310 protein-coding genes, 4 tRNA genes, 3 pseudogenes, 1 riboswitch and 1 other annotated feature are annotated in these 402861 nt (G+C 56.2%); of the genes and pseudogenes, 172 read left to right on the top strand and 145 right to left on the bottom strand.

Annotated elements, in window-relative coordinates:
• Positions 1-3: 3 nt before the first annotated feature.
• The 8 genes and pseudogenes from FKM52_RS09105 to hisP all read left to right on the top strand — a co-directional run bounded on the left by FKM52_RS09105 (position 4) and on the right by hisP (position 11330).
• A pseudogene (locus FKM52_RS09105) lies at positions 4-2156 on the top strand (type VI secretion system Vgr family protein).
• A gap of 57 nt (positions 2157-2213) precedes the next feature.
• Positions 2214-6413 (top strand): RHS repeat-associated core domain-containing protein, encoded by a 4200-nt coding sequence (locus FKM52_RS09100; RefSeq protein ID WP_141175883.1) that lies wholly within the window; start codon positions 2214-2216, stop codon positions 6411-6413.
• A gap of 3 nt (positions 6414-6416) precedes the next feature.
• Positions 6417-6887: a hypothetical protein gene (locus FKM52_RS09095; protein ID WP_141175882.1), complete on the top strand. Its 471-nt coding sequence runs from the start codon at positions 6417-6419 to the stop codon at positions 6885-6887.
• 567 nt (positions 6888-7454) lie between these two features.
• Positions 7455-8024 (top strand): UbiX family flavin prenyltransferase, encoded by a 570-nt coding sequence (locus FKM52_RS09090; RefSeq protein WP_141175881.1) that lies wholly within the window; start codon positions 7455-7457, stop codon positions 8022-8024.
• Positions 8025-8300: 276 nt separating this feature from the next.
• Positions 8301-9077 carry a lysine/arginine/ornithine ABC transporter substrate-binding protein gene (locus tag FKM52_RS09085; RefSeq protein WP_141175880.1) on the top strand — a complete coding sequence of 259 codons (777 nt, stop codon included), beginning with the start codon at positions 8301-8303 and terminating at the stop codon, positions 9075-9077.
• A 71-nt stretch (positions 9078-9148) separates the two neighbouring features.
• Positions 9149-9835, top strand: coding sequence for a histidine ABC transporter permease HisQ (gene hisQ, locus FKM52_RS09080; protein ID WP_141175879.1), 687 nt, complete (start codon positions 9149-9151; stop codon positions 9833-9835).
• Positions 9832-10548, top strand: coding sequence for an ABC transporter permease (locus FKM52_RS09075; protein WP_141175878.1), 717 nt, complete (start codon positions 9832-9834; stop codon positions 10546-10548). The genes hisQ and FKM52_RS09075 overlap by 4 nt, the downstream gene beginning before the upstream one ends.
• Before the next feature lie 8 nt (positions 10549-10556).
• A complete protein-coding gene (hisP, locus tag FKM52_RS09070) occupies positions 10557-11330 on the top strand; it encodes a histidine ABC transporter ATP-binding protein HisP (RefSeq protein WP_141175877.1) in 774 nt (257 codons plus the stop codon).
• Between the two features lie 25 nt (positions 11331-11355).
• Here the strand turns inward: hisP and FKM52_RS09065 are convergent, their stop codons facing one another.
• Positions 11356-12246 (bottom strand): TIGR01777 family oxidoreductase, encoded by an 891-nt coding sequence (locus FKM52_RS09065; RefSeq protein ID WP_141175876.1) that lies wholly within the window; start codon positions 12244-12246, stop codon positions 11356-11358.
• Positions 12247-12424: 178 nt separating this feature from the next.
• Here FKM52_RS09065 and yfcF point away from each other — a divergent pair, with 178 nt between their 5' ends.
• Together yfcF and yfcD are read left to right on the top strand one after the other, a co-directional pair.
• Entirely contained in the window at positions 12425-13066 is a 642-nt protein-coding gene (gene yfcF / locus FKM52_RS09060; protein WP_141175875.1) for a glutathione transferase, read from the top strand.
• A gap of 123 nt (positions 13067-13189) precedes the next feature.
• Positions 13190-13744, top strand: coding sequence for an NUDIX hydrolase YfcD (gene yfcD, locus FKM52_RS09055; protein ID WP_141175874.1), 555 nt, complete (start codon positions 13190-13192; stop codon positions 13742-13744).
• A gap of 4 nt (positions 13745-13748) precedes the next feature.
• Here the strand turns inward: yfcD and FKM52_RS09050 are convergent, their stop codons facing one another.
• Positions 13749-14768 (bottom strand): LacI family DNA-binding transcriptional regulator, encoded by a 1020-nt coding sequence (locus FKM52_RS09050; RefSeq protein ID WP_141175873.1) that lies wholly within the window; start codon positions 14766-14768, stop codon positions 13749-13751.
• A gap of 233 nt (positions 14769-15001) precedes the next feature.
• Here FKM52_RS09050 and FKM52_RS09045 point away from each other — a divergent pair, with 233 nt between their 5' ends.
• The 5 genes from FKM52_RS09045 to FKM52_RS09025 all read left to right on the top strand — a co-directional run bounded on the left by FKM52_RS09045 (position 15002) and on the right by FKM52_RS09025 (position 19096).
• The gene (locus FKM52_RS09045; protein WP_141175872.1) at positions 15002-15445 is read left to right on the top strand and encodes a PTS sugar transporter subunit IIA; all 444 of its coding nucleotides are present in this window, start codon (positions 15002-15004) and stop codon (positions 15443-15445) included.
• Between the two features lie 81 nt (positions 15446-15526).
• Positions 15527-15799, top strand: coding sequence for a PTS sugar transporter subunit IIB (locus FKM52_RS09040; protein ID WP_141175871.1), 273 nt, complete (start codon positions 15527-15529; stop codon positions 15797-15799).
• A 132-nt stretch (positions 15800-15931) separates the two neighbouring features.
• Positions 15932-17323: a PTS ascorbate transporter subunit IIC gene (locus FKM52_RS09035; protein ID WP_141175870.1), complete on the top strand. Its 1392-nt coding sequence runs from the start codon at positions 15932-15934 to the stop codon at positions 17321-17323.
• Positions 17320-18150 (top strand): transketolase, encoded by an 831-nt coding sequence (locus FKM52_RS09030; protein ID WP_141175869.1) that lies wholly within the window; start codon positions 17320-17322, stop codon positions 18148-18150. The genes FKM52_RS09035 and FKM52_RS09030 overlap by 4 nt, the downstream gene beginning before the upstream one ends.
• Positions 18143-19096, top strand: a complete 954-nt coding sequence (locus FKM52_RS09025) for a transketolase family protein (RefSeq protein WP_141175868.1) — start codon at positions 18143-18145, stop codon at positions 19094-19096. The genes FKM52_RS09030 and FKM52_RS09025 overlap by 8 nt, the downstream gene beginning before the upstream one ends.
• 116 nt (positions 19097-19212) lie before the next feature.
• Here the strand turns inward: FKM52_RS09025 and FKM52_RS09020 are convergent, their stop codons facing one another.
• The 3 genes from FKM52_RS09020 to ackA all read right to left on the bottom strand — a co-directional run bounded on the left by FKM52_RS09020 (position 19213) and on the right by ackA (position 24021).
• On the bottom strand, positions 19213-20259 hold the full coding sequence (locus tag FKM52_RS09020) for a TIGR04086 family membrane protein (protein WP_141175867.1): 1047 nt from the start codon (positions 20257-20259) through the stop codon (positions 19213-19215).
• Positions 20260-20600: 341 nt separating this feature from the next.
• Positions 20601-22751 carry a phosphate acetyltransferase gene (gene pta / locus FKM52_RS09015; RefSeq protein WP_141175866.1) on the bottom strand — a complete coding sequence of 717 codons (2151 nt, stop codon included), beginning with the start codon at positions 22749-22751 and terminating at the stop codon, positions 20601-20603.
• Between the two features lie 67 nt (positions 22752-22818).
• Positions 22819-24021 carry an acetate kinase gene (ackA, locus tag FKM52_RS09010; RefSeq protein ID WP_141175865.1) on the bottom strand — a complete coding sequence of 401 codons (1203 nt, stop codon included), beginning with the start codon at positions 24019-24021 and terminating at the stop codon, positions 22819-22821.
• 335 nt (positions 24022-24356) lie between these two features.
• Between ackA and yfbV the strand changes: the two genes are divergently transcribed.
• The 4 genes from yfbV (at position 24357) to FKM52_RS08990 (ending at position 28033) form a co-directional block, all read left to right on the top strand.
• Positions 24357-24806, top strand: a complete 450-nt coding sequence (yfbV, locus tag FKM52_RS09005; protein ID WP_141175864.1) for a terminus macrodomain insulation protein YfbV — start codon at positions 24357-24359, stop codon at positions 24804-24806.
• A gap of 144 nt (positions 24807-24950) precedes the next feature.
• Positions 24951-25445, top strand: coding sequence for a YfbU family protein (locus tag FKM52_RS09000; RefSeq protein ID WP_141175863.1), 495 nt, complete (start codon positions 24951-24953; stop codon positions 25443-25445).
• Between the two features lie 12 nt (positions 25446-25457).
• Entirely contained in the window at positions 25458-26117 is a 660-nt protein-coding gene (locus FKM52_RS08995) for a sugar phosphatase (protein WP_141175862.1), read from the top strand.
• 77 nt (positions 26118-26194) lie between these two features.
• On the top strand, positions 26195-28033 hold the full coding sequence (locus FKM52_RS08990; protein ID WP_141175861.1) for an SLC13 family permease: 1839 nt from the start codon (positions 26195-26197) through the stop codon (positions 28031-28033).
• Between the two features lies 1 nt (position 28034).
• Here the strand turns inward: FKM52_RS08990 and yfbR are convergent, their stop codons facing one another.
• Complete coding sequence (gene yfbR, locus FKM52_RS08985; RefSeq protein WP_141175860.1) at positions 28035-28634, bottom strand: 5'-deoxynucleotidase; 600 nt, start codon at positions 28632-28634, stop codon at positions 28035-28037.
• Positions 28635-28742: 108 nt separating this feature from the next.
• The gene (locus tag FKM52_RS08980) at positions 28743-29960 is read right to left on the bottom strand and encodes a pyridoxal phosphate-dependent aminotransferase (protein WP_141175859.1); all 1218 of its coding nucleotides are present in this window, start codon (positions 29958-29960) and stop codon (positions 28743-28745) included.
• A gap of 996 nt (positions 29961-30956) precedes the next feature.
• Here FKM52_RS08980 and lrhA point away from each other — a divergent pair.
• The 14 genes from lrhA (at position 30957) to nuoN (ending at position 47813) form a co-directional block, all read left to right on the top strand.
• The gene (gene lrhA, locus FKM52_RS08975) at positions 30957-31883 is read left to right on the top strand and encodes a transcriptional regulator LrhA (RefSeq protein WP_141175858.1); all 927 of its coding nucleotides are present in this window, start codon (positions 30957-30959) and stop codon (positions 31881-31883) included.
• 658 nt (positions 31884-32541) lie between these two features.
• A complete protein-coding gene (locus FKM52_RS08970) occupies positions 32542-32979 on the top strand; it encodes an NADH-quinone oxidoreductase subunit A (protein ID WP_141175857.1) in 438 nt (145 codons plus the stop codon).
• A gap of 15 nt (positions 32980-32994) precedes the next feature.
• Positions 32995-33669 carry an NADH-quinone oxidoreductase subunit NuoB gene (gene nuoB / locus FKM52_RS08965; protein ID WP_141175856.1) on the top strand — a complete coding sequence of 225 codons (675 nt, stop codon included), beginning with the start codon at positions 32995-32997 and terminating at the stop codon, positions 33667-33669.
• Positions 33670-33759: 90 nt separating this feature from the next.
• The gene (gene nuoC, locus FKM52_RS08960; protein ID WP_141175855.1) at positions 33760-35562 is read left to right on the top strand and encodes an NADH-quinone oxidoreductase subunit C/D; all 1803 of its coding nucleotides are present in this window, start codon (positions 33760-33762) and stop codon (positions 35560-35562) included.
• A 2-nt stretch (positions 35563-35564) separates the two neighbouring features.
• Entirely contained in the window at positions 35565-36080 is a 516-nt protein-coding gene (gene nuoE / locus FKM52_RS08955; protein ID WP_141175854.1) for an NADH-quinone oxidoreductase subunit NuoE, read from the top strand.
• Positions 36081-36082: 2 nt separating this feature from the next.
• Positions 36083-37423 carry an NADH-quinone oxidoreductase subunit NuoF gene (nuoF, locus tag FKM52_RS08950; RefSeq protein WP_181407914.1) on the top strand — a complete coding sequence of 447 codons (1341 nt, stop codon included), beginning with the start codon at positions 36083-36085 and terminating at the stop codon, positions 37421-37423.
• Between the two features lie 324 nt (positions 37424-37747).
• The gene (nuoG, locus tag FKM52_RS08945) at positions 37748-40471 is read left to right on the top strand and encodes an NADH-quinone oxidoreductase subunit NuoG (protein WP_141175852.1); all 2724 of its coding nucleotides are present in this window, start codon (positions 37748-37750) and stop codon (positions 40469-40471) included.
• A complete protein-coding gene (gene nuoH / locus FKM52_RS08940; RefSeq protein ID WP_141175851.1) occupies positions 40468-41445 on the top strand; it encodes an NADH-quinone oxidoreductase subunit NuoH in 978 nt (325 codons plus the stop codon). Before nuoG ends, nuoH begins: the two co-directional genes overlap by 4 nt.
• A gap of 13 nt (positions 41446-41458) precedes the next feature.
• Positions 41459-42001 (top strand): NADH-quinone oxidoreductase subunit NuoI, encoded by a 543-nt coding sequence (gene nuoI / locus FKM52_RS08935; RefSeq protein WP_141175850.1) that lies wholly within the window; start codon positions 41459-41461, stop codon positions 41999-42001.
• 10 nt (positions 42002-42011) lie between these two features.
• On the top strand, positions 42012-42569 hold the full coding sequence (gene nuoJ / locus FKM52_RS08930) for an NADH-quinone oxidoreductase subunit J (RefSeq protein ID WP_141175849.1): 558 nt from the start codon (positions 42012-42014) through the stop codon (positions 42567-42569).
• Positions 42566-42868, top strand: coding sequence for an NADH-quinone oxidoreductase subunit NuoK (gene nuoK / locus FKM52_RS08925; RefSeq protein WP_141175848.1), 303 nt, complete (start codon positions 42566-42568; stop codon positions 42866-42868). Before nuoJ ends, nuoK begins: the two co-directional genes overlap by 4 nt.
• The gene (gene nuoL, locus FKM52_RS08920) at positions 42865-44700 is read left to right on the top strand and encodes an NADH-quinone oxidoreductase subunit L (protein WP_141175847.1); all 1836 of its coding nucleotides are present in this window, start codon (positions 42865-42867) and stop codon (positions 44698-44700) included. The genes nuoK and nuoL overlap by 4 nt, the downstream gene beginning before the upstream one ends.
• A gap of 128 nt (positions 44701-44828) precedes the next feature.
• Positions 44829-46349, top strand: a complete 1521-nt coding sequence (nuoM, locus tag FKM52_RS08915; RefSeq protein WP_141175846.1) for an NADH-quinone oxidoreductase subunit M — start codon at positions 44829-44831, stop codon at positions 46347-46349.
• Positions 46350-46355: 6 nt separating this feature from the next.
• Positions 46356-47813, top strand: coding sequence for an NADH-quinone oxidoreductase subunit NuoN (gene nuoN, locus FKM52_RS08910; RefSeq protein WP_141175845.1), 1458 nt, complete (start codon positions 46356-46358; stop codon positions 47811-47813).
• Positions 47814-47932: 119 nt separating this feature from the next.
• Here nuoN and FKM52_RS08905 read toward each other — a convergent pair whose 3' ends face one another.
• Complete coding sequence (locus FKM52_RS08905; protein ID WP_141175844.1) at positions 47933-49015, bottom strand: pectinesterase family protein; 1083 nt, start codon at positions 49013-49015, stop codon at positions 47933-47935.
• 749 nt (positions 49016-49764) lie between these two features.
• Here FKM52_RS08905 and FKM52_RS08900 point away from each other — a divergent pair.
• Entirely contained in the window at positions 49765-50220 is a 456-nt protein-coding gene (locus tag FKM52_RS08900; protein WP_244316918.1) for a GNAT family N-acetyltransferase, read from the top strand.
• A 35-nt stretch (positions 50221-50255) separates the two neighbouring features.
• Here the strand turns inward: FKM52_RS08900 and FKM52_RS08895 are convergent, their stop codons facing one another.
• Both FKM52_RS08895 and FKM52_RS08890 read right to left on the bottom strand, forming a co-directional pair.
• On the bottom strand, positions 50256-50813 hold the full coding sequence (locus FKM52_RS08895) for an NADPH-dependent FMN reductase (RefSeq protein WP_141175843.1): 558 nt from the start codon (positions 50811-50813) through the stop codon (positions 50256-50258).
• A 125-nt stretch (positions 50814-50938) separates the two neighbouring features.
• Positions 50939-52597 carry a glucan biosynthesis protein D gene (locus FKM52_RS08890; protein ID WP_141175842.1) on the bottom strand — a complete coding sequence of 553 codons (1659 nt, stop codon included), beginning with the start codon at positions 52595-52597 and terminating at the stop codon, positions 50939-50941.
• A 256-nt stretch (positions 52598-52853) separates the two neighbouring features.
• Here FKM52_RS08890 and elaB point away from each other — a divergent pair, with 256 nt between their 5' ends.
• The 8 genes from elaB (at position 52854) to FKM52_RS08850 (ending at position 61977) form a co-directional block, all read left to right on the top strand.
• On the top strand, positions 52854-53219 hold the full coding sequence (gene elaB / locus FKM52_RS08885; RefSeq protein WP_141175841.1) for a stress response protein ElaB: 366 nt from the start codon (positions 52854-52856) through the stop codon (positions 53217-53219).
• Positions 53220-53410: 191 nt separating this feature from the next.
• Positions 53411-54760 (top strand): isochorismate synthase, encoded by a 1350-nt coding sequence (locus FKM52_RS08880; protein WP_246085513.1) that lies wholly within the window; start codon positions 53411-53413, stop codon positions 54758-54760.
• A gap of 66 nt (positions 54761-54826) precedes the next feature.
• Positions 54827-56494, top strand: a complete 1668-nt coding sequence (gene menD, locus FKM52_RS08875; RefSeq protein ID WP_141175840.1) for a 2-succinyl-5-enolpyruvyl-6-hydroxy-3-cyclohexene-1-carboxylic-acid synthase — start codon at positions 54827-54829, stop codon at positions 56492-56494.
• A complete protein-coding gene (gene menH, locus FKM52_RS08870; protein WP_141175839.1) occupies positions 56491-57261 on the top strand; it encodes a 2-succinyl-6-hydroxy-2,4-cyclohexadiene-1-carboxylate synthase in 771 nt (256 codons plus the stop codon). The genes menD and menH overlap by 4 nt, the downstream gene beginning before the upstream one ends.
• A gap of 17 nt (positions 57262-57278) precedes the next feature.
• Positions 57279-58136, top strand: coding sequence for a 1,4-dihydroxy-2-naphthoyl-CoA synthase (menB, locus tag FKM52_RS08865; protein ID WP_141175838.1), 858 nt, complete (start codon positions 57279-57281; stop codon positions 58134-58136).
• The gene (gene menC, locus FKM52_RS08860) at positions 58136-59098 is read left to right on the top strand and encodes an o-succinylbenzoate synthase (RefSeq protein WP_141175837.1); all 963 of its coding nucleotides are present in this window, start codon (positions 58136-58138) and stop codon (positions 59096-59098) included. The genes menB and menC overlap by 1 nt, the downstream gene beginning before the upstream one ends.
• On the top strand, positions 59098-60459 hold the full coding sequence (menE, locus tag FKM52_RS08855) for an o-succinylbenzoate--CoA ligase (protein ID WP_141175900.1): 1362 nt from the start codon (positions 59098-59100) through the stop codon (positions 60457-60459). Before menC ends, menE begins: the two co-directional genes overlap by 1 nt.
• 321 nt (positions 60460-60780) lie before the next feature.
• A complete protein-coding gene (locus FKM52_RS08850; RefSeq protein WP_141175836.1) occupies positions 60781-61977 on the top strand; it encodes a nicotinamide mononucleotide deamidase-related protein YfaY in 1197 nt (398 codons plus the stop codon).
• A gap of 81 nt (positions 61978-62058) precedes the next feature.
• Here the strand turns inward: FKM52_RS08850 and dhbA are convergent, their stop codons facing one another.
• The 5 genes from dhbA to FKM52_RS08825 form a co-directional block, all read right to left on the bottom strand.
• The gene (dhbA, locus tag FKM52_RS08845) at positions 62059-62808 is read right to left on the bottom strand and encodes a 2,3-dihydro-2,3-dihydroxybenzoate dehydrogenase (RefSeq protein ID WP_141175835.1); all 750 of its coding nucleotides are present in this window, start codon (positions 62806-62808) and stop codon (positions 62059-62061) included.
• A complete protein-coding gene (locus FKM52_RS08840; RefSeq protein WP_141175834.1) occupies positions 62795-63673 on the bottom strand; it encodes an isochorismatase family protein in 879 nt (292 codons plus the stop codon). The genes dhbA and FKM52_RS08840 overlap by 14 nt, the downstream gene beginning before the upstream one ends.
• Positions 63670-65292, bottom strand: coding sequence for a (2,3-dihydroxybenzoyl)adenylate synthase (locus FKM52_RS08835; RefSeq protein WP_141175833.1), 1623 nt, complete (start codon positions 65290-65292; stop codon positions 63670-63672). Before FKM52_RS08835 ends, FKM52_RS08840 begins: the two co-directional genes overlap by 4 nt.
• Positions 65289-66470 (bottom strand): isochorismate synthase, encoded by a 1182-nt coding sequence (locus FKM52_RS08830; protein WP_141175832.1) that lies wholly within the window; start codon positions 66468-66470, stop codon positions 65289-65291. The genes FKM52_RS08835 and FKM52_RS08830 overlap by 4 nt, the downstream gene beginning before the upstream one ends.
• A 114-nt stretch (positions 66471-66584) precedes the next feature.
• The gene (locus FKM52_RS08825; RefSeq protein WP_246085512.1) at positions 66585-68771 is read right to left on the bottom strand and encodes a TonB-dependent siderophore receptor; all 2187 of its coding nucleotides are present in this window, start codon (positions 68769-68771) and stop codon (positions 66585-66587) included.
• Positions 68772-69037: 266 nt separating this feature from the next.
• On the opposite strand from FKM52_RS08825, the gene fes reads away from it, so the two are divergent.
• The 4 genes from fes to entS are packed head-to-tail and all read left to right on the top strand — an operon-like array spanning position 69038 to position 80392.
• A complete protein-coding gene (fes, locus tag FKM52_RS08820) occupies positions 69038-70333 on the top strand; it encodes an enterochelin esterase (RefSeq protein ID WP_141175830.1) in 1296 nt (431 codons plus the stop codon).
• Between the two features lie 9 nt (positions 70334-70342).
• On the top strand, positions 70343-70561 hold the full coding sequence (locus FKM52_RS08815; protein WP_141175829.1) for an MbtH family protein: 219 nt from the start codon (positions 70343-70345) through the stop codon (positions 70559-70561).
• A 26-nt stretch (positions 70562-70587) separates the two neighbouring features.
• Positions 70588-79146 (top strand): non-ribosomal peptide synthetase, encoded by an 8559-nt coding sequence (locus tag FKM52_RS08810; protein WP_141175828.1) that lies wholly within the window; start codon positions 70588-70590, stop codon positions 79144-79146.
• Complete coding sequence (gene entS / locus FKM52_RS08805; protein WP_141175827.1) at positions 79139-80392, top strand: enterobactin transporter EntS; 1254 nt, start codon at positions 79139-79141, stop codon at positions 80390-80392. Before FKM52_RS08810 ends, entS begins: the two co-directional genes overlap by 8 nt.
• Here the strand turns inward: entS and FKM52_RS08800 are convergent.
• From FKM52_RS08800 to FKM52_RS08760, 9 genes are all read right to left on the bottom strand, one after another.
• A complete protein-coding gene (locus FKM52_RS08800) occupies positions 80358-81110 on the bottom strand; it encodes a 4'-phosphopantetheinyl transferase family protein (RefSeq protein WP_141175826.1) in 753 nt (250 codons plus the stop codon). The two genes, entS and FKM52_RS08800, sit on opposite strands and share 35 nt — an antisense overlap.
• Before the next feature lie 9 nt (positions 81111-81119).
• Entirely contained in the window at positions 81120-82088 is a 969-nt protein-coding gene (gene fepB / locus FKM52_RS08795; RefSeq protein WP_141175825.1) for a Fe2+-enterobactin ABC transporter substrate-binding protein, read from the bottom strand.
• A gap of 127 nt (positions 82089-82215) precedes the next feature.
• The gene (gene yfaE, locus FKM52_RS08790; protein WP_141175824.1) at positions 82216-82476 is read right to left on the bottom strand and encodes a class I ribonucleotide reductase maintenance protein YfaE; all 261 of its coding nucleotides are present in this window, start codon (positions 82474-82476) and stop codon (positions 82216-82218) included.
• Between the two features lie 2 nt (positions 82477-82478).
• Positions 82479-83609 carry a class Ia ribonucleoside-diphosphate reductase subunit beta gene (nrdB, locus tag FKM52_RS08785; RefSeq protein ID WP_141175823.1) on the bottom strand — a complete coding sequence of 377 codons (1131 nt, stop codon included), beginning with the start codon at positions 83607-83609 and terminating at the stop codon, positions 82479-82481.
• Between the two features lie 150 nt (positions 83610-83759).
• Positions 83760-86045 carry a class 1a ribonucleoside-diphosphate reductase subunit alpha gene (gene nrdA / locus FKM52_RS08780; protein ID WP_141175822.1) on the bottom strand — a complete coding sequence of 762 codons (2286 nt, stop codon included), beginning with the start codon at positions 86043-86045 and terminating at the stop codon, positions 83760-83762.
• A 464-nt stretch (positions 86046-86509) separates the two neighbouring features.
• Positions 86510-87508 carry a transketolase family protein gene (locus FKM52_RS08775; RefSeq protein WP_141175821.1) on the bottom strand — a complete coding sequence of 333 codons (999 nt, stop codon included), beginning with the start codon at positions 87506-87508 and terminating at the stop codon, positions 86510-86512.
• Positions 87508-88350 (bottom strand): transketolase, encoded by an 843-nt coding sequence (locus FKM52_RS08770; protein ID WP_141175820.1) that lies wholly within the window; start codon positions 88348-88350, stop codon positions 87508-87510. The genes FKM52_RS08775 and FKM52_RS08770 overlap by 1 nt, the downstream gene beginning before the upstream one ends.
• A gap of 19 nt (positions 88351-88369) precedes the next feature.
• Entirely contained in the window at positions 88370-89119 is a 750-nt protein-coding gene (locus tag FKM52_RS08765; RefSeq protein ID WP_141175819.1) for an SDR family NAD(P)-dependent oxidoreductase, read from the bottom strand.
• 45 nt (positions 89120-89164) lie between these two features.
• The gene (locus FKM52_RS08760) at positions 89165-90496 is read right to left on the bottom strand and encodes an MFS transporter (RefSeq protein ID WP_141175818.1); all 1332 of its coding nucleotides are present in this window, start codon (positions 90494-90496) and stop codon (positions 89165-89167) included.
• 371 nt (positions 90497-90867) lie between these two features.
• Between FKM52_RS08760 and FKM52_RS08755 the strand changes: the two genes are divergently transcribed.
• The 3 genes from FKM52_RS08755 (at position 90868) to FKM52_RS08745 (ending at position 95808) form a co-directional block, all read left to right on the top strand.
• Positions 90868-91788, top strand: coding sequence for a LysR substrate-binding domain-containing protein (locus tag FKM52_RS08755; RefSeq protein WP_244316920.1), 921 nt, complete (start codon positions 90868-90870; stop codon positions 91786-91788).
• 327 nt (positions 91789-92115) lie between these two features.
• Positions 92116-93690, top strand: coding sequence for an MFS transporter (locus FKM52_RS08750; RefSeq protein WP_377090449.1), 1575 nt, complete (start codon positions 92116-92118; stop codon positions 93688-93690).
• Between the two features lie 57 nt (positions 93691-93747).
• A complete protein-coding gene (locus FKM52_RS08745) occupies positions 93748-95808 on the top strand; it encodes a right-handed parallel beta-helix repeat-containing protein (protein WP_141175817.1) in 2061 nt (686 codons plus the stop codon).
• Positions 95809-95878: 70 nt separating this feature from the next.
• Here the strand turns inward: FKM52_RS08745 and ubiG are convergent, their stop codons facing one another.
• A complete protein-coding gene (ubiG, locus tag FKM52_RS08740) occupies positions 95879-96598 on the bottom strand; it encodes a bifunctional 2-polyprenyl-6-hydroxyphenol methylase/3-demethylubiquinol 3-O-methyltransferase UbiG (RefSeq protein WP_141175816.1) in 720 nt (239 codons plus the stop codon).
• Positions 96599-96772: 174 nt separating this feature from the next.
• On the opposite strand from ubiG, the gene gyrA reads away from it, so the two are divergent.
• Both gyrA and rcsC read left to right on the top strand, forming a co-directional pair.
• Complete coding sequence (gyrA, locus tag FKM52_RS08735; protein ID WP_141175815.1) at positions 96773-99409, top strand: DNA topoisomerase (ATP-hydrolyzing) subunit A; 2637 nt, start codon at positions 96773-96775, stop codon at positions 99407-99409.
• A 186-nt stretch (positions 99410-99595) separates the two neighbouring features.
• Positions 99596-102454, top strand: coding sequence for a two-component system sensor histidine kinase RcsC (gene rcsC / locus FKM52_RS08730; protein WP_141175814.1), 2859 nt, complete (start codon positions 99596-99598; stop codon positions 102452-102454).
• Positions 102455-102518: 64 nt separating this feature from the next.
• Here the strand turns inward: rcsC and rcsB are convergent, their stop codons facing one another.
• The 3 genes from rcsB to FKM52_RS08715 are packed head-to-tail and all read right to left on the bottom strand — an operon-like array spanning position 102519 to position 107015.
• Positions 102519-103172, bottom strand: coding sequence for a response regulator transcription factor RcsB (gene rcsB / locus FKM52_RS08725; protein ID WP_038625137.1), 654 nt, complete (start codon positions 103170-103172; stop codon positions 102519-102521).
• Between the two features lies 1 nt (position 103173).
• Positions 103174-105837, bottom strand: a complete 2664-nt coding sequence (rcsD, locus tag FKM52_RS08720; RefSeq protein ID WP_141175813.1) for a phosphotransferase RcsD — start codon at positions 105835-105837, stop codon at positions 103174-103176.
• A gap of 23 nt (positions 105838-105860) precedes the next feature.
• On the bottom strand, positions 105861-107015 hold the full coding sequence (locus FKM52_RS08715; RefSeq protein ID WP_141175812.1) for an MFS transporter: 1155 nt from the start codon (positions 107013-107015) through the stop codon (positions 105861-105863).
• Positions 107016-107893: 878 nt separating this feature from the next.
• Between FKM52_RS08715 and FKM52_RS08710 the strand changes: the two genes are divergently transcribed.
• The 9 genes from FKM52_RS08710 to FKM52_RS08670 all read left to right on the top strand — a co-directional run bounded on the left by FKM52_RS08710 (position 107894) and on the right by FKM52_RS08670 (position 135328).
• A complete protein-coding gene (locus FKM52_RS08710; protein WP_141175811.1) occupies positions 107894-122332 on the top strand; it encodes an Ig-like domain-containing protein in 14439 nt (4812 codons plus the stop codon).
• 549 nt (positions 122333-122881) lie between these two features.
• Positions 122882-124819 carry a hypothetical protein gene (locus tag FKM52_RS08705; protein WP_181407912.1) on the top strand — a complete coding sequence of 646 codons (1938 nt, stop codon included), beginning with the start codon at positions 122882-122884 and terminating at the stop codon, positions 124817-124819.
• Positions 124820-125110: 291 nt separating this feature from the next.
• Complete coding sequence (locus tag FKM52_RS08700; RefSeq protein ID WP_141175809.1) at positions 125111-126466, top strand: TolC family outer membrane protein; 1356 nt, start codon at positions 125111-125113, stop codon at positions 126464-126466.
• 35 nt (positions 126467-126501) lie between these two features.
• Positions 126502-128634, top strand: a complete 2133-nt coding sequence (locus FKM52_RS08695; protein ID WP_246085511.1) for a type I secretion system permease/ATPase — start codon at positions 126502-126504, stop codon at positions 128632-128634.
• Entirely contained in the window at positions 128631-129800 is a 1170-nt protein-coding gene (locus tag FKM52_RS08690) for a beta-barrel domain-containing protein (protein WP_141175807.1), read from the top strand. Before FKM52_RS08695 ends, FKM52_RS08690 begins: the two co-directional genes overlap by 4 nt.
• A 454-nt stretch (positions 129801-130254) precedes the next feature.
• Positions 130255-131361 (top strand): porin OmpC, encoded by a 1107-nt coding sequence (ompC, locus tag FKM52_RS08685; protein ID WP_141175806.1) that lies wholly within the window; start codon positions 130255-130257, stop codon positions 131359-131361.
• A 510-nt stretch (positions 131362-131871) separates the two neighbouring features.
• Positions 131872-132921, top strand: a complete 1050-nt coding sequence (gene apbE, locus FKM52_RS08680; protein ID WP_141175805.1) for an FAD:protein FMN transferase ApbE — start codon at positions 131872-131874, stop codon at positions 132919-132921.
• Between the two features lie 36 nt (positions 132922-132957).
• On the top strand, positions 132958-133599 hold the full coding sequence (gene alkB, locus FKM52_RS08675; RefSeq protein WP_141175804.1) for a DNA oxidative demethylase AlkB: 642 nt from the start codon (positions 132958-132960) through the stop codon (positions 133597-133599).
• A gap of 82 nt (positions 133600-133681) precedes the next feature.
• Positions 133682-135328, top strand: coding sequence for a multidrug ABC transporter permease/ATP-binding protein (locus tag FKM52_RS08670; protein WP_141175803.1), 1647 nt, complete (start codon positions 133682-133684; stop codon positions 135326-135328).
• A gap of 74 nt (positions 135329-135402) precedes the next feature.
• On the opposite strand, the gene FKM52_RS08665 is transcribed toward FKM52_RS08670, so the two are convergent.
• Positions 135403-135609, bottom strand: a complete 207-nt coding sequence (locus FKM52_RS08665) for a hypothetical protein (protein WP_141175802.1) — start codon at positions 135607-135609, stop codon at positions 135403-135405.
• A 294-nt stretch (positions 135610-135903) separates the two neighbouring features.
• On the opposite strand from FKM52_RS08665, the gene FKM52_RS08660 reads away from it, so the two are divergent.
• On the top strand, positions 135904-136839 hold the full coding sequence (locus FKM52_RS08660; protein ID WP_141175801.1) for a DMT family transporter: 936 nt from the start codon (positions 135904-135906) through the stop codon (positions 136837-136839).
• Between the two features lie 8 nt (positions 136840-136847).
• On the opposite strand, the gene cadR is transcribed toward FKM52_RS08660, so the two are convergent.
• Positions 136848-137279: a Cd(II)/Pb(II)-responsive transcriptional regulator gene (cadR, locus tag FKM52_RS08655; protein ID WP_141175800.1), complete on the bottom strand. Its 432-nt coding sequence runs from the start codon at positions 137277-137279 to the stop codon at positions 136848-136850.
• A 78-nt stretch (positions 137280-137357) separates the two neighbouring features.
• Between cadR and FKM52_RS08650 the strand changes: the two genes are divergently transcribed.
• Positions 137358-139598: a heavy metal translocating P-type ATPase gene (locus FKM52_RS08650; protein ID WP_141175799.1), complete on the top strand. Its 2241-nt coding sequence runs from the start codon at positions 137358-137360 to the stop codon at positions 139596-139598.
• A gap of 52 nt (positions 139599-139650) precedes the next feature.
• Here the strand turns inward: FKM52_RS08650 and FKM52_RS08645 are convergent.
• The 7 genes from FKM52_RS08645 to FKM52_RS08615 form a co-directional block, all read right to left on the bottom strand.
• A tRNA-Pro gene (locus FKM52_RS08645) sits at positions 139651-139727 on the bottom strand.
• 169 nt (positions 139728-139896) lie between these two features.
• Positions 139897-141126, bottom strand: coding sequence for an amino acid deaminase (locus FKM52_RS08640; protein WP_141175798.1), 1230 nt, complete (start codon positions 141124-141126; stop codon positions 139897-139899).
• The gene (locus FKM52_RS08635) at positions 141123-142607 is read right to left on the bottom strand and encodes a sodium:solute symporter family protein (RefSeq protein ID WP_141175797.1); all 1485 of its coding nucleotides are present in this window, start codon (positions 142605-142607) and stop codon (positions 141123-141125) included. Before FKM52_RS08635 ends, FKM52_RS08640 begins: the two co-directional genes overlap by 4 nt.
• A 35-nt stretch (positions 142608-142642) precedes the next feature.
• Positions 142643-143032 (bottom strand): RidA family protein, encoded by a 390-nt coding sequence (locus FKM52_RS08630; protein ID WP_141175796.1) that lies wholly within the window; start codon positions 143030-143032, stop codon positions 142643-142645.
• Positions 143033-143048: 16 nt separating this feature from the next.
• The gene (locus FKM52_RS08625; RefSeq protein ID WP_141175795.1) at positions 143049-144485 is read right to left on the bottom strand and encodes an N-acyl-D-amino-acid deacylase family protein; all 1437 of its coding nucleotides are present in this window, start codon (positions 144483-144485) and stop codon (positions 143049-143051) included.
• On the bottom strand, positions 144482-145126 hold the full coding sequence (locus FKM52_RS08620; RefSeq protein ID WP_141175794.1) for a 2-dehydro-3-deoxy-6-phosphogalactonate aldolase: 645 nt from the start codon (positions 145124-145126) through the stop codon (positions 144482-144484). Before FKM52_RS08620 ends, FKM52_RS08625 begins: the two co-directional genes overlap by 4 nt.
• Complete coding sequence (locus FKM52_RS08615) at positions 145123-146199, bottom strand: 2-dehydro-3-deoxygalactonokinase (RefSeq protein WP_141175793.1); 1077 nt, start codon at positions 146197-146199, stop codon at positions 145123-145125. Before FKM52_RS08615 ends, FKM52_RS08620 begins: the two co-directional genes overlap by 4 nt.
• Positions 146200-146417: 218 nt before the next feature.
• Here FKM52_RS08615 and FKM52_RS08610 point away from each other — a divergent pair, with 218 nt between their 5' ends.
• Positions 146418-147188, top strand: a complete 771-nt coding sequence (locus tag FKM52_RS08610) for an IclR family transcriptional regulator (RefSeq protein WP_141175792.1) — start codon at positions 146418-146420, stop codon at positions 147186-147188.
• A gap of 33 nt (positions 147189-147221) precedes the next feature.
• Here FKM52_RS08610 and yejM read toward each other — a convergent pair whose 3' ends face one another.
• The gene (gene yejM, locus FKM52_RS08605; protein WP_141175791.1) at positions 147222-148973 is read right to left on the bottom strand and encodes an LPS biosynthesis-modulating metalloenzyme YejM; all 1752 of its coding nucleotides are present in this window, start codon (positions 148971-148973) and stop codon (positions 147222-147224) included.
• 21 nt (positions 148974-148994) lie between these two features.
• Positions 148995-149222: a YejL family protein gene (locus FKM52_RS08600; protein ID WP_141175790.1), complete on the bottom strand. Its 228-nt coding sequence runs from the start codon at positions 149220-149222 to the stop codon at positions 148995-148997.
• A gap of 181 nt (positions 149223-149403) precedes the next feature.
• Here FKM52_RS08600 and yejK point away from each other — a divergent pair, with 181 nt between their 5' ends.
• Positions 149404-150408, top strand: coding sequence for a nucleoid-associated protein YejK (yejK, locus tag FKM52_RS08595; RefSeq protein ID WP_141175789.1), 1005 nt, complete (start codon positions 149404-149406; stop codon positions 150406-150408).
• An 80-nt stretch (positions 150409-150488) separates the two neighbouring features.
• Here the strand turns inward: yejK and rplY are convergent, their stop codons facing one another.
• Both rplY and radD read right to left on the bottom strand, forming a co-directional pair.
• Positions 150489-150773 carry a 50S ribosomal protein L25 gene (gene rplY / locus FKM52_RS08590; protein ID WP_141175788.1) on the bottom strand — a complete coding sequence of 95 codons (285 nt, stop codon included), beginning with the start codon at positions 150771-150773 and terminating at the stop codon, positions 150489-150491.
• A 138-nt stretch (positions 150774-150911) separates the two neighbouring features.
• Positions 150912-152666 (bottom strand): DNA repair helicase RadD, encoded by a 1755-nt coding sequence (radD, locus tag FKM52_RS08585; protein WP_141175787.1) that lies wholly within the window; start codon positions 152664-152666, stop codon positions 150912-150914.
• 157 nt (positions 152667-152823) lie between these two features.
• Here radD and rsuA point away from each other — a divergent pair, with 157 nt between their 5' ends.
• From rsuA to FKM52_RS08570, 3 genes are all read left to right on the top strand, one after another.
• Positions 152824-153528, top strand: a complete 705-nt coding sequence (gene rsuA / locus FKM52_RS08580) for a 16S rRNA pseudouridine(516) synthase RsuA (protein ID WP_141175786.1) — start codon at positions 152824-152826, stop codon at positions 153526-153528.
• Between the two features lie 41 nt (positions 153529-153569).
• Positions 153570-154775 carry a Bcr/CflA family multidrug efflux MFS transporter gene (locus tag FKM52_RS08575; RefSeq protein ID WP_141175785.1) on the top strand — a complete coding sequence of 402 codons (1206 nt, stop codon included), beginning with the start codon at positions 153570-153572 and terminating at the stop codon, positions 154773-154775.
• A 255-nt stretch (positions 154776-155030) separates the two neighbouring features.
• Positions 155031-155372, top strand: a complete 342-nt coding sequence (locus tag FKM52_RS08570; RefSeq protein WP_141175784.1) for a YejG family protein — start codon at positions 155031-155033, stop codon at positions 155370-155372.
• 17 nt (positions 155373-155389) lie between these two features.
• On the opposite strand, the gene yejF is transcribed toward FKM52_RS08570, so the two are convergent.
• The 8 genes from yejF to FKM52_RS08530 form a co-directional block, all read right to left on the bottom strand.
• Positions 155390-156985 (bottom strand): microcin C ABC transporter ATP-binding protein YejF, encoded by a 1596-nt coding sequence (gene yejF / locus FKM52_RS08565; RefSeq protein WP_141175783.1) that lies wholly within the window; start codon positions 156983-156985, stop codon positions 155390-155392.
• A 1-nt stretch (position 156986) separates the two neighbouring features.
• Positions 156987-158012 (bottom strand): ABC transporter permease, encoded by a 1026-nt coding sequence (locus FKM52_RS08560; RefSeq protein ID WP_141175782.1) that lies wholly within the window; start codon positions 158010-158012, stop codon positions 156987-156989.
• A complete protein-coding gene (locus FKM52_RS08555) occupies positions 158012-159100 on the bottom strand; it encodes a microcin C ABC transporter permease YejB (protein WP_141175781.1) in 1089 nt (362 codons plus the stop codon). The genes FKM52_RS08560 and FKM52_RS08555 overlap by 1 nt, the downstream gene beginning before the upstream one ends.
• 9 nt (positions 159101-159109) lie before the next feature.
• Positions 159110-160915, bottom strand: coding sequence for an extracellular solute-binding protein (locus FKM52_RS08550; RefSeq protein ID WP_141175780.1), 1806 nt, complete (start codon positions 160913-160915; stop codon positions 159110-159112).
• Positions 160916-160999: 84 nt separating this feature from the next.
• The gene (locus FKM52_RS08545; protein ID WP_141175779.1) at positions 161000-162571 is read right to left on the bottom strand and encodes a cyclic di-GMP phosphodiesterase; all 1572 of its coding nucleotides are present in this window, start codon (positions 162569-162571) and stop codon (positions 161000-161002) included.
• 226 nt (positions 162572-162797) lie between these two features.
• The gene (gene mepS / locus FKM52_RS08540) at positions 162798-163370 is read right to left on the bottom strand and encodes a bifunctional murein DD-endopeptidase/murein LD-carboxypeptidase (protein WP_141175778.1); all 573 of its coding nucleotides are present in this window, start codon (positions 163368-163370) and stop codon (positions 162798-162800) included.
• Positions 163371-163859: 489 nt separating this feature from the next.
• Positions 163860-164573 (bottom strand): phosphatase PAP2 family protein, encoded by a 714-nt coding sequence (locus FKM52_RS08535; protein ID WP_141175777.1) that lies wholly within the window; start codon positions 164571-164573, stop codon positions 163860-163862.
• A 43-nt stretch (positions 164574-164616) separates the two neighbouring features.
• Positions 164617-165594, bottom strand: coding sequence for a CobW family GTP-binding protein (locus tag FKM52_RS08530; RefSeq protein ID WP_141175776.1), 978 nt, complete (start codon positions 165592-165594; stop codon positions 164617-164619).
• A 109-nt stretch (positions 165595-165703) separates the two neighbouring features.
• On the opposite strand from FKM52_RS08530, the gene FKM52_RS08525 reads away from it, so the two are divergent.
• Complete coding sequence (locus FKM52_RS08525; RefSeq protein WP_141175775.1) at positions 165704-165994, top strand: hypothetical protein; 291 nt, start codon at positions 165704-165706, stop codon at positions 165992-165994.
• Between the two features lie 59 nt (positions 165995-166053).
• Here the strand turns inward: FKM52_RS08525 and yeiP are convergent, their stop codons facing one another.
• Entirely contained in the window at positions 166054-166626 is a 573-nt protein-coding gene (gene yeiP, locus FKM52_RS08520) for an elongation factor P-like protein YeiP (protein WP_141175774.1), read from the bottom strand.
• Between the two features lie 154 nt (positions 166627-166780).
• On the opposite strand from yeiP, the gene FKM52_RS08515 reads away from it, so the two are divergent.
• Positions 166781-167035, top strand: coding sequence for a YkgJ family cysteine cluster protein (locus FKM52_RS08515; RefSeq protein WP_141175773.1), 255 nt, complete (start codon positions 166781-166783; stop codon positions 167033-167035).
• A gap of 163 nt (positions 167036-167198) precedes the next feature.
• On the opposite strand, the gene FKM52_RS08510 is transcribed toward FKM52_RS08515, so the two are convergent.
• The 9 genes and pseudogenes from FKM52_RS08510 to FKM52_RS08475 form a co-directional block, all read right to left on the bottom strand.
• Positions 167199-167579 carry a pentapeptide repeat-containing protein gene (locus FKM52_RS08510; protein ID WP_425462649.1) on the bottom strand — a complete coding sequence of 127 codons (381 nt, stop codon included), beginning with the start codon at positions 167577-167579 and terminating at the stop codon, positions 167199-167201.
• Positions 167580-167624: 45 nt separating this feature from the next.
• A pseudogene (locus tag FKM52_RS22205) lies at positions 167625-167768 on the bottom strand (hypothetical protein); the annotation flags it as partial.
• On the bottom strand, positions 167749-168492 hold the full coding sequence (locus tag FKM52_RS08505; RefSeq protein WP_141175771.1) for an ATP-binding cassette domain-containing protein: 744 nt from the start codon (positions 168490-168492) through the stop codon (positions 167749-167751). The pseudogene FKM52_RS22205 and the gene FKM52_RS08505, both read right to left, overlap by 20 nt.
• On the bottom strand, positions 168489-169220 hold the full coding sequence (locus FKM52_RS08500; RefSeq protein ID WP_141175770.1) for an ABC transporter permease: 732 nt from the start codon (positions 169218-169220) through the stop codon (positions 168489-168491). Before FKM52_RS08500 ends, FKM52_RS08505 begins: the two co-directional genes overlap by 4 nt.
• A 10-nt stretch (positions 169221-169230) precedes the next feature.
• Entirely contained in the window at positions 169231-170418 is a 1188-nt protein-coding gene (locus tag FKM52_RS08495) for a YcaO-like family protein (RefSeq protein ID WP_246085510.1), read from the bottom strand.
• A complete protein-coding gene (locus FKM52_RS08490; RefSeq protein WP_141175769.1) occupies positions 170399-171202 on the bottom strand; it encodes a SagB/ThcOx family dehydrogenase in 804 nt (267 codons plus the stop codon). The genes FKM52_RS08495 and FKM52_RS08490 overlap by 20 nt, the downstream gene beginning before the upstream one ends.
• A 2-nt stretch (positions 171203-171204) precedes the next feature.
• Positions 171205-172065: an McbB family protein gene (locus FKM52_RS08485; RefSeq protein ID WP_141175768.1), complete on the bottom strand. Its 861-nt coding sequence runs from the start codon at positions 172063-172065 to the stop codon at positions 171205-171207.
• A gap of 49 nt (positions 172066-172114) precedes the next feature.
• Entirely contained in the window at positions 172115-172318 is a 204-nt protein-coding gene (locus FKM52_RS08480; RefSeq protein ID WP_377090469.1) for a hypothetical protein, read from the bottom strand.
• A gap of 513 nt (positions 172319-172831) precedes the next feature.
• Positions 172832-173101, bottom strand: coding sequence for a hypothetical protein (locus FKM52_RS08475; protein ID WP_141175767.1), 270 nt, complete (start codon positions 173099-173101; stop codon positions 172832-172834).
• Between the two features lie 445 nt (positions 173102-173546).
• Here FKM52_RS08475 and fruB point away from each other — a divergent pair, with 445 nt between their 5' ends.
• From fruB to FKM52_RS08455, 4 genes are all read left to right on the top strand, one after another.
• The gene (fruB, locus tag FKM52_RS08470; RefSeq protein WP_141175766.1) at positions 173547-174680 is read left to right on the top strand and encodes a fused PTS fructose transporter subunit IIA/HPr protein; all 1134 of its coding nucleotides are present in this window, start codon (positions 173547-173549) and stop codon (positions 174678-174680) included.
• A complete protein-coding gene (gene fruK / locus FKM52_RS08465; RefSeq protein WP_141175765.1) occupies positions 174677-175615 on the top strand; it encodes a 1-phosphofructokinase in 939 nt (312 codons plus the stop codon). The genes fruB and fruK overlap by 4 nt, the downstream gene beginning before the upstream one ends.
• A 16-nt stretch (positions 175616-175631) precedes the next feature.
• Entirely contained in the window at positions 175632-177335 is a 1704-nt protein-coding gene (gene fruA / locus FKM52_RS08460; RefSeq protein WP_141175764.1) for a PTS fructose transporter subunit IIBC, read from the top strand.
• Positions 177336-177758: 423 nt separating this feature from the next.
• A complete protein-coding gene (locus FKM52_RS08455; protein ID WP_141175763.1) occupies positions 177759-178577 on the top strand; it encodes a DUF4225 domain-containing protein in 819 nt (272 codons plus the stop codon).
• Here the strand turns inward: FKM52_RS08455 and FKM52_RS08450 are convergent.
• The 3 genes from FKM52_RS08450 to FKM52_RS08440 all read right to left on the bottom strand — a co-directional run bounded on the left by FKM52_RS08450 (position 178555) and on the right by FKM52_RS08440 (position 181376).
• A complete protein-coding gene (locus tag FKM52_RS08450) occupies positions 178555-178887 on the bottom strand; it encodes a hypothetical protein (RefSeq protein WP_244316922.1) in 333 nt (110 codons plus the stop codon). The two genes, FKM52_RS08455 and FKM52_RS08450, sit on opposite strands and share 23 nt — an antisense overlap.
• A gap of 513 nt (positions 178888-179400) precedes the next feature.
• Entirely contained in the window at positions 179401-180261 is an 861-nt protein-coding gene (gene nfo / locus FKM52_RS08445; protein WP_141175762.1) for a deoxyribonuclease IV, read from the bottom strand.
• Positions 180262-180317: 56 nt separating this feature from the next.
• On the bottom strand, positions 180318-181376 hold the full coding sequence (locus FKM52_RS08440; RefSeq protein ID WP_141175761.1) for a YeiH family putative sulfate export transporter: 1059 nt from the start codon (positions 181374-181376) through the stop codon (positions 180318-180320).
• Positions 181377-181485: 109 nt separating this feature from the next.
• Here FKM52_RS08440 and FKM52_RS08435 point away from each other — a divergent pair, with 109 nt between their 5' ends.
• From FKM52_RS08435 to cirA, 6 genes are all read left to right on the top strand, one after another.
• Entirely contained in the window at positions 181486-181863 is a 378-nt protein-coding gene (locus tag FKM52_RS08435) for a YkvA family protein (RefSeq protein ID WP_208852791.1), read from the top strand.
• Positions 181864-181873: 10 nt separating this feature from the next.
• Positions 181874-182740, top strand: a complete 867-nt coding sequence (gene yieE / locus FKM52_RS08430; RefSeq protein WP_141175760.1) for a DNA-binding transcriptional regulator YeiE — start codon at positions 181874-181876, stop codon at positions 182738-182740.
• A gap of 140 nt (positions 182741-182880) precedes the next feature.
• Entirely contained in the window at positions 182881-184347 is a 1467-nt protein-coding gene (locus tag FKM52_RS08425; protein ID WP_141175759.1) for an amino acid permease, read from the top strand.
• Between the two features lie 256 nt (positions 184348-184603).
• Positions 184604-185686 carry a FecCD family ABC transporter permease gene (locus FKM52_RS08420; RefSeq protein WP_141175758.1) on the top strand — a complete coding sequence of 361 codons (1083 nt, stop codon included), beginning with the start codon at positions 184604-184606 and terminating at the stop codon, positions 185684-185686.
• Complete coding sequence (locus FKM52_RS08415; protein ID WP_141175757.1) at positions 185686-186462, top strand: ABC transporter ATP-binding protein; 777 nt, start codon at positions 185686-185688, stop codon at positions 186460-186462. The genes FKM52_RS08420 and FKM52_RS08415 overlap by 1 nt, the downstream gene beginning before the upstream one ends.
• 198 nt (positions 186463-186660) lie before the next feature.
• Entirely contained in the window at positions 186661-188613 is a 1953-nt protein-coding gene (gene cirA / locus FKM52_RS08410; RefSeq protein ID WP_141175756.1) for a catecholate siderophore receptor CirA, read from the top strand.
• 37 nt (positions 188614-188650) lie between these two features.
• Here cirA and fghA read toward each other — a convergent pair whose 3' ends face one another.
• Genes fghA through ptrR form a run of 3 tightly spaced genes read right to left on the bottom strand, consistent with a single transcriptional unit; the run spans position 188651 to position 191536 of the window.
• Positions 188651-189493, bottom strand: coding sequence for an S-formylglutathione hydrolase (gene fghA / locus FKM52_RS08405; protein ID WP_141175755.1), 843 nt, complete (start codon positions 189491-189493; stop codon positions 188651-188653).
• An 11-nt stretch (positions 189494-189504) separates the two neighbouring features.
• The gene (locus FKM52_RS08400; protein WP_141175754.1) at positions 189505-190629 is read right to left on the bottom strand and encodes an S-(hydroxymethyl)glutathione dehydrogenase/class III alcohol dehydrogenase; all 1125 of its coding nucleotides are present in this window, start codon (positions 190627-190629) and stop codon (positions 189505-189507) included.
• Entirely contained in the window at positions 190616-191536 is a 921-nt protein-coding gene (ptrR, locus tag FKM52_RS08395; RefSeq protein ID WP_141175893.1) for a putrescine utilization regulator PtrR, read from the bottom strand. The genes FKM52_RS08400 and ptrR overlap by 14 nt, the downstream gene beginning before the upstream one ends.
• Positions 191537-191641: 105 nt before the next feature.
• Between ptrR and FKM52_RS08390 the strand changes: the two genes are divergently transcribed.
• The 7 genes from FKM52_RS08390 (at position 191642) to mglC (ending at position 199920) form a co-directional block, all read left to right on the top strand.
• A complete protein-coding gene (locus FKM52_RS08390) occupies positions 191642-192799 on the top strand; it encodes a YbfB/YjiJ family MFS transporter (RefSeq protein WP_141175753.1) in 1158 nt (385 codons plus the stop codon).
• 135 nt (positions 192800-192934) lie between these two features.
• On the top strand, positions 192935-193600 hold the full coding sequence (gene folE, locus FKM52_RS08385; protein ID WP_141175892.1) for a GTP cyclohydrolase I FolE: 666 nt from the start codon (positions 192935-192937) through the stop codon (positions 193598-193600).
• A 38-nt stretch (positions 193601-193638) separates the two neighbouring features.
• Positions 193639-194790: a DUF418 domain-containing protein YeiB gene (gene yeiB / locus FKM52_RS08380; protein ID WP_141175752.1), complete on the top strand. Its 1152-nt coding sequence runs from the start codon at positions 193639-193641 to the stop codon at positions 194788-194790.
• Positions 194791-194943: 153 nt separating this feature from the next.
• Positions 194944-195984 carry an HTH-type transcriptional regulator GalS gene (galS, locus tag FKM52_RS08375; RefSeq protein WP_141175751.1) on the top strand — a complete coding sequence of 347 codons (1041 nt, stop codon included), beginning with the start codon at positions 194944-194946 and terminating at the stop codon, positions 195982-195984.
• 320 nt (positions 195985-196304) lie between these two features.
• Positions 196305-197300 carry a galactose/glucose ABC transporter substrate-binding protein MglB gene (gene mglB, locus FKM52_RS08370; RefSeq protein WP_141175750.1) on the top strand — a complete coding sequence of 332 codons (996 nt, stop codon included), beginning with the start codon at positions 196305-196307 and terminating at the stop codon, positions 197298-197300.
• Positions 197301-197368: 68 nt separating this feature from the next.
• Positions 197369-198889, top strand: a complete 1521-nt coding sequence (gene mglA, locus FKM52_RS08365) for a galactose/methyl galactoside ABC transporter ATP-binding protein MglA (protein WP_141175749.1) — start codon at positions 197369-197371, stop codon at positions 198887-198889.
• A gap of 20 nt (positions 198890-198909) precedes the next feature.
• A complete protein-coding gene (gene mglC / locus FKM52_RS08360; RefSeq protein ID WP_141175748.1) occupies positions 198910-199920 on the top strand; it encodes a galactose/methyl galactoside ABC transporter permease MglC in 1011 nt (336 codons plus the stop codon).
• 72 nt (positions 199921-199992) lie between these two features.
• On the opposite strand, the gene sanA is transcribed toward mglC, so the two are convergent.
• From sanA to metG, 6 genes are all read right to left on the bottom strand, one after another.
• A complete protein-coding gene (gene sanA / locus FKM52_RS08355; protein ID WP_141175747.1) occupies positions 199993-200715 on the bottom strand; it encodes an outer membrane permeability protein SanA in 723 nt (240 codons plus the stop codon).
• Positions 200716-200850: 135 nt separating this feature from the next.
• Positions 200851-202548: an NAD-dependent malic enzyme gene (locus FKM52_RS08350; protein ID WP_141175746.1), complete on the bottom strand. Its 1698-nt coding sequence runs from the start codon at positions 202546-202548 to the stop codon at positions 200851-200853.
• A 176-nt stretch (positions 202549-202724) separates the two neighbouring features.
• Positions 202725-203615, bottom strand: a complete 891-nt coding sequence (gene cdd, locus FKM52_RS08345; RefSeq protein ID WP_141175745.1) for a cytidine deaminase — start codon at positions 203613-203615, stop codon at positions 202725-202727.
• Between the two features lie 147 nt (positions 203616-203762).
• Entirely contained in the window at positions 203763-204455 is a 693-nt protein-coding gene (locus FKM52_RS08340; protein ID WP_141175744.1) for a CidB/LrgB family autolysis modulator, read from the bottom strand.
• A complete protein-coding gene (locus FKM52_RS08335) occupies positions 204448-204840 on the bottom strand; it encodes a CidA/LrgA family protein (protein ID WP_141175743.1) in 393 nt (130 codons plus the stop codon). The genes FKM52_RS08340 and FKM52_RS08335 overlap by 8 nt, the downstream gene beginning before the upstream one ends.
• A gap of 293 nt (positions 204841-205133) precedes the next feature.
• Positions 205134-207164: a methionine--tRNA ligase gene (gene metG / locus FKM52_RS08330; protein ID WP_141175742.1), complete on the bottom strand. Its 2031-nt coding sequence runs from the start codon at positions 207162-207164 to the stop codon at positions 205134-205136.
• Positions 207165-207375: 211 nt separating this feature from the next.
• Here metG and apbC point away from each other — a divergent pair, with 211 nt between their 5' ends.
• Entirely contained in the window at positions 207376-208488 is a 1113-nt protein-coding gene (gene apbC / locus FKM52_RS08325) for an iron-sulfur cluster carrier protein ApbC (protein WP_141175741.1), read from the top strand.
• A gap of 6 nt (positions 208489-208494) precedes the next feature.
• On the opposite strand, the gene fucO is transcribed toward apbC, so the two are convergent.
• A complete protein-coding gene (fucO, locus tag FKM52_RS08320) occupies positions 208495-209643 on the bottom strand; it encodes a lactaldehyde reductase (protein WP_141175740.1) in 1149 nt (382 codons plus the stop codon).
• Between the two features lie 956 nt (positions 209644-210599).
• Between fucO and FKM52_RS08315 the strand changes: the two genes are divergently transcribed.
• Positions 210600-211151, top strand: a complete 552-nt coding sequence (locus tag FKM52_RS08315) for a hypothetical protein (RefSeq protein ID WP_141175739.1) — start codon at positions 210600-210602, stop codon at positions 211149-211151.
• On the opposite strand, the gene FKM52_RS08310 is transcribed toward FKM52_RS08315, so the two are convergent.
• From FKM52_RS08310 to FKM52_RS08300, 3 genes are all read right to left on the bottom strand, one after another.
• Positions 211142-211603: a GNAT family N-acetyltransferase gene (locus FKM52_RS08310; protein ID WP_141175738.1), complete on the bottom strand. Its 462-nt coding sequence runs from the start codon at positions 211601-211603 to the stop codon at positions 211142-211144. The two genes, FKM52_RS08315 and FKM52_RS08310, sit on opposite strands and share 10 nt — an antisense overlap.
• Positions 211604-211813: 210 nt before the next feature.
• Positions 211814-214291: a trimethylamine-N-oxide reductase TorA gene (torA, locus tag FKM52_RS08305; protein WP_141175737.1), complete on the bottom strand. Its 2478-nt coding sequence runs from the start codon at positions 214289-214291 to the stop codon at positions 211814-211816.
• Positions 214288-215454, bottom strand: coding sequence for a NapC/NirT family cytochrome c (locus FKM52_RS08300; RefSeq protein ID WP_141175736.1), 1167 nt, complete (start codon positions 215452-215454; stop codon positions 214288-214290). The genes torA and FKM52_RS08300 overlap by 4 nt, the downstream gene beginning before the upstream one ends.
• Before the next feature lie 776 nt (positions 215455-216230).
• On the opposite strand from FKM52_RS08300, the gene eco reads away from it, so the two are divergent.
• From eco to mltB, 3 genes are all read left to right on the top strand, one after another.
• A complete protein-coding gene (gene eco / locus FKM52_RS08295) occupies positions 216231-216734 on the top strand; it encodes a serine protease inhibitor ecotin (protein WP_141175735.1) in 504 nt (167 codons plus the stop codon).
• 57 nt (positions 216735-216791) lie between these two features.
• Entirely contained in the window at positions 216792-217046 is a 255-nt protein-coding gene (locus FKM52_RS08290) for a putative hemolysin (protein ID WP_141175734.1), read from the top strand.
• A gap of 148 nt (positions 217047-217194) precedes the next feature.
• Positions 217195-218283 (top strand): lytic murein transglycosylase B, encoded by a 1089-nt coding sequence (gene mltB, locus FKM52_RS08285; protein ID WP_141175733.1) that lies wholly within the window; start codon positions 217195-217197, stop codon positions 218281-218283.
• 123 nt (positions 218284-218406) lie between these two features.
• Here the strand turns inward: mltB and FKM52_RS08280 are convergent, their stop codons facing one another.
• The 8 genes from FKM52_RS08280 to FKM52_RS08245 form a co-directional block, all read right to left on the bottom strand.
• Positions 218407-219192 (bottom strand): SDR family oxidoreductase, encoded by a 786-nt coding sequence (locus FKM52_RS08280; protein WP_141175732.1) that lies wholly within the window; start codon positions 219190-219192, stop codon positions 218407-218409.
• A gap of 41 nt (positions 219193-219233) precedes the next feature.
• Positions 219234-220031 (bottom strand): SDR family oxidoreductase, encoded by a 798-nt coding sequence (locus tag FKM52_RS08275; RefSeq protein WP_141175731.1) that lies wholly within the window; start codon positions 220029-220031, stop codon positions 219234-219236.
• 64 nt (positions 220032-220095) lie between these two features.
• Positions 220096-221169, bottom strand: coding sequence for an ABC transporter permease (locus tag FKM52_RS08270; RefSeq protein ID WP_141175730.1), 1074 nt, complete (start codon positions 221167-221169; stop codon positions 220096-220098).
• Positions 221170-221186: 17 nt separating this feature from the next.
• Positions 221187-222731, bottom strand: coding sequence for a sugar ABC transporter ATP-binding protein (locus FKM52_RS08265; RefSeq protein WP_141175729.1), 1545 nt, complete (start codon positions 222729-222731; stop codon positions 221187-221189).
• A gap of 1 nt (position 222732) precedes the next feature.
• Positions 222733-223353 (bottom strand): DUF2291 family protein, encoded by a 621-nt coding sequence (locus FKM52_RS08260; RefSeq protein WP_141175728.1) that lies wholly within the window; start codon positions 223351-223353, stop codon positions 222733-222735.
• Positions 223354-223396: 43 nt separating this feature from the next.
• Complete coding sequence (locus FKM52_RS08255) at positions 223397-224332, bottom strand: D-ribose ABC transporter substrate-binding protein (RefSeq protein ID WP_141175727.1); 936 nt, start codon at positions 224330-224332, stop codon at positions 223397-223399.
• A 144-nt stretch (positions 224333-224476) separates the two neighbouring features.
• Positions 224477-225994, bottom strand: coding sequence for an FGGY family carbohydrate kinase (locus FKM52_RS08250; protein ID WP_141175726.1), 1518 nt, complete (start codon positions 225992-225994; stop codon positions 224477-224479).
• Between the two features lie 361 nt (positions 225995-226355).
• Positions 226356-227306: a sugar-binding transcriptional regulator gene (locus tag FKM52_RS08245; RefSeq protein ID WP_141175725.1), complete on the bottom strand. Its 951-nt coding sequence runs from the start codon at positions 227304-227306 to the stop codon at positions 226356-226358.
• A gap of 301 nt (positions 227307-227607) precedes the next feature.
• Here FKM52_RS08245 and FKM52_RS08240 point away from each other — a divergent pair, with 301 nt between their 5' ends.
• Complete coding sequence (locus tag FKM52_RS08240) at positions 227608-228438, top strand: transketolase (protein WP_141175891.1); 831 nt, start codon at positions 227608-227610, stop codon at positions 228436-228438.
• A 15-nt stretch (positions 228439-228453) separates the two neighbouring features.
• Complete coding sequence (locus FKM52_RS08235) at positions 228454-229398, top strand: transketolase family protein (protein WP_141175724.1); 945 nt, start codon at positions 228454-228456, stop codon at positions 229396-229398.
• 691 nt (positions 229399-230089) lie between these two features.
• Here the strand turns inward: FKM52_RS08235 and FKM52_RS21955 are convergent.
• Both FKM52_RS21955 and FKM52_RS08215 read right to left on the bottom strand, forming a co-directional pair.
• Positions 230090-230482: a hypothetical protein gene (locus FKM52_RS21955; RefSeq protein WP_246085509.1), complete on the bottom strand. Its 393-nt coding sequence runs from the start codon at positions 230480-230482 to the stop codon at positions 230090-230092.
• Complete coding sequence (locus FKM52_RS08215) at positions 230479-231915, bottom strand: PAAR domain-containing protein (protein WP_141175723.1); 1437 nt, start codon at positions 231913-231915, stop codon at positions 230479-230481. Before FKM52_RS08215 ends, FKM52_RS21955 begins: the two co-directional genes overlap by 4 nt.
• A 226-nt stretch (positions 231916-232141) precedes the next feature.
• Positions 232142-232238, top strand: a riboswitch (TPP riboswitch).
• A 33-nt stretch (positions 232239-232271) separates the two neighbouring features.
• On the opposite strand from FKM52_RS08215, the gene thiM reads away from it, so the two are divergent.
• Positions 232272-233063, top strand: a complete 792-nt coding sequence (gene thiM / locus FKM52_RS08210) for a hydroxyethylthiazole kinase (protein WP_141175722.1) — start codon at positions 232272-232274, stop codon at positions 233061-233063.
• Positions 233060-233860, top strand: a complete 801-nt coding sequence (thiD, locus tag FKM52_RS08205) for a bifunctional hydroxymethylpyrimidine kinase/phosphomethylpyrimidine kinase (protein ID WP_141175721.1) — start codon at positions 233060-233062, stop codon at positions 233858-233860. The genes thiM and thiD overlap by 4 nt, the downstream gene beginning before the upstream one ends.
• A 27-nt stretch (positions 233861-233887) precedes the next feature.
• Here the strand turns inward: thiD and FKM52_RS08200 are convergent, their stop codons facing one another.
• From FKM52_RS08200 to FKM52_RS08135, 14 genes are all read right to left on the bottom strand, one after another.
• Complete coding sequence (locus tag FKM52_RS08200; protein ID WP_141175720.1) at positions 233888-234574, bottom strand: GntR family transcriptional regulator; 687 nt, start codon at positions 234572-234574, stop codon at positions 233888-233890.
• An 87-nt stretch (positions 234575-234661) separates the two neighbouring features.
• Positions 234662-236134 carry a mannitol dehydrogenase family protein gene (locus FKM52_RS08195; protein ID WP_141175719.1) on the bottom strand — a complete coding sequence of 491 codons (1473 nt, stop codon included), beginning with the start codon at positions 236132-236134 and terminating at the stop codon, positions 234662-234664.
• A 53-nt stretch (positions 236135-236187) separates the two neighbouring features.
• Positions 236188-237471, bottom strand: coding sequence for an MFS transporter (locus FKM52_RS08190; RefSeq protein ID WP_141175718.1), 1284 nt, complete (start codon positions 237469-237471; stop codon positions 236188-236190).
• A gap of 68 nt (positions 237472-237539) precedes the next feature.
• Positions 237540-238550 carry a Zn-dependent oxidoreductase gene (locus FKM52_RS08185; RefSeq protein ID WP_141175717.1) on the bottom strand — a complete coding sequence of 337 codons (1011 nt, stop codon included), beginning with the start codon at positions 238548-238550 and terminating at the stop codon, positions 237540-237542.
• A gap of 10 nt (positions 238551-238560) precedes the next feature.
• On the bottom strand, positions 238561-239775 hold the full coding sequence (gene manD / locus FKM52_RS08180; protein WP_141175716.1) for a D-mannonate dehydratase ManD: 1215 nt from the start codon (positions 239773-239775) through the stop codon (positions 238561-238563).
• Positions 239776-239886: 111 nt separating this feature from the next.
• A complete protein-coding gene (locus FKM52_RS08175) occupies positions 239887-241224 on the bottom strand; it encodes an MFS transporter (protein WP_141175715.1) in 1338 nt (445 codons plus the stop codon).
• Positions 241225-241392: 168 nt separating this feature from the next.
• Positions 241393-242292 (bottom strand): lipid kinase YegS, encoded by a 900-nt coding sequence (yegS, locus tag FKM52_RS08170; protein ID WP_141175714.1) that lies wholly within the window; start codon positions 242290-242292, stop codon positions 241393-241395.
• Between the two features lie 252 nt (positions 242293-242544).
• The gene (gene trhP / locus FKM52_RS08165; protein ID WP_141175713.1) at positions 242545-243927 is read right to left on the bottom strand and encodes a prephenate-dependent tRNA uridine(34) hydroxylase TrhP; all 1383 of its coding nucleotides are present in this window, start codon (positions 243925-243927) and stop codon (positions 242545-242547) included.
• Between the two features lie 111 nt (positions 243928-244038).
• Positions 244039-244743, bottom strand: coding sequence for an envelope stress response regulator BaeR (gene baeR / locus FKM52_RS08160; protein ID WP_141175712.1), 705 nt, complete (start codon positions 244741-244743; stop codon positions 244039-244041).
• A gap of 11 nt (positions 244744-244754) precedes the next feature.
• Positions 244755-246137 carry an envelope stress sensor histidine kinase BaeS gene (gene baeS / locus FKM52_RS08155; RefSeq protein ID WP_141175711.1) on the bottom strand — a complete coding sequence of 461 codons (1383 nt, stop codon included), beginning with the start codon at positions 246135-246137 and terminating at the stop codon, positions 244755-244757.
• Positions 246137-247543 carry a multidrug transporter subunit MdtD gene (mdtD, locus tag FKM52_RS08150; protein WP_141175710.1) on the bottom strand — a complete coding sequence of 469 codons (1407 nt, stop codon included), beginning with the start codon at positions 247541-247543 and terminating at the stop codon, positions 246137-246139. Before mdtD ends, baeS begins: the two co-directional genes overlap by 1 nt.
• 39 nt (positions 247544-247582) lie before the next feature.
• On the bottom strand, positions 247583-250648 hold the full coding sequence (gene mdtC, locus FKM52_RS08145; protein ID WP_141175709.1) for a multidrug efflux RND transporter permease subunit MdtC: 3066 nt from the start codon (positions 250646-250648) through the stop codon (positions 247583-247585).
• Entirely contained in the window at positions 250645-253764 is a 3120-nt protein-coding gene (locus tag FKM52_RS08140; RefSeq protein ID WP_141175708.1) for an MdtB/MuxB family multidrug efflux RND transporter permease subunit, read from the bottom strand. Before FKM52_RS08140 ends, mdtC begins: the two co-directional genes overlap by 4 nt.
• On the bottom strand, positions 253764-255026 hold the full coding sequence (locus FKM52_RS08135; RefSeq protein WP_141175707.1) for an MdtA/MuxA family multidrug efflux RND transporter periplasmic adaptor subunit: 1263 nt from the start codon (positions 255024-255026) through the stop codon (positions 253764-253766). Before FKM52_RS08135 ends, FKM52_RS08140 begins: the two co-directional genes overlap by 1 nt.
• A gap of 297 nt (positions 255027-255323) precedes the next feature.
• Between FKM52_RS08135 and FKM52_RS08130 the strand changes: the two genes are divergently transcribed.
• Positions 255324-256286, top strand: a complete 963-nt coding sequence (locus FKM52_RS08130) for an aldo/keto reductase (RefSeq protein ID WP_141175706.1) — start codon at positions 255324-255326, stop codon at positions 256284-256286.
• 93 nt (positions 256287-256379) lie between these two features.
• Here the strand turns inward: FKM52_RS08130 and yegD are convergent, their stop codons facing one another.
• The 3 genes from yegD to FKM52_RS08115 all read right to left on the bottom strand — a co-directional run bounded on the left by yegD (position 256380) and on the right by FKM52_RS08115 (position 261556).
• Positions 256380-257732: a molecular chaperone gene (gene yegD / locus FKM52_RS08125; RefSeq protein ID WP_141175705.1), complete on the bottom strand. Its 1353-nt coding sequence runs from the start codon at positions 257730-257732 to the stop codon at positions 256380-256382.
• A 97-nt stretch (positions 257733-257829) separates the two neighbouring features.
• The gene (locus FKM52_RS08120; RefSeq protein WP_141175704.1) at positions 257830-260802 is read right to left on the bottom strand and encodes a diguanylate cyclase domain-containing protein; all 2973 of its coding nucleotides are present in this window, start codon (positions 260800-260802) and stop codon (positions 257830-257832) included.
• A gap of 112 nt (positions 260803-260914) precedes the next feature.
• Positions 260915-261556 (bottom strand): phosphatase PAP2 family protein, encoded by a 642-nt coding sequence (locus FKM52_RS08115; protein ID WP_141175703.1) that lies wholly within the window; start codon positions 261554-261556, stop codon positions 260915-260917.
• Positions 261557-261879: 323 nt separating this feature from the next.
• Between FKM52_RS08115 and udk the strand changes: the two genes are divergently transcribed.
• Genes udk through asmA form a run of 3 tightly spaced genes read left to right on the top strand, consistent with a single transcriptional unit; the run spans position 261880 to position 264980 of the window.
• Positions 261880-262521 carry a uridine kinase gene (gene udk / locus FKM52_RS08110; protein ID WP_141175702.1) on the top strand — a complete coding sequence of 214 codons (642 nt, stop codon included), beginning with the start codon at positions 261880-261882 and terminating at the stop codon, positions 262519-262521.
• A 45-nt stretch (positions 262522-262566) separates the two neighbouring features.
• Positions 262567-263148, top strand: coding sequence for a dCTP deaminase (dcd, locus tag FKM52_RS08105; RefSeq protein ID WP_141175701.1), 582 nt, complete (start codon positions 262567-262569; stop codon positions 263146-263148).
• Between the two features lie 20 nt (positions 263149-263168).
• Positions 263169-264980, top strand: a complete 1812-nt coding sequence (gene asmA, locus FKM52_RS08100; RefSeq protein WP_141175700.1) for an outer membrane assembly protein AsmA — start codon at positions 263169-263171, stop codon at positions 264978-264980.
• Between the two features lie 97 nt (positions 264981-265077).
• On the opposite strand, the gene FKM52_RS08095 is transcribed toward asmA, so the two are convergent.
• Entirely contained in the window at positions 265078-266655 is a 1578-nt protein-coding gene (locus FKM52_RS08095) for a TerC family protein (protein ID WP_141175699.1), read from the bottom strand.
• 988 nt (positions 266656-267643) lie between these two features.
• Here FKM52_RS08095 and FKM52_RS08090 point away from each other — a divergent pair.
• The 10 genes from FKM52_RS08090 (at position 267644) to FKM52_RS08045 (ending at position 279620) form a co-directional block, all read left to right on the top strand.
• Positions 267644-268774 (top strand): polysaccharide export protein, encoded by a 1131-nt coding sequence (locus FKM52_RS08090; RefSeq protein ID WP_141175698.1) that lies wholly within the window; start codon positions 267644-267646, stop codon positions 268772-268774.
• Between the two features lie 5 nt (positions 268775-268779).
• Positions 268780-269214: an arsenate reductase/protein-tyrosine-phosphatase family protein gene (locus tag FKM52_RS08085; RefSeq protein WP_141175697.1), complete on the top strand. Its 435-nt coding sequence runs from the start codon at positions 268780-268782 to the stop codon at positions 269212-269214.
• A 12-nt stretch (positions 269215-269226) separates the two neighbouring features.
• Entirely contained in the window at positions 269227-271404 is a 2178-nt protein-coding gene (gene wzc / locus FKM52_RS08080; protein ID WP_141175696.1) for a tyrosine-protein kinase Wzc, read from the top strand.
• 70 nt (positions 271405-271474) lie between these two features.
• The gene (locus FKM52_RS08075) at positions 271475-272380 is read left to right on the top strand and encodes a glycosyltransferase family 2 protein (RefSeq protein ID WP_141175695.1); all 906 of its coding nucleotides are present in this window, start codon (positions 271475-271477) and stop codon (positions 272378-272380) included.
• A 33-nt stretch (positions 272381-272413) separates the two neighbouring features.
• Entirely contained in the window at positions 272414-273508 is a 1095-nt protein-coding gene (locus FKM52_RS08070; protein ID WP_141175694.1) for a hypothetical protein, read from the top strand.
• Positions 273509-274591, top strand: coding sequence for a glycosyltransferase (locus FKM52_RS08065; RefSeq protein ID WP_141175693.1), 1083 nt, complete (start codon positions 273509-273511; stop codon positions 274589-274591).
• A gap of 73 nt (positions 274592-274664) precedes the next feature.
• The gene (gene wcaJ, locus FKM52_RS08060) at positions 274665-276068 is read left to right on the top strand and encodes an undecaprenyl-phosphate glucose phosphotransferase (RefSeq protein WP_141175692.1); all 1404 of its coding nucleotides are present in this window, start codon (positions 274665-274667) and stop codon (positions 276066-276068) included.
• Positions 276069-276175: 107 nt separating this feature from the next.
• The gene (locus FKM52_RS08055) at positions 276176-277657 is read left to right on the top strand and encodes an MOP flippase family protein (RefSeq protein WP_141175691.1); all 1482 of its coding nucleotides are present in this window, start codon (positions 276176-276178) and stop codon (positions 277655-277657) included.
• A gap of 11 nt (positions 277658-277668) precedes the next feature.
• On the top strand, positions 277669-278616 hold the full coding sequence (locus FKM52_RS08050) for a polysaccharide pyruvyl transferase family protein (RefSeq protein WP_141175690.1): 948 nt from the start codon (positions 277669-277671) through the stop codon (positions 278614-278616).
• Positions 278613-279620, top strand: a complete 1008-nt coding sequence (locus FKM52_RS08045; protein ID WP_244316923.1) for a glycosyltransferase — start codon at positions 278613-278615, stop codon at positions 279618-279620. The genes FKM52_RS08050 and FKM52_RS08045 overlap by 4 nt, the downstream gene beginning before the upstream one ends.
• A 71-nt stretch (positions 279621-279691) precedes the next feature.
• Here the strand turns inward: FKM52_RS08045 and FKM52_RS08040 are convergent, their stop codons facing one another.
• Complete coding sequence (locus FKM52_RS08040) at positions 279692-281515, bottom strand: hypothetical protein (protein WP_141175688.1); 1824 nt, start codon at positions 281513-281515, stop codon at positions 279692-279694.
• 372 nt (positions 281516-281887) lie between these two features.
• On the opposite strand from FKM52_RS08040, the gene galF reads away from it, so the two are divergent.
• The 20 genes from galF to wzzB all read left to right on the top strand — a co-directional run bounded on the left by galF (position 281888) and on the right by wzzB (position 303777).
• Positions 281888-282784 (top strand): UTP--glucose-1-phosphate uridylyltransferase GalF, encoded by an 897-nt coding sequence (galF, locus tag FKM52_RS08035; protein WP_141175687.1) that lies wholly within the window; start codon positions 281888-281890, stop codon positions 282782-282784.
• A gap of 47 nt (positions 282785-282831) precedes the next feature.
• The gene (gene galE / locus FKM52_RS08030; RefSeq protein WP_141175686.1) at positions 282832-283845 is read left to right on the top strand and encodes a UDP-glucose 4-epimerase GalE; all 1014 of its coding nucleotides are present in this window, start codon (positions 282832-282834) and stop codon (positions 283843-283845) included.
• Positions 283846-284394: 549 nt separating this feature from the next.
• Positions 284395-285429, top strand: a complete 1035-nt coding sequence (gene wecA, locus FKM52_RS08025; protein WP_141175685.1) for a UDP-N-acetylglucosamine--undecaprenyl-phosphate N-acetylglucosaminephosphotransferase — start codon at positions 284395-284397, stop codon at positions 285427-285429.
• 59 nt (positions 285430-285488) lie between these two features.
• The gene (locus FKM52_RS08020) at positions 285489-286679 is read left to right on the top strand and encodes a UDP-N-acetylglucosamine 4,6-dehydratase (RefSeq protein ID WP_141175684.1); all 1191 of its coding nucleotides are present in this window, start codon (positions 285489-285491) and stop codon (positions 286677-286679) included.
• 12 nt (positions 286680-286691) lie between these two features.
• Positions 286692-287834: a LegC family aminotransferase gene (locus FKM52_RS08015; RefSeq protein WP_141175683.1), complete on the top strand. Its 1143-nt coding sequence runs from the start codon at positions 286692-286694 to the stop codon at positions 287832-287834.
• A gap of 21 nt (positions 287835-287855) precedes the next feature.
• A complete protein-coding gene (gene neuC, locus FKM52_RS08010; RefSeq protein WP_141175682.1) occupies positions 287856-289010 on the top strand; it encodes a UDP-N-acetylglucosamine 2-epimerase in 1155 nt (384 codons plus the stop codon).
• A 5-nt stretch (positions 289011-289015) separates the two neighbouring features.
• Positions 289016-290086, top strand: a complete 1071-nt coding sequence (gene neuB / locus FKM52_RS08005) for an N-acetylneuraminate synthase (RefSeq protein WP_141175681.1) — start codon at positions 289016-289018, stop codon at positions 290084-290086.
• Positions 290079-290726 carry an acetyltransferase gene (locus FKM52_RS08000; protein WP_141175680.1) on the top strand — a complete coding sequence of 216 codons (648 nt, stop codon included), beginning with the start codon at positions 290079-290081 and terminating at the stop codon, positions 290724-290726. The genes neuB and FKM52_RS08000 overlap by 8 nt, the downstream gene beginning before the upstream one ends.
• Positions 290727-290743: 17 nt before the next feature.
• Positions 290744-291805, top strand: a complete 1062-nt coding sequence (locus FKM52_RS07995; RefSeq protein WP_141175679.1) for a nucleotidyltransferase family protein — start codon at positions 290744-290746, stop codon at positions 291803-291805.
• The gene (locus FKM52_RS07990) at positions 291802-292506 is read left to right on the top strand and encodes an acylneuraminate cytidylyltransferase family protein (RefSeq protein ID WP_141175678.1); all 705 of its coding nucleotides are present in this window, start codon (positions 291802-291804) and stop codon (positions 292504-292506) included. The genes FKM52_RS07995 and FKM52_RS07990 overlap by 4 nt, the downstream gene beginning before the upstream one ends.
• A 94-nt stretch (positions 292507-292600) precedes the next feature.
• A complete protein-coding gene (locus FKM52_RS07985) occupies positions 292601-293719 on the top strand; it encodes a hypothetical protein (protein ID WP_141175677.1) in 1119 nt (372 codons plus the stop codon).
• Between the two features lie 37 nt (positions 293720-293756).
• Positions 293757-294827: a hypothetical protein gene (locus FKM52_RS07980; RefSeq protein ID WP_141175676.1), complete on the top strand. Its 1071-nt coding sequence runs from the start codon at positions 293757-293759 to the stop codon at positions 294825-294827.
• Positions 294824-296080 (top strand): lipopolysaccharide biosynthesis protein, encoded by a 1257-nt coding sequence (locus FKM52_RS07975; protein WP_141175675.1) that lies wholly within the window; start codon positions 294824-294826, stop codon positions 296078-296080. Before FKM52_RS07980 ends, FKM52_RS07975 begins: the two co-directional genes overlap by 4 nt.
• Positions 296081-296123: 43 nt before the next feature.
• A complete protein-coding gene (locus tag FKM52_RS07970) occupies positions 296124-297167 on the top strand; it encodes a polysaccharide biosynthesis protein (protein WP_141175889.1) in 1044 nt (347 codons plus the stop codon).
• A gap of 3 nt (positions 297168-297170) precedes the next feature.
• The gene (gene wbjC, locus FKM52_RS07965) at positions 297171-298298 is read left to right on the top strand and encodes a UDP-2-acetamido-2,6-beta-L-arabino-hexul-4-ose reductase (protein ID WP_141175674.1); all 1128 of its coding nucleotides are present in this window, start codon (positions 297171-297173) and stop codon (positions 298296-298298) included.
• 9 nt (positions 298299-298307) lie between these two features.
• Complete coding sequence (wecB, locus tag FKM52_RS07960; RefSeq protein WP_141175673.1) at positions 298308-299438, top strand: non-hydrolyzing UDP-N-acetylglucosamine 2-epimerase; 1131 nt, start codon at positions 298308-298310, stop codon at positions 299436-299438.
• Positions 299438-300652: a glycosyltransferase family 4 protein gene (locus FKM52_RS07955; protein ID WP_141175672.1), complete on the top strand. Its 1215-nt coding sequence runs from the start codon at positions 299438-299440 to the stop codon at positions 300650-300652. The genes wecB and FKM52_RS07955 overlap by 1 nt, the downstream gene beginning before the upstream one ends.
• Positions 300639-301052, top strand: a complete 414-nt coding sequence (locus FKM52_RS07950) for a WbuC family cupin fold metalloprotein (protein ID WP_141175888.1) — start codon at positions 300639-300641, stop codon at positions 301050-301052. The genes FKM52_RS07955 and FKM52_RS07950 overlap by 14 nt, the downstream gene beginning before the upstream one ends.
• A 159-nt stretch (positions 301053-301211) precedes the next feature.
• Positions 301212-302618, top strand: a complete 1407-nt coding sequence (gndA, locus tag FKM52_RS07945; protein ID WP_141175671.1) for an NADP-dependent phosphogluconate dehydrogenase — start codon at positions 301212-301214, stop codon at positions 302616-302618.
• 139 nt (positions 302619-302757) lie between these two features.
• Positions 302758-303777, top strand: coding sequence for an LPS O-antigen chain length determinant protein WzzB (gene wzzB, locus FKM52_RS07940; protein ID WP_141175670.1), 1020 nt, complete (start codon positions 302758-302760; stop codon positions 303775-303777).
• 66 nt (positions 303778-303843) lie between these two features.
• On the opposite strand, the gene FKM52_RS07935 is transcribed toward wzzB, so the two are convergent.
• The 10 genes from FKM52_RS07935 to hisL form a co-directional block, all read right to left on the bottom strand.
• Positions 303844-304344 carry a YbaK/prolyl-tRNA synthetase associated domain-containing protein gene (locus tag FKM52_RS07935; RefSeq protein WP_141175669.1) on the bottom strand — a complete coding sequence of 167 codons (501 nt, stop codon included), beginning with the start codon at positions 304342-304344 and terminating at the stop codon, positions 303844-303846.
• Between the two features lie 118 nt (positions 304345-304462).
• A complete protein-coding gene (hisIE, locus tag FKM52_RS07930; RefSeq protein ID WP_141175668.1) occupies positions 304463-305077 on the bottom strand; it encodes a bifunctional phosphoribosyl-AMP cyclohydrolase/phosphoribosyl-ATP diphosphatase HisIE in 615 nt (204 codons plus the stop codon).
• Complete coding sequence (gene hisF, locus FKM52_RS07925) at positions 305071-305847, bottom strand: imidazole glycerol phosphate synthase subunit HisF (protein WP_141175667.1); 777 nt, start codon at positions 305845-305847, stop codon at positions 305071-305073. Before hisF ends, hisIE begins: the two co-directional genes overlap by 7 nt.
• Entirely contained in the window at positions 305829-306566 is a 738-nt protein-coding gene (hisA, locus tag FKM52_RS07920; protein WP_141175666.1) for a 1-(5-phosphoribosyl)-5-[(5-phosphoribosylamino)methylideneamino]imidazole-4-carboxamide isomerase, read from the bottom strand. Before hisA ends, hisF begins: the two co-directional genes overlap by 19 nt.
• Before the next feature lie 3 nt (positions 306567-306569).
• The gene (gene hisH, locus FKM52_RS07915) at positions 306570-307160 is read right to left on the bottom strand and encodes an imidazole glycerol phosphate synthase subunit HisH (protein ID WP_141175665.1); all 591 of its coding nucleotides are present in this window, start codon (positions 307158-307160) and stop codon (positions 306570-306572) included.
• Positions 307160-308227 carry a bifunctional histidinol-phosphatase/imidazoleglycerol-phosphate dehydratase HisB gene (hisB, locus tag FKM52_RS07910; protein WP_141175664.1) on the bottom strand — a complete coding sequence of 356 codons (1068 nt, stop codon included), beginning with the start codon at positions 308225-308227 and terminating at the stop codon, positions 307160-307162. The genes hisH and hisB overlap by 1 nt, the downstream gene beginning before the upstream one ends.
• Positions 308224-309315, bottom strand: coding sequence for a histidinol-phosphate transaminase (gene hisC, locus FKM52_RS07905; RefSeq protein ID WP_141175663.1), 1092 nt, complete (start codon positions 309313-309315; stop codon positions 308224-308226). Before hisC ends, hisB begins: the two co-directional genes overlap by 4 nt.
• Positions 309312-310619 (bottom strand): histidinol dehydrogenase, encoded by a 1308-nt coding sequence (gene hisD, locus FKM52_RS07900; RefSeq protein ID WP_141175662.1) that lies wholly within the window; start codon positions 310617-310619, stop codon positions 309312-309314. Before hisD ends, hisC begins: the two co-directional genes overlap by 4 nt.
• A 4-nt stretch (positions 310620-310623) precedes the next feature.
• A complete protein-coding gene (hisG, locus tag FKM52_RS07895; protein ID WP_141175661.1) occupies positions 310624-311523 on the bottom strand; it encodes an ATP phosphoribosyltransferase in 900 nt (299 codons plus the stop codon).
• A 44-nt stretch (positions 311524-311567) separates the two neighbouring features.
• Positions 311568-311689 (bottom strand) — a sequence feature (His leader region).
• A complete protein-coding gene (gene hisL, locus FKM52_RS07890) occupies positions 311665-311712 on the bottom strand; it encodes a his operon leader peptide (RefSeq protein ID WP_100396937.1) in 48 nt (15 codons plus the stop codon). It overlaps the preceding feature by 25 nt.
• Before the next feature lie 171 nt (positions 311713-311883).
• On the opposite strand from hisL, the gene FKM52_RS07885 reads away from it, so the two are divergent.
• Positions 311884-312708: an SDR family oxidoreductase gene (locus tag FKM52_RS07885; protein WP_141175660.1), complete on the top strand. Its 825-nt coding sequence runs from the start codon at positions 311884-311886 to the stop codon at positions 312706-312708.
• A gap of 13 nt (positions 312709-312721) precedes the next feature.
• Here the strand turns inward: FKM52_RS07885 and FKM52_RS07880 are convergent, their stop codons facing one another.
• The 3 genes from FKM52_RS07880 to FKM52_RS07870 are packed head-to-tail and all read right to left on the bottom strand — an operon-like array spanning position 312722 to position 315328.
• Positions 312722-313999: an NAD(P)/FAD-dependent oxidoreductase gene (locus FKM52_RS07880; protein WP_141175659.1), complete on the bottom strand. Its 1278-nt coding sequence runs from the start codon at positions 313997-313999 to the stop codon at positions 312722-312724.
• 16 nt (positions 314000-314015) lie between these two features.
• Positions 314016-314573: an HTH-type transcriptional regulator PuuR gene (gene puuR / locus FKM52_RS07875; RefSeq protein WP_141175658.1), complete on the bottom strand. Its 558-nt coding sequence runs from the start codon at positions 314571-314573 to the stop codon at positions 314016-314018.
• Positions 314570-315328 (bottom strand): gamma-glutamyl-gamma-aminobutyrate hydrolase family protein, encoded by a 759-nt coding sequence (locus tag FKM52_RS07870; RefSeq protein WP_141175657.1) that lies wholly within the window; start codon positions 315326-315328, stop codon positions 314570-314572. The genes puuR and FKM52_RS07870 overlap by 4 nt, the downstream gene beginning before the upstream one ends.
• A 213-nt stretch (positions 315329-315541) precedes the next feature.
• Here FKM52_RS07870 and FKM52_RS07865 point away from each other — a divergent pair, with 213 nt between their 5' ends.
• The 3 genes from FKM52_RS07865 to FKM52_RS07850 all read left to right on the top strand — a co-directional run bounded on the left by FKM52_RS07865 (position 315542) and on the right by FKM52_RS07850 (position 319646).
• Entirely contained in the window at positions 315542-316957 is a 1416-nt protein-coding gene (locus FKM52_RS07865; RefSeq protein WP_141175656.1) for a glutamine synthetase family protein, read from the top strand.
• A gap of 495 nt (positions 316958-317452) precedes the next feature.
• Positions 317453-318817, top strand: coding sequence for an APC family permease (locus FKM52_RS07855; protein ID WP_141175654.1), 1365 nt, complete (start codon positions 317453-317455; stop codon positions 318815-318817).
• A 283-nt stretch (positions 318818-319100) separates the two neighbouring features.
• Positions 319101-319646, top strand: a complete 546-nt coding sequence (locus FKM52_RS07850) for a YfaZ family outer membrane protein (protein ID WP_141175653.1) — start codon at positions 319101-319103, stop codon at positions 319644-319646.
• 63 nt (positions 319647-319709) lie between these two features.
• Here FKM52_RS07850 and sbcB read toward each other — a convergent pair whose 3' ends face one another.
• Together sbcB and FKM52_RS07840 are read right to left on the bottom strand one after the other, a co-directional pair.
• Positions 319710-321137: an exodeoxyribonuclease I gene (gene sbcB / locus FKM52_RS07845; RefSeq protein ID WP_141175652.1), complete on the bottom strand. Its 1428-nt coding sequence runs from the start codon at positions 321135-321137 to the stop codon at positions 319710-319712.
• Positions 321138-321511: 374 nt separating this feature from the next.
• Entirely contained in the window at positions 321512-323836 is a 2325-nt protein-coding gene (locus tag FKM52_RS07840; protein WP_141175651.1) for an FdhF/YdeP family oxidoreductase, read from the bottom strand.
• 198 nt (positions 323837-324034) lie between these two features.
• Between FKM52_RS07840 and FKM52_RS07835 the strand changes: the two genes are divergently transcribed.
• The 4 genes from FKM52_RS07835 to FKM52_RS07820 all read left to right on the top strand — a co-directional run bounded on the left by FKM52_RS07835 (position 324035) and on the right by FKM52_RS07820 (position 327688).
• The gene (locus tag FKM52_RS07835; RefSeq protein WP_141175887.1) at positions 324035-324262 is read left to right on the top strand and encodes a YgdI/YgdR family lipoprotein; all 228 of its coding nucleotides are present in this window, start codon (positions 324035-324037) and stop codon (positions 324260-324262) included.
• A gap of 278 nt (positions 324263-324540) precedes the next feature.
• Positions 324541-325710, top strand: coding sequence for a serine-type D-Ala-D-Ala carboxypeptidase DacD (gene dacD / locus FKM52_RS07830; protein ID WP_181407910.1), 1170 nt, complete (start codon positions 324541-324543; stop codon positions 325708-325710).
• Positions 325711-326136: 426 nt separating this feature from the next.
• Positions 326137-327195 (top strand): FUSC family protein, encoded by a 1059-nt coding sequence (locus FKM52_RS07825; RefSeq protein ID WP_141175649.1) that lies wholly within the window; start codon positions 326137-326139, stop codon positions 327193-327195.
• A 160-nt stretch (positions 327196-327355) separates the two neighbouring features.
• A complete protein-coding gene (locus tag FKM52_RS07820) occupies positions 327356-327688 on the top strand; it encodes a DUF496 family protein (RefSeq protein WP_141175648.1) in 333 nt (110 codons plus the stop codon).
• Between the two features lie 94 nt (positions 327689-327782).
• On the opposite strand, the gene FKM52_RS07815 is transcribed toward FKM52_RS07820, so the two are convergent.
• From FKM52_RS07815 to FKM52_RS07800, 4 genes are all read right to left on the bottom strand, one after another.
• Complete coding sequence (locus FKM52_RS07815) at positions 327783-330176, bottom strand: fimbria/pilus outer membrane usher protein (protein ID WP_181407909.1); 2394 nt, start codon at positions 330174-330176, stop codon at positions 327783-327785.
• Between the two features lie 69 nt (positions 330177-330245).
• Positions 330246-330776, bottom strand: a complete 531-nt coding sequence (locus FKM52_RS07810) for a fimbrial protein (RefSeq protein ID WP_141175646.1) — start codon at positions 330774-330776, stop codon at positions 330246-330248.
• 90 nt (positions 330777-330866) lie between these two features.
• Positions 330867-331589, bottom strand: a complete 723-nt coding sequence (locus FKM52_RS07805) for a fimbrial biogenesis chaperone (protein ID WP_141175645.1) — start codon at positions 331587-331589, stop codon at positions 330867-330869.
• A gap of 995 nt (positions 331590-332584) precedes the next feature.
• A tRNA-Asn gene (locus tag FKM52_RS07800) sits at positions 332585-332660 on the bottom strand.
• 179 nt (positions 332661-332839) lie between these two features.
• On the opposite strand from FKM52_RS07800, the gene FKM52_RS07795 reads away from it, so the two are divergent.
• Positions 332840-334672, top strand: coding sequence for a DNA/RNA non-specific endonuclease (locus tag FKM52_RS07795; protein WP_246085508.1), 1833 nt, complete (start codon positions 332840-332842; stop codon positions 334670-334672).
• Between the two features lie 51 nt (positions 334673-334723).
• On the opposite strand, the gene FKM52_RS07790 is transcribed toward FKM52_RS07795, so the two are convergent.
• Positions 334724-335371, bottom strand: coding sequence for a TetR/AcrR family transcriptional regulator (locus FKM52_RS07790; protein ID WP_141175644.1), 648 nt, complete (start codon positions 335369-335371; stop codon positions 334724-334726).
• A 393-nt stretch (positions 335372-335764) separates the two neighbouring features.
• Between FKM52_RS07790 and FKM52_RS07785 the strand changes: the two genes are divergently transcribed.
• The 11 genes from FKM52_RS07785 to selB all read left to right on the top strand — a co-directional run bounded on the left by FKM52_RS07785 (position 335765) and on the right by selB (position 345604).
• Positions 335765-336505: a hypothetical protein gene (locus FKM52_RS07785; RefSeq protein WP_141175643.1), complete on the top strand. Its 741-nt coding sequence runs from the start codon at positions 335765-335767 to the stop codon at positions 336503-336505.
• A gap of 60 nt (positions 336506-336565) precedes the next feature.
• Positions 336566-336922 carry a DUF488 domain-containing protein gene (locus FKM52_RS07780; RefSeq protein WP_141175642.1) on the top strand — a complete coding sequence of 119 codons (357 nt, stop codon included), beginning with the start codon at positions 336566-336568 and terminating at the stop codon, positions 336920-336922.
• 209 nt (positions 336923-337131) lie between these two features.
• Entirely contained in the window at positions 337132-337809 is a 678-nt protein-coding gene (locus tag FKM52_RS07775) for a hypothetical protein (protein WP_141175641.1), read from the top strand.
• A gap of 845 nt (positions 337810-338654) precedes the next feature.
• Positions 338655-339419 carry an NAD(P)/FAD-dependent oxidoreductase gene (locus FKM52_RS07770; RefSeq protein WP_281284974.1) on the top strand — a complete coding sequence of 255 codons (765 nt, stop codon included), beginning with the start codon at positions 338655-338657 and terminating at the stop codon, positions 339417-339419.
• Between the two features lie 38 nt (positions 339420-339457).
• Complete coding sequence (locus FKM52_RS22095) at positions 339458-339883, top strand: thioredoxin family protein (RefSeq protein WP_281284973.1); 426 nt, start codon at positions 339458-339460, stop codon at positions 339881-339883.
• A 6-nt stretch (positions 339884-339889) separates the two neighbouring features.
• On the top strand, positions 339890-340213 hold the full coding sequence (locus FKM52_RS07765; RefSeq protein ID WP_141175640.1) for a thioredoxin family protein: 324 nt from the start codon (positions 339890-339892) through the stop codon (positions 340211-340213).
• Between the two features lie 27 nt (positions 340214-340240).
• Entirely contained in the window at positions 340241-340717 is a 477-nt protein-coding gene (gene grdA / locus FKM52_RS07760; protein ID WP_141175639.1) for a glycine/sarcosine/betaine reductase complex selenoprotein A, read from the top strand.
• A 45-nt stretch (positions 340718-340762) separates the two neighbouring features.
• Complete coding sequence (gene grdC / locus FKM52_RS07755) at positions 340763-342295, top strand: glycine/sarcosine/betaine reductase complex component C subunit beta (RefSeq protein WP_141175638.1); 1533 nt, start codon at positions 340763-340765, stop codon at positions 342293-342295.
• Complete coding sequence (gene grdD / locus FKM52_RS07750; RefSeq protein ID WP_141175637.1) at positions 342288-343421, top strand: glycine/sarcosine/betaine reductase complex component C subunit alpha; 1134 nt, start codon at positions 342288-342290, stop codon at positions 343419-343421. Before grdC ends, grdD begins: the two co-directional genes overlap by 8 nt.
• Before the next feature lie 258 nt (positions 343422-343679).
• A tRNA-Sec gene (locus FKM52_RS21675) sits at positions 343680-343770 on the top strand.
• A 49-nt stretch (positions 343771-343819) separates the two neighbouring features.
• Positions 343820-345604, top strand: a complete 1785-nt coding sequence (gene selB / locus FKM52_RS07745; protein WP_141175636.1) for a selenocysteine-specific translation elongation factor — start codon at positions 343820-343822, stop codon at positions 345602-345604.
• 79 nt (positions 345605-345683) lie between these two features.
• Here the strand turns inward: selB and FKM52_RS07740 are convergent, their stop codons facing one another.
• On the bottom strand, positions 345684-346574 hold the full coding sequence (locus FKM52_RS07740; RefSeq protein ID WP_141175635.1) for a LysR family transcriptional regulator: 891 nt from the start codon (positions 346572-346574) through the stop codon (positions 345684-345686).
• Positions 346575-346679: 105 nt separating this feature from the next.
• Between FKM52_RS07740 and FKM52_RS07735 the strand changes: the two genes are divergently transcribed.
• Entirely contained in the window at positions 346680-347675 is a 996-nt protein-coding gene (locus FKM52_RS07735) for an aldo/keto reductase (RefSeq protein WP_141175634.1), read from the top strand.
• A 172-nt stretch (positions 347676-347847) separates the two neighbouring features.
• On the opposite strand, the gene FKM52_RS07730 is transcribed toward FKM52_RS07735, so the two are convergent.
• Both FKM52_RS07730 and FKM52_RS07725 read right to left on the bottom strand, forming a co-directional pair.
• Positions 347848-347923 (bottom strand) — tRNA-Asn (locus FKM52_RS07730).
• A 179-nt stretch (positions 347924-348102) separates the two neighbouring features.
• The gene (locus FKM52_RS07725; RefSeq protein ID WP_141175633.1) at positions 348103-349416 is read right to left on the bottom strand and encodes a CitMHS family transporter; all 1314 of its coding nucleotides are present in this window, start codon (positions 349414-349416) and stop codon (positions 348103-348105) included.
• A gap of 725 nt (positions 349417-350141) precedes the next feature.
• On the opposite strand from FKM52_RS07725, the gene nac reads away from it, so the two are divergent.
• The 5 genes from nac (at position 350142) to FKM52_RS07700 (ending at position 355894) form a co-directional block, all read left to right on the top strand.
• Positions 350142-351059, top strand: coding sequence for a nitrogen assimilation transcriptional regulator NAC (gene nac / locus FKM52_RS07720; protein ID WP_141175632.1), 918 nt, complete (start codon positions 350142-350144; stop codon positions 351057-351059).
• Positions 351060-351201: 142 nt separating this feature from the next.
• On the top strand, positions 351202-352161 hold the full coding sequence (gene cbl, locus FKM52_RS07715) for an HTH-type transcriptional regulator Cbl (RefSeq protein ID WP_141175631.1): 960 nt from the start codon (positions 351202-351204) through the stop codon (positions 352159-352161).
• 70 nt (positions 352162-352231) lie between these two features.
• Complete coding sequence (locus tag FKM52_RS07710) at positions 352232-353056, top strand: GNAT family N-acetyltransferase (protein WP_141175630.1); 825 nt, start codon at positions 352232-352234, stop codon at positions 353054-353056.
• Positions 353057-353127: 71 nt separating this feature from the next.
• Positions 353128-354924, top strand: coding sequence for a thiamine pyrophosphate-requiring protein (locus FKM52_RS07705; RefSeq protein ID WP_141175629.1), 1797 nt, complete (start codon positions 353128-353130; stop codon positions 354922-354924).
• Between the two features lie 121 nt (positions 354925-355045).
• Positions 355046-355894, top strand: a complete 849-nt coding sequence (locus FKM52_RS07700; protein ID WP_141175628.1) for an oxidoreductase — start codon at positions 355046-355048, stop codon at positions 355892-355894.
• Positions 355895-356117: 223 nt separating this feature from the next.
• On the opposite strand, the gene FKM52_RS07695 is transcribed toward FKM52_RS07700, so the two are convergent.
• Together FKM52_RS07695 and FKM52_RS07690 are read right to left on the bottom strand one after the other, a co-directional pair.
• The gene (locus FKM52_RS07695) at positions 356118-356726 is read right to left on the bottom strand and encodes an NYN domain-containing protein (RefSeq protein WP_141175627.1); all 609 of its coding nucleotides are present in this window, start codon (positions 356724-356726) and stop codon (positions 356118-356120) included.
• Positions 356727-357021: 295 nt separating this feature from the next.
• Positions 357022-359205: a putative bifunctional diguanylate cyclase/phosphodiesterase gene (locus FKM52_RS07690; RefSeq protein WP_141175626.1), complete on the bottom strand. Its 2184-nt coding sequence runs from the start codon at positions 359203-359205 to the stop codon at positions 357022-357024.
• A gap of 258 nt (positions 359206-359463) precedes the next feature.
• Here FKM52_RS07690 and FKM52_RS07685 point away from each other — a divergent pair, with 258 nt between their 5' ends.
• Together FKM52_RS07685 and phnH are read left to right on the top strand one after the other, a co-directional pair.
• Positions 359464-359979: a UTRA domain-containing protein gene (locus FKM52_RS07685; protein WP_141175625.1), complete on the top strand. Its 516-nt coding sequence runs from the start codon at positions 359464-359466 to the stop codon at positions 359977-359979.
• Positions 359976-360530 carry a phosphonate C-P lyase system protein PhnH gene (gene phnH, locus FKM52_RS07680; RefSeq protein WP_244316925.1) on the top strand — a complete coding sequence of 185 codons (555 nt, stop codon included), beginning with the start codon at positions 359976-359978 and terminating at the stop codon, positions 360528-360530. Before FKM52_RS07685 ends, phnH begins: the two co-directional genes overlap by 4 nt.
• Before the next feature lie 155 nt (positions 360531-360685).
• Here phnH and FKM52_RS07675 read toward each other — a convergent pair whose 3' ends face one another.
• Positions 360686-363280, bottom strand: a complete 2595-nt coding sequence (locus FKM52_RS07675; RefSeq protein WP_181407908.1) for an autotransporter outer membrane beta-barrel domain-containing protein — start codon at positions 363278-363280, stop codon at positions 360686-360688.
• 1245 nt (positions 363281-364525) lie between these two features.
• Here FKM52_RS07675 and mdtJ point away from each other — a divergent pair.
• Complete coding sequence (gene mdtJ / locus FKM52_RS07670; protein ID WP_141175623.1) at positions 364526-364894, top strand: multidrug/spermidine efflux SMR transporter subunit MdtJ; 369 nt, start codon at positions 364526-364528, stop codon at positions 364892-364894.
• Positions 364881-365210 carry a multidrug/spermidine efflux SMR transporter subunit MdtI gene (gene mdtI / locus FKM52_RS07665; RefSeq protein WP_141175622.1) on the top strand — a complete coding sequence of 110 codons (330 nt, stop codon included), beginning with the start codon at positions 364881-364883 and terminating at the stop codon, positions 365208-365210. Before mdtJ ends, mdtI begins: the two co-directional genes overlap by 14 nt.
• Positions 365211-365335: 125 nt before the next feature.
• Here the strand turns inward: mdtI and FKM52_RS07660 are convergent, their stop codons facing one another.
• Positions 365336-366793: an AMP nucleosidase gene (locus FKM52_RS07660; protein ID WP_141175884.1), complete on the bottom strand. Its 1458-nt coding sequence runs from the start codon at positions 366791-366793 to the stop codon at positions 365336-365338.
• Positions 366794-366933: 140 nt separating this feature from the next.
• Positions 366934-367194, bottom strand: a complete 261-nt coding sequence (locus FKM52_RS07655) for a hypothetical protein (RefSeq protein WP_141175621.1) — start codon at positions 367192-367194, stop codon at positions 366934-366936.
• A gap of 267 nt (positions 367195-367461) precedes the next feature.
• Between FKM52_RS07655 and FKM52_RS07650 the strand changes: the two genes are divergently transcribed.
• The 6 genes from FKM52_RS07650 to FKM52_RS07625 all read left to right on the top strand — a co-directional run bounded on the left by FKM52_RS07650 (position 367462) and on the right by FKM52_RS07625 (position 375050).
• Complete coding sequence (locus FKM52_RS07650; RefSeq protein ID WP_141175620.1) at positions 367462-367755, top strand: putative quinol monooxygenase; 294 nt, start codon at positions 367462-367464, stop codon at positions 367753-367755.
• A gap of 540 nt (positions 367756-368295) precedes the next feature.
• Positions 368296-370140, top strand: a complete 1845-nt coding sequence (locus FKM52_RS07645) for a polyurethane esterase (RefSeq protein WP_141175619.1) — start codon at positions 368296-368298, stop codon at positions 370138-370140.
• A 454-nt stretch (positions 370141-370594) separates the two neighbouring features.
• Entirely contained in the window at positions 370595-372148 is a 1554-nt protein-coding gene (locus tag FKM52_RS07640; protein WP_141175618.1) for an L-lactate permease, read from the top strand.
• Between the two features lie 55 nt (positions 372149-372203).
• Positions 372204-372923: a (Fe-S)-binding protein gene (locus FKM52_RS07635; RefSeq protein WP_141175617.1), complete on the top strand. Its 720-nt coding sequence runs from the start codon at positions 372204-372206 to the stop codon at positions 372921-372923.
• Between the two features lie 10 nt (positions 372924-372933).
• Complete coding sequence (locus FKM52_RS07630) at positions 372934-374355, top strand: LutB/LldF family L-lactate oxidation iron-sulfur protein (protein ID WP_141175616.1); 1422 nt, start codon at positions 372934-372936, stop codon at positions 374353-374355.
• The gene (locus tag FKM52_RS07625) at positions 374355-375050 is read left to right on the top strand and encodes a LutC/YkgG family protein (RefSeq protein ID WP_141175615.1); all 696 of its coding nucleotides are present in this window, start codon (positions 374355-374357) and stop codon (positions 375048-375050) included. Before FKM52_RS07630 ends, FKM52_RS07625 begins: the two co-directional genes overlap by 1 nt.
• Positions 375051-375186: 136 nt before the next feature.
• Here FKM52_RS07625 and FKM52_RS07620 read toward each other — a convergent pair whose 3' ends face one another.
• The 6 genes from FKM52_RS07620 to yihU form a co-directional block, all read right to left on the bottom strand.
• Positions 375187-376077, bottom strand: a complete 891-nt coding sequence (locus FKM52_RS07620; protein ID WP_141175614.1) for an aldose epimerase family protein — start codon at positions 376075-376077, stop codon at positions 375187-375189.
• Positions 376067-377434, bottom strand: a complete 1368-nt coding sequence (locus tag FKM52_RS07615) for an MFS transporter (protein ID WP_141175613.1) — start codon at positions 377432-377434, stop codon at positions 376067-376069. The genes FKM52_RS07620 and FKM52_RS07615 overlap by 11 nt, the downstream gene beginning before the upstream one ends.
• A 102-nt stretch (positions 377435-377536) precedes the next feature.
• Positions 377537-378970 (bottom strand): MFS transporter, encoded by a 1434-nt coding sequence (locus FKM52_RS07610; protein ID WP_141175612.1) that lies wholly within the window; start codon positions 378968-378970, stop codon positions 377537-377539.
• A gap of 69 nt (positions 378971-379039) precedes the next feature.
• Complete coding sequence (locus tag FKM52_RS07605; protein WP_141175611.1) at positions 379040-380050, bottom strand: zinc-dependent alcohol dehydrogenase; 1011 nt, start codon at positions 380048-380050, stop codon at positions 379040-379042.
• A gap of 32 nt (positions 380051-380082) precedes the next feature.
• A complete protein-coding gene (locus FKM52_RS07600) occupies positions 380083-380970 on the bottom strand; it encodes an aldolase (RefSeq protein WP_141175610.1) in 888 nt (295 codons plus the stop codon).
• Positions 380971-380995: 25 nt separating this feature from the next.
• Entirely contained in the window at positions 380996-381886 is an 891-nt protein-coding gene (gene yihU / locus FKM52_RS07595; protein WP_141175609.1) for a sulfolactaldehyde 3-reductase, read from the bottom strand.
• Between the two features lie 172 nt (positions 381887-382058).
• On the opposite strand from yihU, the gene FKM52_RS07590 reads away from it, so the two are divergent.
• Positions 382059-382955, top strand: coding sequence for a sugar kinase (locus tag FKM52_RS07590; protein ID WP_141175608.1), 897 nt, complete (start codon positions 382059-382061; stop codon positions 382953-382955).
• Positions 382956-382996: 41 nt separating this feature from the next.
• A complete protein-coding gene (locus tag FKM52_RS07585) occupies positions 382997-383782 on the top strand; it encodes a DeoR/GlpR family DNA-binding transcription regulator (RefSeq protein WP_141175607.1) in 786 nt (261 codons plus the stop codon).
• 573 nt (positions 383783-384355) lie between these two features.
• Here FKM52_RS07585 and FKM52_RS07580 read toward each other — a convergent pair.
• The 5 genes from FKM52_RS07580 to FKM52_RS07560 all read right to left on the bottom strand — a co-directional run bounded on the left by FKM52_RS07580 (position 384356) and on the right by FKM52_RS07560 (position 396638).
• Positions 384356-384769, bottom strand: coding sequence for a very short patch repair endonuclease (locus FKM52_RS07580; protein ID WP_141175606.1), 414 nt, complete (start codon positions 384767-384769; stop codon positions 384356-384358).
• A gap of 104 nt (positions 384770-384873) precedes the next feature.
• On the bottom strand, positions 384874-390708 hold the full coding sequence (locus tag FKM52_RS07575; protein WP_141175605.1) for a DEAD/DEAH box helicase: 5835 nt from the start codon (positions 390706-390708) through the stop codon (positions 384874-384876).
• A 19-nt stretch (positions 390709-390727) separates the two neighbouring features.
• A complete protein-coding gene (locus FKM52_RS07570) occupies positions 390728-392824 on the bottom strand; it encodes a coiled-coil domain-containing protein (RefSeq protein ID WP_141175604.1) in 2097 nt (698 codons plus the stop codon).
• A gap of 11 nt (positions 392825-392835) precedes the next feature.
• Complete coding sequence (locus FKM52_RS07565) at positions 392836-395400, bottom strand: hypothetical protein (RefSeq protein ID WP_141175603.1); 2565 nt, start codon at positions 395398-395400, stop codon at positions 392836-392838.
• 2 nt (positions 395401-395402) lie between these two features.
• On the bottom strand, positions 395403-396638 hold the full coding sequence (locus tag FKM52_RS07560; RefSeq protein ID WP_141175602.1) for a DNA cytosine methyltransferase: 1236 nt from the start codon (positions 396636-396638) through the stop codon (positions 395403-395405).
• Between the two features lie 285 nt (positions 396639-396923).
• Between FKM52_RS07560 and FKM52_RS07555 the strand changes: the two genes are divergently transcribed.
• The 5 genes and pseudogenes from FKM52_RS07555 to FKM52_RS07540 all read left to right on the top strand — a co-directional run bounded on the left by FKM52_RS07555 (position 396924) and on the right by FKM52_RS07540 (position 400800).
• Entirely contained in the window at positions 396924-397934 is a 1011-nt protein-coding gene (locus FKM52_RS07555) for a DUF4917 family protein (protein WP_141175601.1), read from the top strand.
• A gap of 532 nt (positions 397935-398466) precedes the next feature.
• Positions 398467-398928, top strand: coding sequence for a hypothetical protein (locus FKM52_RS07550; RefSeq protein ID WP_141175600.1), 462 nt, complete (start codon positions 398467-398469; stop codon positions 398926-398928).
• Entirely contained in the window at positions 398925-399131 is a 207-nt protein-coding gene (locus tag FKM52_RS07545) for a helix-turn-helix domain-containing protein (protein WP_141175599.1), read from the top strand. The genes FKM52_RS07550 and FKM52_RS07545 overlap by 4 nt, the downstream gene beginning before the upstream one ends.
• 124 nt (positions 399132-399255) lie before the next feature.
• Positions 399256-399651, top strand: coding sequence for a hypothetical protein (locus tag FKM52_RS21670; protein WP_181407906.1), 396 nt, complete (start codon positions 399256-399258; stop codon positions 399649-399651).
• Between the two features lie 259 nt (positions 399652-399910).
• Positions 399911-400800 (top strand): annotated as a pseudogene (locus tag FKM52_RS07540) (integrase domain-containing protein).
• Positions 400801-401124: 324 nt separating this feature from the next.
• Here the strand turns inward: FKM52_RS07540 and FKM52_RS07535 are convergent.
• Both FKM52_RS07535 and FKM52_RS07530 read right to left on the bottom strand, forming a co-directional pair.
• The gene (locus FKM52_RS07535; protein WP_141175598.1) at positions 401125-401355 is read right to left on the bottom strand and encodes a hypothetical protein; all 231 of its coding nucleotides are present in this window, start codon (positions 401353-401355) and stop codon (positions 401125-401127) included.
• Positions 401356-401419: 64 nt separating this feature from the next.
• The gene (locus tag FKM52_RS07530) at positions 401420-402682 is read right to left on the bottom strand and encodes a tyrosine-type recombinase/integrase (RefSeq protein WP_141175597.1); all 1263 of its coding nucleotides are present in this window, start codon (positions 402680-402682) and stop codon (positions 401420-401422) included.
• Positions 402683-402861 lie beyond the last annotated feature (179 nt).

Raw genomic sequence — 402861 nt, 5'->3', positions numbered from 1 at the left:
ATTATGCCCAGCCGGATTACCGTCAGTTCACCCGTTCAGGATCTGTTGTTCTGGAGATTATTCGGGCATGAAGCGCTTTCTGAACCCTTCAGCTTTACCGTGACGTTATTAAGTACCATGTCGCAGATTGACAGCGCCAGCCTGCTGGGAAAACCGCTGACGGTCTCCCTGCCGTTACAAAACTTTCTTTCTGTACGCCATCTGAACGGCAAAATTACCCACGTGGCAACCGGCGCGCAGGAGCTGGACGGTACGCGCTACGCCAGCTATACGCTGACGCTGGAATCCGATCTGTGGCCGATGCAGCGCGATCGCAACCTGCGTATTTTTCAGGAGCAGACCGTTCCGCAAATCGTTAAAACCCTGCTGAACGAATATCAGGTGCAGGTGGAAGACAAATTGTCCGGCAGCTACCGCAGCTGGGAATATTGCGTGCAGTATCAGGAGAGCAGCCTCGACNGGTGGAAGACAAATTGTCCGGCAGCTACCGCAGCTGGGAATATTGCGTGCAGTATCAGGAGAGCAGCCTCGACTTTATCAGCCGCCTGATGGAGCTGGAGGGCATCAGCTACTTCTTCCGCCATGAGGCAAACAGCCACACGCTGGTGCTGACCGACGGCCCGGAGCAGTTTCAGCCTTTCGGCGGTTATGAAATCATTCCTTACCATCAGACGCCCGGCGGCGGCGTCACCGGCGAGGAGGGGATCGCTGCCTGGGAGAAGGTGGCGCGGGTAACGCCGGGGCTTTACAGCGTTGACGACTACGATTTCCGCAAGCCGAACGCCTGGCTGCTGCAGGCGCGGCAGAATCCGGCCTCGCCGCAGCCGGGCGGCATTGACGTTTATGAATGGCCGGGGCGCTATGTGGAGCACGGTCACGGCGAGTTTTACGCGCGTATCCGTCAGCAGCGCTGGGCGGTAGAGCATCATCAGCTGCGTGGTACGGCCACGGCCAGCGGCCTCTGTCCGGGCTGCACCTTTACGCTGATCAAAGCGCCTTCCCCTGGCGATAACGGTGAATATCTGATTACCGGCGTTGACTATCAGTTCGAAGAGAACCGCTACGCCAGCGGAGGCGAATCAACCAGCCATCAGCTGAAATTCAGCGCGCTGCCCGCCGACATCCCGTTCCGCCCCGATCCACGCACCCGCTGGCCGCGCACCTACGGCCCGCAGACGGCAAAAGTGGTGGGGCCAGCCGGCGAATCGATCTGGACCGATCGCTTTGGCCGGGTAAAGGTGAAGTTCCACTGGGATCGGGAGGCGAAAGGGGACGATACCAGCTCCTGCTGGATCCGCGTCTCCAGCGCCTGGGCCGGCCAGGGCTACGGCGGCGTACAGATCCCGCGCGTGGGCGATGAGGTGATCGTTGATTTTATCAACGGCGATCCGGACCGGCCGATCATCACCGGACGCGTCTACAACGAGGCGAGCATGCCGCCGTGGGGATTGCCGGGAGCGGCGACGCAGATGGGATTTATGAGCCGTACCAAAGACGGCACGCCGGCTAACGCCAATATGTTGCGCTTTGAAGACAAGGCGGGCGCCGAGCAGGTGTTTATCCAGGCCGAGCGCAATATGGACACCAGCGTTAAAAATGATGAGTCGCACAGCGTAGGGGCTAACCGCACTAAAAACGTGGCGGGCAATGAAACCACCACCGTTAAACAAAACCGTACCGAAACGGTAGATGGTAACCAGAATCTGACCATCGGAAAAAATCAGGCTGAGACGGTATCCCTCAACAAAGCAGAAAGCATCGGTGTCGCCAAGGCTTTAAGCGTGGGTGCCGCTTACCAGACTACCGTAGGTATGGCGATGAATACCTCGGTGGGGTTGAGCCAGTCTTCACAGGTGGGGGTGGAAAAATCTTTATGGGTCGGGGAAAACTACAGCGTCGATGTTGGTCAGGCTCTGTCCTGCACGGTTGGTGTGCGTAAAACGGAAACGGTAGGGCAGGTCTCGGTTACAAATGCTGGCGACCATCTTGAGCTGGTCTGCGGCCAGGCCCGAATTGTATTGACCAGCGATGGCGGAATTTATCTACAGGGAAAACATATAGAGCTGCTGGCGGAGAACGCGCTCAATGGCGATGCGGCTATGACGCAGTGGAACTGCGGCGCAACGCAAGCGCCGCCCTCCGCGCCGGGCGAGTGACAGGATATCCCCCGGAGCGGGTATCAGGGAGCGTAATAAAAACATATGGAGTAGAAAATGAGTGGAAAACCGGCGGCCAGACAGGGTGATAACACAGCGGGCGGACCGATAGTTCAGGGCGCGGCCAGCGTAAAGATAAGCGGGAAACCGGCGGCCAGACAGGGCGACGAGACAGCTGCCGGACCGATAACGCAGGGCTCGGCCACCGTTCTGGTGGGAGGGAAACCAGCGTCCAGACAGGATGATGCAACGTCTGGCGGCCCAATTACTAACGGGGCCGCCACGGTATTGATAGGGGCGCCAAATGGAGTTGCCTGTTCGGCCTGCCCCGGCGGCATGGCGGTCGGCAGCCCGGTCAATCCGCTGCTGGGGGCCAAGGTGCTGCCTTCCGAAACCGATATCGTCCTGCCCGCGCCGCTGCCCTTTGTCTTATCGCGTGGCTACAGCAGTTATCAAACGGATAAACCTGCCCCGGTCGGGCTGTTCGGGCCGGGCTGGCAGTCGCCTGCGGAAGTTCGTCTGCAGTGCCGCGAGGATGCGCTCATCCTTAACGACAATGGCGGGCGCAGCATTCATTTTGAGCCGCTGCGGCCGGGAGAAATTACCTTCAGCCGCAGCGAGCGACTCTGGCTGGCGCGCGGCGGCGCGGCGCGCCTGCTGCCGGACCATGCGCTGGAAGAGACCTGGCATGCTTTGCCCGCTGAGCTGCGGCTCAACCGCCACCTTTATTTTGTCACTAATGAGGCGACCGGCCCGTGGTGGGTGTTGGGCTACACCGAACCTTACGTTCCCGATGAGACGGATATCCTGCCGCAGCCGCTGCCGCCGTACCGCACCCTGCAGGGGCTGGCTGACCGCTTCGGCAATATCCTGCGCTACCACCGCGAGCCTGACGGCCCGTATAAAAACGCCGTTACGTCGGTGACCGACAGCAGCGGACGCATGTTCCGCCTGGAGCTGGTTACGCTGCCGGGCGTGGCGACGGATAAAGGCGGCTGGGGCGTGGACGGCGGCGTGCGCCTGCAGGCGGTGTATCTGACGCATGATCCGCTGTACGGCCCGCGCGAGGCGGCGCTGGCGCGCTATGACTACAACGAGCGCGGGGAGCTCGCCGTGGTGTATGACCGCAGCGGTCGGCCGGTACGCCACTTTCGCTATCATCCGCGCCTGACCGGACGGATGGTGGCTCACCGCTTTGCGGGCAGGCCGGAGAGCAGCTATCAGTATGACGCGCAGGGGCGGGTGACCGTCCAGCACAACCCGGAAGGGCTGAGCTACCGCTTTGAGTATTACCGCGATCGTACCCTGGTCACCGACAGCCTGTCGCGCCGGGAGGTGTATTACTTTGCCGGCGAGGGCGGGCTGCGGCGGCTGGTGCAGCACGAGCGCGCCGACGGTACGCGGGTACGACACGAGTACGACGATAGCGGCCGGCTGACGGCAGATATCGACCCGCTGGGGCGCAAAACCGAATATCACCTGCATCCCGGCGACGGGCGGCTGCTTGGCATCACCACGCACGACGGGCGTAAAACCCGGCTGGACTATAACCGTCGGGGCCAGGTGACGCAGACTACCGCGCCGAACGGCACCCGGACGGCGCAGACTTACGATGCGCTGGGGCGGCTTACCGCCGTGCGCGATCCGGAGGGACGCACCGTCCGCTATCACTATCCCGACGACAGCGGCAACCTGCCGGACGTTATTACTGACCCGGCAGGCGGCGAGGTGCGCACCACCCGAACGCGCTTCGGTCAGCCGGAAACCGTGACCGACTGCTCCGGCAAACGGACCCGCTGGCATTATGACCGTTACGGACAGCCTGTTCAGGTGGAGCAGGAGGGCGGGCTGCGCACCCGCCTGCACTATGATAATTGCGGACGGCTGAGCGAACAGGAAAATGCCGAGGGTGAAATAACCCGCTGGCGCTATAACGAGGCTGGCGACCTGCTGACCACGCTTTATCCCGACGGCAGTGAAGAGCAGTTTCATTATGGTCCGCGCGGCGAATTGCTTTCACTTTCGCTGGGCGGGCTGACGCGGCACGCTGAGTATGATGCGGCGGGCAGGCTGACGCGGCTGGTCAACGAAAACGGCGCCGAAACCCTGTTCGGTTATGACCTGCTGGACCACCTGACGGAAGAGAGAGGTTTTGACGGACGTACCTGTTGCTATGACTACGATGCTGCCGGACGACTGATACGCAGCCGCGATGCCGGCAGAGTCATCAACTGGTACTATGACGATGCCGACCGCCTCAGTCGGCTGGCGCGGGAGATGACTGACGACGCGCAGCAGGAGGAGCTGTGGCGTCACGATATCATGGGTCGGCTGACTGAAGTCTCGCATGTCAGCCAGGGGCACCGGGTGAGCGTCTATTACGCCTATAACAAAGCCGGACAGGTGACGGAAGAGCAGCTGCGGGTAATTAACCCGAAGGACGAACTGGTCTGGCAGCACCAGGTCAGCCATGAGTATGACGCGCTGGGGCTGCCCTGCATCACGCAGGTGGAGGGGCTGCCGCCGCTGCGCAGGCAAACCTACGGCAGCGGCCACCTGCTGGGCGTGGCGCTGGGCGAACAGAGCCTGGTAGAGTTTACGCGTGACGACCTGCATCGGGAAACGGAGCGGCGCTTCGGCGCATACGTGCTGAACAGCCGCTACACGCCGGCGGGCCGCCTGCAGGGCGCGTACCTGCACGACGATCCGTGGCACGCGCTTAGCCGGCGTTATGGCTATGATGCACGCGGGCGGCTCACCGCGCTGCTGGCCGGCGGCGAACGATATGACTACACTTATGACGCTGCCGGACGTCTGGTGCAGGCCACGGCGCCGCGCTGGCAACAGCAGTATCGCTTCGATCCCGCAGGCAACCGGCTGTTCCGTGACGGCGTACTGCCCTCTAACCAGCTGAGCGACGACGGAGAATACCGTTATCGCTATGACCGTTTCGGCAGCCTGGTGGAAAAACGCCGCGCGGGTAACGATGATGAGATTCATCAGTACGCCTGGGACGCGGCGCAGCGGCTGAGCCGTTACCGGCGCACGCAGGGAGATCGGACGCTGACGGCGGTCTACCTGTATGACCCGCTGGGGCGGCGGGTGGGTAAACAGGTGCTGAGCCGGGCGGCGAATGAGAGCGGCGCGTCGCAGCTGCAGACCTTTTGGTACGGCTGGGAGGGCGACCGGCTGACGGTGACGGAGCATAACGGCAGGCGGACGCACACGATATATCATCCGGGCAGCTTTGTGCCGCTGCTGCGCGTGGAGGGGGAAAGGCCGCCGGTCACGCCGTCGCTGGCGGAGAAGCTGGCGCAGGAGGCTGGGGTGACCTTCCCGCCGGCGGTAGTGAGCGCGCTGAATGAGGTTGAGCAGGCGCTGCGGGCGGACGCCGCACTGCCGGCGGAAAGCGAGCGCTGGCTGGCGATGACCGGCTTTACGCGCGAGGGGCTGCAGGCGTTTGTGGAGCCGCTGGCATCGTCAGAGCAGCGAATACACCTGTACCACTGCAATCATGTGGGCACGCCGCTGGCGCTGGTTACGCCGGAAGGAAAGGTGGAGTGGCAGGCGGAATTTGACCCGTGGGGCAACCTGCTGCGGGAAGAAAACCCGCAGGGGCTGTATCAGCCGCTGAGGATGCAGGGCCAGCATAAGGATGAGGAGTCGGGTCTGTATTATAACCGGCACCGTTATTATGACCCGCAGCAGGGGCGCTATATCAGCCAGGATCCGATTGGGTTAGAGGGGGGATGGAATCTTTATCAATATCCACTGAATCCGATGCAATATACCGATCCGTTAGGATTAAAAATAGTTGTTAATGGTGATTCCACTGATTATGATACTGCTGTGAAATATTTAAAAAAAGACAGTGAAATGAAGAAAATAATAAAAAAACTGGAAAAATCATCGAAAACTTATACGATTAATTATTTTGATGAAATGAATGGTTACTTTGATCCGAACACTGATGAAATATCGTGGAATCCTAAAATGGCAATTGATTGTACAAACAATGGGGGGTCATTATCTCCAGCCATGGTTCTTGGTCATGAATTGGCTCATGCTAAAAGAAGTTGGTACCATAAGTTACTTAGTAAGATCAATGATGGTAAAGATTATGGCGATTATGATAATTATGAAGAGAAGCGAGTTATTACTGGCCCTGAACACCATGCTGCAAAAACATTAGGAGAAGGAGTGAGATACGATCATAGGGGATCTCCCCGTATAGTATCCTCACCGACATCAAGGTAATATATGATGAAAACAATTCTTTATTTCTTGATTATATTGTATAGCGTAATGGGGCATTCAATGACTTATGTGGATAATTCGCAAAACGAAAAAATTAGACTGCCGGATAGTATAAGGAGCGGTAATTTCGATAGCATAGAAATTGCCTGCGTACCTTCAACAATCAAAAGTGTTATTAGAATAAATCAAGATAATCTTCAAAATGGTTATTTCTATAAGGTTATACTGGAGAAGTTAAAGACTTCCCCTTACTGGAATGATTTAATTAATCATTTAAATGAAACGGAGATGAAAAAAGTTGACGATTTAAAAGATTTGAGATGTGCCATTAACTTTTTGAATGAAAGAGAAAAAATTTTTTCTATATATTATGATAAAAAAGGAAAGTATGGGGCCATAAATTCAACACCTGTGGTTTTTAAAGGAGGATTATACGACTGGGTAAATAAAAACTTCCCTAATTTAATAAATTAGCCTGTTTAATGGCACATATAACGCAGTTGTTCAATTGTAAGTTAAATAGGATTTATCGGATATTATTAGGAGGGGCTTAGGCGCCTTTTTATGATGGTACGATATCCTTCAACTGTCTGAGATGGCGTTCTACTTGTATGATGCTGGAGGGAAAAAGTGAGTGGCAGGCGGAGCCGGTCCGTAAGGCAACCTGCTGCGTGAGTGGAACCCGCAGGGCGCTATACCGGCGGTTAGTCGCCAGGGCCAACATGAAAATTCTATGATCAGCATTGCTATTACAACACGCCGCAGGAGTACTATATGATTTTGCAAACGATTGAGCGTCGAGCAGTGCATCTGACCAGTAATGCATACCGATCTTATCCATCCGCGGCGTATAAGGGCATAGCAGATCATTTAATTTAGCTATTCATAGTGCGGGCGGCAGAACTGAAGAGCGACTAACCACTCAGAGCAATCGCGCCGTATACGCCAGGATAAACTCGCTCCCCAACACACCGCCTCCCTGTTGTAATCTCCTGCGCTCACGTTCAGAATTACCGCTCCAGCAAAAAGAAAGGCTTCATCATGAAAAGAGTGATCGTCGGTATTTCCGGCGCCAGCGGGGTAATTTATGGCGTGCGTATGTTACAGCTGCTGCAGCCGCTGCCGGAGATTGAAACGCACCTGGTAATGAGTAACGCCGCGCGTCAGACGCTGGCGCTGGAAACGGATTATACGCTGCGCGAAGTGCAGGGGTTTGCCGATGTGGTGCATGACGTGCGCGATATCGCCGCCAGCATCTCTTCCGGCTCTTTCCAGACGGCGGGCATGGCGATTTTGCCCTGTTCGATGAAAACCCTTTCCGGCATTGTGCACAGCTACAGCGATGGGCTGTTAACGCGCGCTGCCGATGTGGTGCTGAAAGAGCGCCGTCGCCTGGTGCTCTGCGTGCGCGAAACGCCGCTGCATCTGGGCCATTTGCGACTGATGACCACCGCCGCCGAGCTGGGCGCGGTGGTGATGCCGCCGGTGCCTGCCTTTTACCATCGTCCGCAGACTATTATCGAGATTGTTGATCAAACCCTTAACCGTGTGCTGGATCAGTTTGATATCGCTCTGCCGAAAGATCTCTTTGCCCGCTGGCAGGGTGCCTGAGGTCACATTTAATATTCCGTTTTGGTGCATTAATCCAGCCTGGATCACTTTTCGTGCATCTCATGCACCGAAATGTAACATTATCGCTTCTTCCTGTTATCCATCCTGCTATATTTCCATCACAAACAGAGCCGTCAGGCCAGCCGGTCGCTGACGGCGGCGCCTGAACCGTACGCCCCATTGCCGGGCAAGCTGGCATGAAAAGTGCAATTTTCTGAACGCAACCTGTCACGCATCACATAACAAAACAATAAGCTCTTCACTTGAGGATAAACCATGAAAAAGCGAGTTCTGGCTCTCTCTTTGCTGCTGGCTTTCTCCGGCGTCGTCAGCGCTGCCATACCTAAAACGCTGCGTATCGGTAACGATCCCACCTATCCGCCGTTTGAGTCGAAAAATGCCCAGGGCCAGCTGGTTGGTTTTGATATCGATCTGGCTAATGAGATCTGTAAGCGCATCGGCGCCAGCTGCAACTACGTCGAGAGCGATTTTGATGCGCTGATCCCTTCGCTGAAGGCGAAGAAAATCGATTTTATTATCTCCTCGCTCTCCATTACGGAAAAACGCCAGCAGGAGATCGCGTTCTCAGAGAAGCTTTATGCCGCAAATGCCCGCCTGATCGCGCCAAAAGGCGCCAAACTGGAACCAACGCCGGAATCGCTGCGCGGTAAAAACATCGGCCTGCTACAGGGCACCACTCAGGAGACTTACGCCAACCAGTACTGGCGTCCAAAGGGAGTGACCGTTACGCCTTATGCTAATCAGGATCTGGTTTATCAGGATCTGACCGCGGGACGCATCGACGCCGCCTTCCAGGATGAGGTGCAGGCCAGCGAAGGTTTTCTGAAGCAGCCGGTAGGTAAAGATTACGCTTTTGCCGGCCCGGCGGTGAAAGATGACAAAATCTTCGGCGTCGGCACCGGCATTGGTCTGCGTAAGGATGATAGCGAGTTAAAAGCGGCGATCGACAAAGCCTTTAACGCAATGCGTCAGGATGGCACCTACGACCGCATCGCGAAGAAATATTTCGATTTTAACGTCTACGGCGATTAACCGCCGCTTGGTATGCAGGCCGTCGCGGTTGGGCGGCCGGTTGTCCGTTTTGTCACGCCAGGATTTCATCAATGCTGTATGGCTACTCTGAAGTGATCTTTCGCGGCGCGCTGGTGACGCTGGAGCTGGCGCTCAGCTCGGTGCTGCTGGCAGTGGTGCTCGGCCTGCTGGGGGCGGGCGGGCGCCTTTCCCGCTATCGTCTGCTGGCGCTGCTGGCGGAAACCTATACCACCTTAATTCGCGGCGTGCCGGATCTGGTTTTGATGCTGCTGATCTTTTATGGCCTACAGATCGTCCTGAATCAAATCACCGAGGCGCTGGGCATGGCGCAGTTTGATATTGATCCGATGGTGGCGGGCATTATTACGCTGGGCTTTATCTACGGCGCCTATTTTACCGAAACCTTTCGCGGCGCCTTTATGGCGGTGCCGAAAGGGCAGATCGAGGCGGCAACCGCTTTTGGTTTTACCGGCGCGCAGGTGTTCCGCCGCATTCTGTTTCCCGCCATGATGCGCTTCGCCCTGCCGGGCATCGGCAATAACTGGCAGGTGGTGCTGAAGGCGACGGCGCTGGTATCGCTGCTGGGGCTGGAGGATGTGGTGAAAGCGACGCAGCTGGCGGGGAAAAGCACCTGGCAGCCGTTCTGGTTCGCCATTGTCGCCGGCATCATCTATCTGCTGTTTACCACGCTCTCTAACGGCGTGCTGTGGTGGCTGGAACGTCGCTATTCGGCAGGCGTCAAAAGGGCGGAATTATGATCGCTATTTTACAGGAATACTGGCAGCCGCTGCTGTGGAGCGATGGCTACCGTTTTACCGGCGTGGCGATTACGCTGTGGCTGCTGATCCTGTCGGTAGTTATCGGCGGTTGCCTGGCGGTGCTGCTGGCGATCGCCCGCGTCTCGCCGATCCGCGCTATTAGCCTGCCGGTCTGGCTGTTTACCTGGGTATTTCGCGGCACGCCGCTCTATGTGCAGCTGTTGGTTATCTATTCCGGCATGTATACGCTGGAGGTGGTGAAAGGTTCGGAGCTGCTCAGCGCCTTTTTCCGCAGCGGCCTGAACTGTACGCTGCTGGCCTTTACGCTCAATACCTGCGCCTACACCACGGAGATTTTCGCCGGGGCGATCCGCGCGGTGCCGCACGGTGAAATTGAAGCGGCGCGCGCCTACGGCTTCTCTACCTTTAAGCTCTACCGCTGCATTATTCTGCCCGCGGCGCTGCGTATTGCGCTGCCCGCCTACAGTAACGAGGTGATTTTAATGCTGCACTCGACGGCGCTGGCGTTCACCGCTACGGTGCCGGATCTGCTGAAAATCGCACGTGATATTAACGCTGCCACCTATCAGCCTTTTACCGCCTTCGGTATCGCGGCGGCGCTCTATTTAGCCATCTCTTACCTGTTGATTAGCCTGTTCCGCCGGGCGGAGCATCGCCTGCTGGCGCATATCAAACCTTCATCGTCTCACTGAGTACCACTATGGCTGAAAATAAACTCAACGTAACTGAACTCCATAAGCGCTACGGCGAACATGAGGTGCTGAAGGGGGTATCGCTTCAGGCTAACGCGGGCGATGTAATTACCATTATCGGCTCGTCCGGCTCCGGGAAAAGCACCTTTCTGCGCTGCATCAACTTCCTTGAAAAGCCCAGTGAAGGCAGCATCACGGTAAATAACCAGCCGGTAAATCTGGTACGCGATAAGGATGGACAGCTAAAGGTAGCGAATAAGGAGCAGCTGCGCCTGCTGCGCACGCGGCTGACCATGGTATTTCAGCACTTCAACCTCTGGAGCCATATGACGGTGCTGGAGAATGTGATGGAGGCGCCGATTCGGGTGCTGGGGCTCAGCAAAGCCGCCGCGCGCGAGCGGGCGCTGCGCTATCTCAATAAGGTCGGCATTGATGAACGCGCCTGCGCCAAATATCCGGTGCATCTTTCCGGCGGTCAGCAGCAGCGCGTCTCTATTGCCCGTGCGCTGGCGATGGAGCCTGATGTGCTGCTGTTTGATGAGCCGACTTCGGCGCTCGATCCGGAGCTGGTGGGCGAGGTGCTGCGCATTATGCAAAAGCTGGCGGAAGAGGGGAAAACCATGGTAGTGGTGACGCATGAGATGGAGTTTGCGCGCCATGTCTCCAGCCATGTGATTTTCCTGCATCAGGGGAAAATTGAAGAGCAGGGGCCGCCGCAAACGCTGTTCCAGCAGCCGAAAAGCGCCCGGCTGCAGCAGTTTCTCTCCGGCGCGCTGAAATAGCGGATTGCTGAGTGACGGCGGGCGCCTACAGCACATCCGCCAGCGCGGCTGAAAGATCGTACCAGCGAAAGTGAAAGCCTGATTCTTCCAGGCGGCGGGGCAGCACATGTTGCCCGCCCAGCACCAGCACCGATGATTCGCCCATCAGCAGTCTGATGGCAGCGGCGGGCGTACGCAGCAGCGCCGGCCGCCGCATCGCTTTACCCAGCGTGGCGGCGAACTGCTCATTGCGCACCGCATAGGGCGAAACCAGATTAAACGGCCCGTGCAATGGGTGATCCAGCAGCCAGAGAATGCCGTTGAGCATATCGTCAATATGGATCCACGGCATATATTGCCGTCCGCTGCCGAGCGGGCCGCCAAGCCCCAGCGCGAACGGCTTTTTCATCTGCGCCAGCGCGCCGCCCTCTTTCGCCAGCACCACGCCGGTGCGCAGCAGGCAGACGCGGGTGCGATGGCTGGCGGCGCTCAGCGCCAGGCTTTCCCAGCGCTGACAGAGCCGGTGGGTGAACTCATCGTGGCCGCAATCCTCTTCGGTCAGCACCGCTTCGCCGCTGTTGCCGTAGTAGCCGGTCGCCGAACCGGAGATCAGCACCGCAGGCGGTTCGCTGCTGGCGTTAATCAGCGCGGCCAGCCGTTCGGTAATTTGCCAGCGGCTCTCACACAGCCGCTGCTTTTGCTGCGGCGTCCAGCGCCTGGCGGCGATCGGCTCGCCCGCCAGGTTAATTACCGCGTCAATGCCGTTTAAATCACGCTGCTGCGTCAGCCCCGCCCAGAGGGTGACCTGCGGGCCCAGCAGGTGGCGCGCCGCCTCGACATTGCGCGTCACCACGCTGACCCGATCGCCACGCGCCAGCAGCCGCGCAGTCAGCTGCCGGCCAATCAGGCCGGTGCCGCCGGTAATTAAGATTTGCATAAGCGCCCTGTGTGCCGGTTATTGCTCTCTGTTTAGCATAGAAGAGAACCTCCGGAACAGTGGTAATATCGGGCTGCGCTATTGCCTGGCTGGCCGCCGTCAGCTAAACAGAGAGCTGCGGCGATAAACTCCGGCCGCCGATATCTTCCTTTATTCCGCCCGCAGGAGAAACGACAGTATGAACCGGCCCCTGATTAAGCTATGGACAGACGCCAGCTTCTACAGCCCCTACGCCATGTCCGTCTACGTCGCCCTGCGTGAGAAAGGGTTGTCGTTTACGCTCCAGCCGGTCGATCTGGCGCAGCAGCAGCAGCGCGCGCCGGAGTATGCGGCGCTGTCGCTGACCCGCCGCGTGCCGATGCTGGCGCTGGATGAGATGCGGCTTAGCGAATCCTCGGCGATTGTCGAGTATCTGGAAGAGTGCTTCCCGGCGCCCGATTATAAGCGTCTTTATCCGCGCGATCGGGAAAAGCGCGCCCGCGCCCGTGAGCTACAGGCATGGCTGCGCAGCGATTTTATGCCGCTCAGGCAGCAGCGTCCTGGCGAAGTGCTGTTTGCCGGAAAAAAATATTCACCGCTAACAGAAGACGCGCGACAGAGCGCCGCTACACTGATTGAGGGCGCGCAGCGCCTGCTTGGCGCAGGCCAGCAAAATCTGTTTGGCGAATGGTCGATTGCCGATACCGATTTAGCGGTGATGCTTAACCGTCTGGCGCTGCACGGCGATGAGCTGCCGGACAACCTGGCGTACTACGCCTGGTTCCAGTGGCAACGCGCGTCCGTTCAGCTCTGGCTGGCTGAAGCGGGCAAAAACGGCTGACCGCACGAGTTGTGTATTGCGTCCGGCCCGCGAAGCCTTTAATTTAGGGCGGTTTGCGTCAACGTAACGTGAAACCTGTGGCATATCAGCGCGCAATGGGCGCCAGAACGAAAAGGGTTACTGATGGTGGAGCAAAATCAGGATGCCGGTACGGAATGGGTGGATATCGTTAATGAAGATAACGAAGTCATCGCTCAGGCCAGCCGGGCTCAAATGCGGGCACAACATTTGCGTCATCGCGCTACGTATATCGTAGTGCACGACGGCATGGGTAAGATTCTGGTGCAGCGCCGTACCGAGAGTAAAGATTTTATGCCGGGTATGCTGGATGCTACCGCCGGCGGCGTGGTGCAAAGCGGCGAGGCGATTCTTGATTCCGCCCGCCGCGAGGCGGAAGAGGAGCTGGGCATTGCCGCGGTGCCTTTTGCCGAGCATGGGCAGTTCTATTTTGAAGATGAACACTGCCGGGTGTGGGGCGGCTTATTCAGCTGCGTCTCACACGGTCCGTTCGCCATGCAGCCGGAAGAGGTGGATGAGGTTTTCTGGCTGACGCCGGAAGAGATTACCGCCCGCTGCGATGAGTTTACCCAGGATTCGCTGAAGGCGCTGTCGCTCTGGCTGAGCCGCAACGCCAATAACGAACCGCCCCGGCAGAAAAAAGCGGAAGAGGCGAAGTAACGCCTCAGCAGCTATCCCGCAGGCACAGGCTGGAGGCGATGGGTTTACCATCGCTCCAGCTCTCTCCGCCCAGCCGCGCCAGCAGCGCGCGCCCCGCTTCAACGCCTATCTTACGGTGCGGCACCGCCATGGTAGTTAACGGCGGCTGACAAACCCGACTGACGTCGCTGTCGCCAAACCCCACCACCGCCAGCTCATCCGGCACCTTAATGCGTCGACGCTGGCACTCATACAGCACGCCGCAGGCCAGCTCGTCGGATACGCAAACCAGCGCGTCCAGCTCCGGCCAGGCCAGCAAAAACTCCGGCAGCTGCGAGGCGCCGGTAGAAAAGCTGGGCGGCAGGGCGGCGTTAATCACTCTCGCTGGCGACAGATGATGTCGCAGCATCGCCTTGTACCAGCCCTGCAGATGCTGCTGAAAAATCCACTGCTCCTGGTTAGCGCACAGCAGGCCGATATGTTCATAGCCGCGCCGGATAAGCATCTCGGTAAGTTCATACATCGCGGCCACGTTATCGATACCGATGTTCATATCGATTGGATCGGCGCGCACCGCGCCGATTTCCATTACCGGAATAGAGGCGTTTTGCAGCCAGTGGCGCACGGTATCGCTGTGCTCGACGCTAAGCAGAATCGCCGCGGCGATATTAGAGGCCAGCAGCGTTTCCAGCAGCTTTTCCTCCTGCTCCAGACGATGCTGCGATTCCGCCAGCATGATTTGATAGCCGGCAGGCTGCAGCACCTGCTGCAGCCCGGCGAACATTTCGGAACAGCCCGCCTCGGCCAGGTTGGGCACCACCATCGCGATGGTCCAGGAGGAGGCGGACGCCAGCGCGCTGGCGGCGAGATTCGGCATATAGCCCAGTTGCTGCACCGCCGCTTCGATCTTTTCACGGAGTTTATCGGAAACCTGCTCAGGCGTGCGTAGCGCACGGGATACCGTCATCGTACCGACACCGGCAAGCTGAGCCACATCGGCGAGCGTCACCTTACCGGTGCTGCGCCGTTTACGGGTTAGAGACATACAAATTCCTGCTGACCAGACGCTAATTGTCTTCCTTCGCTTCACGTGTCTGGGAGTATACGCTCTCAGGCCCTGTTATTGCTGCAAATTCAGCCGAAGATTGTAATTTGATAGCGCTATCACAAATCTGCATGATAGTTATTGGTAGCGCTATCTTTGAGATTTCGATCACAGTTAAAGCGCTGCGCCTTGCATAGAGTTTGGTCAACTCAGGCAATCAGGCGGAGGGAGAAGTGCTCAAACAATGGCTGCATGACGCAACAATCGTGCTGGAGAAAAAAGTAGAGAATTGGCCGCAGGCGCTGGAAATCTGCGCCAGGCCGCTGCTGGAGGCGGGAATTATCGCGCCTGAGTATGTCACGGCGATTATGGAACAGCATCGCCGGCTGGGGCCTTATTACGTGCTGGCGCCGGGGCTGGCGATGCCGCATGCGCGCCCGGAAGAGGGCACCAAAGGCGTAGGGCTGTCGCTGCTGAAGCTGGAGCAGGGCGTATCCTTTACTGCCGGAGAATTCGATCCGGTAGATATTATCGTGATGCTCGCCGCGCCCGATAATCATAGCCATATTGCGACCCTCTCCGCGCTGGCGGAATTATTTTCCAGCGATGAAGATATGAAGCAATTACATCAGGCGCAGACGCTGGAGGAGATTAAAAAAATTATCGAACGCTTCTGAATTAATTACCTAAACCTGTTTTCCGACCCATTACGCGCCAGCGTGATGCGGACCCACTCTGTTTAAAAAAAGGTAACGGCAATGAAAATTATGGCAATTTGCGGTTCAGGCCTGGGCAGCAGCTTTATGGTGGAAATGAACATTAAAAAGGTGCTGAAAAAACTCGCTATTGAGGCGGAGGTGGAACATTCCGATCTCTCTTCCGCCACGCCCGGCGCGGCGGATCTGTTTGTAATGGCGAAGGATATCGCCGCCAGCGCCAGCGTGCCGCAGAGTCAGCTGGTGGTGATCAATAACATCATCGATATTAATGAGCTGGAAGCGCAGCTGCGCGCCTGGTTCGATAAACAATAATCAAATTACATCATCTCCTTCGGCCAGCGACGGCCCGGCATATTTCGTCAGCCTGGCAAAACAGGTAGCGCGATAGAAAAGCGGCCCGCCGCGACGCGGCCTGAAGGTGAAAATGTATAAGGCGAGGTGGATATGTTTATCCTTGAAACGCTGAATTTTGTTGTTGATATTCTTAAGGTGCCGTCGGTACTGGTGGGATTAATCGCCCTGATTGGTTTGGTGGCGCAGAAAAAAGCTTTTTCTGATGTGGTGAAAGGCACCATTAAAACCATTCTTGGCTTTATTGTGTTAGGCGGCGGCGCCACGGTGCTGGTTGGCTCGTTAAATCCGCTGGGCGGCATGTTTGAGCACGCCTTTACTATCCAGGGAATTATCCCTAATAACGAAGCGATTGTTTCTATTGCGCTGGAAAAATATGGCGCGGCTACCGCGTTAATTATGGCCTTCGGTATGGTGGCGAATATTATCGTGGCCCGTTTTACGCGCCTGAAATATATCTTCCTTACCGGGCATCACACCTTTTATATGGCCTGTATGATCGGCGTGATCCTGACGGTGGCGGGCTTCGAAGGCGTGGGGCTGGTATTTACCGGTTCGTTAATTCTCGGCCTGGTGATGGCCTTTTTCCCGGCGTTGGCGCAGCGCTATATGAAGCGCATTACCGGCACGGATGATATCGCCTTCGGCCACTTCGGCACCCTGGGCTATGTACTTGCCGGCTGGATCGGCAGCCTGTGCGGCAAAGGCTCGCGCTCCACTGAAGAGATGAACCTGCCGAAAAACCTGAGCTTCCTGCGCGACAGCTCCATCTCTATCTCGCTGACGATGATGATTATCTATCTGATCATGGCGGTCAGCGCCGGCGGCGACTATGTCGAAAGCACCTACAGCGGCGGCCAGAACTACCTGGTCTACGCCATTATCATGGCGATTACCTTCGCGGCAGGGGTGTTTATTATTCTGCAGGGCGTACGCCTGATTCTGGCGGAAATCGTCCCGGCCTTTACCGGCTTTTCCGAAAAACTGGTGCCGAACGCGCGCCCGGCGCTGGATTGCCCGGTGGTCTATCCCTACGCGCCGAACGCGGTGCTGATCGGCTTTCTGTTCAGCTTCCTTGGCGGGCTGGTGGGGCTGTTTCTGCTGGGACAGATGAAGCTGGTACTGATTCTGCCCGGCGTAGTGCCGCACTTCTTTACCGGCGCTACCGCCGGCGTATTCGGCAACGCGACCGGCGGGCGGCGCGGGGCGATGATCGGCGCCTTCGCCAACGGGCTGTTGATCACCTTCCTGCCGGTACTGCTGCTGCCGGTGCTGGGCGCTATCGGCTTTGCCAATACCACTTTCTCCGACGCCGACTTCGGCGCGATCGGCATCGTGCTGGGCAACCTGGCGCGCTACCTGTCGCCGCTGGCGATTACGGGACTGGTTGTTGCGTTGTTCGTGCTGCTGGTGGCGTACAACGTATTCGTGAAAAACAAACCTGCGGGCGGTAATGCGCAGGAAAACACCGGAGCCAAATCATGAAAGTAAAAGAAGTTACCCGGCTGGCGCGGGAAATTCGCCTCGCTACGCTTAAATCGCTGACGCAGCTCGGCTTCGGCCACTACGGCGGCAGTATGTCGGTGGTGGAAACCCTGGCGGTGCTGTATGGCGCGGTGATGAAGATCGATCCGGCGAATCCCGACTGGCCGGAGCGTGATTACTTCGTACTGTCGAAAGGGCACGCGGGGCCGGCGCTCTACAGCACGCTGGCGATTAAAGGCTATTTTCCGCAGGAGGAGCTGTTTACGCTGAACCAGAACGGAACGCGGCTGCCCAGCCATCCCGATCGGCTGAAAACCCGCGGCGTGGACGCCACTACCGGCTCGCTGGGCCAGGGCATTTCCATCGCCGGCGGCATGGCGCTGTCGCATAAGCTGGCGGGGCGTCCGAACCGCGTGTTCTGCATTGTCGGCGACGGCGAGCTGAACGAGGGGCAGTGTTGGGAGGCGTTTCAGTTTATCGCCCATCACCGCCTCAACAATCTGACCATCTTCGTGGACTGGAATAAGCAGCAGCTGGACGGCGAGCTGGATGAAATTATCTGCGCCTTCGATTTGCCGGAAAAATTCCGCGCCTTTGGGTTTGATGCCGTTACGGTAAAAGGCGATGACGTTGCCGGGCTGCTGGAGGCGGTACAGTCGCCGCCGCCGGCGGATGCCCGCCCGCGCGTGGTAATCCTCGACAGCATTAAAGGGCAGGGCGTGCCCTGTCTGGAACAGTTAAGCAACTCCCACCATCTGCGCCTGAACGATGAGATGAAACAGGCGCTTAACGATACCATTCGCCAGCTGGAGGCCGTTCATGATTAACGTTGCGCCCGCAGGACAGAAAGACGCGACAGAAATGCGTAAGGTTTACGCCAGCTTTGTTGCGCAGCAGATTGAAGCGAACAGCCCGATTATCGCGCTGGAGGCGGATCTGATGAGTTCGATGGCGATGGATAGCGTGGCGCGTAGCTACCCGCAGCACGTCATTAACTGCGGCATTATGGAAGCTAACGTGATTGGCACCGCCGCCGGGCTGGCGCTGACCGGACGCAAGCCGTTTGTGCACACCTTTACCGCCTTTGCCAGCCGCCGCTGCTTCGATCAGCTGTTTATGTCGCTGGATTACCAGCGCAATAACGTTAAGGTGATCGCCTCTGACGCCGGGGTGACCGCCTGCCATAACGGCGGCACCCATATGTCATTTGAGGATATGGGCATCGTGCGCGGGCTGGCGCACTCGGTAGTGCTGGAGGTAACCGATGCGGTAATGTTCGCCGACGTGCTGCGTCAGCTGATCGATCTTGAGGGTTTTTACTGGGTACGCACCATTCGCAAGCAGGCGCCGACTATCTATGCGCCCGGCTCCACCTTTACCATCGGCAAGGGCAACGTGCTGCGCGAGGGCAGCGATATTACACTTATCGCCAACGGTATTATGGTGGCGGAAGCGCTGGAGGCGGCGCGTCAGCTGGAGCAGCAGGGCGTCAGCGCGGCGGTGATCGATATGTTTACCCTGAAGCCGATAGATCGCATGTTAGTAAAAAACTATGCGGAAAAAACCGGGCGTATCGTCACCTGTGAAAATCACAGTATCCACAACGGGCTGGGCTCGGCGGTGGCGGAAGTGCTGGTGGAAAGCTGTCCGGTGGCGATGCGTCGCGTCGGCGTCAAAGAGCGTTACGGCCAGGTCGGCACCCAGGATTTTCTGCAAAAGGAATATGGCCTGACGGCGCATGATATCGTCGCGGCGGCGCGCGAGCTGCTGTAACCGGGAAGGCGTCAGCTGAGGTGACAGGATATCATCCTGCAACGAAAGAGGCGGCCAGATAGCCGCCTCTTTATTTAGCGTATGCCCTCCTGGGAAGGCTCTGTTTACCGCAGGCGTTAATCGCGCTTGACGGGACGCTGATGGCTCAGAACCTGACGCGGCTGAGTACGGCGGCCCACCATGCCCATCACGCCGGCGAGAACGGCTTCAACGATCATCATAAAGAAAGCGAACCAGCTGGCTTTAGAGGTAGCGGCGGCAGCTTTGTCGGCCGCTTCGCGCGCTTTCTGCTCCGCCTGCTGTTTCAGCTCGTTATATTTCTGACGCGCCTGCTGATAGCTTTTCTCCGTCTGTTGGACGATCTGCTCCGCTTCCGCATCGGTTTTGCCGGTGCGCGCTTTGATAATATTTTTCAGCGCGTCGCGGTCAGCGGCCTGCAGCGTATCCTGGTTGCGGGCGATTAAGCCTTTTACCCAGTTAGCGATATCGGTATCGGCGTTTTGCGGATTGTTAGCGGTGCTCTGCGCCTGATTCTGCGCGCTGTTTACCGCGTTTTGCGCGTCGTTTTGCAGATTTTCCGGCTGAAGTTCAGGCTTGCCGGTCTGGCGCAGCGTGGTTTCCAGCTCGTTTTGCAGATCGTCAAGATTTATGCCGCTTTCCTGCAGCTTATCCTGCGCCATACGCGCGGCGTGCGGCGCTACGGCGGAAACGGTATTGCCGATCGCGCTCAGCCCGGCGCCCATTACGTTCATGGCGCCGCTGACGGTGTAGTTTACCAGGGTTACCGCCAGCCAGACGCTGAACAGCGTATTGATGCCGAACATCAGCAGACCGTGTAGCGCCCCTTCGCGCTGAGCGAGACGACCGCTGACCCAGGCGCCGACGGCAATAGCGATCAGCATGCTGATGCCGGTCCAGATAGCGGCGCCGGTGCCGATGCCGTCCAGCGGATTCTGTTCATGTAAAGGATCGATGCTGGCGGTGCCGACGGCGGTGCCCAGCAGGGTTAATAACAGATGAATCACTACCGAAGTAATAACGCCCGCAAAGATAGCGCTCCATGAAATACGCTTCAGCGGCACACCGTTTAGCGGCGCTTCATGTACCGTCTCTACCCAGCCCGCATCGTGCCGGGTGCGCAGATGATCAGGATGTTCACTCATAATATTCACTCCCTATCGTTATCTTTAAGCCGTTGCCACAGAATTAATTTCTGACGCCATGAAAATAGTGAAACCTGTTATTCAGGTAATGTAAGGCTAGTTAGGGAATGAGGATTTGACCAAAATAATTTCGCAAAATGCGGCGAAAAATAAACGTTTTTTTTACCGCTGCGCTTATTTTTAACCATTTATTAAACTATTTGGCGCTGGCTTTTATTGAAGAGATAAAAACGGGGAACGCTTATTTTGCGGCGCGGCGGGCGATAAGCCGGGCAGGCGCGGTAACGAGCGAAGGCAATAAAAAAGGCGGCCCGCAGGCCGCCTCTGTTGCAGCGGAGTAATTACTTCTGTTGATCCGCCTGGGACGCCTGAATAGCGGTCAGGGCGATGGTATAGACGATATCGTCCACCAGCGCGCCGCGGGACAGGTCGTTAACCGGCTTACGCATACCCTGCAGCATCGGCCCGATAGAGATCAGGTCGGCAGAACGCTGTACCGCTTTATAGGTGGTGTTACCGGTGTTCAGGTCAGGGAAGATAAACACCGTGGCGCGTCCGGCAACCTGTGAGTTCGGCGCTTTGGATTTCGCCACGTCTTCCATAATCGCCGCGTCGTACTGCAGCGGGCCGTCGATCACCAGATCCGGGCGTTTTTCCTGCGCGATGCGCGTGGCTTCACGCACTTTCTCCACATCGCTGCCGGCGCCGGAGTTGCCGGTAGAGTAGGAGATCATCGCCACGCGCGGCTCGATGCCGAAGGCGGCGGCGGAATCGGCGGACTGGATAGCGATTTCAGCCAGCTGCTCAGCGGTAGGATCCGGGTTAATGGCGCAGTCGCCATATACCAGCACCTGCTCAGGCAGCAGCATAAAGAACACGGAAGAAACCAGCGAGCTGTTCGGCGCGGTTTTGATCAGCTGCAGCGGCGGACGAATGGTGTTGGCGGTGGTATGTACGGCGCCGGAAACCAGGCCGTCCACTTCGTCGCGCTCCAGCATCATGGTGCCGAGCACCACGTTATCTTCCAGCTGTTCCTGCGCAACCACTTCGGTCATGCCTTTGTTTTTGCGCAGTTCCACCAGGCGCGCCACGTAGTTATTACGCGCCGCTTCCGGATCGACAATTTCGATGCCTTTGCCCAGCTCAACGCCCTGCGCCGCCGCGACGCGCTGAATTTCATCCGGGTTGCCCAGCAGTACGCACTGCGCGATGCCGCGTTCAGCACAGATGGCCGCCGCTTTCACGGTACGCGGTTCGTCGCCTTCCGGCAGCACGATGCGCTTACGCGCGCTACGCGCCAGCTCGGTCAGCTGATAGCGGAAAGCAGGCGGAGAGAGACGACGGCTGCGCTCGGAGGCGGCGGTCAGCGATTCAATCCAGTCGCTGTTGATATGGCTGGCGATATATTCCTGCACTTTCTCGATGCGCTGCGTATCGTCGCTGGGCACTTCAAGGTTAAAGCTTTGCAGGTTGAGCGAGGTCTGCCAGGTGTTGGTGTTCACCATAAATACCGGCAGGCCGGTCTGGAAGGCGCGCTCGCACAGTTTGTAAATACGGTCATCAATTTCATAACCGCCGGTCAGCAGGATGGCGCCGATCTCGACGCCGTTCATTGCGGCGAGGCAGGCGGCGACCAGCACGTCAGGGCGATCCGCTGAGGTTACCAGCAGCGATCCGGGACGGAAATGCTCCAGCATGTGCGGCAGGCTGCGCGCGCAGAAGGTAACGGATTTCACCCGGCGAGTCTGGATTTCCCCTTCATTGATAATACGCGCGTTCAGGTGGCGGCTCATATCAATGGCGCGGGTAGCGATCAGCTCGAAGCTCCACGGAATGCAGCCCAGCACCGGCAGCGGGCTGTTGGCGAACAGCTGGCTCGGATCGATATTGGCGACGCTGGCCTTGGTGGAATCATCAAAAATTTCTGACAGATCGGGACGGGTACGCCCCTGCTCATCTACCGGCGCGTTCAGCTTGTTGATGATAACGCCGGTGATGTTTTTGTTCTTGCTGCCGCCGAAGCTGCTTTGCGTTAGTTCGATACGCTCTTTCAGCTGGGCCGGAGAGTCGTTGCCCAGCGCCATAACGAAGACGATTTCCGCGTTCAGCGTTTTCGCGATTTCGTAGTTGAGCGCGGTAGCGAACTGGTGTTTACGCGTCGGTACCAGGCCTTCTACCAGCACGACTTCCGCATCCTGAGCGTTGGCGTGATAGCGGGCGATGATCTCCTCCATCAGCACATCTTGCTGATTGGAGCCCAGCAGCGATTCAACGCGTGACATATGCAGCGGCTCAGCGGCGGGGATAGAGGAGCTTTTACGAATGATGGTGGTAGTCTGGTCAGGCGCATTGTCGCCGGCACGCGGTTGAGCGATGGGCTTGAAGACGCTGAGGCGAACCCCTTTGCGCTCCATCGCGCGGATAACGCCCAGGCTGACGCTGGTCAACCCGACGCTGGTGCCGGTAGGAATAAGCATAATGGTACGTGACACAGTAAACCTCTCAGGTATTTCAGGGTGTCAAAAACAACTCCGTCAGCCGGAGCTGACGGAGAAAAACTCAGGCGGTGAGACGCGCGGCGTCGCGGGCGATAACCAGCTCTTCGTTGGTTGGGATCACCAGCGCCGGACGGGTGCCTTCTTTGTTGATGAAGCCTTCCTGACCGAAACGCGCCGCCAGGTTGCGCTCGTGATCGACTTCAAAGCCCAGCAGCGACAGTTTCGCCAGCGACAGCTCACGCACCATCGCCGCGTTTTCGCCGATGCCGCCGGTAAAGACGATAGCGTCCAGACGGCCGTCCATCATCGCGGTATAAGAACCGATATATTTCGCCAGGCGATGGCAGAAGACGTTCATCGCGCGTTTCGCATCGTCTTTGGTGGTGTAGTTTTCTTCCACGTAGCGGCAGTCGCTGGTTACGCCAGTCAGGCCCAGCAGGCCGGACTCTTTCGTCAGCATTTTGTTGATGGCGTCAACGCTCATGCCCAGCGTATCGTGCAGGAAGAAGACGATCGCCGGATCGATATCGCCGCTGCGGGTGCCCATTACCAGGCCTTCCAGCGGGGTAAGACCCATAGAAGTATCCACGCATTCGCCGTTGCGGATCGCGGAGACGGATGCGCCGTTGCCGAGGTGACAGGTGATGACGTTCAGCTCTTCTACCGGCTTGTTCAGCATACGCGCCGCTTCGCGGGAAACGTAGTAGTGGCTGGTGCCGTGGAAGCCGTAGCGGCGGATGCCGTGCTCTTTATACAGATGGTAGGGCAGGGCGTAGAGATAAGATTCTTCAGGCATCGTCTGATGGAAAGCCGTATCGAAAACCGCTACGTTTTTATCAGCAAGGTGCGGGAAGTTTTTCAGCGCTTCGTCGATACCGATCAGATGCGCCGGGTTGTGCAGCGGAGCAAACGGCGACGCCGCTTTGATATCCTGCACCGTCTCGTCGGTGATCACTACGGAGTGCGTCAGCTTTTCGCCGCCGTGAACGATGCGATGACCGATTGCAGCGATTTGTGCCGACAGTTCTGGTTTTTGTGCCAGAATGTTTTTAACAATGAAGTTCAGGGCTTCGCTGTGGGCCGCGCCCGCGCCCAGCGCCGCTTCCTGTTTAGCGCCGTCCAGTTTCCATTTAATGCGCGCTTCAGGCAAATGGAAGCATTCGGCCAGACCTGACAGGTATTCTTCGCCATCGGCCGGGTTGATGATGGCAAATTTCAGGGAAGAGCTACCGCAGTTCAGAACCAGTACTAACTTACTCGACATGGAAGTACCTATTTGTCAAAAGTGGCTAAAAAAAACGCAGTCAGTCTATCATCCTAAGGCATGAAAGCTGGTACAGTAATGATTATCATCATGCTGCCGGCAAAAAAATTATCCGACAGCAAAAAAAAACGGTAATTTTACGTAAAAATTTGAAAGCGCAGTGGCTTTCAGCGGTTGCGCCTCAGGATAATGAGGAAAATCCGTTTTCGGGGCGTTGATAACGCGCTCAGAATAACGGCAGCGCCGCGTAAAAACAAAATTTTTTGAAGGATGTTATATAAAGTTGTGTCGTTGTCTATTTTTTTTAAATCTTCCAAAAGAAGTTGAGGTAAGCCATGGCAAATGAATCCAGCGTGGGCTGGTTTAAAACGTTCCAGCTTGGACAGCGCTACATGAAAACATGGCCGAACGACAAACGCCTCGCGCCGGTTTTCCCGGAAAACCGCATCACAACCGCCACCCGCTTTGCGATCCGCTTTATGCCGCCGCTGGCGGTGTTTACGCTCACCTGGCAGATTGCGCTGGGCGGCCAGCTGGGGCCGGCGGTCGCTACCGCGCTTTTCGCCTGCAGCCTGCCGATGCAGGGATTGTGGTGGCTGGGACGCCGTTCCGTTACGCCGCTGCCGCCTGCGCTGCTGCGCTGGTTTCATGAGGTGCGCGAAAAGCTGCAGCAGGCCGGTCAGGCGATCGCGCCGCTTGAAGGCAAGCCTACCTACCAGACGCTGGCGGATTTGTTAAAACGCGCTTTCCGTCAGCTGGATAAAACCTTCCTCGACGATCTTTAAGTGTTAACTGTCGGGCGCGCGAAAAATTATTTGGCGTCAACCCGGCTTAAATCAAAGAAAGTCAGGCTTGTGATACCTCCTTTTTATTCGCTGTGCGATTCTTGAACGTCCCCCTTTTATGATGTCGAGACACAGGAGTTTACGATGGAGATGACGCACGCTCAGCGCCTGATTCTTTCTAACCAGTACAAAATGATGACGCTGCTCGACCCGGATAACGCCGAGCGCTATCGTCGCCTGCAGACCATCATTGAACGCGGTTACAGCTTACAAATGCGTGAGCTGGATCGCGATTTCGGCGAACTGAGCGAAGAAGTGTGCCGCACCATTATTAACATAATGGAAATGCATCATGCGCTGGCGGTTTCATGGGAAAACCTGAAGGAAAAGGCCAGCATCGATCGGCGTCGGCTGCAGTTCCTCGGCTTCGATGCGGCGACCGAGGCGCGCTACCTGGGCTACGTGCGCTTTATGGTTAGCGTTGAAGGGCGCTACACCCATTTCGACGCCGGAACGCACGGCTTTAACGCCCAGACGCCGATGTGGGAAAAATATCAACGCATGCTGGCCGTCTGGCAAACCTGTCCGCGTCAGTACCACCTGTGCGCGACCGAGCTCGCGCAAATCATTAACGCCTGAGAGGGGACGCAAGTGAAGTGCAGAGGCTTTTTGTTTGATCTGGACGGCACGCTGGTTGATTCATTACCGGTAGTGGAGCGCGCATGGAGTCACTGGGGGAAACGTCACGGCATCGCCGCTGACGAGGTCCTGAGTTTTATCCACGGCAAACAGGCCATCACTGCGCTGCGTCACTTTATGCCCGACAGCAGCGATGAGGCGATCCAGCAGGAGTTTCGCCAGCTGGAAAAAATCGAGGCGGAGGATACCGACGGTATTACCGCGCTGCCCGGCGCGCTCGCGCTGCTGGAACGGCTGGACGCGTTAGATATTCCCTGGGCCATCGTCACCTCAGGCTCCATGCCGGTAGCCTCGGCGCGCCGCAAAGCGGCGGGGCTGCCGCTGCCGCGACATTTCGTCACCGCTGAACGGGTAACCAACGGCAAGCCGGAGCCGGACGCCTATCTTATCGGCGCTGAGCTGCTGGGCCTGCCGCCCGCCGAGTGCGTGGTAGTGGAGGACGCGCCGGCGGGCATTCTCTCCGGTCTCGCCGCCGGCTGCGCGGTGATCGCCGTCAACGCCTCTGGCGATACGCCGCGTCTTGACGAAACCGCCATGCAGCTCACTTCGCTCGCCTCGCTGCGCATCAGCAAAGAAGAAGATGGCACGGTCAGGATAATAAACCAGGCGTGATTGATTTAACCCCGCTATAAGCGGGGTTAATTTATGGCATGCTGCGCGTAAAGGAATTCTCTGACGCGGAAAGGGCTGTGAATAATCAACTTCTTTGGGTACTGGCGTTACTGGCGGTAACCGTTTGGCTGTTTGTCTCAGGACGGCTGCGCATGGATGTGGTGGCGCTGCTGGTCATTGTCGCTTTTGTACTTAGCGGTACGCTGACGTTGCAGGAAGCCACTATCGGCTTTAGCGATCCCAACGTAATTTTGATTGCCGCCCTGTTTGTTATCGGCGAGGGGCTGGTGCGCACCGGCGTGGCGATTCAAACCGGCGAATGGTTGATAAAAATCGCCGGCAACAGCGAAAGCAAAATGATTTTCTGGCTGATGCTGACCGTGGCCGGGCTGGGCGCCTTTATGAGCTCCACCGGCGTGGTGGCGATTTTTATTCCGGTCGTGCTGAGCGTGGCGGCGAAAATCGGCTCCTCGCCCGCGCGGCTAATGATGCCGCTCAGCGTGGCGGCGCTGATCAGCGGCATGATGACGCTGGTGGCAACGCCGCCTAACCTGGTGGTCAACAGCGAGCTGCAGCGCGAGGGGCTGGAAGGCTTTAGCTTTTTCGCCGTCACGCCCATCGGCCTGGTGGTGCTGGTGCTGGGCGTGGGCTATATGCTGGTGGCGCGCTACTGGCTGGCTTCGCCTTCCGCCGATCTCTCCGCCGGCAGCGCACCGCTGCGGCGGCGCAACTTCCGCGATCTGATTCGTGAATATCGCCTTAGCGGACGCGCGCGGCGCCTCTCTATCCGCGCGGGCTCGCCGCTAATCGGCCACCGGCTGGACGACCTGCAGCTGCGCGAAAAATATGGCGCCAACGTGGTGGGCCTGGAACGCTGGCGTCGCTTCCGGCGCGTGATGGTGGCGGTCACCGGCGAAACCACCTTTCGCGCCGGAGATGTGCTGCTGATCGATATGTCCGCCGCCGATATCGATCTGCGCCAGTTTTGCAGCGAGCAGCAGCTGGAGCCGCTGATTCTGCGCGGCGATTACTTCTCGGATCGCGCCCGCGACGTCGGCATGGCGGAAGTGCTGCTGATCCCTGATTCTGAACTGTCGGGCAAAAGCGTGCGCGAAATCGGCTTTCGCAGCCGCTACGGGATTAGCGTTATCGGCATCCGGCGGCGCAACAGCCTGGTTGAAGGGGCGCTGACCGATGAACCGCTGGAGCTGGGCGATACGCTGCTGGTTATCGGCGACTGGCGCTGCATTCGCCAGCTGCAGCAGCAAAAGCGCGATCTGCTGCTGCTGGCGCTGCCTGCCGAGATCGATGACGCGGTGCCTGCTCACAGCCAGGCGCCGCACGCGCTGTTCAGCCTGGCGCTGATGGTGGCGCTGATGATTACCGATGCCATTCCAGGCCCCGTCGCCGCGATTATCGCCTGTTTGCTGATGGGCAAATTCCGCTGTATCGATATGGAGAGCGCCTATAAGGCTATCCACTGGCCGGGGCTGATTCTGATCGCCGGTATGATGCCGTTTGCGCTGGCGCTGCAAAAAACCGGCGGCGTGGCGCTGGTGGTGCAGGGGCTGATGGATGTCGCCGGCGGTAAAGGGCCGCATGTGATGCTGCTCTGCCTGTTTGTGCTCTGCGCGACGATCGGGCTGTTTATCTCTAATACGGCGACGGCGGTGCTGATGGCGCCGATCGGCATAGCGGCGGCGCATCAGATGGGCGTATCGCCTTATCCTTTTACCATGATTATCGCCATTGCCGCCTCCGCCGCCTTTATGACGCCGGTCTCTTCACCGGTTAATACGCTGGTGCTCGGCCCCGGCGGCTATCGCTTCAGCGATTTTGTGAAAATCGGCGTGCCCTTTACGCTGGTGGTAATGGTGGTTAGCGTATTGCTGGTGCCGCTGCTGTTCCCGTTCTGATTTACAACGGCGTGTCCTGCGAGATCTCGTCCAGCGACAGGCTGAAGCTGGGGACGAAGACTGAGATAAAGTAGTCCATCTCTTCGCTACGGCGGCGCTGCAGCGTTTTTTCAAGACGCGCCAGCGCCCGGCGGAATTCGTTGTTGCCGGCGGAAAGCTCCTCAAGGCATTTCAGGTAGGCGCACAGCGCGTCGGCCTGCTTCAGAATGGCCGTTTCCTCCTCGTCCTGCAGCTGTTCGTCCAGCAACGGGCGCCATGCCTCCTGCAGTTCGGCAGGCAGCATCTCAACCAGCTTATGACGCGCAATCTCCTCGATTTTTTTATACTCATGGGCAATCTGCGCGTTGTAATACTTTACCGGCGTCGGTAAATCGCCGGTCAGTACTTCGCTGGCGTCATGATAGAGCGCAATCAGGGCGATGCGTTCCGCATTCAGCTTGCCGTTAAACAGCTTATTTTTAATCACGGCCAGCGCATGGGCCACCGTCGCCACCTGCTGGCTGTGCTCGGAAACGTTTTCCGTACGCACGTTGCGCATCAGCGGCCAGCGGTTAATTAGTTTCAGACGGGAAAGGTGGGCAAAAAAGTGACTCTGCTTCATCGACAAGGCTTCTCCTCCTGCGGGCGACGAAAACCGGCAAACCCGATCTCCGCCGCCAGAGTATAGCCTTTTCACGCTGTCGGCTACAGCCCGCCGGGCGCTGCGCCGCTACTGATGATAGCCTTCAAGGAAACGGCCGAATTTGCCGATAGCGAGTTCCAGATCGTCAACGCGCGGCAGGGTAACGATGCGTACATGGTCCGGCCACGGCCAGTTAAAGGCGGTGCCCTGTACCAGCAACACTTTTTCCTGCAGCAGAAAATCCAGCACCATTTTCTGATCGTCATGCAGATTGAATTTTTTCGCATCGATGCGTGGGAACATATAGAGCGCGCCCTGCGGTTTCACGCAGCTGACGCCGGGAATTTGATTAATCAGCTCCCAGGCGCGCTGGCGCTGTTCATAAAGGCGTCCGCCGGGCATGATAAATTCATTAATACTCTGATAGCCGCCAAGCGCGGTTTGAATCGCGTGCTGCGCCGGAACGTTGGCGCACAGGCGCATGGAGGCAAGCATTTCCAGCCCTTCGATATATCCTTTCGCGTGCTTTTTCGGGCCGTTAAGCACCATCCAGCCCTGACGGAAGCCGGCGACGCGGTAGGTTTTAGAGAGGCCGTTAAAGGTGACGGTAAGCAGATCGGGCGCCAGCGCGGCGATAGAGTGGTGCTGCGCGGCATCATAAAGAATCTTATCGTAAATCTCGTCGGCAAAAATAATCAGATTATGTTCCCGCGCAATCTCCACGATCTCCATCAGCAATGCTTTGCTGTAAACGGCGCCGGTGGGGTTGTTCGGGTTGATAATCACGATGCCGCGCGTACGCGGCGTAATTTTGCTGCGAATATCGGCCAGATCGGGGAACCATCCGGCGGACTCGTCACACAGATAGTGCACCGCCTTGCCGCTGGAAAGCGAAACGGCGGCGGTCCAGAGCGGATAGTCGGGCGCCGGCACCAGCATTTCGTCGCCGCTGTTCAGCAGCGCCTGCATCGACTGCACAATCAGCTCGGAAACGCCGTTGCCGATATAAATATCCTCAACGGTCACATCGCGCATATCGCGCGCCTGGTAGTGCTGCATAATGGCCTTACGCGCGGAGTAAAGCCCTTTGGAATCGCTGTAACCCTGCGCTCCCGGCAAGTTGCGGATTACGTCTACCAGAATTTCATCCGGCGCTTCAAAGCCAAACGGGGCCGGATTGCCGATGTTAAGCTTAAGAACCTTGTTGCCTTCTTCTTCCAGGCGTTTGGCCTCTTTCAACACCGGGCCGCGAATGTCATAGCAAACATTATCCAGCTTGGAAGATTTTTCGATAATTGTATTCATTACTTAGCGCCTTTACTGACAGAACTGCGTTCCTGCCGTGGAAATAAACCCATCCAATTTACTCCTCTGATGTTCACTTTTGAAGGGCAGGGCCGGCTTTGGGCGCAACCGCCAGACAAGGGGAATCTCACAGCCATGCAGCAGTGGTCAGTGAGATTTATCTGGTATAAAAAACTACCTTTCAGCTTAAAGTTAGCATTAATGACTGTTTACTGGCGGGCGGCTGTAAATCTGACATGACGCTTTGCGAGGTGGATCAGAAAAAGAATGAAATTAAGATAAAAAAAGTAGATTGATACAGAATGAAACAGTTAAATTTTACTACTTAAAGAAGGATTAAGAAGGCCAAAGAATAATGAAACTTTGTTCTGAGTTTTCCGGCGCTTCGTCAATAGCCTATCTCCTGTTACGCATTGGATTACTTTTCCGCCAGCCGGTAAGAAAAAGCAATCCCGAAAAAAAGGCGTATTAATGCTAAAATGATGCTTTATTGATAAGAAAAATGCGATTGGGGCTTAAAAAGTAGGCGTCAATGTGGCAGGATATCCATCAACGGGCTTTGTGCCAAAAAGCGGTACAATCGTTTGCTGCGCAGTTTAAAGCGACGCGGCCAGAGTTTAAGTCCGATAATTTATTACATTTTTGCGTTAAGCCACTTTGCTGACGCCTTATATCGAAGTTATGAACCAGCGGCCCCGACGTTAGCTTGCCTGAAGTTGGCTCGGTTTCCATCAATAAGCGGAGCGCAACTTGCGTTCGTAACGTTAGCGTCTGGGCGCTAAATGATAGTTAATCTTAAATACTGACGGCACTGGTGGTTTTGCCTGCATCTCCTCCAGCAGTATGAGTGAACAGCAGCTTTTCTTTAGCAGTTGAAAGCTGTCGTTTCCGCGGTTCGGAAACGTCATTTTTGCCATCTTAAACTCCGTCCGCCATTTGAACGACGGCAGTCACACCAGGGTAGTTGTTATTAAAAATTTATAAGTGAAGAAAAATATGACTAATGCAAATCGTCCGATACTTAATCTCGATCTCGATCTGCTGAGAACGTTTGTTGCAGTAGCAGATCTTAATACATTTGCTGCTGCCGCAGCGGCCGTATGCAGAACCCAGTCAGCGGTCAGCCAGCAGATGCAACGTCTTGAACAGCTGGTAGGTAAAGAGCTGTTTGCCCGTCACGGTCGTAATAAACTGCTCACCGAGCACGGTATTCAGCTGCTGGGCTATGCCCGCAAAATCCTGCGCTTTAATGACGAAGCCTGTACTTCCCTGATGTACAGCAACGTACAGGGCGTGCTGACGATCGGGGCTTCCGACGATACTTCAGATACCATTCTGCCGTTCCTGCTGAACCGCGTTACTTCCGTGTATCCGAAACTGGCGATCGACGTACGCGTGAAGCGCAATCCGTTTATGATGGAGATGCTGAATCAGGGCGAAGTGGATCTGGTGGTTACCACCTCCAGCCCCGGCTCCTTTACTCATCAGGTGCTGCGTACTTCTCCGACGCTGTGGTACTGCGCCGCGGACTATATTTTCCAGCGCGGAGAGGCGATTCCTCTGGTGCTGCTGGATGAGCCAAGCCCATACCGCGATATGGCGATCGATCACCTGAACGAAGCGGGTATTCCGTGGCGTATCTCCTATGTCGCCTCGACGCTGGCGGCGGTGCGCGCGGCGGTCAAAGCGGGCCTGGGCGTTACCGCGCGTCCGGTGGAAATGATGAGTCCGGAACTGCGCGTAATGGGCGCTGCCGAAGGTCTGCCGGTGCTGCCGGATACGCAATACCTGCTGTGCCGCAATCCGGACAGCGAAAACGAGCTGGCGCTGGCGATCTTCAACGCCATGGAATCGAGCAACGATCCCTATAACCTTGCGCTGGCCGCTCAGGGCGATGCAATGTTACTGGATGATGAAGAATAAGTTCTGTAAATGAGATGATTTTTCATTCGAAGCGGTGATTGTTAAAATAAACCGCGATAAAAAAGCCTCCCGGCGCAATCAGGCGCTAAGAGGCTTTTTTTACAGGCTTTTTTAGCGTTAGCCAGCGCTTCGCTGAAGTTTTTATTTTTGTCTGCGCGATAAAAATAAAACGTTTTGCGCTGTACAGAAAAAATGTTGTTCGCATAGTGTCCGGCGCACTTTTTGCGGAAAAAACAGCCAGCGCGCTGGCTGTTTTTTTAGCGAAAAGGGTCAAACTGTGTTCTGGATCAAAAAAATAACCCTGCTTTGGGGAAGGAAATCTGCGGTTTTCCTGTCAAAATATGTTTGTTAAATGTGCGATCCATACGTGCAATACCCACTACACTTAATTTACATCTTCAGACTGACTCGATTTAGCCGGATGCCTGCGCAGCTTATGTTAATAAGGTGATATAAGTGTAAATTAACGTGTGGATATCTTTGTCAAAGTTGACAAAAGGTTATGTAAAGGGGTAAAAACGCCATTAAATTGCTGCTTATATGTTAATGGCAGCATAATTTATAAGGTTTTTCATCCTTCCCTTGAATTAATGTGGTGTGTTCTCGCCATTGGCTCCGCAGGACGCTAAACGCCACTTTTAATGAGTAAGCAGAGAGTATGTCAACAACCACAGAAGTTATCGCTCATCACTGGGCATTCGCTGTTTTTATCGTTGTCGCTTTTGGTCTGTGCCTGTTTATGCTGGCGGGCGGCTGGCTGCTGGGCGGGCGCGCCCGCGCGCGTCATAAAAACACGCCTTTTGAATCCGGTATCGATCCGGTTGGTAGCACGCATCTTCGCCTTTCTGCCAAGTTTTACCTGGTGGCCATGTTCTTCGTTATCTTCGACGTCGAAGCCCTCTTTTTATATGCATGGTCGGCCTCCATTCGCGAAAGCGGCTGGGTCGGCTTTGTTGAAGCCGCGATTTTCATTTTGGTGCTGTTGGCGGGTCTGGTTTATCTGGTGCGGATTGGCGCGCTGGATTGGGCGCCTGCGCGTCGTCGCGTGGATGTTGATACCAGCAACGTCACTAACACCAACCCTCAAAAGCAGTAACAGCGAGGCATTAAGATGGACTATACGCTCACCCGCATAGACCCCAACGGTGAGAACGACCGTTACCCCCTGCAAAAACAGGAGATCGTAACCGACCCCCTGGAGCAAGAAGTTAATAAAAGCGTGTATATGGGCAAGCTGGAGCATGCGCTGCACGACATGGTGAACTGGGGGCGTAAGAACTCAATCTGGCCATATAACTTCGGGCTTTCATGCTGCTATGTTGAGATGGTGACGTCATTCACTGCGGTGCATGACGTTGCGCGTTTTGGCGCCGAGGTGCTGCGCGCCTCTCCGCGTCAGGCCGATCTGATGGTGATAGCCGGCACCTGCTTTACTAAAATGGCGCCGGTTATTCAGCGCCTGTACGATCAGATGCTGGAGCCGAAATGGGTCATTTCCATGGGTGCCTGCGCCAACTCCGGCGGCATGTACGATATCTATTCGGTCGTGCAGGGCGTGGACAAATTTTTGCCGGTTGACGTCTATATTCCCGGCTGTCCGCCGCGCCCGGAGGCTTATATGCAGGCGTTGATGCTGCTGCAGGAATCAATCGGCAAAGAGCGTCGTCCGCTCTCCTGGGTGGTTGGCGATCAGGGCGTGTATCGCGCCAATATGCAGTCGGAACGCGAGCGTAAGCGCGGCGAACGCATTGCTGTTACCAATCTGCGTACCCCAGACGAGATTTAATTTGCGCCTGTGGGCGATGGAAAAGATCTTCGCATATCAATAATCAAATAGCGCGAAGCCACGCCCGACAGTCACCACGGACCATTTGCAATGGTGAACAATATGACCGACTTAACCGCGCAAGACGCCGCATGGCAGACCAGGGACCATCTTGATGACCCGGTTATTGGCGAACTGCGCAACCGTTTTGGGCCGGATGCCTTTACCGTTCAGGCTACCCGTACCGGGATACCCGTTGTCTGGGTAAAGCGTGAACAATTACTGGAAGTGGGCGATTTTTTAAAGAGATTGCCGAAACCTTACGTCATGCTGTTTGATTTACACGGCATGGACGAACGCCTGCGTACTCATCGCCAGGGCTTGCCCGCCGCGGACTTTTCCGTTTTCTACCATCTGATCTCCATCGACCGCAATCGCGATATCATGCTCAAGGTGGCGCTGGCGGAAAACGATCTGCATCTGCCGACCTTTACCAAACTTTTCCCCAACGCCAACTGGTACGAGCGTGAAACCTGGGAGATGTTCGGCATAACCTTCGACGGCCACCCGCACCTGCGTCGTATTATGATGCCGCCCACCTGGGAAGGGCATCCGCTGCGCAAAGATTATCCGGCGCGCGCTACCGAGTTCGATCCCTTTGAGCTGACCAAACAGAAAGAAGATCTGGAAATGGAAGCGCTGCTCTTCAAGCCGGAAGAGTGGGGGATGAAGCGTGGAACTGAAAGCGAAGATTTCATGTTCCTCAACCTTGGGCCGAACCACCCGTCAGCGCACGGTGCGTTCCGCATCGTGCTGCAGCTGGATGGCGAAGAGATCGTCGACTGCGTGCCTGATATCGGCTATCACCACCGCGGCGCGGAGAAAATGGGCGAGCGCCAGTCCTGGCACAGCTATATTCCCTATACCGATCGCGTGGAGTACCTCGGCGGCTGCGTTAATGAAATGCCCTACGTGCTGGCGGTAGAAAAACTGGCGGGCATCGTGGTGCCGGATCGCGTTAACGTAATCCGCGTAATGCTCTCCGAACTGTTCCGCATCAACAGCCATCTGCTCTATATTTCCACCTTTATTCAGGACGTCGGCGCAATGACGCCGGTGTTCTTCGCCTTTACCGATCGCCAGAAAATCTACGATCTGGTGGAAGCGATTACCGGCTTCCGTATGCACCCGGCGTGGTTCCGCATCGGCGGCGTCGCGCACGATCTGCCGCGCGGCTGGGATCGCCTGCTGCGTGAGTTCCTCGACTGGATGCCGCAGCGCCTGGCCTCTTATGAGAAGGCCGCGTTGCGTAACTCGATTTTAAAAGGTCGCGCTCAGGGCGTAGCCGCCTACGGTGCGAAAGAAGCGCTGGCGTGGGGAACCACCGGCGCCGGCCTGCGCGCTACCGGCATCAGCTTCGACGTGCGTAAATGGCGGCCCTATTCTGGCTACGAAAACTTTGACTTTGAAGTTCCGGTAGGCGACGGCGTATCAGATTGCTACAGCCGCGTGATGCTGAAAGTAGAAGAGCTGCGCCAGAGCCTGCGTATTCTTGAGCAGTGTCTCAATAATATGCCGGCGGGGCCGTTCAAGGCGGATCACCCGCTGACCACGCCGCCGCCGAAAGAGCGCACGCTGCAGCATATCGAAACCCTGATTACCCACTTCCTGCAGGTTTCCTGGGGGCCGGTGATGCCCGCCAACGAATCTTTCCAGATGGTTGAGGCGACTAAGGGGATCAACAGCTACTACCTGACCAGCGACGGCAGCACCGTAAGTTATCGCACGCGTATTCGTACGCCAAGTTTCCCGCACCTGCAGCAGATCCCCTCGGTGATCCGCGGCAGCCTGGTATCCGACCTGATCGTATACCTGGGTAGTATCGATTTTGTTATGTCAGACGTGGACCGCTAATTATGCACGATCAAAAAATTGCCATCGAAACGATCGACCCGAAAGAGGTCTTTGAGCTGAGTGCGGCAGAACGCGACGCGATTGAGCATGAAAAACACCATTACGAAGATGCCCGCGCCGCCTCGATTGAAGCGCTGAAAATCGTGCAGAAGCAGCGCGGCTGGGTGCCGGATGGGGCGATCGGCGCCATTGCCGAGGTGCTGGGCATTCCCGCCAGCGACGTAGAGGGCGTGGCGACGTTCTACAGCCAGATTTTCCGTCAGCCGGTTGGCCGTCACGTGATTCGCTACTGCGACAGCGTGGTATGCCATATCACCGGCTATCAGGGCATTCAGGCGGCGCTGGAGCAGCAGCTGAATATTAAGCCGGGCCAGACCACGCCGGACGGCCGCTTTACGCTGCTGCCGACCTGCTGCCTTGGTAACTGTGATAAAGGCCCGACGATGATGGTGGATGAGGATACTCACGTTCACCTGACGCCGGAAAACATTTCATCGTTACTGGAGCAGTATCAATGACAGTGAAAGAGATCGTTCGTACTGCGGAAACCCACCCGCTGACCTGGCGGATGCGCGACGATAAACAGCCGGTCTGGTTTGAAGAATACCGCAGCAAAAACGGCTACGCCGGCGCGGAAAAAGCGCTGAAAGGCATGGCGCCAGACGAGATCGTGGCGCTGGTAAAAGATTCCGGCCTGAAAGGGCGCGGCGGCGCAGGCTTTTCCACCGGTTTGAAGTGGAGCCTGATGCCGAAAGATGAAGCGATGAACATCCGGTATCTGCTGTGCAACGCCGATGAGATGGAGCCGGGCACCTATAAAGACCGTCTGCTGATGGAGCAGATGCCGCACCAGCTGGTAGAGGGCATGCTGATCGGCGCCTTTGCGCTTAAAGCGTATCGCGGCTATATCTTCCTGCGCGGCGAATATGTGGAGGCGGCGGTAAATCTGCGACGCGCCATCGCTGAGGCTACCGAAGCGGGCTTCCTCGGCAAAAATATTCTCGGCACCGGCTTTGATTTCGAGCTGATCGTGCATACCGGCGCGGGCCGCTATATCTGCGGTGAAGAAACCGCGCTGATTAACTCGCTGGAAGGACGCCGCGCTAACCCGCGTTCCAAGCCGCCATTTCCGGCTTCGGCCGGCGCCTGGGGCAAGCCGACCTGCGTTAACAACGTGGAAACCCTTTCCAACGTGCCTGCTATCCTCGCCAACGGCGTGGAGTGGTACAAAAGCCTGGCGAAGAGCGAGGACGCGGGCACCAAGCTGATGGGCTTCTCCGGGCGGGTAAAAAATCCCGGCGTCTGGGAGCTGCCGTTCGGCATTACCGCGCGTGAAATCCTGGAGGATTACGCCGGCGGGATGCGCGACGGCCTGAAATTTAAAGCCTGGCAGCCGGGCGGCGCGGGCACCGATTTCCTCACCGAGCAGCATCTCGATCTGCCGATGGAGTTCGCCAGTATCGGCAAAGCGGGCAGCCGTCTTGGCACCGCGCTGGCGATGGCGGTGGATCACGAGATCAATATGGTGTCGCTGGTGCGTAACCTGGAAGAGTTTTTCGCCCGTGAATCCTGCGGCTGGTGTACGCCGTGCCGCGACGGCCTGCCGTGGAGCGTAAAAATTTTGCGCGCGCTGGAGCAGGGCAAAGGGCAGCCGGGCGATATTGAAACGCTGCTGCAGCTTTGCCGTCAGCTCGGCCCCGGCAAAACCTTCTGTGCGCATGCGCCCGGCGCGGTGGAACCTTTACAGAGCGCGATTAAATATTTCCGTGAAGAGTTTGAGGCTGGCATTGCGCCGCAGGTGTTTGGCAATACCCGTGCGATTGACGGGATTCAGCCCAACCTGCTGAAAGCGCGCTGGTAAACGTCACGGTTAGCGATACGCGCCGCTTACCCAAAGCATTTCGGGTTGCAGCAAGGCGGCAACTGAATGAATCCCGCGAGCTTACGTTGGTAAGTGTGCGCGGTGAATGAAGGCAGCCAACACCGCTGCGGCCTGAGGGCGAAGGGATTACCCAAAGCATTTCGGGTTGCAGCAAGGCGGCAACTGAATGAATCCCGCGAGCTTACGTTGGTAAGTGAGCGCGGTGAATGAAGGCAGCCAACACCGCTGCGGCCTGAAAGGCGAAGGGTAAAGAAGAATTATGTTTAACGCTCGTACTACGAGCCTTACGGAAGCATGTTCACTATGGCTACAATTCATGTAGACGGTAAAGAATATGAGGTGGATGGAGCGGACAACCTGCTGCAGGCGTGTCTCTCCCTCGGCCTGGATATTCCTTACTTTTGCTGGCACCCAGCGCTGGGGAGCGTCGGCGCCTGCCGCCAGTGCGCGGTAAAGCAATATCAAAACGCTGAGGATACGCGCGGACGCCTCGTCATGTCCTGCATGACGCCTGCCGCTGACGGCACCTTCATCTCAATTGATGATAGCGAAGCGAAAGAGTTTCGCGAAAGCGTGGTGGAGTGGCTGATGACCAACCACCCGCACGACTGTCCGGTTTGCGAAGAGGGGGGCAACTGCCACCTGCAGGATATGACGGTCATGACCGGCCACAGCTTCCGCCGCTACCGCTTCACCAAACGCACCCATCGCAACCAGGATCTGGGGCCGTTTATTTCTCATGAGATGAACCGCTGCATCGCCTGCTACCGCTGCGTGCGCTACTACAAAGATTATGCCGACGGCAAAGATCTCGGCGTTTACGGCGCGCACGACAACGTCTATTTTGGCCGCCCGGAAGAGGGCACGCTGGAGAGCGAATTCTCCGGCAACCTGGTGGAAATCTGCCCGACCGGCGTCTTCACCGACAAAACCCACTCCGAACGCTATAACCGCAAATGGGATATGCAGTTCGCGCCGAGCATCTGCCAGCAGTGCAGCGTCGGCTGCAACACCAGTCCGGGCGAGCGCTATGGCGAGCTGCGCCGCATCGAAAACCGCTACAACGGCAGCGTGAACCACTATTTCCTTTGCGATCGCGGACGCTTCGGCTACGGCTACGTAAACCGCAAAGATCGCCCGCGTCAGCCGCTGCAGCGCCGCGGCAACGACTGGGTGGCGCTCAACGCCGAACAGGCGATGCAGGGCGCGGCGGACGTGCTGCGTCAGGCGAAAAACGTTATCGGCATCGGTTCGCCGCGCGCCAGCGTGGAAAGCAACTTTGCGCTGCGTGAACTGGTAGGCGCGGCGAATTTCTCTACCGGCATGCCGGCAGGGGAGCAGGCGCGTCTGGCGCTGATGCTGAAAGTGCTGCGCGAAGGCGGCATCCATACGCCCGCGCTGCGTGAAATTGAAAGCTACGATGCGGTGCTGGTGCTGGGCGAAGATCTTACCCAGACCGGCGCGCGCGTGGCGCTGGCGGTACGTCAGGCGGTTAAGGGCAAGGCGCGTGACATGGCCGCGGCGCAGAAAGTCGCCGACTGGCAAATCGCCGCTATCCTCAATATCGGTCAGCACGCTAAACACCCGCTGTTTGTTACTAACGTCGATGAAACCCGCCTTGATGATATCGCCGCGTGGAGTTACCGCGCGCCGGTAGAAGATCAGGCGCGTCTTGGTTTTGCTATCGCCCATGCGCTGGATAACGGCGCGCCGGCGGTTAGCGATCTCGACAGCAGCCTGAACAGCAAAATCGAGGTGATTGTCCAGGCGCTGGCCGGGGCGAAAAAGCCGCTGATCGTTTCCGGTACGCATTCCGGCAGCGAAGCGATAATTGAAGCCGCCGCCAACGTGGCGAAAGCATTGAAAGGGCGCGGCGCCGACGTCGGCATTACGCTAATCGCCTCCGCCGCCAACAGCGTCGGCCTGGGGCTGATGGGCGGCATGACGCTGGACGAGGCGCTGGATCGGCTGGAAAGCGGCAGCGCCGATGCGGTGGTGGTGCTGGAAAACGATCTCTACCGCCACGCGCCGCAGGCGAAAGTGGATGCGGCGCTGCGTCATGCGGATAACGTCATCGTCGTCGATCACCAGCGGACCGCGACGATGGAGAAAGCGGGGCTGATTCTTTCCGGCGCCAGCTTCGCCGAAAGCGACGGTACGCTGATCAACCACGAAGGCCGCGCGCAGCGCTTCTTCCAGGTTTACGATCCCGCCTGGTACGATAATACGGTGGTGATGCTGGAAAGCTGGCGCTGGCTGCATTCGCTGCACAGCACCATTGAAAGTCGCCACGTCGACTGGACGCAGCTCGATCATGTCATCGACGCCGTGGCGCGCGCGCTGCCGCAGCTTAGCGGCATCAAGGATGCCGCGCCGGACGCTTCGTTCCGCGTACACGGTCAGAAACTGGCGCGTTCGCCGCACCGCTTCAGCGGACGCACCGCCGCGCGCGCCAATATCAGCGTGCACGAGCCGCGCCAGCCGCGCGATGTGGACACCATGTTCAACTTCTCTATGGAAGGCAACAACCAGCCGGGCGCGCCGCGTTCTGATATCCCGTTCGCCTGGGCGCCGGGCTGGAACTCGCCGCAGGCGTGGAACAAATTCCAGGACGAGGTGGGCGGCAAGCTGCGTCATGGCGATCCCGGCGTGCGTCTGTTTGAGGCGGCGGCGGGCCAGCTGGCGTGGTTCAGCCAGGTGCCGGGCGCCTTTACCCGCAGCGGCGGCTGGCGCGTCGCGCCTTACTACAATCTGTTCGGCAGCGAAGAGATGTCGCAGCGCGCGCCGGTGATGCAGCAGCGTATGCCGCAGCCGGCGCTGGTTATCAACCCGGCCGATGCCGCCGCGCTTGGCGTTAACCCCGGCGCCGCGCTGGAGCTGAGCTGCGCCGGCGAGACGCTACGCCTGCCGGTACGCTTCTCCGAGGCGTTGCAGCCGGGGCAGGTGGGCTTGCCGCTGGGAATGCCGGGTATCCCGCCGTTCCTGGCCGGCGCCGATATTGACACTCTGCGGGAGGCGGCACAATGAGCTGGTTAACACCGGACGTTATCGATATTTTGCTGGGCATACTCAAGGCTATCGTCATTCTGCTGGTGGTGGTGGTTTGCGGCGCCTTTATGAGCTTTGGCGAACGCCGTCTGCTCGGTCTGTTCCAGAACCGCTACGGGCCTAACCGCGTCGGCTGGGGCGGCTCGCTGCAGCTGGCGGCGGATATGATCAAAATGTTCTTTAAAGAGGACTGGATCCCGCCGTTTACCGATCGCTTTATCTTTACCCTGGCGCCGGTTATCGCCTTTGTATCGCTGCTGCTGGCCTTCGTCATCGTGCCGGTCAGCCCCACCTGGATGGTCACCGACCTGAATATCGGGCTGCTGTTTTTCCTGATGATGGCGGGTCTGGCGGTCTATGCGGTGCTGTTTGCCGGCTGGTCAAGCAACAACAAATACTCGCTGCTGGGGGCGATGCGCGCTTCCGCCCAGACGCTGAGCTACGAGGTGTTTCTTGGCCTGTCGCTGATGGGCGTGGTGGCGCAGGCGGGATCGTTCAATATGAGCGATATCGTTAACAGCCAGGCGCATCTGTGGAACATCATCCCGCAGTTCTTCGGCTTCCTCACCTTCTGTATCGCCGGCGTCGCGGTCTGTCACCGCCATCCGTTCGACCAGCCGGAAGCGGAGCAGGAGCTGGCCGACGGCTACCATATTGAATATTCCGGTATGAAGTTCGGCCTGTTCTTTGTCGGCGAATACGTGGCGATTACCACGGTTTCCGCGCTGATCGTGACGCTGTTCTTCGGCGGCTGGCACGGACCATGGCTGCCGCCCTTTATCTGGTTCGCGCTTAAAACGGCATTCTTCATGATGATGTTTATTCTGATTCGTGCCTCGCTGCCGCGTCCGCGCTATGACCAGGTAATGTCCTTCGGCTGGAAAGTTTGTCTGCCGTTGACGCTGTTGAACCTGCTGGCGACTGCCGCAGTGATTCTGTACAACGCGCAGTAAAGGGGTTGTAACCATGAGATTAAAAGACATTCTTGTCGGTTTCGGCACCCAGGTACGCAGTATCTGGATGATAGGCCTGCACGCCTTTGCTAAGCGCGAAACCCGCATGTATCCGGAAGAGCCGGTTTACCTGCCGCCGCGCTATCGCGGCCGTATCGTGCTGACGCGCGATCCGGACGGCGCGGAGCGCTGCGTGGCCTGTAACCTCTGCGCGGTAGCCTGCCCGGTCAGCTGTATTTCGCTGCAAAAGGCGGAAACCAAAGATGGCCGCTGGTATCCGGAGTTTTTCCGCATCAACTTCTCCCGCTGCATCTTCTGCGGCATGTGCGAAGAAGCCTGCCCGACCACGGCGATTCAGCTAACGCCCGATTTCGAGCTGGGCGAATTTAAGCGTCAGGATCTGGTATACGAGAAAGAAGACCTGCTGATTTCAGGGCCGGGCAAATACCCGGAATATAACTTCTACCGTATGGCAGGCATGGCGATCGAAGGGAAAGACAAGGGCGAAGCGGAAAACGAAGCCAAACCCATCGACGTCAAAGGCCTGTTGCCTTAAGGAGCCCGGCATGGAACTTGCGTTTTATCTTTGTGGTCTGGTGGCGGTGTTAACCACGCTGCGCGTGATTACCCACACCAACCCGGTACATGCGTTGCTGTACCTGATTATCTCGCTGTTGGCGATCGCTGGCGTCTTCTTTTCGCTTGGCGCCTATTTCGCCGGCGCGCTGGAGATTATCGTTTATGCGGGCGCCATTATGGTGCTGTTCGTCTTCGTGGTGATGATGCTTAACCTCGGTAAATCGGTGCAGGATCAGGAAAGCCGCTGGCTGCAGCCTTCGCTGTGGATCGGGCCGGGCCTGATATCGCTGCTGCTGCTGCTGGTAATGGTGTACGCCATAATGTCCGTCAACGATCAGGGCATTGACGGCACGATGATCGATGCGAAAGCGGTGGGCATCAGCCTGTTCGGCCCCTATGTGCTGGCGGTGGAGCTGGCTTCAATGCTGCTGCTGGCGGGCCTGGTGGTCGCCTTCCATATCGGACGTGAAGATCGTCACGGCGAAATCTTAAGTAACCGCGTCAGCGACGCGGCGACGGCGAAAAGTAAGGAGGAGCGCGCATGATCCCTCTGCAACATGGATTGATTCTGGCAGCCGTGCTGTTTGTTCTCGGCTTCACCTCGCTGGTGCTGCGCCGTAACCTGCTGTTTATGCTGATCAGCCTGGAAATCATGATTAATGCCGCAGCCCTGGCGTTAGTGGTGGCGGGAAGCTACTGGGGGCAGGCGGATGGCCAGGTGATGTATATCCTGGCGATCAGCCTCGCCGCGGCGGAAGCCAGTATCGGCCTGGCGCTGCTGCTGCAGCTTTACCGCCGCCGTCAGACCCTGAATATTGACACAGTAAGCGAGATGCGCGGATGAATCTTCTCTACTTAACCATACTGCTGCCGCTAATCGGCTTTATGCTGCTGGCGTTTTCTCGCGGCCGCTGGTCGGAGAACCTGGCGGCGACCGTGGGCGTCGGTTCGGTAGGACTGGCGGCGCTGGTCACGCTCTACGTCGGCATCGATTTCTTTGCTAACGGTCAGGCGCTGTTTACCCAGGCGCTCTGGACCTGGATGCAGGTTGGCAACTTCAATATCGGCGTTACGCTGTCGCTGGACGGCCTTTCGCTTACCATGCTGTCGGTGGTGACCGGCGTCGGCTTCCTGATTCATATGTTCGCCTCCTGGTATATGCGCGGGGAAGAGGGCTATTCGCGCTTCTTCGCCTATACCAACCTGTTTATCGCCAGCATGGTGGTGCTGGTGCTGGCGGACAACCTGATGCTGATGTATCTCGGCTGGGAAGGGGTGGGCCTCTGCTCTTATCTGCTGATTGGCTTCTATTACACCAATCCGAATAACGGCAAGGCGGCGATGAAGGCCTTTATCATCACCCGCGTCGGCGACGTGTTTCTCGCGTTCGCGCTGTTCATTCTTTACAACGAGCTGGGCACGCTGAACTTCCGTGAAATGGTTGAGCTGGCGCCGGCGCACTTTGCGGCGGATAACTCTATGCTGCAATGGGCGACGCTGATGCTGCTGGGCGGCGCAGTAGGTAAGTCCGCGCAGCTGCCGCTGCAGACCTGGCTGGCCGATGCGATGGCCGGTCCGACGCCGGTTTCGGCGTTGATCCACGCCGCCACCATGGTGACCGCTGGCGTCTACCTGATCGCCCGTACTCACGGCCTGTTCCTGATGACGCCGGATGTACTGCATCTGGTTGGAATTATCGGGGCGGCGACGCTGGTGCTGGCTGGCTTTGCCGCGCTGGTGCAGACCGATATCAAGCGCGTGCTGGCCTACTCAACTATGAGCCAGATCGGCTATATGTTTCTGGCGCTGGGCGTACAGGCGTGGGATGCGGCGATCTTCCATCTGATGACCCATGCGTTCTTCAAGGCGCTGCTGTTCCTCTCCTCTGGTTCGGTGATCCTCGCCTGCCATCACGAGCAGAACATTTTCAAAATGGGCGGCCTGCGTAAGAGCATCCCGCTGGTCTATGTCTGCTTCCTGGTGGGCGGCGCGGCGCTGGCGGCGCTGCCGCTGGTAACCGCGGGCTTCTACAGTAAGGATGAAATTCTGTTCGGCGCGCTGGTTAACGGCCACGTTAACCTGATGATGGCCGGTCTGGTCGGCGCCTTCCTGACCTCGCTCTACACCTTCCGCATGATCTTTATCGTCTTCCACGGCGAGGAGAAAATTCATGCGCACGCGGGCAAAGGCATTACGCATCATCTGCCGCTGATCGTGCTGCTGCTGTTCTCTACCTTCGTTGGCGCGCTGATTACGCCGCCGCTGGCGGGCGTGCTGCCGCAAAGCGAGCATGGCGAAGCGGGCAAAACGGCGCTGGAGATCGCCTCAGGCGCGGTGGCTGTCGTCGGTATCCTGATCGCGGCATGGCTGTGGCTGGGCAAACGCGCCCTGGTTACCAGCGTGGCGCGCAGCGCGCCGGGCCGCTTCTTCGCAACCTGGTGGTTTGCCGCCTGGGGCTTCGACTGGCTGTATGACAAGATCTTCGTTCAGCCCTATCTCGGCGTCGCCTGGCTGCTGAAACGCGATCCGCTGAATGCGCTGCTGAATATCCCGGCGCTGGTCTCAAAGCTGGCGAATAAAGGCCTGGTGGTCAGCGAAAACGGCTATCTGCGCTGGTATGTCGCCTCAATGGGCGTCGGCGCGGTAGTAGTGCTGGCGCTGATGCTGACGCTGTAAGGTTAGTGAGCGGGAGGCGGCGTGCTGCCGTCTCCCACCCGATAAGCTTGTGAAAAAACCTGAGGTTGGGCGCGATCGGTAGCTACTACCGCGGCTCATGCAGGACTAGAAAAGGGACCGTAACCGCCATGTTATTACCTTGGCTAATTGTTATCCCGTTTGTCGGTGGCTTCCTCTGCTGGCTGGCTGAGCGCTTCGGTGCCAGAACGCCGCGCTGGATCGCGCTGATTACAATGGGTCTGACGCTGGCGCTTTCATTGCAGCTCTGGCTGCAGGGAGGCTATACACTGACCCAGGCCGCAGGCATTCCGCAGTGGCAGTCTGAGTTTTCCGTTCCCTGGATCCCGCGCTTCGGCATCGATTTTCACCTGGCGCTGGACGGCCTGTCGCTGCTGATGGTGGTGCTGACCGGCCTGCTGGGGCTGATGGCGGTACTCTGCTCGTGGAATGAGATCGAGAAATATCAGGGCTTCTTTCACCTTAACCTGATGTGGATTCTGGGCGGCGTGATCGGCGTGTTCCTGGCGATCGACCTGTTCCTGTTCTTCTTCTTCTGGGAGATGATGCTGGTGCCGATGTATTTCCTCATCGCGCTCTGGGGTCACAAGGCATCGGACGGTAAAACGCGTATCACCGCCGCTACCAAATTCTTCATCTACACCCAGGCGAGCGGCCTGGTGATGCTGATTGCCATTCTGGGGCTGGTATTCGTGCACTATCACGCAACCGGCGTCTGGAGCTTCAACTATGAAGTGCTGCTGCACACGCCGATGTCGCATACGGTGGAATATCTGCTGATGCTGGGCTTCTTTATCGCCTTCGCGGTAAAAATGCCGGTGGTGCCGCTGCACGGCTGGCTGCCGGACGCGCACAGTCAGGCGCCGACCGCCGGTTCCGTCGACCTTGCGGGCATACTGTTGAAAACCGCCGCCTACGGTCTGCTGCGCTTCAGCCTGCCGCTGTTCCCCAACGCCTCGGCGGAGTTTGCTCCCATCGCCATGTGGCTGGGGATTATCGGCATCTTCTACGGCGCCTGGATGGCTTTCTCGCAGACCGATATCAAACGTCTGATCGCCTACACCTCGATTTCCCATATGGGCTTTGTGCTGATCGCCATCTATACCGGCAGCCAGCTGGCCTTCCAGGGGGCGGTAGTGCAGATGATCGCGCACGGTCTCTCCGCGGCGGCGCTGTTTATTCTCTGCGGCCAGCTTTACGAGCGTCTGCACACGCGTGATATGCGACAAATGGGCGGCCTGTGGGCGCGCATTAAATGGATTCCGGGCCTGTCGCTGTTCTTTGCGGTGGCGAACCTTGGTATGCCGGGCACCGGTAACTTCGTCGGGGAGTTTATGATCCTGACCGGCAGCTTCAAAGAGGTGCCGACCATTATCGTTATCGCTACCTTCGGTCTGGTATTCGCCTCTGTTTATTCGCTGATCATGATGCAGCGCGCCTACTACGGCGCGCCGAAGTCGGAGACGCCGCTGCGCGGCATGTCGCCGCGTGAGTTCATTATGATTATGGTGCTGGTGGTTCTGCTGGTGCTGCTGGGGATCTATCCGCAGCCGATTCTGGACACCTCACATGCTGCGATGAGCAACATCCAGCAGTGGTTTACCGCTTCAATTTCAACTACAAGGCCGTAATTCGCCATGACAATAACTCCTCAACAACTGATCGCGCTGCTGCCGCTGTTGATCGTCGGATTGACGGTGGTGGTTGTGATGCTGTCCATTGCGTGGCGACGCAACCATTTTGTCAATGCGACGCTGACCGTAATTGGCCTTAACCTCGCGCTGCTCTCGCTCTGGTTTGTTGGTCAGGCCGGGCCGATGGACGTCACGCCGCTGCTGCGCGTCGATGGTTTCTCAATGTTCTATACCGGCCTGGTGATGCTGGCGAGCCTGGCGACCTGCACCTTCGCTTATCCCTGGCTGCAGGGCTTCAGCGACAACTGCGATGAGTTCTATCTGCTGGTGCTGATCGCCGCGCTGGGCGGCATAGTGCTGGCGAGCGCCAACCATATGGCCTCGCTGTTTATCGGCGTTGAGCTGCTGTCGCTGCCGCTGTTTGGTCTGATCGGCTACGCTTTCCGGCAGAAACGCTCGCTGGAAGCGGCGCTGAAATATACCATTCTGTCGGCGGCGGCTTCGTCGTTCCTGCTGTTTGGCATTGCGCTGGTCTACGCCGATTCCGGCAGTCTGAGCTTTGTCGGCTTCGGGAAAAGCCTGACCGACAATATGCTGCATCAGCCGATGCTGCTGGTAGGGCTGGGAATGATGATTATCGGCCTCGGCTTCAAACTGTCGCTGGTGCCGTTCCATCTCTGGACGCCGGATGTTTATCAGGGCGCGCCCGCGCCGGTTTCCACCTTCCTCGCCACCGCCAGTAAAATCGCTATCTTCGGTGCGCTGATGCGTCTGTTTATGTATGCGCCGGCTACCGACAGCGAAGCGGTGCGCAGCGTATTGTCGATTATCGCCGTGGTTTCCATTCTGTTTGGCAACCTGCTGGCGATTAGCCAGAGCAATATCAAGCGTCTGTTGGGCTACTCCTCTATCTCCCACCTCGGCTATCTGCTGGTGGCGCTGATTGCGGTGCAGTCACATCAGATGTCGCTGGAAACCGCAGGCGTCTATCTGGCGGGCTACCTGTTCAGCAGCATCGGCGCATTCGGCGTGGTCAGCCTGATGTCCAGCCCGTACCGCGGCCCGGATGCCGATTCGCTCTATTCCTATCGCGGCCTGTTCTGGCATCGTCCGGTGCTGTCGGCGGTGATGACGGTGATGATGCTGTCGCTGGCGGGTATTCCGCTGACGCTGGGCTTTATCGGTAAGTTCTACGTTATCGCGCTGGGCGTTAACGCCTCGCTGTGGTGGCTGACCGGCGCGGTAGTATTAGGCAGCGCCATCGGCCTCTACTACTATCTGCGCGTTACCGTCAGCCTCTACCTCAGCCCGCCTGAGCTGCACAACCGCGATACGCCCGCTAACTGGGGCTTTACCGCCGGCGGCGTGGTGGTGCTGATTTCGGCGATTCTGGTACTGCTGTTGGGTATCTATCCGCAGCCGCTGATTAGCCTGGTTCAGCTGGCGCAGCCGCTGATGTAACGCAGAAACAGCATGCAGGCCCCGTAGCGATACGGGGCTTTTTTTTGTCCGCGGTGTTTTCATTTGGCCGTCAGCAGGCGCCCGCAGCGTGCCGCGAGCGCTAAAAGCAAAAGCGCGCCTTATTTTAACCGCTGCGGTTCCCAGCCGGCGAAAATGGCCTGTAGGTTGTACTGCTGCGCTGCCGCTTCAGTAAGCTGATAGCGTTCGCCGCCTTGTCCGGCGCCCGGCCCGCGGTTGGCGAACTCCCAAAAACGGCTCTCTTCAGGATAAAACCACTGCTTTTCTCCAGCCCGGTTCTTGCCGGACATCTTGTCCCAGCCGTAGATATGGTCGTCGATTTCGCAGTTGATAAAGGCCGCCAGACCAATAGCGTTCGGATCGGCGTAGCGTCCGTCGTCAAACTGGGTTGTAGGATGCCAGGGACGCCCCAGCGCAAAACTCTTCGCCGGCACGCCAGCCTCTTTGCTCAGCCTGCTGTTAAAGAAGATCAGCCCGTACCGTTGCGTCGAGGGGGTGGAGGGCGCGGTGATATAGCCAAGCGGCGGCGTGATATCGCTGCGTCCGCGCGCTACGATGTCGCAGCGATCGAATACGGCGATGCCGGCGCCGAAGATAAAGTCGACGTGGCCGCTTATCCGGCAGTCGGTAAAGTAGCTGCGGCTGCCGCTTTTGCTGTAAAAAGTATCCTGAAAGCCTTCCAGCGTCACCTGACGAAAGCGGGCCCTGTCGGTGTTTTCCGCCACCATCAGCGCCACCGCCTGGGTATCCTTCAGCTTATGCGGATGGTCTGCGGGCAGGGCCGCATTGGCCGGAAAATCGAAGCTGTTGCGGATGGTCAGGTTTTCCAGCGTCACGCCGCTGGCGCGTATCTCAACGGTGCTGGTGCGCGAAGTGCCCAGCTTCGCGCCGCTGCTGTCCAGCGCTCCGGCGGGCGTACTGGCTTCAATCTGCGTCTCCTCACGCGACTGTCCGACCAGCGTTACCGGCCTGTCAACCACCAGCCGTTCCTGCCAGCGCCCGGATTTTATCAGGATGCGCCACGGCGTACCGCTTGTCGGCGCCGCCGCCAGCGCCTGAGCGATAGTGGCATACTCCCCTGGCTGCGGCGTCGGGGAAACCACCGCGTTCCATATCGTCGCCTGAGCGTGGGCGCTGAGAGTAACGCCCGCCAGCAGCGCTGCGGCGCAAAATAATGGTTTCATTAGTTTCTCCTTATGGTAGTCATCAGGCGGCCTGCGTCGTGGTCTGGGCGAGCAGCCCGACGATGACGGCGCAGGCCGTAAATAGCGCCCCCACGCGTTTGAGCGTTAAAAAGTGAGAAAATATTGCCGGCCCGCTTTTCGCTATGCTACCGCTTTAAAAGAGGCGTGCGTTTCGCCGTGGTGCTGATATTCCCGGAATTATGTCGGCGCGCTAAACGAAAGCGCATTAATATCGGGCGGGTGACGCCGTTTATTGCTTAATTAAATTTATAAACCTGATTTTTATTTATTTTGAAAAGATGTTCTGGGATATTGATCTGATATTGATAACGGCAGCTAAATTAGCCTGGCGGCCTGCCGATAAAGATAATCTTAATCAGTCATACTTTATAAATCTGCGTAATAACAGCAGCTTAAGTTTGACTGGCCGGTTTGGGTGTCAGGGGGAGAAAGGCGGCGGATAAAACAACAGTTTCTGACGGATAAATATTTTCCTGGCCTGACGCCGCGCTCTGCCGGCCATCGCGCAAATAAACGCACTAAACGCAGGACGCCTTTGCGCGTCCGTGCTTACGCCGCGCCGTGAGTCGTGATTTAATAATACAGCTGCGGCGAGCGTAGTCCGTTTCCGCTCTGGCGCAGCTGAGTTCTGGCGCGCCGTTTAGCTTGCGCTGATATAAGCTGACGCTGCCCGACCTAATCAACAGAAACGGCGGCGCGCCTGAGGCGGAGACATAGTTTGCGGAGGGATGAGAGTGGAATTAACCTGGTATGATCTGCATCACAGCGAGCTGAGCGTGCATCAGCTGTATGACATTCTGGCGCTGCGCAACCGCGTTTTTATCGTTGAACAGCAGTGCGCCTATGAGGATATCGACGGCCAGGATTTAGCGCGTGATAACCGGCATATCTTTGCGCTTGGCGAAGGGCGGCTGCTGACCTGCGCGCGGCTGCTGGCGCCGGTAGATGATAACGGCCCGGTGACTATCGGTCGGGTGATCGTTACCAGCGAGGCGCGCGGCCTGCGCCTCGGCTACCGGCTGATGGAGCAGGTGATGGTAAGCTGCCAGCAAAACTGGCCCGATCGTCAGCAGGCGCTCTCCGCGCAGGCACATTTGCAGGCTTTTTATATGCGCCTCGGTTTTAAGCCGGTCGGCGATATCTATCTTGAGGACAATATTCCGCATATCGCGATGGTGAAATAGCCGGCGATAACGGCGGCGCGGGCGGAGCCTGCTGCTCAGCCTTTGGCCTGGCGGCTAAAATCGGCAAACGCCTGCAGCTGTTTGCTGAGAAAAGTGCGGGTGGCTTCATCTACCAGGCTATTTTCCTGCACTTTGTCGCTGACCTGTCCAATCATCGCTTCCGGTTTATTCATCACGCGCGCGTCGAAAAACACCAGAATCTGACGCAGATGATACTGGGCGCGAGCGCCGCCGATATTGCCCGGCGAGGCGCTCTGAATCAGCACCGGCTTAGCGGCAAGCGGGTTCGGAGAGACGCGCGACAGCCAGTCGAGCGCGTTTTTCAGCACTCCCGGCACCGAATAGTTATATTCCGGCGTAACGATAATGACGCCGTCCGCCTGCGCAATCGCTTCAGCCATCGCCAGCACCGGAGCCGGAAAGCCCTGTTCCTGCACGTCAGCGTTGTAATGCGGAAAATCGCCGGGCGAGCCAAGGTGAGTAATGGTGACGTTTGCCGGCGCCAGCTCCGGCAGCGTATGCGCCACCGCTGCGTTAAACGATCCCTTACGCAGGCTGCCGACCAGCGTGACGAACTGCTTGTTATCGCTCATTTATCCTTTCCTTTTGCTATGTTATGAAACGTATCCGGAGTTCAGTATAAAAGTCATTACGCGCCTGCGCCCGATAACGCCGTCGGGCGCGCAATAAAAACGGCGAGATTATCTCGCCGCTGTGATTAGCCTGCCGTCATCTGGCGATCATCCACATATTTGCGCTGATCCGGCGGCGGCGGGAAATACTGATAAAGCCAGGTTTCGCTCAGCGTCTCCTCACTGGTGCGCAGGAACATGCGCATCTCCACCGGATCGACGGCGTCGCTAGTGGGATACCAGTCAAACAGAATGCGATAGCCGTTCAGCGGCTCCACATACAGAATCTCCACCTGCTTAATGGTGCCGGCAGAGACGGTAATAACCGGCTCGATGCCCTTTGACGCGGCGGCTTTCAGATCGCCGCCGACAAAGTCCACGGCGAAGCGGCGGCACCAGACTTCCGGGAAATGTTCGCCCGGCGCCCAGCCCTCCGGAAAACCGCCGATGCCGGAGCGGGTAGCCTCAACGCGCGCCAGCTCGCTGCGTACCGGCGGCAGGCCGCTCCAGTAGAGTTTGTACTGAAAAGCGCGCGCATCGCCCGCGCGCATCGGCTGCTGCGGCTGCCAGAAGCAGACCACGTTATCCAGCGTTTCGCCGGTGGTAGGGATCTCCATCAGGTTGATGGCGCCTTTGCCCCAGTCGCCCACCGGCTCGACCCACAGGCTGGGCCTTTTGTCATACCAGCCGATAACATCCTGATAGTCTTCAAAATTATGATTGAGCTGCAGCAGACCAAAGCCGCGCGGGTTCTCATCCTCATAGGCGTTAAACTGCAGCTTGCGCGGGTTATTCAGCGGGCGCGCAATCCATTCGCCCTTGCCGGTCCACATCGCCAGCCGGTCAGAGTCATGAATCTGCGGATGATAGGTATTGCACATCCGCCGCTCGCTGTTGCCGCAGCTGAACATGCTGGTCATGGGCGCGATGCCGAGCTGGCGAATAGCTTTACGCGCATAAAGATGGTTTTCCACCTCCATCACTACCCGCTTCGGCTCACAGTGAATCACAAATTTATAGGCGCCCGACAGGCTGCTGCCGTCAAGCAGGGCATAAACGGTGAAGGTGGTGTCATCCGCCCTGGGCGTCTCAAACCAGAAGGCGACAAAATCAGGAAACTCCTCCTGGCCGCTGCTGAAGGTGTTTACCGCCACGCCGCGCGCCGACAGGCCATACTGATAAGTTTCATCCACCGCGCGGAAATAGCTGGCGCCAAGGAAAGAGACAATATCGCGTCGCGCCAGCTCCGGCTGTTTAAACGCGCGGAAGCCGGCGAAGCCGAGATCGGTTTTGCCTGCCAGCTGTTGGGTATCGACGCTGGCGTTATGGTAGTTAAACAGCTCCGGGCGGAAGTGAATTTCGCGCGCTTCGCGGCTGGCGGCATCGACGCTGAACATGCGGATGCGGCGTTTAAAACCCATGCCGACGTGGAAAAACTGCACGTCCAGCTGGCGGTTATCGATATCGTTCCACAGCGAATGGCCGGCGTCGTACTGGATAGCGTTATAGGCCTGCGGCGTCATGGTCGCCAGCGTATCAGGCAGCGGACCGGGCGCGCCGCCCCAGGGTTTCTGCGCCATGTCGGCGGCTTTTTTCTTCAGCACCTCAAAGTCGAAGCGCGTCGCAGCGCCGTCGGCGATGCCATCTTCTGCCCAGGCGGATGGCGCAAATAGCGTGGATACGCCGGACATGCCGCTGACCGCAGCGAATGCCATTGACGTTTTCATAAACATTCTTCGGTTCATGCCAGAAACGATTCCCTTGTGCTGAACGAGTTTGTAGTGGTCGCGCCCGCTTACCACGGCGGGGCCGGGGTTACCGTCAGCTACGACAGGCGGGAGCGGTAAAAATTCAGTACCTGCAAAACTTATCAGATTAATCAAATAAAACTATGGATTTTACTCCGTTACCTTCAGGTAATTGCTGGCGATGCGAACGCGCGCGCGGCGGAAAACTGTCTATAGTTAGTGAACATGCATATGTTTTACACGGAGGAAGAAAATGGCTGAAACCACTGACCCGCAAAACAAACGCGATCCGTTGCTGACGGAAGATCCGCTGCTTAGCGGCGAACCGCAGGAAACGCGGCTGGATGACGATCTGACGCTGCTAACCGAAACGCTGGAAGAGGTGCTGAAATCCTCCGGCGATCCGGCCGATAAAAAATATATCGAGCTGAAGGCCAGAGCGGAGCAGGCGCTGCATGACGTTAAACAGCGCGTCAGCATGGCGTCCGACTCCTACTATTATCGGGCGAAGCAGGCGGCCTGCCGTGCGGATGACTACGTGCATGAAAAGCCGTGGCAGGGTATCGGCATCGGCGCTACCGCCGGTCTGATCCTCGGCCTGCTGCTGGCGCGACGTTAATCCCTGCGGCGCGCAGCCGGGCGGCACGTCTCCCGTCGCCGGCCGGCTGCGTGATAAGCGCGCATCTTTAGCGCAGGCTGGATAAACATCCAGCTGAATGCGCGGCAAAACATTAGTCAAACTGTTCTGCATCAACATTCCACCCTGACGACCCTCTTACACTAATTACCTCTTTTTACTTAGGAGGTTCTGTGTATTCGCTCTCTGCCGCTTACGCTGCATTGCTGGCCCAGCTGGCTGACGTTAACAGCGACGAAGCGGGCTGCCGCGCGCTTACCGTTCCCCTTGATGCCGCCGGCGATTCTCTTGCCTGGCTCAGCGCCCAGCCACAGCGCCCGCAGTTCTGGTGGCAGCATCGTTCAGGTCATGAGCAGGTGGCGCTCTGCGGCGCTATCGCACGTTATCAAACGCTGTATCAGGCTGAGCAGGCCTGTCGCCGTCTGCCGGCCAACTGGCGTATCTGGGGCGGCAACCGCTTTGAGGCGGCCAACAGCTTTTTCTTTCTGCCGCGCCTGATGTGGCGTCGCGATCGCCGCGGCGACCGGCTGACGCTGTTTCTCTACAGCGAGCGCAGCCTGCGTGAAGACGCCCAGCTTGCCGCGCGCTTTCTGCGTCAGCTGCAGCCGCCGCAGCCGCTGCCGCCGCTTGCCGCAAACTTACAGCGGCGCGTTTGCCAGCCGGAACAGGCGGAGTGGCATCAGCGGGTGGAAACCGCGCTGGCGACCATCGCCAGCGGCGTGCTGGAAAAAGTGGTGCTGGCGCGCAGCGCCGATCTGTTCTGGGATCGTCCGCTGCCGCCGGAGGCGCTGCTGGCGGCCAGCCGCCGCGTTAACCCGCGCTGTTACCAGGTTATGCTGCGCCCTGATAACGAAAGCGCGCTGGTTTGCGCCAGCCCGGAGCGGCTCTGGCTGCGTCAGCAGAACGAGCTGCTGACCGAAGCGCTGGCGGGCACCGTCGGCTGCGATAGTCAGCCCGCCGTGGCGCAGCAGCAGGCGCAGTGGCTGCTGCAGGATCGGAAAAATCTGCGGGAAAACGGCCTGGTGGTGGAGGATATCTGCCAGCGGCTGCGGCGCATGGTCAGCGGGCTGGAGGTGATGCCGGTCGAGCTGGTGCGCCTGCGCAATTTGCAGCATCTGCGGCGGCGCATTCACGGCGAGCTGCGCAGCCGCAGCGACGCGCTCTGCCTGCAGCGTTTACAACCCACCGCGGCGGTAGCGGGATTGCCGCGCGCGGCGGCGCGCGCCTTTCTGCAGCGTCATGAACGGCTAAGCCGCGACTGGTATGCCGGTTCGCTGGGCTTTATTTCCCGCCAGAAAAGCGAATTTTGCGTCACGCTGCGCTGCGCCTGGCTAAGCGGCGAACGGGTGCGGCTGTATGGCGGCGCCGGCATCGTCGCCGGCTCCGATCCGCTGCTGGAGTGGCAGGAAACGGAAAACAAAATGGCGGCGCTGGCGGCGCTGCTGCCGGTTGCCGCCCCGGCGCCGGCGGACCAGAGAAAAGCCCAGACGCCGCTGCCTGCCGCCGCCGCCCCGGCCGATTGACTACCCCGACGCTTTGCGCCTGAGACAATCCGATGCGAGACGCCGTTAACCTATTGGGAGAGGACTATGTCCGTCAGTAGCTTCAACCGCCGCTGGGCGGAGCTGATTATCACCGTGCTGACGCGCCACCAGGTGCGCCATATTTGCATCGCGCCAGGCTCTCGCTCCGCGCCGTTAACGCTGGCCGCCGCCGGGCAGCCCGCTCTGACCTGTCACACCCATTTTGACGAACGCGGCCTGGGGTTTTTTGCGCTCGGCATGGCGAAAGGGTTAAACGCGCCGGTGGCGCTGATTGTCACCTCCGGCACCGCGGTCGCCAACCTGCTGCCGGCGGTGATTGAAGCGCAGCTTACCGGCGAGCGGCTGATTGTGCTGAGCGCCGATCGTCCGCCGGAGCTGATTAACTGCGGCGCCAACCAGGCGATTATCCAGCCGGGAATATTTTCCCATTTCGCCCGCCGCTGCGATTTGCCGCGTCCGACGCCGGAAATCGACGCGCGCTGGCTGGCCGCCACGCTGGACGAAGCGATCGCCGCCGCCCAGACGGGCGCGCTGCATATTAACTGTCCTTTTGCCGAGCCGCTCTATGGCCCGGAAGATGACGCCTGGCGCGACTGGCTGGCGCCGCTGGATGAATGGCAACAGCAGCAGCGTCCATGGCTCAGCCATCATGCTTCGAGCGCGGCGACGCCGCAGCCTGACTGGGCCGAATGGCGCAAAAAGCGCGGCGTGGCGGTCGCCGGGCGTTTGCCGGCCGGACAGGGCCTATTAGTGGCGCGCTGGGCGGCAGAGCAGGGATGGCCGCTGCTGGCGGATGTGCAGGCGCAAACCGGACAGCCGCTGCCCTGCGCCGATCTCTGGCTGAACAGCCCGCAGGCGCAGCAGCTGCTGGGCCAGGCGGAGCTGGTCGTGCAGTTTGGCGCTAACCCGATCGGCAAACGCCTGCTGCAGTGGCAGCAGCGGGCGCGTCCGCAGCAGTGGTGGCTCATCGATCCGCTGCCGGGACGGCGCGATCCGGCGAACCAGCCCGGACGACGATTTATCTGCGACGTCAGCGCCTGGCTGCGGGCGCATCCGGCGCTGAAGCAGCAGCCCTGGGCGCCGCAGCTGGAGACGCTGGCCGTTCGTATGCAGCGTCAGGCGGGCGCGGCGGTGGTTGAAGTTGACGAGGCGCAGATGGCGCACCGGCTGGCGGAACTGCTGCCGCCGCATGGGCAGCTGTTTCTCGGCAACAGCCTGCTGGTGCGGCTGGTGGATGCGCTGGCGCAGCTGCCGGCGGGCTATCCGGTCTACAGCAACCGCGGCGCCAGCGGCATCGATGGGTTGATTGCGACGCTGGCCGGCATCCAGCGCGCCTGTCCGCAGCCGCTGCTGGCGCTGCTGGGCGATATCTCGACGCTTTACGATCTCAACAGTCTGGCGCTGCTGCGACAGACTACCGCGCCGCTGGTGCTGGTGGTGGTCAATAATAACGGCGGACGCATCTTCTCGCTGCTGCCGACGCCGCCCGACAGGCGCGAAGCGTTTTTTACCATGCCGCAGGCGGTTAACTTTGCTCCGGCGGCGCAGATGTTCGGTCTTGATTATCGGCTGGCCTCCAGCTGGGCCGCGCTGCAGGAGGCGGTTCAGCACGGCTTTAGCCGGACGGGGACGACGCTGGTGGAGTTTAGCGTGCCGCCGGAGAGCGGCGCCGAGGTCTTTGCGCGGCTGGTAACTATGGGGGCGCAGCTATGATTCTGCACGCCCGCTGGCAGGGACATCGCCGCAGCTGCAAGCCGACGCTGGTCTGGCTGCACGGCTTTCTCGGCTCGGCTGAGGAGTGGCTGCCGGTGCAGCAGGCTTTTCCCGACTGGCCGATGCTGAGCATCGATCTGCCCGGTCACGGCGGCTCGCGCAGCCAGCGCGTCAGCGGCTTCGACGCGCTTAACGCGCAGCTGAGCGCCACGCTGCGCCATCATCAGATTGATCATTACTGGCTTATCGGCTATTCGCTCGGCGGGCGCGTGGCGATGCACTACGCCTGTCGCGCGGCGCTACCGGGCCTGTGCGGACTGGTAGTCGAAGCGGGACACCCCGGCCTGTGCGACCATCGCCAGCGTCAGCTGCGGCTGGCGCGCGATCGGCAGTGGGTTCAGCGCTTTCGCGATCTGCCGCTGACAACCACGCTGGAAGCCTGGTACCGGCAGCCGCTGTTTATGGATTTGACCGAACAGCAGCGCAGCGAGCTGGTAAGGCAGCGCAGCGCCGGCCACGGCCCCTCGCTGGCGGCGATGCTGAGCGCCACCTCGCTTAGTCATCAGCCCAATCTGCTGCCGGAGCTGCGCCGGCTGCGCGTGCCGTTCAGCTACCTGTGCGGCGAATGGGACAGCAAATTTTTACAGCTGGCGGTAGAGGCGCAGCTGCCGCTGCATACGCTTCCCGGCGCCGGACATAACGTTCATCGCGCCGCGCCCGCCGCCTTTAGCGATCGTCTGGCGCAGCTGCTGCGCCAGCCTACCTGACTTTATGGAGACCCTGAATGCTTTATCCTGACGACCAACAGCTTACCGCACCCGTTGAATGGCGCGACTGCAGCGGCGACTTTACCGATATCCGCTACCACAAATCGCCGGAGGGCATCGCCAAAATCACCATCAACCGTCCGCAGGTGCGCAATGCGTTTCGCCCGCTGACCGTGCAGGAGATGATGATGGCGTTGCAGGACGCGCGCTATGACGAAGGCATCGGCGTAATTATTCTCACCGGCGAAGGCGATAAAGCGTTCTGCGCCGGCGGCGATCAGAAAGTGCGCGGCGACTACGGCGGCTACCAGGATGAAGGCGGCGTACATCATCTTAACGTGCTCGATTTTCAGCGCCAGATCCGCAACTGCCCGAAACCGGTGGTGGCGATGGTGGCGGGCTACGCGGTGGGCGGCGGCCACGTGCTGCATATGCTGTGCGACTTAACCATCGCGGCGGATAACGCGCGCTTTGGTCAGACCGGGCCGAAAGTCGGCTCCTTTGACGGCGGCTGGGGCGCTTCCTATATGGCGCGCATCGTCGGCCAGAAAAAGGCGCGCGAAATCTGGTTCCTGTGCCGCATGTATGATGCGCAGCAGGCGCTGGAGATGGGGCTGGTAAATACCGTGGTGCCGCTGGCGCAGCTGGAAACCGAAACGGTGCGCTGGTGCCGCGAAATGCTGTGCAACAGCCCGATGGCGCTGCGCTGTCTGAAGGCGGCGCTGAACGCTGACTGCGACGGTCAGGCGGGTTTACAGGAGCTGGCCGGCAACGCCACCATGCTGTTCTATATGACGGAAGAGGGGCAGGAGGGGCGCAACGCCTTTAATCAGAAGCGCCAGCCCGATTTCCGCCCGTTCCGGCGTAATCCCTGATGCGTCAGGCGAAGCTGTGGCGCTATGCCGTCCCGATGGAAAGCGGCGTGGTGCTGCGCGACAGGCGCCTGACGCAGCGAGAAGGCCTGCTGGTGCAGCTGCAGGAAGGCGAACGACAGGGCTGGGGCGAAATCGCGCCGCTGCCGGGCTTTAGTCACGAAACCCTGACGCAGGCGCAGCAGGCCGGAGTCGCCTGGCTGGCCGACTGGCGCGCTGCCAGACCGGTTGCGGAGAGCCATCTGCCGTCGGTGGCTTTTGGCCTGAGCTGCGCCTGCGCCGAACTGCGCGGCGAATTGCCGGAGGCGGCGAGCTGGCAGAGCGCGCAGCTCTGTCAGGGCGATCCGGACGAACTGCTGCTGCAGCTGGCGGCGCAGAGGCCGCCGTGCGCCAAAATGAAGGTTGGGCTGTATGAAACGGCGCGCGACGCCATTCAGGTAGCGCTGTTGCTGGAGGCGTTGCCGACGCTGCCGCTGCGGCTGGACGCCAACCGCAGCTGGACGTTAGAAAAAGCGCGGCGTTTTGCCGATCGCCTGACGCCGGCGCAGCGCGCGCGCATCGCTTTCATTGAAGAACCCTGCCGCACGCCGGAAGAGAGCCTGCGTTTCGCCGCCGAAAGCGGCATCGCCATCGCCTGGGATGAAAGCCTGCGTCAGCCCGATTTTCAGCTTAGCGCCCAGCCGGGCGTCGTGGCGGTGGTGATTAAGCCGACGCTGAGCGGCGGCATTGCGCGGCTGCGGCACATCGTTGCCGGCGCGCAGCGGCTGGGATTGCAGGTGGTGATCAGCTCGGCGCTGGAATCGAGCCTCGGCCTGACGCAGCTGGCGCGCCTTGCCCGCTGGCTGACGCCGCACGCTACGCCGGGGCTGGATACGCTGTCGCTGATGCGTCAGCAGCTGGTGCGGCGCTGGCCCGGCTGTGAACTACCGTTACAGGAGCAGGGGCAGTGGACGCGGATTTGCTGATGCACGATTTTCCGTGGCGCCGGCTGGCGCAGATGAGGCCCGACGCCGTGGCGATCCTTACCCCGGCGGAGACGCTGAGCTGGCGCGCGCTGGCGCAGCGGCTGGACGCCCTCTGCGCCGGCTTTCAGCAGCAGGGCGTGCAGGCCGATATGCTGGTGGCGCTGCGCGGTAAAAACAGCCTCTCTCTGCTGCTTGCCTGGCTGGCGTTGATGCAGGCGGGCGCCGCGGTATTGCCGCTCAATCCGCAGCTGCCGCCCGCCACGCTGCAGCCGCTGCTGTCAACGCTGCGCCCCGATTTTATGCTTAACCTGGCCGATGCGCTGGCGGAAAGCCCCGCTCAGCTGGCGCTGCGAAGCGCTGCTTTGCCGCCGCGCCGCCGCTGGCGGCCTGATGCTATCGCTACGCTGACGCTGACCTCCGGCTCCAGCGGGTTGCCGAAGGCGGCGGCGCACGATTACCGGGCGCTGTTCGCCAGCGCGGCGGGCGTCAATCAGCTAATGAATTTTAGCGCCGACGAGCGCTGGCTGCTGTCGCTGCCGCTCTGTCACGTTTCCGGCCAGGGCATTGTCTGGCGCTGGCTGCTGGCCGGCGGCGGCCTGGCGATCCCGGATGCAAAGACGCCGCTGGCGCAGGCGCTGGCGGGCTGTGGCTTTGCTTCGCTGGTGCCGACCCAGCTGTGGCGGCTGTTGCAGCTGCCGCAGCCGCCCGTCGGGCTCAAGGCGGTGCTGCTGGGCGGGGCGGCGATTCCGCCGGAGCTGGTGGCGCGCGCCGAGGCGGCGGGCATTCGCTGCTGGTGCGGCTACGGCCTGACGGAGAGCGCGGCGACGGTGTGCGCCAAACGCGCCGATGGTCAGCCCGGCGTCGGTTTACCGCTGGCCGGGCGCGAGGTACGCATCGTCGATGAGGAGATCTGGATTCGCGGCGCGACGCTCGCCTGCGGCTACTGGCGGGAAGGGCGGCCTCAGCCGCTGACCGACGCGCAGGGCTGGTTTCATACCCGCGATCGTGGCCGCTGGCATCGGGGCGAACTTCAGGTGCTGGGCAGAGTGGATAATCTGTTTTTCAGCGGCGGCGAAGCGGTACAGCCGGAGAGCATCGAAAGTCTGCTGCTACAGCATCCTGCCGTCAATCAGGCCTTTGTGCTGCCGCAGCAGGATGAAGAGTGGGGCGCCAGGCCGGTAGCGCTGCTGGCGCTGGAGGCCGGCTGGCAGCTGACAAACGTAGCCGACTGGGCGCAGTCGCGGCTGGCGAGTTTTCAGCGGCCGGCACGCTGGCTGCCGCTGCCGGAGCATCTCAACGAAGGCGGCATTAAGCTGTCGCGTCAGCGGCTGGCGCAGTGGCTGCGGGCGCAGTCCGGTTAATTAATCTTACTGGGGCGCTGCGCCCCCGCCCGCAGCAGCGCCGCCTCATCATTCATCAGGTTAGCGGCGCCCCGCTGTCAACGCCGCTGGCATTTTCCCCGGAAACGCTCCTGTCGGTGGCAGATAAAACTGTAGCTATGGCTGCCGAAGCCGCAAATATTGCGTTCGGCATCGGCGCCGCCGCGCTCAGCGGCGACGGGAGAGAAGCGCAGCGCCGGGAGAGGGCCGCTATCTCTGAAACTGTGCGCCGCCGGGAGATTTACGTTGTATTCGCCTGCGCGCCTTTCTACAGTAAAAGCATCAACCACAGGAGGATGTGAAGTGATTAGAGTGGAAATGCTCTCGACGGGCGATGAAGTGCTGCACGGTCAGATTATCGATACCAATGCGGCCTGGCTGGCGGATATGCTGTTTCAGCACGGGCTGCCGATGAGCAGCCGCGCCACCGTCGGCGACAGCCTGAGTTCGCTGGTGGAGACGTTAACCGAGCGTAGCCAGATTGCCGACGTGCTGATTGTTAACGGCGGGCTGGGACCGACCAGCGACGATCTCAGCGCGCTGGCGGCGGCTACCGCCTGTGGCGTGGAACTGGAACTACAGCCGGCGTGGCTGGAAAAGATCGAAGCGTTTTTCGCCAGCCGCGGGCGCCCCATGGCGCCCAGCAACCGTAAGCAGGCGGAAATCCCGGCGGGCAGCGAGCTGATTGATAATCCGGTTGGCACCGCCTGCGGCTTCGCCGTCACCCTTAACGACTGCTGGATTTTCTTCACTCCCGGCGTGCCGTCGGAATTTAAGGTAATGGTGGAACAGCAGATTCTGCCGCGCCTTAAGGCGCGCTATGCGCTGACGGAGCCGCCGATCTGCCTGCGCTTAACCACCTTCGGGCGCGGCGAGAGCGATCTGGCGGCGGAGCTGGAGCCGCTGCCGCTGCCGGAAGGCGCGGTGATGGGCTACCGCTCCTCGATGCCGATTATTGAGATCAAGCTGACCGGTCCGGCCGCGCAGCGGACGGCAATGGAACAGGCCTGGCAGCAGGTGCGCTTACAGCTGGCGGAATGTACGCTGTTTGAAGGCACGGAAGGGCTGCCCGCGCAGCTGGCGCGTCAGCTTAACCAGCGTCAGCTAAGCCTGACCGTCAGCGAACGTTTCAGCGCCGGGCTATTGCAGTGGCAGCTGGCCTCGGCGCAGGTGCCGATGCGGGCAGGCGAAGTGCTGCCCGCCGGCAAAGAGACGCTGCAGGCGCTGGCGCAGCAGGCGCAGCAGCGGGCCGCCGCGCAGCAGGCGCCGCTGGCGCTCTGCGTCGGTTCGCTACAGGATGAGCAGCTCGGCTTTGCGCTCTCTACGCCGGATGGTCTGTTTGCGCAGCGCGTGAAGTTCAACAATCAGCGCCACACGCTGGAAACGCGCCAGCAGCTGGTAGCGATGATGGCGATGAATATGCTGCGCCGCTGGCTGCACGGTATGGAAGTCAGCACCGGTCACGGCTGGGTTGATATTGTGGAAACGCTGAAAGCGTAAGCGGCGTCTGCCTGGCGCAACCGTCGCAGTGAAAAAGAGCGGGCGGACCAGGCCCGGTCTTTTTTCGTCCGCGCTGCGCCGTCAGGCGCCCAGCGTGGCGCCGCCGTCAATCACTATATCCTGCAGCGTAATATGGCTGGCCGCGTCGGAGGCGAGAAAAAGCACGCAGCTGGCGATCTCATCCGGCAGAGCGATTTTGCCCAGCGGAATGCCCAGCTTAAACTGCGCCGGCAGCCCTTCAATCAGGCGCTGGCGCGCCGCGGGATCGTCGCCCAGCATCTTCTCCAGCATCGGCGTCAGCGTGGAGCCGGGGGAAACCAGATTGCAGCGAATGCCCCAGGGCGCTAACTCCAGTCCGGCGCTCAGGCAGAGACTGCGCATCGCCGCTTTTGAGGCGCAGTAAACCGCCATATTGACGCGCGGCGCGTGGGCGGCGTTCGAAACAATCGAGACGATATTTCCCCGGCGCCGCCGCTGAAAATGGGGAATGGTCAGCTGAAACAGATTAAAGGCCGCCCCGGCGTTAACGTTCAGCGACTGCTGCCACCTGTCCCAGCTAATGGTTTCCAGCGCCCCCAGCCGCAGAATGCCTGCGCCGTTCACCAGCACATCCAGATCGCCCGCCGCCAGCAGAGGCGCGCACACCTCCCTGACGGCGGCGGGATCGCTGAGATCCAGCGTTACGGCAGTAAAAGGCGGATTACGGCGCGGAAAGGCGAGATCGAAACCGATCACCTTCGCGCCCGCCTCAACAAAGCGCATCGCGACCTGCTCGCCGATGCCGCTGCCGGCGCCGGTTACCCAGACGGTTTGCCCGCTAAACGGCATCATGTTGCCTCCCGCCGTTCAGCAGCGCCAGCCAGGCCGCCAGCGTCGGCTGTTTTACCAGCGCCACAAAGTCCAGCTCATGTCCCTCTTTACGCCAGCGCGAAGCCAGCGACATGATACGTACCGAATCCAGACCATAGTCGAGCAGGTTGTCGTCGTCGGCCAGCTGTTGCGTATCCTCATCCAGCATCGGCGCCAGCAGCGCCAGCAAAGCTTCCCGATGCCAGCCCGGCTGCGGGGCGGGCAGCTCATCGAGCGCGCAGGCGGTAGTCAGCACCCGACCTGAACGTCCGGCGGTATAGCGCAGCGCCATCTCATGCTCCTGTCGGCTAAAATCCGCCAGCGCGTCCGCCACCATAAACGGCTGGATATCACGCATAAAGGCGTCGGTAGCGGTGGTCAGGCAGCCGATATGGGCGTAGATGCCGCCGATCAGCAGCTGGTCGCGTTGCAGGGCGTGAAGCCGCGCTTCCAGGTCGCTACGCTGAAAGGCGCTGTAGCGCCACTTCACCAGCACGCAATCCTGCGGAGCGGGGGAGAGAGCCGAAACGATCCGCTGCTGTTCCGGCGAACGGTTAAGGCCAGGCCCCCAGATATCATTCAGCAGCGCCCGCTCTTTGTCGCTCTGTTTACCGGGCTGGGCGGTATAAAACACCGGAATATTCAGCTGATGGCAGCGCTGGCGCAGCGCGGCCAGATTTGCGATAACCTGACCGATCATCGCGCTTTCGCGATGCCAGAAATTCAGGAAATAGTCCTGCATATCGTGGATAAGCAGCGCGCAGCGCTGCGGCTCAAGCTGCCAGCGCACTCTGTTTTCCGGCAGCGCGGCAGGCAGCGGATAATCTTTTAGCTGGGGAATCGTCATGATAAACCTCCTTCACCGGCAGCGGCGGCCAGCGCCCGCAGCCGTTGTTTATTGATTTTGCCCACCGGCGTCAGCGGCAGCGTAGAGAGAAAAATGAAACGATCCGGCAGCTTATAGTCGGCGATGCCCAGATCGCGCAGGTAGCGTCGCAGCGTCACCGCTTTCACCGCCTCACGGCTGACGATAAAGGCGCAGCTTTTCTCGCCCATCATTGCGTCAGGGGCCGCCACCAGCGCGGCGTGCAGCACAGCCGGATGGCGCAGCAGCAGATGCTCAATTTCCTCCGCCGCCACTTTTTCTCCGCCGCGATTGATCTGATCCTTCTCCCGGCCCACCACCTGCAAATAGCCGTCGGCGAGCTGGATCACCACGTCGCCGGAGCAGTAAAAGCCGTCATTGTTAAACACGGCGCGGTTATGCTGCGGGCTGCGGTAGTAGCCGCGAAAGGTGTAGGGGCCGCGCGTCATCAGCAGTCCCGGCTTGCCGGCGGGCAGCGGGTTGCCGTCGGCGTCGGCGACCCACACCTCGTCATCCTCGCTGATCGGTTTGCCCTGGGTAGTAAAGCGGTGCAGATCGTCATCGTCCAGGCGGGTGTAGTTCACCAGCCCTTCCGCCATGCCGAAAACCTGCTGCAGCTGGCAGCCCAGCTCGGCGGGAATGCGGCGCGCCAGCGACGGTTCAATGCGCGCGCCGCCGACCTGCAGCAGCGTCAGACTGCTCAGCGCTTCGGCATTGCCCGCCAGCCGCACCGCCTCCAGCCAGACGCTGACGGCGGGCGGCACCAGTGCGACATGGTTAAGCCGATGGCGCGAGATCAGCGGGAAGCAGCTGTCCGGGCTGGGATCGGGCGCCAGCGCCACCATGCCGCCGGCGTAAAAAACGCCCAGCGCGCCGGGAGAGCTCAGCGGATAGTTGTGCGCCGCGGGCAGCGCGCAGAGAGAGCGGGTGTGGGCGCTGACGCCGCACAGCGGATTACTGGCGCGAACGCTGTAGTAATAGTCGTTGTGGGTGCGCGGGATCAGCTTGGGGGTGCCGGTGCTGCCGCCGGAGAGCTGGAAAAACGCGACCTCATCGGCGGGCGTCGGCGTCGGCGTGAAATCGCCCGCCTCTTCCTGCAACAGCTGACTGAGATCCAGCCGATCCGCCGGGGCGGCCTGATGCAGCAGCACGGTTTGCAGCGTGGGGCAGCGCGCCCTGAGCGCCTCGATAAAGCCGTCGTCGGCGAAAAGGCGATGACGTCGATCGGCAATCAGCAGCGCAGGGGCGATCTGATCGGCGTAGGCGACCAGCTCGCTGCGCTGATGGCTGAACAGCGCATTGACCGGCGCCACGCCGAGATGCAGCAGGGCGAAAAAGACGATGTAAAATTCCGCCTCGTTGCCCAGCTGCACCAGCGCGGTTTGGCCGCGCCGCACGCCGCGCCGCGCCAGCGCCGCCGCCAGCCGCAGCGCGGCGTCGTTCAGCTGTCGGTAGCTTAAGGCTTGTTCGTTACAGAGGATGGCTGTTTCGCTCCGTCCGGCATGGCGGGTGAGAATATCGGTCAGCGGCAGGTCGATCCAGTAGCCTTTTTCGCGATAGCGGCGGGCCAGCGCCGGCGGCCAGCGATTAAAGACGATCATGAGGCCTCCTGGAGCTGCGCGCAGCCAAGCGCCTGCAGCATGGTGCCGAGCTTAACGCCGGTTTCGTACCATTCGTTTTCCGGCTGCGAATCGGGCACGATGCCGGCGCCGGCGAACAGCGTAATGCGCTGCGGCTGAATATGACCGCAGCGTATGGTCACCACCCATTCGCCGTCGCCCTGCGCATTGCACCAGCCGACAATGCCGCCAAACCAGCCGCGCCGGAACGGCTCCAGCCGCTGAATCAGCGCGTGGGCGTGCCGGCAGGGCGCGCCGCACAGCGCCGGGGTAGGATGCAGCAGGCAGGCCAGCGACAGGGCGTTTTCCTGCGGATGCCGCACGCAACCCTGTACCCGCGTCGCCAGGTGCCAGAGCGTCGGCGTGCTGATAAGTTCCGGTTCCGGCAGCGTCAGGGAGCGACAGCGTTCCGCCAGCTGTCGCCGGATAGCGTCGGCCACAATCTGATGCTCATGCCGATCTTTACGCGAAGCGAGCAGCGCCGCGCGCAGCCGCATATCCTGCGCCGCATCGGCGGAGCGGCGTGCCGAGCCGGCCAGCGGCATGGAGTCAATCCGCTCGCCCCGTTTGCGCAGCAGCAGCTCCGGGCTGGCGCCGATTAACACGCCATCCGCCAGCGGCAGATGAAAGTTGTAGCTGGCCGGATTCTGGCGATTCAGCCGCTGCCACAGGCGCAGGGCGCTCTGCGGCTGCGGCAGTTCGATATGCAGCAGGCGCGACAGCACCACTTTTTGCAGTTCGTCGCGCTTAAGCTGACGCAGCGCGGCGCTGACCATCCGGCAAAACTCATCGTGGTCGGGCTGGAGGCGGCGGGCGCCCTGCGCCAGCGTTTGCGCCGCCGCCGGCGCGGCGGCTATCGCCGTGCGATCGAGCCAGTGATATTCCGCCGGGGCGTACAGCGCGCTGGGCTGGCTTTTATCGAAGGGAATCGCGCCGACAACGATGGGATTCTCTACTCCGGCGTGGCGGGCCTGCTCAAAGAGCTGCTGCAGGCGCAGCTGAAACGTGCTGCTGGCGAGGTGACCATCCCCGGCGGGTTCGGTCAGGGAGGCGATCCGCCCGCGGGCCAGCAGGCTTTTATGGGGCGAAAGGAACAGCGTATCTTCAGGATGAAGGGGTTGGCGCAGCGTTATACGTGGCGCATTGGCGATACCAGACAAAATAAAATCCCTCTTGTTGGTTTGATTGGCGCGCCGCTGCCCGCCTCCCTCTTCAGGAGAGCGAATCCGCCTTGCCGTTAACGGCCCGGAAAGGCGGTGCCAGACGGCCCGGTATTACCAGCTGTAGCTGAGCGTAGCGAACATGCTGCGGCCAGAGCCGTAGAAGCAGGCTGCGCTGCCGCTACAGGAGGCGACATAATGTTTATCCGTCAGGTTGCTGACGTTGAACTGCAAAGCGGCCCCTTTCAGCGGCGCGCTGATTTCCGCAAGGTCGTAGCGCGCCATCAGGTCATACAGCGTTCGGGCCGGAACGCGGAAACTGTCGCTGTTATCGCCGTAGCTGGCGCCGGTATAACGAACGCCGGCGCCCAGCGTCAGGCTGGACAGCGGACCCTGCAGAAAGCGATAGCTTCCCCAGAGCGCGGCCATATGTTGGGGAAGCGCCGCCGGGGTTTTGCCCTGTTCCGCCGCGTTGTTGCTCTGTTTGATGGACGAATCGGTAAAGGTGTAGCTGGCGATCAGGCTGATGGCGGGCGTGGGCTGGGCGTGCAGCTCGGTTTCAAACCCTTTTGAGCGCACCCTGCCGATCTGCTCGTTGTAGCCGATAACGCTGTTGTAGGAGGTGATATTTTTCTGCGTGATATCAAACAGCGCTAGGCTCAGCATGAGATCGCTGCCCGGCGGCTGGAATTTCAGCCCTGCTTCGGTTTGCCTGCCGGTGGTAGGGCTGAACGGCGCGGTTCCCGGCGCGCCGCGCTCAAGGTTCGGCTCGAATGAGGTGCTGTAGCTAACATAGGGCGACAGGCCGATATCAAAGGCGTAGAGCAGCGCGGCGCGCCCGGTAAACTGGCTGTCGTTTTGCTGCGCGGTAGCAGCGTCGGCGCGATCGTTGGTGCGCACTTCGCTCCAGTCCTGGCGCCCGGAAAGCAGCAGATTCCAGCTGCGCCACGCCAGCTGATCCTGCAAATAAACCCCTGCCTGATCGAGCTTTTTATGCGTATCGATCGATTTCCGCATCTGGCTTTCATCAACCGGCACGCCGTAAACCGGGCTGGCCCAGTCGAGGTTGTATCTATCTCCCCCCACGCGCCACAGCTCAGAGGCGTGCTTGCTCCATTTATAGTCAAACCCGCCGATCAGCGTGTGGGAAATCGCGGCGGTTGCGAAAGCGGCGTTGAGGCGGGTATCGATCGCCAGTTCATCGGTTTGGCTTTTTTCACGCTGGGCGCGCCGCGAGATGCTGGTCTGTGAAATTTCCGGGTTGCTCCAGGTGTAAACCAGATATTTGTCTTTGCTCTCAATAGTGGAGTAGCGCAGGTTTTGTACCAGCGTCAGGCTGTCGTTGATGCTGTGATCGAACAGATAGCCTACCGAAACCTGCTCGCGCTTCGCCTGGTTATAGCCCGGATCGCTGACGTTGAGATCGTAAGGAATGTATTGCCCTTTATCGGTTGGCGTGACGGTGCCGATCTGGGGCAGGAAGTTGCGATAGCCCGCTTTAGGATCGTTTTGATAGCTGGTCAGCAGGGTAAAGCTGGTCGCGCCGTTCGGCAGCCAGGTCAACGCCGGGGCGATCGCCACGCGCTGCTGTTTGTAATCCTTCACGAACTGATGCTGCGTGCTGGCGATGCCGTTCAGGCGATAAAGCAGGCTGCTGTCATCGTTCAGCACGCCGCCGAAATCGAAGGCCGCCTCGCCCAGATGCTGATTGCCGCCGCGTATCTGTAGCTTATGGATGGGCAGCGCGGTGGGGCGCTTGCTGGTCATGGCGATCAGCCCGCCCGGATTAACCTGGCCATAGAGCACCGAGGCCGGACCCTGCACCAGTTCGACGCGCTCCAGCAGCCAGGGATCGATTTGTCCCGTTGCGTTGCCCTGGCCGCTGAGGCCGTAGCTCAGACCGTCGAGAAATTTAGGCGCGTAGCGGAAACCGCGCGTCACCACCTCATCATTGCGGTTAGAGGAGCCGCGATAGTTGGTGAAGGCGCCGCTGGTGTAATTAAGCGCATCGGCAACGGAGGTAATGCCCTGGGCATCCATCTGATCGCGGGTAACCACCGAGATAGTTTGCGGCGTTTTCACCAGCGGCACGGCGGTTTTGGTTCCGGCGGCGCTGCTTTTCGCCACTATGCCCTGCAGCGGCGCGGCGGGAGGTTCAACGGCGCCCGCGGTTACCACCAATGTCTCTTGCGGCGCATCGGCGGCGAAGGCGGGCAGCGTTAGGCTCAGCGAGGCGGCGAGCAGCGCGTTGCCGGGGCGCGGCGGAGCAGGAGGAAAGGCGCTTTCGTGGTTGTTTCTCATCATGACTCCCTGGCTAATTGTCCGTTAATGAAAAAATAAAATGAATAAGAGGTTATTAACTATTGCCGGGGCGATGGTGACCCGTCACAGCATGGTGTAACGGCAGGTTTTACCAGACGCCAGAAGGCATAGCTGAACAAAACGTCCACAAGCGTATTGCAAACGAAAATTGTTATCAATATCATTTTTATTTAAGTTTTAGTAAGTTTGTGTCACGTCACGCAGCGGGCATGGCGGGCGGGGGAAACGGAAAAAGGGAGGAAAGGATGGAGATACAACCGGCCGGAACAACCGGCGGCTGGCTGGCGGCCGCGGATGCCGACAGCGACGCATGGTGGCTAAAAATCGCCGCGGCAGGCACGCCGCTGGTGGAGCGGCAGCCGGATAGTGAGCGGCTGACATTGATCTTTTTCTGGCGCGACCCCGCAGGCAATGAAGCCGCCTCCGCCTTTCAGCGGGTTTATCTGGATATTAACGGCGTGACGGATCATCACAGCTTTACGCCGCAGAGCCTGCAGCGCCTGCCCGGCACCGCTATCTGGAGCGGTAGGGTAGAGGTGGAGCCGGACTGGCGCGGCAGCTACAGTCTGATCCCGGTCACCGCCGCGCAGCTGCCGCCGCCGCCGCAGGGCGATGCGGAGCAACAGCGTCAGCAGCAGCGTGAGTGGTGGTGTTCGCTGTTTCCCTGCGCTATTGCCGATCCGCTTAATCCCCATATGCCGCTTGACGGAGTGCTTTCCGCCGTTCATCTGCCACAGGCGCCCGATCAGCAGGCCTGGCGTGAGGTGGATGCGGGTATCGCCTCTCCGCCCGCCGCGGTTAGCGCCTTCGAATGGCGCAGCCTGCGCCTGAATAACCGGCGGCGCGTCTGGCTCTGGCAGCCGGACGGGGGCGAGGATATGCCGCTGATCGTCCTGCTCGACGGGCAAAAATGGGTGGAAACGCTCTCGCTGCTGCCGGTGCTGGAGGCGCAAACCCGGCTGGGCGCGCTGCCTGCGGCGGCGTGGCTGATGATTGACGCCGTGGATAACGAAGTCCGCTCGCGTGAACTGACCTGCAACGCCGATTTCTGGCTGGCGCTGCAGGAGGAGCTGCTGCCGCTGGCGCGACAGCGCGCCGCCTTCACCGAAGACCCGGCCCGTACGCTGGTGGCCGGCCAGAGCTACGGCGGCCTTGCCGCGCTCTACGCCGCGCTTTTCTGGCCGCAGCGCTTCGGCTGCGTGCTGACCCAGTCCGGCTCGTTCTGGTGGCCGAATATGCGTTTTATGACCCACTTCGCCGAACGGGAGAGCCATGAACCGGGCTTTCTGACGCAGCAGGTCGCCCTGCGCTCCGGCGCCGGGCCGCTGCGGATTTTTCAGCAGGCCGGGCTGCGCGAACCGGATATCCACTTCGTTAACCAGCAAATGTATCAGGCGCTGACCGCCGCCGGCCATCAGGTGAACCATCGCGTCTATCAGGGCGGTCACGATGCGATCTGCTGGCGCGGCGGCTTAATCGACGGCGTGCGCTGGCTGCTCGGCGCCGACGCGGCTGAACCCTCCCTTTCACCACTGCCATAAGGAAAAGCGATGAGCCAGCAACATACCAATCCCTTCGATGACGAAACCAGCGCGTTTTATGTCCTGATTAACGCCCGGCGGCAATACAGCCTCTGGCCTGAATTTGCCGCTATTCCGGCCGGCTGGCAGGTTGAATTCGGCCCGGAAAAACGCGCCAGCTGCCTTGCCTACGTGGAGCGCGAATGGCAGGAGATGCGTCCGGCGAGTCTGCAACGCAGCACACATTAACGGCAACACCCGCGAAGGAACGACTGATGACCGAAAACCAGCAACATTCATATTCTTCTTCTCTGCTGACGCTGCCGCTGGTGGCGGCGCAGCCGGGTATCTGGATGGCGGAGCAGCTGGCCGCGAGCGCCGGCGCCTTTAACGTCGCCCACTATGTGGAATTTTACGGCGAGCCGGACTGCGCGCTGTTTGCCGAGGCGATCAGCCACGGGCTGGCCGCTGCCGATATGGTTCACGCGCGCTTTGGCGAAAACGCCGCAGGCGAGCCGCAGCAGTATCTGCGCCGTCACGTTACTGTCGATGACGTGCCCGCCCCGCAGCTGCTTGATTTTACCGATGACGCGGATGGCGAAGCGCGCGCGCTGGCGTGGATGCGCGCCGATATCGTTCGTCCGCCGTCGCTTAGCGGCGGCGCGCCGCTGTGGCGTCAGGCGCTGATGCGCGTAGCGGCGGGGAAGACTGCGCGCTGGTTCTGGTATCAGCGTTTTCATCATTTGCAGCTGGATGGCTTTAGCTTTACCGCGCTAACCCGCTGGATCGTTACCGTTTATCAGGCGCTGCGCCGTGGCGAACCGCCGCCGCCGTCGCCCTTTACCTCCTTTGCGGCCGTCGCGGCAGAATATGCGACGCTGCAAACCAGCCCCGCGTGGCAGCAAAGCCGCGAGTTTTGGCGCGCGCATGCCGCGCAGCTGCCTGCACCGCTAAGCCTGGCGCTGGCTGAAGAGATGAACGCGGCGGATAGCGCGCTGCCGCTGCAGCAAAGCTGTTCGCTGTCAGGCATCGATATGGCGGGGGCCGCGCGTACCGTCGGACGCGAGGCGGTTGAGCTGCTGATGGCCGGCATCTGCCTCTACTTTAGCCGCATGAGCGGCGAACCGCGCCTGAGCATCGGCTTTCCGTTTATGCGTCGCATGGGATCGCAGGCGCTGACCGCGCTGGGCCCGGTAGTGAACGTGCTGCCGCTACAGCTGGAGGTCAGCGCCCACACTTCGCTAAACGAAGCCGCCGCGGCGCTGGCGCAGGAGCTGAAAACGGTGCGCCGCCATCAGCGCTATGAGGCGGAGCAGCTACGACGCGATTTGCAGCTGGTCAGCGGCGAGGGCGCGCTTTATGGCCCGGTGCTCAATTATAAGCTCTATCATGAGGAACTCTGCATCGATGGGCAGCCGGCGATTACGCACCCGCTGGCGATGGGGCCGGTGGACGATCTGGAAATTGAAATTGCGCAACATCAGGATGCGCTACAGCTACGATTGATCGCCAGTCCGCGGCGCTACAGCGCGGAAACGCTGCGCCAGCATGCCGGGCGGATAACGCATCTGTTACAACAGCTGTTTGCCGCGCCGCAAAAAGCGGTGGGCGACTGCACGTTGATGATGGCCGGGGAAGCGCAACGGATCGCCGTATGGTCGACAGGCGCGCGTATTGCGCCGCAGGCGCAACAGACCTCGCTACTTGACTGGCTGGCGCGCCGCGTGACGCAAGATGCGCATCAGGTTGCGGTTATCAGCGGTCAGCAGCGCCTGAGCTGGCGGCAGCTGCACGATAACAGCATGCGGCTGGCGCGCGAACTGATAGCGCGCGGTATCGGCGCGGAGGATGCGGTGGCTATCGCGCTGCCGCGCAGCGAGCTTAGCGTGGTGGCGATCTTTGGCGTGCTTGCCAGCGGCGCCGCCTGTCTGCCGCTGGATCTCGATTATCCGCCGGAGCGGCTGGCGCTGATGTGCGATGATGCCCGTCCGGCGCTGATCCTCACGGTAAGCGACGCCGTGGCGCGCCTGCCGACGCATTTGCCGCTCTGCGAGCTGGATGCGCCCGATATGCAATCGCTGCTGGCGCGTCACGCCTGCGGCTGGATTACCGATGCTGAGCGACGCGAGCCGTTGCAGGGCGAACACCTCGCCTACATTATTTACACCTCCGGCTCTACCGGCAAACCCAAAGGGGTGATGAATAGCCATCAAGGGCTGCTGAATTTGCTGACTTCCCACGCCGCGCAGCTGTTCGGGCCGGCCATCGTCGCCTTTAACGCCATGCAGCCGCGTCGTATCTGCGCCGGTCATACCGCCTCCTTCTCTTTCGACTCCTCCTGGGAGCCGCTGTTCTGCATGCTGATGGGCGCCGAGCTGCTGATTTTCGATGAGGAGACGCGGCGCGACGCCTGGGCGGTGGTGCAGCAGATGCGCCACACGCCGGTGGATATTATGGACGTGACGCCCTCTTTCCTGTTGCAGATGATCGATGCCGGGCTGCTGGAGCCGGGACAGCCGGCGCCGCAGCTGCTGATGATTGGCGGCGAGGCGGCCACGCCGCGCCTGTGGGAAATAATGCGCGCCCATCCGCAGATCGCTTTCCATAACTATTACGGCCCTTCTGAATACGCTATCGATACGCTGGGGGCGGCGGTAAGCGAGGTCAGCCAGCCGGCGATCGGGCGTCCGGTCGCCAATACCGATGTCTGGCTGCTGGATGAGCGGCTACAGCCGGTGCCGATCGGCGTGGCGGGAGAGCTTTATATCTCCGGCCCCGGTATCGCGCGCGGCTATCTGCGCCGGCCCGAACTGACCGCCGCCCGCTTTGTCGCCAATCCCTTTCGTACCGGCGAGGTAATGTATCGTACCGGCGATCTGCTGCGCTGGCGGGCAGATGGACAGCTGGCCTTTATTGGCCGGCTGGACGATCAGATCAAGATACGCGGCTTCCGGGTCGAGCTGGGCGAAGTGGAGAGCGCGCTGGCGTCGCTGACGCAGGTCAGCGGCGCGGCGGTGGTTGCACAGCCGCAGGGCGCCAGCTGGCGGCTGGTGGGCTACTGCGCGGTGGCCGATGAGCAGTTACGCCGGCGCGCAAATCTGGCGAGCGAGCTGCAAAGCGCGCTGGCGCAGCGGCTGCCGGACTATATGGTGCCCACGGTGCTGATGGTGCTGGAGGCGCTGCCGCTTACCGTCAACGGTAAGGTTGACCGCCGGGCGCTGCCCGATCCGGGCGAAATAGCGCGTCCGCCAGGCCGTCAGGCGAGCACGCCGCAGGAGCGCCTGATTTGTCAGGCGATGGCGCAGGTGCTGGGGCTGGCGGCGGTGGGCGCGGATGATGATTTCTTTGTGCTCGGCGGCGACAGTATCTCCGCGATGTCGCTGGGCAATCGCCTGCGGCATGCGGGCTGGCAGCTGCGGCCAAAAGAGATTTTCGCCGGCAGAACGCCGGCGGCGATGGCGCGACTGATGGCGTCGCTTGATGCGGTGCCGACACCGGTCGCGCAGCGCAGCGGCGTGGTGGACAGCCTGCCGATTCTGCGCTGGTATCATGCGCAGGGGCAGCATCTCTTTGCGCATGGCGTCTGGCTTAATACGCCAGCAACGCTCACCCTGAGGCGGCTGAACTCGATAATGGCGGCCTTAACCCAGGCGCACCCGGCGCTGAGGGCGCGGCTGAGCGGCGCCGATCTGCTAATTGACGGCGAGGGCCATTTTCAGGCGCAGTGCCATGTGCAGCGCGTTGAGGAACCGATGACTAACGCGGCGGAGCGGGCATTTCACTTTGCCGTGGCGCAGCTTGATGCGCAGGCGGGACGGCTGTGGAACGCGGTGCTGCTGGAGCGGAACGGACAGGCGGTTGGGCTGGTGCTGGTGATTCATCATCTGGTGACGGATGGCGTCTCCTGGCGCGTGCTGCTGGAGACGCTGCCGGCGGCGGCTGAGAAGGCCGCGCTGGAAACCGGCGGCCACAGCCTGGTGGACTGGAGCCGGTGGCTGGCGCAGCATGGCGAGCGTTACCGCGCCGAGCTGCCGTTCTGGCGCGAGATGCTGGCGACGCCCTGCAGCTGGCCCGGCGTCGGGCCGCTGGATGCGCGGCTGGATACCCAGGCGACGCGTGGTGAAATCCGCACGCTGCTTTCTCCGGCGCACAGCGCCGCGCTTTCAGGGGCGCTGCCGTCCGCCTGGCGTACCCGTACGGATGTACTGTTGCTGGCGGCGCTGCTGATCGCCTGGCGCGCCTGTACCGGCCAGCGCGGTCTGCGGGTTAACCTGGAGTCGCACGGGCGTGCGGATGAAATCGATCTCTCGCGCTGCGTCGGCTGGCTGACGGCGGAATATCCGCTCTGGCTCAGCCTGCGCGATGAAGGCGAGGAGGCGTTGAACGCCGTGCGGGCGGTAAAAGCGGTAACGGAGGCGGTAAACGACTATGGCGTAGGCTATGGCGTGCTGCGCTGGCTGCTGCCTGATGCGCCGCTGCGCGAGCTGGCGCAGCGTCATCCGGCGCCGGTGCTGTTTAACTATCTTGGCCGTCTGGCGCAGGCGGGCAGCGAGAGCTGGACGCCCCATGCCGCGACGGGGCTGTTCCGTGACGGACTGGCGGTTTACAGCAGCCCGCAGATGCCGCTCTCTCATCCGCTGGAAATCAATATCTTCGCCGGTCAGGGCGAGACGCCGCAGCTGGCGATCCATTGGGGATTCGCCCGCCGCTGGCTGCAGGAAGAGGCTGTTGTCGCCCTGGCGCGCGCCTTCAGCGATGCGCTGGAGCAGCTGGTTACCTTTGCCCGTCAGGCCCCACGGCGGGCGCAGGATACGCTGGTCGCGGCGCAAACCGGCATCGCCGGACTCACCGAGGCGGACGTCGAGGCGCTGCGCCGTCAGCATGGCGCGCCCGGCGAGATCCTGCCGCTGCTGCCGCTGCAGCAGGGGCTGCTGTTTCACGTGCGCAGCCAACAGACGGCCGGCTGCTATAACTCCCTGACCCGCCTGACGCTGCGCGGCGCGCTGACGGAGGCGCGGCTGTCTCGCGCCCTGAATCAGCTGGTGGCGCGCTATCCGCAGCTGGCGGCGCGCTTTGACAGTGAGCTGGCGCCGCAGCCGGTGCAGATTTTGCCGCTGGCGGGCGATGCGCGGCTCTGCTGGCCGCTGACCTCGTGTCAGCTGTCGCCCGACGAAGCGGAAGAAGCGGCGCTGTCCTGGCACGAGCGTGAAGAACTGAAGCGTCCGCTGCTGGCGGGCCGCGGGCCGCTGCTGCATGCGCGCTGGCTGCGTCATGCCGATGCGCAGCGCCATACCCTGTTCCTCACCGCCCATCATTTAGTGGTGGATGGCTGGTCAACGCCGGTGGTGGTGGGCGATCTGCTGGCGCTGCTGAATGATGAAACCGTTCGCCTGCCCACGCCGCCGGTCGCCTACGGCGCGCTGGTGCGCCAGCTGGCTGCCCGCGACGCTGGGGCCTGCGCGGCGGCCTGGGCTGAGAGGATGGCCGGCGTCAGCCCGACGCTGCTGTTTGGCGAACAGCCTGATAGCGGGCCGGTAACCACGCTGAGCCATACCCTTAGTCCGGCGCAGGAGCAGGCGGTGCGGCAGTTCTGCCATCGTCACGGACTCACGCTGAATACGGTGATGCAGGGCATCTGGGGAATGCTGCTCAGCATAATGAGCGGCAGCGACGAGGTGGTCTTCGGTTCGCCGGTATCGGGGCGCACCGGCGCCGATGCGCTGGATCGCCAGGTCGGGCTGTTCAGTAATACGCTGCCGGTACGGGTTACGCTGGATATGACGCGCCCGGCGGCGCCGCAGCTACAGGCGCTGCAGCAGAGCCAGATCGCGTTGCTGGAGCATGACAATATCAGCCTGGCCGACATTCAGCGCCAGGCGGGCGTCGGCACGCTGTTTGACACCCTGCTGGTAGTGGAAAACTACCCTGCGCCGCACCAGCCGGCGCCTGAACCCGGCGCGCTGCGCTGCGAGGCGATAACCAACCGCGGCTATACCCACTATCCGCTGACGCTGCTGGTGTTGCCGGGCGCGGGCATCTCGCTGCATCTGGAATCTCGCCCTGCGCTGCGCGATCCGCGGGCGTGGCTGGATCGCTTTGCGCGGCTGCTGATGCAGCTTACCGCGCAGCCGGATGTTCCGCTCTGGCGCTGGAGCCTGCTCAGCAAACAGGAGCGGGATTTTCTGCAACAGATCAATCGCACCGCGCATCCGCTGGCCCCGGAAACGCTTTATCAGGCGATTCAGCGGCAGTGCGCGGCGACGCCCGACGCGCTGGCCTTGCTGGACAGCGAGCAGCAGTTAACCTGGCGGCAGATGCACGATCAGGTGTGCGCGCTGGCGCAGCGGCTGCAGGAAGCGGGCGTGACGATGGGAGATGTGGTCGCCGTGGCGCTGCCGCGTTCGGTACGCCTGAGCCTGGCGTTACAGGCGATTGTCGCGCTCGGCGCGGCCTGGCTGCCGCTTGACGTCGGCTATCCCGATGAGCGCCTGCGGCTGATGCTGGAGGATGCCGCGCCGCGTCTGGTGATTGCCGGCAGCGAACAGGCGACAAGGTTTGCCGCCGTCGCCCGCTGCCTGCGTTTTGATGCCCTGGCGCACGGTGCGGCTCGTGTGCCGCGGCTGCCCGACGTCGATGCGCAGCAGGCGGCCTATCTTCTCTATACCTCCGGTTCAACCGGGCGGCCGAAAGGCGTGCTGGTCAGCCACGAGGTGATTATTAACCGGCTGCGCTGGATGCAGGCCGCTTTCCCGCTCGGTGAGCAGGATGTGGTGCTGCAAAAAACCGCCTGCAGCTTCGACGTCTCGGTATGGGAATTTTTCTGGCCGCTGATGGCGGGAGCCAGGCTGGTGATGGCGCCGCCGGAGGCGCATCGCGATCCGCAGGCGCTGCTGCAGCTGATTGAGGATTATCACGTCACCACCCTGCATTTTGTACCCTCGATGCTGGCCAGCTGGCTGGATGCGCTGATGCTCCAGCCGGAGGCCGCCGCGCGCTGCGCCACGCTGCGTCAGGTCTTTTGCAGCGGCGAGGCGCTGTCGGGCGAGCTGGCGCGCCGCTTCCGGCGGCTGCTGGCGGCGCCGCTGCATAATCTCTATGGCCCTACGGAAGCGGCGGTGGACGTCAGCTGGCAGCCCGCCGACGCGGCGACGCTGGCGACGCTGAATGCCTGCGGCGTACCGATTGGCCGTCCGGTCTGGAATAGCCGGCTCTATATTCTCGATCGCTGGCTGCGTCCGCTGCCGCCCGGCGCGCCGGGCGAGCTCTGGCTTAGCGGCGTGCAGCTTGCCCACGGCTATCTGAAGCGCCCGGATCTTACCGCCAGCCGCTTCGTCGCCGATCCCTTTGCGCCCGGCGAACGCATGTACCGCACCGGCGATATCGCCCGCTGGCGCGCCGACGGCGTGGTGGAGTATCTGGGACGCAGCGACGATCAGCTTAAAATTCGCGGACAGCGTATCGAGCTGGGCGAAATTGAACAGGCGCTGCTCAGCCTGCCGGGTATCGCCCAGGCGGCGGTGGCGCCGCGTCAGTTAAGCCGGGGCGCGGCGGAGCGGGATAATCGCCAGCTGGTCGCCTGGCTGATCGCCAGCGACGAACGCGCGCCTGACGAGCAGAGGCTACGGCTGGCGCTTGCCGCCTGCCTGCCCGCGCATATGGTTCCGGCGCGCTATCTGTTCGTTAAGCAGTTTCCGCTGGGACCAAGCGGCAAGCTCGATCGTAAGGCGCTGCCGCTGCCGGAGCGGTTAGCGAGCCAGGGCGAAGCGCCCGCCAGCGCCAGCGAACGGCAGGTAGCGGCGCTGTTTTCTCAGCTGCTGGGGGTGAAGAAAGTCTGCGCCGAAGATGATTTCTTCACGCTCGGCGGTCATTCCTTGCTGGCGATGCAGCTGGCGTTGAACCTGCGACGCCGCTTCGATCGCCCTGTCGCTATCGGCCAGGTGATGGCGGCGCGCACGGTGCGCCAGCTGGCGGCGCTGATGGATGGCGAACAGGCGGCGGCTCAGAGTGGAACCGATGAGCTGCTGACGCTGCGCGACGGAACGGGGCCGACGCTGTTCTGTTTCCATCCGGCGTCCGGCTTTGCCTGGCAATACAGCGGCCTGCTGCGCTATTTGCAGGGCGCGTATCCGGTTGTCGGACTACAGTCGCCGCGTCCGACCGGCGCGATCGCAACGGCGGCGGATATCGATGCCGCCTGTGAACGCCAGCTGGCTAATTTGCGCCAGCGGCAGCCGCACGGCCCTTATTATTTGCTGGGCTACTCGCTTGGCGGCACCCTGGCGCACGGCGTGGCGGCGCGGCTGGCGCAGCAGGGAGAGCAGGTGGCCTTCCTGGGGCTGCTGGATACCTGGCCGCCGGAAGGGCAGGAGTGGAGCGGGCCGGATGAGGAGCAGGCGCGGGAAGAGGTAGCGCGCGAGCAGGCGGAGTTTATGGCCGATGCGCAGCAGGAGAACGATGCGCATATGCTGGCGGAAAAACAGGCGCTTTTCAGCGCCGTGGTCGCCAACTATCAGGATGCGGTACGGTTGCTCTCCCGCGCCAGCACCGGCTACTACCCAGGTAAAGCCACGTTGCTGGTCGCCACGCGCACGCTGCCGCCGGGCATGGACGCGCGTAAAACCTGGGCGCCTTATGTGGCCGGGCTGGATATCTATCTGCAGGATTGCGAGCATGCGGATATTCTCTCGCCGCAGACGCTGGTCAAACTGGGGCCGCTGCTGAATCAGCTGATTCAGCCGTCTGACGCCCAGGCAAACCGCGGCGGCGTTGGTGATATGACGCCGCTTCGTCAGGAGGACGCTGCGGCTGCGGCGCAGAGGGAAGGCGATGAATAAAAAATCCTTTTTTCTCGATTTCAGCCTGCTGAAATCAAACCGCTGGTTTCGGGCGATTTTTATCGCCCGTATGCTGTCGGTGTTCGCACTCGGCATGCTGGCGGTGGGGGTGCCGGTGCAGGTGCAGCAGATGACCGGCTCTACGTTACAGGTCGGGGTGGCGGTGACTATCGAGGGAGTCGGCGCCTTTATCGGCCTGCTGTGGGGCGGCGTGCTGGCGGATCGGCTGGATCGGCGCAGGCTGATCCTGTTCGCCCGCGGCACCTGCGGCACAGGCTTTATTCTGCTCAGCCTGAACGCCTGGGCGCCGGCGCCCTCGCTGCAGGCGCTCTGGCTGCTGGCGGCCTGGGACGGCTTCTTCGGCGCGCTCGGCATGACGGCGCTGATGGCGGCGATCCCTAATCTGGGCGGGCGCGAGAATCTCGCCGCCGCCGGGGCGCTCAGCATGTTGACGGTGCGCCTGGGCGCGATTATTTCGCCGGCGCTCGGCGGGCTGATCATTATGGCGGGCGGCGTCGGGACGAGCTTTGCCGTGGCGGCGGCCGCCACCCTCGGTACGCTAATCCCGCTGACGCGTTTACCCGCTATGAAGCCAGAGGCGGGAGAACCGGAGCATCCGCTGCGCGCCATGCTCGGCGGCGTCAAGTTTGTCGTCAGCCATCCGGTAGTAGGCTGTGTCGTGCTATTGGGAATGCTGATCAGCATGGCCGGCGCGATACGTATTCTTTTCCCGGCGCTGGCGCAGGAGAGCTGGCAGGTGGGGCTGTCGCAGGTGGGGTTGATGTATTCCGCCGTGCCGCTGGGAGCGATGGTGGGCGCGGTGACCAGCGGCTGGATAGCGCGCCATCCGCGTCCCGGCGTGATGCTGTTAATCAGCGCCTGCGCCGCCTTCGGCGCGCTGGCCTGTCTTGGGCTGGCCGCACACTTTACGCTGGGGCTGCTGGCGCTGGTCTGCTACGGCTATTTTAACGCCATGGCGTCGCTGCTGCAGTTCACACTGATTCAGAGCCATACGCCGGATCGCCTGCTGGGCCGGGTAAACAGCCTGGGCGCCGCGCAGGATGTCAGCGGCGATTCGCTGGGGGCGCTGGGGCTGGGGGCGCTGGGACGGCTGCTGCCGCCTTCGCTTACCGCGCTGGCCTTCGGCGCCTGCGCGCTGGGCGCAGGTGTGTTAATCAGCCTGCTGGCGCCGCCGCTGCGCCGCTGTCGCTTTATTGCCGCGTCGGAGGAGGCGACGCAGCCGTAAGCGCTGCGCAAAGCGCGACAATAACGCCGCGCGCGTCCAGCTGATAGCGGGCGGTAAAGATCGCACCACGCGGCAGCGTCGGGGCAAGGCTGCGCGTTAGCTGCAGGCTAAGGGTAGCGCGCCGGGTATCGATAGCGATCAGCGCGGCGGCGTCAAAGCCGAAAAACTGCTGAACCTGCGGCCAGAGCGCCTTATACAGGCTCTCTTTGGCGGAGAACAGCGCCAGCAGCCCTTGCTCGTCCGCCAGCGCTGAAGCGCCGATAACCGCCCGTTCAGCGGGAGCGGCAAACAGCGGCGCCAGTTCCGGCATCGCCTCAGGACGGGCGTTTTCAATATCGATGCCTGGCGCCAGGCCGCTGCTGACGGGCGCCAGCACGGCGATGGCGCGATCGTCGGTATGAGAGATCGAGCCGCGCCAGCCGGCGGGCCAGAGCGGAGCCGAACGGCTGAACGGCAGCGCGCTGGCGGCAACGCCCGCCTGCTGCAACAGCATGGCGGCGCAGTAGCGTCCGGCGAGATATTCCGCCTGACGCTTTGCGGCGGCGGCGCGCAGCGGCGGCGGAAAGGGGATCTCCGCCAGCAGAAAATCCGCCGGGCGAAAAGCCTGGCGATCGAACTCAGCCAGGCAAAAACGCAGCGCCGGAAAAGCGCGAAGAAAACCGCCCTGCGCCCGTTGAATAAAGGGCGGGGCGGTAAAGGTATGGGTAACGCTCAGCATCGGCGACGGTCAGCGCGCGGCGCCGAACAGCTCGTTCAGCTGCTGCACCAGTCCCATGGCGCTGTAGTAGTCGAGACGGAAGGTTTCCGCTCCCAATGGGTAAACCTGTTTAGCCGCTACCGCCGGCTGATGGCTGAGCAGCGGGCTGGCCATTAACGACTGCGCGCTGCTGTCGGTGGCGGCGAACAGCAGCAGGGTTTTGCCGCTCAGGCCGTTAACCAGGTTTTCGCCCATCAGCGGCACGATATCCTGGCGCCTGCCCTGGGTAGCGCGCGGGCGCACGTTTTCCGGCAGCGGCGCCAGCGTCATGCCCGCCTGAAGCAGAAACTGCCCCTGCGCCGATTCCGGCGTCCACAGATTCGCCGACTGAGAGTGAATATCCCACACCAGCGCATTAACCGGCTGCGCAGGCAGCTTGATACGCTGTTTCATCTGCTCCATCGCCCGGTCGAACCGGGCGATGCGCTGCGCCGCCTGCTTTTCGTGCCCGGTAATATCACCAAGCAGCGTCAGCAGCTGCTGCCAGCTTTTATCGTCATAGTTCACCACCACCACCGGCGCCAGCGCCGCCAGCCGATCGTAAAGCGCCAGCGTGGAGTCGCCGCCGGTAGCGCTGACCAGGATCAGATCGGGCTTCTGCATCGCCACCGTTTCGACATTAGGCTCTCCTGGCGGAATACGCGCCACGCCGCGCGCGCGCGCCACCTCGCCCCACTGACGAAAGAAGCCCTGCTCGTCGGCAATGCGGTTACTGGCGATAGTGGAGCCGCTGGCGACCACCGGCGCATCAATCGCCAGCAGCGAGCCGGTAAGGGTGACGCTGGTAGAGACGATGCGCTGCGGCGGCTGGGTAAGCGTATGCGTGCCGCGCAGATCGTGAAACTGGCGCGGCCAGCCTGCCTGCTGCGCCAGCGCGGCGTGCGTGAAGAAAAAAGTCGTCAGAAACAGAAGCCCGCAGCGGGCGGCGGTAGCGATCACGAGTTCATCCCTGCTTATCGGTAATAAGACTCATTTTCAGCGTGCTGCGAAACGGATGCAAGCGTTATTGGCGCGGAGAGGGGCAAAACGCGGCGGCGGCAAAATGAAGAACGGGCCGCGGCCCGTTTCACAATTCTATTTCAATATCGCCGTTGGCCTGACAGCAGCAGGGCAGAATTTCGCCCTGCTGAATAAAGGCCAGCGGCTGGTCGGCATAGCTGACTTCGCCCTTTACCAGCCGCGTGCGGCAGGAGCCGCAGTAGCCCTCGCGGCACTGGTACTCCACGCAAATATTATGCGCCTCCAGCAGCGCCAGCAGCGTCGGGTGCTCGTCGCTGCATTCAAGCTGCGCGCCGGAAAGGCAGAGTTTGATGGTCGTGCCGGCCATGGTTACAGCTGGAAATCGTCGAAGTCGTTTTCGCCCACTTCGGAATCGATCTGGCCCACCAGGTAGGAGCTAACCTCAACTTCCTGCGGCGCCACCTGCACGTTATCGGATACCAGCCAGGCGTTGATCCACGGAATCGGGTTGGATCGCGTCTGGAACGGCAGATCCAGCCCCACCGCCTGCATACGAATATTGGTAATGTACTCAATATACTGGCAGAGGATATCTTTGTTCAGGCCGATCATCGAACCGTCGCGGAACAGATATTCCGCCCACTCTTTCTCCTGCATCGCGGCCAGCTTAAACAGCTCAAAGCACTCCTGGCGGCACTCCTGAGCAATCTCCGCCATTTCCGGATCGTCTTCGCCGCTGCGCAGCAGGTTCAGCATATGCTGGGTGCCGGTCAGGTGCAGCGCCTCATCGCGCGCAATCAGGCGGATAATTTTCGCGTTGCCTTCCATCAGCTCGCGCTCGGCGAAGGCGAAGGAGCAGGCGAAGCTGACGTAAAAGCGAATCGCTTCCAGCGCGTTAACGCTCATCAGGCAGAGGTAAAGCTGCTTTTTCAGCGCGCGCAGGTTGACGGTAACGGTTTTGCCGTTGACCTGATGGCTGCCTTCGCCCAGCAGATGCCAGTAGCTGGTCATTTCAATCAGATCGTCATAGTAGGCGGAAATATCGCTGGCGCGCTTCAGGATCTGCTCATTGGTCACGATATCATCGAACACCAGCGCCGGATCGTTGACGATGTTGCGGATGATATGGGTATAGGAGCGCGAGTGGATGGTTTCCGAAAAGGCCCAGGTTTCCACCCAGGTTTCCAGCTCCGGGATAGAGATCAGCGGCAGCAGCGCCACGTTCGGGCTGCGTCCCTGGATCGAATCCAGCAGCGTCTGATATTTCAGGTTGCTGAGGAAGATATGTTTTTCATGCTCCGGCAGCGCCTGGAAATCGATGCGATCGCGCGAGACGTCCACCTCTTCCGGACGCCAGAAGAAGGAGAGCTGCTTTTCAATCAGTTTTTCGAAGATGTCATATTTTTGCTGATCGTAACGCGCGACGTTAACCGGCTGGCCGAAGAACATCGGCTCCAGCAGCTGATCGTTTTTGTTCTGAGAAAAGGTGGTGTAAGCCATATTTCATTCCACATGCTAACGGGACAGGCTGGCCCCGCGAGCGGGGCGCTGAAGCCGTTCTGACCGCAGATACGCGGCCTGCCATGTTGCGGCCGCGCCGGGCGCGGCCAGAAGAAGCGTCATGACCGGCTGCCTGCCGGTCAGACCCGATTAAATTTTACAGGCGCCGCTTTCGCAGCCGTCATCCTGGACTGAAGGCGCGATATCATCCTGCGCATCTTCCGCGCCGTCGCGGGTGTTCTGGTAATAGAGCGTTTTTACGCCGAACTTATAGGCGGTGAGCAGATCTTTCAGCAGCTGCTTCATCGGCACCTTGCCGTTGGCGAAGCGGGACGGATCGTAGTTGGTGTTGGCGGAAATCGCCTGGTCGATAAATTTCTGCATCAGCCCCACCAGCTGCAGATAGCCATCGTTGCCCGGCATCTCCCACAGCAGCTCATAGCTCTCTTTCAGACGCTCATACTCCGGCACCACCTGGCGCAGGATGCCGTCCTTCGAGGCCTTGATGCTGATATGGCCGCGCGGCGGCTCGATGCCGTTGGTGGCGTTGGAGATCTGCGAAGAGGTCTCGGACGGCATCAGCGCGGAGAGCGTGGAGTTGCGCAGGCCGTGCGCTTTGATCTCTGCCCGCAGCGTATCCCAGTCGAAGTGCAGCGGCTCGTTGCAGATCGCATCCAGATCTTTTTTGTAGGTGTCGATCGGCATAATGCCCTGGGCGTAAGTGGTTTCGTTGAACCACGGGCAGGCGCCCTGTTCCTTCGCCAGCTCGTTGGAGGCCTTCAGCAGATAGTACTGAATCGCCTCAAAGGTTTTGTGCGTCAGGTTGTTGGCGCTGCCGTCGGAGTAGCGTACGCCGTGCTTCGCCAGGTAGTAGGCGAAGTTGATGACGCCGATGCCGAGCGTGCGGCGGCCCATGGCGCCGCGCTGCGCGGCCGGAATCGGGTAATCCTGATAGTCGAGCAGGGCGTCGAGCGCGCGTACCGCCAGCGTCGCCAGCTCTTCCAAATCGTCCAGACTGTCGATAGCGCCGAGGTTAAAGGCGGAGAGGGTGCAGAGCGCGATTTCGCCGTTCTCATCGTTCACGTCCATCAGCGGCCTGGTGGGCAGCGCGATTTCCAGACAGAGGTTGGACTGGCGCACCGGCGCGATGGTGGGATCGAACGGGCTGTGGGTGTTGCAGTGATCGACATTCTGGATATAGATACGGCCGGTAGAGGCGCGCTCCTGCATCATCAGCGAGAAGAGATCGACCGCCTTCACGCGCTGTTTGCGGATGCTCTCATCCTGCTCATATTTCGTATACAGGCGCTCAAACTCATCCTGATCGGCGAAGAACGCGTCATACAGACCCGGCACGTCGGAAGGGCTGAACAGGGTAATATCCTGGCCCTTCAGCAGACGCTGATACATCAGCTTGTTAATCTGTACGCCGTAATCCATATGGCGCACGCGGTTGCCTTCCACGCCGCGGTTGTTCTTCAGCACCAGCAGGCTTTCCACTTCCAGATGCCACATCGGGTAGAACAGCGTCGCCGCGCCGCCGCGCACGCCGCCCTGCGAGCAGGATTTCACCGCGGTCTGGAAATGTTTATAGAACGGAATGCAGCCGGTATGGAACGCTTCGCCGCCGCGAATCGGGCTGCCGAGCGCGCGAATGCGTCCGGCGTTGATGCCGATGCCGGCGCGCTGGGAAACATATTTCACAATGGCGCTGGAGGTGGCGTTAATCGAATCCAGGCTGTCGCCGCACTCGATCAGCACGCAGGAGCTGAACTGGCGGGTCGGGGTGCGCACGCCGGACATGATCGGCGTCGGCAGCGAAATCTTAAAGGTGGAAACCGCGTCATAAAAACGCTTCACGTAATCCAGACGCGTCTCGCGCGGATAGTTGGAGAACAGACAGGCGGCGACCAGCATATAGAGGAACTGGGCGCTCTCATAGATTTCGCCGCTGACGCGGTTCTGCACCAGATACTTGCCTTCCAGCTGCTTCACCGCCGCGTAGGAGAAGTTCATATCGCGCCAGTGGTCGATAAAACCGTCCATCTGACTGAACTCTTCACGGCTGTAGTCTTCCAGCAGATGGCGGTCATATTTCCCCATTTCGACCATGCGCGTGACCTGATCGTAGAGCGCGGGCGGCTCGAACTGGCCGTAAGCTTTTTTACGCAGGTGGAAGATCGCCAGGCGGGCGGCCATATATTGATAATCGGGCGCGTCGCGTGAAATCAGATCGGCTGCGGCCTTGATAATGGTTTCGTGAATATCGGAGGTTTTAATGCCGTCGTAGAACTGGATGTGCGAGCGCAGCTCAACCTGAGATACGGAAACGTTATTCAGACCTTCCGCGGCCCAGTCGAGAACCCGGTGGATTTTATCCAGATTGATGCGCTCTTTGCGGCCATCGCGTTTAGTGACGAGCAGACTCTGATTCATGTCGCGTTTTACCTGTCCGTGAAAAATGCCCCGGTTTATCCCCAGATCGCTCTTTGTGCGTAACTCTGTGGATAAACACTATATGTAGGGGTTGTAGAATGATTGAACAACTAGATGGTGAGTATTCTAGTAAGTTATCGCCCCAGCACAATACTGATTTTGTCTTGCTTAAGGCTTGCTTTTTTCAGCTTTTTTCTTAAGTCCGCGTTTCGCAAGGCTCACCGGCTTGTCAATGCCGAAGCAAAAAAATATGAAATTTTGATCGAACGCTGGATTTATGAACATTGCGCTAACATCTAACTTGCGCCAGTCGGGTTTTCTGCTAAAGGTCTGCGCAGTTAACAGACAAAAGGCGTGCGAAAAGCCGCCAAAACAGGGGGGTAAATCACCGGCAGGTAAACAAAAAGGGAAAAGATTGTTCCCGCGGGGGAATGGGGCGCCGGCTAAAACCGGCGCCACGCGGGTTATTGCAGGCGCGCTTTGATTTTCTCTTTCATCATGGCGATGGAGATGCCGTAACGATCGTGCAGCGTCGGCAGCGCGCCGGCGTCAAGGAACGCGTCGGGCAGGGCGATAGTGTCGAAATCGACATGCACGCCTTTGCGCATCAGCAGCGACGCCACCGCTTCGCTCAGGCCGCCTACCGCGCTATGGTTTTCGGCGGTGATCACCAGGCGTCCCGGCTTCGCCGCCTGCTCCAGGATCGTCTTCTCATCCAGCGGCTTAATGGTAGGCGAGTGCAGTACCGCCACGCTAATGTTCTCCCTGCGCAGCTGTTCCGCCACCGCCAGCGCGCGCATGGTCATCAGGCCGGAAGCGATAATCAGCACATCCCCGCCATCTTCCAGCAGGCTGGCCTTACCGATCTCAAAGCGATAGTGATATTTATCCAGCACCACCGGCACCTTGCCGCGCAGCAGACGCAGATAGACCGGGCCGTCATGCGCCGCCATTGCCGGCACCGCCTGCTCAATATCAAGCGCGTCGCAGGGATCGATAATCGTCATGCCGGGAATGCCGCGCATGATAGCCATATCTTCCGTCGCCTGGTGGCTGGGGCCGTAGCCGGTAGTCAGACCGGGCAGGGCGGCGGCAATCTTCACGTTCAGATGCTCTTCCGCGATTACCTGGTGGATAAAATCGTAGGCGCGGCGCGTGGCGAACACGGCGTAGGTAGTGACAAAGGGAATGAAGCCCTCTTTCGCCATGCCGCCCGCCGCGCCCATCAGCAGCTGCTCCGCCATGCCCATCTGGAAGAAGCGTTGCGGATAAGCCTGCGCAAAAATATGCAGGTCGGTATATTTCGCCAGGTCGGCGGTCATGCCGACAATATCCTGACGCTGGCGCGCCAGCTCTACCAGCGCATGTCCGAACGGCGCGGAGCGGGTTTCCTGACCTTCTTCCGCAATGGAGGCGATCATCGCTGAGGTGGTCAAACGGGGTTTAGAAGGTGACTGCGACATTATGCGACTCCTTGTGGTTGAGCATCTAATATGGCCAGCGCTTTCTGCCACTCGTCGGCATCGACGCGGATAAAGTGGTTTTTGTCACGTTGCTCAAGGAAAGGCACGCCTTTGCCCATCAGCGTGTCGCAGATAATTACGCGCGGCACCGGTGCGCTATGGTTTTTAGCGTTATCGAAGGCGGCAATTACCTGGCGCAGATCGTTGCCGTCCACGCGCTGCACATACCAGCCGAAGGCCGCCCATTTATCCTGCAGCGGCTCATAGCCGAGGATTTTTTGCGAATTGCCGTCCGCCTGCTGACGGTTGACGTCAACCAGGTTAATCAGGTTATCCAGCCCGTGGTGCGCCGCTGACATCGCCGCTTCCCAGGTGGAGCCTTCGTCCAGCTCGCCATCCGACATCGAATTGATAATCAGCGCCGGATTTTTCTTCTGTTTCAGGCCCAGCGCCATACCGATAGCGATGCTCAGCCCCTGGCCCAGCGAGCCGCCGGAGATCTCCATCGCCGGCGTATAGGAGGCCATGCCGGACATCGGCAGGCGGCTGTCGTCGGAGCCGTAGGTTTCCAGCTCGCTTTCCGGGATGATGCCCGCCTCAATCAGCGCGGCGTAACAGGCGATAGCGTAATGGCCGTGCGACAGCAGGAAACGATCGCGGCCTTCCCACTCCGGCTCGTCCGGACGGAAATTCATGGTGTGGCAAAAAGCGGTCGCCAGCACGTCAGCGATGCCCAGCGCCTGCCCGATATAGCCCTGGCCCTGTACTTCGCCCATACGCAGCGCGTAGCGGCGAATACGCCAGGCCGCGGCGGCCACCTTTTGTAATTCACTCTGTGACATAGTCTGTTCCTCAGCAGGTTTAGTGGATTAACATTCCGCCGTTGACGTCGAGCGTGATGCCGGTGGAGTAAGCGGAAAGCGGGCTGGCCAGGAACAGCGCCGCGCCGGCGATATCGCTGGCGTCGCCGAGGCGGTTAAGCGGGATACCGGCGAGAATCGACTGACGCATCTCGTCGGAAAGTTTACCGGCGGTGATATCGGTCTGAATCAGGCCGGGAGTGATGGCGTTAACGCGCACGTTATCGGGGCCAAGCTCGCGCGCCATCGCCTTCATCAGGCCCAGTACGCCTGCCTTGGCGGCGCTATAGTGCGGCCCGCCGAAGATGCCGCCGCCGCGCTGGGCGGAAACGGAAGAGATGCAGATAATGCTGCCGGAGCGCTGACGGCGCATGGTGGGGATCACCGCCTGTGACATCAGCAGCGTGCCGCGCAGGCTGACGTCCAGCACCGCGTCATAGTTGTCGCGTTTGATATCCATCAGCTTAACCGGCTGGGTAATACCGGCGTTATTCACCAGTACGTCGATACGGCCATATTTCGCCAGCACCTGTTCAATCGCAGCATTGACCTGCTGTTCGTTGGCGACGTTAGCGGCAAGGCCGAGGTGATCGCCGCCAAGCTGGCTGGCTGCCGCCTGGCTGGCGTCGGCGTCGAGATCGATAATCACCACTTTTGCGCCCTGGTCGGCAAACATTTTGGCGGTAGCGAAGCCGAGACCGCGAGCGGAGGCGGCGCCGGTAATCACGGCAACTTGATCTTGTAACAGCATAATTAACTCCATTCGTAACAGTAAAAATAAACGGGAGGAAGCGGGTTATTGCGGTTCGTCCAGCAGGCAAATCAACACCAGGCCGATGGCCGCGCAGATGCCGAACCAGGTGAAGACCGCGTCGAAGCTGCCGGTTTTATCCAGCAGGTAACCGGCCACCATCGGAGAAACAAAGCCGCCCATATTGCCGCCGCTGTTAATAATGGAAGCGGCAATGGGATAGGTTTTACTGTCGGCGACCGCCATGCCGTAGGCGGTAAAAGCGGGCCAGCCGATATTAAGACAGAGGCCGACCATAAACAGGCCGGCGCAGATCGCCAGGGTGCTGCCGGAAATATTCAGCATCACCAGCATCATAATTACCGTGGACACGGCGGTGAACATCATGGTGGGTTTACGACGGCGGCCCAGCAGCTTGTCGGAAATAAAGCCGCCGCTAATGGCGCCAATTAATCCGCCAATGCAGGGCATGGTGGCGACAAAGCTCATATTAACGAAGTTAAAACCTTTCTCCTGCACCAGATAGAGCGGTATCCAGGTTAATAAGCCGTAGAGCACGCTGACCATCATAAAATAGGCCAGAAAATCGCCGATAATATTTTTCGATTTAAATAACCCTTTCGCGGTAGCGATCGGCGCCAGTTTTTTAACCCGAATCAGGCGATCGAGCAGGGCGAATTTAGGATGCATAATTAAATTCTGGCGCGGTTTCGCCCTGTCGCTGCCGCTATCGGCGTGAATAATATCCAGCTCGCTCTGCGAAACAAAACGGCTCTCTGCCGGCTTGGTTTTTACCAGCAGATACCAGGCGACGGCAATCGCCATGCCGGGAATGGCGAAGGAGAAAAAGACCCAGCGCCAGCCCCAGCTAACGGCAATCCAGACCGCCAGCGGCGGTACGATAATCGGCGCGAACATGGTGGCGGCGATAAAAACGCCGGTGGCGGTCGCCTTCTCTTTTGCCGGGAACCAGTTGTTAATGGTGGAAGCCAGGCCAACCGGGCAGGGGCCTTCGCTCAGGCCCAGCGCCAGCCTGATCCATTTCAGCCCCAGCACCGAAGTAGCGGTGCCCATCAGCCAGGTAAAAAAGGAAAAGCCGAAGACGGAGAGCGCCACGGCGCCGCGTATGCCTTTTTTCGCGATAAAAAAACCGGCGGGGATTTGGCTCAGGGCGTAGCCGAGAAAAAACATACTGGCAATGGCGCCCGCTTCGAAATTATTGATATGAAACTCATCAATAATAAAGGGCAGAACGGCGCCGATATTTGTTCGGTCGGCGTAATTTACCGCATAGACAATAAATATCAGAGTAAGAACAACGAAACGATAATTGGATCGCCTGACCTGAGGAAAGGCGGTGGCTTCTATTTTCGACATGTTATCAGCCTCTTTTAAAGATATGGCATGCGTCAGATTGAAATTTGCAGGGTTTTCATTTTTTCAACGGTTTTGTTTCACCAGGTGGGATGAATATATGCACTGGGGAAATAATGGGAAGTTAAAAAACTTCAATTGTGACTGAGGAAAATTTGATTCGTGACTGGCATCATAAAGATAAGCGAAAAATGGCTGGCGACGATAAATAAAACGAAGTCAATAAACCGCAATGAAAAGTGTAATTGCGATCACGGATTAATGGCGCATTTGTGATGAGGAGGGGAGAGAGATGTTTTGCCGGCGCAATAAATTGTTGCCGCGTCGCCGGTAAGATATACTTCCCGCGTTTATTGCTGACGGCGGAGGATAAGGTGATCGATGTAAAGAAAAACGTGCTTCCTTTGCCCTCGTTAAAAAACCTGCTGGCATTTATCGAGGTAGCCAGCTCCGGCAGTATTAATAACGCGGCGGAGGTATTAAATATTACCTCTTCCGCGGTAAGCCATCAGATCGCCGCGCTGGAAAGCTTTATTGGTAAAAAGCTGTTTATTCGCAGCGGCAAGGGCGTCACGTTAACCCTGATCGGGGAAAGCTACCTGAAAGAAATTTCCGGCCCGCTGAATATCATCGGCCGGGCGACGCAAAAGGTGATGAGCGATATTCATCATGAACATCTGCGCGTCCACTCTTCGCCCAGCTTTGGCCTGCTCTGGCTGATGAAAAGGCTGGATAAATTCAGGCAGGCCTGGCCCGATATTCAGCTTAATCTGACCTGCTCCTATGAAAACGTGCAGTTCGCCAGGGATAACGTTGATATTGATATCCGCCACGGTTTTTCCGCCTGGCCGACGCTGAATGTCAGAACCATCAAGAACGAAAAAATGATCGTGCTGGCGGCGCCCGACTACCTGGCGCGCCACCCGATCTCCTCGCCTGCGGCGCTGGTGACGTGCGATCTGATCAACTCCGAGGTGACATTGATTGGCTGGAACGCCTGGTTCTCCTGGCACGGCGTGGAATATAAAAATAAAAGCTTTGTGTTCAGCTTCGATCGCTCCTATATGAGCTTTGAGGCCGCCTGCATGAATACCGGATTTATTCTGGAAAGCAATCTCCTCGCGCAGGATTATATTAATAGCGGCAAGCTGGTGCCGGTATTTGACGAACAGTATGCGATGCCGGTTAATTCCCACCACCTGGTGATCCCCCACGCCAACGAAAAGAAAGAGAAAATAGCCTGTTTTCTGCAGTGGCTGGAGCAGGAGCTGCATAAGGATGGTTTCCACCTTTAACCGCCAGTCGCGCCGGCGGTTATTTTACCCACCGGCGCGGTTAAAATATTAAGCCGCAGTGATTTATTAAGCCTGATGATAACGGCGGCGGCGTAAGATATTTCTCTGCTCAGCTTCCCTTCTTTTTAGCTTGCGCTAAGCCTGAAATGACAAATAATTTAAAAATCAACCAGTTAAATTTTAATAGTTAGCAAGGTTAACCTTATTTGCGTGCCGCAGCTATTTACCGTGATTGCGACATTGGTCACGTTATTCAGTCTCTAAAGGTTTATAAAATTAACATTCAATAAAAATGAAACGTTTTTTCATTTAAATAAGGTTACTATTTTGTCAATCAAACCAACCTCTGTGGCAGGCGGCAGACGAGTCGGCCTTACGCACCAGCTCGCCTATGGCGGCGGTAATCTGCTGGGCAGCGGCGCGCTGGCGATCGCCGGCGCCTGGCTACTCTATTTTTACACCACCTTCTGCGGCCTTTCGCTGCTGGAAGCCTCATTTATCTTCTCGGCCGCCAGTATTATTGATGCGATAAGCAACCCGCTGATGGGCTATCTCACCGATAACTTCGGCAAAACCTGGGCAGGCCGACGCTTTGGACGTCGCCGCTTTTTTCTGCTGATTGGCGCGCCGCTGATGGTGTTCTACCCGCTGCTGTGGGTAGAAGGGTTCGGTTTCTGGTATTACCTCACCACCTATGTGTTGTTTGAGCTGATCTATACCTCGGTCATGGTGCCTTACGAAACGCTGGCTACCGAAATGACCGATGATTTCGTGGTGCGTTCGAAGCTGACCGGCTATAAAGCGATCTTTGGCAAGGTGGCCAACTTCCTCGCGGCGTTAATACCGGGACAGTTTATTCTGCTGTACGGCAAACAGTCGGCGCTTCCTTTCTTTTATACCGGCCTGACCTACGGCGCGATTCTGTTTATCGCTATCGGTCTGCTGTGGTATTTCAGCTGGGAGCGTCAGGATAAAGGCGAAGAAGCTGCCCGGCCGAAACAGTCGCTGGGAAAAACGCTCTGCTCGCTGGCGCGCGATATGCAGTCCACTTTCTATCTGCGCGTCTTTCGTAAGCATCTGGGCATGTACCTGTTTGGCTTCGGCGCGGAATGGCTGTTCGCTTCGGTGTTTACCTACTATGTGGTGTTTGTGCTGATGTACGATCCGGCGATTCTTGCCGGGCTGAACAGCCTTAATGCCGTACTGCAGCTGATCTCCACCGCCATCTTTATCGCCCTGTGCGTGAAAAACGGCTTCAGCAAACCCTATACCTGGGCGCTCAGCGTGGTTATTTTTGCCGTATGCTGCTACACGCTGCTGCATTTCCTGCAGCTGAGCGGCCCGATCGCCTATTTCGCCATTGTGGCGATTACCGTGGTTTTCGGCCTCGGCACCGGCGGCGTTTACTATATTCCGTGGACCGTCTACACCTTTCTGGCGGATATTGATGAGGTGTTTACCGGGCGTCGTCGCGAAGGCATCTACGCGGGCGCGATGACCTTCTCCGGCAAAATCGTGCGTTCGATTATCGTTTTCGTTATGGGTGCCATCCTGAGCTACTTCGGCTTCCAGTCTAAATCCCATACGCAGCCGGAAAGCGCGATGACCGCCATCTCCTGGGTCTTCTTTGCCGGCGTGATCTCCCTTGCGGTTATCGCCATCTTTTTCAGCCGTCAGATGCTGCTCAACCGTAAAACGCACCGGGTGGTGCTGGAAGAGGTGGCGCGTATTAAAGCGGGCGGCGCAATCAGCGATATCAAGCCTGAAACGCGTGCCGTCATTGAAGCGCTGGTGGGCTACCCCTACGAGCAGTGCTGGGGACGTAGCGAGGTATGCCGTAAAATGAATCTGGCGCCGCTGGTGGAACAGGACGCTAAGCCGATACAGGCGCCGCTGGCGTAAGCGTGCGCCGGTGACAATAAAAAAATAAGTTACGCTGGAAACAGCAAGGAAATTGCAATGAGAACGTTACCCTTTATTTTACTTCTTACCGGGGCCAGCGGCGCTTGCGCCACTGAAGCGCTGCCGCAAGCGGATAGCCTGACGTGGCAGACGATTACCTTTGGGCAGTCGACCGATAAAAATTTCGCCACTAACGTGCTGCCGGAAAAAGTTGGCGTTAACCAGGTTACCTTCGGCAATGCGAAAAAAGCGGCCGCGCAGCCGGGAAAACTGCATTTCCCGGCCACAATCGAAAGCCGCGGCGGCAAAATCGGCAACAGCCATGACGGCCTGACTTTCTGGTATACCCGGCTGCCCGCCAGCGCCAATATGGTGCTGGAAGCGGAGGTAAATATTGAGCAGTTCGGCCCGGAAAACGGCGCTAAGCCCGCCGGTCAGGAGGGCGCGGGCCTGCTGGCGCGCGATATTCTCGGCAAGCCGCGCCAGGAAGAGATTAAAGTCGGCTATGAGGAATTTCCCGCCGCCGCCAATATGGTGATGAACGCCATTACAACCCAGGATAAAGCATCGCATCATCGGGTGCAGGCGACGCTTATCGCGCGTAACGGCGTGACGCAGAGCTGGGGCAATACCGGCGTGGAAATTAAGCGGCTTCCCTACCAGCGCGATATCGATCTGCGAAAAACTTCTCACTTCCGCCTGCGTCTGGCGCGCACCGACAGCGGCTTCACCGCCGCGTGGGCGCCCGCCGGCAGCGACCGCTGGGTAACGCAGCAGGTTGACGATGCGGATCGGATTAGGGTGCTGGATAGCGAAAGCTATTACGTGGGCTTCTTCGCCGCGCGTAACGCGCGGATGACCATCCATCAGGCGCGCCTGACGCTTTCGCCGCACAGCGCCGCTCCGGCTGAAAAATTCGTCAACAAACCGCTACCCGCCAGGGTGGAGATCGCCTCGGCGGCGGTTGCCGCCACGCCGGACTATCTGTTCCAGCTGCGCAGCGATCGCGACGGCAGGCTGATGGTGAGCAGCGACGGTATTGAACGCGCCGGCGGCCTGGCGCTGAAAGCGGGCGAGATGGCCAGCGTGCCGGTACCATTAACGGCGGATACGACGCCGGTGAGCTATACGCTGACGCTGACCAGCGGCGAGAAAATTACCGGGCTGCTGAACGTGACGCGCAGAACTGTCGCCGACGCCCACAACCTGTACGCTTCGCCGCAGGGCAGCGCGCAGAACGACGGCAGCCGGCAGCATCCGCTTGACGTCGCCAGCGCGGCGGAGCTGCTGGCGCCGGGCGGCGTGCTCTGGCTGGAGGAGGGCGTTTACCCCTATACCACGCTGACGGCAGCCGGCAGCGGCATGAGCGATCAGCGCAAGACAATGCGCCCGCTTGGCAAAGTGGTGTTTCACGGTCTGAAGCTGGCCGCCAGCTATTGGGATATTGAAGGGATCGAGGTAACCAAAAAGAGCTTCTCCGTCTCCGGCAGCCATAATCTGATCCAGCGCGTGACGGCCTATCAGGCGGACGATACCGGCATCTGGGGCGCTTCGCCGGCGGGTATCGGGCGCGCGCTGTGGGCAAGCCATAACGTGATCGCCCATTCCGAATCCTGGGGCAATAAAGATCCCGGCCTGATTAACGCCGACGGCTTCGCGGTGAAAATGCGCGTAGGCGAAGGCAACAAACTGATTAGCTGCTTCTCCCACGACAACGTAGATGACGGCTACGATCTGTTTAATAAAATCGAGGATGGCCCGAACGGCGTGGTAACCATTGAAAATAGCGTGGCGTTACGCAACGTGAATAACGGCTTCAAGCTGGGCGGCGAGGGGCTACCGGTAGCGCACCGCGTTATCAACAGCGTGGCGATTGAAAACGGCATGGACGGTTTTACCGACAACTTTAACCCCGGCGCGCTGTGGCTCAGCAATAATATTGCCGTCGATAACCACCGCTTTAACTTTATCTTCCGTCCCGGCCCCTACACTCAGCCTGATAATCAGGGCACCTTCAGCGGCAATATTTCGCTGCGCAGTAAACCGGCGAAGTATGCCGATGCGGTAGTGGGCAATATCGACGCCAGCAACGCGTTTCAGCTTAGCGAAAAACGCTGATGGCATGATCCGATCGCCACAAAAGCGCCAGCCCCGGCGCTTTTGTTTTATCTGGCGATGGCGCGCGCGGCTAGGCGCCGTGGCGGGTATGCAGCATATAGTTAACGTCCACGCCGCGTCCCAGGCGGAATGCGTCGGTCAGCGGGTTGTAGTGCAGGCCGATGATATGCTGCTCGCGCAGCGGCGTTTCGTCGATCCAGTGCAGCAGCTCGGCCGGACGAATAAATTTTTTCGCGTCGTGGGTGCCGCGCGGCACCATGCGCAGCACGTATTCGGCGCCGATCACCGCCATCAGCCAGGATTTGGTATTGCGGTTAATAGTGGAGAAAAAGACCTCGCCGCCCGGCTTTACCAGCCTGGCGCAGGCGTGTACCACCGAGCGCGGATCGGGCACGTGCTCCAGCATCTCCATGCAGGTCACCACGTCATAAAGACCGCGATGCTCATCGGCATGCTCTTCCACCGTCTGCTGGATGTAATTAACGCTGACGCCGCTCTCCAGCGCGTGCAGGCGCGCCACCTCCAGCGGCTCGGCGCCCATATCCAGCCCGGTGACCTCGGCGCCTTCGCGCGCCATGCTCTCGGCGAGAATGCCGCCGCCGCAGCCGACGTCAAGTATCTTCTTGCCAAACAGCCCGCCGGCATGTTCGGCGATATAGCCCAGGCGCAGCGGGTTAATGCGGTGCAGCGGCTTAAATTCGCCTTCCCTGTCCCACCAGCGTGACGCAACCGCTTCGAATTTGGCGATTTCATCATGATCCACATTGCTTGCACGCGCGCTCACACTCATCTTTTTTCACTCCTGACACAGTTTTCCGGAGTATACATCTTCTCGCGGCGATCGGCACGGCGCGACAAACGGCAAAGCGCGCTTAAAACGCTGCTTTCCGTTCACCGCAGGGCTGCGATGTGATATACTTTCGCACCTTTAAATCCGGGATAAATGTAGAGGGATAGCGGCTCCATGAGCGACCTTGCCAGAGAAATCACACCGGTTAATATTGAGGAAGAACTGAAGAGTTCCTATCTCGATTACGCCATGTCGGTCATCGTTGGCCGTGCATTACCAGATGTTCGCGATGGCCTGAAGCCGGTTCATCGCCGCGTGCTCTATGCAATGAGCGTGCTGGGGAACGACTGGAACAAACCTTACAAAAAATCCGCCCGTGTCGTTGGCGACGTCATCGGTAAATATCACCCGCACGGCGACTCCGCCGTTTATGACACCATCGTGCGTATGGCGCAGCCGTTTTCGTTGCGCTACATGCTGGTGGATGGCCAGGGCAACTTCGGTTCCATCGACGGCGACTCTGCCGCGGCGATGCGTTATACCGAAGTGCGCATGGCGAAAATTGCCCACGAGCTGCTGGCGGATCTGGAAAAAGAGACCGTCGATTTCGTGCCGAACTATGACGGCACCGAGCAGATCCCCGAAGTGCTGCCGACCAAAGTTCCTAACCTGCTGGTAAACGGCTCGTCAGGTATCGCCGTCGGTATGGCCACCAACATTCCGCCGCACAACCTCACCGAGGTGATTAACGGCTGTCTCGCCTATATTGACGATGAAAATATCAGCGTCGAAGGGCTGATGGAGCATATCCCTGGGCCTGATTTCCCGACCGCCGCCATCATCAACGGGCGGCGCGGTATTGAAGAGGCCTACCGTACCGGACGCGGCAAGCTCTATATCCGCGCCCGCGGCGAGGTGGAAACCGACGCCAAAACCGGCCGCGAAACCATCGTCATTCATGAAATTCCCTATCAGGTCAACAAAGCGCGCCTGATTGAGAAAATGGCCGAGCTGGTAAAAGATAAGCGTATCGAAGGCATCAGCGCGCTGCGCGACGAGTCCGATAAAGACGGGATGCGCATCGTGATCGAAGTGAAACGCGATGCGGTAGCGGAAGTGGTGCTGAACAACCTCTATTCACTGACGCAGCTGCAGGTTTCCTTCGGTATCAATATGGTGGCGCTGCATCAGGGCCAGCCGAAGATTATGACGCTGAAGGAGATCCTGGAAGCCTTCGTTCGTCATCGTCGTGAAGTGGTTACGCGCCGCACCATTTTCGAACTGCGCAAAGCGCGCGAACGCGCCCATATCCTCGAAGGTCTGGCGATCGCGCTGGCGAATATCGATCCGATTATCGAACTGATCCGTCATGCGCCAAGCCCGGCGGAGGCGAAAGCGGGCCTGGTGGCGCGCGCGTGGGAGCTGGGCAACGTAGCCGCGATGCTGGAGCGCGCCGGCGACAACGCCGCGCGCCCTGAGTGGCTGGAAGAGCAGTTCGGCATCCGCGACGGTCGCTACTATCTGACCGAACAGCAGGCGCAGGCGATCCTCGATCTGCGTCTGCAGAAGCTGACCGGCATGGAGCACGAGAAGCTGCTGGATGAGTACAAGGCGCTGCTGGAGCAGATCGCCGAGCTGATCTACATTCTCGAAAGCGCCGATCGCCTGATGGAAGTGATTCGTGAAGAGCTGGTTGCGATCCGCGATCAGTTCGGCGACGAGCGCCGCACGGAAATCACCGCCAACAGCGCCGATATCAATATCGAAGACCTGATCAACCAGGAAGATGTGGTGGTGACCCTGTCGCATCAGGGCTACGTGAAATATCAGCCGCTCTCTGATTACGAAGCGCAGCGTCGCGGCGGTAAAGGGAAATCGGCGGCGCGGATTAAGGAAGAGGATTTTATCGATCGTCTGCTGGTGGCCAACACCCATGACACCATCCTCTGCTTCTCCAGCCGCGGACGTCTCTACTGGATGAAGGTTTACCAGCTGCCGGAAGCAAGCCGCGGCGCGCGCGGACGCCCGATCGTCAACCTGCTGCCGCTGGAAGCCAACGAACGTATTACCGCCATTCTGCCGGTGCGTGAATACACCGAAGGCACCAACATCTTTATGGCGACCGCCAGCGGCACCGTGAAGAAAACCTCGCTGACCGAGTTCAGCCGTCCGCGCAGCGCCGGTATTATCGCCGTCAACCTGCGTGAGGATGATGAGCTGATCGGCGTGGCGCTGACCGAGGGCAGCGATGAGGTAATGCTGTTCTCCGCCGCCGGTAAAGTGGTGCGTTTCGCCGAGCAGGCGGTGCGCGCTATGGGCCGTACCGCATCGGGCGTGCGCGGCATTAAGCTGGCGGAAGGCGATCGCGTGGTATCGCTGATTGTGCCGCGTGAAGAGGGCGCGATTCTGACCGTAACGCAGAACGGCTATGGTAAACGTACCGCCAACAGCGAATACCCGACCAAATCGCGCGCTACCCAGGGCGTGATCTCTATCAAGGTCACCGAACGCAACGGGCCGGTAATCGGCGCGGTGCAGGTGGACGATAGCGATCAGATCATGATGATCACTGACGCCGGTACGCTGGTGCGTACGCGCGTTTCAGAAGTCAGCGTGGTTGGGCGTAACACCCAGGGCGTGATTCTGATTCGTACCGCGACGGATGAGAACGTGGTCGGCCTGCAGCGCGTGGCGGAGCCGGTGGAAGAAGAGGAGCTGGACGCTATCGACGGCAGCGTGGCGGAAGGGGAGGAGGATATCGCCCCGGAAGTGGACGCTGACGACGACATCGCGGACGGCGAAGAAGAGTAACGCGCTGCTTTAGCATCCCCGATAAAAGGCCGGTTTTTCCGGCCTTTTTTCTGCCTGCCGACGGCGCGCGCGCGTTGGCATCGGCGCGATATGCCAGAGCGAACGTCTGGCTTTTTTTGTCATCTGCGGCTACTGTAGCGGGATCGAAATTTTTACTATTGGCTGGCGGCTGCGCCCAGGTTTCCCTTGAAATATCTCGTTTCGTTTCGCACTACGCTCAGAATTTCCCGCTATCTGTTCCGCGCTCTGGCGCTGATGCTGTGGTCGCTGGGGGCGTTGTTGACCGCCTTTTACATTATCAGCGTGCTGCATGAGCAGGAAGCGCAGGCGCGACAGGAATTTACGCTTAACTACGATCAGGCGCAGTGGTACGTTCGCCACTCCGCCGATATTACCCGCGAGCTGAAATATATTGCCGAGAATCGCCTGAGCAACAGCGCCAACGGCATGGATCTGCTGAACGGCGTATTTCCCGGCAAGGCGACGCTGCCGCAGTTCTATCCGCTGGTCGCCAACTCCAACTGCGCGGCGATGAGCAACACCTGGCGTAACTCGCTGGAGTCGCTGAGCTATTTCCTTAACTACTGGAAAACCAATTTCGCCTCCTCCTACGAGCTTAACCGCGTCTTCTTTATCGGCGGCGAGGGGCTGTGCATGGCCGATTTCGGCATCGGCAACGGCTCGGTAGATCGCGAACGCACCGTTAAGACGCTGCACGAACGCATTCTGCGCTACCGCAACAGCAGCGCCGACGAGCGCAAAAGCAGCCTCTACTGGGTCAGTAATAACGGTCAGCCGGGCGCCGGCTATTTCTACATGATTACCCCGATCTACATCGCCAACAAGCTGGAGGCGCTGCTCGGCATTGAGCAAAACATCCGTCTGGATGATTTCGTTACGCCGGGCAACCTGCCGGTTACCGCCACGCTGATCGATGAAAATAATAAGCCTCTGCTTTCTTCCAATCGCGGGCGCGTCGCCTTTGCGCTGGATGAAATTCCCGGCGACAAAGCGTGGTTCGGCTATGTGGACAGTTACAAGCAGCTGGTGCTGAAGAAAAACCTGCACCCTTCCAACCTCAGCATCATCTATTCGGTGCCGACGGATGTGCTGGTGGAGCATCTGAAGCTGCTGATTATTAACGCGCTGCTGCTTAACCTGGTCAGCGCCATTATCCTGTTTACCCTGGCCTGGCTGTTTGAGCGCCGTATGTTTCTGCCGGCGGAGGAGAACGCGCACCGGCTGGAGGAGCATGAGCAGTTCAACCGTAAAATTGTCGCCTCCGCGCCGGTCGGCATCTGTATTCTGCGCACGCGCGACGGCACCAATATCCTCAGTAACGAGCTGGCGCATAACTATCTCACCATGCTGACGCAGGAGGATCGCCAGAAGCTGACGGAAATTATCAGCGGTCAGCAGGTTAACTTTGTCGATCTGCTGACCGGCAGCAATACCAACCTGCAAATCAGCTTTGTGCATTCGCGCTACCGCAATGAGAACGTGGCGATCTGCGTGCTGGTGGACGTCAGCGCGCGCGTCAAAATGGAAGAGTCGCTGCAGGAGATGGCGCAGGCGGCGGAGCAGGCCAGCCAGTCGAAATCGATGTTCCTCGCCACCGTCAGCCATGAGCTGCGCACGCCGCTGTACGGCATTATCGGCAACCTCGATCTGCTGCAAACCAGGCAGCTGCCGAAAGGGGTGGATTCGCTGGTGACGGCGATGAACAACTCTTCCAGCCTGCTGCTGAAGATCATCAGCGATATTCTCGACTTTTCCAAAATTGAATCCGAACAGCTGAAAATTGAGCCGCGCCCCTTCGCGCCGCGCGAGGTGATTACCCATATCACCGCCAACTACCTGTCGCTGGTAGTGAAAAAGCGCCTGACGCTCTACTGCTTTATCGAATATGACGTGCCGCTGGCGCTGGATGGCGATCCGATGCGCCTGCAGCAGGTGGTATCGAATTTGCTGAACAACGCGATCAAATTTACCCATACCGGCTGCATTATTCTGCACGCCTATACTCAACAGGGCTATCTGGCGGTGCGCGTGCGTGATACCGGCGTCGGCATCGCCGCAAAAGAGATCAACCGGCTGTTCGATCCCTTTTTCCAGGTGGGTACCGGCGTGCAGCGCAACTTCCAGGGCACCGGGCTGGGGCTGGCGATCTGTGAAAAACTGATCAATATGATGGACGGCGATATCGACGTGGAGTCGGAGCCGGGCATGGGCAGCCAGTTTACCGTGCGTATTCCGCTCTACAACAGCCAGGTGATGACGCCGCTGCTGCATGAAGGGCTACAGGATAAGCAGATCTGGCTGGCGCTGCGTAACGATTTTCTGGCGCAGTTTCTGACGCGCCTGCTGACGGCGCACGGTATCCAGGTGGCGCGGCTGGAGGAACAGGCGTGGCTGCCGGAGCCGGATGATGTGATTATCGCCGATGATGATTTCCAGCCGGAAGCGCCGGTGCGGGCGGTGATTGTTTTCGACGGCGCTCATATCGATATGCCTTATGAAACCGCGCCGGGGCGCTGGATCCACAGCACCGCGATGCCGCACGAGCTGCCCGCGCTGCTGGGGCGCATCTATAGCGTGCTGGTGGAGGTGCCGGACGGGCTGGCGGCGCTGCCGGCGGTGACGCAGCCGGGCGTCGATAATCACGATATTCTGATACTGGTGGTGGACGATCATCCGATTAACCGCATGCTGCTTTCCGATCAGCTGGGATCGCTCGGCTATCGGGTGAAGACCGCTCAGGACGGCGTGGATGCGCTGAACGTCATCAGCCGCAGCGAGATCGATATTGTTCTGACCGATGTGAATATGCCCAATATGGACGGCTATCGTCTGACGCAGCGCCTGCGCCAGCTGGGGCAGACCTTCCCGGTAGTCGGCGTTACCGCGAACGCGCTGGCGGAGGAGAAGCAGCGCTGTATGGAAGCGGGCATGGATAACTGTTTGTCAAAGCCGGTGACGCTGGATACGCTGAAAAGTTCGCTGGCGGTTTATGCGGAGCGCGTGCGCAAGGCGCGTGACGCATAGCGGGGAAGGGACGTAACGCGTCATCCCTGACGCGTCGGAACGCCGCCCTGGCGGGCCGGCGGGTTTACTCTTTATCCGCCTGTGGCGTGGTGCTGACGGAAGAAAGATAGTTGAGCAGGGCGATATCGTTATCCACGCCCAGTTTCATCATCGCCGATTTCTTCTGGCTGCTGATGGTCTTAATACTGCGGTTCAGCTTTTTAGCGATTTCGGTAACCAGGAAACCTTCGGCGAACAGGCGCAGCACTTCACTCTCTTTCGGCGACAGGCGCTTATCGCCGTAGCCGCCGGCGCTGATTTTCTCCAGCAGTTTAGCGACGCTTTCCGGGGTATATTTCTTCCCTTTCTGCAATGCCGCCAGCGCTTTCGGCAGGTCGGTTGGCGCGCCCTGTTTCAGCACGATGCCTTCAATATCCAGATCCAGCACCGCGCTAAGGATTGCCGGGTTATTGTTCATGGTCAGCACAATAATCGACAGGTCGGGATAGTGACGTTTGATATATTTGATCAGCGTAATGCCGTCGCCATATTTTTCGCCAGGCATGGAGAGATCGGTAATCAGGACGTTGGCGTCCAGTTTGGAAAGGCTGTTAATCAGTGCTGTCGAGTCTTCAAACTCACCAACTACGTTGACCCATTCAATCTGTTCAAGAGACTTACGAATACCAAACAGAACGATTGGATGGTCATCGGCAATAATTACGTTCAAATTATTCATCTTATTGGTTACCTTGCTGCAGCAGTTCGTTGACATAGGCGTCAATGTCACTGGTGGTATTTTTGATGTTTAAATCGTCACTCGCTTTAATTTGCTGTTCCAGCTTTTCGCAAAGCTCCTTGCCGGGTGCCAGATTAAGCATGGCAAATACCCCTTTCAGGCGATGTGCCGTCTGAGCAAGCGTCGCATAATCCTTCAGCGACGCCTCAGTATACAGTCTCTCAACATCTTCCGGTACTGTCTCGACAAACAGCTGGTAGTAACCGCCGCTTAACAAATGCGTGGCCGCTTCCTCCTGCTCATCTTCTTCCGCCGTAAGCGACATATCCTGAGAAAGCTGCTTCTCAATCAGCTGCAACAGCGCATCCTGCAGAGCGCTACTAAGGTTAAAGTTAACCCGGTACTGTCGTTCATTCAGAACGGTAAAGCCCAGTTCATTATCCGTCAGCAACAGCGACCAGCCGGAAAGGCGCGCCGGATCGTCAGTAATCAGAATATCGTGTGGCTGTTCGGTAAAACGTTCATCCGGCGTAATACACTTCGCGCCCCAGTTTTCCAGCTGGTGGGTCACGATCTTGCGTATGTCATCAACGGCGATATCAATCAGCATGGTGACATCTTCCAGCAGCTTCTCCTCCTGCTGCTGCTGATGCTCCGGCGGCACGTGCAGCGTGATGCTGTAGCGCGTGCCGATTTCCGGGTGCGCCATAATATCCAGCTGGCCGCCCATCTGCTTGCAGAGCTGACGACAGAGGAAAAAGGCCAGCCCGGAAGCCTGCCCGAAGCGATCCGCGGAGGTTTCGCCGAGGAAAGGGAAATCATGGTTGCCCAGCTCGTCGGGCGTAAGGCCCTTGCCGGTATCGACAATCTGAATCTGCAGCCGATCGGGACGATCCGCCGGCGCGTCGACCTCCAGCGAAATCTTGCCCCAGCTGGTGGTGGTCAGCGAATAGTGCAGCAGGGTAAACAGCACCTTATAGATAGCGCGGCTGTCGCCAAAGCGCATCTCATCGCTGTTCAGATGGTTGCGCACCAGCAGCGTCAGCCCTTTGCGGCGCGACAGCGGCAACAGCGCCAGCGTCAGCTGATCCAGCAGCGACTGCAGCTGGAAAGAGCTGGCGTCCGGCGCCCAGTCGTGCGTTTCCAGCCGGTTGAGCAGCATAATATCATCCACCAGCCGCGCCAGCGCCTGGCTGTTTTCCAGCGCGTCGAGGGTGCGTTCATCTTCGCTGCTTTCGCTAAGCGCCTGCAGCTGTTCCACCACCTGCTGCAGCGGACGGTGCAGCGCGTGGCCCAGGTTCTGCATTAGCTGCTGCCGTAGCTGATGATTGCGATCCAGCACCTGCTGCGCCTTCTGCAGCTTCTTATTCACCAGCAGTTCGCGATCCTGATCGCGCATCATAAACAGCTGCGTATGCGGTGAATGGTGGCTACGGGCGTGGCGAATCTCATACACCTCGTTGTTGACCGTCGCCTGCAGTACGCCCTGATGCTGATCGGACATATTGACGATTTTTTGCAGGTTGAGATGCGGCAGCAAATGCTCGGCGATTTTGTTGCTGATGATGGTGCGGTTGCTGGCGAAATCATACACCAGCAGCCCAACCGGCAGGCTGGAGACGATCTCTTCGTTGAGCATGCGCAGCGCGTCCAGCTCGGCGCTCTGGTTTTCGCCGGGCCGCAGCGCCTGCTGACGCAGCAAAAACAGGCCCGCCAGCGACAGCAGAATCAGCAGCAGATCGATTATCAGCGGCCACATCAGATTGTGCAGCGTATCCCAGGCGAGGGTGCTGAGCGGGATACGGTAGGTCATCTGCAGCGCCGTGCCCGGCAGCGAGGCGGCGATTTCCACGTTGGGATTGCTGAGACTGATGCGGGTATTCAGCAGCTCATCTTCATGCTCCGGGCTGCCGTTCAGCGCCGTATCCTGCTTCAGCTGGAAATTTTCCAGCGGCATATTATGCGGGATCAGATCGTTGATCGGCATATCGAAAGCCACCACCGTCGCCAGGTGGCCTGGCTGATTAAAGGTGGTGCGCACGGTAAAGTAGTGATCGTTTTGCCAGGCGAAACGGCGCAGCGGCGAGAAGCTTTCGCGCTCGTCCAGCGCGTTAGCCTGCTGCAGCATTTCGGTACGGCGCGCCTCAACGATATTGCTGATGGCGCTCTCTTTATAGCGCGTCGCCATATCCTTCAGCGGCAGGGTAGAGATCAAAATCAGGCTGTTATCCTGGCCGTTAAGAAAATACATCGACCAGGTGCTGTTCTCGGCGCCCCACAGCGTATCCAGATAGTTGGACATGCGCAGCGTCATATCCAGCGTGCTGCTGTCATGCGAGCCGAATATCAACGCCTCGGTTTTGCGCCGCGTTTTCTCCAGATAGTAAACGTCAGGGCGCAGGCGCGTCTCCTGCAGGCTGGCCGACGGCGCGCTGCCTGCCGCGCTGGCCGCCAGGTTTTCATAAATCTGCCAGGTGGCGAAGCGGTAGGTATCGATGCGCTTCTGTACCGCATGGGTAATATCCGCCATCGCATAGCGCTTTTCCATCAGCCAGGCGTTGACCGAGTTGTGGATCATAAAGCTCAGCGCCAGCAACAGCAGCAGAATAAACAGCATAAAAAACCGCGTTACGTTGCTGGAGGAGAGAGGAAGCTTGTACATCATAATGAAAGGAAGTACCTGACCATTTAACGTGTCACCAGCCGTGCGCTGGCAGCAACCGCCACCAGAAGTACCACGATGGCGGCGAAGGCGGTCACCAGGCTAAACCCGTGAGCCACAAAACCAATTAACGCCGGACCTGCCAGAATACCGGCATAACCGATGGTTGTCATGGTGGAGATGGCGAGATTGACCGGCATGGCGGTCTGGCGGCCCGCCGCGCTGAATAAAATAGGCACCGTATTCGCCGCGCCGAAACCGATCAGCAAAAAGGAGAGCAGCGCGACGATCGGGCTGTTGACGCTGATAAGCAGCAGCACGCCGAGCGCCGCGCAGAGGCAGCCGCCGGTTAATACCGCGCGATTGCTGAAGCGGCTGACAACCCGATCGCCGGTCAGGCGGCCAATGCTCATGGCGACGGAGAAGACCGCATAGCCAAGCCCGGCCTGCGCGGCAGGCATGGCGCGCTCCTGAGTTAGCAGCAGCGCGCTCCAGTCCAGCACCGCGCCTTCGGTAAGAAACAGAATAAAGCAGAGCACGCCGAGAAACAGCACCCAGCCGCGCGGTATCACGATCAGCGGGGTATCATCCTGGTGCATGCGTTCGGTCAGTATCCAGCGCTGGCTGCCCAGCAGCAGCAGCGCCAGCACCAGCAGCACCAGCAGCACGGAGTGCAGCGGCGTCAGATTCAGCCACAGCATCACGCTAACCAGACCGGCCCCGGCGATGCCGCCGACGCTGTAAAAACCGTGAAAGCCGGACATCATGGTGCGGCCGGAGGCTTTTTCCACTTCCACCGCCTGAATATTCATCGCTACGTCCAGCGTGCCGATCGCTGCGCCAAACAGCATCAGCACCGCCGCCAGCGCTACCGACGATGACAGCGTCGCCATTAGCGGCAGCATCAGCATTACGATCAGCGATGCGCTGAGGATCACGCGCTTGCAGCCCTGTTTGCCCACCAGCGCGCCGGTCAGGGGCATGGCAATCAGCGAACCGAGGCCAAGAAACAGCAGCAGGCCGCCCAGCGCCGCATCGCTAACCATCAGGCGGGATTTTGCATAGGGCACCAGCGGCGCCCAGGCGGATACGGCGGTGCCGGCCAGCAAAAAAATCATCCGGGTCGCGGTCTGGGTTGCGGTTTGGCTTTTTAACGCCTGTCCTGCTTCTGCCGAGGTCATTGGTTGTTTTCCATCTATGCAAAGGGATCCTTTTTAACACAGAACCGGCCGTTAAAGCAGCGTTTCATCGGCCAACGCGAAAAGGGACGCCATTCTGCGCCAGCAAGCTTATTAAACGATAAAACGGCGGTTGTTAATTAATTTTCGACGCAAAGCGGTTTTTTCAGGAAATATCCTGGCGCAACGACCGCGAGCCGGGAGCCGGGAGCGCTACGCGCCGGGCCAGCTTAAAAGCGCCTTTCGTGTTGGCTGGCGCGCCGTATTGACTACCGGGACGCGCTTACTACGGAGCCTTGCTACCGCGCCGTGCCGCCTTCGTGCGCACCATCACCGGCGGAAACGTACGCTCAGGGGGCGCCGGCGTCTTTTTTTTGCTGGTCCTGATTTGCACCGCCTGGCGAATGTTTTGTGCAAAACCTCACCAATTGACAAAAATAATAGCGGCTCATCCGCGCTTGTAAAACCTCTCTTACCTCCGGTGAAGAATAAGGCCAGCGCAAGCTGTTGTATGGCTAACCTCTACTTAAAACAAATAATTAGCGCATTTATTATTAGTGGATCTTGATATTTATTTGTTGCGCGCATAAGTGATGCTTATGCTTTAAATCATAATTGTTAATGATTACGATAAAAATTATTCACCGCCAGCGCAGCGGTTTTTGATTATATCTGAAATGTTAAAAAGAAAAAACAATGCGTTACATTTGATTAATCCAGGGTTGCAGAACGTGTGTTTCCGTTACCTCCCCTGCTTTGCACCAGGAAAGTTTCAATCTAAAGACGTGACACGGCTTTCCGTAAGGCTCGCCAAGTATAAGCATTTCTTTACTTTGATCGTTTAAAACATTACCTCAACTTGTGCAAAAAAGGGGTTTCAGATGGCACAGCTCTCCTCCGGGCGCGTGGATATTATTTCGCGCGAAAACGGTACTTTACTCTCGCAAAACAGCAGCACGGCCTCCCGCACAGTTTTACTCAGCGAGCCCAGCGTAGTGCGAATTAACGGCACGCGATCCGCAGTAGCGTCGTTTGAACGGCAGGGCGACGATCTGATCCTGCATATGCAGGACGGCAGCATCGTGCGCTATCAGCGCTTCTTCCTCGATCAGGACGGCGAGCACAGCGAGCTGGTATTTGACGACGGCGTTAACCCGCCTGAACATGCGCTTTTTCCGGTGACCAGCGATGCGGCGGATGCGACCACGGCAATGGCTGTCACGCCTGCCTATGAATCCCTTGGCGATATCGAACCGCTGTTGTTGGCTGACAATGCGCTGATTGGTGAAAACCTGACTACGGCAGTTGGTGTGGCAGGCGTACTTGGCCTGGCAGGAATTGGTATCGCCTCCGCCGGCGGCGGTGGCGGCGGCGGCGGCGACGACAATAATAACGGCGGCGGCAACAACGGCGGCGGTGATAACGGCGGCGGCAACAACGGCGGCGGCGATAACGGCGGTGGCGACAACGGCGGCGGTGACAATGGCGGCGGCGATAACGGCGGCGGTGATAACGGCGGCGGCAACAACGGCGGCGGTGATAACGGCGGCGGCACTCCGGAACCGGCGCTCGGCTCCATTACCATTACGGAGCCGGTTAGCGGCGATGGCTATCTGAGCGCCAGCGAAGCGCAGTCGCCGCTGATTATCAGCGGCACCACTACCGGCGTGAGCGCCGGCAGCACCGTAACGCTGACGTTTAACGGCGTAAACTATACCGGAATCGTCGGCAGCAACGGCAGCTGGACTATTACCATTCCGGCATCGGCGCTGGGCGGCCTGGGTAACGGTACGCAGAATATTTCCGTTACGGTCGTCGATGGTACCGGCGACACGGTCAGCGACAGCGGCCAGCTCAACGTGCTGGTCACGCCGCCGCAGCCCACGCTGAATCCGCCGTTCGGCGACGGCACGCTGGATGGCAACGAGGCGGGCAGCGATCAAACGCTGACCGGTAATACCGGCGCAACCGGACCAGGGCAGAGCGTTACGGTCACCATCGGCGGCAATGACTATACCGGCAGCGTGGGCAATGACGGCAGCTGGAGCGTTACTATCCCTGGCGACGATCTGCAAAATTTGCCGCAGGGTGAAAATCCCATCACCGTTACGGTCACCGACCCCGCCGGCAATAGCGGCAGCAGCAGCAGCAACGTTATCGTCGATACCGTTCCCGCGCCAGCTACCGGCACGGTAGATATGCCTGTTTCCGGCGATAATATGCTCAGCGGCGCCGAGCTGCAGCAGGATCTGTTGATCAGCGGCACCGGTACCGCCGGCGATCGCGTTACGGTCAATTTCGACGGCGTGGACTATAGCGGCGTGGTACAGGCCAACGGGCGCTGGGTCGTCACTATTCCGGCAAGCGCGCTGGGTGATCTTGCCAGCGGGGACTATCCGCTGCAGGTGTCGATCACTAACGCGGCGGGCACCACCACGGTGATTGGCGAAACGCCGCTGGCGGTCGATCCGTCGCTGCCTGCCACCACCCTGACGCTGGACCCGATCGCCGGCGATAATATTTTGAATGCCGCGGAGCAGGATCGACCGTTGACGCTGAGCGGCAGCGGCAGCGCCGGCGATACCGTTAGCGTGACGCTTAACAATATTAACTATCAGACGACGGTAGGTGAGGATGGCAGATGGTCGCTGTCGGTGCCGGCCAGCGATCTGGCGACGCTGACCGATGGCGACTATGCGCTTAGCGCAACGGCAACCAGCCCGGCGGGCGGCGTTTACACGCAGCAGACGGTGCTGACGGTAGATACCGCGCCGCCTGCGCTGACGCTGGATACGCCGCTGGCGGGCGATGGCTACCTGAATAACGCCGAGGCTGGCGCGCCGCTGGCGGTTAGCGGCACCGGCGAGGCGGGAGCAACCGTGACGGTGTCGCTGAACGGCACGGATTACACCACTAGCGTGGCGGAAAACGGCCAGTGGGCGGTTTCCATTCCCGCCGCCGATCTCTCCGCGCTGCCCAACGGCAACTACACGCTGACGGTCAGCGCCAGCGACGCCAACGGCAACACGGCGACCAGCAACAGTCCGCTGGCGGTAGTGGCCGATCCCGCCGCGCTGCCCGCCATCACGCTCGATCCCTTTACCGGCGATAACCAGCTCGATAATGCGGAACAGGCGATCGATCAGCTGATCACCGGCACCACCAGCAACGTCAGCGCAGGGCAGACGGTTATCGTCACCCTGAATGGCGTTGATTATACCGGCACCGTGCAGGCGGGCGGCAGCTGGAGCGTTACCGTTCCCGCCGCCGATCTGGCGGCGCTGGCCGACGGTAACCAGACGCTGAACGTGACGGTGAGCGATGTGGCCGGCAACAGCGCCAGCGGCAGCGGCAGCTTTACCGTTGCGCCGCCCAACAGCGGCGGAGCGATTGCTATCGCGCCCATTGCGGTGGATGGCTATCTTAACGCGCAGGAGGCGCAGCAGCCGCTTACCGTCAGCGGCAGCGCCACCCAGGTCGCGGCGGGCAGCACGGTAACAGTGAGCGTTAACGGCAACAGCTACACCGGCACGGTAGCGGCGGACGGCAGCTGGAGCGTCACCATACCGGTCGCCGATCTGGCAGCGCTAAACGACGGGCCGCTGACGGTCACCGCCAGCGTGCCGGACGGCAACGGCAATACCCTGAGCGATGACGCCACGCTGAACGTGGCGATAACGCCGCTGCCGGCTCCGGTACTGGATACGCCATTTGGCGACGGCGTGCTCTCCGGCAGCGAACTGACCGGGGAGCAGACCCTGACCGGCAGCACCGGCGTCAGCGGCGGCGGTCAGGAGGTGGTGGTTTCGCTGAACGGCAATGATTATCCGGCAACGGTAGATAACGACGGCAACTGGACGGTAACCGTACCGGTCGGCGATATTCAGGATCTGCCGCCGGGCGACAACCCGATTACGGTCACCGTAACCGACGTAGCGGGCAACACTAACAGCGCCACGACGCCGGTAACGGTTGACGTCAGCGCGCCGACGCTGACGGTGAATCCCCCCTCCGGCGACGGCGTAATCAACGCCGCAGAGCAGGCGAATCCGCTGGTGGTCAGCGGTACTGTCGATGCGGGCAGCAGCGTGACGGTTAATTTTGACGGCGTGGATTATCCGGCGACGGTAGCGGCGGACGGCAGCTGGAGCGTTAGCCTGCCTGCCGGCGCGCTCCAGGCGCTGGAAGATGGCCGTTACGATCTGACCGTTACCGCCACCCGTCCCGACGGCGCCAGCGCCACGACGCTGACGCCGGTTGCTATCGATACCAGCGCGCCGCTCTTTACCATTAATCCTCCGGCTGGCGATGGCATTCTCAACGCCGCCGAACAGGGCGAGCCGCTCACCATCAGCGGCAGCGGCAGCGCGGGCGATAGCGTGATCGTCACGCTGAACGGCGTCAACTACGCCACCAGCGTCGGCAGCGATGGCCAGTGGGCGATCAGCGTGCCCGCCGGCGATCTGGGCGCATTGAGCGATGGCAACAGCTATCCGGTTAATGTGTTGGTCACCGATGCCAGCGGCAACCGCAGCAGCGATCGGGTATCGCTGCAGGTTGATACCACGCCGCCGGCGCTGACCATCGATGCGCCTTCGGAAGATGGCCTGCTCAACGCCGCCGAACAGCAGCAAACCCTGACGCTGACCGGCAGCGGCGAGGCGGGCGGCGTCATTACTATCACCCTGAACGGCGAAACCTTTACGGGTACCGTCGGCGTCAACGGTCAGTGGCGGGTGGAGGTGCCGCCGGCCACCCTGGCGACGCTGAATGAAGGACCAAATACCATTACCGTTAGCGAACGCGATGCGGTCGGCAACGTGACGACCGGAGAAACCACCCTGACGGTTGACGCCGCAGCGGCTAACCAGCCGACAATTAGCGTGGCGGTAGATATCTTCGCCGGCAACGGCGTGCTGGACAGCGCCGAGCAGCAGGTGGCGCAGCTGCTGACCGGCAGCACCAGCAACGTTGAGGCGGGACAGAGGGTCACGGTTACCCTGAACGGCGCCAGCTATACCGGACTGGTGGACGCCGACGGCAACTGGAGCGTGACGCTGCCGGCGGAGGCGCTGAATGCGCTTAACGACGGCAGCCAGACGCTTACCGTTACCGTTAACGATGCGGCGGGCAACAGCGCCAGCGCCAGCGCTGATTTCACCGTGAATACCGCGCTGAGCGGAATTGCGCTGGCGCCGGTAGCGGGCGATGGTTATCTGAATGCGGCGGAGGCGGCGCAGGATCTGGTGATCAACGGCACCAGCGTCAACGTGCCGGAAGGCCGCACCGTGGTGGTCACCTTTGACGGACAAAACTACACCGCCACGGTAACGGCAAACGGCAGCTGGAGCGTCACTATTCCGGCGGCTAACCTGACCGGCCTGCAGGATGGCCCGCTAATTATCGTCGCCAGCACTAACGACGCAACGGGATCTTCAGTAAGCAGCGACGCCACGCTAAACGTGGCGGTTAACGCGCAGCCGACGGTCACCATCGATCCGCCATTTGACGACGGCTATCTCAACGCCGCCGAGCAGGGGCAGGATGGGGTTCTGACCGGCAATACCGGCATCAGCGGAGCGGGACAGACGGTAACGGTCACTCTGGAGGGCAACACCTATACCGGCACGGTAGCGGCGGACGGCAGCTGGAGCGTGACGCTGCCCGCTACCGCGCTCGGCGCGCTGAACGACGGCGATACTCCGCTGGCGGTGACGGTTAGCGATGTTGCCGGCAATAGCGCCAGCGGCAGCGTCACCCTGACGGTGGATACCAGCGCGCCGCCGGTAACGCTGGCAACGCCGGTCAGCGGCGGCGTACTGAACGCGGCAGAAGCCGCGCAGCCGCTGGAACTGAACGGCAGCGGCGAGGCGGGCAACACCATCACCGTTACCCTGAACGGCAACGACTACGCCACCACCGTCGGCAACGATGGGCTCTGGACGCTGGTCGTTCCGGCCGCCGATGTTGGCGCGCTGGCTGACGGCAGCTACACCCTGAGCGTGACCGCCAGCGACGCGGCAGGCAATACCACCACGGTTGATACGCCGCTGGCGGTTAAGGCGGATGCCGCCAGCCTGCCGCAACTCACCATTAACGATTTTGCCGGCAATAACGTGCTGGACGGCGCCGAGCAGCAGACTGCACAGCTGCTGACCGGCAGCGCGACCAACGTTGAGGCGGGGCAGATTGTCACCATTACGCTGGGCGGGCAAACCTATGAAGCGGTGGTGCAGTCAGGCGGCGCCTGGAGCGTCAGCGTGCCCGCCAGCGCGCTTGGCGCGCTGGCTAACGGCGGCGCGACCATCAGCGCGACGGTCAGCGATGCGGCGGGCAACAGCGTCACGCAGACGCTGGACGTCACCGTGAATAACGCGCTGTCGGGGCTTTCTGTCGATCCGCTAAGCGATGACGGCTATCTCAACGCCAGCGAAGCTGCGGAAGATCTGCTGGTAACCGGCAGCAGCGCCAACCTGACGGCGGGCACGCAGGTTACCGTGACCCTTAACGATCGTACTTACAGCGCAACCGTAGGCGAAGACGGCAGCTGGAGCGTGACCGTTCCAGCCTCCGCGCTGGCCGGGCTGGCCGACGGCACCGCCACCCTGACGGTCAGCGCTACCGATGCTGCGGGTAATCCGGTCAGCAGCAGCAGCGATCTGAACGTCATCGTCAATAACCTGCCGGATGCGACGCTGCAAACGCCGTTCAGCGACGGCATCCTGAACGCGGCGGAAAGCGGCGCCGCGCAGCAGCTGCTGGGCAACACCGGCGTAACCGGCGCGGGTCAGAGCGTGACCGTCAGCCTGAATGGCGTCGATTACAGCGGTACGGTAGACGCCAACGGCAACTGGCGCGTAACGCTGCCGACGGAAGCGCTGCAGGCGCTGCCCGCCGGAGAGAACGCGCTGCTGGTAACCGCCAGCGACGCCGCCGGCAACACCAGCACGGTAGAGAGCAGCGTGACGGTAGATACCACGCCGCCGACCCTGAGCGTCGATGCGATAGCGGGCGACAACCGCGTTAACGCCGCCGAAGCCGCCGCGCCGATCGCCATCAGCGGCAGCACCGACGCCGGCGAAGGGCAGACGGTCACCGTCAGCCTGAACGGTCAGAGCTGGACCACCCAGGTGGACGCCAGCGGCAACTGGACGCTGGAACTGCCCGCCGGAGCGCTGGCCGGCATTAACAGCGGCGACTATCCGTTTAGCGTTACCGTCAGCGATGCGGCTGGCAACCCGGCCAGCAGCAGCGGCACGCTGAGCGTGCAAAATGCGCTGCTGGCGCCGACCATCAATACGCCGTTCGGCGACGGCTACCTTAACCTTAGCGAGGCGGAAAGCGCGCAAACCCTGAGCGGCGTCAGCGGCGTCACCGGCGCCGGCCAGACGGTGATCGTCTCCGTGGATGGCGTGGACTATCCCGCCGAGGTGGATAATAACGGCAACTGGACGCTGACGCTGGATGCGGAGACGCTGCAGGATCTCGCTGCGGGCGTACTGCCGATAGTGGTAACGGTAACCGATGCCGCCGGCAACGTCGGCACGGTAGAGAACGCCGTCACCGTTGACTACAGCGCGCCGTCGCTGACGCTGGATCCGATCGCGGGCGACGACATCCTTAACCAGGCGGAAACGCGTCAGGATCTGGTGATTAGCGGCAGCGCCGACGGCGCTGACGTCGGACAAAGGGTAACGGTCAGCCTTGGCGGCCAGACCTTGCAAACCGTGGTGCTGAACGACGGCAGCTGGCGTGTGACCGTACCCGCCAGCGTCCTGCAGGGGCTGAACGATGGCGAAACCACCGTCAGCGTTACGCTGACGGATGCCGCTGGCAACCCGACCACCATCGATCGCCCGCTGACGGTGGCGGCGAACCCTACGGATCTGCCACAGCTGACGCTGGATACTATTTCTGGCGACGGCTATATCAACCAGGCGGAAGCGGGACAGCCGTTAATTCTCACCGGCAGCAGCAGCAACCTGGCCGCCGGCGATACGGTTACCGTCACTCTGAACGGCGCCAGCTATAGCGGGCAGGTGGATGAGACCGGCAACTGGAGCGTAACGGTGCCGCAGAGCGCGGTTGGAGAGCTGGGCGACGGGGTGCAGAGTATTGTCGTTAGCGCCGCCGACGCGGCGGGCAATCCGGCCTCGGCCGCAGGCAGCGTAACGGTGGTCGCCGGCGCGGCCAGCCAGCCGACCATTACCCTGAATCCGGTCACCGGCGACGATATCGTCAACGCTCAGGAGGCGGGCGATGGGCTGACTATTACCGGCGGCAGCCAGCGCCTGCCGGAAGGCAGCAGCGTCACCGTCACCCTTAACGGGCAGGAGTACGCCACCACCGTTGACGCTAACGGCAACTGGAGCGTGACCGTGCCGCCAGCCGCAGCGCAGGCGCTGCCGCAGGGCGATAACCTCGTGACCGTCAGCGGCAGCGACCTGGCGGGCAACCCGGCGCAGGATAGCGAAACCGTTACCGTTGATACCGCGCCGCCGGCGCTGGCCGCTATTGAGCTGGGCGCGGGCGCGGACAACATCCTGAACCTGGCGGAGGCGCTGGCAGGGATTACCGTGCGCGGCGAGAGCGAGCCGGGCCAGCTGGTTACCGTCACGCTGAACGGACGCGCCTACACCGGAACGGCGGACGGCGCCGGGAACTTTGCTGTTGCTATTCCGGGCGGTGATTTGCAGCAGCTTGCTGACGGTACTCTGCCGGTTACCGTATCGGTCACCGACGCTAACGGCAACGTTAACAGCGATACCCTCGATCTGACGGTAGCGATCAACACGCTGCCGGCGCTAACGCTTGATACGCCCTTTAGCGATGGCGTGATCGGCGCGGCGGACGCGGCGGTAGAACAGACGCTGAGCGGCAGCGCCACCAATCTGGCGGCGGGAACGGAGGTCAGGGTGACCATCGGCTCGCTGAACTTTACCACGACGGTAGACGCCGACGGCAACTGGCGGCTGGCTGTTCCGGCAGAGACGCTGAACGCGCTGGCGGACGGCACGGCGACGATTGTCGTCAGCGCCGCCGATGCGGCAGGCAACCCGGCCAGCGCGCAGGGCAGCGTCGATCTGCTGATCGCCACGCAGCCGGAAGCCGCGCTGGATACGCCGTTTATCGACGGCGTGCTGAACGCCGCCGAAGCGGGCGCGGGTCAGGTGATTAGCGGCACGACCGGTATTAGCGGCGTGGGGCAGACGGTCAGCGTGGTGATTGATGGGGTGAATAACGGAGAGCCGTTAACGGCCAACGTCAGCGCCAACGGCAGCTGGTCGCTGGCGCTGACGCCGCAGCAGCTGGCGGCGCTGGCGGATGGCACGCACAGCATTACGGTGACGGTCGTCGATCGCGCCGGCAACAGCGACAGCGCGTCGCTTGACTTCACTTCCATTACCACCTTGCCGACTGTGACGCTGGAAACGCCGTTTGACGATGGCCGTCTGAATGCCGTCGAGGCGGCCAGCGGCGCCACGCTGAACGGCACCACCGGCGTTAGCGGCGATCAGACGGTGGTGGTGTCCATCAACGGCGGCAGCTATCCGGCAACGGTAGATGCGCAGGGCAACTGGACGCTGACCCTGACGCCGGAACAGCTACAGACGCTGCCGGACGGCACGCTGCCGGTTACGGTTACCGTTACCGATGCGGCAGGCAACAGCGACAGCGAAAGCGTGCCGGTACAGGTTATCGTGAACAATCTGCCGGAGGCGACCATCAATCTGCCGTTCGGCAACGGCGCGCTGAGCGCGGCGGAAGCGGACGTGACGCAAACGCTGAGCGGACAAACCGGCGTCAGCGGCGCGGGACAAAGGGTCAGCGTGGTCATCAGCGGCTTTAATAACGATGAGCCGCTGAACGCCACGGTGGATGCGCAGGGCAACTGGACGCTGAACCTGACGCCTGCCCAGCTGGAGACGCTTGGCAACGGCACCCACACCATTACCGTAACCGCCAGCGATGCGGTGGGCAATACCAGCGTTACCGCGCCGCTGGAGGTGATCACGGCGGTAACTCTGCCGCAGCCGGCCATCGATACGCCGTTTGGCGACGGCGTACTGAATATCAGCGAAGCTGCCGGCACGCTGACGCTAAGCGGCAATACCGGCGCCAGCGGCGATAATCAGGGCGTACAGCTGCGCATTGACGTGAACGGCACGCTCTATTCCGGTACGGTCGACGCCAACGGCGACTGGACGGTTAATCTGCCTGCGGGCGCGCTAAGCGGCCTGAGCGACGGCACGCACAATATTGTGATTACCGTCGTTGACAGCGCGGGCAACGTGGTGCAAAGCAGCGAAACCTTTACCTCGGCGCAGACGCCGCCGGCGCCGACGGTGAATCTGCCGTTTGGCGATGGTCTGCTGAATGCCGCCGATGCCGCCGCCGGCGCGACGCTAAGCGGTAATGCGGGCGGCGCCAGCAGCATCACCGTCACGCTGGGCGGTCAGAACTATCCGGCCACCGTCAACGCTGACGGCAGCTGGACGCTGGATCTGCCGGCGGCGACGCTGAACGGGCTGGCGCAGGGCAACGGCAGCTTTACGGTGACCGCTACCGACGCCAACGGCAACAGCAGTAGCGTGAGCAGCGAATTTACCGTGAATACCAGCGTGCCGGTTATCACTATCGGCGATTTCGCCGGCGACAACGCGCTCAGCTATGCGGAAAGCATCGTAGCGCAAACGCTGAGCGGCAGCGCCGCCGGCGCCGAGCCTGGCTCGCTGGTGTCGGTTACCCTCGGCGGCGCGACCTTTAACGGCATTGTCGACGCCAGCGGCGGCTGGAGCGTCAACGTGCCGCCGGAAACGCTGGCCGGGCTGTCGGCGCCCAGCGCTGATATCTCGGTAACCATCACCGATCCGGCAGGCAACAGCGCCAGCGCCAGCGCCACCATCGGCGTTAACCTGACGCCGCCGGCCGGCCCGCTGCTGACGCTGGCAACCGTTGCCGGCGATAATATCCTTAACGCCAGCGAGGGGCTGCCGACCTTTAGCGGCACCTTCGCCAACTTTGACGCCAGCGGCGGCACGATCACCCTGCTGGTAAACGGTACGCCGGTCGCCGCCCTGCCGGTAACCGGAGAGAGCGGCAGCTGGACATTTACCCCTGAGGCCGGAACTTTCCCCGCCGACGGCAGCTACACCATCACCGCCAGCGCCAGCGCCAGCGGCGCGGCAGGCGCTACCTCGGTTGGCTCGACGCTGGTGGTGGATCGCACCGCGCCGACGCTGACTATCAACGCCTTTAGCGGCGACGGCTATCTGAACGGCTCGGAGGCGTCCAGTTCTCAGACCATCAGCGGCACCGCTTCAGCGTCTGAAGCGGGACGCACCGTTACGATCACGCTGGGCGATAACAGCTATCGCGCTATCGTGCAGGCGGACGGCAGCTGGCGCGCCACCGTACCCGCCGCCGATCTGCAGGCGCTGGAGGATGGCAATGTGCCGATCACCGCCACGCTGAGCGATGCGGCGGGCAACGTGGGCAGCGCCGACAGCAACGTTATTGTGGATACCAGCGCGCCGCTGCTGCAGGTAGATGCGCTGCTGGGCAATAACATCCTGAACGCCGCCGATATTCTGCTTAACCAGGTGCTGACCGGACGCGCCAGCGGCGCCGAAGGGCAGACCATCGGCATCTACCTCGGCGACGGCAGCCCGATCGCCACGGCGGTGGTGGCGCAGGATGGCACCTTCAGCATCGATCTGACGCCGGAAGTGCTTGGCAGCCTGACCGAAGGGCCGCTGGTGCTGGGCGTGCGCGTTAGCGACGAGGCGGGCAACGTCACGGACGCCACGCTGACCGTGAATAAAGTGGTTAACGGCGCGCTGAACCTGATTGTGGATTCGGTGTTCGGCGACGGCTTCCTCAACGCCGCCGATACCGCAATCGGACAGACCATCAGCGGTATCGCCGAGTCGGCGGGCATCGGCGCCACGGTGTCGCTGACGCTGGGCGGCACCACGCTGACGGCGGCGGTAGGACAGGACGGCAAATGGGCGATTGTGGTACCGCCCAGCGTGCTGGGACTGCTGCAGGATGGCGATATCGACCTTAACCTGACGCTGACCGATGCCGCAGGCAACCAGCGTTCGGTAACGGAAACCGTCACCGCGATCGTTGATAACCTGCCGGTAATCGGCAACCTGACCGGGCTGTTCGGCGGGGATAACCTGCTGAATATTGCCGAGCTGGGCCAGGCGCAAACCATCGGCGGGGCGATCGATGCCGCTACCGGCTCGATTGTCACCGTTACCTTAGGCAACCAGAGCTATCAGACGCAGGTCACCGCGGGCGGCAGATGGGGCGTGACTATCCCGGCGACGGATCTCGGCAACCTGCTGGACGGCACGCTGGCGCTGGGCGTGCAGGTTACCGACCCGGCGGGCAATACCGCCTCGCAGTCGGTAAATATCGGCGTCTTCGGCACCGCGCCGGCGATCAGCCTGAACCCGATCTTCGGCAACGGCTTCCTGAATGCGGCGGAGCTGCTGGTTAACCAGACCATCAGCGGCGTGGCGCAGAATGTCGCCGCCGGATCGACGGTTAATATCAGTATCGGCAACAGCAACGTAACCGCTACCGTTGGCGCTAACGGCGTCTTTACCGCCACCGTCACGCCAGACATCCTTGGCACCCTGACCCAGGGCAACCTCACCGTAGGCGCCAGCGTTACCGATGCGGCGGGTAATACCGCATCGGCCAGCGGCGGGCTGGTGGTCGACGTCACGCTGCCGACCATTAACCTTAATCCGCTGTTTGGCGATGGCCTGCTGAATGCGGCGGATGCGCTGGTGACCCAGGTTATCAGCGGCACCATCGGCAACGTAGAGCCGGGGGCGCGCGTCAGCGTCGCCATCGGCGGTCAAACGCTGGTCACCACCGCCGACGCCAACGGCGCCTTCAGCGTCGCGCTGCCGCCGACTCTGCTGCAGGGGCTGGCTGACGGCAACCTGACGGCCAGCGTGACGGTAACCGATGCGGCGGGCAACAGCAGCACCGTGGCGTCGCTGCCCGCGCTGGTGGGCATTCATAACCTGCCGGTGATTACGCTCGATCCGCTGTTTGGCGACGGCGTGCTGAACCTGGTGGAATCGCTGGTAACCCAGACGATAACCGGCACCGTAGCCAACGCGGCGGCGGGCAGCCAGGTGCGGGTGAATATCGGCAATGTGGTGGTAAATGCTACGGTGGGCGGCGACGGACGCTTCAGCGCTGCGATAACGCCGGACATTCTCGGCACGCTGCTGAACGGCAACCTGACCGTGGGCGTATCAGTGACCGATCCGGTCGGCAACGTCTCCAGCGTCAGCACCGGCCTGCAGATCGGCATCGCTAATCCGCCGGCGCTGACGGTTAACACCATCTTCGGCGACGGCGTGCTGAGCGCGGCGGATCTCAATAGCGCCCAGATTATCAGCGGCGGCAGCAGCAACCTCGGCAGCGGCAGCAGCGTGACGGTAACCCTTAACGGACGCAGCTATACCACTACCGTGGGCAGCAGCGGCAGCTGGAGCCTGAGCGTACCGCGCGCCGATCTGGCCGCCATCAGCGACGGCACGCAGACGGTAAGCGTGCGCGCCACCGACGCCTACGGCAACGTGGCGACCGCCAACGGCAACGTCAGCGTGATCGCCCATACGCCGCCGACGCTGACCATCAGCTCGGTATTCGGCGACGGACTGCTGAACGCGACGGATGCGCTGACGACGCAGACCATCAACGGCACCTCGACCAACGCCGAAGGTTCGACGGTGGTGGTCAGACTGGGCGGAAATAACTATACCGGCACCGTAGGCGCTAACGGCGCCTGGAGCGTGGCGGTGCCGCCGGCCGGCCTCGCGGCGATCGCCGACGGTTCGCAAACGGTCAGCGTCAGCGTAACCAACAGCGCGGGCGTCGCCGGCTCCACCAGCGGTACGGTGCAGGTAGGCACCCATACGCTGCCGACGGTAACGCTGAACAGCTTCTTCGGCGGCGATGGTTATCTGAACCTGTCCGAAGCAAACGTCACGGAAACCATCAGCGGCACCGCCACCAATGCCGCAGGACGAACGGTGACGGTTAACGTGGCCGGCACGCAGTACACCACCACGGTAGGCAGCAACGGCAGCTGGAGCGTAAACGTGCCGTCGGCGACGCTGCGCAATATCTCTGACGGCAGCCATTCGATTAACGTGTCGGTCAGCGATGCGGTGGGCAACAGCGCTTCCGCCAGCGGCAGCTTCAACGCCATTACCCATAACCTGCCGGTTATCGGCGTGGATCCGGTACTCAGTCTGGTCAGCGTATTGTTGACCGGCCTGACCATCAGCGGCGGCACGCTGAACCTGCGTCAGGGTACGGTGGTTAACGTTACCCTGAACGGCGTCACGCAGCAGGCGACGGTGGATGCGCTGGGGCGCTATAGCGTGAAATTTAGCGGCGGGCTGCTGACGGCGTTAAACCTTAACTCCATCGTTACCGTCACCGCGGCGGATGCGGCGGGCAACCGCGCCACCACCTCCACCACGCTGCTGCTGGGATCGCTGCTGCCGGTGGCTACCTCCAGCGAGGCCGCAGCGCTGGCGCTGATGGCGGTTTCGGTGGATGAGGCGCTGGCCAGCGATCGGCCGCAGGATCACAGCGCTGTCGCCAGCGGCGCGGCTGAGCAAACGGCGGCGCAGCAGCCTGCCGGCGGCACAGCGGCGCCAGACTCGACGCTGACTACCGGGGCTGATATTCAGGCGTCGGCAGCCACCGCCGCTGACGCTGCCGGCAGCAGTGAGACGACGGCCAGCGGCGCGGCGGCGGAAACCGCCGCGGACGATATCGGCGCCTTTACCATCGGCGGCCTGACTATCGTGCTGGCCGACGGCACGCAGCAGCAGGGCGAGGCGGTGACCGGCAGCGCCGGTAACGATACGGTAATCGTCAACGATCTGGGCTTCACGCATATTGACGGCGGCGCCGGCACCGATACGCTGCTGCTGAACGGCGAGCATATGCAGCTGGATCTCACCGCGCTGGGGCTGAAGGTGGAGCACATTGAAGTGCTTAATCTGGGTCAGTCGGGCACCAACAGCGTGAAGCTGGATCTGGATGAGGCGCTGAAGATCACCGATGCGCCGCAGGACGATCTGCTGATCAAGGGGGCTGACGGCAGCCTGGTGACGCTGGCGAACAGTGCCGGCGGCGTCTGGAGCAGCGTTGGGCAGCGCGAGGTAGATGGACAGCTGTACGATATCTATCACAACTCGGCGCTGGCGGCGAACGATACGCTGGGCGATGTACTGGTGCAGCATAACCTGCAGGTACAGGTGGTGTAACGGGCTGAACATAGCGGGGCGACAGCGCCCCGCGCATCAAAGCGAACGGGGCCATGCGCCCCGTTTTTTCGTTTGCGGCGCGCTGTAATGGTGACGCGGCACCTGTCAGCGCCCAGGCTAATTCTTAATTTGCTGCTTTTCGCATCATATAGAGACGGCACGAACTTAAACGGCAAGCCCGCTTAAGCCGCTCAGCGCGCTTTTTTTGCAGCCGGAACCCTGTCAGCGGTTTAAGCCGTAAAAGTTGCGCAACGAAACCGGCAGCGGATGCGCTTTTATGGTGCCACTGATTAATTATGTTAATCGTTATGATAAATGGATAAAGATGTTCACCTGCGGAGATTTCTTTATACCTGTTGGCGCATTAAGCTAACATGCGGTTTTTAATTGATGTTTTACTTCCTGTTATCGGGCTGAATTAGCTCAGGTGCGCGCCGATCCACCCTTTCCTTCAGTGAAAGGATAAATAAAGCTACGCAATAGATCCCGGCTCAGGCCGCAGGATGCGCTGGCTTACGACAATTTTATCTGGCGCCACAGGAGATGATGATGGCCAACACCCCCGATCGGCAGCGGCTCGCCGCCGCGCTTCCCTTTTCCGAAAATAGCCTGCTGGCAGGTACGGCGCTCGCCGCTCCCGCCGCTTCCCCTGGCGCGCGGACGTTGCGAATCGACGTACCGGCGAGCGACACCGTCGCACTTGCGCCGGACGCCGCTATCAGCAATGGCGAGCGCGTTAACAGCAGCCAGGCGAAAAGCTTTAGCATGCTGGATAACGATATTCTTATTAACCCCCTCTCCGGCGATAACAAAATCAGCGTCAGCGAGCATGGCGAGCAGACAATTATCTCCGGTTATGCGCAAAGCGGCGCGCCGGGTGAAAAGGTGCTGGTCACGCTGAACGGCAAAACCTACGCCGGCACGCTGGATAACAACGCGATGTGGTTTGTCAGCGTATCTAAAGGCGATATGGCTGCCATCGCCGACGGCAAAGTCATATTTAACGTAGCGCATACTGATACCGCAGGGGGTGAACATCAACAGCAGGGCGCCTTTACGCTGGCTTCTGATGCCAATGCCCGCTATTCGCCCAGCCTGTTTATTAATAAAGTGACCGGAGACGATGTGCTGAGCGCCGTTGAGCGCGGCGGCGATCTGCTGATATCGGGCTGGGGGCGCTATATTGACGCAGGCTATGAGATTAAAGTCACGCTGAACGGCCACACCTACACCACCAAAACCACCAAAGACAGCCGCTGGATTATCGCCATACCGCAGCAGGATTTGCAGGATCTGCCGGAAGGACAGCTGACGCTGCTGGCTTCGCTGGGCGGCGCGGGGCGTACCGCCGAGGCGGCGCGGCTGCTGACGCTGACCCATAGCGGAGCTGATAAACAGACACCAGTACTGACGATAGATCCTATTTCCGGCGACAATAAGGTTGACGGCGGCGAAATCGCCGGGCCTTTCTATGTCACCGGCCATGCGGAAAACATCGCGGCGGGCAGCAAGGTGAAGCTGACCACCGGTGATAAGATCTTTACCGGCACCGTTACCGGCGACGGCGTCTGGAGCGTCTATGTTGACGATCTCTATAGCGTCAACAATGCCGCGACTACTCATGCCACCATTAGCTATCAGGATCGGGAAGGCAACCAGTTTGCTGCCACGCGCGTTATTGAAACCGCGGCGGGCGGCTATCCTTTCCACTATCCGATGATCTTTGCAATTAACCCGATCGGCGGCGACGATCGCCTCAGCGGCGCAGAGCGACATCAGGATCTTACCATCCGCGGCGAATTCACCTCCGGCGAAGGGCTGGGTAGCCAGCAAACCCTTTATGTAACCTTAAACGGCAAGACTTATACCACCGTGGTGCAGAACGGCGCGGACAGCCCCTACGATAATTACTGGCAGCTGGATATTCCGGCCAGCGATATTGAGTCGCTCACGCCCGGCAGCTATACCGTTGTGGCTTCCGTCAGCGACTGGCTGCAATGGAGCGGCTCACAGGTTACGCAGACGCAGGCGAAAATTATCCATGTTGATAATGATGGCCTCGCCACCCTGAGCAGCCTGCCAGCGGAACGCCATGACGGCGCGCAAGTCGGCGCGTTGTCGGACGGCGCTGCACAGCATGATGCCGCCGCTATGCACGGGCAGGGCGCCGCCTTGCCTGTAGCGGCAGAAGCGACCCACGCCGCGCTGCCCGGCCTGCACGCCGGCGAACCTTCCTCACTGCATGCGCTGATCGAGCGCCTGACCGCCGACGATGCGCAGCCGCATCAGGACGCCGCGACGGCCGGTCGGGCGCCGCTGACGGCGGCTGAAGCCGATGCCGTCCTGCCCGCTGCGCCCGCTGATATCTGGCAGACGCTGACGGCAGACGCATATGCGGCAGCGGATGACGGTGCGGCATATTACGCGCCCGACGCCCGGACGCTGGCCGATCTGCTTCAGCAGCCGCATCCGCAACAGCTGGCTTAAATCTTTAGTCTGATTTAAGTTTTCATCTTCATGACTAAGTTGTTTTTTTAATGCTTATGGCGGCTTTTTGCCGCCTTTTTGGCTTAATTTGGCGACGGGTAGCGCGGTAACTATCAGTTGTGCTGGTAAATAAAAAACGAGCCAGGCGGCAAAATTACATCATATGATTAATAAAATGAATGGAAGTTTGTAATAATTCATGATGTTATTTTACCGGGCAGCGGTTGCGGTAATGGATGGCGCGGAAGGCCCGCCCGCGCGTAGGGATAATAAAAAGGTTAACTAAACCAGATGCGTAAACTTCTTGTCTCTTTTTGCCTGAGCGCCCTATGGAGCGCCGTCGGGCATCCCGTCTGGGCCGCCTCAGAGCCGAAAGCCGAATTTAACTGGCGCGCCGCGCCGACTGAAGAGCAGATTGCCACCCTGAGCCTGCGCGAGGCGATCCTGCGCGCCTTTGCCCGTAACCCGCAGATTGCCCAGGCCGCCGCCCAGATTAACGTCGGCGCGGCGGAGCTGGATGCGGCGAAAAGCGCCTGGTATCCGCAGATCTCACTGCAGGGCAGCGGCGGCCGTTCCCATCAAACTGACTCCTCCGGCAGCCTGAATAATACCGCCTCCGGCGGCATCACCCTCAGCCAGCTGCTGTATGATTTTGGCCGCACCGGCGGCGCGATCGATGAACAGCACGCGCTCTCCGACGCTTATCGCTTCGCCCTGTACGCTACCATGACCACCGTCGCCGCCGATACGCTGCAGGCCTATCTGGAAGTAAAACGCTACCAGGCGCTGGTGGCGTCGGCACGCAGGAATATCGCGTCGCTGGAGCATGTGCGCGATATCGCCACGCTGCGCGCCGATGCCGGGCTGAATTCCCAGTCCGATGTATTGCAGGCGGGCACCCGGCTGGCGGGAATGCGCGCCACGCTGGAGCAGTACCGCGCGCAGCAGCGATCCGCTCAGGCGCAGCTTACGGTACTGACCGGCGTAGTCTCCGACAATCTGCCTGAACTGCCGGAATCGCTGCTGAGGCAGCAGGTGACGCTGGACCGCATCGCCTATGAAAAGAGCGCGGCGGTACGCAGCGCGCAGGCGAAGCAGGAGGCGGCGCGCGAGCGTATCAGACAGGCGGCTTCCAATCACTGGCCGACGATTAGGGTCGAAGCGGGGCGCACCCGCTACGAAAATGACAGCCGCTCCTACTGGGATGATGAGCTACAGCTGCGGGTTGAGGCGCCGCTCTATCAGGGCGGGCTGGTTAACGCCAAAACCCGCTCGGCGGAGGCGGAACGCCAGGCGGCGCAGGCGGAAATCCAGCGCGCCAAGCTCGATATCAACCAGCACGCCTCCACCGCTTACGCCGATATGATCGGCGCGCAGCAGCGTCAGCAGGCGGGCGAGGCGCAGCTGGCCAGCGCGGAGCACACCCGTGCGGTTTACGCCGATGAATACCGGCTCAGCAAGCGCAGCCTGAACGATCTGCTCAGCGTCGAGCAGGATGTCTTTCAGGCCGACAGTATGCGTATTTCAGCGCTGTATGACGGCTGGAGCGCCACGGTGCGCTACGCGGCGGCGGTAGACAACCTGCTCGATATGATGGGCGTCGATCGCGAGAAAAACAGCGGCGAACTGCTGCCTTCACTGCAGTAGAAATCGGCTTATGACAAATGAATAAGGCAGCCACTATGACCACCTCGACCGAAAACTGGATTGCGGCGATGCTGCGGGTCGCCGCCCGCTTCGGCAAGCCCGCCGATGGCAAAACGCTACGCCAGCAGATGCGCTGGTTCGAAAACCTGACGCCGGAGCAGCAGCTGGAGCGGCTGGCGGGCCTGCTGGGTCTGCACCTGACTATGACGCCGCGCGACAAGCTGCGCTGGCGTCAGGAAGTGACGCCGGTGATCCTGCTGCTGGAGAACGGCAGCGTGGCGGTGGTGGAGGCCATCGACGCCGACGGACGCGCGCGCTACTGGCTGAGCGAAGGCGGCGACGTGGTGCGCGAAAGCGATCTGACGGAGCTGCTGGCGCAGAGTCAGCCGCAGGTGGCGGTGCCCGGCGTGACGGCGCGCGGACGCGATGCGCGCATCGATGAATTCGTACAGCCCTGGGAGCAGCACTGGTTCTGGAAAAACTTCCGCGGCATGGGGCGGCGTATCGCGGAGATTTCGCTCGCCTCGATAGTCAGCAACGTGCTGGCGCTGGCGGGCATTCTGTTTTCGATGCAGATTTACGATCGCGTGATCCCGGCACAGTCGGAGTCAACGCTGTGGGTGCTGTTCGTCGGCGTGCTGATCGCCGCCGCGATTGAATACCTGATCCGCCTGATGCGTACTCAGGTTTCCGATCTGATGGGCAAACGCATCGATTTAAAAGTCTCCTCGATGCTGTTTGCGCGCGCGATGAATATTCGCAACGAGGCGCGCCCCAAATCCACCGGCTCCTTTATCTCTCAGCTGCGTGAAATCGATCAGGTGCGCGAACTGCTGACCTCCACCACCGTCGGCGCGGCGGCGGATCTGCCGTTTATCATTCTGTTTCTGTTTATTATGGGCTTTATCGGCGGACCGCTGGTGATTATTCCGCTGCTGGCGATTCCGCTGATCGTTATCCCCGGTTTGCTGGTGCAGATCCCGATGGCGCGGCTGGCGAAAGAGGGGCTGCGCGAAGGGGCGCTGCGCAATGCGGTGCTGGTGGAAACCATTGAAGGGGTGGAGGATATCAAGGCGCTGCAGGCGGAGCCCTATTTTCAGCGCCAGTGGGAGCAGACTCATGAAGTGAGCGCGGCGATCGGCATGAAGCAGCGGCTGTGGGGCGCGCGGCTCACCGGCTGGGCCTCGTCGGTGCAGCAGCTGACCTACGCCGGCATGCTGGTGTTCGGCACCTATCTGGTGCTGGCGGGAGATATCACTACCGGTACGCTGGTCGCCAGCAGCCTGCTCTCTTCGCGCACCATCGCGCCGCTGATGCAGCTGACGATGATTTTCTCGCGCTGGCAGCACGCCAAAAGCGCCATGAACGGCCTCGACGAGCTGCTGAAGAAGCCGCTCGATCAGCCGGAAGCGGACGAGATGGCGCACTGCCCGACGCTGACCGGCCATTACGATCTGCGCAACGTGCAGTACACCTACGATGAAGAGAATGTGAAAAACGTCCTGAGCATCGGTCAGCTGCAGATCAAGCCGGGCGAGCGCGTGGCGCTGCTTGGCAAGGTAGGCGCCGGAAAATCGACGCTGCTGAAGCTGCTGGCCGGCCAGGCGAAGGCGACGCAGGGCAAGGTTATCGTCGACGGCGTGGATATCAACCGCATCGATCCGGTCGATTTACGGCGCCAGCTCGGCTGGCTCTCGCAGGACTCGCGCCTCTTTTTCGGCACGCTGCGGCAGAATCTGATGCTCGGCAATCCCCACGCCAGCGAGCAGGAGATGCTGCAGGCGCTGCGCGTTAGCGGGGCGCTGGGCCTGGTGCAGCAGGATGCCGCCAGCCTCGATCGCATTGTCAATGAAGGCGGGCGCGGGCTGTCGGGCGGCCAGCGTCAGATGGTGCTGCTGAGCCGTATGATCCTGCGCCAGCCGCAGGTGGTGCTGCTGGACGAGCCTACCGCCTCGATGGATGAACAGTTGGAGGAGCATGTGATTCGCCAGATGTCCGGCTGGCTGAGCGGACGCACGCTGGTGCTGGTTACCCATCGTCCGGCGCTGCTGAAGCTGGTGGACAGGATCGTGGTGATGGATAACGGACGCATCGTGGCGGACGGGCCGCGCGATGAGATTCTGCGCGCCGCCGGGGCGGTGAAACCCGCGAAAGGAGATGCCGCATGAGCCAGGTTACGGTAGAAAACGAGCTGAAAAAACGCGAGCGCAACACCTCAATGATTATCTGGCTGTGCAGCGCGGCGCTGCTGATTTTCCTGGTGTGGGCGCACTTCGCCATTCTTGATGAGGTGACGGTCGGCACCGGCAAAGTGACCCCTTCCACGCGCGCGCAGGTGATTGAGAGCCTTGACGGCGGCATCGTCAACCAGCTCAACGTGCATGAAGGCGATATTGTTAACAAGGGGCAGATTCTGGCGCGTCTCGATCCGACGCGTTTTCAGTCGAACTTTGGCGAAGCGCAGGCCAAAGCGCGCACTCTGCGCGCCTCGGCGGAGCGGCTGCGCGCTGAACTGACCGGCGCGCCGCTGCAGTTCAGCGCGGAAACGCTGCGGGAGCCGGAGCTGGTAGCGCGTGAAACGCAGCTGTTTGAATCGCGGCGGCGCAACCTGCAGGAGACGGTCAGCAACCTGCAGCAGTCGCTCCGGCTGGTGCAGGATGAGCTGCGCATGACCGAGCCGCTGGTGGCGAAAGGCGCGGCGGGGCAGGTTGAGGTGATCCGCCTGCGTCGCCAGGTTAGCGAGCTGCGCGGGAAAATCGATGAGGCGCGCAACGAATATGCGGTGCGCGCGCGTGAAGAGCAGGTAAAAAATAACGCCGAGCTGGATGCGCAGCTGCAGGTGCTGACCGGCAAACAAGATCAGCTGACGCGCGCCACGCTCTATTCGCCGGTGCGCGGCATCGTTAAGGATATTCAGGTCACCACGGTCGGCGGCGTGCTGCAGCCGGGCGGCAAGCTGATGGAGATCGTGCCGCTGGAAGATCAGCTGTTAATCGAGACCCGCATTAACCCGCGCGATATCGCTTATATTCGTCCCGGCCTGCCAGCGGTAGTGAAGGTGACCGCCTATGACTCGTCAATTTATGGCGATCTGCCGGGTGAGGTAGAGACGGTATCGCCGGATACCTTGCAGGATGAGGTGAAGCGCGATCAATATTATTATCGCGTCTATGTGCGCACGCAAAAAGCGGAGCTGGTGAATCGCGCCGGACGTAAATTTCCTATCGTGCCCGGTATGGTTGCTAATGTGGAAATTAAGACCGGTCAAAAATCAGTAATGGACTATCTGGTTAAGCCATTAAATAAAGTTAAAGAGGCCATGCGCGAACGTTAATTTTGTCGGGTTAATTCTGTAATGGCAGGAAATGAATAAAAAAAAGCCGGACAATCAATGTCCGGCTGAAAATAAGGGTAAAACAGCTCATTCGGGGTGAATGAAGGTAATAATCAAATGAAATGATGATAGCAGGATCTATTTTATAACTGGAATGCAGAATTTTTTTATCATTCAGTGCTTAACACCGCGTTAGCTTTGCTTTTCTTTAGCTGTAATTCTGGTATTTTCTTATCAATAAGTGCTAAATAATTTAGCTCAACGTGCTGTATGAAAGTTCCCCGCTATTTACATCTGCTGCCAGGAAATAATATAAAGAAACAGTTTTGGAAATTTAGTAGCATTTTCGTGATGGATTATTACGTCTGTCAATCTAACAATGAGGTGCCGGCTGAAAATTAAACGTTCGGCTTGCAGTGGCAAAATAAAGGCACATAACCAGAGGGTAATAATAATGAAACGTCATATTCTCTCCCTGATGATCCCTGCGCTGTTAGTCGCAGGCTCTGCGGGTGCGGCAGAAATCTATAATAAAAACGGCAACAAACTTGACCTCTACGGCAAGGTAGACGGCCTGCACTATTTCTCTGACAACGATGGCAGCGACGGCGATAACTCCTATATGCGTTTCGGCTTTAAAGGCGAAACCCAGATTTCCGATCAGCTGACCGGCTACGGCCAGTGGGAGTACCAGGTCGCCCTGAACCATTCTGAAGCGGAAGGTACCGAAGACAACTTTACCCGCGTAGGTTTCGCCGGCCTGAAGTTCGGCGAAGCCGGATCTTTTGACTATGGTCGTAACTACGGCGTGGCTTATGATATTGGCGCATGGACCGACGTGCTGCCGGAGTTCGGCGGTGATACCTACGGCGCGGATAACTTCCTGTTCCAGCGCGCAAACGGCGTGGCGACCTACCGTAACAGCAACTTCTTCGGCCTGGTGGATGGCCTGAACTTCGCCCTGCAGTATCAGGGTAAAAACGACAGCAATCCGGAGCTGGCGGGCAGCCGCAAAGCGGTAGCGCAGAACGGCGACGGCTGGGGCCTGAGCACCACCTACGATCTGGGCAACGGCCTGGGCCTGGGCGCGGCGATGTTCCAGTCCGATCGCACCAATTATCAGAACAGCGGCGCGATTCTGGGCAACGGCGACAAAGCGGAAGCCTACACCGGCGGCCTGAAATATGACGCCAACAATATCTACCTGGCGGCGATGTACACTCGCTCCTATAACGCAACCCGCTTCGGCAGCAGCGATAATCCGGCGGCCTACGGCTTTGCGGATAAGGCGGATAACTGGGAGCTGGTGGCGCAGTATCAGTTTGATTTCGGCCTGCGTCCCTCTCTGGCCTATGTCAGCTCGCGCGGTACTGATATCCAGGGCTGGGGCAAACAGAACCTGAAAAAATATGTCGACGTAGGCGCGACTTACTACTTCAACAAAAACATGTCTACCTACGTTGATTATCAGATCAACCTGCTGGATGACAACGCCTTTACCAACGCCGCCGGCATCAACACCGACGACGTTGTGGCGCTGGGTCTGGTTTACCAGTTCTGATACTGGCTTAGCGGTAGAAAGGCGACGCCCGGCGTCGCCTTTTTTTATGCCGCTACAGCGCGGCCCTGAGCGCCATAGCGCAGTTTTTGCGCCATCGAACGCAACCGGCAGGAATCGGCCGCTTGTTTAGAGGAACGGTTAAGTGAAGGTTAAGGCGCGTTTGTTAATATAGGCAGGGCAAAGAAGAGAAAAAACAGGCCGCCTGATGCGCAGCGGCCCGTAAGGTGCTGCCTAGCGGCGGCGGGGACGATGAATCGCGCGTACGCGCGTACTTTTATAATGTTTTACACCAGCAAAGAGGCTCACTGCAGTAAAGAACAGCAGCAGAATAATAGCTTGCATAACAGGGCTCCTGGTTTATTAAATCGCGTAAAACGCCATAAGCAGGCAACGGTTTCAGCGCGCCGCTCAGGCGGGAGTCGAAAAGCGACTCAAGCGAAATAGGTCCACCTTACACTTGTTAAGGTTTGTAGTGCCAGTTAACAAAAAGACATATAAAGGGTGTAAAAAATGCAAAAAGTAGCGCTGGCGGCGGTGGGGCTGCTGGCATCGCTGATCGCGGGCTGCGATCGGCAGCAGGACAAGCTGGATGCGGGAGCGGTGCTGCAGGGTAAAACCATGGGCACCCAGTGGCGCGTCAGTCTGGCGGGCGTTCCTGCCGATCGCCTGGCGACGCTGCGGGAAAAAATTCAGCAGCGGCTGGATGCCGACGATCAGGAGCTCTCTACCTGGAAAAAAGATTCGATGCTGTCGCGTTTCAATCAGTATCGCGGCACGGCGCCGCAGCCTGTCAGCAGCAATATGGCGGATATTATTACCGTTGCGCTGCGCATCGGCAGGCTGACCGACGGCGCAATGGATATCACCGTCGGCCCGCTGGTGAATCTCTGGGGCTTTGGCCCGGACAAACAGCCGCCGCACACCCCTTCCGAAGCGGATATCGCCGCGGCGAAGGCGCTGACCGGATTGCAGCATTTACGGGTGACGGAGCGGGCCGAAGGCGCTTTTCTGCAAAAAGATCTGCCGGGGCTGTATGTCGATCTCTCTACCGTCGGCGAGGGCTTCGCCACCGACCACCTCGCGCGGCTGATGGAAGAAGAGGGGATCGCCAATTATCTGGTTTCGGTGGGCGGCGCGGTGCTTAGCCGCGGCCATAACGCCGCCGGCAAAGCCTGGCGGGTAGCGATTCAGAAGCCCACCGATCGCGAGAATAAGGCCCAGGCGCTGGTGGATTTACAGGGGCATGGCATCAGTACCTCCGGCAGCTACCGCAACTATTATGAGCTGGACGGCAGGCGTATATCGCACGTTATCGATCCGCTGAGCGGCCGGCCGATTGAGCACCGGCTGGTTTCCGCCACGGTAATCGCTACCACCGCGCTGGAGGCGGACGGCTGGGATACCGGCCTGATGGTGCTGGGCACCGATAAAGCGAAGGCGCTGGCGCTGCGGGAGAAGCTGGCGGTCTACCTGATCAGCAAAGACGATAAAGGCTTCAGCAGCTGGATGTCGCCGCAGTTCCGCGCTTTTCTGTTGCAGCAGCAGGTAAACGATGGTTAGCATGGCTTAACCATAGTGCGGTAAAGGAGAGCGACCATGTTAGATCTCTTTGGCGATGAGGCGCCCTGGGTGGAGCCGCTGGCGGAAGGCGCGGTGATTTTACGCCGCCGCGCCCGGCAGCAGGGCGCGGCGCTGCTGGCGTCAATCGCGCAGATTGCCGCGCAGCATCCTTTCCAGCATCTGATTACGCCCGGCGGATATCGCATGTCGGTAGCCATGACTAACTGCGGCGATCTCGGCTGGTCAAGCGGCCGTCGCGGCTATCACTATAGCGATGTCGATAGCTTTAACGGCCGCCGCTGGCCGGCGATGCCGCAGGGGTTTCTTCTGCTGGCGCAGCAGGCGGCGCAGGAGGCGGGCTTTACCGATTTTCAGCCCGATGCCTGCCTGATCAACCGCTATGAACCGGGCGCCAGGCTTTCGCTGCATCAGGATAAAGATGAGAAGGATCTGCGTCAGCCGATCGTCTCGGTGTCGCTCGGCCTGCCTGCGCAGTTTCAGTTCGGCGGCTTTGCGCGCGGCGACGGCGTGCAGCGCCTTCTGCTGGAGCATGGCGATGTGGTGGTATGGGGCGGGCCGTCGCGGCTGCGCTTCCACGGTATTCTGCCGCTAAAGCCGGGCGAGCATCCGCTGGCGGGGCCGTATCGCTATAATCTCACCTTCCGACGCGCGCGCTAACGGCGCAGTTGAGAATTATTATTGCTATCGATTGTCTTCTCATTAAACTGCATGCTGCTTTTGTTCTGATCAGGATGCTTTTATGGAGTTGCTGTCCGTTGTTTTTAAACAGTACCGCTGGCCGTTTATCGCCGTTATCGTACTTAACCTGCTGAGCGCGGCGCTTGGCATCGGCCTTATCGCCTGGATTAATCAGGAGCTGATCGCCAGCGTAACTACCTCCATGTCGGTGCTGCCGGAATTCCTTGGCCTGCTGCTGCTGCTGATGGCGCTGACGCTGGCTTCGCAAATGGCGCTGACGCTGTTGGGACACCGTTTTGTCTGGCGCCTGCGCGGCGAATTTATCAAACGTATCCTGGATACCCAGGTGCAGCGCATCGAGCAGATCGGCAGCGCGCAGCTGCTGGCAAGCCTGACCAGCGACGTGCGCAATATCACCATGGCTTTTGTGCGCCTGCCGGAGCTGATTCAGGGGGTAATTTTGACCCTCGGATCGGCCATCTACCTTGCCTGGCTGTCGCCGCGTATGCTGGCGGTCAGCGCGGTGTGGATCGCGGTGACCCTTGTCGGCGGCTGGCTGCTGGTGTCGCGCGTTTATCGTCATATGGCGGCGCTGCGTGAGACGGAAGATCGCCTGTACGCCGATTATCAGACGGTTATCGACGGCCGCAAAGAGCTGGCGCTGAACCGCGAGCGGGCGCAGTTAATCTACGATACCGTTTATCAGGAGAACGCCAACGCCTATCGTCATCATATCGTGCGCGCCGATACCTACCATCTCAGCGCGGTAAACTGGTCAAATATTATGATGCTGGGCGCCATCGGCATGGTGTTCTTTATGGCGAACGGCCTCGGCTGGGCGAACACGGCGGTAGCCGCTACCTATTCATTGACCCTGCTGTTTCTGCGCACTCCGCTGCTACAGGCGATGGGCGCGCTGCCGATGCTGCTGAGCGCGCAGGTGGCCTTTAATAAACTGCGTACTTTCCAGCTGGCGGAGTGGCGCGAACATTTCGCCCCTCTGCCGGCGGCAGCCGACTGGCAGACGCTGGAGCTGCGCGATCTGCTGTTTCACTACGGCGAGAAGGGCTTTAGCGTAGGGCCGGTTAACCTGACGCTCAGGCGCGGCGAGCTGGTGTTTCTTATCGGCGGCAACGGCAGCGGTAAATCAACGCTGGCGATGCTGCTGACCGGACTTTATCAGCCGGTTTCCGGCACTATTTTGCTGGATGGCGAGGTGATTGCCGATAGCGAACGCTATCGTCAGCTGTTTTCGGCGGTCTTTACCGATCCGCACCTGTTCGATCGGCTTATCGGCCCCGGCGCGCAGCCGGCCAGCCCGACGCTGGTGCAGCAGTGGCTGGAGAAGCTGAAAATGCAGGATAAGCTGAAGCTGGAAGGTAATCGGGTGCTGAATCTGCAGCTGTCGAAAGGGCAGAGCAAGCGGCTGGCGTTACTGCTGGCGGCGGCGGAGCAGCGCGATATGCTGCTGCTGGATGAATGGGCCGCCGATCAGGACCCGCATTTCCGTCGCGTTTTCTATCGGGAGCTGCTGCCGTGGCTACAGCAGAGCGGTAAAACCATTTTCGCCATCAGCCATGACGATCACTACTTTACTCAGGCGGATCGCCTGCTGGAGATGCGCGACGGCCAGCTATATGAGCTGACCGGCAGCGAAAGAGAGAAAGCAACGCTGGATGCGGTGCAGCGCACCGATACCGGACGCTGAACCTTAGCGCGATGCGGGCGTCGGCGCGGCGAGCCGGCGCAGTCCGCCGTGGCCTCGCTCTTTCTGTCGCGCCGCTAATCGTTTGGCGGAATAGCGAAGCCTTTTACCGACACGACAAAATAATGCCGGCTGCGGGTGATTTTCGCGCCGCGCTCGCACCAGTGGCTGGCGAGACGGAAAAAGTCGTCGCTGCCGATCTCCCAGTCCAGCGCCACCTTGTTAATGCCCGCGTGCAGCAGGGCTTCGGTATCCTGCAGATTTTTTGCTTTTGCCACCGTCATGCTCTGATTCCCGTTCCGTTCGTCTGGCACAGGTTAGTGGAAAAATGTTACGTTATTATTGCATTGATGTGACAGCAAATCAGCTTTACGCTGAGGCGCGCCTACTTACGCTTACGCCAGGCTGCTGGCGTCAATCCGGAGAGTGACGATGACTGGCTTAGCCGCAGAGCGAATAACCGTCCGCCAAACGCGGCGTGGCGTGAGAAACCAAAGCGGGCGCGCCGCGCTGAAGCATCGCCTTCGGCGCCGGACGCCGGCGGGCCGGCTGATACAATTTACGGCGCAGGCGCGCTAATGCCGGCGACAGAATCACGTCTGGCGGGCATCGGCGGCGTTTTTATCGCTGCGATGGTATGGGGCACCACCGGCACGGCGGCCACCTTTGCGCCCGCGCTTAGCCCGCTGGCGGTGGGCGCGGTAGCGATGGGCGTGGGCGGGCTGCTGCAGGGAGCGATTGCGCTTGCCGCCATCAGGCGGCAGCGGCGGCTGATGGCGCGACAGTGGCGCTATTTGCTGACCGGCGCTCTGGCGGTAGCGCTCTATCCGCTAGCTTTTTATACCTCGATGCGCTTTGCCGGCGTTACCGTCGGCACCGTTATCTCCATCGGCTCGGCGCCGCTGTTCTCCGCGCTGATTGAATACCGGCTTGACGGCTTACGTCTGACGAAGCAGTGGCTGCTGGGCGCGACGGTGGGTTTACTCGGTATGATACTGCTCTGCTTTGCCGAACGCGGCGAGCAGGGGGCGGGCGGTGAGGCGGGGCTGGCGCCGATCGGCATCCTGCTGGGGCTGCTGGCCGGCTTTACCTATGCTCTCTACTCCTGGTCCGCCCGCCGACTGATGCAGCGGAAGTTAGCGCCGCGCGCCGCCATGGGCGCAACCTTTGGCGCCGGCGGTCTGCTGCTGATGCCGGTGCTGTGGCTGACCGGCGCGCCGCTGTTTACCGCATGGCATAACGCCGCCGTCGGTCTCTATATGGCGCTGGTGCCGATGTTTATCGGCTATATTTGCTATGGCTATGGGCTGGCGCGTATTTCCGCCAGTACGGCCACCACCATCACCCTGCTGGAGCCGGTAGTCGCCGCCCTGCTGGCGGTGCTGCTGGTTGGCGAACGGCTGCCGCTCTCCGGCTGGGGCGGCGTCGCCCTGATTATCCTCTGTCTGGCGATTATCACCCTGCCGGCGGAAAAGCTCGCGCTACGCGCCCGGCGTCAGCCTGACGGCGGCTGAGGCTGCCGTCAGATACCGCGCGGCAGAACGGGCGTCGCGCTTAAATCTTCCGTTTGCTCCAGCTCACGCAAAATACCGCAGTGGCGTGCGCTGCGGTTGCTGTGGCAGCACCCGCGCAGCTCCGTCAGCTGCCGTTCCAGCGCCTTCAGCTCCTGAATCTTCGCCTGAACATGATGCAGATGACGATCGATTAGCGCGTTGACCGCGCCGCAGTCGGCGTCGGGCTGGCTGCGCGCCTGCAGCAGCGCGCGGATCTCCTCGTGGGTCATATCCAGCGCCCGGCAGCGGCGGATAAACTTCAGGTTTTCCAGATGATGACTGTCGTAATGACGATAGTTATTGAGATTACGCAGCGCCGCCTGCAGCAGCCCTTCACGCTCATAGTAGCGTACCGTCTCTACCGAACAGCCTGCCAGACGGGCCAGCTCGCCAATTTTCATTTTGTCTTTCTCCCGCTTGACCCTGAAGTAGCTACAGGGTTTTAAATGCCAGTATAGGTCACTGAGGAGGGAAAGAATATGAGTGATTGTTGCGGCAACCGCCATTGCAGCAGCGGGCAGGGAAAAGAGGAGGCGGCAGGCCGCTTTACCGCTTTTACGCCGCTGCCTGCAGAACCTGCGCGTCATGATGCTGAAGATAACGCAACTTCGTCGCCAAAAATAAGCGCTGCCTCTGACGGCGCTAAGCAGACGCGCATTCTGATTAAGCAGATGGATTGCCCGGTTGAGGAGAGGCTGATTCGTAAAAAGCTGGAAGCGATGCCGGGCGTTAACGCGCTGGAGTTTAACCTGATCCAGCGCGTGCTGACGGTTACCCATGCGCCGCAGGCGCTGGAACCGCTGCTGGCCGCCATCCGCTCGCTGGATTTTGCGCCGGAGCTGGTAGCAGATGAAAATCCGCCGCCGGCGCCGGCAGAAAAGATGCGTATCTGGCCGCTGGCGCTGGCGGGCATCGCCGCCGCAGCGGCGGAAATCGCCCACTGGAGCGGCCTGGCCGCATGGGTGCAGGCGGCGCTGGCGCTGCTGGCGATCGCCGTCTGCGGTCTGGATACCTATAAAAAAGGATGGACGGCGCTAAGAAACGCCGATCTGAATATCAACGCTCTGATGAGTATTGCGGTAACCGGCGCGCTGGCGCTCGGCCAGTGGCCGGAGGCGGCGATGGTGATGGTGCTGTTTACGCTGGCGGAAATGCTGGAGGCGAAATCGCTGGATCGCGCGCGCAACGCGATCGGCTCGCTGATGAAGCTGGCGCCGGAAACGGTTAACGTGCAGCAGCCAGACGGTTCCTGGCAGGAGAGGGAGGTAGGGCGCGTGGCGCCCGGCAGCCTGGTCCGGGTAAAGCCCGGCGAGCGTATCGGCCTTGACGGCACTATCGTACGCGGACAGTCGGCGATCAATCAGGCGCCGGTTACCGGTGAAAGCCTGCCGGTCGAGAAGCAGCAGGGCGATACGCTGTTTGCCGGGACGCTGAACGGCGCGGGCGTGCTGGAGTATCGCGTTACCTCGGCGGCGGCGGATTCCACGCTGGCGCGCATTATTCGCGTCGTTGAGCAGGCGCAGGGAGCGAAAGCGCCGGTGCAGCGCTTCGTCGATCGTTTCTCACGCGTCTATACGCCGCTGGTCTGCGCGCTTGCGGTAGCGGTAGCGCTGCTGCCGCCGCTGCTTGCCGGCGGCGACTGGCGTGAATGGATCTATAAGGCGCTGGTGATGCTGGTTATCGCCTGTCCCTGCGCGCTGGTGATCTCAACGCCGGTAACCATTGTCAGCGGGCTGACCGCCGCCGCCCGTCGCGGTATTTTGATTAAGGGCGGCGTCTATCTGGAGCAGGGCCGGCGGCTGAAATGGCTGGCGCTGGATAAAACCGGCACGCTGACGTACGGCAGACCGGTTCAGACCGATATTACCGCCGTCGGTTCGCTGGATGCGGCGCGCTGCCAGACGCTGGCGGCCAGCCTGGCGGACTATTCCGATCATCCGGTTTCCCAGGCGGTGCTGGCGGCGGCCCCGCCGGAGCGGCTGGCGGTAACGCAGTTTAGCGCGCTGCCGGGGCGCGGGGTGCGCGGCGTGATTCAGGGCGTCAGCTACAGCCTGGGCAATCTGCGGCTGATGGAGGAGCAGGTCAGCTGTTCTGAGGCGGTGAAGGCGGCGCTGGCTGAGCTGGAGAATCAGGGGAAAACGGTAGTGCTGCTCTGTAGCGACAGTGAACTGCTGAGCCTGTTCGCCGTTGCGGATACGGTAAAAGAGAGCAGCCGCGAGGCCGTAGCGCAGCTGCATCAGCTGGGCGTCAGAACCTTAATGCTTACCGGCGATAACCGCGGCGCGGCGCAGGCGATTGCCGCGCAGGTTGCGGTTGATGAAGTCCGCAGCAATCAGCTGCCGGAAGATAAGCTGGCTGCGGTGGAAAGCCTGGCGCGCCGCGGCGCCGTCGGCATGGTGGGCGATGGCATTAATGACGCGCCGGCGCTGGCGCGCGCCGATATCGGTTTTGCCATGGGCGCGATGGGCACGGATACCGCTATTGAAACTGCCGATATCGCCCTGATGGATGACGATCTGCGCAAAATCCCCGCTTTTGTACGGCTCTCCAGGCGTACCAGCAGCGTGCTCTGGCAAAATATCGCGCTGGCGATGGGGATTAAGGTGGTATTCCTGGCGTTGACGCTGGCGGGGATGGGCTCGCTGTGGATGGCGGTATTCGCCGACGTCGGCGCCAGCCTGCTGGTGGTCGCCAACGGCCTGCGGCTGCTGCGTCAGTAGGTTAGCGGCATAAAAAAACCAACCCGTTTGGGTTGGTTTTTTCGGAGTAATTTGGTCGGCACGAGAGGATTTGAACCTCCGACCCCTGACACCCCATGACAGTGCGCTACCAGGCTGCGCTACGTGCCGATATGTGGACGCTATAGTACCTGGAATCTCGCTAAAAGCAAGATGCTTACGCGCTAACTGCTTTATTAATAATCCGTTAGCGCGAAATTGCGCCGCCGCACCCGCGGCGGCAAGGGAACGTCGCCCCCGACGAGGGCGGCGGCTTCCCTGTTATTTCTGCCGCTGCGCCTTAAAATGCGGTTTCCAGCGCTTTCAGCACCTGGTACTGCTCATCAACCAGCAGCAGCGTTTTCCATTTATCAAAGGTCAGGCAGGGGTGCGAGATGCCGAACAGCAGAATATCTCCCGGCTGCAGATCGACTTCCGGCGTCAGCTGCAGCATACAGTGCTGATCCATTATCCCGACGCTGGTTATGGCGCCCGGCGTCAGCGGCAGCGCTTTGCCCGCGCGATAGTGCGCGATCGGCTGCGGCAGACCAGCGTCGAAAGCCGCATCGCGCTTGCCGAAATTAACCACCGCGAGGGCTGGTTCCGGCACCGACTGCACCATGGCGACGATCTCCAGCGCGCAGGCGAGATCGCCGCCGATAGCGCAGGCCGTGGCGTCGCGCGCCATCAGCGCGTTCTGCGCCTGCTGATAGATGCCGTTATCGTGCGTGATATAGCAACCGGGACGGATCACGATGCGGCAGTCGACGGGCTTCTCCGCCGCCAGCCAGACGTTGCAGACTACGTCATACCAGACGGTGCCGGCGCCCGTAAGGATAAACTCGCCGCTTACCCAAACCGCCATGCGACAGGCCAGCGCGGCGGCATCCCGCAGCAGTTTTTCAATCTGCGGCCGTGGATTGGCGTCGTGCAGCACGCCCTCATAGAGTTCCAGCCCGCGCAGGCGCAGCCCCGGCAGCTGAGCGACCGTTTCCGCCAGCGCCAACGCCTCGGCGGCGGAGCGGCACCCGCAGCGTCCGCCCGCGACGCCAAGCTCCACCAGCACATCCAGCCTCTGCTGCTGCGCGCTGAAAAAGGCGGAGAGCGTTTTCGCCTGCTGCGGATTATCAACGCAGCAGATAAACTCCGCCGTCGGATAGCGCCGCTTCAGCTGCGCCGCCAGCTGCATATTGGCGCTGCCCGTAAGCTGATTGGCCATCAGCACGCGCCGGATGCCGCTGAGCATCGCCGCCTGCGCCTGCCAGGCGCTGCCGACGCCGATAGCCCAGGCGCCAGCCTGCTGCTGTTGCTGAAAGATCCACGGCGTCATGGTGGTTTTGCCGTGGGGCGCCAGGGATACGCCGCGACGATCGGCATAGCGCTGCATCCAGCGGATATTATTCTCCAGCGCCTGCGCCTTAATCACCGCAGCGGGCAGGCAAACTTCCTCATGCAGAACCCTGGCGCCCTCCGCTGACGGGCTGAACATGGCGTCGCACTTATGCGCCGCCAGACCGCTATCGCCCCTCATTCCGCGCTCCTTACCGGAGTGGCGTCAGCGCGCGGCGTCTGGCCGTTGTTTTCCCGCTCTGCGGTAATCATCTGCAAGACCGCTTCGCGTGAAAGCGCGTTTTGCGGCGTCAGCAGCGTAACCACTACCGCCGCAACGAAGCTGACGGCGAGGGCGGGCAGCACCGGGTTGCCCAGCGCGGCGGACCACTGCGGCGAGAAGATCACCGCAAGCGACGTCAGGCTGCCGCCCAGCAGCGCGGCAATGCAGCCCTGCCAGTTAAAGCGCGGCCAGAATTTACCCAGCAGCACGGTTACGCACATCCCGGACATGATCATCGAGATCATCTTGGTGATATAGCCGATGATATCGTTGGAGGTTAGCGCGAAAATCAGCGCCAGCAGGATCACTCCCAGCAGGAAGAGGCGCGACAGGGCAATCGCCTTTTCCGGCGGCGGCATCTGGCCGACGATCATGGTGTAGATATCGCGCAGGATAATCGAGACGCCGGCAATAGCGTCCGAGCTGCCGGAGGAGAGGTTAGCGGACATTCCGGCGATCAGCACCACCATCGCCACGACATGGGGCAGCGCGTTGGTGGCATACAGGAAGGCGAAGCCTGAGTTGTCCAGTTCAGGGTTCATTACGTGGGTCGCCATGCCGATAATGGCGGGCAGGAATGAAAAACCCATATAGAGCAGGCCGGTGATAATAAAAGACTGGCGGATAGTGCGCGTCGAGGCCGCCGAATAGATACGCTGGCGATAGGAGGGGGTGGCCAGTACGCCGATGCCGATCACGGTCGCCAGCGAAATTGCCGGCAGCAGGCCGAGTTTGCCGATGCCGAACAGCGTAAAGGCCTGCGGATCGGTTTTCGCGACAATAACCTCCCAGCCGCCGACATAGCTGACCGACATCGCCGCCAGCACGATAAAGCCCACGAACAGCACGACGGACTGCAGAGTATCGATCCAGGAGACGGCTTTATAACCGCCGATGCCGACGTAGAAAATAAAGCCCACGGCGATAATGATTTTGGCGAGGGTAATATCGATGCCCGCCGCCCAGGCGAGATAGAGGCCGCCGCCCAGGATATGCGCTCCCAGCCAGCCGATCGAGGCGAGGAAAATCAGCAGCGCCACCAGATTTTTAACGATGCGGCTGCCGCCGGTGTAGTAGCAGATCTCTTCGCTCATGGTCATAAAGCGCAGATTTCTCAGCGGGCCGAACAGCCATGCGGTAAGCAGAATGCCGGTCGCGCCGCCGAGGCCGTACAGCATCCCCGCCCAGCCGTTGCTGTAGCCGAAGCTGACCGCGCCGATGCTGGAGCCGGTGCCGACCATGGTGCCGACGGTAGAACCGAGCGTCAGCAGCATCGGGAGTTTTCTGCCGCCGAGAATAAAATCTTCCCCGGTTTTCTGATGGCGCGTAACATACCAGCCTACCGCCATCATGGCGAAGGCGTAAAGCAAAAACCATGTCAGGAAATTATTATGCTGCATAATATATCCTTGTTATATCAGAGGCTTACTCTGTGTTAGTTTTTGAATTTAGCGTTGAAGCAGGTGATATCCACTTCCACCATGCAGTCGACCACCAGATCGGCGACGCAGCAGATCCTGGCAGGCGGATGCGCGCCGAAGAATTTTTTGAACACCCGGTTAAAGGATTGAAAGTAGCGGGCATCGGTAAGGAACACCTTCATATGTACGATATCCTCTATGCCGAAGCCCGCTTCATGCATAATGTCGAGGCAGTTCTCAATGGCCTGCGTTGACTGGGCGACGATGCCGCCGTCGATAATCTCGCCATCCACCATCGGCGTCTGACCGGAGACGTAGAGCCAGCCGTCGGCGGCTACCGCTTTAGCAAAGGGCAGCGCCTGGCCGCCAGTACCTGCAGAACCTTCCACACCATAACGTTTCATGATTTTTCCCCTGTGATTACTGATTGGCTGCTAAAAATTTACCTGCGCGCTGGCCGGTCATCGCTTTGTCGCTCCAGCTGAGCACGCCGTTAACCCATACCCGTTCAATGCCGACGGCCGCCTGCTTCGGATGCTGAAAGGTGCCTGCTTCATTCACGGTTTGCGCGTCGAAGAGGGTCAGATCGGCGAACCAGCCCTCGCGGATCAGGCCGCGTTGCGGCAGCCCGAAACGTTGGGCGGACATGCCGGTCATCTTGTGGACGGCGGTAACCAGCGGAAACAGCTTTTCGTCCCGGCTGTAGTGGCCGAGCACGCGTGGAAAGGTGCTCCACAGGCGGGGATGCGGGTTAGGATCGCAGGGCAGGCCGTCGGATCCGATTATTGCGCTTGGGTGTTGCAGCACGCGGCGCACGTCAGCCTCATCCATCTGGAAATAGATGGCGCCTGCCGGCAGCAGGCGGCTGGCCGCCTCATGCACGTCGGTCTGCCACAGCCCGGCGATCTCCTGTAGGGTTTTCCCCGCCATCTGCGGAAAAGGGGTGGACCAGGTGATCAGAATGTCGTAATCGGTGGTGACCTGCCGCAGATCGAGGTTGGACGATCCGGCGCGGTAGGGATAAACGTCACAGCCGATCTCCTGCTGCTGCTGATATTGCTCAATCAGCGCCAGCGTTTCGGTAGTGCGTCCCCAGTTTTTCGCCCCGGCGCATTTATGGTGCGAGATCTGCACCGGCACGCCGCCGTGGCGCCCGACGTGGAAAGCTTCCTGCATCGCCTCGATAATGCCGTCATATTCGGTGCGCAGATGGGTGGTATAGATGCCGCGGTATTCGGCCAGCAGCTCCGCCAGCGCGCAAACCTCCTCCGTCGAGGCGTTAACCGCGTTGCCGTAAGAAAGCCCGGTGCTCAGCCCCAGCGCGCCCTGCTGCAGCGCCAGGCGCAGCGTTTCACGCATCGCCGCGATCTGCTGGCTATTGGCGGGCTCAAGCAGGGAATCCACGCAGTTATTGCGCAGCGTGGTATGGCCGATCAGCGTGGCTACGTTAACCGAAGGGGTAACGGCATTGATGCGATCCCGGTAGCTGGCTAAGTCCGGGTAGTGAAATTCATCCAGCTCGCCCAGCAGGTTGATGGGATCGGGCACCTCATCCTGCATCACCGCGCAGGCGGCGCTGATGCCGCAGTTGCCGACGATAATGCTGGTCACGCCCTGGGAGGTTTTTTCGATATAGTCCGGACGCTTAATCACCGCCAGATCGTCATGGGTATGAACATCAATAAAGCCGGGAGCCAGCGTCAGCCCGCGGCAGTCAAGGGTGGCGTGCGCCTCTTCATTGATGGCGGGAGCGATGCGCGCGATGCGATCGTCCACTACCGCCACGTCGGCGCGATACGCCGGGCTACCGGAGCCGTCAATAACGGTGGCGTTTTTAAACAGCCAGCTGATTTTCATATGGACTCCCCGTTCTGCTGTGATGACGTGATAAAGCGCTGGTGGGCGGCGATAAACGCCAGCGCCTGTTTTTGCGTCTGCTCAGCCGGCTGACCTGCCCGATAGAGCTCGCCGCCGATACCGGCGCCGGCGCAGCCTGCGGCCAGGTAGCGCGGCAGCGTCTCTGGCGTGACGCCGCCGACGGCGAACAGCTCGACGGAGGCCGGCAGCACCGTTTTCAGCGCCCGGACATAACCGGGGCCGAAAAAGCTGGCGGGAAAAAGTTTGAGCTGCCGCGCGCCCGCTTCGATGGCGATAAACGCTTCCCCAGGCGTGGCGCAGCCGGGCATCGCCTGCATGTCATGGTGCAGCGCCCGGCGTATCACCGCCGGGTTGCTGTTGGGAGCGATAATCAGCCGGCAGCCCAGCGCCGCCAGGCGATCGACATTTTCCACGCTGAGCACCGTGCCCGCGCCGATGGTGACGCGATCGCCGTAGGCGCTGACCGCGTGCCCGATACTGGTTTCCCAGTCCGGCGAGTTAAGTGGAATTTCAATGGCGGTAAAGCCTGCCTCAATCAGCAGCGGAAGATGGCTGTCGATCTCTTCCGGCCTGATGCCGCGCAGAATGGCGACCAGCGGCGCGGTAGTCATAGTTTTCATCGGGAGGTTCCTAAAGGTGAGATGCCTGAACAAAGCGGGGCAGAGCTGGCTGAACGCATCAGTATCTGCTCCATAACGGCGACGGCGCCGCTGCCGGAGAAGGGGCGCTCAGGCCGATCCTCCGCCAGCAGCATGCTGCCGCTAAAAAAGGGATCGTCGGCGATCAGCGTCGCCAGCGCCTGTTGCAGCACCGATTTGCCGCCGATGGCGATAGCGATATCGCCGGCGAGATCGAGCGCGGCGCTGTGTTTAAGCGCCTGCAGATCGGAATAAAACGCGGCGCCAAGCAGATAGCTGGCCTTCTGACAGTGGCTGGCGGGCGTAAAGCGATCCAGCAGGCGTACCGCAAAGCAGCTGCGGCTAATGCCGAGGCGACGACAGGAGGCGGCGCCTTTTAACAGGTATTCGCGATCCAGCTCATGCGTGAATTCGCCGTCGAGCGAGTTTTTTAAAATGGTTTGGTGGGTGAGGACATCGAGCAGCTCGCCGGCCATCGTGGTGACGCAGCTCAGAATGCGCTGCTCTTTATCTACCAGCACGAATTTTGAATGGGTGCCCGGCAGCGCGACCAGCACCGGACCGCGGATATGATGCTGCGCCAGCAGGCCAAAGGTTTCCACCTCTTCGCCGCGCATCATATCCATGGCGTCGATATTGTTGACGTCGATGCTGGCGACGGCGTTTTTCACGCCGGGGATAAACCAGATGGGCTGCGGCGCGATCTCCGGCAGGATATGGGCCACCGCGCCAGCCGCCAGATCGGCAAAAGAGACCGGCGCGGTGAGATGTGGAACGGCGTGCAGCCCCAGCTCGGCGGTGATCATGCCCGACGCCACGATCGCATAGCGCTCGCGGTTAACGCCGCCGATCTGCCGGAACAGACTTTCCAGCATGCTTTTTATCGCGCTCATCAGCGTGCCGCGATCGCCGGTAACGGCGATGTCGCGCACGCCCACCGCTTTGCTGCTGGCGGCAACGATCTTTTTATCGCGCCAGAGGCGTACCCTGGTATTAGTTGTTCCGGCATCAATGGTGACAATAAGCATGGGTTTTCCCTGACTTGCTGTTAACATGGAATGATGTTCCTTTTTTAGAGAGTAAATTTATAAAAAAGGAATGTCATTCCGTTTTTTCAGGTTTGGTGATGCGCTTCACAGCAAAAGGAAGGACGGCGACGGCGTATCAGCGCCGAATAAAAGCGGAAAAATAAGCTAACTGGTTAAAATGAAAGCGTTTTGCCAGGCAGGGCAATGCGGGTACAATAGGCTTTTTTCTGGCGGGAATGATTTGTATGGCAAACAGTGATAACGCCGCCTCTTCCGGCGTGGACAAGGTACTGACGATTCTTGAAGTGATCAGCGACCATCCTGAGGGCATATCGTTGGTGGAGCTGGTTAAGCGTACCGGTATCGCCAAAACCACGCTGTTTCGTACCCTCGAAACCCTGCGCGAGCGCCAGTATGTGATGCAGGACAGCCTGACTGAGCGCTATCATCTGGATCTGAAAAGCCTTGAGCTGGGCATCAAAGGGCTGATGAACGTTAACCTGGTAGAGGCCTCGATCCCCTGTCTGAAAGTTCTCTCGGCTACCACTTCTGAAACCTGCTTCCTGGGCGTCTATCACAGCGGCTACGTGGTTTATCTCTACAAAAGCGAAGGCACGCTTTCTATTCAGACCCATGCGCGGCTGGGCGCGCGGCTGCCCGCCTACTGTACCGGCATCGGCAAGGCGCTGCTGGCTTACCAGCCGCTGACCGAGATCGATCGGGTATTAAGCGAGCCGCTGGTTCCCTTTACCGAAAAAACCATTGTCGACCGGGTGACGCTGTATGAGACGCTGGCGGATATTCGTCTGAAAGGCTATGCGCTGGATAACGAAGAGAACGAGGAGGGGCTGACCTGCGTGGCGCGGCCGGTGTTTAACTACACCAGGGAGATTGTTGGCGCGCTGAGCGTGGCGGGGCCGACGCATCGTATGCAGCACAAAATTGCCGAGGTTAACGAAGAGCTTGCTCAGGCTTGCGGTTTGATCTCGCGGCGGCTGGGATTTGTTCAGCGTTAAGCGCCGTTGCCGCGCCCGGACGCAGGGCGCGTATCAGTTAGCGATAAAACGTTTCTCTTCGGTCAACACCTGCAGCAGCAGCGCCAGCTCAAGCTTATGATCTTGCAGCTGTCGGCCTTCGCGATCCCACGCCTGCGAGCTGCCGTTGGCGTTTAAAATCAGCGTCATCTGCGGCGTGGTGATAATCAGCCGGTCGCGATCGGCGCTGGTAACCCAGTTATGGCGGCGCCGGGCGGCGAACAGATCTTCGCCCTGGGAATATTCCGCGGCGGGCGTGCTGACGTGCAGCAGGCGCTGCATCAGCGTAGTCATAACATCCTGATGATCGGTCAACCGGGTAATCGTCTGCGCCGGCGTATTGGGCCAGTGAATCAGCAGCGGCACCTGCAGCAGAGAGCGGTTGCCATCGCTTACTTTACCATTCAGCGGCACCGCCTGTTGCGCGGTAATAACCACCACGGTTTTCTCCATCAGACCCTTTTCCCGCAGGGTGCTCAACACCTGAGCGATTTCATCATCCACCTCTTTAGCGCCGCGCCTGTAGCGCTGCATACGCTCTTGGCCATGTTCTGGCAGGTCGCGCAGGCCGCTATAAGAGATCCATGAAAACCACGGCGCGCGCCCTGTCGGCAGCGTACCGAGCCAGCGTTGCCACTGGGCGGTGGTCTGGTCGTTGGGCTGATCGCCAGGGGCGGGCAGAGAGAAATCGGCCAGCAGCGCCTGGCGATAAAGCGGCGAGCGGAAGCTGTCCGAGGCGAACAGGCCGAACTGGTAGCCCTGCTGGTTCAGCGCGTTAATAAAGGCCGAGGGAATGCGTGAGGCGAGCACGCCATCCATATAGCTGGGCGAAATGCCGTAAAACAGGCCGAACAGCCCGCGGTCCGGGCTATTGCCGGCGGTAAAGTGCTGACTGAAACGCACGTTTTCCGCGCCGAAGCGGGCAAGGTTGGGCAGCGCCTTCGCCAGCGTCGCCTCGTTGAGGCCGTCAACGGTGATGACCAGCAGGTTATGACCTGCGCCGCCGTCGCGGAATTTAATCTCGCTTAAGGGATAGGCGACGGAAACCGCCTCCGGATCGCCCTGCTGCACCAGGCGTCGCTGATACTCCTGCGCATCCAGCAGGCCGTGCTTCTCAAGGAAGCGTCGTGCGGTCATCGGATATGAGAGCGGCAGGTTAGAGCGCTGCATGGTAATCGGGCGATAAAAATTAGCGTCCGCCCAGATATAGAGCAGATGGCTGGTAAAGAAGGCGCAGATAAACAGCGCGGCCAGCGGCTTGCCGAAGCTGCGCCGGTTCAGGCTGCGCAGTTTTTGCCAGCTCCAGGTGGCAAACAGCATCTGCACGAGGAAAATCGCCGGCACGCTGATAAACATCAGCTGCCAGTCGCGTGCCATTTCGCTCTGATCCGGGTTGACCACCAGCTCCCACACCACCGGATTAAGGTGAAGATGAAAGCGGTAGAACACCGCGCTGTCAACCAGCAGCAGCGTCAGCCCGGCGGTGGCGACAATGGCGGAGAGGAAGCGCAGCAGCCGCTGCGACATCACCACAAAAGTCAGGGGAAAGATCAGTAACAGATAAGCCGCAAAAACGATAAAGCTGAAATGGCCGATCCAGCTGGTAAAGGCATAAATACGCCCCGCCAGCGAACCGGGCCAGTCGGCGACCAACAGGTAACGGCTGCCCAGCAAGAGGGCGAAAATAATGTTAAACAACGCGAACCAGTGCCCCCAGCCGATCATCTGGGAGACTTTTTCACGGTAGCGCTGCCGATTGGTAACCATAGTTGCGGTCAGATCATCACATTAATGGGCTTTATCTTCGCGTACCGAGGCCTGAAGCGCATCAGCGAAGGAACGGGCCAGCGCCCGACGCTGTGCCGGCGCCACGCTGGTATTGATTAAATTGGTGACCATATTTCCCAGCACCATCAGGGAAAGATCGGTCGGCGCATGGTTTTCTTCCAGCACCTGCACCAGCTGCGCGAGGATCTGCTCCACGCGTTCGTCACTGTAACGGGATGATTGTGGCATAACCTTTAACTAATACGTATTGAAAAGGCGGTATCTTACCGTAAGCATGCCATTTTTTCTGCAATTTTATCGTTAGCGCGACGTTAAACTTCGGCAGAGCCCGGCAATCGCGCATCCGCTGGTTGATTGCAACGGCGCACGGTGTTTGAATACGCGCCTGAAGCTAAAAGGAGAGTCTAACATGAGTCTGGATATCGACCAGATTGCCCTGCATCAGTTGATCAAACGCGACGAGCAGACGCTGGAGCTGGTTCTGCGTGATAGCCTGTTGCCGACCACCCAGGCCGTGTCGGAACTGGTTGCGGAGCTGCATCGGGTCTACAGCGCCAAAAGCAAGGCGTTCGGTCTGTTCAACGACGACAGCGAGCTGGCGCAAACGCTGCGTGAGTGTCGCGACGGCCAGCAGGATTTTCTGGCCTTCAGCCGCGCCGCCACCGGACGCCTGCGCGATGAGCTGGCGAAATATCCCTTTGCCGAAGGCGGCGTGGTGCTGTTTTGCCACTATCGTTACCTGGCGGTGGAGTATCTGCTGGTGGCGGTGCTGAACAGCCAGAGCAGTATGCGCGTCAATGAGCAGCTGGATATCAGCAGCGTGCACTATCTGGATATTAACCACGCCGATATTGTCGCGCGTATCGATTTAACCGAATGGGAAACCAGTCCGGAATCGACGCGCTATCTGACCTTTTTACGCGGACGAGTAGGGCGTAAGGTCGCCGACTTCTTTATGGATTTCCTCGGCGCCAGCGTTGGGCTGGATACCAAAGCGCAAAACCGCGGTCTGCTGCAGGCGGTGGATGATTATTGCGCCGAATCCAGCCTGGATAAGGCCGAGCGTCAGAACTATCGTCAGCAGGTCTACAGCTACTGTAACGAGCAGCTGCAGGCGGGTGAAGAGATCGCTATTGACGATTTGGCGAAAGAGCTGCCGCCGCTGGGCGAGAAAAATTTCCGCGAATTTACCCAGGAACAGGGCTACGAGCTGGAGGAGAGCTTTCCGGCGGATCGCAGCACGCTGCGCCAGTTAACTAAATTTGCCGGTAGCGGCGGCGGGCTGACGATTAACTTTGACGCCATGCTGCTCGGCGAGCGTATTTTCTGGGATCCCACTACGGATACCCTGACGATTAAGGGAACGCCGCCTAATCTGCGCGATCAGCTGCAGCGCCGCACCAGCGGCGGCTAAGCGCAGGCGCGCGGGAAAACCGCCCGCGCGCAGACATAAAAAAACGCCGCGATAGCGGCGTTTTTTCATCGTCGTTGCGATTAAGCGCGAACGAAGTCGATGTGATGCAGTTTCGGCTTGAACGGGTGACGCTGTACAGCCTGTACTTTCACTTTGGTTTCTTTGCCATCGATGTTCAGAATCAGTTCTTCAGTGTAGAAGCCAGGCTTAGCCTGCATGTTCATCACAGAGTCGTGATCCAGTTCGATAGAAACAGCTGCTTCCTTGCCACCGTAAACGATAGCCGGGAATTTGTTAGCTGCGCGCAGGCGGCGGCTCGCACCCTTACCCTGCTCTTTACGTTCAGTTGCATTGATAGTTAACATGGTAACTCTCTTTAAATAAATGACGCTGCTACAGGCGACCCAGCAGCAGCCTGGATTGTTCAGCTTTTGTCAGACAAAAGCGCGCGGCATTATAGCCATCTTTACCGGCGGGCGCAAACGGAACGCGCCGCCGGCGCGCTAGCGCAGTTCATTGGCGCGGCGATAGCGCCCCTGATAATCGAATACTTTTTCGCGCACCTGCCAGAATTGTCCGCGCGCGCGCGCCACGACGAAGTCGGGATGGCGCAACAGCGGCTGAAGCGCCACGATATCGCTGGCGCTTTGCCAGCCGAGCGGCACGCCGGGCGCGCGCTGGTGCGGGCGCATAAACAGCTGTTCAAAAGCGGTGCGCTGCGCCGGCGTTTGCAGGCGAAAGCGTTCGCTGACGCTGGTGCCATCCTCATCGTAATAGGTGGCCTTCAGCCACTCGCCTTTTTCATCGCGCCCCGCCTGTAACGTCATGCCGCCGCAGCGCAGCACCAGCGCATCCTTAAGTTTAAGCGCCGCTTTCAGCATGTCGTCCGGATCGACCAGCACCGCGTCGCACTCATGGCAGCGGCGGGCGGCGATATCATTTTCCGCATTGCAGTGCGGGCAGCTTTTGAAACGAAAGCGATAGTCACACTGCTCGCGCTGGCCGTCATCATCCTCCAGCACGCCCTGACAGCGGCGGCCGAAGTGCTCGATAAGGGCGCCGTCGGCGGTAGTTTTACCCCAAAAGGTGTTGGCGAAGCCGCAGGCCGGACAGAAAACCTGTACCGGCACGTTGTCGCTTTTGCCCTTCGGCGCGCCGATTTCCGGCGTAAAGAGATCGTGCGGGTTACCGGCGTAGTCGAGGATCAAACAGTCGGTTTTCCCTGGGCACAGGCGCAGGCCGCGTCCGACGATCTGCTGATAAAGGCTGACCGATTCGGTAGGGCGCAGGATAGCGATCAGATCGACATGCGGCGCATCAAAGCCGGTGGTTAATACCGCCACGTTAACCAGATATTTAATCTGCTGCTGCTTAAAAGCGGAAATCAGCGCGTCGCGTTCCGGGCCGGGCGTTTCAGCGCTGACCAGCGCTTTGCCTTGCGGCAGCAGCGACAGCACCTCTTTGGCGTGCTCGACGGTGGCGGCGAAGATCATCACGCCTTTGCGATCGGCGGCGAACTCGACGATCTGGCTGATAATATGCGGGGTAATACGCCGCTGCTGTTTCAGCTCGCGGTTCAGATCGGCTTCGGAAAACAGGCCGTTGGGCTGCGCGCTCAGGCGACTGAAATCATACTGCACCACCGGCATATCGAGGCGTTCCGGCGGAACCAGAAAGCCGTGCTTAATCATATAGCGCAGCGGCAGCTCGTAGATACAGTCGTGAAACAGCGCGCCTTCGTCGCCGCGCACCATGCCATGATAGTGAAAACGGTAGATCCAGCCTTTACCCAGGCGAAAGGGCGTGGCGGTCAGGCCAAGCAGGCGCAGCTGAGGATTATGCTGACGCAGATGCGTCAGAACTTGTCGATACTGGCTGTTTTCATCATCGCCGATGCGGTGACATTCATCGACGATCAGCAGCGAAAAGGCGCTGTTGAACAGCGCCAGATTACGCGCTACCGACTGTACGCTGCCGAACACTACCTTGCTGCGGCTCTCTTTGCGCGCCAGTCCGGCGGCGAAAATATCCGCTTCCAGCCCCAGCGCGCAATATTTGCCGTGGTTCTGCTCCACCAGCTCTTTGACATGCGCCAGCACCAGCACGCGCCCGCGCGCTAGGCGCGCCAGCTCGGCGATCACCAGGCTTTTACCGGCGCCGGTAGGCAGCACGATAACCGCAGGCTGTTGCGAACGACGAAAGTGGTTGAGCGTGGCGGCAACCGCTTCCTGTTGATAGGGACGCAGAGTAAAAGACATGGCGATAACGTATTGTGAAAACCGGCTTCCATTATGCCATGAAAGCGGGTGCGACGGCATTTCACTCTGTCAGCTGCCGGCAACTCCCGGTATACTGAGCGCTTCACATGCGCCAGAGCGCATCTCTCCAGGTCAGACAACAGGCATCAAATCAGTAATGCGACTCGATAAATTTCTTTCCCAACAACTGGAAGTCAGCCGGGCTATTGCCGCGCGCGAATTGCGGGCGAAACGCGTCACGGTGGATGGCGAAATCGTGCGCGACGGCGCGTTTAAAGTGCAGCCGGAGCACCAGGTGGAATATGACGGCAATCTGCTGCAGCTCCAGGTCGGCCCGCGCTACTTTATGCTGAATAAACCGCAGGGCTATGTCTGTTCCACCGAAGATCCCGATCATCCCACCATCCTCTGGTTTATTGAGGAGCCGACCGCCTGGAAGCTGCACGCCGCCGGACGGCTCGATATTGATACCACGGGCCTGGTGCTGCTGACCGACGACGGACAGTGGTCGCACCGGATTACCTCGCCGCGCCACCATTGCGAAAAAACCTATCTGGTGACGCTGGAATCGCCGCTGCGCGAGGATACCGCGCAGATCTTCGCAGCGGGCGTACAGCTGCACGGCGAAAAAGCGCCGACCAAACCAGCGGTGCTGGAAGCGCTAAGCGACACCGAGGCGCGCCTGACCATCAGCGAAGGGCGCTACCATCAGGTGAAGCGCATGTTTGCCGCGGTGGGCAATCACGTTGTCGCGCTGCATCGCGAGCGTATCGGCGCTATCGCGCTGGATGCGGCGCTGGAGCCGGGTGAATACCGTCCGCTGACCGCAGAAGAGATCGCCAGCGTCGGCGTGCCGCGTTAATGCGGCAAGGTTCAGCTTGTTGCGCAGCAGAGGGAAAATAAGTGGTCACAAAAGTTAAAAATTCAGCGGCGGGACTGGTAGTGATTCTGGGCCTGCTGGCGATGCTGATGCCCTTATCCATTGATATGTATCTGCCGGCGATGCCGGAGATCGCCAGGGAGTACGGCGTCAGCGCCGGCAGCGTGCAGATGACGCTCAGCGCCTATATTCTTGGTTTTGCGCTGGGCCAGCTGTTTTACGGTCCGCTGGCGGACAGCTTTGGCCGTAAGCCGGTGATTACCATCGGCACGCTGATTTTCGCCCTGGCGGCGGCGGCCTGCGCCATGTCGCAGAGCGTTGAGCAGCTCATTAATATGCGTTTTCTGCACGGCCTGTCGGCGGCGGCGGCCAGTGTGGTGATCAATGCGCTAATGCGTGATTCCTTCTCGAATGAGGAGTTTTCGCGCATGATGTCCTTCGTGATGCTGGTGACGACCGTAGCGCCGCTGCTGGCGCCGATCATCGGCGGCTGGCTGCTGGTGTTATGGAGCTGGCACGCAATCTTCTGGAGCCTGTCGCTGGCGGCGCTGGCGGTAACGCTGATGGTGGCGACGCAGATCAGGGAGACCCTGCCGAAAGAGCGGCGTCAGCGCTTTCACCTGCGCACTACGCTACGCAACTTTCTCTCGCTGTTTCGTCATAAGCGCGCCTTCAGCTATATGCTGGCCAGCGGCTTCTCTTTTGCCGGCCTGTTTTCCTTTCTGAACGCCGGTCCCTTCGTCTATATCGAGATCAACCACGTTTCGCCGCAGCATTTTGGCTACTACTTTGCGCTTAACGTGGTGTTTCTGTTTATTATGACGCTATTGAACAGCCGCTTCGTGCGTCGCTTCGGGCCGCTGGCGATGTTTCGCTTTGGCCTGGTGATTCAGTTTTTGATGGGCGCCTGGCTGCTGATCGTCAGCGCGCTGGATCTGGGCTTTCTGCCGCTGGTGTTTGGCGTGGCGCTGTTTATCGGCTGCGTGGCAATGGTTTCCTCTAACGCGATGGCGGTGATCCTCGATGAGTTTCCGCATATTGCCGGCACCGCCTCCTCGCTGGCGGGCACGCTGCGCTTCGGCGTAGGGGCGATTGTCGGCGCGCTGCTGTCGATGGCTGATTCCGTCAGCGCCTGGCCGATGGTCTGGTCAATTGCGCTCTGCGCGACCTTTTCGCTGCTGCTTTATTACTATGCCAGCCGCGCGCGTAAACCCGCCGCCGCAGGTTAACCTCTAAATATCCCTGGCGAAATCGTGACTTGTTGCTTATATGTTAAAGTATTCTCGCGTGAAAGTTGCGCAAATGAAGCAAAAATGGTTGTACCTGTTGGCTGAACGCGGTACATATAGCAGCAAAATGAGAGATAACTCTCAAAATTTATCACGATAACGCGCGCAGCGCGCTTTGCGCGGCCCGGTCGGCTGTTACCCGACGTTAAACGGGCCGGACAGGCCGCTGTGCATCAGATGCCCTGGGGATTGCATTTGAACACTTTACCGATGTCGGTTGTGCACCGCTTACCACAAAGCTATCGCTGGGCCGCTGGCCTGGCTGGCGGCGTGGTTGAGGCGCACACGCTAAATACGCTGGCGGCGGAGGACGATCTGATCGGCCTGCGCTTGCTGAGTCATGACGGCGCAAATGCCTGGGAAATCATGCAGAAGCTGCGCGCGCTGCTGGCGGAAATTCAGGTGGAGTGTACGTTAATGGAGTGGCAGGGCGAACCCTGCCTGTTTGTACAGCGTAGCGATGAGAGCGCCGCCACGGTGCGGCTGAAGAATCAGGGCGTCGCCATCGCTGAAACCTTTATTGCTCAGCCGGTCTGATCGCCCCGACGCGCGCATCAACCCAGGCTTTGCGCCATCAGCTGTCGGGTATACGCCTGCTGCGGGGTGGCGAAAAGCTGCGCGCATTCGCCCTGTTCAATGACCTCGCCCTGACGCAGCACTATCACCTGATGACAAAGCGCACGCACTACCTGCAGATCGTGACTGATAAAGATCCAGGCGATGCGATGCTCCCGCTGCAGTTTTTTCAGTAGCTCAAGGATCTGTTTTTGTACGGAGCGATCGAGCGACGAGGTCGGCTCGTCCAGAATAACCAGCTGCGGCTGCAGGATCAGCGCGCGCGCAATGGCGATACGCTGGCGCTGACCGCCGGAAAACTCGGCGGGATAGCGATGGCGCGTGGCGGGATCGAGCCCCACCTCCTGCATCGCTTCTATCACCTGTTCTTCCCGCTGCTGCGCCGTCAGCGCGGGGCGATGCACGCGCAGCCCTTCCTCTATGATTTGCAACACGCTCAGGCGCGGATTCAGCGAGGAGTTGGGATCCTGAAACACGACCTGCAGGCGCGGGCGCCAGGGCAGCATCTGACGGCGGCTCAGGTTTTGCAGCGGCTGCCCGGCAAAGCGAATCTCGCCCTGCGAGGCGATCAGCCGCAGCAGCGCCAGCCCGGTAGTGCTTTTGCCGGAGCCGGATTCGCCCACCAGACCCAGGCTTTCGCCGGGGCGCAGGCTGAAACTTAACCCTTTCACCGCGTGATGCTGATGGGTCACGCGCCGGAGCAGCCCACGCTTCACCGCGAAGGAAACCTGCAGATTCTTAACTTCCAGCAGGGGAGGCAGGCTGGCGTCGATCGGTTCCGGGCGGCCCGCCGGCTCCGCGTCTATCAGCTGACGCGTATAGGGATGCTGCGGCGCGGCAAACAGCCGATCGCAGCGGTTATGTTCCACGATTTTACCGTTTTGCATAACGCTGACGCTGTCCGCCAGCTGGCGCACGATATTGAAGTTGTGAGTGATAAACAGCAGCCCCATGTTCAGCTCCTGCTTCAGCTCTTTCAGCAGCGTCAGGATCTGCGCCTGTACGGTAACATCCAGCGCCGTGGTTGGCTCATCGGCAATCAGCAGCTCCGGCTGGGTCAGCAGCGCCATGGCGATCATCACGCGCTGGCGCTCGCCGCCGGAGAGCTGGTGCGGGTAATCGGCCAGACGGGCGCGGGCGTTGCGAATGCCTACCCGATCGAGACAGCTCAGCATCTCCGCGCGCGCCGCCTCGCGCCGCATGCCGCGATGCAGCGACAGCACTTCATACAGCTGTTTCTCCAGCGTATGCAGCGGGTTCAGCGAGACCATCGGCTCCTGGAAGATCATCGCCATGCGGTTGCCGCGCAGCTGCTGTAGCGTGCGCTCATCGGCGCGCAAAATATCTTTGCCGGCGAACAGAATTTCGCCCTGCGGCCAGAGCGCCGGCGGCGAGGGCAGCAGGCGCATTACCGACAGCGCGGTGATACTTTTGCCGGAGCCGGATTCGCCCACCAGCGCCAGGGTTTCGCCCGCCTCCACGGCGAGGGAGATATCATCCACTACCAGACGCTCGGCGCTGCCGCGGCGAAAAGCGATGCTGAGATGATTAATACTAAGCAGGGGAGAGGTCATATCATGATACCTTCGCGGGATCGAACGCGTCGCGCACCGCCTCGCCGATAAAAATCAGCAGCGACAGCAGTATCGCCAGGGTGAAAAAGCCCGCCAGGCCGAGCCACGGCGCCTGCAGGTTATTTTTCCCCTGCAGCAGCAGCTCGCCCAGCGAAGGCGAACCCAGCGGCAGGCCAAAGCCGAGGAAGTCGAGCGAGGTCAGCGTAGTGATCGAACCGCAGAGGATAAAGGGCAGCCAGGTCAGCGTCGCCACCATCGCGTTAGGCAGCATATGCCGCAGCATAATGCGGCTGTCGCTGACGCCAAGCGCCATCGCCGCGCGAATATAGTCAAAGTTGCGCGTGCGCAGGAATTCGGCGCGCACCACGCCTACCAGGCTCATCCAGCCGAAGGCGACGGTAATCGCCAGCAGCCACCAGAAACCGGGCTGAATAACGCTGGAGAGCATAATAATTAAAAACAGCGTCGGCATTCCCGACCAGATTTCAATAAGCCGCTGACCCAGCAGATCGACCCTGCCGCCAAAATAACCCTGCACGGCGCCGACCGTCACGCCAATCACGCTGGCGATCAGCGTCAGCATAAAGCCGAACAGCAGGGAAATGCGCGTGCCGTACAGGATGCGCGCCAGCACGTCGCCGCCGTTGGCATCGGTGCCGAGCCAGTTTTGCGCCGAGGGCGGAGAAGGGAACGGCACCGCAGTGGCGAAATTGATCGTGCTGTCGCTAAAGCGAATCGGCGCCCACAGCGCCCAGCCATTCTGCGCCAGACGCTGCTTTAGCCACGGGTCCTGATAGTCCGCGAGGGTGGCGAAAGGGCCGCCGAAATCGCTTTCGGTGTAGTCAAACAGCAGCGGGGCGTACCAGCGATCCTGATAGTGCACCAGCAGCGGCTTTTCGTTCGCCAGCAGTTCTGCGCCCAGGCAGAGAAGCGCAATCAGCATAAACAGCCACAGCGACCAGTAGCCGCGACGGTTCTCTCTGAAGCGTTGCCAGCGCGCCTGGTTAACCGGATTTAAACGGCTCATCAGCGTCCCTCGAAATCGATGCGGGGATCGACCAGCGTATAGGTCATATCGCTCAGGATATTGAGCAGCAGGCCGATCAGCGTAAAGATATACAGCGTGCCGAACATCACCGGATAATCACGCTGAATGGTGGCCTCATAGCCAAGCAGGCCGAGGCCGTTAAGGGAAAACATTACCTCAATTAGCAACGAACCGGTAAAAAACATGCTGATAAAGGCGGCAGGAAAGCCGGCAATCACCAGCAGCATGGCGTTGCGGAATACGTGACGGTAGAGAACTTTGTTCTCATCCAGCCCCTTGGCGCGCGCGGTAACCACATACTGTTTGCGAATTTCATCAAGAAAGGCGTTTTTCGTCAGCATCGTCAGGGTGGCGAAGCCGCTAATCACCGTCGCCAGCACCGGCAGGGCGATATGCCAGAAGTAGTCGCCGATTTGCGCATACCACGGCAGCGCGTCGAACTGCGGCGAGGTAAGGCCGCGCAGCGGAAACCAGTCGAAATAGCTGCCGCCGGCAAAAAGGACGATCAGCATAATGGCGAACAGAAACGCGGGTATGGCGTAGCCAATAATGATCAGGGCGCTGCTCCAGATATCAAAAGCGCTGCCGTTGCGCACCGCCTTTTTGATACCCAGCGGTATCGATACCAGATAGATAATCAGCGTGCTCCACAGGCCGAGCGAGGCGGAAACCGGCAGGCTCTCTTTAATCAACTGCACCACCGAGGCGCTGCGAAACAGGCTGTCGCCGAAATCGAAGCGGATATAGTTCCACAGCAGGTTAAAGTAACGCTCGTGCAGCGGCTTATCAAAGCCGTAGCGTTTGGTGATTTCCGCCACCACTTCCGGATCGAGCCCGCGCGAGCCGCGATACTGATTATCGCCGGGCGAGCTGTTCAGCGCGACGCGGTTGCCGACGGCGGCGTCGCTGCCGCCGGGCAATGCGCTGCTCTGTCCGAACTGTATGTTAGCGAGCGCCTGCTCTACCGGGCCGCCCGGCGCGATCTGCACAATAAAAAAATTCAGCGTAATAATTGCCCACAGCGTGGGAATAATCAGCAGCAAACGACGAATAAGATAAGCGCCCAAACCCACTCCTTAACGCCGCTGGGCCGGCAATTTCGCAGCTTTGTTAACATCGTACCACCAGTTTTCCAGCCCGACGGCATAGGCGGGCGCGATCGCCGGATGGGAAAATTTGTTCCACCAGGCGTAGCGATCGTTGGCGCTGTACCACATGGGAATGCGGTAGTAATTCCACAGCAGCACCCGATCCAGCGCGCGTCCCAGCGGCAGCAGCGCCGCCTTATCGCCCTGATGCGCCATAATACGATCGATCAGCGCGTCCAGCACCGGGTTTTTTACCCGCGCCTGGTTCCAGCTTGAATCGATAAACGGCGATTGCCATATCTGCCTCAGCGAACCGTTGGGCCAGGGCATGGCGTAATAATTGGACGGCACCATATCATAATCGCCCTGGCGCAGGCGCCGCAAATATTGCGAGCTGTCTACCTGGCGAATTTCCATGGTGATGCCGAGCCGCTTCAGGCTGTGCTGGAACGGCAGCACCCAGTTAAGCGCGCTGCCGCTGCGCACCAGCAGCTCAAAACGGAACGGCTTGCCGGCGGCATCGACCAGCTGGCGGTTTTTCAGCTGCCAGCCCGCCTGCTGCAACAGCGACAGCGCCCTGAGCAGGTTGCCGCGATCGTAGCCGCTGCCGTCGCTGACCGGCGGCTGAAAGCGTTCGCTAAACGCCTCGTCCGGGATTTTCCCTTTATAGGGCGCCAGAATTTCCAGCTCGGCGGCGTCGGGGTAATCGCGCGCGGCGTATTCGGTGTTCTGGAAGTAGCTGCTGCTGCGCTTATAGGAGCCATAAAACAGCGCCTTGTTCATCCATTCAAAATCAAACGCCAGCGTTAGCGCCTGGCGCACGCGGCGGTCGCTGAACAGCGGTTTCTCGTTGTTAAAGGCCAGCCAGACGGCATCGGTGGTGACCTGATTAGGGCGCGCTTCTTTAACAATCTGCTGTCGCTCAAAACTGTCGCCGCGATACTGCGTCGCCCAGTTTTTCGCCGAGCCTTCGGCGCGAAAATCGAAGGCGCCCGCCTTAAAGGCTTCGAAAGCGACATTATCATCCAGATAATAGTCGTAGCGAATGGTGTCGAAATTAAAGCGCCCTTTATTTACCGGCAGGTTAGCCGCCCAGTAATCCTGCACGCGCGAATAGGTGATGTACTGGCCGATCTTATAGGCGCTGATGCGGTAAGGCCCGCTGGAGAGCGGGGGATAGCCCAGCGGTTCGTTAAACTTACGGTTATGCCAGAACTTTTCCGCCAGTACCGGCAGGCTAAACAGGCCCAGCATCTGGCTTTTATCCGCCTTCGGCAGCTCAATGCGCACCGTCAGCCGGGAGATCGCCTTTACCTTTACGCCCTTATAAACCACGCGAAAAGCGGGGACGCCTTCGGTCATAAATTTTTCAAAGGTAAAAGCGACGTCCTGAGCGGTAATCGGCGTGCCGTCGTGGAAGCGCGCCTGGGGATTAAGCGTGATCTCCGCCCATTTAAAATCGGCGGGGTAGCGGGCGTATTCCGCAATCAACGGATAGTAACTGCCGATTTCATCATCGGAGGTGGTAAACAGGGTATCGTACAGCTTGTCGGTGCCGCTGCCGGGATTGCCGCGTGAGGCGTAAAGGTTAAAGTTATCGTAGTTGCCAACCACCGCCAGGGTGATTTTGCCGCCTTTCGGCGCGGCCGGGTTAGCATAATCGTAGTGATTAAAACCGGCCTCATATTTTGGCTTGCCCAGTTCGGAAAAGGCGTAGCTCTCGCGGATAATATCCGCCTGCGCGCTCAGCGACGCGCCGACGAAAAAGGTCAGTATCAACAGACGAAGTAACATCAGGTCAGTAAACTCCCGCATCAATAAGCGGCGCTCCGGTGCGCTCTGGTTGCCGACGCTGCATCGCTTTGGACGACGGCGGCATCAGGATAAAGCGGCCTGGCGCGTTTGCAAATAGCAAATCAGTTCATTAGGCGGTAACGGGCGGCTGAAAAGATAGCCCTGAAAGTGCGTTACGCCGCGTTTCAGCAGCCAGGCCGCTTGCTCCCCGGTTTCAACGCCTTCGGCGACGGTTTTAAGCTGCAGCTTGCGCGCCAGGTTCAGTACCGCATCCAGTACCGGCGAGGTGATGGTTTCCCTGCCGATGCTTTGCACGAAGCCGCGATCGATTTTCAGGTAATCGAAGCAGAACTTCTCCAGGTAGATCAGGTTGCTGTGGCCGGTACCGAAATCATCGATGGCGATGGTTATCTGACGCGCGTGCAGCCAGTCGAAGATCTCGGCCGCATTCTGTTCGGAAACCATGGTCCTTTCGGTGATTTCAAACACGCAGGCGAAATGATCCTGCGGCATGGCGGCGAGCCACTCCGTCACGTCCTGACGGAAACCGTTATCGGTGAGGTGTGCCGGCGCGATATTGATTCCCATTGTGGCGCCAGGCGGCAGATAGCGGCGCAGCAGCCAGGCATCGCGCGCCACCAGCGCAAACAGGTGGCGCGTCAGGGGGACAATCATATTCTGGCTTTCGGCGTAGCTGATAAAGGCATCGGGCGGGATCGGGCCGGTAACCGGATGCGTCCAGCGCAGCAGCGCTTCCACTCCGCAAACGCGTCCCGTGCGCGCCTCAATCAGCGGCTGATAAACCACATAAAACTCGTTGCGCTTAATCGCCTGCGAAATTTCTTTACCGGGACGATAGCGCAGCAGGAAAAACAGCCAGCAGCCTGACGCCGCCAGCATCGCCAGCAGCAGCCCTGCCAGCAGCGTTAAGACGATGTCGCGCGTCGGCAGCTCTTCGCCGTAGAGATAAAAAGTCAGACCATAAGCGGGCAGGCTGAACTGACGCAGCGATTCGGCGGGCAGCTGCGAGCGCGCCAGCAGCTGATTATTCCACAGCCGCAGCGCGGTATCGCCCACCGCCAGCGCCTGGCCGGTGATGCCTTCCTGGCGGGCCGCCAGCAGCAGCAAGGGCGCAATATTCAGATCCAGCGTGGTAACGATGCCTTCGTCCGGCACGTCGGGCCGCGACAGCCACAGCAGAAAGGTTGGGCGGTCAGGCACCATTGGCGTACCGGCGACCAGACGGATATCGCGGCTGCGCGAATAGGCCAGCGATGGGGAGATATTGCTAACCGGTATTCGAAGCGCGCCGGTGGCGGATGAGCACCAGATATCGCCGCGGCGCACCAGCAGGATAGTGCGAATGCCGTTGGTGAAGGCGGCGCGGGCGCCAAGATCGTTACTGATGCCCTCGCAGCTGTCATTGTTATAGGGCAGCAGCGGCAGCAGCTTTTTTTCAAGCGTGCCGAAGGTTTTCTGCAGATAGCGTTTACTGGCGTCAGCCAGCCGATCGTGCTGCTCTGCGCGTTTCTGCTGGATAATAAACAGCGTAACGGCGCTAAAAAGCAGAAAAAAAACAAGGCCGGCTGCGGCGCTAAATCCGGCTATCCGGCGTGGATAAGCGGCATGGCGCTTGATAACTTTGGTTAACGGCATGGAACATCGTCTCTCGCTTCAGGCCAGCTTTTATTGTAAAAGGCTGCGTAACCGCCGCCGTTAATAACGCCGGAGGATATAACGAGTCGGGATATAAAGTCTCGTTATTCCGCTTAACGGCTGTGGCAGCATATTTATCCGGATATAAAGCTTCATGCGAAAAAAAACGCTGCCGGGGCAGCGTTTCTCTGTGCTCATTAAATAAAATAAGGGCTTCAGGGAGTGATTAACTTTGCGTTCTGCTCAGTACGCGTCGTGCTTCCCGATAGCGGTTTTTCCAGTAGGCGTCATTAAGACTGGAAATCATTACGCCGCTGCTGGTTGAGGCATGCACGAAATTATCATTGCCCAGATAAATACCTACGTGTCGCCCGGTAGAGCCGGAGCGAAACAGCACCAGATCGCCGGGGCGCAGCTTACCGCGCGCCACCTGATGGCCGGTATCCTGCTGTTCCCAGGTAGAGCGGGGCAGATCCAGACCAAACTGCTCACGGAAGGTTAGCTGAACAAAAGCGGAACAGTCGACGCCGCGCTTGGTGGTGCCGCCAAAACGATAGCGCACGCCTTTCCAGTCGGCGTATTGTTCCAGAATGCGCGATTTAATATCGACATTCTGCACCATTTGTTCAAATTCATCCTGAGACGCTTGCAGTAAAAAACCGTTGTGGTTATTAACTGCATGGGTCTCAGTTTGTTCGTTCTGTCCGTGATGACCACTACATGCCGAGAGTAATGTCGCCAGCGCGACAGCGGGGATTGCCCGCAAGACATATCTCAGAAAAGGTTGAGACTTGACCATTATGTTTATTATCCCTTGAAGTCCTTACGACCTGAGGCCGCTGATTAATGAGCAAAACGGCATGAGAATAATTACAGCGACGACATAAGACAATTTCTGAATCTTTAAAATGTGTAAACCCGCACATTTTTTTCCTCAGAAGTTGCATTTTTACCTTCGCTTATCTCAGGCTTTGGCTGAAGTTACACGATTGCAAGCCGCATGGCGAGCGGTTTTACGCACTTTTTTTCAGGTTTTTTTGTTGCGAAATCAATATGTAATCATTTGGTTAATTTATCGACAATTATGAAGAGATAATGGCGGGATTAGCGTGGCTTTTCGGGCTTAATTTGGCGGATAGCGAGGGATTGAGACAAAAGCCACTGGACAAAAAGCTGCCAGATATAATATGCGCTTAAGATTGTTGATTAATTCTGTTAATTGTTCATTAGCACACTAATGGTAAAGCGCTAAAAAAAGCCCGCCGGTAATTATTCCGACGGGCCGGTTTTAGCGGGTTTTGCCCGGCTTATATTTACCGGGCAGCGTGCGGTAAAGCCAGTTAACCAGCAGGTCGCTGGCCGGCGTTATCAGCCACCAGCTCATCCCGACCAGCACCACCGACAGCGAACCTACCGCCACGTCGGTAAACCAGTGGGCGCCGGCCATAATGCGCGGCAGGGAAAACAGCACCGCAATCAGCAGCGCTACCAGAAACGCCCTGATGCCAAAATAGCGCAGCATAAAGCAGGCAAAAATAATCAGCATCATGCCGTGATCGCCAGGGAAGCTGTCTTTCGATGCGTCCTTTGCCGGAATGCCGGTCAGCTCGCTTACGCGCCAGACGTTGTCGAAAAACAGCGTCGGGCTGGAGTGCTGTACCGGCAGCAGGTGGCCCAGCTGATTCAGGATCACCGCCGTCAGCAGCATACAGATGCCGATAGCCAGCATCCGACGCCGGCCTTCAGGCGATTCCCGGCGCCAGAAAGACCAGTAAAGCAGCCCCATCGCCAGCAGAGAAACCGCATCAAAACCGCGAAAGTTAGCAATCGCCAGAGCGAAAGCGAAAGCGTGGCTGGTGGCCATATGCTGGTTGAACCAGAAAAAGATCGATTTATCGATGCCGAACCAGGGGCCGTGATTTCCCGGCAAATACCAGGATAAAAATAGCGCTGCCCCGACCAGATTCAGCAGCAGAATAACCGCTAACCGTTTTGCGTTCATAGGGTCTCAAGTCAATAGTCGAAAATAACGTTGTAAAGTAACGTTAACTGTTTAAACGGAGTTTCAACAGTTCGCTTTGCAGCTGGTTCCAGTCAGCGTCGCTGTGGTGAATAATTTCAATACGACTGTCCGGCGGCGGCGTCTGACGCGTTTCAATATGGAAATCAGCGCCCTGGCGGTTAATGCTGACGGCGCCTTCAGCAATACGCATCACCCCTTTAACACGTTCAACCGGCGCCAGCCGCGCCCACTCCAGGATGCCGACGGTATCAAACAGGGTATCGCTGTTGAATGCCCAGCCGCAGGCATAATAACCCTGTCCCTGATTAAAGGCGCGCCGCCAGGGCGCGTGGCGATCGAGGCGTAACGCAGCGAGGCCGGAACCGCGCTGATGCTGATGATGAGCCTCTCCCTGCGGCAGCGTACGCAGGTTGCGTCGGGGCTGATCCAGCAGCGCAGGATCGATGCGGCCATATTCGGTACAAATTAGCTGACGGGCGCCCTGATGTTCGGTTTGCCACTGCGCCAGCGCCTGACGATCTTCTTCCTGCCAGCGATCCTGCTTGTTAGCGATAATAATATCCGCCGCCGCCAGCTGATCGCGAAAGTTTTCATTTTCACGGATGCGCGCGTCGCTTAGCTGACGCGGATCGAGCAGCGCCAGCGACGCCTGCAGCGTCAGCCAGGGCTGATAGGCTTCGGCGCTCAGCATCGCCAGAATCTGTTTGGGGTGGCCTAAGCCGGTAGGTTCAATCAGCAGGCGATCAAACTGATGCTGACGTAGCAGCATGTTCAGGCCAACCTGCATCGGCAGACCGTTAACGCAGCACATGCAGCCGCCGGGAATCTCTTTCAGCAGCGCGCCGCTTTCGGCCAGCAGCGCGCCATCAATGCCGATTTCGCCAAATTCGTTGACCAGTATCGCCCAGTTTTCGTGCGCCGGCTTATGCGCCAGCAGATGCAGCAGCGTGGTGGTCTTACCGCTGCCGAGAAAGCCGGTAATAAGGTTGACCAGAATCATCTTTTTCTCCGTATTTTTACGACTTGTCATTTTTTTATTTATGAAATTAAAATATATGCCGTTATTTAAGAGTATGGAAAAACCATTAACAGGCGTCACGGAGCGACACATGAAATATATTGTTTTACCTTTTCTACTACTTTTTTCTTCTTTGGCCAGCGCATCTTCCAGCGGTACGGTGTTTATTTCCGGCGTGATCGGCGGGGGCGGCATATGCGACCTGTCGCTGGAATTGCAAACGCTGCGCAGCATCTGTTTTCGTGGCGGGCGGCTGGAAACGCTGTCTATGCCGGTAGTTGATTTCGCACAGCAACAGCAGCTGGAGCCGCTTGATAAGGCCGATCTGAACTGGCTCGATAAGCAGCAAAGCAAAGCCGTATTGGTCATCAGCTACCGCTAATTTCCGATTGCTGTTCTGGATGCCCCGACAGTTAACTCACTGCCGGGTCGATTTGTTGCTTACTCAGCACGGCCCATATAGCGGCGTTCGGCGATATGAATGCGGATTTTGTCGCCGTTGCTGAGGTATTCCGGCACCTGTATCGACAGGCCGGTGCTCATTGCCGCTGGTTTGGTACGGGCGCTGGCGGACGCGCCTTTGATGCCGGGCGCGGTATCGACAATTTCCATATCCACGGTTTGCGGCAGCTCCAGCGCCAGCACCTGACCATCCATCGTCAGCACCTGCATGCCCGGCATGCCGCCTTCAGGAATAAACAGCAGTTCTTCTTCTATTTGATCTTTCTTAAAGCTGTAGGGCGTATAGTCTTCATCATCCATAAAAACATATTCATCGCCGTCCACGTAGGAGAAGGTGACCGAACGACGGCTGAGTGAAATCGCATCCAGCATATCGTCGCCTTTAAAACGTTCTTCTACTTTCATGCCGGTGCGGATATCGGTGAAACGCATCTTATACAGCGTGGCGGCGCCGCGCGCGCTGGGGCTTTGAATATCAATATCTTTTACCAGCAGCAGCTTACCGTTCCAGGTGACGGCCATTCCGCGTTTAATTTCGTTAGCTTTTGGCATGTTGGCTCTCTCTGTTTCTCGTAATAATAAAGAATCGCGACAAAGTACGCCTGGGAGAGGGATCAGGCAAGATCCTGCGCTAATTTTTAGCGATGCGCATAGCATTTAAGGATACGGGCTGCTATTGTCGCGCAGTTTTCATAAGGGGAAAGGTATGGAATGTCGCACCGCCTGCGGCGCCTGTTGTACGGCGCCGTCTGTTTCATCGCCGATTCCCGGTATGCCGCACGGCAAGCCGGCCAATACGTCCTGCGTGCAGCTGGATGAGCATCTGCGCTGTAAGCTTTTCGGCTCGCCGTTGCGCCCTAAGGTATGCGCCAGCCTGCAGCCTTCCGCCGAAATGTGCGCCTCAACGCGCGAGCAGGCGATGACATGGCTGCTGAGGCTGGAAGCGGCTACCGCTCCCTGAACGGCTGGCGTTGCAGGAAAGCGCGCGCTGAGCGGCGGCTGGCTCTGAATGCAAAAGATGGCCGTAATGCCCGCAGGATTCGCCGCCCGGCTTTTGCGGCGGCGTAACGCCGTAGCCCCGGCAGCGTAAACCGCAACGGGGCAGGCGCATTGCAGGCTACCCGTCAGGAGTTGGAAATAAAAATTTTCATTCTCTTAAGGATGCGGTTGCCCGCGGTCTGGGGCAGTTTGATATCGGTTAAGGTATTGATCAGCGGATTGAGATCGAGCCCCTCGGTATCGCTGAAGTCGCAGCGGGTAAGGTTGGTCTGCCGAAATTCGCAGTCAGAAAAGGTGGAATCCTGGAAGAGGCTATTTTTGAGGTTGCACTCTTCGAAAGCGCACTCTTTGAAGGCGTTGTTGATAAACTCGGCCTTCTGTAAATCAAGCCTGATGAAATCAACGTATCTGAGCCGGCAATCGTAAAATGATACGGAATGGGGGAAGGTCAGCGCGTTAAAGGAAATTCCCTGCAGCAGGCAATTACGGAAAGTGACATCGTTCATTCTTGTCAGCGACTGAAACACCTGGCTGATGACGCAGCCTGTAAACCTGCAGTCCTCAAATTCATACTGCCGCAAGCGGATATTTTCAAAGACGCAGCCGGTGAAATCACAGTCAGCAAAAATTCGCTCTGCGCTGGATGCATCCCTTAAGCGCGCGCCGGCATATACCTTACCGTTGTGATAAGCCATGGTCTCTCCCGGTCATAACTTCGTTAAGAAATGCCTCATCAGGGGTACGGGCGTTGCCATGCGCCATAAACGCATTGATATCCGCGTGCCGTGTTATCCCGTTTCGCGACAGCATCAGGAACGGAATCTCCCTGCGGGTGAGTTCGTCAAAGATGTGGGTGGAAAAGAACACGGTACGGCCCTCGGCGACCACTCTGTCTATAAGCTGCCAGATCAGCATCCTGTACTGTATATCTATGCCGACCGTTGGTTCATCAAGTATGATCAACCGGGCGCGATCGCAAAGGCCAAGCATTAATGAGATAAGCAACCATCTTTTTTCACCGTAGCTTATGGCATAGGTTCGCCTCGATCTGATTTTTTCGTAGCGACTAAAAAACTCATCGCTCCAGCGCGCTCTGAGGCTTTTATTTGCCTGGCGCGCGCTAATATTATTAAAGCAGCAAATCAGTTCGAAAACTTCATAATTTTTAAGCGTGCCTGATAAGTTAATTACCTGTGGAAGCGAGATAAGTTCAGCAGGAGAAAATCCTCGGCGTAGATTACCAAGGTAATCATTACGCACGCCCTTGATAATATTAAACAGCGTGGTTTTACCTGCGCCGTTTTCCCCCAGCAGCCCCAGCAGCTGTCCGCTCTCTATATTAAAATTTAAATGGTTTAGAACAGGCCGGTTATTGCTGTAGGCAAAGGATAGATTTTCAGCAACTATCAGGCTACTCATTGGGTGCTCCATACCGGCTCCGTCCTGAATCGGTAAACGGTCAGCAGGCTGCTCAGCAGCATCAAACAGTAAAATAACAGGGCGCCGGTTGAAAATAATGGTGATTTACCTTCTGAAAGCCAGGCGGAGTAAATTAACAGCGGATTGACGCTATTAGTCAATGAGATTACCGCCATCTCTTTCTTCAGCGCTATCATGCCGAAAAGCATAAACATCATAAGCAATACCGAAAAGATAATGTTGGCCGTTGGAAAGGTGACGGGAAGACCCGCAAGCCAGGTAAAAGCCGGCATAATCAGGATGGATAACACCATGCCTGACAGAAGCAGGCGCAGAAACTCTTCGCCAGGCGTGACCTGAAAGCCGATAAATACAATAGCCATAAAAAAGGTCAGGTAGATAAACAGCATAACCAGCGATGCCAGCATCTGAGAGAGGATAAAAATAAATTTGCTGGCCCGGTTGTAAATAAAGGTGGCGACAAAGCCGCTTTCCCGACGCCCGATAAGATAAAGACAATAGCTGAAAAGAATGACAGACAACGAAATGTAACCTATAAACCATCCGACCTGTTGCAGCAGCCACTGCTTATCACCCGATTTTCTGTCGATATCGTCGAAGTGCATAAAGAAAAAAAGCACCGCAGGTGAAATCACGCTCCAGATAACGCCGAGGGGCGTTCTGAGCTGTTCTTTTAAAAATATGCCTGTCATTTTGGCGATTTTCATTTCGCTTTCCTTATGGAAAAGGCACCATCACGCGTTCTCTGCCAGCTAAGCCTGTTCCCTGCGTATACAGGCTGTTGTTGAGATTGACGGGAGAGGAGTTATCCATATGCATGAACAGATCCGGGCTAAGCGCTTTGGTATACCATAGCATACCTGTCGGCGTCTTTTCCCGTGCGCAATAAAGGAAAAGATGGGGCGTCAAATGCCTGAAATAGTCCACAACCGTTTTGTAGCGGGGCGTTGTCGATACCTTGTGCTGGTGGAAAGTGGTGCTATCTAAAAGAGCGCGGTAGGTTTCATACTTATTACACTTCATAAAATGGATTTGATAACGATCGATTAACTCTTCCTCCTCATAGTCGCCAATGATAAAGTTATGCATGCAAATATAGGACTGCCATAGCTCGATCAGCGATTTTTCCACGGCTTTTTCCTTATTCATTGAATATGACAGGCCGGCGCCGTACTGAATGCTGTTCCCCTTTTTATGCGTTCCATAGAGGCTGAGAATAACGTAGCCCGGCGCGCCGGGAAGCGTTATATCTAATACCGTCAGGCTGCCTTCCGTGCGCAGATTACGGATTAACTCGCCGATATACTCATTAGCCGTCGACGTAGTCAGCCGGACCTCTTCTTTGGCCACGCCGGTCAGCCAGTAAATCAGCAACGCCTGACGTTCCAACAGTTCGCCAAGCGATCCGTTAACCGCCTGATGAAAATCCACATGGCAGCTGCATCCACAGGTATCGCGGAATGGGTAAAACCGGCAATCTTCCCTGACCGAGACATTTTCAAGCGTTATAAATATGGTTGGTATCTCCGCTTTCTCCAGCGTGAACATATTGACAACATGGCTGGCGTTAAAGTTATGCCGCTTTATTGCATCTTCGTCTTCTGCGGATGTCTGTTTCAGCACCTTAATAAAAGCCTGCGCCCAGCTTTCCGGCATCATATCCACAATTTTTTTCTGTGAAGCGGGAACAATTTCATTGAAAAAATGTTTCCGCTCCAGATATTCGCCTATGGCGCCCTGCAACGATTTTAATGAGCTGCCGACGGCGCTGGCAGGCGATATTCTTTCATAATCCCATATCTGGGCGATAGATGGGGTCAGACGGGAAAGTTTTGGCGACATCACAATAGATGCCGGCCACGATGACATTATATTGCTATATAAATTAATCATGGGCTTTTCCAAAAAATTGAATAATCAGGGGCGTGGCGGTACGTATGTCCACATTCAGCATTTTACTTACGTAACTATCGGTAAAAGCGGACCAGACACGATTTTCCAGACCAAGTCGATCAGAAACCATACATGCGCTCTGGTACATGGCGCCAGCTTCCATTAACGCCATCCGATATCCACGGTAACGGTATTTAAACAGCGCTTTTTCAAACACCATAAAATAGACCAGCGCAAAGTGCGGGTTTCCCAGCCTGGCGGGATCGCCGCCGCTTAACGCTTTATATAAGGAGCCGATATCGGCCTCTCCCGCCGACTCCAGCGCGCGGCTGACAGGCAGATAATGATAAACGTTTGCGCCTGCTGGCCAGCCGGTAAAACTATCGGAAAGGCGGCACAGAAAAATTTCCAGCGGATATTGCGCTCCGGCTGAAGGATAGGGGCGACGTACAGCAGCGCTTTCCGCCGGGCTGAATGCGTTATGCAGCAGCGTGGCGACCTGCTGGAATGCGACAATGTCGCCGTCAGAAAAATAGAGGCCGGAAGGTTTCCTTGCCGGAAATACGCTTACCTCGCTTTCGATGTGGTGGTCAGGAGAAAAGCCTGGCCTGAAATGGATCTCCTTATTTTCAAATTGCAGCAGCTTTTCCGCCGGCACGGCCGAAACATAGGTTCTTCCGGCCGTTTCCACCAGTGAGGTAAAGTGGCTTAGCGTATGAAAACGCTTTACCCGATCCAGAACATCCTGGTCGCTATAGTGGGTAATTTCCATTAGTGCCGTTTCGTACTCTTGCATAATTAACCCCCGATGCAGTCGCAGGCGTACCAGTGGATTACCGGTTCACGATTAAGCCTGCAGGTTACCAGGTCGGCGCTGACTGAAGACATAAAGGTATCGACATGCAGGTTCACAAGGCTATTTCCTGCCAGCTCCTGCAATCTTCTTTTAATCAGGTGACGTGAAAACTCTCTTTCGGTTTTCCTGACGGCGACAGCGGGAAGCGCTATTTTTCTCTCATCCAGCAGGTTAAGCAGCTTTCCCCACGATTGTTCATTTTGACCAAAGCTTTTTATTTCCCGGTTCAGCCATCTTTCAAGATGACAGTTATGGCAGGGCGTACCCAGTTCAGGAGAATAGACGCCGTCTATCCTGAATATCTCTTTCTGATAGTAGCTTTGTATAAATGCAATATTGCGTTGTTGCTTCAGCGCGGCGTACACATTATTAATTAACGGCCGGCGATAATTTTCAAGATGTATCCACACCAGCGTGTTATCCGGCAGCGCCGGTGGGATATCGCTGACGGGCGAGACGCCGCAGATATCGATGCCCTCACAGCGCCAGCTGTCAGCCTCTTCGCTGAACAGGCTTAAGTTATCTGAAATAATCTGAACCTGCGTCCATAACTCCTGCTGGCTGGACGGTTTTTTCTTTATCAACCCGTTATCAAGCAGAAACGACAGGCCGGTATCGGCACGAATATGATACTTTTCAAACAGATCGTTAAGTTCTTCCTCCTGAAACCAACCCGGTTTTAAGCTTAATTTTTCAAGGAGTTGTTTCATACCCTCATGTTCGATATCAACAGAAGATAGGTATGAAATAACCAGCGTCTTTTCATCCTGTTTTGCCAGTTCATATGGCATGACGATAAGCATATTCACTCCTTTATTTATCAGGGGGCGGCCGCCGCCCCCATTATCTTATTTATATTTTTACCGGTCCGCTGCCGCCGCTACCGCCGTTGCCGCCGCTACAACCATTACCGCAGCCGCCGCATGCGCCTCCTGAGCCTCCGCAATGGCCGCCGCCGTTCGCGAAAGATAAGGGCGCCTGCTGTGACATTCTGAGAATATCGACGGCAAGGACCGTTCCGAACTCATTTTTTTTCGTGCAGTTCATTTTCATCATAATTGTCCTTATCTGTTTTTTAACCAGGGAGCGTACATAATTACCAGGTACGCCAGTAAAACATGAGTTATTTATCAAATTTAATCAACAGACAGCAAAAAAAGGATTTTTTATCTTAATAAGCTATTTTTTAATCTTTTAGAAATTAACTGGAGATGCGTTCAATTTCGCCGCGTGGCGTGTTACATAAGTTTAGTTTCCTGGTGAAAACATAAGGGTTCTATTACTTCCAAAAATAAAAAGGCGTAAGCCAGTACTTTATTTTGTTTTTCTGAAAAAATCGATGTTTTAACTGTTGGATAGATCACGTTTAACTCCTGAGCAAATGTGAAATTGTGCCGGCGTTACAAATAGCGCCGTCGATAGCGGAATGGGTTTATATTTGTTTGATAACTTTTACTATTCTTCCTGGGAATACCATTTTATGCTTATTTATATGGGGGAGTTATTCTGATTAACTGCAATAAGGTGATGAAGCGAAGCGTAACGATATTATTGCAGACCAGGATTAATCTACTCTATGGAAATTAACAGGATATGTAGCGCCATCATTACATATAACCGGCCCTGCCGTAACGCAAAGCAGTGAGAATATAGCTCAGACGGCTTTACAGGTGCAGCGGCCGGCAAAAGTAACGGCGATTTGCTTTTCTTCGCTGTGAGCGTTTCCCCAGCGCCGTCTGAATCCGTAAAGCGGCAGGGCAGATGTTTTCTTGCCTGCGCGTCAGCGGTTGCCAGCGTATCGGGCGCTGAATATCCATCCTGCGCGCCGGTGGCAGTCATTCTTATCATCCTTCAACAGGCCGCCCTGAAAAGCAGGGCTGCGCAATGGGCCAAAGGGGCGCCCGTAGCGTAGCAATTCGTTGCAACAGCGAATGGATAACCTGCCGCGCCTTCGGCGCGTAGCCAGGGAAAAATCGCCGGACGCTGGCTAAGCAGGGAGAAATCATCGACGCCGGCTGAAGTTGGCTGAAAAATAGTTTTTATAAGCACTATACTTCAGCACTGACTTCAGCTTCGGCGGTGAGTTTATTCCGAAAAAGTAAATGAAATGTGCGTTAGTTCAAAATTATGCTACGTCGCCTGAGGGAGAACTTGCGCGCTAAATGCCTCTGTACCAAACTACTTGAAACGTTTCAGCGTTATCCCGGTAGTAACGTTGGCAGGGGATAACGCTTTTTTTCTCAATGAAGCTGAAACGATTCAATTTCGGCAGGAGAGGAGAACTATGTTCCAGCTTGATATTAGCGCCATCCATCCTGGCCAGACGGCCAGCAGTAAGGAAGAGGCGATTCGCCAGGTCGCCGCCGCGTTGACGGCTGCCGGCAATGTCGGTGAAGGCTATGTGGCGGGCATGCTCGCGCGTGAACAGCAAACCTCAACCTATCTTGGCAACGGCATCGCCATTCCTCACGGCACCACCGATACCCGCGACCTGGTACAGCAGACCGGCGTGCAGGTCTTCCAGTTTCCGCAGGGCATCGCCTGGGGCGAGGATCAGACCGCTTACGTCGTAATTGGTATCGCCGCACGTTCCGATGAGCATCTGGCGCTGCTGCGTCAGCTTACGCATGTCCTGAGCGATGACGAGGTGGCCGCGCAGCTGAGAACGACCGATTCCGCAGAAACGCTGCGCAGCCTGCTGATGGGCGAAAAGCAGGGCAGCGAATTTAAATTTGATGCTTCGCTGATCGCCGTTGACGTCAGCGCCAGCGATCTGATGACGCTACAGGCGCTTAACGCCGGACGCCTGCAGCAGGCCGGCGCGGTGGACGCGCGTTTTGTGGCGCAGGTGGTCGGCGCGAAGCCGCTGAATCTGGGGCAGGGCATCTGGTTGAACGACAGCACCGAAGGCAACCTTGGCAGCGCCGTGGCGGTGAGCCGGGCGGCGCAGCCCTTCGAGGTAGACGGTGAGCCGGCGGCGATGCTGGTAACCGTTGCCGTAACGGATGATAAGCCGCTCCAGGTGCTGAACTACCTGAGCGATCTGCTGCTGAAGCAAAAAGCGGAACGCCTGCTGAAGGCGGATGCGGCAGGAGTGCTGGCGCTGCTGACCAGTGAAGTCAGCGAACAGGCGGACCTGCTGACGGCGGAATTTGTTATCCGCAATGAACACGGCCTGCACGCCCGTCCGGGCACGGCGCTGGTCAGCGTGATTAAGAAATTTAACTGCGACGTGACGGTTACCAATCTCGACGGCAGCGGCAAAGCGGCAAACGGACGCAGCCTGATGAAAGTCGTCGCGCTCGGCGTGAAAAAAGGCCATCGCCTGCGCTTTACCGCCAGCGGTGAAGATGCGCAACAGGCGCTGGACGCAATTGAAGAGGCGATTAACAGCGGCCTTGGCGAGGGGGCAGCATGAGCAGACGCGTAGCAACTATTACCTTAAATCCGGCCTACGACCTGGTCGGCTTCTGCCCGGAAATTGAGCGCGGCGAAGTAAACCTGGTGAAAACCACCGGCCTGCATGCCGCAGGTAAAGGCATCAACGTGGCGAAGGTGCTGAAAGATTTAGGGATCGACGTAACCGTCGGCGGTTTCCTGGGCAAAGAGAACCAGGACGGCTTCCAGCATCTGTTCAGCGAACTGGGTATCGCCAACCGTTTTCAGGTCGTGCCGGGACGCACGCGCATTAACGTTAAGCTGACCGAAAAGGATGGCGAAGTCACCGATCTTAACTTCTCCGGTTTTGAAGTCAGCCATCAGGAGTGGGAGCGCTTTGCGGCGGATTCGCTGAGCTGGCTCGGTCAGTTCGATATGGTTTGCGTCAGCGGCAGCCTGCCGTCGGGCGTGACGCCGGAAGCCTTTACCCGCTGGATGAGCGAACTGCGCACCCACTGCCCGTGCATTATTTTCGACAGCAGCCGCGAAGCGCTGGTCGCCGGGCTGAAAGCCGCGCCCTGGCTGGTAAAACCCAACCTGCGCGAGCTGGAGATCTGGGCCGGACGCAAGCTGCCGACGCTGAAAGAAGTGATTGAGGCGGCGCATGCGCTGCGTGAACAGGGCATCGCCCACGTAGTGATCTCGCTGGGCGCCGAAGGCGCGCTGTGGGTTAACGCTTCCGGCGAATGGATCGCCAGGCCGCCGGCCTGTGAAGTGGTCAGCACCGTCGGTGCCGGAGACTCTATGGTCGGCGGGCTGATTTACGGTCTGCTGATGCGTGAATCCAGCGAGCATACGCTGCGCCTGGCGACAGCCGTCGCCGCGCTGGCGGTAAGCCAGAGCAATGTCGGCATCACCGATCGTACCCAGTTGGCCGCCATGATGGCGCGCGTCGATCTGAAACCTTTTAACTGACAGCGGGAGAGCGATAATGAAAACGCTGCTGATGACGGATCCTGCGCTGGGGCTTGCCTCCGGCTATATGGCAAAACAACTTCTCGCCGCGGCGGCGGGCGACGCGGGCCTGACGCTGGTAGAAAATCCTGCCGACGCCGAGCTGGTGATTGTGCTGGGCGACCGGCTGCCCGTTGACGATGCGCTGAACGGCAAAGCGGTGTGGCTGGGCGATGCCGCGCGGGCGGTGCGCGATCCGCAGGCGCTGCTGGCGCAGGCGAAAGCGGAAGCTCAACCCTGGCAGGCGCCGGCGGCTGCGCCAGGCGCGGCGATCGGGGCCGACGCTCCGCAAGCGATGAAACGCATCGTGGCGATCACCGCCTGCCCAACCGGCGTGGCGCATACCTTTATGGCGGCGGAGGCGATTGAAACCGAAGCGAAAAAACGCGGCTGGTGGGTGAAGGTGGAAACCCGCGGCTCCGTCGGCGCCGGTAACCCCATTACGCCGCAGGAAGTGGCCGAGGCCGACCTGGTGATAGTAGCGGCGGATATCGAGGTAGACCTGGCGAAGTTCGCCGGTAAGCCGATGTATCGCACTTCTACCAGCCTGGCGCTGAAGAAAACCGCGCAGGAGTTTGACAAAGCGTTGGCGGAGGCGCGCCCTTATCAGCCGAAAGGCGGGCAGTCAGGCGCGGCGGAGGCGGGCGAACAGCAGAAAACGCGGGCGGGCGCCTATCGCCATCTGCTGACCGGCGTCTCCTATATGCTGCCGATGGTGGTGGCGGGCGGCCTGTCGATTGCGCTCTCCTTCGCTTTTGGGATTAACGCTTTTAAAGAGCAGGGCACTCTGGCGGCGGCGCTGATGCAGATCGGCGGCGACACCGCCTTTGCGCTGATGGTGCCGGTGCTGGCGGGCTTTATCGCCTTCTCCATTGCCGACCGTCCCGGCCTGACGCCGGGCCTGATCGGCGGGATGCTGGCCAGCAGCATTAATGCGGGCTTCCTTGGCGGCATTATCGCCGGTTTTATTGCCGGCTATGCGGCGAAGTTCCTCAGCAGCAAGGTGAAGCTGCCGCAGAGTATGGAGGCGCTGAAGCCGATCCTGATTATTCCGCTGCTGGCGAGCCTGATCACCGGTCTGCTGATGATTTACGTGGTCGGCACGCCGGTAGCGAAAATCATGGAGGGCCTGACCCACTGGCTGGGTAATATGGGTACCGGCAATGCGGTAATGCTGGGCACCATCCTGGGCGGCATGATGTGTGCCGATATGGGCGGGCCGATTAATAAAGTGGCCTATGCCTTTGGCGTCGGTCTGCTGAGTTCGCAAACCTATGCGCCGATGGCGGCGATTATGGCCGCCGGCATGGTGCCGCCGCTGGCGATGGGGCTGGCGACGCTGCTGGCGCGCAGGAAATTCAATAAAGGCCAGCAGGAAGGGGGCAAAGCGGCGCTGGTGCTGGGCCTCTGCTTTATCTCTGAAGGGGCGATTCCATTTGCGGCGCGCGACCCGATGCGCGTACTGCCGTGCTGCATTATCGGCGGCGCGGTAACCGGCGCCATCTCCATGATAGTGGGCGCGAAGCTGATGGCGCCGCACGGCGGTCTGTTTGTGCTGCTGATCCCCGGCGCCATTACGCCGGTTGTGGGCTACCTGCTGGCGATTGTGGCAGGTACGCTGCTGGCGGGGATCGCCTACGCCGTTCTGAAGCGTCCTGAATCGGAGCTGGCGCAGGTCTGATTTATGCCGCGTAAGGAAAACGCCAGTCCCTGCGGCTGGCGTTTTTTATCTGTAGAAAACTCTCCAGCCCGGTAGGGGGCAGTAAAGTTTTTAGCTTTGGCCCGCTTAGCAAAACCTTTTTTTATTTGTTAAAGCAGCTTGCGGTTCAGCAACAGTTAAACAATGAATTTGCCGCTGTAATCCAGCCGTAGTTTTCTTTTACGGCTGCGATAGCTTGCTGCGTAGATACCTGTAAACAGGTATGAAATTATGTTGGTAACGCTACACGATTTCTGCAATGGTTTTATGCGCTCTTTTCCCCGCCTGAAATTGATATAAAAACCCGACTCGTTGATTATCAGTTATGTACTTCGATAACAGATAGCAGGTGGATATTGCTATAAAATTGTTATTCTTGTTTAAGGAATCAACAGGGGAATCTGCATGGATGCTGCGTTACTTGATATGATGCGCTCAGGGGGAAGAAATAAAAACTGGGCGGAGGCAATGGTTAATCTGGAGGCGAGGAAACTGGTTAATACAGCGAATATGCTGTCCTTTCCCCACCTCAGCGATGGTCTGATCCGTTTAAAATTTCATGAGGAGATAAAAGGGGTTATTGAGCAGCAGTTCGCCATCGCCCGGCGCGCAAAAACAGATGAAGAGTGTATGGCATGTATTCAGGCTCTGAGGGAAGAAACCGCAAACCTTCATGAACAGGACAGGATGCTGCGAATGAAGACTGCGCAGCTTTACGCTAAAGTAGAGTTTGTACGGGAAAATAACAAAATAGTGGGTTATGTTATTTCTGCCGTAAATGTGGTGTTGTCTGGCGTTGAAATAGCCGTTGGTCTGACCCTTATCGGCTCTATGACGCCTTTGGGCGTTCTGGCTGGTGCAGTTCTGGTTACTGATGGTGCGAATGGGGTAAGCAAAGAAATTGCGCACTATGCAATGAATAATAAAAACTCGGAAGGTTTGGTTGCGGATGCCGCTATATCCACAGCTGAATTTATGGGGTTCAGCCGTAATAGCGGACTGGGAACCTATAAATCAATCTCGCTTGTTGCAAACGCATATAGCATATTCGGCCTGTTCAGACGCCCTGGAAGCTGGCGTTTATTTCGCTATCTGCCTGTCGATTATTACAGGAAAGTCAGCACGATGAGCCGTCCAAAGCTCACAATGAAAATTGTCGGTTATGGTGTTAAAGCTAAGGTCATATTTGACCTTATGTCTGTTACTGACGCGGTTCAGAATTAATCGATAATCTGCGATAGCGCCATGACCTGTACGCAAGTTTTGCTGGCGTTAAATACCATATAAAAGGCAATACAATCGCAAGTGTGGCTGCAAGCGTGATGCTGGTATCTACGGGTGCCAGCATTAGCGTGAGAGCCAGTATGATAAAGGCAGCGATAGTAATCCACTTTGAAGCGTTAAAGCGGTTAGCAAGATCGTGGACTACGGAATCCAGCGAACCGCCATAGTTAGCAATGTTGTTATTCAGTTTTTGTAGATCTGCATGGCTAAAGCCTGATTCCAGTAATGCTGCCTCACTCACTTTCATCATATTTCCACCATTCATCCTGAAAATTTCACAAAAGCTATGTAGCGAGTATACATGAAACCTGCAGGCAAACTGTATCGTAACAGCTGGAACTCTATACTTAAAAAACAGCTAACCTTAAGGCGGAATGTAGCAAAAGCTACAAACAACCAGGGGCGGCAATGCGGCTCTGCAGAGACTACCGCTATCAGCCCAGACAACGGAAAATATCGCCCCGCCAATTTTGGCGCTGCCGTACCCTCTGCTGATATTAAAGGTTTTATGGCCGCTTTTTCTTCGTGTTGCCGCCGCTTCAGCAGATCACCTTCAGACGGCCAGGCTTTCGCAAAGAAAATAAAACGGGAGCCGTTATCGCAGCCTTATCCGGACAGCCCGTTTATGGGGCCGTCAGTAATCCGAAGAGACAAATGTCAAATTACGATATATCGGTTAGGGCGCTGCTGGTAACCAGAGCTTACAGGCGCCTGTGAAAAATCTCCGGCTATGCCGGAGAATATTATGCCGCAAATGAACAGTTTATTGCGTGAGCGCCGGATTGCGCTGCTGCGACTTCAGCCAGGCGATCTCATCCTTCCAGATAGCAGGATTAATGGTTTCCAGAATCAGCGGGATATTATCGAAGCGGCTGTCCTGCATCAGCCAGCTAAACGCGGTGGTGCCGATATTGCCTTCGCCCAGGCTGTGATGGCGGTCAACGCGGCTGCCGTAAGCGCTTTTAGCGTCGTTCAGATGCATTCCGCGCAGGTACTGAAAACCGACAATGCGCTCAAACTCGGCGAAAGTCGCCACGCAGTCCGCCTCGCTGCGCAGATCGTAGCCGCCGGCAAAGGCGTGACAGGTGTCAATGCAGACGCCGACGCGTGATTTATCCTCCACGCCGTCAATGATTGCCGCCAGGTGCTCAAAGCGAAAGCCGAGATTACTGCCCTGACCGGCGGTATTTTCGATCACTGCGGTAACGCCGGCGGTTTTATCAAGCGCGATATTGATCGATTCCGCGATGCGCCGCAGGCAGGCTTCTTCATCCATCTGGTTGAGGTGGCTGCCGGGATGGAAGTTAAGCAGCGACAGTCCGAGCTGTTCGCAGCGCTGCAGCTCATCAATAAAGGCTGCCCGCGATTTTTCCAGCGGCTCCTGTTGCGGATGTCCAAGGTTAATCAGAAAGCTGTCGTGCGGCAGAATCTGGGCGCTGCCGTAGCCATATTTCTCGCAGGCGTCGCGAAACGCGCGAATAGTTTCCGGCGTCAGCGCCGCAGCGCGCCACTGCCGCTGGTTTTTGGTAAACAGCGCGAACGCCGTGGCTTCCAGTTCATGCGCGCGCGCTACCGCCTGATCCACGCCGCCCGCCGCGCTTACATGAGCGCCGATAAATTTCATGCCGTTCTCCTGTTAATGGCCGTGCCTGAGCAAGCAGGTGATGATAACTGATGCGCTCAGGGCATGAAATGGTGCACCAGCAGGTTAAGCGCGCCGCCGCCCAGCATCAGCCAGATAAACAGCAGCAGCCCCAGCAGCAGCGGGCGTACGCCAGCCTGCTTCAGCGCGCTGATATGGGTGGTCAGGCCCAGCGCCGCCATCGCCATCGCCAGCAGCAGGGTATCGATTTGCTCAATGGCCGCAATCCAGCTGGCGGGCAGCAGATGGCAGGAATTAAACAGCGTTACGACAATAAACAGCAGGGCGAACCACGGAAAGGCGAGCGGGCGTTTTCCCGTAGCCTGCTGCGGCGCCAGCTGGCGCAGCCGGGCGGAAAGCAGCAGCAGAAACGGCGCCAGCAGCATCACCCGCAGCATTTTAGCGATCACCGCTGCGTTTTCCGTTTGGGGAGCGATGGCGTGGCCTGCCGCAACCACCTGCGCTACCTCATGAACGGTCGAGCCGATATAGATGCCGAACTGCGTCGCGCTTAGCGACGGCCAGAGCGAATGCGCCAGCGTCCAGAGCAGCGGCCAGATAAAAATCGCCAGGGTGCCGAACAGCACCACCGTGGCGATCGCCACCGCTACCTTCGACGCCTGCGCCTTAATTACCGGCTCGGTAGCCAGTACCGCGGCGGCGCCGCAGATGCTGCTGCCGGCGCCAATCAGCCAGCAGGTTTCCCGATCGAGCTTCAGCCAGCGCTGTCCCAGCCAGCAGGCGAGCAAAAAGGTGGAGCTGAGCGTCAGCAGATCGATCGCTATGCCGCTGGCGCCCACGTCGGCGATTTGCTGAAAGGTGAGGCGGAAACCGTAGAGCACGATCCCCAGCCGCAGCAGCCGCTGCTTCGCCAGCAGCACGCCGCCGTCGCAGAGCGCGCCCAGGCGCGGGTAAAGCGTGTTGCCCAGCACCATCCCCATCACAATAGCCAGCGTCAGGGCGCTGAGGCCCAGCGCGGTAAAGCTGCGCTGATTTCCCAGCAGCAGCGCGGCGACGGCAATGATGCCGGTCAGCAGCAGGCCGGGCAGATAGCCTGCCGGCGTACGTAGCGATCTGTTTAAGGTTAGGTCAGCCATGCTTCTTCTCCTGTTACTGGCGGAGAGTTTGCGTCATTTCTGGCTTAAAAGAGAAATTGATTATATATTTATAATTAATCGAAATAAGTGATATAGCTGCGGGGTGAAAATGCTGTTCGCGGGTTTGCGGCGCCGGGCGCGGCTGCTTAAAAAAGATGGGCTGGTGCTGTGGTTCGCCTGGCGCGATGCGCGCACGCCGACGTGGCTGAAGCTGCTGATGGCTCTGCTGGCGGCCTACGCCTTCAGCCCCATCGATCTTATTCCTGATTTTATCCCGCTTCTGGGGCTGCTGGACGACGCTATTATCGTGCCGCTCGGCATCAGCCTGCTGGTGCGCCTGCTGCCGCGTGACATCCGTCTGAGCGGAGAAGCGCAGATGGAACGGCGGCAGCGGCAGGGCAGACGGTGGCCTGCACCTATTCTGCTGCTGCTGCTGGCGTTCTGGCTGGCGGCGCTCTTCTGGGGCTTCCCTCATTTTATGGCATAAGGAAAACGCCTTGCATATTACTTTGCGGCAGATCGCCGTATTTACCGAGGTGCTGAAAAGCGGCTCCACGACGCAGGCTTCCCAGCTGCTCTCACTCTCTCAGTCGGCGGTTAGCGCCGCGCTGGCCGATCTGGAAGGGCAGCTTGGCGTACAGCTGTTTGACCGGGTCGGTAAGCGATTGGTGCTGAACGAACATGGGCGATTGCTTTATCCGCGCGCGGTGGCGTTGCTGGAGCAGGCCGCCGATATCGAGCAGCTGTTTCGCGAGGATCGGGGCGCGATTCGGCTTTATGCCAGCAGCACCATCGGCAACTATCTGCTGCCGGGGATGATCGCCGCCTGGCGTCGTGACTATCCACAGCTGCCGCTGGAGCTGAGCGTCGGCAACAGCAAGGATGTGATCGATGCGGTAGCGGATTTTCGCGTTGATTTGGGGCTGATTGAAGGCCCCTGTCACGTTAGCGACATTATCAGCTATCCCTGGCTGGAAGATGAGCTGGTGGTTTTTACCGCGCCGGATGCGCCGCTGCTGCGCCAGCCGGTGACGCTGGAAAGCCTCGCCGCCGCGCCCTGGATCCTGCGCGAGCAGGGCTCCGGCACGCGGGAAATCGTTGATTATCTGCTGCTGTCGCATCTGCCGCAGTTTCAGCTGGCGCTGGAGCTGGGCAATTCCGAAGCGATCAAGCATGCGGTGCGCCACGGCATGGGCGTCAGCTGCCTGTCGCGGCGCGTGGTGGCCGAGCAGCTGGAGAGCGGCTCGCTGGCGGAGGTGGCGATTCCGCTGCCGAAGCTGTCGCGCACGCTGTATCGCATTCATCACCGGCAAAAGCATCTCTCTAATGCGCTTATGCGCTTTCTGAGCTACTGTCGCGAATAGGTCCCAATGCGACGGACGCCTTTGCTAATAATCCGCGCCGCATCATGAAGGTAACTTATAACCGTCGGTTATCGCTATACTTGACCGGGTGAGTTGTTACAATCGCGGCCTCATTTTTTACCCATTTACAGCGTTTAAATATGGTTCAGGATAAAAAAACAACACAGCAGCCAGGGTTGAAACGTGCGCTTAAGGCGCGCCATTTAACCATGATCGCCATCGGCGGTTCGATCGGCACCGGGCTGTTTGTCGCTTCAGGCGCCACCATTTCTCAGGCGGGTCCCGGCGGCGCGCTGCTCTCATACGCTCTTATTGGTCTGATGGTCTATTTTCTGATGACCAGCCTGGGCGAACTGGCGGCCTTTATGCCGGTTTCCGGCTCTTTCTCCACCTATGGTGCCAAATACGTCGAAGAGGGATTTGGCTTCGCGCTTGGCTGGAACTACTGGTACAACTGGGCGGTAACCATCGCCGTTGACCTGGTGGCATCACAGCTGGTGATGAGTTACTGGTTCCCGGATACGCCGGGCTGGATCTGGAGCGCGCTGTTCCTCGGCCTGATGTTCCTGCTGAACTATATTTCGGTGAAGGGCTTCGGCGAAGCGGAATACTGGTTCTCGCTGATTAAAGTGACCACCGTGGTGATTTTTATCATTATCGGCGTGCTGATGATGATTGGTATTCTGCGCGGCGGCGAAAACGCGGGCTGGCAGAACTGGCAGATCGGCGAGGCGCCGTTCGCCGGCGGCTTCTCGGCGATGATTGGCGTGGCGATGATCGTCGGCTTCTCCTTCCAGGGCACCGAGCTTATCGGCATTGCCGCGGGCGAATCGGAAGATCCGGCGAAAAACATTCCGCGCGCGGTGCGTCAGGTCTTCTGGCGTATTCTGCTGTTCTATATTTTCGCCATTCTGATTATCAGCCTGATTATTCCTTATACCGATCCCAGCCTGCTGCGTAACGATATAAAAGATATCAGCGTCAGCCCCTTTACGCTGGTGTTCCAGCATGCGGGCCTGCTCTCGGCGGCGGCGGTGATGAACGCGGTGATCCTGACGGCGGTGCTGTCGGCGGGCAACTCCGGCATGTACGCCTCCACGCGTATGCTGTTTACCCTGGCCAGCGAAGGCAAAGCGCCGCGCATTTTTGCGAAGCTGTCGAAGAACGGCGTGCCGCGCAACGCGCTGTACGCTACTACCGTAGTGGCGGCGCTCTGCTTCCTGACCTCGAAATTCGGCGATCAGCAGGTTTATCTGTGGCTGCTGAACACCTCCGGCATGACCGGCTTTATCGCCTGGCTCGGCATTGCCATCAGCCATTACCGCTTCCGTCGCGGCTACGAAGCGCAGGGTCATAGCCTGGCGGATCTGCCTTACCGCTCCGGCTTTTTCCCGCTGGGACCGATCTTCGCTTTTATTCTCTGTCTGATTATCACTCTGGGGCAGAACTATGAGGCGTTCCTGAGCGATACCATCGACTGGTACGGCGTGGCGGCTACCTATATCGGCATTCCGCTGTTCCTGCTTATCTGGTTCGGCTACAAGCTGACGCGCCGCACCCGTTTTGTGCGTTACCGCGACATGGAGTTTCCCCGTTTCGGCGATTAACAGCCAGGACTAAAGCCGTGAACGTAAAGGCGCGACCCAGGTCGCGCCTTTTTGTTTTAATCAGCGTAACAGCACAGATGTTACAAATTGCATTGATAACCATTATCATTTGATCTATTGTTCCTGCCCTGACCACAATGCTTTCGTTAGCGGCAAAAAATCATAGTAAGCGGGCGGTTATTCGCCAGGCCGTCGCGGTTAAAGGCGGCAGGCAGGCCCGCCGCGTCCGGGATGACGGATATTGACAGGATTTAACATGAGTGCAACGCATAACTCCGCCCCCTTTGAGCGCCCCGTATCGCCTTTGCCGGTTATGGGACGCTATCACCAGCTGTTGCGGCGTCGCCTGCTGCTGATCGGCGTGTTGCTGCTGGCTATCCTCGCCTCGCTGATGCTTGATTTTACGCTTGGCCCCTCCGGCCTGACGCTAAACACGCTGTGGCACACCCTGCTGCAGCCGGAGAGCGTGGATGCCGGTACGCGCGTGATCGTCTGGGAAATTCGGCTGCCCTACGCGCTGATGGCGGTGGTAGTGGGGCTGGCGCTCGGTCTGGCGGGCGCAGAGATGCAAACCATCCTCAATAACCCGCTGGCCAGTCCCTTTACGCTCGGCGTCTCCTCGGCGGCGGCCTTCGGCGCGGCGCTGGCGATTATCCTCGGCATCGGCATTCCCGGCATTGCCGATCAATGGCTTATTTCCGGCAACGCCTTTGCTTTCGCGCTGTTCGCCGCGCTGATGCTTGATGGCGTCACCCGCTGGACGCGCGTTGCCTCTTCCGGCGTGGTGCTGTTTGGTATCGCGCTGGTGTTTACCTTTAACGCCCTGGTTTCCATGCTGCAGTTTATCGCCAGCGAAGATACTTTGCAGGGGCTGGTGTTCTGGACGATGGGCAGCCTGGCGCGCGCCTCATGGGAGAAGCTGGCGGTGCTTGGCGTGGCGCTGCTGATCATGCTGCCGTTTTCGCTGATGAGCGCATGGAAGCTGACTGCGCTGCGCCTTGGCGCAGATCGGGCGGTCAGCTTCGGCATCGACGTGCGCCGCCTGCGTCTCGGTACGCTGCTGCGTATCAGTATCCTTTCCGCGCTGGCGGTCGCTTTTGTCGGACCGATTGGCTTTGTGGGCCTGGTGGCGCCCCATATTTCGCGTTTGGTTTTCGGCGAGGATCACCGCTACTACCTGCCGGCCAGCGCGCTGATCGGCGCGCTGGTGCTGTCGATGGCTTCGGTCGCCTCGAAAAATTTGATTCCTGGCGTGATTATTCCGGTCGGCATCGTTACCTCGCTGGTGGGCGTACCCTTCTTCCTGACGATTATTCTGCGCCATCGGGGGAATGTCTGATGTCGGGCCTACGGATTCGCGGTTTTTACAGCGGCTATCCACAGCGCAAAGTGATTGAAAACCTTAGCGTGCCCCGGCTGCCGCGCGGCAAGATCACCGTGCTGCTGGGGCCTAACGGCTGCGGCAAATCCACTCTGCTGCGCGCGCTGGCCGGGCTGAATCCGGCGCAGGGCGAGCTGTGGCTCAACGGCGAAGAGCTGCTGGCGCTGCCGTTTTCCCGCCGTGCCGAGCGGGTAGTTTACCTGCCGCAGTCGCTGCCGGCCGGCGTGCATCTGCATGTGCTGGAATCGATCATTGTCGCCCAGCGCGCTTCCGGCGGCTCCGGCAGCGAAGCGGATGTGATGGCGCTGCTGGAGCAGCTGGGTATTGCGCATCTGGCATTAAACTATCTCGATCAGCTTTCCGGCGGGCAGAAGCAGCTGGTGGGATTAGCGCAGTCGTTAATTCGTCGCCCGCAATTATTGTTACTCGACGAACCATTAAGCGCGCTGGATTTAAATTATCAGTTCCACGTAATGGATTTAGTGCGGAGGGAAACGCGGCGGCGCAATATCATTACGGTGGTGGTAGTGCATGATATTAATATCGCGCTGCGGCACGCCGAACATGTATTAATGCTGAAGCAGGGCAGACTCATCGCCGATGGCGAGCCGGAGCAGGTGATTACCGCGCAGAGCCTGGCGCAGGTTTACGGCGTGCGCGGGCGCATCGAGCTTTGCTCGCAGGGTACGCCGCAGGTATTGATTGACGGGCTGGTGGCCGAGCCGGGCCTGTAGGCAGGCGCGACGGCGGCCAGCGCCGATAAAAAATGGCGCGAGCCAGCGAATTAACGCAATAGCGCAACAAAATTATTATCAGCAGCGGCAAAAAAGCGCTGCAACAAGCAACAGGTAGCTTTGACGATGATTATCGTCTTTTCAATGTGGGCATGAGCGTAATTTTATCCTTACTATTGTTACCTCATGGAGAGAAGTATGTTCCGCTTAAATGCCGTGATGCGCGCAGGTATCTGCACATCTGCCGTTATTCTGTCGCTGCCGGTTTCCGCCGCAGGGGAAGATCATAATGAGACGATGGTGGTTACCGCCTCGGCAAATGAAGTTAATTTACAGGACGCGCCCGCCAGCATTAGCGTGATTACCAGCGAAGAGCTTAAGCGCAAGCCGGTGCAGAATCTGCGTGACGTGCTGCGCGACGTGCCGGGCGTGCAGTTAACCAACGAAGGCGATAACCGTAAGGGCGTCAGCCTGCGCGGGCTGGACAGCAGCTACACGCTGATTTTGATTGACGGCAAGCGCGTCAACTCGCGCAATGCGGTATTCCGCCATAACGATTTCGATCTTAACTGGATTCCGGTGGATGCTATCGAGCGTATCGAAGTGGTGCGCGGTCCGATGTCTTCGCTGTACGGCTCCGACGCGCTGGGCGGCGTGGTGAATATCATTACCCGCAAGGTAGGTAAAGCCTGGCACGGCACCCTGAGCGCCGATACCACGCTGCAGGAGCATCGCGATCGCGGCGACAGCTATAACGGCAACTTTTTCGCCAGCGGTCCGCTGGTTGACGATCTGCTGGGGGTGAAGGTTTACGGCAACCTCGGCAAGCGGGAAAAAGATGATGCGCCCTCCGCCAGCAGCGGCGATTCACCGCGTATTGAAGGCTATACCTCGCGCAACGGCAACGCGGAATTTACCCTGACGCCCAGCGATAACCAGGAGATCGGCGTCGGCTACGGTTTCGATCGTCAGGATCGCGATTCCGATTCGCTGGATAAAAACCGCCTGGAACGCCAGAACTACAGCCTGAGCCACAATGGACGCTGGGACTTCGGCAATACCGAGCTGCGCTTCTACGGCGACAAAATCGATAACTACTCCAGTAAGACGATTACCTCGCGCAACAACAGCCTCGACGGCAAGCTGGTGCTGCCGCTGGCCGATATCAATCAGCTGCTGACCTTCGGCGGCGAATGGCGTCACGATAAGCTGAGCGATGCGGTCAATCTGAAAGGCAGCGGCAGTACTTCCGCCAGCCAGTATGCGCTGTTTGTGGAAGATGAGTGGCGGCTGCTGGAGTCGCTGGCGCTGACCGGCGGCGTGCGCATGGACGATCATGAAACCTACGGCGATCACTGGAGCCCGCGTCTCTATCTGGTGTGGAACGCCAGCGATACCGTCACGGTGAAGGGCGGCTGGGCCAACGCCTTTAAGGCGCCTTCGCTGCTGCAGCTTAGCCCGGACTGGCAGAGCAACTCCTGCCGCGGCAGCTGTGCGGTAGTGGGTAGCCCGCAGCTGAAGCCGGAAACCAGCGAAAGCTTCGAGCTGGGGCTCTACTATCACGGCGACGAAGGCTGGCTGGATGGCGTAACCGGCAGCGTGACCGCCTTCCAGAACAATATTGACGATATGATTAATATCGCCCGCACCTCTGATAAAACGCTGGCGCCCGGCTACAGCAACTTTGTCGGCTTTGATAAAGACGGTAAGCCGGTATTCCGTTACTACAACGTCAACAAGGCGCGTATTACCGGACTGGAAACCGAGCTGAAGGTGCCGTTCAACGAGCGCTGGAAACTGACGCTGAACTACACCTATAGCGACGGACGCGATCTCAGCGACGGCGGCAACAAACCGCTGAAAGAGCTGCCGCTGCACACCGCCAACGGGACGCTGGACTGGACGCCGCTTGACGACTGGAATTTCTATTTACAGGCTAACTACTCCGGCGAACGCCGTACGCTGAAAAACGACGGCAACACGCCGGGCGGCTATGTGCTGTGGAATACCGGCGCCAGCTGGCAGGCGACGAAAGCGGTTAAGCTGCGGGCAGGCGTGCAGAATCTGCTGGATAAGGATTTCAGCCGCGATGATTATGGCTATACCGAGGATGGACGTCGCTACTTCCTGGCGATGGATTATAATTTCTGAGGCCGGTAACAAGGGGCGGCCCGCGCCGCCCCTGAAGTTATGCCAACAGATGCTGCGCATGGAAGCGCAGATGATCCTCAACGAACGAGGCGATAAAGAAGTAGCTGTGATCGTAACCGGGCTGAATGCGCAGCGTCAGCGGCCAGCCGCTCTGCTGCGCCACCGCCTCCAGCCGTTCCGGCTGGAGCTGATCGGCAAGGAACTGATCGCTGTCGCCCTGATCGATTAAGATCGGCAGCTGCGCCGCCGCCTGCTGCATCAGCAGGCAGCTGTCATACTGCCGCCACTGTTCGCGATCCTCGCCCAGATAGGCGCCGAGCGCCTTCACGCCCCAGGGGACTTCGCTGGGATTGACGATGGGCGCAAACGCGGAAGCGGAAGCAAAGCGGTGCGGATTACGCAGCGCCAGCACCAGCGCGCCGTGGCCCCCCATAGAATGGCCCATTATCGCCTGTCGATCGCTGATGTTAAAGCTGGCGGCGATCAGTGCCGGCAGCTCTTCATTCAGATAGTCGTACATGCGGAAATGCTGGCGCCACGGCTCCTGGGTGGCATTCAGATAGAACCCGGCGCCCTGACCGAGATCGTAAGCCTCGTCATTCGGCACCTCGTCGCCGCGCGGGCTGGTATCCGGCATCACCAGCACCAGACCCAGCTCCGCCGCTACCCGCTGCGCGCCCGACTTCACCGCAAAGTTTTCATCGGTGCAGGTCAGGCCAGCCAGGCACCACACTACCGGCGGCGGCGTATCGCCTTTCGGCCCAGGCAGAAAGATGCCGAAGGTCATATTGCAGCCGAGCTGCGAAGAGTGGTGGCGCCAGCGCTGCTGCCAGCCGCCAAACAGACGATGTTCTTCCAGTAATTCCAGCGTGGTTGGCATTGCGGCTCCTGTTATTTACGGAAATGCACCACGGAGCGAATCGATTTGCCCTCGTGCATTAGATCGAACGCCTCGTTGATCGCTTCCAGCGGCATGGTATGGGTAATAAAGTCATTCAGCTGGAATTTCCCGTCGAGGTAATCCTGCACGATGCCCGGCAGCTGCGAGCGGCCTTTAACGCCGCCGAAGGCGGAGCCGCGCCAGACGCGCCCGGTCACCAGCTGGAAGGGGCGGGTGGCGATCTCTTCGCCCGCGCCCGCCACGCCGATAATCACCGACTCGCCCCAGCCTTTGTGGCAGCACTCCAGCGCGGAACGCATCACGTTAACGTTGCCGATGCATTCAAAAGAGAAATCCACGCCGCCGTCGGTCATTTCAACAATCACTTCCTGAATCGGCTTGTCATAATCTTTCGGGTTGATCAGATCGGTTGCGCCCAGCTTGCGGGCCAGATCGAATTTGCTGGTATTGATATCGATACCGATAATGCGGCCCGCTTTCGCCATCTTCGCGCCGATAATCGCCGACAGGCCGATGCCGCCGAGGCCGAAAATCGCCACGGTATCGCCTGCTTTCACTTTAGCGGTGTTCATCACCGCGCCCATGCCGGTGGTTACGCCGCAGCCGAGCAGGCAAACTTCTTCCAGCGGCGCCTCTTTGCTGATTTTCGCCAGCGAAATTTCCGGCACTACGGTGTACTCGGAGAAGGTGGAGGTGCCCATATAGTGGAAAATCGGCTTGCCGTCTTTAAAGAAACGGGTGGTGCCGTCCGGCATCAGCCCTTTGCCCTGGGTGGCGCGAATCGCCTGGCAGAGGTTGGTTTTGCCGGAGAGACAGAATTTGCACTGGCCGCATTCCGGGGTGTAGAGCGGGATCACGTGATCGCCCGGCGCCACGCTGGTCACCCCTTCGCCTACCGCTTCGACGATGCCGCCGCCTTCATGTCCGAGGATCGCCGGAAAAACGCCTTCGGGATCTTTGCCCGACAGGGTGTAGGCATCGGTGTGGCAGACGCCGGTCGCCACGATGCGCACCAGCACTTCGCCTTTTTGCGGCGGCATCAGGTCCACTTCTTCAATCTTCAGCGGTTCGCCTGCGGCCCAGGCAACGGCGGCGCGGGTCTTAATCATTTCCATTTATACACTCCTGAGGATGCATCAACTCATCGTTAACGGGGTTGTCGTCGAACTGCTCAATAATTAAATACTTCAGCGCTTCCACATTCGGGGTAAAGGCATCGCGCCGCCACAGCAGCCAGGTGGCGGTATCGCGGAACCTGGCCGGCAGCCGGTGCGCCTGCACCCGCTCGCGGCCTGGCATCTGCGCCAGCACCGATTCGGGCAGCAGCGCCACGCCAGCGCCGCTGGCTACGCAGGCCATCATGGCGTGATAGGACTGAATCTCCATCACGTTATGCGGCTGTATGCCGCCGTCGCGAAACCACTCTTCCAGCAGCAGGCGGTAGGAGCAGCTGGTGCGAAAGGCAAACACCGTATCGTCGCTGGCGTCCGCCGCGCTGCGGATCGGCTTATGGTCAACGCTGGAAATCAGCGTCATCCGCTCGCGAAAGGCGATGCAGCCGTTCAGCTCGTCATAGTGCGCCGGTCCGTCAACCAGCGCCGCCGCCAGCGTGCCCGCGCGTACGCGATCGACGATCTCGCCGGAGGTGCCGGTGATCAGCGACAGCGCCACCGCCGGGTAGCGCTGATGGTAGGCGGCCAGCAGATTCGGCAGACGGGTGGCAGCGGTACTTTCCATTGAGCCGAGGGCGAAGTTACCGCCCGGTTCGCCGGTACGTGCCATACTTAACGCCTCTTCGCTAAGCGCCAGAATACGCTGCGCGTAGCCAAGAAAATTATGGCCCATCGGCGATAAACGCAGGCGCTGTTTTTCCCGAATAAACAGATCGACGCCGATCTCCTGCTCCAGCTGGCGCAGGCGCGTGGTCAGATTTGAAGGGACCCGATGCAACTGCTCTGCGGCGCGCGCTACCGAACCGGTTTCCGCCACTGAACAGAACATACGTAACTGGACTAAATCCATCTGTTCTCTTACCGTAAGCAACTTCATCTTAAACATTCACTTTTCGTGAGTTTAAACGGCGGGCATGCTGGATGCAATGGCTAAACAATAAAAGATGGGGCCGCAATGCAGCAAAGAGAGAGTCAAACGCCGTCGGGAGCAGGGCGCATCGCGTTAAGCGCCCTGCTGGCGCTGGTGGTGGCAATGGGGATTGGACGCTTCGCCTTTACGCCGCAGGTGCCGTTGATGATCGCCGATGGTCAGCTCACCTTAACCAGCGCCAGCCTGGTGGCGGCGCTCAACTATCTGGGCTACCTGTGCGGATCTTTTGATGCGATGCGCGCGCGCCGTCACGTCGAGCGGCGGCTGCACGCCGGCGTCTGGGGGGCGGTGCTGCTGACGCTGCTCTCCGCGCTGCTGGCTAACCCCTGGCTGCACGGCATCGCGCGCCTGCTGATCGGCTGGGCCAGCGGCTGGGCGATGGTGCTGGCGGCGGCCTGGAGCAACGAGCAGCTGCTGCGTCGCAACCGGCCAGGGCTGTCGGCGCTGGTATTCGCCGGACCGGGCGTCGGCATCGTGCTGAGCGGGCTGCTGGCGCTGCTGCTTAACGGCTGGCGCGTAACGGCGGCGGGCGCCTGGCTCGCCTACGGCGGTCTTGCGCTGCTGCTGACGCTGATTATCGCGCCGCATCTGCCGCGCCGCGGCGATCTGCATCGTCCGGAAACCGCTCCGGCGCCGCTGCTGTTGAACGGCAATCTGAAGCGGTTGGTGCTCAGCTACAGCCTCGCCGGTTTTGGCTATATCCTGCCCGCTACTTTTCTCTCGCAGCTGGCGGCGACGCGCTTTCCGCACAGCCTGCTGGCCCAGCTTGTCTGGCCGGTTTTCGGCGGCGCGGCGGTGGTCGGCATCCTGCTGGGCATTCTCACCCGGCGTTGGGCAAGCGCCCATATCCGACTGGCGCTGGCGCTGTGGCTGCAGGCGCTGGGCGTATTTATCGGCGGTCTGGCCCCCGGACTCGCCGGGCTGGCGGCGGGCGCGCTGCTGACCGGCGGCGGTTTTCTCTGCGTGGTGCAGCTGACGCTGCAGTATGGCCGCGAGCTGGCGCCGCAGCATACGCGCTATCTGGCGGGGTTGCTGACCACCGGCTACGCCATCGGCCAGCTGGCGGGGCCGATGCTCTCTTCGCTTTCCAGCCTGCTGTGGCAGCGGATCGATCCGGCGCTGTATGTGGCGGGCGCGGCGCTGCTGCTGGCCGGCGCGCTGGTATGGCGTCGCGCTGCATGAAGCGATTTCAGCGACGATTAAAGGGATTCACTGGATAAACGCCCCGGAGTGCTTCAGAATACGCGCTCTGATTACTATCCCGATAACGACGCGTGCGCGATTGTCGGTAAGTCGCACCTGCAGGAGAAACATCACATGGTGACGTTAAGTCATGAAGCCGCTCTGGTCCATGAAGCGCTGCTGGCGCGTGGCCTGGAAACCCCGCTGCGTGCGCCTGCGCGTAAAATGGATGATGAAACGCGCAAGCGTCTGATCGCCGGACATATGACGGAAATCATGCAGCTGCTCAATCTCGATCTGGACGATGACAGCCTGATGGAGACGCCTCACCGCATCGCCAAAATGTACGTGGATGAGATTTTCTCCGGCCTCGACTACGCTAACTTCCCTAAAATCACCCTGATCGATAATAAGATGAAGGTGGATGAGATGGTGACGGTGCGCGATATTACGCTGACCAGCACCTGCGAGCATCACTTTGTTATCATTGACGGCAAGGCCACCGTCGCCTATATCCCGAAAGATAAGGTGATCGGTCTGTCGAAAATCAACCGTATCGTGCAGTTCTTCGCCCAGCGTCCGCAGGTGCAGGAGCGCCTGACCCAGCAGGTATTGATCGCGCTGCAAACGCTGCTCGGCACCAATAACGTGGCGGTCTCTATCGATGCGGTACATTATTGCGTGAAGGCGCGCGGCATTCGCGACGCCAACAGCGCCACTACCACTACGTCGCTGGGCGGGCTGTTTAAATCAAGCCAGAATACCCGCCAGGAGTTTCTGCGCGCGGTGCGCCATAACTGATTGCTTTTTCGCCGCAGATGAGGCGGCAGGAAACGTGCATGCAACGACAAATCACGCTCGATTTTATTCGTGGTCTGGCCATTCTCGGTATCCTGCTGCTGAATATTAACGGCTTCGGCTTACCCTCCGCCGCCTACCTTAATCCCGCCTGGCAGGGCCTGCCTGCCTTCAGCGACGCGCTGAGCTGGGCGCTGCTCGATCTGCTGGCGCAAAGTAAATTTATTACGCTGTTCGCCCTGCTGTTTGGCGCGGGCCTGCAGATGCTGCTGCCGCGCGGCAAGCGCTGGCTCCAGGCGCGGCTGAGCTGGCTGGTGATTATCGGCTTTCTTCATGCCGTTCTGCTGTGGGAAGGCGATATCCTGCTGGCCTACGGCATCGTCGGGCTGATCGCCTGGCGCATGATCCGCGAGCTGCCTGCGACGCGCTCGCTGTTCAATACCGGCGTAATGCTCTATTTGGTCGGCGTCGGCGTGCTGCTGCTGTTTGGCCTGATCTCATCCGCTACGCCGCCCCACAGCTGGCTGCCCGGCGCGGCGGAGCTACAGTATGAGGCCGCCTGGAAAGTGGGCGGCGGCATGGAGGCGGTGCGCAACCGGCTCGATCATCTCTCTTCGATGCTGCTGGCGCTGGGAGCGCAGTACGGCTGGCAGCTGGCGGGACTGATGCTGATCGGCGCGGCGCTGATGCGCAACGGCTGGCTGCAGGGCGCCTGGAGCCGCGCTCATTATCGGCGCGCCGCGGCGTTGCTGCTGCCGCTGGGCTGGCTGATTCAGCTGCCGGCCACTCTGCTGCAATGGCATCTGGCGTGGAACTACCACTGGACGGCGTTTTACCTGCAAATGCCGCGCGATCTGGCCGCGCCCTTTATCAGCCTCGGCTATGCCGCGCTCTGCTTCGGCTTCTGGCCGCAGCTGGCGAAGCTGAAAATAACCCAGGCCATCTGCTGCGTCGGGCGGATGGCGCTGAGCAACTATCTGCTGCAAACGCTACTCTGCACCACGCTGTTTTATCACCTCGGCCTGTTTCAGCACTTCAGCCGCAGCCAGCTGCTGCTGCTGGTTGCGCCGCTCTGGCTGGCTAATCTGCTGTTCTCTGTCCTCTGGCTGCGCTATTTCCGCCAGGGGCCGCTGGAGTGGCTGTGGCGCCGCCTTACCCTGCTGGCGGCAGACGGCGCCGCGCCGCGCGGATAATGACCGGTATCACAAAGGTTAAAAAATTGTATGTAACCGTTTTCATTCGTGTGACGTAATTCACGCAGCCCGCCTGCGCAGCCTGCCAGAATAACCGCCAGCAATTCTATGCGGCAGGTGAGCTATGCAAAGCTATCTTTCAGGTAATCCATCATGATTACCATTCGTGATGTGGCGCGTCAGGCAGGCGTCTCGGTCGCCACCGTTTCCCGCGTGCTGAATAACAGCAGCGCGGTAACGGCAGAAACCCGCGATGCGGTGTTACAGGCGGTGGAAGGGCTGGGCTATCGTCCTAACGCCAACGCTCAGGCGCTGGCGACGCAGGTTAGCGATACCATCGGCGTGGTAGTGATGGATGTCTCCGATCCCTTTTTCGGCGCGCTGGTTAAAGCGGTGGATGCCGTAGCGCAGCGCGTGCAAAAGCATGTGCTGATCAGCAACTCGTGGCACCAGGAAGAGAAAGAGCGCCACGCCATTGAAGTATTGATGCGCCAGCGCTGCAATGCGCTGGTGGTACATGCCAAATCCCTTTCCGATGCTGAGCTGGGCGGCTTTATGGACCAGGTGCCGGGAATGGTGCTGGTGAACCGCATCTTGCCCGGCTACGCGCATCGCTGCGTCGGGCTGGATAACGTCACCGGCGCGCTGATGGCGACGCGCATGCTGTTGCAGCAGGGGCATACGCGTATCGGCTATCTTGGCTCCAGCCATGCCATTGAAGATGATGAGCGACGCCGCGCCGGCTGGCTGATGGCGTTACAGGAGCAGGGTATCGCGCCGCCGGAAGTCTGGGTCGGCTGCGGCGAGCCGGATATGCAGGGCGGCGAGGCGGCAATGGTGGAGCTGCTGGGACGCAATCTGCAGCTTAGCGCCATTTTCGCCTATAACGACGGCATGGCGGCCGGCGCGCTGACGGCGCTAAAAGATAACGGCATTGCGGTGCCGCACCATTTCTCGGTAATCGGCTTCGATGATATTCCCATGTCGCGCTACACCGATCCGCAGCTGACCACAGTACGTTATCCCATTGTTTCTATGGCGAAATTAGCCACCGAGCTGGCGCTGAAGGGCGCAGCGGGCGAGCTGGATAGCAATGCGCGGCACTGTTTTATGCCTACCCTGGTGCGCCGCCATTCGGTAGCGGCGCGGCAAAATGTGGCACCGATCACTTTTTCCAGCGATTCATCCATGTAACCGTTTTCAATTTGTGAGTAAATTCACAGTTAATTAACATTACGCTCACTATGATAGCAGCATCTAAACGGCGCTGAAACATAATGTAACGGATGCTTTAATCCATAATGCAGCCGGTTAGCCGCGCCTTGTAACATTTTGTCACCACCCTCAGGAAGCGTTACCGCACAGGGAAGTCAGGTTTTGTGTCAGCAAGCCATCGGCTTTGGGTAACGTTTTCTTAACCGCCCGCCTGAGCCGATTTTTTCACTGCCTGTCCGCTGCTTCGCCCCCGGTGAAGGAAACGGACCCAGAACGACCCTGTAAAAACCGGAGATACCATGAATAAGAAGGTTTTCACCCTCACTGCCCTGGTTGCCAGCATGATGTTTGGCGCAACGGCGCACGCAGCAGATACTCGCATTGGCGTCACTATCTATAAATATGACGATAACTTTATGTCGATGGTGCGTAAGGATATTGAGAAAGACGCGCAGGCCGCTGGCGGCGTGCAGCTGCTGATGAACGACTCGCAGAACGACCAGTCCAAACAGAACGATCAGATCGACGTACTGCTGGCGAAAGGCGTCAAAGCGCTGGCAATCAACCTGGTAGACCCGGCGGCGGCGGCCGTGGTGCTGGATAAGGCGCGCGGCAATGACGTGCCGGTGGTGTTCTTCAACAAAGAGCCGAACGCTAAAGTGCTGGCCAGCTATGACAAAGCCTACTATGTCGGCACCGATTCCAAAGAGTCGGGCGTGATCCAGGGCCAGTTGATTGAGAAACACTGGAAGGCGACGCCCGCCTGGGATCTGAACAAAGACGGGCAGATTCAGTTTGTGCTGCTGAAAGGGGAGCCGGGCCACCCGGACGCCGAAGCGCGTACCAAATATGTGATCGATACCCTGAATAAAGATGGCATTAAAACGCAGCAGCTGGCGATGGATACCGCGATGTGGGATACCGCGCAGGCGAAGGATAAAGTGGATGCCTGGCTTTCCGGCCCGAACGCCAACAAGATTGAAGTGGTGATCGCCAACAACGATGCGATGGCGATGGGCGCGGTAGAAGCGCTGAAGGCGCATAACAAATCCTCAATTCCGGTATTCGGCGTCGATGCGCTGCCGGAAGCGCTGGCAATGGTGAAATCAGGCGCGATGGCCGGTACGGTGCTGAACGACGGCGCCAACCAGGCGAAAGCCACTTTTGAACTGGCGAAAAACCTGGCCGCCGGCAAGCCGGCTGCCGAAGGCACCAATTTCAAACTGGAAAATAAAATCGTTCGTATTCCTTACGTGGCGGTAGATAAAGAGAACCTTTCTCAGTTCAGTAAATAAAGGTATGCGGGCGCGTGTCGAACGCGCCCTTATTCGCCAGACGCAGACACTTTTCAGCCAGGTAAATTATGGCCAGCGAAAACCGTACACAGCAGCAAGAGTTCCTGCTGGAGATGACGCATGTCAGTAAGTCATTTCCCGGCGTGAAGGCTTTGGACAATGTTAACCTGAAAGTCCGGCCGCATTCCGTGCACGCGCTAATGGGGGAGAACGGCGCGGGGAAATCCACCTTATTAAAATGCCTGTTTGGCATTTACAGTAAAGACAGCGGATCGATTCTTTTTCAGGGGAGAGAAGTTAATTTTAAAAGCGCGAAAGAGGCGCTGGAAAATGGCGTTTCCATGGTGCACCAGGAATTAAACCTGGTACTGCAGCGCTCGGTAATGGATAACATGTGGCTGGGACGTTATCCGAAAAAAGGGCTGTTTGTCGATCACGATAAAATGTATCGCGCTACCAAAGCTATTTTTGACGAGCTGGATATCGATATCGATCCGCGCGATAAAGTGGCGCAGCTGTCGGTTTCGCAAATGCAGATGGTGGAGATCGCCAAGGCGTTTTCTTATGACGCTAAAATCGTCATTATGGATGAGCCGACCTCGTCGCTGACGGAAAAAGAGGTAAACCATCTGTTTACCATTATCCGTAAGCTAAAAGATCGCGGCTGCGGCATCGTTTATATCTCGCATAAGATGGAAGAAATTTTCCAGCTGTGCGATGAAATTACCATTCTGCGCGACGGCCAGTGGATTGCTACCCAGCCGCTGGAAGGGCTGGATATGGATAAGATCATCGCTATGATGGTGGGCCGCTCCCTGAATCAGCGCTTCCCGGACAAAACCAACGTGCCGGGCGAGGTGATTCTGGAGGTACGCGGCCTTACCTCGCTGCGTCAGCCCTCAATTCGCGATATCTCCTTCGATCTGCATAAAGGGGAAATTCTCGGCATCGCCGGGCTGGTGGGCGCCAAACGTACCGATATTGTCGAAACCCTGTTCGGCATTCGTGAAAAGGCGAGCGGCACCATTAAACTGCACGGCAAGGCGATTAATAACCACAGCGCCAATGAAGCGATTAATCACGGCTTTGCTTTAGTCACGGAGGAGCGCCGCTCGACGGGTATTTACGCTTATCTGGATATCGGTTTTAACTCGCTGATTTCAAATATTCGCCAGTATAAAAATAAGCTCGGCCTGCTGGATAACCGGCGGATGAAAAGCGATACCCAATGGGTGATTGACGCCATGCGGGTAAAAACGCCGGGGCACCATACCTCTATTGGATCGCTTTCCGGCGGCAACCAGCAAAAAGTTATTATCGGGCGCTGGCTGCTTACCCAGCCGGAAATATTAATGCTGGATGAACCCACGCGCGGCATTGACGTAGGCGCCAAGTTTGAAATTTATCAGCTGATTGCTGAACTGGCGAAGCGCGAAAAGGGGATCATTATTATCTCGTCTGAAATGCCGGAGCTGCTGGGAATTACCGACAGAATTCTGGTGATGAGCAATGGTCTTGTCGCCGGTATTGTCGAAACGAAAAACACCACGCAAAACGAAATATTACGTTTAGCGTCGTTACACCTTTAATGATGTAAGGGCTGTTTACCATGAAAGCTACAACGAAAAAGAATGCGCTGACCTGGTTGAAAGAGGGCGGCATCTATGTTGTTTTGCTGGTGCTGTTAGCGATTATTATTTTCCAGGACCCCACCTTCCTCAGCTTAATGAACCTGAGTAATATTCTGACCCAGTCCTCGGTGCGTATTATTATCGCGCTGGGCGTCGCCGGGCTGATTGTTACCCAGGGCACTGACCTCTCTGCCGGACGGCAGGTGGGGCTGGCGGCGGTAGTAGCGGCAACCATGCTGCAGGCGATGGACAACGCTAATAAGGTGTTTCCGCAGCTGGATACCGTGCCTATCCCGCTGGTGATCCTGACGGTGTGCATTATTGGCGGCCTGATCGGCCTGCTGAACGGCGTTATTATCGCTTATCTGAAGGTGACGCCCTTTATTACCACCCTGGGCACCATGATCATCGTCTACGGCATCAACTCGCTCTACTATGATTATGTCGGCGCGTCGCCGATTGCCGGTTTTGATACGGGCTTTTCAACCTTCGCTCAGGGCTTCCTGCGCTTTGGCGATTTCAAGCTCTCCTACATCACCTTTTATGCGTTGATTGCCATCGTGTTTGTCTGGATCCTGTGGAATAAAACGCGCTTCGGGAAAAATATTTTCGCTATCGGCGGCAACCCGGAGGCGGCGAAGGTCTCCGGCGTTAACGTTCCGCTGAACCTGATCCTGATCTATGCGCTCTCCGGCGTGTTCTACGCTTTTGGCGGCATGCTGGAAGCGGGGCGCATCGGCAGCGCCACCAACAACCTGGGCTTTATGTATGAGCTGGACGCCATCGCCGCCTGCGTGGTGGGCGGCGTCTCCTTCGCCGGCGGCGTCGGTACGGTGGCGGGCGTGGTGACCGGGGTGCTGATCTTTACCGTAATCAACTACGGCCTCACCTATATCGGCGTCAACCCTTACTGGCAGTACATTATCAAGGGCGGCATTATCATTTTCGCCGTGGCGCTGGATTCGCTGAAATACTCGCGTAAAAAGTAACAGGGCGCGGGCGGCCCAGCCTGCACCCCGTTCGCTAAATAACAAGCCGACCCTGCGTCGGCTTTTTTACGGCTATTTTTTCTGTCGCCGCTGCTCCAGCTCCAGCAGCTGCTCCGGCGTTACCGCCGGATAGCTTTGCGCTCCCTGCGGCACCTCATGCACCGCCGGAATCGGCACCAGCGGGCCGAGAAAACGCGGCTCACGCTTCATAATATAGAGATCCGCCAGCGCGCCGAGGCGCGCCGCCACTTCACGCGCGCGCACCGTTAACATATTTTTCGGCGACGGCACGGCGTAGCACTGCGCCTGAATGCCCATATGCAGCGCGATATAAAGCGCGCGCTCGCAGTGGAAACGCTGGGTGATAATAATGAAATCGTTAGTATCAAATACCTTGCGCGTGCGCACGATAGAATCGAGCGTGCGGAAGCCGGCGTAATCCAGCACGATATCGGCAGGATTAACGCCCGCGGCGATAAGATCGCGGCGCATGGTCATCGGTTCGTTATAGCTGTGCTGCGCGTTATCGCCGCTCAGCAGCAGATAGTTTACCTTGCCGCTGTTATAGGCGTTCAGCGCGCCCTGAATGCGATAGTAGTAATACTGGTTCGGCACCCCGGTGCGGTAATACTTGGCGGTGCCCAGCACCACGCCCACCTGACGATGCGGCAGCGAAGTCAGATCGTCATAGATCCAGGGAGCGGTTTTCCAGGCGATCCAGCGATCGAGGCCGAGCGCAGCCAGTATCATCAGCAGCAGGATGACGGCCAGGCCATATATCATGCGTTTCAACATGTTCGGCGTGCTCAGGACGGGGCGGAAGAATAGTTCAAGGCTACTTGAGCCGTCAGCGCGAAGCAAGCGCGCGCCGGTCAGGCGCGGCTTTTTTAAGCAATCCCTGCCGCCGTTAACGGCAGAGCGCTTTTTTCGCTAAATAGAGGTGCGGCGATAGTTACGATACTGCGGCAGCCAGAAGTTGTTGGCGATCGCTCGCGACAGCACATCTTCTGAGGTGACCACCGCCACGCCCGCCAGCTGCGCCGCTTTGCCAACCGCCATGGCGATCACTTTGGAGACGCCCTGAATATCCTTAATTTCCGGCAGCACCGGGCCTGCGCCATCGTTTACCAGCGGCGAGCATTCCGCCAGCGCCCGGCTGGCCGCCATCAGCATACTGTCGGTAACGCGGGTCGCGCCGGAGGCGATCACCCCCAGGCCGATGCCGGGGAAAATATAGGCGTTGTTACACTGGGCGATGGGATAGGTTTTACCCTGCCAGCTTACCGGGGCGAAGGGGCTGCCGGTCGCGACCAGCGCGGCGCCGTCGGTCCAGGCGAGGATATCCGCCGGAGTGGCTTCCACGCGTGAGGTGGGGTTAGAAAGCGGCATAACGATGGGACGCGCGCAGTGACGATGCATTTCGCGGATAATCTCTTCGCTGAACAGCCCCGGCTGGCCGGAAACGCCGATTAAAATATCGGGTTTGGCGTTGCGTACCACGTCCATCAGCGAAATCGCATCGCTGGATAAATGCCAGCCGGCGAGGTTTTCGCTCTTCTGCACCAGCTTGCTCTGGAAGCCGAGCAGGTTCGGCAGCTTGTCGGTCAGCAGGCCGAAGCGGTCAACCATAAAGACTTTGGCGCGCGCTTCTTCATCGCTCAGCCCTTCCGATTTCATCTGGGCGATAATCTGTTCGGCGATGCCGCAGCCGGCGGAACCTGCGCCCAGGAATACTACTTTCCGATCGCGCAGACGGCTGCCCGCCGCGCGGCTGGCGGCTATCAGCGTGCCGAGCGTGACGGCGGCGGTGCCCTGAATATCATCGTTGAAGCAGCACAGCTCGTTGCGGTAGCGCTCCAGCAGCGGCATGGCGTTTTTCTGCGCAAAATCTTCAAACTGCAGCAGCACGTTCGGCCAGCGGCTGCGCACCGCCTGGATAAACTCATCGACAAAGCGTTCATACTCTTCGCCGGTAATGCGCGGATGACGCCAGCCCATGTAGAGCGGATCGTTCAGCAGCTGCTGGTTATTGGTGCCGACATCCAGCACTACCGGCAGGGTATAGGCCGGGCTGATGCCGCCGCAGGCGGTGTAGAGCGACAGCTTGCCGATTGGAATCCCCATACCGCCGATGCCCTGATCGCCAAGGCCGAGAATACGTTCGCCATCGGTGACGACAATCACCTTCACGTTCTGCTTGGTGGCGTTTTGCAGCATATCTTCGATGTTGGCGCGATTCGACCAGGAGATAAACAGGCCGCGGGCGCGTCGGTAGATTTCAGAGAAGTGTTCACAGGCGGCGCCGACCGTCGGCGTATAGATAATCGGCATCATCTCTTCAAGATGATTGTCGAGCAGACGATAAAACAGCGTTTCGTTGGTATCCTGGATATTGCGCAGGTAGACATGCTTATCGTTATTGTTTTTAAAATCCTGAAACTGGCGCCAGGCGCGTTCAGCCTGCTCTTCAATGGTTTCCACCGTTTCCGGCAGCAGGCCGTTAAGGTTGAATTCGTTGCGTTCTTCAACGGTGAAGGCGCTGCCTTTATTCAGCAGGGGAAATTCCAGCAGGATAGGGCCGGCGTAAGGGATATAAAGCGGACGTTTACTTTCGTAATCGAGTTCCATGCGGCGTTTGCTCCGGTTACAGGCACCTTCTCTTCGGGGAAGTGACCTGTGTTTTTATGACAACAGGGTGTGCCACGATCCTAAGAATATTCTCGCAGAAGTACAGCTTTTGTTAACGTCTGATAACAAAAGCCGTAAATTTTTTTAGCGGGCGGCATGGGTAACCGGCTGTCAGGCTACGCTTTTTGCAGTGCAACCTGCTCCAGCTGGCGGCAGCCGAGCGCTCGTAGCGTAGCGGCGGCGGCGGGCAGCTGGCTCAGGCGCGCCTCGTCGCTTTCCGCCAGTACGGCGCGGGTAATTTGCTGGCAGCTTTCGCCATGCATATTGAGCAGAATCAGCGCCGCCTGTAGCGGAGGCAGACTGGGATTAAAAGCGGCGTTTTCGATATAGCCGCCCTGATAGCAGGCGCCGCTGGCGGTTTGCAGCGCGACGCCGCTGTGGGCCTGACTGTAGGGGGCGTGGCTGCGATTAGCGGCGGCGATCGCCATCTGCGTCAACGCATCGCCGCTCAGGCGATAGCCGTGATCGACCTTATCCATCACCAGCGCGGTGATATTTAAGTCGCGCGGGCCGAAGGCGTCGGGCAGATAGTCCGCCAGCGTCGCAACCGGGCGATTCGGCAGGCTGATGCGCAGCGCCGTGCCGCTGTTCAGCTCATTCATAAACTGGCGGCAGTGGCCGCAGGGCGTGTAGTTTACGGTGATGACCTCCAGACCGCTTTCGCCGCGTAGCCAGGCATGGGCGACCGCGCTCTGCTCGGCATGCACGGTTTGCTGCATATCCGTACCGGTAAATTCCATGTTGGCGCCGAAATACCAGTGGCCGCTGCGGCCGCGGGCGATGGCGCCGACGTTGAACTGCGACATCGGCGTAACGGCGCAGGCGGCGGCCAACGGCAGCAGCGCCAGCGCCAGCGCATTTTCATCTAATCCGCTCTGTTGGCAGAGAGCGTTAACCTGGGCGGGGGTAAAAAAGGCGGCGAAATCCTCAGCCTCAAGCACTGGAAGAAGCGCAGCCTGTAGATCGGCCGCTAAACCGGCAAAAGCCGGGCGAAAACGTGAATGCATTGCATGCCTCTTATTACGGGGTCCGGCCCCAAATTGTAAAGCGCCATTGCCGGGTTATATGTGATCTCTATCGCTACAGCAATGCAAGGCATGAAATGAAATTACAAATTGCGCGATCTATCGCAAAATTTAGCCTCACCGTGCGCGTTAAGCGAACAGCTTCAGCAGCAGCGGAAAGAGAAATGGCGCCAGCAGCGAGGTGATAATGCCGCACAGCACCAGCGCCAGCGAACTGAAGGCGCCCTCCTGAAAATCGAGCTCGGCGCAGCGCGCGGTACCAAGCGCATGTGACGCGTTGCCGATCGCCAGCCCGCGCGAGGCTTTGGTCTTTATCCGCAGCAGGTTCAGCAGCATATGGCCGAATACCGCGCCCAGCACGCCCGCCATCAGCACGCAGATGGCGCTAATCGCCGGGATGCCGTGCAGCGAAGCGGAAACGGCCATCGCGATCGGCGTGGTGACCGATTTCGGCATAATAGTAGCGGCGATTTCCGGCGTGGCGCCCAGCCACAGCGCAATGGCGGTGCCGGAAATCATCGCGGTCACGCTGCCGATAAAACAGATGCTGATAATCGATTTCCAGCGCGCGCGAATCTGGTGCAGCTGTTCATACAGCGGCAGCGCCAGCGCCACTACCGAAGGCTGCAGCAGATGGTTAAGCACTTCACTGCCCTGAAAATAGCGGGCGTAGGGCATATTGATCAGCAGCAGCAGCGGAATAATCACCGCCATCGAAATCAGCAGCGGATTGAGCAGCGAAATTTTTACCCGCGCCGCCAGCCGACGGGCGGCAAAAAAGACCGCCAGCGTCAGCGGCAGCGACCACCAGATATCACTCATGTTTATTTTCTCCGACAATCGGCCTGCCGTGCAGGCGGTGAGAGCTGTAGCCCACCACCACCAGTACCAGCAGGGTGCTGATGACGCAGGAAACCACGATAGGTCCAAACTGGGCGGTGAGGATATCGGTGTAGTTCATCACGCCGACGCTGATCGGTACGAACAGTAGCGCCATATAGCGGATCAGCAGATGGCAGCCGGGCTGCACCCATTTTATCGGCACAATGCGCGTACAGAGCAGCATAAAAAGAATCAGCATACCGATAATGCTGCCGGGAATAACGATCGGCAGCAGCGAGGAGAGCGCAATGCCGGCGTACAGGCAGAGGTAAATAACGATAAAGGCGCGCAGGTAGCGCCAGCAGGCTGAGAGCAGGTTGGACATCGCAGACTCCTGTTTTAACTGCAGATCATCATACGCTGAAACGCTTAAGCGTGCTACCGATCACACTTATTCGCCGGCGCGGCGCGGCCGGGACGAAGCGGCTGGGCCTGCTGATAAGGATAGTTTGCTAAATAATAATATCGAACTATTAACGTGCGGCAGGAAGGTAAAACGCTGAGTGTGGCGCCAGATAAGAAGAGGAGAAGGATATCGCCTCGCCCGGTTGGACGAGGCTCGCTGCAATAAAGGCTTTCCCGTAGCTGAAGGTGGAGAAAGCCTTATTACCGCTACGTTTATTTCACCGGCATACCGGGCTGTGCGCCGCTGTCCGCGCCGAGGATAAAGAGATCTTTACCGCCCGGTCCGGCAGAGAGCACCATCCCTTCCGATACGCCGAAGCGCATCTTACGCGGTGCGAGGTTGGCGACAATAATGGTATGGCGGCCAACCAGCACTGAGGGATCGGGATAGGCAGCGCGAATGCCGGAGAAGATCTGGCGCGTTTCGCCGCCCACGTCCAGCTCCAGGCGCAGCAGCTTATCGGATCCTGCAACCAGCTCGGCGGTTTTAATTAGCGCCACGCGCATATCCACTTTAGCAAAATCGTCAATGGTAATGGTGTCGCCGATCGGATCCTCAGCCAGCGGGCCGGTCGCGGCCGGTTGCGCGGCGGCGGCGTCCTCTTTTGAGGCTTCGATAAGCGCATTTACCTTCGGCATTTCGATACGGCTGTAGAGCGCTTTAAACGGCGCAACCTCGTGGTTCAACAGCGGCGTATGAATCGCATCCCATTCCAGTTCGGTTTTAAGGAAGCCTTCAACGCGTTCGCTCAGCGACGGCAGCACCGGCTTCAGCCAGGTCATCAGCACGCGGAACAGGTTGATGCCCATGGTGCAGATCGCCTGCAGATCGGCATCGCGGCCCTCCTGCTTCGCTACTACCCACGGCGCCTGCTCGTCCACATAGCGGTTTGCTACGTCCGCCAGCGCCATAATTTCACGAATGGCGCGGCTATATTCGCGGCTGGCCCAGGCTTCGCCAATACTTTCCGCAGCATCGGTAAAGGTTTTATACAGCGCCGGGTCCGCCAGCTTATCCGCCAGTTTGCCGCCGAAGCGTTTGGCGATAAAGCCCGCGTTGCGTGACGCAAGGTTAACCACCTTGTTGACGATATCGGCGTTAACGCGCTGCACGAAATCTTCCAGGTTCAGATCGATATCATCGATGCGTGAGGAAAGCTTCGCCGCATAGTAGTAGCGCAGGCTGTCGGCGTCGAGGTGTTCAAGCCAGGTGCTGGCCTTGATAAAGGTGCCGCGCGACTTGGACATTTTGGCGCCGTTAACCGTTACGTAGCCGTGTACGAACAGGTTGGTCGGCTTGCGGAAGTTGCTGCCCTCCAGCATCGCCGGCCAGAACAGACTGTGAAAATAGACGATATCCTTACCGATAAAATGATACAGCTCGGTGGTGGAATCTTTTTTCCAGTATTCGTCGAAATCGATATCGCCGCGCTGGTCGCACAGGTTCTTAAAAGAGCCCATGTAGCCAATCGGCGCATCCAGCCAGACGTAGAAATATTTGCCCGGCGCATCCGGAATTTCAAAACCGAAGTAGGGCGCGTCGCGGGAGATATCCCACTGCTGCAGGCCCGATTCAAACCACTCCTGCATCTTATTCGCTACCTGCTCCTGCAGCGCGCCGGAACGGGTCCAGGCCTGCAACATTGCGCTGAACGACGGCAGATCGAAGAAGAAATGCTCGGAATCACGCATAACCGGCGTCGCGCCGGACACCACCGATTTCGGATCGATAAGCTCGGTTGGGCTGTAGGTTGAGCCGCACACTTCGCAGTTATCGCCATACTGATCGGCGGCTTTACATTTCGGACAGGTGCCTTTCACAAAGCGATCCGGCAGGAACATGCCTTTTTCCGGGTCGAACAGCTGTGAAATGGTGCGGTTTTTAATGAAACCGTTCTCTTTCAGACGGCCATAGATCAGCGCCGACAGCTCACGGTTCTCATCGCTGTGCGTGGAGTGGTAGTTGTCATAGCTGATGTTAAAGCCAGCGAAATCTTGCTGGTGCGCCTGACTCATCTCGGCAATCATCTGTTCCGGAGTAATGCCCATCTGCTGCGCTTTCAGCATAATCGGCGTGCCGTGCGCGTCGTCAGCACAGATGAACCAGAGCTGATTGCCGCGCATTCGCTGGTAACGGACCCAGATATCGGCCTGGATATGCTCCAGCATATGGCCAAGATGAATAGGACCATTTGCGTACGGCAGAGCGCACGTTACCATTATTTTTTTCGCGACTTGAGTCATAGCGGGACACGTTTCTTCTGGTTAACAAGGGCCTTAGATGGTAACCGAAAGCCTGACCCGGCGTAAACAAAGGGATTATCGCATTGCCGGGCAAACACGCTTTGCCTGGGCTTCTGGTATGCTTAAGCCGAATCACATTATATGCGGCGGGCAGCGCAGCGGAGGCTGGCGGCGCGCGGCAAATAAATAACCCGAACGATAAGGAGAAGGGATGAGTTCACAATCCCACGGGGCGCTTTCGCCCGATACGCTGCGCGCTATGGTCGCCGGCATTTTGACCACTTTTGAACATCCGACGCTGAAGCATAATCTGACCGCGCTTAAGGCGCTGCACCATGTGGCGCTGATGGATGGCACGCTGCATATTGAAATTAAAATGCCCTTCGCCTGGGGCGGCGGCTTTGAAAATTTAAAGGAAACAACCAGCGCCGATCTGCTGCGTATTACCGGCGCGCGGGCCGTTGACTGGCGGCTGAGCCACGATATCGCCACCCTGAAGCGGGTGAAAAACCAGCCGGGCGTCAGCGGCGTAAAAAATATCATCGCCGTCAGCTCCGGCAAGGGCGGCGTTGGCAAATCGAGCACCGCGGTTAATATGGCGCTGGCGCTGGCTGCCGAAGGGGCGAAAGTCGGCATTCTCGACGCCGATATCTACGGGCCGTCCATTCCCACCATGCTGGGCACCGAAGATCAGCGTCCCGCCTCGCCGGACGGTAAGCATATGGCGCCGATTATGTCGCACGGCATGGCTACCAACTCCATCGGTTATCTGGTAACGGAAGATAACGCCATGGTGTGGCGCGGCCCGATGGCCAGCAAGGCGCTGATGCAGCTGCTGAATGAAACGCTGTGGCCGCAGCTGGATTATCTGGTGCTGGATATGCCGCCGGGCACCGGCGATATTCAGCTGACGCTGGCGCAAAATATCCCGGTTACCGGCGCGCTGGTAGTAACGACGCCGCAGGATGTCGCGCTGATTGACGCGCGCAAGGGCATCGTCATGTTTGAGAAAGTTGCGGTGCCGGTGCTGGGCGTGGTGGAAAATATGAGCATGCACATTTGCAGCAACTGCGGCCATCAGGAGGCGATTTTCGGCAGCGGCGGCGCGCAGCTGCTGGCGGAGAAATACCATACCCGTCTGCTTGGTCAGCTGCCGCTGCATATTCATCTGCGTGAGGATCTCGACGTTGGCGAGCCGACGGTGATCCGTCGCCCCGACAGCGAGTTTACCGCGCTTTATCGTAAGCTGGCGGGCGCCGTGGCGGCCCAGCTCTACTGGCAGGGCGAGGTGATTCCCGGCGAGATTGCCTTCCGCGCCCTGTAAGCCTTCTTACAGCGCCTGCTGATAGAGCTCCCGCACCTGCTCACGCGTAGCGGTGCGGGGATTGGCTGGCGCGCAGGGATCGGCCAGCGCCTTATCCAGCCAGCTTTCGATATCTTTCTCTTCAATGCCTAGCTCGCGGAACCCGGCAGGGATACCAACCTGACGGGCAAGCTGACGCAGCGCTTCAATCGCGGCGTGGCTGGCGGCTTCCTCATCCATTGCCGAAGTATCAACGCCCAGCGCGGCGGCGATGCGGGCGAAACGCGCGACGCTGGCCGGACGGTTAAACGCCGCCACCACCGGCAGCAGTATGGCGTTGCAGACGCCGTGCGGCAGATTATGGGTGGCGCCCGGCTGATGCGCCAGCGCATGTACCAGCCCCAGACCCGCGCTGTTAAACGCCATACCCGCCAGATACTGCGCGCAGGCCATCATCTCCCGCGCTTCGCGATTGCTGCCTTCCGCCACCGCCACCGGCAGCCAGTGATGAATCAGCCTGATAGCTTCCAGCGCGTTGGCATCGGTCAGCGCGTGGGCGCCTTTGGAAACGTAGGCTTCCAGCGCGTGCGTCAGGGCATCCATACCGGTAGCGGCGGTAACGCCTGGCGGAATGCCCAGCATAACGGCGGGATCGTCGACGGCGATATCGGGGATCAGGCGACTGTCGATAATCACCTGTTTAACCTGACGCGCGCTGTCGGTAATCACCGCGTTGCTGGTTACTTCAGCGGCGGTGCCGGCGGTGGTATTGATCGCTACCAGCGGTACGCCCTGCTGTTTCACCTTGCCGACGCCCGCGTAGTCAATCGCCCTGCCGGGATTAGCAGTGAGAATTTTAATCCCTTTCGCGCTGTCAATCGGGCTGCCGCCGCCGAAGGCGATTAGGAAATCGCACTGCTGCTGGCGGAAGGCGGTCAGGCCGGCCTGCACCTGCTCTTCGGTGGGATTCGGCGCCACGCCGGTAAACAGAGCATAGGGGATATTCTGCCGTTGCAGGCTGGCGGTCAGGCTGTCGGTCAGCCCCAGCCCGGCCAGCTGCTCGTCGGTGACAATCAGCGCCTTGCCCCATTTCTTCTGCGCCAGCAGCAGCGCCAAATCCTCAATGGCACCGTAGCCGTGCAGGCTAATCCCCGGTAACGCCAGTAAAAAGCTCATTTTTATCTCCCACGATTAGTAACGCGGATGCCAACGGCATCCGGCAGATAAAAATAAAACTAGCGCCGCGCGGGATGGGAAACCTTTCCGCTACGGTCAGCCGGGCGGGAAAACTGGCACTGGCGGTAAGAATGGGCGGGCACGGCTCACGCTTTTGCCGTGTTAATTAAATAATGCTAATTTTATCAAAAGGTTAAATTGATAGGGCGGGCGCTGATTGAGTCGAGTGGATCTTGTCAGCAGAAGAAGAAATAATGGCAATGACATGGATAAAAATATAATCATTGTTGAGGTTTGAGCGAAGGCGGCTAACTTACTTTTATTTGAAATTTTGTGAATACCATAACGGTAATTGCATGAAAAAGCGTTTATTTAGAAAGTTAATTTAAATTAATAAATTTGGAAATGTGGATAGTGAGTTAACTTTTCAGACATTTTTAATGTCTTTTGTGTGATGTTTTAGTTTTGTCCGCAAGTTATCATTATCATGCTTAATAAAAAGCAATCTATTAATATTGTTTTGTATTACTGCTGCGACATCTTTAACCGAAGGCTCTTTAAGTGGCTTTTGGGCAGGAAGTAATTTCCAAAATTTCCTTTTTAATGTTGGGCTGTTAAATAAAAAGCTATAGATTAGCCTAATCGACTTTTGAACATGATGTTGATAATGGAAATAAAACTGAAAAGGTTTACGATACGTTCGGTTACTCATCTTTTGACTGGACTACAGTCAGGTATAAACCGAAACTACAGTGACTCACTTTTTTAGTTCAATAACAGCGTTAAATAATTTTTATACTGTAACAAGCGTGGGTGGTTCAGGATAAAGCGTTGTAAGGGTAAATAAGAAAAACGGCAATATCCTTAATATAAGGAAGAATTAAACTCAGGCTTACCAATAATTTTCCAGGTGGTTAAATATTATGATGAAATTTTTGATGCGGAGGAGGTAACTGATGATGCTCGTAAACCCCATTATCCATAATATATTATTCGTAATATCGGTTTTTTTATTGAATCAAAAATGTACGCCTGATCTGGAAAGGTTTGTATTATTGTTTTTTCTGATTTTAGCACTGTTATCTTTACTTTGCGATCTCGTTTATTTTTTAGATGTTAAAAAAATTCTTTATTTGATCTTCCTGGTTGTGAAATCTTTGCTTGTTGTGCTGATATTATTTAATGGCAAAGGGTTGGCAGGTTCAGAACGCTATATTGCGCATGAAGGAAATATTTATTTTTACTATCAGGAAAATATTGCGGATCCAGGTGCATACCTTATTATTTATGAGAAAAGTAATGAAATTAACCCCTTCCTTTCTTTCAGGGTTAAAAAAAGATCTTTTTTTATTAATAGTTCAATTCATTTAATAATAATAAAAATGTCAGAAGGCATCTATTGCCTGATGAGCGATGAACAACGCCAATATAAACTTGATACAAGAAGCTGGACATTGAAACCCATTAATAACGAAAGCAAAAGGGATAAGAAGGATAGTCACTGGTAATTTTTGTTACTGGCATACTGGATATGCGCGGCTTTCTTATAGTGCATCAGCACATATTTTCCCTGCTCGCTTTCGCCCTGAGAAACAATCTGCCAGCCGTGACGCAGGTAAAAATCCTGCGCGTGGCGGTTCGCCAGCAGACATTTTAGCGCGCCGGTGGCGGTAAAGCATTCCTGTACCGCCTGTAGCAGGGCGCTGCCTGCGCCCTGGCCCTGAAACTGCGGGTCAACGAACAGACTATGCAAAAAATTGTCGTTTTCCAGAAAAGCGGCGAAGCCAAGCCGACGACCATCCTCTTCGGCCACCAGCACCGTTTCGCCGAGCACTACCCGATCGAAATCCTCCAGCTGCCAGGCGCTGTCATCAAGCCAGCTCCAGTTTGTTTTGCGCGCGGCCAGCAGCAGGGTGCGCAGAAAAGGGCGGTCGGCTTCAGTAAAGGGGCGGATATGCACGGTTTTCTCCCAGGTGCGGGCGCTGTCTCAGCGGATGCTAATAAAGTTAGCACCGTTGACGAAAAAAGGCAGGTAAGGCGGCGCGCAGGATGGCGCAATATGTCAGGCGGGCAATAAAACGCCCCGCGCGGTGAAAGGCGCGGGGCGCAGAACAGAGCGCGCTACGGCGGCAGCTTTACGGCTGCCGCTCCGTCAGCGCTAATGCGGCGGTTATGCCGCGCTCGGCGGAGCGACGTGCGCGGTGTTTGGCGGCGCCTCTCCCTGATACTTCTCGATCTCCAGCTGCGCCATATGGCCGCAGTTGCCCTGCGCCAGCATCGAGCTGCCGATATCCAGCGTCAGGCAGTTGACGTTGCCGTTGCGGCACAGCGCGCCCGGTTCGGCAGGCTGAGCCGGATCGTACCAGGCGCCTTCGCTGATGCGCACCACGCCCGGACGGATATCACTGGTGACGACTGCGCCCACCAGAATCTGCCCGCGGTCGTTGAAGGCGCGCACCAGATCGCCGCTGCGAATACCGCGGCGGGCGGCATCCTGCTCGTTGATCAGGATCTCTTCACGATTGGCGACGGCATGCTTCTCGCGCACCGGGGTATTATCCAGCTGCGAGTGCAGGCGATATTCAGGATGCGCGGTGTTCAGCGACAGCGGCCAGCGCTTCGCCGCCTCGCTGCCGTGCCACTCCTGCGGCGGCAGCCAGCCGGGCAGGCCGGGGCAGTCGGGATAGTTCATGCTCGCCACGCGCTGCGAGTAGATCTCAATCTTACCGGAAGGCGTGCCCAGCGGATTGAGCAGCGGATCGGCGCGGAAATCGGCGAAGCGCACCCATTGCTTATTCGCTTCCGGAATCGGGAAGCGGATATAGTTGTTTGACTGCCAGAACATATCGAACGGCGGCAGCGCGACGCCTGCGGTGCGAGCCTGGCTCTTCATGTTGTCATACATCGCTTTCAGCCACTGCATCTCGTCGCGACCTTCGGTAAAGGCCGGCTCGACGCCGAGGCGCGCCGCCATAGCGCGGAAGATATCGAAATCGTTGCGCGCGTCATGCTGCGGCGCCACGCACTGATGCATCGGGAAGACGTAGAGCTGCGAATAGTCGCCGCCCATCTCCACATCGTTGCGCTCGTAGCTGGTGGTGCAGGGCAGCACGATATCGGCATGTTTAGCGGTGGCGGTCCAGTAAGGCTCCTGCACCACGATGGTTTCCGGCTGCCGCCACGCCTGCAACAGGTTATTGGTATCCTGATGATGATGGAACGGATTGCCGCCTACCACGTAGACCATCTTAACGTGCGGATAGGTAATCTTGCGGCCGTTAAAGTTGATGGTTTTGCCGGGGTTCGCCAGACAGTCGGCGATACGCGCCACCGGAATCGGCGCGGGCGCGTTGGCCGGCGTTTCACCGGCGCTGATGCCGGAGATAATCCCGCCGCGCGCCGTCGGGCTGCCGCCGGAGGAGTAGTGATAGCTAAAGCCGAAGCCGCCGCCCGGCAGGCCGATCTGACCCAGCATCGCCGCCAGCGTTACCAGCAGCCAGTGCGGCTGTTCGCCGTGGTGCTGACGCTGAATGCCCCAGCCCGCCATAATCATGGTGCGTTTCTGCGCCATTTCGCGCGCCAGCTGACGGATGACCTCCGGCTCGATGCCGCAAATGCCGCTTGCCCATTCAGCATCTTTCACCACGCCGTCGCTTTCGCCCAGCAGAACGGCGCGGAAGCGATCGAAGCCGACGGTATAACGATGCAGGAAGGCTTCGTCATGTAGCTTTTCGCTCAGCAGCGTATGGGCGATACCCATAATCATCGCGGAGTCGGTGTAGGCGTGCGGCGCGATCCACTGCGCGTTCATCTGCTTCGCGCCCGGCTGGTAGATGGGATCGATGGTGATAACGCGCACGCCTTTCTTCGCCAGCTGTGCGAAACCGTCAAGGCCGACGTGATCCGGCACGTTCCAGCTGTTTTTCAGCGTAGTGTGCGGATTGCAGCCCCACAGCACCACCAGTTCGCTATGTTCAAGAACGTTGGGCCAGCAGGTTTGCTGCTCGTAGACCTCCATCGAACCGACGACGTGCGACATAATTACCTGCGCCGCGCCGGTAGAGTAGTCGCCGCTGTAGTTCAGGAAGCCGCCGGTAAGGTTCATCAGGCGATGCAGCAAGGCGCGGCAGTTATGCAGCATCCCGGTGCTTTTCCAGCCGTAGGTGCCGGCATAGATTGAACCCGGTCCGTCGTTCTGCTGCAGGCGGCGAATTTCATTGCACACCAGCTCGATCGCTTTGTCCCAGCTGACCGGCACCCATTCATCGCTGCCGCGCAGTTCGGTGCGGCTGCCCGGCCCGTTTTCCAGCCAGCTTTTACGCACCATCGGCGTTTTGATGCGGTTCGGCGCATGGACCTGCCACGGCGCCATCTCAATCAGTTCGTTCGGCGCCGGATCGTCCTGCACCGGCTGAACGCCAACCATGCGTCCATTTTCAACTATTGCTTCAAACGCGCCCCAGTGGGCGGCGGTGAGGATGCCTTTTTGCGCCGGACGCAGCGCGGTAAACTGCGGCAGCGCCTGGCCGATAGCTTTCGCCAGCGCCGATTTGCTGTAGCCGAACTGCAGCGCGCTGGCTGCTATCAGGCCGCCGCCCGCCTGTAAAAAGCGGCGGCGTGACCAGTTTGAAAGTTGATGCTTCGTCATTTTTCGCTTTCCTCTGAATTCACGCTATCGCTGGCATGTTTTTGCGCATACTGCGTCAGTAAGCGCAGCTGTTCTTCGCTCAGCGAGGTGCGCGGCGCCATGCCTTTCATTACGCCGATCCACTGATTAGCGTTAAAGTGATTCAGCGCGGTCAGGCCGTGGCAGCCGGTGCAGTTAGCCGTCATCAGGCCGGAGGCGTATTGCCAAATCTGCTGCTGATCCTCGATCAGGATGTTTTTCGGCAGCCAGAAAGTCAGTTCAACCTGGTTCCAGCGCTGGCCGGTTTCGCCGTCGGTTTGCGAGCCGATAACCTTAACCTGCGACGCGGCGGCTTCATCCAGCACCGCGCTCAGGATGCGTTTGCCCGGCGCGGCATAGATAGCGCCCGTAACATCCTGCTGCTGCCAGCCATCCAGGCGAGCCTGTACCCGATCGCCGTTATGCTGCAGCACCGTCACCTGCGTGGAGGGGAAGAGGGTGCCGTCTGACTGCTCGTTGTCGAGCGTTAAGCGGAAAGGCTGCGTGGCGACGGCATACAGGGTGGTAGCTTTGTCCGAGGTATGGGCGGCGGCGGCTAACAGCTGCGATGCGCCGCTGGCATTGCTGGCGCTCATATCCGGCAGAATATGGGCGACGCCGCGGTGGCAGTCGATACAGGTTTGACCTTCGCTGATGGCTACCGGATGCGCTTTGCGCGCTTCCGGGCGCTGCGCCAGGATATCCATTGCTTCAAAACTGTGGCAGCTGCGGCAGGTGGCGGAATCATTCGCCTTCATGGTCTTCCATACTGACTCCGCCATGCTGAGTTTATGAGCGTTATATTTTTCTTCGGTGTTAATCTTCCCGGTGATTTCCCCGTAGACATCTTTCAGCGCCCCTATTTTAGTCAGCAGATAATCAACCGGCTGGTGGGGAACGTGACAATCAGCGCACTCTGCGCGGATGCCTTTCGGGTTTTGAAAGTGGATGCTGCCCTGATACTCCGCCAGCGGGCGTTCCATGCTGTGACATGAAACGCAAAACTCGCTGTCGCTGGTTTTATGCATAATGGTCGCGCCGCCAGCCAACAGCGCCGCGCCGATAATCGCCCCCAGTAATATCAGCCCCAACATTGGCCAACTTTTAAGCCAATGAAAGCTCAAAAGGCGCCTTTTCCTCGCCATGTAACCTCCTGGTTTTTCATTATTTATTGCTACAGGATCAGCCCTGTTTAAAAAGCAGTTCTGTATACCTCTAATTAAGTAGTGGGGGGTTGTGCATTATCAAAGAATGCTGGTTTTCAACGGGCAGAAAGAGAGAAGAGTGATATGAACGGGGCTTTCTGGCGATAAAAACCGCCTGAGCGACAGCGCGCTGTACAACTTCTCGCCAGCGGTTACTGCGGCGGGATCGGCTAAAGGTCAGGCGGCGATCGGCCATTAATGGCAAATCGTAACGGTAACGGCGCCGCGCTGCGTCGAAGCAGGCGTTAGCTTTAGTAGTTACAACATACTTTAAACTAAAGTACCAACCGTGCAGGCCACGGCGTCGCTGTTAAAAGCACGGCTTTGGCAGGAGATAGCTCTTTGTGTGGCAAAGTGAAGGTTGCTGAAGCGCCTGTCTTTGCTGCCGTTGCCTAATCGCTTCTTTATATGGTTCGCTACAGCACTATACTCGTTACAGTCAACGCCAGGGCCGGTTCTCAAGGCATTCAGCAGAAAAGGCGGTGAGACGGCTTCAGCAAAAGAGGTCCGCTGTTGCATATTTTGTAATGCACATCACATCTTATGGAGAGCGACAGCGAAGCGGCGAGTAGCCGTAGAGAGGGTGTCAGTAGCGGTCAGCGGCGTATTAAACAATATGCTCTGGATTTTTGGCGCTTTTTTGATTAGCTTCAGCATTTATTGTGGCTGACCTGTGTTAGCCTGGGCAAATGTATTATCAAAAGGCAGAAATAAAGATGAAAATGAAGGCAATTTTGCTTAGCGCGCTTTGCGTTACCGCTTCAGCCTGTGCTGAAAAAACGCCCGCCCCAGCCGCCGCTCATCCGGCGCTGGAAACCGTAGCCCCTTATCCGGCGGCGGAAAAAGGGCAGGTGCGCCAGGTCATTTATCTGCCGCCGCAGCAAAATGAAGATCTGTATAAAGTTGAGCTGCTGATCGGTAAAACCATGGAGGTAGACTGCAACCATGTGATGATGGGCGCGCAGGTAGAGCAGCAAACCCTGGCCGGCTGGGGCTATGATTACTACGTGGTAAAAAGCCTGTCGGCGCCGGCCATGACGCGTAAAATGTGTATCGATGGCGACAAGCGGCAGGAGTTTGTTCCGGCTAACCTGGGAGCCTACAGCCTGCAACGCTACAACAGCAAGCTGCCGATTGTGATCTATACGCCCGCCGACGTTCAGGTGAAATATCGCCTGTGGCGCGCAGAGACTGAGGTTAACGACGCGGTTGCGCAGTAATTCCGTGCGGCGGCGCCGATGTTTAGCGCCGCCCGCTTCCCATAAAGAGAGTAAACCATGAAAAAAATGATGATGCTGACCGTGCTGGCGCTGGCGGGCTGTAGCCGTGCGCCTGAACCGCAGAAGAATAACCCGGCGATTGGCATGCCGAATCCGGCATCGGTCTACTGTATTCAGCAGTCAGGCACGCTGGAGAGGGTGCAAACCGCAGAGGGCGAGGTAAGCTACTGCCGCCTGCCCAGCGGCGAACGCATCGAAGAGTGGACGCTGTTCCGTCGCGACCATCCGCAACGGGCCAATTCGTTACGTTAACGGCAAGGATTGTATGCCGCTGAAGCTGTCCTGATTGATGCGAAAGGGAAGCGAAAAAATTATTTTCATCAATCAGGCATTTTCTTTTACGTGACGCAAATCCATGCTTACCATTAATGTTTTTCATCGCTGAATATATGGACTTTCAATGCGTCATTCTGCTTTTCTCCTTCCGTTGATTGCGCTGCTGGCCGCCTGCAGCAGCAAGCCAACAGCTCCACCGCCTGAACAAACCGGCAACCCGTTTCTCGGCGACGGTGGCTTTTTACTTAAGCCGGCACATGAGATTCGGCCGCTGAGCGGCGATTTTTCCGCTAACCCCGCGGCAGAACGTTTTATCGATAAGATGGTGCGGGAGCACGGTTTTAACCGGCAGCAGCTGCACAGCGTACTGGCGCAAACTAAACGGCTGGACTGGGTGCTGCGTCTGATGGATCGTCAGGCGCCGACGCCAGGCTATCAGCCGCCTTCCGGGCCCAACGGCGCGTGGATTCGCTATCGCAAAAAATTTATTACTCCAGATAACGTGCAGAAGGGCGTCGCGTTCTGGAATCAGTATCAGGACGCGCTGCGGCGCGCCCAGCAGGAATATGGCGTGCCGCCGGAGATTATCGTCGGCATTATTGGCGTGGAAACCCGCTGGGGCAGGGTGATGGGCAAAACCCGCATCATTGATGCGCTGGCGACGCTGGCCTTCGACTATCCGCGCCGGGCTGACTACTTCAGCGGCGAGCTGGAAACCTTTCTGCTGATGGCGCGCCAGGAAGGCGACGATCCGTTGGAGCTGCGCGGTTCCTATGCCGGCGCCATGGGCTATGGTCAGTTTATGCCCTCTTCGGAAAAGCGCTATGCGGTTGATTTCAACGGCGACGGCCATATCAATTTGTGGGATCCGGTCGATGCTATCGGCAGCGTCGCCAACTATTTCAAACAGCACGGCTGGCAGGCGGGCGAAACGGTGGCTGTGCCCGCCAGCGGACAGGCGCCGGGGCTGGAAAACGGCTTTAAAACCCGCTACAGCCTGGCGAGCCTGGCGGCGGCCGGCCTGCGTCCGCAGGTGCCGATTAACGGCAATCCGCAGGTGAGCCTGCTGCGTTTTGATATGGGCAAGAGTTATCAATACTGGTACGGGCTGCCTAATTTTTACGTTATTACCCGCTATAACCACAGCAACCACTACGCTATGGCGGTCTGGCAGCTGGGTGAGGCGGTGGGCCTGGCGCGCCAGGGGCGTTAACGTTGCCAATAATGAAGCCGCTGGCTTTGCAGGCAGCGGCTTTTTGCATTGTGGCGGGCGGAACGGATTATCCGTGACGCCCGGCAGTTATACGCAGACGCGGCCGGCGGCCGCTCTGGCACGTTACCAGCAGACGAAGCCGCCATCCACCAGCAGATCCACGCCGGTGCAGAAAGAGGCCGCATCGCTGGCGAGGAACAAGGCAGGTCCAGCCATCTCTTCGACGCGCGCCATGCGCTGCATCGGCGTCTGGCTTTCAAACGCCTGCGTCTGATGCACCATCTCCGGACGGGTATTCATCGGCGTCGCCGTATAGCCCGGACTGATGCTGTTAACGCGGATATTTTTATCTACCCACTCCATCGCCAGGCTTTTCGACAGATGAATCACGCCCGCTTTCGAGCTGTTATAATGCGCCTGTTCCAGACCGCGGTTAACAATCACGCCTGACATTGAGGCGATGTTGATAATGGAGCCGCCGCCGCACTGCGTCATTAATTCCGCTTCCGCTTTGCAGGAGTTCCAGACGCCGGTGAGGTTGATATCGATCACCTGCTGCCACTGTTCGCTCTCCATCTCCAGCGCCGGGTTAGCGTTAGCGATGCCGGCGGCATTCACCGCCACGTCCAGCTGGTGATAGCGATTTTTCACCGTGGCGATCGCCTCGCGCAGATCGGCCAGCTTGCGCACGTCGCCGGTGAAGGCGCAGGCCTCGCCGCCCATCTGCTGAATCTGTTTTACCGTTTCATCAAGGCCGCCATCCTGTCGCAGATCGAAGCAGGCCACTTTAGCGCCGGCGCTCGCCAGCGCCAGCGCGATAATCTGGCCGATGCCGCTACCGGCCCCGGTAACGAAGGCGACGCGATCGTTTAATGAAAACAGCGTTTGCGCAAAATCTTTGCTCATCATAATAGTCAGGTTTCCGTAAGTCATTTATCTGGCGTCGCGTATTACGACATGATTAAGCCGCCATCGACGTTAATGGTTTGACCGGTGATATAACGCGCATCGTCCGATGCCAGAAATGCGACCAGGCCTGCAACATCTTCCGGCTGACCGGCACGTTTGAGCGGAATGCCTTCCACCCATTCGGCCATCAGCTCGCCTTTGCCGTAACGCTTGCGATCGGAACTAAGGATCTCGCCCCATACGCGATCGTTGTAGTCCCACATTTCGCTTTCAATAATCCCCGGACAGAAGGCGTTAACGGTAATGTTCCATGGCGCCAGCTCATGCGCCAGGCTTTGCGTGATGCCGATAACCCCCATTTTGCTGGCGGCGTAGTGCGGGGTGTAGATAAAGCCCTGGCGCCCCTGCCCGGACGAGGTATTGATCAGGCAGCCATGATTTTGTTTTACCATGTATTTAGCGGCTTCGCGGCAGCATAGCCAGACGCCGGTGGTGTTAACGGCCAGCACTTTCTCGAAGTCTGCTTTCGGCATACGGTCGAAGTAGTCGATAGTGATAACGCCTGCGTTCTGAATCGATACGTCGATGGTGCCGAAGCGCGCGGCTGCCTGTTCATAAAGCCCCTGGACCTGTTTTTCATCGGTGACGTCCACCTGTAACGACAGGATATCGGCCTGGTAGCGCTGGCGCAGCTGCTCGGCCGTTTCGTGTACGCGCTCTGCGTTAGACACCATTACCAGCTTTGCGCCGTCACGCGCGAAGCGCTCGGCAATACCCGCCCCGATACCGCGACACGCGCCGGTAATAACAACGGTTTTATTGTGGAAATCTCTTTGCATGGATTTATCTCCTGTATGGGCCGGGGAGGCCTCGCCCGGCAACTAATCGATAATCGGAACGGATTTAGCTGGATGCCGTATTCATGGTCTGTGGCTGCTCCGCCGCCATTTTTTCTTCGTGACGACGCATCAGAATGACTTTGTTTTGCAGGCGCTGCTGGAACTGATCGACCACGACGGCGGTAACAATCACTACCCCTTTAATAACCATTTGCCAAAAGTCGCTGACGCCCATCATCACCATGCCGTCCGCGAGGAAAACAATGACGAATGCGCCGATAATGGAGCCAGATACCCGTCCGCGACCGCCCGCCAGCGCGGTGCCGCCCAGTACGGTGGCGCCGATGGCGTCCATTTCAAACATGTTGCCGGTCATGGGATGCGCGGTTTGCAGCTGCGAGGCGACGATCAGACCAACCAGCGCGGCACAGAGGCCGGAGAAGGCGTAAACGAACATTTTTACCTTAACAATCGGCACGCCGGCCAGCCGCGCAGCAGATTCATTGCCGCCGATAGCGTAGATATAGCGTCCAAGCGGGGTTTTGGTGGTCAGCCAGTAGCCCAGCAGCAGAAAGGCCAGCATCAGCCAGATAGGAATATAGATACCCAACAGCGTACCGGATCCCAGCGTGGCGAAGCCGGTATTGCCCAGCGCTTCCATTCCGTTAAGGTTGGCGTAGGTGCTGCCGTCATTAAACAGCAGCGCCGCGCCGCGGGCGACGTACATCATACCCAGCGTACAGATAAAGGGAGCGACGCCGAAACGCGTTATCACCGCGCCGTTAATAAAGCCGACGGCGATGCCGAAAAGGGTGGTTGCCAGCAGCACTTCAGGCACGTTAAGAAAGATAATCTGTCCACCCCAGACAGGAAGGCCGTTAGTTAACAGCGCGCCTGCCACCATACCGCAGATCCCGGCAACCGCGCCAACCGACAGATCGATGCCGCCAGTCAGGATTACCAGCGTCATGCCAATTGCCAGCAGCGCGGTAATAGCAACGTGTTGCGTCATGATCAGCAGGTTAGAAACGGTGAAAAAATTCGGCACCATTACGCTAAAGACGGCGATAACCAGCAGCAAAGCGATAAAGGTTCGGGCTTTTAGCAGGTACATGTAGATCATATATTTCTGATTCATGATGGATTCCAGCCTGTTTAATCTTGAGGAGTCGCCGCCGCGATCAATTTTTCGCGCGTGGCTGCGTGACGGGGAAGATCGGCGGTAATACGCCCATCGGCCATTACCAAAATGCGATCCGCCAGCGCCATCACTTCATCCAGTTCCGACGAGGAAAACATAACGGCCAGCCCCTGCTGCGCCATCTTGCCAATAAGGTGGTAAACGTCCGTTTTAGCGCCGACGTCGATGCCGCGCGTAGGTTCATCAAGAAATACCACCTGCGGCTGCGTCATCAGCGCCTTGCCCAGCACGACTTTTTGTTGGTTGCCGCCGCTTAACGAGGTCACCGGTAGTTCAGGATCGCTGACCTTAATCGCCAGCTCTTTAATCATCTTTTTAACGCTGGCGCTTTCTTTTTGTGGGTTAAGCCATTGCCACGAGCGCCGGAATCCCTGCAGGCTGAAATCGGACAGCGTCATATTGGACTGAATAGACATCATCTGAATAACGCCTTCACCCTGACGATCTTCCGGCACCAGCGCCAGTCCCTGCTTCAGCCGTTTCTGAAAGCCGGCTTTGTCCAGGCACTCTCCGTTAAGATGGACGCTGCCGCTCTGACAGGGCATTAATCCAACCAGGCCTTTAAATAGCTCCGTGCGCCCGGCGCCCAGCAGACCGTAGATGCCAATCACTTCGCCTTTTTTCAGGTTAAAAGTGACATCGTTCAGCTTGTAGCCGCCGTTTTGATGCAGCGCGGTTAGCCCTTTAACCTCCAGCACGATTTCACCCTGCGGCGCGGGCTGGTAATCGAAGTGTTTTTTCTTATCGCCGACCATTTGCTCAATAATCCATGGAATACTGGCATCGCTGACGCTGCGCTCGCTGATAAAGCGTCCGTCGCGAAAAATGGTGATGTAGTCGCCGATTTCCATCAGCTCTTCGAGGCGGTGGGAGATATAAATGATGGTCACGCCGCGACGCTTAAGCTGTTCGATGATATTGAACAGCACCTTTACTTCCGACTGGCTGAGTGCGGAGGTCGGTTCATCCATAATCAACACGCGCGTATCTTTTGATAGCGCGCGCGCAATCTCAACCAGCTGCTGATGCCCGATACCGAGCTCTTCCAGCGAGGTACGGGGATCGACATCCAGCTCCAGGCGTTTCAATAACGTTTTCGCCAATTCATATTGATACTTTTCATTAATTTTTCCTTTCTGGAAAAATTCGTTGGCGATAAAAATGTTATCCATCACGCTCATATTCGGGAACAGATTCAGCTCCTGAAAAATAATGCTGATGCCATGCTTTTCAGCCTGGTGCGTTGAATTTAAAGTGATGGGCTCGCCATTCAATAAAATTTGCCCGGAGGACGGCGTCTCCACTCCGGCCAGCATTTTCATCATGGTGGATTTACCGGCGCCGTTTTCACCGATCAGAACATTAACTTTATTGCGCCAGACGCGGTAATTAACATTGTCCAGCGCAACGACGCCCGGATAAACGCGCGACAGGTTGCGGGTTTCAATAATGACCTCAGGTTCCGCAGGCCGGGAGGCGGCGAATTCTGGCTGCGACATATTAGGGTTTCTCCGCACGAGTGATTTTCGCTGGCGTAATTTGCGGCAGGCTGGTTGGGATATCCCAGGCAGAGAAAATGCCGATAACTTCCGTGGTTTCCCCCGTCTGCAGCTGCGCTGCCTGAATCATTTTTACCGCTCGTTCATTTATGGCGCGGCCATATTCGCCAAACAGCACCTGATCGTTAAAGTCGGCATAGCTGGCGCCTTTATAACTGTCGCGTAGCAGAGTGCCACGCAAAATCGGTCCCGTCTGCACAATGATGCTATCGCCATTTTGCATCCGTAATGTCATCTTTCCGCTGCGTGAAGCCGTATTGATGTTTTCAATTTTACCGACGACGCTGACATAAAAGATGCATGGATTTTCACTTTGCGAACGGTAGCCCAATGACTGGCAGGCGCTGTCGAAATCTTTCGCGGCGCGCAGCGCCTTCATTAACTCATCAGCGGGGCGGGCATGATCTACAATTTGCGGTACGATTTTATCCTGCCAGGTACGATCGATATCGCTCATATGCGGATTCGGCGGCGTTTGCAGATCAGCCAGTTCCTGTTGCGAAACGATGCGGCAGCCGCCTAAGGCAAGGATAAACAAGGCCAGCCAGGCTTTCTTGTACATAACACTCTCCTCTGCGCCCCGAATGGGGCGCGACAACCCGAACTCAGGACTTAATATTGAAATCCTGTACCTTGTCTGCGTTATCTTTAGTAATCAAAATGCCGCGGAACATGACGCGCTGCTTCGGTGGCTTTTCACCTTTTTGCAGGTAGTTATCGAGATCGATCACGCCCTGAGCGGCAATGGCCTGCGCCTGTAGCATCGCCGTCGCCTGTAAAGCGCCTGACTTGATGGCGTCGCGCTCATCGTTGCTGCCATCAATACCGACGACGATAACATCGCTGCGGTTCGCCGCTTTCAACGCCGCAATAGCGCCGAGCGCTACCGGCCCGTTGCCGCAGATAACGCCTTTAACATCCGGATGCGCCTGGAGAATGCTGTCCATAATACGTTTACCGTCAAGCAGGGTGCCTTTTGCATCCTGCTTAGCGATACTGACCATATCCGGGTACTGATCGATAACCTGATGGAAGGATTTAGAGCGGGTTACGCAGTTATTATCGGCGAGGTTGCAGGTCAGTTCGGCATATTTTCCCGTCTCTTCCATCTTCTCGACGAACTCATTGGCAACTTCCGAGCCGGCCTGAAAGTTATTGTGGGTAATCTGCACCAGCGCGACATCGTCAACGGGAATTTCACGGTTAATCAATACCACCGGTATTCCGGCATCCTTCGCTTTTTTAATCGCCGCGACGCTGGCGGTAGAATCCGCATTATCCAGAATGATTCCCTGCACTTTTTTGCCGATAGCGGTATCGATCAGCTCATTCTGTTTTTTTACATCTTCACTGTGAGAAAGCAGGGTAGTTTTATATCCCAGCTGTTGGGCTTTTTCACTGGCGCCTTTTGCTTCAGATGCGTAATAGGGATTATCCAGCGAGTTAACCATAATCATAATTGTGCCTTTCTCTGCCGCCTGGGCGGTAAAAGAAAGGGCGCTCAGGGTTACAACAGTCAGAAGCGTTAAACGTGATTTCATGACAATGTTCTCTCTGTGTTGTTATTGTCGGGTACGGTAAAACAACGTAAGCCTGGGATTGCTTCGGAAATCAGTGACAGAGTTGATTTTCTCCTTTTGTTTGCGAAACATCATTTTGCCGCAGTGTGGTTGTCTGTTTTTAAATCAAACAGAGAGTGCCGGTTGCCACAGAGTTTTTTCTACCGCGAGCCGCCATTCCTGCCATCGCTGCTGTAGCTGCTGATGACGGTTCGGATCGGGGCGGAATTCAACGTGGACGGGCAACAACGCCCGCATCTCGTCCTGAGTTAGCGGACTGATTGCGTTACGGGCCAGCAGGGCGGCGCCAATAGCAGAGAGTTCAGGAATATCGCTGCGCATTACCGGACATCCCAGCAGGTCCGCCTGGTACTGCATCAGCCAGTCATTTTTGGTCGGGCCGCCGTCAACCATCAGGGCGGTTAAGGTAAAATCAGGATGCTGACGCATCGCAGCGACCACATCGGCGATTTGATAAGTGATTGCTTCCAGCGCCGCACGGATCAGATGCGCGCGCTTCACGCCGCGGTTCAGGCCACAGATTAGCCCTCTGGCGTTATCTGCCCACCAGGGCGCGCCCAGGCCGGTCAGGGCCGGCACGAAATAAACGCCGAGCGTATTTTCCACCGAGGCGGGAAGGGTGTTGAGCTCGTGGTTCAGCTCATCCTGCGGCAGCTCGCTCAGGCCGGTGCTGTCCGCCATCCAGGCTACCGCATCGCCGGTGTGGGGAATATTGCCTTCCAGCCCGTACACCAGGCTTGCGCCATTATGCCAGGCGATGGTGGTCGCCAGCGCCTGAATATTGCACTGTGCCGAATTGACCGGCGCCATAACCGAGGAGCCGGTGCCGTAGGTCGCCTTAACGCAGCCCGCTTCGCCCAGCGCATGGCCGAACAGCGCCGCATGGGAGTCGCCCACCATCGCCATAATCGGAATGCCGTCCGGAATGCCGTTCACGCCTTTGGTGTAGCCAAACAGGCCGCTGGAAGGTTTGATGTCCGGCAGCGCCTTACGCGGGATCTGGAATATATTCAGCATCTCTTCATCCCAGCCGCCGGTAACCAGGTTCAGCAGCTGCGTGCGCGAGGCGTTAGAGTAATCGCAGTAAAAAGATTCGCCTGCGGTCAGGTTCCACAGCAGCCAGCTGTCGATAGTGCCGAGACAGATTTCGCCTTTCTCCGCCAGCGCAAAGCCGTCTGGCACGGAATCCAGCAGCCAGCGCAGCTTTGAGCCGGAGAACAGCGGCGCGACGGGCAGGCCGGTTACGGATTTTATTTTGTTTGCGAGATTATCGCGGCGTAGCCCTTCGCAAAAATCTGCGGTGCGTGAGCACTGCCAGCTCAGCGCGGCGTGTAGCGGAGCGGAGCTGTTGCGATACCAGCCGATGGCGGTTTCACGCTGATTGCTGATCGCCAGCGCGCTAACCTTTTCTGCCCCGACTGCCTTAATCGCTTTCGCCAGAACCTCAACAGATGCTTCGACTAACAGCGTGCCCGACTGTTCAACCCAGCCTTCGCGCGGTGTCTGGATAGATAATGGTTGAGAAAACTTAACCAGCACTTCTCCGGCTTCATTCAGCGCAACGGCCTTTGCATTGGTCGTGCCTTCATCAAGCGCAATGATAATGTTTTTTGTTGCCGACATTAGAGTTTCTCCAAATCACAAATAATTCGGGCGCACGCTGGTATCGCGAAAGGCAAAGGCGCTAAATGACAGGAACATATGGCCTGTTTACAGGGATAAAGGTGCCGCTATGCTTTCGCTGTTTCTCTTTGAATATATATTCAGTATTGATTATATATTTTGAGTACGATAGCCACATTCACCGCGTTGGGCTACAGGCAAAGCTTGCGAATGTGCTTACTATCACATTTCTTGATCCGCTAAACGAACAGATGAGGGGAGAACGGGAAGGGGGAGCGCTTCATTTAGCAAGCGTTTTTGGCGTTACCTGTGATTGAGCGAGAGGCAGGTAAACGCCAAAACGCAAGCAGAAGAGCGCAGGCTATTCTTTAACCAGCGCTCTGGCCGCGTGATAGTCGGTAATCAAAATATCGATATAGCCGCCCTGCAGCGCGCCTTTGATCGCCGCGACCTTATCGCGCCCGCCGGCCAGCGCGACCACGTTCGGGCATTTTTTCACTTTATCCAACGCCATGCCGATAACCGGATCTTCATGCTCTGCCAGTACCGGCGCGCCATTTTTATCGTAGTAGTGCAGGCAGATATCCCCGACGGCGCCGCGTTCGGCCAGCAGCTCCAGCATCTCCTCCCGGTAGTAGTTGCCGGAAGTTTTTAACAGCTGGGACGGTTCCAGAATGCCGATGCCGACGATGGCGATATTCACCTCGTCAAAATGAGCCACAACGTCGGCGACATCCGGACTGGCGATCAGGCGGGCTTTATCATCGGTGGAGCCTTCAATGCTCTGTGCCGGCAGCAGCCAGGCGCGACAGTTAAGCTGTTGCGCCAGCGTCTGCGTCAGGATGGTGGCCTGAACGTTGCCGTTCGGCCCAACGCCGCCCAGCAGCTGAATAACGCCGCTGGCTTTCAGATTCGGCGTGTGAACTTCGTCCACCATGGCGCGGATAGTTGAACTCCACGAAGAGATACCCACCAGATCGTTAGGACGCAGGCGGGTTTCAATATAGTGCGCGGCGGCAGAGCCGATGGCGCGTTTAATGGCGCTGTCGGTGGCATCTTCCGCCACATCCACAACGATCGCCTGTTTAATGCCGTAGCGCTCTTCGATCCCTTTCTCAATATTCAGAAAAATATTGGAGGGCTGGATCACGCTAATCTTTACCAGGCCTTCTTTCTGGCAGCGCGTAATAGCGCGTGAGACAAACGACTGTGAGAGCGAGAGGGTCTGTGCGATCTCAGACTGCTTAAGTCCTTCCAGATAGTAAAGTGTGGCAATTTTAACTAACAGACGCTGTTCATCCTGCTTAGCCATGCTGTTCCTCAATGGTTTTCTTAAGTGCAGCCAGTATGTTTTAGCCGGTCATGATACGCGAAAAGACGCGCAGTTTAAGTGTGATGGAGCTCAAACTTCTGTCAAACATGCGGTAAGGGGCTGGACAATGTGTGAGCGGAGATTATACACTTTGAATATAAAATCAGTAATGAATATTTATTCATAACGATAAAGACCGCAACCTTTGTTAGTGAAGTGCCTGCAACAAAGTCTGTGCAGGCACCTTTTTTTACACTACGGAATAAATATTCATTAAGGAATAACTATTCGGAGGCGTATGATGAATCCCTTTTTACTGTCGGTCCCTGAACTTGAGAAAAAGGCACGTGCGGTACGGCGTCACATTATTAACCTGAACGCTAACAGCCCGGCTGGCGGCCATACCGGCGCCGATTTGTCGCAGGTGGAACTGCTGACGGCGCTCTATTTTCGTATTTTGAACTGTGCGCCGGAGCGGCTGAACGATCCCGATCGCGATATCTATATCCAGTCAAAAGGCCATGCGGTGGGCTGTTATTACTGCGTACTCGCTGAGGCGGGCTACTTCCCGCAGGACTGGCTGGCAACCTATCAGCACGCCAACTCCCATCTGCCAGGGCATCCGGTGAAACAGAAAACGCCCGGCATTGAGTTGAACACCGGCGCGCTGGGGCATGGGCTGCCGGTTGCGGTGGGGCTGGCGATTGCCGCCAAACGCGACAACAGCAAACGCCGTATTTTCCTTATCACCGGTGACGGCGAGCTGGCGGAAGGCAGCAACTGGGAGGCGGCGATGGCGGCGGCGCACTATAAGCTGGATAACCTGGTAGTGATTAATGACAAGAACGGGTTACAGCTGGCGGGCGCTACGCGCGACATTATGAACAGCGATCCGCTGGATGAAAAATGGCGCGCCTTTGGTATGGATGTCACTGAATGCCAGGGCAACGACATGGCTTCGGTGGTGAACGCGCTGGAGAATTTACCGCCGCGCGGCAAGCCGCACGTGATTATCGCCCACACCACGAAAGGCGCTGGCGTTTCATTTATTGCGGGCAAACCGGAATGGCACCATCGCGTACCTAAGGGTGATGAGATTGCTCAGGCGATGAATGAGCTTAAAGATCTTTGATGGAGGAGATGAAAAGTGAATAACGCAGAACATCTGGCGAATGTAATGGTGACGGCGTTTATTGATGCCGTCGAGCGGGGCGTCGATGTTGTTCCCGTTGTGGCTGATTCGACCTCCACAGCTAAAATCGCGCCTTTTGTAAAACAGTTTCCCGATCGCCTTGTCAATGTCGGTATCGCAGAGCAGACGCTGGTCGGCGTCGCTGCCGGTCTGGCGATGGCGGGAAAAGTGGCGGTAACCTGTAACGCCGCGCCGTTCCTGATTGCGCGCGCCAATGAGCAGGTAAAAGTAGATATTTGCTACAACAATACTAACGTCAAGCTGTTCGGCCTGAACGCCGGCGCCAGCTATGGGCCGCTGGCCAGCACCCACCACGCGATTGATGATATTTCCGTAGTGCGCGGCTTTGGTAATATTCAGATTTTCGCACCTTCCTCGCCGCGCGAGTGCCGTCAGATTATTGACTATGCGCTGGAACACGTCGGCCCGGTCTATATCCGTATGGACGGCAAGGCGCTGCCGGAGCTGCATGATGAGGCCTGGCGCTTTCAACCCGGCGCCGTAGATGTACTGCACGAAGGCAACGATATTGCCCTGGTGGCGATGGGATCGACGGTGCATGAAGCGGTTGAAGCTGCCGGGCTGCTGGCGCGCAAAGGCATCGCTGCCTGCGTTATCAATCTGGCTTCCATCCGCCCGCTGGATCGCGATGCGCTAAGCCAGAGCCTGAGCGGCATTAAGCACGTGATTACCGTTGAGGAGCATAATATTAACGGCGGCGTGGGCAGCATCGTGGCGGAAGTGCTGGCCGAATACGGTCACGGCGCACGCCTGAAACGCCTCGGCATCCCGGACGGCGAATATGCGCTTGCCGCCGATCGTAAGGATATGCGTGCCTGGCACGGCATCGACGCGGCTGGCGTCGTGAGCCAGGCGCTGAACCTGTTAAATCATCAGTAAGCTGTGGCCCCTGGCCTCAATGCCTGACAGCCTGCGTAAGCGGGCTGTTATATAACAAAGGACCAGTTCCATCTAAAGTTAATTAGGTTTCATTTTAAGCACGATCACAGACAGATGAAACTTAACAACCCTATAATCAATGCAGTGTATTTGATATAGAATTAAGATATTTCACTAACCTTTAAATTTTTAAAGAATAAAATTTCCTCTGCTGTCAGTGTCTTTTTTGTCGCGGGAAGCTTAGGGAATATAAGAGCATGCATAAGGTAAGATTCCTTATATCCAAAAAGAAAAATCCCATCTTTACCAACAGTCATAGAAGCAGGTGCATAACCAATTTCTTTTAAATATGGGGTTAGTGGAAAAGTCTATACTGAGATCTGAGTACACGATATTTTGTCGGCAGGGTTGAACCTGATTAGGCGAACGAGATTTTAAATCAGGCGGAAAAAAAACTGACTGTACTTTTACCTCAGTAAACGATCCCTTTAGCTTTTTCGTCAGAAAATGAATGGCCTGGGATTTGATTATTTTGTGAGCTAAAGGCGAGCGCCTAAGCGGATTGCGTATTCATGTACAAGTAAAGCCGCTCAAGCGGCTTTTCTCAGAAAGCTAAAAACTGTATTTTTATATAATATATCAGCCTGTTATCAGTTATACCATAAAGGGCCAGGTTCTATGTGACAGTACATTAATCAGGCTTTACTTTAAGTACAATCAACAAACAGATGAAACTTAATAATCCGATAACCAATGCAATGTATTTGATATAAAACCATGATATTTCACAGGTTTTTAGACTTTTAAAGAATAAAACTTCTTCTTCTGTCAGTGTCTTTTTTGTCGCTGAAAAACCAGGAAATATAAGGGCGCTAATAAGATAAGATTCTTTATATCCCCAAAAGAAAAAACCACCATCTTTACCAACAGTCATGGAGAACGGTGTATATCCAAATTGCTGTTTAAACTTAGCCGCAATAAGATCGAATTTGCACTCTGTAAACTTCCCATAGATAAGATAAAATGCCAGTGAAGCTACAAATATTGCAGCCAAACATATTATGATCAGATCCAATGAATTCATTTTGAACCTTCTGTAACGTTATAAAGGGTTTTTCCTACTTTTTCTCCCCCCCAGCCGCCAGCTTCCCCGCCAGCATAACCTAAAGTCCCTCCAGCGATAACAGCACAAACTAACCCACCTGTACCAGCAGTACCAACGCCAATGGCTATACAAAGTGGAACAGCCATACCGCCTGCAAGAATACCGCCGCCAGTGCTACCTGCAAAACTCCCTATTTCAGTATATTTCTTTTTAGTACATTCGTCTTCACGACCAACAGAACAAGCCTCATTTATCTCATTGATTGAATGCAGGGCACTAAAGCCGATCCCTACATAGCCAACATAGCGCATAGCTGCTACATATTTTGCCGCCCGTTCTATATGCGTAGCATAACCTTCGATATCACTTATTCCTGTCTCATTCCATTTATGAGTAATTGAACTTGTTGACAAGCCAAGAGCATTTTTTATTTTAGTGTACTCGCCAAATTTCATAGCCTTGTTTAGAAAGCCTACTTTTAGTTCTCTTTCAAGCTCTTTAAACAATTGTGCACGTCTTACATAGAACTGCTCACCAATCAATGCGCCTCGCGTCATATAGGCATTTTTATAAGCTTCTTGGATCTCTTTCAGAATTTTTTCAATATTCTCAAAATAATTTCCAACAGGATTAGCAGCAAGGCCAATACCTTTATCTGCAATGCTGGTAAAATTGGCAATAGTTGCGTAATGCTTATGCAGGAAATTAGCTTCTTCGTGGGTTAACGGTTCCAGCGCGGCATCAATTCGCGCTTTTGCTGCCTGCATATGCCCGATCTGCTCGCTATCCTGTTTTTCAGGATCAACCAGAAGCATAATCGAACCGGCTTTATAACTTTTGTCTGCGCCGTTCAGCGTAGCGAATAGTGCTTTGGCTCCTGCTGGCGGGGTGCCCGTGAATAACAGACGTTGCCAGGCTTCTGTAGTACCGCCATATGGGAGAACGGCAAAACCAGCGTCTGTGCCTGTTTTCTTCTTCGCTGACTGTGCATATTGTTCTGGCTCTGCCTGCTGCTGTTGATAGGCAACAAGAGTGGTGGCTGCGGTTGACGTTTCAGCCTGATATTTTGCTGGCGCATAAAAAGGGAATGTACCTGGGCCTATCGGCCCCAGAGGGGCTATGATTCGGTTAGATCCAGAAGGACAGCCGCATAAAACAACGCATCTGTCGACGGCAACAGGGATTTGATGAATTCTGCGGTGTGGTTCGGCTTCAATAATCTTCCCTTCTTTACCACATTTTGGGCAAGGCGTGGTTTTGTCCCCCAGAACAATTGGACGGCGACCAAGAATATGGCCTACTGACAGAGAAGGAATAAGCTTTGCTCCAGTAGTAGTTTGATCACCGCTTAATGCCTGTCCTTTTCCCAGTACGTTAGGGCGCATCCCTCCCGTTGAGCCAACGTGATTCATAAATCCTTTTACCTGCTACAGAAATTATCATCGTGCCTATTTTACAAACAATAACCCTATGCACAATAAAATGAGGTTGGGGTAATCTGTTTTTTGTGACGAAAGAAAACACCTTGTCACTTAACCATATTACTCATGCCCCAAAAAGGCCTTCTTCACCGTTTACAAGCTTCTCTGCTGGCATTACTATCCTGACAAGGATTAATGTTCAATCCCAACAACTTGTAGTAATGACTCGGGGTGCCCTTCCTTGTGAAGGCTGAGAAATACCCGTACCACCTGATCTGGATAATGCCAGCGTAGGGAAGTCAGCTGCCTGTCCGGCATTGCCTTCTTAAGCGCCGGCCGGGAGTATTATGAAACAACCTGACCTGCCTGATACCGCGCTTGTTGCGCAATCTCTTTCTCTCTTCCGCCAGCGCGCGCCGCTAATCCACTGCATGACCAATGATGTGGTCCAGTCCTTTACCGCTAATGTGCTGCTGGCGCTGCACGCTTCGCCGGCAATGGTTATCGATGCCGGAGAAGCGGCACAGTTCAGCGCTATTGCCGATGCGTTGTTGGTTAACGTTGGCACGCTAACTCATGCACGTGCGGAAGCAATGCAGGCTGCGGTGCAGTCGGCCTGCGCCAGCGCTACGCCCTGGACGCTCGATCCGGTCGCGGTGGGGACGCTGGATATGCGCAGCGCCTTTTGCCAGCAGCTGCTGGCGTTAAAGCCCGCCGCCATTCGCGGCAACGCCTCTGAAATTCTTGCGCTGTCGCTGCAGCAGGGCGGCGGGCGCGGGGTGGATACCCGGCATCAGGCGGAGGAGGCGCTGGCTGCCGCACAGCATCTGGCGCAGCGCTGCCAGAGCATTGTGGTAATAACCGGCGAGGTGGACTACGTGACCGACGGCGAACGTACGTTTGCCGTACCGGGCGGATCGCCGCTGATGACGCGCGTGGTCGGCACCGGCTGCGCGCTGTCGGCGGTGGTTGCAGGCTTTACCGCGCTGCCGGGCGACAGATTGCAGCACGTCGCCAGCGCCTGCCGCGTTATGGCCTGCGCGGGCGCCCAGGCCGCCTCCGAAGCGAGCGGGCCGGGCAGCTTTCTGCCGGCATTTCTCGATGCGCTGTGGAATCTGAACGAGGAGAAACTGAAATGATGCGCATTAATGCGTTAACTATCGCCGGCACCGATCCCAGCGGCGGGGCAGGCATTCAGGCCGATTTAAAAACTTTTTCCGCACTGGGCGCTTACGGCACCAGCGTGATTACCGCGCTGGTAGCGCAGAATACCTGCGGCGTGCGGTCGGTTTATCGCGTTGAGCCGCAGTTTGTCGCCGCGCAGCTGGATGCGGTACTGGAAGATGTGCGTATCGATAGCGTTAAAATCGGTATGCTGGCGGAGAGCGATATCGTTGAGGCGGTGGCGGAAAGGCTGGCGCGCGCGGTTATCCCCTGGGTAGTGCTTGATACCGTCATGCTGGCAAAAAGCGGCGATGCGCTGCTGTCGCCGCAGGCGGTAAAAACGCTGCGCCAGCGTTTGCTGCCGCAGGTATCGCTGATCACGCCTAACCTGCCGGAGGCGGCGGCGCTGCTGGAAACCCGCCACGCTCGCGATGAAAATGAGATGAAGCAACAGGGCAGAGCGCTGCTGGAGCTGGGCTGCGAGGCGGTGTTGATCAAAGGCGGCCATCTCAGCGATATTGAAAGCCCGGACTGGTTGTTTACTCAGCAAGGCGAACAGCGCTTTACCGCGCCGCGCATCGCCACCCGTAACACGCACGGCACCGGCTGTACGCTTTCTGCGGCGCTTACTGCGCTGCGGCCACGTCATAGCGACTGGGCCAGCACCGTAGCGGCAGCGAAAGCGTGGCTCCAGGGCGCGCTGGCGCAGGCCGATACGTTACAGGTGGGTAAAGGCCAGGGGCCAGTGCATCATTTCTATCGCTGGTGGTAGCGGTTCACGGTGGGATAGCGCCCTGCGTCAGCAGGGTTCAAACCATTCGCTATTCTGTTCCGCAATCGGGGTAATGGAGAAAATCATCTCCTGAAGATGACGACGCATCGCCTGTTCGGCGCCGTCGGCGTCTTTATTACGCAGGGTGCTGAAGATCTCCTCGTGCTGCTCAATCACGCTTTCCGGCGGAGAGACGTTGCTGAGCGTCAGGAAGCGCACGCGATCCATGGTGGCCTTGATATTTTCTACCGTTTCCCACGCCAGCTCGCAGTTGATGCTTTGCGCGATAAGCCGGTGAAACTCATCATCCAGCTGCAGGAACGCCTGAGCATCCTGACGCTGCGCCGTGATTTTTTGCAGTTGAAGATTATGCTCCAGCGCCATCAGCGCTTCGGGCGCGGCCTCGGTTGCTGCACGGCGCACCACGGCAATTTCAACGGCCTCGCGAATAAAGCGGCCATCGGCCACGCGCTGCGCGGAAATCTTACGCACAAAGGTGCCGCGCTGCGGCAGAATCTGCACCAGCCCGGCTTCCGCCAGCTTAATAAAGGCTTCGCGCACCGGCTGGCGTGAGATATTGAAGCGGGAGGAGACCTCTTTCTCTGACAGCAGCGAACCCGGAGGAATAACACAGGTCACGATATCCCGACGCAGAAAGCGGTAGATCTGCTGGTTAACGGGTTCGCTGGTAGTAATGGTGTAGGGTATCGACATGCGATAACTTCCTGAGCTGGCTGGACGCGAAAGCGTTCAGTCTAAACAGACCGCCCACTCCGCGCCAGCGCTTTTTTACAGGCGTAATCAATAGCTTGTTATAACCTGCTTAACGGTTTCTTTTGCTCCGTATTGCTGTAGCTGCTGATAGAAATGCAGAACGCGCGCCGTAAACTGAGTATTGGCCGGTAAATCTTCGCCAAATACCTTTTGCAGCGAGAGCAGCGCGGTAATGCGCGCTTCACCGTCATTGCTTTCGCTTACCAGCTGGGCCAGCGTCTCTTTCAGCGGATCGTTGATCTCAATCGCCGCACCCTGTTCATCGACGCCGCTGACATAGCGTATCCAGCCCGCTACGCCCAGCGCCAGCAGATCGAAGCGGCTCTGATGCGCCAGATGCCAGCGAATGCTGTCGAGCCAGCGCTGCGGCAGCTTTTGCGTGCCGTCGGAGGCGATTTGCCAGGTGCGGTGCTTAATGGCGCGGTTTTTATAGCGGGCGATCAGCGAATCGGCATAGGCGTTAAGATCGACATTTTGCGTGCGCAGCGTCGGCGCCTGCTCGGCCAGCATCAGCGTATGGGCGGCGCGCAGGAAGTGCTCGTCGGCCATGCAGTCGCTGATGTGCTGATAGCCGGCCAGGTAGCCGAGGTAGGCGAGGAAAGAGTGGCTGCCGTTCAGCATGCGCAGCTTCATCTCTTCAAAAGGCAGCACATCCTGCACCAGCTCCGCGCCTGCTTTTTCCCAGGCCGGACGTCCGTTAACGAAATTATCCTCGATTACCCACTGGAAAAAGGGTTCGCACTGTACGGCTACCGGATCGTAGCAGCCCAGCTTTTCGCCCAGCGCATCCAGCGCTTCCTGCGTCATTGCCGGTACGATGCGGTCTACCATGGTGGAAGGGAAGGTCAGGTGCTGACGGATATAGTCAGCGAGCGCCGCATCCTGCGCCTGCGCCAGCTGTACCACGACGTTACGCGTGACGTGGCCGTTTTCCGGCATGTTATCGCAGGACATTACGCTGAAGGGCGGCAGGCCGCGATCGCGGCGGCGGCGAATAGCGGCCAGGATCACGCCCGGCAGCGACTGCGGCGCATCGGGATGAGCAAGATCGTGCTGAATAAACGGATGTTCCAGGTTCAGCTCGCCGGTGGCCGGATGGTGGCAGTAGCCTTTCTCCGTCACCGTCATGGAGACGATGGCGATCTCCGGCTGGCTCATCGCTTCAATGACGGCATCAATGCCGTCGGTGCGCGCGTCGATAGCCGCGCACAGGGCGCCGATAACGCGCGAGGTTTTGCCGCTGTCCGCCATTTCGGTGACGCTGTAAAGATGATCCTGCTTACGCAGCGCGCCGATCAGATCGCTGGTGCTCTGCAAATTAATTTCGCACTCGATATAACCCCAGTCGCTCTGCTGCTCGCGCGCCAGGCGATCGGCGCAGACGGCCTGGTGGGCGCGATGAAAGGCGCCGAAGCCGATATGCAGAATGCGCGGACGCAGGCGGGCGCGGTCATAGTCGGGAAGTTTAACGTCGTTGGCCAATGTCTCAACGGATAGCATGGAAGAGTCCTTCTGACTTAACGTAAAAGGCGCGCCGGAGCGCGCCGGAAAAATTAGGCTGAAACGGGGGTGCTGCTGGCTTTAGGGCTTTTAATCACAAACAGTACCAGGAAGGCGCCGAGCGCGGCGATAACGCCCGCCAGCACAAAGGCGCTGTCGAACTTGCCGGTATGCTGCACGATAAAGCCGGTAACGATCGGGCCGATAATGCCGGAAATGCTGCCCACCAGGTGGATAAAGCCGCTGATGCCGCCCACGCGGCTTTTATGCACCACGTCCTGAATGATCGCCCAGTAAATAGCCCCGGTAATATAGAGGAAGAAGATGGATATCGACATCAGCAGCACCGCAGACGTCACTCCTTCTACCGTACCCGCCAGCGCGACACAAAGCGCAGCAGCCAGTAACGCGACCACCAGCACAATTTTTCGTGACAGCAGCAGTCGCCCGGTGATGTTGAAGATTTTATCAGAAATCCAGCCGCCCAGCGCCAGGCCGACGAAGCCGACGATCCACGGAATCACGGTGGTCATACTCATCGATTTAATATCCAGCCCGTGCGCCTGCACCAGATAGGCCGGGAACCAGCTGAGGAAAAAGAACAGGATGTAGTTGTAGCAGAAAAAGGCGAAGGCGGTGACCAGGATAATCGGCTGGCGCAGATAGTAGCCGAGGCCGTGTGACGCCTGCGACAGCTCCGGCTCATCGCCCGGCTGCGCCTCTTTCAGTTTCTCAATCAGCGCGCGCTCTTCGGCGGAGACGCGTTTGCTGCGCGCCGGATTATCGGCGGCGACAAAGAACCAGATAACCATCCAGACGATGCCGATTGAGCAGATGATAACGAACGCCGGACGCCAGCCGAACGCCAGCGCCAGGTAGCCGATAATCGGCCCGGCGACGGCGCCGCCCAGCGGTGAGCCGGCGCTCAGGAAGCCCATAGCGGTCGCCGCCTGTTTTTTCGGGAACCAGCCGTTAATCGCCTTGTTGGCCGAGGCGCAAATCGGGCCTTCCGCCATGCCGAACAGCACGCGCAGAATCAGCATCGACCAGAAGCCGGTGGCGATAGCGGTCAGGCCGCAGAACAGCGACCACATGCCGACGGCGAGGCCCATAACCAGCGTCGGGCCATATTTATCGGTGGCGAGGCCGCCAATAAAGTTAAACAGCGCATAGCCGAAAAAGAAGCTGCCGAAAATCATGCCGAACTGTTCAGCATTGAGCATCAGATCTTTTTCGATCATCGGTACGGTGAGCGAGAGGGCAACGCGATCGAGGTAGTTGATCATGTAGACCAAAAACAGCAGAAGTACGATGGTCCAGCGTAGATTCTTGAACATGGTATCTCCGTAATATTTTGATAATTATAATATTTTACGGGAGGGCGGCGTGGCCGCCCGACCCTGGCTTATTCAACAGATAAAATAACTTTGCAACAGGTGCGCGGATCTTTTTCAAACAGCGTCATCGCCTGCTCAACCTGTTCCAGCGGGAAGTAATGCGTCACCAGCTTCTCCGGCTGGATAGCGCCGCGCTCCATCCACTCGATTACCTGTGGGAAGCGATGGCTGTTAAGCCGTGAGGTAAACAGCGACAGCTCTTTACTGGTCAGGCTCTGCTGCGTGATGGTGCAGGGCTCGGCGGAAAAGCCGAGCAGCCCGATACGCGCCGCCGGCGAAGCCAGCGCCGCCGCTTCGGCCAGGATAGAGGGATGGCAGGCGGCATCGATAATCAGCGTTGGCTGCACGCCTTCCAGCTGGGCGGCCAGCGGCGTCTCGCTGTTGTTGAATACCGCGTCGGCGCCGTTCTCTTTCGCCATCGCCAGACGTTCCGGCAGACGATCGGCCACCAGCACCTGCTGCACGCCGTAAACGCCCTTCAGCGCCTGGATTGCCGTCAGGCCCATCGGCCCGGCGCCGTAAACCAGCGCAATATCCTGCGCGGTCGGTTTCAGGAAGGCGGCGATATTGGCCGCGATGGTAAAGGGTTCAATCAGGCTGGCCAGCTTATCGGGGATGCTGTCCGGCACTCGCCAGGCATTGCTGGCGGGCGCAACGGCATACTGGCTAAAGCCGCCGTCGCGGTGGACGCCGATTACCTGCAGCTCCCGGCAAACATTGGGACGCCCTACCGAACAGGGGTAGCAGTGGCCGCAGCTGACCACCGGATCGACCGCCACGCGTTCGCCGATGCGTCCGCTGTCCACGCCGGGACCGACGGCGTCGATTACGCCGAAAAACTCATGGCCGATAACGCGCGGATAGCGGGCAAAAGGGTTGTGACCGTGCCAGATATGTACGTCAGAGCCGCAGATGCTGGCGTAGCGTACTTTAACGCGCACTTCGCCTGCGGCGGGTTCAGGCAGCGGACGATCCTGAATGCGCAGTTCGTTCGGCTGTTCAATAACGACGCTTTTCATAGTGTTCTCCTTACCAGTTCCACAGCGTGCCGTCTTCCAGACGCGCCACCGGCAGATAGGCCGGATCGTAGGGGTATTTCGCCGCCAGCTTCTCATCGAATTCGATGCCGAGGCCCGGCTTGTCGCCCGGATGCATATAGCCGTTATCGAAGGTCCAGTTATGGGGGAACAGCTCCAGCATCTGCTCGGAGTAACCCATATATTCCTGCACGCCGAAGTTCGGCACCCAGAGATCGAAGTGCAGCGCCGCCGCCATGCAGATAGGTGAAAGATCGGACGGGCCGTGCGAGCCGGTGCGAACCTGGTAGAGCGAGGCGAAATCGGCGATGCGGCGCATGCCGGTGATGCCGCCTGCGTGGGTGATGGTGGTGCGGATATAGTCGATCAGCTGTTCTTCAATCAGCTGCTTGCAGTCCCAGATACTGTTAAAGACTTCGCCCACGGCGATCGGCGTAACGGTATGCTGGCGGATCAGACGGAAGCACTCCTGGTTTTCCGCCGGCGTCGGATCTTCCATCCAGAACAGGCGGTAATCCTCGATGCGTTTGCCGAAGCGGGCCGCTTCGATCGGCGTCAGACGGTGGTGCATATCGTGCAGCAGGTGCTCGTCAAAGCCGAAGCGATCGCGCACCGCTTCAAACAGCTTCGGCGTGAAATCGAGATATTTTTCAGTAGACCAGAGCTGCTCTTCCGGCCAGTTGCCTTTGGTTGCCGGCTCATAGGCCAGCCCTTTGCCTTTCGCCATGCCGTAGGTGGTTTTCATCCCCGGCACGCCGCACTGGACGCGAATCGCCTTAAAGCCCATCTCTTTATGACGCGCGTAATCTTCCAGCACTTCATCGATGGTGTGGCCGGTGGTGTGGCAGTAAACCATAACGCCGGTGCGTGAAGCGCCGCCCAGCAGCTGGTAGAGCGGCATATTGGCTGCTTTTGCTTTGATATCCCACAGCGCCATATCGACGGCGGAGATAGCGGACATAGTGACCGGCCCGCGACGCCAGTAGGCGCCTTTATAAAAGAACTGCCAGATATCTTCGATCTGGTGCGCATCGCGGCCAATCAGCTGCGGGCAGATATGATCTTTCAGATAAGAGGCGACCGGCAGCTCGCGCCCGTTGAGCGTGGCGTCGCCGATGCCGGTCAGGCCTTCGTCCGTGGTGATTTTAAGGGTGACAAAATTCCTGCCGGGGCAGGTAACAAACACTTCAGCTTTAACAATTTTCATTTTTTGACCTTTCTAACGACGGTGAATGTCTGAAATTTAAGCTCTGTCGTACTACCATACAAGTAGTCTTGCGCCAATGAGCGATCGCCGTCACACTGTTTTTTAAAACGGTTAATGCTGCTGCCAGTCCTGATATTCTTTCTGCCTTCTGGCGGGCGCCGTTTCCGGCAGGCGCAGAATGCCGATCAGCGACAGCAGACCGAGGAGGATCATATAGGCCGCCAGCCCGCGATAATGGCCGCCGCTCATCTGCAATATTTTCACCGCGGTTAAGCCAAGAATACCGCCGCCGATCAGCGAGCCTACCTGCCAGATAAGAGCGATGCCGCTACAGCGGATATGGGTGGGAAACAGTTCCGGGAACCAGGCGGCCTGCGGGGCGTAACACATGCTGTGCCCCAGCGTCAGCGCCACAATCATCGCCAGCTGCGTCAGCCAGCCGTTGCCGGTTTGCAGCAGCATAAACCACGGGATAATGGTTAACGTCAGCAGCAGGGCGCCGAGAAAATAGATGCGGCGGCGCCCGAAGCGATCGGAAAGATGCCCCATTAGCGGAATGGCGATAATCTCCAGTACCACCGCGACGATCATCGTTTCCATTAGCAGGCTGGCGTCAAGCTGGTTCGCCTTGCCCCATGCCAGTACGATAACGGTAAACATACCGAAGGCGCAGGCTTCAATCAGCTTCGCCAGCACGCCGTAGCAGACCAGGCCGGGATAATCCCGCACCACTTCTTTGAGCGGCCGTGATTCCGCCGCTTTGGTGGCGCGAATTTTGGCGAATACCGGCGATTCATCAATGCGCAGGCGGATAAACATCCCTACCACCACCAGCACCGCGCTCAGCAGGAAGGGAATACGCCAGCCCCACGCCTGCATATCCGCCGGCGTCAGCGTGGCGTTAAGTAACGCAAACAGCGCCAGCGGCAGCAGAAAACCTGCGGGCGCGCCAATTTGCACCCAGCTGGCGAAAAAACCGCGGCGGCGCGGCTCGGCGTATTCAGCGGTCATCAATACCGCGCCCGCCTGCTCGCCGCCGACGCCAAATCCCTGAATAATGCGGATGGCGATCAGCAGCAGCGGCGCCCAGATGCCAATCTGCGCGTAGGTCGGCAGCAGCCCGATGCAGAACGTTCCCAGCCCCACCAGCAGAATGGTGATCACCAGCGCTTTTTTGCGGCCTACCTTATCGCCGATATGACCGAAAACCATGCCGCCAAGCGGACGCGCGAGAAAGCCGACCGCATAGGTGGCAAAGGCGGCAAGCGTGCTGATCAGCGGATCGCTGGAAGGAAAAAAGAGCGGGCCGAAAAACAGTACGGCGGCGGTGCCGTAGGCGAAGAAATCATAATATTCCGCGGCGGTGCCGATAGCTGAGGCGCTGGCGACGCGGCGTATCAGGGAAGTGCGTTGTAGCGGTGCGGCGGTGTGAGTTTGAATATCCGTCATGCGTTTTCCTTATGGGGTGCAGCAACACGAGTTGACTACCATACCAGAGCGAAAAAGCGCTGCCGCGAAGAGGATCACGCTGATGAAAATTCGATCGAAAGCGGAGAATGACCTGCCTGCCGGCGTAAGTCAGCAGCAGACAGGCGTAGAGAAGGGGGTGAGAAGACGTCAGGCAAGTAGCGGACAGAGCGGCGGCAGGCGGCAGGCCAGCGCGCCGGGCGCCACTTCGATATAAAATTCGGTGCCGCTGAGCGGCTCGCCGTCCAGGTTAAAGGTCATCTCATTCGGCGAGGTAATTTTCAGCCAGGGCAGGGTGGCGGCAATAATATTGGGATTCTGCTCGTCGCTGGTTAGCGAATGCAGCAGCGTTGAGAGCAGCTCCTGCGACGTGACGATGCTGAGATCCAGCAGTCCGTCATTAATCAGCGCCCGTGGGCAAAGGCGTTGCCCGCCGCCCGCCTGGCGTCCGTTGCCGACGCCGATGGCTAACGCATCGCCGCGCCAGTCAAAGTCGGGGCCGGCGATAGCGCAGCTGTCCGCCTTTAGCGTATCCATGCGCATCAGGCCATGAATAAAATAGGAGACGCCGCCCAGCGCGGACTTCAGCTTTTCCGGGGTTTCGGTGGTGATGCGGGTGCCAAAGCCGCCGGTCGCCATATTGATAAAATAGCGCTCGCCGTTTACGCGCGCCAGATCGATATTGACCGCCTTGCCGAAGATCGCCAGCCGCAGCGCGGCCTCAGGTTCTTCCGGGATGCCGGCGCTGCTGGCGAAGTCATTGGCGGTGCCCAGCGGCAAGATGCCGAGCACCGGACGCGAAGCGGCGGGCAGATGCGCCAGCGCGTTCGCCAGTTCGTTAATGGTGCCATCGCCGCCGCCCGCCACCACCGTGGCGGCGTTTAGCCTGACGGCCTCCTGCAAATAGCGTTCGCCGTCGCCCGCCTCCCAGGTAACGCGCACCGCTATTGGATAGCCTTCAGCGCGCAGCGCGTAGATCGCTTCGCGCAGCGCGTCGTTGTCAACGCCTTTTCCGTTAAGAATGACCAGCGTCAGAGCCTGTTGTTCCATGCTATTTCCCTTGCAGCCAGTTATGCAATTTTGTCCATTGAGTTTATAGCACAGACGGGAGAAACGCAGCGCGGCGGCGGGGCTTTCGGAGCATGCCGAAAGAAAAAACCCGCGCGGGGGAGCCGGGCGGGCGAAGGAGGTGGTTCCTGGTACAGACTGCTGTTTATTTTTGCTCGTTTTAGCAAGCGCGATGTTAACGAGAAACCGCGCCGGCTAATGTGATCAATTTCTAAAAACGGTTACCGGGCGAAATTATTTTACCGCGGCGGTCCGATTTTCGCCGTGTGGATCACGCGTCGTGGTGCCGTTCAGGTTACGCATCAGCAGCGCAAAGGCGATATCCATATCCGCCGGAACCGGCAGCCAGACGATATGTCCGTTGCCCGGCGCCACCTCCAGCGGCTGACCCTTATCGTTCTCCAGCGCAGCCAGAGTAAAGTGGAGATTGCCGGCGGGCGTCATCAGTTCCAGGCTGTCGCCGAGCGAAAATTTGTTTTTTACCGCTACCTGCGCCAGGTCGCCGCGCCGTTCGCCGGTAAATTCGCCGACAAACTGCTGACGATCGGAAACGGAATAGCCGTAATCATAGTTCTGGTAGCTGTCATGGGTATGGCGGCGCAGGAAGCCTTCGGTATAGCCGCGATGCGCCAGCCCTTCCAGCGTCGCCAGCAGGGTGGGATCGAAGGGCTTGCCGGCGGCGGCATCGTCGATAGCGCGGCGATAAACCTGCGCGGTACGGGCGCAGTAGTAAAATGATTTGGTGCGGCCTTCGATTTTCAACGAGTGGACGCCCATGCGCGTCAGGCGCTCAACGTGCGCCACCGCGCGCAGATCCTTCGAGTTCATGATATAGGTGCCATGCTCATCTTCGAAGGCGGTCATATACTCGCCGGGACGCATCGCCTCTTCAATCATAAATACTTTGTCGGTCGGCTGACCGGCGCCGAGAGTCGGCGTAATGTTCTGTACCGGGATCGGCTCATGCTGATGGACGATATTGCCCACCTCATCCTCTTTGCCTTCCTGCACCTTATATTCCCAGCGGCAGGCGTTGGTGCAGGTGCCCTGGTTAGGATCGCGCTTGTTGATATAGCCGGAAAGCAGGCAGCGGCCGGAGTAGGCCATGCAGAGCGCGCCGTGAACGAAAATCTCCAGCTCCATTTCCGGCACCTGGCGGCGGATTTCTTCGATCTCTTCCAGCGACAGCTCGCGCGACAGAATCACGCGCGTCAGCCCCATCTGCTGCCAGAATTTTACCGTCGCCCAGTTTACTGCGTTCGCCTGTACCGACAGGTGAATCGGCATCGCCGGAAACGCCTCGCGCACCATCATAATCAGGCCGGGATCGGACATAATCAGCGCGTCCGGCTGCATATCGATTACCGGCTGCAGGTCGCGGATAAAGGTTTTCAGTTTGGCGTTATGCGGCGCGATATTCACCACCACGTAAAACTTTTTGCCCAGCGCGTGGGCTTCTTTAATGCCCTGCGCCAGATTCTGATGGTTGAATTCATTATTGCGCACGCGCAGGCTGTAGCGCGGCTGGCCGGCATATACGGCGTCGGCGCCATAGGCGAAGGCGTAGCGCATATTTTTCAGCGAGCCGGCGGGAGAGAGCAGTTCCGGTTTAAACATAGCGTTCTCAGTCTGATGTCAGGTCAGATATTGCGGACGGGCACACCGACATTGATGGCCCGTTAAAAGGGAGAAGAATTCTAAGCGCCGTACAGAGTGATGTAAATTGCGCTAGATCAAACGACACACATCCGCCTCCCAGCGGTAGCCCATGCCATAGACGGCGCGGATAAAGGGCTGATCGGCGTCCAGCGCCTCCAGCTTGCGGCGCAGGTTCTTAATATGGCTGTCGATGGTGCGGTCGGTCACCACGCGATAGTCGTCATACAGGTGATTCAGCAGCTGTTCGCGCGAAAAGACTTTGCCCGGCTCCTGCGCCAGCGTTTTCAGCAGGCGAAACTCAGCGGGCGTCAGGTCGAGCGTTTTACCGTCCCAGCTGGCCTGGAAGCGGCCTTCGTCAATCACCAGCGGCGAGGGCGGCACGCTCTCTTCCGCCGGGCGACGACAGCGACGCAGAATGGTTTTTACGCGCGCCACCACTTCACGTGGGCTGAAAGGCTTGCAGATATAGTCATCCGCGCCGATCTCCAGCCCCAGCAGCCGATCGATCTCTTCGATTTTGGCGGTCACCATAATAATCGGCAGTTCGGAAAAGCGCCGCAGCTCGCGGCAGACCGACAGGCCGTCCAGGCCGGGCAGCATCAGATCCAGCAGCAGCAGATCCGGCGGCGTCTGCCGCACAAAGCTTACTACCTCATCGCCGCGCGCCAGGTGATGGGTACGGTAGTTGGCCGCCTGCAGATAATCAATCATCAGCTGAGCGATCTTCGGCTCATCTTCCACAATCAGGATCAGTGGCGGGGTAAATTCATTCATGGGCTGACTGTTCAGAGTTTATCGTACGGTAAGTCTACCCTGATTTGCAGCCCACCTAAATCGGAGTGATCCGCAGACATCACGCCGCCATGCGCTTCGACAATATTTCGACAGATAGCCAGCCCCAGCCCGGAGCCGCCGCTGGCGCGATTGCGCGAGCCTTCGGTGCGGTAGAAGCGTTCGAAAATCTGTTCGCGCTGGGCGTCATCCACGCCGGGCGCGGAATCGTCGATCAGCAGCCGCCAGCCGGTGGCGCTGGCGTAAAGCGCCAGGCTGACGCTGCCGTTGCGATCGGTATAGCGCAGGCTGTTTTCCAGCAGGTTAGTAAACAGCTGGATCAGCCGGTCGGGATCGCCGAAAAACGGCGCGTGCTCCGGCAGCGTCAGCTTCAGCGTCAGGTTATGGCTGGCGTAACGGGCGTGAAAGTTGCCGGCTACCAGCTCCAGCAGCGCCGCCAGATCGGTATCGCTTTTACGGTAGGCGAGGGCGCCCTCGTCGGAAAGCGAAAGCTGGTGCAGATCGTCCACCAGCTTGGTCAGCGTGGCGACCTCCATCAGCAGCGAGCTGACCGCCTCCGGCGTCAGCTTGCGCACGCCATCCTGCATCGCCTCCAGCTCGCCGCGCAGGATCGCCAGCGGCGTGCGCAGCTCATGCGAAATATCCGCCATAAAGGCGCGGCGCATGCTTTCATTTTTTTCCAGCGAGCTGGCGAGGCGGTTAAAATCCTGCGCCAGCCGCCCCAGCTCATCATTACTGCTGACTGCCACCCGGCTGGTGAAGTGTCCCGCCGCCAGCTGATGGGTGCCCGCCACCAGTCGCCTGACCGGCGCCAGCAGGCCGCGCGACATCAGCCAGGTCACCGCCGCCGCCAGCAGCGTCGACAGCCCGACGATTAGCCAGCTGGTGCGGCGCTGCTGTTGATCGAAGTTGATATCGGCGCTGCGCGTCAGCCGCTCCGGCGGCGAGCCGACCACCCAGCCGACTACGTGGCCGTTAGCGGTGGTAATGCTGTGCCGGATGCCTTCCTGCGGCACCCGCGCGTGCGGGCCAAACAGCACGCGGTAGCGCTGATCGACCACCCAAAACTGCGTGCGCCAGCCGTGCGGCGGCAGATAGCTATTGGTATCGGGATTTTGTTCCAGCGAGCGCAGGATCGAGAACATCGACCGGTTATTATTGCGCAGGAAGTTCCAGTTGCCGTGCTGCTGATACTGCTCCGCCAGCGCCTCGCTCATTAGCGACAGCCGCTGCTCATTGCCGCGCTTGATATAGTCAATAAAACCGTGCTCAAAGCTGAGCCGCACCCCCCAGTGCATAGTGATCAGCACCAGCATGCAGGTAAAGAAAATCGCGCAAAACAGCTTCGCGCTGATGCCAAAACGCAGTTTATCCATTAACGTGACGATCTCCTGCGGCTCAGCGCCGCGTTTTTACTGAACTGCTGGGGTACGCGCCAGAATACCAGCGCGGGCAGCGCAATAATCAGCGCCACGCAGAGCCAGGTGTAAATAAAGGTTTCATGCGCCATGGCGCTGTCGGCGGCGGCATGGTGACCGAAGGCGCCCAGCAGCAGCCCGGCGACGGTCACGCCGATACTCATTGAAAGCTGCATCACCATCGACAGCAGGCTGTTGCCGCTGGAGGCGAGATTATCCGGCAGCTCTTTCAGCGTCAGCGTATTCATTGACGAGAAGCGAATCGCGTTAACCATTCCCTGCAAGAACAGCACCACCGGCAGCGCCCAGATCCACCCCAGCAGCGCCGCCAGCGGAAACAGCAGCACCACGACGGCGAGCGCCAGCGTCGAACCGACCAGTACGTTACGGTAGCCGAAGCGGTTGACGATCTGCACCACGATGCGCTTCATGCCCATATTGCCGAGCACCATCGGAATCATCATCAGCCCGGCGTGGAACGGGCTGTAGCCAAGGCCGAGCTGTAAAAACAGCGGCGTCATAAACGGCAGCATGCCGCTGCCGATGCGCCCGGTCAGGCTGCCGAGCAGGCCGATGGAGTAGGTGCGGTTAGCGAACAGCTTCAGGCTGAACAGCGCGTTCTCATTGCCGCGCGCGTGCATCAGATAGAACAGCAGCGCAAACAGGCCGGAAAGCAGCAGCAGCCCCAGCCTCAGCGGCGCGGCGTCGCGCTGACCGTCCAGCGCCAGCGTCAGCGTCGCCATACCGATCGCCAGCAGCAGAAAGCCGGAAAAGTCGAAGCGGCGCGTTTGCATAGCGTAGTTCGGCATCAGCGTCAGGGTGGCGATGGCGCCGAGAATGCCGACCGGCAGATTAATCAGGAAGATCCAGTGCCAGCTGGCGTACTCCACCAGCACGCCGCCCAGCGCCGGGCCGACCAGCGGGCCTACCTGTCCCGGCAGCGTTACAAAGGTCATTGCCGCCATATACTGCGCGCGCGGTACGATTTTCATTACCGTCAGGCGGCCTACCGGCACCAGCATCGCGCCGCCGAAGCCCTGCAGCACGCGCGCCAGCACCAGCTGATCCAGCGAACCGGCCAGCGCGCAAAACAGCGAGCCGAGGCTGAACAGCACGATGGCGCTGAAAAAAATATTGCGCACGCCGAAGCGATCCGCCAGCCAGCCGCTGAGCGGCAGCGTGACGGCGACGGTCAGCACGTAGGAAACCACCACCGAATGCATCTGGAGCGGATCGACGCCCAGATCACGCGCCATTGAGGGCAGGGCGGTGTTAACAATAGTGGTATCCAGCGTCTGCATAAAAAAGCCGATGGCGACAATCCATAGCTGCCAGCGCACCGATGCAGATTGAGCACTCTTCATAGTTTGCCTCTGTTATGCGCCGGCCCGCCAGGCGGCGGGTTAGCCAGCCACCGGCACCGGCGTTTTGCGTCGACGCAGCTTATCCATATAGAGATAAACCACCGGCGTGGTATAGAGCGTTAACAGCTGGCTCATTACCAGACCGCCGACAATGGTAATCCCCAGCGGTTGTCGTAGCTCCGCTCCATCGCCGCTGGTCAGCACCAGCGGCAGCGCGCCCAGCAACGCCGCCAGCGTGGTCATCAGGATCGGGCGAAAGCGCAGCAGCGAGGCCTGATAAATCGCCTCGCGCGGCGCCATGCCGCCGTTGCGCTGCGCATCCAGCGCGAAATCGACCATCATAATGGCGTTTTTCTTCACGATGCCGATCAGCAGCATAATACCGATCAGCGCAATCAGGCTGAACGGCGCGCCGAATCCCTCCAGCGCCAGCAGCGCGCCGACGCCCGCCGACGGCAGGGTCGAGAGGATGGTCAGCGGATGGACATAGCTTTCATATAATATGCCCAGCACAATATACACCGTGGCGATGGCGGCAATTATCAGCCAGAGCTGGCTGTTCTGCGTCTCTTTAAACACCTGCGCGGTGCCGGCGAAGCTGCCGCGCACGCTGGAAGGGACGCCGAGCGCGGTCATAGTACGCTCGATGGATTCCGACGCCTGCGACAGCGAGATGCCGTCGGGCAGGTTAAAGGCGATGGTCGAGGCGGCGGAAAGTCCCTGATGGTTGACCGACAGCGGCGCGTTAGCCGGCTGCCAGCGGGCAAACCAGGAGAGCGGAATCGCCTTGCCGTCGCCGTTAACCACGAACATCTGATCGAGCGCGCTGATATCCTGGGTGTAGCGCGCATCGACTTCCATCACCACCTTATACTGGTTCAGCGGCTGATAAATGGTGGAAACCTGGCGCTGGCCAAAGGCGTTATTAAGCAGGGCGTTGGCGTCCGCCACGCTGATACCGAGCCGCGCCATGCTTTCGCGATCGTAAGTCAACGCCATCTCCGCGCCCTTATCCTGCTGATCGGAGCTGACGTCGGCGAGCTCCGGCAGCCTGCTGAAGGCCTGACGAATTTTCGGCTCCCATTCACGCAGATCGCTCAGGCTGTCCGACAGCAGCGTGTACTGGTAGCTGGCGTTGGCCTGGCGTCCACCGACGCGAATATCCTGTACCGGCATCAAAAACAGGCTGGCGCCCGGCTCTTTCGCCAGCTTGACGCGCAGGCGGGCGATAATCTGTTGAGCGCTCTCTTTACGCTCGGAGAGCGGCTTCAGCGAAATAAACATCGAACCGCTGTTGGTGCGCGAGCCGCCGGTAAAGCCGGTCACGTTATCTACCGCCGGATCTTCACGAATAATTTTCATAAAGTCCGCCAGCTTGCCGCGCATCGCCTGGAAGGAGATGCTCTGATCGGCGGAGATAAAGCCCATCAGCCGCCCGGTGTCCTGTTCCGGGAAAAAGGTTTTCGGAATGGTGATATAGAGATAAACCGTCAGGCCGACGGTCGCCAGCAGCACCAGCAGCGTCCAGCGGGCGCGATCGAGCACCCAGTGCAGCGAGCGGCCATAGCCGTGCTGTAATCCCTGCATCAGGCGGTTAAAGCCGCTACTGCGCGGCGCGGCGCCCGGTTTTGCCTTCAGCAGCCAGGCGCACATCATCGGCGTTAAAGTCAGCGAGATTACCAGCGAAATCAGAATCGCCACCGACAGCGTGACGGCGAATTCGCGGAACAGACGGCCGACCAGCCCGCCCATCAGCAGCAGCGGGATAAACACCGCTACCAGCGACACGCTCATCGACAGTACGGTAAAACCGACTTCCCGTACCCCCTGCAGCGCCGCCTGTAGCGGCTTCATGCCCGCTTCAATATGGCGGGAAATATTCTCCAGCACTACGATGGCGTCATCCACCACAAAGCCGGTGGCGATGGTCAGCGCCATCAGCGACAGGTTATTCAGGCTGAAGCCGCACAGATACATGGCGGCGAAGGTGCCGATCAGCGAGACCGGCACCGCCACCGCCGGGATCAGCGTGGCGCGCCCGGAGCGCAGGAACAGAAACACCACCAGAATCACCAGCGCTACGGCGATCGCCAGCGACTGCTCCACTTCTTGCAAAGAGGCGCGGATGGTTGGCGAACGATCCTGAGCGATGGCCAGCGAGACGGCGGCGGGAATGGTTTCACGCAGCTCCGGTATTTCGGCGCGAATGCGATCCACCGTTTGAATGATGTTGGCCTCGGCGGTTTTGCGGATCACCAGCAGCACCGCCGGTTTGGCGTTGGTCATCCCGGCGTTGCGTACGTCCTGCACCGAGTCGCTGACCGTGGCGACATCCTGTAAGCGCACCGCCGCGCCGTTGTTGTAGTGCACCACCAGCGGGCGATACTCCGCGGCGGTTTTCAGCTCGTCGTTGGTTTTCAGCTGCCAGCGTTGCGTGCCGTTTTCCAGCGCCCCCTGCGGACGACGCACGTTGGCGGCGGAAATGGCTGAGCGCACCGCGTCCAGCGAAACGCCCTGGTTAAACAGCGCCTGCGGGTTGAGCGCCACGCGCACGGCGGGCAGCGAACTGCCGCCGACGGTGACGTCGCCGACGCCTTCGATCTGCGACAGCTTCTGCGCCAGCTGCGTGGAGGCGTAATCGTAAAGCTGGCCGGGCGTCCAGTCATCCGAGGTCAGCGTCATAATCATAATCGGCGCGTCGGAAGGATTGGCTTTACGCCAGTTGGGACGGCTCGGCATGCCGCTCGGCAGCAGACTCTGCGCCGCATTGATCGCCGCCTGCACGTCGCGCGCCGCGCCGTTGATATCGCGATCGTAGTCAAATACCAGAATGATGCGCGTACTGCCCAGCGAGCTGCTGGAGGTCATTTCACTGACGCCGGCGATGCGCCCCAGCGAGCGCTCCAGCGGCGTGGCCACCGAGGATGCCATGGTTTCCGGCGAGGCGCCGGGCAGCGAGGCGCTGACCATAATTACCGGAAAATCGACCTGCGGCAGCGGCGCGACCGGCAGCAGGCGATAGCCGAGAATCCCTACCAGCGCGATCGCCAGCGTCAACAGACAGGTAGCGACCGGGCGGTAGATAAACAGCGCAAAGAATTTCACGAGGCCTCCCCGGAGTGCAGGCGACGGCGGGTATAGTGCGCCAGGCGATCGAACAGCAGGTAAATCACCGGGGTGGTAAACAGCGTCAGTACCTGACTGAGGATTAGCCCGCCAACCATAGCGATACCGAGCGGGCGGCGTAATTCTGCGCCGACGCCGGTGCTCAGCATCAGCGGCAGCGCGCCCAGCAGCGCCGCCAGCGTGGTCATCAGAATCGGCCGGAAGCGCAGCAGGCAGGCCTGGTAGATCGCCTCGTAGGGGGTTTTACCCTGTTCGCGTTCGGCGGCCAGGGCGAAGTCGATCATCATGATAGCGTTTTTCTTCACAATGCCGATCAGCAGGATGATGCCGATAATGGCGATCACATCCAGTTCGTGCCCGCTGAGCATCAGCGCCAGCAGCGCGCCGACGCCCGCGGTAGGCAGCGTCGACAGGATGGTAATCGGGTGAATAAAACTTTCATACAGCACGCCCAGCACGATATACATCGCCACGATAGCGGCGACAATCAGCCAGACCGTGCTGCCCAGCGCCGCCTGGAAGGCCAGCGTGCTGCCCTGAAAGCGGGTCATAATATCTGACGGCATGGCGAGATCTTTCTCCGCCGCGACCATCGCCTCAACCGCCTCGCCCAGCGAATAGCCTTCGCTCAGATTGAACGAGAAGGTCGTTGAGGGGAACTGATCGAGATGGTTCACCGTCAGCGCCCCGTGACGCTGCTCAATCTTTGCCAGGGTGCTGAGCGGCACCGCGCCGCCGTCGCTGGTGGCGATACGGATATCATTCAGCGCCGCAAGGCCTGGCGTCTGGCGGGTATCCTGTTCCAGCACCACGCGATACTGGTTGGCCTGGGTATAGATAGTGGAGATCAAACGCTGGCCGAAAGCGTTATACAGCGCGTTATCGATATCGCTCATGCTGATGCCGAGACGGCTGGCGCTGTCGCGATCGACGTTCACGTAAGCTTCCAGCCCTTTATCCTGCCAGTCGCTGCTGACATCCTTCAGCTGGGGCAGGGTACGCAGACGGGCCACCAGCTGCGGCACCCATTCGCTCAGCGCCTCCAGCGAGCTGGTTTGCAGGGTAAACTGATACTGGGTGCGGCTCAGCTGGGTATCGATGGTCAGATCCTGCACCGGCTGCAGCCAGAGCGTGACGCCGGGCAGCTGAGCAACCGCACTTTGCAGGCGCTCCACCACTGCCGGAATACGATCGGCGCGTTCATCCAGCGGCTTGAGGTTGATCTGTACGCGCGCGCTGTTCAGCGCCGGGTTGGTGCCGTCCACGCCGACAAAAGAGGTTACGCTCTGCACCGCCGGATCGCGTTCGATAATCGTCGCCACATCGCGCGTGCGCTGCGCCATGCTGGCATAGGAAACGCTTTGCGGCGCCTGCAGGGTGCCCTGAATAATGCCGTTGTCCTGCAGCGGGAAGAAACCTTTGGGGATCAATACCCACAGCAACAGCGTCAGCAGCAGCGTTGCCAGCGCCACGCCCAGCGTTATCCACGGATGTTGCAGCACGCGCGTCAGGCCGCGCCCGTAAACGGCGATAATGCGTTCAAACATCGCTTCGCTGGCACGGGAAAAGCGATTCTGCCTGCGCAGCGATTCCGCATTCAGCATGCGCGCGCACATCATCGGCGTCAGCGTCAGCGAAACAATGGCGGAGATCAATATCGCTACCGCCAGCGTCACGGCGAACTCGCGGAACAAGCGCCCGACGATATCGCCCATAAACAGCAGCGGGATCAGCACCGCAATCAGAGAAAAGGTCAGCGAGATAATGGTAAAGCCGATTTCGCCCGCGCCTTTCAGCGTCGCCGCCAGCGGCTTCTCGCCCTGTTCGATATAGCGCGAGATATTTTCAATCACCACGATAGCGTCATCCACCACGAAGCCGGTAGCGATGGTCAGCGCCATCAGCGTCAGGTTATTAATGGAGAAGCCAAGCAGGTAGAGTACGGCAAAGGTGCCGATCAGCGAGAGCGGCACCGCCACCGCCGGAATGATGGTGGCGGGCACGTTGCGTAAAAACAGGTAGATAATCATCACCACCAGCGCCAGCGCCAGCAGCAGCTCCATCTGGACATCGTGCACCGAGGCGCGAATATTGGTGGTGCGATCGGAGAGCAGGGTAACCTCAACCGATTTCGGCAGCGAGGCGGTCAGCTCCGGCAGCAGGCTGCGAATATTGTCGGCGGTGGCGATAATATTGGCGCCCGGCTGACGCTGTACGTTAAGCACAATCGCCTGCTGGCGGTTGGCCCAGGCGCCCAGCCAGCTGTTTTCCGCGCCCTGTTCCACGCTGGCGACATCGCCCAGCCGGACCGGCGCGTTGTTACGATAAGCAATAATCAGCTGGCGATAATCTTCCGCCGACTGCATCTGATCGTTTGCCGATAGCGTAATCGAGCGTTCCGGGCCGTCCATGCTGCCCTTCGCCGAATTAACGTTGGCGCTGGCGATGGCGGTACGTACCGTTTCGCTGTCGAGACCGAGCGAGGCGAGCGCCTGCGCATTCATTTTTACCCGCACCGCCGGGCGCTGCCCGCCGGACAGCGTTACCAGGCCGACGCCGCTGACCTGCGAAATTTTCTGGGCGATACGGGTTTCCACCATATCCTGCACCTGGGTCATCGGCATACTGCTGGTGGTTACCGCCAGCGTCATAATCGGCGGATCGGCGGGGTTGACCTTGCTGTAGACCGGCGGATTGGGCAGATCGTTCGGCAGCAGGTTAGTGGCTGAGTTAATTGCCGCCTGCACCTCCTGCTCGGCGACGTCAAGCGGCAGCGTCAGCTGAAACTGTAAGGTTACCACCGAAGCGCCGCCGGAACTCTGCGACGACATCTGCTGCAGGCCGGACATCTGGCCGAACTGACGCTCCAGCGGCGCGGTAATTGCCGAGGTAACTACGTCGGGGCTGGCGCCGGGATAGAGCGTAACTACCTGAATCGTGGGATAGTCCACTTCCGGCAGGGCGGAAACCGGTAAAAAGCGATAGCCGAGAATACCTGCCAGCAGAATAGCCACCATCAGCAGAGTAGTGGCGACCGGACGCAGGATGAAGTGGCGGGATGGCCCGCCGGTAGCGTTAGGAGGCAAAACCTGCATCAGGCGCGATCTCCTTTCGCGCGATCGCCACGCGTGCGTGCATCCTGCGCCGGCGCGGGCGTTTTTTCCTCTGCGGCGGTGGACTGCGGGGCTACCACTTCAACCGTTGCGCCTTCCGTCAGGCGATCCAGCCCGTCGGTAACCACACGCTCGCCCGCGCTCAGACCGGCGCTGATGACGACTTTCTGGCTGTCCTGCAGGCCGGGCGTGACGCTTTTCTTGCTGACTTTATTATCGCTGTTCACTACCCAGACAAAATTGCCTTCGCTGCCCATCTGTAGCGCGGCGGCGGGGATTACCACTGCATCGTGCAGAGTATTGACCTTCAGGCGCGCATTAACGAACTGATTAGGGAACAGGCGATCGTCTTCATTGCTGAAGCGCGCTTTAAGCTTAATGGTGCCGGTGGTGGTATCAATCTGGTTATCCAGGCTCAGCAGCGTGCCGCTGGTCAGCAGCTCGCTGTTGCTGCGATCCCAGGCCTCGACCAGCAGCGGCTGGCCCGCTTTCTGCGCCTGTAAAATCGCCTGAATGGTATTTTCCGGCAGGGTGAACAAGACGTCGATAGGGTGAGTTTGCGTCAGTACCACCAGACCGCTGGCATCGCCGCTGGAGATATAGTTGCCGACGTCTACCTGTTTCAGGCCGGCGCGCCCGTCAATAGGGGCGGTAATGCGGCTGTAGCTGAGGTTCAGCTCGGCGCTGGCGACGCTGGCTTCGTCAGCCTTGATCGTGCCCAGCGTTTCGCTAACCGCTGAGCGCTGGGTATCCAGCTCCTGCTGTGAAACCAGGTGGGTTTTCGCCAGTTTTTCATAGCGCGCCAGGTCACGTCGCGCGTTGGCCAGGGTGGCGCGATCGCGCGCTAACTGGCCCTGCGCCTGGCTTAGCGCTACCTGATAGGGACGCGGATCGATCTCAGCCAGCAGCTGGCCCGCTTTGACCTGTTCGCCTTCTTTAAAGTGTAGCGCCATCAGCTCGCCGTCGACGCGGCTGCGTACCGTGACCGTATTAGCGGCGGTTACGGTGCCGAGGCCGGAAAAGTATTGCGGCACGCTTTGCGTCTGCGCGCTGGCCGCCTGTACCGGCGCCAGCGGCATATTGCGCCGTCCGCCTTTGCCGCGCTGCTGCTGCGCCGGCTTGCCGCCCGCGCCTTCCGTACCGCTGCCTGCGCCGTGCGGCCACAGGAAATAAGCGGCGACGGCGCCCAGCGCAACAAGGATAAGTAACAGCATTTTTTTCGGGATACGGCGTGAGGCATTCATTGCGGTTTTTTGCTCTCCGGCAGTGTAATCAAAGGTTCCAGGCGGGTTAGCGCAACCGCTTCCCGCAAAGGTAGCCAGTGTAATTATCAAATAAGCTAAAAAAATGGAGGAATTAAGAATAACTGTAAGGGTGCGGTAAGGCTGACGTAAGTATCTGCGATCTCGCCGTATGAGACAAATCTACCGGCGGCTTTTTCATTTTTCGCATTAGCGATGCCATAAATAGCCAGGGCAGAGGCGTGGTTGTTTGCTACGCTCATCAACAGGTTGGCAACAGATTAATTCAGGAGAACAATGATGAGTCAGATTGAAACCCGTCAGCTGGGGCGCAGCGGCATTGAAGTACCTGCGCTAACCTTCGGCGGCAACGTGTTTGGCTGGACTGTCGATCGGGATACCTCTTTTTCGCTGCTGGATGCGCTGGTGGAAAAAGGGCTCTGGTTCATCGATACCGCTGATGTTTATTCCCGCTGGGCGCCGGGCAACGAGGGCGGTGAATCGGAAACCATTATCGGCAGCTGGCTGAAAAAAACCGGCAGGCGCGACAGCATCATCCTGGCGACCAAGGTAGGTATGGAGCTGTCGCCGGAGAAAACCGGCCTGGCAGGCAAATATATCCGTCAGGCGGTAGAGGATTCGCTGCGTCGCCTGCAGACCGACTATATCGATCTTTATCAGGCGCACCGCGATGATGATAAAACGCCGCTGGAAGAGACGCTGAAAGCCTTTGACGATTTAATCAAAGAGGGCAAGGTGCGCGCTATCGGCGCATCCAACTATTCAGCGGCCCGCCTGAGCGAAGCGCTGCAGGTGAGCGAACAAAACGGTCTGGCGCGTTACGAAACCCTGCAGCCGGAATATAACCTCTACGATCGTAAAGAGTATGAGAGTGGGCTGGAGCAGGTAGCAAAAGAAAACGGCCTCGGCGTGATCAACTACTACTCGCTGGCCAGCGGCTTTCTCAGCGGCAAATACCGTCGCCCGGAAGACGCCAGCAAAAGCCAGCGCGGGCAGGGCGTGGTAGAGAAATACCTCAACGATCGCGGGCTGCGAATTTTGCAGGCGCTGGACGAGGTGGCGCAGGCGCGTAACGTTTCGCCGGCGCAGGTGGCGCTGGCGTGGCAGATCGCCCGTCCTGGCATCACCGCGCCGATTGTCAGCGCTACTTCGCTGCAGCAGGTGGATGAGCTGGTCAAAGCCGCCACGCTGCGTCTGAACCTGGATGAAATTGAGAAACTGACGCAGGCCAGCAGCTATTAAGTCGCAGCCGTGTCACGCCGGGTGCGGACATCCTGCGGCGCCCGTAACGTTATTGGCCCTGGCGCTTTTGTTAACGCCTGAACGCTTGCAGAATCAGGCGAAAACCAGCTGCGCCCAGCGCGCCAGCCCGGCGGTAACCGAACCGAAATCATCGCCGGAGGCCAGCGCAATATTCGGCAGCTGGCGCTGCAGCGCCTGACGCAGCAGCGGCGATCGCGCGCTGCCGCCGGTCAGATAGATCACATCCGGCGTGGTGCCGCTGGTTGCCAGCGCCAGCGCAACCTGTTCCTGAATGCGATCCAGCGGCGCGGCAATCGCCGACTCCAGCCCGGCGCGGTCGACTTCTTTTGCCAGCCCCGCCTCGATAAACGCCAGCGCCGCTTCCGCTTCCATACGGTCGGAGAGGGCGATTTTGCTCTCTTCCGCCGCACGCACCAGACGGTAGCTGAGGCGCTGTTGCCATACTTTCAGCAGGCGCTGCACTTTTTCCGGCTGGCGCGCGTCGCGTAACAGATCCTGCAGCAGTTTGCGGCAGGCGCTGGAGTAAAATTCGCTTTGCGCCGGTACGTCGTTAATCGCCACCGCGTTCCACCACGGCAGCGCGGGCAGGGCGATGCCCTTTTGCGTCTCGCCGCCGAGGCCGAGCAGCGGCATCAGCTCTTTATAGGCCAGCGCGATATCAAGATCGTTGCCGCCGACGCGGCAGCCGCTGTGGCCCAGCAGGCTGCTGGCGCGATCGGCGCTGTGGTGCCAGCGCGGCCCCATCAGCAGCATACTGCAGTCGGTAGTCCCGCCGCCGATATCGACCACCAGCACCCGCTTTTCCTCGCTCAGCGTCGCTTCGAAATCGAGGCCCGCGGCGACCGGTTCGAACTGAAACACTACCTCGCGGAAACCGGCGCGGCTGGCGGCACGGGCGAGAATGCCCTGCGCCTGACGGTTGGCCTCTTCGCCGCCCAGCCCCTGAAAGTTAACCGGACGTCCGATCACTGCCTGGTCGATGGAGTGCTCCAGCTGCCGTTCGGCCGTCTGGCGGATATGCAGCATCATGGCGCACACCAGGTCTTCAAACAGGGCGAGCTGCTGCGGCTTGAGGCCGCTGGCGCCGAGGAAAGATTTCGGCGACTTAACAAACCACACCTCTTCAGGATCGGTCATATACTGCGCCAGCGCGTCGAGGCCGAAACGCACGCTGCCGGGCGTGACCTCAATATCTTCTTCGCGATTGAAGGTGATGGCGCGCCGCAGCAGCGCCTGGTTTTCCGCCTCTGGCGTCGGCACCTGGTGATGACGAAACAGCCACTCGCTGATCGCTTCACGCGTCGGGCCGCACAGCATCGAGGGCAGATAAGGGGAATCCTTTTCCAGTTTAAGCAGCCGCGGCGCGCCCTGTTCCACCACGGCTACGGAACAGTTAGCCGTTCCGTAATCGAAACCGATAAACACAGAATTTCTCCCCCTGAAAAAAGGGGGTGACTTTACCGGAGCCGCCCGTGAGTGGCAAATGTTTCGCGTCCTTCAGCGGAGCGGATAGCGTGCGCGGCTATTTGATGGCGAAGAAGCTGTTCTCCAGCAGAGCGTTCAGCGGCTCGCCGCCGTTAACTGCCGCTCCCCACACCGCATCCACGCCGATGCTGCCCAGCGTGGATAACGCCGCCGGCAAATCTACCGGTCCGGCGACGGTAGCGATGCGTAGCCGCTGCGCCTGACCGTGGATAATAGAAAGCAGCATCTCATCCATCAGATTGCAGTGGACGTTGGCGATCAGATCGGGCGCCATTTGCAGGAAATCGATCGCCTCCTGCGGCAAACGATCGAAAGCGTCCAGATTGCGGCCAAAATGACGCAGCAGAATACGGCAGCCCTGCTGGCGCAGACGCTGCAGCGCCGGCAGCAGCTCCTCTGCGTGACTCAGCAACATGGAGGTTTCCAGGCTGATAATCAGCAGATCGCCGTGCAGCGGGCCGCCATGTAATCGTTCGAGCAGCCGATCCAGCCGCGGCGCCAGCAGGCTCTCTGCGGCCAGCGGCAGCACCACGTTCAGCGCTTTACGGGCCACGCCCGCCGCGTAGTGGTTAAAAAAGCTGTCCAGCAGCGCCTCGTCCAGCTGCTGACGCTGCGCCGCCTGCGTCAGGCCGGCGCGAAACGCCTCGACATCCACCTCATGATCCTGCGCATCCAGAATGCGCGCCTGCAGCAGATGGAAGTTTGCCGACTGCGGCTTATGCGGCGCGGATACCGCCCAGGCCTGCCAGCGTACTGGCTGGGCGATCAGCCTGACGATATCCGCATGCGTCAGCGCCAGCTGCTGTTCGCGCTGCAGACGCGTTTCATATACCGAGAGCTGGCCGCGGCCGTTGTGTTTGGCGTTGTAACAGGCGAGATCGGCCTGCGCCAGCACCTCGCTGCTCTGGCAGTTGTACGCGTTAATCGCGGTCAGGCCGGCGCTGGCGCCGATGCGATGCAGCTTGCCTTCCCAGAGAAAGCGGTAGTCGTTGACGGCGTTAACGATGCGCTGTACCGCCTGTTGCGCATCCGGCAAACTGCTGTCGGGCAACAGCAGGCCAAACTCATCGCCGCCGAGGCGCGCCAGAAAATCACTGCCGCGCAGCTGACGGCCCATCAGCTCCGCCAGCTCGCGCAGCAGGGCGTCGCCCGCCGCGTGGCCGGCGCTGTCGTTAACCGCCTTAAAGCGATCGAGATCGATAAACGCCAGTACGTGCTGCTGCTTTTCCGCCGCCGAAAGCAGCAGCCGCTTGAGCTGATGTTCAAAGCTGGCCCGGTTCGGCAGCCGGGTCAGCGTATCGTGAGAGGCGCTGTAGTGCAGCCGCCTCAGGATTTCCCGCGACTCGCTGACGTCCTGAATGACCAGCACGCTGCCGATATTTTTTCCTTCCAGCGTTTTTAGCGGCGTCATGCTGTAGTGAATAGCGAACTGCTCGCCTGAGACGTTATGCAGGATCAGATCGCGGTCAGGGTCGGTCACGGGCGCGGCGTTGGGCAGGCTGCAGCGTAGAATATTCTCCATCTCTGCGCCGTAAGCGCCGTGGGTGATGCGCAGAATCGCGCTAATCGGCTTGCCTTCCGCCTGCTCCTGCGTCCAGCCGCTCATCTGCTCGGCGACCGGATTCATAAAGTTTACGCGCAGCTCTTCATCTACGCTGATCACCGCCTCGCCGATAGCGTCCAGCGTAATCAGCATCCGCTCTTTTTCCTGGTAAAGCGCCTCGTTAAGCTGGCGCAGCTCCGTTACATCCTGATTAATGCCCAGCATGCGCGCCGCGCTGCCGTCTGGGCTGAACACGATATTCGCCTGCGAACGGATATAGCGGATGCCGAGACGGGTGACGATACGGCATTCCAGAATAAAGGGCTGATGTTCTTCCAGAGCGCGGCGTACCGCCTCTTTCGCCAGTTCGCGATCCTCAGGATAGAGGCGGCTCAGCCAGAATTCATAAGTGGGACGGTCGCTGGCGTCCAGCTCATAGATGGCGAACATGCGCTTATCCCAGTTCATCTGGTTACGCGTGACGTCCCACTCCCAGACGCCGATGCCGCCCGCCTCGTTAGCCAGCGTAATACGTTCCATTAAGCGCTGCTTTTCCACTTCGCTGGCACGGATATGCTTTTTTTCTTCGCGGAAAGCGTACATCACCATCGTCATAATATGGCTGGGGATCAGTACCAGCAGAAACGGCAGCCAGGGGGCGGCAACCATAAAGCGGGGATTGGTGGTGTGCAGCTCGATCAGATGAAACGCCAACATTAACGACATCAGCGAAACGTTGGCGAAAAAGACGAAAAAGGCCTCCAGCCGCGGCAGGCGTACCGCGACCCAGAACAGAATCACAATAACGAAGGTGAAAGGCCAGGGCAAAAAACGCAGCGCCAGGCAGCAGAGCAGCAGCGAAGCCGTCAGCGTTGCCAGCGCCTCCAGCAGCGCCTGCTGCGTCAGCTGCTGAAAGTAACGCGGCTGCCACAGCAGGCAAATCGGCCCCAGCGTCAGCATCCCGATCACCTCTGAAAGCACCCAGGTAGCGAAAAAGTGCAGGCCCGGCGCGCCGCCGCTGAAGTGTTGCCACCAGAGCGCCATCAGCCCGCCGAGCAGCGGCATCAGGATGCCCGCCGCCAGCGCCATTTTGCACCAGCTGAACAGCGAATCGAGCGGCGCCTCGCGGCGCAGCAGCCGACGCAACAGCAGCCCGCCCAGAATGCTTTGCAGCAGGTTGATAAGCGACCAGGCGAGCGTTGGCCAGTGCAGGCCGAAGAATAGCGCGTTGGCGCCCAGCGTGCCGCACAGACAGGCGGCGAGCAGCAGCGCGGCTCTGGCGGCGCGCTGGCGAAAGACCACCGCCGTCATCATGGCGGTGGCGTACCAGAGCGGTGAAATTCTGTTATCGAGCGCCATCAGCTCCAGACAAAATAGCGAGGCGAGAAAACAGAGCAGGCCCAGCAATAAAGCGGGCCTGAAAATATCGGCGGCGTTATCTGCGGGCGAAAAGGTGTCGGTAGTCATCCACGAGTCCGGCTGGCTGGCCTGCCACGGCTGAAACAGGCGTCATATCACTACCGTGATGCTAGCACAGCCTGGCTAACCTGACCCGTTGGCAAGCGCAGAAATCGCGGCGCTATTCAAAGGATTGATAGCCTGTCTGCCGCTGTTTTAACAGATCGGCGCGCGTCCAGGGCTTCTCCAGCCCAGCGATATTAGCGGAAAGATACTCAAGAAAATTTTGCGTCGGCGCGATGCGGCCGTGGCCTGTCAGAATCAGCGGCAGTATCAGCGCCGCGCTAAGCTGCGGCAGTGAAAAGCCTTTCAGCTGCGTATGCCGCTGTGACAGCAAAAACAGCGTGCTGAGGGTAAAGCCCAGCAGCAGGCCCGCAGCGACTTCGCTTTTAGAATGGGCGTGCAGCACCAGGCGCGATGCGCCGACCAGCAGCGGCACCATATAGCCGATGGTTACCGCCGCGCCGCGCCAGAAGGCGGGCAGGCGTCCTGACAGCAGCCACAGCATGACGGGCCAGAGCGTCGCCGACATGGCGCTGTGGCCGCTAAAGCCGGTGAAGTTGAAGCGCGCGCTGCCGATGCCGAATCCCATAAATAAGATTTTCGAGATGCTGACAATCAGGCCAGCCAGGCCGAAGGCCGCTATCCAGCACCATAGCGTACGGCGGTCATCGCTTTTCCACGGCAGGATTAAGGCGATAAGAATTGCTGTAGGGATCAGCAACATGCTGTCGCCAAACCAGGTGATCGTTCTCCAGGACATAGCTAACCTTTATTTATCTGAATACCCTGCGCCAACGGACGCAAGGGCGCGCGCCGCGCCGTGAATAAAAAGAAAGACGTGACGCACGAGCGGCAGTTTATCGGTGAAAGCCCGACAGCGCCAAAGGAGAAAGTCTGAAAAGCGTGCGTTCCGCTACGCATCATGCCGGCCAGCCCGCGCCGGGCCGCTTTTTTCTGGCATCGCATCAGCGATATCCCTATAATTGCCGCCAGTTAACCCTCTCAATATCTGACTGAACGCTAAAGAAGATGTACCTGCATCGCTTTGGCGCCATGTCACACAGTTATCAGGTCTTTAATTTTATGACTGACAAGTCTCATCAATGCGTCATTGTAGGTATCGCAGGCGCATCTGCATCAGGAAAAAGTTTAATCGCCAGCACGCTGTATCGTGAAATTCGCGACCAGGTCGGTGATGAACATATCGGCGTTATTCCTGAAGACAGTTACTACAAAGACCAAAGCCACCTCACTATGGAAGAGCGGGTTAAAACTAATTATGACCACCCCAGCGCGATGGATCACGATTTGCTGTTACAGCATCTGCGGGCGTTAAAAATGGGTCAGCATATCGAACTGCCGGTTTACAGCTATGTGGAGCATACCCGTACCCGGCAGACGGTACAGCTGGCGCCGAAAAAGGTCATTATTCTGGAAGGCATCCTGTTATTAACCGATGCCCGCCTGCGTGAAGAGATGAACTTCTCTATTTTTGTCGATACGCCGCTGGATATCTGCCTGATGCGTCGTATGAAGCGCGACGTTAACGAACGTGGGCGGTCGATGGATTCGGTGATGGCGCAGTATCAAAAAACCGTGCGTCCGATGTTTTTGCAGTTTATCGAACCGTCGAAACAGTATGCTGACATCATCGTGCCGCGCGGCGGCAAAAACCGTATCGCCATCGATATTCTGAAAGCCAAGATTAATCAGTTTTTTGAATAAGAGAGAAAGGCGGCGGCCACGCTGAAGCAAAGGAGACAGAACATCATGAGATTATGCGATCGCGATATTGAAGCCTGGCTCGATAACGGCAAGCTGGAAATTTCACCGCGTCCGCCGGTGGAGCGGATCAACGGCGCCACCGTTGACGTACGGCTCGGTAACCAGTTCCGAACTTTTCGCGGCCATACCGCCGCCTATATCGATCTGAGCGGCCCGAAACATGAAGTCAGCGCGGCGCTCGATCGCGTGATGAGCGATGAGATTGTGCTGCCGGAAGGCGAGGCGTTTTTCCTTCATCCCGGCGAGCTGGCGCTGGCGGTGACGCTGGAGTCGGTGACGCTGCCTGACGATCTGGTCGGCTGGCTGGACGGCCGCTCTTCGCTGGCGCGCCTCGGCCTGATGGTGCACGTGACCGCGCACCGCATCGATCCGGGCTGGCAGGGCCGTATCGTGCTGGAGTTCTATAATTCAGGGAAACTGCCGCTGGCGCTGCGTCCGGGCATGCTTATCGGCGCGCTGAGCTTCGAGCCGCTTTCGGCGCCCGCCGCGCGTCCATATAACCGGCGTGAAGATGCGAAGTACAAAGGGCAGCAGGGCGCAGTCGCCAGCCGTATCGATAAAGATTAACTGCCTGAACAGGGGATGGGATGAGACGATTAATTACCACGCTGGCCATTTTATTCGTCGTTGTTGTGGCTGGGATGACCACGCTGGTATTGTTGGTGAACCCCAACGATTTCCGTAACTACATGGTGCAGCAGGTCGAGCAGCGCAGCGGCTATCAGCTGCGTATTGAAGACGATCTGCGCTGGCATGTCTGGCCGCAGCTCAGCATTCTCGCCGGCCGAATGTCGGTTACCGCGCCGGGCGCGCAGCAGCCGGTGGTCACGGCGGAAAATATGCGTCTCGATGTTCATCTCCTGCCTTTGCTTTCCCATCAGCTCAGCGTTAAACAGGTGATGCTGAAAAACGCCGTGGTGCGTCTTACCCCCGACAGCGATGCGCGGCGCCCGGATAATGCGCCGGTCGGCCCCTCCGATTCCGCGCCGGCCGAGCCCGTCAGAGGCTGGACGTTTGATATCAATGGCCTTGAGGTGACGGACAGCCTGCTGATTTGGCAGCCGCCGCAGGGCGAAGAGATAAATTTCCGCGATCTGAACCTTACCCTGAGTCAGGATAACCGCCAACAGGCAATGCTGTCGCTGGTGACGCGCGTCAGTCGCGATCAGCGCGAGCTGCAGCTGGCGCTAAACGGGACGATGAACGTGGCGGAGTATCCGCATCGCCTTAGCGGCGCTGTCGAGGAGCTCAGCTGGCAGCTGAGCGGGGCGGGGTTACCCGCCGCTGGCGTGCAGGGTAAGGGCAGCCTGCAGGCGGAATGGCTTAACGACAGCCAGCGTTTCGCGTTGCGCAACGTGGCGCTGACGCTGGGAGAGAGCCAGCTGAACGGCACCGTCAGCGGCAGCCTGAGCGATGCGCCGGCTTTCACCATCGATATGCAGGCGCCGCGCCTCGATCTCGATACGCTGATGGGGCTGAATAGCCAGGCTGCGACGTCGAATGCCGCCCAGGCGGCGGCAAGAGTGCGCCCGCCGGTGATCGCCGAACCGGCGCATAGCGAAGCCTCCCCGCTGAATGGGCTTACCGCCGCGCTGAAGCTGCAGGTTGACGCGCTGCGCTGGCGCGGTATGGATCTGCAACAGGTGGCGCTGGAGGCGAATAATCAGCATGGCGAGGTAACGTTAAGCCGCTTTTCCGGTCACGCGGGCGCAGGCGAGTTTTCTTTACCCGGCACGCTTGATATGCGCGGCACGCCGGCGCAGGCGGTGCTGCATCCCACGCTGCGTAATATAGCGCTGGCGCCGCTGCTGGCGGCTTTCTCCCTGCCGCCGACGCTGGATGGTCAGCTGTCGCTAACGGGCCAGCTCAGCGGCAGCGGGCTGAGTATTGAAGATTTTCACCATCGCTGGCGCGGTGAGGCGGACGTTGAGCTCAACGCGGCGCGCATTACCGGCATGAATTTTCAGCAGCTGGTGCAGCGCGCGGTGGCGCGCAACAGCGATCGCGTCAGCAGCGAAGAAGAGGCGGGCGACAGTAATCAAACCCGCCTCGATAAGCTGCAGGCGCAGGCGAGTCTGCAAGATGGACTGCTTCGTCTGCAGGGGCTACAGGGCGGGACCTCGCGCTTTCAGCTGAGCGGGGGAGGGCAGCTCGATCTGGCGCGGCGCCAGTGCGATATCACCTTCGGTATTCAGGTTACGCACGGCTGGAAAGGGGATAGCGCCCTGATCGCTGCGCTGCAGCAGTCGGCCATACCGCTGCGGCTGTATGGCGACTGGGATAATTTGCAATATAACCTGCAGGTCGATCAGCTGCTGCGCCAGCGTCTGGAAAGCGAAGCTAAAACGCGCATTGACCAGTGGAAGGCGCGTCATCCCGATAACGCCACGTCACGCTGATGCCGCTAATGTAAAACGGCGCCCTTTACGGCGCCGGAGATAAAGGTAAAAGCGCTATATATCGGAAGAACGGCCTGCTTCCGCCCCGGCTGCGCGGCTATACCTCATAGTCGGGTTCTGGCTGCTGCAGCGGCACGATCTCTACTTTTTGCACCCGATGGCTTTCAACTTCCAGCACGCGGAACAGATAATCTCCTACCTGCAGCTCCTCGCCCGGCTGCGGGATATGCTGTAGCCGATCCATCAGCAGGCCGGCGATGGTGTGATAATCTCGTTTTTCATTCAGCGGCAGCTCGATATACATGACTAAATCATCGAGCGGCATATGACCGTTGGCCAGCCAGCCGCCATCGTCGTTCTGACGAATATCGTAGCGCGCATCGACCTCTTCGCTCTCATTCGGCAGGTTGCCGGCGATGGTTTCCATGACGTCGCTAAGCGTTACCACGCCCTCTACGGAACCAAACTCATCGACCACAAAAGCGAAGTGGGTGCGGGCGCTGCGGAACTGTTCCAGCGCCAGCAGCAGCGTCAGCTGTTCAGGAAATACCAGCGGCTGGCGAATCAGCGCGCGCAGATCGAGAGAGTGGCTGTGCAGCGATTGCTGTAGCAGATCGATCACGTGAACCACCCCAAGCGGCTCGTTGCCGTTTTCCGTAATCAGCAAACGCGTATGCTGATTACGATCCAGCTGCGCCATAATCTTCTCCGGGCTGTCGCTGAGATCGATATGCTCGATATCATGACGGGAAGTCATAATACTGCTGACGCTGCGCTGCGCCATTCCCATTACGCGCACGATCATCTGGCGTTCCTGCTTGTTAAATACCGCTCCCTGTTCATCGGCGTCGGCCACCAGCGATGCGGTTTCGCGATCCAGCTCCACATCGGCGCTTTCACCGCGCAGCAGATGCAACACCGCCTCTGCCGTGCGTTTGCGCAGCGGCATTTTCGCCGAAAGAAAACGGCGACGGTTGAACTGCGACAGCTGGTTAAAGGATTCGATCAGAATAGAGAAGCCAATCGCCGCGTACAGATAGCCTTTCGGAATATGAAAGCCGAATCCTTCCGCAATCAGGCTGAAGCCGATCATCAGCAGAAAGCTCAGGCAGAGGATGACAATAGTAGGATGGCCGTTGACAAAGCGGGTAAGCGGCTTGCTGGCAAGAATCATCAGGAAGATGGCGATTACGACTGCCGCCATCATCACCGGCAGATGATCCACCATTCCGACGGCGGTAATCACCGCATCCAGCGAGAAGACGGCATCCAGCACCACGATCTGCGCCACCACCGGCCAGAAGCGGGCGCCGTGCTTCTGCGGCTTCTCATCAAGATCGCTGCCTTCCAGCCGTTCGTTAAGTTCCATGGTGGCTTTAAACAGCAGAAAGACGCCGCCGATCAGCATAATCAGATCGCGGGCGCTGAACCCGTGCGCAAAAAGGGTAAAAAGCGGGCGCGTCAGTCCGGTAAGCCATGAGATAGAGGTTAACAGCAGCAGACGCATTATCAGCGCCAGCAGCAGGCCGGTCACCCTTGCGCGATCGCGCTGCGCGGCAGGCAGCTTCTCCGCCAGAATGGCGATAAAAACCAGGTTATCAATTCCCAGTACCAGTTCCAGCACAATCAGCGTAACCAGCCCGGCCCAGATTGACGGATCGGCGATCCATTCCATACTTTTTTACACCTTGTGAAGAGATTTATTGCCGTTGCCGATGATCGGATCTCAATAATCAAAACGCAATGTTTTCTGAGATTAATCTTAAATAAAAAACCGACAAGCCTTATTGGCTGCTCATTATGTCTCAGGCCAGAATGGCAATTATAGATTTTTACTGAAGAGTAGCAGAGGTGAACTATTAACATTTGCTGGTGAAATAAACGGAATTTATTTTTATTTAAGGATAAATGTTATTATCAAGCCGGAATTATCTGGAAAAAAAAGAAAGGTGTGGTTGCTTTAAGTTGCTGAATTAAAAACTTTAATTTTTATAATCCTTAGTCTTATTCTGAAAGTGCTATGGATCTGCTGTCTCAAGCTTGTCACAACCAGTCAATAGTATAAAAATCTAGCCATAACTTATGTGATCGAACCGGGATAATTGCTGCGGTTTACTGCAGCGCGCTCTGATAAAAGCGCCGTTTCTCGCGATTTTAAGAAACTTATAAAAGCCGCCCGGTTTACGCATCACTATATAGCAAGGTTTCTGATTAAGCAGTACTGGTAGCTGAAAGCCAGGGGCGGTAGCGTGCTTAAGAGCTGATGAACCGGGCGTAATATACTCGTCAATAGTAATTTATAGTTTTCTGTTGTTTTAAGACTAACGCCAACTAAATGCGACAGAATATAGGGTTCTAACTGTAGCCTGACATCGACGTCCTTATTCGCCACGTTGTTCTGATAACTACGTGACGGCCAACGAGAATCGGCAGGCTGCATTTCAGGGATTGAACAGGAGGGCGGGCTGCCACCATTAACGCCTGGTGTTGGACTTAGCAGCTTTAGCGGCAGGAACATTTATGCATAAAACGAGGGGCAAACATCTCATGACGGAACAGCAATAGTTAAAGCAGATTGGTCGTGAATTAACGTTTATTCATGAACATTTTTTGCGGCGATACACCGCTTTAGACAATAAATCAGCAATAGCGATGATAATTCAATGATGAAATCGAAACTTAAATTGGCTCCGTTACTGGTGTCAATCTCACTTATCAGTGGCTGTACTGTAGTCCCAGGGCAAAATGTTTCCACCAGCGGTAAAAATGTCATTAAGCAGCAGGACGCTGATTATGACATTGATAAAATGGTCAATGTGTACCCGCTAACGCCGATGCTGGTGGAGCAGCTGCGCCATCGTCCCGTCGTAGCGCAGCCGAACCCTCTGCTCGATCAGGAAGTCGCTAACTATGAATACCGTATCGGCGTAGGCGACGTATTAAGCGTAACGGTCTGGGATCACCCGGAGCTGACGACGCCGGCCGGTCAATACCGCAGCGCCAGCGATACCGGCAACTGGGTACATTCGGACGGCACCATCTACTATCCCTATATCGGCAAAGTAAAAGTCGTAGGGAAAACTATTCAGCAGGTGCGCAGCGAAATTCAGCGCCGCCTGGCGAGTTATATCGAAAGCCCGCAGGTTGATGTTAACGTCGCCGCTTTCCGCTCGCAAAAAGCTTACGTTACTGGCGAAGTCGGCACCTCCGGCCAGCAGCCCATCACTAACATCCCGCTGACCGTGCTTGATGCCGTCAACGCCGCGGGCGGGTTGTCGGCGGATGCCGACTGGCGCAACGTTATCCTGACGCATAATGGCCGTGAACAGCGTATCTCGCTGCAGGCGCTGATGCAAAACGGCGATCTGACGCAGAACCGTCTGCTCTATTCCGGCGATATCCTCTTTGTGCCGCGCAACGACGAGCTGAAAGTATTTGTTATGGGCGAGGTGACGCGCCAGCAGACGCTGAAGATGGATCGCAGCGGCATGACCCTGACGGAAGCGTTAGGCAATGCGGAAGGGCTGAACCAGGAAGTATCCAACGCCACCGGCGTGTTTGTTATCCGTCCTAACCGTCAGCAGGGCGGCAAAATCGCCAATATTTATCAGCTGAATACCGCCGATGCGACGGCGATGGTATTGGGCACCGAGTTCCAGCTGGAGCCGTATGACATCGTCTATGTCACCGCAACGCCGCTGACGCGTTGGAACCGCGTTATCAACCAGCTTCTGCCAACCGTTAACAGCGTCCGTTACAGCGTTGAAGCGGCGCACGATATCAAAAACTGGTGATGAGTATGTTTAAAACAATACTCGTTGTTTGCATGGGCAATATTTGCCGCTCGCCAATCGGCGAGCGGTTACTGCAACGCTATTGCCCGCAGATAACCGTGAAATCAGCCGGACTGGCAGCGCTGGTAGATTACCCCGCCGATAAAAACGCCGTAAAAGTCGCAGAGCAACATAGTCTCTCGCTGGAAGGACATCGCGCACGGAAATTAACGGCCACGATGTGCAGAGAAAACGATCTGATCCTGGTGATGGAAAAACAACATATCAATGATATCAGCCAAATCGCGCCGGAAGTTCGCGGCAAGACGATGCTTTTCGGTCATTGGTGTAACGGTCGTGAAATCCCGGATCCATATCGAAAAAGTATAGAGGCTTTCGAATCTGTATACCTTTTATTGGATGACGCCGCTCAGAAATGGGCCCACGCATTAAATCGATAATCAGGCATAATAATGGTCAATAAAAAATCAGATAGCTCGCAAAATATTGCAGATGCCAAAGATGAAATCGATGTAGCCCGTTTATACGGTTCGTTAATCGATCATCGCTGGCTCATTACTGGCGTAACCGCGCTATTCGCCGCTATCGGCGTAATTTACTCAATTTTGGCTACACCCATCTATCGGGCCGATGCGCTGGTTCAGGTAGAGCAGAATCAGGGCAGCCTGGTGCTGAGCCAAATCTCCAGCCTGATGCCGGATACCAAGCCGGCGTCCGACGCCGAAATCGGACTAATGATGTCCAGGATGGTGCTGGGGAAAACCATTGACGATCTTAACCTGCAAACTACGGTTACGCCGGACTATCTGCCGGTGATAGGCGCCGGCTGGGCGCGTATGATGGGGCACGCCGAGAAGAAAGTCGCCGTTTCTCGTCTGGAAGTACCGCCTGAACTGATCGGCGCCAAACTGGAACTGACTATCGGTGAAAACCGCACCTTCACGCTCTCCGGCGACGATGGCGAGCTGGTAAAAGGCAAAATCGGCGAATATGCCGGTCAGGGCAAGGTGAAAATCCTCGTCTCCGATACCGATGCCGAGCCGGGCGATAGCTTTACCGTACAGAAAAATGGCTATCTGCCGACCTATAACGATCTGGTAAGCCGCTTCAGCGTCGTCGATCAGGGTAAAGATACCGGCGTACTGGCGCTGACCCTGAACGGCACCGATCCGCAGCTGACGCAGGAAACTTTGCGCACCATTACCGAAAACTATCTGCTGCAGAACATTGAGCGTAAATCGGCGGAAGCGCAGAAAAGCCTCGATTTTATCAGCCATCAGCTGCCGGAAGTGCGCCAGAAGCTGGATGAAGCTGAGAACAAGCTGAACGCGTTCCGCCAGGAAAACGACTCGGTGGATCTGTCGCTGGAAGCGAAATCGATGCTGGATACCATGGTAAACGTGGATAACCAGCTGAATGAGCTGACCTTCCGTGAGGCGGAGATCTCCAAGCTCTATACTAAAGAGCACCCGGCCTATCGTACGCTGCTGGAAAAACGTCAGACGCTGCGTAACGAGAAGAAAGCGCTGGAGGGCAGGGTATCGGCGCTGCCGAGGACGCAGCAGGAAATTATCCGCCTGACGCGTGATGTTGATGCCGGACAGGCGGTGTTTATGCAGCTGCTGAATAAACAGCAGGAGCTGAGCATCAATAAGGCCAGCACCGTGGGCAACGTACGTATTGTCGACCCGGCGCTGGTACTGAACAAGCCGATCGCGCCGCGCTCCGCGATTATTATCGCCGTATCGCTGGTGCTTGGCCTGCTGGTTTCCACCATCTACGTGCTGATGAAAACTATCCTGATTCGCGGCATCGAAAGCCCGGAGCAGCTGGAGAACAGCGGTATCAACGTTTATGCCAGCATTCCGATCTCTGAATGGCAGCAGCAGCGTGACCGTCAGATTTCCGCTTTAAGTAAAGAGAAAGGTAAAAAAGTACCGCGCAGCGGCGAGCTGCTGGCGCTGGCTAACCCGACCGATCTGGCTATCGAGGCGGTGCGCAGTCTGCGAACTACCATGCACTTCGCCATGATGGACGCGCGCAATAATATCATCATGATTTCCGGCACCAGCCCGGATATCGGCAAGACTTTTATCAGTACTAACCTGGCGGCGGTGGTCGCGCAGTCCGGGCAGCGCGTGCTGTTCATCGATGGCGATATGCGTAAAGGCTATTCCCATGAGTTGTTTAGCGGCGATAACCGTCACGGGCTTTCCGAACTGCTGTCGAATCAGGCCACGCTGGAACAGGCGATTCGCCCGACTAACGTCAGCGGTCTGGATTTCATTCCGCGCGGTCAGCTGCCGCCTAATCCGTCAGAACTGTTGATGAGCCAGAAGTTTATCGACCTGATGCAAAGCGTGCAGAAGCGTTATGACATCGTGATTATCGATACGCCGCCGATTCTGGCGGTCACCGATGCCGCAATTATCGGCATGCAGGCTGGCACCAGCATGGTAGTGGCGGGCTTTGAGAAATCGACGGTAAAAGAAGTGGAAGTCAGCGTACGTCGTTTCGAGCAGAACGGCGTGGAAATCAAAGGCGCCATTATGAACCTGGTAGTGAAGAAAGCCGCCAGCTATTACGGCTACGGTTATTACCACTACAGCTACGAATCCACCAAGCCATAAAACGACAGCGCCAGCCGTTCGCGGCTGGCCTTTTTGAGGTTTTTAAAACGAATTCATTGAGACTGATGTTATGACTGAGTCTACGCCTTTAATCAGCGTTGTTATTCCTACCTTTAATCGTGCCGACATCATTTTAAAAACCCTGAACAGCGTTTTGCAGCAGACTTACCGTCATATTGAAGTTTTTGTGGTCGATGACGCTTCTACCGACGCCACTGCCGCAGTAATGGCCGGCGTACAGGATGAGCGGGTGCGCTTTATCCAGCTGGAGAAAAACAGCGGCGGGACGCGCCCACGTAATGAAGGTATTGAGCGCAGCAATGGCGAATTTATCGCGCTGCTGGATTCAGATGACGAGTGGGTGCCGGAAAAGCTGGAGAAACAGCTGCATTTCCTGCAGCAGCAGCCGGGACGCAACCGCGTCTGCATGACGGCCAAATATAATAAGCGTCCGGAGGGGCTGCATCTGCGCCGTAATAAGGCGTTAAGTAATTACGCCTCCATTATGGAATTTTTACTGTTAGGTAATGATTTCCAGACCAGTACGCTGCTGCTGGACGCCGCTATCGCAAAGCAGGCCAGGTTTGATCCCACGCTGCGCAAGCATCAGGACTGGGATTTCGCGCTCCGGCTGCAGGAGCAGGGCGCCAGCTTTTACTATCTCGACCTGCCGTTAACCATCTATGACGATTCGGATTCGACGGCGCGCATCTCTTCCGACGGTAAACGCGATAAGTCGCTGATCTGGCTGGAAAGCATTAAAAAGCGCGTGCCCAGCTATATCTGGTTTGGTTTTTACGCCAAAATTATTGCCGACAGCTATTTATTATCGAATCAAAAAGGTAAAGGCATTGCGATTTACTTAAAACTGCTGCTCTCAGGGAAAATCAAGTTCAGCCACTTTATGGCGATGATGAATGAACGGATAAAAAAGTTAGCCACTATTACCGCGAAACGTTTTGTTCCGGGGAAGTGATTTTAAAACAGCAATCAGAACGGCGAACCTATAATGAAATTTGTATCCCTGAAGATAGGCATAAGAAAAAATCGCTATCTCTATTTCGATCCGCATATGACCTTTATGCTGTTTCTGTTCATGATGCTGGTAATGATAGCCGTAGCGCTGGTGAAAGAGTCGGTAATGAAACCCTACTTTTTCTCCGATCAAATTACCATTTTCAGCTTCATGAAGCTTACCTACAGCTTTGGTCCGGGAAACTCCTACGGCAGTACCGCCTATTTTTATAAGCTGTTAGGTTTTGAGCAAAGCTCTGTCGTTTTTGCGCTCATTTCGGCCATGATCATCGTCAGCACCTTTGTTTTCATTTTTATTAAGGTGCGCGGCGGATCGATGAACATCTTCGATATCGGCGTATTTCTGTTTTTTTGCTTTTCATCAATGATCAATTTGACGTGGCAAAGTAAGGACTTTATCGTCTTTTTGATAATGATGCCGTTGCTGATTACCTTCTTTAACCGTACCGCCGGACTATTGATATGGACCTGCTTCGCCATCTTTTACGCCTATTACTTCAGGACGTACTGGTTTTTATTCCTGATTGAATTCTACGGCATGTTGCTGCTTTCACGCTATGTCCATAAAGGAAAATGGATATTTATCATGTGTTTGCTTTCGCTGCTTGTGCTGGCGTTTGGCTTCCAGTACGGCCTTGGCATCGACGTAGATAGTTTCCGTACCGAGGTGAATGACCACCGTCTGGATGATAGCGGCGACGGCAGCAATACGCTGATACGCCCATGGTTTCCGGCGGGTAACCCTGTGTTCGGCTGGCTCAACGTAAGCCTGACGTGGTTAACATTCTTTGTACCGTTCCCGCTTATTTTGATGCTGTCGCCTTATTACGTGGTGATTTCCTTTTTTATTATTCTGATGTTCAGAAGAATATGGCAGACGCTTAACGCCGCGTTAAAGGATCGCTCCTGGCCGCTGATAGTGGTGTTCTCTCTGATCATTATTTCATACACGGTAATCCAAAGCCTGTTTGAACCGGATTATGGCAGTTACCTGCGCCACCTGTCGCCATTTTATCCGTTGATGTTTTACGTTTATTTAAGTTTTGGGAAATTCAAAAAGGAAGAGTAAATGAAAATCCTCCATGCTGCTGAGACCATAAAAGGTGGCGTTGCCACGGTTTTAAAACAACTCGTTGCGGCACAACAGGATGATAAAGGGGCATATCGTATTCAGTGCCTGATCCCGGCGGATCAGGCCGGTGAGCTGGATACGGCGCTGGAAGAAAACGTAGTGAAATGGCAAAGAAAGGGGCGATCGGTCGGCGCCCTGATCTCTTTCGCTACGGCGTTTTGTCGTACGGTAATCCGCTTTAAACCTGATGTGGTGCATCTACACAGTTCCTTTGCCGGGGTCATCGGGCGTCTCTGTCTGATCCTGCTCTGGCCGCTGGTCAGACCGAAGGTGGTTTATTGCCCCCATGCGTTTAGCTTTTTAATGCAGACCAGCGGGGCAAAGAAAAGAATTTACGCGCTGATAGAAAAAGCGCTGCTGCCGATGACCGATGCGATTATTTGCGTCAGCCAGTATGAAGCTGACCAGGCCGAGGCGCATGGTATTAAGAGCGATAAGCTGTTTGTGATTCATAATGGCGTACCGCAGCGCCACTTTATCAGGCCGGATAAAAGCCATGATACATCTGTTAATCTGCTGTTTGTTGGGCGTTTTGATTATCAGAAAGGCTACGATATTTTACTGGATGCGATGAAACGCCTGCAAAATCCGCATATCCATTTGACGCTAATTGGCGACAGCGTTCACAGCGCGCAGCAGATTGAGAAATTACCGCAGGCGCAATATACCGGCTGGTTGAAAGCCAGCCAGATGGAGCCCTATTTTATCAATGCCGATGTGTTGGTCATTCCCAGTCGCTGGGAGGGTTTTGCGATGGTGCCGCTGGAGGCGATGAGCTATTCATTACCCATTATCGCCAGCGACGCTACCTCTTTACCGGAGGTGGTAATAGATAAGCAAACGGGTTATCTGTTTAAAAATGGCGATGCTAATTCCTTACTCTCTGTGCTTAATCGCTTAGATAAATCTGATTTAAGTGAAATGGGGCGAAAAGGAAATCAATTATATACAGAGAATTTTACTTCTCAGGCTATGATAGCCAAAACGCATAGTTTATATGCCGACATAATGAAACGTTGAATATCAAATTGACTATAGCGAGGTCTAAGACATGTCTTCGATTATGCATGAATTAGGCAGGGAAGATAATAAAATGACAATGGCCAGTGGATTTCGCTCGCGCACTAATGCGTCGATTATTTCCATCATACAGCGATTTTTTGACATTTTCGTTATGTTTACAGGGCTCTATATTTTAGCCTGTATTGAATCTCAGCCTTTTTCATCATCCTGGTGGTTGCTTTCGCTTACCGCGCTGGCGCTGTTCCAGATGATCGGCGGGATCACCGATTTCTACCGTTCCTGGCGCGGCGTCAGCTTTGCGACTGAGCTGCAGATTATCCTGCAAAACTGGGCGCTGAGTATTCTGATTACCGCTGGCATTATGTCGTTGATCAGCGAATTAGAGCTTAACTTTAAAGCGTATCTGCTGTGGTTTGCGATTGTCTCTGTGGGTTTTATTATCTGCCGTTCGGCTATTCGTTATTTCGCGCGTATTATCCGCAAGCTGGGTTATAACACGCGTAACGTTGCCATCGTTGGCAATATGCCTATTGGTGTTTCACTTGCTAATAGTTTCATTAACGCTCCCTGGATGGGATTAAACGTTGTTGGGCTCTATTCTGACGTTGCTAATGAATCTCGTAGTGACGCGGCAAATATTAACTACTGCGGTAATCTGGAGCAGCTGCTGGTTGATGCCCGCGAAGGGAAGCTGGATAAAATTTATATTGCTATGGCGATGTCTGAAGAGACGGCGATCCGCGAGCTGGTCGCCAGGCTTTCTGATACCACCTGTTCCGTTATGCTGATCCCTGACATTTTTACTTTCAATATTCTACAGTCGCGAACTGAAGAAATTAACGGCGTTCCGGTTGTTCCTCTGTTTGAAACGCCAATGAACGGCATCAATATGGTGCTGAAACGCCTGGAGGATATTGTCGTTTCCTCCTGTATCCTGCTGTTTATTTCTCCGGCGCTGCTTACCATCGCTGCGCTGGTCAAATTTACCTCGCCGGGCCCGGTAATTTTCCGCCAGGTGCGCTACGGGATGGACGGCAAACCGATTAAGGTGTGGAAATTCCGCTCAATGTCGGTAATGGAGAACGGCGATAGCGTAAAACAGGCGACCAAAGGCGATGCGCGTATTACGCCGGTTGGACGGATATTGCGATCGACTTCGCTTGATGAACTGCCGCAGTTTATCAACGTGTTAAAGGGCGATATGTCTATCGTGGGACCGCGCCCGCACGCGGTTGCGCATAATGAGCAGTACCGCTCCATTATTCAGGGCTATATGCTGCGTCATAAGGTTAAACCCGGTATTACCGGCTGGGCGCAGATTAACGGCTGGCGTGGTGAAACCGATACGCTGGAGAAAATGGAAAAGCGTGTTGAGTTCGATCTGCAGTATATCCGTGACTGGAGTCTGTGGCTTGATATGCGCATCATTTTCCTGACTCTCTTTAAAGGTTTTATCAGCAAAACCGCTTATTAAGCGCGGCGGACAAGAGAGCAGCCTGATAAAAACCGTATCCCGAACGGGGTACGGTTTGCAGTCTTATCACAGTGAAAGCGGATTTCACTCCTGCTTAGATGTGGATTATGAGCTTAAAAGAAAAAACGGTAAAAGGGGCCAAGTGGTCTGCCATGTCGACGCTATCGACTATTGGCATTGGCTTCCTGCAAATGACGCTGCTGGCGAGGTTAATCGACACGCATCAGTTCGGCTTATTGACTATCGCCATGGTAATTATTTTACTGGCGGATACGCTTTCCGATTTCGGTCTGTCGAATTCGATTATCCAGCGTAAGGAGATTTCTACCGCTGAACTGTCAACGCTTTACTGGATAAATATCCTTATTGGTTTAATCGTCTTTGCCGTAGTGTTTAGCTGTAGCGGCCCGATCAGTACATGGTTAAAACAGCCGGATCTTAAGCTGCTTATCCAGGTATTATCTATTGCCTTCCTGATCATTCCTCATGGTCAACAGTTCCGCGCGCTACTGCAAAAAGAACTGGAATTCCCGAAAATCGGCCTGACTGAAACGTTAGCCGTTACGCTTGGTTTTATCGTTACTATGGTAGCCGCATGGATTAAGCCGCAGGCGATAACCGCCATCTGGGGCTATCTGGCGATGGTTACCGTACGTACCCTGATGTTTTCCTGGTATGGACGTAAAACATACCGGCCGCGCTTCCGCTTCTCATTTCGCACTATCACTTCTAACCTGAAGTTTGGCGCTTACCTTACCGCGGATAGCCTGGTTAACCAGCTAAATTCCAATGTGGCGACGGCGGTATTGTCGCGTACTCTGGGTGCGGCTATTACCGGCGGTTATAATCTCTCCTACAACGTTGCGGTGATGCCGCCGACGAAACTAAACCCGATTATTACCCGCGTACTGTTTCCGGCTTTTGCTAAAATTCAGGACGATCGGCAAAAGCTTCGCGATAACTTTTATAAATTACTGTCGCTGGTTGGGCTGCTTAACTTTCCTGCGCTGTTAGGTCTGTTAGTGGTAGCGGATAATTTCGTGCTGTTTATGTTTGGCGAAAAATGGCGTTTTATTATCCCTATTCTGCAGGTTTTGTGTGTTGTCGGCCTGCTGCGCTCTATTGGTAATCCGATTGGTTCGCTGTTGATGGCGAAGGCGCGCGTTGATATTAGTTTTAAATTTAACGTAGTGAAATTTTTCCTGTTTGTTCCGGCTATCTGGATTGGGGCAAAAACGGGCGGGGGCTTTGGCGCCGCATTGGGTTTTTTAGCAATACAGGTGCTTAACACCTGGCTGAGTTACTTTATTCTTATCCGTCCGGTATTAGGCCCAAGTTATAAACAGTATTTGTATAGCATCTGGATGCCATTTCGTATGGCGCTGCCGACATTAGCGGTGCCGTGGATTATAGGATTGTTCCTCTCGACTTCGGTTGCGCTTCCTGTAATCTTAGCCGTCCAGATTATTTCAGGGGGGATGGTTTTTCTGATAGCGATATTATTAAGTCGCGATCCACTCATTGTAGAAATGAAAAATCACCTGTTTAAAAATCCTAAACTTCGTCGAATCTTAAGAGCGGAAAACTAATCATGCACCATATGGATAAACTCAAAAACTACCTGTCAGTTATCGATGATGTGGTTCCCCCCGGCAGCAAGGTGGCTTATCTGGATATACCGCTTCATCTTAACGTCGGCGATCTGTTGATCTATAAGGGCACTGAACAGTTCTTTAAAGAACGTCAATATCAGGTAATGGCGCGCCGCACGGACAAAACCAGTATCAAGTGGTTAGCAGAAAATCGCGATCTGCCGAAGGACGTCATTATTTTATTACAGGGCGGCGGTAACTTTGGCGACTTATATGGCCATCATCAGCGCCTGCGGGAAGCCGTAGTACAAACGTTTCCCGATCATAAAGTGGTTATTCTGCCGCAAACGGTCCATTTTAAAGATAAAGCAAAGATGCTGCAGTCGGCGCAGATTTTACGCCAGCATAAAAACCTGACGATTTTTTGCCGTGATGAACGCAGTAAGCAAATTCTTGAAGAGCATTTCTGCCGGGATGTGCGCCTCTGTCCGGATATGGCGCATGCTTTATGGAACGTCTTTCCAAAACAGAGCGCTAACGATATCAAACGTGAAACGATGTGGATGATCCGTAAAGATATCGAAGAGACTAATATCGAGGGATTACCAGGCAAGCCTGGCCCTGAAGCTTATGAAGACTGGGAAGATATTTGCACCAACCAGGATCGCTCCCGGACGCAGGTTTATCTTAATTTTGAACGTATAAATCGTACGTTGAGTACGCGCTTGCTCGATACGCCGCAGAAGTGGGGCGACTATACCGATACGCTGGTAAACCGGATTAACCAACACTTTATGTCGCATGGCACGGTAGTAACCTCACGGATGCATGGTCATATTCTGTGCTGTCTGCTCGGCGTAAAAACTAAACTGCTGGATAATTCCTACGGTAAAAATTCAGGTTATTACGCCTCCTGGACAAAAGATGTCCCTGAATGCGAGTTGATTACTTTATGACAGAAGAGCCAACGATTCCTAAACTTTCCGTCATTATTCCTGTTTATAACGTGCTGGAGTATGTTCAGGAAGCTGTTGATTCAATTCTTACGCAGTCTGTCAAACCGTGGGAAGTCATTATCGTTGATGATGGTTCGACGGATGGTTCCGGCGATCTGGTAGAAACGCTCTATGGTTCGCATCCGCTGGTAAAAATTATCCATACCGCCAACGGTGGGCTGGGTGAAGCGCGTAATACCGGTACGCGAGCTGCTACCGGTGATTACATTTACTACTTTGACTCGGATGATATCTCCGTTGACGGGCTGATCGGGCAATTTTATCAAACGCTGGCACAGCACCCTGATATGGACCTGTTTGCTTTCTCGGCGGAGTCCTTTGAAGATCCGGTAGGGAAAAGCAAAGGGGAGGCGCAGTCGCAGCAGGTGCGGCTGATCTCCTATCGCCGCCGCATGGAGCGCGTTTTCCCCAGCGGCGAGCAGGCATTTAACACCCTGTCAGAAACCAATGCTTTTATTCCTAACGCGTGGCTCTATATTTATGCCCGTAAATTGCAGACGCAGCACCAGCTCTTTTTTCTGCCTATTATTCATGAAGATGAAGAGTTTACGCCGCGCCTGTTTTTTGTTGCGGGTAAAACCTGCGTGACGGATAACGTCTACTTTCAACGGCGTATTCGCATCGGTTCTATCATGCAAAGCTCACGCTCGGAGAAAAACGCTATTGGCTATCTGCGCGCCTGCGACGCCCTGGAAGGTTTGATGCAGCGCACCTCCGTCAGGGAGAGCAGAAAGCACCTGCGTGCGCGTATTGTTAAAAATATACTCAACGTAATCGGCGTAGCGAAAAGCGCTGGCGTAAAATTTAGCGCTAAATCGCAGGGAGAGCTGGATATGTTAGTGTCTCGCTATCGTAATCTTGATATTACGCTGGCGGAAAATAACTATTTTGCCTGGCGCGTGGTTAACTTTGCCCTGAAGCAGTTAAAAATTCGCGATGCCTGAAAAGGCGCGGGCGCGTACTTAGCGCATCGTTGAGTTAAAATCGGCCTCAGCCATTCGGCTGAGGCTTTTTTTCAGGCGGGTTTTATCACTTTTTGCGTTGCCAGATTTAACCAGGGAGATTCAGGTGCCGCGCCAAGCGCAACGTACACCGCATTGTTGTTAACGCTAACGTTTTTACCGGCGTGCTTGCTACGCTGATTCAGGCTTGAGTTGATGGCTGAAAGCTGCGCGCTGGTGTAGCTAAAGTTACTGCGTATACCGATATTCCCTTCCACTGACCAGCTGATATCCGGTGCGGCGCCATCGCTGTAGATCAACGCCAGCGAGTTCTCCGCATTAACCATATTATTGGTTATCAACAATGATTTTTTAATCCCGCTTAGTTCGGCAAAACGCTCCGAGTCGTTAACCTGCGTGTTCTGAATACTGAGGTTGGCTACGTTAGGCAATTTAAAGACCGTGGTAGCGCCGTTATAGGTATCGCCATTTATTGCAATATTACCGCCGGTGCCTTTGACTACCTCCATGCCTTTCCCGCTGCCGTTAAGCTGGTGATAGCAGTTATTACTGGTAATAGTGACGTTTTCATTAGTCGTGATCTGTGCGGCGCGTGAGAATCCCTGCGTATCAAGATTATTAATACGCAAGCTTTTCGGCTGATTAAGGTAGAGCGCGGTATTGGTGCGCGCACCTTCATTTATCATGCTGCCGGAGAGGGTAATATCATGCTCCCCGGTCTGGGTAGCGATGGCAAAACCGTAAGCCGTCGTGCCTTTGGCAATAAGAACGGTGCTGTCAATATTGATGCCCTGATTAAAGTTGACTACGGCTATCGCCGCTTTAATGGGGCGCCAGGCGTTGCCGTTCAGGATATCGGGATTGCTGCTGTAGCGGATGGTATTCTTGACGTTAATATTCTTACACTGAATATAGGCTTCACCCCACCAGGTGGCGCCGCCCATGGATATGTTGCCTATCGATACGCCGCCGGTGATATTTTCCATGGCGAAATGGCGACGAAAGCTTCCTTTAGCCATGTTGTTCGCCATAATGATGTCTTTGTGATCAAAGTCGCGCAGATGTTTGCGCGCTCCCGGCAACCCTTCGGCGTGAAACGCCAGCCTGGCGTCCTCGCCGGGCTTACAGTAAGCATGGTTGCCGGTCATGATAGTCCCTGACCCCCAAATTGTTACGGCATCGCCCCGATCTTCACCCAGCTTCGAACGTAAGTCACGCATGCCGGTGCCCGCGCCTAAACATTCCAGGAACCAGTTATCGATAATTTTAGTGCCCCAGGCGCCAAAACCCGCAGGGGCGACAATGGACTGCAGCATCCGATAAAAATAGCAGTTGGCGATTTCACAATAATTGGCGGAAATCATTATACCGCCCTGGCGTCCGCCAGTTTCACTTTTTAGCAGCATCGGGTTATCGAACACCATGCCATGTATTTGCGTGGCATCCGCTTTGAGCTCCAGTAGAAACTCATTACCCATATTGCGTAACGGCGTGATTATGCCATTTCCGCGGCCCTCGATTATCTGATTTTTAACGGTTAACTTGACTGATTTATTTATACTAACCGGCGTATCAATAGTAAGGTATTTCTTATCTTCCACCAGCTGTTGGAAGGCAGCGTAATTATCTACCGGGCCATTATTGTTGTGCCGATCGCTACGAATCTTAGCCCAGGAGGTAGATGCATGGTCAAGAATGATGCCGGGCGCGCCGTCAATTTTACCTCCGGCGCCATCCGGCGTTGCTGTCGCAGGCGCCGCATTGGCCCGTGTCAGACTGCCGATAGTGCCGACCGCTGCTGCGGAGACCAGAATTTTTGTAAGCGCCTGACGCCTGGAGCTGATACGTTCATTACTGGCTTTTTCATTAATGCTCATTTCTGACCCTTGTTAGATGATTACGCCAGCCTTTATTATTCATTTCATTCTGCGAATTGGAAGCCGTAGTATTTAAATTCAGATAAAAGAAAACGCTTTTTTACATATTAGAACTGGATGAGGGGTTATTATCGGATTAATCGCAGTAAATAAAACTTGCTGTTGAAAAAATCTCTCCGTTCAGGATCAAATTGAATTAGTCAGGCTTAGGCTATAAAGCAGGCTGGATTATTATCGTTGATGTGTTCACTGAAATTACAAACAGCGCCTTCATGTTAACAGCAGGAAAATTTTCAGAATAAGATTATACTTAACGATCATGCCTTTATTGCATAATCAAAAAATGCCGTCACATCATTACATGGAAAAATTATGACTAAGCTTAAAGCAGTAATCCCCGTTGCGGGCCTCGGAATGCATATGCTCCCTGCTACCAAAGCCATTCCTAAAGAGATGCTGCCGATCGTTGACAAGCCGATGATTCAGTACATCATCGATGAAATTGTGAAGTCCGGCATCAAGGAAATCGTACTGGTAACCCATGCTTCTAAAAACGCCGTGGAAAACCATTTCGATACCACCTACGAGCTGGAAGCGTTGCTGGAACAGCGCGTGAAGCGTCAGCTATTAAGTGAAGTGCAGTCAATCTGTCCGCCAGGCGTGACTATCATGAACGTACGCCAGGCGCAGCCGCTGGGTCTCGGCCACTCCGTATTATGCGCGCGTCCGATGATTGGCGATAATCCCTTCGTCGTGGTCCTGCCAGATATCATCATGGATGATTCCACCGCAGACCACCTGCGTTATAATCTTGCCGCCATGATCGCGCGCTTTGAAGAAACGGGTCACAGTCAGGTGCTGGCAAAACATATGCCGGAAGCCGATCTTTCTGAATATTCCGCAATTTCTACCCAGGAGCCGCTGGAGAATGAGGGCAGCGTAAGCACCATTACCAGCTTCGTGGAGAAACCGGAGAATACGGAACAGCTGGATTCCGATCTGGCTGCGGTAGGGCGCTACGTTCTTTCCGCAGATATCTGGCCTGAGCTGGAGAAGACGGAGCCGGGCGCCTGGGGGCGTATCCAGCTAACGGATGCGATCGCCAGCCTGAGTAAGAAACAGCCAGTGGATGCCTGCCTGATGACGGGCGACAGCTTTGACTGCGGGCGTAAGCTGGGCTACATGCAGGCGTTTGTTACCTATGGACTGCGCCATAACCAGCAGGGCGCCGCGTTTCGCGACGCGATCAGGCAATTGTTGGCAAAATAATTCCTCATCATTTTACGCCGCACCCTGTGCGGCAAAAAGGAGTTCACATGGCTATCCTGGTAACGGGCGGAGCGGGCTACATCGGCTCTCATACGGTGCTGGCGCTGTTACAGCGTGGCGACGACGTGGTGGTAATCGATAACCTTAGTAATGCTTCACGTGAGTCGATCCGGCGCGTTGAGAAGCTGGCGGGAAAACAAGCTGTTTTTGTCGAGGGCGATATTCTCGATCGCGCCTGCCTGCGCGACATTTTCGCCAGTAATTCAATTACCGCCGTTATCCATTTTGCCGGTTTGAAAGCGGTAGGCGAATCAACCCGTAAGCCGCTGGAATATTACGAAAATAATCTCTCCGGCACGGTGGTGCTGTTGGAAGAGATGCGTAACGCAGGCATTTATAATTTCATTTTTAGTTCATCGGCTACTGTCTATGGCGCAAACGCGCCGGTCCCTTATGTGGAAACCACTCCTATTGGCGGCACTACCAGCCCATACGGCACCTCAAAGCTGATGGTTGAGCAGGTGATGCAGGACTACGCAAAAGCGGACAGTCAATTCAGGGGCATCGCGCTGCGCTATTTTAATCCGGTCGGCGCTCATGAATCGGGTGAAATTGGTGAGGATCCCAACGGTATTCCAAACAACCTGCTGCCCTATATTGCACAGGTAGCTATTGGGCGACTGGATAAGCTGGGGATCTTTGGTGCTGATTACGATACTAAAGATGGCACTGGCGTGCGCGACTATATCCATGTTGTTGATCTGGCGGAAGGGCACCTTAAGGCGCTCGATCATTTAGAAAATATGCAGGGTTATAAAGCTTACAACCTCGGCGCCGGTAAAGGTTACTCGGTAATGGAGATGGTAAAAGCGTTTGAGAAGGCGTCTGGCAAGCCTGTGCCTTATGAAATCAAGCCGCGTCGGGATGGCGATCTGGCTGCGTTCTGGGCGGATGCTTCGCTGGCGGATAAAGAGCTGGACTGGCGCATTACCCGAGGGATTGACGAGATGATGCGCGATACCTGGCGCTGGCAGTCAAAGAACCCTAACGGCTATCGCTAAGCTTAAGAATTTTAAACTATTTATCTGTATCAGTAGCAATGTGAATATATTTCAGAATATTCACCTGTGCAAATTAATACCAAATAGTAACTATGGCTTCTGGCAACAGAGGCCATATTTATTTTAGGCGCCAGGTAAATAACAGATAAACGAAAGAGGAATTGCCTTCGAAAGCCGGCGGTAAGAACATGAAAGTCTTCTGGAGCGAAACAGTAGCGTGACGTCACCAGTAGAAAGTGTAGAAAGCTTAACTTCAGATGCTATGTCTACGAAGTAAGCAGTTAGCAAATCGGCAAGCGTTTGTTTGATAAGTAAATAGACAGGCGGATGATTTAAGTTTATCTGCACGTGAAGATAACATGAGAATTGTGAAATTTTCGTGTACTTTTATGGTGGTTGCGCTTAACGTCGCAGGAAAAACTACCGGGTTGCTCTGACAGGCTATGCTTGTTTGAGTCCTGAGCCTTGAAGCGTCTGGTTGCTTAAAGCCAGGGGCGGTAGCGTGGGCATTTTCAGGTATCTGTAGACAATCTCAATACTGGTGTAAACATGCAAGAAATCGTGCTTGTTTTTTTGGGCGCGCTGGCGCTGCTTTTTATCTCTCGTAAGGTTGCCAAGAAGGTCGGGTTGGTTGATAAACCCAATGCACGAAAGCAGCATAGTGGGCACATCCCTTTAGTGGGCGGCGTATCTGTATACCTTTCTCTGTGGATCATTTACCTGCTGCAGCCAGAGTGGTTGCCTGATTCAACCGTCTACATGATCTGTGCCACCATGCTCATTATCGTAGGGGTACTGGACGATAAGTTTGACCTGCCGGTTATGCCGCGTATGGCTTTGCAGGCGCTGGTGGCGGGAATTATGATGTATAACGGCCTTTATATCTATTCATTAGGGAATATCCTGTTTGGCTATGAGCTGGTATTGGGCGTATTAGGTTATGGCGTTACGCTGTTAGCCGTGGTTGGCGCTATTAACGCATTTAACATGGTTGATGGCATTGATGGCCTGTTGGGTGCTCTGTCTTCCGTTACCTTTGCGGGGCTGGCGGTTGTATTTTGGATGGGTGACAGAAATAGCATGGCGCTGTGGTGTTTGTGCTTAATGGTTGCCTGCTTACCTTATATTTTACTTAACCTGGGCATTCCATGGGGCCGTAAGTTTAAGGTATTCATGGGAGATGCTGGCAGCACGTTAATAGGGTTTACCGTTATCTGGCTGTTGATCGTAGCGACACAAGGCGAAGACGCCGTAATGCAGCCGGTCACCGCGCTGTGGCTGATTGCTGTTCCGTTAATGGATATGATGCGGGTGATGATTGTTCGCATACGAAGAGGGAACAGCCCGTTTAAACCGGATCGGGAGCATTTGCATCACCTCCTTATAACTCTGGGACTTACAAGTAAGCAAACGTTATTAGTTATAATTGGCTTGTCATGTATATCAAGTATAGTTGGAATTATCTCTCAGTATTTTCAAGTTTCTGAACTATGGACCCTGTTAATTTATTCGTTAAGTTATTTGGGTCTATCTATCTTTATCCATGAGTTGAAAAAAACGAAATACTCATCAGTTAGCTACTAAAATTAAAAGCTAAATAATAAAAATCATTTACTTGAACTGTATCAAATTAAGGTTTTTACATGAAAAATATTTTATCATTAATCGGGCGCAATGAAAAATTGTTCGAAACTGATATCAATCAAAAAAAAATCGAGCTTGAAAAAGAAATATCCTGTTCTCGTTTTTTAGTATTAGGGGGGGCTGGTTCAATTGGGCAGGCTGTAACTAAAGAAATATTTAAACGTAACCCTATAAAGTTACACGTAGTAGATATTAGTGAAAATAACTTGGTTGAATTAGTAAGAGATATCCGTAGCACTTATGGATATATAACCGGAGATTTCCAAACTTTTGCATTAGATATTGGTTCAATTGAGTATGATGCATTTATTAATGCTGACGGCCAATATGATTATGTACTCAATTTATCAGCGCTAAAGCATGTAAGAAGTGAGAAAGATCCTTTTACTTTAATGCGCATGATAAATGTCAATATCTTTAACACAAAAAAAACCATACAACAATCAATTAAATCCGGTGTAAAAAAATATTTTTGTGTGTCAACAGATAAAGCTGCAAACCCAGTAAATATGATGGGAGCATCGAAGCGTATTATGGAAATGTTCTTAATGCGTGAAAGTGAAAAGATTAAGATATCTATGGCTCGTTTTGCAAATGTTGCTTTTTCTGATGGTTCATTATTACATGGCTTTAATCAGCGCATACAAAAAAGTCAGCCATTAGTTGCTCCGCATGATATAAAACGCTATTTTGTAACTCCTCAGGAATCTGGCGAATTATGTTTGATGTCTTGTATATTTGGAGATAATCGAGATATATTTTTCCCTAAGCTTAACGAGGCGCTACACCTAATTTCTTTTGCTGATATAGCTCGACTCTATTTGAAGCAGGTTGGTTATGAACCTTATGTTTGTGACAATGAGGATGAAGCCAGGAGTAGCGTTAATACTTTATCTGCGAAAGGAATGTGGCCTTGTCTCTTCACCGATAGTGATACAACAGGTGAAAAGGATTTTGAAGAATTTTTTACTGAAAATGAAACTTTGGATTTAAGCTGTTTTGATAATTTAGGCATAATTAAGAATAAAGCATTATATGACTCTTCAAAATTGGAGTTTTTTGAAAAGGAAATTATAGCTTTAAGAGCGAATGGCGCATGGCAAAAAAATAATATCATTGAATTGTTTAAAATGTTATTGCCAGAGTTTTCACACAAAGATACGGGTAAATATCTTGATGGAAAAATGTAAGGGGTTGATTAAATGAATGCAGAACATATAATTAATTTTATACGTGAGACCTTTAATAGCAACGCCTTTATTCCATTACATGCTCCAACTTTTTCTGGTAGTGAAAAAAAATATGTTATGGATACACTTGATAGTACATTCGTATCCAGTGTTGGAAAATATGTCGATAGTTTTGAAGAAAAAGTGCAGAGTTACACGGGGTCAGCTCGTGCAGTTGCGACAGTTAATGGGACCGCTGCTTTAAATGCAGCGCTTTATTTAGCCGATGTGCAGCGCGGTGATTTAGTTATAACCCAGGCCTTAACTTTTATAGCTACTTGTAATGCCCTGCATCATTTAGGCGCTGAGCCGGTTTTTATCGATGTCTCTCCGACTAGCTTAGGATTGTGCCCTCTTGCTTTAGATAAATGGCTTAACGAAAACGCAAAGCTCAATGAAAATGGTTGTTTTCATAAATCAACGAAGCAAAGAATTCGAGCTGTAGTGCCTATGCATACTTTTGGACATCCGGTTCAATTAGATGAAATAGTAACCTTATGTGAAAAATGGAAAATTATCTTAATAGAGGATGCCGCTGAAAGCCTCGGTTCACGTTATAAAGGACAACATACAGGTACTTTTGGAAGCTATGGTGTATTGAGTTTTAATGGCAATAAAATTATTACTACTGGCGGCGGTGGGGTTATTTTATGTCAGGACAAAGAACTTGGGAAAAGAGCAAAGCATATAACTACTACAGCTAAAATTCCACATCCATATGAATTCTATCATGATGAACCAGGGTTCAATTACAGGATGCCAAATATAAATGCGGCCTTAGGCTGTGCCCAGCTTGAAAGAATAGATGATTTTCTTTCAAAAAAAAGGAATTTGGCTAAACACTATGAGCTTTTTTTTGAGAATTCATGTTTTAAATTTTTTAAAGAAGCTGAATATGCGGAATCTAATTATTGGTTAAACGCGATTATCTGCGAAGAACCAAAAATGCGTGACGAGTTATTAATAAAGTTAAATAAAGCAGAAATAATGGCTCGCCCTGTATGGAAATTAATGCATCGGTTGCCGATGTACTCAAAAGCATTACGTGATGATTTAAAATATTCAGAATATATTGAATCTCGCTTGGTTAATTTACCCAGTTCCCCAATATTCTAACTTAAAATAGTTAATAATTATATGCTGAAAAAAGTCGCTGTGTTTACTGGAACTCGAGCTGAATATGGTTTGTTATATTGGCTGATGAGGGATATACAGGCTGATAAAGAGTTAGTTTTACAATTGCTAGTCAGTGGAACACATCTTTCACCTGAGTTTGGTTTAACTTGGGAAAATATAGAAAAAGATGGTTTTTCTATAGATGAAAAAATTGAGATTTTGCTTTCATCTGATTCAGCTGTTGGTACGGCGAAAAGTGTAGGTCTGGGCATAATTGGCTTCAGTGATGCATTGACACGTTTAAAACCGGATGTGTTGATAATACTTGGCGATCGTTTTGAGGCATTAGCTGCGGCTCAAGTTGCCATGATTCTACATATTCCCATTTTGCATTTACATGGCGGCGAGATCACTGAAGGTGCTTATGATGATGCAATAAGACATGCAATAACTAAATTGAGTTATTTGCATGGCACCTCGACAGAGGAACATCGAAAACGGGTCATCCAATTAGGTGAAGATCCTGCAAGGGTTGTTAATGTTGGTGCTCCTGGATTAGAACATATTCGCCGTGGCGAATTTTTGAAAATTGATGAGTTATCTAAAACATTAAATTTTGATTTGCGCCAGCCTTATATGCTTGTAACTTACCACCCGGTAACTTTAGCTAAAGAAGAACCGGTTTTAAGTTTCAATACATTAGTGGATGCGTTAAATGAATTTCCTGAATGTCAGGTTATTTTTACTTATCCAAATGCGGATGAAGGAGGGCGGCAGATTATTCCGTTATTACAAGCATATGCCAGTTCGCAACCTTCGCGTGTATTAGCTGTACCGTCTTTGGGGCAGGTACGTTATCTTAGCGCTTTAAAATATGCGGCAGTAGTAGTTGGAAATTCATCAAGCGGTATTATCGAAGCTCCGGCTTTTGGTGTTCCTACCGTTAATATAGGCGCAAGACAAAAAGGTAGGCTGGCTGCAAAGAGTGTGATAAATGCATCTATTAATAAGGTAAATATTAGCGAAGCTATAAAGTATGCATTATCGGGGAATTATAAAATTGATGGCGAAGAGATATCTAACCCATATGGGCAAGGTGATAGCAGTTCTCGCGTCATAAAAATGATTAAAAATTTTAAATTTATACCTGAAAAAAAATTCTACGACATTGAGTGAATAATATGACCCTCATTATTGCTGAAGCTGGTGTTAATCATAACGGCGATGAAAAATTAGCTTTCGAACTGATCAACGCGGCTCATAAAGCTGGTGCCGATATAGTAAAATTCCAAACTTTTAAAGCTAAAAATATAGTTACTGAACAGGCACGTCAAGCAGTTTACCAGTCCATTAATACAAACAAATCAGAATCACAGCTTGCTATGTTGAGCCGTTTAGAACTTTCTTACGCAACGCATCATGCATTGGTACGTCATTGTGATGCGTTAGGCATAGAATTTTTATCGACGGCTTTTGATTCTGAAAGTTTGGCTTTTCTGGTAAATGATCTTGGATTAAAAAGGTTAAAAATACCATCAGGAGAGTTGACGAATGCTCCTTTAATCCTCGAACATGCCAGAACAGGATGCGATATTATATTGTCTACAGGAATGTCTACTCTTGCTGAAATTGAGAAAGCACTGAGTATTATTGCTTTTGGTTACACAGCGGAGCCAGGATTACAACCCAGCCAGGAAGCGTTTTCTCAAGCTTATGCTTCAGATATAGGTCAGCAAGTCTTAAAGGATCGCGTTACGATCCTTCATTGTACTACTGAGTATCCTGCCCCACTTGCTGAAGTTAACTTGCGTGTTATGAAAACGCTAGAGACTGCGTTCGGCCTGCCAGTTGGCTACTCTGATCATAGTTCTGGAATTGCAATTCCTATCGCAGCAGTTGCACGTGAAGCTGTAGTTATAGAAAAGCATTTTACACTCGATAGAAATATGGATGGGCCTGACCATAAAGCTTCTTTGGAACCCGAGGAGCTTGCTGAAATGGTAAGGTCTATTCGTCAAGTTGAACTCGCTCTCGGTTCATATTTAAAAGCGCCAACACCGTCTGAACTACAAAATAAACAAGTTGCACGTAAAAGTTTAGTGGCTTTAAAGCAGATAAAAAAGGGTGAGATTTTTACTTCGGAAAACTTGACGGCTAAACGACCTGGGAATGGGCTTTCACCTTGCTTTTATTGGGATATGATCGGCAAGAAAGCCATGAGAGATTTTAATGCTGGAGACTTAATTGACTAATAATAAAATAAATCTCCCACTAGTTATTATTGGTGGTGGAGGTCATGCTAGTGTACTTGTTGATATATTACAACAACAAAAAAAGAATATAGTAGCTGTTTTTAGTCAAGGTGATGCGCATAAAAGAAAAATTTTTCATGATATAAGACAGTGTCATCATGATGAAGATATTGTCCAATTTGATCCTGATGAAATATACTTGATTAATGGTATCGGAAAATTACCACATTCGGAGTTGAGAAACCGTATAAACGAGAACTTTTTATCACGCGGATATACATTTTCAAAAGTTATTTCAACCTCGGCATGTATTTCTGATGGTGCTGTTTATGCTGAAGATGTTCAAATTTTCCCTAATTGTGTTATTCAAACAGGTGTCTGTATAGGTAGAAATTGTGTGATCAACAGTGGTGCCATAATAGAGCATGATTGTAAAATTGGAGATCATAATTTTATTTCACCGCGAGCTGTATTATGTGGAAATGTTCAAACAGGTGCAAATGTTTTTATTGGTGCCGGAGCCGTCATAATTCAAAATATATCCATTGGTGATAATGTCGTCATAGCTGCAGGTGCGGTAATAACAAGCAATGTTGAGAGCGGGAGAATTTGCTATTCTCCAAGAGCTATAGTGAAATAAAAAACAGGAAAAAGACGATGAATAAAACATGGGAAAAAGTTTTAATCGCTCCTCATAATACTATCCTTGAAGCATTAAATATAATAAATAAAGAAGCACTACGTATTGCTTTAGTTGTTGATGCTAATAGGAAGTTATTAGGCGTAGTAACTGATGGAGATATCAGAAGGGGGTTACTTAAAAATCTACCCTTAACAGAGAATATTACTTCTGTTATGAATACAACACCAATTACTGCCCCGGTTGGTACTAATTCCCAGCTGCTCAATCGGCTAATGGAGGAGCATAGTATATTATCAATTCCACTTATTGAAGATAATAAGGTCGTTGGTCTTGAAACAATCCAGACTAGCAATGTGAAAAAAAAGTATGATAATCCAGTATTTATAATGGCAGGTGGATTTGGGACGCGGTTACGGCCTTTGACTAATACATGTCCTAAACCTATGTTAAAAATAGGAGATAAGCCGATCCTTGAAATAACGTTAAATAGTTTTATAAATAATGGCTTTTCTAATTTTTACATTTCTACTCACTTCATGCCTGAGGTGATCGAAAATCATTTTGGCGATGGATCTTTGCTGGGGGTTAATATTAAATATATCCATGAGCATCAACCTTTAGGTACTGGTGGCGCTCTTGGTTTATTACCAGAGGATTTAGCTGATGATTTACCTCTGATAATGATAAATGGGGACATTTTAACCAATATAGATTATGAGAGCCTGATTAATTTTCATACTGATAATATTGCTGATGTGACAGTATGTGTTAGGGAATTTAACTATCAAGTACCTTATGGCGTCATTGCAGGTGAAAATAATCGAGTCAAATCAATAGTAGAGAAGCCTATACAAAGTTTCTTTGTTAATGCTGGTATATATGCTATCTCTCCGCATGTTTTTAAGTCAGTACCAAAAAATTATCGAATCGATATGCCTTCTTTGATGCAAAATATAATGGAGAAAGAAGGTAAAGTATTAATGTTCCCTGTTCATGAATACTGGCTTGATATTGGACGTATGGATGACTTTTATAAAGCTCAGCAGGATATTTTTAGTATAAGGTTTAAAAAATGATTGGCGAAAAAAAAGTATTAGCTATCATACCTGCAAGAGCTGGTAGCAAGAGGCTAAAAAACAAGAATATCAAAATGTTGGCTGGCAAACCTTTAATTAAATGGACAATTGATGCCGCTCTGGGGTCGATTTATATTGATGAAATCTATGTCAGCTCTGACTCTTTAGAAGTAGCTAAAATTGTAGAAGCTTGTGGCATTCCCTTTCCTGAATTAAGACCAACCTGTCTTGCAACAGACGATGCAACGACTAATGATGTGATTAGTTATGTAGTTGAAAGTTTAAAAAAGCAAAGAAAGATATTTGATTATATAATCTTATTACAGCCTACCTCCCCGCTACGCACCACAGAAGATATTGATAAAGCAATTAATAAACTTTATATAAGTGGTAAAAGGAATTTGGTATCGCTTTCCCGTTGTGAACATTCTCCTCTATTTACTAACACATTACCTGATAATGAATCCCTTGAAGGTTTTATAAAAAAGAAAAACATAATGAGGGCTCAGGATTTACCTACTTATTACAGGGTAAATGGTGCTATCTATATATTTAGTATGGAGTATATTGGAAGAATTAATGAAGTGTACTGTGAAGATAGTATTGCTTTTATTTCAAAAAGAGGTAGTGACGTTGATATTGATACGATTGAGGATTTTAAGTATGCGGAATATGTTATAAACAGTAAGGTAAATGTTTAATAAAATATAGAATACTATAGCAAAGCTATTTATAAAATAGTCAAGATGCTATTTATTTTTGACATTAAAATGCGATCTTTTTATGAAATCTATAATGTTGGAACGGTGGGGTGTTTTATTATTTATACTTTTTTTTTGCCACGGCTGTTTATATTTTTTTGTGGGTGATATATATGACTTAAATAACCCAGTTAAGATTGTTAAGTATGTAATAAATGTGCTCTTACTTATTACATGTTTCAAATACATAAAGCTTCAGTCAGAAATTATTTTGTTTTTTTTCGTTTTTTGTACTTACCTTCTTTTTGTTTTATGTATTTATACGGTGAATGGAATACAAACCTTTGCCGTTTTGACATTTTTAATCCCTATAACTTTTTCTTTATTGCCAGGTGCCTTAAAATACATTAACTTTTTAAAAATAATGAAGTATGTTATTTACATTGCAACTTTTTTTTCAATTTTAGAATTTGTTTTTTTTAGTCATATCAGTCAACGTTTTAATAATACCGGTTTCAGAAGCATATCAATTTTCGTCAATCCTAATAATTTCGCAATTACTACATGTCTTGCGCTTTCTTTATTATTGGGTTCTAAAAGTACAATATACGTTGGCGCAAAAAAATTAATTTGGGGGTGTTGTGGAATATCAGTTATTTTAAGCGGTTCGATGACTGGTGTTGCATTGATTGTTTTATTGTTTTTACTTAGTATATTTAAGTTAGATAAAAATAAGACCAAAGCTTTAACCTTTTATAAAAAAATAGTTTTCTATTTTATTTCAGTTGTGTCTTTCTTTGTTGTGTTTTTTTTGTTTGATTTGGATCTTGGTAAATATGTAAGGAATGCAGATTCAGTTGGGTTGAATAATGTATCAGCCAGAATTAGTTATTTAAATGATTTCTTGGACAAAGTTTCCGGAAATATATTTTTCCCATCATTTGTTAATCAAAATATATATGCTGATAATGCTTTTGTTTATGCATGGATTAATATAGGGTTTGTTGGTTTTGTACTTTATTTGTTTTTTTCTATATTAGTATTATATGTTTCTTTGTTTAATAAAAACCAAAGAAAATACTCCTTTTTCTTTCTGTGTATGCTTTTAACTTCTGCCACAACCAATGTTTTTAATATTTGGCCCGTAGCTTATCTTTTTTGGTTAGTAGCGGGTTATGTTTTTTATAAAGCCAACGATAAAGAAGCTTTTTAGTACTGACATTGATAAATTGGATAGGGAAGATGGGGTCATGAAGTATTTTGATATCATAAGGCAGTCTATTGATAATGAAATTGCTATTGATGATTTTTTAATAAAAAAATTTGGGCTTAATAGCAAAAAAAAAGCTGTTTTCAAGGTTGCTCGCTTTAGAGATAAAATACCTGCTTTTGTTTGTTATTTATATTTGCCTTTGTTGCCTGTCTATTTTATATTTATAATTATATTCATGTTGAAAGGTATCTTTAAGAAGGACAGTATAGCTGGTGAAAAAGTTTTTTTTTCGTTTAGCTCCTCTCCTAAAGTAAAAAAATTATATAAAGAAAACGTAAGTGATGTTTTTTATTTTCAGTGCGTTGATGGGCGGAAGATTAACTTTATATATCAAATGTCTTTGTATGATATTTTGATAGGGTTCATGAAGTCGATATATTTCTCTTATTTACTGTTGTTCCGTTTGAAGGGGGGGTACTATCTGCATTTGACCTCTGTATTGGAATTGACATTATTTTGTTATTTTTTAAAACGCCTTCATTCTCAAGGGATTCGTGAAATATTTTTGACTAACCATTATGATCGATGGGTTACGGCTACGTCTCTTACAGAGTTGTTTGATATTAATATAATACAGCATGGCATCTTAGACAGGGATTTTAGAGTGCCAAATAAGCTGAAAAGAATAAAAAAAATAATATGTTTTAATAGTGAACAACTGCATATATTCAACACTAATATCTTTGAGTTCAAAGTTCGAGAGTTCGATTATAGCGTATTTAATCTTGATATAGCTGAAGATGATACATGTGATGTATTAATCATTAGTAATCCCTTCTATCTTGAAAAGGAACTGGAATTTTATAAAAATTTAAGCAATGAGGGAATGGTTGTTTTTTTTAGGCCTCATCCGCTTTTTATTGACGATAGTATATATTCATTAGTAGATGAACGTAATATTTGCTTAAATAAACGTTTTCCTAATCCTAAGTTATGTTTATGTCGTGATTCCACGCTTGGGCATGAATATGAAAGCCTTGGTTTTCGGGTTTTTTGGTGGGACGAAAAACTGGATATTAGGGCTATCATAAGAACGGTTTCGAAATGAAAAATTTTTTACTATATGGTCTTGCTACAGGGTTTAACCGTTTAGGTACTTTCGTTGTTGTCCCTTTGTTATCACTTGTATTAAGCGTGGATGATTTTGGTAAGTTCACTCTTTACGCTATTATTATACAAATTTTAACGCCCGTGGTTAGCTTTAATATATCATCTATTATTGCTCGTGAAAGTGCAGAGAATTGGCGTGCTACTTTAACTTTTGTCAATGTCTTCAATAAAATATCGCTGGCAATTATTTTGCTTTCTTTGATAACTATCTTCATAGAAAGATATGTTTTTTTTGAAATTCTGATATATTCTCTATTCGAAGCTCTGTTTTTAGTTAATACTACACTTGTTCGCTTTAAAAATACTACAGAAAACTTTTTTTATATTTCTTTTGCGAAAGTGATATTATTGTTAATCTTGTTGGGAGGCGTTTGGTTTTTTAATAAAAGCTTATTGGGGAATATTCATAACTTAATTCTCATATTTTCTTTTTCAAATATAGTTGTAGCCATACCTTATGTGAAAGCAACGTTTTTAAAAAATGCACATTTATTTAATTCCTTAAAGTATATATGCAAAAAAAAATATATCCTTTATTTTGCTTTGGGTTTGATGCCTCATATTATAGCTCAGTGGATAACCTCTGGTTCGGATAGGTTTATCGTTAAATTTTTTTGCGGCAACATAAGCTTAGGTATTTATTCATTTATCTATTCTATCGCGGCAGCTTTTATGTTAATTAACAGCGCGTTAGCCTTAGGGATGCCTCAGCTTTGTGTTAGTAACTACAAAAACTACACAAGCTATAGTTTCTATAAAAAATATCTAATGGTGATTTCTATTTTTTGGGCATTTTTTGTTATGGCTGTTGTAATTTGCTCTCCAATTTTCCCTGCAAGATATAACTTCAATAGTTCATTACCGGAATTTATATTTATCTCAGTTGGTATGTACTATCTATCTTTCTATTATTACTATTCATCCTTTATATTTTATGAGAGGAGATCTAAGGAACTTTCTTTTATTACGGTTAAGGTTGCAGTAATCAATATAGTTATAACTATTATTCTCACCGCAACAGTAGGTATTTTGGGTACAGCTATAAGTACAGCAATATCTTACTTTGTCTATAGCTTTTATACATATAGAGCAGTATTAAAAGATCAATATGTTAAAGGATTATTTTTCCCTTTGATTATTTCGCTCTTTATTGCTCTTCTTGCATTTTTAATTAATAAATTTTTCCTTTAGTGATTAATCAACCAACGCTCTCGTTATAACTGGATTATATATGATGTTTAAAAATAAAATATTACTTATCACTGGTGGTACTGGTTCTTTCGGAAATGCTGTGCTAAAACGCTTTTTAACTTCTGATATTAAAGAAATACGCATATTTTCTCGTGATGAAAAAAAACAAGATGACATGCGTAAAAAGTATAATGATAAAAAGTTGAAATTTTACTTGGGTGACGTAAGGGATGAAAACAGCATTGCAGCGGCGATGCGAGGTGTTGATTATGTATTTCATGCTGCAGCATTGAAGCAGGTTCCTTCTTGCGAATTTCATCCGATGCAGGCCGTACGTACCAACGTATTAGGTACCGAAAATGTCCTTAATGGTGCTATTGCTGCAGGAGTGAAACGTGTTGTTTGCCTTAGTACTGATAAAGCAGTGTACCCCATCAATGCTATGGGTATTAGCAAAGCAATGATGGAAAAAGTTATGGTTGCTGCAAGTCGCAATCTGGAGGGAACAGAGACAGTAATCTGCGGCACTCGTTATGGTAACGTTATGGCATCCAGAGGATCAGTGATACCACTTTTTATTCAACAAATTCAACAAGGTAAACCTATCACAATTACTGAGCCTACTATGACGCGTTTTATGATGACGCTTGCTGATGCTGTTGATTTGGTCCTATATGCTTTTAAGCATGGTAATAATGGTGACATATTTGTACAGAAAGCCCCTGCCGCGACAGTTGAAACTTTGGCGAAGGCATTATTTGAACTGATGAACAAACCTCAGCACAAGATTGATATTATTGGTTCCCGCCATGGTGAAAAACTTTATGAATCCTTACTGGGTAAAGAAGAACGTGCCTGTGCAGAAGATATGGGCGATTATTTCCGAATCCCTGCCGATGCGCGGGATCTTAATTATGCAAAATTTGTTGAGCAGGGTGAGCAACGGCTGACCCAGGCCTTATGCGGTGAAGAATATAATTCACACAATACTCATCGCCTTGATGTTGATGGTATGAAAAAATTATTGCTGAAGCTCGATTTCATGCAAAAAATCTCTCTTGGTGAACACGCCGATCCGGAGGAGTAAGTAGTGAAAATCCTGATCACCGGTGCCGATGGTTTTATAGGAAAAAATCTTTGCTTACGAATGGCGGAGGATAAAGACTCAGAGTTAGTTTTCTTTACGCGTCATAATAAAATTGATGAGCTATCCTTTCTGTTAAAAGAAGTTGACTTTATTTTCCATCTTGCGGGCGTCAATCGCCCACAAGATGCAGAAGAGTTTGTGGAGCATAATTCAGAGTTGACGCGTATTTTATGTCAGGAAATAGTAAAAATAGCTAAGGATACGGGAAGAAAAATACCTGTTTTGTTTACTTCTTCCATCCATGCTTCTGCCGATACTCTTTATGGTAAAAGTAAGCGAATTGCTGAAGGGTATATAATTGATCTTTTAAAAGATAGTAATATACCAGCTTATATATATCGTTTACCCGGTGTGTTTGGAAAGTGGGCTCGTCCAAATTATAATTCGGTTGTCGCAACGTTTTGCAATAATATCGCCCGGGATTTGCCTGTCAGTATTAATAATCCTCAGCAAGAAATAAGCCTGGTATATATTGATGATGTAGTAAATATTTTTATTAGCATCCTTAAGCAGCAGCCATTATGTGAAATTAACGATGGTTTCCTGGAGGTTACGCCTACTTATAATACTACCGTTGGCGAACTGGCAGAGATTATACAAGGTTTTAAACATAATCGCGAGACTCTTATTATTGACAGAGTTGGTAGCGGTTTTATCAGAGCTTTGTATTCAACTTTTATTAGTTACCTACCTGTAGAGAAATTTACTTATAATATTCCTGAATACAGGGATCCGCGGGGCGCCTTCGTTGAGGTGATTAAAACCAGGGATTCGGGGCAGTTTTCGTATTTTACTGCTTATCCTGGCGTTACGAGAGGTGGGCATTATCACCACACAAAAACTGAAAAATTTTTAGTTATTAAAGGTATCGCGCGCTTTCGTTTTCGTCACATGATTACCGGCGAATGTTTTGAAGTAATAACAAATGAAAATAAAGCTGAGCTGGTCGAAACTATTCCCGGCTGGGCCCATGATGTTACCAACATTGGTGAAGATGAGCTAATTGCCATAGTGTGGGCTAATGAAATTTTCGACCGTAGTAAACCAGATACTATAGCCAGTAGTTTATAAGAGAATGGTATGAAAAAACTAAAAATTGTTTCTGTTGTTGGTACACGACCTGAAATTATTCGTCTGTCTCGTGTTTTAGCTAAGTTAGATATTTATTGCGATCACACTATAATACACACCGGACAAAATTATGATTACGAATTAAACGAAGTTTTTTTTAAGGATTTAGGCGTTCGTAAGCCAGATTTTTTTCTGAACGCCGCCGGTAAAAGTGCAGCAGAAACTATTGGCCAGGTTATTATTAAAGTTGATGAAGTACTGGAAATAGTACAGCCTGAAGCTATGTTAGTTCTTGGTGATACTAACTCATGTATATCGGCATTACCCGCGAAGCGCCGTAAAATCCCTATTTTTCATATGGAAGCAGGGAATCGCTGTTTCGACCAACGTGTTCCTGAAGAAACAAACAGGCGTATAGTCGATCATACTGCGGATGTTAATCTTACCTATAGCGATATTGCACGGGATTACCTCCTTGCTGAAGGCTTACCGGCCGACAGGATTATCAAAACTGGCAGTCCAATGTTTGAAGTTTTGACACACTATATGCCGAAAATTGACGCTTCAGATGTACTTACAAGATTGAATCTTACTGCAGAACAATTTTTTGTCGTTAGCGCTCACCGAGAAGAAAACGTTGATTCACCGAAACAATTAACAAAGCTTGCTAATATCCTTAATACCGTAGCTGAACGTTACGATTTACCGGTAATAGTATCAACACATCCACGTACACGTAATCGTATTGAACAAAATGGTATTCGATTCCATAAAAATATTCAGTTACTTAAACCATTAGGTTTTCATGATTATAATTGCTTGCAGAAAAATGCCCGCGCTGTGCTTTCCGATAGTGGCACGATCACGGAAGAGTCTTCAATTATGAATTTCCCGGCATTAAATATTCGTGAAGCGCATGAAAGGCCGGAAGGGTTCGAGGAAGCTTCGGTAATGATGGTTGGGCTTGAAACCGATCGCGTACTACAGGCTCTGGACATTCTGCGTCTACAGCCGAGGGGCGAAGAACGCCTGTTACGTCAGGTATACGATTATAGTATGCCAAATGTTTCTGATAAGGTAGTCAGAATCGTTCACTCGTATACTGATTATGTTAAGCGAGTTGTCTGGAAGCAGTATTAATGAAATTGCTTTTAATCATTGATGATTACTTGCCTCACAGTACGCGTGTTGGGGCTAAAATGTTTCATGAGCTGGCTATAGAGCTTCATTTACAGGGACATCAGGTTACTGTCATTACACCTGATTTTCAACAAAAGGACATTTTAAACATCGATCATATTGATGGTATTACTATCTGGCGCTTTAAAAGCGCCCCGATAAAAGATATTAATAAAATCAGCCGTGCTATAAATGAAACATTACTTTCAATTCGTGCATGGAAAGCAGTACGTCATTTGATTAAACCTGATACATTCGATGGAATAATCTATTATTCCCCTTCAATTTTCTGGGGCGGATTAGTCCATCGTCTCAAGAAGGTTTGTCATTGTCCTGCATATTTAGTTCTACGAGATTTATTCCCTCAATGGACTATTGATGCTGGAATGATGAAACCAGGATCGCTAATTGAGAAATACTTTCGCTATTTCGAACATTATTCTTATCGACAAGCTACACGTATTGGTTTAATGTCAGATAAAAATTTGCAGCTTTTCCGTGAACTTCACCCCGATTATCATTGTGAGGTTTTACGTAATTGGGCTGATCTGCAGCCCGTTAAAAAAGATGACCTGAATTATATATCAATAAGAGAAAAACTAAATTTAACCAATAAAATTATTTACTTTTATGGTGGAAACATTGGTCATGCTCAGGATATGGCCAATCTGATGCGTTTAGCAAAAAAAATGCAGCTATTTGAGCATGCTCATTTCTTATTTATAGGTCAGGGCGATGAAGTTGAGCTGATTAACAAGCTTGCTGAAGAGTGGAATTTAACTAATTTTAGCTACTTAAATTCCGTCAGCCAAAAGGTATTTAAAAATATTTTGAGTGAAGTTGATGTTGGTTTATTCTCGCTTTCAGCTCAACATACAGCGCATAACTTTCCGGGAAAACTGTTAGGCTATATGGTAGAGTCGTTACCTATTCTTGGCAGCGTTAATAAAGGGAACGATCTGCAAGATATTATTAACCAACATAATGCAGGCTTCATATACGTTAATGGTGAAGATGATTTACTTTATGAGGCTGCAGTAAAACTTTATTCCGATAGTGAATTGCGTAATGTTACCGGACGTTATGCCTATCAACTATTATGCGAGCAGTTTTCTGTTACTTCGGCCGCTCAGCTTATTGTAAAATTATTCGAGGATAATGATGATATTGATTGAAGATGACATTATTGAAGGTTTATTTCTTGATGCTGCTGATTCCGACCGTAAGCGGGCACATTATCTTCTCCACAAAACTCATAAAGATAAAGTTCAACGTTTAATAATCGCCTTGATAAAAGGCAGCTATGTTGAACCACATTATCATGAGCTTGCCAGCCAGTGGGAGATGTTTGTTGTTTTGCAGGGGCGGCTGAAGGTTAAACTATATGATAATGTAGGCAATGTTATTAAAGATTTTGAGTGTGGGCCGGGTTCATCAGCTTCCGTAGTTGAATTTTCTCCGGGTGATATTCATAGCGTTGAGTGTATTTCGGAACGAGCTTTAATGATGGAAATAAAAGAAGGTCCATTCGATGTTAAATATGCCAAGGCTTTTCCTGAGTGGGCTACTGTCTAATCGCCTTTAGTTTATTGTTTGTTTGAAATGCCTGAGTTTTAATCAATCCTGGCAAGGACCGCACCAAAGGCTATTCTCTGATACCATTACTGAGTTAATATCAGCAATACTATCAGCCGCGTGCTGAGTCGCAGTGAACACACCTGACAGGAGTAGATAATGTCCAAGCAACAGATCGGCGTTGTAGGTATGGCGGTAATGGGGCGCAACCTGGCGCTTAACATAGAGAGCCGTGGCTATACCGTATCCGTTTTTAACCGCTCGCGTGAAAAAACTGATGAAGTTATCGCTGAAAATCCGGGCAAAAAACTCGTACCTTATTACAGCATTGAAGAGTTTGTCGCCTCTCTGGAAAAACCGCGTCGTATCCTGCTGATGGTGCAGGCCGGAGAAGCGACTGATAAAACTATCGCTTCACTGACTCCTCATCTGGACAAAGGCGATATCCTGATTGATGGCGGCAACACCTTCTATAAAGATACTATTCGCCGCAACAAAGAGCTTTCTGAGCAAGGTTTCAACTTTATCGGCACTGGCGTATCAGGTGGCGAAGAGGGCGCGCTGAAAGGGCCATCAATTATGCCCGGCGGTCAGAAAGAAGCCTATGAGCTGGTTGCGCCGATTCTGGATAAAATCGCCGCGCGCGCCGAAGGCGAACCTTGCGTGACTTATATCGGCCCGGACGGCGCAGGCCATTACGTGAAGATGGTGCATAACGGCATTGAGTATGGAGATATGCAGCTGATCGCTGAAGCTTATTCTCTGCTGAAAAATGCGCTGGGTTTGAGCAACGAAGAGTTAGCGAAGACCTTCAGCGAGTGGAACCAGGGTGAGTTAAGCAGCTATCTGATCGACATCACTAAAGATATTTTTACGAAGAAAGATGAGCAGGGCAACTATCTGGTTGACGTGATTCTGGATGAAGCGGCCAACAAAGGCACCGGCAAATGGACCAGCCAAAGTTCGCTGGATCTGGGCGAGCCGCTATCGCTGATTACCGAGTCCGTGTTTGCCCGCTATCTTTCTTCCCTGAAATCTCAGCGGGTGGCCGCTTCTAAGGTACTAAGCGGTCCGACAGCTCAATCCTTCAGCGGCGATAAAGCTGAATTCATCGAGAAAGTGCGCCGCGCGCTTTATCTGGGGAAAATTGTTTCTTATGCGCAGGGTTTCTCCCAGCTGAAAGCGGCTTCCGAGGAGTACAGCTGGAACCTGAACTACGGTGAAATTGCGAAGATTTTCCGCGCAGGCTGCATTATCCGTGCTCAGTTCCTGCAGAAAATTACTGATGCTTATAAGGATACCCCGGATATCGCTAACCTGCTGCTGGCGCCTTACTTTAAAAATATTGCCGATGAGTATCAGCAGGCGCTGCGTGACGTGGTTTCCTGGGCGGTGCAGAACGGCATCCCGACGCCGACCTTCTCTGCGGCCATCGCCTATTATGACAGCTACCGCTCCGCTGTGCTGCCGGCTAACCTGATCCAGGCGCAGCGCGACTACTTTGGCGCTCATACCTACAAGCGCATTGACAGAGATGGCGTCTTCCATACCGAATGGCTTGACTGACACCAGGTTGTTAAAAAAAACCTCCCGTCGGGAGGTTTTTTTATTACTTTCAGATAACTCTCTTCGCAACCTCTGCTACTATTTTCTACTGGAATTTATAAATTTGCGTTTCATTTACCTGGTTGGGTCTGTTGGAAACATGAATGTAAAAGATAAGGTAGCATCGGATCAGTCGTTAATTCATCAGACGTTTTTTAACAACGATGACGATTTAGATCTTATGGATATTTTGATGCAATTATGGAATAGTAAAAGAACGATTATTGCGACGATCATTCTGTTTCTGCTGTTGGCTACAGCTTATCTTTTTTTTGCTAAAGAGAAATGGACTTCCGAGGCGATTGTCGCCCAGCCCAGCGCGGGGCAGGTATCTAACTATAATGCCGCGCTTAACGTGCTCTATTCGCAAACGCCGCAGGATAAACCCAGCGTGGCTGAGCTACAACGACAGCTTTTTAGCCGTTTTAGCGCTTCGCTATATGCCTTGTCGGGCTCCTTACAAAATCTGGAAACCCCATTAACTTTAAAAGTTGCGCCAGTAAATGCCGGACAAGCTGAGCCATTAAGTATTACCTTCACTGCGGAAACGGCTAAAGAGGCGCAGGCGCAGGTAGCACATTTTATCAAGCTGGTTAATGATGATGTGGTAAATGACTATGGCGCTGATATTAAACACAATATGCAGGTAAAGCTGCGTGAACTTAATGATTCACTGGCGTCACAGCTTGAGGTAGCGCAGAACAAAAAAAAGCAGCGTATTGATGAGTTAAAGCAGGCATTAAAAATCGCCGAAAATTCAAATATTGTCACCTCACAGCTGACGCAGGCAGAATTTTTATCCGATGATACGCTCTACCTCCTCGGCTCCAGAGCGCTAAGCGCGGCGATCGCCAACGAGGCGACTCGTCCGCTGCCGTTGGATGATAGTTATTATGCTACCCAGCGCGCTCTGCGTTTGATTAAGGATTTGACAATTCAGGTGGATAACCTGCAATCCTTTCGCTATATCATGCAGCCTGATTTGCCAATCTATCGGGATAGCCCTAAGCGGAGCCTGACGCTGTTGCTGGCGGTATTGCTGGGCGGCGTTGTGGGTTCAGTCGTTGTCCTGGGGCGTAATATGATTGCGGTCTGGAAGCAACGTAAACAGTCAGTCTGATTGAACTCTTTATTATTAAAACCCGGCCCGGAGCCGGGTTTTTTTACTTTGAGACGCGGCGAATTTTTAGTCAGTCAGCTCAGGCCCGGCGTATCTGATCGTGACGACTGTCGCATCCGCCAGCGCGCGGTAATCTTCTGCATGCATAATGACTGAGCAGTCTAATCTGCCAGCGTTAAACGCTATTTCTTTGAAGCGTTCGAACAGTAGCGGATCGACAAATAGCCTGAGAGCGGGGTGAAAGCTAAAAGGCGGAATAGCGCCAAAAACGCAGCCGGTCAGCTTTGTTACTTCTGCCGGGCTGGCCAGCGAAGCGCGCGTCCCGCCTGCGGCTGAAGCAATTTTTGCCAGATCGGCCTGACAGTCAGCAGGCAGTACCGCTAACACATACTGTTTAACGCCGTTGCCTTTAACATGACAAACCAGCGCTTTCGCTCCCTGCCCCGGCAGGGTAGCGCGCAGCTGAGCGACCGCGGCGCATTTTCCTTCCGGCGCATGTTCTACCAGACGATAGCGTGCCTGATGCTTATCGAGTAAAGCGATCAATTGATGAAAAGTACTGGCCATGACGTTTTTCTTCCTGCTTGTGGCGGCTGATCTGGCGTAACAAAAAAACAGGCTGTCGCCGGGGTAAACCGGGGATGCCAGGAAAAGAGACGCTACCTGTGCGGTAGCGTCTGTAGGGCTAAGGAGTGTGGCGCGCGCGCAGGTTGCTGATAATCGCGCTCAGGTCGAGATTCTGATCCTGCAGCAGTACCATCAGGTGATAGAGCAGATCGGAGGCTTCGTTAGTCAGCTCATGGCGATCGTTTACCGTGGCCGCCAGCGCGGTTTCAACGCCTTCCTCGCCGACTTTCTGCGCGATGCGCTTGGTGCCGCTGGCGTAAAGTTTGGCGGTATAGGAGCTGCTGGGATCGGCCTGCTTACGCGCCGCCAGCAGCTGTTCCAGCTGCCAGAGGAATACCCAGTCCGGCGCGGCGGGTGAGAAGCAGCTGGAGGCGCCGAGATGGCAGGTTGGCCCCACGGGCTGCGCCAGCACCAGCAGCGTATCGTTATCGCAGTCGGGCGCGATGCTGATTACATTAAGGAAATGGCCGGAAGTTTCGCCTTTGGTCCAGAGACGGTTTTTTGTTCGCGACCAGAAGGTGACCTTACCCTCATCCAGCGTTTTCGCCAGCGCCTGCTGGTTCATATAGCCATGCATCAGCACTTCGCCCGATACACTATGTTGTACGATAGTCGGCATCATGCCGCCGGTTTTTTCCCAGTCAAGCCGGGAAAGCTGCTGTTCTGTTAGCACGGACGAATCTCCACATCGTGTTCAATCAGGAACCGTTTCAGTTCGCCGATATTGATAATCTGCTTATGAAATACCGAGGCGGCCAGCGCGCCATCGACGCTGGCATCGCGGAACGCTTCGAGGAAATGAGCCATGGTGCCGGCGCCGCCGGAGGCGATAAGCGGCACTTTGCATACCTCGCGTACTTTTTGTAGCTGAGTGAGATCGTAGCCGTTGCGCACCCCGTCCTGGTTCATCATATTCAGCACGATTTCACCGGCGCCGCGCCTTTGCACTTCCTGTACCCACGCCAGCGTTTCCCACTGGGTTATCCTGGTACGCTTCTCGTCGCCGGTATACTGGTTAACCTGGTATTTACCGCTCTGCTCGTCATACCAGGTATCAATCCCCACCACAATGCACTGCACGCCAAAGCGATCCGCGAGGCGGGTAATCAGTTCGGGCTCGGCCAGCGCCGGCGAATTAACCGAGATCTTATCCGCGCCAAAAGAGAGAATGCGCGCGGCGTCCTCGACGCTTTTAATACCGCCAGCGACGCAGAAGGGGATATCGATGACGTCGGCGACCCGTGCTATCCAGCTTTTATCCACCACGCGGCCGTCGCTGGAGGCGGTGATATCATAAAATACCAGCTCGTCGGCGCCCTCATCGGCATAGCGCTGCGCCAGCGGTACGATATCTCCGATGATTTCGTGATTGCGGAACTGCACCCCTTTTACTACCTGTCCGTCGCGCACGTCGAGACAGGGAATTATCCGTTTTGCCAGCATGAAATCGCCTCCGAAACCGTAAATTTATTTTCCAGCAGGGCGCGGCCGACGATTACGCCGCGGGCGCCGCAGTGGCGCAGGGCGGCTATATCCGCCAGCGATCCGATGCCGCCGGAGGATTGAAAGGCAATCTGCGGAAAGCGAGCGGAAACTTCCTGATAAAGGGTAACGTTCGATCCGCTCAGCGTGCCGTCGCGTGAAATATCGGTGCAGAGAACATGTTGCAGACCATAAGGCAGGTAGAGTTCGATAATCTGCTCCAGCGTGACGCCCGCCGCCTCCTGCCAGCCGCTGATCGCCACCTCTTTGCGATTATCCGCATCAATACGCACGTCCAGCGCCAGTACCATCGCCTGCGGGCCGAACTCGCTGAACCAGCGCTGTACCTCTTCCGGCTGTTTTACCGCCGTCGAGCCTACCACCACGCGCGCGGCGCCCGCCTCCAGCAGCGCGGCGACATCATCGCGGCTGCGGATGCCGCCGCCCAGCTGGACCGGCGCCTCAACGCCCGCCAGCAGCTTCTTCAGCAGCGGCAGCTGGCGCGCCGCGGGATCCTTCGCGCCGGTTAAGTCAACCAGGTGCAGCAGTTCAGCGCCCTGACGCTGATATTCCTGCAGGCGCGGCAGCGGATCGTTGCCATAATCGCGCCGCTGCCCGTAGTCTCCCTGATGCAGACGCACCACTTTTCCATCAATCAAATCTAACGCCGGGATAATCATCCGTTACATCTCCAGGAAGTTTTTCAGCAGCTGCGCGCCCGCTTTGCCGGAGCGCTCAGGGTGGAACTGGACGCCATAGAAATTATCTTTCTGGATGGCGGCGCTGAAAGGTTCGCCATACTGACACTGCGCAATAGTAAAGGCGCCGAGCGGCATGGCGTAGCTGTGTACGAAGTAGAACCAGCTCTCCTCTTCAATACCACGGAACAGATGGTGGCCCGCCTGCGGCGTAACGCGGTTCCAGCCCATATGGGGCAGCGGCAGGCCGCGATCCGGCATCCGAATCACCGGCTGATCGATAATCCCCAGGGTTTTGATGCCGCCGCTTTCTTCACTGACGCCGGCCAACAGCTGCATGCCCAGACAGATGCCGAGCGTCGGCTGGGTGCAGGCCTTTATCAGTTCAATCAGATCGCGCTGCTCCAGCTGATTCATCGCCGCCTGCGCGGTGCCGACGCCGGGCAGCAGGAGTTTGTCCGCCGTCAGCACGATATCGGCGTCGCGGCTAACCTGCGGCGTATAGCCCAGGCGCTGAATGGCGGACTTTACCGACGACAGGTTGGCGCAGCCGGTATCCAGAATCACCACGTTCATTACAGCACTCCTTTCGAACTGGGCAGCGTATTGCCTTCAACGCGTATCGCCTGGCGCAGCGTGCGGCCAAAAGCTTTAAACAGGCTTTCCACGCGATGATGATCGTTTTTGCCTTTGGTCTTCAGGTGTAGCGTGCTGGCCATGGCATACGAGAGCGAGCGAAAGAAGTGTTCCACCATCTCGGTGCTGAGATCGCCGACGCGCTGGTAGTTAAATTCCGCTTTAAATTCCAGATGCGGACGCCCGGAGATATCCAGCGCGCAGCGCGCCAGGCACTCATCCATCGGCAGCACAAAGCCAAAGCGTCCAATGCCGCGCTTATCGCCCAGCGCCTTCAGCAGCGCCTCGCCGAGCGCCAGGCCGGTATCTTCTACGGTATGATGATCGTCGATATAGAGATCGCCTTTTACTTCAATATTCATGCGCAGGCCGCCGTGGGTGGCGATCTGGTCGAGCATATGATCGAAAAAGCCCACGCCGGTATTAATTTTGCTGCCGCCTTCACGATCCAGCCAGACTTCAACCTCAATCTGCGTCTCTTTAGTGTTGCGGTTCACCTTCGCATAGCGGTCGCGCTGCGTCAGTTTCTGACGGATCGCCTCCCAGTCCAGCCCATCCTGACTGTAGCGCAGTCCCTGAATGCCCATGTTTTGCGCCAGCTCGATATCGGTAGCGCGATCGCCGATGACATAGCTGTTGGCTTTATCCAGCGCGCCCTCGGCCAGCCACGTTGCCAGCAGTTTTGTTTTCGGCTTGCGGCAGTCGCAGTTATCGGCAGGCAGGTGAGGGCAGATCAACACCTCAGCAAACCGCACCCCCTGTGAACTGAAGATCTGCATCATCAGGTTATGCGGGCCGTCAAAATCGGCCCGCGGAAAGCTGGCGGTGCCGAGGCCGTCCTGGTTAGTGATCATCACCAGCTGATAGCCCGCGTGTTGCAGCGCCAGCAGCGCCGGGATGACGTTCGGCTCAAACGCCAGCTTTTCCATGCGATCCACCTGAAAATCCTCAGGAGGCTCGCTAATCAAGGTGCCGTCGCGATCGATAAAAAGGGTTTTCTGACTCATAGTGACTCCACTGTGTCGGCGGCTTCGGCCAGCGCCTGTAGTGCGGCGATCAGGCGCTCGCACTCGCTGCGGGTGCCGATGGAAATGCGCAGGCATCCGGCAAGGCCTGGGTTTTTATTCTGGTCGCGCAGAATAATGCCCTGATCCCACAGGGTTTTAAATACTCGCGGTGCATCAATGAAGCGAGCCAGCAGATAGTTGGTTTCGCTGGCGAATACCTGTTCGACGCAGGGCAGCGCGGCCAGCGCCTCAGAGAGCCAGCTGCGGTTGGCGTTCAGCTCCGTTACGTGACTGCGCATCAGGGCGATGCCCCCGGCGCTCAGCGCCTGCGCGGCGATATCCGCTACCGGTGTCGCCAGCGGATAAGGGGCGATGACTTTCAACAGCAGTTCGATCACCGCCGGATTCGCCAGAGTAAAACCGCAGCGCAGGCCCGCCAGCGCGAAAGCTTTCGACAGGGTGCGCAGCACTACCAGATGCGGATAGTCGGCAATCCAGCCCGCCAGCGTTGCCTGCGGGCAGAACTCAATGTAGGCCTCGTCGGCGATCACCAATGCTTTACCGCGCGTCATTTCCAGCAGCTGACGCATATCGTCCGGGTTGATCAGATTGCCGGTGGGATTGTTGGGGCTACAGATATAGACCAGCTTCACCCCCGCCAGCGCGGCGGCGATTGCGGGCAGGTTCAGCTGCCAGTCGGCCAGCGCGGGCACGGTGCGATATTCGATACCGATGGTTTCAGCGCTGACGCTGTACATGCCGTAGGTGGGCGGGCAGAACAGGATGGCGTCTTTTCCCGGCTCGCAGAAGGCGCGCATCAGCAGCTCAATGCCTTCATCGGCGCCGCGGCTGACCAGCACCTGCTGCGGCGTTAACCCGGCATAGTCGGCGTAGCGTTCAATCACCAGTTTCGGCTGGCATTCGGGGTAGCGGTTCAGCGTCTGCTGCGACAGTTCAAAGGGGACCGGCAGCGGATATTCGTTGGCGTTGAGCCAGACGTCGCCGTTGCCGCCGAGACGGCGCGCGGACTGATAGGGCGTCAGCGCCTGGATATTGGCGCGCGCCAGACGGGTAATAGCGTCACTCATGCTTGCTCCTTTAGCGCGGCGACGCGCAGCGTCACGGCATTTTTGTGGGCGATCAGCTGTTCTGCGGCGGCCAGCGTCTCAATAGTGGCGGAAAGATTGAGGAAGCCCTGCGGCGTCAGCTCCTGAACCGTCATTCGCTTCTGGAAATCGGCCAGGCCGAGGCTGGAACAGGTAGCGGTATAGCCGTAGGTAGGCAGAACGTGGTTGGTGCCGGACGCGTAATCGCCCGCTGATTCCGGCGACCAGTCGCCGAGGAAAACCGATCCGGCGCTGGTGATCTTATCCACCAGCTCGCGCGGCTGCCGCGTCTGAATAATCAGGTGTTCCGGTCCGTAGCGGTTAGATATTTCCACGCACTGTTGCAGGTCGCGAGCGACGATCAGACGGCTGCTCTCCAGCGCCTGCCGCGCGGTAGCGGCGCGCGGCAGCTGCGCCAGCTGTTCCTCAACCGCCTCAGCCACCGCCTGCGCCAGCCTGCGCGACGGGGTGAGCAAAATCACCTGAGAGTCGGGGCCATGCTCCGCCTGCGATAACAGATCGGATGCCACAAACGCGGGCGTCGCCTGCTCATCGGCAATTACCAGCACTTCTGAAGGACCGGCGGGCATATCAATCGCCGCGCCGTCCAGCCGCTGGCTGACCTGGCGCTTGGCTTCGGTTACCCAGGCATTGCCGGGGCCAAAAATTTTGTCTACCTTCGGCACCGACTCGGTGCCGAAAGCCAGCGCCGCAATCGCCTGCGCGCCGCCAACCTGAAACACCTCCTGCACGCCGCACAGCTGGGCGGCATAAAGAATTTCATCCGCGATCGGCGGCGGCGAGCAGAGCACCACGCGCTCGCAGCCGGCGATGCGGGCGGGGGTAGCCAGCATCAGTACGGTAGAGAAGAGCGGCGCCGAGCCGCCGGGAATATAGAGGCCCACCGAGCGAATCGGGCGCGTTACCTGCTGGCAGCGCACGCCCGGCTGGGTTTCAATATCCACTTCGGGCAGCTGCTGGGCGCGGTGAAACGCTTCGATATTGGCGACGGCGGCAGCCATCGCCTGTTTAATCTCATCGCCGAGCCGGTCAACGGCGGCGGCGATCTGCGCCGGGCTGACGCGCAGTTCGTCAACCTGCGCTTTATCAAAGGCGGCGCTGTAGTCGCGCAGGGCGGTATCGCCCGCCTCGCTGACGCGCGTCAGTATGGCGCGTACCGTCTGGCTGATATTATCGGAGGCGGAAATCGCCGGGCGGGTCAGCAGCGCCTGCTGCTGCGCCTCATCGCACTGCTGCCATTCTGTCAGCGTATCAAAGCGGCTCATCGGCTTACTCCATCATCTTCTCAATCGGCAGGACCAGGATTGAACTGGCGCCCAGCGCCTTCAGTTTTTCCATCGTTTCCCAGAACAGGGTTTCGCTGCTGACCATATGCATCGCCAGGCGGCTTTGATCGCCCGCCAGCGGCAGTACGGTAGGGCGTTCGGCGCCCGGCAGCAGCGCGATAACCTCTTCCAGCCGCTCGCTTGGGGCGTGCAGCATAATATATTTCGATTCACGCGCTTTGATCACGCCCTGGATGCGCGTCATCAGCTTATCCACCAGCTCCTGCTTCGCCGCCGGCAATTCGCCGTCGCGCTGAATCAACACCGCCTTCGAGCGGTATATCACTTCCACTTCGCGCAGGCCGTTAGCCTCCAGCGTCGCGCCGGTAGAGACCAGATCGCAAATGGCGTCGGCCAGGCCCGCACGCGGCGCCACTTCTACCGAGCCGTTAAGCAGACAGGATTTAAAAGAGACGCCCTGCTTATCAAGATACTGTTTCAGCAGGTGAGGATAGGAGGTGGCGATGCGCGAACCCTGCAGGCACTGAACGCCGCTATAGTTGTCATCTACCGGCATCGCCAGCGACAGACGGCAGCCGCCGAAGTCGAGGCGGCGCAGGGTGAAGTAGCGCGGGTCTTCGCCCTGGGCGCGGCGGTTGAGCAGCTCTTCTTCCAGCACGTTTTCGCCCACGATGCCGAGATCCACCACGCCATCCATTACCAGGCCGGGGATATCATCGTCACGCACGCGCAAAATATCGATCGGCATGTTTTCAGCGAAGGCGATTAGGCGCTGCTGTTGCAGGTTGATTTTGATGCCGCAGCGTGCCAGCAGTTCGCGTGATTCGTCACTTAAACGGCCAGATTTCTGCATAGCTATGCGTAAACGGGTGTTATCTAACATCTCTCCAGTCCTCTTGTTATCTATCCTGTCGGTTGCAGTCAGCCAAAAAAAAGCCCCCGGAAGAAGATCTTCCGGGGGCCATTTCGCGCTCTGCACCACTGGAAGATCCTGAATGTCTTCCAGCACACATCGCCTGAAAGACTAGTCAGGGTGATGGTGGTGATGATGGTTGAACTGAACGCGTGTCATAAAATTCTCTGCATGTATATTCATTTGCCTGTCAGTTAACCTAGCGGAGTTAAACTTTCTTGGCAACCGTTTTTTTCACGCTTGCCGGCAATCTCTTTGCGGGCGACGTTGTCACGTTTAAAACGGTGGCGTAGCCTTAAAGATTATCAGGCAGAAGCGTCAGGAGTGAGGATGAAAAAGGTCGCGATTGTAGGGCTTGGATGGCTGGGCATGCCGCTGGCGATGGCGCTGACGGCGCGCGGCTGGCAGGTGACGGGCAGTAAAACCACTCCGGACGGCGTTGAGGCAGCGCGTATGTGCGGTATCGCAGGCTGCCAGCTGGCCCTGACGCCGGAACTGGAGTGTGATGCAGATGAACTGGCGGCGCTGCTGGCGGTGGATGCGCTGGTGGTAACCTTGCCCGCCAGCCGCACTGTCGAAGGGGGCGAAAATTATCTGCGCGCGGTGCAGAACCTGGTCGATAGCGCGCTGGCGTTCAGCGTGCCGCGCATCGTTTTTACCAGCTCCACCTCGGTATATGGCGACGGCGACGGCGTGATGCGGGAAGATAGTCCGCTGCAACCGCTTTCCGTCGCCGGTAAAACGCTGGTAGAGCTGGAGAACTGGCTGCACGATCTGCCGGGCACCTCGGTGGATATTCTGCGCCTGGCGGGGCTGGTCGGGCCGCAGCGTCATCCGGGGCGTTTTCTCGCCGGAAAAACGGCCGTTCCCGACGGCGAACATGGCGTCAATCTGGTACATCTGGATGATGTGGTGGCGGCGATTACCCTGCTGTTGCAAACGCCGCAGGGCGGGCGTACCTATAACCTGTGCGCGCCTTCTCATCCTTCCCGCCAGCAGTTTTACCCGGCGGTGGCGCGCCAGCTGGGGCTGACGCCGCCCACTTTTGCGCCTGCCGCTAAGGAGGAGGGCAAGCTGGTGGATGGCAGTAAGATTTGCCGCGAGCTTGGCTTTAGCTATCGCTACCCCGATCCGGCGAGTATGCCGCTCGGCTAACGGCAACGGGCCGCTACACGCCGAGCCGATCGCGCAGCGCATACCAGACGGCGCCGACGGCGGTTAGCGGTACCTTAAAGCGGCGGCCGCCGGGAAAGGGCAGGTGCGGCAGCCGGGCGAAGGCGTCAAAGCGCTCGGCATCGCCGCGCAGGGTTTCCGCCACCAGCTTGCCCGCAAGATGAGTAAAGGTGACGCCATGTCCGCTGTCCCCCTGAATATAGTAAACCTGCTTATCCAGGCGGCCCAGCTGCGGCATACGCGATAGCGTCAGCAGGAAGTTGCCGCTCCAGCAATGGCTCAACCTGACGTTGCGCAGCTGCGGAAAGGTTTTTAACAGCTTGGGACGGATCAGCGCCGCGATATCCTGCGGCTCGCGCGCGCCGTAAATCACCCCGCCGCCGTACAGCAGACGGTTATCGGCGGTTAGCCGAAAATAGTCCAGCAGATAGTTGCAGTCTTCCACGCAGTAATTATCCGGCAGCAGCGCCAGCGCCTGGTCAGCGCTTAGCGGTTCGGTGGTGACGATCTGCGATCCGCACGGCATGCTTTTTCGGCTGAGGCGCGGCTCCAGCTCCGGCGCCAGGTAGGCGTTGCCGGCAAAGATAAGATATTTTGCGCTGACGTCGCCGCGCGCGGTTTTTATCAGGTTCGGCGCACCGTAAATTACCTGGTCCACCGCCGACTGTTCATAAATACGCCCGCCGTGCCGCCGGATTGCCTCCGCTTCTCCCAGCGCCAGGTTTAACGGATGGAGATGGCCGCCGCGACGATCAAGCAGCCCGCCCACATAGCGTTCGGTAGCGATAGCGCGCCGGATGCCGCGCTCGTCCAACAGCTCCAGCTGCTGATTGCCGTAGCGCTGCCACTGGCGCTGCTGCTGGCGCAGATGCTGCATCTGGCGCGCATTCAGCGCGGCGAAAATGCCGCCGGGACGGTAGTCGCAGGCGATAGCGTAACGATCGATGCGATCGCGAATGATATCGGCGCCTTCAAACATCATGCTGCCGAGCATGCGCGCCGCGTCCGCGCCGTAGCGCTGTTCAATAATGTCGATATCGCGGCTGTAGGAGTTTACTACCTGTCCGCCGTTGCGCCCGCTGGCGCCGTAGCCGACGCACGCCGCCTCCAGCACGACTACGTCGTAGCCCGCTTCGCTAAGAAACAGCGCCGAGGAGAGACCGGTAAAACCCGCGCCGATAATACAGACGTCGCACGTTACCGAGCCATCCAGCTGCGGCCAGGGCTGATGCGGGTTTACCGTTGCAGCATAATAACTGTCGACATAGTCCACGGCGGTTCTCCCTGATTTAAAAGTTAGCGGGCGTATGGGCGCTGACGATGCGGCAGGGGCGCGTAGAGGTATTGCTGAAGCTGTGCGGCTGCCCGGTATCAATCACGTAACTTTGCCCGGCATGCAGCTGATAGCTATGCCCGTTTACCGTCAGGGTAATTTCGCCCTCCAGCAGCGTACCGGTCTCTTCGCCGGGATGACGGAGCTTTTCGCCGGTAGTGGCGCCGGGCTGATAGGTTTCCAGCAGCATCGCCAGATTACGGCTGGCGCTGCCGTTATGAATAAGTTTCAGCGAGACGCCCTGGCCGCCGATATCAATCAGCTCCTGCGCTTCGATAACCACTTTCGGCGGACTCTGCCTGGCAGGATCGGAGAAAAATTCCGACAGCGACAGCCCATACACCTTCAGCAGCTTTTGCAGCGTGCTGACGGCGGGGCTGACCTTATCCTGTTCGATAGTGCTGATGGCGCTGTGGGTTAGCCCGGCAAGCTCAGCAACGCGCCGCTGTGACAAACCTAACTCCTGCCGGATTTGCGATAAGCGCCGTCCGGGCGCCAGCGTAGCTTCATTCATAGCCGCTTTTCCTTACGGTACTGGTGACAGGCATGCAGAAAAGCCTCAAACAGCTGCGATGAGGCTTCATCATGTTGATAACGCCATTCGGGGTGCCACTGCACGCCGAAAGCGAAGGGATGATGCGGGACGGAAACCGCTTCAATCACGCCATCCGGGGCGGTCGCCTCGATCTGCAGCAGCGGGCCGGGATGATGGATGCCCTGCTGATGCAGCGAATTAACCTGCAGCGAGGTCATACCACGCAGCAGCTGCGACAGCCGTCCATCGGATGCCAGCTGGATAGCATGCGTTGGCGCATACTGCGCAGCCAGCGGCGCATCGCTATTGACATAGTGTGCGATCTCGCCGACCGGAAGCTGGCGGTAGAGCGTGCCGCCGGTCGCCACCGCCAGCTCCTGCATGCCGCGACAAATAGCCAGCAGCGGCATATGCAGCGGCAGCGCCTGAGCTATCAACGCCAGCGCCAGCTCATCGCGTCCGGGATCGGTCAGCTCTTCTTTTCCCGTTGCCTCATAGCGCCAGGGTTCGATATTGCTGGGGCTGCCGGACAGCAGCAGGCCATCCAGCAGCGGTAAAACGCGCCGGGAAATGGCTTCGCCCTGACCGGGACGATGGGGCAGAATAATGGCGACGCCCTGCGCATCCATAATGGCGTCCAGATATTTCTGGTGTAGCGTAAAAGCAGGGTGCCCCTCTGTTATCGAGCGGCAGGCCACCACGCCAATCAACGGCTTGTCCATTATTCTTGCCATGTTATCCCCGCCTGAACTGGTCAATATTTCTGACAAAACCGCATCGGACGCGCCGATTTGTACAATATATTTTCAATCTAGACAGGCTTTGCGCAATATTCAAACCGTCGTGTAACATTTGCACACTTTTTGCCTTATGACTATGTTCTAACTATGGCCGTTATTTTGAGCATGACGTGCAACCTTTCTGAACGGTAAATGGCGGGTGGGATCATGACAAACCTGGTGGAAGTAGAAGACTTCACGCGACATAGTGAAGAGATGCGAACCAGCGCGTTCCAGAATGAGGTAAAAACCTATCTGGAACGCCATCCTGAAACGCAGTATGTCGATATCCTGCTTAACGATCTGAACGGGGTTTTTCGCGGTAAACGTATTCCGGTTGGCAGCCTGGCAAGGCTGGAAAAAGGTTGTTACTTCCCGGCCTCGGTATTTGCGATGGATATCCTGGGCAATACCGTCGAGCAGGCGGGCCTCGGCCAGGCGCTGGGCGAGCCGGACAATATCTGTACGCCCGTCGAGGGCACGCTGGTTCCCGCCGCTTCCGATCCCGTTCATATTGCCCAGCTGCTGTTGACCATGTGCAACCAAGATGGCACTCCCTTTGACGTTGAGCCCCGTAATGTTTTGAACTCTCTCTGGCAGCGCTTGCGCAACCGGGGGCTGTTCCCGGTGGTAGCGGTAGAGCTGGAGTTCTATCTGGTCGATAAGCAGCGCGATCGCGAAGGTTTTATTCAGCCGCCCTGTACGCCAGGCAGCGATGAGCGCAACGTGCAGAGCCAGGTCTATTCGGTAGATAATCTCGATCGCTTTTCGCAGGTGCTGGGCGATATCGATCGTCTGGCGCGGCTGCAGGGCATTCCCGCCGACGGCGCGCTGGCGGAAGCCTCGCCGGGACAGTTTGAAATCAACCTGCACCATACGCGCAACGTACTCAGCGCCTGCGACCACGCGCTCCAGCTGAAAAGGCTGGTCAGGCAGGTAGCGGAAAACCACGGCATGACCGCCACCTTTATGGCCAAACCTTATGAAGAGTATGCCGGCAGCGGCATGCATGTGCATGTCAGTATGCTGGACGCCGCCGATCGCAACGCGTTCGCCTGTGATGATGGCAGCGATTCACCGCTGCTGAAGCGGGCGCTGGCGGGGATGCTCGATCTGATGCCCGCCTCCATGGCGCTGCTGGCGCCGAACGTCAACGCTTTCCGCCGCTTCCGTCCCGAATCCTATGTGCCGCTGCGCGCCTCCTGGGGCCATAACAACCGTACCGTGGCGCTGCGCATCCCCTGCGGCGATATCGATAACCGGCGCGTGGAGTATCGCGTGGCGGGCGCCGATGCCAACCCCTGGCTGGCGCTGGCCGCTATTTTTGCCGGAATTCTGCACGGGCTGGATAATCCGCTGACGCTGCCGGCGCCGGTAACCGGCAACGGCCACGCAGCGGAAGGGGCGCTGCTGCCGGTCAGGCAGAGCGAGGCGCTGGACGAATTTTCCCGCTGCCGGGCGTTGCAGGAGCTGCTGGGCGAACGTTTTAGCTTTGTCTGGCACAGCTGTAAGCACCATGAGCTGATGCAGTTTGAACGGTTGATTACCGCTACGGAAATTGACTGGATGCTGAAAAACGCCTGAGGCGGGAAGCCCGGCGCGGCCAGCGCGCGCAGGGCGTTAACGCGGCGCCCTCTGCCTGCAGCACGCGCGATAATCGGCTGCGTTTTTTGCCGCAGCCGGCTGACGAAAAAGAAATTGTTACTGAAAGTCTCAAGATCTTGTCATCCTGCCTCTGTGTGGTGCAAAATACGCCCCCTGCAAAATAGAATATAACCGGCGCTTGAGGCGTCGGTTATTTTTTTGCATTTAACCAGGATCATTTGTCAAAGAGGCCGGCCGGCGTGCCGGATAGATACTTACACAAAACACGTATATCGTGTGGTTTTGAGGATACAAAGATGGGGCAACTCGTTAACTTCTCACCAGCATGCGCTGGTATTCGTCTCCGTGATGATTATGGTGCAGGCGGCATTGATTCAGCCTTCTCCCTCACGCCTCTGAAGAACCTCTCTCGCATAACGCGAAGTTTCCCTGTGGTCCGCCCTAATCAGGCCGCCGCTATGGGGGGACTTAACCATGTCGCATGATCTCCACCACACCTCGCAGCCGCGTACACATCTGAAAAAAACGCTGACGCTGATGCCGGTTGTCATGATTGGCCTGGCCTATATCCAGCCCATGACGCTGTTCGATACTTTTGGCATTGTTTCCGGGTTAACCGGCGGCCACGTCGCCACGGCTTATGCCTTCGCGCTGATTGCTATTCTGTTTACTGCGCTGAGCTACGGTAAACTGGTAAACCGCTTCCCATCTGCGGGTTCCGCTTATACCTACGCGCAAAAAACCATCAGTCCGCACGTCGGCTTTATGGTTGGCTGGTCGTCACTGCTTGATTATCTGTTTATGCCGATGATCAACATTCTGCTGGCGAAAATCTATTTTGAAGCGCTGCTGCCGGGCATTCCGTCCTGGATCTTTGTGGTGCTGTTGGTTGGCTTTATGACGCTGACCAACCTGCGCGGCATTAAGTCCGTAGCAAACTTTAACAGCGTTATTGTCGTTATGCAGGTGGCAGTGATTATTGCCCTGGTCTGCATGGTGATTTATGGCGTGGCGCACGGCGAAGGCGCCGGTACGCTGGTTAGCAGCCGTCCGTTCTGGTCGGAGGATGCGCATGTGGTGCCGATGATTACCGGCGCGACCATTCTCTGCTTCTCGTTTCTCGGCTTCGACGGCATCAGCTCGCTCTCAGAAGAGACGAAAGACGCCGAGCGGGTGATCCCGAAAGCGATTTTCCTGACGGCGCTGGTTGGCGGCATTATCTTTATCACGGTGTCCTACTTCCTGCAGCTCTATTTCCCGGATATCTCGCGTTTTAAAGATCCGGACGCTTCGCAGCCGGAAATCATGCTCTACGTGGCGGGTAAAACCTTCCAGTTCGGCATCCTGATTTTCTCCTGCGTAACGGTGCTGGCTTCAGGTATGGCGGCGCATGCGGGCGTAAGCCGTCTGATGTATGTGATGGGCCGCGACGGCGTTTTCCCGGAGCGTTTCTTCGGCTACGTGCATCCTAAATGGCGTACTCCGGCGCTTAACGTGGTACTGGTTGGCGCCATTGCGCTGCTGGCAATCCGTTTCGATCTGGTAACGGCGACGGCGCTGGTCAACTTTGGCGCGCTGGTGGCTTTCACCTTCGTTAACCTGTCGGTGATTGCGCAGTTCTGGATCCGCGAGAAGCGTTGCAGGACGATAATGGACAACGTTAACTATCTGCTGCTGCCGCTGTGCGGCGCGCTGACGGTGGGCGCGCTCTGGATTAATCTCGAAGAGAGTTCAATGGTGCTCGGCCTGATCTGGGCGGCGGTGGGGATTATCTACCTGGCCGTCGTTACGCGCAGCTTCCGTAACCCGGTGCCGCAGTATAGCGAAGAGTCGCTCTGAGCCGCGTTTAAAGCCAGGCCCAGCGCGCCTGGCCCTGTCGCCGGCGGGCGTCGCCCGCTGCGATATTGATAACTTATCAGGCCGGACAAGCGTCCGGCCTTTTTTACGGCGCTTAAACGGCGGCGTGGCGCGCTATCCGTTCGACGCAGCGCCGGGACATTTTCTGTTTGCTATGGCATTGTTCACTACAGGTTTTAACCTTATCAGCCTGGTCCTCTTGTATCCGCTCGCCAGCTCCGCTACCCTTCGCCAGCAATTCGTGCCTGAAATAATGGAGTTGGCAATGTTTAAAAAAGTAGTGGTAGGTAGCGGTCTGGCTCTGATGCTGGCTGCGGGTTCAGCGCAGGCGATTGAAGGCAGCGTTGACGTGGGTGAGCATTACACCAACCTGAACGTTGGGCTGGGCACGACTACGCCGGGCCTGAGCCTGTCCGGTAACTGGATGCGCAGCGATCATGACGGCGACGTTAGCGGTCTGCGTCTGGGCTATAACGTGGCAATCGGCTCTGTTTTCCTCAGCCCCGGCATCAAAGCGATGTGGATTGACCCGAAAGATGGTAAAGATGGTTTTGCCGCTGCGGTTGGCGCGGGCGTCAGCATTCCGGTAACCAATATGCTGGGCCTGTATGGCGAATATTACTATTCGCCGGAAGCTTTTACCGATCACCTCGATAGCTACCAGGAAGCCTCTGGCGGCATCAGCTTTACGCCGATTTCGTTGCTGAACGTGCGCGTTGGCTATAAATATGCCGAGCTGAATAATAAAGGCAGCCGTAAAGATAACGTGCTGGCGGATGGTCCTTACATCGGCGCTTCGCTGCGCTTCTGATGGTTTGTTCGCAGTAAAAAAGCCGTCCTCAGGGACGGCTTTTTTATGGCGGCGAGGGCGCGCTTATGAGACTAATTCGCGAGCGTAATCATACAGCGCCTTTAGCTGCGCCATTTTATCTTTGTCGCCCTCATGCAGATTAGCCAGCGATTCCAGCTCCAGCAGAAACGCTTCGATACGCTCGCCGTTCAGCGTCTCGCGACGATGCTGCAGCCAGCGCTGCTGCTCGCTGTCATCCAGCGTGCCGGGGAAGTTACGCGCACGGTAGCGAAACAGCAGCTTCTCGATGCGTTGATCGTTAAAGGTTAAATCAAGCGCGGGCAGGTTTGCCGGCGTTGCCTGCTGGATAATTCCCATCGCGGTTTTATCAGCATCGCTGAAAAAGCCGTTGTAAAGCTGGGCGTCCACGTCTTCGGAGGGAATAAAGGGTTCGGCCTCAGCGTAAAGCGCCACCACCTTTTCGCGAACTTCCGGATGCTGACGCAGCAGCTTAAGGTTATCCAGACAGCGCTGCCGATCGATTCCCAAACGCTCTGCATCTTCCGGGCGCAGCGTACTGGCGGGCGCCAGTACCGGGCACTTATTGCTGTGCACCAGTTTGATCGGCACCGCTGACGCCTCGCCCAGCTGCTGGCGCGGCGTATAGAGCCTTGCGCGCAGCGCGTCGGCATCCAGCTCCAGCAGCGGCGCCATATCTCCGGCCAGGTCGCAGACAATCAGCGCGTTGCGGTTTTCCGGATGCCAGGCGAGCGGGGCGATCCAGCTGGTATTGCCGCGCAGCGCGCCAAACATGCCGGAGATATGCACCAGCGGCTTCATTTGTGGAATATCGATCAGCGTATTGATCTTCTGCTTGCTGCGGTGGCGGAACAGGAATTCAAACAGCTTCGGCTGTTTAGTTTTCACCAGCTTCGCCATGGCGATAGTGGCGTAGACGTCTGACATCGCATCGTGCGCGTGACTGTGCTCAACGCCGTTCGCTTTTGTCAGATGCTCCAGCTTGAAGCTGGGCAGCCCGTCCTCGTTTTCCGGCCAGTGGATGCCGTCAGGGCGTAAGGCATAGCAGGCGCGCATCACATCCAGCAGATCCCAGCGTGAGTTGCCGTTTTGCCAGCTCCAGGCGTAAGGATCGAAGAAGTTGCGGTAAAAGATATTGCGCGTTACCTCATCATCGAAACGCACGTTGTTATATCCCACCACGCAGGTGTTCTCGACGGTAAACAGGGCATGAATGCGGCGAGCGAATTCCGCTTCGTTAACGCCGCGCGCCCGCGCCTGCTGCGGCGTAATGCCGGTAATCATTACCGCTTCCGGTTGAGGCAGGTAATCATCCGCAGGCTGGCAGTAAAACACCTCCGGTTCGCCGATGATATTAAAATCCATATCGGTACGAATACCGGCAAACTGCGCCGGGCGATCGAGCGCCGGACTCTTGCCGAAGGTTTCATAATCATGGAACAGGAAGGTTGGTTGCTTTTGCTTGTCGGCCACGGTTTAGCTGCCTTTTAGTGTCTGCATAACGCTTTATTTTCACAGATGTTATTAAGTTTGTGCTTTTGCTGATGCTGTTTGTCTACCTGCACCTCAGCCTTTGCCCGTCGTAGCGGCAGATTTGAACGCTCCTCTGCCTGCTGAAACTGGCAACATCGCGGCAGGACGAGCGGTCACGCAAGAACGCGGTCTATGGTAAACCATATTTGAGTAGAGCAAAAATAACAGAATCCCTGCGACGGAGATTTTCCGTCGGGGCGGCTGCGCGTATGGCGTGTCGGTTCGGGCGGCGCTAAGGCTACCGGCGCGTTGTCGCCCTGTTTTTATCCAGTGGGCGCGGCCTGCTTTCGCTTATCGGGAGAGCCTTTGTTGCGCTAGCGCAGCGCGCCGGAGGTTGGCGCCGGCTGCAGGCAGAGCTCCATCTCAACAGGAATGCTTTTATACGCCGGGATGCCGCTTTGCGTATCGTGGCTGTCCAGCGGCACCATCACGTTGGCCTCAGGATAGTAGGCGGCTACCGAGCCGGGCGCCATATCCAGCACCACAATCGTCAGGTTATCCATACGGCGCGCGGTACGCTGGCCTCCGGCATCGAGCGCAATGATATTAACCTTATCGCCCACGCGCAGCTGACGACGTTCCGCTTCATCGGCGTTGATAAACAGTACGTCGCGTCGCCCGGTCACGCCGCGGTAGCGATCGTTGAGGCCATACAGCGTGGTATTGTACTGATCGTGACTGCGTAGCGTGGTCAAAACCAGATCGTGACACTTCAGCGAGCGTGGATCTTCGTTTACGCCTTCCATTACCATAAACTGCGCCCGCCCCGACGGGGTAAGCCACTCCCGCTCGGAAGCGGCATTGCGCAGGCGGAAACCGCCCGGCTGCTGCACGCGGCGGTTATAGTCCTGAAACGCCGGGAAAACAGCCTCGATCGCCTCACGAATAAAACTGTAGTCGCCGATCATCCGATCCCAGTTCACTTTGCTGTTGGGCAGCGTTGCCTTCGCCAGCCCCGCCACGATGGCCGGCTCCGATTTCAGATGCGGTGATGCGGGGGTTAACATGCCGCGTGAAGCATGAACCATCGACATTGAATCCTCTACGGTAATACTTTGTTCGCCGGAAGCCTGAATATCCTGTTCGGTACGGCCCAGTACCGGCAGAAGATAGTTATGTTTGCCCAACAGCAGATGTGAGCGGTTTAGTTTGGTCGCCATATGCACTACCAGATCAAGCTTGCGCATCGCCGCAAAGGTGACCTGCGGATCGGACATCGCTTCAGCCAGATTGCCGCCGAGGCAGAGCAGCGCTTTGGCTTTGCCGTCGCGCATCGCCTGAATTGCGGCCACTGCGCCATGTCCATCTCTTTGCGGCGGCCTGAAGCCAAACACCTTTTCAATACCGTCGAGCAGCTCCTGCGACGGTATTTCCGTAATGCCTACGGTACGATCGCCCTGTACGTTTGAGTGGCCGCGCAACGGGCAGATGCCGGCGCCGGGCTTGCCGATATTGCCGCGCAGCAGCAGCAGGTTAGCAATTTGCTGAACGTTTTGCGTACCGTACTGATGCTGGGTAATACCCATGCCGTAACAGATAATGGTTTTTTTTGCCGTGGCATACAGACGGGCGATATTAAGGATCTCTTTATAGTCCATACCGGACACTTTCAACAAATGCTGCCAGTCAGCGTTATCAAGGTCCTGCTTCAGCGCTGCAAATCCTTGCGTATGTTCGCTGATAAACTGCTCATCGATTACGCCCGGCTCTCCCGCCTTCAACGCCCGTTCGTGCATCGCCAGCAGCGCCTTCATTACGCCTTTAAGCATCGCGGCATCGCCGCCGACGCGGACTTTGTAGTAGGTGGAAGCCAGCGACGTGGAGCTGAGCGACAGCATCTCAATCGGGCTTTGCGGCGAGGTAAAACGTTCCAGGCCACGCTCGCGCAGCGGATTGATCGCCACAATAGTGGCGCCGCGCTTAGCGACCTCGCGCAGCGTGCCCAGCATACGCGGATGGTTGGTGCCGGGATTATGGCCGATACACATTACCAGATCGCACTGGTCGAAATCGTCCAGCGTAACCGTCCCTTTGCCGACCCCAATCGACTGCGGCAGGCCGACGCTGGTCGGCTCATGACACATATTCGAACAGTCAGGAAAGTTGTTGGTGCCATATTCACGGGCAAACAGCTGGTAGAGAAATGCCGCTTCGTTAGAGGCGCGCCCGGAGGTATAAAATTCCACGCTGTCGGGATCGTCATAGCTTTGCAGCTTTTCGCCGATTTCGCGCAGGGCGGTTTCCCAGGCGATGGGTTGCCATGTATCGCTGGCGGCGTCGTATTTCATCGGATGCGTCAGGCGGCCTTCGCCTTCCAGTTCAAAAGCGTTGCGCTGCCACAGTTCACTGACGGGATGAGCGGCGAAAAACTCCGGCGTGGTGCGCTTGCTGGTCGCCTCCCAGGAAACCGCCTTGGCGCCGTTTTCGCAAAATTCAAATGAAGAGGCATGGCGCGGATCGGGCCAGGCGCAGCCGGGGCAGTCGAACCCCTGCGGCTGGTTGACTTTAAACAAGGCGATAACATCCTGCTTTACCGCCATTTGACCGCGTAACGCATCAGCAACCGCTTTCAGCGCGCCCCAGCCGCCGGCCGATCCACCATAAGGAGCAATACCGATTGTACGATTCTGATGTTTCATATTTTTCTGGGTTCTGTTGGAAATTCGTTATTAAAGGGTAGGTCAGGCTGGCGTTATCGGGAACTTTGTCAGAAGAAAAATGGATCTAATTGCTTTCGAAATATTACAGAGAGAATAAGCGTATCGGCAGGGAGATAAATTGCGTAATGATTAAACTGTGCTAAACATTAAAGGGAAATATCTGAACAGGAGGTTATGATGAAAAAGAGCGCATTATTAGCATTTGTATTTGCCGCCGCCCTGCCGCTGGCGGGATGCTCCAGCAGTAACTATTACATCCATACTAACGATGGTCGTACTATCGTTAGCGATGGTAAACCGAAAGAGGATAATGCTACCGGCCTGATCAAATATAAAGATGCCAACGGGAATGAGCAGCAGATCAACCGCGCTGACGTAAAATCAATGACGGAAATCCCCCATTAATTTTTCGCCACCGCATTATCGGTAAAGCCACCATCGGGTGGCTTTTTTATTGCCTGGCTTAATAATTAACCGCAGCGGAGCGTGGTTGGCATTCGCAGCCTTCGGCAAGAATATCGCTGGCGTTTTTCTGCCGCTGGCGCCGTGGTAAAACCACGCTAAAAGTCGTTGCCGGAAGAATTTAAATACATAATTTTTTGCAATTTATTAAGCAAAAACGTTGCGCGATGCCGTAAAACAACGCCCTCATTTAATTCAAGTTTATGATTGAGGATGTTCCGTTGAAAAGGCGTCAGCTTGCAGGTATTACCGGTTTACTGTTTTTAGCCATTCAGGCCCATGCCGGGGAGGCCGCGGTTTCTTTCCCGCTGACGCCGCCGCCGGTTGATGCCGCCTCCTGGATATTAATGGACGCCACTACTGGCCAGGTGCTGACCGAAGGCAATGCTGACCAGCAGCGCAATCCAGCCAGCCTGACCAAGCTGATGACCGGCTATGTGGTCGATCGCGCTATTGACCAGCACCGCATCAGCCGTGACGACATGGTTACCATCGGTCAGGACGCCTGGGGGGCGGGAAATCCGGTATTTAAAGGCTCCTCGCTGATGTTTCTTAAGCCGGGCGAGAAGGTATCGGTACGCGATCTCAGCCGTGGCGTGATTATTGATTCCGGCAACGATGCCTGCGTGGCGCTGGCCGACTACGTGGCGGGCAGCCAGGCAGCCTTCGTTAAAATGATGAATGAGTATGCGGCGAAGCTGGGGCTGAACAACACCCATTTTGAAACCGTGCACGGGCTGGATGCGCCGGGGCAGCACACCACCGCGCGCGATCTGGCAGTGCTCTCTCAGGCGATTATCAGCGGCGAGCCGGACTTTTACCAGATGTACAGCGAGAAATCGCTTACCTGGAACGGCATTACCCAGCAGAATCGCAACGGACTGCTGTGGGATAAAACTCTGCATGTCGACGGCCTGAAAACCGGCCATACCGAAAGCGCTGGCTTTAACCTGATCGCCTCCAGCCTGCAGGGACGCCAGCGTCTGATCGCCGTAATTATGGGCGGCAAAAGCCCGAAAGGGCGTGAAGAACAGGCGCGTAAGCTGTTGATCTGGGGCAATAATAATTTTGATACCGTGCAGCTGTTCCACGCGGGCAAAGCGTTGGGTAAAGAAACGGTCTGGTACGGCAACCCGCATCAGGTAGCGGTGGGAACCACGGGAGATATCTCGCTTTCCCTGCCGCGTAGCGCTATCGAAACTATCAAAGCGAAATACATTATCGATCGGAAAGATCTTGAAGCGCCGCTAAAGCAGGGCGAGCAGGTGGGCACGATTCAGGTGATCGATAAAGATAAGGTGCTGGCCAGCTACCCGCTTGTTACGCTGAATAAGGTAGAAGAGGGCAGCCTGATAACGAAAATTGGCGACTACCTGAAACAAAAATTGTAACTGAACGGCAGAGGCCCGAACGTGCCTCTGCCTTATTCTGTCCCTGTCCCTGTCCCTGTCCCTGTCCCTGTCCCTGTCCCTGCAACTGCAACGGTTTTCCTCTGTTAGCGTCAGCCTTACTTATTCCATTGCCCACCCGGTTTTTACTGGCGCGTGACTTTTTGGCGTATACGGCCAGGCTTTAACGCTGCATCAGCTGTTATCTGTGGCTATCGCCCCTGCCAGCGTGGTGATATTCGCCATCTGCATCAAATTCAGGCACGGCAACGCCGTGCCGCGCCGCTTAATGTTCCTGCCAGGTTAAATCAGACTTACATATTTGTTAAATCAGGAAAAACCGTCCTAAATGCCAGATGAAAGTCTCATCTCTGCCGGCGCTTCAGGTTATGATGCTAATCTGAAACTTCAGGAAACCGGAGAGTTCTTTTGCGCCCCGACAAGCCGCTTTCAGCCATTGAGTTCCGCGTTTATCGCCACTACCGTATCGTTCATGGCGTACGCATTGCGCTGGGTTTTATTCTGACTTTTTTGCTGGTGCGCCTGAGCGAGATCCCGGAAGGCAGCTGGCCGCTGATTACCCTGGTGGTGGTTATGGGCCCGGTTTCTTCCTGGGGCAACGTATTTCCGCGCGCGCTCCAGCGTATCGGCGGCACGGTGTTTGGTTCAATTTCCGGGCTTATCGCTCTCAAGCTGGAACTGTATTCCCTGACCGCGATGATGGCCTGGTGCACGCTGGTGATGTTTATCTGCGGCTATCTGACGCTGGGCAAGCGCCCCTATATGGCATTGCTGATCGGCATTACGCTGGCGGTGGTGTGCGGCGCGCCGGCAGGCGATATGACTACCGCGCTGTGGCGCAGCGGCGACGTAATACTCGGCTCGCTGCTGGCGCTGCTGTTTACCAGCATCTGGCCGCAAAAGGCCTATATCCACTGGCGCATCAAACTTTCTGACGCGCTTACTACCATTGCGAAAATTTACCATACGGGATTTTCGCCCAATCTGGTGGATAAACCGCGCCTGGATAAGCCGCTGCGGCGCATACTCACCGACGTGGTGAAGATGCGCGCGCTGCTGGAGCCTGCCAGCAAAGAAACGCGCATTCCTAAATCGGTGCTGGAAGCCATCCAGACTATCAACCGCAATATCCTCTGCACGCTGGAGCTGCAAATCAACGCCTGGTGGTCTTCGCGCGCCAGTCACCTGATTCTGCTCAACGCTTCTACCTTACGGCGTACCCAGCAGATGACGGAAAATACCTTTAACGCGTTGGCGCAGATGTTGATCAGCGGCGATACCGATAAGATGGCGGCCAACCATCATGAGCTGGCGGAGATTAGCCGCGAGCTGCACCAGCTGATTGCCGAAAATGACAGCGATCGACTGGTGGAGACGCCAATACATGGCTATGTCTGGCTCAGCCTGGAGCTGGCGAAGCAGCTGGAGCGCCTGTCAGATCTGATTAGGCTGACAATGCGCAAATAGCGGCTTCGACAACAAGCGGCTGTGGCTGCGCGCGTTTTCGCGCTAAAATGTGTCACAGTCCGAATTTGAATGTGAAGATTGCCCTCGGCGGCGGCGAGCCGCTAAGCTGAAGGCTACGACAATACCGCCTGTTCAGGCAGGCCCAATGAAAGGTGTCAAGATGGAAAATGCAAAGCAATCATTTCAGGACGTGCTGGAGTTTGTGCGTATGTATCGTCGCAAAAATAAACTGCAGCGCGAAATTCACGATGTAGAGAAGAAAATTCGTGACAACCAGAAACGCGTGCTGCTGCTGGATAACCTGAGCGAGTATATCAAGCCGGGCATGAGCGTTGAGGCGATTCAGGAAATTATTGCCAGCATGCGTAGCGACTATGAAGATCGCGTGGACGAATATATCATCAAAAATGCCGATCTCTCGAAAGAGCGTCGTGAACTGTCGAAACGACTGAAGGCGATGGGCGAGCACAAAGTGCCTTCTCAAAACCAGTAATCCATCGCCGGCACTCGCCAGCGATCTCTCCGGGCCGCGTTGCGGCCCGGTTTTATTTGCATCTCAGACTGTTTTGCCTGCCGCCCTCCGCCCATTAGCGACAAATAAGCGTCCAAATCTGTTGCTGCAGCGCCTGTTCGTCAGGACGCGCAATATGACAGGTCTCGCCCGAAGAGAGCTTGCTGTGCAGCGGCCAGATGAGGCGATAGATATCGATTGAGGCGATGCCGCCAGCGGAAACAATGCCCCGGTTACGGTTTTCCGCATCATAAAGTATGCTGCCGAAGGCGAGCGGGGCGCCGTCGGCCTGTCTGGCGCGCACGTAGTGCTGTTGCTGGCGTGAAGCGGAGAATTCAACTTCAACGATTGCGCCCTGACGCGGTACGCGCCGCTGTACAGTTCCGTCGATTTTCACCGTATGATGATTTTTGCGGTTCAGTATCGGCGTCAGCTCATTGTAATAGTAGGGCACCAGCCCCGGCACCACGGCATTGCCCCAGCGATCGGTTTTCACATACTGTGCGTTTTCCACCCCGATGCTGCGAATATGAGAAGTATGAATAATCGCCGCGCTTTCGTTCAAATACTGGCCCAGCGTCACGCCGTGGTGATGTACCACTACCGAGCCGCGCTGGCCCAGCTGCCACTGCTGCGCCGCACTGCTGTGCGACCAGGTGGCGCGCGTTACGCCGAAGCTGGAGTTGTACCTGGCGGAAGCATCATACTGATACTGTCTGGCGCTGCGTGAGACGCCCAGCGAATAGTTCAGAGCATCGTCCGCTCCGGCATTGCCGCTGAAGGCGATCTGGCTGCTGTGGCTGACGCCGCCCGTCTGACTGATATCGAGGTAATATTTCCTTTCCCGTCCCAGCGGGATACTGAGACTCATGGAAACGTAGTTCTCTCCGGCGCTGTTGGCGCGATAGCGGCGTGAGAATGAAGTCAGCAGCGTCGCGCGTCCGGGATGAAAATTGAGACTGGCCTGCCAGCTGCGATTGCTCTGCCCGTTCCAGCGCATCTCCTGGCTGTAGTTCAACGCCATGTTTACGCCTTTAATACTTTGATTAAGCTGCACGCTATATTTATCGCGATAGTTGCCGTAGGTTGGTCTGTCGTCCTGTGTCGTCGTATTAAAATCACGGTAGTCCGGCGTAAAGCGGTGCGTCACGGAGGCATAGATATAGCTGTCGGTAAGCGGTAAAAAGCGGCTCAGGCCGAGCTGCAGCTGGCTTCCCGCCAGACGACGCGCGTTACGTTTAGCCTGGCTGTGATTAAACAGCAGATTGAGTCCGCCCAGCCACCTGAGGTTGGCGCCCAGGCCGGAAGCGAAATTTTGATAATCCGGCGCATACTGCGCTCCTTCCAGCAGCGTAAAGGTATTATTCAGGCCATACATGAATGTCGCTTCCATTAGCTGCTGTTTATCATACTGACGGCTGCGGCCTGCGTTAAACGTATAGCGCAGGCTTTTCGCCGGCAGCTGGAAGCTGCTGTTGTTAAACGGCTGGATAAAGTGCTGCCGTCTGCCGTTGGCCTCGATAATGGTGACATCAATATCGCCGGCCGAGGAGGAGACCGGAATATCATTAAGATTAAAGGCGCCCGGCGGAATCTGGCGCGTGGCGATCGCATAACCGTTTTGTTTGATGATTACCGTGGCGTTGGCGCTGACCGAACCGATAATAGCAGGAACGTAGCTGCGTTCGGTGCTGGGAAACATCGCCATATTGGTCGCTATGCCCACGCCGCGCAGCGACGTGCCGGCGAACAGGCTGCCGTTGGTATAGAAGTCGCCGACGGTTAACGTACTGCGCAGGCTGTCGATATCATACGCCAGCCAGCTGGTGCTGCTCTGATAGCGCGGGCTGCTCATTTCCGGCGCGGTGATAAAGCCGCTGTTGCGAAAACGCAGGCCGGCAATATTGATGCCGTTAGTGAGATTGCCGTACAGATTGCTGGAGCGGCTGGATTGATATTCGTTACGCTGGGCATAGAGATCGTAATTAATAAAAGCCGCGTTAATGCCGTTATCCCATTTCCAGTTGGGAGCAATATCATAAGGATTAGGCAAACGCCATGCCTGCTGAGGTACGGTAATAAGCAGCTGGTTTTCGCTCATATCGACATCAAACCGGGCGCCTGCTACCCAGTCCGCCAGAAAATCACGCTCGCGCGGGCAAGTTTCGATCTGCATTCCCCACTCCTGCAGTTCGCGACAGCCAAACAGCGGTTCGCTGCGACCGTGATTAAGCTGGAAGGTAACCTCTTTATGCGCCATTTCATGCTGATTAATAATAATCGTCATCAAATAGCTGCCGGGCAAAATATCGCTGTCGCGGTTGAATACATCCGCTTCGCTTTTGCTTATTTTGCCGCTTTTTTCCAGTAGCGAGAGATCAAACTCTTCTGCCGCCATTAACGGCGAACAGAGCGTCAGCTGGAGAAACGATAATAACAGGGCGGCGGCGAGATAATTTACCTTAGACATTACTTTTCTGCCGGCGAAAAAAGCCATGGAGAAACTCCACGGCTGTTTTTAACGAGGGGGAAGAGAGGTTTAACGATATTCGCTAACGAAGGTGACGTCGGAATCAACCTCACCGCCTTTGACTTCGTCTGCAAGACGCGCATAGCGAACCGTCATCGTTAAGTTGTCGGTTCCCTTGTTCATAAGATTAGTAAACCGGTTGCCGGACATGCTGTCGTTCGGTTTTACAACCTGATTGTCATAAAACACTTCCAGCCCGACGCCGTTGTTACTGTCGGAGCGGTTGGATAACGCCTTCGGCTGCTGTGCGGCAGCATCTCCCTGCATGGTCACCAGGATATTATTCTGTAAGTTGCTGGCTTCACAATTTACGTCGATATTAAATTCTTTTTGGCCTTTTTGCGTGGTTTCCCCGATCGGCACATTGCTCAGTTCGGCTGCGCTGATAGTCTCCAGATTAATGGTTTGCTCGGCGCTAACCACGGAACAGGTAGGTTCATTCACGTGGCCGTGAAAGTGAACAACACCTTCGTTGCCGGCGAAAGCCGCGGAAGATGCTGCCAATAACAGACCTAAAGAAATTACGTTCAATTTCCTCATATTTCCATCCTTTCTTAAATGTAAATAATAATTAACGTGCAGTTTTGCTGTTAAAGTTGGCAACCTGTACGCCTGTGATTAAGCGGATATTTATAGCGTGATATCCACCGTATCACTGTTGTCACCGTAGTCATCGATAATATTGTAATGAATCACCGATGATCCCCGATAGTTTTTTATAGTTAGCGTTGCGCCTGGGGCCACCATATCGGCAACCAGCGGTTTGGCTTTATTATTACCTTCCCAAACTTCATTGAAAGTAATGTAATAGGGCGTTGGGTTCGTTACGGTCAAATTATTGCCGGCACGCTTCCATTTTAATTTCATATACTCTTTGCCCATTTCTGCCGGCACGCCGTCAGGTCGATAAAATACTTTTACTCGCGTCAGCATAGCTAACACCAGCTGTGATCCGTTCTGGCTCTTGTCTACCTTAGGAATTTCTTTAACGTTCAGCCAGTAGAGCTGCTCCTGTGCTTTTTTCGCCAGCGCGGGGTCAATGGCTTCCACATTGATCGCTACCTTATGGCGCGCCTTAATTTTTAATAGCGGCGGCTGAACAAAAATTTCTTCCTGGGTACCATTCTTGCTGTTGGTTATCCAGTTCTGGATAAGATAGTCGCGGGCGGTAGGATTGTTAATTTTAACCGTCCCCATGCCATCCTGAGCGCTGATAACAATCCTGCTTTGGTCAAGAACCAGAGAAGCCTGCGCCTGAAAAGCACTGAAGAGAAATATCAGTGAAACTAGCAGGCTACTTTTACTGGTTTTAATTAACAAACAGCGAATTTTAGACAGGTGACTCAGCTTCATAATGTTTTTACCAAAGAGATGTGGGTAATTACGCTTTTGGGAAAATTCCTAATAAATGTATTTGGCGAGGTAAGATTAATTATATTGATGACCCTCTGTCAATGCGATCATTATTGCGGGGTTTTGGTTACAATGAGGGTGGTTTTTATTTACATGCAAGAAGTGTTTATTTTACATTTTGCTATTTCATAAGCTTAAAAAGAATAATAGTAATAACTAATATGATAAAAACGACGTAATACCGTGCACAGATCACAAAATGATTAATTAAATTAATTGATCATTGCGCCAGTTTAAAAGAAAAATGCTTCCTTTTGTTTTGCAGGGTGCCAGCTGAGAAAAATTAGCGCCGAAAAACCCTGTTAATACTATGGGTAAAGGCTGCGGTTTGCCCTTTTGTTTTATTTTTTTATGCTAATATTGTTCGTTTGTCTGTTGTTTTTATCTTTTAAGTTGGTGTTTATTGAAATTTAATTCTAATTTGTGCTTTAGTGCTCTGCCTGTGCAAGATGTTTATCGTGCATTAACCCAAACTCAACAACTATAGTAATGCTTATGAGTTTTTTCATGGTGTGAAAAAACTTTTTCGCCGTATTGGTTAATAATTGAGCGCTGGCAAAGAACATTTACGATGCGTAAGGCTGGGAAAACATTAGCTAAATTATCCGTAAGCCGGCGGGCAATGGAGTACCAGCCTGGCAAAGATGGCAGCAAAGCCAGGGGCTGGGTAATAAAAAAGCTGAAAGCTTCGCTGCGCGGATGCAGAAAGCGCGGCAGAGATAAAGTTAGCTTACCGGGATGAGAAAAGCTAAAGAGATGGAAATTTTACGGGGCAGGAAGGCGCTGAAAAGATGTAAATAGCTTAGCGGCATGAGAGCGCTGAAGAGAGATAGCGCGCCAGAGCAAGAAAAGCGCCAGACCGTAAGGCAAGGTAGCCCAGGCATCGCTGGCAGAAAGCAAAAAAGCAGACGCCAGGCATCTGCTTTTTCTGAATTTGGCTCCTCTGACTGGACTCGAACCAGTGACATACGGATTAACAGTCCGCCGTTCTACCGACTGAACTACAGAGGAATCGTGTGAACGGGGCGCATAATATCGAGGGCGTCAGACGTTGTCAAAGCCTGTTTCGCGAAAAGTCATCTGACTGCTGAAGAATTCAGCAGCGTTTCCCCGATAGCGATACGATCGGCATGCCAGCCGGCGTAAATCTGACTATGGTTACTGAGTGATATCTCTGCAAGGCGAAAGGAATGATGAAGTCACAGGTGGAAAATCTGGTAAGGGAGCGGCTGGCGCTAACCTCAGCCCGGCGTAAACAGAGCGTACAGGCGATAGCCAGAGGCCGGGCGGAGCAGGCCGAGCCGGACCACCGGCGCGCGCAGCGCTACGCGTTTCAATATCTGACTGAGCAGACGGCGATTACTGGCCCTGACGCCGATTTTTTACCTGTCGCTTTTTTACAGCAGGGCATGCGTCAGTCGCGGGCGGTAGCGCTGGTACGTGAAGACGGCGTTCCCAAAGGCACCGCTTTTTTAATCGGCGCCGGGCTGCTGCTTACCTGTTGTCATGTGTTGCCGGATCGTCAACGCGCCGCCAGCTATAGCGTGGAATTCGGCTACTGGTTGAATGAGCGGGGCGAGGCGCCGGCTACCGCTTGCTATAGGCTGGATGCGGACAGCTTCTGGCTTGCCAGCCCGACGGAGGCGCTGGACTGCACGCTGGTGGCGCTGGGGGAAAGGCTGACTGGCGAGGCGGATTTAACGCAGCTGGGCGCTATCGTTCTCAGCGATCGTGCCGATAAGCACCGGTTAGGCATGGCGGTAAATATTATTCAGCATCCCGGCGGCATGGCTCAGCAGGTGGCGCTGCGCGATAACTTTTTGCTGGCGCGCGGCGCGGCGGGCAGCGCAGCGGCTAACGTACTGCACTATACGGCGGATACCGATGAAGGCTCTTCCGGCGCGCCGGTTTTTAATGACAGCTGGCAGCTGGTGGCGTTACATCACGGCGCAGCGCAGGATGAGAGCGGCGCGTTGGTAAATGAAGGTATCCGCGCCAGCGCGCTGGTTGACTGGCTGAAAGGCGAAGCTATCGGGCTTGCGCCGTCAGCACGGCAGCGTTTGATTGCCGCGTTGCGCGGTGAAAATAACCTGATGCTGACGGCGCAGGCGGCGCCGGACGTCAACTACGCTAATCGTAACGGCTACCAGCCAGACTTTATTAACAGCGACGAGATTACGCTGGCGCGTATTATCGCCCCCAGAACGGCAGAGGTCGCGCCCTTGCGATCCGGCGCCACCGGCACGGCGGCAATCCTCGACTATCAAAACTTTTCGCTGGCGATCTGTGCGACGCGGCGCATCGCCTTTCTTACCGCCACCAATATTGACGGCGCGCGCTACATTGATATTAAGCGTGATAGCGGGCAACCCGCGCTGCTGCCGGAAGCCGACAGCTGGTATGAAGATAGCCGGATAGACAGCCGCTATTATCTGGTGCAGTCGTTCTATCGCGAATTCAGCCGCTGGTTCGATCGCGGTCATCTGACCCGTCGCAGCGATCCTTGCTGGGGGACGCCGCAGGAAGCGGTACGCGCTAATAAAGATACCTTTCATTTTACCAACTGTTCGCCGCAGCATTTTCGTTTTAATCAGAGCCTGCAATACTGGCAGGGCGTGGAGCGTTATATTCTGGAATATGGCGTCCTGCAAAGTAAAAAGCGAATCACGGTGCTTACCGGCCCGGTGCTCAATGAGCAATGGCGGCAGTATGGCGGGGTAAAAGTACCGCTGATGTACTGGAAAGTGGTTTTGCGGCTGGGGCCGGAAGGGAAGCCGCAGGCAACCGCGCTGCTGGTCAGCCAGGCGAACCTGCTGGACGAGCCGCGTCGGATCATCGCCCAGGGGCAGCAGGAGAACGTGCCGCAGGTGGATGAGTTTCGGGTGACGGTAAGCGGGCTACAAAGCCTGACCGGGCTGGATTTTTCTGCCTTCGCCGCATGGGACGGCTGGCAACCGGCGCCGGCGCTGCGCGCCGATCCGCTTCCGGCGGCATTGATTATGTCATGGCGCGATCTGCTGTAGCCGGTATAAGCAAACGCCGCCGGCAAGGGCTTTAACTCGACTGGAATGGTTTTAACGCGAGGCGTCCGGACGACGCAGATAGCGCAGCGTGGCCGTTACCGCCAGCTGGCGGTTGCGTTTGATGCTCTCTGCCTCCGCGTTATCGGGGCTGAACAGCGCGTTAAAGGTGTAGCGGTTTGAAACGTGATGGACGCAGATACTGCTGATTAAACGATGTACGTCCAGCGTATCCACATGCTCATAAAACAGTCCCGCCTGCTGCCCGCGCGTCAGAATATCGTCCAGTACATCAAGCGCGCTGCGATTCAGCGCCTTAATGCGCGGCGACCGGGTGATATAGCGCCCGCGCAGCAGGTTTTCGCTACAGACCAGACGCATAAAATCAGCGTGCGAGGCGTGGTAGTCGAAACTCTCTTCCACCAACCGCGTTATCGCCTCTTCCGGCGGCATCGCGGTTAAATTAAGCCCGGTCTCATGTTGGCGAATTTGCTGATACACCAGTTCCAGTACCGCAATGTAGAGGTTTTCTTTATTGCCGAAGTGATAGATCACCATCCGCTTAGTGGTCTGCGCATAGCCTGCAATCTGTTCCAGCCGCGCCCCCTGCATACCGAACTCGGCAAAGGCCTTTAGCGCGCCATCAAGGATGCGCTTTTTCAAACCAGCGGGATCGTTTTTACGTTTTACCTGTTCAGCCATAGCGGCCAGTATTCCTGTTAACTCAACCGTTGGCAGGGTAGCCTGTTGCTGAGCTAATAACAACCTGACTACATTTGCCTGGCGCCTGTTACAGATATTGTCAGGACAGAGGCTGCTGGGCTACGCGTTACGCGTTGATGGCCGACACGAAACGCCAGCGGCTAACGCAATATGGCGCCGGCGCGCTGGAGCGAAACGGGAGCAGCCGGACGGTTCGCTAACCTTTTACTGCCAGGGTAAATTTGGCGCAAAAGGTTAATAATTCTTATTTTTTACCAGGGCGTTTCTTTCCTGATACGAACTCCTATGATGAAAAGGATTGTAAAGGGTGGTGTAACGTTTCGTAAGGCGCTCAGACGTCGCTAACATTAAAAAATTAACGGGCAGGATACTATGTCTCTTATTACCGGCATCGATCCGCATTCTGTTCCACGGTTAATACAGGATATTGAAACCCAGGGTTATGCGGTAGTAGAAAAGGCGGTTACCGAGGAAGGTCTGGCGCGCTTTCGCCAGTGGATTGAGGAGGTTAGCTTCGGCGCCGGACAGCGCTATCAAGCCATTTTTGGCGACGTGGAAAAAATCGATCGCACGCCGTTAGCGGATCTGAGCGAAAACGCTGACTTTCGCCAGCTGATGCGGATGATGGCGGAAAAAACGCTGCAGCGTTCTCTTGCCGATCAGTCGGTTCTGGCGGTACTGCGCTGCGTACAGGGCGAGAGCGGTAAAAGGAAATCGAACGCGTTCCACTATGATGCCAGCGCCATTACCATGCTGCTGCCGATTGAAATCCCGCAGCAGGGAGCAGCACGCGGCGATCTGCTGCTGTTTCCTAACCTGCGGCGTTTCCGTACCAGCGTACTGCTTAACGTGCTGGAAAAAACGCTGATGCAAAACGGGCTGTCACGTCGTCTGCTAAGCTGGGCGATTAAACAGCGGCTGGTTAAGCCGTTGACGCTGCATCTCCAGCCGGGCAATCTTTACTTTTTTTATGGCTATCGCTCGTTCCACGCTAACGACGCCTGCGATCCCGCGTTCCGTCGCGCAACGGCGCTGTTTCACTTTGGCGATCCGCATTACGGCAGCCTGTTAACCCGCTCGATTGTGAAAATGAATCGCCTGCTGGCAAAGTGAGCCGGTAGCGCGCTTTGCCTGCGGCGCTGGAAAGGAATAACCTGAACGGCGGAGGGAAAAATGATTCAGTGCAAACGTGTTTATCAGCCGGCGGCGGCCGATGACGGCTATCGGGTTCTGGTGGATTATCTCTGGCCGCGCGGTATTAAAAAAAGCGCGCTGCCGTTGGATGAATGGGCCAGGGGCGTCGCGCCCGCTCCTGCGCTGCGTAAGGCTTTTCATCAGCAGGCGATCGATTACTCCGGCTTTAGTGAACGCTATCGTTCACAGCTGCTTGCAACGCCTGCCAGCTGGCAGCCGCTGCTGGACAAGGCGCGCGCCGGAAACCTGACGCTGCTGTTTTCCGCGCGTGATGAACAGCATAATCAGGCGTGCGTGCTGGCTGAATTTTTACATCAGCAACTGGATGCTGGCTGATTAAGTTATTGCCGTTTTTCTTCAGTTTAAAAGCCATTAGCCTGTATACTGAGTTTCAGCACAACAGGTAAAAGAATTTAATGGGTGATGGCCGCCCGCAAGAATTCAGTCCTGCCAACGTCAGCGTCGGGTCACTTCTCGTAGCGAATAAGATCTGCGCTTATCATCTGTTCAGCCGGCACTTTCCGGCCCTGCTGTATGGGAGTAACATGCACCCTCTTGATCATCCCCGCTTTGCTATCTTTTTTATCGTTTTGACCTCCTTGTTTACCTTGCTGCTGTGGCTGTGGTTGCCCGCAGACGTGCTGATCTATCACACTGAAGAGGGGAGGATCGTCGAGCAGCTAACGCTATACGCCTATGGTCTGACGATTCTGCTGCTGCTGCTGTTGCCTGTACCGGCGCTGAAGCCAACCATTCGTTATGCCGTAATAATTGTGCTGCTCACTATGATGGCCAGAGAAGCCGACCTGCATAAGGCGATAGCGGATATGAGCATGTTAAAGCTGCGTTTCTGGACGGGTAATCTGCCGTTGCGGGATAAGCTGATGGCGTTCGGCCTGCTGGCGCCGGCGGCGCTGGCTTGCCTCTGGCTGCTGGTCAGTCAGGGAGGCGCGACGCTGCGCGCGGCGAAACAGCGCATATCCTGGGCGGTTAGCGTCGTTGCGTTTGTCGCGCTTATCGCCCTGACTAACCTGCTCGATCGCTCTCTGGGAATCGTTAAGGATGGGCTGGGCTGGCATGCTCCGCACTGGCTGGTAGCGCTGCAAACCTCGCAGGAAGAGTTGCTTGAACTGGCGTTGCCGGTACTGGCTATTATTGCTCTGCTGCAATATCGCCGTCATAGTCTGTTGGCTGGTAAAACCTGCCTGTCGTCGCAGCTGTAACCTTACCCTGCGGCGTGTCGCTGGCCCTGGGTTGTCAGCCCGCGCGGCAGAAAATGTTGCCCGCTCCTTACCTGCGCAGCCTGATTATATCTCCGCCCGTTTTAGCGCTATGATGCCTGTCGAAAAACGGTGCGATGCCCGACGGCCGGCTAACGCTTATAATGTCGGAAAAATATCGTTCAGTGGCAATTTAATTTACTTACCGAGTGAAACAGGATGCGGATATTATTTGCCGTACAATAACGCCAGCCGATAACGGCGGAAAAAGCGAAACGTATTAGCAAAATGGAAACAACATGCTGCGCTGCTGGAAAATAAGCTTATCAACCTGCTGTATTGCCTTCAGCGCGCCAGAGATAAGCAATAAAAAACACCGGCAGGAAATAGTCTGCTTTTCTACAATTTTTTTTCATGGTGTTTGATATTTTTACACCATTGGCTTTAATTTAACTTTGCAATAACACTTTTGTCTTTGATTACAAGTATCTGTGATCTTTCTCGCGAAAATGTGCTCGCTATTTTTTTTAATGCAATAGTTTTGCAGCGATCACAAAATAAAGCGGCGCGTTAGCCTATTTTATCTGCATGCCAGAGGTTACCGATCTTAATCGCGCCTTTTATCCTGGAGAGTGTTATGTTATTTAACGTCGCTTCAAAATTTATCCGTTTTCACTATTGACCTCTCACTTTATGCTGCGGCGCAGCATGCCAATCAGCTTTATCCCAGCGGGATAGTCATTCCTGTAATTTATTGACTGCATCATTCCTCTCTCTTTTTCTGAATTGGATTGGCTGGCGCCATACCAGGGCTTACTTTTATCCTTATTCCGGAAGGGAGAATTATTATGAATAATACTGAATATGATGTCGTTATCATTGGCGGCGGCCCTGGCGGGTTAAGTGCTGCACTTTATTCTGCGCGCGCCAGATTAAAAACGCTGGTTGTAGAAGAAAAACGTAAAACCGGAGGGCAGTGCTTAACTACCTCTGAACTGGAAAACTATCCTGGAATAATAAAAGACAGCGGCCCGGCGTTAATGGATAAATTTACTGAACACGCCAAACATTTCGGCGCTGAATTTATTCAGGGGCATGCGCAGTCGCTGACATTGAGCGAAAACGGTTTGCAAAAAACGGTGCAATTAAAAGAAGGCCGCGAGCTGAAGGCTAAAAGCGTTATTATTGCCACAGGTACGCGTCCGCGGGTATTAGGAATTCCGGGGGAAAAAGAGTTTGCCGGGCGCGGCGTTTCTTATTGCGCAACCTGCGACGCCGATTTTTATACCGATCTGGATGTGGTGGTGGTTGGTTCCGGCAATACGGCGGTAGAAGAGTCGGTTTTTCTTACCCGCTACGTTAATTCACTGACGATGGTAGTGATTCATGATGAGGGGCATCTTGATGCCGATCGCATCGCTCGCGAACAGGCATATGCCAACGAAAAAATTACTTTTCTCTGGAACAGCACGGTAACGGCGATTATCGGCGATGAACTGGTGGAAGCCGTCGAGGTTAAAAACGTCAAAACCGGCGCCTGCTCGCGCCTGGCTACCAACGGCGTGTTTATGTTCGTCGGCACCGTACCCAAACCGACTGGCTGCTGCCGCTAAAAGAGGCGCTGCCGTTAACCAAATCAGGCTATATCGAAGTGAGTCCACAGCAGGAAACGCGTTTGCCCGGCGTGTTCGCCGTTGGCGATGTCTGCAATAAATTCCTGCGTCAGGTGGTTACCGCTGCGGGCGATGGCGCATCCGCCGCCGTCGCTGCGAGCCAGTATCTCGAACAGGAAGCTTTCTGGCAGCAGCATGTACTGGCCAGCGCGTTTAAAACGCTGGTGCTGTTCTGGTCGCCGACGGTGCCGCAGAGCGTGCAGCTCATGACCCAGCTTGAACAGGAGATTGTTAATCATCCCGGCTGGCGCTTTGTTCCGGTCGATTCTTATAAAAACCAGAGACTGGCGATGCGCTATGGCGTGACCGAGCTGCCAACGTTGCTGTGTCTGCAGCATGGCGAAGAGATCCGGCGCTGCCGGCAGCATGATGAACTGTTAACGGAAGCTATTTTTGCGGAGTGAAATCTCATGATTGAACTTAATAAAGATAATTTTGACGCCACGATTGCTCATGGCGTAGTGCTGGTTGATTTCTGGAGCGAAAGCTGCGAGCGCTGCAAAGAGCTGATGCCGGAAATCCATCAGCTTGCCGAGGCATATCGCGGGCAGGTCACGTTTTGCAGCCTGAATATTCAGGGCAACCGTCGGCTGGCGATGGCGCAAAAGGTGATGGGGTTGCCTTCTGTTGTTATCTGGCGAAACGGCGAGCGCGTGCATCACCTGAGCGGCGAGTCGCTGGATAGCGAACAGATTCGTCAGGCGCTGGAAACGCTGCTGCACGGCACGGCATAAAGTTTTTTTCACCAACAGGAGGGCATTATGAATCTCAGCAGTAAAAAAATTATCATCCTTGGCGATCGGGATGGTGTACCTGGCCCCGCGATAGAAGCATGCGTGCAATCCGCAGGGGCTGAGGTGGTGTTCAGCACAACCGAGTGTTTTGTCTGAACAAGCGCCGGAGCGATGGATCTGGAAAATCAGCGCCGCGTTCTCACATTAACAGAAAAATATCCGCCGCAGGATTTGATTGTAATCCTCGGAGGAGCGGAAGCCGAAGCTTCTGGTCTGGCATGTGAAACCGTAACTAACGGCGATCCGACTTTTGCAGGCCCTCTGGCCGGAGTTCAGTTAGGACTCCAGTGTTATCACATTGTTGAAGATGAAGTGAAGCAGGCCGTTGATGCGGAAATATATCAACAGCAGGTTGGCATGATGGAGATGGTGCTTGACGTTGAGGCTATTTCCGGAGAAGTGCGCCACTATCGGGAAACATACTGTCACTACCTGAATCAATGAGTCACCCTCCGGTCAGCAATGGCCGGAGGTACTCCGGGAGGAAATATGGGAAAAGCAGTAATACGGCAGGCAGGTTATATTCTGGCGCATGCTCCGAATTTGCTGATGTGGCACGGCGCCGCAGCACAACAGGCACGCAGCCAAAATCCGGATGAGCCCTGGCTGGCGGCAATTCCTGACCATCTCAGAACCTTTGAGCAGGCGGTAAATTACCCGCCGAATCAGTGTTATATCAATAATATCACTCCCGCTCAGCTTGAGGCGCTCCCCAGGCCATGGCTGAACTCAGATTATCAGGGAAGCGCCTGCGGCGAGGGGGGAGAAATCTATAGCGAAACGCTGCTGTATGCGCTGCTTTGCTACGTGGATGCTTTTGACTTAACCGCGTGGCAGGCCTCGTTTGTTAGCGAAATGCAAAGTCAGCTTAGTGAACATCCGCAGCTGTCACAGCGGGCTTTGCTGGATAACGCGGTATCGGTAAACGATGACGAACTGGCGCTGCTGGTTAAGCAGCATGCGGCGCCTCTCTGGCTTGGCGATCGGCTGGTAGGGTGCGTAAAAGCGGCCCACGATCTGGACATTAACCTTTGCGCGCACGTGATGCTGGAAAATTTAGTGACCAAAGCCAGCGCGGTACTGGCGGGCTGGCAGATCTCTGCGGATGCGCTGGAGCAGGTTGAGTACGTTATCGAGTGTTCAGAGGAAGCCATCGGCGATGTCAATCAGCGCGGCGGCGGTAATCTGGCCAAGGCGGTCGCGGAAAGCATTCATTGCCGTCAGGCTACCGGGATCGATATGCGCGGTTTTTGCGCTGCGCCGGTCCATGCGCTGGTTAATGCTGCGGCGCTGGTGCAAAGCGGCGTCTATAAAAGCGTCCTGGTGCTGGCTGGCGGCTCGGTTGCCAAACTCGGCATGAACGGGCGCGATCATATCAAGCACGATATGCCGTTGCTGGAAGATATGCTTGGTGGCTTTGCTCTGCTGATTACCGCCGATGACGGCGTAAGCCCGGTAGTGAATACCCATGTTTCAGGACGTCATACGGTAGGAACCGGCTCTTCGCCGCAGGCCGTAATGGCATCGCTTATTTCGCAGCCGCTGAAAGCGGCGGGCATGACGACGGAAGATGTCGACAAGTTCAGCGTGGAGCTGCAGAACCCTGAAATCACTCAGCCTGCTGGCGCCGGTAACGTACCGGAATCCAACTACAAAATGATTGCGGCGCTGAGCGTGATGGAAGGCTGGCTGGAGCGCAGCAAGCTGGGCGACTTCGTCGTCCGCCACGGTATGCCTGGGTTTGCCCCCACGCAGGGCCATATTCCATCCGGTATTCCCTATATTGGGCACGGTTTGCGCGCGATAGCCGCAAGGGAAATAGAAAACTTTATGGTCGTCGGTAAGGGGAGCCTGTTCCTCGGCAGAATGACCAATCAGTTTGATGGCATTAGCGTATTGGTGGAGCGTAATCAGGGTCAGGAACAGGGTGATAAAACAGAGGCGGGCGAGCTTTCCGCGCTGCTGGCTGAAGCAATGCGTAAGGTTGCCGACGAGCTGGAAATGGGAGGCGACCGTGGCTGAACTCTTAATGGCGCAAGCGTTACGCGATATAGCGGACAGGCTCGACGGTGAGCCTGCTCGCCCCAGAATTGCCTTTACCGCCCTGGGAAGCGAGCTGCCCGTTGAACAGCTGCTACAGGCAGCAAATCAAGCCGCCGGGCAGTTGATTCCGGTGATCATCGGTCCCGTCGGCTTGACCGGCTATCCGCATCTGCCTGCCGAAGATCTTGCCGCCGCGCACCGCATCATGGAACAGTTGCTGGCATCGGGCGAGGTAGCCGGAGCCGTTACGCTGCACTACAACTTTCCGCTTGGCGTGGCGACCGTGGCGCAGGTTCATTCCGTAGCCACCGGGCGTCAGATGGTACTGGCCAGTACCACGGGCAGCAGTGATATCCGTCGTCCGGCTGCGATGGTAAGGAATGCGGTTGCGGGGCTGGCGATGGCGGATGCGCTGGGTTTGGCTACTCCTGGCGTCGGGATTCTTAATGTTGATGATGCCGCGGCGGTAAAACGTTTACTGACCAGGCTAAGCGAGGCGGGATTTCCGTTACGCTTCGCCTCTTCGGACAGGGCTGATGGCGGCGCTCTGATGCGCGGCAACGATCTGATCCGCGCCACGCCGGAGGTTATGGTCTGCGATACCCTGACCGGCAACCTGTTGATCAAGCTATTCAGCGCTGGACAGAGCGGCGGCGAAGTGGAAACCGTCGGTAGCGGCTACGGTATTGGGCTGGGGCCGCAGCAGAAAACGGTGATCGGCATTATTTCGCGGGCAAGCGGCCCTGCGACGATTGCCGAAGCACTCAGGTTCTGCGCCATGATGACGCAGAAGCAGTTGATGAGCTGTTGGCAACGCCGCTGGCAACAGGCCTGCGCGGCCGGTATAGAGTCAATTCTTCAACAGGCCGCATCTCCCGTAGCGGCGGCGGATGCGCCAACGGATGTTGTTCCTCCGCCGAAGGAAGTGCTGAATGATGAAATTCACGGTATTGATATTTTGCAGCTTGAAGAGGCCAGGCTGAGCTTATGGCGCGCCGGTATTTATGCTGAAACCGGCATGGGCTGCACCGGCCCGGTGTTGATGATTAATCAACGGCAGCGCGCTGAGGCTATCGCGCAGCTGCAATCATATCTGGGCCAGTAAGCCAGTGAGAAATACGGCGCCAGCCATATTCAACAGTTCAGCTTTGTTGGCGCAACGTTGCCACAGGGCAGCCAGCTGCGGAGCAGTGTGCAACTGATAATGAACAGCCGTACTACCGTGAGCAGGGTAAAGCGTTATCCGTGCTATGTCGCAATGAGGGGGCGGCTTTCATTGCGGCCAGCATTGATAGCTGTTTAGTTCGCCAGGCAGTGGAAGCCTGCAACACACCTTATGAACAGGGAGTCGTTCCGTTTTTCAGGAAGTTGATGGGATCCGGTGGTCCCCGCGGTCTTCAAAACCGTTGTTAGCCTATCGGCTGAGGCAGGTTCGACTCCTGCCGCTTCCGCCATATTCATTCACTATCCCTTCTGTCAGGTATAAAAAGGGGAGAGAATCTCATGTATGCGGTGATTGGTACGGCCGGACACGTCGATCATGGTAAGTCAGCACTGATTCAGGCGCTTACGGGTATTCATCCTTCCCACCTTCCCCAGGAGCTTATGCGAGGCATGACCATCGATTTAGGCTTTGCCTGCCTGTGCAGCCCTGATAACGATGAAATTGGCATAATCGATGTTCCTGGCCATGAGCGCTTTTTGCGTAACATGCTCAGCGCCTTATGGGGGCTGGATCTGGTGTTGTTTGTCGTTGCGGCAGATGAGGGTTGGTCACCGTTAAGTCAGGAACATTTGCGGGTAATTAATGCGCTGGATCTGCGGGAAATTATCGTTGCTGTCAATAAATGCGATCTGGTTGATGATGCGCAGATCGGGCAGGTTGAGGAAGATATTCTGGAAAACTTCCTCGCCGAGAGCGATCTCTTGCCGGATATCTGGCGCGTAAGCGCAAAGACCGGTGAAGGGATTGATGCGCTACGCCAGGGGTTGCTGACGCGGGTACGCAATCTGAAGCTGTCGCAGGCGTTGACGCAAGGCCCGCATCTCTATATCGATCGCGTTTTTTCCGTTAACGGTATTGGTACAACGGTTACCGGGACGCTGCGTGGTGATGGGGTTGATGTTGGTGATGTACTGTGTCTTTACCCAGGGAACCAGCGGGTTAAGGTGAAATCGATACAGAGTTATCATCGGGCGCGTGAACGGGCGCAGCCCTGTAGTCGGGTAGCCATGAGCTTTCGCCAGCTAAAAAAGGAAGCGGTAGCGCGCGGCGATTGCCTGGCGAAACCGGATGCCGATATTGCCGTTAGTCGGGAGTGGATTGTTCGGCTGCGTCCGGGAACTAACCTGTTGAAAAAGCAGAGCGAGCTGGAGGTTGCGCTGGGTACATCACATACGCAAGCGCGCTGCTATTTACTGGGCGAAGGCCGCCTGGCGCGCCTGCAGTTGTCTACCCCGCTGCCGGTTTTTTGGGGGCAGGCGGTACTGCTGATGACGCCGGGAGGCTCACGTATGGCGGGCGCGGGGCGGGTAGTCTGGACCGGGCCGTTAAGCCGGGAACAGCGGCCACGTCTTATTGAGGCGCTTGCAGCACAGGAAACGGATTTATCGCAGCTACGATGTCGCGTACAGCTGGCGGTGAAGGGTTATGTTCGCGCCGGCGATGAAACAGAACCGCAGCCGGATTGCCATCTGCTGGCTGGCTGGTGGCTCGCTGACTACTATCGGCAGCGCTGCCTGACGCAGCTGAATAAAATTCTGAGTCAGGCAACCTCCGCGTTAACGGTAGAGGAACTGGCCGCGCGAGTGCAGGTTCCCGTAGAGATAACCACGGAGCTGGTTTGCGAACAGTGTGCCAGCCGGCAGTGGCAGAAAACGGCGGAAGGAGTCAGCCTTTTCGGGGCCAGCTTCGGTCAGCTTAATCATGAGCAGCAGATGCTGCTGGATGAAATCAATACGGCAGGGAAACTCTGCTTTTCCGCTGTTCAACATGAACGCCCACGTCTGGTGCAGCAGCTGAAGGCGCTGACGGAAAAAAAATATATCGTGCCAATGGATGACAAGCTTTTTATCGCGCGCGAACACTATCAGGCGCTCCTGGAGGCGGTTTTCCATGGCTGTAATCCCGGAGAGTTACTCTCTATTGCTGACGTCAGGCAACGCACTGGCCTGGCGAGAAAGCAGGTAATACCGCTGCTTAACCGAATGGAGAGAGATGGCTGGGTCCGGCGCGAAGGAGATCTTCGGCGCGTGAGGAAGCGCTGGCTGGCTGAAGCTACCATGTAGAGAAGGCTCCTGCGCTTAAGCTAATCAGGGGCAGGCTGTCGATGTTTTTTTATTAATCGTACCAGAAGCGCAAATGGCGTCATTTGGATGCGCGGAAAAAATCAATGAATGCCCGCAACGCAGGCCGCATTTGTCGCCGGGAAGGATAATAAATATAAAATCCATCAAACCAGGGGCACCATTCTTCCATTACTGTCATCAGACGTCCTTCCTGCAAATCCTTCCTGACCATATCCTCAAAAAGAAAAGCCAGGCCAATTCCGGCGAGCGCCGCCTGCCTGATATGCTCCTGTTGCGGAAGGATAAGGTTACCCCTCACATCAACAGTAATGGCGTGCCCGTTGCGAGCGAGTTCCCATCGATAGACCCGGCCACTTTCAAAGCGGCGGCGGATGCAGTTATGCTCCACCAGATCGCGGGGATGTGCAGGCTTTGGGTTAGCAGTAAAATACGACGAAGCCCCTACAATGACGCTGCGCCGGGGGCCATCAGCGCGTACGGCTATCATATCGGCTTCCAGGTTTTCGCCCAGCCGAAGCCCCGCGTCACAACCACTTTCGACAATATCCTCGAAAATGTCCGATGTTCTGATATCCAGTTCGATTGCCGGGTAGAGCGCTGAAAACTCAGCCAGACGGGGCAAAATGATCTCTTTCGCCGCAAGAAAAGGCATGGTGACGCGTAATGGGCCTGCAGGTACCTGTGATCCCTCTACAATATCGGAAACTCCGGCCTTTATCTCAGCGAATGGTCCGGTAATACGGGAAAGAAGATTCGCGCCTTCTTCCGTGGGGCGCGTTGATCGAGTAGTTCGCGCCAGAAGGCGTAACCCCATGCTGCTTTCCAGTGCAGAAACAGCATAGCTGACCGCCGAAGGAGCAATGCCCAGCCGATCGGCGGCTGCGCGAAAACTTCCCGCTTCGGCGACGGTCATAAAAACGATGAGCTGGGAAAGCTGTGTCCGATCCATTGTTCTAAATATTAGATTAAGCCAGTCTGCTTTGCACTAATTATCATTATAGTTATCTTCGCTTATTCTGAGCTTCTCCTGAACACCCTGGAAGAGGAACAAATAATGAAACAACGCCAGATTGGCACAATGACGGTATCTGCGCCAGGGCTGGGCTGCATGGGACTGAGCCAGGCTTACGGCGCACAGGATGAAGCCGCATCGATTGATACATTACATCGGGCTATTGAGCTGGGGGTGACTTTTTTCGATACGGCAGAAGTTTATGGTCCATGGCGTAATGAAATTCTGTTGGGCAAAGCGCTCAAGGCACATCGGGATAAGATAGTTCTGGCAACAAAATTCGGGTTTACCTATAACCGCGAACAAACTCAATTCGGGCAAATTACGGGTACGGATGGCCGCCCTGAAAATGCCCGTCGGGTTGCTGAAGCCTCGCTGAAACGTCTGCAAACGGAAGCGATCGATCTTTATTATCTGCACCGGGCAGATGCGAATATCCCCATTGAGGATACGGTGGGCGCGATGGCGGAACTGGTGGCGGAAGGTAAAATCAGGGCTATTGGCCTTTCGGAAGTGACCTCTGAAACCATACGTCGGGCACATGCGGTTCATCCTGTTGCCGCCGTCCAGAGTGAATATTCTCTCTGGACCCGTGACGTAGAGACAAACGGCGTGCTGGAAACCTGCCGCGAGCTGGGGATTGCATTTGTCCCTTTTAGTCCGCTGGGGCGAGGTTTTCTGACGGGGCAGGTTCCCGCTCCGGACATGCTGGACACGGCAGATTTTCGCCGTAATATGCCGCGCTTTCAGTCGGAGCATATTGAGGCAAACCGGCTGCTGGTGAAGGTGATTGAAGATATGGCGGTCAGAAAAGGGGTAACTGCGGCACAGATTGCGCTCGCCTGGGTGCTCGCGCAGGGAAATGATATTATCCCTATTCCGGGAGCAAAGCGTATTGAACATCTGGAACAAAATGTCCGGGCGGTTGATGTTGTCCTGCTTCCTGCGGATTGCAACCTGTTGGAAGCAACATTCAGCCCCGAACGTATTTCAGGTGACCGGTATCCCCCCGCTTTTGAAGCGATGTCGCACAGGTAGAGGGAGAGTTAACAGCTGTTACCACCGCAGAATAGGGCGGATGCCGCCGATTAAGCGCCTAAAAATTACAGGTATCAAAAAGCCCGGCAATCCTTATCAGGACGACCGGGCTAATGTAACTGCTTATTTTAAAGCGACTCAAGACTTACTGAGATGTCTTAAGACTAAAATCTGGCTCCTCTGACTGGACTCGAACCAGTGACATACGGATTAACAGTCCGCCGTTCTACCGACTGAACTACAGAGGAATCGGTTGATAGCGCGCATATTACCTGGCCCCATGGATGATGTCAAAGCCTGTACGGCGTTTTACGGCGCGTTTGCTGGCAAAAACAACAATTCGCGCCGGTTTGCTGCACCTGTGCCGCTTATTCCAGGGATTAAGTAGCTATCTCCCCGGCGAAAGAGCTGAAAAAGCTCCTCTCGTTTAGCGATGATAAAGCGGAAACGCGCCAAACAGTACGCCGCCAGCCAGCAGCGCCATACTTACCAGTATTCCCCACTTAATGGCGAAGCGCTGGTGGTCGCCAATATCCACTTTTGCCAGCCCGACCAGCAGGTAGACCGAAGGCACCAGCGGGCTAAGCAGGTGGAAAGGTTGGCCGACAATGGAGGCGCGAGCAATTTCTTGCGCGCTGATGCCGTAGCCTGCCGCCGTCTGAGCAATGACCGGCAGGATGCCAAAATAGAAGGCGTCATTGGACATAAAAAAGGTAAACGGCAGGCTGACAACGGCAGTAAAGATCGCCAGATAAGGGCCAAAGCTGTGCGGAATAACAGCCAGCAGGCTTTTCGCCATCGCGTCCACCATTCCGGTGCCGGAAAGAATGCCGGTAAATATTCCGGCGGCAAAAATCAGCGATGTGACCGCCAGCACGTTAGCGGCATGAGCGCCGATACGCGCCTTCTGCTGCTCCAGCGAGGGATAATTCAGCATTACCGCGATGGCGAACGCCAGCATAAACAGAATATGAATCGGCATCAGCCCGACAACCAGCAGTACCAACAGCGCGGTGGTCAGAATAAAGTTGGGCCAGAACATTTTAGGGCGGCGGTTCGCTGCGCATTCGTCGGCATCACCCTGTCCCAGGCTGATATCATCCATCTGATGGCTTTCCATGGTCATAATCCCCAGGCGACGGCGTTCGCGCAGCCCGAAAAAGACCGCCATTCCTGTCAGCGTGCCGCAGGCAAGCAGCATGGCGGGGATCATCGGCAGGAAAATATCCAGCGCATCAATACGCAGCGCCGCTGCCGCCCGTGCGGTAGGTCCGCCCCACGGTGAGAGGTTCATAATGCCGCTGGCGAGATTAACCAGACAGGTCATCGCCAGCACGTTCATGCCCAGCCGGCGATAGAGCGGCAGAAAGGCTGCGATGGCGATCATATAGGTTGTGGAACTGTCGCCGTCGAGCGAAACCAGCAGCGTCAGTATTGCGGTGCCAACCAACACCTTTAGCGGATCGCCGCGTACAATTTTTAATATCAGACGTACCAGCGGATCAAACAGGCCAGCGTCAATCATCAGCCCGAAATAGAGGATGGAGAAGGTTAACATCACGCCGGTGGGAGCCAGCGTCTTAACGCCGCTAAGCATCATATCGCCCAGACCATGCCAGTAGCCGCCAGCCAGGGCAAACAGCGTAGGGACAATAATCAGCGCAATCAGCGCCGACATTCGTCTGGTCATGATCAGATACATAAAACAGATCACCATCGAAAAACCCAGTACGGTCAGCAAAATAATTTCCTCTTTGGTTGCAGGGCACGGGAGCGCAACGGATATTTACGCATGGTGACATAGCCTTGTTTGCTATGACGCTGGGTTATCAATCCGCAGTCCGCCATGGCAAAAAGTAAGGTAACTAATACTTTTGCTGAAATAACAGCCTGTTTTAGCAATGTTTTGCGAAATAAATTAATAACATGCTTTTCACAATCGCAACATAAGAAAATTTAAACAGTGATAAATATCATGTTTTGTACGCTACGCAGTGATGGTTTTGTGAGAGTGGTCGGGCAGAGCAAAAGGAGGTACCGACATACAAAGAAAGGTACGAGCATAGAAAAAAGAGGCGGATATAAAAAAGTACCGGCATAAAAGAAAGGTGCGGACATAAGAGACATGCACCGGCATAAGAGGAGAGAGCAAATATAAAAGAAAGGGACGAACCTGGAAAAGGTATGGGCATTTGAGGAGAGCGGGAAATTACCGGGCGCCCGTTACTAACGCAGCGTCCGCACGTTTATGGTGCAGTTGCCGTACCGAATCCGCACCATACGCGTCTGGAGATAACGGCGTGCCACGCTAAGGTCCTTGCTTTCTGTTATTTATCAGCAGACAGGCAGCCGCAGCCCTAAGCTATGCCCACGATAAAAGCTGGCCTGCATATTGCAATTTCCCGTTACAGCCGCAGCAGACGCTTTATGCGCCTGACAGCATCCAGCACCCGTAACGGAGGCAATATGAACTTAAGACGACTCAAATATTTTGTAAAAATCGTCGATATCGGCAGCCTGACCCAGGCAGCAGAAGTGCTGCACATTGCGCAACCGGCGCTCAGCCAGCAGGTTGTCACGCTGGAAGGCGAGCTGAATCAGCAACTGCTGATCCGTACCAGGCGGGGCGTTACTCCTACCGAAGCAGGTAAAATCCTCTATGCGCATGCTCGTACTATCCTGCGCCAGTGTGAACAGGCGCAGGAAGCGGTGATTAATGTCGGACAGACATTAAGCGGGCAGGTTGCTATCGGTCTTGCTCCCGGTGCCGTTGCCTCCTCATTAACCACGCTGTTGCTGCAAAGGGTGCGCGATCGCTACCCGGATATTTTGGTTTATCTGCATGAAAACAGCGGCAGCCAGTTAAATGAAAAAGTGATTAGCGGGCAGCTCGATATGGCGGTGCTGTACGATCGGACGCCAACGGCGGGCGTTAACAGTACGCCGCTGATTAAAGAAGATCTCTGGCTGGTCGGTACCGGCGAGGCGCCGGGCGCTGCGGTAGAGCTGGTTGAGATGGCGCAGATGAACCTTTTTCTGCCGCGTGATTACAGCGCGGTACGCAGGCGGGTTGATGAAGCCTTTACTCTGCGCCGCCTGAGCGCGCGCATTATTGGAGAAATTGAATCGCTGTCAACGTTGATCGCCGCCGTTTCCAGCGGCATGGGCGTAACGGTGCTGCCGGAATCGGCGGCGCGCAAGCTGGCCAGCGCGTGCGGCGGCTGGATGGCGCGCATTATTGCACCGACGCTGAATTTGCCGCTGTCGCTGAACGTCTCCGCGACGCTGCCGCTCTCGCCCTGCACGCTGGCGGTGAAAACCATTCTGCTGTCGCTGCTTCATAAAAGCGTACAGGAAGATCGCGCGCTAATGCTGGTGAGCTGAGCCGATTAATTCTGGCAGACGCAGCGGATGCGTCTTCGTCTTATCACTTAAACGCATAACCAACCGTTTTTTATTATTTGTTGCTATCAATGCGTCTGCATAACATGAAGACAACATTGACGAACGGATAAGGAGAAACGGTGTGAACTTTCAACAGCTTAAAATTATTCGCGAAGCCGCGCGCTGTGAATTCAATCTGACGGAAGTCGCGAACACGCTTTTTACCTCTCAGTCCGGCGTCAGCCGTCATATACGCGATCTGGAAGATGAGTTAGGTGTTGATATTTTCGTGCGCCGCGGCAAGCGGCTGCTGGGAATGACGGAACCGGGCAAGGCGCTGTTGACCATTGCCGAGCGTATCCTGGATGAGGCAAGCCGCGTACGACGGCTGGCGGACGTATTCACCAATGAAACCAGCGGCGTGCTGACCATCGCCACCACCCATACCCAGGCGCGCTACAGCCTGCCAGGCGTTATCAAAGCTTTCCGCGCCCTGTGGCCGCAGGTCAGGCTGGAGCTGAAGCAGGGATCGCCGCAGGAGATTGTGACGATGGTAGTAGCCGGCGAGGCGGATATCGGCATCGCCAGCGAGCAGCTGGTTAATCAACCAACGCTGGCCGCTTTTCCGTGGTTCAGCTGGCATCATGCGCTGCTGGTGCCGAAAGGGCACGCGCTGGAGCAGGAGCCGCAGCTTTCGCTCGCCGCGCTCAGCCGCTATCCATTGATTACTTACCGACAGGGCATTACCGGACGATCGCGTGTGGATCGCGCGTTTCAGGCGGCTGGGCTGCAGCCCGATATTGTGCTCAGCGCCCAGGATTCAGACGTAGTAAAAACCTACGTTGAACTGGGGCTGGGCATCGGCATTCTGGCGGATCAGGCGTGCCAGCTGGAGGCGGAGGCGAAGTTGACGCGCCTCGACGCGCATCATCTGTTCGATGCCAGCACCGTCTGGCTCGCGCTAAAACGCGGGCAGCTACAGCGTAACTATGTCTGGCAGTTTCTGGAACTGTGCAACGCTAACCTGTCGCTGGAGGAGATTAAACGCCAGGCGCTCAGCGTTCAGGAAGAAGAAGAGCCGGTTATTGATTTTCAAATTTGAAGGCGAACGGGAATTGCACTTCGGCGTCGCAGCCAGTAATGTCGATTTTTTCATTTCAGGATGTTTTGCCATGCTCGTTCGCACCATGACGCCGGCGGATCTTGCCGCCTGCGCTGCGCTGACGCAGGAAGTTAAATGGCCGCATCGTCTTGCCGACTGGCAAATGATGCTGAAGCTGGGTGAAGGGCTGGTGGCGGAACGGCAGGGTAATATTGTCGGCAGCACCCTCTACTGGCGCTGGGGAGCGCAGCGCGCCACCCTCGGCCTGATTATTGTGGCAGGCGCCATGCGCGGCCGCGGTATCGGCAGCGCGCTGCTGGAACAGGCGCTACAGCGGCTGTCGGGTATGACGCTACATCTGCACGCTACCGCCGCAGGCGCGCCGCTTTATCGTCGCTTTGGTTTTGTTGGAATGGATGAAGTTATCCAGTATCAAACGCCCCGGCTAATTGCGCCGTCGTCGGCCACGGCGGCGATGCCGGCGGCCACTTGTGAAGATCTGCCCGCGCTGGCGCAGCTGGATTATCGCGCTAACGGATTTTATCGTCTTTCATTGCTGAAACAGCTGCTGGCGGAAGGCGCCAGCATCATTGTCGCCCGGCAAAAGGACCTCGCCTCCGGCTTCGCCGTTACGCGGCGGTTTGGTTATGGTTTCACTATTGGGCCAGTGATTGCGCCAGATGCGGCAACGGCGCAGCGGCTGATTACCCAGGCGATGCGGCCGCTGGCGGGCGAGTTTGTGCGCATCGACAGCCGTAGTCAATGCGGGTTAGGGCCGTGGCTGGCGCGCTGCGGCCTGCAGGCGGTGGATCGACCGCTGCGTATGGTGCGCGGCGATGAGTGGCAACCGCAGGGCATCACCGCCTGGAGCCTGATGAGCCAGGCGATGGGCTAATGGCTCCGGTCCTCTTCCGAAGGGGTCAGCTATGCTTAAAGTCTGTGTAATCGGAGAGGGAGAAACAGACGATGGCAATGAAGACCAGCGATTTTTTCGTGGAGCGGCTGAAAACCTGGGGCGTAACCCGTATTTATGGCTATCCCGGCGACGGCATTAACGGCGTGCTGGGCGCCATTCAACGCGCCAATAAGGCGGGCGCCGGTATTGAATTTATTCAGGTGCGCCACGAAGAGATGGCGGCGTTTATGGCGGTGGGCCATGCAAAATTTACCGGCGAACTGGGCGTTTGCCTCTCTACCGGCGGTCCCGGCGCTACGCATTTGCTGACCGGCCTGTATGACGCCAAACTCGATCATGCTCCGGTGCTGGCGATTTCCGGCCAGGCGGAAACTACGTCCCGCGCATCCAACTATCAGCAGGAGCTGAACCTCGATCGCGTCTTCGCCGACGTAGCGAATTTTGTGCAGGAGGCGGCAGCCCCGGCGCAGGTACGCCATCTGGTCGATCGCGGCGTGCGCATCGCGAAAGCGCAAAACGGCGTCGCGGTACTGATCCTGCCAAAAGATCTACAGGATGAGCCCTGGCAGGCGCCGCCGCACCTGCACGGTTTTACCCATTCCGGCCCCGGCTATCAGCGCCCGAAAGTGGTGCCTTACCCGGAAGATTTACAGCGCGCCGCCGAGGTGCTGAACGCCGGTAAAAAGGTTGCGATTCTGATTGGCTCCGGCGCGCGCGGCGCGGCGGTAGAGGTGGTGCAGGCGGCTAATCTGCTGGGCGCCGGCGTAGCGAAAGCGCTGCTGGGCAAAGATGTGCTGCCGGATGATGCGCCCTTTGTTACCGGCGCTATCGGTCTGCTGGGTACTAAACCTTCATCGGAAATGATGAAACATTGCGACACGCTGTTGATGATCGGCAGCGGTTTTCCCTGGACGGAATTTTTACCGGAGGAAGGGCAGGCGCGGGCGGTGCAGATCGATATCGATCCGGCGATGCTGGGGCTGCGCTATCCCTGCGAGGTGAACCTGCACGGCGATGCGGCGGAAACGCTGCGCGCGCTGCTGCCGCTGCTGAAGCACAAGGCGGATCGCCACTGGCAGGAGGATATCGCCCGCCAGGTGCAGCAGTGGTGGCAGGTAATGGAAGAGCGCGCGATGGCGCCTGCGAATCCGGTCAATCCGCAGCGGGTAGTATGGGAGATGTCGCCGCTGCTGCCGGAAAATACCATCGTCACCTCTGACTCCGGCTCCTGCGCCAACTGGTTTGCCCGCGATTATCGCGTTAAGCAGGGGCAGCGCGCCACGCTTTCCGGCGGCCTCGCCTGTATGGGCGCGGCGGTGCCTTATGCCATTGCGGCGAAATTCGCCTTCCCGCATCAGCCGGTGGTGGCGCTGGTCGGCGATGGCGCAATGCAGATGAATAACCTCGCCGAATTGATTACCATACAAAAATACTGGCAGGGCTGGAGCGACGGGCGCCTGATCGTCTGTGTTTTCAATAATCAGGATTTAAACCAGGTCACCTGGGAACAGCGCGTAATGGAAGGCAACCCGCGCTTTGCGGCCAGTCAGGATATTCCCAATGTTCACTATGCCGCCTTTGCCGAGATGCTGGGTCTGAAGGGGATCTACGTGGATGATCCGGAAAAGCTTAGCGCGGCATGGCAGGAAGCGCTGAACAGCGATCGCCCGGTGGTGCTGGAGGTAAAAACCGATCCGGAAGTAGCGCCGCTGCCGCCGCATATCACCTTTAAACAGGCAAAAGCCTTTATGGCTTCAATGATAAAAGGCGATCGCGGCGCGGCGCAGGTCATTGGCGACACCGCCAGCCAGCTGCTGAATGAAGTGCTGCCAGGGAAAAAGAAGTAAGCCTGATGTCGTAATACTATCCGTCCTGTGGGTTAGTTATTTATGTCGATGACGTCCAGCCGCCGGGAGCGGGCGGCTGTGACGCGGCAGAGGTTAAAACGTGCTTAAAGAGGATAATACAATGAAGGCAACAAATAGCCCCGTCTGGTTGATTACTGGCTGTTCGACCGGTTTCGGGCGCGAGCTGGCGCAGCAGACAATAAAACGCGGATTTAACGTGGTGGTAACGGCGCGTGATGTGCAGAAAGTTGCCGATCTGGTGCAGGGCAATGAGCAGCGGGCGCTGGCGTTAGCGCTGGATGTTACCGACAGCGCCAGTATTAATAACGCGATTAGCGCGGCGCTGGAGAAATTCGGCACCGTCGACGTGCTGGTGAATAATGCGGGTTATGGCTACCAGTCTTCCATTGAAGAGGGCGTAGAAGAGGAAATTCGCGCCCAGTTTGATGCTAACGTATTCGGCCTGTTTGCGATGACGCGCGCGGTGCTGCCGACGATGCGTAAAGCGCGTCGCGGCCACATTATTAATATTACCTCAGTAGCGGGCCTGATGGGCTTTCCCGGCTCTGGTTACTATGCGGCCAGCAAACATGCGGTAGAGGGGGGGTCTGACGCGCTGGCGACGGAAGGCGCGCCGCTGGGCATTAAGGTTACCTGCGTCGAGCCGGGACCATTCCGTACCGACTGGGCGGGACGTTCGCTGCGTCAGACGGAAAACCGTCTTGCAGACTATGCGGAAACCGCCGGGGCGCGCATGAAAAATACCGCGAACTACAGCGGCAAGCAGCCGGGCGATCCGGCACGTGCCGCTGCGGCGATGATCGCGCTGGCGGAAACTGAAAACCCGCCGCGTCATTTGGTGATGGGCGCCTTTGGTTTTGAAGCGGTAACCAGCAAGCTGCGTGAACGCCTGGCGCAGATAGAGGCGTGGAAAGAGACAACGCTGGGCACCGATTTCCCGGCGGAATAATGGTAAAAACCGGCTGGTCTGTTTTAACGGCCAGCCGGCCTTTGACAATGCCGCTAAATGCTCAGCTATAGTTAAGGTGTAGCTGTCACAATGCTGAATATTTTTAATTTACTGTCCTTACCAAAAGTTGTTTATGGCTAACTCCAGGCCCTTTTCCAGCGGTAATGCTTAAATGTTCAGGGTGTTTTTTGAGCAGGATGGATAAATTTTTAGCGCCGTAATTTTATGTTTTAAATTCAGGTATCGTCTGTTTTAACATGGAACCTATTTCACTCATCGCTGCCCATTTTTTATCTTTCTGATTGTTGATGAAACTTACAATCATTTTAATAAGCTGTTCTTCCCGCAAGAGAGTTGGTTTAGGTTTTGTCTTCTCTTTCTCCTTTGCCGTTTTCTCTTTAAAAATATTAGTAATAATGAATTGGTTGCAGGCTTTTTGGAAAGGCGCAGGCGTTTGAACGCTACCGAAACCGATAACCGTCAGGGCTGACTCTCGAAGCCTGATTGCCAGCCCGGTAAAATCACTGTCGCTTGAAACCAGGCAATACCCGTCTAATTTGTTATTATATAATAAGTCCATCGCATCAATAATCAGGGCGCTATCGGTAGCGTTTTTGCCTTTAGTATAGGCAAACTGCTGTATCGGTTTAATGGCGTTATCCTGCAAAAATTTTTTCCAACTGGCGTTTTGCGGCGAGGTAAAATCACCATAAATTCGCTTAATCACTGCATTACCCAACGATGCAATTTCATTTAAAATATTTTCAATTATTGTCGGCTGTGCATTATCTCCATCAATGAGTACGGCAAACTTTTTTATTTTATAGTCCATGTGAAAATCCTTTTAAATTAATCATGAAAATAAAATTTACTGTTAATAGCTTATTTGTCGTTAATTCAAACTGTATACCTTAGCGGTGTCTGGTTAAATAACCTGAATTTTCTCCCTGTCAGTATGGGCATTTTATACCCGCCAGCTATACCATAGCTGATGCACTTTGTTAATTGGTGAAAATGCGGAAAGTAGCGATGAAGCAGCAGTGCTGACATTTGTCAGCGGCAACGGACCAAAGCGGGTGCTGTAAGCCAGAATAAGTTGACCATAGCGAAGCGCGGAGGGGAGCATATTATCCCGCCTTTCGCTTATCCAGCATCAGCGCGATTTTATCCGGCGGCACCGCCTGGCTGAACAGATATCCCTGAAGCTGATTGCAGCCCGCTTCTTTAAGCGCCGTCATCTGCCCGCTGGTCTCTACGCCTTCAGCGGTTACCGTCAGGCCCATGGCATGACCCAGGCGTACCACCGATTCAATAATGGCCGCCGAGTTTTCCGCAACGCCCAGCGACTGGGTAAAGGAGCGATCGATTTTAATCTTATCTACCGGAAAATGGCTGAGATAGTTCAGACTGGAATAGCCGGTGCCGAAATCGTCCAGCGCGATGCGGAAACCCGCTTCGCGCAGGGCGATAATGATCGCGCGCGCTTCGCGTTCATCCTCAATCAGCACGCCTTCGGTGATCTCCAGCTCAATATTGCGCGCATCCGCCCCTTCGGACTGTACAATCTCCTGAAAATGCTGGACAAAACCGGCGGCGCGGAACTGCAACGGCGAAACGTTAACCGCGATAGTCAGCGCCGGCCAGCGCAGCGAAACGTGACACGCTTCGCGCAGTACCCACTCGCCAATCTGTAGAATCAGCCCGGTTTCTTCAGCGATCGGGATAAATTCAGAGGGCGGTATCGCGCCGCGCTGGGCATGATGCCAGCGTAAGAGCGCTTCAAAGCCGACAATCTGATTGCCGGAGATATCCATCAGCGGCTGATACCAGACCTCCAGCCCCTGCTGCTGTTGCAGCGCGCTGCGCAGATCGGCGGCAATCTGCTGACGCGTCTGCACCGATTCATCCATCGCGCGGACAAACAGACGGTACTGACCACGGCCGTCGTTTTTGGCCTCATACAGTGCGATATCCGCCTTGCGCATCAGCTCCTGCCGCTCGGTTCCATCCTGCGGCGCCAGCGCCGCTCCGATGCTGACGCCAACCCAGGCCTCGCTGCCAAGCAGCGTATAGGGCATACTGAGCGTGGCGATAATACGTTGGCAAAGCGTCTCTATATCTGCCAGCTGCTGGATATCCTCCATCACAATAACGAACTCATCGCCGCCGATACGTCCTACGGTATCGGATTCGCGCAGTAGCGCAGAGAGACGGTGCGCCACCTCGATAATCAGATCGTCGCCGGCGTGATGTCCATAGGTATCGTTGATGTTTTTAAAGCGATCGAGATCGAGCAGTAGCAGCGCCGTCTGGCTGTGGCTACGCGTTGCGCGCGCCAGCGCCTGCGTCAGGCGCTCATCAATAAGCGCGCGGTTGGCAAGGCCGGTCAACACGTCATGAAACGCCAGGTGCTGCGCCTGAGCCTCGCTGGCTCCCAGCCGCAGCATCGACTGCGCCAGCCGTAGCCGTAGCCGCCACAGGCGCAGCATCATGCCTGCGCATACCAGCGTGGTCACCAGCAGCACCGCCGTCATCAACGGAATCAGCAGTTTAAGCATTCGGGCGCCGGGACGCTCTGGAAGCCAGGCGAAGTCGCCTGCGGACGGCCCAAGACGTGACCGGAGCTGTAAACGCGCCTGATCCGGCGGTATGGCGTTTTCGCCGATATAGTGCAGGTGATTAATCAGGCTGCGCTGCGCCAGCGCGTTAAGAAAGCCATCGTCGAGATATTTTATGCCGATCAGGCGATAGCCGCTTTCCGCATTCTCGCTGCCGATAGCGCTGGCGGCCATCAGCGCGGCGCGCTGGTCAATGCGGACAAAATCTACGTTATCTTTCGTGCCGCTGCCGTGCGGCTGCGACTGACGCAGCAGCCAGGGCGCCAGCGCATCCTCAAACAGGCTCCAGCGCTGGTTAGTTATGCGCTGACCGTTTTGCCAGCCAGCCACTACTCTGTCCTGCGGGTTGAGAATAAAGATATCCTGATGACCGAACATCTGATAGAGCCAGTGGCCTACGTTATCGTCCAGCCAGCGCATGTCCAGCTGCGGCTGCTGTAAAATCCGGCTGAAAGGCGGCCAGTTGGTCAGGCTGTGTAGCTGACGCTGATGCTCGGTCATGCTCTGGCTAAATGCGGTTTTGATGATGTTTTCCTGCTGCAGCACCGCCTCGTGGTTACTGTGTTTCGCGGCCCAGAAAACGCTGATGCTGGCGCTAGCCCAGACAATAACCAGTACCAGCGCCAGAGGAAAGAAAACTTCCCGAATAAATTCACGGCGAAAACTTTCCGGAAGTTGATCTTTATTGAACATTCATTCACCCGATTTAGCGATGCTGATGCCCTAATTGTGACAGATAAATAATAATTTGCGCCTGCAGGTAAAGGCGTGGCGGCAAATAACCGCGTAAGGAGCGACAAAATAATTATCGCCTCGATTGATGAGTTTTTCTGATTTGTCTGCCGCTTTTGCTGTCGCGTCATCCAGCTGCCACCGGGGCGTCACCGCGCTGTCATCCTGTAACGGCAGAGTGACATTCAGAGCGGTCTCTGCGTGGCGTTACTGGTACAAATGAATTCTGTCAGCTATTCTCACTATACCTCAACCTGCTTTAGCCAAAGTTTGCTGAAGCAGGGTAGCGATGCCGCCTGCGAACCTCTGCTGGCGGCGCTGCGTCCGGCCAGCCAGGAAGCGGTGGCCGCACTGGCCTGCCGGGAAGGCGAACAGGTCATCCATCCGCGCACGCTGCTTCGGCAGGAAGATGTTCCGGTCTGTATAACCCCTCATTTTCTGCCTCAGCTTGCCGGGTGGTCACAGCTTCAGCACTACCGCAGCGGATCGCTGCACGATTTTTTACAACAGCGCCAACAGCCGCTTAGTCTGGCGCAAACCCGCATCAGTACGCATTGCGTACAGGCGCAAGCGTCTCGGCTGTCGGCCGTACCGCTTCAGGCGCCGCTGCCCTGCATCCGTACGCTGCGCCGAGGCGCAGACGGGCAGCTGGCTGAATATGCCGCCAGGCTGACGCGTGGCGAGATGACAGAATTAATGCTTGAGCATCAAGCGAAGAATAATGGAGAAGAATGATGAGTTTACTGGTGAGTCTTAACCGTCCCGTAGTGGCAACGCAGCCGGTGCTGCGTCGAATTTTAAAAGCGATGAGTGAGCCGGGCGTTGCGGTGACGCTGCCGGGCGCTGAAGCCTGGGAAGGGCTGTCACCGGCGGCCAGCGCGCTGCTTTCTACCCTGAACGAAGCAGAGGCCTCATTGTGGCTGGATGAATCGCTGAATACGCCCGCGCTGCGCGCCAGCCTGTTGCAGGCTAACGCTGCGCCGCTAACCGATAAGCTGCCTGCCGCGCTGGCGCTGCTGCATAGCGACAGCGATCCCGATCTGGCGACTATTTGCGCGCCCGGCGCGACGGTTATTCTCGAAGTACCGGCGCTGAACGGCGGCCTGACCCTGCGTCTGCGCGGCCCCGGTATTCAGGAGCGTCGTGCTATTGCGCCGCAGCTGCCGCCGCGAACGCTCGATTTTTTACGTGAATGGCCGATGAACGGGCAGGGGATTAATTTAATGCTTACCTGTGGCGAAATGCTGATGGTGCTGCCGCGTACCGCCCAGATTGCCGTTTGTTGATTGCCGTAGGGTTGCCGGCGCCGAACTGACGCTGAGCGGGGCAACCACGCCAGCCGGGCTGGATATATTAGCTTGCGTTCAGATAAGGAGAGGGGAGACTAAAAAGAAAAGGTTGGCCCCGCTACAGAGGACCAACCGGGCTTTTGCCGCAGGCGCTAAAACAGATAGCTAAGATTAAACATACCTGAAGTCTGCCTGTAGCCGTGCGTACCGAGGATACGGGCGATATCCAGCTTGCCGGCAAGTTTCCGACTCAGCCGGATTTCTCCGCCCACCTTCATTTCCGCCAGGTCTCTTCCTCCCTGCAGCCAGTTTTTGTTGCCGTCCATCTGCACGGCAAAATCTTCCGTATTATGGATCCAGTCGGCCTGCATATAGGGTGACAAATATTGACCGGCAACGGCGAGGCGCGCGCCCAGATGCGAGGTCAGGATGGCGTTCCCCTGCTGTTGAATAACGCTCCCTTGGGCATTGGTAAAGGCGTCGGCGCGGAGGCCCTGATAGATCAGCTGGGCGTTAGGGGTCAGCGTTACCGCGCCGGCGTTGAAGTGATAACCGCCTTCCAGCGAGGCGAGAAAGCCTTTAGCCTTATATTTTTCATTGTCTAAATCGTCGCCTTTTACCGAGTCAGTAAACCAGCCGTGCTGTAGCCACGTATCAACATATGCCCCGTTTCTGGCATCCGCATCGCTTGTCCAGCCGGCATACAGGCCGAGACTGTAACCGTTAATTTGTCCGCGGGCGCCGTAGCCGCTCAGCGCTGAACGGCTGCTATTTTTATGGTTGCCATAGCCGGCGAAAGCGCCGAGCGTCAGCGCATGCTGGCCTGCGCCGCGCAGAGTCAGCAGATCGCTGCCAAGCTGGGCCGTATAGGTATTGCCGCGCGTGGAGAGCTGTCCGCTGCCGTCCCGTCCTTTGCTGTGGCTTCTGGTCTGACGCAGCCACAGCGCCGAATAGCTATCCTCGCCCGTGGCTGGGTTGATGTGCCTCTGCTGAGCGGCGCGGTCGGCATAGCGTAGCGAAAACATGCTATTCATCGCCGCCCGGTTGGCAATATAGCTGCCGCTCTCAGGATGATACACCCTCGTTGGTGCCGGAGTCGGCTGCGGCGTTACGCCCGGCTCTGGCGCCGCTTCCTGCGTGAAAGGCTGATGCTGGCTGGTTAAATACCAGCTATTTTCCTTCTGACGTAAAAAGTATTCATAAAGGCCGGCGGTTACGCGCCCCTGCTGTTTAAATTCGGCGGAGGAGACGCCTTCGACGCGGATCAGCTCAATGCCGTTTTGCGTCAGCGCGCCGGCGCCGTTAACGTTATTGATACGGACATAGGTTTTACCGGCGGCATCGCCTTTTATCAGCAGCTTATCTGCAGGCGAGCCGTCATCGCCCAGCCGGGTATTCATCTCGATCAGTGCATCATCGCCGCGATAGTTCCCTTCAACCGTTAGCGTTTGAAAACGTTGCTGCTGACCGCCGCCGAGCGAAAGGGTAGCGCCGTTCAGACTAAGGTTGCTGATATGACTGTCGCCGCTCATATTCCACCTGCTGGCCGCGCCTGATAAACGCAGGTTTATCACGCCGCCATTTAGCGTATCGGTGATGCCGGTCAGGGACGCGCTATATGCCGGATGGTTGGCGATATCTATTGTGCCGCCGTCGGCAACCATTTTACCGGTTATAGCCAGACTGGATGCGTTAATGATCGTTTCGCCACTGGAATAAATGGCATAGACGCGGTCAAAATTGTCAGCATCGTTACCTGCAGCCTGATTGTTGTTTTCCAGCACTACCGCGCCATTGATATTTACCTTGCCGGTGTTATAGATATGGTACACAGAGCCTCTGGTATCGTTACTGTTTCTCCAGTACGAAGCGGCAGAGTGCATACCCGCCAGCTCTATTGTTCCCGTATTGCACAGGCCGCAATAATTATCATTGCCGCGCTGATTAGTGCTCGAAACAGAATAGTTTCCATGAATTTTAATTATCCCGTCCTTATTACTGATACCAACAAAGTTATCAGCGTGAGCGTTATCTATATTCGCTGCCAGCGATGAGCTAATATTCAGCGCCCCGGCAATATCAATATTACCACTGCCCCCACCGGCTTTACCCCGATTATCAATACCCGAAAAGCTCGTTGTGCCAGCCACACCCGGCGTAACATGGCGTTGAATAGCGATATCTCGCCCTGCCGCCATAAAACCATACTGGTTGCTGATGCCATTGCTTTCAAAGGTGTTGTGCAACGTCAGCTGTCCATTTAACGTCAGATTGTTATATTCAAAAATAGCAATGCCGCTGTTGTTGTAGTCGGGATTTTTGCGCGAGCTAATTATGGTCAGGTCGTTTAAAATTTCCAGCGTTCCAGGCGCATCCCAGCGGGTAACGGCCAGAGTGGCAGGCGCGTTGAGCGCTTTTCCGTTATCATTAATGGTTAGCGTATTTTCTGAATTAAGCCTGACGGTATTGCCGTTAACCGCAACGCTCAGGTTATTAATAGTATCGACCAGCGTTACATTATAATCCTTATTGCCCAGTAAAGGATTGCTAACATCTTCTTCCTCTTTCAGGCTAACGATATCCTTCCATTTGCTTAAATCCGGGCTGGATAAGTCGTAATTCAGTTCATCAATTTGAACTATAGTAATTGACAACGCCGCCTGGGGAATAAACAAGGCGGTACCTAAGGCTAACGCGGTGAGCCTGGCTAACGAGTTAAGTCTGAACGCAATGGGGGCGGTAGTCATAATCAAACAATCCCTTTTTATCATTAACTTCCTGTTATTTAGCAATAAGTTATTTCTTCTCAGGAAATAACCAGGAAAAAGTAACCGGAAATTAACTTTTAGTCAAAAAGGGTAATGTGACAAAAATGTAGAAACGTATTGTTATTGGCTATTGATATTTATCTATCGATCGTCAACAACGATCTTTAAGAGGATTTTATTGATCTGCATCACATAATTTAAACTGAAATTAATTGTTTGACAATTATTTAGTAACTAATTTTTAATTTTTAAAATTAATCAATCGTTTCGATAGGATAAACTTTTAATAACGGCAGAAGGTTAAATAAATTCATAATAAGCGCCGACCGTCGGTTAAAAATTGCTCGAAAATAATTTTTAATTTTTAAAATTAATCAATCGTTTCGATAGGATAAACTTTTAATAACGGCAGAAGGTTAAATAAATTCATAATAAGCGCCGACCGTCGGTTAAAAATTGCTCGAAAATAATTTTTAATTTTTAAAATTAATCAATCGTTTCGATAGGATAAACTTTTAATAACGGCAGAAGGTTAAATAAATTCATAATAAGCGCCGACCGTCGGTTAAAAATTGCTCGAAAATAATTTTTAATTTTTAAAATTAATCAATCGTTTCGATAGGATAAACTTTTAATAACGGCAGAAGGTTAAATAAATTCATAATAAGCGCCGACCGTCGGTTAAAAATTGCTCGAAAAAATCACGCGGCGCCAGGCCAGGGGCGTGCGGTTGGGCACGCCTGGTATCCCCTGGCAAGCCTGGCGTCAGAAGGCCTCAGCGCAGCTGGTAAATTGACTCAAATCAGAAAATTCAACGATGCTGGCAGGAGATTTCCCTTAAATAACCTTTTCGTGCTATATTTGTGCCATACAGCGCTATTTTTCCATTTAATGAGGCACTCAGACAGGTCATTTTTCTTACTGACACAGTGACAAATTATGCTGACAGGTAGTAAGCCATTCTCCCCTAACTTCTCCGGTATCGTTCTGGTTGCACCGATCGCTATCTACGAAACTCACTGGTGCAGCGAGCTGTAGCTTCCTTTAGCTTTCGTTAGCCGCTGCGCGCCCGGTTTTGCCACGACATAACCTGTTGCATACCGCGCCGCTCAGCACAGGCTGACCTTGCCATTCTTCTTTTTTCGCTTTCCACAATGCTGAATCCCAATAACGCAGCATGTGGCGGGCTATTGTTTGCAATTATGACGTCTTGAGGGAATAAAGATGAAATATTGGTTGTTTTTAATGTTTTCTATTATTGCGGAAGTTACGGGTACGCTGTCGATGAAGTATGCCAGCATGAACGGCGGGCAGCTGGGTCATCTGGTCATGTATTTAATGGTTACGCTTTCCTATATAGCGCTGTCGCTGGCGGTAAAGCGTATCGCGCTCGGCGTGGCCTATGCGCTGTGGGAGGGCGTCGGCATACTGCTGATTACGCTATTTAGCGTTGCCTGGTTCGCTGAGCCGCTGCCGCTGATGAAGGCGGGCGGCCTGCTGGTGCTGATTGCCGGCATCGTGCTGCTCAACGGCGGCACCGAAAAAGCCGGCCGTAAAGCAGTAAAAAAAGGAGGCCAGCATGCAGCCGCTTAATATATGGCATATCGCGTTTTTAATTCTGGCGGTAGTGCTGGAGATAGCCGCTAATATTTTCCTGAAATATTCCGATGGCTTTCGTAAAAAGCTGCCGGGCGTGCTGTCGCTGCTGCTGGTCATGGGGGCGTTCAGCGCGCTGGGGCAGGCGGTGAAAGGCATCGATCTGGCGGTGGCCTATGCGCTGTGGGGCGGCTTTGGCGTGATCGCCACGCTGGCGGCGGGCTGGGCGCTGTTTGGTCAGCGGCTGCGCCCGCGCGGCTGGGCAGGGCTGCTGTTGCTGCTGATTGGTATGGTAATGATTAAGCTGGCCTGATGTTGCCGGCTGAACCGGTGCGATGAAAATGTCGCTGCCCGCCAGCGCGGACGAGGAATGCGGCGACGTTTCCATCGCTGCACGGTAGCAAGTAAAAAGGCGCCCGCGGGCGCCTTTTTAGTGGTTTAACGAAAGGGCGGTTCGTTAAAGGTGCGCAGCTTGCGTGAATGTAATTTATCGCCCTCGGCACGCAACAGCTCCACCGCGCGAATGCCGATTTGCAGATGTTCGGAAATTGCGCCCTCGTAAAAGCGATTGGCCTGGCCTGGCAGCTTGATTTCGCCATGCAGCGGCTTATCGGAGACGCAGAGCATCGTGCCGTAAGGCACGCGGAAGCGGTAGCCCTGAGCGGCGATGGTGGCGCTTTCCATATCCACCGCCACCGCGCGGCTGAGATTAAAACGCAGCGCTGAAGCGGAGTAGCGTAGCTCCCAGTTGCGATCGTCAGTAGTGACTACCGTACCGGTACGCAGCCGCAGTTTAACCTCTTCGCCCGGCATGCCGCTGATTTCTTTGGTAGCGTCGTACAGCGCGCGCTGCACTTCAGCGATGCTGGGAATCGGGATATCGGGCGGCAGCACCGCATCCAGTACGTGATCGTCGCGCAGGTAGGCGTGCGCCAGCACATAATCACCAATCTGCTGGCTCTCACGCAGGCCGCCGCAGTGGCCGATCATCAACCAGGCATGCGGACGCAGCACCGCCAGATGATCGCAGATGGTTTTCGCATTGGAAGGGCCAACGCCGATATTCACCAGCGTAATGCCGCGACGGTCGGGAGAGATAAGGTGCCAGGCCGGCATCTGATGCTTTTTCCACGCCAGATCGGAAAGCGCCGCCTGCGCATCGCCGCTCTCTCTGGTGAGCAGCGTGCCGCCGGCGCAGGAGAGCGCGGTGTAAGGGCTGTTCTCATCGGCGATCTGTTCGCAGGCCCAGCGCACAAACTCATCAACGTAGCGCGTATAGTTAGTAAACAGAATAAACGGCTGGAAATGTTCCGGCGGCGTGCCGGTATAGTGACGCAGACGCGCCAGCGAAAAATCGGTGCGCAGCGCGTCGAAGTGGCTCAGCGGAAAAATACTGGTGGTATTAAAAATGCCGTCTGCCGTTTCATCGCCGATATTCGCCAGATCGGTGGTCGGAAAGTGCTGCGCCAGTGCGCTGCTCATGGTGCGGTCCAGCTCCAGATCGGAACCATCAATAACGTAGGGAAAGGGAATTTCCTGGCGTGATGGGCCAACGGTAATGGTAACCTCATAGTCGCGTTCAATTACCGCCAGCTGTTCGCGCAGATAGTGGCGCAGCAGCTCCGGGCGCGTAATGGTAGTAGCGTAGCTGCCGGCATGGCTGAAACGGCCCCACGCCCGGCTGCGGTTTTTCTGCGGCGAGACGCCATCCCAGCTGATGCGCAGCTCAGGATAGACAAACAGGCCATCTGCGCGCGCCTGCACATCGGGCAATTCCCCCTGTTCGATAAAGGTCTTAATCGCGTCGCGTAGCGCGTTGACCGCCTGATAGTAAAGCGCGTCCAGCTGTTCCAGCGCCTGGGCGGTGTTTAATCCTTCAGCGGGTTGGTTATTCATCATGCCCCTCGTCAAATTATCGGCTTTGGCTGGAATATAGCGCAGAACCGGCGCGTCAGGGCAGAGCGAAGGGGCAAAGTTGTGTCTGAACGTAAGAGCGGCAGTCTTATACTGCCGCTGCCGCTGCGATCGGCACGACGCTAGTGGATCATCTGGCTGTGAGCGGGCGCGCCGGTCTGTAACAGCACCACCAGCTGAGAAAGCGGGCTGCTAAGGACAAACTGATGGCAGCCGGTGGTGGACATCAGCTGCGACATCGCTACCGCCAGACTGGCCAGCGCGGTTTCCGGCGGCATATTTTGCTGCTGTAGCAGTTCCAGCAGTTCCTGAACGGCATCCTGACTGGCGGTGGCGACTAACGGCTGCGGCTGTGAAGGGGAAGTTTCATCGCATGGTTTCATACGCGGCGCTCCTGACAAACAAATTCCTGATAGACCTGAGCGCTATATATTGGCATGGCCCGATATTTCAAGAGGGAAATCACGGAAATTTATCAAACTGTGCGATAGCTCACGGCTGGCAGCCAGGCGCCACCTGCCTGAATCGGCGTCGGCAATGTTTTTTATGGCGCACATTGCGGCTACCCGCATCGGGCGTTTTTAGCCTACTGTTATTGATTGTGTCGCGGCCAAGGGTCGCAGCAGTAACAAACCTTAAGGAGAAGCAGGATGAGCGAAGCGATTACCATTGTGGCCACTATTATTGCGAAATCAGGCGAGGCCGATACCGTTGAGCAGGCGTTGCGTAATGCCGTACGTGACGTACAGGGCGAACCAGGCTGTGAACAGTATACCCTGCATAAAGATCTCGATAAGCCTGGCCAGTTTGTCATGGTAGAGCGCTGGGGTTCAGAAGCGCAGCTGCAACAGCACAGCACGGCGCCGGCGTTTTTGCGTCTGGTGGAGGAGATTAAAGGGCGCGCCGATCTGGAGGTTACGAAACTGAAAGCGTTAGCGGGCTAAGTTGCCTGTTAAGCTGCCGGGAGCACGCCCGGCAGCCTGTTTATCCTGCGTTATCGCCTGCTGCTGTTACGCTGATACTGTTGTTCGCTATCGCTATATAGTGCGGCTGATTTCTGTTATAGCGATATTTTGGTAATCATTTATTATGTAAACCATTTATATTTTCAGCGTTCCATTAAAATAAATAACATGCCTCATTATTCCATTGCTTCTTTTTCTGACAAGAGTAGCGATGGTTAAATTTTTTCCTCAAATGAAATCGGATCTGTTTTACAGGTTAGGATAAGTAGTATTTGGTCTATTGGAAAGAATTTTTTTATGATAAACATTAAACATAGCGCGCGTTAGTTGTTATTTTCAGACTTCACCCTGGTAACCGATAAAGCTGCTTCATTAGACAGGATTACAATCGTTTTCCTGGCGTTTTATCAGAAGTATTTTATCAGTGTGTCATACTACTTAATTCCGCGGCGAAAATAAACAACTAATAATAACATAAGAGAATCATTACAAAGTTAAGTAACAATAAGGAGAAAACAGATGGGGATTTTTTCGTTCAATAATTTAAATGAAGATGAAGCGAAGGCATTGTTTAATGATGCACTGAAGCTAACCACTTACACTTATCATAATCTGGATGACGGCCTGGCGAATGGTTATTATGGCTCAGGTTTTGGCCTGGGGCTGCCGGTTACGTTAATCACCGCGCTCTTTGGTAACGGTGATTCACAAGGTATTATTGGTGGTTTGCCATGGAACCCGGATTCAGAGCAAAAAGCGCTGGAAACGATTAATGAAGCGGGCTGGTATACTATTGACGCCGCAACGCTGGGTTATGACGGTGTCACCGATTCCAGAGGAACCTATTACGGCGAAAATTTCGGTTATAAAACTGCCCAGGCGGAAGTTATGGGGAAATATGATGCTGAAGGACATTTAATCCAGATCGGTATCGCTTTCCGTGGTACGTCTGGCCCGCGTGAAAATCTTATTTGTGATACGATTGGCGATGCGATTAATGATATCTTTGCCGGTCTGATGTCGGAAGATTACAGCAATTATTACTCTGCTAACGCCTTTGGTGATTTGCTGGGAAAAGTCGCCGTTTTTGCCGGGGAGAATGGCCTTTCTGGCAGTGATGTTGTGGTAAGCGGGCACAGTCTTGGCGGCCTGTCTGTGAACAGTATGGCGTATTTAAGCGATAAAAACTGGAACGGCTTTTACTCCGATGCAAATTATATCGCTTTTGCCTCGCCAACACAGTATGAGGAGGGCGGGAAAGTATTGAATGTAGGCTTTGAAAACGATCCGGTTTTCCGCGTACTGGATGGAACCGATATAACGCTTTCAACCTTCTTTACCCATGACGGCCATTACGAAACGACTACCGATAACATAGTTAATTTCAATGACTACTATGCTTCCAATACCTGGAATATTTTACCGCAGTCGATAGTGAATATCGCTTCCTGGTTAACGCATATGCCCTTCTTTTATCAGGATAATATGACAAGGATACTTGATTCGGAGTTCTATTCACTCACCGATCGGGATTCTACGGTTGTCGTCGCTAATCTGTCCGATGGCGCACGCACCAATACCTGGGTTGAAGATCGCAATATTTATGCGCAAAAGCATACCGGCCCGGTCTTTATTATCGGCTCGGAAGGAAACGATCTGATCAAGGGCGGAGCGGGCAATGACTATATCGAAGGCGGTATCGGCGATGATACCTTCCGCGATGCCGGTGGCTATAACATTATTTCCGGCGGTTTAGGGCATAATACACTGGATATTGAGCAGTCGCTAAGTGATTACGATATTGCGAAAGATGGCAATACGCTCTATTTGCGCGATGCTGACGGTGGGATTACCATCGCCAGCGACATTCATACCGTACAAAGCCTTGAGTCCTTTTTGTGGCTGTTCACGGAAAGCGTAGACCATAACGTCACCGACGATGGACTGCTGTCAACGAAAGGGCTGACCAGCTGGGCTACCTCTGTTAATGGTGACAGCGCAGCAAATATTTTGCAGGCCAGCGAAGCAGGTAGCTGGCTGTTTGGCGGCGGCGGAGACGATCGGCTGTATGGTGCCGGAGATAATGACACCTTTGTCGGTGGGGAAGGTGACGACAGCATCTATGCTGCGGGCAATGACAATACCTTCATCTTCAGCGGCGACTTTGGTCATGATTCGATCTTTGGCTTCAACGAGAGTGACAGCCTTGTACTGATGGGAGTGCAGGGCGCAATCGGCGGAGACTATCATGATTTTATAACCGAATCAGAGGAGAGTCTGGTATTAGATTTTGGTCAAAACAGTATTACGCTGGTTGGCGTAACGCAGCAGATGCTGGATGATGCCCATGTTATCTTAGCGTAACGGATTCCGCCGTGGATAATCATGACTTATCGGGTATGGTTATCCACGGCTTTACTTGCATATTTGCCGACGCTTACCTCAATATTATTCATTTAGTAAATAATTTCCGTCCTCAATATTTATTGTCTTTTTTATTTTTCATAATGGTAATTTTATGATGGAAAAGCGCAGATTTAACATCGGCACGTTGTTAATGAGAACGTAAGCTGACCAGAGAGGGTATACCGCCTAATACGCTGTTATACCACCTATTTTCCTGCGCTGGCCTAAAGCGGTGGTAGGTTTTTTTAAAACAAAAATAACAAAGCGAGTGCATAATTTTATCTTTTATCGCTTTTTTTTATCTAATCTTCTACTGAAGCGATCCAGCCATTCGCTTTATGCTGCAGCAGAAGATATAAAAGCGCCCTGTTTATCCACCTAACTGGACTGGCTATTACATCAGGGAGAACCAATGCACGAATACTTATTATTTTCGCTGGGAGTCGTGCCGCTCTTACTCATGGTCTTTTTAATTTTGAAAGTTAAATTGGCTATTCACTATTCCGTTTTGATTACGCTTGCCCTGACTTACGGGCTGACCTTCTTTTTCTGGCATACGCCAGTACAAACATTGAACTCTGCTATCGCCTACGGCGCCCTCAAAGGTTTATGGCCTATCGTCATCGTTATCCTTGGGGCGATTTTCAGCTATAACCTGATGCAGGCTACCCGAGCGATGGATATCCTGCGTGAGGTGCTGGCCAGTATCAGCGATGATAAACGTATTCAGGTACTGCTGATCTCCTGGTGCTTTGGCGGCTTTCTGGAAGCGGCGGCCGGCTATGGCACCGCGGTAGCTATTCCGATCGGCATCCTTATTGCGCTGGGCTTTAACCCGATGAAAGCCGCCATCGCTTCGCTGGTGGCTAATACTGTACCGACCGCCTTCGGCGCCGTGGGGATTCCGGTATCCATCCTGGCCGAGCTGGTTAATCTGCCGGTGCATACGCTGGGCGGCACCGTTATTCTGCAGCTGGCGCTGTTTAATATTCTGCTGCCGTTCGTGATCGTTTGTATTATCGGCGGCGGCCTGAAAGCGATACGCGGCGTATTCGGTATTACGCTGCTGTGCGGCGTGGCCTCGCTGATTCCGCAATATTTCGTCGCTATCTATCTGGGGGCGGAGCTGCCCGCCTTCGCCGGTAGCCTGGTCAGCCTGATCGCCGTGGCGCTGGCAGGGCGCGCGCGCAACGGAAAAACCGATCCGGCCTGGCGTATTGATGCGGTACAGCAAGGGGTAACGACGCCGCGCTCTGCGGGCGTATTGCTTAAAACCTGCTCTATCTATCTCTTTATTTTTCTCTTCGTGCTGCTCTGTTCGCCGCTGTTTCCCGGCATTAAAGCAGCGGTTTCGCAGATTGCCTCGGTATTGCACTTTAACCTGGCTGACGGCACTACGCTGTCGCTGCGCATTGAGTGGATAGCGACGCCCGGCGTGCTGATTATTCTTGCTTCCATTATCGGCGGCTTTATTCAGGGCGCTTCGGCTGGCGGTATGCTGCGCGTGTTCGTTAATACGCTGCTACAGCTTAAAAACTCGATTATCGCCATTATGGCGGTGGTGGCGCTGGCAACGGTAATGGATGTCAGCGGGCTGATCGCTACGCTGGCGCAGACGCTGGTTAACCTGACCGGCGGCGCCTACGTGTTTATTTCGCCGATTATCGGAGCGCTGGGCACCTTCGTTACCGGCAGCGACACCAACTCCAACGTGCTGTTCGGCAAGCTGCAAACCATGGCGGCGGAAAAACTGCACATCGATCCCAACTGGCTGGCCGCCGCCAATACCTCCGGGGCGACCGGCGGAAAAATGATCTCGCCGCAGAGTATCGCTATCGCCGTGTCCGCAGCGCGTATGGAAGGGCAGGGCAGCGCCATTATGGCTGGCACCATGAAGTACTGCGCCGCCTATATCATTATCCTTGGGCTGGAAATTGGCCTGTTTTATTACTGGTTCATGGCGTGACGGCCCTGCAGCCTGAAGTGAAATAAATAACAAATGAAGCAATGGAGTTCTTATCGTGAACGTTAATTTTTTTGTTACCTGTATCGGCGACGCGCTGAAATCGCGCGTTGCCCGCGACACGGTATTGCTGCTGGAGCAACTGGGTTGCCAGGTAAATTTCCCTGAAAAACAGGGGTGTTGCGGCCAGCCCGCCATTAACAGCGGTTATATAAAAGAAGCCATACCCGGCATGAAGAACCTGATCGTTGCGCTGGAGGAGAATGACGATCCTATCGTTTCTCCCGCCGCCTCCTGCACCTACGCTATCAAAACCTATCCCAGCTACCTGACGGATGAGCCGGAATGGGCGCGCCGCGCGGAAAAAGTCGCGGCGCGGATACAGGATCTCACCTCGTTTATCGTCAATACGCTTGGCATCGTTGATGTCGGCGCCCGTCTGCCCGGCAGGGCGGTTTACCACCCATCCTGCAGCCTGTTTCGTAAAATGGGCGTGCGCGAGGAGCCGCTGGCTCTGCTGCATCACGTCGCCGGGCTGGAGCTGGTGCCGTTTAAGGGGCAGGAGACCTGCTGCGGCTTTGGCGGCACCTTCTCGGTAAAAATGGCCGAGATCTCCGGCGAGATCGTTAAGGAGAAAAGCAGCCATCTGATGGAAGCGCAGCCTGAGTATCTGATTGGCGCCGATGTCAGCTGCCTGTTGAATATTGGCGGACGCCTGCAGCGCGAAGGCCATCCGGTGAAAGTAATGCATATTGCTGAAGTCCTGATGAGCCGCTGAGGAGAAGGTCATGTATCTAAAAACCAGTGATGAAGATTTTAAAATACGTATTCGCCAGCAGATCGACGATCCGATTATGCGTAAAGCGGTAGCTAACGCTCAGGAGCGAATCGGCGCTAACCGTCAGAAAATGGTGGACGAGCTTGGCAACTGGGAGCAGTGGCGTGAGCGCGCCCGGCAAATCCGCGAGCATGTGCTGAGCAATCTGGACGCTTATCTCTGGCAGCTGTCGGAAAAAGTAACCGCTAATGGCGGCCACGTCTTTTTTGCCAAAACCAAAGAGGATGCCACGCGCTATATCCTGCAGGTGGCGCAGGCCAAAAAGGCGAAAAAAGTAGTGAAGTCCAAATCGATGGTGACCGAAGAGATCGGTATGAACCATGTATTGCAGGAGGCGGGCATTCAGGTAACGGAAACCGATCTGGGAGAATATATTCTCCAGCTGGACCAGGATCCCCCTTCACATGTTGTGGTGCCGGCGATCCATAAAGATCGCCACCAGATCCGCCGCGTGCTCAACGAACAGCTCGGCTATGACGGGCCGGAAACGCCGGAGGCGATGACGCTGTTTATCCGGCAGAAAATCCGTCAGGATTTTCTCAGCGCAGAAGTCGGCGTCACCGGCTGCAACTTCGCCGTCGCGGAGACCGGCTCGGTATGTCTGGTGACCAACGAGGGTAACGCCCGCATGTGCACCACGCTGCCTAAAACGCATATCGCCGTAATGGGCATGGAGCGTATCGCGCCAACCTTTGAAGAAGTAGACGTGCTGATTACCATGCTGGCGCGCAGCGCGGTGGGCGCCCGCCTGACCGGCTACAATACCTGGCTAACCGGGCCGCGTGAGGCCGGCGACGTTGACGGTCCGGAAGAGTTCCATCTGGTGATCGTCGATAACGGACGTTCCGCGGTGCTCGGCTCGGAATTTCGCGAAGTGCTGCGTTGCATTCGCTGCGGCGCCTGCATGAATACCTGTCCGGCCTACCGTCATATTGGCGGCCACGGCTATGGCTCGATCTATCCCGGCCCCATCGGCGCCGTGATCTCGCCGCTGCTTGGCGGTTATGAAGACTTTAAGGATCTGCCGTATGCCTGTTCGCTCTGTACCGCCTGCGACAGCGTCTGTCCGGTACAGATCCCGCTGTCTAAGCTGATTCTGCGCCATCGCCGGGTAATGGCGGAAGCGGGGATTACGCCAAAAGCGGAACAGCAAGCGATTAAAGCGTTTGCCTGGGCCAACAGTCATCCCAAACTGTGGAAGGTGGGGATGATCGCCGGCGCCCGCGCGGCCAGCTGGTTTATCAAGGGCGGCAAGGCCCCGCTGAATATCGGCGCTATTCGCGACTGGCGTGAGGCGCGCGATTTGCCTGAAGCAGATGGTGAAAGCTTCCGTAGCTGGTTCAAAAAACATCAGGCGCAGGGGAAAAAGTAATGGATAACCGTACTGATTTTTTAGCAACAATTGCCGGGGCGCTGGGCCGCGAGCCGCGCACGATTCCTGAGGCGCGCCCTGAGCCGCTTAATAACTTCGCGCAGACGCGGCTGGTCGGGTTGAGCCAGCAGCAGCGCTGCGATGCCTTTGTCGAGTTCGCCTCGACGGTGATGATGGCGCACTGCGAGCTGACCAGTGAAGAACATGCTGCGGAAGCGGCGCTGCGTTTGTGTGATAAATATGGTCATCAGCCGGTGGTGATCAGCGGCGATGCGCGTTTAGCCGAGCTTGGCATCACCGCTCGCTTGCAGCAAGCCTGCGATGCCGTGGTCTGGGATGCGGCGCAGGGCGAGCGGAATATCCGGCTGGCGGAGCAGGCCAAAGTCGGCGTGGTCTACGCGGAGTATGGCCTGACGGAATCTGGCGGCGTGGTGCTGTTTTCTGCGCCGGAGCGCGGGCGTTCGGTTAGCCTGCTGCCTGAATCTTCGATTTTTGTTCTGCGCAAGAGCGCCATTTTACCGCGCGTGGCGCAGCTGGCGACGGTGCTGCATCAGAAAGCGGAGCAGGGCGAACGTATGCCTTCCTGCGTGAACCTGATCGGCGGCCCCAGCTCTACGGCAGATATCGAGCTGATTAAGGTGGTTGGCGTTCACGGCCCGGTAAACGCCGCCTACCTGATAGTTGAAGATTGCTGACCGCTTAAACCCCGCGGCTTCTGGCTTAATATGAAGATGAAACGCCAGCGCTCAGGCTGGCGTTGCTGTTTTTGATAAAGACAGGGCGGCTATATCGGGTAACGGGTAATTTCAGGCGTAACGCTGAGCTAATTAATCAGCCTTCCTTCCGGAACCGCCAGACTGTCTCGATAATTAACGGCTGCTCGACGCTGACAAATTGCGGCGCCAGGTTGATCTGGTTGGGAGCCTGAGTAAGCGGGTTGATACAGGTCGCATCAGGCTGTTTATCAAAGATCACCAGGCTTTGGGCCGGCGATGTCATCGACATACTTAGCTTGCCGGGCCATTGCAATTCAATATGCAGCCCGTTAGTAAAACCGAAGCAGTCATCCCACGGCCCGGCTTGCGGCGCTATTTTGTTACCGGTAGGCAGTTCATTATCGCCAGCTTCTTCCTGCCAGTCGGCGCTGAAAAATAGCTGTAGTTCCTCTTCCGGGCTATGGGGATTAAGGCGTTTGGCAAACCACGGGTGCCATCCGGCAGAGGCCGGAAATTTTTCTGACGCCGAGCGGATTTCCAGACGCAGTATCAGGCTGTCCTCTTCCAGCGTGAACCTTTGCACTATCTCTCCGCGCCAGGGCCACGGCGCGCCCAGCGGCATGCGTAAACATAAACTGTCTGCCGTTTTTGCTACCACTTCCCAGGCTGAATAACAGGCCATCCCATGCAGCGCATGGGGCGGTTTATTGGCAGGTAATGGGTAACGCTGTTCGCCCACCGTTAAGGTTGCGTAGCCCAGACGTCCCGCCCACGGCACCATTGGAAAGCAGCCGTACTGAAACGCTTTTCGTTGCGGCTGCCACTGGCGCAACAGCTCAAAACCAAACGCCTGTAACGACGTCATCCGGGCGCCGTCATGCGGATAAACCTGGATACGGATGTTGCCTTTTTCCAGCCATACGGCTTCCCCGACAGGGCCCGGCCACGGGGCGTCAAACGCGCGCTGCAGCGCCTGCCGGTGTGCATTATTCCATTCATTTTTCATGTGTTTTTTCTCTGACAGAGTGGTAAGCAATACATGGTTTTTTGGCCGCTTCTTTACTGGACGAATGCGGATCGATGAGCCAGACGCAAATAAAGGAGAGGACAGAAATAACCAACAGGAACAGGGCGACCGGCCAGGGCTTGCCGTTTCCCATCGCCAGCAGGCTGGATGCGATAAGAGGACTCATCCCGCCGAGAATAGCGGAAAACTGATAGGCGAAAGAAAGGCCGGTATAGCGAACGCGGGTACCAAACATGCGGGTAAATAGCGTCGGCTGTACGGCAAACATCATCGTTGGGCCTAAGTTATAGCCCAGGCTCATACTGCACCAGATAATGAGCGTACTTTTAGTATCCAGCAGCAGGAAAAAGGGGAAAGCAAACAGAATGCAGAATCCTGCCCCGGCCAGATAAATTTTCCGTTGTCCAACGCGGTCCGAGAGCCAGCCGACCAGCGGGCAGCAGATAATGCCAATAGCCGAAGCGATAAGCATGCCGGTTAACGGAATATCTCTGGATAGAGCCAGCTGGGTGGAAATATAGACGATACCAAAAGCATTAATGATATTTGACGAGACGCTCTCCGCCAGCCTGGCGCCAAGCGCTAACAGGATATTGCGGGGATGCTTGCGGAAAAGTTCAATAAGAGGAGGCGCTGTTTTTTCTTGCGCAGCAGCGGCCTTTTGTTGGGAAAAATCCAGCGTTTCTTCTGTATGAAGCCGTATAAACATTCCTACAACCAGCATCACCGCAGAAAGCCAGAATGGAATGCGCCATCCCCAGGAGAGGAACTGTTCCTGTGTCAGAAAATGATTACAGAGCGCAAATACGCCGGTTGCCAGCATTATTCCAACTGAGGCTGCCGTCTGCGGCAACGATCCTAAAAACCCGCGTTTCTGCAGGGGGGCGGATTCAATAGTCATTAGCGCCGCGCCGCCATATTCTCCGCCAAGGCCGAATCCCTGAATCAAGCGCAGAATCATCAGCGTGACGGGCGCCCAAATGCCGATCTGCTGATAGGTAGGGATAAAGCCGATTAAAAACGTTGAGCAACCAACAATTCCCAGCGTCCAGATCAGCGTTATCTTGCGTCCGACTCTGTCGCCAAAGTGACCAAAAACAATGCCCCCCAGCGGACGCGTCAGAAAACCTACGCCAAAAGTTGCAAACGCGGCAATCAGACCAATAAAAGGATCGCTGTCGGGGAAAAACAGCGGAGCAAAGACCAGCCCCGCCGCCGTTCCGAAAATAAAAAAGTCGTACCATTCCATTAACGCGCCGGCAAAACTGCCCATAACGACGCGTCTCATGGCCTGCGGGGAGAGCCTTTCACCTGGTACCGGTAATTTTCCAGCCATAATTTTCCTCTCCGGGTCGGCGAGAAATCTGTGGAACAAACCACATTAAAAGTGGAGCGCTTTGTTAACCGACGCGCCGACGCGGGCCGACGCGCCTGATGATTATTTCTCCAGTTCTGCCAGCACCTCAGCATCTTCAGCGTCAACATTGGCGCCGAGCGCTTCCCACTTAATCAGCAGACATGTCAGGAAGCCGAGGAAAGGCACCGCCGCCAGCCAGTAGAACGCCTCTGTTTTTAATGCGCCCCACAGCATGGGCCAGAAGATAAGCCCGGCAATTGCCCCGGTTCTCATAATGGCTCGTGCAAATCCCACCCCGGTCGGACGTATCGCTGGTGGATATGAGAGCGTGGCAATCGTCATGCCTAATCCGCCAGGGCCGGCGGAGTGAAAGAAAATAATCGCTCCCAGCAGAGTTAAAGAGAGCCATGGACTGGTAGTCGCCAGCGTTCCGAGGGCCAGTAGCGCAATCGTCACCAGCGCGAATCCATACATGGACTGTAAACGGGTTCCCAGACGCTGAAGGAGCAGGGAGCCTGCCAACCCGCCGGTGATGCCGCAAAGCGCATTCACCACCGCAGACCCGGCCAGCGCGCCGGTCAAGCCGCCGCTCAGTATTCCGGCCAGCGTCAGCGGCAGATAAACGCCCACCGCGTTATATTGCCAGGCCTGCATAGTGGCTACGATGCAGCCGAGCAGGGTGCGTTTGCGGTAGCGCGAGTTAAACAGGATGCCGTACCCGCCGCGCAGCTTATTTTCCGCCTTTTCCACGGACAGGCTTTGTAATGGCGGCTGCGCGGCGACGCGCGCATGAACCCCGTAGCGTTTTGCCAGGATAGCGCAGGCTTCTTCATAACGCCCTACGCGTGCGGCCCACATCGCTGATTCGCCGATAAAGAAGTAACGCAATATCATGATAACTACGGCAAAAATAGCGCCGATAAAGATGCCATAACGCCAAAGTTGCTCTTCAGCGATGCCGGAGAGAAGCAGCGGCAGCAGAACCAGATAGACCACGGTAGTAGAGACATACCAGGCCATTTGCCAGAGGTTAACCGACGAGCCGGTCTTCTTCGAGGTAGAGCCTCGCAGCTCCGCCACGGCGTTGGTCGCCAGCGGGAAATCAATCCCCAGACCGAAACCCATGATGACGCGGCATACCAGCACCCACCAGATATCAGGCGCTATCGCGACGGCGGCGGCGCCCAGGGTGCACAATCCCATCCCGATAATAAATGCGCGCTTCTGTCCAAAACGGTTAATTATCCGGTTTGCTAATAATCCGCCAATCAGCGCCGCGACTAAAACCGAGGCGTTAACGGTAGCGGCCAGGCCGGGGGAGATGCCGAATTGCGCGGCGATATATTTGTTGCCGAATCCCACCATCGCCGCCTGATAAGCATCAATAAGAATGCCGCCCAGCGCGATAAAAATAACGGCGACGCTGGTATTAACCGCTGAGTTTTTATTAACAATATCGATTACGTCCTGAGGACGGCTGATTGAATAAGGTGCAGGACTGGTGATTTGACTCATCGCAGTATCCTTTTTTATTGTTGTAGGGGGGCGCTGCCGTTATGCAGCGCCCGACAGAGGGTGACATCATCAATCTTCAGCAAATTGCAGCATGACTTTTATGGAATCATTCTGCTGCGCACGTTCAAACGCCTTTGCGGCCTCGTCGACCGGAAACAGGTCGGTCACCAGTTCGCTGGTATCAAACCTTCCATCCGCCAGCCACTCGATAACCACATCAAAATCTTCCGGGATATACATGCCGGAACTAAGCAGATCGCGTTCGAAACGCTGCATCATCGGCAGCGGGATTTCACGCGGGCCGCCCGGTACGCCCATACATACCACCGTGCCGCCGGCGCAGACGCGAGTGCAGGCGTCATTCAGGGTGGCCTGCGCCGCAACCACATCGATCGCCCCGGTGAAGCGAACCTGCGGCGCAAGTTCGCCCGGCGCCCAGACCTCCGCCGCGCCAAGCTTTAATGCCAGCGCGCGCTTGGCGGCGTCGGGTTCAATCACGGTGATTTTGCCCGCGCCCATAATGCGCAATGCCTGAACAATCGACAGGCCGATCGTACCGGCGCCGATCACCAGCACGCTCTCCAGCGAAGCCGCAGGCATACGGTTGACGCAGTGGCGGGCGCAGGCGGCCGGTTCAGCGAAGGCCAGCGCCTTCAGCGGCAGAGAGGCAGGGGCGACATGGCAGTTGCGCGCCGGCACGATATGCTGCGAGCGCGCGAAGCCCGGCGCGCGAAAGCCGGCCACCTGCGGCGGTTCGCATAAATTGAAGCGTCCCGCTTTACAGGCGCGACACGTCATACAGGCCATAATGGGATCGACCACAACATGATCGCCAGGCCTGACATTTGTCACCTCGCTTCCGGTTTCCGTTACGCGTGCCGCAATTTCATGCCCCGGCACCACGGGAGGTTGCGCAAAGGGGTGGCCTCCTTTCAGAACGTGCAGATCCGAGCCGCAAATACCGTAGAACACTGGGGCAATGCGGACTTCATCTGGTTTAAGCTCCTGGTGTGGCGCTTCGATATATTGAGTGGTTACTTTCCCAATATCAGAAAATAAAACCTGGGTAATTTTATTCATTGTTATGCTCCAAATTCGTTATGAACTGGTGTTTAGCGTTGAGCCATGCCTTCATCAACGATTTCCGCTAAACGTTGTAAACGCGGCACGGACACGTCACGCAGCATGGTTTGCGGATCCTGCGCGCCAATGACCGAGGCCCATACGGCACGCCCGGCCAGAAAACCTGAAGCGCCGGCTTTCATTGCAATCCGCACGGCGCGGCCAAAAATATCCGCGTCAACACCAGAGGAGAGAATGACCCACGGCATATTCATTTGATCGTTAAGCTTCTGGCAGGCCGCAAGCAGCGTCTGCTCGTCTCCCTTGCCGCCCAGCGGCATTTCCGCCTTATAGAGGTCGGCGCCCGTGCCGCCAAGCTCTGCCGCCGCAGCGACGATGGCGCTTTCCCGATCGAACTCCCAGCCACGGCGAGGCGGACGCACAACGGGTTCGATAATGCTGACAAGACCGGCGCTGCGGCAGCGCTCAACGAACTCAGCTACCATCGCCAGGCGCGCCTGCGCGGGTTCATCCGCACGCCACAGCACCAGCAGCTTCATCGCTTTTGCGCCCATCTGGCGGGCGTGATGCGGATCAACGGCTTTATCGATTTCAACGCTGTCGACCGGCATACCGTTACCGGGTACAAAATGATCCGCCGCCACAATCAAACCGCAGCTGGCCGCCAGCGCGCCCTGTGAAACAATCTGATCGAGGCAAAACTGTTTATCAGCAAGAACGGCGGAGGCATAAGGGGAGAGGATGCGGGCCGCAGCCACCTTAAAATCAGTTAACACGCTGTCGGCAACCGGCACGGGAGCGCCGGATGCCGCAAACATCAGGCGCATCGCTTCACGCTGATCGACAGCCAGCATGGCGAAACCGCCGCCGGGGCGAGAGATATCTTTCAGCGTGTACGGGTTATTGTGGGAAGACATGGCAACTCCTGTGAAGGTTTAACATTTAAAGTGAATCCGGGCGGCCCGCCTGCTGGCGAACCTGTGATAACAAAGCGCTCCAGTCCTGACGGCCCCTGCCGTTTTCGCTGGCGCTGGCGTAGTAGTTTTCTGCCGCTATTCCCATATTGAGCGGCGCGCCGGTCTGATGGGCGACGTCTACCGCGATACGCAGATCTTTCAATGCGAGGTCGACCATAAAAGCCGGTGAGAGATCCCCCTTCAGCACTTTTCCCGGCCAGGTAGTGGTAAAGTGCCCCTTGCCTGCAGCAGTGCCGCTCATAACCTTAATCGCCACATCAAGGCTCAGGCCCAGCGATTCGCAAAGCACGGCGGCCTCTGCTGACAGGGCGTTCAGCGCAATGCTCATGTAGTTATTGATAAGCTTCACGCGGATGCCCATACCTGGGCCGCCAGCCTCCACCAGCTCATTTCCCATGCACAGTAAAATCGGGCGCGCGCGTTCTACCTGTTCAGGCGTACCGCCGGCAAGAATTAATAACGTTCCATCTATGGCGTTAACGGATGTCCTGCCAACCGGGGCGTCCATCATGCTGAGATGCTGTTCTTTCATCTCGTTGATCAACGCATCGGTCTGCAATGGATGAATGGTGGACATATCAATTACCAGCGCATCGCGCGGCAGGGTTTCACATACGCCGTCCGCTCCCAGCAAAACCTGTCGCACGACGTCGCCATTTGGCAGCATGGTGATCGCCACAGCAGCATCTTTGGCGGCGTCCGCTGGCGTCTTCGCCGCGATGGCGCCTTGCTGCACCAGCTCATCGACGGCCTGTTGATTTAGATCGAACACGCGCAGAGCATGTCCTTTGCGCAGTAGATTGCTGGCCATTGGGCTACCCATTTGGCCCAGCCCCAAAAATGCGATAGTTGTCATGAACATACTCCGTTCTCAGGTTGGTAAAATAATTACAACAACACGGGGGTTTTCGTCTTTTTATGAGCATATTTGTAATTTTCGGTTAAAAACAAGACGTGCATCACTAATTTGATCATTTGTGTCATTAATATGAACAAAACAAGACAATCTCTCATGAGGTAAGACAAATATGATCAGAATTGCATGCGTTGGCATTACCGTTCAGGATCGGATTTACGTTCTCAGCGACCTGCCTGACGGCGGAGGAAAATATCAGGCGAATCAATATATCGAGACGGGCGGCGGCCCTGCGGCGACGGCTGCGGTCGCCATCGCCAGGCTGGGTATTGAGGTAGATTTTATTGGACGCGTTGGCGACGATAGCTGCGGTAAAACGTTGCTTAGCGAGCTGCAGGGTTGGGGAGTCAATACTGCATTTTGCCGCCAGTACCCCAATGCCTGCTCCTCTCAGTCAGCAGTCCTGGTTGATCGGTACGGCGAGCGCATCATTGTTAACTATCCAGGCCGCGAACTGGATACCGATGCGCAATGGCTGGAGTCGATCGATTTTTCGCGCTATGACATCGTGCTGGCAGATGTTCGCTGGCATCAGGGAGCGCTGAAAGCTTTTGCCCTGGCGCGCGCGGCAGGCGTTATTACCGTACTGGACGCGGATATGACGCCGCAGGATATCACCCCGCTGGTGGCGCTTGCCGATCATGCGGTTTTCTCTACGCCGGGCCTGAAACGCATGACCGGGCAGGATGAAAGCGAACAGGGGCTGAAGCTGGCGGCGAAATGCACGGATGGCAAGGTTTATGTCACGCTGGGCAGCGCGGGATCGCTATGGCTCGAAAATGAGCAAATTTGTCAGCTGCCGGCGTTTTCTGTCGATGTGGTAGATACAACCGGAGCAGGGGACGTTTTTCATGGTGCGCTAGCCGTCGCTTTGGCAGAGAAGATGCCAGCCTTGCAGGCTATCCGCTTCGCCAGCGCAGTCGCCGCGATGAAATGTACGCGGGCGGGAGGGCGAGCCGGGATCCCTAATCGTGAGCAAACAGAATCATTTTTGTCACTTTATGTGTAAAATAGTCATCGTTTAACAGGATGAAATCGACAGGAGTATTCATGAGCATTACCGAAGTTACCGGCAACCCACGCCACGATAGGCTGGTTCACTACATTACGGAACGCGGCTATATGAATATCGAAGAGTTAGCACAGCTGCTGGACGTTTCCACGCAAACGGTGCGTCGGGATATCCGTAAGCTAAGCGAGCAGGGGTTGATCACCCGTCATCATGGCGGGGCCGGGCGGGTGTCCAGCTTCATGAATACTGCCTTTGAACAACGAGAATTGTCGCTGACCCAGGAAAAGCGGGCGATGGCGGAAGCCGTTGCTGATTATCTTCCTGAACGCTGTACCGTCTTTATTACTATCGGTACTACCGTGGAGGCGGTCGCCCGCGCCTTGCTCAATCGTCACGATTTGCGCATCATCACTAACAGCCTGCGCGTGGCGCAAGCCCTGTATAAAAACCAGGATATTGAAGTGATGGTGCCCGGCGGCACGCTGCGCGCCCATAACGGCGGCATCGTCGGGCCGGGAGCCGTAGATTTTATCGAAGGTTTCAGGGCGGACTATCTGATCACCAGTATTGGGGCTATTGTGCAGGATGGGACGCTGCTGGAGTTTGATGTAAATGAAGCCCTTGTTGCGAAAACGATGATTAAGCATGCCCGCCATACGCTGTTAGTGGCCGATCACACCAAATTTACCGCATCTGCCGCTGTTTCTATTGGTAATGCCCGTCAGGTCAGAGCCTTCTTTACCGATGAGCCGCCGCCAGCTTCTTTCAGGAACCTGCTGAAGGAAGAGAATGTGGAGCTGATTGTTTCTCCGCCGGAAAATTAGTCGGGCCGGCCTGTTTTTTGTGGCGTATATCGCTCGTATGCCCGGCGGAAGCCTCTGCCGGCTGCGGTTCCTTTTATTGACGCGGCGTCTGTCGCCGTCGTCAATAAGCTTTTGCTTTAATATCAGTCAGTGACATGAAAACACCCTGTCGATTGTTGGTAAAAGAGAAATCGAACCAGCATTACCAACATTTTTTACCATCAAAAAGATATGGCTTCGGGTGGTTTTTATTGAACAAGAGTGAACCTGAAGAAGGGTGAACCAGACGACAGAAATGCAGAAAGCAGACGCCAGTGAACGTCTGCTTCCNACCATCAAAAAGATATGGCTTCGGGTGGTTTTTATTGAACAAGAGTGAACCTGAAGAAGGGTGAACCAGACGACAGAAATGCAGAAAGCAGACGCCAGTGAACGTCTGCTTCCCTTAAATTGGCTCCTCTGACTGGGATCGCCTTTGCCATTAACTGGCTGTTTGATAAGCTAAAGTAAAAATTTCTGGGTTGTCAGGACCACCAGAATGACCACCATTTTCTACCTGCGATGGAGCGGTTAAAAAACACTGTCGCTTTCTATCTAAGCATCGTCTGTTAAAAACGCTTTCAATTTTTCCAGCAGGATCTCCGTCTCTTTAAGTTCGCACTCCCAAACTATCAACGTTCGCCAGCCCATTTCGTGTAACTTTGATAAATTCAGGGAATCCCTCGATTTATTTCTTTCTAGTTTTGCAAACCAATATTCCTGATTTGATTTTGGCATGCGATTTCGCCGGCATCCTTCATGACCATGCCAAAAGCAGCCATGTACGAAGATGGCTTTGCGTTTTCCCCAAAAGACTAAGTCAGGCTTGCCAGGCAGTCGTGGGTCGCATAAACGATAACGAAATCCTGCATGATAGATGAGACGTCTGACGACTCGTTCAGGCCGGGTATTTTTTCCCTTGACTCTGGACATTACGTAGCTTCGTTTAGCCGGAGTAAATGTATCCATCAGAAAACCTCGCTATGCCGACGGTCAAAAGCGCTTTCGGTGCGAAAGCGCCTGCGGCCTGCTAGAAAACATCAATCAATAGCAAAAGGCTCTATTACGATGCTTTAACCTCGTTTAAGATTCGCCAGCGCACGCAACGGTCGTCTTTCCAGTTCAAACGTATCGACGAATCTTAGCGGCAATCTCCCATCAACCAATCCAAAAGAATCCATCAGGGCATTACGTTCAGGTTCTTTCCATTGCCATAGGGGATGTGTGACGACTGCGCGCCAAAGCTCTTTCCCATCTTGTTGTATTTCCGTCAGAATCGGCAATGAATATTCTTCCGATAATATGATGGTGCCTGGACGCAGCGCTTCGACGTCTTTCGCAAGTTCGAACGCTCTTTCGCGCCATCCTTTCATCTCCGGGTGATTCCAATCATCGGCGTTTAGGCCGCAGGCGAACTCAGGCATAACCATCGCACGCAAATAAGCTATGCCTAAACGCCAGTCCAGTAAGCCATGATACCGGCGGTTGCCGTAACGCTGTATACATTTATAACAGGCTGTTTGGCATTGGGAGGGATGATCTTTTTCCAGAAAATCCACCATTGGCCAATCGTTCTTATCTTCCAGAATTTGATGTAGCAATGTAACTATCAAAGGAGAACCGTCGGCGAACTCGGGTTCGGCAAGGCGCCGACATAATCCTGAACCATTGATTAACGCATCTGCGATTTGCAGTATAGGTTTGCCATGATGCAATCGGGGTTCAAGCGTTTCGAATTCGTCAGGCGAGACATCCAGATAGAGCGCGGCCTTATGCGTTAATATTTGAGTCGCGCTGATGGCCGCCGCTCGCGTAGGCAGATTCATGTACTCGCCGTATCTGGCGACCATATTCAGATTAAGGCGAGAATCGAATTTCATTAATTCAAGGTGAAGCGACTCAGTCTGCTTGCTCGATACAAGCCCAAAGCTTTTCTTCTCGCCGTTGCACCGCCAGCGGGAATTATTGTGAGATTTCAGCCAGCCAGAATCAATGGCTTGTTTGCCCTTAATCGACGGACGACGATTGGCAAGAGGAGCCGGCGCTTTTTGGTCTGTCGCCAGATCAACAGTAAATCGTTCACCTTCCTTCTCTCCGTTTATCGGTCCATCGTTAAGACGCAAAATAGTAACAGCGCCGCGTCGTACGATAAAAGAATCGTAATCCTCTAAAGTTCCCTTATGCAACACGATTGCCGTAGTTTTTAACGACATGCGGGTAAAACTATCAATATCGTCTTTGGGTTCGAAATCCGTACGGAAAGCGGCAGGCGTGATGTAGAGTTTAAATTCGCTGGGATTGATAGGCGTGCCGCAATCCTCGCAATTAATGTCGTTATCAGGTTGGTTAGGCTCCAGCTTTGCGGAACCACATGCCGGACAAATTGCAACATGACTGCACGATTCCAACCATGAACCTACCGTCGATAGATCCTCTATCCGGTTGTTCCTGACTTGCGGTTCTCGGTAATTGCCGGTGAAGCCGATCACTTCATGCTTTTTCTTATCCTTGATCAATACCGAGCCAGGAGCATACTCGAAAACCGCAAGATCAATATCGCGATCCATCGTCGACCATTCGTATTCAGTTTGGTCATTCAGGCCTTTTATTTTGCGTAATCCCAAATAAAGGTTGCGTACCCGAGTCGGCATTCCATACATCGGCAGTTTCCCGCGTTCAGCCAGAAAACGGGCAAGCCCTACGCTGTCGTCAGGCGCGTAAGCATTCAGTTCGGCGATTTCATTGATTATTTTTTCGGCGTTTAATTCGGAATAAAGATGTTCTCTTTGCTCTGGGGCGAACGTTGCGGCTTCAATAAAACGCTCTCGTATATTGCAGGTTGCTTCCAACGCGCCTTGCAATCGCTTAGCCCAGTTCACTTCATCGTTATAATAGTAATCATGCGTCGAAACATATTCGCCATGAATATCAGGCGGAACAAGTTTATCGCCAGGGAACGTTATCCCGTTTTTGTGATCCTCCCCACGCAAAAGATTAAACGCGGCCCTAAGCCATACTTTCCGCAAGAGTCTTAATGGAATGGCGTCATGATCTACCGCCAGAAAGGGCGGTGGCGGTGGATCGCCGGTAATTGCATGAGGATGGGCGAAATAATAGGCGTCGTGAGTACGTCCGCGACAAAACGTAATGACAAAAGAAAAAGCCTGACCGCGCCGCCCGGCCCGGCCGACGCGCTGCTGGTAATTAAAGCGCTGAGGCGGCATGTTGGCCTGATAAACTGACTGAAGAGAGCCGATATCGATGCCGACCTCCATCGTCGTGGTGACGGCAAGCATATCGATTTCCGCATCCAGTTTTTCAAGTTCGCTCATCTTATCGACGAAAATGCCTTTGAATTTACGAAGCCGATCGGAAAAGTCATCCGTCTGTCCCGTCAATTCCTCGACGTTCAACCGGAAGCGTTTAACTCCGTCTCGTTCGCCGCGTACAATGCGTTTGCCAAGAAAATTGTCTTCCCATAGCGTTTCAACGAAGCCTCTGGGTTTAATATCAAGCGGTTCCGTGCAACGGGTACAACGCTTAAACCCTAAATGTAAGTGAATCCTCTCGCAGTTGCCGCATTGCCAGTAAGGATCGCCAGGTTTAGCTACTTTGAGGAACAATTTGCCGATATTGAATAAACCTGCCGCGTGTTCTTTAGCAGCAAATTGATTTAAGACTCGCGTCAAATTATCCAGATAATTATTGTCGCCAAATAAAGCTTTGGCGACACGTTTAACTTTTTCTTTATTAACATCTTTTCCTGTATTCCATTCGACAGATTGTTCGGGATCGAAATATTTATTTTCTTTGACGCGATAAACGCCGGCGAACACCCTTAGCCAGGCGTCAAGTTCGGGCATATCCTCTTTATCCGAAATGCATGGATACGCCAGTCCCGTCTCCTCCAACGCAAAGAAAGTGTTGGCGAAAATAACGTCATCGATTAATTCGGATTGATTGTCGATTATCTTCTTTTTGAGTTCCAGCCGGTTAGATGAAGATAGCCTTTCATGATATTTAACGATATTCCCGTCCTTTACAAAATTGGCGTGCCAGACGGCGCTGTCGTCTCCATTAGCGTCAGGGCGATATTTATAGGGCGATATTCCTAATCCCGCCAGTTCAGATGATATCTTTCCGATGGAATCGCCTTCTGATTCCAGTAAGCTAACAATTTTTACTCGCCTGAATTTACAGAGAGTTGCAATGCTTTCTTGGCTTTTTTTGAGCACATATAGCCTTCCGAACTCATCATCGTCCTCGGCCTGCTTGGCTTTGGCTATTTTTTCATTAAGTTCCTCTTCTGGAATGTACTCTTTTTCAGCTTCTCTGATAATCGCTCTGGCTGTCGTGACCAATATTTCCCTGCGCAAGTCGCGCAAGTGCAGACGTTCGATTTCCAGCGCCATCGATGCTGCATCCTGTCGGCTATCCGAAAAGACAATACTCTTCGCATCTGCGCCGATCGCATGCAGTAATTCAAATAGCTCCGTCGCCACCAGCTGGGATGATTTAGTCACACCGGTACGGAATGCGCGAATGGGCGTTCTGGCACGGTTGGTCGCTGGTCGACTGGAATAGTCGATACCGCAGTTAGGGCAACAGAAAGGCTGTGCGGAAGGTGTTTTCGCCGGCTCGCCTTTTTTAGTTGCAACCGAATTCTGGAAATAGAGATATCCGCGAACTGCGTCGACGTCCATCGCCGGCGTTTCTTGCCCGACAGTCACAATGCCTGTGACAGGATTCAGCGTCGCCTTCTGCCAGTTATCCCAACCTTTTTCGCTGTTTGCTGGATCTTTATCAACAGGCCAGAAAACCGCAAATTCATCCAGCGTCATATCATCGTAATATTCAGCGCCGGGGCGTTCGGGAAGGTTTTCCAGATTGGTCGCCGAGGGCAACAATTCTACCGTAGCGCCTTCATTATTTTGTCCCTTCTGACCGCCGAGCAGTAAATCGCCGCACGCTTCGCAGTACAACATTTCGAATAGACGACGACCGCGTTCTTCTCCTGAGGCTGAAGGCGCGTGCGATAGGCCGCGCTCCAGACAAAAATCGGCGAACTTCGCTTTTCGCTCTCCAGGCGATACGGACGCGAAGAAACCCTCAATATTTCTAACGAATGTATGTACGCGAAAAGCCGGCGTAGCGGTCTCAGGTTTCTCGCAATCAGGCATGGAATCCGGAAGCGCGCGCAACAACATTAACCCGCGTAACGCAAGTTCAGATTCCTCCTTTCCGCCCCAACTTTCCCCCAGAAAAATTTTGTTAATGATGTAATTGGGAGGCATCGCACGCGGCTTGTCGCCATCTTTTTCAATACAGCCGTTGGTTAATAATGCGGCTGCAATTTCCGCCGCCTGTTTAATACCTTGTTTGCTGTTCTGTTCTTTTACGCCAAGGGCTAGAAAAGCATTATGCAAAGCCCGATTAAGCTCATCTGTCATTTCCAGGAGGCGAACAGTACCTCCTTGCTCTTTAAGGACTATTCGCATCAGGGCGGAAAAAGGCTTCGCGTCAACTTTTCTTTCTGGTTTAGGTATGAAGGGTTTTCCCTCAATGACGCAGTCTCGCCAAAAATCCGGCTTATCGCTGCCGGCATCCAGAGAATCGAGGCAAGTACCGAAGGGAGCGAAGAGATCTCGCAGGTACTTCCGCGATTGTTCGCCACCCGCGCCTTCCATCGGGAGAGATGCGGAAGACGCCAACAAACGCAGTTTGTAACGGTGTTTAGGGGCATCAAGTCCGAGCCGAACAATCAGCGACTTAATCAGCATAGCGGTTTCAGTACCTGCGGAGCCGCGCATTAAATGCAGTTCGTCGAACACCAGATAGAAGTAAGCGTCGTCATTATTCATCAACCATTCGCGCGTAATGTCGAAAATATTGTCTTCGACTTCTCGCGAAAGCATCGCCCCTAGCATTGAAGCGTTGGTGACGAGAACATCCGGCGGCGCGGCCTGCATATCCCAGCGTGAAACCATTTCCCCGCCGTCTGTCGAAGGGAAGATGTATCGGGTCTTTTCCGGCGTTTTTTCTTTTTCGTCGAACGCTCGCGCGGCCTGTTGATCGCAGTCGATTCGGTTCAATGTTTTACGTAATTTTTCAAGGTTATCGGCGCGGCGACTTTTCTCCGAATTGACGGCGGAAAGACGGGGATGACTGGCGTAACCGGTAACCGGCGTGGCGCTGGTATATTGCCCGAAGAAGATCCTGTTTCCAGCGAAACGATGTTCCATAACCTGTCTCGCCTCATCGGAATCCAGCGTTTTACGCAAACGCGCCATTTGATCTTCAACCAGCGCGTTCATCGGATAAAGCACCAACGCTCTGACCGCCGCCTGACGTTTTTCTCCTTTACGATAAGCAACCCAGTTTGCTTCCGTTTCATTCCACCATCGATTTTGCAGGTAGCCGTCGCAGGGAACGGGCCAATTGACCGCTTCATTCGATAATGCGGCCAGTATAGGCAACATAAAGCTTTCCGTTTTTCCCGAACCCGTACCTGATGTCACTATGCCAGGGCAACCGGGACGAATACCGCGCTCCAGCATTTTCACTTGATGAAGATAGGGCGCATGGACTGAACGACGCGGCCAGACCGCGTCGCCGGGTTTAGAATCGAACAGACCGGATAATGCCAGTTCGACAAATGCTCTTCGGCCTTTTGGTGATAGGCGGCTTAGCGGACCGTTTTCCATATCGGCCAAATCTTCAAGGGTTCTATCCGAAGACTCATATCGTAAAACGGGCTCAATATAGGGCTCTGCGGCGAACTCTCCGCTGCTGTTCAGCAGTTCGCGTCTTGACGCCGCGATGGAAGGGTCGGCAATTCGGAAGTTGGTTTCAATATATGAAATAAAGAAGTCCTGAATACGGCGAAAGCCGCCAATCGGATCTAACATGATTTCCTTCTCCTGTAATCTATTGGACGCCCAGCTCGTTATTTTGTAAATCAGCAAATAAATCGATTAAGCGTTTTTGATTTACTGCCTTGTTTTTATCGTCAAGCAATGCAACTTCCAGCGCTGATCTCGTCGCTCGTTGCGTATTAACTACGTCAAAGCGTTCACTCGGCATTTCATCCGCAATAGCGAGTTTATCCGGGGTTGAATTTTGCGGCGCAAGGCCCAGCTCCAGCTCGCGATAATGTTCAGCGGAAAGGTATAGGGGAGATAGCGTAATCGCATTATGAACGATGGCATTCTTCACCTGCAGGAGAAGATGTTCTTTCTTCATCACTTCCGCTTCGTCGCAATCTTCGTTTTCAATTGTGCCACAGATTAAAAATCGTCGAGGTAGATCGCCGCGGCGTAATCTGTCTTTCAGCGCAGGCAGCCAGAAGCGTGCGGCGGAACATTCGATACGCTCGATGACGGCGAGGATGGTTCGGGGGAGGTCGGCGTCGCTCAATAGCAATCCCTGGTAAAGCGGCGTCGCCAAGCTATTTCCCGCGCGAACCCAGAGATCTTCGTAGGAAATCATCGTCGGATCGGCAGTCTGCCGGATGGAGCGACCTGAAGAGATAAGCGATTCGGCGATAGCTAGGAAGTCTTGAGTTTCAGGACCGTACAGCAATGGACATTCGCCGGCCAGCATCAACGCCAGAAATTGTTCCATCAATATCTTCCCATCATGCGTCAGTAATTCGTTTTCTCTGACGATGCGCCCGAACTCTGCGCTGGAAACCGCTTTCGCTTTAACAGGAAGGCGTATTTCAGGGATCGCCGAATGCGCCATTCGGCGCGCTTTTTCAGCAATCGCGACATTTATTTTTTCAAGCTCGGCCTGCGCCAAGGCGGCGCGCTCTTCGGCATCCCGAAGAGAGGCCAAAGACGATTCACGCTCGGCTGTCAGAGAAGCTAAAATTCGGCGCTGACTTTCGCTTTGGTTGAGTAAATCTGCGACAGCGTCTTTCAGCCGGTTGATCTCGTTTTCGAGATCTTCTTTCTCACGTTTTAGCGTTTTTTCGATATTTATTTGTTTTTCTAAGAGTTCCGCATGTAATTTTTCTTCCTCGCTCAGTCGTAATTGCGCGATTTCATGCTCGCTCTCGCTTCTTTTCTCCGTCTGAAAGGCCGCCATTTCCGCTTCAATAACTTCGCGACGGTGTAGACGTTCTGCGGAAAACTCTCCGTCGAGCGCTTTTTGCTGCTCGGAACGTAATCTACTTCGCTCTTCTTCCGCGATATTTTGTATCTGACGTTCAAGAAGGTTGGCGATCTCGCCGTCAAGCAATATCGCTTCAGCGAGTCCTCGGGCCAGAGAACCCTCTTCTTGCAGCTTTTTCGCCAGTTCTCCAGAACGGAGAGCCTGAGCGGCGGCTAGCAGATCGTCGACGCCGGATTTTAATTTCCCGCTTTGTTCGTCGGCGTGCTTACGGAGCCATAAAGCGATCATCATCGATGAGTCGGCTCCGGCGATAAGCTGAACGGTGTGTTCAATGTAGTGCTTATCCGACGTCCAGTCATGGGTCTGACAGGGCGAAGCATTCGCATCAGGTATATAAAACGCCTTGCTGTTTTCAGACAGGCCGGATACGACGATTATTCCGCTTTCATTAAACACGTATTCAGGAACGTTCTGGTTTCTGGATAGGATAAAATGACCCGGTTTCGATTCCATCAAATTCGCCAGGATGAGTTCGCCGATTCCGAAGCGGATAGCCCATTGTCCCGGCTCGCCGTGCGTTTCAATTCCTTCGAGGCTGAGGTGGCGACGCAACGCAAGGAGAGACTGCGCCGAGGATAAATCATAGAAAGGATAAATGCGGCGGGGATGTTTCGCTCGCGCCAGTTTGCTGCGCGCGCTTGAATCCACTTGGAAGACGATCCAGCCATTTGGCCGAAACTGCGAAGCGTCGAATCCGGTAAGTTCGACTTCTCCCGTGCGGGGGAACATTTTTTTAGGGTTGTCGAGCGCAAGCCAACCGTTCTCAGTCTCCTGCGCGACGACTTTAAAATAAGAAAACCGGTCGTTTCGTCGATCGTACCGGCCAATATACCAGGGAATATCCTTCATTATTCATTTCCTTATTTTTCAGCCCATAACGCCAAACGCCCGTTTCGCCATCCCAGACGCGTTTTCCCGCCGGAATGGCGAGCCGCGGAAACTAACTGATTAACGTCACAATCGTTACCTGAGGGGAGAGAAAAGAAGCATCCTGGAAGCAGTCGGCTCAGCCAGCGGAAAGAAGCGTCGTCAAGAGGATAAGCGTATCCAGCTTCCGTCGGGCCGCCGTTTCTAAGCACGCTGCGCCGTAATCCCGTCGCCAGCGCGTCGGGCAAGCCGCAGTCGTCGGCAAGACAAATAAAATGATTTTCCGCGATACGCCTGAACGTTGGGCGGCGCGCATCCACGCTCGCGACGATAATCGCGGCGGTTCGGGACAAGAAAAACGCCGTTCCTCGCCGGGAAACAACCCTATACACATCATGGTCGCGCCCGCCAGGATGAACATAACGCGTTAAAAGGGGCGCTTCGCTATCTGAATTCGCCTGCGACAGAAAACGTCCCGAACGCCAGTCCCAGTAGGCTGCTTGAACGTGCAGTACAGCAGTTCGGTGCGTCGACGTTAGTGCGAGAGGCGTCATATCAGACGTCGACGGCGCATCGATAAGCTGCCATTCCATAACTCGGGACAACTCGACGGGATCATCGATCTCCGCGCCGAATACAGGAGGAGACCAGACGCTTACGCCGCTGCGACGAAAGCATTTTCCGCCCACCCCGGCAACCGCTTTTTGAAAATCATCTATAAGGTTGGCGCAGGTTGCGCCTTCCACGACGACCAGGTTGTCATCCCCGTTGCGAATACGAAGCAGCGAAGGTTTGACTAACGTCCATACCCGACCTTTCCAGCCTTGGCGTAAGCGCGGCTCTATCAGACCAGCGTCATGCAAACAGCGAATCAAATGCCACACATTAACGCCGTCTGCGGCGCGTTCCAGAAGCGCGACTAATTCAATTTCTTCCCAGCCGCTGGCGCCGCTGGCGTAAATTGCCTCCAGAAGATGCTCGTGATGCGCATCGCCGTCTTCCATCATCAGGGGTGCTTCGGCGTGGAATGTCGGCGTTTTTAGAGGAGACGTCGTCCAATCGGTAAGAGGTTCGAGGCGATATCTGGCGCTATCTTCCTGCGCAGGACGCGGAACGGCGCGCTCGAAAAAACGCGCCCGTTGTCGCCATGGCGGCGTTTTCTCGCCGATTTCCAGCTCTGGTTCGATAATAAACTCGCCGTTAAGAGGCATTGATGACGTCAAACGTCCATCCCTCTCCCTGACGCTGACTTTCGCGCCGGTTCCCTGGGGCGCGTAAATTCTGTAGTTTTGCGTGTCTGAATGGACGGTCGGCAGAAAAGCGGGTAATCCCAGCCACCCGCCCGGCACTCGGATGCCGTCGGAAAACTGCAGGCGAGAGACCTGTTCATCCAGCGCGGTCGATGACGCTTTCAGCGCGCGAAATATCTCTATCGCTACATGACGGCTCTGCGGACGCGACGTCAGAATCCAGTCGTTTTCTGTGACCGCATCGTCAAAATATTGGCTTGCGCGCTCGGCGTATTTACAAGATAACGCGATGTGAAATTTGAAAGAAAACACGTCGGGAGCGGCTATAGCTCTCCAGCGTCCATGGCCGACTTGATGGAAAAAGAGTAGGCCGCTCTGCGCGGCGTTGCCCAAATTGTCGCTATTTTCCGCAGACGCCGCTAATAACGCGTCGGACAACGAAGGGGCGAAAATGCTTTCGTTATTCTCGCCGGCGGCGCTGAAGTAACATCGCGAACCGTCGAAATCAACGCGCATATAGATGATCGCTTTACGCGTCTCAATATTGGAGATCAACGCCATAGCCCGCAGACGCAAACGCCAGAAAGGCATGTCGGCAAGCGCCCTGCGTCCTGAAAACCACGCTTCTCTGAACTCGCTAAACGCCTCTCTCAGCGCATGAGAGGCGTTTTCTTTTTGAATCGCCGCCTGAAAATAATCAATTAACAGTCTGGGACTGGAAACGGCTTGCGGATGGCTCGTAAGAACACGGCGCATCAAACGTAGATCCGCTTTCCCGGGAAAAGCCAGACGCAGGGTATAGCCGATATGGCTCCAGCTTGCGGGGATCTCCGGCAAACAGAGGCGGCGATAGGGTTCTCCTTTCTGAATTCGCCGTTCAAGCCAATCGGCCAGCGCTTCCCACATCGCGTTCACGCCCGCCAGATTCTGATAACTATGTTCTGTCCGAAGCCAGTTCTGTAACTTCAGGCGAAAGTTATTATGTCCTTCTTGGGCATCGAATTGACTGCTTATAAGCAGCGTCATGACAAGATAAGTGAAATATCCGGGCGATTTGTCGTTGGATCTTTCCATCATGCCGCTTTCAAGGCGCAGCGGCAGATCCGGTATTTTCGACATACAGGTCCGAAATGCTTCTTCTATTTCATCCGCGCCGACGCCGCTGTCGGCGAATGCCGCCGCGAGCGTCGACGGCGTCACTTCAAACCAACGAATATCCTGCGCATCGCCGTCAGCGCCGAACCGGAGAAAATAATCGACTAGCTTACTTTCCCAACCATCGGGCGTAACGGGCGGCGTCCAATTCATGCTTATCTATCCTCTGTCTGATGACTGTCGTTTCGGACCGATGCCGCCAGAGGCTCCAGTATGCGCTCGGCCAGAAAACGGACGGACGGAACGGCAAGTCCGTCGCCAATGATCTTAAACGCTGATTGATATGCGGTAGGAAGGATAAAATCTTCCGGCAGCCCCATTAATGCCGCCGCTTCTTTAACCGAAAGCAGGCGCGTTTTCACCTCGCCTTTATCGGCGACGATAATACGGGCGCGGGACGCGCCGCCTTTCGGCGTTCTCAGACAACCGATAACAGGAGAAAACGTGATTTCAGCTCGTTGCCGGTTGACGCCTTTTTCTCTGCGCATGCGAAGATAAAGACTGCCTATTGTCGTTTCTCCTGATTCCCGCGCTTTCGTCAGACGTGTCAGATGCGCCGGCGCCATCATATCGATCAGTCTTTGGGTTTCATCGGCAGAGTGCCATAACGCGTTTTGATCTTCACAATCAATAAGGTCGGTAAGTTCCTTTGTTCTCGAATCCGGCGCGTCGCCGGGCGTCCACCAAATCCAGTCGCCGCGCGTCTCCGCAGGAAGCGTCTCGCAGGCGCGAAGAAGAGAAGACGAATGCCATTGCGTTAGAGGTTCTTTTGAAAGTAAAGATGCAGGAACGGAGAACTGACGACTAATCGCAACGATAAATACGCGGGGTCTGGATTGAGGCAGAAAGTGCTTTGCATCAATGATCATTGCGCCATGGCAGTAGCCCATTTTACTTAACTGACGGCATATCGCAGCGAAATGGCGTCCCTGATCCAATGTCAGCAACCCAAGGACATTTTCAAGAACCAGTATCGGCGGCTTCCGATTCTCCTCTTCAAGTTTATCTACTAAATCAAGAAAAGGCCATATCGCTCCGGAACGCGTGGTTTCACCCTCGCCGGCGTCGATCTTGCCGATTCCAAGCCCATTGCCGGCCAGTGATAAATCCTGACAGGGAAATGAGGCCCAGACTAAATCAGCGTGTCCGCTCAGATCGCTTGGTTTGATTTCACGCACATCGCGCTCATCAAAATGTTCGGCTCCCCAATTCTCGATATAACACGACGTTTTTATCGGATCCATGTCGTTGGCGAACAGGCATCGCCACTGTTTTCCCAGACCGGCTCGGGCCATACCGCCGCCAGCGAAAAACTCATAGAAGCCGAATTCCGCCTCGTGCGCCTCTTCTGATCTTGATCCGTTCTTTCTCGTGACGGCTTCTTTTTTCATTGCCTGACCATAAACTTATGTTGATGAATCGGAGGGGGCGTTTAACTGCCGAAAAACGACACACTCGGAGAGATAGTCTATAAAATCATGAGGATAATAGCTACATGGACATTAGGCTTATTACCTGAACTTAAGTGCTGGTGACGATTTATCCCTTAACTGTTAATGATATGTTTTTGATTCGATAGTGAAAAAGATCGTCTGATTTTGTATGCGTAGTTGTGTCGTTGCCGTAACATATTTATATTTAAAGAAATACTTTACTTATAGACAGGAAAACCGAGTATGCCGTTTGTTATTCGTCCCTGGTCTGAGCTTGCGCAAAGCTACAATGGAACGATCTTACTGGGCAATGGCGCGAGTATTGCCGTAAGCTCTCGTTTTGCGTATAGATCTCTGCTTGAGTGCGTCAGACAGCGAGAGAGTTTAGCGGAGGACGCGCGCAGGCTGTTTGATTTTTTTGAAACCGAAGATTTTGAACTCATCCTCCGCATCGTTTGGCAGGCGTCTAACGTCAATAAATTTTTACAAATTGAGGACGCGCGGACTCATGAGGCCTACGTCAGTGTTCGTGACTGTCTTATTCAGGCCGTTCGCGATGTACACCCCGAACACCATGAAGTTAGCGGGCAATTGCCCTGTATTTATGATTTTTTGAAAAGATTCGATACGGTTATTTCGCTCAACTATGATCTTATCGTTTACTGGGTTATGACGTATGGTTTAGATATTCCGGATCGTCACAAATTTAAAGATTGTTTTCTTGGCAGAGGCGTTTTTGCCGAAGACTGGCAACGGTTAAGAGCGCCGTATGGCGGGGAGCAATCCAGTACGCTTGTTTTTTATCCACATGGCAGCCTCGTATTATGTCGAAACCGTGTTGAACAGGAACATAAAATTCATATCAGGGGAGCGGGTTTGCTTGAATCCATTCTGGATCGTTGGCGAAGCGAGGAAGTTGTTCCTCTATTTGTAAGCGAAGGAACGTATAAGCAAAAGGTAAACTCTATCCAAAACAGCTTCTATTTATCAACAGTCTATCGGGAAGTTCTCACCGAACCGCGAGAAAGTCTGGTGATATTAGGCTGGGGGATGGGAGAGCATGACGTACATTTGCTAAAACGAATGGCGGGAACAGGAATACAGCGAGTCGCAGTATCTGTTTTTAAAAGAAATCAGGCTTATTGCTGCAGAGCCACCCAATTAATCAAAGACAATCTGGGGCAAGATGTCCGCATAGAGTTTTTTGACAGCGAAAGTCCTGGTAGTTGGAATAACCCGTTAGGAAATCAGTGATAATTTCCCGTTATTCTAGCCAGCTGCATCGGATTGTAATGCTCTACGCATTGCTTTTGTATCCTCTGTTCGTATAAACGGAGGGCGTATGCTACTGATTAAAGTCGGGAGGGCGACGAATAAAACACCCTTAGGGGAAATAAGTCCGCGGTTTCGTAGAGCCGTTTTGAACCTCCTGACGCCATATCTGTAGTTATCTCAAAAGAATTCCCCGAAGTGATATATCTGATAGAGGTTAGTGAAATAACCCCTTGCCGCAGCTAACCAATCGCGGTATCTTTTACTCGCACCTGCAAAATCAGGTGCCGGGATTGGAACCCCGAAATATAACCATACTGGCGACACATGACGCGCCTGCGTCTTTTTTTATGTCGCACGCTCAGATATACCAAAATTATGGTGGGCTGGGCGGGGGCACCGTAAGGTGCGCCGGTTCCAGTATGGCCGGTAGTTCCAACCCCGTTCAGTCCACCACCCATGAGATTGGAACCTCAGGTGGTGGTGTTAAAACCACATACTGGAGGCTGCCCCTATGGCTACGATCCCCACCCAGATACACCCGTTACTTTCCGTTCCCTTCAATGCCGCCACGGATTTCACCGTACTGGCCGACCACTGCGACCGCTTCGCCGAAACCCTGCTAGAAAATGACGACCCGACGCTGCGGCTGGCGCTCTGCGGACGGCTTGCCGCCTGCCTCGCGCTGCTGCGGCCCTCGTTGAACGCCCCCATCCCGCCCCACCTGATCGAAAGTCTGACCGTTGATACCCTTCCTGCCAGTTACCCTCGCTTTGAACCCGGTTCCGAATTACTTTGTGACTATTCGCTTACGCTGACGCAGCTTCTGACGGGGCGGGCGTTGCTGCCGAAAATGGAGCGAACGCTGACCGGATTACTGTGTGAACTGGTCTGGTATTTCGCCGCTGAACTCAAAGCTCCGCGCTGTCTACGCACCGCCGAGGGCGTGACCTTTATCGACGAGGTGGCGGCATGATGCAACCGGTCTGGCATCCCGCCGATATTATCGCGGCGCTGAAAAAGCGGGGGACGTCGCTGGCGGCAGTTTCCCGTAACGCCGGGCTGGCGTCCTCCACATTGACCAACGCCCTTAACCGCCGCTGGCCCAAAGGCGAAAGGCTGATTGCCGAAGCGCTGGGCGTCGCGCCTGAAAAAATCTGGCCTTCGCGCTACCGCTGATGCCCCATCGGCGCAGGTCTGATACAGGTCTGCGCCGCATTCTGCTTATTAATTCTTTGAAGCGAAGAAACGATTTTCTCTTATCCGCATGCTTTGCCGTGCGGTAATCTCCCTCCCGCACGAAATGCTTCACGACCTGAAAGAAGCGCCAGATGTATCAGGATGGGCGCCTTACCGGCAGAGCCTCTGCAAAAATGTCGGGCCGCAGAACACTGCGGCAGAGGTCGAACTTCACCGACAATGCATCCCTTCACTGCGCCAGTTCGCTGGCCGACGCTCCACCACGCCGGAAATCACCCGGTTGCTGACAACCAGCGCCTTTACCCTTACGGGCTGCGGCCTGCATTGCCGTCAGGCTTTGCTGCCGCGTGGCCGTAAAACTGCACCAGAAACGCAACGTTTTAACACTGCACCAGTGCCAGTGCGTCACTTTATCCGCTCAGAGCGGGAAAGTGACGCACGCAGCCTTTTCAATCTGCGCCAGAAAACTCAACTGTGCCAGCTCATTGCTGGATTCTGACACTGCCTTTTCAGGCCATTTACCCATAAGGAAGACATGAACCGATACCGGAGAGGCATCTAGACGATCCGGGGGATGACCCGCGAAAGCGGGCGGCTGCTCAGAGAGCACAACCGATACCCCACAACACCTCAACAGCCGTCGCCCCGGCGCTCAGGTATCGTTCGCAGCCCGACGAAAAAATCAGGGCTATCGGCCTACGCGCCGGGGAAGGTTGTATCTGTTATCGGTTTTGCAGCAATGATGAAAAGGGGGAAGTATGGGAATGCTTAAGCAGGAAATGACGCGGCTGGCGAAGCAGGCGGGCGGCAGTCATAAAACGGTTCACGACCACATCAAGCTGGCGCAGCGGTTTTGCCAACGTCTGGTCGTGGCGCAGAATGTACAGATCCGCTACGTCAGGCATCTGAAGGCCCGGGATATCGAAGGCTATATCCGCGAACGGTTGGCGCAGGGGATCGCAAAACGCACGTTGCATAATGAAACGGCCATGATAAGAGTCATTCTGAGGCAGGCCGGACGCGATAAGCTGGCCGACAGCGCGCGGATAAGCAACCGGGCGCTGGGGCTGGCGGGCGCGTCGCGCAATGGTACAAAACGGGCCATTACGCCGGAGTATTACTATCAGGCGCTGGAAACCGCCCGCACGAAAGACGCGGGACTGGCGGCCGCGATGGAACTGGCAAGGCTGATGGGGCTGCGCTCTGAGGAAGCGGTACGGTGCGCGCAGTCACTGAAAACGTGGCAACAAGCGCTGGCGCGCGGCGATACCCGGTTGACCGTGGTGTTCGGCACCAAAGGCAACCGGCCCCGCGAAACCCTGATTCAGGATACTGACGCAGTGAAAAAAGCGCTGGATACGCACTGTCTGTCGCAGAACAACGCCACGACCGGTTGATTGACAAGCCTGACCTGAAAAGCACGATGAAATACTGGAGCAATCACATGACGCGTATCGGGCTGACGGGCGTATCTTCCCCACACTCCTTGCGTTATGCCTGGGCGCAGGACGATATTCGGCATTATCTGGCGCAGGGATTCAGTGAAAAAGAGGCGCTGGCGATGACGGCGATGGATTTGGGCCACGGCGACGGGCGAGGGCGCTGGGTGGTGCAGGTGTATGGGCGGCGGGAGGATGCTGACCGATAGCTGTAGCCTTCCGTTACCCCTGTTATTCATCGTTTTCTACCCCAAATTATTTTGGGGTAAATAATTTTGGATGATTTCCTTTTGATATGCCTGATTTCAATCGGGAATAACAATCAAAACAATGAAATTCATTATGAATCAATATAATGGGATTATGCCGCAGAGAGGGTAATAGTTATTACCTTTCATAAGATGAGCTATCCATCGTTTTTCATACAAAAAATTTTGGCCCCAAAATTTATGGTGCAGTTTCCTATCGATGGTTGGGTTATCAATCGCTTTAACTAGCCATTCGCGTACTGGTGTAGGCGAGAATTATTATCGTCATTGCATAAAGACATCGCCAGTAAAGGAAAAGGGGATAAGGGTAAAGGCCATTAAGGGTAACAGCGCCAAACCGGAAAAGGCCAAAGGGCTTAAAAGGCCGGAGCTGGCGCAGTTCTGCAACGTTCCGACGGCGGCAATCTGATGCAGTTTGTGGTTAATTGTTAACTGGTGCAGCCTGTTTATTCTCTCGTTGAAAACAGAAAGGCGAAGCCGGTTCTTCAAATGCAAAAAAGCAGTTCCTGAGCAACCGGGAACTGCTTTTTCATTATCAACACATTACCTTACTACTAGCTCAGGCTGCCTTATGCCGCCGCGCATAAATATACGGCGCGACATACCCCTCGCGGCTCACGTCCAGATAATCCGACCACCACTGCATCATGGCTTTGAGGGCGTCGAGGTGTTCAGCGCGATGAATATACGCCGCCCGCACGCTGTTACTCTCCTGATGGCTCATCTGGCGCTCTACGGCATCCCGCGACCAGAGTTCAGATTCCACCAGTGCGCTACAGGCCATCGCCCGAAAGCCATGCCCGCAGACATCGTTTTTTGTATCGTAGCCCATCAGACGAAGCGCCCGGTTGATGGTATTTTCGCTCATTGGCTTATACGGGTTATGGTCGCCGGGGAACACCAGTTCCAGATGCCCGGAGATTTCATTTATCTGCTTCAGAATGGCGATAGCCTGACGAGAAAGCGGCACTGTATGTGGAGTACGCATTTTTGCGCCACGACCAGAGAAACGGACTTTCTCAATCGTTTCCCTTGTGGCGGGAATAGTCCAGATTTTGTGTCTGAAATCTATCTCGCTCCAGCGGGCAAAGCGTAGCTCGCTGGAACGGATAAACAGATGCAGGGTCAGCATTACCGCCAGCCTTGTTAACTGCCGCCCCTGCTGATAGTTACCGATACGTCCCAGCAGTTCGGGCAACCGCTCCAGCGGCAGAGCGGGGTAGTGATTTTTAACCGGCGGCGCGGTGACGCCTTCCAGATACAGCGCTAGATTGTTTTCTGTCAGCCCCTGCTGAACGGCGTAGCGCATGATGTTGCAGAGTTGCTGCCGGGTTCGGGACGCGACTTCCAGAAAGCCTTTATCCTCGATAACTTTCAGCAACACCGTGAAATGCTGCGTTTTCAGCATCGTGACGGGCAGATGACCGATTGCCGGGAAGATATGATTTTTCATACTGGCGAGGATGCGCTCTGCATAGTCAGCCGACCACTTTTTGTTGGTTTTGTGCCATGCCACCGCAACGGCCTCAAAGCATTTTTCCGGTGATGCGGCGGCTTTTTCAGTCATACGCTGTTGTGCGGGATTGATATTCTGCGCCAGTAGCTTACGGATACCGTCGCGCTGCTGGCGGGCGTCGGAAAGCGAGACCTGCGGATAGGCGCCTAATGCGATACGGGATTCTTTTCGGTTGAAGCGATATTTGAGATACCAGAGGCGTGAACCGCCCGGATTAACAAGCAGATACAGACCCTGATAGTCGGTCAGTTTAAAGGGTTTATCAGAAGGCTTGATACTACGGATTTTCGCGTCGGACAGAGACATATGGTGGTCACTCCATTATCGAACTGAAATGACCCCAAATCAGACCACCAATTTTGCCGGATGCGGAGGGAAAACCAGATACGCATCGGGAAACATTTCCACGCTAACTTATTGAAACCTAATTGAATAGGAACTTGTAAGCATGCCTGAAAACAAGAATTTGGCTCCTCTGACTGGAC

It is taken from the genome of Mixta tenebrionis, from assembly GCF_006517625.1.
GTDB classification, from domain to species: Bacteria; Pseudomonadota; Gammaproteobacteria; order Enterobacterales; family Enterobacteriaceae; genus Mixta; species Mixta tenebrionis.
The sequence above is the reverse complement of the archived record's forward strand: the minus strand, read 5'-3'. Positions and strand labels throughout refer to the sequence as shown.

Excerpts from the sequence above, each read along its gene's own strand:
- FKM52_RS09100 (WP_141175883.1), top strand. The coding sequence starts at position 2,214 with ATGAGTGGAAAACCGGCGGCCAGACAGGGTGATAACACAGCGGGCGGA.
- FKM52_RS09095 (WP_141175882.1), top strand. The coding sequence starts at position 6,417 with ATGATGAAAACAATTCTTTATTTCTTGATTATATTGTATAGCGTAATG.
- FKM52_RS09090 (WP_141175881.1), top strand. The coding sequence starts at position 7,455 with ATGAAAAGAGTGATCGTCGGTATTTCCGGCGCCAGCGGGGTAATTTAT.
- FKM52_RS09085 (WP_141175880.1), top strand. The coding sequence starts at position 8,301 with ATGAAAAAGCGAGTTCTGGCTCTCTCTTTGCTGCTGGCTTTCTCCGGC.
- hisQ (WP_141175879.1), top strand. The coding sequence starts at position 9,149 with ATGCTGTATGGCTACTCTGAAGTGATCTTTCGCGGCGCGCTGGTGACG.
- FKM52_RS09075 (WP_141175878.1), top strand. The coding sequence starts at position 9,832 with ATGATCGCTATTTTACAGGAATACTGGCAGCCGCTGCTGTGGAGCGAT.
- hisP (WP_141175877.1), top strand. The coding sequence starts at position 10,557 with ATGGCTGAAAATAAACTCAACGTAACTGAACTCCATAAGCGCTACGGC.
- FKM52_RS09065 (WP_141175876.1), bottom strand. The coding sequence starts at position 12,246 with ATGCAAATCTTAATTACCGGCGGCACCGGCCTGATTGGCCGGCAGCTG.
- yfcF (WP_141175875.1), top strand. The coding sequence starts at position 12,425 with ATGAACCGGCCCCTGATTAAGCTATGGACAGACGCCAGCTTCTACAGC.
- yfcD (WP_141175874.1), top strand. The coding sequence starts at position 13,190 with ATGGTGGAGCAAAATCAGGATGCCGGTACGGAATGGGTGGATATCGTT.
- FKM52_RS09050 (WP_141175873.1), bottom strand. The coding sequence starts at position 14,768 with ATGTCTCTAACCCGTAAACGGCGCAGCACCGGTAAGGTGACGCTCGCC.
- FKM52_RS09040 (WP_141175871.1), top strand. The coding sequence starts at position 15,527 with ATGAAAATTATGGCAATTTGCGGTTCAGGCCTGGGCAGCAGCTTTATG.
- FKM52_RS09035 (WP_141175870.1), top strand. The coding sequence starts at position 15,932 with ATGTTTATCCTTGAAACGCTGAATTTTGTTGTTGATATTCTTAAGGTG.
- FKM52_RS09030 (WP_141175869.1), top strand. The coding sequence starts at position 17,320 with ATGAAAGTAAAAGAAGTTACCCGGCTGGCGCGGGAAATTCGCCTCGCT.
- FKM52_RS09025 (WP_141175868.1), top strand. The coding sequence starts at position 18,143 with ATGATTAACGTTGCGCCCGCAGGACAGAAAGACGCGACAGAAATGCGT.
- FKM52_RS09020 (WP_141175867.1), bottom strand. The coding sequence starts at position 20,259 with ATGAGTGAACATCCTGATCATCTGCGCACCCGGCACGATGCGGGCTGG.
- ackA (WP_141175865.1), bottom strand. The coding sequence starts at position 24,021 with ATGTCGAGTAAGTTAGTACTGGTTCTGAACTGCGGTAGCTCTTCCCTG.
- yfbV (WP_141175864.1), top strand. The coding sequence starts at position 24,357 with ATGGCAAATGAATCCAGCGTGGGCTGGTTTAAAACGTTCCAGCTTGGA.
- FKM52_RS09000 (WP_141175863.1), top strand. The coding sequence starts at position 24,951 with ATGGAGATGACGCACGCTCAGCGCCTGATTCTTTCTAACCAGTACAAA.
- yfbR (WP_141175860.1), bottom strand. The coding sequence starts at position 28,634 with ATGAAGCAGAGTCACTTTTTTGCCCACCTTTCCCGTCTGAAACTAATT.
- FKM52_RS08980 (WP_141175859.1), bottom strand. The coding sequence starts at position 29,960 with ATGAATACAATTATCGAAAAATCTTCCAAGCTGGATAATGTTTGCTAT.
- lrhA (WP_141175858.1), top strand. The coding sequence starts at position 30,957 with ATGACTAATGCAAATCGTCCGATACTTAATCTCGATCTCGATCTGCTG.
- FKM52_RS08970 (WP_141175857.1), top strand. The coding sequence starts at position 32,542 with ATGTCAACAACCACAGAAGTTATCGCTCATCACTGGGCATTCGCTGTT.
- nuoB (WP_141175856.1), top strand. The coding sequence starts at position 32,995 with ATGGACTATACGCTCACCCGCATAGACCCCAACGGTGAGAACGACCGT.
- nuoC (WP_141175855.1), top strand. The coding sequence starts at position 33,760 with ATGGTGAACAATATGACCGACTTAACCGCGCAAGACGCCGCATGGCAG.
- nuoE (WP_141175854.1), top strand. The coding sequence starts at position 35,565 with ATGCACGATCAAAAAATTGCCATCGAAACGATCGACCCGAAAGAGGTC.
- nuoG (WP_141175852.1), top strand. The coding sequence starts at position 37,748 with ATGGCTACAATTCATGTAGACGGTAAAGAATATGAGGTGGATGGAGCG.
- nuoH (WP_141175851.1), top strand. The coding sequence starts at position 40,468 with ATGAGCTGGTTAACACCGGACGTTATCGATATTTTGCTGGGCATACTC.
- nuoI (WP_141175850.1), top strand. The coding sequence starts at position 41,459 with ATGAGATTAAAAGACATTCTTGTCGGTTTCGGCACCCAGGTACGCAGT.
- nuoJ (WP_141175849.1), top strand. The coding sequence starts at position 42,012 with ATGGAACTTGCGTTTTATCTTTGTGGTCTGGTGGCGGTGTTAACCACG.
- nuoK (WP_141175848.1), top strand. The coding sequence starts at position 42,566 with ATGATCCCTCTGCAACATGGATTGATTCTGGCAGCCGTGCTGTTTGTT.
- nuoL (WP_141175847.1), top strand. The coding sequence starts at position 42,865 with ATGAATCTTCTCTACTTAACCATACTGCTGCCGCTAATCGGCTTTATG.
- nuoM (WP_141175846.1), top strand. The coding sequence starts at position 44,829 with ATGTTATTACCTTGGCTAATTGTTATCCCGTTTGTCGGTGGCTTCCTC.
- nuoN (WP_141175845.1), top strand. The coding sequence starts at position 46,356 with ATGACAATAACTCCTCAACAACTGATCGCGCTGCTGCCGCTGTTGATC.
- FKM52_RS08905 (WP_141175844.1), bottom strand. The coding sequence starts at position 49,015 with ATGAAACCATTATTTTGCGCCGCAGCGCTGCTGGCGGGCGTTACTCTC.
- FKM52_RS08900 (WP_244316918.1), top strand. The coding sequence starts at position 49,765 with ATGAGAGTGGAATTAACCTGGTATGATCTGCATCACAGCGAGCTGAGC.
- FKM52_RS08895 (WP_141175843.1), bottom strand. The coding sequence starts at position 50,813 with ATGAGCGATAACAAGCAGTTCGTCACGCTGGTCGGCAGCCTGCGTAAG.
- FKM52_RS08890 (WP_141175842.1), bottom strand. The coding sequence starts at position 52,597 with ATGAACCGAAGAATGTTTATGAAAACGTCAATGGCATTCGCTGCGGTC.
- elaB (WP_141175841.1), top strand. The coding sequence starts at position 52,854 with ATGGCTGAAACCACTGACCCGCAAAACAAACGCGATCCGTTGCTGACG.
- menD (WP_141175840.1), top strand. The coding sequence starts at position 54,827 with ATGTCCGTCAGTAGCTTCAACCGCCGCTGGGCGGAGCTGATTATCACC.
- menH (WP_141175839.1), top strand. The coding sequence starts at position 56,491 with ATGATTCTGCACGCCCGCTGGCAGGGACATCGCCGCAGCTGCAAGCCG.
- menB (WP_141175838.1), top strand. The coding sequence starts at position 57,279 with ATGCTTTATCCTGACGACCAACAGCTTACCGCACCCGTTGAATGGCGC.
- menC (WP_141175837.1), top strand. The coding sequence starts at position 58,136 with ATGCGTCAGGCGAAGCTGTGGCGCTATGCCGTCCCGATGGAAAGCGGC.
- menE (WP_141175900.1), top strand. The coding sequence starts at position 59,098 with ATGCACGATTTTCCGTGGCGCCGGCTGGCGCAGATGAGGCCCGACGCC.
- dhbA (WP_141175835.1), bottom strand. The coding sequence starts at position 62,808 with ATGATGCCGTTTAGCGGGCAAACCGTCTGGGTAACCGGCGCCGGCAGC.
- FKM52_RS08840 (WP_141175834.1), bottom strand. The coding sequence starts at position 63,673 with ATGACGATTCCCCAGCTAAAAGATTATCCGCTGCCTGCCGCGCTGCCG.
- FKM52_RS08835 (WP_141175833.1), bottom strand. The coding sequence starts at position 65,292 with ATGATCGTCTTTAATCGCTGGCCGCCGGCGCTGGCCCGCCGCTATCGC.
- FKM52_RS08825 (WP_246085512.1), bottom strand. The coding sequence starts at position 68,771 with ATGAGAAACAACCACGAAAGCGCCTTTCCTCCTGCTCCGCCGCGCCCC.
- fes (WP_141175830.1), top strand. The coding sequence starts at position 69,038 with ATGGAGATACAACCGGCCGGAACAACCGGCGGCTGGCTGGCGGCCGCG.
- FKM52_RS08815 (WP_141175829.1), top strand. The coding sequence starts at position 70,343 with ATGAGCCAGCAACATACCAATCCCTTCGATGACGAAACCAGCGCGTTT.
- FKM52_RS08810 (WP_141175828.1), top strand. The coding sequence starts at position 70,588 with ATGACCGAAAACCAGCAACATTCATATTCTTCTTCTCTGCTGACGCTG.
- entS (WP_141175827.1), top strand. The coding sequence starts at position 79,139 with ATGAATAAAAAATCCTTTTTTCTCGATTTCAGCCTGCTGAAATCAAAC.
- FKM52_RS08800 (WP_141175826.1), bottom strand. The coding sequence starts at position 81,110 with ATGCTGAGCGTTACCCATACCTTTACCGCCCCGCCCTTTATTCAACGG.
- yfaE (WP_141175824.1), bottom strand. The coding sequence starts at position 82,476 with ATGGCCGGCACGACCATCAAACTCTGCCTTTCCGGCGCGCAGCTTGAA.
- nrdB (WP_141175823.1), bottom strand. The coding sequence starts at position 83,609 with ATGGCTTACACCACCTTTTCTCAGAACAAAAACGATCAGCTGCTGGAG.
- nrdA (WP_141175822.1), bottom strand. The coding sequence starts at position 86,045 with ATGAATCAGAGTCTGCTCGTCACTAAACGCGATGGCCGCAAAGAGCGC.
- FKM52_RS08775 (WP_141175821.1), bottom strand. The coding sequence starts at position 87,508 with ATGTCGCAGTCACCTTCTAAACCCCGTTTGACCACCTCAGCGATGATC.
- FKM52_RS08770 (WP_141175820.1), bottom strand. The coding sequence starts at position 88,350 with ATGTCACAGAGTGAATTACAAAAGGTGGCCGCCGCGGCCTGGCGTATT.
- FKM52_RS08765 (WP_141175819.1), bottom strand. The coding sequence starts at position 89,119 with ATGCTGTTACAAGATCAAGTTGCCGTGATTACCGGCGCCGCCTCCGCT.
- FKM52_RS08760 (WP_141175818.1), bottom strand. The coding sequence starts at position 90,496 with ATGTCGAAAATAGAAGCCACCGCCTTTCCTCAGGTCAGGCGATCCAAT.
- FKM52_RS08745 (WP_141175817.1), top strand. The coding sequence starts at position 93,748 with ATGAGAACGTTACCCTTTATTTTACTTCTTACCGGGGCCAGCGGCGCT.
- ubiG (WP_141175816.1), bottom strand. The coding sequence starts at position 96,598 with ATGAGTGTGAGCGCGCGTGCAAGCAATGTGGATCATGATGAAATCGCC.
- gyrA (WP_141175815.1), top strand. The coding sequence starts at position 96,773 with ATGAGCGACCTTGCCAGAGAAATCACACCGGTTAATATTGAGGAAGAA.
- rcsB (WP_038625137.1), bottom strand. The coding sequence starts at position 103,172 with ATGAATAATTTGAACGTAATTATTGCCGATGACCATCCAATCGTTCTG.
- rcsD (WP_141175813.1), bottom strand. The coding sequence starts at position 105,837 with ATGATGTACAAGCTTCCTCTCTCCTCCAGCAACGTAACGCGGTTTTTT.
- FKM52_RS08715 (WP_141175812.1), bottom strand. The coding sequence starts at position 107,015 with ATGACCTCGGCAGAAGCAGGACAGGCGTTAAAAAGCCAAACCGCAACC.
- FKM52_RS08710 (WP_141175811.1), top strand. The coding sequence starts at position 107,894 with ATGGCACAGCTCTCCTCCGGGCGCGTGGATATTATTTCGCGCGAAAAC.
- FKM52_RS08705 (WP_181407912.1), top strand. The coding sequence starts at position 122,882 with ATGGCCAACACCCCCGATCGGCAGCGGCTCGCCGCCGCGCTTCCCTTT.
- FKM52_RS08700 (WP_141175809.1), top strand. The coding sequence starts at position 125,111 with ATGCGTAAACTTCTTGTCTCTTTTTGCCTGAGCGCCCTATGGAGCGCC.
- FKM52_RS08695 (WP_246085511.1), top strand. The coding sequence starts at position 126,502 with ATGACCACCTCGACCGAAAACTGGATTGCGGCGATGCTGCGGGTCGCC.
- FKM52_RS08690 (WP_141175807.1), top strand. The coding sequence starts at position 128,631 with ATGAGCCAGGTTACGGTAGAAAACGAGCTGAAAAAACGCGAGCGCAAC.
- ompC (WP_141175806.1), top strand. The coding sequence starts at position 130,255 with ATGAAACGTCATATTCTCTCCCTGATGATCCCTGCGCTGTTAGTCGCA.
- apbE (WP_141175805.1), top strand. The coding sequence starts at position 131,872 with ATGCAAAAAGTAGCGCTGGCGGCGGTGGGGCTGCTGGCATCGCTGATC.
- alkB (WP_141175804.1), top strand. The coding sequence starts at position 132,958 with ATGTTAGATCTCTTTGGCGATGAGGCGCCCTGGGTGGAGCCGCTGGCG.
- FKM52_RS08670 (WP_141175803.1), top strand. The coding sequence starts at position 133,682 with ATGGAGTTGCTGTCCGTTGTTTTTAAACAGTACCGCTGGCCGTTTATC.
- FKM52_RS08665 (WP_141175802.1), bottom strand. The coding sequence starts at position 135,609 with ATGACGGTGGCAAAAGCAAAAAATCTGCAGGATACCGAAGCCCTGCTG.
- FKM52_RS08660 (WP_141175801.1), top strand. The coding sequence starts at position 135,904 with ATGCCGGCGACAGAATCACGTCTGGCGGGCATCGGCGGCGTTTTTATC.
- cadR (WP_141175800.1), bottom strand. The coding sequence starts at position 137,279 with ATGAAAATTGGCGAGCTGGCCCGTCTGGCAGGCTGTTCGGTAGAGACG.
- FKM52_RS08650 (WP_141175799.1), top strand. The coding sequence starts at position 137,358 with ATGAGTGATTGTTGCGGCAACCGCCATTGCAGCAGCGGGCAGGGAAAA.
- FKM52_RS08640 (WP_141175798.1), bottom strand. The coding sequence starts at position 141,126 with ATGAGGGGCGATAGCGGTCTGGCGGCGCATAAGTGCGACGCCATGTTC.
- FKM52_RS08635 (WP_141175797.1), bottom strand. The coding sequence starts at position 142,607 with ATGCAGCATAATAATTTCCTGACATGGTTTTTGCTTTACGCCTTCGCC.
- FKM52_RS08630 (WP_141175796.1), bottom strand. The coding sequence starts at position 143,032 with ATGAAACGTTATGGTGTGGAAGGTTCTGCAGGTACTGGCGGCCAGGCG.
- FKM52_RS08625 (WP_141175795.1), bottom strand. The coding sequence starts at position 144,485 with ATGAAAATCAGCTGGCTGTTTAAAAACGCCACCGTTATTGACGGCTCC.
- FKM52_RS08620 (WP_141175794.1), bottom strand. The coding sequence starts at position 145,126 with ATGAAAACTATGACTACCGCGCCGCTGGTCGCCATTCTGCGCGGCATC.
- FKM52_RS08615 (WP_141175793.1), bottom strand. The coding sequence starts at position 146,199 with ATGTTAACAGCAAGTCAGGGAAAACCCATGCTTATTGTCACCATTGAT.
- FKM52_RS08610 (WP_141175792.1), top strand. The coding sequence starts at position 146,418 with ATGGCAAACAGTGATAACGCCGCCTCTTCCGGCGTGGACAAGGTACTG.
- yejM (WP_141175791.1), bottom strand. The coding sequence starts at position 148,973 with ATGGTTACCAATCGGCAGCGCTACCGTGAAAAAGTCTCCCAGATGATC.
- FKM52_RS08600 (WP_141175790.1), bottom strand. The coding sequence starts at position 149,222 with ATGCCACAATCATCCCGTTACAGTGACGAACGCGTGGAGCAGATCCTC.
- yejK (WP_141175789.1), top strand. The coding sequence starts at position 149,404 with ATGAGTCTGGATATCGACCAGATTGCCCTGCATCAGTTGATCAAACGC.
- rplY (WP_141175788.1), bottom strand. The coding sequence starts at position 150,773 with ATGTTAACTATCAATGCAACTGAACGTAAAGAGCAGGGTAAGGGTGCG.
- radD (WP_141175787.1), bottom strand. The coding sequence starts at position 152,666 with ATGTCTTTTACTCTGCGTCCCTATCAACAGGAAGCGGTTGCCGCCACG.
- rsuA (WP_141175786.1), top strand. The coding sequence starts at position 152,824 with ATGCGACTCGATAAATTTCTTTCCCAACAACTGGAAGTCAGCCGGGCT.
- yejF (WP_141175783.1), bottom strand. The coding sequence starts at position 156,985 with ATGACCTCTCCCCTGCTTAGTATTAATCATCTCAGCATCGCTTTTCGC.
- FKM52_RS08560 (WP_141175782.1), bottom strand. The coding sequence starts at position 158,012 with ATGAGCCGTTTAAATCCGGTTAACCAGGCGCGCTGGCAACGCTTCAGA.
- FKM52_RS08550 (WP_141175780.1), bottom strand. The coding sequence starts at position 160,915 with ATGTTACTTCGTCTGTTGATACTGACCTTTTTCGTCGGCGCGTCGCTG.
- FKM52_RS08545 (WP_141175779.1), bottom strand. The coding sequence starts at position 162,571 with ATGCCGTTAACCAAAGTTATCAAGCGCCATGCCGCTTATCCACGCCGG.
- mepS (WP_141175778.1), bottom strand. The coding sequence starts at position 163,370 with ATGGTCAAGTCTCAACCTTTTCTGAGATATGTCTTGCGGGCAATCCCC.
- FKM52_RS08535 (WP_141175777.1), bottom strand. The coding sequence starts at position 164,573 with ATGAACGCAAAACGGTTAGCGGTTATTCTGCTGCTGAATCTGGTCGGG.
- FKM52_RS08530 (WP_141175776.1), bottom strand. The coding sequence starts at position 165,594 with ATGATTCTGGTCAACCTTATTACCGGCTTTCTCGGCAGCGGTAAGACC.
- FKM52_RS08525 (WP_141175775.1), top strand. The coding sequence starts at position 165,704 with ATGAAATATATTGTTTTACCTTTTCTACTACTTTTTTCTTCTTTGGCC.
- yeiP (WP_141175774.1), bottom strand. The coding sequence starts at position 166,626 with ATGCCAAAAGCTAACGAAATTAAACGCGGAATGGCCGTCACCTGGAAC.
- FKM52_RS08515 (WP_141175773.1), top strand. The coding sequence starts at position 166,781 with ATGGAATGTCGCACCGCCTGCGGCGCCTGTTGTACGGCGCCGTCTGTT.
- FKM52_RS08510 (WP_425462649.1), bottom strand. The coding sequence starts at position 167,579 with ATGAACGATGTCACTTTCCGTAATTGCCTGCTGCAGGGAATTTCCTTT.
- FKM52_RS08505 (WP_141175771.1), bottom strand. The coding sequence starts at position 168,492 with ATGAGTAGCCTGATAGTTGCTGAAAATCTATCCTTTGCCTACAGCAAT.
- FKM52_RS08500 (WP_141175770.1), bottom strand. The coding sequence starts at position 169,220 with ATGAAAATCGCCAAAATGACAGGCATATTTTTAAAAGAACAGCTCAGA.
- FKM52_RS08490 (WP_141175769.1), bottom strand. The coding sequence starts at position 171,202 with ATGCAAGAGTACGAAACGGCACTAATGGAAATTACCCACTATAGCGAC.
- FKM52_RS08485 (WP_141175768.1), bottom strand. The coding sequence starts at position 172,065 with ATGCTTATCGTCATGCCATATGAACTGGCAAAACAGGATGAAAAGACG.
- FKM52_RS08480 (WP_377090469.1), bottom strand. The coding sequence starts at position 172,318 with ATGATGAAAATGAACTGCACGAAAAAAAATGAGTTCGGAACGGTCCTT.
- FKM52_RS08475 (WP_141175767.1), bottom strand. The coding sequence starts at position 173,101 with ATGACTGCCACCGGCGCGCAGGATGGATATTCAGCGCCCGATACGCTG.
- fruB (WP_141175766.1), top strand. The coding sequence starts at position 173,547 with ATGTTCCAGCTTGATATTAGCGCCATCCATCCTGGCCAGACGGCCAGC.
- fruK (WP_141175765.1), top strand. The coding sequence starts at position 174,677 with ATGAGCAGACGCGTAGCAACTATTACCTTAAATCCGGCCTACGACCTG.
- fruA (WP_141175764.1), top strand. The coding sequence starts at position 175,632 with ATGAAAACGCTGCTGATGACGGATCCTGCGCTGGGGCTTGCCTCCGGC.
- FKM52_RS08455 (WP_141175763.1), top strand. The coding sequence starts at position 177,759 with ATGGATGCTGCGTTACTTGATATGATGCGCTCAGGGGGAAGAAATAAA.
- FKM52_RS08450 (WP_244316922.1), bottom strand. The coding sequence starts at position 178,887 with ATGATGAAAGTGAGTGAGGCAGCATTACTGGAATCAGGCTTTAGCCAT.
- nfo (WP_141175762.1), bottom strand. The coding sequence starts at position 180,261 with ATGAAATTTATCGGCGCTCATGTAAGCGCGGCGGGCGGCGTGGATCAG.
- FKM52_RS08440 (WP_141175761.1), bottom strand. The coding sequence starts at position 181,376 with ATGGCTGACCTAACCTTAAACAGATCGCTACGTACGCCGGCAGGCTAT.
- FKM52_RS08435 (WP_208852791.1), top strand. The coding sequence starts at position 181,486 with ATGCTGTTCGCGGGTTTGCGGCGCCGGGCGCGGCTGCTTAAAAAAGAT.
- FKM52_RS08425 (WP_141175759.1), top strand. The coding sequence starts at position 182,881 with ATGGTTCAGGATAAAAAAACAACACAGCAGCCAGGGTTGAAACGTGCG.
- FKM52_RS08420 (WP_141175758.1), top strand. The coding sequence starts at position 184,604 with ATGAGTGCAACGCATAACTCCGCCCCCTTTGAGCGCCCCGTATCGCCT.
- FKM52_RS08415 (WP_141175757.1), top strand. The coding sequence starts at position 185,686 with ATGTCGGGCCTACGGATTCGCGGTTTTTACAGCGGCTATCCACAGCGC.
- cirA (WP_141175756.1), top strand. The coding sequence starts at position 186,661 with ATGTTCCGCTTAAATGCCGTGATGCGCGCAGGTATCTGCACATCTGCC.
- fghA (WP_141175755.1), bottom strand. The coding sequence starts at position 189,493 with ATGCCAACCACGCTGGAATTACTGGAAGAACATCGTCTGTTTGGCGGC.
- FKM52_RS08400 (WP_141175754.1), bottom strand. The coding sequence starts at position 190,629 with ATGGAAATGATTAAGACCCGCGCCGCCGTTGCCTGGGCCGCAGGCGAA.
- ptrR (WP_141175893.1), bottom strand. The coding sequence starts at position 191,536 with ATGGATTTAGTCCAGTTACGTATGTTCTGTTCAGTGGCGGAAACCGGT.
- FKM52_RS08390 (WP_141175753.1), top strand. The coding sequence starts at position 191,642 with ATGCAGCAAAGAGAGAGTCAAACGCCGTCGGGAGCAGGGCGCATCGCG.
- folE (WP_141175892.1), top strand. The coding sequence starts at position 192,935 with ATGGTGACGTTAAGTCATGAAGCCGCTCTGGTCCATGAAGCGCTGCTG.
- yeiB (WP_141175752.1), top strand. The coding sequence starts at position 193,639 with ATGCAACGACAAATCACGCTCGATTTTATTCGTGGTCTGGCCATTCTC.
- galS (WP_141175751.1), top strand. The coding sequence starts at position 194,944 with ATGATTACCATTCGTGATGTGGCGCGTCAGGCAGGCGTCTCGGTCGCC.
- mglB (WP_141175750.1), top strand. The coding sequence starts at position 196,305 with ATGAATAAGAAGGTTTTCACCCTCACTGCCCTGGTTGCCAGCATGATG.
- mglA (WP_141175749.1), top strand. The coding sequence starts at position 197,369 with ATGGCCAGCGAAAACCGTACACAGCAGCAAGAGTTCCTGCTGGAGATG.
- mglC (WP_141175748.1), top strand. The coding sequence starts at position 198,910 with ATGAAAGCTACAACGAAAAAGAATGCGCTGACCTGGTTGAAAGAGGGC.
- sanA (WP_141175747.1), bottom strand. The coding sequence starts at position 200,715 with ATGTTGAAACGCATGATATATGGCCTGGCCGTCATCCTGCTGCTGATG.
- FKM52_RS08350 (WP_141175746.1), bottom strand. The coding sequence starts at position 202,548 with ATGGAACTCGATTACGAAAGTAAACGTCCGCTTTATATCCCTTACGCC.
- cdd (WP_141175745.1), bottom strand. The coding sequence starts at position 203,615 with ATGCATTCACGTTTTCGCCCGGCTTTTGCCGGTTTAGCGGCCGATCTA.
- FKM52_RS08340 (WP_141175744.1), bottom strand. The coding sequence starts at position 204,455 with ATGAGTGATATCTGGTGGTCGCTGCCGCTGACGCTGGCGGTCTTTTTT.
- FKM52_RS08335 (WP_141175743.1), bottom strand. The coding sequence starts at position 204,840 with ATGTCCAACCTGCTCTCAGCCTGCTGGCGCTACCTGCGCGCCTTTATC.
- metG (WP_141175742.1), bottom strand. The coding sequence starts at position 207,164 with ATGACTCAAGTCGCGAAAAAAATAATGGTAACGTGCGCTCTGCCGTAC.
- apbC (WP_141175741.1), top strand. The coding sequence starts at position 207,376 with ATGAGTTCACAATCCCACGGGGCGCTTTCGCCCGATACGCTGCGCGCT.
- fucO (WP_141175740.1), bottom strand. The coding sequence starts at position 209,643 with ATGAGCTTTTTACTGGCGTTACCGGGGATTAGCCTGCACGGCTACGGT.
- FKM52_RS08315 (WP_141175739.1), top strand. The coding sequence starts at position 210,600 with ATGATGCTCGTAAACCCCATTATCCATAATATATTATTCGTAATATCG.
- torA (WP_141175737.1), bottom strand. The coding sequence starts at position 214,291 with ATGACGAAGCATCAACTTTCAAACTGGTCACGCCGCCGCTTTTTACAG.
- FKM52_RS08300 (WP_141175736.1), bottom strand. The coding sequence starts at position 215,454 with ATGGCGAGGAAAAGGCGCCTTTTGAGCTTTCATTGGCTTAAAAGTTGG.
- eco (WP_141175735.1), top strand. The coding sequence starts at position 216,231 with ATGAAAATGAAGGCAATTTTGCTTAGCGCGCTTTGCGTTACCGCTTCA.
- FKM52_RS08290 (WP_141175734.1), top strand. The coding sequence starts at position 216,792 with ATGAAAAAAATGATGATGCTGACCGTGCTGGCGCTGGCGGGCTGTAGC.
- mltB (WP_141175733.1), top strand. The coding sequence starts at position 217,195 with ATGCGTCATTCTGCTTTTCTCCTTCCGTTGATTGCGCTGCTGGCCGCC.
- FKM52_RS08280 (WP_141175732.1), bottom strand. The coding sequence starts at position 219,192 with ATGATGAGCAAAGATTTTGCGCAAACGCTGTTTTCATTAAACGATCGC.
- FKM52_RS08275 (WP_141175731.1), bottom strand. The coding sequence starts at position 220,031 with ATGCAAAGAGATTTCCACAATAAAACCGTTGTTATTACCGGCGCGTGT.
- FKM52_RS08270 (WP_141175730.1), bottom strand. The coding sequence starts at position 221,169 with ATGAATCAGAAATATATGATCTACATGTACCTGCTAAAAGCCCGAACC.
- FKM52_RS08265 (WP_141175729.1), bottom strand. The coding sequence starts at position 222,731 with ATGTCGCAGCCAGAATTCGCCGCCTCCCGGCCTGCGGAACCTGAGGTC.
- FKM52_RS08260 (WP_141175728.1), bottom strand. The coding sequence starts at position 223,353 with ATGTACAAGAAAGCCTGGCTGGCCTTGTTTATCCTTGCCTTAGGCGGC.
- FKM52_RS08255 (WP_141175727.1), bottom strand. The coding sequence starts at position 224,332 with ATGAAATCACGTTTAACGCTTCTGACTGTTGTAACCCTGAGCGCCCTT.
- FKM52_RS08250 (WP_141175726.1), bottom strand. The coding sequence starts at position 225,994 with ATGTCGGCAACAAAAAACATTATCATTGCGCTTGATGAAGGCACGACC.
- FKM52_RS08245 (WP_141175725.1), bottom strand. The coding sequence starts at position 227,306 with ATGGCTAAGCAGGATGAACAGCGTCTGTTAGTTAAAATTGCCACACTT.
- FKM52_RS08240 (WP_141175891.1), top strand. The coding sequence starts at position 227,608 with ATGAATCCCTTTTTACTGTCGGTCCCTGAACTTGAGAAAAAGGCACGT.
- FKM52_RS21955 (WP_246085509.1), bottom strand. The coding sequence starts at position 230,482 with ATGAATTCATTGGATCTGATCATAATATGTTTGGCTGCAATATTTGTA.
- FKM52_RS08215 (WP_141175723.1), bottom strand. The coding sequence starts at position 231,915 with ATGAATCACGTTGGCTCAACGGGAGGGATGCGCCCTAACGTACTGGGA.
- thiM (WP_141175722.1), top strand. The coding sequence starts at position 232,272 with ATGAAACAACCTGACCTGCCTGATACCGCGCTTGTTGCGCAATCTCTT.
- thiD (WP_141175721.1), top strand. The coding sequence starts at position 233,060 with ATGATGCGCATTAATGCGTTAACTATCGCCGGCACCGATCCCAGCGGC.
- FKM52_RS08200 (WP_141175720.1), bottom strand. The coding sequence starts at position 234,574 with ATGTCGATACCCTACACCATTACTACCAGCGAACCCGTTAACCAGCAG.
- FKM52_RS08195 (WP_141175719.1), bottom strand. The coding sequence starts at position 236,134 with ATGCTATCCGTTGAGACATTGGCCAACGACGTTAAACTTCCCGACTAT.
- FKM52_RS08190 (WP_141175718.1), bottom strand. The coding sequence starts at position 237,471 with ATGTTCAAGAATCTACGCTGGACCATCGTACTTCTGCTGTTTTTGGTC.
- FKM52_RS08185 (WP_141175717.1), bottom strand. The coding sequence starts at position 238,550 with ATGAAAAGCGTCGTTATTGAACAGCCGAACGAACTGCGCATTCAGGAT.
- manD (WP_141175716.1), bottom strand. The coding sequence starts at position 239,775 with ATGAAAATTGTTAAAGCTGAAGTGTTTGTTACCTGCCCCGGCAGGAAT.
- FKM52_RS08175 (WP_141175715.1), bottom strand. The coding sequence starts at position 241,224 with ATGACGGATATTCAAACTCACACCGCCGCACCGCTACAACGCACTTCC.
- yegS (WP_141175714.1), bottom strand. The coding sequence starts at position 242,292 with ATGGAACAACAGGCTCTGACGCTGGTCATTCTTAACGGAAAAGGCGTT.
- trhP (WP_141175713.1), bottom strand. The coding sequence starts at position 243,927 with ATGTTTAAACCGGAACTGCTCTCTCCCGCCGGCTCGCTGAAAAATATG.
- baeR (WP_141175712.1), bottom strand. The coding sequence starts at position 244,743 with ATGAATGAATTTACCCCGCCACTGATCCTGATTGTGGAAGATGAGCCG.
- baeS (WP_141175711.1), bottom strand. The coding sequence starts at position 246,137 with ATGGATAAACTGCGTTTTGGCATCAGCGCGAAGCTGTTTTGCGCGATT.
- mdtD (WP_141175710.1), bottom strand. The coding sequence starts at position 247,543 with ATGAAGAGTGCTCAATCTGCATCGGTGCGCTGGCAGCTATGGATTGTC.
- FKM52_RS08140 (WP_141175708.1), bottom strand. The coding sequence starts at position 253,764 with ATGCAGGTTTTGCCTCCTAACGCTACCGGCGGGCCATCCCGCCACTTC.
- FKM52_RS08135 (WP_141175707.1), bottom strand. The coding sequence starts at position 255,026 with ATGAATGCCTCACGCCGTATCCCGAAAAAAATGCTGTTACTTATCCTT.
- FKM52_RS08130 (WP_141175706.1), top strand. The coding sequence starts at position 255,324 with ATGAGTCAGATTGAAACCCGTCAGCTGGGGCGCAGCGGCATTGAAGTA.
- FKM52_RS08120 (WP_141175704.1), bottom strand. The coding sequence starts at position 260,802 with ATGACTACCGACACCTTTTCGCCCGCAGATAACGCCGCCGATATTTTC.
- FKM52_RS08115 (WP_141175703.1), bottom strand. The coding sequence starts at position 261,556 with ATGTCCTGGAGAACGATCACCTGGTTTGGCGACAGCATGTTGCTGATC.
- udk (WP_141175702.1), top strand. The coding sequence starts at position 261,880 with ATGACTGACAAGTCTCATCAATGCGTCATTGTAGGTATCGCAGGCGCA.
- dcd (WP_141175701.1), top strand. The coding sequence starts at position 262,567 with ATGAGATTATGCGATCGCGATATTGAAGCCTGGCTCGATAACGGCAAG.
- asmA (WP_141175700.1), top strand. The coding sequence starts at position 263,169 with ATGAGACGATTAATTACCACGCTGGCCATTTTATTCGTCGTTGTTGTG.
- FKM52_RS08095 (WP_141175699.1), bottom strand. The coding sequence starts at position 266,655 with ATGGAATGGATCGCCGATCCGTCAATCTGGGCCGGGCTGGTTACGCTG.
- FKM52_RS08090 (WP_141175698.1), top strand. The coding sequence starts at position 267,644 with ATGATGAAATCGAAACTTAAATTGGCTCCGTTACTGGTGTCAATCTCA.
- FKM52_RS08085 (WP_141175697.1), top strand. The coding sequence starts at position 268,780 with ATGTTTAAAACAATACTCGTTGTTTGCATGGGCAATATTTGCCGCTCG.
- wzc (WP_141175696.1), top strand. The coding sequence starts at position 269,227 with ATGGTCAATAAAAAATCAGATAGCTCGCAAAATATTGCAGATGCCAAA.
- FKM52_RS08075 (WP_141175695.1), top strand. The coding sequence starts at position 271,475 with ATGACTGAGTCTACGCCTTTAATCAGCGTTGTTATTCCTACCTTTAAT.
- FKM52_RS08070 (WP_141175694.1), top strand. The coding sequence starts at position 272,414 with ATGAAATTTGTATCCCTGAAGATAGGCATAAGAAAAAATCGCTATCTC.
- FKM52_RS08065 (WP_141175693.1), top strand. The coding sequence starts at position 273,509 with ATGAAAATCCTCCATGCTGCTGAGACCATAAAAGGTGGCGTTGCCACG.
- wcaJ (WP_141175692.1), top strand. The coding sequence starts at position 274,665 with ATGACAATGGCCAGTGGATTTCGCTCGCGCACTAATGCGTCGATTATT.
- FKM52_RS08055 (WP_141175691.1), top strand. The coding sequence starts at position 276,176 with ATGAGCTTAAAAGAAAAAACGGTAAAAGGGGCCAAGTGGTCTGCCATG.
- FKM52_RS08050 (WP_141175690.1), top strand. The coding sequence starts at position 277,669 with ATGGATAAACTCAAAAACTACCTGTCAGTTATCGATGATGTGGTTCCC.
- FKM52_RS08045 (WP_244316923.1), top strand. The coding sequence starts at position 278,613 with ATGACAGAAGAGCCAACGATTCCTAAACTTTCCGTCATTATTCCTGTT.
- FKM52_RS08040 (WP_141175688.1), bottom strand. The coding sequence starts at position 281,515 with ATGAGCATTAATGAAAAAGCCAGTAATGAACGTATCAGCTCCAGGCGT.
- galF (WP_141175687.1), top strand. The coding sequence starts at position 281,888 with ATGACTAAGCTTAAAGCAGTAATCCCCGTTGCGGGCCTCGGAATGCAT.
- galE (WP_141175686.1), top strand. The coding sequence starts at position 282,832 with ATGGCTATCCTGGTAACGGGCGGAGCGGGCTACATCGGCTCTCATACG.
- wecA (WP_141175685.1), top strand. The coding sequence starts at position 284,395 with ATGCAAGAAATCGTGCTTGTTTTTTTGGGCGCGCTGGCGCTGCTTTTT.
- FKM52_RS08020 (WP_141175684.1), top strand. The coding sequence starts at position 285,489 with ATGAAAAATATTTTATCATTAATCGGGCGCAATGAAAAATTGTTCGAA.
- FKM52_RS08015 (WP_141175683.1), top strand. The coding sequence starts at position 286,692 with ATGAATGCAGAACATATAATTAATTTTATACGTGAGACCTTTAATAGC.
- neuC (WP_141175682.1), top strand. The coding sequence starts at position 287,856 with ATGCTGAAAAAAGTCGCTGTGTTTACTGGAACTCGAGCTGAATATGGT.
- neuB (WP_141175681.1), top strand. The coding sequence starts at position 289,016 with ATGACCCTCATTATTGCTGAAGCTGGTGTTAATCATAACGGCGATGAA.
- FKM52_RS07995 (WP_141175679.1), top strand. The coding sequence starts at position 290,744 with ATGAATAAAACATGGGAAAAAGTTTTAATCGCTCCTCATAATACTATC.
- FKM52_RS07990 (WP_141175678.1), top strand. The coding sequence starts at position 291,802 with ATGATTGGCGAAAAAAAAGTATTAGCTATCATACCTGCAAGAGCTGGT.
- FKM52_RS07985 (WP_141175677.1), top strand. The coding sequence starts at position 292,601 with ATGTTGGAACGGTGGGGTGTTTTATTATTTATACTTTTTTTTTGCCAC.
- FKM52_RS07980 (WP_141175676.1), top strand. The coding sequence starts at position 293,757 with ATGAAGTATTTTGATATCATAAGGCAGTCTATTGATAATGAAATTGCT.
- FKM52_RS07975 (WP_141175675.1), top strand. The coding sequence starts at position 294,824 with ATGAAAAATTTTTTACTATATGGTCTTGCTACAGGGTTTAACCGTTTA.
- FKM52_RS07970 (WP_141175889.1), top strand. The coding sequence starts at position 296,124 with ATGTTTAAAAATAAAATATTACTTATCACTGGTGGTACTGGTTCTTTC.
- wecB (WP_141175673.1), top strand. The coding sequence starts at position 298,308 with ATGAAAAAACTAAAAATTGTTTCTGTTGTTGGTACACGACCTGAAATT.
- FKM52_RS07955 (WP_141175672.1), top strand. The coding sequence starts at position 299,438 with ATGAAATTGCTTTTAATCATTGATGATTACTTGCCTCACAGTACGCGT.
- FKM52_RS07950 (WP_141175888.1), top strand. The coding sequence starts at position 300,639 with ATGATATTGATTGAAGATGACATTATTGAAGGTTTATTTCTTGATGCT.
- gndA (WP_141175671.1), top strand. The coding sequence starts at position 301,212 with ATGTCCAAGCAACAGATCGGCGTTGTAGGTATGGCGGTAATGGGGCGC.
- wzzB (WP_141175670.1), top strand. The coding sequence starts at position 302,758 with ATGAATGTAAAAGATAAGGTAGCATCGGATCAGTCGTTAATTCATCAG.
- FKM52_RS07935 (WP_141175669.1), bottom strand. The coding sequence starts at position 304,344 with ATGGCCAGTACTTTTCATCAATTGATCGCTTTACTCGATAAGCATCAG.
- hisF (WP_141175667.1), bottom strand. The coding sequence starts at position 305,847 with ATGCTGGCAAAACGGATAATTCCCTGTCTCGACGTGCGCGACGGACAG.
- hisA (WP_141175666.1), bottom strand. The coding sequence starts at position 306,566 with ATGATTATCCCGGCGTTAGATTTGATTGATGGAAAAGTGGTGCGTCTG.
- hisH (WP_141175665.1), bottom strand. The coding sequence starts at position 307,160 with ATGAACGTGGTGATTCTGGATACCGGCTGCGCCAACCTGTCGTCGGTA.
- hisB (WP_141175664.1), bottom strand. The coding sequence starts at position 308,227 with ATGAGTCAGAAAACCCTTTTTATCGATCGCGACGGCACCTTGATTAGC.
- hisC (WP_141175663.1), bottom strand. The coding sequence starts at position 309,315 with ATGAGTGACGCTATTACCCGTCTGGCGCGCGCCAATATCCAGGCGCTG.
- hisD (WP_141175662.1), bottom strand. The coding sequence starts at position 310,619 with ATGAGCCGCTTTGATACGCTGACAGAATGGCAGCAGTGCGATGAGGCG.
- hisG (WP_141175661.1), bottom strand. The coding sequence starts at position 311,523 with ATGTTAGATAACACCCGTTTACGCATAGCTATGCAGAAATCTGGCCGT.
- FKM52_RS07885 (WP_141175660.1), top strand. The coding sequence starts at position 311,884 with ATGAAAAAGGTCGCGATTGTAGGGCTTGGATGGCTGGGCATGCCGCTG.
- puuR (WP_141175658.1), bottom strand. The coding sequence starts at position 314,573 with ATGAATGAAGCTACGCTGGCGCCCGGACGGCGCTTATCGCAAATCCGG.
- FKM52_RS07870 (WP_141175657.1), bottom strand. The coding sequence starts at position 315,328 with ATGGCAAGAATAATGGACAAGCCGTTGATTGGCGTGGTGGCCTGCCGC.
- FKM52_RS07865 (WP_141175656.1), top strand. The coding sequence starts at position 315,542 with ATGACAAACCTGGTGGAAGTAGAAGACTTCACGCGACATAGTGAAGAG.
- FKM52_RS07855 (WP_141175654.1), top strand. The coding sequence starts at position 317,453 with ATGTCGCATGATCTCCACCACACCTCGCAGCCGCGTACACATCTGAAA.
- FKM52_RS07850 (WP_141175653.1), top strand. The coding sequence starts at position 319,101 with ATGTTTAAAAAAGTAGTGGTAGGTAGCGGTCTGGCTCTGATGCTGGCT.
- FKM52_RS07840 (WP_141175651.1), bottom strand. The coding sequence starts at position 323,836 with ATGAAACATCAGAATCGTACAATCGGTATTGCTCCTTATGGTGGATCG.
- FKM52_RS07835 (WP_141175887.1), top strand. The coding sequence starts at position 324,035 with ATGAAAAAGAGCGCATTATTAGCATTTGTATTTGCCGCCGCCCTGCCG.
- FKM52_RS07820 (WP_141175648.1), top strand. The coding sequence starts at position 327,356 with ATGGAAAATGCAAAGCAATCATTTCAGGACGTGCTGGAGTTTGTGCGT.
- FKM52_RS07815 (WP_181407909.1), bottom strand. The coding sequence starts at position 330,176 with ATGTCTAAGGTAAATTATCTCGCCGCCGCCCTGTTATTATCGTTTCTC.
- FKM52_RS07810 (WP_141175646.1), bottom strand. The coding sequence starts at position 330,776 with ATGAGGAAATTGAACGTAATTTCTTTAGGTCTGTTATTGGCAGCATCT.
- FKM52_RS07805 (WP_141175645.1), bottom strand. The coding sequence starts at position 331,589 with ATGAAGCTGAGTCACCTGTCTAAAATTCGCTGTTTGTTAATTAAAACC.
- FKM52_RS07795 (WP_246085508.1), top strand. The coding sequence starts at position 332,840 with ATGATGAAGTCACAGGTGGAAAATCTGGTAAGGGAGCGGCTGGCGCTA.
- FKM52_RS07790 (WP_141175644.1), bottom strand. The coding sequence starts at position 335,371 with ATGGCTGAACAGGTAAAACGTAAAAACGATCCCGCTGGTTTGAAAAAG.
- FKM52_RS07785 (WP_141175643.1), top strand. The coding sequence starts at position 335,765 with ATGTCTCTTATTACCGGCATCGATCCGCATTCTGTTCCACGGTTAATA.
- FKM52_RS07780 (WP_141175642.1), top strand. The coding sequence starts at position 336,566 with ATGATTCAGTGCAAACGTGTTTATCAGCCGGCGGCGGCCGATGACGGC.
- FKM52_RS07775 (WP_141175641.1), top strand. The coding sequence starts at position 337,132 with ATGCACCCTCTTGATCATCCCCGCTTTGCTATCTTTTTTATCGTTTTG.
- FKM52_RS07770 (WP_281284974.1), top strand. The coding sequence starts at position 338,655 with ATGAATAATACTGAATATGATGTCGTTATCATTGGCGGCGGCCCTGGC.
- FKM52_RS07765 (WP_141175640.1), top strand. The coding sequence starts at position 339,890 with ATGATTGAACTTAATAAAGATAATTTTGACGCCACGATTGCTCATGGC.
- grdC (WP_141175638.1), top strand. The coding sequence starts at position 340,763 with ATGGGAAAAGCAGTAATACGGCAGGCAGGTTATATTCTGGCGCATGCT.
- selB (WP_141175636.1), top strand. The coding sequence starts at position 343,820 with ATGTATGCGGTGATTGGTACGGCCGGACACGTCGATCATGGTAAGTCA.
- FKM52_RS07740 (WP_141175635.1), bottom strand. The coding sequence starts at position 346,574 with ATGGATCGGACACAGCTTTCCCAGCTCATCGTTTTTATGACCGTCGCC.
- FKM52_RS07735 (WP_141175634.1), top strand. The coding sequence starts at position 346,680 with ATGAAACAACGCCAGATTGGCACAATGACGGTATCTGCGCCAGGGCTG.
- nac (WP_141175632.1), top strand. The coding sequence starts at position 350,142 with ATGAACTTAAGACGACTCAAATATTTTGTAAAAATCGTCGATATCGGC.
- FKM52_RS07710 (WP_141175630.1), top strand. The coding sequence starts at position 352,232 with ATGCTCGTTCGCACCATGACGCCGGCGGATCTTGCCGCCTGCGCTGCG.
- FKM52_RS07705 (WP_141175629.1), top strand. The coding sequence starts at position 353,128 with ATGGCAATGAAGACCAGCGATTTTTTCGTGGAGCGGCTGAAAACCTGG.
- FKM52_RS07700 (WP_141175628.1), top strand. The coding sequence starts at position 355,046 with ATGAAGGCAACAAATAGCCCCGTCTGGTTGATTACTGGCTGTTCGACC.
- FKM52_RS07695 (WP_141175627.1), bottom strand. The coding sequence starts at position 356,726 with ATGGACTATAAAATAAAAAAGTTTGCCGTACTCATTGATGGAGATAAT.
- FKM52_RS07690 (WP_141175626.1), bottom strand. The coding sequence starts at position 359,205 with ATGTTCAATAAAGATCAACTTCCGGAAAGTTTTCGCCGTGAATTTATT.
- FKM52_RS07685 (WP_141175625.1), top strand. The coding sequence starts at position 359,464 with ATGAATTCTGTCAGCTATTCTCACTATACCTCAACCTGCTTTAGCCAA.
- phnH (WP_244316925.1), top strand. The coding sequence starts at position 359,976 with ATGATGAGTTTACTGGTGAGTCTTAACCGTCCCGTAGTGGCAACGCAG.
- FKM52_RS07675 (WP_181407908.1), bottom strand. The coding sequence starts at position 363,280 with ATGACTACCGCCCCCATTGCGTTCAGACTTAACTCGTTAGCCAGGCTC.
- mdtJ (WP_141175623.1), top strand. The coding sequence starts at position 364,526 with ATGAAATATTGGTTGTTTTTAATGTTTTCTATTATTGCGGAAGTTACG.
- mdtI (WP_141175622.1), top strand. The coding sequence starts at position 364,881 with ATGCAGCCGCTTAATATATGGCATATCGCGTTTTTAATTCTGGCGGTA.
- FKM52_RS07660 (WP_141175884.1), bottom strand. The coding sequence starts at position 366,793 with ATGAATAACCAACCCGCTGAAGGATTAAACACCGCCCAGGCGCTGGAA.
- FKM52_RS07655 (WP_141175621.1), bottom strand. The coding sequence starts at position 367,194 with ATGAAACCATGCGATGAAACTTCCCCTTCACAGCCGCAGCCGTTAGTC.
- FKM52_RS07650 (WP_141175620.1), top strand. The coding sequence starts at position 367,462 with ATGAGCGAAGCGATTACCATTGTGGCCACTATTATTGCGAAATCAGGC.
- FKM52_RS07645 (WP_141175619.1), top strand. The coding sequence starts at position 368,296 with ATGGGGATTTTTTCGTTCAATAATTTAAATGAAGATGAAGCGAAGGCA.
- FKM52_RS07640 (WP_141175618.1), top strand. The coding sequence starts at position 370,595 with ATGCACGAATACTTATTATTTTCGCTGGGAGTCGTGCCGCTCTTACTC.
- FKM52_RS07630 (WP_141175616.1), top strand. The coding sequence starts at position 372,934 with ATGTATCTAAAAACCAGTGATGAAGATTTTAAAATACGTATTCGCCAG.
- FKM52_RS07625 (WP_141175615.1), top strand. The coding sequence starts at position 374,355 with ATGGATAACCGTACTGATTTTTTAGCAACAATTGCCGGGGCGCTGGGC.
- FKM52_RS07620 (WP_141175614.1), bottom strand. The coding sequence starts at position 376,077 with ATGAAAAATGAATGGAATAATGCACACCGGCAGGCGCTGCAGCGCGCG.
- FKM52_RS07615 (WP_141175613.1), bottom strand. The coding sequence starts at position 377,434 with ATGGCTGGAAAATTACCGGTACCAGGTGAAAGGCTCTCCCCGCAGGCC.
- FKM52_RS07610 (WP_141175612.1), bottom strand. The coding sequence starts at position 378,970 with ATGAGTCAAATCACCAGTCCTGCACCTTATTCAATCAGCCGTCCTCAG.
- FKM52_RS07605 (WP_141175611.1), bottom strand. The coding sequence starts at position 380,050 with ATGAATAAAATTACCCAGGTTTTATTTTCTGATATTGGGAAAGTAACC.
- FKM52_RS07600 (WP_141175610.1), bottom strand. The coding sequence starts at position 380,970 with ATGTCTTCCCACAATAACCCGTACACGCTGAAAGATATCTCTCGCCCC.
- yihU (WP_141175609.1), bottom strand. The coding sequence starts at position 381,886 with ATGACAACTATCGCATTTTTGGGGCTGGGCCAAATGGGTAGCCCAATG.
- FKM52_RS07590 (WP_141175608.1), top strand. The coding sequence starts at position 382,059 with ATGATCAGAATTGCATGCGTTGGCATTACCGTTCAGGATCGGATTTAC.
- FKM52_RS07585 (WP_141175607.1), top strand. The coding sequence starts at position 382,997 with ATGAGCATTACCGAAGTTACCGGCAACCCACGCCACGATAGGCTGGTT.
- FKM52_RS07580 (WP_141175606.1), bottom strand. The coding sequence starts at position 384,769 with ATGGATACATTTACTCCGGCTAAACGAAGCTACGTAATGTCCAGAGTC.
- FKM52_RS07575 (WP_141175605.1), bottom strand. The coding sequence starts at position 390,708 with ATGTTAGATCCGATTGGCGGCTTTCGCCGTATTCAGGACTTCTTTATT.
- FKM52_RS07570 (WP_141175604.1), bottom strand. The coding sequence starts at position 392,824 with ATGAAGGATATTCCCTGGTATATTGGCCGGTACGATCGACGAAACGAC.
- FKM52_RS07565 (WP_141175603.1), bottom strand. The coding sequence starts at position 395,400 with ATGAATTGGACGCCGCCCGTTACGCCCGATGGTTGGGAAAGTAAGCTA.
- FKM52_RS07560 (WP_141175602.1), bottom strand. The coding sequence starts at position 396,638 with ATGAAAAAAGAAGCCGTCACGAGAAAGAACGGATCAAGATCAGAAGAG.
- FKM52_RS07555 (WP_141175601.1), top strand. The coding sequence starts at position 396,924 with ATGCCGTTTGTTATTCGTCCCTGGTCTGAGCTTGCGCAAAGCTACAAT.
- FKM52_RS07550 (WP_141175600.1), top strand. The coding sequence starts at position 398,467 with ATGGCTACGATCCCCACCCAGATACACCCGTTACTTTCCGTTCCCTTC.
- FKM52_RS07545 (WP_141175599.1), top strand. The coding sequence starts at position 398,925 with ATGATGCAACCGGTCTGGCATCCCGCCGATATTATCGCGGCGCTGAAA.
- FKM52_RS21670 (WP_181407906.1), top strand. The coding sequence starts at position 399,256 with ATGCTTCACGACCTGAAAGAAGCGCCAGATGTATCAGGATGGGCGCCT.
- FKM52_RS07530 (WP_141175597.1), bottom strand. The coding sequence starts at position 402,682 with ATGTCTCTGTCCGACGCGAAAATCCGTAGTATCAAGCCTTCTGATAAA.